Source organism: Desulfuromonas versatilis, assembly GCF_019704135.1.
GTDB classification, from domain to species: Bacteria; Desulfobacterota; Desulfuromonadia; order Desulfuromonadales; family NIT-T3; genus Desulfuromonas_A; species Desulfuromonas_A versatilis.
Genome location: NZ_AP024355.1, coordinates 1,534,079 through 1,995,451 on the forward strand (window position 1 = coordinate 1,534,079; position 461,373 = coordinate 1,995,451).

Sequence of the window (461,373 nt, forward strand, 5' to 3'; positions counted from 1 at the left end):
GTGTCCGACGAAGAGGTGATCAAGGCCTACCTGGGAGAGGAATATGTCGCTACTCAGCATTGACAACATCAACGTCGGCTACGGCGAGATCCAGGTGCTGTTCGACCTTTCGCTGCACGTCAACGAAGGGGAGGTGGTCAGCATCATCGGCGCCAACGGCGCCGGCAAGTCGACCCTGCTCAAGACCATCTCCGGCATGCTCAAGCCCAGCTCCGGGGCGGTGAGCTTCGACGGCGAGCCGATCCATCCCCTGCCGGCCGACGAGATCGTCGACCGGGCGCTGATCCACGTCCCCGAGGGTCGGCGGCTGTTTTCGCTGATGACCGTGCAGGAGAACCTGGAGATGGGGGCCTACAGCAAGCACGCCGCCCCCCACGCCAAGGAGAGCCTGGCCGAGGTGCATAAGCTCTTTCCCCGGCTCGACGAGCGGCGCAGGCAGCTGGCCGGCACCCTCTCCGGGGGCGAACAGCAGATGGTGGCCATCGGCCGCGGCATCATGGCCCGGCCGAAGATCCTGATGCTCGACGAGCCCTCGCTGGGGCTGGCGCCGGTGCTGAAGAAGGACATCTTCGCCGCCATCAAGCAGATCGCCGAGGACTTCGGCACCACCATCGTGCTGGTCGAGCAGGACGTGATGCACTCGCTGGCCATCAGCGACCGCGCCTACGTCATGGAGCAAGGGCAGGTGGTGATGGAGGGCGAGGCCGATAAGCTGCTGCACGATCCGCATATCAAGAAGGCTTATTTGGGGATGTAAAGGGGGCGCTGTCATGGGACCTATGGGAGGCATGGGACTTATGGGAATTATGCGTCCCATGGGTCCTTTGGGTCCTTTGGTCCTTTGGGTCCCATGAGCCCCCAAGCCCCCCCCCGGAAACCGCCATGACGCCAGCCTATTCACCTGCCGCCTACGCCGAGATCAGCCGGCTGCTCAGCCTGATTCACGAGGGGCTGTTCATCACCGACGGCGCCGGCACCATCCTCAGCGTCAGCAAGCTGCCGCGCGACGTGCACGGGCTCAGCGACGAGGAGCTGATCGGCCGCAACGTCTTCGAGCTGGAAGAGAAGAGGATCTTCAACCCCTCGGTGACCGCCGCGGTGCTGCGCCAGGATCGCAAGGTGACCCTGACCCAGAAGGGGCTCGACGGCCGCTCCTACGTGGTCACCGGGGTGCCGATCCGCGACGGCGTCGGCAGGATCGATCGGGTGGTCAGCTTCTTTCGCGACGTCACCGACTACGCCGCCCTCAAGGCCAACTACGAGCACCTCGAGGAGCAGATCTTCCACTACTCGGCCGAGCTGCGCGAGCTGCGCGCCAAGGAGCTTGGGGAAGGGGAGATCGTCGCCAACAGCCCGCAGATGGAGGCGGTGCTGCGCACTGCCGGAAAAGTGGCGGCGGTCGACGCCAATGTCACCATCAGCGGCGAGTCGGGGGTCGGCAAAAACCTTCTCGCCCGGCATATCCACAAGACCAGCGGGCGCCGCGAAGGCCCGTTCATCGACATCAACTGCGGGGCCATTCCCGAGAACCTGCTCGAGTCCGAACTGTTCGGCTACGAACCGGGGGCTTTCACCGGGGCCAGCAAGAAGGGGAAGATCGGCACCATCGAGCTGGCCAACCGCGGCACCCTGTTCCTCGACGAGATCGGCGAGCTGCCCCTGGCCCTGCAGGTCAAGCTGCTCAGGGTGATCCAGGAAAAGACCCTGACCCGCATCGGCGGCACCCGGGAGATCCGCGTCGATTTCCGGCTGGTGGCCGCGACCAACCGCGACCTCGACGCCCTGGTGAAGTCTGGCCGGTTCCGCGAGGACCTGTTCTACCGGCTCAACGTCATCCCCCTGCACATCCCCGCCCTGCGCGAGCGGCCCGACGACATCCTGCCGCTGCTGATGCATTTTCTCAAGCTCGCCAACCAAAAGTACGCCATGGCCAAGACCCTCTCCAGCTCCTGCCTGGAGCATCTGCTCGCCTACCGCTGGCCGGGCAACGTGCGGGAGATGCAGAACCTGCTCGAGCGCCTGGTGGTGACCGCCGACGAGCAGACCATCCACAGCGAGCAGCTCCCCGCCGACTTCCGGCTGGTTCGCGGGCCCGGGCTCGAAGGAGGGACGCTGGCCGAGGCCAAGGAGCGGCTCGAAGCCGAGCTGGTGCGCCGCGCCTACGCCCGCACCCGCAGCTGCATCGGCGTGGCCGCAGCGCTGGGGATCAGCCACGCCTCGGCGACCCGCAAGCTGAGAAAGCACGTCCCGGGCTACTGACCGGGAAGGCCCTCCACCGGAAGACATAAAAGCGCCCGAAGCCGCAGGCTCCGGGCGCTTTTATGTGCAGGGCCGGTATCGCCCTCAGGGGGGAGGTGGGGTTCAGTCGCTGCCGGGGCCCTCCAACTCCGCGCGGTGGCGCAGGTAGAGTTCGTGATGCCCCTTGAGGATTTCCGGCACCGGCAGCTGGTAGGGACAGCGCTCGATGCAGGCGCCGCATTCGTTGCACTGCGGCACGCTCTCCATCGGCACCTTGCAGAACTCCGTCGCCACCTGGGGCGACATGCGGTTGACCACGATGCGGTAGCCCATGGCCGGGGTAATCATCACCCCCCGGGGGCAGGGCTGGCAGTACTCGCAGCGCCGGCAGAAGCGCTTGCCGAGCTCCTGGCGGTAGCGCTCCATCAGCGCCCGGTCGGCGTCGCTGACCCGGTTGGGGGCCTGGTAGAAGCCGAGCACCTCGTCGATCTGCGCCGTCGACTCGAACCCCGGGATGGGGACGATGTCGGGGTGCTGGCGCAGGAACTTGAAGGCCACCTCGGCGTTGTCGATGGCGCCACCGCCGAAGGGTTTCATGACGATGAAGCCCATCCCCAACTTCCGCGCGGCCGGTAGCAGCTCCTCGGCGGCCCCCTCCTCGATGAAGTTGAAGGGGAACTGGATGGTGTCGAAGAGCCCGGTGCGCAGCATCTTCAGGGCCATCGGCAGGCTGTGGGAGGTCACCCCCAGGTAGCGGATCTTGCCGGCGGCGCGGGCGCGGATCGCCTCCTCGAGGGCCCCGCCGGGGCCGCTGACCGCCTCCCAGTCCTGCTCCTGGGCGATCTGGTGCAGCTGGTACAGGTCAAGGTAGTCGGTGCGCAGCATGCGCAGGCTGCGCTCCAGGTGCTCCCTGACCTCCGCGCCCTGGCGGCGCAGGGTCTTGGTGGCCAGCACCACCTGGTCGCGCAGCCCGGCGAAGGCGGCGCCGATCTTCTCCTCGCTGTCGCGATAGGCGTTGGCGGTGTCGTAGAAGTTGATCCCCCGCTCGAAGGCGTGCCGCAACACCGCCACCGCCTGTGGGGTCTCGAGGCGGATGATGGGGATGGCGCCGAAGCCCACTTCGGAGACGACCAGATCAGTCTTGCCGAGTTTCATCCTGTTCATCGCAACTGCTCCTTTGCTTCCGTTCCTGCCCGAATCCCCTGCGTGTCGGGGAGTGGCCCGCTCGGCCTTCAGCCGGCGATCTTCTTGAGCAGCCAGGCCATGTTGCGGCCCAGGTTGGCCATGGTGTTCATCCCTTCGTCGTCCTGTTGCACCTCGCCGATCTCGCGGCCGAAGGCGAAGTTCCAGTAGCTGGAGCCGGGTACCACCATCTGGCCGATGAAGAAAAAATGGTTGAGGCTGTTGAAGACGTGGCCGGCGCCGCCGCGGCGCACCGCCACCACCGCGGCGCCGACCTTGCGCTGCAGCATGTCGCCGTTGGCCTTCGATACCATGCCGGCGCGGTCGATCAGCGCCTTCATCTCGGTGGTCACGTCGGCGAAATAGGTCGGCGAGGCGAGAATGATGCCGTCGGCCTGCAGCATCTTGTCGATCCAGCCGTTGATCGGGTCGTTGTCGATGGCGCAGCGCCGGTCCTTGCGCGCGAAGCAGCTCATGCAGGCGGTGCAGCCGCGCAGCGGCTGGCCGGTCAGGTTGACCTGCTCGGTTTCGATCCCCTCCTGCTGCAGTTCGGCGAAGACCCGGTCGACCAGGATCGAGGTGTTGCCTTTTTTGCGCGGGCTGCCGTTGAATGCCACAACCTTCATCGGGTGAACTCCTTGTCGCTTGAGTAAGATTTTCCACGGGGCCCCGCAGCATAGAATCTGCGGGGCCCCGGCGCAATACCCATTTCTGCCGAATGCTTGCCTGGTACTGGGAGCCTCAGAAGAGATCGCAGCATAGCGCAGCGATTTGCTGCGGTCAAATTCACTGCGCCCTGGCAGTGCGAAAGCTCCCCCGTTCTTCCGAATGGCGCCTGGAGTATAATTGAGTTAGCAACAGGCGAAAGAGGAGGTGAGAGCACATGGCACTGTTCATGGACGTGCATAGAAAGGTGACCGGCCTTACCCCCGGCGAACTCGAAGAGATCGCCCGCAGCGGTTTGGAAACCGCCCGGGCAAAAGGGGTGGAGGTTCGTAATTTCTGGTACAACGCGAAGGAAGGCTGCATCTTCTGTCTGTGCGAAGCTTCCAGCAAGGAGGCGGCCATCGAGGCGCACCGCGCCTCCGGCGAGCCGATTCCCGATGAGATTTTCGAAGTGAAGGAAGGGAGCCTGCACTGATCGTTCAGGCTTTTGTTTTTGGCCCCGGGATTGGGGCCTTTTTTGTACCTGAATTCGGCTACACGGGGGCCAGGGCGGGCTATGGCCACCTCAAAGCGGCTTGTACCAGACGTTCATGCTCTCCAAGTCGCCGGAAATCTGGGTGTTGTTGACCAGGGAGCCGGCGAAGCTGTAGTCGCGCCGGGCGAAGGTGATGTTCATGCCGAAGCTGTAGGCCCGGGCGATGGTGTAGGCGGTGCGGATGCCGATCTGGCGGATGCCTTCCTCCATCTTGGCCAGCAGGTAGCTGGCCAGTCCCTTGCCGCGGGCTTCGGGAAGGGTGGCGAAATCGGTCATTTCGGCATTCTTGCCGGCGAAGTCGATCTCGGCCGAGGAGAGGGCGATGAGCCTCTCGCCTTCGAGGATGCCGTAGTACTCGAGGTTCTCGTCCATGGTCCGGGCCAGGTAGCCGGGGTCGTGGATGGGAAAGGGGTAGGAGGCGAACACCTGGCGGTAGAGCTCGGCCATCGGCTCGGCGTCCCCTTTCTGCATGGTGCGGCAGACCAGCCCCGCAGGCAGCGCGACCTGCTCGGGCTCGGCGGACTTCTGCTGGGCCTTCTCCAGCACCTGCGAGACCAACTCCGGCCGGTCCTCTTCGGCCCGGTCAGGGCAAAAGAAGCGGCTCAGGAAATAGCCGTCCCGCTCGCCGCGGAAAAACCCGGGAATTTTCGCCTCCTCGACGAAGCCGTTGTCCAGGAAGCGGCGCCGGGCATAGCCCGGCGCCTTGGCGAAAACCTTGCCGTAGCCGCGGCTCAGGGCCAGGGACACGGCGTAGTCGACGATCTGGGCGCAGTCCTTCTCGGCGACCTTCATCACGTAGGCGCGGTCGTTGGCCTTGCCGTGCTGGATCAGCGAATCGCCCAGGCGTACCACGGCATCAGGCGTCATCTCTGCGCTCCATGCGTTCGTTGTTCTCGGGGGTCAGCGAGATGGTCTCGTCGAAGTCCGACAGCAGTCGCTCGATCCCCGTGGCGCGATACTCCTCGGCGTCCTCCGTGGGCAGGTGCAGGCCGCAGCTGTCGCACTTGCGATCGCAGAACATCGGCTCGTAGCTGTCGGGCTCCTTGTAGGTGGTGATGACCCCTTCGTAGTTGCGCAGCACCACCTTGTTGGTCGACAGGGAGATCAGGTAGTTGGGATTGAGGGGGATCTTGCCGCCGCCGCCCGGGGCGTCGATGACGTAGGTGGGCACGGCGAAGCCGCTGGTGTGGCCGATCAGGCTCTCCATGATCTCCACCCCCTTGCCCACCGGGGTGCGGAAGTGGGAGAGCCCCTCGGAGAGGTCGCACTGGTACAGGTAGTAGGGGCGCACCCGGTTGTCCACCAGCTTGTGCACCAGCGCCTTCATGATCCGCGGGCAGTCGTTGACCCCGGCCAGCAGCACCGTCTGGTTGCCCAGGGGGATCCCCGCGTCGGCCAGCAGCCGCAGCGCCTGCTTGGAGGAGGTGGTGATCTCCCGGGGATGGTTGAAGTGGGTGTTGATCCAGACCGGGTGGTGCTTTTTGAGCATCGCCACCAGCTCGGGGGTGATGCGGTAGGGGAGCACCACCGGCATGCGGGTGCCGATGCGGATGACCTGGACGTGCTCGATCTGCCTGAGCTCGGTCAGGATCCAGTCCAGGTACTTGTCAGAGAGCATCAGCGGGTCGCCGCCGGAGAGCAGCACGTCGCGGATCTCCGGGGTGCGGCGGATGTAGTCCAGCCCCTGGCGGATGTCCTCGCTGCCGGGGATCGAGTCTTTATCGCCGACCTTGCGCTTGCGGGTGCAGTGGCGGCAGTACATGGAGCAGACGTTGCTGATCTGCAGCAGCACCCGGTCGGGGTAGCGGTGGGTGATCCCCGGCACCGGGCTGTCCTTGTCCTCGGCAAGCGGGTCGGCCATGTCGCAGCTTTCGATCTCCAGCTCCCGCGGGGAGGGGAAGGCCTGCTTGAACACCGGGTCGTTCTGGTAGTTTTCGGCGGCGATCAGCGAGAGGTAGTAGGGGGTGATGGAGAGGGGAAACTTGCGCAGGGTCAGTTCGAGCTTTTTTCGCTCCTTCTCGCCGAAGCGGATCCCCAGCAGGGTCTCCACCGTGGAGATCTTCTGGATCGAGTGCTTCAGCTGCCAGCGCCAGTCCCTCCAGTTGGCGGAATCGACGGTGTCGGTAGCGATTTGTTCGGCTATGTTTTTCTGGTTAGCCGAGTAGATAGGCATAGGAAATTCCTTTACGAGTCAGATAGTTGAAAGTGAAAAACATTGGCTGAGCCTTGCGGCCAATCGATGGCCTGGGCCGATTGGGATTAATTCGTCCCCTTTCGTGGCTGCGGGCCATTTTCGGATAGCTTCTGGCCCAGGTTCTGCCCCGTCGGCTCTTTCCGAGCGGGCTCGGTGGGCCACAGCAACATCCCCCGCGGGTCGGCTCTTCTAGCCCTGGCGGTCTTTTTCTGCGGGGCCTTGCCGGTGAGATCCTGCTGCTGCGGACATCCGCAAAGCGCCAGGCAGAGGACGCAGACAATCAGCAGCCGCAATGTGACGCAGGCGGCCGCCGGGTGGTTCTCCCTGGTGTGCAACGCTGTAAACATGGCGATATCTTTGCGCCTCGGGCCTCGTGGAGGCCCTGGGCAACAAACTCTCTCATGCGGTTTGGGGTGGTAAGGCGATCGTCAGGCGGGGTGCTGGGGTCAGAAACCTTCGGGGGGGCCGGGTTCACCCGAGGATAGAGGCGCAATGGGGCCGGTTTCGAGAACCGGCGAGGCCTCGATCCTGCGGGCCTCCATCATGTCCACCAGCTTCTCGAGGGCCAGGGTGATGGAGACCTGTTCGAGCTCCGGCAGTCCCTTCAGGGATTCGGCCAGCGTCTCCTGCAGCGGCGAGGGGGCGCTGGCCACCAGGGCCTCGCCGGCCTCGGTGACGCCGATCCGCACCTGGCGCCGGTCCTGGCTTCCCCGCTGGCGGGTCACCAGCGCTTTGGACTCCAACCGGTCGACGATGCCGACGATGGTGCTGGGGCTCAGGTAGACCTTGCGGGCCAGCTGGGTGGTGGTCAACGGCCCCTCCTCGGCCAGGGCCAGCAGGCAGCCGAGCTGGGGACCGGTGATGTCGTGGTCCTGGGTCAGCTTGCGGCTGTGGATCTCGACGGCCCGGATGATCCGCCGGATGGATTGGAGGATGCGCAGTTCATAGCTCCCCTTCGGCACCGGCGGGGTGGCTGCGGGCCCGGGCAGAACCGCGCCGGTCCTGGTCGCGTCGGGTGCTTCCTGCTGCTCTTTCGGGAGGCGGTTCATCGTTTTTCCGTTCCTTGTTTTTCGATTGAAATGTTTCGTGTTCGAAGCTTTCTAACACAAATAATCTATCTTGTCAAAAGGCGCGGGAGAATTCACCCCCGCGCCTTTTGACCGGGGTTGCTCCGGGCTCAGTCCCGCTCAGTCCCGCTCGGTCCAGCCGGGATCGGGCCGGAAGCGTTCCCCGTGGGTCCGGGCCAGCGCCTCCAGCGCCTCCCGGATCTTTGCGAAGCCGCGCGTGCGGGCGTAGCGCAGGGGGCCGCCGCGGAACGGGGCGAAGCCGGTGCCGAAGATCATCGCCCCGTCGAGCAGTTCCTCGTCCGCGACGATCCCCTCGCGCAGGCAGGCCATGCAGGCGTTGAGCATCGGCAGCAGCAGCCGCTCGAGCAGCTGGGGGCCGGCCAGGGCCGTCTCCTCCTCTTTCTGCGGCTCGCCCTCCTTCCACCGGTAGAAGCCCTGCCCCGACTTGCGCCCCAGCTCGCCCCGTTCGACCTTGTCGCGAAACCACCCCGGCACCTGGCCCGCCGCAGGGCCCAGCTGCCCCTGCAGCAGCTCGGCGACGCTCAGGCAGATATCGAGCCCCACCCGGTCAGCCAGCTCCACCGGTCCCACCGGCATGCCGAACTCCAGGGCGGCGCGGTCGATGGTCTCGGCGGCCACCCCCTCGCCGAGCAGCAGCATCGCCTCGACCAGGTAGGGGGTCAGGGCCCGGTTGACCAGAAAGCCCGGCGCGCTGGCCACCGGCACCGGCAGCCGGTCGATCCGCCCGACGAGGGCGCGGGCAAGCTCCAGGGCCTCCGGGCGGACGGCGTCGTGATGAACCACCTCGACCAGCTGCATCCTGGCCACCGGGTTGAAAAAGTGCAGCCCGACCAGGCGGCCGGGGTCCTCCAGGGCTTCGCGCAGCTGCTCCAGGGGGATGCTCGAGGTGTTGGTGGCCAGCAGCGCCCCCGGCTTGAGCTGGGGCTCGATCTCCCTATAGACCTGGCGCTTGATCTCGAGCTTCTCCGGCACCGCTTCGATGACCAGGTCCGCCCGGGCTGCGCCACGGTTGCGCAGGTCGGGAATCAGCCTGTCAAGCACCTCGCGGGTGCGGGCCGCGGAAAAATGCTTTTTGCGGCACAGCTCGGCGGTTTTGCCAACGGCCCGGGCGACCGTCTCCGGCTGGGGATCGTAGAGGCTGACCCGCAACCCCTGCAGGGCGCACCAGCCGGCGATCTCGCCGCCCATGGCGCCGGCCCCGATCACGTGCAGGTGCGCGATTTCGCTGCGCCCGGCCCCCGCCAGTTTTTTCAGCTTCTCGCGCAGGAAGAACACCCTGACCAGGTTCTGCGCCGTCTTGCCGGTCAGCAGCCCGGCGAAGGAGGGGATCTCCGCGCGGCGCATCGTCTCGGGGTCGCCGCCGTGCTCCTCCCACAGGGAAATCAGGGCCTCGGGGGCCGGGTAGTGCTGGGGGGGAGCCTTGGCGGCGGCTTTGGCGCGCATCTGCCGGGCTTCGAGCTGGCGGGCCGGGCGGGTGGTCAGCAGCCGGTCCTTGAGGTCGCTGCGCTGGGCCTCGATGCCCCCGGAGAGCGCGGCCCGCACCGCCTCGCGGATATGGCGCTCCTCGACCAGCGCGTCGACCAGGCCGAGCCCATGGGCGCGGCGGGCGTCGAGGGTCTTGCCGGTCAGCATCAGGGTCATGGCCTCGAGCGGGTCGATCAGGTGGGTCAGCCGTGCGGTGCCGCCGAGCCCCGGGTGCAGGCCGAGCAGGATCTCCGGCAGGCCGAGCCGGGCGCCCGGCACCGCCAGGCGGTAGCGGCAGCACAGCGCCAGCTCCAGCCCGCCGCCGAGGCAGGGGCCGTGGATGACCGCCACGCTCGGGAAGGGCAGGGCCGCCAGGCGATCGGCGACGGCGTGGGCGCCCGTCAGCTTTTCGCCGATCGCGTCCTGGCCGCCGAGATGGCGGAACTCCGCGATATCCGCCCCGGCGCAGAAGCCGGCTGGTTTCACCGAACGCAGCACCACTCCCCGGGGGGGATCCGCCGAGAGGCCCTCGAGGATCTCGCCCAGCTCCCGCAGCACTTCTTCGCCGAGCAGGTTGACCGAGGAGCCGGCTTTGTCGAAAAACAGCCAGGCCACCCCGTCCTCATCCCTGGCCAGGTGCCAGTTGGCCCATGCCTGGACGGATGTCTCCGCGCCGGCGCGCAGGGGGCCTTGTTCCATCTCCCGGGGGAGCAGGCTCTGCAGAATTTTTCCGCTCATGGCGAACCCTCCTGGAGCGCTTCGATGAGCATCGCCCCGGCCTGGCCGCCGCCGATGCACTCGGTCGCCAGGCCGAGCCTGGCGCCGGTGCGCCGCAGGGCGTTTACCAGGTGCAGCACGATGCGGTTGCCGCTGGCGCCCACCGGGTGGCCCAGGGCCACGGCGCCGCCGTCGATGTTGAGCCGCTCGGGGTCGATCCGCCCCAGGGGCCCGTCGCGACCGAGCACCTCGCGGCAGAACTCCCCATCCTCCCAGGCGGCCAGGCAGGCCAGCACCTGGGCGGCGAAGGCCTCGTTGAGCTCCCACAGCTCCATCTGCTCCAGTCCGAGTCCGTGACGCCCGAGCAGGGCGCTGGCGGCGAGCACCGGGGCAAGTCCCATGATCTTCGGGTCGAGGGCGGCCCATTCGCTGTCGATGATCCGCGCCTTGGGGGACAGCCGGTATTTTTCAACGGCATCTTCCGAGGCGAGGATCAGCCAGGAGGCGCCGTCGGTCACCTGGGAGCTGTTGCCGGCGGTCACCTGGCCGTAGGGGGGCTCGAAGACCGGCTTGAGTTTCGTCAGCGCCTCCAGGGAGGTGTCGGGGCGCACCCCGTCGTCCCGCTCGAAGATCTCGCCGTCGGCGGAGATGGCCGCCTCGATCTCCCCGTCCAGCCACCCCTCGGCCTGGGCCCGGGCCAGCCTCTGGTGGCTGCGCAGGGCGTAGCGGTCGGCCTGCTCGCGGCCGATCCCGAACAGGTGGGCGAGGACCTCGGCCGTCTGCCCCATGCTGAGCCCGACGACGGGGTCGGTGAGCCCCTGCTCCAGGCCCATGACCGGCTTGAACATCCGCGGCCGCCAGTCGCCGATCCTGGCGGCGCGCTCGGGCAGGGAGTCGGCCTGGCGCAGGTCGGCGAGCCACTCCACGGTCTCCGGCCGGACCATCAGCGGTGCGTGGCTGAGCGCTTCGGCCCCCCCGGCCAGAACCAGCTCGCAGGCCCCGTCGCGGATGTACTTGTAGGCCGTGTCGACCGACTGCATCCCCGAGCCGCAGTTGATCTGCACGGTGAAGGCCCGGGTCCGCTCGCCCATCCCCAGGCGCAGGGCCGCGATGCGGGCCGGGTTCATCTCGCCGGAGAGCACGTTGACGCAGCCCAGGATGACCTGGTCATAGGCGTCAAGGGGAGCGCCCTGGCGCAGCAGCAGCGGGCGGCCGCACTGCACCGCCAGGTCGACGGGGGTAAACGGTCCGGGCCGGCCGCGCACCTTGAGAAACGGGGTGCGCGCGCCGTCGACGATATACACCGGGCGCCGCTGGTTGCGGCCCTCCCGGGCCGCCGGGTTCGATGCACCGTTGCTCATGGCGTGCCTCCCTTGAGGGTTTCGCGCCGGTCGAGCAGCTCGGCCAGGCGCTGGAGAAAGATGCCGACCTCGCCGGGATTCTCCAGGGCGTAGGCCGCCGCCGTGGGCCGGCTCTCGTCGCGCACCAGGATGCCGATCCCCCGGCCGCGCAGCTCGCGCAGGGCGTCCTCGTCGGTGAGGTCGTCGCCGATATACAGGGGTACCACCCCCTCGCCGGCGAGGCCGAGCTGCGGCAGCAGCCAGCAAAGCGCCTTGCCCTTGTCCCAGTCGATGTCCGGGCGCAGCTCGAAGATCATCTTGCCGCCGGTGCGGCGCAGGCCGGCGTTCCCTGCCAGCACCTGCTCGACCGCCCGCTCCACGTCGGCCACCCGGTCCTCGGCGACCCGCCGGAAATGTACGGCGATGGCGAACTTCTTGCGCTCGACCTGGCAGCCGGGGACCCCGGCGAGGAGCCCGTGCAGCTCTTGCTCGGCCCGCTCCAGGGCCGGCAGGTAGTCGGTCCCCTGCTGCAGCTCCATTCGACGCCCCGCCGGTCCGGCGATGTCGAAGCCGTGGCTGCCGGCGTAGAAGATCTCCCCGATGCCGGCCAACTGCCGGACGTCCTGCAGGTCGCGGCCGCTGACGATGGCCACCGGGCAGCGGCCGGCCAACTCGCGGACCGCGCCGCGCATCTCCTCGGAGATCAGCGCGTCCTCCGGGCGCGGCACGATGGGGGTCAGGGTGCCGTCGTAGTCGAGGAACACGGCGGGGGTTTTTCCACGCAGGCGCTGCTCGATTTCGGCCAGCCGCTCAAGGGCCGAGGGGAGCTCCGCGGTGCTGGGCGATCCGACGCCGTCCCCGGCCGAGGGAGAGTCGGACCGTCCGTCGCCGGGGCCGGCTGTCCGTTGCCAAGGGGTGTGGACCGCAGAGTTATCGCCATCGAAAACGGTCGGGGAGGAAGGGGCTTTTTTATCCTTGGGCATGGAGTCTTTCCTTGAACGGCAAGCGGGGGAGCCCGCGCGAAAAAGCCGGGGGCGGGCAGGGGCATCTGCACAAAGTCTAGCAGAACTCAGGAGGATGGCGCCCAGATTATGCAATTGATCCGCAGACGGCAACCCGGAGACGCGGGCCCGGGGCTGTTATAATGGGCAAATCAGGCCGAGAACCTTGGCGGGAAACGGGTGCGCTGCGCCCCATGGGCGGTTCAGGGACGATGAAAAACTCGGGAATTCTTCAGCAGGGCAAGAACTGCTGGCGCCTGGCATCCTGCGGGCGGGCAGCCTTTCTGGTCGACGGCGAGGCCTATTTCTGGGCCCTGGCCCGGACCCTGCTGCGCGCCCGGCAGTGCGTCTATATCCTCGGTTGGGACATCGACAGCCGCATCCGCCTGGTGCGCGACGGGGAGCAGAGCGAGCTGGAAGGCCTGCCGACGGAGCTGGGGGCGTTTCTCAACGGGCTGGTCGCCCGCCGTCGGGGACTGCACATCTACGTCCTCGACTGGGACTTCGCCATGCTCTACGCCCTGGAGCGCGAACCCCTGCCGATCTTCAAATTCGGTTGGGGGAGCCACAAGCGGCTGCATTTCAAGATGGACGACAAGCATCCGGTGGGAGCTTCTCATCATCAAAAGCTGGTGGTGGTAGACGATCAGGTGGCGTTCTGCGGCGGGCTCGACCTGGCCAGTGCCCGCTGGGACACTTCGGAGCATACGCCGCAGGAGCCGCGCCGCCGCGACAACGGCAAAACTTACGGGCCTTTCCACGACGTGCAGTTGATGGTCGACGGGGAGGCCGCCCGGGCGCTGGGCGAGCTGGCCCGGGAACGTTGGCGCCGGGCCACGGGCCGCCGGCTCAAGAGTCCCAGGCAGCGGGGGAACTCCCCCTGGCCCGAGTCGGTGGAGGCCGACCTGGAGCGGGCCACGGTGGGGATCCTGCGGACCGACCCCGGCTGCGAGGGGAGCACCCAGGTCTGCGAGGTGAAGGACTTTTACCTGGACGCCGTTGCCGCGGCCCAGTCCTTCATCTACATCGAAAACCAGTATTTCACCGCCCAGGAGATCGGTCGGGCTCTGGAGCGGCGACTGGCGGAGGAGAGCGGACCGGAGGTGCTCCTGGTGCTGCCCCGCGAGTGCTCGGGCTGGCTGGAGCAGGGGACCATGGGGGTGCTGCAGGCCCGCCTGCTGCAACGGCTGCAGCAGGTCGACCGGCACGGCCGGCTGAAGGTCTATTACCCCACCCGCGAAGGCCTCGACCCGCAGGTGATCAACGTCCACGCCAAGGTCCTGGTGGTGGACGACAAGCTGGTGCGCATCGGCTCCTCCAACCTCAACAACCGCAGCATGGGCCTCGATTCGGAATGCGACCTGGCCATCGAGGCGGGCGAGGAACCGCGTTTGCGGCGGGGGATCGCCGCTTTTCGCAACCGTCTGCTTGCCGAGCACCTCGGCATGGCGGCAGCCCGGGTGGAAGAGACCCTGGGGGCGCGGGGCTCGCTGATCGAGACCGTGGAGCAGCTGCGCGGCGGGCAGCGCAGCCTGGCGCCCCTGGAACCGCAGGTGGATGAATGGCTGAATGGACTGATCCCCGACGCCGGGGTCATCGATCCCGAAAGGCCCGTTTCCTTCAGCGAACTGGTCGAGCAGCTCGCCCCCGTCGACCTGGAGGCCGGCGCGCCGCGAGGGGGCCGCAGTAAAAAAGGCCTGGGCTTCGGCCTGCTGCTGGCGGCCGCCCTCGGGTTGGCGGCGCTCTGGCGCTGGTCCCCCCTTGGGGAGTGGCTCGATGTGGAGACCCTTTCGGCATGGGGGCTCGCCATTCGCGACAGCCCCCTCGCCCCCCTGGTGACCCTGGCCGCCTACGTGGCCGGGGGCTTCGTCCTGGTCCCGGTGACCCTGCTGATTCTCGCCTCGGCCCTGGTGTTCGGGCCGGTCGCCGGTTTCTGCTACTCCCTGGCCGGCGCCCTGGCGAGTGGTCTGGCGAGCTATGCCCTCGGGCGCCTGCTGGGCCGCGACCGGGTCCGGAATCTGGCCGGCGGCCGGCTCAACCGCATCAGCCGCGCCCTGGCGAAAAAGGGGCTGCTGGCGGTGGCGGCGATCCGCCTGGTTCCGGTGGCCCCCTTCACCGTAGTCAACCTGGTGGCGGGGGCCAGTCACATCCGCCCCCGTGATTTCACCCTCGGTACCCTGCTGGGCTTGGCGCCGGGGGTCCTGGCCATCACCCTGTTCGAGGAGGGGCTGGTCAGTGCCCTGAAAAACCCCGGCTCGGGAGATCTCCTGATCCTGGGCGGAATCGGGGCGGGCGCGGCCCTGGGCGGTTGGCTGCTGTGGCGCCGGCTGCGGCGCAAAAAGCGGCTCCCCGGGGATGAGCCCCATGAGTGAGCCCGGCCTGCTGCAGCTGGTCTCCTGGAATGTCCACGCCTGGCGCGGGAGCGACGGGCGCGAGGACCTGGAGCGCAGCGCCCGGGTCATCCAGGGGTTGCAAGCAGACATCCTGGGCCTGCAGGAGGTGGTCAATCACCAGGACGACCTGGCCGGGGCGGGTGAGCTGGGGCGGCTGGCGCAGCGGGTCGGGATGGAGCTGATCACCGGTCCGACCCTGGTCCGCTCCCACGGCGAATACGGCAACGCCCTGTTGAGCCGCTTCCCGGTGCAGGCGGTGCGTCACATCGACCTGAGCTTTCCCCACCGCGAGCCGCGCGGGGCCCTCGACATCGACCTCGATATCCGCGGACACAGGCTGCGGGTGGTGGTGACCCATCTCGGACTGCGCCCGGTGGAGCGGCGTTTCCAGGTCCGGCGGCTGATCCGGGCCCTGGATGTGCACCCGGCGGAGACCCTGGCGGTGATGGGCGATCTCAACGAATGGTTCATTTTCGGCCGGCCCCTACGCTGGCTGCACCGCCACTTCGGCCGCTTCCAACCTTCCCCGGCCACCTTTCCGGCCGTCTTTCCGGTATTCTCCCTCGACCGGATATTCATCGACCCTCCCCATGCTCTGCAGCAGCTGCGCGCCATCCGCACCCCCGCGACCCGCAAGGCCTCGGACCACCTTCCCCTGCAGGCCCTGGTGCGCCTGGGGGGCCCAGGGGGAGGATGAGGATTCACCTTCGACCATCGCCCCATAGATCCCTGTGGCGCTATGTCGCAAAAAACTTATGTGTTATTGCAGCTGCTTGGTTTGGACTGACCCGCCAGCGCGGAGATGCTAAGCCCGGTTTTTTTCTTCTGGCGATCCACAGAAGATGCTAATCTGGCCGCTGTTTCTACCTGCAAATTTCTAGGAAACGGAGGGCCGCCTGACCGATGGGTTACGATCCCGAGATTCATCGTCGCCGCTCGATCCGCCTCAAGGGTTACGATTATTCGCGCACTGGAGCCTATTTCGTGACCATCTGTGCGCATAGCCGCGAATGTCTGTTCGGAGAGATTGTGGACGGGGGGATGCGGTTGAACGACGCGGGATTAATAGCCCGGCAATGTTGGATTGAGATCCCGGTTCATTTTCCCCAGGTGAAATTGGATGAATTTGTGGTCATGCCCAACCATATCCATGGAATCCTGGTGATTACCGACCCCGGCGAGGCAAACGCAACGGTAGGGGCGAAAAATTTTTCGCCCTTACGGCAACCGCCCCAACGGGTTTCGCCCTTACGGCAACCGCCCCAACGGGTTTTGCCCTTACGGCAACCGCCCCAACGGGTTTTGCCCTTACGGCAACCGCCCCGAATGGCGTCCACACCGCAACACCCCAGCGGGACGTCCAGAACAGTTGGTTCGATTGTCCGTGGATTCAAAATCGGGGTCACAAAATGGATGAGGAACAACACCCCGATTTGCAACGTATGGCAACGCAATTATTACGAACGGATTATCCGCGACGACCGGGAATTGGCCGCAATCAGGGAATACATCGCCAACAACCCGGCACAATGGGGCCTGGACAAAAACAACCCGGAGAATCATAAGGACGGGTGATGGTACATAGAAAGGCGAAAAATGTAGGGACGAAAAATTTTTCGCCCCTACGGTGGACGGTGGCCATGGCAAAAACAACCAAACAAGACATAGATCACGACATCCCGGAAGAAGTCGAGCTTCCCATCGACGGAGTTCTCGACCTCCACGCCTTCCGCCCGTCGGAGGTGAAATATCTTATCCCCGACTATCTGGCCGAATGCCGCAAACGTGGGATTCTTGACGTGCGGATCATTCACGGCAAAGGGACGGGAACACTGCAGCGGACCGTACATGCCATCCTCGGCCGAATCCCAGAGGTCGCATCCTTGCGTTTGGCCGGAGAAGATGCCGGAGGCTGGGGGGCTACGCTGGTTCGTTTGCGGAAACTTCCCTGATACAAATTCTGGATAGGTTAGCCCCTTCTTGGAACAGGTTTGACTTCCTCAACATAATTGTTCGAATTCTAGCCAAAAGACGAGATCACCTGCCTAAGGCGAGGTGTTTTGACGAGGTGAAGGGTCGTCTATTTATACAAATAGCTGGCCGCCGACGGATTAAAAATTCTATCTCTTCAATTAGTCCGTAGAAATAAGGCAATCCAAATGACATTGGCCTTCTGGCAGGTAAATTGCTTAGCTTGCCCGATCATGGCAGTCAATTAACCCTCATGTTTTTTGAGGGGTAAATTCATTCTCCGATAAGAGCAAAACCGGGGTAACCCGGTGACGCAAAGCCACGGGTCCCATTGGGGGATAGCCGGGTTGCCGAAGAGAGGGGATGTGGGTTTCTACGCCCGTCTTCGGTTAGGAGATGGGCGTTTTTCATTTTATGGAGGTACTATGAGGAATTGGTTGTTGACAAAGACATCCTGGCGAAAGAGATCGACGTCTTAAAACCAAAGCACCTGCTCTGCATCACCGGTGGTTGGGGCAAAAAAGTCCTCGAGCATAATGGGATTGTCATCGGGGAGAGCAAGGGGGGCATCCGCTATGCCGGATTGCACCAAAAATCTTTCGGTGAACTGAAGGTTGTTGTGGCGGACCGGCCGGAGGGGAAGAAAAGGGCCGAGTGGGTTGGGCGGGTTCTTGACGCCTTTTCACGCTTGTGAGTCCACGGAAGGAATGCTCTTAAGCAGGTTCAATTACCTGGAGCCGACTGCATCTAATGGTCACTTTAGGGGTTTGGAATCACGGTGGATTTTTATTTTTGTGACTTGACGGTTCTGATGGGAAATGCCATTATCACAAAAATCAAATTACAAATATTTCACCCTGTCGAAAAGGCAAACCCGGGGAAATCCGGGGACGCAAAACCTAGGATCCTCTTTGGGGACAGCCGGGTTACCGAAGGAGGGTGGGCCTGATAATAGGTGTCTGCAGCGCCCATCTTCGATTCAGAAGTGGGCGTTTTTATTTTGCCTAGGATTTTTGAAACGATGCGTGGTGCAATCGGCTAAAGAAAAAATTTAAAACAATAATTACAGATGTTTTTTTCGCGATATTTTAATGAATTTTGGAGGTCTTGTGAAGAATATTAAATTGCTGTTTTGTTGTGTTGCAATGATTGGTCTGTTCGGTTGTGCAGTTGTGTCAGATAAAGGAAGATATTATGATGTAGGAAATAGATATAGTAATAGTTATTGTTCTGAGAAAAAAGATGTTGTCTTGTATGTTTCTAAACATGAAACAAATTATTGGCATCATTCCGTAAATAGCACAAGCGAATTGGAGGGTTATGAAAAGCTTTTAAATCAAATATTTTTAGAAAGTAAGTGCTTTGCAAGCGTGACTAGTACACCATTTCCTGTTATTAATAAGAAACAAAATATATTATACATTGATATCAATAGAAAGGCTTTTTTGGGTAAGGGTTTTATTCCAATAGTCACGCCAGTTTTAAGCTTAGTTTTCCCAATGCAAACTGGAAATGATATATATCTAAATGCAGATATTTCCTATGGCGGTAAAAAATATGTCTACGAGATTGAAGATGGTATCAAAATTATTCAATGGAGTTTGTGTATTTTTGCTGTTCCATTTGTAAGCAATCCTTATCTGAATATTTCTGTCAAAGACAAAGACCTTGTTGACGCTCTTGTTATTCGAATGAAAACAGATGGCCTTGTTAATTGAATAGTAAGAAAAAATCAACCAACAAGTAAAGAGATGCTGAAAAACTAAATAGACAAATGGTGTCCAGAGAGAAGGTTGCCGGGTCAGGCTTCCAAGTTGATAAGATGGCCGACATATTCAAGGTAAATAAGTAAATGACCTCACTCACCGTCTCCCTCAAACTCTTCTCCTCCCTCTCCCGCGTCCCCGGCGCGGTCTGGATCGAGGCCACCAAGCGCAAGGCGCCGCACAAGCCGCTGCTGCACCTGGCGGTGCTGGATCTGGTGCATCGCGGCGTCATCACCACGCCGTTTATCGACGTCACCGCCGATCAGGTGGAGCTGAACGAGCTATTCAACCTCTACTGGAGGCGGATTTACAATCATAAAGGATGCGGGTAGTGCAATGAAAAATCATAGATACAATCCAGACAACCTGAAGCCACTTGCCTTTGTAAATGATCCCGATCCTAGATCCAATTTTTTCGAGAGATTCGATCCAGATATCAGGAACTTTAGGCCCTTGACCTTGAATGACCACTACGCGTCAATATCCTTCTATACTCTTGTTCCGCCTGTCCCAGAGAAAATCATTACCCATTATGAGACGGGTAAAAACCTCTTTTTTTACGCCTGGTTTGCTTATCGTTTCTACCCCGTAGCCCAGCTCCATGTTTACACAACCTTGGAAATGGCTCTGAAAGAACGGATTGGCGTGGGCAATCTGCGTTCAGCAAGCAAGTCTGTCAATCAAAGGCCGGGGCTGAAGGCATATATCCTCTTTGCCAAACAACAGGGGTGGGTACGCAATGAAGGGTTTCAGCGTTGGTGGCAGAGCGCACGCGTTCGTGCCGAACATCGCGCAAGCATGGAATTGATTGCCGAAATGGAGCGTACTGGTGCAACAGAAGCGGTATGGGATCCATCCAAAGTCGAAATCACAGAACAGGATAAAAGTTGGGACTTCATGACTGCTTTAGCAGAGTCGGCCCCAAAGATTCGCAATGAATATGCTCATGGATCCAGCATGCTCCATCGTTCGGTCTTGGGAAGTTTTGAAGTGGTTGCAGAGTTTATTAAACAGCTGTGGCCAGCGGGAAACTCTTTTGTCCAGATGCCATAGTTTGATTTTGGAAGCATAAAAACCCATGATCGACCTCACAAACAACATCCAGCGCTTCTCCTCCCTCTCCCGCGCCCCCGGCGCGGTCTGGACCGAGGCCACCAAGCGCAAGGCCCCTCATAAGCCGTTGCTGCTCCTGGCGGTGCTGGACCTGGTGCACCGCGGTGTCATCACCACGCCGTTCATCGACGTCACCGCCGATCTGGTGGAGCTGAACGACCTGTTCAATCTCTACTGGCGGCGGATCGTGCCGCTGGGACAGACCAGCAGTATTGCCTTTCCCTTCTCCCGCCTCGCCCGCGAGCCGTTCTGGGAGCTGGTCCCCCAGCCGGGCAAAGCCATCACCGATGCGGTCATCAACAACACCTCCTCCGTCACCTACCTGCGCAAGTACGCCCTCGGGGCCAAGCTGGACGACGGCCTGTTCAGGGTCATGCAGAGCGGGGAAGGGCGGGAGGCGTTGAGGGAAGCACTGCTTCTTTCCTGTTTCTCCGATGAAGCGGCGAAACAGCTGCTGGAGCAGTCGATAATCAACCGGGAGGCGTTCGACTACAGCCGGGTGCTGGAGGAGCAGGTCCACCTGCCGATGGTGAAAGAGATTGCGGCGGCGAAAAGCTATCGGCCTGCGGTGCGTGATCAGGCGTTCCGCAAGGTGGTGACCACGGCCTACGACCACCGCTGCGCCCTGTGCGGGATCCGCATCATCACCCCCGACGGCCACACGGTGGTGGAGGCAGCGCACATCGTGCCATGGAGCAAATCGAAAAATGACGATATCCGTAACGGCATGGCCCTCTGCCGCACCTGCCACTGGGGATTTGACGAGGGGATGATCGGCGTGTCCAGCAATTACACGGTCATCACTGCCCGCTCCATCGGTATTGATCCAAATTTCCCCGGTCTGCTCCCGATGCTTTCAGGGCGGGGAATCATTCCTCCTGCTGACAGCGACCTGTGGCCAGCCCGTGAGTTTCTGGCCGAACATCGGCGAGAATGGCGGCTGTAAAGGGCGCTGGTACCAAGCTTGCAAATTCACTCCGTCATGCTTTGAAACTTTGACACCTTCGGCAGGGAGGGGCTCTTTGCAACGTCTTCCCTGAATAAATGTCTGAAGCAAAGTTTTTAAAACAGTTTTGATGATTTTTGAATGATAGTTCTTAGGTCAAAGGAGGGCCCGTTGTTAACTGTCGATCGCTATAATAGAGCACTGGTGGATATGGGGTTGACCGACAAGCAGAAGGAAATGCTGACCGCCCACTATAGTGCCCCCGACCGCCGGATTACCATGACCAGGCTGGCTGAAACTGTAGGGTACCAGAACTATGCGGCTGCCAATCTGCAGTATGGCAAGCTGGCCAAAAAACTCTGCCAAGTTATGGATGCTGAACCGGATGACCGGTATAAGGACGGTAGCCCGTTCTGGCTCTCGATCATCGCCGAAGCCTGGAAGAATAAGGATGGCGAATATGAGTTCCAGATGTGGCCTGAACTGGCCGAGGCCCTTGAGGCAATGGGTATGGTCGATGGAGGGGCCAATGATTGAAAAGTTGAAGGCGATTTTCAGGGAGCAGCTTCCTGATTTTGTTGATTTCCAACAACCGGGTAAGACTTATCTTGATAACGAATACAGCTACAAGGTTGCCCTTTCGACCATGGCCCATGAAATGCTTGACGAATGGGTTAACGGCGCGGTCGACGGGCTGTCCACGGAAAGTTTCCGCGAGCTATTAGGTCGGCTCCTGCGAGGAAAGCTCCCGGGGGTGGACATCATTCAGAACCTTGCCGGCTGGCGTGACAATGCAACTTTTTTCGATGAAATTCTTAGCGATGAGGCCCAGACACGGCAGTTCATGGTTCATCTCCATTCCCTCCTGCGGGACGCGGCTGCTGGTTCCGAGGTCAGTGATAGTCTGGGTCGGATGCATGACTGGCTCAATGCACGCGACTGCCCGCCCAACTTGACCAAAGTCTTTCCATCCTTTTTTCTCTTTGTCTGGAACCCCAAGGAACATTTTTTTATCAAGCCGAGAGTTTTCGACCAATTCTTACGAAATATTGGCGAAAAACCCCTGGGTACCGGTTACCGCCTGACTTCGGCGGAGTACCAACGGGTTTTGCAGATAATGAACCGTCTCCGGGATCAACTGACTGATTGGCATCCCCGGGACATGATTGATATCCACAGTTTCTTCTGGGTAGTGCAGCACTGGGCGGATATGAAACTGAAGGATGAAAAAGTTGAGGCAGGGCCTGTGGAGGATGCTGCCATCGAGGTCGATCAGCCGACGAAAATGGATCGCGTCAGCATGCAGCTAAACCTGATTCTGTACGGCCCGCCGGGGACAGGGAAGACCTACGAACTGGAAAAGGAATTTTTTCCAAAATTTTTCGTCGAGGTTAGCTCCCAAGGGGTTCGTCGCTGCGAGTTCGTCACCTTTCACCAAAGTTATGCCTATGAGGAGTTTGTCGAAGGGATCAAACCGGTTGTCGATTCCCAAGGCGAGGGTGGCCTGACCTACCAGGTGCAAGACGGTATTTTCAAGCAGATGGTGGCCAAAGCGGTCAGTGATCCTCATCACAGCTACGCGCTGTTTATCGACGAAATCAACCGTGCCAACATCTCGAAGGTGTTCGGTGAGCTAATCACCCTCCTTGAGTCCGACAAGCGGATGCGCTGGAACGAAGAGACGCAGGCATGGGAGGGCGGCATTCGCATCCGTTTGCCCTATACCCATACCCAATCGCCTGGGGCACCTTTGTTCGGCGTCCCGGACAACTTGCACCTTGTCGGCACCATGAACACAGCCGACAGGAGTATTGCCCTGCTCGATACGGCTCTGCGGCGTCGTTTCGAATTTCGGGAATTGATGCCCCGACCAGACCTCCTAAGTAAGCAGAGCGTGACGGCGCCCGGTGGTTCTAGCAGCATCGACTTGGATAAACTTTTGGAAGCGATGAACGACCGTATCGAGTTCCTTTACGACCGGGATCACCAAATCGGCCATGCGTATTTCATGGGGGTCGAAAATTATCAGCAGCTCGAACAGGTTTTTTTGAATCGCATCATCCCGCTGTTACAGGAGTATTTCTACAACGACTGGGAAAAGGTGCAGATGATCCTGGCCGACCTGGACGATTCCCTCGATGTCGACGGTCGACCCAAGGCCAAAGACAACGCCATCATCAGCTACCGGATGCCCAAGGTTCACACCCTCCTTGGCCATACGGACGCCATGGCACAGCGTCGGCTTTACGAGATCCCGGTACAGATAGAGCCCGAGTCCATAATCAAGATCTATGATGGCTTCTGATGCCGGCCTTTGAGCATACCCTCCAGCTTAAAGAGTTCGAGCGCGTTTCCGTTGGCCCGCAATGGGACAGCCGTACCCGCACCGTCGGGGCAGGGGAGGTGGCGGCCATCGAGCGCTTTCAGGCCAAATCGGGGAGGGAGCTGATCAAGCTCGGCTACCGGAGCATCCAAGGCACGAACTGGGTTGGAACCCTGGGTGTTGGCCAGCGCTGCCTGGAGGTGATCCCGAAAATTGACGACCCTGCCGGCCCCCTCGATGCCCGCCGCACCAGGGAAAACCTGCTTTGGATGGTGTCCCGGGCTGGGATGGTGCCGATCGAGCCCGCGGATATCGCCCGGCTTGCCGACCCCCAGCGGCCTTTGCTGGCGGCCTTTCTGGACCTGTATGTCGACCACCTGGCCCGCGAGTGGCAGCGAGGCCCTATCAAGGCATATATCTCCGAGGAGGAAAACCGAACCTACCTGCGTGGAAAACTCCTTTTCCCCCAGCAGCAGCGGCACAACCTGATCCAGAAGCAACGCTTTTTCACCACCGCGGATGAGTTCACCATGGACAACCCGCTCTCCCGCCTGCTCAAGGCCGGTCTGCGCTGCTGCGCCGGGCAGCGGCTGAGCGATACCGTGGCACGGAAGGCCAGAGGTCTGCTGATGGAGTTCGCCGAGGTGGCAGACTGGGAGTTTTCGAGCCAGGAAGCCGACCAGCTCCAGGTCAGTCGCCAGCATTCGCGCTATGAGTTGCTGGTCAATCTGGCGCGGTTGATTTTGCGGAGCACTTCACCCGAAACTGGTGGTGACGGCCGGCAGGTCTACTCGCTGATGTTCGACATGAACGAGGTATTCGAGAAATTCGTTGCCGCCGAAATGAAAACCGCTCTGGCAGGGACCAAGTTTGCGGTGGTTTCGCAAGTCGCTGGGCAAAGTCTGTTAACCCAGAATGGAAAGCCTCGCTTCAACCTGCGACCGGATATCGGTGTTTATCGGGGGGGCGAGCTCGTTTGCCTGGTCGACACCAAATGGAAGCGCCTGGACATGAACAAGTCTCACGCAGGCGTCAGCCAAGCGGATATCTATCAGATGTATGCCTACGGCAAGGAATACGGATCTGCTTTGACGGTCCTTCTCTATCCGCGGTGGGGGAGCTTGCCCGAGAGCATTGCAGGGTACGTGCACAATTATAGCGCGTTGGCCGATCACCAGAAGGGGATCGAAATCAGGACGCTTGATGTTGGAAGCCTTCTTTCGCTCCCTGCACATCGCATGGAATTTGCGGCGTCGCTTTTCAGGTTGATTCCTGATGTTGCTCCAAGGTCCCGGTGAAAACCCGGTGGTTGGGATGGGGGAAAACGGAAAGCTTTTCATTCCCTGATGCTTGCATTGTGTCTTGATGTTTACTGGCAAAAAAACTTGGTTTTCCTATCCACATGAACCACTCGACAAAAGTAACGAAAAGTGTTACTTTCTGCGAGTGATTCATCTGTGAGGGGCCAAATGTTAGCATCTAATTTCATTTCGGGCTTAGTGGCAAAAGGGCAGTACACCTTCACCGGCGAAGACGCTGACAAAGTCCTTGGTCCCAATCCCGTCGCAACTCGGGCAGCTCTTAGGAGGCTGAGCAAAAAGGGGGAAATCGCCATGCCCTATAGGGGATTCTGGGTGATCGTGCCCCCGGAATACCAGGGTTTTGGCTGCCTGCCTCCTGAGCAGTTCATTCCCCAACTCATGAACCACTTGCAAGAGCCGTATTACGCGGGTCTTTTGAGTGCGGCCGTGTATCACGGCGCCGCGCATCACCGGCCCCAGGTTTTTCAGGTGGTGGTGGGAAAAAACCGTCCCAGCATCGAATGCGGGAAGGTCAGGGTGAATTTCATCGCACGGAAGAATGTAGCAGAGATCCCCACCGCCAATTTCAAAACTCCCCGCGGACTTCTTAGACTATCCTCTCCTGAAGCGACCGCTTTTGATCTGGTTGGCTATCCAGAACACTCGGTTGGGCTGGATAATGTGGCCACCATCCTGGGAGAACTTGCCGAAAAACTGGACGGGAAAAAGCTTGTGGAGGCAGCAAAGTACTCACCGGTCGCCTGGGCGCAGCGCCTGGGTTATCTGCTCGACCTTGTCGGTGAAGGGGAAAAGGCGGACGACCTGGCCCTTCATGTAGCTAGGGAAAGACCCGTGTCGACCCCTCTTGAACGGTCCAGGCCCTTCAAGGGCGCGCCCAAAGATGCGCGATGGTCCGTGATGATCAACACCCAGGTAGAGGCCGAGTTTTGATCTCTCAGGACTTTATTACCGAATGGCGTGACAAGGCGCCATGGCTGCAGTTGTCCCAAGTCGAACAGGATCTGGTCATCTGCCGCGCCCTGGTGGCGATCTTCAACCATCCGGTGCTGAAGGAAACACTCGCGTTTCGCGGCGGTACGGCGATGTTCAAGCTGCACATGCCGGCGGCCCGCTATTCGGAGGACATCGACCTGGTTCAGGTTGAGGCCGGGGGTATCGGTCCGTTGATGGATGGCATCCGGGAAGCCTTGACCCCCTGGCTTGGTGCGCCGAAATGGAAGCAGTCCCAGGGACGGGTCACGTTTCGCTACCGCTTCGAGTCCGAAGAGGGCTTGCCGATGAGTCTCAAGGTGGAGATCAACTCTCGAGAACATTTTTCCGTCTTCGGGTTTCGAAAATATCCTTTCGCGGTCGACTCGCGCTGGTTCTCGGGGGCGGCGGAGATCTTGACCTATGACCTTGAGGAACTGTTGGGGACCAAACTGCGGGCTCTGTACCAGCGCAAGAAGGGGCGCGATCTGTTCGACCTGTGGCACGCTTTTAACGGCGGCGGAAGCTCGCCGGATGCTGCCCGAATCATCGTAGCTTTTCTGAAATACATGGATGATGGTGGCTACCAGATAACCCGGGCGCAATTCGAACAAAACCTGCTGGAGAAGCGGGACGACCCCCAATTCGCTGGGGATATCCGGCCGCTCCTGACTGCTGATGCGGAGTGGGATTTCAATACGGCCTTTGATTTTGTCATGGACACCCTGATTTCCAAGCTGCCGGGCTAACCCTGGCAGGGGCGTTCGTTTGAGTCATAGAGTCTGTTTGGGTGAGTATGACCCGACATGACGAAAATTCAGACTTTTCAATTGCTCAATTGCGGGGTCGGACCACGCCAACTTACCTGGCCGAATGCCGCAAGCGCGAGATTCTTGACGTGCGGATTATTCACGGTAAGGGGACCGGGACTCTGCAACGGACCGTACATGCCATTCTCGGCCGGTTTCCGGAGGTTGTGTCCTTTCGTTTGGCAGGAGAAGATGCTGGCGGATGGGGGGCTACGTTGGTCCGTTTGCGAAAATGATTCAAGGGAAGTTGGAAATGAAAAAAGCGCCTCACCCATCCGGGTTGAGGCGCTTTTCTTTGTTGGTGTGGTGCCGAAGGCCGGAATCGGACCGGCTTCTATTTGGCGCCCAAAAAGCTCAAATTCTCAGCTAGTTATTGGGCCGTGCTTTTGTTAGGTTCTCCTCTTCTGAGTATTTGCTTTGTAGCAGCTCTTGTAGCTGGACGCAACAAGATTATTTTTTTCTTGCTAGGGGATACCGAACAGAGACGCATTAAAAAAACCAGACTAAAACAGTCGGTTATTTTTTAGGGGGGGCTCGGCCACATCTACCCACAGCCCGACTTGATATATAATTCTTCTATTTAAAATCAGTAACTTGCAAAGAAAATAAAAAATTTAGAAAAAATTCTGATAAATGGTGGGGTCTTACAGGACATAAGGAGGTAGAAGCACAAATCCTACCTGGAGGTGACTGAATGAACTTTGTCCGAACTAACCAGACCACAGACGAAAGAGCTTTAAAAATTAACCGTTTGATGAATGACACGCTGAGGATGGCAGAGGCTGGGGCGCTGTTTGCAGAGGTCCTGGCTGATTTTGACGGAGATACCACAGCCTTGAATCGCTGGATCAAGCAGCACTGTGATTGCGCAGTTCAAACTGCCCACCGCTACCGCATCTTGGCGGCGCATAGAGAGGTCCTTGAGCATACTGGTATTTTCAGGCTAATTGACGCTTACAGGTTGCTTCGAATCGACGGTAATGTACCGACAACGGAGTAACGTTGAGCTCGCAAAAAGAAAAGCAAACCGCCATGAGTCAGTTGAACCGGGTCTAAAGACTGATTCAGCGGGCCACAAGACCCGATTAGTTGAATCCTGTAATTCATTCAGCCGAGGCGGATTAACCCGTTGCGAAGTCAAGTCCCCATTATACCTTACAACCATGATATTGTGACAACAGAGAGTAAGCCAATGGATTTACAGACGATGAAAAGCCTTTCAGGCATTCCATGGGAAATATTTCTCACCGTACACCTCCCACGTGATACTGCCAATGAACAACAGGCCTACAAGATTCTGCAGGCCCAACTCATACGCCCCTTAAGCAAATATCTCAGGACCCAACTTGCCGCTATCGGGGTTCACAACCGCCTTCGGGGTAATCACGCCCACCTGGTCATCATCAGTTCGACGGGTAAGAAGTTTCAGGGGGTTACTACAGGGCTACTCTACCGCATTTTGGAGGCTGCTGGTTCACCGCTGGTTAAAGACCCAAAAAGCATCCACATGGAGACCGTCAGAGACGAAGGATCTGTGGCTTATATCCGTCGAAACCTCCCTGATAGGTCCGGAAAAGGTGGGTTGCTTTGGTTTAACAGATACAGGCTGAAAAACCTGTTTGATGATCCTCTGAGGTGGGCTGCATGAACGGCGAGGCTACCTTACCCCAAGTCGATACAAATCAGACCATAGCACAAGTGCTAGGTGCCCCCAAACGGTCAAGCGTGGAAGATCTTAAGCATGCGGAATGAGAGATTCATGTCTTTCAACGGCCCGAGCCTTATGGCATATTTCCAGGAAAATGATGCCGGAACAGGAGGGGAGATTACCGTTAAATGCAGGGGAAAAACGCTTGAACTTGGCCAGGTCATTACCAGTCAACAGGCCGGGGCCACCTATGTGGTCCTCGATTAAGACCTCTCAGGTCTCGGCTATTGGTCACGACCTCATTACAGGGACTCTGTTGCTCGAATTAACGCCACAGTTGCGATCTCACGCATTCTGGGCGACGCAATAACACTGATCCATGAAGATGCTCTAGCTGTAGTTGTGGGTGGCACTGTGTACTTTAAAATTTTACTTCCTGGATCCGTAGATGTTCAGCGGTTGGACCGAATCCATGTCTGGAAAATATCTGGTGAACAATTTCGACTAATGGTCCAGACCCTACACCTCGCTAATTTGGTGAGAGTCTGATCATTGACCACGTTGTTCTAGATCAGCGACAAATAGGGTGATAATTGCAAAAACTCTAGTCATCATTGACAGCTTTTGGATATTCAGCCCACTCAACACCATCGAGGATGCGGCCCGTTTTCTTCTTGTTGACCCCTCCCCATTGTTTAAAGAAAAACGGAACACTTTGCTCCATGCAGATATTTCGCAGTGCTCTAACCCAATCAGGGTTTAGGGGCCGTGCACCAGGCCCCGATTCTCCACCGGCGATTACCCAGTCGATCGCATTTAGGTTTAGCCCCTTGAGAGGTCCTAGTAGGGGTTCGCAGGAAATAAAGCGGACTTTCGCTGGAACAGTAGCCAAGTCATTAACTCTATCAAGATACTTGCCGTTCTCCACAGTAACGCCCATCCAGAGGTTGTCTGGCCATTGAAGAATCGGGGCCAACTGCGCCAGTCTGCTAGCACGTTTTGTCAGAATTTGGTAGGTATGTTGCGGGGATTTTTTGATGGTATTGAATACTCCTTGGATGAGGTCCAGAGGGACCTCGTGATGAAAAAGATCCCCCATAGAATTGACAAACACCATGCGGGGCTGACGCCAGGCCAAAGGGGTCTCAAGGGAGCCGGGATGTAAAGTGACCTTGAAACCGTCGGAGTATTTGGCGTTACCCATGGCCCTTAGCCGCTTGGCGAGTCGCTCAGCATAACAATTCGCGCAACCGTCGCTAATTTTAGTGCATCCGGTCACCGGGTTCCATGTAGCCTCGGTCCATTCGATTTTTGAGTGATCTGCCACGTTTAGAAACCCAATCCTAATTGACTGTTTGGGGCGTACTTGAGGGATTCCCGCCAGAATTTCATGCCCAGTTGGTGCTTGGAGGCGAACAGCAAATTATAGTAGTGCCGGACCGGTTGGTAGTCAAAGAATTTGTACCCTAGGGCTCCGAGGTTAAGCTGCAACTCTGCCTGAAGTGCGGACTTGAGTTCGTTTTCCATCCGGGATGAGAGCAATATCTTATGAACATCCGGGCGCTCAAAGAAGCCCGAGCTCCCAATAAAACGCTCGTATTTTTCCCGAGAGGGGTCACCTTCTAGTGCTCGTCTGGCGTTACGAACAAAGTCGGTTCCAAAAGCCACGTTGATAAGCAGGTCGACACTACCAAGCCGCCTAACGATGTGTTCGACCGTGGAGAAGGGTAAGCTCATGTCGGTTGGGTCGATAAATAAAAGGTGGAGGCCCCTGCCATTTAGATGGCTGGTCGCCGCATCGATTGATTCGGTGGACGTGTAATCTCCTGGGCGAACATAGACTTTTGGACCCATTAGACCCAGAAATTCTACCCGGGATTGAAGGACCTCAAGGGCGTTGCTGTCGATGTCAATGAAGGTGGCGTCAGTTAGGTGTTTTGCGTGGGGGTGGTTTAAGAAGGCGATGGATGTGCCGTCGAACTCTCGAGCTGCCTCAAAATCAATCAACCGTCCAGGGCCAGAGCAAATCTCGGTGTAGTGTAGGTTTCCCTTAAATTTTTTTTTCATCCCGTTTGCGAATATCGTTAGGTACTGGAGCAGAAAACGAGTCTTGTCCTGCCCCCAGTTCCCAACGCACCGCAGGGGGGCCCCGTCCAGAGTCGAGCTTATCCTGTTGCATAAACCGTTGGTGCAACGAGCCTTCCTAGTCCCCTGATTGCAACGCATGCAGTCGGGGTTGGGCGTCTCCCTGAAGTCTATCTCAACTCGTGACATATAGCCTCCTGATGACGTTGTTTACGGTTGTTATTGTTTAATTATCATGAGGCAACCTTTCTGGCCACAACTTTTTAACGGGAAATGGCGGGCCTAGGGCCTTAAGCTCTTTGCACGCCACTAGGCCATGCCTTTGTGGCAGAGGGAGCAGTCAATGCCCAAAGGGTGCCAATAGGGTTGTTCTGCGATTTTGGCAGAGTCTTGCCAAAATCACTGTGAGTCTATTGGCACATTCTGGTAGGGGTTCCTGTCTCGATCAGATAGGAGGGTGGCATGGGGAAACAATCGGGTACGCCAGGGTTTCGACAGTGGGCCAGAGGCTTGAAACCCAGCTGGAGCAACTTGCTTTGGTTGGCGCTGAACGGATCTTTCAGGAGAAGGCCAGTGGGTTTAAAACTGACCGGCCGCAACTTGCAGCTTTCCTGGATTACGTAAGAGAGGGTGACACCGATGTGGGCACGAACCTCGACCGTATCGCCCGCAGCACAAAAGACCTTCTGGAAATCGTGGATGCACTGCATTGCAAGGGGGTAGCCTTTCAGGTCCTGAGCATCGACCTGGACACCTCCACTCCCACCGGCGGGCTCATGCTGACCATGTTAGGCACAATAGTTACCTTTGAGCGGGAGATGATGCTGGAGCGACAGGCTGAAGGGATTGCACCGGCAAAGCGAGCAGGTAAATACGGCGGCCGAAAACCTACCGCCAGGGCAAAGGCCCTTCAGGTACGGGAACTCGCTAGCTAGGGCCTAACTAAACAAGTAATCGCCGACAAACTTGGCATCGGGGTACGCAGCGTTCATAGAGTCCTGCAGGGGGGGGGGGGCTGTGACAGTAAGATTGACGGGCTCAGTATCACCGCAGTCGGTGGTGCCATGACCTTACCCAGGGGTTGGGACACTCCCGGTAATCCAACTGCAGTTGAAAGCTATGGCTAGGGATGGCTGCGGCTGTTGGGAGGTTGCGCAATGGTTGAGCCAAATAAGGTGGGGGCGGCCTTTTTCTCGGCGGCGACTGCGTGTGGTGCGAACCCCTGTCGTTTCCCGCGAAAAGAAATTGATTCAGTTATATAGCCGAGTTTTAATAAGACAGTCGATTGTCAGGTTGCTGCATCGATACTTGATCAGGCCACGATTCTTCAAAGATTCCATACCCAGCGTCTGTGATTATGCCGATGCCGTAATAGTATAGGAGAGATCTTATGTCATCGTTGACATCTGTATCCAACAGGACTGCTAGCTTGGGGTCGTCGATGAAGCGGGCGTAGTCGAGAAGTTGTGCTAAGGCTGTCTTGATATTTTGGCGTACTCGGTAGGATTCGGCCAGGTCGCCGAGGTTTTTAGCCTCTATGATCAACCTGCGATCTGGGAGGTAGATGTCGCTCAACAGGACCCTGCCTTCCGACCTCCTTATGCTAAGTCGCCCGATAGGCACCCTTGATGCCCTACAGAAGCGATCATAACGAGTTATGAGGTCGACCTCAGTCCTCGAGTGTGGCTTGTCAAACACACCTATGATTTCGGCATTTGCTCCTAAAGGAAGATGCATAGCTGTGTCTCCTCTTGGGAGGTTGAAATGATATCTAGCCACGACCTTTCTTATTTGCATGAATTGCGTCAGGGACCCAGTGTCGCTTCCCTGATTGGCAACGGAGGGCCCTATGATCAAGAAGATCTTTCGCGAATTTCTGAGCTACCTGCAGATGACCCACCCGCTGCCTCCGGGCGTCGCGCTTGAGGTCAAGACGACCCGCAAGCCCACCGTCAAGTACGGCAAGTACGGCGATGCCGCCGGAACCTTCCACAAGGTCGGGCCGTTTGCCGTCATCACCATCTCGCTCGACCAGAAGCCGACCTTCTTCATGGGCGAGAAGATCCTCGACGGGCGCACCGACCTTAAGATCCTCACGACGATCGCTCACGAGTACAAGCACGCCCTGCAGGCGTTCAACCGCGACACCCCGCTGAACGGCGACTACAACGGCCCTGACGAGGTCGAAGCCCGGGAATGGGCTACTCCTACGGTGGAGGCTTTTCTTGCACGCTCTAGGTAGGAAGCCTATGGATTTGTCACCCCATTTCAGTTGCTTGCCAAGCTGCACCAGAATGTCTACCCTCGTTGCCAACTCGTCCAGGTCGTTGTTAATAGTGAGAGGGAAGGACTTCAAGGCGGGGCGAGCGGCATGCCTTGTCTAATGCGGTATGATGCAGTTTCTCCTCCGGAGGCAGAGGTTGATCGATACTTCGAGGGTACTCTGCCTTCTGGGGGGTGTCAATATGGATTTGTGAGTTATTTCAGTATGTTGTGAATGTACTAGTGCATTGGTCGATTGTCCGGGCCCACTTTGCGTGAGCTCGCCCGAAGGGCGGCCATTCGGCCGCCCAGTCAAGGCCAGTCGTTCCAGCACCCCAGGCGGGGCACAAATTCCACCCCGTACTGGGCGAGTTCTACCACTGCCTTCTTGATCGCAACTCGGTAAGGATCTGCGTATCTATCGAAGGTAAGACCCTCGAGCTTGTGTCCCAAGACCTCGCCGGCAACCAACATGTCGGCTCCAGCCTGTTTGAGTGCATTAGCGAAAGAGTGGCGGGTGGAGTGAAATGACTTTTTGGGGTCGTCGTCGATATAGAGGTTTTCGAACCCCGGCCGGTTATCTGCGCCATTGTACCAGTCCTTGATGTTCCTCTGGTATTTTCCTCTGGCGGTCTTGGTCAACTTCATCCAGAGGCGTGGGTGTCCCGCACGCTTTATGTGGTCAAGGTACTCCAGGAGGCCGAGTCCGATAAGCGTCGAATGGACAGGGACCAGTCGTTTCGCGTTTCCGGTCTTCAGGCGTTTGGCCACCTTGCCGGACTCGTCAAGCCAATCGACGTCGAAGCACCACACCCCTTCGACCTCGCGAACATCCGCTGTGTGCAACTGACAGATCTCCTCGAGCCTCATCCCCGAGAAGATCCCGATCAGCGGGACCCAGTACCGTTCGGGGTGTTGTTCGAAGGTGCCTTTTTCCCTCTCGGCGACCAGGCCATCGACCAGCCCCTGGATGTCCTTTTGAGTGTAGGGTTTTTTCTGCTCACGGACTGGCCCCTTGGTGGTTTTTGGCAGGTTTACGCCGTCGCCGACATTATGCGGGATCAGCCGCACACCGTCACCGCTGGCCCACTTGACGAGGCCCTTCACCTGTCCTAGCTTTTTTTTCACGGCAGCATCGGAGATGGGCTTGAGGCGTTTCTTTTGGGCGACTTCAAGGACCGCCTCGATGCTTTTCCCTTTGGTTTCTGGCCTCTTGTTCATATGCGCGGGGAGTTTGCGTATTGTGTCCCGATAGGTACGTATGTCGTCCCGGGTGAGTTCGGCCGCCGGCTTTTCACCAATGATTCGCACCAGAAGCCTGCAGGCATCTTCGTACTCCCCGTACGTCACTTCCTCGAGGCCCTTTTCGCGGATCTCGGCCATGTACATGTCGATGACCTCGGTAAGGGTTGGGCCCGGGGTGGCCTCTGCCGGTGCAGGAGGGACGCTGGGAGATGTGTCCGCGGGTGGCGCAGGAGGGACGCTCGGAGTCGTGTCCGTGGGGGGCGCCAGCAAACGCTCTGTCGCTCTGTCATAGGCATTATCGTAGTTGCCCATCAGCCGCTCGATCTCGATCCGGTAGGTTGAGATCTTGGCCTTGAGCAGCTCGAAACAGAGCACCCGGAACTCCTGGGGCATGGGGCTGTGGTTGGCGAATCCTTCGTGATCGTTGCTGCTGTAGGTGGGGATATCTGCCTTGGTGATCGCGATGAGGGCATTTGCCTGCTCTTCCAGGAACAGGTCGATGTGCCTTCCTGCCAGTTGGGCCTCGAGTGCCTCTACCTTCTGCTTGTAGTGGCTCACGAGCTGCTCGCGCCCTGCCCGTGGGACACTTCCCCCATGGGCATCCGGAAACCCTCCAGCCAAGGGGATCAGGTCCTCGTTCCAGGTCCAGACGTCGAGAGGTGAGCCCTGGGCCAGATCGTGAAGGGTGGATCCGCTCTCCCTGTGATGCTCTAGGCCGTCCAGGGTTCGCTCTAGGTAGGTTTTTACAACGCGGTGGATTTCTGCTCTGTTCAATGCTCGGCTCCGGATCAGGGTGATTACGCGCTCTGTTTCCGAATTGAGCCGCTCGACGCGGGGAATGGCGGCTTTGCGGTCCCGGGTCCTGAGGGACCGCCAGATCTCCTTGGCGGGGAAATAAGGACGTACGTCAGATGGCAGAACGCGCCTGAAGTAGTAGACTCCGGCGCGCTCCATGAGGTGTATCGCGGGCATCGACTGTCTCCTCGGTCCGTTGTAGCAGTTCGTGTAGCAGCGAACCCAGCTGAGGAGAAAAGTCAATTATTTCAAGTACTTGGTGCCGAAGGCCGGAATCGAACCGGCACGGCCAGAAGCCATCGGTTTTTGAGACCGACGTGTCTACCAATTCCACCACTTCGGCACGAGCGGGGTGAATTATAAAAGGAGAGGGCGGGGCGGTCAAGCAATTTAACCGCTTAGGGGGCCTTGTTTTCCTCTTGTTCGCGGATTTTGCCCAAGAGCTGCTTCCACAGTTCACCGCGGGCGATGCGGCAGCCTTCGACCTGGGCGATGGGCAGGACCTCGACCAGGGAATTGGTGATGAAGGCCTCGTCGCAGTCGTCCAGCTCGGAGACCTGGATGTTGCGCTCTTCGGTCTGCAGGCCGAGTTGGGCGGCAACCTGCAGGATCTGGCGGCGCATGATGCCGCCGAGGACCACTTCGCCTGCCGGGGGGGTGGCCAGGGTGTCGCCGCGCACCAGGAACAGGTTGGAGGTCGCCCCTTCGAGCAGCAGCCGGGAATCGGTGATGAACAGCGCCTCGCGGGCCCCCTTGCTTTTGGCGAAGTTGGCGGCGTAGAGGCAGTCGGCGTAGTTGCCGCGCTTCATCTGCGGCAGGTGACTCAGCGGGTTGACCCGGCGGTTGGGGGCGAAAACGCAGGTGATGCCGGCCTCGCGCTCCTCCTCGTCAGGCTCCTGCCAGGGGCTGGCGGTGAGGATGAAGCGCGCGGCTTTTTCCTGGGGGAACTCGAGCCCCTCGAAGCTGCCGCGGGTCAGAGTCAGGCGCACCCGGGAGACGGGGGCGCTCAGGTGCTGGGTGGCGCGGGTCAGGGTGCGTTCGAGGCGCTTGCGGTCGCAGGGGAAGTCGAGCAGCCGGGCGGAGAGCTCCAGGCGGTCGAGGTGCTCCTGAAGCAGCAGAAACCGCTTGCCGACCGCCTTGATGGTCTCGAACAGGGTGTCGCCGTAGAGGAAGCCGCCGTCGTCCACGGGGAGTCTGGCATCTCCGGGATCGAGAAACGCGCCGTCGATACTGATGATCATGACTGCTCCTCCAGGGTTTTACGCAAGGCCATTCCCTTGGCCAGGCATTCGTGCCATTCGCGCTCCGGCTCCGAGTCGGCGACGATGCCGGCACCGACCTGGTAGGTGAGCTCGTCGCCAAAGCGCTGAAAGGTGCGGATCAAAATGTTGAGGTCCATGTCGCCGGTGGCGCTGATGTAGCCGGCGCTGCCGGTGTAGCTGCCGCGCCCCACGGGCTCGAGCTCTTCGATGATCTCCATGCAGCGCTTCTTGGGGACCCCGGTGATGGTGCCGCCGGGGAACATGGCGCGGATCAGTTCGAAGGGCCCGACCTCTTCGCGCAGCAGGCCCCGCACGTTGGAGACGATGTGGGTGACGTGGGAGTAGCGCTCGAGCACCATCAACTCGTCGACCTGGACGCTGCCGGCCCGGCAGACCTTGCCGAGGTCGTTGCGCTCCAGGTCGAGCAGCATGACGTGTTCCGCCCGCTCCTTGGGGTGCCCCAGCAGTTCATGCCCCAGCTCCACATCCTCCGGCGGGGTGAAGCCCCGGGGGCGGGTCCCGGCGATGGGGCGGGCCTCGGCCACTTCCCCATGCAGGCAGACCAGCCGCTCCGGCGAGGAGGAGATGATCTCCAGCCCCGGCGAGCGCAGCAGGCAGGCAAAGGGCGAGGGGTTGACCCTGCGCAGCTTGCGGTACAGGCAGGCCGTGCTTCCGGTAATTCTACCATCAAATCGGCAGGAGAGGTTGGCCTGGTAGATATCGCCGGAGGCGATGTACTGTTTCGCCCTGGCGACCATGGCCTCGAACCGCTGCTGGCTGATCAGCGGGGAAGGGAGCATTTCGCAGGCGAAGGAGGCCTCGGTCGTGGGGGCTGCCAGCGCCTTGCGGATTGGTCCTTCAAGCGGCTCCAAATCGTCGGCGGGGTCGAGGGAGGCGAGGGTCAGGCAGCCGGAGCGGTGGTCGTAGACCGCCGCGAGGTCGACCCAGTCGAGCCAGAGATGGGGCAGGTTGCGGTCGCGCCGGGCATGCCGGGGAAGCTCCTCGATCCAGCCGGCGAGGTCGTAGGCCAGGTAGCCGAAAAATCCCCCGGGGAACAGCGGCCCGTCGGGCCGGCGGGGGATGCGGCGCCGGCGCAGGATCTCTTCGAGGACCTGGAAGGGGTCGCCTGGGAGCGGCTGCTCGCCGTCGCTGCTGCCGATGCGCACCAGCCCCGAATCGTCAAGCCGGTAGGATTCGCTGCGGCGCAGCGGCACGATGCTGTAGCGGCCCGAACCGTCGGGGCTTTCGAGAAATCCGGGCCCCTCGGGGTACAACGCGAGGCTCAGCTGCAGGGGGTCGAAACGATCGAGGCGGAAGGTGTGAACGGGTATCTGCATGGATTTGGGGCCGGCCTTTAAGGGGATGACATTCAGAACCCTCGGGCGGGCAGGCACAATGTATTGATTTGCCCGCGGCTTGGCAAGGGAAATTCTCCATCCCCGGCGGGTGCCTTGACATTGATGGGGAAGGGGCGTATCGTCCCAACTGTTCAGTATGCTGATAATAAGCACAGTGAGAATATCGGAGGGCTCAAATGACCGCGTTTGATATCGAAAACAGCGTCGGATTTCTGCTGGCCAAGGCTCACCAGCGGCTTTACGCCCATTTTCGCAAGGAACTGGAACCCTTCGGCATCACCCCGCCCCAGTTCGCCCTGCTGGCCTTTTTGTGGAAACGCGACCGCATCTCCCAGACTGAGCTGTCGGCCCGCACTGAAGTCGACCGGACCACTCTCGGGGGGCTGGTGGACCGCCTGGCCAAGATGGGGCTGGTGCGGCGCGAGGCCAACCCTGAGGACCGCCGTTCCTACCTGGTCTGCCTCACCTCAGCGGGCAAGGCGCTGGAGGCGGACCTGACCGGGATCGCCCTGGGGGTGCGCAAGCGCATCGTGGCCAACTTGGGGGCCGGTGAATATGAAACTCTCTGCACGCTGCTGGAAAAGCTGCGCGCCTGAAGGAGGCCTGCCGTGCGCAGTCTGATCGTTGTATTCCTGCTGCTCGCCGCCCCGGCGCTGCTGCGGGCGGAGCCGCTGAGCCTGGACGCCTGCCTGGAGCTTGCCGCCGCCAACAACCCGAGCCTGCGAACCGCCGGCCACGCCCCGGGCATCGCCCGCGACCAGGTGGCCCGGGCGCGCAGCGGCTATTTGCCCAGGGTCAATGCCGCGGCGGGCTACACCGTGCTCAAAGACCCCCAGGCGTTTCTCATCGGCGAGGGCGAAGTGGAGTCGACCGACCGCAACTTTGCCTCCCTGGGGCTTGAGGTCGACCAGATGCTCTATGATTTCGGGCGCACCCGGACCCGGGTGGAACAGGCGAGGGCCCTGGAGCAAGCCGCCGAGTTTGAGCTGCGCGAATCGGCCCAGGAGGTGTTCCTGCGGACCGTCACCGCCTATTACCGCATCCTCGAAGCCGAGAAGCTCGAAGGGGCGGCCGCGGAAGAGGTGGTGCAGAACCGCGAGCACCTGCGGGTCGCCCAGGCGCTTTACGAGCAGGGGATGGTGACCCGCAACGACGTGCTGCAGGCCGAGGTCTCCCTGGCCGGCAGCCGCCAGCGCCAGCTTTCCCGGCACAACCAGGGCGAGAACGCCTGGCGGCTGCTCAACTACCTGATCGGCCGCGGCACCGAGGAGCGCGGCGAGTTGCAGGAAGACGTCGCCCCGGAGGCCCTGCCCGCGGCCGGGGACGCCTTGCGGGCGGTGGCCGAGCGACCGGGGCTGCAGGCCCAGCAGGCGGTGGTGGAACAGGCCGGCCTGGCGGTGGAATCCAGCCGTAGCGAATACTGGCCCGAGCTGTTCGCCCACGGCGCCGTCGATTATCAGGAGAACAGCCACCTGCGCGAACAGACCCTCTATTCGGCCACGCTGGGGGTGCGGATCAACCTGTTTGACGGGCTGGCGACCACCTCGGCGCTGCGCCAGGCGCTGCTGACCCGGGAGCGGGAGCGGGCGCGGCTCCGGGACCTGACCGAGCAGGCCCGGTTGGAATACGAAAGTGCGCTGAGTGACGCCCAGGTGGCCGCCGAGCGCATCGAGGTGGCCAGGGAGTCGATCCGCCAGGGCGAGGAGAATCTGCGCCTCAACCAGGGGCGCTACCGTGAGCAGGTCGGCACCGCCACCGAGGTGCTCGATGCGCAGACCCTGCTGACCACCACGCGAACCGACTATCACCGGGCCGTTTTCGACTACCGGGTGGCCATCGCCCGGGTACAGAGAGCGGCTGGGGAGCTTTGAGGAGAGAGACAACCGATGAGTGACGAGCTAGAAGAAAAAAGCAGCGAGAAACCGCAGCAGGCGGCGCCGAAAGCGGGGCGCGGCCGCCCGCGCCGGGTCCGGCTGGTGCTGTTGCCCCTGCTGATAGCCGGGGCGCTCGGCGCAGGGTGGATGTGGTACGACGCCCAGGTGCGGGTGAGCACCGACAACGCCTTTGTCGAGGGGCATGTGCACCGGATCTCGCCCCGGGTGCCGGGGCATGTTCTGGAGGTGCTGGTCGAGGACAATCAGCGGGTAGCCGCCGGTCAGCCGCTGGTGCGGCTCGACCCGGCGGATTTCAAGGCCCGGGTCGACTACGCCGAGGCCCGCCTGGCGCTGGCCCGCAATGAAACCTCCGGCGACTATGCCCTGGTCCACGAGGCTCAGGCGGGCTTGAACCGGGCCCGGGCACAGCTGGAGCAGGCCCATCTCGACCTGGCCCGGGGCGAGGCCCTGCTGGCCAAGGAGGTGGTCCCCCGCGAGCAGGTCGATCGGCTGCGGACCCAGCACGAGGTCGCCGAGGCGCAACTCAGCCAGGCCCAGGCCGCCCTGGCCAGGGCGCGGGCGATGGTCGGCGCCGCCCCGGAAAACGGCAGCGAGGCGCGCATCGCCCAGCGGGCGGCGGAGTTGGAGGAGGCGCGGCTCAACCTCTCCTACACCACCATCGCCGCGCCGGTGGCCGGCTATGTGACCCACCGCACGGTGGAGCCGGGGAACAACGTGCAGGCCGGCCAGCCGCTGCTGGCGCTGGTCGAGCTCGAGGCCCCCTGGGTCGTCGCCAATTACAAGGAGAGTCAGCTGACTCACATCAAGGCCGGCCAGCAAGTGGCCTTCTCGGTGGATGCCTACCCGGGCCGGGAGTTCGCCGGGCGGGTCGACAGCATCATGGCCGGCACCGGCGCCGCCTTCTCGCTGCTGCCGCCGGAGAACGCCACCGGCAACTACGTCAAGGTGGTGCAGCGGGTCCCGGTAAAGATCGCCATCGAGCCCGGCAGCGACCCGGAGCACCTGCTGCGGGTCGGCATGAGCGTGGTTCCCGAGGTGCATACCGGCCGTAGCCTGGGTGAAATCCTCGCCCCTTTCAATCCCTTCGACTGAGCCGCCGCCAATGGAGCGCAATCCGCCTTCGGTCAACAAGTGGCTGATCACCGTCACGGTGATGCTGCCGACCATCATGGAGATCATCGACACCTCGGTGGCCAACGTCGCCCTGCCGCACATGCAGGGGAGCCTCAACGCCGGCACCGATGAGATCACCTGGGTACTGACCAGCTACCTGGTGGCCAACGCCATCGTGCTGCCGATGACCGGCTGGCTGTCGCGGATGTTCGGCCGCAAGCGCTTCCTGATCACCTGCATGGTGCTGTTCACCCTCGCCTCGCTGCTCTGCGGGGCCGCCCCCAACCTGGAACTGCTGATCTGCTTCCGCATCCTGCAGGGGGCGGCGGGCGGCGCGCTGATCCCCAACAGCCAGGCCATCATGATGGAGACTTTTCCGCCCAAGGAGCAGGGGATGGCAATGGCCATCTTCGGCATCGGCGCCATGTTCGGGCCGATCATCGGCCCGGCCCTGGGCGGTTGGGTCACCGACCACTTCAGCTGGCCCTGGATCTTCTACATCAACATCCCGGTGGGGATCGTCGCGGTGATCATGGCCGGGGTCTTCATCCACGACCCGCCCTACCTCAAGCGGGCCGAACGCTTCTCTATCGATTACTGGGGGCTGGGGCTGCTGGTGCTCGGTCTGGGTTCGCTGCAACTGGTGCTCGACAAGGGGCAGCAGGAGGACTGGTTCGAATCGTCCTACATTCTGGCCTTCTCGCTGATCGCTCTGGTCAGTCTGGCGACCCTGGTGTGGGTCGAACTGCGTCAGCCCCACCCGATCGTCAACCTGCGGCTGTTTCGCACCGTATCGTTTACCGCCGGCAACCTGCTGATGTTCGTGTTCGGTTTCTGCCTCTACAGCGCCATCATGCTGATCCCGCTGTTTCTGCAGACGTTGATGGGCTATGACGCCACCTTGGCCGGCATGGTGCTGGCCCCCGGCGGGGTGGCGACCCTGCTGACCATGCCGCTGGTGGGGATGGCGCTCTCTCGCGGCGTCGACGGGCGCTGGATCATCGCTGCCGGCCTGAGCGTCGGCGGCACCGCCATGTTCATCATGCAGGGCTTCACGCTGGAGGCCTCCTACTGGGATTTCGTCTGGCCGCGCATCGTGCTCGGTTTCGGTCTGGGGATGGTCTTCGTGCCGCTGAGCACCCTGACTCTGGCCGAGATTCCCAAGCCGGAGATGGGCAATGCCACCGGGCTCTACAACCTGCTGCGCAACATCGGCGGCAGCGTCGGCATCGCGCTATCGGCCACCCTGCTGACCCGCTATGGCCAGTTTTACCAGAACAACCTGGTGGCCCACGTCAACCCCTACAACCCCGACTTCCAGGAGCGTTTCGCGGCGCTCTCCCAGGCCGCCGTGGCCCGGGGCATGAGCCCGGCGGCCGCCGAGCAGGGGGCGCTGGCGATGATCTACGGCCTGCTGCAGCGCCAGGCGGGGATGCTCTCCTTCAACCACGTCTTCTGGGGGGTGGGGCTGGCCTTTTTCGCCATTCTGCCGATGCTGGCGCTGCTGAAAAAACGCAAGGGCGCAGCGGCGCCGGGAGCGCACTGAGAAAAACCGGAATTGTAAAGGGATGGGAAAACTGCGGAGGCAAAAGAAAAAGGGCCGACTCTTGCGAGTCGGCCCTTGGTTTTTCTTGGTGGAGCTAGGCGGGATCGAACCGCCGACCTCTTGAATGCCATTCAAGCGCTCTCCCAGCTGAGCTATAGCCCCGTCGTGGTGACGAGGCATGTTTATACAAAAACGCGCCCTGACTGTCAACAGGTTTTTTTCGGAAATAATGAACCTCCTGAAAAAGTCGAAATCTATTGCGATCGGCTGCAAACGCCCTGCGCGGCGTCTTCGTCGAAAAATCGTCCTCAACGTAGCTACTGCTACGCTTCCGGCGATTTTGCTCCTCATCCTTGCGGAGAACGTTTTCGCTCGATCTCATGACAATCCGACTTTTGCAAGTGGCTAAAATGACAAAAAAGTTCCAATGTTTGCCGGGCCGTGCAAACTCAGACCATGAGGCTGATCAGCGAGAAAATCGCCGCGCCGATCAGGAAGGGTTCGCACTCGCGGATCTTGCCCAGGCACAGCTTGAGCAGCACGTAGCTGAGCATGCCGAAGGCCAGTCCGGTGGCGATGGAATAGGTTAGCGGCATGAGAACGAAGGTCAGAAAAGCCGGCGCCCCTTCCTCGAAATCGTAGAAGTCAATCTGGCCGATGCCGCGCATCATGAAGATGCCGACGATCATCAAGGCCGGCGCGGTGGCGTAGGCGGGCACCGCGCCGATCAGCGGCGTGAACAGGGCCGAAACCAGAAACAGGGTCGCGGTGACCACCGCGGTCAAGCCGGTGCGACCGCCGTCGGAAACCCCGCTGGCCGACTCGATGTAGGCGGTAGTGGTGCTGGTGCCGAGCAGCGAGCCGCCCACCGTGGCCAGGGCGTCGGCGGTGAGCATCCGCGGCAGGGCGGGGATGTTGCCGTCCTTGTCGACCATCCCCGCCTCGCGGCAGACCGCCAGCATGGTGCCGAGGCTGTCGAACAGGTCGACGAACATGAAGGAGAAGATGCTCGCCCACAGCGAGATCTTCATGGCGCCGAGAATGTCGAGCTGAAAGGTGATGGCGGCGGGGGAGGGGGGCACCGCGACCAGCGCGGCGGGCCAGGGGGAGATGCCGATGAGCATGCCGGCCAGGGCCGTGCCGAGAATCGCCAGCAGGATGGCACCACGCACCCGTTTGACCTCGAGCAATATCGCCAGTGCCAGGCCGAACAGGCCGAGCAGCACCTGGGGGCTGAAACCGCCCAGGGCGACCAGCACCGCGTCGCTTTTGACGATCAGCCCCAGGTTCTGCATGCCGATGAAGGCGATGAACAGGCCGATCCCCACTGAGGTTGCCAGGCGCAGCGATTGGGGGATGGCCTTGACGATTTTCTCCCGCACCCCCAGCCAGGTCAGCACCAGGAAAAAGACCCCGGAGAGAAACACCACCCCCAAGGCCGTCTGCCAGGGGACCCCGGCACCCAGCACCAGGGTGTAGGTGAAAAAGGCGTTCAGGCCCATACCGGGCGCCATCATCAGCGGCGCGTTGGCCCACAGCGCCACCAGCAGGGTGGCCAGGCCGGCCACCAGGCAGGTGACGGTGGTCAGCGCCCCCTTGTCCATCCCCGCCTGGGAGAGGATGTTGGGATGCACGAAGATGATGTAGGCGGCGGTGAGAAAGGTGGTGACACCGGCGGTGATTTCGGTGCGAACGTTGCTGCCGCGGGCGTGCAGGTGAAAGAGCTTTTCCAGCATGATGGCCTCCGGGTGGTATTTTGGTCTTACCAAGCCTGGTGTTTATAGCACAGGAAAAACTCCCCCTGCAATTGCGGGGGGAGTGGTCGCGGTTACTGAAAACCCATTTCCGCAAGCGAATTTTCACCACGAAGGCCACGAAGTGCACGAAGAAAAACAAAATTCTCAATAGCCTTCAGCTTTTCTTCGTGCGCTTCAGCGAGCCTGGCGAGCGGGTGGTTGGAATGGGTTCCGGGATGGTCTCCAGCCTCCAACCGCTGTGAATCCTCTTCCTGTGAATGGCTGAAATAAAAAAAGGCAGCCCCGGGGGACCGCCTTTTTCTGGTTTGGAATTTGGCCCTCAGCCGCCGAGCAGCTGCTCCATGATGGCGAGGGCGGCGGTGCGCCCGTCTGCGGCGGCGGTTACGGCCAACTGGGCGCCGCGGTAGCAGTCGCCGCCGGCGAAGACCTTGGGGTGGGAGGTGCGGCAGGTGGCCGGGTCGACGGTGATCTCTCGCCAGCGCCCGGTTTCCACCCCGGCCTGTTTGAGGAAGAGGTTCTCCTCCACGTCGAAACCCAGCGCCAGGATCACCACGTCGGCCTTGACGCAGTGCTCGTTGCCCGGGATCACCTCGATGCTGCGGCGCCCGTCGGGGCCCGGTTCGCCGAGGCGGGTTTTCAGGGCGTCGACCCCGGCCACCTCGCCCTCGGCATTCAGCACGATGCGGGTGGGGGCCTCGTGGAACATGAACACCGCCCCCTCCTCCACGGCGTTGTGATATTCCTTGGCGCTGCCCGGCATGTTCATCTCGTCGCGCCGGTAGAGGCAGGTGACACTCTCGGCCCCCTCGCGCAGGGCGGTGCGCAGGCAGTCCATGGCGGTGTCGCCGCCCCCGATCACCACCACGTGCTTGCCGAGCACGCTGAAATATTCGGTCCAGGACTCGCCGAAGAGGCGGCGCTGCACGTTGGTGAGAAAATCCATGGCGGAGAAGACCTGGCGGTGATCCTCATTGGGGATGCCGGCCTTCTTGCCGGCGGTGGCGCCGACCCCGAGGAACACCGCGTCGTAGTCCTCGATGAGCTTGGTCAGCGGGATGTCGGCGCCCACGCTCATCCCCAGGTGCAGTTGCAGCCCCGCTCTCTGCAGGATCTTGAAGCGGTGGCGGATGATCTCCTTGTCGAGCTTGAAACCGGGGATGCCGTAGGTGAGCAGCCCTCCCGGGCGCTCGGCCCGCTCGTACATGTCGACGCCGATGCCGGCGCGCAGCAGGAAGTGGGCGCAGGACATCCCCGCCGGTCCCGAGCCGACCACCGCGACCCGCTTGTCGCTGGTCACCCCCGGGAAGGGGAGCTCGTAGCCGGCGCGAAAGGCCAGGTCGGTGATCGAGGCCTCGATGGGGCCGATGGTGATGGCCCCGTAGCCGTCATCGAGGGTGCAGGCCCCTTCGCAGACCCGGTTGTGGGGGCAGATCCGCCCGAGCACCTCGGGGAAGGGCGAGGTCTCGTTGGAGAGCAGAAAGGCCTTTTCCAGGTCGTGTTCGGCGACGGCCTCCAGCCACTGGGGGATGTAGTTGTTCAGCGGGCAGCCGTTGGTGGTGCAGAACGGGTCGCCGCACTGCACGCAGCGCTCGGCCTGCCGCGCCACCTTGCGGTCGTTGTAAAAGCGGTAGATCTCCTCGAAGGTGCGTACCCGCGAGGTGGCTTCGACCTTGTCGGGGTCTTGGCGATTTGTCTCAACAAAATTCTGCATAGTCTTTTCCGCCGGCCGCCATCTTCACCCCGGCTGCTGCGTTACGGCGCCGAATCGAATCCTCGATGCAGCGCTGCTGCACCTGCGGTTCCCTTCGACGCCAAGCCTTGCATCCGGGGCAAACCTGGCGGCCTCACATTGGGTGGTTGAAATTATTTAAAAACAAAATCTGCATCTGGTTCAGGAAAGCCCCCTCTCCCTGTCCCTCTCCCATGGGGAGAGGGGACGGTCGCGATGGGGATACCATTTACAAACCGGTGGCAATCTCCGATGGACGGTGGAAAATAACCAATCCGCCAACTCCAGACTTATCACTTATTACTCATTACGTATTACGCCTCACGAGCCCTCAATCCCCTTCCTTCGGGTTCAGCGGCGCCTTCATGTGCTTGGGCGTCACCATCCAGAAGTAGGCCAGCTCCTCGCGGTAGTTGTCGAGGATGTGTCGCGCCTTGGGGCTGCGGGTGCGGGTGTGGTAGCTGGTGAGGATCTGCTTCAGGTAGAGCTTGCCTTCGTTGTCGTCGTCGACGTCGATGCGCCGCGCCTCGACCAGTTCGCCGTTGAGCTTGTCGATGAAGTTCTTGTTGCGGTCGTAGACGAAGGCCGCGCCGCCGGTCATGCCGGCGCCGAAGTTGATGCCGGTTTCGCCGAGGATGACCACGGTGCCGCCGGTCATGTATTCGCAGGCGTGGTCGCCGGTCCCCTCGACTACCGCCAGGGCCCCGGAGTTGCGCACCGCGAAGCGCTCGCCGGCGGTGCCGGCGACGAACAGCTTGCCGCCGGTGGCGCCGTAGAGGCAGGTGTTGCCTACCGCGGCGACGCCGTCGTAGTAGTTGCGCGGGCTGACGATGATGCGCCCGTCGTGCATCCCCTTGCCGACGTAGTCGTTGGCCACCCCGTCAAGCTGGATGCTGACTCCGCCGACCAGAAAGGCCCCGAGGGACTGGCCGGCAACCCCCTTGAGCTTGATGGTGATGGCGTCCTTGGGCAGGCCCTCGTCGCCGTAGTACTTGGCGACCTCGCCGCTGACCAGCGCGCCCACCGAGCGGTTGATGTTCTGGATCTCCCGCTCGACGACGATCTCCTCCTTGGGGGATTTGATGACCGGGTAGACCTCCTGGAGAATCCCCTTTTCGAACTCGTTGCTGTCGAAGGGGTCGTTGCGCCTGCCGTAGAGGTCGGGGCCGTCCACCTGGCGCAGCACCGAAGAGAAATCGAAGGACGCCGCCTTGGGCGAGTCGAGGACCCCCAGCAGATCGACCCGGCCGATCACCTCCTCGAGGGAGCGGAAGCCGAGCTCGGCGAGGATCTCGCGCACGTCCTCGGCGACGTTGCGCAGGTAGGCGACAACCTTCTCCACCGTCCCCACATAGTGGGCGCGCAGGTTCTGGTCCTGGGTGGCGACGCCGACGGTGCAGCGGTTGAGGTGGCAGACCCGCAGCAGCTTGCAGCCGAGCATGACCAGCAGCGGGGTGCCGAAGCCGTAGAACTCGGCGCCGAGGATGGCCGCCTTGACCACGTCGCGGCCGATCTTGAGCCCGCCGTCGGTCTGCAGCTGCACCAGGTCGCGCAGCGCGTTCCCCTTGAGGCTCTGGTGGGCTTCGGCGAGCCCCAGCTCCCAGGGGTTGCCGGCGAACTTGATGGAGGTCTGCGGCGCCGCCCCGGTGCCGCCGTCGGAGCCGGAGATGATGATGCGGTCGGCGTAGCACTTGGCGACCCCGGCGGCGATGGTGCCGACCCCTTCGGTGGAGACCAGCTTGACGCTGACCCGGGCGTCGGGGTTGACCTGCTTGAGGTCGAAGATCAGCTGGGCCAGGTCCTCGATGGAGTAGATGTCGTGGTGCGGCGGCGGCGAGATCAGGGTGACGCCGGGCACGGTGAAACGCAGCGAGGCGATCAGCGGCGAGACCTTCTCGCCGGGCAGTTGCCCGCCTTCGCCGGGCTTGGCCCCCTGGGCGACCTTGATCTGGATCTCCTCGGCGCTGCGCAGGTAGCCGGGGGTGACGCCGAAGCGCCCCGAGGCGATCTGCTTGATCTTGCTGTTGTGGATGGTCTTGAGCCGAGCCGGCGCCTCGCCCCCCTCGCCGCTGTTGGAGCAGCCGCCGAGGATGTGCATCGCTTCGGCCAGGGCGTGGTGCGCTTCAGGGGAGATGGAGCCCAGGGACATGGCCGCCGAGTCGAAGCGCCGGGTGATCGAGGCCACCGGCTCGACCTCATCGAGGGGGATGGCGCAGCTGGGGCTGGCGAAATCGAGGAAATCGCGTACGAAGCGCTGGCCGCGCCCTTCGATCAGGCCGCGGAACTTCAGGTAGTCCTCGCGGGTGCGGGTCTCGGCGAACTTGTGCATGGCCAATATCACGTTGGCGTGGAAGTCGTGGTACTCGCCGCCGGGGTTGTTGCGGTTGAGGCTGCCGACCTCCAGGGGGTAGACCGGCATCATGTAGCTTTTTTTGTAGACCTTGCGGTGCACCGCCGCGATGCGCTCCTCGATCTCGGCGAAGCCCAGCCCGGGCAGCAGCGCCGGCGAGGCGGGGAAGCAGGTCTGCACCAGCTCGCGGGAGAGGCCGATGATGTCGAACAGGGCGGCGTTGCGGTAGCTGGAGACGGTGCTGATCCCCATCTTCGACATGACCTTGAGGATCCCCTTGGTCAGCGCCTCGAAGATGTTCTTCAGGCCGGTGCGGATGTCGCGGTGGGTGCCCCCCTTGCGCTCCAGGGCCTGCAGGCCGCTGGCGTAGAGCAGCCAGGGGTAGATGGCCACCGCCCCGTAGCCGAGCAGCACGCAGGCGCCGTGGGCGTCGACGACCTCGCCGGTGACCGCCACCATGGAGATCAGGTGGCGCAGCTTCTCCTTGAGCAGGCGCTGGTTGAGGTAGCCCACCGCCATGGCCATGGGGATCAGCCTGGTGTTGGCGCCAAGCGCCCGGTCGTCGAGGATGAGCATCCGCACCCCATCCTCGCGCACCGCGGCGACCACCTGGTCGCCGAGCCGCTCGAGGCTGGCCTTGAGGTCGCTGGCGAAGCCGGTGGAAAAGCTGCGGTGCTTGTAGCAGGCCTCGTAGCGCGGGCGGTTGGGGTCGCCGAAGGAGAGCAGCGCCTCGAAGATCTCATGGGAGAGGATCGGCGAGATGTTCTTCAGACGGCAGGCCCGCTCCGGGGTTTCGATCAGCGGGTTGCCCAGCTCGCCGAAACCGATGGTGGTCGACATGACCACCTTTTCCCGGTAGGGGTCGATGGGCGGGTTGGTGACCTGGGCGAACTTCTGGCGGAAAAAGTCGCTGAAGCAGCGCTGCACCTCGGAGAAGGCGGCCTGGGGGGTGTCATCGCCCATGGAACTGGTCGGTTCCTTGCCGTCGCGCAGCATCGGCTTGATCACCTGCTCCACGGTTTCGTTGGTGATGTTGTGGTAGCGCTGGCGCCGCGGCAGGTCGTCGTAGCGGTAGTCGGGGTATTCCTCGAACTGGCGCTCGATGAACTCGGGCAGGTAGAAGGTGCGCCCGGTCAGCCACTCGTTGTAGGGCTGGGCGTTCATCAGGTAGCGGTCGATGTCCTGGGTGTAGAAGATCTTGCCGTGCTCCAGGTCGGCGGCGATCATCTGCCCGCTCTGTAGCCGGCCGCGCTCGCGGATCTTCTCCGGCGGAGTGCCGAGCACGCCGTATTCGCTGGTGATCAGCAGCACGTCGTCGGTGGTGATGACGTACTTGGCCGGGCGCAGGCCGTTGCGGTCGAGCACGCAGCCGATGTAGCGTCCGTCGGTGAGGCTGACCGCGGCCGGGCCGTCCCAGGGTTCGAAGGCGGCCGAGGTGTACTCGTAGAAGGAGCGCAGCTTGGCCGGCATGTGGGCCACGTTGTGGCGCGGCGGCGGGATCAGCCCGCGGATCGCCTTGAAGAAGTCGACGCCGTTGGCCAGCATGAACTCGAGCATGTTGTCAAGGCTGCCGCTGTCGCTGGTCCCCTCCTCGAGCAGGGGGAGGATCCGCTGCATCTCCTCCCGCGAGAAGACCGGGCTGTCGGCTTCGGCGAACTTGGCCAGGGCGCTGAAGCGGTTGCCGCGGATGGAGTTGATCTCGCCGTTGTGGGCCAGGGTGCGAAACGGCTGGGCCAGCCGCCAGCGCGGCAGGGTGTTGGTGGAGAAGCGCTGGTGGAACAGGGCGAAGCTGACCTCGAAGTCATCCCGCTGCAGGTCGGGGAAGAGCTGGCGGATGTAGGTGGGCATCACCAGCCCCTTGTAGCTGATCACCTTGCGCGAGAAGGTGGGGATGTAGAAATCCCGGTCCTCGCCCAGCCGGTGCTCGGCCTCCTTGCGGGTCAGGTAGAGCAGGGCGTCGAAGCGCCGGGTGGCGATCAACTCGGCCGGTACCACGAAGGCTTGGACGATTTTCGGCAGCATCCCCAGCGCGTACTCGCCCAGCGCCTCGGTGTTCAGCGGCACCTCGCGCACCAGCAGCACCTGCAGATCGTTGCGCTCGCAGCATTCGCGGAACACCTCGGTCTGGCGCGGCTCGTCGGAGAGAAACAGGGTGGCCACGGCAAACTGCTCGGGCAGCGACACCCCCTGCTCGGCGGCCACGTTGCGCATGAAGCGCACCGGCATCGAGCAGAGCAGGCCGCTGCCGTCGCCGGTCTTGCCGTCGGCGGCGATGGCGCCGCGGTGGATCATCCGGCTCAGGGCGCGGATGGAATCTTCGAGCAGTTGGTGAGAGGGTCGGTTCTTCAGGTTGGCGAGCAGGCCGAAACCGCAATTGTCCTTGAATTGATCAGAAAAATCCATTAGTGCATTCCTTGACGGGGATGGAGGCAAATCGCTAAATACTAACATTGCCGAAAGGCCCTGACAATCGGATATGCCGGTTTTCCCTCGCCGTCGATTCTGCTTGTCAAACCATGGATGATTGGTTAGGAAGTTGCATGCATATAGAGGCAGGCCTTGCGGGTGTCAACCCGCTGACCGGGGCACCTGCAGGGGGACCGGGACCGTCTGCTCTGGATAGCCGATACAGGAGACGCTGGCAGGAAAGCCTTGACCCTTTCATGGAAAGCGGGGATTGGATGGACAGTTCAACAGCTGCGAATGGCCCCGCACTTTACAACAGTCGTATTATCGACACCTACCTGAAACTCCTGGCCCGGAAGTATCCCCGGGTCGAAGTCCCCGCACTATTGAACTATGCGGGGATGGAGCCCTACGAAGTGGCCGACCAGGGCCATTGGTTCACCCAGGAGCAGGTCGATCGGTTCCACGAAAAAATCGTCCAACTGACTGGCAACGAGCAGATTTCCCGCGAAGCCGGGCGGTACGCCGCCTCTGCCGAGTCCCTTGGGGCCATGCGGCAGTTCATCCTGGCGATGGCCACCCCCGGACAGGCCTTGATCCTGCTGGCGACCGGTGCCGGGCATATGACCCGGTCGACTAGTTACAAAGCCCGCCTGATCTCACCCAACAAAGCCGAAGTGCTGGCCATCCCGCACCCAGGAACGCTGAGAAGCCCTTTCAATGTGCCAATCGCATGGGGTTCATCGAGGCCATATTCCTGATGTTCCATACCCGGCTACCCAGAATCGAGCACGAGGAATGCCTGTTCAAGGGGGCCAGGTCATGCCGTTACGTTGTATCCTGGGAAAACTCGCCGCTTTACCTCTGCCGTATTTTCCGAAACCTGCTGGCCTTGCTGCTGCCAGTGGCCTGCCTGGTCGGATTGCTGTTCGATCCGGCGCTGGTGCTGGCAAGGCTGCTGCCGACATCGGTTATTGCCTGGCTGGGCCTGTCGCTTATTTGCCTGGTGCGGGAGCGCAAGGAATTGCTGGAAGGCCGCGAGGCCCTCTTCCAATCCAGTGAGAGGGTCCTGGAGCAGATCAACAGCAACTACAATACGGCCCTGATGGCCAACGAAATTGGCCAGGCCATCAGCAGGCGAAAGGATTTGGACAACATTCTCGAGGGTGTGGTGCAGGTCCTGGAAAACCGCCTGGCATTCGACCGGGGGATGGTGCTGCTGGCCAACCAGGACAAGTCCCGGTTGATACTGCGAAGCGGCTTCGGCTATCTGAAGCAGTACGTCCAGGCGCTGGACGGGGAAGTCTTTCGCCTCGACCCTCCGCAGGGCCAGGGCGTGTTTGCCTCCTCGTTCTGGGAGCAGAAACCGTACCTGGTCAACGATGTCGAGGAAATCAGGGATCAGCTTTCGTCGCGCAGCCTCAACCTGGTGAAGAAACTCGGGGTCAGATCCTTCATCTGCTGCCCCATCGTCTGCGAGGGGGAGTCCGTGGGGATCCTGGCGGTGGACAATCATCGCTCGAACCGCCCCCTCATCCTGAGTGATCTGAGCCTGCTGATGGGGATCGCGCCGATCATCGGCATCAGCCTGCGCAACGCCTTTTATCAGGAGGAGAAGTCACGTCAGATGAGGTCGACCCTCACGGTGCTGGCGGCCAGCATCGACGCCCGGGACAACCTGACGGCGGGACACTCGATGCTGGTTACCGAATATGCCGTGGGGATCGCCAGGCAAATGGGGTTGGAAAGCGATTATTGCGAAATGATCCGGATTGCCGCCCTGCTGCATGACTACGGTAAATTGGCCGTGCCCGACTCGATTCTGAAAAAGCCCGGAAAACTTACCGCCGAGGAGTTTGAAATCGTCAAGACCCATGCGGAAAAAACCCGGGAAATTCTCGACAAGATTGACTTCGAAGGGGTCAATCAACGGGTCCCGGAGATCGCCGGGGCCCACCACGAAAAACTGGACGGCAGCGGCTACCCCCAGGGCCTCAAGGGGGAGGACATCCCCCTTGGCGCTCGGATCATCGCGGTGGCCGATTTCTTCGAGGCGATAACCGCCAGACGCCATTACCGGGATCCCATGCCCTTGGATGAAGCCCTGGCCCTGTTGCGGGCCGAAACCGGGAGCCATTTCGACCCCAAGGTGGTCGAGGCCTTTTTACGGCATCTGGAGACCGCCTATCAAATCGATGTCCGCCCCCGCGGCGCGACTCGGGCCGAAGCGGTGGAGTTTCAGGAGGGAAGTGCCGCGCCTCTCTGACGTCGCAGCGGTGGTGGTCCAGTCAAAACGGCCAATGGGTTAACCGCCGAGCCAGTCCGCTGTACGCTGCAGGATCTCGGCGAAAACCTCGCGCGGCGAGCGTCCCTGGGCCTTGGGGACCTTGAAGGAGTGGTCGCCCCCATCGATGATCTCCAGCCGCGGCCGTTTGGGCATTTTCTTCACCACCCCCTCGAGCTTCTCCAGCTTGCACATCGAATCCCGCGTCCCCTGGATGAACAGTGTTGGCGTTTTGATCCGGTAGAGGTGGGCGTCGCGCAGTTGGTCGGGCTTGCCGGCGGGGTGCAGCGGGTAACCGAAGAGGATCAGCCGGTCGGCGGGCAGCAGGCCGTCGGCGACCAGTTGCGAGCCGATCCGCCCGCCCATCGATTTGCCCGAGACCACGATCTCCCCGGCGCCGAGTTTGTCGTGGTCGCGGATGAATTCAAAGGCCGCACGCCAGGCGGCGGCCAGCCGACCCGGGTTGTCCGGGGTCTTTTTCCCCTGTTCGCAATAGAGAAAGTTGAAGCGCAGCGCGGCGAAGCCCGCCGCGGCGAGCCCCTCGGCCATGGCGACGATGAACTCGTGGTTCATGTCGCCGCCGGCACCGTGGGCGATGATGACGGTCGGGCGCAGCCTGGCGCCGCGCCCGGCTGCCGCCGGGCGGTGCAGTACGCCCGAAATGGACTCCCTGCCGGTAACGGGGATGCTGACCTGTTCCGCGGTTGCCATGAAAATCTCCCTGGGATTTGATGGTTTCTGGATTTTTGCCCCCTCTCCCTCAGGGAGAGGGCCGGGGTGAGGGTGGGGCTATCCCGCCGCCAACGGCAGCCGAATCTCGATCCGCAGCCCACCGCCGGGGACATTGGCGGCGCGAACGCTGCCGCCGTGCAGGCGCACCGCCCGCTCGGTGATGGCCAGACCGATGCCGGTACCGCCGCTTTGCCGGTCGCGGGCGTCCTCGGCGCGATAGAAGGGGTGAAAGAGCTTCTCCAGGGCCGCCTCGGCGACCCCGGGCCCCTGGTCGCGGACCTCGACCAGGGCCGAGCCGTCGCGGCCGGCCACGGTGATTTCCACCGTGGTGCCCTCGGCGGTGTAGCGCACCGCGTTGCGCACCACGTTTTCGATGGCCCGGCGCAGCAGCTCCCGCGAGCCCTCGACCACCAGCGGCGCCGGGGCGCTCAGGCGGACGGCGCGGTTGCGGCTGCGGGCCTCGAAGTCGGCATCGGCGGCCACCTCGCCCGCCAGCTCGGCGAGATCCACCGGGTCGTGCGCCGGGCGCTCGGCGCCGCTTTCGAGCAGGGTCAGGGTCAGCAGTTGGCCGATCAGTTCGTTGAGCCTCTCGGCCTCGCGCTCGATGCGGTCGAGAGAGAGCGTGGCCGCCTCGCCCGCCTTCTGCCGGGCCAGGCCCAGAGCGACGTTGAGCCGCGCCAGCGGCGAGCGCAGTTCGTGGGAAATGTCGCGCAGCAGCCGCTGCTGCGAGCCGACCAGGTCGCCGATGCGCTCCGCCATCCGGTCGAAATCCCGGGCCAGCTCCGCGATTTCGTCGTTGCGGTGGATCTCCGGTCCCACCCGGGTGGCCAGGTCGCCGGCGGCGAATTGCTGGGTGGCGCGGCGCAGCTTGCCGATGGGGGAGATCAGCGAGCGGGCCAGCAGGTAGGCGATCAGGCCGGTGACCACGAATGCCGTCACCAGGCGCGGCGTCAGCCGGTAGGGGTTGAGAAGCCGTTCGATGGGACCGGGCGGGGTCGCCTGGGTGAGGTAGACATAGCCGCCCGTGGCCGGCATGGCTACCCAGATGCCTCCCTTGCCGTACTTGACCTGGATCTCTTCGGTCTGTGCCGCCAGCAGCACCAGGTCCATCACCCGCGGGGGGACCCGCCCGCCGGCCAACGGTCCATCAACCCCCTTGAAGAGAAAGCTGCGCGAGCGCCCTCTGCGGTCCAACTCGAAGGTCTTTTCCTGCAGGGCGGAAACGCCGCCGGTTTCGTAGCTCTCGATGATCTCCTGACTCTGCCTGGCGAGCCGCTCCCGGTGGCGGGCGATGTCCGCCTTGCGCGGGTCGGTGGTCAGGGCGAGAACCACCCCGATGGCGCCGATCAGGGTCATCGCCAACCAGAACCAGAGGAAAATTTTGACGAACAGGCTGCTGGCCTTCATGGGGATATCGCACCCTCGGCGGACTGGGCGTACTGGTAACCGACCCCGCGCACGGTCTTGATTCGTTCGGTACCGGCCAGTTCGTGGCCGAGCTTTTTGCGCAGGCTGCTCACGTGCACATCGATGCTGCGGTCATAGGGGGTCAGGCGACGGCCGAGAACCTTTTTTGAGAGGTCCTCGCGGGTCACTATGCGCCCGGCGTGTTCGAGCAGCTCGGCGAGCAGGGTGAACTCCACTGCGGTCAGCTCCACCGGGCGGCCGTTCTTTTTTACCGTGCGCGTCCCCTTGTCCACCACCAGGTCGCCTAGCTCGAGGGTTTCGTGGGTCGCCTCCGCCGCGGTGGCCGGGGTGGATTCCGCCCGGCGCTGGATGGCGCGGATGCGGGCCACCAACTCCCGGGGGTTGAAGGGCTTGGGCAGGTAGTCGTCGGCCCCCATCTCGAGGCCGACGATGCGGTCGACGTCGTCGCCGCGGGCGGTCAGCATGATCACCGCGACATTGGAGCGGCCGCGGATCTTGCGCAGCACCTCGAAGCCGTTCATCCCCGGCAGCATCACATCGAGCACCACCAGGTTGGGTTCATCCTCCAGCGCCCTGGCGGCCCCCGCCTCGCCGTCGTGGACCGCGCTCACCTCGAAACCCTCGGGGGTGAGGTAGTCGCTGAGCAGTTCGCACAGTTCGATGTCGTCGTCGATGACCAGAATGCGGTTCATGAGCCGTCCGGATGATGAATTAAACGCTGAATGGGCTGCAGATGCTTCATTCTAGCCCAAAAAGAACGGTCGGGCTGTAAAGAATTGTTAAGACTTTGTTTTTCGAAAGAATACCGTTGCCGAGGCCGCGGTTCCTGGGCGGGTTTTTTCTTGGTCTGAAGTCCGGATTTGGAAGGGGCGGGGCGGTCAGGTAGAATATTTTGTGTAACTTAGCTTCCACTCTCCCCGGAAAGGTTGTCGCGATGGCGAAAATGCCCGCTCTCTTCGTAGGCCATGGCTCCCCGATGAACCTGGTCCTCGAAAACGACTACACCCGCGGTCTGCGGCAGCTGGGTCCGCGCCTGCCCCGCCCCGAGGCCATCTGCGTGGTCTCGGCCCACTGGCTGACGCGCGGAACCTTCGTCTCCTGCCAGCCCGAGCCCAGGCAGATCTACGACTTCTACGGCTTCCCGCAGGAGTTGTACGAAATCCGCTACCGGCCGCAGGGGCATCCGGGGCTGGCCGCGCGGGCGGTCGAGCTGCTGCGGGGTGTCGTGCCGACAGCGGCCTGCGACGCCGGCTGGGGGGATGACCACGCCGGCTGGAGCGTGCTGCACCACCTGTTTCCCAAGGCCGATGTGCCGGTGTTCCTGGTCAGCATCGACATGGCGGCCCCGGCCGCTACCCACCTCGCGCTGGGGCGGGCCCTGGCGCCACTGCGCGACGAGGGGGTGCTGATCCTGGGCAGCGGCAATATCGTGCACAACCTGCGGCTGGCCGACCTGGGCGATGTGGACGCGCCTCCGGAGCCCCTTGGCCTAGCCTTCGACGCCGCCATGAAACAGGCGCTGCTCGCCGGCGACCTGGAGACGCTGGTCAATTACCAGCAACTGGGGGAGACGGCCCGCTATGCGGTGCCGACTCCGGACCATTATTACCCCATGCTCTATCCCGCCGCGGTCAGGGGGCAGGGTGAGCCGCTCAGCTTTACCTGCGAGATTTTCCAGAACCGCGCGGTGTCGATGCGGGCGTTTCTGGTCGGTGAACATTGAACTTTCCAAAACTCAAAAAGGAGGCGGCGATGAAGAAAACCTCGAGCTTCATTTCACTTTTTGTCGCAGTGGCGGTTTTCGCCTGTATGAACCTTGCCGTGGCGGCGGGGGATCTGACCGGTCAGGACCCGGTGGAGGTCAAGGTGCGGTTGGGAGACGAGAAGGGCGCCCTGCGGTTTTTCCCGGATCAGCTGGAGTTCGAGACCGGACGGCTGTACAAGTTGGTGCTGCACAACCCCAGCACCATGAAGCATTATTTCAGCTCCGAGGGGCTCTCCAGGGCGGTGTTCACCCGCAAGGCGCAGGTTCTGGGTGCCGACGGCAGCACCATCGCCGAAATCAAGGGGCAGATCCGCGAGATCGAAGTCTACCCCGGCGGCACCGCCGAGTGGTGGTTCGTGCCGGTCAAGACCGGGACCCTGAAGGATCTCAACTGCTCCATCGCCGGGCACGCCGAGGGGGGGATGACCGGGACGATCACCATCAAGTGATGGCTCTGCGGGCATTGCTCACCCCCACCCTGTCCCTCCCCCATCGCGGGGGAGGGGATGTTGCCTGGTGGAGGGGGGGGGCTTGATTCCCGGTTTTGCTCGATCAGATTTTATCCGGCAGTTTCAGATTTGATCCGCGTTCCATTGCCCTTGGGTTTTTTATTAAACGCCCGCCCTTAATGCCCCAGGTATTGCGCCATGGGGATCAGCCGCTGGTAATCCTGGTAGGTCAGCGAGCTCTCCCAATGGCCCCCGAGCATCCCCGCGGCGACGCCGCCGGCGTAGATGCCGAGCACCAGCACGGGGAAGACCCAGCGGGGCAAGGGGCGCTTCCAGAAGGGGGGCGCCATGGCCAGGGACCGCTCCGGGCAGGCCTCGACGCAGGTCAGGCAGCCGGTGCATTCGGGGCTGGACAGGCTGGCCTTGCGGTGTACCGGCAGCCGCGACGGGCAGGCGCGGCTGCAGCGCAGGCAGCCGGTGCAGGTGGCGCTGTCGCGGCGGATCTTCATCGGACTGAGCATGCTCACCAGCCCTAAAAGGGCGCCGTAGGGGCAGAGATAGCGGCACCAGAAGTTCTTGTAGAGCAGGGAGAGGACCGCCAGCACCGCCAGCACGATGATGGTGGTCAGCGACATGCCGGTGAAGAAGTGCAGCATCTTCACATCGCTGATCGCCCAGTAGGGGGCGCGCAGAAATCCGGCCAAAGCCCGGGCCGGCATGTCGAGCAGGATGATCTTGGCGAAAAACAGCAGCAGCAGGTACTTGAGGCCCCGCAGCGGGATGTCGAGCCAGTTCCAGATAGCGAAGTTGCGGCCGAACAGGCTCTGCCCCAGCTTCCACAACGCCTCGGAGAGAGTCCCCACCGGGCAGAGCCAGGAGCAGAAGGATTTTTTCGCCAGCAGGCTCATGGCGACAAAGGTCAGGAACAGCACCAGGGCGGCCGGATGAACCGGGTCGAAGACGCCGGTGGCCACCCAGTACTTGAGGCTGGTCAGCGCGCCGATGGGCAGAAAACCCTCCACCCCGGGCGGGCGGAGGTAGAGCGGCGTGGCGCCGCCGGTTTCGAAGTGGCGGACAAACAGGCCGAACTGCACGCCGATAAACAGGATCCAGAGGAAAAAGCCCCACTGGACCAGTTGCCGCCAGGTACCTGTACTCTTGAACTTTTCTTTCAATGCCATGATCAATCCTTCGGGGAAATATTTCAGGGGTTGCTGCTTTGCCTCGGCAAACTAGCACAGAATAGATAGGACGGGCATTGACTCAGGTCATTTTTTTCGCTGGGCGTGATCATGGGTTGAGGGGGGCGGACATTGGTGGCATACTCCCGATATCGGGAAGGGTGTTTTTTAGCGCATTTCATGGGATGAATCGATGATCACACTTTCGCAACTGGCCCTGTTCTCCGCCGCATCGCTGCTTCTCATCTTCACCCCGGGGCCGGACATCATCTACGTCATGACCCGCGGCATGGCCCAGGGGCGGGGGGCGGCGCTGGCCGCGGCGGCCGGCTTCAGCCTCGGCAACCTGGTGCACACCTTTTTCGCCGTGGTCGGGCTCTCGGCCCTGCTCACCTCCTCGGCGACGGCCTTCCAGCTGGTCAAGTACGCCGGCGCCGTCTACCTGGTCTACCTGGGGATCAAAATGCTGCGCAGCGGCTCGCCGGTCTCCGTTCCGGGCGCGGCGCCGACCCTGCAGAACGGGGTCATTTTCCGCCAGAGCATCATCGCCAACATCCTCAACCCCAAGGTTGCGGTCTTCTTTCTTGCCTTCTTCCCCCAGTTCGTCGACCATTCCCGGGGCCACGCCGCCTGGCAGATGCTGACCCTCGGCTGCACGTTCGTGGTGCTGACCGCCATCGGCTTCGGCCTGGTGGGGATCTGCTCGGGGTGGATCGGCGGCTTCCTGCAGCGCGCCCCGCGCATCGGCAGCCGCATCGGGCATTTTGCCGGCGGCATCCTGATCGCCCTGGGACTGCGTCTGGCCTGGCCGGAACGGGGTTAGCCCGGGGCCGATCGCTAGGGATGAACAAAAGGGGCAGGGCCTTCGGGCGCCTGCCCCTTTATGTTGAACCCTTTTGATTCTGGAAAGGCAATTGGCCACGGATCAAATCTGATCAAATCTGATTTTCAAAGAAAAAAAAAGCAGGGTCGAATGCCAAATTGGGAAACTCGGAAGATAGATCATGTTTTGCTTTATCCGATCTTATCCGTGGCTAATTGCCTTTTTCAGGGGTTTTCAGAGCCGACTATTTCCCAAACCTCCCCCGGGCAAAATTCACCAGGGTTTCCGTCAATTCCTTGATCGCGCCGGTCTTGAGATCCCAGTGGTGCCAGTAGAGGTGTACCGGGCTTTTCGCTTCGGGGCGCAGGTCGAGGGCGGCGGCGCCGGCCAGCAGGGGGGCGACCTGCGGCTGGGGGACCAGGCCGTAGCCGAGCCCGGCGGCGATGGCCCCGAGAAAGGCGTGGGTCGAGGGGATGTAGTGATGGGGAAAGTCGTGGTGGGTGATCCCGAGCTGCTCCTCGAGGAAGCGGTAATGGAGCCGGTCCTTCTCGTTGTAGATAACTGCCGGGGCCTTGGCGATCGCCTCGGACCGCAGGCCGTCGGGAAACCACTCGGCGGCGAAGGCCGGACTGGCGACGCAGCGGTAGTCCATGCTGCCCAGGTAGACCGCTGAACACCCCTGCAGCGGTTCGGAGCGGGTGCTGACGCAGCCCAGGACCAGGCCGTCGCGCAGCAGGCGGTGGGTTTCGTCCTGATCGTCCACCGAGAGCCGCAGGGTGAAGTTCCGGGAGAGGGCCAGCGGCGCTACCGCATCGATGAACCAGGTGGCCAGGCTGTCTTCGTTGATGCCGATGGGCAGGGGAAGAAATTCGCCCTGGCGGGGAAGGCTGATTTCGCCTCGCAGGTCGCTTTCCAGCTGCGCCACTTGCTGGTAATGGGCAAGCAGCCGCTGCCCCATAGCGGTGGGCTGGGGCGGGTTGCCGCGGATGATCAGCGGCGAGCCGAGCTGGTCCTCGAGCTGGCGGATGCGCTGGGAGATGGCGGACTGGGTCAGGTGCAGCCGTTTGGCCGCCTTGTCGAAGCCACCCTCCTGGCAGACCATGGCCAGGGCCCTGAGCAGTTTATAATCGAGCATGGCTTTATATTATTTTTTCTTATGGCCAAAGACAATAATTAATTTCTCTTTTGGGGTTTCCTTCGCTAGACTCCCGCCATCTATTGCAAGGGAGATCGCCATGAGCGCCGTAAGTCTTGCCCTGGTCGCCTGTCTGGGGTGGGGAATCGCCGATTTTCTGGGAGGGTTCAAAAGTCGCGCCCTTCCGGTCATCACCGTTCTGCTGGTATCGACCAGCTGCGGCCTGGCCGCCATGGCCGCAATTGCCCTGAACCGTGGGGTTGTGCTGCAGTTCGGCGCACACCTGGGTTATGCGGCCGCCGGGGGGATCGCCGGGCTGGTGGGGCTGATCTGTCTTTACCGCGGCATGGCCATCGGCGCCATGTCCATCGTCGCGCCGATCAGCGCCCTGGGGGTGCTGCTGCCGGTAACCTTCGGGCTGGTCGCCGGCGATCTGCCGAGCCCCTGGCAAACCCTGGGGATGGTCGCCGCCCTTGCCGGGGCGGTGCTGGTCTCCCGCGAGAAACGGACCCTCGAACCTTCCCCGAAAAAAATTGCCGACGGCGTTCTGCTGGCCGCCGGGGCCGCCCTGGCCATCGGCATATTCTACGTGGTCATGGACCGGGCCAGCGACATCGACCCCTTGGGCGCCTCGCTGGTGATGCGCCTGACCCAGTTCGCCCTGCTGATCCCGCTGGTGCTGGTCAGCCGGCCCTGCCTGCGGGTCGGGCCCGGGCACTGGCCGTTTCTGATCGGCATGGGGGTGCTCGACGCGCTGGCGGGGCTGGCTTACGCCATCGCCACCGCGCAGGGGATGCTCAGCCTGGTGGCGGTACTGGGTTCGCTCTACCCGGCGGTCACCGTGCTGCTCGCCATCCTGGTGCTGCGCGAGCGCCCGCAGCGGATCCAGTTCGCCGGCGTGGCCCTGGCCCTGGCCGGGGTGGCGCTGATCACACTCTGATCCAGAGAGAAATGGGATAGACCATGCACCCGACCCTGTCCCTGGCGCCACTCCTGCAAGGTTTCACCCTGAGCGCCAGCCTGATCATCGCCATCGGCAGCCAGAACGCCTTCGTCCTGCGCCAGGGGCTGCGCCGCGAGCATGTCTTCGTCGTCTGCACCATCTGCTTTTTCTGCGACGCCGCTCTCATCGCCCTCGGCGTCGCCGGCTTCGGCTCGCTGGTGGCCTCCTCGCCCCTGCTGCTGCGTTTCACCTACTGGGCGGGCGCGGCCTTTCTGTTTGCCTACGGCCTGCGCGCCTTTCGCGCGGCGCTCAAACCCGGGAGCCTGGCGGTCGATGTTTCGGGCACCCTGGCTGCCGGCCTGGGCCGGGTGGCCCTCACCACCCTGGTGCTGACCCTGCTCAATCCTCACGTCTATATCGACACGGTGCTGCTGCTCGGCAGTGTCGCCGGCCAGCAGGCAGCCGGGGCCCGCCCCTGGTTCGCCATCGGCGCCGTTTGCGCCTCGCTGCTGTGGTTCTACAGCCTTGGCTACGGCGCCCGGGTGCTGGCGCCCCTGTTCCGGAAACCCTCCGCCTGGCGGGCCCTGGATGGTCTGATCGGCTGTGTGATGTGGGCGATCGCCGCCAGCCTGGTCTGGCCGCTGCTGGTCGGGGCGGGGTAGGGGGACCATGGACTTGCTGCTTGTCACCAGGGATTTGGCATGCTATATCCTTGAAGAATAAGTGGTGATCGAAATAGCTTGCAGGGGTTGGTCATGTATCGGGCAATCGAGGAGAAAAAAACTGAACTATCCCACTTGTGCCGGGTCCACCGAGTCCAAAGACTGTCTATTTTCGGTTCAGCTACCTCAAATCATTTTGACCCTTCTCGCAGTGATCTCGATTTTCTGGTTGAATTCCAGCCACTTTCCCCAGCTGAGCATGCTGAACACTATTTCGGCTTGGCTGAAGATCTGAAAAATCTATTCGATCTGGAAGTCGACCTGGTGGAATCAGCCCCAATCAACAACCCTTATTTTCGCAAAGCCATCGAAGATACCAGGATTCATCTCTACGATGCGGCTTGAGATCCTGAAATATCTTTACGACATCGATCATGCCTGTGAGTTGCTTGCGCAATTCACCTCGGGCAAGGGCCTCGAAGATTATCAGGCTGATCCTATGCTGCGTTCCGCGGTGGAGCGTCAGTTTGAAATTGTCGGCGAGGCTTTAAATCAGGCCCTGCGCCGCGAGCCAACGCTGGCCGATCAAATCAGTCATTCCGGCCGCATCGTTGCTTTTCGAAACCGCCTTATTCACGGATATGCCACCGTTGCGGATGAGATGGTCTGGGGCATCGTCGAAAGTTACCTTCCTGTGTTGAAACAGGAGGTCGCCGTCCTGCTCCAAGCCGCCCGATAAAAGTCCTTTCCCTTGGTCGACCGACTGTTTATTTCTTAAGATCAGCAATTCACCGATAAATTTCGCCTGAACCAATGGGTTTGGGGCCAGCCAAGAGTGTAAGTGCTTGGCCTGATTGAGTGATTCAAAAAATCTGAGGCGCACCCATAGGTTCGCCGGTGGTTTTTTTAATACTTAGGCAGGTCAATGACTTGCGCAATTGCCCGGTCAGAACTAGCTGAATCAGGCATTGGTCAGCACCCACAACGCCGCCATGCCCGCGCCGATGGTCAGCAGCACGTTGCGGGTGCGCCAGGCGACGATGGCGGCGATCAGCCCGGCCCACATGCGTTCGTTGCCGAGGGAAAAGGCCGCGTGCTGGGGGAGCACGAAGCTGGGCAGGATCAGGGCCGAAAGCACCGAGGCGGGCACGAAGCGCAGCACCCGTTGCACGGCAGGGCGTACCTGCCCCCGGCCGAGCAGCCAGATGAAGGAAAAGCGGATCAGGAAGGTGCCGGCGCCGATACCCGCCATGGTCAGCCACAGGGTCGAGGAGTCAAGGCGCATGGTGTTTCCCTCCATCGGCCAGGGCGCCGGCGCCGATGCCGCCGAGCGCGGCGAGGAACAGCCCCAGGTTGTAGGGCAGACCGTGACCGGCCAGCGCCAGCGCTCCGGCGCTGGCCGCCGCGACCAGCGAGGGGCGATCCTTGATTGCCGGGAACAGCAGGGCGAGAAAGGTCAGGGGGATGGCGAAATCGAGTGACCAGGATTTGGGGATGGCCGCCCCGAGAAACACCCCGGCTGCGGTGCCGGTCTGCCAGGTCACCCACATGGTCATCGCCGCGCCGAGGTAGTACCAGTGCTTGTGGCGCATGCGCCCGTTGCCGAAGGCGGTGATGGAGATGGCGTAGGCCTGGTCGGTGAGCAGGTAGGCCAGCGGGGCGCGCCAGTGCAGGGGCAGGCCGTGAAAGTGCGGGGCCAGCGAGGCGCTGTACATGCAGAAGCGCAGGTTGATGACCAGAGCAGTAAGGACAATGACCGCCACCGGCGCGTGCCTGCCGACAAGATCCACGGCCGCGAGCTGGGAGGCCCCGGCGAAGACGATGTAGGACATCCCCAGCGCTTCCAGCTCGGAGAGACCTACGCCGACCGCCGAGATCCCGGCGATCAAGGCGAAGGGGATCACCCCGAGGATGATGGGCGATATGTCCCGGGCGCCTGCGGCAAAAGCCCTTTTGGGTGAGGACATGATATTCCTTGCTGACAGCCCTTTTTCTTGCCCGAAGTGACTATCCCGAAAGGGTAATTCAGCTTTGAACCTGAATCCGTGGGATCGGGGCGGGAAAAGAGTGTAAGTGCTTGGCCTGAATAAGTGCTTCAAAAAATCTGAGGCGCACCCATAGGTTCGTCGGTGATTTTTTGAACGCTTAGGCAGGTCAATGACTTGCGCTATTGCCCGGTCAGAACTCACGAATTCAGGTTGAAGGCCAAGGGGGGATGCCGACCGTGCACCGTGGAAAGGCAGGCCGGTTCCCAGCGCTTGGAACCTCTCGGTTCGCTGGTCCCAAACGCGGCATCATCGCATAAAATCGGCAACGAAAAAAGATCCAGGCTGCAAAAAGAATCAGGTTCGGGCCCTGGTGAGGTCGCTTCCGCTATACTTCCATCGAAAGCCCGTTTTCAATTGGCGGCCGACCTGTTAGAGTAGCCCCGGGCCGCCTGGTCGAAAAGAGGAGTTTGCCGATGAGCCCACACCTATATCATTTGCGACGCCTTATGACCCTCGGCTGCCTGGCCGCCGCTCTTGTGCTGAGCGCAGCTGCCGCCGCCCCCCAGGTGATCAAGACCCAGCACCACGACCTGCGCATCGTCGAGATCGCTACCGGCCTCGAGCATCCCTGGAGCCTGGCCTTTCTGCCTGACGGCAGCATGCTGGTGACCGAGCGACCCGGCCGGCTGCGCATCGTCAGGGACGGCCGGCTCGAACCGCAGGCGGTGGCAGGGTTGCCGCCGATCGTGGCGCGCGGGCAGGGGGGGCTGCTCGATGTCGCCCTGCATCCGCGCTTTGCGGAAAACGGCCTGGTCTACCTCTCCTACGTCGGGCCCGGCCCGGGGGGGATGGGGACCGAGGTGGCCCGCGGCCGGCTGGTCGCAAACCGTCTGGAGGACGTGCAAGTCATCTTCCGGCTCGAACCCAAAACCGACGCCACCCGGCATTTCGGCTCACGCCTGGTTTTCGACCGGGCAGGGTACCTGTTCATCACCCTCGGCGACCGCGGCGAGATGGAGCGCGCCCAGCGCTCCGGCGACCATGCCGGCTCGGTGATCCGCCTGCACGACGACGGCCGGGTGCCGGCCGACAACCCCTTCGTCGGCCGGCAGGGGTGGAAGCCGGAAAAGTACACCCTGGGCAACCGCAACATGCAGGGCGCGGCGCTGCACCCGCAGACCGGCGAGCTCTGGACCCACGAGCACGGGCCCCAGGGCGGCGACGAGGTCAACGTCATCCGCGCCGGGGTCAACTACGGCTGGCCGGTCATCACCTACGGGGTCAACTACGTCACCGGCACCAAGATCGGCGAGGGGACCCACAAGGAGGGGATGGCCCAGCCGCTGCACACCTGGGTCCCCTCCATCGCCCCCTCGGGGATGGCCTTCTATACGGGGGACAAGTTCCCGCGCTGGCGCGGCGACCTGTTCGTCGGCGCGCTCAAGGACCAGATGCTGGTGCGGCTGAGTCTGGACGGTGAAAAGGTGGTCAGTGAGGAGCGCCTGCTCAAAAACACCCTCGGCCGCATCCGCGACGTGCGCCAGGGGCCCGATGGTTACCTCTACCTGCTTACCGACGAGGACGACGGGGTGCTGGTGCGGCTGGAGCCGGCCGACGGCGGGCAGGACAAGAAATGATATTCAAGCGGAGGGAAGGCAAGAGATGAAGGAGATCAGCTGGGAGGAGTTCGCCCAGGTGGAGTTGCGTGCCGGGACGGTCATCGCGGTCGAGGACTTTCCCGAGGCGCGCAAGCCGGCCTACAAGATCACCGCCGATTTCGGCGGGGAGATCGGCATCCGAAGATCGAGCGCGCAGGTTACCGACCTCTATACCCGGGATGAACTCGTCGGTCGCCAGATTCTCGGCGTGGTCAACTTTCCGGTCAAGCGCATCGGCCCGATGCAATCCGAATTTCTCGTCTGCGGCTTCTATCGCGAGGACGGGGCGGTGGTGCTGGCCGTGCCGGAGCGGCAGGTGCCCAACGGGGCCAAATTGGGATAATGGATTTGATGGAAACTGTTCAGCCAAGGAGGAAACCATGATTCGCTTGAACGCCGGAGCCGAAACGCCGGCCCTGATCCAGGCGGCGGAGCAGCTCTGCGTCGCCGCGCGCACCGCGCCCAAGGGGAAGGGGAAGGATCTGCTGGTGACCGCCATCGTCACCGGCGAGGAGAAGGACCAGCTGTGCCGGAAAATGCGCGAGATCGCCGAACGGGACAAAATGGCCTTTTTCAACCGGGACGCCGGCAACGTCGAGGGGGTGGAGGTGGTAGTGCTGCTCGGCACCCGCAAGGAGCCCCAGGGGTTGCCCCACTGCGGTTACTGCGGGTTTGCCAACTGCGGTGAGATGGCCAAGGCCGGCGCCTTCTGCTCCTTCAACGTCGGCGACCTGGGGATCGCCGTCGGCTCGGCGGCCAGCCGCGCCGCCGACCTGCGGCTTGACAACCGGGTCATGTTCTCCCTCGGCAAGGCGGCCCTCGAGCTGGGGCTGCTCGGCGACCAGGTCGCCATCGCCTACGGCATTCCCCTCTCGGCCACCGGCAAGAGTCCCTTCTTCGACCGAGGCTGAGCGCCTCCCGCAAACCGAGATGGCACTGGCACCCTGATGGCCCCCCGGATCATCCCGATCCGGGGGGCCATTGCGTTTCGGGCCGGCAGCTGGGAGGGGGAACGCGGCGGGGTGTGCCAAAGTAGGGGTTTCCCCTGGCCGAATGGGTGAATCTCCCCATATTGAAAGCCTGACCAAAGGAGTAATCTTTAGTCAGGAAAATATGTCTGTATTTTCTCCAACCCCTTACGGGGAAAGGAGGGTTGCCTTGATATCGCAAATTGGAAGATGGGTACTATGCTGCTTGTTTATTTTCTCGCTGTTCGGCCTGGTCTCCTGTGGCGGTGGCGGCGGCGGTGGAGGTGGTGAGGCCCCGCTTGCCAACCTGCCTTCCGGCGATGATTCCGGGGGCGGAGCGCAGCAGCCGGGCGGCGGTGACCAGACGGCCGGCGGCGGTGCCGGCTCCGGATCCGGGTCCGGAGCCGATGACAATCAGTCTCCCGGCGACGGTGGGCCGCTTGCCGACTTCTTCGGTCCGCCCCCCGCGGACGACCCGTCGGCCTTCACCGGCCCGCTGATCGGCGAGGAGTTTGCCGAGGACGCCCTGGAAGAGCTGCCTGTGGCCAATGCCGGGGCCTTTGAAGGGGGGGCGACCGGAACCTTCGAGGATGCCGGCGAGGACAATGCCGTCGCCGAGGACGAGCAGGTCTCGGCCAACGTCCCCACCAACGGCAAACCGAGCCCCCTGTTCGGCGCCCAGCCCTTTACCCAGCAGATGCTGCGTTTCCAGGAGTTCGGCACCCAGCCCCTGGATGCCGAAGCCCCTTCGCCAACCCTGTCGTTTCCGCTTCCCAGCGTCGGGCCGGCTCCCGAGCAGGATCCGGTGGCGGTTGCCCGCAGCGGCCCGGCGGGCGTGGCCCTCGAGGCCTTTCTGGCCCAGGCCGGCATCGCCCCATTCCCCACCGAGTTTTCCAACACCCTGGATGCCAATCCCTGGCAGTCGCCGATCGAGGATTTTCTCGGCCGGCTTCTGGATACGCCGCCCGCCGAAGGCCGTCCACCGGGGCGCGGCTGGGCCCACCAGCGTTGGAACGAGTTTAATCCCCAGGTCTTCTTCAAGACGGCCCAGGCCGGCTCGCGGGTGAATAAGGGATTACGCGACCCCCTGCAGTTGCACCGTTTCCAGACCGGCGAGTTCGGCCCCGGCGGGCTCTACCACCGGGTCTTCAGCTCCACCATGCCCGGTTCGCCGGTCCTCGACGGGACCACCAGGGGCGTGGAGATCCGCTTTCACCCCAACATGCCGGTGCAGAACCACAAGGCCCTGTGGACCTTCGACGGCACCCTGCCGCCCAAGCTGCTCATGGTGCGCTACGGCCAACCGGTCCTGATGCGGCACTACAACGCCCTGCCCATCGACCCCTCGGCCAACCATGGCTTCGGGCTGCACACCATCACCACCCACGAGCATAACGGCCACTCCCCGGCGGAAAGCGACGGTTACACCAACGCCTTCTTCTTTCCGGGGCAGTTCTACGACTACCGCTGGCCGATCCAGCTCGCCGGGCACGACAGCATCAACACCGCGGCCGACGACCCGCGGGCGGCCTTCCCCTGCGCCCCCGGGGAGACGCTGATCGTCAACGACGGTCGGCCCAACCCGAAGACCTGCGAGAACGGCACGATCCGCATCCGCGGCGACTGGCGCGAGACCATGAGCACCCACTGGTTTCACGACCACATGCTCGACTTCACCGCGCAGAACGTCTACAAGGGCAACGGCGCGATGATGAACTACTACAGCGCCCTGGACCGCGGCAAGGAAGACCTCGAGGACGGCGTCAACCTGCGCCTGCCCAGCGGCACGACGCTGCCCTGGGGAAACCGCGACTACGACGTCAACCTGATCATCGGCGACAAGGCCTGGGACCGCGAGGGCCAGCTCTGGTTCAACATCTTCAATCTCGACGGCTTCATCGGCGACCAGGTGCTGGTCAACTGGCTCTACAAGCCCTACTTCGAGGTGCGCGCCCGGCGCTACCGCTTCCGCGTCCTCAACGGCGCGGTGGCGCGTTACTTCGCCTTCGCCCTGGTGCGCGAGGTTCCCGGGGCGGGCGGCGAGATCCCCGGCCCGCCGGGCTCGCGGGTTTCCTACACCCGGGTTCCCCTGCACCTGATCGCCAACGACGGCAACATCATGCAGCACGCGGTGGCCTTCGACGGCAGCGCCGACCTCGACCGCGACGGCGATCGCCTCGAGCATCGGGGGCAACTGCCGGTGCTGGCGGTGGGCGAGCGCTATGACATCGTCGTCGACTTCGCCAAGCACGGCATCCAGCCTGGGGACCGGCTCTATCTGGTCAACACCCTGGAACACACCGACGGGCGCCGGCCCAATGAGAAGATCTCCCTGGAGGAGATCCTTTCCCGGGAGTACCTGGCGCTGCAGCGTGACGACGACAACGACGGGTTCGCCGACCGCTGGGTCGATGGCGACCCGGGGGTGGGGGCGATCCTTGAGCTGCGGGTGCAGCCCTACTCCGGGCAGGATCTGAGCATGGACCCGGCCGACTTCGAGGCAGGCAAGAGGCAGATGATCCCGCTCCCCCTTGACCCGAGCAACCCGGCGGTTCAGGCCCGGCTGGCCCGGGCGCGCCACCGCACCTTCGAGTTCGGGCGCTCGAGCGGCACCGACGAGGCGCCCTGGACCATCAAGGTGGACGGTGGCGCCGGGCTGCCCATGGACCCGCGGCGCATCGCCGCGGCGCCGCAGCTGGCCAACGGCCCCACCGCGGCCGGCTTCGAAGGGGAGGGGACCCTGGAGATCTGGCGTTTCGAGGGGAACGGCGGTTGGAGCCACCCGGTCCACGTCCACTTCGAGGAGGGGGTCATCCTCAGCCGCGACGGCGAGCCGCCCCCCGAGTGGGAACGCTGGGCCCGCAAGGACATCTACCGCATCGGGCCCGAGGAGGACGGTTCGCGGGACGTGGAGGTGGCCATCCAGTTCCGGGAGTTCGCCGGCACCTACATGGAGCACTGCCACAACACCCAGCACGAGGACCACTCGATGTTGCTGCGCTTTGACATCGAACACCCCGGACAACTGCAGCTGATGCCCGCGCCCATTCCGACCTGGGACGGGGTCGAGTACGTCGACTCGGCGGCCCTGCCGACCTTCCGCAGCGGCGACGGCGTCGGTCCGGATCCCTGATTTATCCAGCATGCCGAAAAAGTACAGCCCGCCTGGTATGCCAGGCGGGCTGTGCTTTTTCACTCTGGGTATCCACTCTCAGGTGGTTTTACGCACCCTCGCCCTCAGGGAGAGGGTGGGATTGCTTGCGTCACCCGCAGAAGCAGATATTTCTTTTTTTTTTTCGGTTCACTCCAGGGAAGCCAGGGCCCCCTCCCGCGGCGGGTTACTTGCCGTGGGGCTGAAAATCCAGGTCCTCCATCTCCTCGGCGGCGCAGCTGGTTTGCCACTCGCCCTGCGGTGAGGTCGCTTTTCTGCCGGGGCCAAACCCCAACCGGGCGAGCCCCCGCGCCAGGGTGTCGAATACCGCGCGGGAGTGGAGCCTTCTTCCCCGCTCCAACAGCTGCTCCAGGCTCTCGCTGCCATCGGGCATTTCCCATCCGTAACCGGATCTGCCTTCCATACGCCGCCTCCCCTCAGTGGTCCCGCTTTTTCGTTAGTGGTCTTTCATGCTCTTGCCACCAAATTAGACCATACAATATTCATCAGTAAATGTTGAAAATGGTTAACCTGCTGTGCAAAAATAAACAGCCAAGGAGGAGGAACGCGATGAATCAGAACTGGGACGACATGCGCTATTTCCTGGCGCTCAGCCGCGCCGGCTCCTTCGTGGCCGCGGCCGGCCACCTGCGGGTGACCCACAGCACCGTTGCCCGGCGCATATCAGCCCTGGAAACGACGCTGCAGACCCAGCTGTTCCTGCGCACGGAAAAAGGCTGCCGGCTCACCCCGGCCGGCGAGAAGCTGCTGCCCTACGCTGAGCAGTTGGAGAGCACCGTCTTCAACCTCGAGGCGCAGATCTCGGGGAAGGACCATCAGCTCACCGGCGCCGTTCGCATCGGGGCCCCCGATGGCCTGGGGAACAGGTTTCTGGCTTCCCGGCTCGGCCGGTTCCAGAGCCGCCATCCGGCGCTGGATATCGAACTGATCGCCGTGCCCATGTATTACAGCCTGAGCAAGCGCGAAATCGACATTCTGATCACGGTCACCAAGCCGACGGTGGGGAATGTCGTCGCCAGGAAGCTGATCGATTACCGGCTGGGGCTGTTTTCGACCCGGGAATACCTGCAGCGCGGGGCGCAGATCCGCCAGCGGGAGGATCTGCGCGGCCACCGGCTCATCGGCTACATCGACGATCTGCTCTACGACCAGGGGCTGAGGTTCATGGATGAGTTTCTTCCCGGGGCAATGACCCGCTTCCGCAGCTCCACGGTGGTCGCCCAGATGCACGCCGTAGCCGGCGGGGCCGGGATCGGGGCGATCCCCTATTTCATGGCCGCGGCGGACCCCGCGCTGGTGCCGGTGCTGCCCGATCAGTATGTCGAGAGGGGCTTCTGGCTGCAGGTCAATCCCGACTCCCGGCAACTCGCCCGGGTACGGACTACCATCGATTTTATCGTGCAGGAAATCGAATCAAGCAGGGCGCTTTTCCAGTCCCTGCCGGGGGAGAACCTGGGCTGAAAAAAGGCTGGCGCGGCGGCGGGGGAGCGGATTCGGCTATCCGGGCAGGGCGCTTTTTCGCAGCAGGCAGGCGTGGGCCGAGAGTCCGGCGCCGTAGGCGATCATCAGGCACCAGTCGCCGGGGGCGATGCCGGCGTTTTCCAGCTCCTTGAGGACGAACCAGACCGTGGGCGAGGACATGTTGCCGTATTCGGCCAGCACCCTGCGGGTCGCCCGCAGCCTCTCCTCGGGGATGCCGATCTCGTCGCGCACGGCGTTGATGATCTTTTCGCCGCCGGTGTGCAGCGCCCAGTGGCGGATGTCCTCAGGCTTCAACCCCCGGGAGGAGAGCACCTCGGCCACCGCTTCCGCCGCGGCCTTGCGGACCAGCTCGGGCAGCTTCAGCGACAGCTGGTTGTGCAGGGCCCCGTCCTTGTGCACGAAGCGGATGGCCTCGCGCTGCTCGGGGACGTAGCGGCCCGCCGAGGCGACCAGCTCCAGCCCCTGGGGCTTGCTCCACAGCACCGCGGCGGCGGCCCCGTCGCCGAACAGGGCGTTGGAGAGGATCAGGCTCAGGTCGTTGTCCATCTGCAGGGTCGAGCTGCAGATCTCCACCGCCACGCTTACCACCACGCCCCCCCTGGCCCTGAGCAGCGCCTCCGCCACCTCCAGGTTGGGCAGCGCCCCCCCGCAGCCGCTGCCGACCAGGTCGTGGACCCGGATGTTGCGGGCAAGGCCCAGCCTTTCCACCAGGTAGGTGGAGATGCCTGGGCAGATGTACCCGGTGCAGGTGTTCACCACCAGGCCGGTCACCTCGCTGGCCGCGACGCCGGCCTGCTCCAGGGCTTGGGTGACGGCCTGGGCGGCCAGCTCGATCGACTTCTCGGTGAAGCGGGCGATGCGCTGGTCGGCGGATTCCTTCGCCAGGCACTCGGGATCCTCCACGGCGAAGTGGCGTTTGCGGATGCTCGGGTGGGAGAAGGTGGTCCGCACCAGGCCCAGACTGCGGGCGCTCAACTTCTGCCCGAAATGCCTGCGCATGAAATCCGCGGCGAACTGCTGGTCGGCGCTGTAGGGGGGCACCACGGCGGCGACGGAGGCGATGTGAACGCCGTCGCCTGAATTTTTTTGCGCTGCCTGTCTGCCGTCTGGTTTTTCCATAGCTTCTCGCTTCCTGTCCGGGGGGTTGAATTCCATTTAGCCACGGATCAAATCTGATAGGGTCTGATTTCTAAGAACTTAATGCATTTTGGCCGAAAACCCAAACGGTCAACCCTGAAGAAAATCCAGGACTTTGAATTATCAGATTTTATCCGACCTTATCCGTGGCTGATTGCCTTAGACATCCATTCCCGCAAGCCGCAGCCCCCGGCGAATGAACCGGGTGTACCTCCAGAGGGGCGGCCGCAGGCCGATTCCGGCGCCGATCCGGTGCAGGGAGGGCAGAAACGGCAGGCTCAGCGAGCCCATGTCGATGAAATTCATGTGGTCGGCCAGGGCCTGCTTGAGCTGCTGCCTGATCCAGCGGGCATCCACCTGCGGTGAAAGGTAGAAGGTCGGTTCCAGCATCTCGGCGGCAGGGCGGCTGAGAACGCCCTGCCGCCGGGCGATCGTCTCCAGTTCCGTCCCCGGGTAGACGCGGATGCCCGTGTTGAAGAAGGCGATGTCGCCGGGGCGGATTTGGGTTTTGGCGAAGCGCAGGGTCTCCAGGACGGTCTGCTCGGTTTCCCCGGGGCCGCCGAACAGGAAGATCCAGGCGCAGGGGATGCGGTGGCGCCGCACCGCCTCCGCCGCCCGATGAACCTCGCGGCTGGTGAAGCCCTTGTTCAGCCCCGCCAGCACCGGATCGGCGGCGCTCTCCAGGGTGATCCCCATCCCCCTGAAACCGGCCTGTTCCATGGCACCGAGCAGCTCGTCGTTGAAATGCCGGGGGTTGAGTTCCAGGCACTGCAAGCGCGCCGCCGCGCTGCCGCGGGCCAGGGCGGCGCAAATCTCCATGGCGTGGTCGAGGGGGGCGTTGAAGACGCTGTCGACGATTTCGATGTCCCGCAGGCCGGAGGCAGCGAGCCGCGCCACCGCGTCGGCGACGCTTTCGGGATCCTTCAGGTTGCAGCTGCTCCCCTCGATGCCGGGGTAGGTGCAGTACACGCAGCGGAACTGGCAGCCGGTCTTGGTCTGGATCGGGACCGTCGCCAGTTGCCGGCGGTAGGCCCCCAGGTCCAGCCAGCGCCGGTAGTCGGGCGAAGGGCAGCGGGGGGAGAACCGGGTAAGGTCCGGGGGGGTGCGGCGAAAGCCGCCGTCCTCGACCAGCGCCACCCCCGGCAGGTCGGCGATGGCCTCCCCGCGGGCGAGCCGCCCGAGCAGTTCGGGAAAGACCGTCTCCCCGTCCCCGACCACCGCGCAGGTGGCGGGCACCAGGCGCAGCATGGCCTCGGGCATGACGCCGAGGGCGGCGCCGCCGAGGATGATCGGGGCCTCGCAGCAGCCGCGGATGGTGCTCACGATGCGCCGCAGCTCATCCAGGTAAAACACCGGGTCGCCCATGTCGTTGTTGTCGATGTTGCGTACCGACAGGCCGACGGCCTCGGGCCGGAAGTCCCTGATGGCGGACTCGACGGCGCCCAGCGGATCGGCGAGGAACATCAGGTCGAGAAGCCGCACCTGGTGCCCCGCCCGTTGGGCCGCCTCGGCCACCAGGCAGGCACCGATGGGCATCACCGGCATGGGCAGGGTGTTGCGGTTGGTGCTGAGCAGCAGAACGTTCATGGGCGAATTCCAGGTCCGGGGTTCGAGGGGCGCCAGCGGCCGCCCGGATTCATGGGCGATGGGGACACGGGCGGTCGTCGGTCCCGCGGCAGACCATGACCACCCGCGCCGGAGGCGTCTCGAAAACCCGGATCGGGGTTTCGGGGAAATGCTTGCGGGCGAATTCCCGCAGCTCTTCGGCGCGAAAACCCTTGCGGATCGACAGCCGGCCGTCAAAGAAGGCGAAGCTGCGCGGTGCCAGCAGGCCGATGCTGAGGGTTCCGCCCAGGTAGGCCCAGGGGGAGCGCTTGAGGTCGTTCATGACCAGGGCGAGCCGGGTCCCGGCGATGGCGCCGCGCAGGAATATCTCGATCTGCGCCCAGCCCAGGTGGTGCAGGAAATGGTTGGAAAAAATAAAATCGAACCGGCCCAGGGGGGCCAAAGCGAGGGCGTTGCCCTCGACCAGGCGGATTTCCGGATAATCACTGATCGCCTGCCGCGCCACGGGAAAGATGCGCGGGTCGTTGTCCAGAGCGGTGATCTGCAGCTTCAGCCGCCGCCGGCGGGCCTCGCGGGCGGCCCAGCAGGCGATGTCGCAGCCGCCGGCGCCCACGTCCAGCAGGCTGTAGACCCGCTCCGGATCCCGCTCCATGAGGGAAAACACCTGCTGGCGCAGCAGCCTGCGGCTGGCACTGAACAGCAGGTTGATCCTTTGGAACTGGCGAATGGTGCGCAGCAGCATGGCCAGGTCGGCATCGGCCCGGTCCATTTTCTCCGGGGAATTGTCCCGGTCCCGCAGGTCGGGAAGCAGAAAATCGAACATCAGGCACTCTCTCCCGGCAGAAGGCCCGTGGCCAGGATCCGATCGAGGTGCGGGCGAGCGCGGTCGAGGTTGAGAAAGGGGATGGTGTGCATGCTCAGGTAGCGGGCCAGAAACCGCCGCAGGGGGCTGTGCAGGGCCAGGAGGATGGCGCCGTTGCGCAGCGCGGACCAGAGCCGGCCCCCGGAGGTTCCCGCCCGCATCATGAGCTGGGCGCGGCCGGCGGCAGCGGCGGCGGCGCGCCGCCGCGCCCGATGATAGGCGCTCGCCGCCGTGGCCCGGGAGATCCGCCCCTGGATCAGCTGCCCGATGAGCCAGGTGGCCAGCTCCGCGTCGGCAAACCCTGTATTCATGTTCTGGCCGCCGACCGGGGACATCAGGTGCGCCGCATCCCCGCAGAGGAAAACCCGCCCCAGGCAGAAGGAGCGCGCCAGATAGCGCTGGACGTAAAACGGGCTTTCCCAGAACTGGCGGACCCCTTCGATGTCGATGCCGGCTCGCAGCCGCAGTTCGCGCTTGAGGAAGGCGGCGCCATCCTCGCCGATGAAGGTGGGGGTGCGCAGCACGTAGCGCCTTTTCCCGCCGGGCAGGGGAAAGGATTCCACCGAGCCGCGGGGCGTGAAAAAGAACCGCGCCTGCGAGCCCCAGCCGGTGTGGTCGGCGAAGTCCCCCATGATGAAGGTGCGCCGGTCGCGTGCGCCGTCGAAGGGAATTCCCAGCGCTTCGCGCACCGCGCTGCGCCCGCCGTCGCAGGCCAAGGCGAAACGGCCGCTGAAACGAAAGCCGGCGCCGAGGCCATCCTCCCCGCTGACCACGACCCCCTCGTCATCCTGGCTGCAGGCGGTGACCCGGTGTCCGCGCAGCAGGCGGATGGCCGGACGGGAGAGGACGGCCGCCTCCAGGAGGTCTTCGGTCCGGTCCTGGGGAAGCGACAGCACGAAGGGGAATCCGTCCTTGAGATCGGAGAAGTCGATCCCCCCCAGGCGTCCCAGCCTGCCGTGGGCTTCGGCCTCACGGACCAGGGCGCCCTGGGCCAGAAACGCTTCGGCCAGGCCGAGACCGCGGAGGATCTCCAGCGAGGGCGGCATGATGCCGACGGCGCGGGACTGGAGATGGCGCTGCGCGGCCTGTTCGAGGAGCATCACGCGCAAGCCCTGCCGTTCGGCGAGCAGGGCCGCCAGCATCCCCACCGGGCCGGCCCCGATGACGAGGACATCTGCATCTGTCATGAATTCATCTTTTTGTCGGCTTTTTCCATCGGACAGGGCGGAGGGCCGGGTAAGGTTAGGCATGCCGCAAATTTGCCGAATCATCGAAATAATAAGCCTAAAAACGGCAATCAGCCACGGATAAAAGCGGATAAAATCAGATAAGTCGAAGAAATAGGCTTGTTCAGCGAGTTATCTTCCGGGTTGTCGATCCTAATTCTCCAAGGCATTGAAAATCCGACTTGATCAGATTTGATCCGTGGCAAAATGCTTTATCCGGGATAATGAATCTATTGTATCCAACAGGCCCGGGTCGCAAAAGTCGAAAAATGTGTTTTCCCAGGATTCCTCCCCTTGGCAAAGGGATTCCTCTCGATGGATGGAAATCACCGCCAGGGACACTACAGCGCGGTGTAGTAATCCACCATCCGCCGGCGCATGGCGGCATCGGGCAGGCGCCCGAAACCCGCGGCCATGTTGTCGCGCATGTGGTGCAGCTTGGCGGTGGCGGGGATGGCGCAGGTGACCGCCGGGTGCGAGACGATGAATTTGAGAAAGAACTGCCCCCAGCTGCTGCAGTCGATCTCCGCGGCCCAGTCGGGCAGCGGTTTCCCCTTGACCTTGCGGAACAGCTCGCCGCGCTGGTAGGGGCGATTGACCAGCACCGCCATGCCGCGCTCGGCGGCCAGCGGCAACAGCCGCCGCTCGGCATCACGGTCCTCAATGTTGTAGCTGAACTGGACGAAATCCAGCTTTTCCTGGCTCAGGATCTGCTCCAGTTCGCGGTGGTCGCGGCCGTGGGAGGTGGTGATGCCGGTGTAGCGGATTTTCCCCTGCGCTTTCCAGGCATGGAGGGTTTTCAGGTGCACCCGCCAGTCGCGCAGGTTGTGGATCTGCATCAGGTCGAAACGCTCTATTCCCCATTTCTGCCGGGAGTCTTCCATCTGCCGGATGCCGGCCTGTTCGCCGTCGGTCCAGACCTTGGTGGCGGCGAACAGCCGCTGGGGCCTGCCGATGCGCTCGAGCAGCGCGCCGATGACCCGCTCGGACTCGCCGTACATGGGCGAGGAGTCGATCAACTCGCCGCCGCTTGCGAAGAAGGCCCGCAGCACCTCGGCCAGATCACGCAGGGCGGTCTCGTCGCCGGTGTCGAAGGTGCGCGAAGTGCCCAGGCCGATCACCGGCAGGCTCTCCCCGCTGCCCGGGATGGTTTTGCGGAGCGCCGCCTGCTCCGCCGCCTGCAGCCGGGTGGGGGGGAACCAGAGACTGGCCAGCGCGGCGGCCAGCGAGCCGACGAAGGTTCTGCGCGAGATGGGATAATCGATAAGGTTCATGGCGAAATCTCCTGGGATTGGGCCCGGGCCTCCTGCATCCTGCCGAGCCGGTAACCGATCCAGGCCCAGCTGCCGGCGATGGGCACGGCGAGCAGGGCGATCCCCGATAGCCCCAGGCCGAGGGCCTGCAGCCCGGTGTAGGCCCAGGCGCTGAGCACGTCGCCGCTGCGGTAGATGACCGTGTCGATGACGTTCTTGGCCTTGTACTTCTCCTGCCGGTCGAGCACCACGAAGAGCATCTCCCGGGCCGGTTTCATGATGGCGTAATTGCCGGCGCGGCGCCCCACCTGCACGGCGATCAGCACCGCCAGCAGCGGCGCCAGTCCGAGCAGCAGAAAGCCGGCCCCCAGCAGCAGGGGGATCACCGCCAGGGCCCAGCCAAGGCCGAAGCGCTTGACGATGCGGCCGGTGAAAAAGACCTGCCCGGCCAGGGTCAGGGCGTTGGCGGCAAAATCCATGGCCGCGAAGACCGTGGTGCGCTGGGCCGGGTCGCTGAAACTGTCGCGGACGATCTGCGCCTGCTGAAAATAGAGGAAGGTCGAGAGGGTGGTGTAGAGCAGGATCAGCAGGCAGATCCCCAGCAGGTAGGGGGAGCGGGCCACCAGCCGCAGCCCCGCCAGGGCCCCGCCGCCCAGGCCCCGCCGTGGCCCGGCCGGCGCGGCTTGTCCCTGTCCCGTCGGGGATGGGGCGGGTTGCGGAGCGGTGTGCTCGCGCCAGGCGCCCAGCCGCCCGATGCAGAGCATCGCCCAGGCCAGGCAGGCCGCGGAGATCAGCAGCAGGTTGGTCGGCCCGAGGGGAACGGCCAGGGTCGCGGTCAGGGCGGGGCCGGCCAGGGCCCCGGCGGTGCCGCCGGCGGCGATAAAGCCGAACAGCCGCTTGGCCTGGTCGTTGTTGAACAGGTCGGCCATGAAGCTCCAGAACACCGAGACGATGAACAGGTTGAAGACGCTGGTCCAGATGAAGAAGGCGCGCGCCACCCAGGCGTGGGTCAGCCCGGAGCGGAACAGGGCGAAGAAGAGCAGCAGGTTGGCGATGAAGAACAGGTAGACCAGGGGGAGAAAGGTTTGCCGGGGGTAGCGCGAGCTCACCCAGCCGAACAGGGGGACCGCCGCCAGCATGGCCAGAAAGGTGCCGGTGAACAGCCACTGCAGGTGCTCCACGCCCCCGGCGATCCCCATCTCGTCGCGCATTGGGCGCAGGATGTAGTACGAGCAGAGCAGGGCGAAAAAGTAGCTGAACGACCAGAGCAGGGCCCGGATCTCCGCCGGTTCCACCTGCACCAGCCGCTGCAGCCAGCGGTGGACCCGGGAGGCTCCGGGGGCGGTGGTGTTATCCATGGACACCCTCCTTCAGGGTTGCGCCGGGGTCGCTTCCAGTATAACCCCAGACGGCCGGTTGTGAACCCGCTTCGGCAGAGGGCGCCTCTGGCCTTCGGCCTTTCAACAGTGGTATGCTTCGCTTCAGGCAAATTTACCGGGATGGAATCGTGATTCAGGCCAGGTTCGCAATGCTTCGCGAAAGAGGAAGACAACTGTTGCGCCGGATCTTCACCCCAGCGTTGGGCGCCCGCTGCCTGGCCCTGGGGCTGGCTTTGCTGCTTGCCCTGCCGGTGTTTTCTCTGCCCGGTTCGGCGCTCGGGGAGGAGCTTGTCGAGCTGGGCGGCTGGAACCGGGAAAAAATCGAAGGGCTGCTGGCCGAGGCCGGGCGCATTCCGGAGCCGGGAGAAAAAATCGAGTTCATCTCCGCGGCCTTTCTCGATACCCCCTACCTCGCCGACACCCTGATCGGCAGCGCCCAAACCGCCGAGGTGTTGGTGCTGCGCCTGGATGCCGTCGACTGCTTCACCTTTCTCGACTATGTGGAAGCGCTGCGCAGGGCCGCCGATTTTTCCGGGTTCAAGGAGGCCCTGCGGCGCATCCGCTACCGCGATGGGCGGGTCGACTTTTTCAGCCGGCACCATTTCTTCAGCGAATGGGCAGCGGCCAATTCCGACCATCTGCAACGGGTCACCGAGTTGGTGGGAGGGGCGGGCGCGCGCCGGGCGAAGAAGCGGCTGAACGCCAAAGGGGACGGCACGGCCTACCTGCCGGGATACCCGGTCAGGGAGCGGGAGATCACCTTCATCCCTCCCGAGGCCATCGACTCATCCGTGCTTGAGCGCCTGCGCAGCGGCGACTATGTCGGCATCTACAGCCCGCTGCCGGGGCTGGACGTCTCCCATACCGGCATCGTGGTCAAGAGGGGGGGGCAGGTCTTGCTGCGCCACGCCTCCTCCAGCTCCCGGCTGAAAAAGGTGGTGGACCAGGAACTGAGCTCCTACCTGGCAGGATCCAAGGGGCTGGTCGTTTACCGGCCTGGCGGCCCCTAGCCGTGGTTCCCAATTGTATTTCCAGCGGATCGGCGCTAGATTGATGCGGAATCTTCTGCGGGTTCCCGCTGTTTGGCGCTGTTTTTCCCGGCCCTCTGCGGCCCTTATTCGATGCCAGGGAGATCTTTCCATTGAATAATGTCTTTATTGCGACGCCCAGTTACCTGATCAAGAAGAAACGGGACTTTACCGGGGGGATCGCGCAGCTCGCGAAGCTGGGCTTCAACGTCATCAATCCGGAATTCCCGAGGGTGCTCCCCTCGCCGCAGGAAAAGGCCGCGCAGATCCACGGGGCCTTTGCAGATCCGGCAGTCGATTTGATCCTGGCCCTGCGCGGGGGGTACAGCGCGATGAAATCCCTCCCGCACATCGACTTCGAGCTGATCCGAAAACACCCCAAAATCATCGCCGGTTTCAGCGACCTGAGCGCCTTGCTCAATCCGATCTTCGAGCGCACCGGCCTGGTGACCCTGCATGCCCCTATGGTGATCAACCTTGGCACGCCGACGGCCTTCACGCTCAATTCCCTGGTGAACGCCGTCCGCGGCTATCCGGAGAAAAACCTGTTCAAAGGGGCCCGTTTGAAGGTCTACCATCCCGGTTCCGCCGCCGGTGTCCTGAAAGGGGGCAATCTCATCACCCTGACCGCCCTGATCGACACGGACTGGGAGATCGATACCGCCGGTGCGATTCTTTTTCTCGAGGATGTCGACGAAAAGCTGCACGAGGTGGACCGTTACCTGACCCAGTGGATTCTCGCCGGCAAATTCAAGGGGATAAAAGGGCTGATTCTCGGCGATTTCCGGGGGATTCGCAGCCAGAAGGTCTACGACATCCTGGCCTCGCAGATGGACCTGGACTTCCCGGTGGTGCATTGCCCTTACATCGGCCATGTCCCGAACAAGATCACCTTGCCCGTCGGCGCAAAGGTCGAGCTGAATACCGAGCGCAGGCAGCTCGTCATTGAAGGCATGTCCTTTCCCGGGGGGAATCCATGAACGTCCTCTGGCTGATCATGATTTGCGTCAGCATCGTCTTCGCCATTTTCACCGGCAACCTCGAGGCGTTTACCAAGTCGATCTTCGAGGGTGCCAAGTCGGCGGTGGAGATCTCGCTCTATCTGCTCGGCATCGTCTCGGTCTGGCTGGGGATCACCCGAATCCTGGAGGATTCGGGCCTGATCTACCGGATCGCGCACCTGTTCAGGCCGATCATCTCCCGGCTGTTCAAGAACATCCCCGGCGACCACCCCTCGATCACCGCCATCACCCTGAACGTTCTGGCCAACCTCTTCGGGCTGGGCAACGCGGCCACCCCGCTGGGGATCAAGGCCATGCAGGAACTCGATGCGCTCAACCAGGACAAGGGGACCATCACCCCCGAGATGATGACGTTCATCGTCATCAACACCGCCAGCATCCAGCTGATCCCCTTTTCCGTGATCGGCATCCTGGCCAGCTACGAGCACCATAATCCGGCTGTGGTGGTGCTGCCGGTGCTGATCGCCACCGCCATTTCCGCCATGACGGCGCTGCTGATCCTGGCCTTGTTTCGGAGGATTTTCCGATGATCGGGTACGTCGAATACATCTCGCTGCTCATCATCCCGCTGTTCATCCTCTTCACGGTCCTCTACGGGACGTTCAAGAAGGTTCGGGTGTATGACTCCTTCGTCGCCGGGGCCAAGCAAGGGCCGGCCATCATCCTGAACATTTTCCCTTATCTGCTGACCATCTTCGTCGCCATCAAGGGGTTCCAGGCCTCGGGGGCCTTCGACTATGTCCGCAACGTCTTTTCCGGCGTGCTGGCGTTTCTGGACGTCCCGATCGAAGCTCTCTCCATGGCGGTCATGAAGCCCCTCTCGGGAAGCGCCTCCACCGCCCTGTTCACGGACATCGTCAAGACCACCGGAGCGGAATCGGTGGCCACCCAGATGTCGGCGGTGATCATGGGGAGCGCCGAGACCACTTTCTACGTGCTGGCCGTTTATCTGGGCGCGGTCAGCATCAGGAAAACCCGTTACCTGGTGCCGGTCTGCCTGGTGGCGGATTTTGTCGGGATCGTCGTGGCCGTTTTCGTTACGAGGTGGTTTTTCTAACATGTGCAGAGTGCTGGGCATTACCCATTTCGACTATTCAAGACACCGCAACATCGTGGAGCGGTTCTGCGAACTCGCCCGTAGCGGCATGGTCATGGCCGGCGACCCGCCCGGGCACGAGGACGGCTGGGGTTTGGCCTTCTACCAGGAGGGCCGGCTGGTCGTGCACAAAAGCGGCATCAACCTGCTCGAAGAAACCGAAAAAGTTCACGGGATCCTGAGCCAGGCCCAAACCTCGCCGGTACTGATCCTGCATCTGCGCAAGTCGGCCTGGGGGGACAGGCTGAGCACCCGCCACGCCCATCCTTTCCACCACGACAACACCGTGTTCTTCCATAACGGGGTGGTCTACGACTACCAGGGGCTGATCCCCGCGATCACCCTGCCTGGCCTCGGCGCCGATGCCCTCGACACCGAGGTTCTCTTCTATCACGTCATGAGCGGCGCGGCGGGCGATCTGGGCCGGGCGTTTCTCGATTCGGCATCGGTTATCAAGCAAAAACACAAGTTCTCGGCGCTCAACTGCCTGTTCAGCGATGGCATGAAACTGTTCGCCTATCGCGATTTCGCCAAGGAGCCGGACTACTACTCTCTCTACAAGGCCTTCTCGGCCAACTCCTGCCTTGTGTCATCCGAACCCCTCGACGAAAACCTCCACTGGGAGTTGATGGCGAAGGAGGAGTTCCTGGCGATCGATCTGGGGGGCGTCGGTTGAGCCGCGTCCGCTGCGGATCAGCAGTCGCCTATTTCAGCGTTTCCACAAGAAACTCCCCGAAACGTTTCCAGGATTTCTCGTCGGCGTCCTGGCGGTAGCGGTCCGAGCCGAAGACGGTGAAGGCGTGGGGGGCGCCACTGTAGGTGATCATCTCGTGGTTGATCCCCTGGCTTTCCAGCTGCACCGCCAGGGCGGCGAAATCCTCCATGCTGACGCTGGCGTCGGCGGTGCCGTGCAGCACCAGCAGCTTGCCCCTGGCTTTCGAATAGTCCTGCCCCTCTGGGGTGGCCAGGCCGCCGTGGAAGCTGACGAAGCCCTTCAGGTCGGTACCCGTGCGGGCCAGCTCCAATACCGCCGCGCCGCCGAAGCAGTAGCCGATGGCCACCGCGTTTTCGATATTTCCTCCCTGGGCCTTGGCCGCATCGAGCCCTCCCTTAAGCAGGGCGCGCATCCGCTGGCGATCTTTGTACAAGGCGCCGGTCAGTTGTTTTTTCTCCTCGGTCGTGGTCGGGCGAACGCCTTTGCCGAACAGGTCGACGGCGAACACCGCATAGCCCATCCCTGCCAGCATTTCGGCGCGTTTCACTTCGTAATCGTTCAGGCCGTCCCAGTCGTGGACGATCACCACCAGCGGGGCACTCTCGGCTGGGCTCAGGTAGTAGCCCTCGAAGGGAGCGCCGTCGACCTGGTAGGTAACGGTGCTGCCCGCGGCGTGGGCCGTGGCGGATAGAATCGACAGGCAGATCAGGGTGATTAGGGATTTCATCGCGTTGCTCCTTGTCGGCGGTTGGTTTGTTCCCTGTGTTGCCTACTTACTCAATTTACCACCCACCGCGCAGACGGCAACGCACCGCGCCGGGGGACGGCTTGAGTCTCAGGGAAAAATCCAATTCTCCGGTCTATAGAGATCAGGAATTGTCGATTGATTGCCAGGGGTTTGAAGTATGCATTCAAGTCGGTTTTGGTGGAGGCATTTGGGCGGAGAAGGGTCCTTGGAAAAAATGGGCTTGGTATGTCTGGCTGCTTGTGAGAATATTGGGCCGCAGAATTTCATTAACCGGGGGGGCGGCTGATCCGAAGCAGGGCAGAGGCGCCTGAACGCCAAGCTGCCCCCACCCACCAGGTTCGACGAAATCCATTCCACCAGGTGAGGTGTCAATGAATTCCGGACGAAGCGACAGGGGTGGAAGCGGCCATCCCTTTTCTTTGACCAGCCCGCTAGGCATATTGGCGCTTGGCGCGGTCCTGGTTCCCCTTTATTTTCTCAGCAGGGCAAATTACCTTCTCTTCCACGCCGTCGTGGAAACCTTTTCCATCGTCATCGCCTGTGGCGTTTTCATGATCGCCTGGAATTCCCGCCGGTTCCAGGAAAACGGTTTCTTTTTCTGCCTCGGGGTCGCCTCTCTGTTCATGGCGGCAGTCGACTTTCTTCATGTCCTGGCCTACAAGAACATGGGAGTCTTCCCGGGCGCCGGGGCGAATCTGCCGACCCAGCTCTGGATAGGCGCCCGTTACCTGGAGGCGCTCTCTCTGCTGCTCGCGCTTTTCTTTCTGCGGCGCAAGCCGCGTCCGGTCCCTCTTTTCGCCGCCTACCTGGGCGCAACCGCCCTGCTGCTTGCCGCCGTCTTCGCGGGGCTCTTTCCCGACTGTTTCCGGGAGGGGAGCGGACTTACCCCTTTCAAGATCGGCAGCGAGTACCTGATCTGCCTGTTGCTGGCGGGCTCGGCAGGTTTGCTGCACCGGCAGCGCCAGCTCTTCGACCCGGGCGTTTTGCGCCTGCTGCTGGGGGCCACCGGCGCGTTCATTCTGGCCGAGCTCTCCTTCACCCTGTACACCGATGTCTTCGGCCTGTCCAATATGGCCGGCCACCTGTTCAAGGTCGCCGGTTTCTACTTTATCTACCGGGGGGTCATCGAGACCGGGCTGACCCGACCCTACGATCTGCTGTTCCGGCAACTGAAGACGAGCGAGCAGCGCTTCCGGGGGCTCTACCAGAACACCCCGGTCATGCTGCATTCCATCGACGGCCAGGGGCGGCTGGTGAGCGTCAGCGATTACTGGCTGCAGCACCTGGGCTATCAGCGGCAGGAGGTTATCGGGCGCCCATCGACTGACTTTCTCACCGAGGAGTCGCGCCGTTACGCCACCGAAAAGGCCCTGCCCGAGTTTTTCCGCAAAAATGCCTGCCGGGATGTTCCCTACCAGGTGGTCAAGAAGAGCGGCGAGGTCATTGACGTTTCGCTCTCGGCCGTGGCGGAACGGGATCTCCAGGGGGGGATGGTCCAATCCCTGGCCGTCATGGTTGATGTGACCGAGCAGCTGCAATACCAGCAGCAGATCGAGGATCTCAACGTCGAACTGCAACGCCGGGCCCTGGACCTGGAGGAGGCCAATGCTGAGCTGGAGGCCGCCAATGAGGAACTGGAGGGGGCCAACCTCGAGCTGGAGCTGATCAACGGGCAGCTGGCCAGCGCAAACGGCGACCTTGAGGCCTTCAACTACTCGGTTTCCCACGACCTGCGCGGCCCGCTGACGATCATCAGCATCCAGTGCCAGGTGATCCTGGAGGTCTTTGCCCAAAAGTTCGATCCGGAGATGCGCAAGTTCGTCGAACAGATCTACACCCAGACCCAGAGGATGAACGATCTGATCAGCACCCTTCTCGATTTCTCGCGGCTGAGCAAGGTCGAGCTGAAGCGTGAGCAGGTCGATCTGAGCAGCCTGGCCCGGACCATTACCGGCTCGCTTGCCCTGGCGCAGCCGGAGCGCCAGGCAACCTTCGACATTTCCGATGGCCTCGACGCCAGCGGGGATCTGAAGCTGTTGAAGATTCTGCTGGAGAACCTGCTCGGCAACGCCTGGAAATACACTTCCCGGGCAGAGCATGCCCGTATCGAGATGGGGCAGGTCGAGATGCAGGGAGAAGCGGTCTTTTTCGTCCGCGACAACGGGGTCGGGTTCGATGCGGCAAATAGAAACGAGCTTTTCACACCCTTCAAGCGGCTGCACCCGGAGGAGGATTTCGAAGGCTTCGGGGTCGGCCTGGCGACCGTGGAGCGGATCGCCTCCCGCCACGGCGGCCGGGTCTGGGCAGAAAGCGCCCCCGGGGCAGGGGCGACCTTCTACTTTTCCCTGTGAATGAGGCAACAGCCAATACCAGGGTTTTCCCGGGTGCCGATCGAGGCTGACGACAACGCCCGATGCCGGGTGGCATCGGGCGTCGTCGGGGCCCGGTGCCCGCGCTGGCCAAAGGGCAATCGCGCGGGCGGGTAAGTGCTGCCTGGGGATTAACCTCACCCCTTCTGTTCGATCAATTCCACCTCGATGGAGATCTCCACGTCATCCCCCACCACCAGGCCGCCGGTGTCGAGGGTCTTGTTCCAGGTCATGCCGAAGTCCTTGCGGTTGACCTTGGCAGTGGCCTGGGCCCCCTTGCGGGTGTTGCCCCAGGGGTCGGTTATGCTCTGGGTGGGGCCGGAAACCTGCAGTTCGACTTCCCTGGTAATGCCGCGGATGGTCAAATCGCCGAGCACCTTGAGTTCGCCGTTGCCGTTGCTCTCGACGCTTTTGGATTTGAAGGTCAGAGCCGGATATTTCTCGACATCGAAGAAGTCAGGGCTCTTCAGGTGGTTGTCGCGTTTCTCGACGTTGGTGTCGAGGCTGGCGGCGGTGATGCTGACATCGACCTTCGACTTGGTGATGTCCTGGTCGTCGAGGACCACCGTCCCCTGCACGTCGGGGAAATTGCCCCGGACATAGGTGATGACCATGTGCTGCACCTTGAACTGGGCGTTGGAGTGGTCGGGGTCGATGTTCCAGGTGGCCGCGCCGGCGAAGGTGGGGACGGCCAGGATGGCGAAGAGCAGGGTGGTCATGAGTTTCATTTCGGTCTCCTGGATGCTGAAAATATGGGGTTGAGGTTACCCGGTCTGCCAACAGAGGAACCACCGGGGCGACAGCACGTTGTCTCTTTGCTGCCAAGTTTAGATTCTGACTGTTTTCTGCACAAGTAGACAAAAATGGGAAATATCGTTCGAATAGTGGAACAATTCTCCCGGGCTATCGGGGGGCCATGGGCAGCCCGGCCTTGATCCAGGCGTCCAGGCCACCCCTGAGGGGGTAAACCTGTCGGTAGCCTGCTTTGATCATCGCGCGCGCCAAACTGGCGCTCGAGGCTTCATTGGGTCAGGTGCAGTAGGGGACGATGAAACTGTCCCGGGGCAGCTCCCGGACCAGGGCGAGCAGCTGCTCGTTGCTGCCGATGCGGATTGCCCCAGGAATCATGTTGTCCGCAGAACCCCAGGCATCCGGGTTGCGGGTATCGATGAAGATGATCTCCTCGCCCCGTTCCAGGCGCTGCCGAACCTGGTCGATGGTGATGGTCGGCGTTTGCTCGCTCGCCGAAACCAGGTGGTCGTGGTCATGCTCGGCGTGGCCGGGAGCGGGGCCCGCGGCCGGGGCACAGCCGCCGATCCAGAGGGTGAATGTGGCGAAGATCGCCAGCCAAGTCAGGATTTTCATTATGTGCTCCTTCCACTGCGCGGAATTGGTCCCGCGGTTCAATCAGTATACCTGCATTCCATATGCCCGCCATGTTCAAGCCTTGCAGGGGCAGGCCGCTTGGCGGGGCGGCCCATCCCTTTTACTCCTGTCGTGAGTGGTAACCTGAGTCGATGGAACCGGAATCAATACGGCCCACGGAACTCTTGCCGTTTATTCTTCAAGGCTAAGTTATTCCACTCTGGATGAGTAGGCCGATTTTTCGGGAATGATTGTTCCCTGCTTGGAACGAAAAGCCAGAAATCGAGGGGTTTTGCAGGAGGGGCGATCGGGAGTGGAAGCGAGGTAGAAATGCGGGCGTTGCCGGAGGGGGGGGGGACCGTAATCGGTTTGATCTGAATCGACGTTCAAAGAGGCAGGCAAAAGCTCACGCGGGTTCCGCAACCCGGCTCACTGGCAATCCAGATTTTGCCCTCATGTGCTTCGATGATTTTCTGAACGATGTTCAGACCTAGTCCCAGACCGGAAGTTTTTGAATTGTCCGCCCTGAAAAATCGTTCAAAAGCGCGTGCGATTTGTTGCGGGGTCATCCCTATTCCCTGGTCCTGTACCCAAACTTCGAGGTTGTCGCCATGACCCTGTACCCCCACCTGGACAGTCCCCCCCTCCGGTGAATATTTCACCGCGTTGCCGATGAGATTTTCCAGGGCCTGAACGATTTTCCCCTCATCCGCCAGGAGCTCGTGGGGGCCTTGGGAAGGACTGACTTCAAATCGATGCAGGCCGGTACCCGGGTAACGACATTGGCCAACCACGCGTTGAATGGTTTGGGCAAGATTGATCCGGGTTTTATGCAACGGGATCATCAGTCCGGATTCAATTCGGCTTAAATCAAGAAGCTCCCTTACCAGTCTTTCGAGGCCAAAGGCCTTTTCGACAATTATCCGCAGATACTCATCCTGTTTCGATCCTGGCTCGGCAACCTCCTGCAATAGTTCGGCAAAGCCGATAATGGTGGTAAGCGGGGTGCCGAGTTCATGGGCGGCCGTCGAGATGAACTCGCTTTTCATGCGATCGATTTCCCTCTCCCGGGTCACGTCCTGCAAAAGGGTGACCACCCCATGGTTGGTCCGGGTTTGGGTCTGCACCTCGGAGCAGCGGGCACGGATCATTCGACTCCGCCCGGTTTCAGGGTCCGTCAGCTCGATTTCGAAAATGGGTTTCCAACCGTCTTTCCCCTGACTTTCGCCGAATGTTCCGGAAGACGCCTCGCCGCCAACAATTTCATCCAGGCTCCTGCCGAGTACCGTCTCGGCTCGAACGCCCAGGAGGGATTCCGCCACCGGGTTTATCAACACAATGCCATTCTGTGCATCCGTGACGAGCAGGCCATCGGCAATTGATCTGATAATTGCGGCGATGTGGTTGTTCTTTTCTTCGGCTTTCTCCAGGGCACGCCGACGGCCTTCCTCGGCTTTTTTTAAAGTAGTAAAGTCCCTGATGATCACCGTGGCCCCTTCGACACGGCCATTTTCGTCGACCACGGGGGTATAGCGGGTGTGCAGGTGCAAAACGCCCAGCCGGGGGTGGGGAACCGTCACCTCAAACTGAATGTTTTCTCCTCTCAGGCACCTTTCCAGGCGTGGTCTGGCCTCGGCTTCGTACAATTCATTGCCGATAATTTCCCGGACCGGGCGGCCGATGATTTCTGAACTCCTGCGCTTGTGAATTTTGAGCCAGGCGCTGTTGACAAGGGAATAGCAGTGGTCGCGATTGACGATGGCGATCGGGTCATGGGAGCTTTCCACCGCTTTTTGGTAATCGCGAAGTCTGATCGTCTGAATGGCCGTCTGCCTGGCAAATGCGTCCCTGGCGTCAGCGTAGGCAATCTCGGCTGCCCTGACCTTCAGCACCGAACGGATACGGGAGGAAAATTCGAATCCTTCAAGCGGCCGGCGGATCACCTCGTCAGCCCCAGATAGTAGAGCTTCCCTTAAGGCCGGGGATGAGGTCCCGCTGGGCAGGATGCCAACCAGGGGGATGTTGCGGGTGCGGGCGAATTCCTTGATTCTCCTGCAGAGTTCAAAACTTTCAGCCGAGGTCCCCGGAAGTTCGACTAGAATGCAATCCACGGTAGCCGCTGTCGCCCGAGCCAAGGCCGTCGCCCAATCCGGGGCCCCGATGATTTGGCATCGGACCAGCGTTTGGTCAATCAGCCTTTGGGTGGCGAGCAGGTTTTGTTCATCTCGGTCCAGCAGGAGCAGCACCGGGTCGCGACGGTTGCCCGCTGGCGTAGGGTCGGAATACAATTCTTCAAACATGGGCAGGGCGTATCCGTCGTTATTAAGGGATGGTTTTCATAACTCTCGTGGCTCTGCCAAGAGGAATGCCCACCAACCGGGGAAGGATTCATTAAATAGGGGCATCTTATCGTTGCTTTTAAGGGAATACAAATAATAAGCGCGCGGATCCCTGCAGGGTATCTTTCAATCCTACTGCTATGGCGCACAAACCGACGGGTCGGTGACTGGGGTAGGTTGATTTTGAGAATATTCTGGAAGTCAGGCGCTTTTCCAGGGGGGTGGCGTGAGGGATTGCTGGAGAAAATCGATGAAGGTCTTTACCTTGATGGACAGGTGGCGGGGGGAGGGGTAGACGGCATAGATGCCGGTGCCGGGGAGCTTCCAGCCTTCCAGGGCCACGCTCAGCCGGCCGCTGCGCAGGTCTTCCCAGCAGATCATCTCAGGCAGGGCGACCAGTCCCAGGCCCGCCACGGCGGCGTCGCGGGCCATGGCCAGGCTGTTGACCTGCAGGCTGCCGCGGATGCCGGCGGCGGCGGATTCGCCCTGGTCCGAAATCAACTTGACCTTGCCGTGAGGCGTTGCCGGAGAGAGGATCACCTGGTGGCTGGCAAGATCCTCGGGAGAAAGCGGCCGGCCGTGTTTTTCCAGGTAGGCCGGGCTGGCGCAGATAAAGACCCCCTCGCCGGCCAGCTTGCGGGCGATCAGCGAGGAGTCGGGGAGGGCGCCGGCGCGGATGGCCAGGTCGAAGCCCTCGTCGATCAGGTCGACGACGCGGTTGGTCAGTTCGACCTCGATCTGGACCTGAGGGTACTGCTGCAGGTAGCCGGCGACGGCTTCGCCGAGATAGAGCGAGCCGAACTCGGTCGGCGCGGTGATGCGCAGTTTGCCCTTGGGTGTGGCCTGCATCTGGGAAACGGCCAGGTTGGCCTCTTCGGCCGCGCCGACGATGCGCGCACATTGCTCAAAATAGCCCGTGCCGATTTCGGTCAGCTTCAAGGCCCGGGTGGTGCGCTCGAGCAGGCGCACCCCGAGGGTCTCCTCCAGCAGGGCGATTTTCCGACTGACGGTGGATTTGGGCAGGCCGAGCAGTTTGCCGGCAGCGGTAAAACTGCCGGCCTCGACCACTCGGGTAAAGATGGCCATGTCGTTGAGATTGAACAAGGGGATCCAACTCCTGTCGGTTCGTTCCGAGAGAGGAACAAATCCGGGGTTTTGTGCTTTTCCCCGATGGTTTGTAGAACAATGACCATTCACCGGAAGATTGTCAAGGCATTGCCCGTTGGAGGCCAATTCTAGGTTTCACCCAAATTCCGAAATATGAGATAGTTGCAGGCCGAAGCATCGATGGACCACCTTATTTCTGGAGTCGCCTGGTGGATTCTCTTCTGGTACAGATAGACCGGCTGCTGCCTCGCAATCTGCAGGTCAAGCTCAGTTTGCTGGTTACCGTGCTGCTGGTGGTGCTGGTCGCCCTGATCGGGGCCCTGTTCTCCGATTTTTCGGCAAACCTGCTGCGCGAACAGGTTGGGCGCAAGGCCCTGGAGGTGGCGCATTCGGTTGCGCTCAACCCCGACATCCGCCAGGGGCTGCAGGCCGGCGACGCCGCCGGCGTGCAGGCCGTTGCCGAGCGGCTGCGGCTGGCCACCGGGGCCGAGTACGTGGTGGTGGGGGATCGCCGGGGGATCCGTTTTTCGCACCCGGATCCGGAGAAGATCGGGCTGCCCTTCGTCGGCGGCGATCTGAGGCCCGCCCTGGAGGAGGGGCGCTCCTACGCGTCCCAAGCCGTGGGTACCCTGGGGCCCTCGCTGCGTGGTATCGTACCGATACGGGATCAGCGCGGCGAGGTGGCGGGGTTTGTCGCCGTGGGATACCTGCTGAGCGATATCCATGCGGCACTGCGCATCAAGCAGAAAGAGATTCTCGGCTACGTCGGGGTGGTGCTGCTGTTCGGGGTGCTTGGCGCCGCGGTCATCGCCCGCGGCTTGAAATCGGCCATCTTCGGTTTGGAACCGCGGGAAATCGCTGCTCTTTACAGCGAGCGCGGGGCCATTATCGAGACCATCCGCGAAGGGATCGTGGCCGTGGACGCCGGCGGGCGGCTGACCCTGGTCAATCAGGCGGCCTGCGGCTATCTGGGCCAGTCTTCGGCCGGTGCTCTGCGGGGACGATCCATGGCGGAGATCTGCAACGGCCCCGGGCTGGAGGTGGCCCTGGCCAGCGGCGAGCGGGTACTCGACCGCGAGCTCGACCTGCGGGGGCGGACCATGATCGTCAATGCCCTGCCGCTGCAGGGCGGGGGGGCTGTGGCCAGCTTCCGCCCCCGGGACGAACTCGACCTGCTGGCCCGCGAGCTGTCGCAGATGCAGGAGTATTCGGAGATCATGCGCGCCCAGACCCACGAGTACTCCAACAAGCTCTACACCATCGCCGGGCTGATCCAGATTGGCGCCCTGCCCGAGGCCCTGGAGCTGGTGATGACCGAGGCCAGCGGCTATCAGGAACTGATCCACACCCTGGCATGGGCGGTTCCCGACCCGATCGTCTCGGGGCTCATTCTCGGCAAGTTCAACCGGGCGCGGGAGCTGAAGATCGCTCTGCACTTCGACCCGGAAAGCTCCCTGAGCGATCTGCCGGCGCACATCGACCGGGAGCACCTGGTGACCATCCTCGGCAACCTCCTGGACAACGCCTTCGAGGCGGTGCGCGAGAACTCCGACACCAAGGAGGTGCGCCTGGCCCTCACCGATCTCGGCGAAGACATCATCCTCGAGGTCGAGGACTCGGGGCCCGGTATCGCCCCCCAGGTGGCGGACAGCCTGTTCGAGAAGGGGGTGTCCACCCGGGCCGGGGCCGGCCGCGGGATGGGGCTGCACTTGGTGGGCCGCGCCCTGGAGGCGATCGGCGGGCAGATCAGCTACGGCGAGGGCGAACTGGGCGGGGCGCTGTTCGTCGTCAACATTCCCAAGCGCAGGAAGGACCCACGACCATGAGCATTTTTCCCATCCGCCTGCTGATCGTCGAGGATGACCAGCGCATCTCCGAACTCCACCGCCGCTTTGTCGAGAAGCTCGAGGGCTTCGAGGTGGTAGGCGTGGCCAATACCATCGCCGAAGGGGACGAGATGGTCGAACTGCTCGGCCCCGACCTGATCCTGCTCGACCTGTTCTTCCCCGAGGGGAGCGGCATGGACCTGCTGCGCCGCATGCGGGCCGGGGCGGCGCCCAGCGACGTGATCCTGATCACCGCCGCGCGGGAGATCGGCGCCCTGCAGGAGGCGCTGCGCGGCGGGGTCTTCGACTACTTGGTCAAGCCGGTCTATTTCAACCGCTTCCAGGAGGCGCTGCTCAAGTACCGGGATTACTTCGAGCGCATGCAGCAGGGCGGCAGGCTCGAGCAAAAGGACATCGATCAGCTGTTTCACGCCCACCCCGCCCTCGAGGAGACCCCGCGCAGCCTGCCCAAGGGGATCGATCCGCTGACCCTGAAAAAGATCCGCCAGATCTTCGAGGATCCGGCCGTTGCCGACCTGAGCGCCGAGGAGGCCGGGAAGCGGGTCGGCGTCAGCCGCATCACCGCGCGGCGCTACCTCGAGTTTCTCATCGGCGAGGGGGTTCTGGCCGCCGACCTGATCTACGGCGTGGTCGGCCGCCCGGAGCGCCGCTATTTCCGCAAATCCTGAAGCCCTTTCTGCCTGGTTGCCCGCCTCGCGAACTTAATGAACGAAAAGTCCGCAAAAAACTCATTTTTTTAAACTTTTCGAATATTTACATGTCAAGTCACTGTCTCTAGGCTGGATTCAAAGGATCGGCCGTTCTGCCACCGGACACCCCGCGGCCGATGCACGAACCCTTTATCGCCCAAGGAGGCAGTCATGCTCTACATCCAGTTTTTGTTCCTGCTGCTGATGCTCTATCTCGGCAGCCGCTACGGCGGCATCGGTCTCGGCGTCATCTCCGGTATCGGCCTGGCCGTGGAAGTCTTCGTCTTCAAGATGCCGCCGACCAGCCCGCCGATCCAGGTAATGCTGATCATCATGGCGGTGGTCACCTGCGCCGCGGTGCTCGAGGCGGCCGGCGGGCTCAAGTACATGCTCCAGGTGGCCGAGCGCCTGCTGCGCTCCCACCCGCGCCTGGTCACCCTGTACGGCCCCTTGTGCACCTACACCATGACCTTTCTGCTCGGCACCGGGCACGCGGTCTACTCGATCATGCCGATCATCGGCGACGTCGCCCTGAAAAACGGCATCCGCCCCGAGCGGCCGATGGCCGCCGCCTCGGTCGCCTCGCAGCTGGGCATCACCGCCAGCCCGATCTCGGCCGCGGTGGTCTACTACCTCTCCCAGTTGGCCGGAGTGGCCGAGGGGCTGTCGCTGCTGTCGATCCTGGCGGTCACCGTCCCCGCGACCTTCCTCGGCACCCTGGGGATGGTCCTCTACAGCCTGCGCCGCGGCGCCGAGCTGCAGGACGACGCCGAATACCAGCGCCGCCTGCAGGACCCGGACTGGAGCCGCAAGATCAAGGAGACCACCGCCACCACCCTGGGCGAGAAGCTCCCTCCCGCCGCCCGCAACTCGGTGCTGCTGTTTCTGCTGGCGCTGGTGGTGATCGTGGTGATCGCCATGGTCCCCTCGCTGCGCACCCTGCAGGTCGGCGACAAGCCCCTGAAGATGGACGTCATCATCCAGATGATGATGCTCGCCTTCGGCGGGGTGATCCTGATCGCCACCAAGACCAAGTCCTCCAAGGTCGCCGAGGGGGTGGTGTTCAAGTCGGGGATGGTGGCGGCCATCGCCATCTTCGGCATCGCCTGGATGAGCGATACCTACTTCCAGTACGCCATGCCCAACTTCAAGGCGGGCATCACCGAGATGGTCACCCAGTACCCCTGGACCTTCGCCTTCGCCATGTTCGCCGTCTCGGTGGTGATCAACAGCCAGGCAGCCACCTGCCGCATGATGCTCCCCGTGGGCCTCGGCCTGGGGCTGCCGCCGGCCCTGCTGATCGGCCTGATGCCGGCCAGCTACGGCTATTTCTTCATCCCCAACTACCCCTCGGACATCGCCACCGTCAACTTCGACATCAGCGGCACCACCAAGATCGGCAAGTGGTATTTCAACCACAGCTTCATGGCCCCGGGGCTGGTCGGGGTGGTGACCGCCTGTTTGATCGGCTACGGGCTGGCTTCGGTGTTCATCTGAAAACCCGGCCCCAACCGGGGGCCCAGGAACAGCCTTGATTTTCCCTCTGCAGGCCGCCCCGTCAAACCGGGCGGCCTGTTATTTTTCTAATAGGGAGGCTCGGTTCGAAGGTACCGGTTCGAACCACGATGTGGTACATTCAGTTGCGGGAAATGACGGCGGGGCCACTCCCCGCAGCGATTTGTTTAGCCTGGATGAGCCCCAAAGCCATGTCCGCCAAGATGCAACTGACCGAAAACAACCTGCTGCGTATCCTCGAGTCCCCTGAATACCGGGAGTTCCTCAGCGGTTTCCAGCAGCGCAGCGTCGCCGCCAAGGCCCTGGTCTGCGCACCCTACGACCAAGGGGACCGGGTGTTCGTCGTCAAGTCGGGGCGGCTTCGGGTCTACCTGGCCTACGAGGACAAGGAATTCACCCTGGCCCTGCTCGAACCCGGCGACGTGTTCAGCAGCCACACCCGGGCACTGGTGATGGCGCTGGAAGACTCGCTGCTGCTGGTGACCGACACCGCCAGCATCCAGCATTGGATCGCCCGTTTCCCGGCCTTCTCCCAGGTCATGGGCCAGGTTCTCGGCGAACTGCTGAAGAATTCCATCTCGATTATCGAGGGGCTGGTTTTCAAGGGGGTTCGCGAGCGGCTGAGCGAGTTTCTCTATCGGCTGGCCAGCAAGAAGGGGGAGCCGAAGGGCCAGGGGCTGCTGATCGAGCTCGATCTGACCACCGAGGATGTGGCCCTGCTGCTGGGCACCACCCGGCAGACCGTGTCGCAGATGCTCAACGAGCTGATCCGGGAGGGGATTCTGGAGCGAAAGAGCCGCCGCTCGCTTCTGGTCAGGGACCTCTCCGCCCTCCACTCCTGGAAAGACCCCACGCCGACCTGAATTTCTTTCCGTTACCGCGGACTTGGCCCCGAATGTCTTCGGAAACTTTCTATCTGTCGGCTGGCCGACAGACCCGGGCGGACGTTTTTATTAAGATGGGTTCTGCGTGACCCTGGCCAAGCGCTGGGGGCGCCAGGCCGGGAGAGGTCCCGGTTTGTTTCTTCGGTTCGTTGCTGACCAGGATTCCTATGCAAAAAGCCCGTCTTTTCCGTCACCTGGTGCAGGGCGGTTTTTTCGCCACCTGCGTTTTTCTCGGCGTCCAGTTCTACCTGTTCGTCCGTTATTTCGAAATGGGAGCCCAAGGCGACGCCTACCTGCGACCGCCGGGGGTCGAGGGGTTCCTTCCGGTCGGTGCCCTGGCGGGGCTCAAGTACTGGGTGCTGTCCGGCCGCCTCGACCCGGTCCACCCGGCGGCGGTGGTGCTGCTGGTGACCTTCCTGGGGATTTCGCTGCTCGCCCGGCGCTCCTTCTGCTCGTGGATCTGCCCGGTGGGGACGCTGTCCGAACTGGTCTGGCGGCTTGGCAAATGGGGCTTCGGGCGCACCTGGCGCCTCTGGCGTTGGCTGGATGTGGCGCTGCGCTTCGCCAAGTACGCCCTGCTTTTGTTTTTCGTCAAGTTGATCCTCATCGACATGCCGCTGTTCGCCCTGCAGGGCTTTCTGGCCAGCCCCTATTGGGCGATCAGCGACGTGAAAATGCTTCATTTCTTCCTCGACATGTCCCCCACCGCCCTGGCGGTGATCGGGGGGCTGGCGGCCCTTTCGGCGCTCTATCCCAATTTCTGGTGCCGCTATCTCTGCCCCTACGGCGCCCTGGTCGGGTTGGCGGCGTTGCCCGGCCCCCTGAAGATCCGCCGCCAGGCCGAGCGCTGCAGCGGCTGCGGCAGCTGCGGCCGCAACTGCCCTTCGCGCCTGCCTGTGCATGTCGGCAAGGCGATGCACTCCCCCGAGTGCACCGGCTGCCTGACCTGCGTCGATTCCTGTCCAGAACCGGGGGCGCTGGTCATGGGGCTGCCCGGAATGAAGAATGGGGTGGGCAGGACCGCCTTCGCCCTGCTGGTGCTCGGCCTGTTCGCTCTCGGGGTAGGCACGGCCATGCTCAGCGGCCACTGGCAGAGCAGCCTGAGCCACCAGGACTACCAGCGGCTCATCCCCCTGGCGGGCCGCCTGCGATAACGAAACAAAGGAGAGAGAGTATGCAACCTGCTGAAAAGAAAACCGATCGCTACAAAACCTTTATCGGCATCGACTGCGAGGGCAATTCGAAGCGGCTGATGGCCATGCTGCGCCGGCATATCGACGATCCCGGCAAAAGCAACCCCTTCTGGGAGAAGTTCAAGGAAAAGCTCGACCAGATCGCCCAGGGGACCCCGGTCAACGGGCGCCAGCTGGACGAGCTGTTTCTCATTCATTCGTACATCAACAACATTCATGACTTCTTCGAGGAGCAGGACGATCAGGAAGCTTTGCTGCTGCTGCGTCAGGTCGAGGAGGAGTGCTGCTGAAAAATCATCCCCGAAAGGCGAAAAGCCATTGAAAGGTGGCGCCGGATGATCGTATGCTTTCAGCCCTGTCCCGTTTCCGGGACAGGGCTGGTTGTCGTTTGGGGCGGGGGATGTCTCGCCATGGAGGCCGTTGCTGTCCGGCCGGAGCCTGGACCCGGGTATAGCCTGGATTGACGGAGAATCGTTGCCCATGGGAATTGCTGCGGATATCGCCATCATCGTCGTTGCGGCCTTGTTCGGCGGGCTGGTCGCCCAGAAGCTCAAACAGCCGCTGATGCTCGGTTATATCCTCGCCGGGGTGCTGATCGGCCCCTATACCGGCGGAGTGACGGTTTCGGACGCCCACGAGATCGAGAAACTGGCGGAAATCGGCGTGGCGCTGCTGCTGTTCGCCCTGGGGCTGGAGTTCTCCCTGCGTGAACTGCGGCCGGTGCGGTTTATCGCCCTGGTCGGCACGCCGCTGCAGATTCTGCTGACTTTCGGCTACGGTTACCTGGTGGGGCGCTGGCTTGGCTGGCAAACCGTGCCTTCGCTGTGGCTCGGCGGGCTGATCTCGCTCTCCAGCACCATGGTCATCCTCAAGACCCTGATGAACCAGGGCCGGCTGGGGACGCTCTCGAGCCGGGTGATGATCGGCATTCTCATCGTCCAGGATCTGGCGGTCGTGCCGCTGATGATCCTGCTGCCGCAGCTCAGCGACCCGGCCGCCGGCCTGCCGGTGCTGGGGGTGGCGGCGGTCAAGTCGGCGGTGTTTCTGACGGTGATGATCCTGCTCGGCACCAAGTGGCTGCCGCGGTTGCTGGCGATGATCGCCGGCTGGAATTCCCGCGAGCTGTTTCTGCTCTCCATCACCGCCATCGGCCTGGGGATCGGCTACGCCACCTACCTGGTCGGGCTCTCCTTCGCCTTCGGCGCCTTCGTCGCCGGCATGGTGCTCAGCGAGTCGGACTACGGTCACCAGGCGCTGAGCGATATCATTCCCCTGCGCGACCTGTTCGGCCTGCTGTTCTTCACCTCGGTGGGGATGCTGCTCGACCCCAGGTTTCTGCTGGCCAACTGGAGCCAGGTGTTGATGCTGGTGCTGCTGGTCGGTCTCGGCAAGGGGGCGATCATGGCGCTGCTGGCCCGGGCCTTCGGTTACGGAAACGTGGTTCCCCTGGCGGTGGGCCTGGGGATGTTCCAGATCGGCGAGTTCTCTTTCGTGCTGGCGCAGGTCGGTTTCGCCAGCGGCGCTTTGGATGCCAGGGCCCACTCCTTCATCCTCTCGGCGACCATCATCAGCATGCTGCTGACCCCCCTGGTCTCGGGATTGACCGCGCCGCTCTACGCCCTGCGCCAGCGCCTGTTCAACCGGGAGATGCTGCAGACCATCAACCTGCCCCGCGCCGGGCTCCACGGCCACGTGGTGATCGCCGGCGGCGGCCGGGTGGGGCAGCACATCGCCCGGGTGCTCGAGCAACTCGAGATTTCCTTCGTCATTATCGAACTGGACTACCGGCGCATCGAGGAGTGCAAGGCCGCCGGGTTTCCCGCCATCTACGGTGATGCCAGCCAGGCCGTGGTGCTGGAAGCAGCGCACATCGCCCATGCCAAGCAGCTGCTGATCACCCTGCCGGCGATCACCGTGGCCCAGTCCATCGTGCGCCAGGTGCGCCTGCTCAATTCGGAGCTCAACATCGTCGTGCGCGCCGAGGGCGAGGAGCAGATGGCCAGCCTCTATGGCCAGGGGGTTTACATGGTGATCCTGCCGGAGCTGGAGGCCGGCCTGGAGATCGCCCGCCAGGCGCTGCTGCACCTGAAGATCCCGGTGCAGGTGATTCAGCGCTTTAGCGACTCGATCCGCCGCGAACTCTACCACCCCATCTCCGAGTCGACGGACGATCAGCAGGAGATCCGCCAGCTGAAAAACGCCCGGGACCTGCTGGAATTGACCTGGGAGAGGCTGGAGACAGCCAGCCCCCTGGCGGGGTGCAGCATCCGGGAGCTGGAAATCCGCAAGCGCACCGGGGCCTCCATCGTCGGCGTGTTGCGCAACGGCGGCTTCGTCCCCAACCCCGACGCCGATTTCCGCTTCGCGATTCACGACCTGGTGGCGGTCATCGGCAATTCGGCGCAGCGCGAGGCCTTTCAGGGGTTGTCGGACAACTTGGTGTGCTTCCACGATCCGGTCGGCTGATTCGGCCGCAGACCGGGAAAAAACAAGGGGCCGTGCTGGCAAGCAGCACGGCCCCTCGGCGTTTGCAGGACAAAAGGCGGGCTCAGGAGCGCATTTTCTGGATCAATGCCAAATCGGCCAGCACCAGCGCCGCCATGGTTTCGACGATGGGCACGGCGCGTGGAACCACGCAGGGGTCATGCCGTCCCTTGGCGGCGAGTTTTACCTGCCGACCGGAGAAGTCGGCGGTTTGCTGGACCTGGCCGATAGTGGCGGTGGGCTTGAAGGCCACCCGGAAATAGACCGGCTCGCCGTTGGAGATGCCCCCCTGCACGCCGCCGCTGTGGTTGCTCAGCGTGCCGAGTCGATCCCCCTTGATGATGAAGGGGTCGTTGTGCTTCGAGCCGCGCAGCCGGGTGCCGGCGAAGCCCGAGCCGATCTCGAACCCCTTGGTGGCCGGCAGCGAGAGCATCGCCTGGGCCAGGCGCGCCTCGAGCTTGTCAAAGACCGGCTCGCCCAGGCCCACCGGCAGGTTGCGGCAGACGCAGGTGATGATGCCGCCGAGCGAATCCTTGGCGTCGCGGGCCGCGAGGATCGCCTCTTCCATCTGCCGGGCGGCCAGGCGGTGGGGGCAGCGCACCGCCGAGCGGTCCACTTCCTCGCGGGTGATCGCCTCCAGATCGCATTCGGGGCCGTCGATGGTGCCGATGGAGCTGACCCAGGCGACGATCTCCACGCCGAATCGCTCGCGCAGGAACTTCTCGGCGATCGCTCCGGCCGCCACCCGGCCGATGGTCTCGCGGGCGCTGGAGCGCCCGCCGCCGCTCGAGGCGCGGATGCCGTATTTCATCTGGTAGGTGAAATCGGCGTGGGAGGGGCGGGGGACCTGGCTCATCTCGCCGTAATCACCGGGGCGTTGGTCCTTGTTGGCCACCAGCATGCCGATGGGGGTGCCGAGGGTCTTGCCGAACTCGGTCCCCGAGAGGATGCTGACCAGGTCCTGCTCGTCACGGGGGGTGGTCAGCTCGCTCTGCCCCGGGCGGCGGCGATCGAGTTGGGTCTGGATATCCGCTTCGGTCAGGTTCATCCCAGCAGGGCAGCCGTCGACGACGACGCCGACTCCCTTGCAGTGGGATTCACCGAAAGTGGTTATTTTGAAAAGGGTTCCCAAGGTGCTCGACATGGTCACGGCTCCGCTTGCGGCGCTTGCGCCGGTATGGTTGTTCAGGGTTTTCAATGAGATACAATGTGACAACGGAATTTCTACCACATTTCCGGCGAAAAGGGGACGCTAAATTCCTGGTGGGAGGAGCCCCGGCGGGGTGGGGGGGGGGAGGCAGATTGTGGCAGGGAGGGGCTGTTTACAAAACTTTACCTTTGCCTGGCTACTCTTAACACCCACTTAAGGCTGACGCGGTTATGCTTTGATCATCCAGCGAACACCGCACAAGGTGCGAACCCACCCCAAGCAAAGGAGCGAAGTCATGAACAAGAGATTTTTCGTCGCCATCCTCTTCATCATGGTTGCCGTCAGCGGTGCCCTGTATTCCAAGGCCATGGCGCAGCAGCCCGATCTCGACGGACCCCCGGAGGTCGCCGTCGAGGGACCTGGCGATTGTGGATTCGGCAAAGGCCCCATGGGGCGGATGGCCAGGGTGCTCGACTTGAGCGAAACCCAGCAGAACCAGATCAAGGAAATTCAAGCTGCGGAGCGCGAAACCATCCGTCCGCTGCGTGAACAGCTTCAACAGACCCGGGCAAAGGTCAAGAGCCTGGTCCAGTCCGAGAGCTTCGACGAGGCGGCGGTGCGCTCGCTGATCGCGGCCCAGGAGAGCAACCGGACCGAGATGATGGTCGCCCGGGCCCGGGCCCACAACCAGATCTACGCCCTGCTGACCCCGGAACAGCGGGCTCTGGCGAAAAAACTCGAACCGCTGCACCAGGGCGGCCGTGGGCATCACCGGGGTTTTTGAGAATCCGCGAAAGAGCACGATTGAACCGAAGGCAAAACACGAAAGGGGCCCTGGCATGGGGCCCCTTCCGTGTTTGGATCGATTGTGCCCAGGGGGGTCAGATTGCCACCCGGTTGCGCCCCTGCCTCTTCCCCCGGTACAGGGCCTGGTCGGCATGCATAATCAGCGAAGAGGCATCCCCGCCATCTTCGGGAAATGACGCGAGACCGATGCTTAGCGTGACCCTGCCCCCTGGTTGGTGTTCACGGCCGGGGAAGGGGTAACTCTCGACCATGTCCCGCAGGTCCTCGGCGATCTTAAACGCCTCCTCCTTGGAGAGTTCCGGAAGGATGGCGGTGAACTCCTCCCCCCCGTAGCGGGCCAAAATATCGGATTTGCGCAATCTTTCCCCAATCATGCGAGCCAGGGTAGCCAGCAGCTTGTCCCCCTGCAAATGACCGCAACTGTCGTTGAAGTTTTTGAAGTGATCCAGGTCCATGAACATCACCGTGCATTGCCGATGGTAGCGCCTGGAGCGGATGACCTCAATCTCGAGGGCCTCTTTGAAGTAGCTGTGGTTGTATAGATTGGTCAGCCCATCACGGATGGCGAGGTTTTGCAGGGTCTGGTTGGCAAAGGCCATCCCCTTGTTTTTTCTCTCCAGTTCTTCGATGAGCCGCCGGTTTTCGCGGATGCGGGAAAAGTTGGCAAAGGCGCGACCGACGACGAGCGGGATGATTTCGATGTCCTCGAAGGGTTTACCCAGGTAGTCAAAGGCTCCCTGGCGCAGCGCCTTGATGGAAGGGGTGAGATCCGACTGGCTGGTCATGATGACGATCTCGGTCTCCTGGCGCAGTGACTTGATCCGCTGCAGCAGGTCCATTCCGGACATGCCGGGCATGATCACGTCGGAAATGACCACCGGGAATGGGTCTGTTTCAAACAGGGCGAGGGCCTGTTCTCCGGAACCGGCAGTGACCACCTCGTAACCCTCATCCTCCAGGATTTCGCGGAAGACTTCCAGAATTCCCTCATTATCATCAACCACCAGCACCCTCGGCCGTGAATCTGCCGGCGGTTCATTGTCCTCCCTGGCCGGAGGCGGTCCCTTTGGGTTGGTTTCCAGGTCAGGTTGGTCGTTCCGGCTGGCCTCCAGGAGCAGGTTCTTCTCTACTTTCTGCAACAGGCTGGGGCTGTGGGCGCCATCGTCGGGAAACGAGGCCATGCCGAAATTGCACAGGACTTGAATTTTACCCCTTTCTTCGGGGGTGCCGAAGGGGAACTGCTCGGTTAGAGACTGCAGGTTCCTGATAACAAAGTTTGCCGCATCGGGGGTGGTTTCGGGCAGCAGGATTCCGAACGTCCGCTCCTGGTAGGAGGTGACCAGGTCCGAACGGCGCAACCTGCCTTTAATGGCCTGGGCAAGTTGGGCCAGCTTTTCTTCGGTCAATAGACGGTTGGCGTCCTCTCCGAGGAAGCGGGCCTTGATTTCCATCAACAATAAGGAGAAGGGGCGGTTGTGCTGCAGCGAACGGATAAGCTCCCTGCCCAGAATTTCGTGGAAATGCAGCTTGCTATACAATCCGCTCAGCGAATGACGCACCTCGATTTTCTGGAGTGTTTTTTGAACCCCTTCGAGTTCGCTTTGTTTTTTCTTTAAGACTTCCAGCTTGGATCGGAGTTCGATGACCACCCGGATGTTATCGATTGCCCGGGTCAGGGTGGCCGAAACCAATCCCACATCCTCGAAGGCCTTGAGGATATAACTGTAATCGCCCTGGCGAAGCGTAGTTATGGCCTCGGTCAGGGATGAGGCACGGTTGCCGGTGATGATAACCTGGGTGCCGGGATGCTGCTGCAGGAGGGCGGAAAAGGGAACCTCTGCCTCGGTTTCGAGTTCGATATCGGTGACCACCACGGGAAAGGGTGTGGTGTCGGTCAGCTCCAAGGCGTCTTCCCGGTTCTCCAGGACAAGGGTGTCATGTCCGCAATGGCTTAGAATCTCGTTGATGAGATTGCGGCTGACCGGGTTCTTTATTACGACAAGAATTTGCAGAGACATTGATGTCTGGTTCCTGTCCGGAGATTACGGGGGGATTTTTCCAGGGCGGTCAGAAATTGACCTTTTGGACTGCGTGATTCATGCCATATCTAGCGGCAGGTGCGAGAAAATGTTTCTGCCCATGAGAGAAACAGAATTTTTAAGCATTTTTCTGTTTTTCCCCCTGCCGGTCGGCCGGGGCCTCGGGGAGGTCGAAGGCTCCCCGAGGTTGGCTATTTGGCTGCCTGCCGGGTATTCAAGGAAGTCAGGCCACCTTGGTCTTGAACATGGTCAGCAGCATCTTGAAACGTTTGACCGCCCGTACCTTGTGGGAGATACCGCCGGGCATGAGGACGATTTCCCCGGCATTGACCAGGCTGGGTTTGCCGCCGATGGTGATCTCGGCCTGGCCGTCGAGTACCTGGATAAAGGCGTTGTACGGGACCGTATGCTCGGAGAGGGCCTGTCCCTCGTCGAAGCTGAACACGGTAAGGGTGCCGCTTTCGTCCTGCAGCAAGGTCCGGCTGACGACAGAACCCTGCTGGTACTGGGTCATTTCAACGAGCTGCTGGGGGTCGGCGCCGGCGACGGTCAACTTGGTTTCGGCCATGGTTTCCTCCTTGGGGTTGTCTGGCGTTTGTGTCCAGTATACCCATGCCGGGAAGGGCCACCTTGACCCGGGTCAAACATCGGTAATTTGCCCCCGTCAGTCGGCCGATCCCCGACCGGCGAGTTGGGCGTAGAACCGTTCGATGTCCTTGACCTCGGCGAGATTGTCTGTCTGGTTGATCGCGTGAAAGAGACTGGCGCGGGCGTTTTCCGGGTCGCCGAGCCCATGGTAGGCGAGCGAGGCGTGGTAGAGGACCAGGCCCATGCGCTGGACCCCGGCGAACTGCTGTGCTCTGCTGAGATATTGCAACGCTTCGCGAAACTTTCGCTGTTGCAGGGCAACGACTCCCTGCAGGTCGAGCTTTTCCGCTGAGTCCTCCGCCAGCCCGGGAATCAGGGATAACGCCTCGCGGAGGGTGTCGAACTTGAGCGCCTGCAGCAGGGCCAGGTGGTAAGCGGCTTCGGATTTTTCCGGGGAGTCGGGGAGGTTTTTCAGGGCGGCGCGGTAGGTGCTGCGGGCCTGGCGGTCCTTGCCAAGCACGCGGAGGACTTCACCGTGGCGCAGATAGGCCGCGGCATTGTGCGGCTCCTTGTGAATCGCCGCGTCCAGGTAGCCAGCCGCCTCATCGTAGTTTCTCTGCGCAATCGCTTCCTCGGCCCGGGCCAGGCATTCGCCAGCATTGAGCCTGGCTGCTTGAGGCAGCGATCCGGCGCAGCTCGACAGGAGGCAGAGGAAAAGCAAGGCGAGGAAAAATGGCAATTTTGGCATCTGCATGGGCGGCTCACCCGGTGGGGATTTCACAAGTTCCAAACAGTACAGGCCGGAGAGCTTCTCCGGCCTGTCTGGTTGGGAATTTATGGCTGGCCGGTGATTATTTCCCTGCCAGGCGTGTCAACGCTTCCATGTATTTTTCCGCGGTCTTGGCAACGATCTCCGGGGGCAGCGGAGGCGCGGGGGCTTTTTTGCCCCAGTCGAGGGTCTCGAGGTAGTCGCGCAGGAACTGCTTGTCGAAACTCGGCTGCGGGCCGCCGGGGCGGTACTGGTCCTTGGGCCAGAAGCGCGAGGAGTCGGGGGTGAGCGCCTCGTCGATCCAGATCAGTTTCCCTTCGTAGAGACCGAACTCGAACTTGGTGTCGGCAATGATGATCCCCTTGGCGGCAGCCAGGTCGCGGGCCCGCTTGTAAATGGCTATGGTCGCGTCACGGGCCTGTTCGGCCAGGTCCTTGCCGCAGATTTCAACCGCCTGCTCGTAGGTGATATTTTCGTCGTGCTCGCCCAGTTCGGCTTTGGTGGAAGGGGTAAAAATCGGCTCGGGCAGTTTGTCGCTCTCCACCAGCCCGGCGGGGAGTTGGATTCCGCAGATACACCCGGTCTTCTTGTAGTCCTTCCAGCCCGACCCCGAAACGTATCCCCTGACGATGCACTCCACGGCAAGGGGCTTGGCCTTTTTCACCAGCATGCTGCGGCCCTCGAGTTGGGCGCGGTACTTGTGGGTAACGGCGGGGAACTCATCCACTTCGGTAGCGACGATGTGGTTGGGGATGATGTCGCCCATCTGCTCGAACCAGAATTTGGAGATCTGGGTGAGCACATACCCCTTGTTGGGGATCCCCTCGTTCATGATGACGTCGAAGGCCGAGATGCGGTCGGTGGTAACCAGCAACAGGTGCTCACCCAGGTCGTAGATGTCGCGCACCTTGCCCTGGTTGACCTTTTTGAGGTCGGTGAAATTGGTCTGGGTAACGATCGGAGTCATGGTCGATTAATTTCCTTCGAAAGAGGCCAGCAGGTTCGGAGCGATGATGATTTTCGCTTTTTCCCGCAGTTCCTGAACTTTTTTCTCAAGGGATTCGGCCTGCTTGCGGGCCTGCAGGCTCTGCTGCAGTTCCCCCTTTTTGCCATCGGTCAGCTCCTCCAGATCGGCTTCCTGTCGGGCCTTGAGCGTTGCGATGACGAAGCGGCCGTTTAGCTCGTAGATTTTGGGGGCGGCAGGCTCGGCCTTGGTGAGGCCGAAGGCCGCATCTGCCAGTTCCTGGGAGCTGCCGAGCCGGGGCACGAAGGCACCGTAGGAGCGGGTAAAGAAATCGGTTTCCTCTACCTTCTCCTTGTACTCCCCGGCCAGGTCCTCAACGCTCTTGCCTTCCTTGAGGCCGGCCAGGATCTTCTCGGCGGTCTGTTGCGCCAGGTCCCGTGCCCGCGAGGCACGGAAGGCATTTTCCACCTCGGCGCGCACTTCCTCGAGCCCGGGAAGGCGGCTCTCGCGACGCTCCTTGACGGTGAACAGGAGGACCTGATCGGCCAGGGCCACCGGGCGGGCCAGTTCATTGTCGGGCAGTGCGAAAGCCGTCGCGCGGATCTCAGCGTTGTCGCCGATCCCCTCGATGGGCTCCTCGCGGCTGAAAAAGGCGGTTTCCTTGATGCCGAGGTCATTGGCCTTGGCGGCCGCATCGAGGCTGCCGTCCTTGCGGTTCATGTTGAAGGCGTCCATGGCCTTTTCCATGGCCAACTGGCGGCCCTTTTCGGTGCGGACCCCCTGCTTGACCTGGTCCAGAACGTCGGCCAGCGGCTTCACGCCGGCATCGATGCGCCCCTCGACCTTGATGATGTGGAAGCCGAAGCTGGTTTCAACGATGTCGCTGAGATCGCCCGGCTTGAGAGCAAACGCGGCCTGCTCGAAGGGGCCGACCATGGTGCCGCGGGTGAAGTAACCGAGCTTGCCCCCGTTGGCGGCACTGCCTGCGTCGTCGGAATAAGTCCTGGCCAAGGTCGCGAAATCCTTGCCCGCGCGCGCCTCGTCGAGCACCTTCTGGGCCAGCTCGCGCTTTTTGGCCTTGCCATCGGCATCGGTGTCGGCGGTGACCTTGATCAGCACATGGGAGGCATCGACCTGTTCCTGAATCTCAAACTGGTCGAGGTGACGCCGGTAGTACTTTTCCAGGTCCTCCTCGGCGATGGTCACTTCATTTTCGTAGCTCGCGGGGTCGAAGGCTATGTAGCGCAGGGCGAGGGTTTCGGGGATGCGGTACTCCTCCTGGTGTTCCTCGAAATACTGCTTCAGGGCCTGTTCTTCCACCTTGACGCGGGTCTCGTAAATTTCCGGAGCCAGACGCACGAAGGCAAGGTTGACCTTTTCGTTCTGATCGCGGAACTCTTTTTCGACTTCCGCGTCGCTCACCGTGATATTCTCTTGGAGCTGTTTGCGGACCTTTTCGGCCAGGATCTGGCTGCGCTGCTGGTTTTCAAACTCCTCGGGGGTCATCCGCTGGTAGTTGAGCACCTGCAGGTAGCGCTCCTTGTTGAAGGCGCCGTTGACCTGGAAGGCGGGGAAGGCGGCGATGGAGTCGACCAGTTCCTGCTTGGGAACCTGAAGCTTGAGCCGCTCGGCCTCCTGCAGCAGCAGGGTCTGTTCGATAATCCCGTCGAGTGCCTGCTGGCGCAGGTTCAATTGGCGCTCGAGGGCGGGATTGAACTGGTCCCGGTAGATGCTCTGGTAAAGCTGGTAAAGATTGGCATAGGCCATCTGGTAGGTATCGTAACCGATCTTGGTGTCGTTGATCGTCACCGCTACCGTGGGATCCTGCCCGCCAGGTCCGGAGTCGCCGGGGGAGGTGAGCAGGGCGTAGCCGATCACGAAACTGAGGATGATGATGGCGAACGCCACTTTGACAAGGATCGATTTCTGTTTTTTTCGGACAAAATCCAGCATGTTGGGTGAGTCTCCTTTTCAGTCACTGCCGGGTCGGGGAAACAGCGTGAAATCTTAGTCAATCGGTCCCCAAAATGCAACTGCTTTTTCCTTTTCGGGCTTGAAAAAGCTCGGCGATTTTGGTAGTGTGGACAGCATTTTTCTGGGGGTTGTGCAGAGCTCCCCTCGCGGCCGAAAGGAGTGCCAAATATCATGTTCAACCTGTTTGACGCAATCTGGGGGATGTTCTCCAACGACCTGGCCATCGACCTGGGCACGGCGAACACCCTGGTTTATCTTAAAGGCAAGGGAATCGTGGTCAGCGAACCATCGGTGGTCGCGGTGCAGAAGGACAGCATGGGCCAGCGCAAGGTCCTCGCGGTAGGGATGGAGGCCAAGAAGATGCTGGGCCGCACCCCGGGCAGCATCGTCGCCATCCGGCCGATGAAGGACGGGGTCATTGCCGACTTCGACATCACCGAGGAGATGCTGCGCTACTTCATCCAGAAAGTCCACAACCGCAAGACCCTGGTGCGTCCGCGCATCGTCATCTGCGTTCCCTCGGGCATCACCCAGGTGGAAAAGCGCGCCGTCAAGGAATCGGCCGAGTCGGCCGGGGCCCGCGAGGTCTACCTGATCGAGGAACCGATGGCCGCGGCTATCGGCGCCGGGCTGCCCATTACCGAAGCCTCGGGCAACATGATCGTCGACATCGGCGGCGGCACCACCGAAGTGGCGGTGATTTCCCTCGCCGGGATCGTCTATGCCAAGAGCGTGCGGGTCGGCGGCGACAAACTCGACGAAGCGCTGGTGCAATACATGAAGCGCAAGTACAACCTGCTGATCGGCGAGCGCACCGCCGAGCAGATCAAGATCGAGATCGGCAGCGCCTACCCCGACGACCAGGTGCGCACCATCGAGGTCAAGGGGCGCGACCTGGTCAGCGGCATCCCCAAAACCCTGGAGATCAACTCCGAGGAGATCCGCGAGGCGCTTTCGGAAACCGTCAACGCCATCGTCGAGGCGGTGCGCATCGCCCTGGAGAGAACCCCGCCGGAGCTGGCCGCGGATATCGTCGACAAGGGGATCATCCTGGCCGGCGGCGGCGCCAACCTGCGCAACCTCGACATTCTGCTGCGCGAAGAGACCGGGCTGCCGGTGGTAATCGCCGAAGACCCGCTCTCCTGCGTGGTGCTCGGATCCGGCAAGGTGCTCGACGAACTCGATCTGCTCAAGCGGGTAACCGTTACCTCCTGACCCACGGACTTTCATCGTCAGAGCCCTGGGGCTTGATGCTCTGCTGCAGGGGAGGGTGCTCGACCCTCCCCGATGCCGGCGTCGGGAGATCTTTCCATGCTGCTGGAGTTGCTTAGAAAATATCGGACTCCGCTCCTTGCCGGATGCCTTATCCTGTTCGCCCTGCTGCTTTATTCGGCGAACCTGAGGCACCGGGACCACACCACCCTGTTCGAAAAGACCATCCTCCAACTCACCTCCCCCTTTCAGAAGGGGCTCGACCTGGTCTGGAAAGCCGTTTCCGGTGCCTGGGACCGCTATCTCTGGCTGGTGGACACCGAGGGGCAAAATACCCGGCTGCAGGAAGAGAACCGCCAGCTGAAGGCTGAGCTGGTCGCTTTGGAGGAGGTGCGACTGGCCAACGAACGGCTGCGCAAGCTTCTCGAGTTCCGCGATCGGGAACAGCTGAGCGCCCTGCCCGCGCAGGTGATCGCCGAGGATGCCGCCAGCTGGTTTCGTACGGTGATCATCGACAAGGGGACCGACGACGGCATCCGCGAGGGGTTGCCGGTGGTGGTTGCGGAAGGGGCGGTCGGCCGCATCATCCGGGCCAGCGCCCATGACGCCAGGGTGCTGCTGATTACCGATGCCTCCTCGGCGGTTGCCTCGCTGGTGCAGCGAAACCGCACCCGGGGGATATCCCGGGGGCGTGGCGATTCCCTGACCCTCGAGTTCGCCCTCAGGCAGGCCGATCTCGAGGTCGGCGACCTGGTCATCTCCTCCGGCACCGGAGGGGTCTTCCCCAAGGGGGTCCCGATCGGCACGGTGACCCGGGTGGCGCGCGAAGAGTACGGCCTGTTCCAGTCGGTATCCATTGCCCCCGCCGTGGATTTCGCGCGCCTCGAAGAAGTCCTGGTGCTGATCGGGGAAGAGCTGTGAAGCGGGTCACCACCTATCTGCTGCTCGCCCTCGGGCTGCTGGTCTTGCAGACCTCCCTGTTCCCCCGGGTCCTGCCCTTTTCCCTGAAGCCCGATCTGCTGCTGATCCTGGTCATCTATCTCGGCCTCAAGGAGGAAATTCCCCGGGGCGGCTGCGTGGCACTGGTGCTGGGCTGCATGCAGGATGTCTTTGCCGGAACCGCCGTGGGCCTGTTCGGGTTTGTCCTGCTGATGACCTTTCTGGGGGTGCGGGCCCTGGCCGATCGACTCAATACGGAGAGTTCGCTGCTGCTGCTGTTCCTGACCTGCTGCGGGACCTTGTTCGAATCGGGCCTGCTGCTGTTTACGATGGTGCTGTTTGCCGAGCCCGGGCCGGTCTGGCAGGTGCTGCTGGAGCGCCTGCTGCCCCAGGTCGCGATCAATCTGGCCGCGGCCCTGGTGATGCTGCGGATTGCCCTGTGGATCCAGCGGCGCCGGGATGCGCAGGTGGGCGACAGGGTGCTTCAGTATTTGGACAACCGGTATGAGCATTAATTCAGGCTGGTCGGTTAGCCCTGGCTCCCGAAGAAGGTTCCTGGCCCTGTCCCTGGCGGCGATGGGGATCTTCGGGTTGCTGCTGCTGCGGCTGTGGTATCTGCAGCTTATCCGGGTCGATCACTACCAGGCACTTTCCGAACGCAACCGGATTCGCTACGTCCCCATTTCTGCGCCCCGGGGGCCCATCTACGATCGCGATGGCGAGCTTCTGGTGGAAAACCGTCCCGCCTTCGGAGTGTCGGTCCTGCGCCAGGAGGTGGAGGACCGCGACCGGCTCATCAGTCACCTGGCCGCATTCCTTGGGGAAGACCCCGAAGTGCTGCTCAAGCGCTGGGAGGGAAACCGGCGCTTCCCCAAACACCGCCCCCTGCCCATCGCCGAAGACATCAGCCGCGAGGCTCTTGAGGTCATCCAGGAAAACTCCATAGATCTTCCAGGGGTGCTGGTCGATGTGCGGCCGATGCGCTCCTATCCCTACGGGGAGATGGCGGCCCATCTGTTCGGCTATCTGGGCGAGATCACCGAGGCAGAGCTTCAGCAGGCCGAGGACGATGGCTATCGCCCCGGCGACTTCGTCGGCAAGAGCGGCCTGGAGAAGCGGCTGGAGCCCAGTCTGCGCGGGGTGGCCGGTGACCGCCTGGTTGAGGTCAACGTCAAGGGCAAGGAGCTTCGGCAGCTCAAGACCCGCGACCCGGTCCCCGGCTACAAGGTCTACCTGACCATCGACCGCGACCTGCAGCTGGCGGCCGAGAAGGCCTTTGGCGAGCAGGCCGGAGCGGCCGTGGTTCTCGACGTGAAAACCGGCGAGGTGCTGGCCATGGTCAGCCGTCCCTCCTTCGATCCGGCTCTTTTCGCCAGGGGGATCAGCGGGCAGGAGTGGGTTCAGCTGCTGCGCAACCCGCGGCACCCCCTGCAGAATAAGGCCATCAAAGGTCAATATCCGCCGGGATCGACCTTCAAGATTGTCACCGCATTGGCGGCGCTGAATGCCGGGGTCGCCTCCGCCTCGACCACGGTAGACTGCACGGGAGGGATGCAGCTTGGCAATCGCCAGTTTCGCTGCTGGAAAAAGCACGGCCACGGTCGCACCGACCTGAAGAAGGCCCTCAAGGAGAGTTGTGACGTCTGGTTCTACCAGGTCGCCCTGGACCTGGGCATCGACCGGCTCTCCGCCATGGCCAAGGCTCTGGGTTTGGGCGAACCCCTGGGTTTCCCCCTGGAATGGGAAAAGGGCGGACTGATTCCGACCCGCCAGTGGAAGAAGAAACGCTATAATGCCGGCTGGTACGACGGTGAAACGGTCATCGCCTCCATCGGCCAGGGGTATGTACTGGCCACCCCGCTGCAGATGGCGGTGATGACGGCAGCGGTGGCCAGTAGCGGTACGGTGCTCAAGCCCCAGGTGGTCAAGCGCATCGAGGACCTGTCCGGAAATGTTCTGGAATCCGCGACCCCCCAGGTGCTGAACCGGGTTGCCTTGAGCGAGGCCGACCTCAAGGCGGTGCGCCGCGGGCTCGAAGCGGTGCTCAATGAGCCCGGCGGGACTGCCTGGGCAAGCCGCCTCGAGGGTCTCTCGGCAGCGGGCAAGACCGGCACCTCCCAGGTGGTAAAGCTCAAGGAGGACCGCTACAAGGAGAAGACCGAGGATATCGAGTATCGGTTTCGCGACCATGCCTTGTTCGTTGCCTATGCGCCGACGGAGGATCCGCAAATCGCTCTCTGCGTCGTGGTCGAACACGGCGGCAGCGGCAGCAAGGCGGCCGCTCCCATTGCCCGTTCCATTCTCGCCAGCTATTTCGGGATTCCTACCGAACCGCCGGAGGAAACCCCGGCGATCCCCGGAGAATGACGCCCCATGTTCGATCGGCGATTGTTGACTCATTTTGACTGGGTGCTGCTGTTGGTGGTCTGCCTGGTGACCGCGATCGGCGTGCTGAATCTCTACAGCGCCACGTCGGTGTGGCCGCCCGCAGGTACACCCATCTATCTCAAACAGGTTTACTGGCTGGGGATCGGGCTATTGATCGCCGCCTGTGTCTGCGCCTTCGATTATCGGCACCTGGAGTACCTGGGATTCATCTTCTACGGGGTCACCGTGCTGCTGCTGCTGTTCGTGCTGCTGTTCGGCAAGACCTCCATGGGGGCCACCCGCTGGATCCACCTGGGGTTTTTCAATCTGCAGCCCAGCGAGGTCATGAAGATCGTCATCATTATCACCCTGGCGCGCTATTTCAGCGAAAAGGGGGTGGCGGCCTATTCGCTGCGCGAGCTGCTCGGGCCGGCCCTGTTGCTGGGGTTGCCGGTGTTGATGATCATGAAGCAGCCCGACCTTGGAACCGCATTGCTGGTGATTTTCATCGGTGGGACCATGGCCCTGTTTGCCGGGATCCGGCGTTCGGCGCTGGTCGTCCTGGGTTTGCTCGGCATCGGGGCGATGGTCGGCGGCTGGTTTCTGCTCCATGGCTACCAGAAGGAGCGCATTCTGACCTTTCTCGACCCGGAGCGCGATCCCCTGGGCGCCGGTTACCACATTATCCAGTCGAAGATCGCCGTCGGCAGCGGCGGTTTGCTTGGCAAGGGGTTCATGAAGGGCACCCAGTCCCAGCTCTCCTTTCTGCCCGAACGGCATACCGATTTCGCTTTCTCGGTATTCGCCGAGGAGTGGGGGTTCAGCGGCTCGCTGCTGCTGTTGCTGCTGTACCTGTTTCTCATTATCTGGGGGATCTACATTGCCCGCCGCGCCGGGGATCGCTTCGGCATGTACCTGGCCATCGGGGTGGTCGCCATGATGTTCTGGCACATCGTCGTCAACCTGGGGATGGTCATCGGCCTGCTGCCCGTGGTTGGTGTGCCCCTGCCGCTGTTCTCCTACGGCGGTACCAGCATGGTCACCACCATGATCGGCACCGGCCTGCTGCTCAACGTCAGCATGCGGCGGTTTATGTTTTAGGGGGAGATTGGTGACTCGTGATTCGTGATTCGTGATTCGTGATTCGTGCCCCCAGCTCCCTGACTCCATCCCCCGATTTTTTGCTATACTTCCCCCATGATCCCGGCTCCGCGGGATCGGGGAGGGCGCCATGCGCGAAGCCATGTTCTGGGAGAAGGCCGAGGACGGAAAGGTCAAGTGCGGCCTTTGCCTGTTTCGATGCCTGATCAGTGAAGGGCATCGGGGGGTGTGCGGTGTCCGGGAAAACCGTGGCGGCGTTCTGCAGACCCTGGTGTATGGCAAGGTGGTGGCCGAGAATATCGACCCCATCGAAAAAAAACCGCTTTTTCACTACCACCCCGGCTCGCTCAGCTATTCCATCGCCACCGTCGGCTGCAATTTCCGCTGCCTGCACTGCCAGAACGCCGAAATTTCCCAGTGGCCCCGAACCCCGCATCCCATCCCGGGCAAAAACCTGCCTCCCGCGGAGGTGGTAAGGCGGGCCAAGGCCGCAGACTGTCGCAGCATCGCCTATACTTATACCGAACCCACCATTTTCTACGAGTACGCCTACGACACGGCGCTGCTGGCGCATCGGGAAGGGATCGGCAACGTATTCGTCACCAACGGCTACACCACCCCCGAGGCCCTGGAGCATATCGCCACCTATCTTGACGCCGCCAACGTCGACCTGAAGGGATTCTCCGAAAAGTTTTACCACGAGGTGGCCGGTGCCACTCTGCAGGGCGTCCTCGACACCTTGAGGACCTACAAGAAGCTGGGGATCTGGATCGAGGTCACCACGCTGATCATCCCCGGCCACAACGACTCGGAGGCCGACCTGAAGGGTATCGCCCGCTTCATCGCCCGCGAACTCGATCCCGAGACCCCCTGGCACGTGACGGCCTTCTATCCGACCTACAAAATGCGCGACCTGCCGCCGACCCCCGTGGCCTCCCTGCGCAAGGCCCGGCAGATCGGCCTGGCCGAGGGGCTCAAGTACGTCTACCAGGGGAACATCCCCGGAGAGGGGGGCGAGAACACCTTCTGCCCCGCCTGTGGTCAGGCGGTGATCGAACGCAAGGGGTTTCGCCTCGGCAATGTCAACATCAAGGGTTCGCGGTGCGTTTTCTGCGACGGACAGCTGGATGGCATCGGCCTCGGTTGATGCACCGTCCAGGGAAAGGACCAGGTATGACAGGACGGTTGCTGGCCAGGCTGGTGGGAGTTTTGGGTCTGTGCGGATTGATCGGTTGTGCCGAAATGAGCGGCGGCCCCATGGCCGACCAGCTGTTGGCCTCGCTCCAGGGGGCCCCAGGCGGGGCTCTGGATGAGCCGACGGTGGCCGCCGGCCTCAAGGAGGCGCTGCGGGTCGGTTCAGCGCGGGCGGTGGGCAGCACCTCCAGGCTCGACGGCTTTCTCGCCAACGAGCTGATCCGCATCGCCATGCCCGAACAGCTGGCCCCCATGGCCAAGACCCTGCGCACCATCGGGCTCGGATCCCAGGTTGACCAGTTCGAGGTGGCCATGAACCGCTCGGCGGAGATGGCCGCGGGCGAGGCCAAGGCGGTTTTCTGGGACGCCATTGGCCAAATGACCCTCGCCGATGCCCACGGCATCCTCAACGGCGGCGACACGGCGGCGACCGAGTATTTCCGTTCGCGAACGGCGGACACCCTGCGCAGCCGTTTCAAGCCGATCGTCGCCCAGAAAATGGGTGAAGTCGGCCTCTACCAGCAGTACAACCAGCTCTCCGCCTCGTACAACGCCCTGCCGTTCGTCACCACGCCGGCGGTCAGCATCGACGACTACGTCACGGGAAAAGGGCTCGACGGCCTGTTTACCGTGCTGGGCCAGGAGGAGCAGGCCATCCGCCGGGACCCTGCGGCCCGCACCAGCGAACTGCTGCAGAAGGTCTTCAGCCGCTGAGCCCTTAACCGACCGCAATCAGAAGAACCGGAGCCTGCCATGACCCGCCCCACCCACAACGGTCGCACCCCCGAGGTCGAGGTCGACAGCATGTTTCTTGACCGCTGGTCCCCGCGCTCCTTCTGCGGCGACCCGATCCCCGAGCCGCACCTGGCCGCGTTGTTCGAGGCCGCGCGCTGGGCGCCTTCCTGCTACAACGAGCAGCCCTGGCTGTTCGTCTATGCGCGCAGCGCCGAAGACCGCGAGCGGTTTGCTACCGCGTTGGTGGAGAAAAACCGGCAATGGGCAGCCCGCGCCCCGCTGCTGCTGTTCGTGCTGGCCCGCAAGAGCTTCGCCCGCAACGGCAAGCCCAACCGGCATGCGGTTTTCGACGCCGGCGCCGCCTGGATGTCGCTGGCCCTGCAGGCCCGGCGGCTGGGGCTTTACGCCCATGGCATGGCCGGCTTCAGTCGCGAGCGGGCCGCCGAGGTGACCGGCGCCGACCCGGAAGAGTACGAGATCATGGCCGCGGTGGCCGTCGGTTACCGGGATGAGGTCGAAAAGCTTCCCGAAGACCTGGCGGCGATGGAGTCACCCAACGGTCGCAAACCGCCCGGCGAGGTCGCCGCCGAGGGGCGGGTGCCCGGCTGAAAATTCCAACCGGAAACAGCAGCTAACCAGGAGAAGACCATGGCCAGCCTCGAAGGGAAAAAAGCTCCCGCCTTCACCCTGGAGGGGAGCGACGGCAAGACCCACTCGCTCAAGGATTACGCAGGCAAAAAGCTGGTGATCTATTTCTATCCCAAGGACAACACGCCGGGGTGTACCAAGGAGGCCTGCTCGTTCCGGGACCTGCACGGCGATCTGCAGGACCTGGATGTGGCCCTGCTCGGCGTCAGCAAGGACAGCTTGAAGTCCCACGACAAATTTATCGAGAAGTTCGGCCTGCCCTTTGTGCTGCTCTCCGACCCGGAGACGAAGATGATGCAGGACTATGGTGCCTTCGGCGAAAAGAAGATGTACGGCAAGCTCGTGCAGGGGACCATCCGCTCCACGGTGGTGATCGGTTCCGACGGCAAGGTGCTCAAACACTGGCCCACGGTGAAAAAGGCCGAAGCCCACCCCGGGGAGGTGGTGGATTTTCTGAAAACCTCTCTGGCATGAAAAAGGGTGGGCAAGTCCCACCCTTTTTCATGCGACGGTTTTTTTCGCGGAGTCAGTAGCGGCAGGTCAGGCTTAGGGCCAGCAGGTGAATCTCGTTTTCGTAGCTGCCATTGGCCGAGCCGCCGAGGGCGGCTCCGAGGTTGTTGTTTTTGTCACGGTCCTCCTGCCTCTGGTAGCCGTAGCTGAACGCGATCTGGAGCCGTTCCAGCTCGATTTCGCTGCCGAGGGTGAACAGGTGGGTGTCCGAGTCGGGGATGGCCGGTTCAAAGGTGCTGCTGGGGATGGGGTTGTCGCCGTACAGGTAGCCGGCCAGCAGCGAGAAGGTGTCGTTCAGCCGGTATCTGCCGCCGAGGGTGAAGGCGTAGGTGTCGTCCCAGTCCCGGGGGGTAACGGTTTCGCTCTGCCCCAGCACCGGCTGGTCCAGTTTGATGACCACATCGTCGAAAGACGACCACTGCTCCCAGCGCGAACCGGCCTCGAGGGTAAGATTGTCGGTGGCCTGCACGGCCAGGCCGACCACCGCCTGGGCGGGTAGCGTTACCGAGGTATCCGCCTTGGTGTTGGTGAAGATGCCGAGCCCGGCCAAGGCGGCCGGGACATCCTTGAACTTGGCCTTGCCGTTCTCGAGATCCAGTTCGATTTCGCTGCGGTAGCCGGCGCCCAGGGAGAGGTTGTCGGTGATTTTGATCAGCAGGCCCAGGTTGTAGCCATAGCCGAAATCATCCCCGGTGAACTCCTGTTCCGCGTCCGGGAGGCTCCCCAACGCGCCGAGCCCCACTGCGGCGGCGACCCCGGTAGAATTGATCTTGTTGCTCAACTCGGCATCCAGGTAGAGGACATTGACGCCGGCAGCGAGGGCGATCGCGGGGGTTAGGCGGTAGGAGACCACCGGGTTGAAATTGAGGGTGGTGATGGTCGAACGGGTCGCTAAATAGCGGCCTTCCCAGTCTTTTGGCCATTCGGTGCCAAGCCCGAAGGTGTTATTGAAGCCGGCGCCGAGGCTGAGGTCGTCGGTTATCCTGTGGGTGAGGTAGAGGGTGCTGGGGAAATAGACGTCGTCCACGGTCTCGTCGCGGCGACCGGTGGTATCGCTTTGGAATTCGCGATTGGGAAATACCGCGGTGGTGCCTATTTCGACCTGCGTGCCCGGAAGCTCATTGATCAGGGCCGGGTTGAAAAACACCGAAGACGGTCCGGTGGTATGGGCTACCACGGCATTGGCCTGGCCGAGGCCGGAGGCGCCCTGGGTGAAGATGCCGAAACCTGAAGCCAGGGCCTGTCCTGCAAGCAGGACAACCATGACAAATGCGGCCGCGGCTAGGGTTGAAATTTGAGTTGGGGCTGACTTCATGCCGGTATCTCCTGGGTCAAGCGAATTAGGGGGATCTGCTGGATGCCACAAACTTTACCAGAACGGAGCAGACTGGTCTGGATGAACAGGACCTGGTTGATACATAGCCTCATGGCACCGGGGGGCAGAAACGACCGGTGCAAATCCCGGAATCTGCAAAAACGGTGTCAACTTGACAAATGGACCCCCGGTTTGATGCGCCGCGCCAAAAGGCGCATTCGGAATTTTGCCCCTTTCCGTATTCCGTGTGTTCCTGTTTGATTTTTGTAAAAATAAATTAATTACAAGCCTGCGCAAGACGTTTTATCCTTTCCGTCTTTATTAGACGTCGCTACATTAGATTTGCCTCCCCTGTTGTTCTGAACCACAGTAAAAGACAAATTTAAATCTATTCTGCCCAGAATTACGGTTGACAACCGCCGGCTAGAAGGGCTATTTTCCAACTACTTTTGTTTTTTTGCAAGGCGGCAGTCGAATGGTAGCCGAGATTCGATACCATCAACTGAACAAAAACCCATCGATTGTTGTGCCGCAAAACCCAACCTGTGATTTTGGGATTTTCCAACCTTCCATTTTTAGTATTTTTTTCTCCTGACTGCCCTCCCAATGGGGGCGTGCTGATTGATTCCCTATTTGCGACTACCTAAAAAGCGTCGGCGGGAATTCAATTCATTATCAGGGAATGGTGGAGCATGCCGCGCGACATTCACATCCTGCTTGTGAATAACGCCCCCGAAGTCCGCCAGATGTTGCGGACAGCCCTGGCTGAGGCTGGTTATGGAAACATAACCGAAGCGAGCTGTGGCCTCTCCGCCTCCAAAATTCTCCGTTCCACCCCCCTCGACCTGATCATCACCGACATTGAAATTACCGCCCTGGACGGCTGGCGGCTGGCCCGCTTGATTCGTTCCGGGGTTTTTCACTGCAGCAGCGCGACCCCGATCATCGTCGTGGCCAAAACCTGGTGCGAGCGTATCGCGGAAACTACCGCGCGGGAATTCGGCGTCAACGAAATGATCGCTCTGGAACATTTCCAGACGTTGCCGGAGGTGGTTCAGAGCTGCCTTCAGGCCCCCGCCGAAATTTTTCGCAATCCCAGCGTGCTGGTGGTTGAAGATACTCAGGACACCGCCGACCTGGTCCTGAGGGTGCTGCGCCACCGCTTTGACGTCGAGGTTGCGGGGGACGGGCGGAGTGGACTGGAAGCCTGGAAGAAGGGGCGCCACGACCTGGTGCTTCTCGACACCATGCTTCCCGGAATGTCCGGACCTGAGGTTCTGCAGGCGATTATGGAGATCGACCCCGAACAGCCGGTGGTGATCATGACGGCGTTCAGTTCCGTCGATCTGGCCGAAGACCTCATGCTCAAGGGCGCTGCCGATTTTATCGCCAAGCCGTTTCGGGCCGAACAACTGCGGAAGGTCTGTGAACTGGCCGTCAAGCGCGACGACTACCTGGTGAGCAATGCCCAGTTCGCCGCCCGGGTGGAGTCTGTCCGGGAGAGCACCGAGGCCTATCGAAGGGTCTCCGAGGCCCATCAGCGCCTGCTCGACAATTTGAGCACCATTGTCCTGGAACTCGACGCGGGGGGCCGCATCAGATTTGTGAACCAGGCCTGGAACCGCCTGACCGGTTTCTCGGTCGCCGAATCCCTGGAAAAGCCTCTCATCTCCTTCATGGCCCATGACAAGGGCAGCGGGCGCAATGGCCTGAAATCGCTGCTGACCCGGGAATCCGTCAGTTTTCAGGGAGAGCTTCGCCTGAACGACAAGCAGGGCCAGACCCACTGGGTCGAGTGCCGGATGGATGCGATCAACTCCGATGAGGGACCGGCTATTTTCGGTTGTCTGGATGACATTTCCGAACGCAAGAAGGCCCAGAGTCAGCTCGAATTCCTCACCATGCACGACCACTTGACCGGCCTGTACAACCGCCACTATTTCGATGGGGCCCTGCGCCGGATGGTAGCCACCAGCTCCCGCGGCCAGGGGTCTCATGCCCTGTTGTACATCGACATCGACCATTTCAAGGTGATCAACGACACCTTCGGGCACCAGCGGGGCGATGCCCTGCTGCGGGAAATCTCCGAACTGATCCTCTCGCGCCTGCGGCGCTCGGATGTCCTGTGCCGGCTGGGGGGCGATGAATACGCCATCCTGGCTCCCAACTCCGATCCGTCCCAGGCCAAAGTCATCGCCGAAGAGATATGCCAGCTGCTGCAGAATTTCCGCAGCCAGATCGATGGCAAGCAGGTGGGGCTCAGCTGCAGCATCGGCATCAGTGAAATTCACGGCCTGGCCGTCAGCCCGGAAGAATACCTCAAACAGGCCGATATAGCCCTGTACGTCGCCAAGCGCAGAGGCCGCAACCGTGTCCAGGTCTATGACCCCAAGGACACTGAAAGCGAAGAGCTGCGCAACAGCCTCGACTGGGCCAGGCGCCTGCGTCAGGCCATCGAGGAGGATTGGCTGCAGATTCATTTCCAGCCGATCATGCATATCGGCAGCGGGAAGATCGCCCATTACGAGGCCCTGGTCCGCCTGGACCTGCCCGGGCGCGAACTGGTGTTTCCCGGTGAGTTCATTCCTGCGCTCGAGTTGGCCGGCGAAATGCCGCTTCTCGACCACGCCGTCATTCGCCAGACCATTGCGCTGGTTGCGGCCAACCCGGGGCTTGGGAGGGTCGCCATTAACCTCTCGGCCCAGGCCTTTCGCGATGAACAACTGGCGCCCCTTATCGAAGGGCAGCTGCGGCTCAAGGACGTGGCTCCCAGCCGGATCATGTTCGAACTGACCGAGAGTGCCAGCATATCCAACATAACCGCCGCGCAGCGGATGATCAAAAGGCTTAATGGTATCGGCTGCGAGTTCGCTGTCGACGATTTCGGTACGGGGTTCAGCACCTTCGGATTTTTGAAGCTGTTCCCCGCGGAATTTGTCAAGGTGGACGGCAGCTTTATTTCCAACCTGGATCGCAATCCGGTGGATCAGGTGCTGGTGCGCTCCATCAGCGAGGTCGCCAAGGCACTGAAGAAAAAGACCATCGCGGAATTCGTTCACAGCGAGACGGTGCTGAACCTGGTGAAGGGCCTGGGCATCGATTATGCCCAGGGATACCACATCGGCCCTCCGCTGCCGATTGGGGAGTTGAAGCTGACCGCCTCTGCGGAAGCGTATGCTGCCGGCAACCCCAATCCAGCAACCTGAATTTTTTCGTTCAGGCGGTTTGCCAAGTGGGGGGCGGCAATCCGTTTCTGGCAAGCGATTGATTGTGAAACTGAATAAGAGGAGGTGGGGACTGTGGAAACCAGGGCTTTCAGCAATTCCGAGCCACAAGCTTTTCCAGCGGACGAAAAAAAACCGGAGCTTGGGGATCTTGTCGTCGAATACCTTGAAGAAATTGGCGTAGAGTATGTCTTTGGTGTCCCGGGTGGTGCCATCGAACCCCTTTACAATGCCATGGCGCGCAGCGCGCGGCGGGGTGGACTTCGCCCCGTGATCGCCCGCCATGAGGCCGGGGCGGCCTTCATGGCGGACGGCTATGCCAGGGAAACCGGGAAGTTGGGAGTCTGCTGCTCGACCACGGGTCCGGGGGCCACAAACCTGATCACCGGGGTTGCCTCTGCCTATGTGGATAGCATCCCATTGCTGGTGCTCACCGCACAGACGGCCCTTCCTCAATTCGGGAAGAGAACCCTCCAGGAATCCTCCTGCACCGCCGTGAATACGGTAGCCATGTTCCAGTCCTGCACGCGCTTCAGCAGCCTCGTCTCACACCGGGGACAGCTCGAAGGCAAGCTTCTGTCGGCCATACTGGCCACCCAGGGGCCCCCTGCCGGACCAGCTCACCTCAGCATCCCCATGGACGTCCTTTCATCTCCCCGGCGTCAGCGTGCCGATGAATACAAGCCCCTTTTCAAGGGGATCTTAAAACGCCATGAGATGACCAACATGGATGCCATCGAATCTCTGCGGGGGGAGATTACGAAGTGTTCCCATCCGGTCATAGTGGTTGGGGAAGACTGTGGTGAAGCCATGCCCTATATCATGGAGATCGCCGAGTTGATCAAAGCCCCGATCGTAAGCGGGCCGGCGGGAAAACGTTGGGTTAACCATACTCATCCTCAATACAGGGGGGTGATCGGGTACGCCGGGCATCCTTCCGCCGACGCCGTGATCAAGAATGAACGTGTCGATCTGATACTGGCGATCGGAACTCGGCTGGATGATCTGATTTTTGGTCCATGGGAGCGGGACAAGGCCTTTCAGGAAAAACTGGTCCAGGTCGACCTCACCGCCGAACAGTTTACTCGGGCACCTCTTGCTCGGCTGCATGTCTGTGGAACATTGAGCGCAATCTTTCGCATGCTGATGGAAAATATTCGAGGGGAGCAGGCAAAGGAACCTCTCAGGGTTGTGAAAAAGACCGGACCATCAGTACCGCCACAGGCATTTCCTCCCTCGCAAATCACTTTGAATGAACCCGAAAAATTCTGTTCCGAGGCCAGTCCGATCAAACCGCAGCGCCTGATGCGTGAAATTGTAACGCGTTTCCCCGCGTCGACCCGATTTATAATCGATGCAGGGAACAGCTGGGCCTGGTCGATTCACTACCTGCTGCCCAAGAGCAGTGGCTTGTTCAGAATCGGAATGGGCTACGGCGCGATGGGATGGGCCATAGGTGCCTCGGTTGGCACGGCGTTTGGCTGCCCTGATTCCCCTGCGGTATGTGTCACGGGAGATGGAAGTTGGCTGATGAGCGGTCAAGAGTTGACCGTGGCGACAGCCGAGAAGCTCTCGGTAGTGTTTGTGATCCTCAACGATCAGGCCCTGGGCATGGTTAAGCACGGTCAACGCCTGGGCGGCGCAGAATCGGTCGGTTTCGAACTTCCGCCAATCGATTATGCTGGAATGGCTAAGGCTATGGGGGCCCGGGCTTTCGACATCCGCACCATTCAGGAGTGGGAGAGCCTGGATGTTAATGCGATTTGCCGCCACCCCGGTCCGACGGTCCTGAATGTCAGGATCGATGGAGAGGAGGTCCCTCCCATGGGGTTGAGGATGAGGAATCTGGGCGGAAAAAATTGAAAAAAAAAGAAAACGGCCGATTAAATCGGCCGTTTTCTTTTTTGGTATTATTCTTCACGCGGCGGTACCGGTCGGGGGGGTGGGCCTTGGTAATCGATGTCCTCGCAACGCATGGGGAGAAATGTTTCGGGGGGGCGGTCATATGTGTCTAGGTAGCATGCGGTGACACCGCTAGCCACCAAAATTGCGCAAAATTGATAAGCTTCTTGAGGTGAATACCCTTGGTCAGAAAAGAAGGCTGAACTGTAACCGTTGATGTTCATGCTTTCATCAAATTCCTGGAGCAGTACCTCCTCAATTTCGTAGGCCAAAGTGAGGTGTTCACCTATTGAGAAGCCCAACTGTTCCGTAACTTTTTCCATCGCTCGTACCCTTTCATCACCCTTGGCGATGGGGCGAGCGTACCCCATTAGCTGGGGTTTCCCACCGTGTTTGGCGCACTCGTTTAGGACAAGGTCACGGACAGAGTGACCACTTTTCTTCTTCGCTAGGGTGCGTTGGATAAATTCCATTCCCTCCAACAAAGTTTTTTGAGCATATATTCTAGAATCACCGGCAAGAATTCCAGCTGTGGTTGCGCTTACAACGGAGGCCCCCGCGGTTCCCGCCAGAGCTCCGATTTGGTTACACCAAATACGGGAATCCGGCCAACTCATGCAAATGAAAGAAGCTTCAACCCAGTCTGCAAATCGCCGATCGGGCAAATACCCAGTTGCATGTAGTATCATCAATTGAAAGTAGGAAACTTTTCCTACTAAATCTTCCATCATGTTATATCCATGACTAAATACCCCTTTCCCTATTTGCCACCCCCCTTTTCGACTGGCAAACTTTCCGCGGCAACCTTCCCAAAAACCTAAACTATCATAGTGTTTTTTCAATTTTGTACTCCTCATCTGAAAGAAATGGCATTGCTGTAATGGGTTTCTTTGCCATCTCAAGGCCATGTGCAAGAAGACCGGGCGAGGACAGTAATTGAAATAAACCAGCACAGTCGCGGGGGTGAAATCCAAGGTCGGAAAAAACTGCAGCGGCAACACCAGTGGTCAGCCATCCAATTTTTAGTGGCTTTACCGTATCAGCAAGTTTGGAGCCCCATGATAATGATTTTCCTGCCCCCGGTAGCGATTTGAGATAATTTGCGAATTGGCGGGGCATTTCATCAATATCGCCAAATCGAGAACCAAAACCCGGAACAGGCCGCCAGTCGCCCTCATTCGGTGGAACCCTTTCTTTAAGAATTTTGTTATACACATCCTCTGCCTTGGATTTATTCATCTTTCTGAAAAAACGCATAGCATCCTCGATTTCGCCAGCACCAAGGTGTTTTCCCCCTAGGATGCTTAACGAAATCGGCAAGATATGTACAGTATCAGTTTTTCCAACACCTGCATTCATTGCGGCTCTAGTTGCAGGGTGTCTAGGTCCAGGATTCATAAGAGCAATCATCAAGGCCTCTAGTAGTTCCGATTGAGCAGGGTTGGGCAACTCTCCTCTAAGCATTAGGTATAATACCTCGATAAAAGATCTGTTTTTCATAAGATCCATTAAATCATAACCATAACAACTGCATGATTGGGAGGTGAAAGGGTTCTCCGCTGTTGCCTCTTCTTTCCAGATGCGGGTAGGGATGGCTTTTGAAAAGCGCTCATTTCTTCTTTTTACGGTCATTGTCAAAGTCCCAATTAAAAATTGCAGGTGAGTTCTCCCCAGAAATTTCTGCCTTCCATTGGGTAATCTCCAGGTATGTTTGTAGTGCTTGGCTCACGTGCATTTTCGTCAAAAAGGTTTTTGGCGGAAAAACCAAATTCCCAATGGTCAAAAAATTTAGGGCTACGGAGGGTGGCTCCTACCAACGTGTAGTCATTTATGTCAGACCTGGGGTCATCCTTAGCTCTATGCCGGTCACCCACCCAGAGCAACTGGGGAGAGAACGTCCACCCACGATTAAATTTCAAATCAGCACGAAGGTATAGTTTTTGTCCAGGCACGTCTGGAATATGGCTCCCGTCGTCTGGGTCTTCTGAATGTTGCAAAGAATAATTGCCGACCAATTTAAGGTTGCCATTAATATTCCAATTTGTTTCGAGTTCGAAGCCATATCCTAGTTGATCACCAGCATTTTGGGCAGTATTACTGTCGCCGTCTGTATCTGGAATGAACTCTATTAAATCTTTAGCTCTATAGGCAAATAAACTTAAAACAGTTTGTAAGTCAAACGTGGGTCTGTAGTCAAACGATAACTCATAGGTATTAATCTTTTCTGGCTCAAGGTCATTGTTGCCAAGTATAATAGGATTATTAATAGCAAATTGCTCTGAAAATGAAGGTGCTCTAAATGCATGTCCATATAAGAATTTTGTTGTTAGGTTGTGTCTTGTTGCCCAAAACAAAGCCAGCCTTGGATTGATGGTCCTTCCGAAATCTGAATAGTAATCATATCTCACCCCTACGGTTAGTTCCCAATCGCGGACAAATTGCCACTCGTCCTGTATGGAACCATACCAAATCCTTCTTGATGAATCAGGAAGAAAAACAAATGGAGTGTTAGTGACATCTTTCAATTCGCCAGTTACTACCCCTTCAGAACCGTCAATAACCCCAGGACCAAAGTTTTTGGATTCCTCACCCTGGGCAGTCTGATATTTAAATCCTGCCCCAAGCCTAATTCGATGAGTGGAGATTCCTGAATAGGTTCCGTTTAGGTCTACCCCATATTGGGTTTCCTTGCCTCCTGGATTACCTAAAAGACCATTGGGGAATAGCACTAGTCCTACTGGGGATGAAAAATTAAGATTTCCGTCTGACCCTATTGGCACTAATGCCCCTGGCGGGAGGAGCACAAAATGACTATCAGATTCCCGGTGAAGAAAATTGCCGTTCAAATTAATTTCCCATTGGTTCTCAAGTGGGATTGCGTATGAAAGGTCTGTGAGAAAAAGATTCTCGTCATGGTCTCCTTCTTTGTCTAACGCCTGTGCCCCGCCAGCACCTTGGCCAGCATTTTTTTGTCTCCAATACCAGTTTCGCCATTTCAAATGATCTTTACTGAATTCAAGGTGGGTGTTTAGGACGTCGTATTTGGTGCTTAAAGAATTTGGGGCTAAAGAAGCGTTTGTTCCAAAAGTGTTGTCTAGAATTGTTTGAAAGTCAGAGTCGATTTTTCTGGATTTATCTCCTTCACTTTCTTGCCATTCTAAAGAAAAACCTACCGAAACTTTTCCAAAATAACGTCCGTCTTGAATGAAAAAATCATGGGTGTCAAATGACCCTACTCTTCCACCAACAGTTGTACCATTAAATTCATCAACATCTTTTGTGATTATATTTATTACACCTGCAAAAGCATCTGCCCCATAAATTGCAGACCCAGGGCCGCGAATAACTTCAACTCTGGAGATAGCAGAAACCGGGAGGCGAAAAAGAATGGGATGCCCGCCGTTGAAGACGTTAGCAAATGGAGTCCCGTTCATAAGGACGAGTACGTGTGGGTTGAAACCCGATTGAATCCCCCGAATGGAGTAGATCGAATCAAGCCTGCTTAGAGAAGACGGCATCACATGTATCCCCGCCACCGTCTCCAGGACGTCATCGAGGCTGCGGGCCCCCATGGCTTTGATTTCTTCGGCGGTAATCACCGTGGCCACTGCCGGAGCCTTGTAGATGGGCTTGCGGCTACCGGTGGCGATGGTGACGAATTCCTCGTCGCCATAATAGTCCTTCAGGTCCTCCATGATCAAGGTCTGGGACTGCTGGTTCTCAATGTCCTGTGCCATGGACCCGACCGGGCACCAAAACGCGGCCAGTAGGGCGATGCAGATCACTCGGTTGCGCATTTTACTTCCCCCTGGGCGAGGAACCGACCGGTTCCTCTCTGGTCATTTAATACCGGATCTTTCTTGCTGCTATTTGAAGGTGCATCCTTTATCCCGTCGCCGGCCAGGGTGTCGGGGGCTGGCGATTTTTCATGCTCTGAAACAACCGAGATCGGCAGAGGGATGCGAATTGTGAAAGCTGAGCCTCGCCCGTATTCGCTGTCGACCTCGATGCGGCCGCCCATCAATTCGCAAAACCTCCGGGTTATGGCGAGGCCAAGACCCGTCCCTTCGAACTGACGCGTAAAGCTGCCGTCCACCTGCCTGAATTCCTCGAAAATAACATGCTGCTGTTCGGGGGTGAGGCCGATGCCAGTATCGGTTACCTTGACGGTCAGGAGCTTATCTCCCTGGGCAATGTCGAGGAAGATGGTTCCGTTGTTGGTGAATTTGCCGGCATTGCTCAGCAGGTTGAGCACCGCCTGCAACAGCTTTTCCCGGTCAAGCTCCAACTCCTGGGTGACGTGCAGCCGGGTTTCGAGCTGGTTTTTGTTGCGCTGCAAAATCGGCTGGACAGTTTCGGCTGCCTCCTGGGCCAGCTGCCGAAGATCGACCATTTGGAGCTTGAGTTCCATGCGGCCTGCTTCGATCTTGGACAGGCGCAGAATATCGTTGATCATAGAGAGCAGGCGTTTGGCGTTGTTGGTGATGCGCTCCATGTCGCGGATATTTTCGTCCATCCCCTCCACTTCCAGCTCTTCGCGCACCACGTCCGCGTAGCCGATGATCGACTGCAGCGGGGTGCGCAGCTCGTGGCTCATGTTGGCCAGAAACTCGGACTTGTGGCGGCTGGCGCTAAGTGCTGCGTCCCGGGCCTGAACCAGTTCCTGGGTGCGGAGGGCCACCTCGGTCTGCAAAATTTCCCCATGCTGGCGAAGCTGCTGGTCCTGTTCTTCCAGGGAGCTCATCATGCGGTTGAAAACCCCGGCCATGTGGGTGACTTCGTAGGCCCCCTTCAGGTCCGCGTGGACATACCTTTTCTGCTGCTCCGCCTCTCCCATCAGTGATGCCAACTCGGAGAGCGGCCGCGTCAATCTTTTGATGGTGAGGTTGAGAATAAGGAGCAGAAGCACGGCGAAGCTCAGGCCGATGGCCAGGTTGTTGGCCAGGATTTTGACATTCAGGGCGTGCAGGGCGCCCTTGTTCATGGTGACGTAAGCGTACCCGAGAAATTCCCGCGGCGGAGGGTCCAGCTGGAAGGGGGAGTCTTCCGAGTCGCCGACAGCGGGGGAAGTGCCGGCATAGACCGGGGCGAAAAAATGCCAGGCGAAATGCGTTTCGTTGGCAAGGATCGGCTCCTGGAGGCCCGCCGCGGGATAGGGCGGATGGCTGGCGTCCTGGTTGCCCGAGACGATCAGCGCTCGGCCCTGGACATCGAATATCCCGGCCTTTTCCACGTTGGGAAATCCCATGATGGCCTGGAGGGGCCTTTCCGCGTTCTCCCGACTGGCATAGAGCAGCGCCAGGGTGCTTTGCCCGGCCAGGGCGTCGGTGATTTGGAGCCCCTGGGCGACCATCTGGGCCTGGGCCTGGCGGCTGGTGACCCACGCGGTGGTGAGCGCCGCCGTCAGGGCCAGGCAGAGGATGCCAAAGGTCACCACTCCGAGAAGCCGCGTGCGGAAGCTTGCCCAAATTTTCATTTCAGTCAGGCGCTTGATCATGTTTGATCATTTCATCGTGACGGAAAAACCAGATCGAAATTTTCCTGCTGCCTCGGGGTAAAGCGCAAACCGAGATGAAAAGCCGTGCGCAGGTTCACGGCGATATCCAGATTCTCCAGCGGGGCCACCCCGGCCGGATGGGGGCCGTTCAGGGCCACTTTTGCCAGCTGCTGCCCCATGCCGAAATGGTTGGGGAGCACCGAGAACAAGGCTCCGCGCTGGGCATGCGGAGGCTTGCTGGAGAAAACCACGAATTCCTTTTCCCAGGCGGCCTGAAGCACGATGGGCAGAATCACGTCATCGTCGGCCGTAACGTTGTCCAGCGGGAGCCAGATGGCCTCGGCGGGACCGCGGATGGACTGAAGGATTTTTCGGTACTTGTGCACCGCGTCCCGCAGGTCGTTGACCTGGTAGGTCGAGAGGGTAAGACCATGGGCGCGGGCTGCCGTTTCGGCCTTTTTGATCAGCCATTGGTTTCTTTCCGTGTGGACCACATGTACCCGGCTGACGTTGGGGGCGAGCTCGTTGAGGTGGCGAAACAGGACCGCGGGTTCGGGGGAGAGGCTGATGCCGGAGACGCTGCCGGGGGCGATGGGGAGCGCGCCGATAATCACCGGGCGCTTGTCGCCGAGGGATTGGGCGGCCATCAGCCCCTGCCTCCCCAGGGCGATGACCGAATCCACCCCTTCATTCTGGAGCCAGAATTCCAGGGCTCTGGCGTCGGGCGTTTCGGGCAGGGCGTAGGTTTTGACCACCGTGCCGGGCTGGGCTTCAATGCCCCTGATGATGCTTTGGAAAACTGAATAGTAGGGTTCTTTGATTAACGGATAGAGAACGGCAACCCTTGCTTCCGCCCAGCCGCAGGACGGCCCGGGGAACAGGAGAAGAATCCAGGCTAGAAGGCAGAAGCCCAGAAGTTGCCGGAGAAAAACCATGCAGTCAGCCCAATTGAGGTGGTGAGGGGAGCGGCCAGAAGGGATTAAGAGGCCTCGTCCGAATCTCTCATGGCAGGCCTGTTTCGTCAACATTCTGCCAATCAAGGCAATGTCAAAACTTCAGCTGCAACATGCTCCGTATGGGAGTAAGAGCATGATTCGCGCCAAATATTAAAAGGTCAATGAATATTGTTGGTTGGCGCCGAAAGATCACCCGCCCCCGTGGGGGGGAGGGGCGGTCGGATCGGGCGTCTGGGGCCGGGGAGGGCGGTCAGCGCCCTGCCGAAACTGCAGCGGGGGGACTCTCGCCGGGGCCGGCAAACCAGAAGTCATTGTTGCTCAGGGGGTCGCGAAAGCGCGTCTTGGCCCCGGTCTGGACGGGATGCCGATGCTCGCGGGGGTCGCCCTCGCGCAGCAGGCGGTCGACGGTCAGCAGGGTGCCGACCAGGGGACCGTGTTTATCGAGGGCCTGCAGGGCATAGGCGGAGCAGGTGGGATACATGGGACAGCGCGGGCCGTCGACCGGAGAGATGAATTTCTGGAAAAAGCGCACCCCGCCGCGCAGCAATCCCGGGCTATCCGCTGCCCCCGGGTATTGACCGGCGCTCTTGGGAGCGCTTTGCTCCTGCCAGGGGCCCCAGTCGGTGGCCCCTGCAGGATGCCGGGACAGCGCCAGGAGGATCAGCAGCAGCACCAGCCGGTTCACGATTCCTCCTCGGGGTCTTCCCGGTCCTTACCCGCTGACTCGTTGCGCAGCTGCTCCCAGTAGCGCATCCGCTCGCCGATCATTTTTTCGTAGCCATGGTCGGTGGGCCGATAAAAGGTGGTTCCCCGCAGCTGCTCCGGGAGATGCTGCTGGGGGGCGAACGCCCCCTGGTAGTCGTGGGCGTAGCGATACCCCTTGCCGTAGCCCAGGTCCTTCATGAGCCCGGTGGGAGCATTGCGGATGTGCAGCGGCACCGGCAGGGCCCCGCTCTTGCGCACCTCGGCCTGGGCCTGGTTGATGCCCATGTACGAAGCGTTGCTCTTGGGGGCCGTGGCCAGGTAGGTGACCGCCTGGGCGAGGTTGATTCTCCCTTCGGGAAGGCCGACGAAATGGACCGCCTGCTGCACGGCCACGGCGACCTGCAGGGCCCGCGGGTCGGCGTTGCCCACGTCTTCGGAGGCGAAAATGACCATGCGCCTGGCGATGAACAGGGGATCTTCGCCCGCCTCGAGCATCCGCGCCAGCCAGTAGAGCGCCGCGTCGGGGTCCGATCCGCGCAGGCTCTTGATGAAGGCCGAAATCACATTGTAGTGTTCCTCGGCCCCCTTGTCGTAAAGCAGGGCTTTTTTCTGCAGGGCCTCCTGCACCGCCTCCAGGGTGATGGCGCCCCGGCCGACGGTGGCTGCCGCCACCTCGAGGGTGTTGAGGGCGATGCGGGCGTCGCCGCCCGCCTGCTCGGTGAGAAAATCGAGCGCCTGCGCCTCCAGGGTGTTGCCCCGACCGCCCAGCCCGCGGGGGTCGTCCAGTGCACGTTCGAGCAGGACGGCAATCTCTTCTGCAGCCAGGGCGTTGAGGACGAAAACCCTGGAGCGGGAAAGCAGGGCGGAATTGACCTCGAAGGAGGGATTTTCCGTGGTCGCGCCGATCAGGGTGATTTCGCCCCGCTCCACATAGGGGAGAAAGGCGTCCTGCTGTGCCTTGTTGAAGCGGTGGATTTCATCGACGAAGACCAGCGTCTTGCGACCGTGGTAGGCCTTTTCCTCCCGCGCCTGCTGCACGATCTCCCGCAGTTCCTTCACCCCCTGGAGCACGGCGGAGAAGAACACGAACCGGCTTTTCGTGGAGTTGGCGATGACCTGGGCCAGGGTGGTTTTGCCGGTGCCCGGCGGCCCCCAGAAGATGACCGAGCTGAGCTGGTCGGTCTCGATCAGCCGGCGCAGCACCTTTCCCTCTCCCAGCAGGTGGCTCTGGCCCACCATCTCGTCCAGGGTCCGCGGGCGCAGCCGCTCGGCCAGCGGGGCGCTGCCGTTGTTTTTATCCGCCTGTTCAAAAAGATTCATGCAGAACCGACTCGTCTTCGTTTGCTGGGGGAGTGGCGCGGGGTTTTCGTAATGTAATGGACCTTAGCACATCCCCGGCCGGGCAACAAGCTCATCGCTCCCTAAGTGGCTGATAGATGATAGACTTTACAGCAAGGCCTGTGGTATGTTGGGCTCTTCGTTTAGGGGGTGTGCAGATGAAGCGGATCGGCATCTATGCCAAGCGTCACAATCCCGATGCGGTCAGGGTGGCCAGAGAGGTGGCCGGCTGGCTGCAGGAGCGCAAAATAGAGGTGTTCATCGACGAGGCGCTGGCCGAGGAGATGGGGGACGTGCGGGGCTACCCCGGCGGCTCGATCCCCACCATGGTCAATCTGATCATCGTGCTCGGCGGCGACGGCACGCTGATATCGGTGGCCCGCCAGGTGGGCGACCTGCGCACGCCGATCCTCGGGGTCAACCTGGGCAGTCTCGGCTTTCTGACGGAAACCACCCTCAAGGAGTTCTACCCGATCCTCGAGCGGGTGCTCAAGGGGAATTTCAAGGCCTCCGAGCGCCTGATGCTCGAGGCCGTGGTGCGCCGCGAAGGGAAGGAAGTCGGCCGCTTCCGGGTGCTCAACGACGTGGTGATCAACAAGGGGGCCCTGGCGAGGATCATCGACATGGAGGCCTGGGTCGACGATGACTACCTCACCACCTACAAGGCCGACGGGCTGATCATCTCCACCCCCACCGGCTCCACCGCCTATAACCTGGCGGCCGGCGGGCCGATCATCTATCCGGGGGTCCAGTGCCTGGTGATTTCGCCGATCTGTCCCCACATGCTCACCAACCGGCCGATCATCGTCTCCGACGAGGCGCTGATCCGCATCGAGGTCAAATTCCAGGACGAGGACGTGGTGTTCACCGCCGACGGCCAGGTCGGTATGCCGCTGATCGGCGGCGACGTGGTGGAAATCCGCAAATCCAAGAGCAGCACCCTGCTGATCAAGAGCCCCAACAAGGACTATTTCGAAATCCTGCGCACCAAGCTGCGCTGGGGGGAAAGGTAGAACACCCGTGACGGGTGAAGGGCCGTGACTCGTGACTCGTAAAGGGCTCAAAGGCCGTGACTGGTGAAGGGCCGTGACTCGTGACTCGTAAAGGGCTTAAAGGCCGTGACTGGTCACGAATCACGAGTCACGAGTCACGAGTCACGAGTCACGAATCACGAGTCACGAGTCACGAATCACGAATCACGAATCACGAATCACGAATCACGAATCACGAATCACCGCCTTTATGCTTTCAGAGCTGATCATCAAGAACATCGCCATCATCGACCGGCTGCAGGTCGCTTTCGGGGCCGGGTTCAACGTGCTGACCGGGGAGACCGGCGCCGGCAAGTCGATCATTATCGACGCCGTAGGCCTGTTGCTGGGCGACCGGGCCAGGCCTGAACTGATCCGCAGCGGCGAGGAGGAGGCGGTGGTCGAGGCGCTGTTCGATCTTCGCGGCATGCCGGGGGTGCGCGACGCTTTGGCCGAGGCCGGCCTCGAGGAGGGCGACGAACTGGTGGTCAAGCGCTCCATTTCCCGTTCCGGCCGCAATCGGGTCTACCTGAACGGGTCGCTGGCCACCCTGGGGCAGCTGCAGCCGCTGGCTGGGCAATTGATGACGATCTACGGCCAGCATGCCTCCCAGGGCCTGCAAAGAGCCGACCTGCATTTGGATATGCTCGACAGCTTCGCCGGGCTTGACGGCGAGCTGGGGAATTACCGGGAACTCTTCCGCGAACTGCGGCAGCTCAATGAGCGCCTGCAGCGCCTCGATGAGGCCGAGCGGGAGCGGCAGCACCGCCTGGACCTGCTGGGCTTCCAAAGTTCCGAAATCGCCGCCGTCTCGCTCAAGCCGGGCGAAGACGCCGACCTGGCCGCCGAGCGACTGCTGCTGCAGAATGCCGGCAAGCTCGCCGCGGCCACCGAGGGGGGCTACGAGCTGCTCTATGCCGGAGAGGGGGCGGCCTGCGAACGGCTCGGCAGGGTTGCCGACGATCTGGCGGCACTGTCCAATATCGATCCCCAGCTCGGTCAACTGGCCGAAGCGGTGCGCGGCGCACTCTTTACCGTGGAGGATGTCGCCGAGCAGTTGCGCGGCTATGCCGGGCGGGTCGACTTCGAGCCGGGCCGGCAGGATGAGGTCGAGTCGCGCCTGGCTCTGATCTCGGGGCTCAAGCGCAAATACGCACCGACTCTCGAGGAGATCCTGGCCTACAAGGAGAAGATCGATCAGGAGATCGAGGAGCTCTCCGACGTCGATGCCGCCCGCGAAGGGCTCAGGAAAAAGATCGCCGTCGCCCGCCAGGGGTTGGAGCGGGCCGGGGCCGGGATCTCCGCGCGCCGCGCCGAGGCGGCCCGGCAGTTGGCCGGAAAGGTCGAACTGGAGCTGCGCGATCTGGCCATGGCCAAGGCCCGGTTCGAGGTGCGACTCTCGCCCCTGTCCGAGCCGGGCCCCACGGGTCTGGAGCGAGGCGAATTCTTCCTGGCGCCCAATCCCGGCGAGGAGCCCAAGCCGTTGGCCCGCATTGCTTCCGGGGGCGAGCTCTCGCGCATCATGCTGGCGCTCAAGAGGGCCGCGCCGGGCGGGGAGGACATCCCCTGCCTGATTTTCGATGAGGTCGACGCGGGCATCGGCGGTGAGGCGGCGACCGCCGTTGGCGAAAAGCTGCGGGGCGTGGCCGTCGGCCGCCAGGTCCTGTGCATTACCCATCTGCCCCAGGTGGCGGCCTACGGGGATCGGCACTACCGGGTGGAGAAGCGCGAAGAGCACAATCGTACCGTCACCCGGCTGGTGTTTCTCGAAAATGAAGAGCGGGTGCGTGAAATGGCACGCATGCTGGGCGGTGCCCGGGTGACCGAGCGGACCCTGGAGCATGCCCGGGAGCTGATCGCCCACAGTCTGTCCGCCGCCTCCTGAGGCCGTATCTACAACCGCACGGAACTTTACGGAGTTGCCATATGATCCGCCGCGCCCGCATCCCCGACGCCAAAGCGATTCAGAACCTGCTCATCACCTATGCGAAGGACGGGCTGATGCTGCCGCGCTCCCTTTCGGATATCTATGAGGGGATCCGCGATTTCTACGTTTGGGAGGAAGGCGGCGCGGTGATCGGCACCGTCTGCCTGCAGATCTGCTGGGAAGATCTGGCCGAGGTGCGTTCGCTGGCCGTGGCCGAGGGGCACGAGGGGCGCGGCGTCGGCCGCCGGTTGGTCGAAGCCTGCCTGCAGGAGGCGCGGGCGCTTGGCCTCAAGCGGGTCTTCGCCCTGACCTACAAGCCGGTGTTTTTCGGCAAACTCGGCTTCCACGAGATCGAAAAATCGGAACTGCCCCACAAAATCTGGCGCGACTGCATGAAGTGCGTCAAGTTTCCCGAGTGCGACGAGATCGCACTGAGTATCGATCTGTAGTTTGGTTCAATATTTGCAAAAGCTCGTCAATCGAAACCAAGTCCCACGCCATGACGATGGCAACCTGAGTGTCGGATCCCCTCGCTGCCGGGAGGTTCGGTGCGCCTAAAACCTTGACCCTGGAGCCGTGAGTTCCTGCCGGGCATTAGCGCAAGTCATTGACCTGCCTAAGCGTTAAAAAAATCACCGACGAACCTACGGGGGCGCCTCAGATTTTTTGAAACCCTTATTCAGGCCAAGCACTTACACTCTTTTCCCGCCCCGAACCCACGGATTCAGGTTGACAGCAAGACGGACGGTGAACTATTAGTTATAAGTTGCCGATCCTGAATGTGAAATTTGCTGTTAATCCGGGAGGGCCACTTGTCCGCCAAGAAGTTTACCATTCTGATCATACCCGAGGGCTCCCACCGGGTGCGTCGTTTCAACCTGCGGCGCGGATTGCTGGGAACTGTTCTCTGTTTCGGCCTGCTGTTTATGGTCGGCGTGTCTTTGCTGGCCTTCGATTATTTCCGGGTCAATTTCGACCGCAAGGAACTGGTGCGACTGCAGACCCAGGCCTCGGCCCAGCAAAAGGAGTTGCGCCGACTGGCCGTCAGGCTGGCCGATCTGCGCCAGGAGATGGTGGTGCTGGCCCAAAATGACGCCAAGGTCCGCGTCATGGCCAAACTGGCCAAACCCAAGGCCGACGCCATGAACGGCGTGGGCGGCCCCCCCGAAGAGGATGTTTCCGCGGGGTTCTCCGAGCTGCAGCAGCAGATCGACCAGATGGTTCGCGCCATCGACCTGCGTCGTGAAAGCCAGGAGGAGATCCAGGGCTTCCTCAATGACCAGCGCTCCCTGCTGGCGGCCAAGCCCCAGGGAATGCCGGTCAAGGGGTGGGTGACCTCGGCCTTCGGCGTGCGCCGCGACCCCTTCAACGGCGCCCGGAAAATGCACGAAGGCGTGGACATCGCCTCGCGTACCGGGACCCCGGTCTTCGCTACCGCCGACGGCATCGTCACCCAGGCCGAAACCGTCTCGGGGTACGGCAAGCTGGTCGTCGTCGACCACGGCTACGGCTTCAAGACCTACTACGGGCATAATTCGAAACTGTTCGTCAAGGTTGGTCAGCGGGTCAAGCGCGGCGAGAAGGTCGCCGCCGTCGGCAACACCGGCCGCTCAACCGGCCCCCATGTCCACTACGAAGTGCGCCGCAACGGTGTCCCCCTCAATCCCCGCAAATATCTCTGATTTCAGCCGCAACTCGCAACCCCGGCCAGGCGCCGGGGTTTTTTGTGCCCGCAGGCAGCGCACCCGGGTCTTCGTCCTGTCTTTGTCCTTGAGGGGGGTGGGGCTTTATGTTAATATTTTCCCCTTTTTCGGGAGATGTCTCCCTGTCCGGCCGCCGGTTCGCGACGGTCGCGTTCAGCCGCATACGGAGTGTTAAATGATCGGTCCGCTTATCCGAAAAATCGTCGGCAGCAAAAACGAGCGTGAGCTCAAACGGCTGCAGCTCATAGTCCAGAAGATCAACACCCTCGAACCCTCCATCTCCGCATTGAGCGATGCTGAGTTGGCGGGCAAAACCGCCGAATTCCGCCAGCGCCTCGCCCAGGGGGAGACCCTCGACGACCTGCTCCCGGAAGCCTTTGCCACGGTCCGCGAGGCGGGCAAGCGGGTGCTCGGCATGCGCCACTTCGACGTGCAGCTGGTCGGTGGGATGGTTCTGCATGCCGGCAAGATCGCCGAGATGAAGACCGGCGAGGGCAAGACCCTGGTCGCCACCCTGCCGTCTTATCTCAACGCCCTGGCCGGAAAAGGCGTGCACGTCATTACCGTCAACGACTACCTGGCCCGCCGCGACTCCGAGTGGATGGGGCGGATTCACCGCTTTCTCGGCCTGAGCGTCGGGGTCATCGTCCACGGGCTCAACGATGCCCAGCGCAAGGAAGCCTACGGCTGCGATATCACCTACGGCACCAACAACGAGTTCGGCTTCGACTACCTGCGCGACAACATGAAGTTCGCCCTGCAGGACTACGTCCAACGCGACCTCAATTTCTGCATCGTCGACGAGGTCGACTCGATCCTCATCGACGAGGCGCGCACCCCGCTGATCATCTCGGGCCCCAGCGAAGCCTCGAGCGAACTCTACTACACGGTTAACCGGATCATTCCCATGCTCAAGAAGGGGGAGGTGATCGAGCACCGCGACGGCAAGATCGGACCGGCCAGCAAGGAATACACTGGCGATTACACCGTCGACGAAAAGGCCAAATCCTCGACCCTCACCGAAGAGGGGGTGGCCAAGGTCGAGAAACTGCTCGGCGTCGACAACCTCTACGAGCCGCGCAACATCGAGCTGCTGCACCACGTCAACCAGGCCCTCAAGGCCCACGCCATCTTTAAGCGCGACGTAGACTACGTGGTCAAGGACGGCGAGGTGATGATCGTCGACGAGTTCACCGGTCGGTTGATGCCGGGGCGGCGCTGGAGCGACGGCCTGCACCAGGCGGTGGAAGCCAAGGAAGGGGTCAAGATCGAGAGCGAGAACCAGACCCTGGCCACCATCACCTTCCAGAACTACTTCCGCATGTACGACAAGCTCTCGGGCATGACCGGAACCGCCGACACCGAAGCGGCCGAATTTCACGAGATCTACAAGCTCGACGTGGTGGTCATCCCCACCAACCGGCCGATGGTCCGCAACGACCAGGCCGACGTCATCTACAAGACCGAAAAGGAGAAATTCAAAGCGGTCATCGAAGATATCGTCAGCTGTCACGGGAAGGGCCAGCCGGCCCTGGTCGGCACCATCTCCATCGAGAAATCCGAAGAGCTCGCCGAGATGCTGCGCAAGCGCGGCATCCCCCATAACGTGCTCAACGCCAAGCACCACGAAAAAGAGGCGGAGATCGTCGCCCAGGCCGGGCGCCGCGGAGCGGTGACCATCGCTACCAACATGGCCGGCCGCGGTACCGACATCATCCTCGGCGGCAACCCCGAGATGCTCGCCCGGCGCGAGTCCGCCGCGGCCGAAGACGCCGAGGCCGCCTATGCCGAGGCGCTGAAGAAATACCAGCAGCAGTGCGCCAGGGAGAAGGCCGAGGTGCTCGAGGCCGGCGGCCTCTATATCTGCGGCACCGAGCGCCACGAATCGCGGCGCATCGACAACCAGTTGCGCGGCCGCTCCGGACGCCAGGGGGACCCCGGCGCCAGCCGTTTCTTCCTCAGTCTCGAGGATGACCTGCTGCGCATCTTCGGTTCGCAGCGGGTGGCCTTCGTCATGGACAAGCTCAAGATCCCCGAAGGCGAACCGATCGAGCACGGCATGATTTCCAAGGCGATCGAGAACGCGCAGAAAAAGGTCGAGGGGCACAACTTCGAGATCCGCAAACATCTCATCGAGTACGACGACGTCATGAACCGCCAGCGCGAGGTGATCTACAACCAGCGCAAGGAGGTGCTGGCCGGGGAGAACATCCGCGAGACCGTCGAGGGGATCATCGATGAGACGGTGGAGGACATCATCGCCACCTTCTGCCCGGAAAAGACCCAGCCCGCCGACTGGAACTGGAGCAGCCTCACCGAGGACGTCTTCAACCAGTTCAGTATCCAGCCCGAGTTGCCGGAACCCGATGCCCCCGGGCTGACCCGCGAGAGCCTCGAGCAGAGCCTCAAGCAGCAGGTGATGGGGCGTTTCGCCGAAAAGGAAGAGGAGTTCACCACCCCGGTCATGGAGCACCTGATGAAGGTGCTGCTGCTGCAGAGTATCGACTCGCAGTGGAAGGACCATCTGCTCTCCATCGATCACCTCAAGGAGGGGATCGGCCTGCGCGGCTATGGCCAGAAGAACCCCAAGGAGGAGTACAAGCGCGAGGCCTACTCGCTGTTCATGGCGATGATGGGGCGTATCCGCCAGGAGGTCCTGCAGAAGCTCTACCGGGTTCAGCTGCGCCGCGAAGAGGACGTCGAGCGCATGGAGGCCGAGCAGCGCAAGCGCCGCCTGGTGCTCAACCGGGTCGGTGGCGAAGAGCAGCCAAAGGCTCCGGTCACCCGCGAGGAAGAGAAGGTCGGGCGCAACGACCCCTGCCCCTGCGGCAGCGGCAAGAAATACAAGAAATGCTGTGGCCAATGAGTGGCAGGCAGTCTGGGCCCAAGGAGGGCTGAATGATGACCCCGGCGGTCGAAAAAGGCCGGCTGCCGGCGGTCCTGGTGGTCGACGACGCGCCGTTTTTCCGGCGCCTGGTCGTCGAGCTGCTGGAGGGACGCGGCTATCCGGTGGTGGAGGCGGGCGACGGGGAGCAGGCCCTGGGGGTGCTGGCGCGCCGGGATATCGCCGTGGTTCTGACCGACATCGAGATGCCGGGTCTCAGCGGTCCGGCCCTGCTGCGGCGGATCAAACGTCTGCACCCGCTGGTGCAGGTCATGATCGTCTCTTCGCACCATGATTTCGAAGCCGCCCGCCAGGTGCTGCGCGACGGCGCCCTGGACTATCTCACCAAACCGATCCAGGAGCCAGACCTGTTCGAGGCCCTGGAACGGGGTGTCAAGGCCTACCGGGAGGCCCGCAACGCCGCGGTGCTGAGACATGAAGCCCAGCGGCGCTTTTCCGACCTGATTCTGCTGCGTGAGATCGGGGAGACGGCCAGTTCCCGGGACAACCTGCAGTTCGTCTTCGAGAAGGTGCTCGACTCGATTACTGCCGTGCTCGAGGTGGAGATTGCCTCGGTCATGCTGGTCGACGAGGACGGTCTGCTGAGAATCGGCGGCGCCAGAGGGCTCCCCGCCAAGGTGATCGAAACCGCCCGGGTGGCACCGGGCGAGGGGATCTCCGGGCATGTGCTGGCCAGCGGCACGGCGGTGCTGATCGACAATCTCGAGAACGACCGGCGCTTCGCACCCTGTGCCGGTTCCGAGCGTTACCGCAGCGGTTCGCTGCTTTCGGTGCCGCTGCGCTGCCGGGACAAGATCCTCGGGGTGATCAATGTCAACAACAAGCACTCCGGAAGGGCGTTTTCCGCCGCCGACCGGGATCTGCTCGGTACCGTCGCCCACCAGACGGCGTTGGCCATCGAGAACTTCAAGCTGGTCTCCAGCCTGCGTCTCCAGACGCGCCAGCTCGAGGAGGCCAACCAGCGGCTGGTCAGTTTCAACCAGACCCGTTCCCGCCTGGTCTGCAATCTCTCCCATGAACTCAATACGCCGTTGACCACGATCCTGGGGTTTTCGGATTTGATCCTGAATTTCGCCGAGCAGATCGAAGCCGGCGACCTGCGTGACTACCTGGGCAAGATCCACCGGGAAAGCCGCCACATGGAGCGGCTGATTGCCGGGATGCTGCGGCTGTTTACCTTCGATTCGGGGCAAGAGGAGTGGCGTCCAGCGCCGGTGTCCCTGGGCGAAGTAATTCAGGGTGTGCTTAGCGAAGAACAGACGAGGATTGCCGCCCTGCAGCTGCAACTGCAGTTGCAGCTGGCACCCGAAATGGAGCCGCTGTATGCCGACCCCGGCAAGGTCCGGCTGCTGGTCGGCTCCCTGGTCGATAACGCCATCAAGTTCAACCGTGCCGGGGGCGTGCTGTCGATCCAGGCGCAACCCCGCCTAGTCGAAGGGCAGAACCGCGTCTACCTGCGGGTGCACAACGACGGGCGGAGCATTCCCCCGGAAGCGGAGCAGGATATTTTCGAGCAGTACACCCAACTCGGCGATATCGACACCGACAAGCCCCAGGGTGTGGGAATCGGTTTGGCGATCTGCAAGGCGATCGTTTCCCGAATGAATGGGCAGATTTATCTCGAACCTCCCGCCGGGGAAGGCACGACTATGGCCGTCATGCTTCCCGCCGGGGATAATTACGGAGTCTCACGTCATGGTGACTAAGGGGAGCAAGACCATCAAGGGATTCAAGTTCAGCGCTCGGGCCGCGGGCATCAAAAAGTCCGGCAAGCCCGATCTGGCCCTGATCTATTCAGAAGTGCCGGCCCGCTGCGCCGGGGTGTTCACCACCAACAAGGTGGTCGCCGCCCCGGTGGTGGTGAGCGCGCCGAGAATTCGTCGGGGAAGCTGCCAGGCGGTGCTGGTAAACAGCGGCAACGCCAACGCCTGCACCGGCGAGCAGGGGCTGCGCGACGCTCTGCGCTGCGGCGAGTTGGCCGCCGGGGCGCTCGGGCTGCCCGAGGACCTGGTCGCCGTCTCCTCCACCGGAGTGATCGGCCTGCCCCTGCCCATGGACAAGTTCGAGCGCCACATCGGGCAACTCGCCGGGGACCTGCAGGCCGGAGCCGTCGAGGAGGCCGCCGAGGCGATCCGCACCACCGATGCGTTCGCCAAGCTCTCCGCCGCCGAGGGTGAGGCCGACGGCAAGCCCTACGGGGTTCTCGCCATGGCCAAGGGGGCCGGAATGATCCACCCCAACATGGCAACCATGCTGGCCTTCGTGATGACTGACGCCTGTGTGGAGGCTGGGTTCCTCGACCAGGCCCTGCGTACAGCGGTCGACGGCTCGTTCAACAGCATTACGGTGGACGGGGATACCTCGACCAACGACATGGTGCTGGTGCTGGCCAACGGCCTGGCCGAAAACCCCGAAATCGTTGCCGGCACCCCCGCGGCCGAAGCCTTCCAGGGGCATCTCTCGAGGGTGCTGCTCGAGCTGGCCAAGATGATCGTTCGCGATGGCGAAGGGGCCACCAAGGTTGTTGAAATCGCGGTCAAGGGGGCGGCCGGCGCTGCCCAGGCCAAACAGGCGGCACGCAGCGTGGCCACCTCGAGCCTGGTCAAGACCGCCTTTTTCGGCGAGGACGCCAACTGGGGGCGGATCATCGCCGCCGTCGGCTATTCGGGGGCCGACGTCGACCCCAACCGGGTGGATATCTTCTTCAACGAGGTGCAGGTGGTCAAGGACGGTCTCGGCACCGGAAAGGAACTGGAGGCCAAGGCTACCGAGGTCCTGAAAACTCCCGAGTTCACCGTCACCGTCGACCTCAAGCTCGGTGAAGGACAGGGGCGCTATTACACCTCGGATCTCACCTACGACTACGTCAAGATCAACGCTGATTATCGGTCCTGAACCCCGAACCTCGATTTTATGCTTATTCCCGCGCGCTACATCGACCACACCCTGCTGAAGCCCGATGCGACCCGCGAACAGATCCTGCGGCTGTGCGAGGAGGCCGTCGAACACGGCTTCGCCTCGGTCTGTATCCCCCCGGTGTACGTCCCCCTGGCTGCCGAGGTGCTTTACGGCTCCGAGGTGGCGGTGGGGACCGTGGTCGGGTTTCCCCTTGGCTATGTCACCACGGCGGTCAAGCTCCGCGAGACGGCCGTGGCGGTCGCCTCCGGTGCGAGGGAGATCGACATGGTCATTCACCTGGGTGCCGCCCGCGAGGGACGCCTGGGCGATGTCGAGGGGGAGATCCGGCGGATCGTCGAGGAGGCCGGCGAGGCGCAGGTCAAGGTGATCATCGAATGCTGCTACCTGGACGATCCGCTGAAGCAGGCCCTGACCGGGTGCGTGGCTGCTGCGGGGGCCGCCTATGTCAAAACCTCCACCGGTTTCGGTTCCGGAGGCGCCACCCTTGACGATGTCCGTCTGCTCGCCGGCGCCGCGGCGGGGAGGATCGGGGTGAAAGCCGCCGGCGGCATTCGGGACTGGGCCGGGTGCCGGGATTTTCTGCAGGCCGGGGCGACGCGCATCGGCACCAGCGCCGGCATCACCATCATGCAGCAGTGGCAGTTGGAGCAGGGGCTGTGACCGCAAGCCAGATCAATCGGGTGGTGCTGATCACCCTGGACGGAGTAGGGGTCGGCGCGCTGCCCGATGCCGCAGCCTACGGCGACGGCGAGGCCAACACCCTGCTGCACGTGGCCCGCGCCTGTGGGGGGCTCAAGCTCCCCAATCTGCAGCGGCTCGGACTCGGAAATATCCTCGAGGTCCCCGGCGTCGGCCCGGTCGCCCTGCCCGAGGCGGCCTGGGGCAGGATGCGGGAGCGTTCGGTGGGCAAGGACACCACGACCGGGCATTGGGAAATCGCCGGCCTGGTTCAGACCGAGGCCCTGCCGACCTACCCCGAGGGCTTCCCGGAGGAGATCATCGCGGCCTTTGAGCGCGAGACGGGCCTGCGCCCGCTGGGCAACATCGCCGCCAGCGGCACCGACATCCTGGTTACGCTCGGCGAAGAGCATTTGGCCAGCGGTCGACCCATCGTCTATACCAGCGCGGATTCGGTGTTTCAGATCGCCGCCCATGAGGAGGTGATCCCCGTGCAGCGGCTCTATGAGCTGTGTCGCATCGCCCGGGAGATTCTCAACCCCTACCGGGTGGGCAGGGTGATTGCCCGGCCGTTTCTGGGCAGCTGCGCCGCGGATTTCCAACGCACCGCCCGGCGCCATGATTTTTCGCTGCCGCCGACAGGGACGACGATTCTCGACCGGATGGCAGGGGCGGGGCTCGAGGTGTTCGGGGTGGGCAAGATTCGCGACATCTTTGCCGGCCGGGGGGTGACCGGGTACCAGTACAGCGAGAGCAACGCCGACGGCATGGCCAAGACGCTCGCCAGCCTGGAGGACTTGGAACGGGGACTGGTTTTTACCAACCTGGTGGACTTCGACATGTTGTACGGGCATCGGCGGGATGCCAGGGGATTCGGTGGCTGCCTGGAGGAATTCGATCTGTGGCTGCCCCGGCTGCTCGAGCAACTGGGACAGCGGGACCTGGTGATTCTGACCGCAGACCACGGCTGCGACCCCACCACCGCCGGAACCGATCACACCCGCGAATACGTGCCGCTCATGATCTGGAGCAAGACCCCGGGCTGGCGAGGCGATCTGGGCGAGCGCGAAAGTTTCGCCGAAGTGGCCGCGACCATTGCGCAGGTTTTCGGCCTGGAGCGCGGGCCTGGCAAGGGGGTGCGGGGAGACTGCCGGCCCCGGGCGTGATCACCTCCGGGGAGGGTGGGCGTCCCGCAGCTGTTCGCGGTTGAGGTGGCCGCCATCGCGGCTCTCGGAAAGTTCGCCGAGAAACCGCTTCTCGATGAACCCCTCCAAAGTGTCCTGGGTCTGCTCGTCGAGGTCGGTGAATTCGATGCCTACCCCCTGCAGGTAGTTGTTTTCCGGCCCGGGAAGGACGCAATAAAGGACTCTGCCGCAGACTTCCAGCTCCCTCTGCATGCCGAGCAGGGGAATCACCACGCGCACCGGGTCGCGGTTGCCCATGCGTACCGCCGTCTTGACGAACATCCCCCGGGTGCTGATGCTCATGACCTCGGCCAGGCAGGAGGTTTCTCCGCTGCTGAACAGGCTGGGGAGCTTGACGGTCAGGCGCAGGTTTTTCCTCGGGTGTTTTTCCAGGTGCCGCTGGATGACTTCAAACAGGGCGAACAGATCAATCGGCACCCCGAGGGTTTCGCAGTCGATCCCGATTTTAACCTCGGAATCTTCCTCGCCCAGCACCACCAGTGGCATCGGCGCGGAGTCTATCCTGGAATTGATCCCTTCCATGAGGGAGGAGGTGCTCGCCAGCATGCCGGCACCGATGATGAGCAGGTCGGGCGAGGTCTGTTCGAGAAACGCCTTTACCTGATCGGCCCTGGACGATACGATAACCCGGTACCCCCAATGTTTGAGCATGACTTCAAGGGTTGAAAGCAGAGCTTCCCTTTTGTCGCCGATCAGTACCCTTTTCATATCTGTCGATTATCCTTGTGTGGGGCGGGTGAATTCATAGTGGGATCTCGGTAACATGGTATATTTTATCCCGGCCGATATGCTTTGTCATCATTTACAGAAGGAGGATGGAGTTATGAAAAAACTTGGCCTGATGCTGGTGTTGCTGGTCGGCCTGTTGGCTGCACCGGCCTTTGCCGCCGCACTGGAGGTGGCCGAAGGGGTGATCACCACCCAGGTGGTGGATCGCGAGCCGGTCGATGCGGTGGAATCCTACCCGGCGACGGTGGAGAGGTTGTATTGCTTCACCAGGGTCACCGGGGCCGAAGGCGAGACCAGGGTCTTTCACGTCTGGTTCCACAAGGGCGAGGAGCTTGCCCGGGTGGAACTCCCGGTCCGGTCTCCTGACTGGCGAACCTGGTCGGCGAAAACCATTCTGCCTTCCTTGAGCGGCGAGTGGACCGTGGAGGTGCAGGACGCCGAGGGCAAGGCTCTGAAAATTCTCAGTTTCAGCCTGCTGTGATGCGCCGATGACCCAGAGAGTTCTGGCCAATTCCGACATCCTCGAGCTCGAAATGGCGGTCCCGCAGGGGCACAGGCACCTGCGGGCTACCCTGCGCCTGCGCACCGGAGAGGAAATCGTCCTGCAGGAGGCGACCCTGGCCAACCTCGTGCGCGGCTACGTTGCGGTCAAGACCCATCCGCTTCGTGAGGGCATCAGGATGCAAGGGCGTGACCTGGGTTCGACAGAGAAAAAAGACGGCTTCGCCGACTGGCAATTGCTCGAAGATCTGTGAGCCGCCAGCCTCTTTCCCCCACAAAAAAAGCGCCCCTTGCGGAGCGCTTTTTTTGTGGATGGCGAATTGCCGATTATTTCTTTTTTCTGCCCCGGGCCGCACGGGCTTTTGCCAGGTTCTCACCGAGGCCGCGATCCATGGCCATCTGCCGCCGGCTCTCGGAGTAGGCGCGGGCAGCCAGAGGCTGGGTGCGGGGGATGTCGAACTGCTTGCGGTATTCTCCGGGCTTCAAGCCGTGAGCGGTCTTAAGGTGGCGGGCCAGGGTCTTCATCTCCTTGCCGCAGATCATGCAGGTGACTTTGTCCTTGCCGAACGCCTTCTTGCGGGAAACGGCGGGGGCGGCGGCAGCGGCCTCTGCGCTCTCCAGGGTTACTTCCTCGCCTTTCTCAAGAGCGGCCAGAACCTTATGGAGTTCACCCAGTTCGGCGACAAGCTCTTCTTTACTCATTGCGGTGGTCGAAGCGTGAGCCGCAACAATCTCAGCGGCCATTTCCAGAATAGTTGCCATGTTTTTTCCTCCTGTTTACGGTTATGGTTGCATAGCTGGTTTTCAAGGTTGCACTACTAATACAATAAATTTTGTCAAAATCAAGGAAAAAATATTGTATTACATGATAAAAAAGACGTTTTTTGCAATGCCTGAGCGGCAACTTGGATTCATACAGCAGGAGGCAGCAGACTTGTAATTTTGATCAATGCATGTGGTTTTTGGTATGCATCCCTTACATTCACTTAGCGTGTTCAAATTGAGGTGGCGTTTAAAACTCAGACACGTTTGCGGGTTTTTTATGGCATCCCATGCTGTTTGCCTCGACCGTCACCAAAGGGGTTCGTCAAGATTGCGTTTGCATGGGAATTGCAGGTAGGGTATAGGTTTTTGAGGGAGAATTTTTTTATTCGAGGGAGTCTGTCGGCATGGAAATCCGTCAACTGATCGAGCAGCGTGAGTCACAGCTTCTTTCTGCTTCTGCATGTTTGAGCACCGCCAGTGTCGGCCGTAAAATTCCCGAACCTCCCTGTTCGATCAGGACTGCTTTTCAACATGATCGAGATCGTATTCTTCACAGCAAGGCTTTTCGACGGCTGAAACATAAAACCCAGGTTTTTCTGGCCCCGGAGGGGGATCATTACCGCACCCGCCTCACCCATACCCTGGAGGTGGCCCAGATCGCCCGAACCGTGGCGAGGGCTCTGGGGCTGAACGAGGATCTAACCGAAGCCATTTCCCTGGGCCATGACCTTGGACACACCCCCTTCGGCCATGCCGGCGAACGGGTACTCGACCAGTTGGTGCCGGGCGGTTTCCGGCATGTCCTGCAAAGTGCCCGGGTTGTGGAGGTTTTGGAGAAGGAAGGGCGCGGGCTCAATCTGACCGGCGAGGTCATCGACGGCATCCTCAAACATTCCAAGGGGCAGGGGCCCCTGTTGAGCAGCGACCCGGAAGTCATGGCCAGCACTCTCGAGGGGCGCATCGTGCGCCTGGCCGATATTATCGCCTACGTCAATCACGATCTGGATGATGCTCTGCGGGCCGGCCTTGTCGCCGCCGGGGAAGTCCCGGCCGGGATCCTCGATCTGCTGGGCCACAACCACTCGGGCCGGATCAATACCATGGTCCGGGATATGATCGAATGTTCCATGGCCGCGGGAGGCGACCGGATACTTCTCTCCCCGGCGATCGAGCAGGCGGTAGGGGAGTTGCGGGACTGGTTGTTCTCCCATGTCTACAGGCATCCCTCGGTGCACGAGGACTTTTTCAAGGCATCACGGATCATCCGCGAACTGTTCGAGTTCTTCATGGCCAGCCCGCAGCTCCTCGATGCCCATGGGGGCCGGCGCCGGCCCGGCGATCAGGCGGAGGTTTCAGTGGCTGATTTCATCGCCGGGATGACCGATCGCTATGCCCTGAACCTTTACCACAAATTGTTTCTTCCCCAGCCCTGGAAAATCCTTTAAGTGGCCATAAGATCTCGGTTTTTGCTGGTGCAAATGCTTGACACTCCGCGCGGGCGTGTGTTAGCGTTTAGCCGCTTTGCGCCGCCTTCGAAGTGGTCCCAACGTCCCCATCCCCGGTGAGGTAATGGCCGATACGGTCGGGTTGAAACTGGTATTTCGAATTTCCGGAATAGGCTTTGCCCTGCCGATCGGGAGCCTGGTGGAAATCCGCGAAGAGGTCCAGGGGTGGCTCGACCGCTCGGAGGCCGCTCCTGAGCGGGGTCTGCTGGGCAGGCTGCCCCACCGGGGGGAGATGATTCCGGTGCGCGACCTGCGCATGGGATTCCGTCTGCCTCAGAGCGAACCCCAGCCTGGGGAGCTGTTGCTGGTCCTGGCCAAAGGGGTCCATCGATGGGGCATACTGGCTGATGCCATCGAGGGCATTTTCCCCGATGCCGAATTCAGGGTCCATCCCTTGCCCTGGCTGCTCGCCTCGCAGGACTCCATGCCATATGGCCGGGTTGTCGTGCGTAAGGGCGAGCCTCTGGTGCTTTGCGAGCCCGATATGCTCGAAGCCTGCTGGGGTGCGCCATGAGGGGCAAGCTGGCTCTTCTGGCCCTGGACGAGGGATATTTTGCCCTGCCTGTCGAAGGGATAGTGCACATTGTCTCCTCACCCGAGGTGTTTCAACTGCCGTTGCTCCCCCCTGGGGTGGGCGGCGTGTTTCTTTACCAGGATCAGCTAACCCCACTGCTCGATCTTCGCTGTTTGTGGGGGCAGGATGCCGCGAGGCGCTCCGGCGCAGTCGCCTACACCGTGGTCTGCAGCTGCGAGGTCGGTCTGGTCGGGGTCCCGGTGGACCGGGTTTTGCATATTGTCGATCTTGATCCGGCGTTGGTCAAAACTGTGGCCGGGGAGCCTGCCGAGGTTCCTGCCGGGACCAGCAACCTGTTCGTCCACGGCGACCGGGAATTCCCGATTCTCAATGTGGATTCACTGCTAATTTCATTGCCACCGAAAACCATCACCCGGCGCTCCCAGTGAAGGGAGCCAAGGAGGCTTGGATGAGCAAGAAACTGTTGTTAGCCGACGACAGTATCACAATTCAGAAAGTCATCGGGATCACCTTCGTCAACGAGGATTATGAGCTGACCGTTGTCGACAATGGTACGGCGGCGTTGGAAAAGGCCAGCGAGGTGCACCCCGACCTGATCCTTGCGGATGTGTTCATGCCGGGGAAAAACGGCTACGAGCTCTGCTCCGCCATCAAGCAGGACCCTGCGCTAGGCCGCACACCGGTGCTGCTGCTGGCTGGAACCTTCGAGCCCTTCGACGAGGAAAAGGCCGCGGCTGCGGGGGCCGACGGCTGGATTGCCAAGCCTTTTGAATCCCAGGCGCTTATCGACCGGGTTGAGCAGTTGCTTGCCAAGGCGGCTGAGCAGCCCGCCGTCCCTACGGCTCCAACTCCCGCCGCGGTCCCGGATGCCGAAGTCCCGGCCTCGGCGGCCCGGGCGGTCAAGTCTGATCTCTGGGAGGAAATCGAGGAGCAGGCCCCCTCTGCGGCCGCCGCCGATGCCGGGCAGGATGCCATCGCCTGGGACGAGGCCTTTGCCTCCGAGGGAGGTGCCGGGGAAGAGGCCGACGACATCTGGAGCGAGGTGACCTTCGAGGAGGAAGACCTGCTCGAAGAACCCGCTGCGCCCGCGATGGCCGGTGCGATTCAAGCCCGGGGGGCGGCGCCGGCCGGGGTCGAGGCGACGCTGGAAGAGGCCTTTGCACCCGAAACCGAGGACCTGGACGATTTGATCTTCGAGGAGGAGCCTGAGGCTGGTGAGCCCGGGGAGATCGAGAGCGAGGAGGCGTTCATTTTCGAGGAAGTCGAGGGCCAGGTAGAGGCTGCCGAGGAGGAAAGCTTTATTTTCGACGAAGAGCCCCTGACGGCCGAGGCCGAGGAAGAGATCTTCATCCTCGAAGAGGAGCCGGAGGCCGTTGGCGAAGAGGAGCTTCTGGTCCTGGAGGACGAGGATATCCTGCCTCTGGATGAGGAAGACATCCTGGAAGAGGTGGATCTCGAGCCCGCCGGGGCGGCGGTGGCTTCGGAGGTCACAGCATCCGCTGACGCTTCCCTGGCCGATTTTGGCGAGGAGGACCTGCTGGTCGAAGAAGAAGAGTTGACCATCGGCGAAGACCTCTCCTCCGCCGGACTGGAAGAGGTGGTGGGTTTCGAGGAGCCGGCCGGTCTGGAAGAACCCTCCTTCGAAGCCGAAGAGCCGGTCGCCTTCGACGAACCGGTGGTCGATGCCGAAGCGCCGGTTGCCTTCGACGAACCGATGGTCGATGCCGAAGCGCCGGTTGCCTTCGATGAGCCGATGGTCGAGGTCGAAGCGCCGGTCGCCTTCGACGAACCGGTGGTCGAAGCCGAAGAACCGGTCGCTTTCGATGAGCCTGTGGTTGAAGCCGAGGAGGTGGCGGCCGTTGTTTCACCGGCTGTTTTCCCCGCCGCCGGCCAGGCCGGGGCCGCGCCTTCCGCTCCGGTCACTGCCGCAGCAGCCCAGGAGAAGGTGCAGGGCTTGAGCGAGGAGGAGTTGACCGAGATCGTCGAGCGGGTGGCCGGCAGCGTGATCGAGCGGCTGGCCGGGAGCATTTTGGAAAAGATCGCCTGGGAGGTTGTCCCCGATCTGGCCGAAAGCATGATCAAGGAGGAGATCCGCAAGATCAAGGAGATGGCCGGCCAAGCCTGAGGGCAGCCCGTACCTGGCTCACAGTATTGACGGATGAAATGGGGATTGTTACAATCCCCATTTCTTTTTGTGCAGATTTTTCAGCCGCATCCGCCGATGCGGTTTATCCAATTTTCCGGAAGGAAGCTGATTCCATGGAAGCGAAACTCCCTAAGGGATACGAGCCCCAAGAGGTGGAAAAAAAGTGGTACGGGCAATGGGAAGGGCAGGGTTTTTTCCATGCCGACGAAAGTTCCTCCAAACCCCATTATTCCATCGTCATTCCGCCTCCCAACGTCACCGGGGTGCTGCACATGGGCCACGCGCTCAACAACACCCTGCAGGACATCCTGGTGCGCTGGAAGCGCATGACCGGTCACGAAGTGCTGTGGATGCCCGGCACCGACCACGCCGGGATCGCCACCCAGAACGTTGTGGAAAAACAGCTGGCCGCCGCGGGGAGCGACCGGCACGAGATCGGCCGCGAACAGTTCATCGAGCGGGTCTGGAAATGGCGTGAGGAATCGGGCGGACAGATCATCAACCAGCTCAAGCGCCTCGGGGCATCCTGCGACTGGCAGCGCGAGCGCTTCACCATGGACGAGGGGCTCTCCAAGGCGGTGCGCGAGGTTTTCGTCCGCCTCTACGAAGAAGGCCTCATCTATCGCGACAACCGGCTGATCAACTGGTGCCCCCGTTGTCACACGGCGCTTTCCGACCTCGAGGTGGAACACGAGGACAAGAAGGGCAACCTCTGGCATCTGCGCTACCCGGTGGTCGGCAGCGACCGCTGCCTGGTGGTCGCCACCACCCGCCCCGAGACCATGCTCGGCGACACCGCCGTGGCGGTCAATCCCGAGGACGAGCGCTACGCCGACCTGATCGGCAAAAAGGTGCGGCTCCCCCTGGTTAACCGCGAAATCCCCATCGTCGCCGACGAGTACGTGGACAAGGAATTCGGCAGCGGCGCGGTCAAGATCACCCCGGCCCACGACTTCAACGACTTCGAAATCGGCAAACGCCATGATCTCGAGTTCATCAACATCTTCGACCCCTCGGGCATCGTCAACGAAAACGGCGGCCCCTACAACGGGCTCGAGCGCTACGCGGCCCGCAAGCAGGTGGTGGCCGACCTCGAAGCCCAGGGCCTGCTCGAAAAGATCGACGACTACGCCAACGCCGTGGGCGAGTGCTACCGCTGCAAGACCATCATCGAACCGTACATGAGCAAGCAGTGGTACGTGGCCGTCAAGCCCCTGGCCGAAGAGGCGATCAAGGCGGTGCAGGACGGCCGCACCAGGATCGTGCCCGCCCAGTGGGAGAAGACCTACTACGAGTGGATGTTCAACATCCAGGACTGGTGCATCAGCCGCCAGATCTGGTGGGGACACCGTATCCCCGCCTGGTTCTGCGACGCCTGCGACCAGATCAGCGTCTCCCGTGAGGACCTGACCGTCTGCGCTCACTGCGGCAGCGCCGAGATCCGCCAGGAGACCGATGTTCTCGATACCTGGTTCTCCTCGGCCCTGTGGCCCTTCTCGACCATGGGCTGGCCCGAGCAGACCGAGACCCTGGGCAAGTTCTACCCCACCAGCTGCCTGGTGACCGGTTTTGACATCCTGTTCTTCTGGGTCGCCCGGATGATGATGATGGGGCTCAAGTTCATGGGTGAGGCCCCCTTCAAGGAGGTCTACATCCATGCCCTGGTGCGCGATGCCCAGGGGCAGAAGATGAGCAAGAGCAAGGGGAACGTCATCGACCCGCTGACGGTCATCGAGGAGTACGGCACGGACGCTTTCCGCTACACCCTCACGGCCTTCGCCGCCATGGGGCGCGATATCAAGCTCTCCACCGAGCGCATCGCCGGCTACCGCAACTTCACCAACAAGCTGTGGAACGCCAGCCGCTTCGCGCTGATGAACCTCGAGGGCTTCGATCCCGCGGGGGTCGATCCGGGCAAGCTCGATCTGTCCCTGGCCGACCAGTGGATTCTCACCCGCCTTGCCGAGGCCGCAGAAAAGACCAACCAGGCCCTGGCCGAGTACAAGTTCAACGACGCTGCCGGGATTCTCTATGCCTTCACCTGGCACGAGTTCTGCGACTGGTACATCGAGCTGAGCAAGGATGACCTGTACGGCGACGACCCGGCGGTCAAGGTGCGGGCCCAGGCGGTGGTGTTCACCGTGCTCGAGCAGCTGCTGCGCCTGCTGCACCCGATCATGCCTTTCATCACCGAGGAGATCTGGCAGGCCCTGCCAGGCGAGCGCCCGGTCCCCTCGATCATGGTCGCCGACTACCCCACCGGTGCCGGTCTGCCGGTCGACACCGAGGGCGCTGCCCGCATGGAGCTGATCATGGAAGTCATCAAGGGGATCCGCAACATCCGCGGCGAGATGGACGTGCCTCCGAGCAAGCAGATCGCGGCCGTTCTCGACTGCAGATCGGAAGCCTCGCTGGCGGTTCTCAAGCAGGGCGAAGGCTATATCCGCGCCCTGGCCCGAGTGGCCGAACTGCAGGCCGGGGTCGGCATCGAGCGGCCAGGCCAGGCCGCTACCCAGGTGGCCGGCGACGTGGAGATCCTGCTGCCGCTGGCCGGCCTGATCAACGTCGACGAGGAAGAGAAGCGCCTGCAGAAAGAGATCGCCAAGGTGGAAAAGGACGTGGCGATGTTCACCAAGAAGCTCTCCAACGAGAAGTTCGTCGCCAACGCACCGCCGGAGGTGCTGGAGAAGGACCGCGGCAAGCTGCGCGACGCCGAGGAGAAACTCGGCATCCTGCAGCAAAGCCTGGCCAAGATCCAGGCGCTCAAGTAGCAACGAAAAAAGCCGGGGCGATCGTAATCGCCCCGGCTTTTTAATTCTTTATCCTTCTCCCCGCCCTTTACCCCGACTTCTTCAACTCCCGCTGCAGATAGGCGCGGATCTGCTGGCTGTCGGCCATGGCCAGGATCTCCTTGCTGGCCCGGCGGGCCTCGCGGGCCGAAATGGTTTTCAGCAGCGCCTTGGTACGGGGGATGAAGGGCGAGGGCATGGAGAATTCGCGGATCCCCATGCCGACCAGGGCCAGAAAGGTGATCGGGTCCGAGCCCATCTCGCCGCACAGGCACAGCCCCTTCTCCAGTTTCTTCGCCACCCGGGTGACCTGCCGCAGGGCGCCCAGCACCGCCGGGTGCAGCGGGTCGTAATACTTGTTGACCAGGGGGTTGTTGCGATCCGCGGCGAGCATGTACTGGATCAGGTCGTTGGTCCCCAGAGCGAAAAAATCTACCTCCAGGGCCAGTTGCGGGGCGAGCATCACCGCCGCGGGCACCTCGATCATCACCCCCAGCGGGATCTCTTCGGCAAAGCCGACCCCTTCGCGCCGCAGGTTGGCCCGCGCTTCGGCGATCACCGCCTTGCAGGCGCGGATCTCCTCCAGGCTGGAGATCATCGGGAACAGCATCTTCACCGGGCCGTGCTGGCCGGCCATGAGTATCGCCTCGATCTGAGTGCGGAAAATATCCCGGTTGTCGAGGGAAACCCGCACCGAGCGCCACCCCATGAAGGGGTTCTCCTCCCGGGGCGGGCTGAAGTAGGGCAGGGCCTTGTCGCCGCCGATATCCAGGGTGCGGATGGTGACCGGCTGGCCGCCGAATCCCTCCACCACCCGGCGGTAGAGATGGTACTGTTCGTCCCGGTCGGGGAAGCTGGCCCGGGTCATGTAGGGGAACTCGGTCCGATAGAGCCCGACCCCGTTGGCGCCGTTGCGCAGCGCCACGTCGATGTCGCTTATCAGGCCGATGTTGGCCCGCAGCACCACCCGGATCCCGTCGCTGGTCCGGCCCTGCTGCTCCCGGAATTCCTCGAGCTTGTGCTGCTCGCGGCTACAATCCTCCTCGAGTCGGTGATACTCCTCGATGACCCGCTGGGTCGGCGCCACGTAGAGATACCCCGAGTTGGCGTCGAGGATCAGGTTCTCGTCGGGAACGACCTCCTTGAGCGCGCCGCGCACCGCGACCAGCGCCGGTATGCCCAGGGACTTGGCCATGATCACCGCGTGTGAGTTCTGCTCGCCCGCCTCGGTGACGATGCCGCGAATCTGTTCATGGTCCAGCGCCGCCATATCCGAGGGGAGAATCTCCCTGGCGACCAGGATGCCCGGCCCCTTCAGGTGCAGCACATGACTTTCCTGCCCGGCGAGATTGGCCAGCAGGCGCCGGCCGATATCCTCCATGTCCGCGGCCCGCTCGCGCAGGTAAGGATCTTCCATGCGTTTGAAGGCGTCGATGTAGTCGCCGAAGATCTTCTTCAGCGCATAGGGGGCGCTGTGCCCGCTGTCGATCTCGCGATGGATCTTTTCCAGAACCCCCCGATCCTCGAGAATCATCAGGTGGGTGTGGAAGATGGCGGCATCGTCTTGGGAAAGGCGCTCGGCCACGCGTTTTTCCAGGAAGATGGTCTGGATGCGGGTTTTCTCGAGGGCCGCCTCGAGGCGCTCGCGCTCTTTGCCGACGTCGACCCCGGCTTCGTCGAGGATGTCGGTGAAGCCGAGTTTTTCGTCCATCACATGGGCCAGTCCGGAAACCACCCCGGGGTAGGCAACCCGGCCGCGCAGGGCTTTTTCCCGCACCTCGCCCGCGGGGCGGCTGTCGTTCAGGAACGATTTGCGGGTCTGCTCCAGTTCCCGGGCAAAGCGGCTGGTTTCCTCCTCTTTGAGGCGGATGGAGTCGAGCAGGCGGGCGTTGACCACGATGGAGGAGACTTGAAAGGCGATGGTCGAGAGGGCGCTGATCTCCTCGCTGCTGAACTGGCGGGTGGCCTTGGTCTGGATGGCGATGACCCCGATGGGAGTCTTGCGGTCGAACAGGGGGATGCCGAGAAAGGAGTGGAAGCGTTCCTCACCGGTTTCCTTGAAATAGCGGTAGCGGGGGTGGCTCTGCGGTTCCTGGATGGCGACCACCCGGCGTTGCTCGGCGGCCAGGCCGGTGAGGCCCTCGCCGATCTTCAGGGCGACCTTGCCCACCGCTCTGCGCGAAAGGCCCTTGCTCGCCCGCAGGCGCAGGGTCTCGCCGTCTTCCTCGATCAGGTAGATCGAGCATACCTCGGTACCCATCCGCTTGGCGACCAGGGTGACGATGTTGCGCAGGGTCTCGGTCAGGTCGTGTGACTGGAGGATGAGGGCGCTGATGTCCTCCAGGGTGGTTACACCGAGTTGATTGCTCGAACGCTGGGGCATGGAATCGGCCGATGAGTGAGGTTTTTCAGATAATTAACGGCCCTTATGTTAGCCGAAGCCGAGCCGATTTGCGACATAAAAAAACGCCGCCCGGGGGAGAGAGGTCCCGGTGCGGCGCAAAAGGGGTGGGGCAGGGTTCCGCTTGGAAAATTCTGCTTTAATCCCCGACAGATGTCTTTTTATATAGCAAGGTGTGTGCCAGGGTTGAGGTTGCGGGCGAAAAGCCCTTGTTTCGCCCTTGAGGGGGCTTTGCAGGCCGCCGGCGCTCCGGCGGAAGGGGAGGTGGTGGGTCGTGGTTGACACAGTTCTGGGAGGGTTTTCCTCCAAAGGCGGGGTAGCCCATTGAATACGGCCTCTGGCGGGTGTGGCCCGCGTGGCACAGTCGGCGCGTGGCGGTGTGTCAGTGGTGGCTCGGTCGGGCGGCGAGATGCGCACCCGACACAGGTTGCTGCTGGCAATGGCGGAGAGGTTACCGCTTTTCGGCTTTGAAATCCCCGCCCTTGAGGCCGTGCCGGTCGAGCAGGCGATAGAAGGTTCGCCTGGGGATCTGCGCCTTGCGCGCCGCCTCTGAGACATTGCCGCCGGTCTGCTCAAGGTAGCGCTTGAGGAGCCCTTTTTCGATATGCCCGAGATGTTTTTCCCGTTGGCCGCGGAAATCGGACTGGTTCAGGGCGGCCCCCTTGTCATTCAGGGCCAGTTCGGCAAACACCACGGGCAGATTTTCCAGGCGGATGATGTTGTCCTGGGTCAACACCGACGCCCTCTCGATAATATTCTGCAATTCCCGGATGTTGCCCGGCCAGGGGTAGCGCAGCATGGCGTTTATGGCGCGGTCCTCGATGCCGACGATGGTCTTGTTGATCCGTTTGCTGGAGCGGTCCAGGAACATGTGAACCAGCTCCTGCAGGGATTCCAGACGGCTGCGCAGCGGCGGCATGGTGATGGTAAAGACGTTGAGCCGGTAGAACAGGTCCTCGCGAAACCATCCTTCGGCAACGCCCCGCTCGAGGTTCTTGTTGGTTGCGGCGATCAGGCGGACATCGACCTTGATCGGCGTGTTTCCGCCAACGGGCTTGATTTCGCCGTGGTCGAGCACCCGCAGCAGTTCGGCCTGCAGCTTGGGGGTGATGTCGCCGATCTCGTCGAGGAAAATGGTCCCCCCGCAGGCCGCCTCGAACAGGCCCTTCTTGTCGGCGATCGCCCCGGTAAAGGCGCCCTTTTTGTGGCCGAAGAGCTCACTCTCCAGCAGGCTGTCGGTGAGAGTGGTGCAGTTGACCGCCACCAGGGGTTTCTCGGCCCGGTGACTGGTCTGGTGGATGGCGCGGGCGGTCAGTTCTTTGCCGGTGCCGCTTTCGCCGCGGATCAGCACGGTAGTCGGGGTGGGGCCGACCTGCTTGATCAGGCTGAGGATCTCCAGGGTCCGCTGGTCCTTGCCGACGATCTCCGATTCGCCGTACTCCTGGGCCAGGGCGCGTTGGGCCAGTTCATACTTCTGGGCCAGGTTGAAGCGGTCCTCTTCGAGCCGTTTCAGCGAGTAGGGCAGGCACATCGCCCCTTCGGCCAGCCCCTGGTAGACGGCCACGGCGTGCTCGCGGCAGGTTGCGTAGCCGCAGGCGCCGCAGTCGAGCTCGTCCTGCTCGACGAACTTGTTGGTCGACTGGAGGATCTGGCGGATGCTCTGACCGCCGGGCAGCTCCAGGCGGGTGTGCTTGTTGCTGAAGCTGCGCCGCAGCTCCGGGGAGCGACTGACCTGCTGGTAGTGCGCGGCGGTGGCGTAGGGGATCTCCTGATTCTGAAAGTATTGATGAATCAGGTTGCGTTTGGAGAAGGTGGTCAGGCGGTTGTTCTTGCCGGGCCCCCCGATGCAGCCGCCGTTGCAGAAGCGGATGTCTACCAGCTTGGGGTTGATGCGGCGGGCCGAGAGGTCCTTGATGATTTCCAGGGCGTTTTGTTCCCCTTCGGTCGCCAGGTATTCGGGATTGAAGAAGTCGTCCTTGACCCCGAAAGCCTGGTAAGGGCCGCCGGAGATCGGAAACAGCCTGCCCCTCTGCGGCATGAGGCCGTCGAAGGTCGAATCGGGCAGCCGGGCCAGGTCAAAAGAGCGCTCGCGCAGCATCTGGCCCAGTTCCCGGTAGGTCAGCACCGTGTCGATGGCGCCTGCCACCTGTTCCCCTTCGATCTCGAATTTCCCCGCGATGCACGAGCTGATGTAGACCACCCGGGTCTGCTTGCCGCGGCGCGCCTTGATGAACCGGCCGATGGCCACCATGGGCGAGACCAGCGGCATCAGGTTGCGCAGCAGCTGCGGGTAGTGCCGCTCGATCAGGTCGACGATGGTCGGACAGTGGGTGGTGATTCGGGGCGCATCCCCAGGCTGGTTCAGCAGACCGGCGTACTCGTCCACCAGCAGTTCGACCCCGCTGGCTCCTTCGTGGACCTCCTTGAAGCCGAGGCGCTTGAGTCCGGTGACCAGTTGGCCGGGGCGCACGTCATTGAAAAAGGCCGGAAAGGAGCAGCCGAGGACCGCCACCACGTCGTTCTGGCCGCCAAGCAGGCGTTGGGTCTCCTCGATGCAGTCGGCGATCACCTTGGCCTGCTGCGAGCAGACCCGGATGCACTTGCCGCAGCCGATGCAGCGCTCGTGGATCACCTCGGCCCAGTTCTGGTTAACCTTGATCGCCTTGACCGGGCAGTTGCGCACGCAGGAGTAGCATTTGCGGCAGCGCTCCTTGACTGTCTTGATCGGACCCATGGGTGCTCCGGATGAAATGGTAGGAATTCGCTTCTATGGGATTCGCAGGTCGGGCTGATTGTGTCAGTTGTGGCACTAGGTGTCAACGTATACTTTTGGGGAGTTCGGAGCTGGTCGTTAGGAGTTGGCAGGAATGTAGAAACGGGTAATTTCTGCTTGAGGGAGGGTAGAAAACTACCTGCGAACTCCCAGCTCCTAACTCCTGTCTTTCCGAAACTTTCCTACCTCACCGCTGAAGTGACAGGCGGCGAGATGCCCGCCGCCTTTGTCCTCGAGGGGCGGATAGGCTTCCCTGCAGATCTCCCGGGCATAGGGGCAGCGGGGGTGAAAGTGGCAGCCGGTCGGCGGGTTGATGGGGGAGGGGACCTCCCCGCCGAGCAGTTTCCGGGGGCGGCGAAGGCTCGGATCGGGCACCGGCACGGCGTTGAGCAGCGCTTCGGTGTAGGGGTGGCGGGGGGCGCGGTAGAGTTCTTCCGCTTCGGAGAGTTCGACGATCCTCCCCAGGTACATGACCGCGACCCGGTCGCTGATGTGTTCGATGACCGAGAGGTCGTGGGCTATGAACAGGTAGGTCAGGCCGAACTGCTCCTGGATGTCCTGCAGCAGGTTGACCACCTGGGCCTGGATGGAAAGGTCGAGGGCGGAGACCGGTTCGTCGGCGATGATCAGGCTGGGGCGCACGGCCAGGGCGCGGGCGATGCCGATGCGCTGGCGCTGGCCGCCGGAAAATTCATGGGGGTAGCGGCCCAGGTGCGCCTCGCCGAGGCCGACGGTTTCCAGAAGGCGCAGCACCTCGGCGCGCAGCTCCTCCCCCCGGGCAAGGCCGTGAATCTTCAGCGGCTCGCCGACGATGTCGCCGACCCGCATCCGCGGGTTCAGCGAGGAGTAGGGGTCCTGGAAGATCATCTGCATTTCGCGACGAATCGGCCGCATCTGGCCCGGTGGCAGCGACAGGATCTGCTTGCCGCGAAACAGCACCTGGCCGGAGTCGGCGTCGAGCAGGCGCATGATCAGTTTGCCGGTGGTCGACTTGCCGCACCCCGATTCCCCAACCAGGCCCAGGGTTTCTCCGGGGAGCAGGGAGAAGGAGACCCCGTCCACGGCCCGAAGTCGGCGCCGGGCGCCTCCCAGGGGGCCGGGGGACACGGTGAAGGATTTGTGCAGGTCGTGGACCTCGAGCAGCGGTTCCATGTCAGTCCTTCCAGCAGCGGACCAGGTGTCCGGGGGCGACTTCACGCAGCGGCGGGAGCTTTTGCCGGCAGGGGGCGAAGGCTTCGGGGCAGCGCTCCAGGAAGGAGCAGCCCGGGGGGAGATTTTCCGGGCTGGGCACCTGCCCGGAAATCGGCTGCAGACGTCTGCGTTTTTCGCCGAGGCGCGGGATGCAGGCCAGCAGCCCCTGGGTGTACGGGTGGCGAGGCGAGGCGAAAATGGCCTCCACCGGCGCGTATTCCATCATCAGCCCGCCGTACATGATGGCTACCCGGTCGGCCGACTCGGCCACCACGCCGAGATCGTGGGTGATGAGCAGTGTGGCCATGTTGCGTTCCTGCTTGAGGTGCAGCAGCAGCTCCATGATCTGGGCCTGGATGGTGACGTCCAGGGCCGTGGTCGGCTCGTCGGCGATGAGCAGCCTGGGGTCGCAGGCGAGTGCCATGGCGATCATCACGCGCTGGCGCATGCCCCCGGAGAGCTGATGGGGGTATTCGCGCACCCGCTGCTCCGGAGAGGGGATGCCGACCTGGTGCAGCAGGTCGATGGCGGCATCACGGGCCGCCGCGGCGTCGAGTCCCTTGTGCAGGCGCAGCACCTCGCCGATCTGGCGCTCGATCCGGAACACCGGATTAAGGCTGGTCATCGGTTCCTGGAAGATCATGGCGATCTGGTTGCCGCGGATACGCCGCATCTCCGCTTCGGGGATGTGCAGCAGGTCTTCGCCCCGGAAAAAGATCTCGCCTTCGACGATCTTGCCCGGGGGGGGGACCAAGCGCAGCAGGGAGAGGGCCGTCATCGACTTGCCGCAACCCGATTCGCCCACCAGGGCGAGGGTCTCTCCCTCGCCGATGCTGAAATCGATGCCGCCGATGGCCTTGACCAGGCCGCTTGAGGTGAAGAAGTAGGTTTTCAGGTCGCGGACATCGAGCAGCGGTTGCATGAGGCAGGTCCTTTGGGGGCTGGCAAGGTTTTTAAATTTACACACAATCAGGCAGCGGGTCAAGCCGTCGCAGGGGGCCAGAAATCCCCGGCGGCAACCTTGGGCAGCCGCCTCCAGCCCTGGGGGGATGCAAGTTCATGGCGGTTGACATCGCGCTGCAGAGGGGCGACAATCCAGCACACTATGAATTTCAGATATTTCACCAATATTCGCCCCGTTAGGCGGGGCCGCCATCGCCGGTAACCCGACCATGCCGCAGCCCATTCCCAGCCCCTTTGCCGCCATAGCCCGGCAGTTGCCTGCCCTGCTGCTGACCCTGGCCCTGCTGCTGCCGGGCCCGGCCTGGGGGGAAGACGATTTCGCCCTGGACGACGCGCCCATCATCGTCGGCGGCGACCATAACTATCCTCCCTACGAATACCTGGACAAGAGCGGGTTGCCCACCGGGTACAACATTGAGTTGACCCGGGCCATCGCCGACGTCATGGGGATGAACGTCGAGATTCGCCTGGGCGACTGGGGAGACATGCGCAACGCGCTGGCCGCTGGCCGCGTCGATATCCTGCAGGGGATGGCGTTTTCCGAGGAGCGGGTCGCCGAGGTCGATTTCTCCACCCCCCACACGGTGGTCTACCAGGCGATCTGGACCCGCAAGGGCGAGGAAGCGCCCCGCTCCCTCGATTTTCTCAAGGGCAGGGAAGTGATCGTGATGCGCGGCAGCATCATGCACGACTTCATGCTCAAGCACGACTTCGGCGCCACCCTGATTTTCACCCCCTCGCTGCTCGACGGGTTGCGGCTGCTCGCCGCGGGCCGGCACGACTGCGCCCTGGTGGCCAAGCTTCCCGGGGAGTACCTGGTTCGGGAATACCAGCTGAACAACCTCGTTGCCACCGCCCGGCCCATCGCCGAACAGCCCTACGGCTACGCGGTGCGCAAGGGCAACACCGCCATGCTGGCCCGTTTCAGCGAAGGGTTGGCCATTCTCAAGAAGTCCGGCCGCTATCAGCAGATTCACAACAAATGGCTCGGCGTGCTCGAACCCGGCGGGGTGCAGTGGACCCGCATCGTCAAATACGTCGCCCTGGTGGCCATCCCCCTGCTGCTGATCCTGGGCGGCACCATGATCTGGACCCGCATGCTGAAAAAGGAGGTCGCCCACCGCACCCGCGAACTGGAACAGGAGATCGTCGAACGAAAAAGGGCGATGGAAGAGCTGGCGGTAAGGCAGCGGCAGCTGATCCAGGCCGACAAGATGACCTCCCTGGGGATTCTCGTCTCCGGGGTGGCCCATGAGATCAACAACCCCAACGGCTTGATCCTGCTCAATCTGCCGCTGCTGCACAAGGCCTTCGGCGATGCCGAGCCGATTCTTGAGCGGCACTTCCAGGAGCACGGTGAATTCCGCCTCGGTTGGCTGAACTACTCGCGGATGCGGAGCGAAATTCCCCAGCTTTTCGAGGAGACCATCGAAGGGGCCAAGCGGATCAAGCGCATCGTCGAGGACCTGAAGGATTTTGCCCGCCGGGACGATTCGGATTTTTCCAGCGCGGTGGACTTCAACAAGGTCGTCGAGGCCGCGGTGCGGCTGGTGGATGCCTCGATCCGCGGCGCCACCGACCACTTTTCGGCCACCTATGCGGCCCAGTTGCCGTCCATCAAGGGCAATCCCCAGCGCATCGAGCAGGTGGTGGTCAACCTGATCCTCAACGCCTGCCAGGCCCTGCGGGACAAGCATGAAGGGGTTTTTCTCAAGACCGCGCTCGATGCCGCCGCCGACAGGGTCATCCTCGAGGTCCGGGACGAGGGCCGGGGCATCGACCCGGAGCACCTGCCGCACCTGACCGACCCTTTTTTCACCACCAAGCGCGAATCCGGGGGGACCGGGCTCGGGCTGTCCGTTTCGGCCGGAATCGTCAAGGAGCATGGCGGCACGCTGCAATTCTACAGCGCTCCGGGCCAGGGGATGACTGCTGTTCTGGCGCTGCCGGTGGCCAAGGAGAACGCATGACCCAGGGACTCTACCCAACCTTTCGTGTGCTGCTGGTGGACGACGAGCCGGCCTGGCTGCGCAGCCTGAGCATGACCCTCGAGGGACCCGGTGCCATCACCAATCTGCTGCCCTGCAGCGACAGCCGGGAGGTCATGGGGATTCTTGCCCGCGAGGAGGTCGGGCTGGTTCTGCTCGACCTGACCATGCCGCACCTCTCCGGCGAAGAGCTGCTGGGAAGGATCGTCGAGGAGCATCCCGAGGTGGCGGTGATCATCGTCAGCGGCCTGAACCAGATCGAAACGGCGGTGCGCTGCATGCGCGCCGGCGCCTTCGATTACTTCGTCAAAACCGTCGAGGAGGATCGGCTGCTCGACGGGGTGCGCAGGGCCATCCGCATGCTGGAGCTGCAGCGGGAAAACCGGGAGATGCGCCGGCGCTTTCTCTATGACAGGCTCGAGCACCCCGAGGCCTTTGCCGGCATCGTCACCCACAACAAGGCGATGCGCACCATCTTCCAGTACGTGGAATCGGTGGCCCGCAGCTCCCAGCCGCTGCTGATCACCGGCGAGAGCGGGGTCGGCAAGGAGCTGGTCGCCCGGGCGGTGCACGCCCTGAGCCGGCGCCGCGGCGCCATGGTATCGGTCAACGTGGCGGGCCTGGATGACAGCGTGTTCGCCGACACCCTGTTCGGCCACACCCGGGGGGCCTTTACCGGGGCCGACACGGCCCGCGGCGGGATGATTGAGCAAGCCGGCGAAGGCACCCTGTTTCTGGACGAGATCGGGGATCTTAGCCTCTCTTCCCAGGTCAAGCTGCTGCGGCTGCTCCAGGAGGGGGAGTATTTTCCCCTCGGTAGCGACAAGCCCAAGCAGATGCGGGCCCGGGTGGTGGTGGCGACCCACCAGGACCTGGCCGCCAAGCAGGCCGGACGCCAGTTCCGCAAGGACCTCTACTATCGGCTGCGGACCCATCATGTGCACCTTCCCCCCCTGCGTGAGCGCAAGGACGATCTGGCGCTGCTGCTGGAGCACTTTCTTCAGGAGGCCGCGGATGAGTTGGACAAGAAAAAGCCGACCATCCCCAAGGAGCTGCCCGTGCTGCTCGCGACCTACCATTTCCCCGGCAACGTCCGCGAGCTCAAGGCCATGGTCTACGACGCCATGAGTGTGCATACCTCCAAAATCCTGTCCATGCAGCCGTTTCTCAGCGCCATGGAACGCCATGGCGAGCTCCCCTCAGGCGCCTCCTCTGCAGCGGCGGCGCAGGGGAATGTTTTTGCCGAGGCCGAGCAGCTCCCCACCCTTGCCGAAGCCAACGAACAACTGGTTGCCGAGGCGATGGAGCGGGCCGCCGGCAACCAGACCATCGCGGCGCGCCTGCTCGGTATCTCCCAGCCAGCCCTGAGCAAGCGCCTGAAGCATGCACGCAATTCGGAGTAGCAGGCAGTCACCCGTCACCTCGCCGTTCTTGCAATGGGTATAACAACTGTTATAACCATAACCATCGTTATGGCTCATCGAAACTACTGAATTAAAAGGGAAATACCTTGCTTTTCGGGGTAGGTAGATAACCTTGGTTATGCCCTTTCGGTGGGGTGGCAGGCAGGCTGTCAAACGTTGTTTTTCCATGTGGTTTCAGGTGTTTATGTTGTCCGTCTGGGTGTTGGTATAGCTGTTGCTGATATATTTTTCGATTCCGATGCGGTTGGGGGCGCTTGTTCCGGCAGTTTCCGGATGGTCCGGGTGGCCGGTGAAGGTCTCTGTTTTTTTCCCCGTCGGTTTGGCGGGGGGTGCTGTTAACCAGTTGAAAGGAGAAGCGGTATGAAAAAGTTCGGAATGTGGGTTCTGGCTGCTGCCCTGGTGGCTTTCGGTGCGGGTGAGGCTCTGGCCGCCCCGACCTACGTGACCATCGGTACTGGCGGCGTCACCGGGGTTTACTACCCCACCGGCGGCGCCATCAGCAAGCTGGTCAACCAGAAGCGCAAGGAGCTCAACCTGCGCATGACCGTCGAGTCCACCGGCGGCTCGGTGTTCAACGTCAATGCCCTGATGAACGGCGACATTGAAATGGGCGTCGTCCAGTCCGACATCCAGTGGCAGGCCTTCAACGGCAAGGGCGAGTGGGACGGCAAGCCGCAGAAGAACCTGCGCGCCATGTTCTCCATCCATCCCGAGGCCGTGACCATCCTGGCCGCCGCCGACAAGAACATCAACTCCGTCGCCGACATGAAGGGCAAGGTTGTCAACATCGGCGCCCCCGGCACCGGCCAGCGGGTCAACTCGGTCGACCTCTTCCAGACCGCCGGCATCGACGTCGACAAGGACATCCGCGCCGAAGGGATCAAGCCCTCCGAAGCCGCCGGCATGCTGCAGGACGGCCGTATCGATGCCTACTTCTACACCGTCGGTCATCCCAACGGCTCGATCAAGGAAGCCGTCGCCGGCGCCCGCAAGGTGAACTTCGTGCCGGTCTCCGACGACCTGGTCAAGAAGCTGGTCGCCGCCCAGCCCTACTACGCCCCGGCGATGATCCCCGTCGCCCAGTACCCCGGCGTGGTCGGCGACAAGGACGTGCCGACCTTCGGCGTCAAGGCGACCATCTGCACCTCCGCCGACGTCCCCGAAGAGGTCATCTACAACATCACCAAGACCGTTTTCGAGAACATCGAAGAGCTGCGCAAGCTGCACCCGGCTCTCGAAGTGCTGACCAAAGAGAACATGCTCGAAGGTCTTTCGGCCTCCTTCCACCCGGGCGCCGAGAAGTACTTCAAAGAAGTCGGTTTAATCAAGTAGGCAATGCAGGCGAGGGGGGCGCGGACATACCGCGCCCCCCACTGCCGTAAGGGAAAGGGGAAACCTTTTCCGGTAACAGGTATTTAGAAAATTGGGGATGGGATAAGGTTATGGCCGAAGAAATCAAGGACGTCAGGGACGAAGGGCTGGAAGCTGCACGGCGGATGAAGGAGGAGGAGGAACTCGGCCTTCGCCGCGTCACCGGATGGAGCGCCTACGTGGTGCCGACCATTGCCCTGTGCTGGTCGCTGTTTCAGCTGTCGCTGTCGAGCTGGCTGCTGCTCGACTCCACCATCATTCGTTCGATCCACCTGGCATTCGCCCTGGCGATCGTGTTTCTTTCCTACCCGACCCTCAAACGCGACGTCAAAATTCCCGGGCTGCGCTGGCTGGGGGAGAAGCACAAGATCCCCCTCGCCGACTATCTCATCGCCATCCTCGGCGTCGGCGCCGCCCTGTACATCTTCCTCGACTACGAGGGGATCGCCAACCGGGTGGGCCGGCCCAACCTGCGCGACATGGTGATCGGCGTCTTCCTGGTGATCATTCTGCTCGACGCCGCCCGCCGGGTCATCGGCCCGGCGCTGCCGGTGATTGCCGGGCTGTTTACCGCCTACGCCTTCTTCGGCCCCTACATGCCCGATTTTCTGGCCTTCAAGGGGGTCAGCCTGTCGCGCTACGTGGGGCAGATCTCGCTGACCACCGAGGGGATCTTCGGTATCCCGCTCGATGTCTCGGCCCGTATCGTGTTTCTCTTCGTCCTGTTCGGCTCCATGCTCGAGCGCGCCGGAGCGGGACGCTTCTTCATCGACATGGCCATGAGCCTGCTCGGCCGCTACAAGGGCGGTCCGGCCAAGGCCGCGGTGCTCTCCAGCGGCATGACCGGCCTGGTCTCCGGCTCGTCCATCGCCAACGTGGTGACCACCGGCACCTTCACCATCCCGATGATGAAAAAGGTCGGCTACCCCGACTACAAGGCCGGCGCCATCGAGGTGGCGGTCTCCACCAACGGCCAGCTGATGCCCCCGGTCATGGGCGCTGCGGCCTTCATTATCGCCGAGTACGTCAACATCCCCTATCTCGAGGTCTGCAAGTCGGCGGCGATCCCGGCGTTCGCCTCCTACATGGCGCTGTTCTGGCTGACCCACCTCGAGGCCGGCAAGCTTGGCATGAAGGGCCTGCCCAAGGCTGACCTGCCCGCCTTCTGGCACACCCTGAAAAACGGCTGGCACTACCTGTTCCCGATCTTCGTGCTGCTCTACGAGCTGATCATCCCCCGTCACTCGCCCGACCTGGCGGCCTTCCGCTCGATCGGGGTGCTCTCGGTCATCATGCTGCTGCAGCATGTTGTCAGGCGCAAAACCAAAGGCCTCACCGTCGGCGAAGGGTTGAAGCTCGGTTTCTTCGACATCATCAACGGCATGATCGGCGGCGCGCGCAACATGGTCAGCGTGGCGGTGGCCACCGCCTCGGCCGGCATCGTCGTCGGGGTGGTGACCATGGGCCTGGGCGGGCTGATCACCAGCATCATCGACACCCTGAGCATGGGCAACCTGTTCCTGATGCTGTTGATCACCGCGGCGGCCAGCATGATCCTCGGCATGGGCCTGCCGACCACCGCCAACTACATCGTCATGGCTTCGCTCACGGCCCCGGCGCTGGTCACCATCGCCGAGTGGCAGGGCTTCGAGGTGCCGCTGATCGCCGCGCACCTGTTCGTCTTCTACTTCGGCATTCTCGCCGACGACACGCCGCCGGTGGGGCTGGCGGCCTACGCCGCGGCGGCCATCGCCAAGAGCGACCCGATCAAGACCGGCCTGCAGGGCTTCGCCTACGACATCCGCACCGCGGTGCTGCCGTTCATGTTCATCTTCAACACCGACATGCTGCTGGTCGGCATCGACAGCTTCCCTCTGGCCATCTACATCTTCGCCATGACCTGTGTCGGCATGTTCGCCTTCGGTTCGGCAACCCAGGGGTACTTCATCACCCGCACCCGCTGGTACGAGATCATTCTGCTGCTGGGAGTAGCGCTGATCATGTTCCGCCCCGGCTTCTTCGCCCACTATGTCGGCATCGACAACCATTACCTGAGCTACTTGGTGGGCCTCGGACTGTGGGCGGCGATTTTCGGCCTGCAGAAGCTGCGGGCCCCCAAGCCCGAAAACCTGGCTACCGCCTGAGGAGGACGTCCGTGATTCCCAAGTACAAGACCATTCTTTACGCCACCGACCTGAGCGCCAATGCGGCCCATGCCTTCCGCCACGCCATCGGTCTGGCGCGCAGCTACAATGCCAGGATTCACATTCTGCATGTGCTGCCCGAAGTGGAACCGGCGATGCTCAATTACATTTCCACGGTCATGGGGGAGAATCGACTGGCCGACCTCGAGCTCGAGCACAAGGAAGAGGTCAAGGACCAGATCCGGAAGCAGCTTCACCAGTTCGCCAAGGAGGAGCTGGCCGACCACCCCGAGGACGTGGAGCGCATCGCCGATATCGAAATCCATCACGGCAGCGCCGTTGGCCAGATCCTCGAGGCGGCCGACCGCATCGAGGCCGACCTGATCGTGCTCGGCAGCCATGGCAAGGGCAAGCTCAAATACGCCTTTCTGGGGAGCGTCGCCGAGAAGCTGCTGCGCAAGTCGCATCGCCCGGCGCTGGTGGTGCCGCTCAACGACTGAGCGTAGTTGGGTATTTGAAAGGCAGTTGACGGTTCTGTAAGGCAGCCCCCAGGCTGCAGGGGAGGTAAGGTCCCGGGAAATCGCACCATCATCCGCATTCCAGGTTTACTGATGGTGAAAGATGATTTTTTCAATGAAGCGGCAAACAGCTGATTGATCCCGTAGCGCCGGCCTGCGCCCCGTGGCCCGGGCCGGCGAAAACCCTTGCTCCCCGGAGACATCCCCATATGTCCGACAAGTTGAACCCGGCCCAGGACGAAGGCCTTGAAATCGCCCAGCGCATGAAAGAGGAAGAGGAACTTGGGCTGCGCAGGGTCCAGGGGCCCCCGGCCCTGATCGTCCCGGCGATCGCCCTGTGCTGGTCGCTTTTCCAGCTGTCCCTGTCGAGCTGGCTGATGCTCGATTCGACCATTATCCGCTCCATTCACCTGGCCTTTGCCTTTCTGATTGTTTTCCTCTCCTACCCGATGTTCAAGCGGGACATCCGGCTGCCCGGCCTGCGCTGGCTGGGAGAGAAGCAGCGGATTCCCGCCGGCGATTTCCTGCTCGCCGCCCTGGCCGCCCTGGCCGCGCTGTACATCGCCATCGATTACGACGGGCTGGCCTCGCGCATCGGCCGGCCCATCGGTCGCGACATGCTCATCGGGCTGTTCCTGGTGGTCATCCTGCTCGACGCCGCGCGGCGGGTGATCGGGCCGACGCTGCCGATTATCGCCCTGCTGGCCAGCGCCTATGCCTTTCTCGGTCCCTACATGCCCGAGTTTCTCGCCTCCAAAGGGGTGAGTCTGCAGCGCTACGTGAGCCAGATCGCTCTGACCACCGAGGGGATCTTCGGCATCCCCCTCGATGTCTCGGCCCGCATCGTTTTTCTCTTCGTGCTCTTCGGTGCTCTGCTGGAAAGGGCCGGGGCCGGCAAGTTCTTTATCGACCTGGCCATGAGTCTGCTCGGGCGCTACAAGGGCGGGCCGGCCAAGGCGGCGGTGCTCTCCAGCGGCTTTACCGGCCTGGTTTCAGGCTCCTCCATCGCCAACGTGGTGACCACCGGGACCTTCACCATCCCGCTGATGAAAAAGGTCGGCTACCCGGCGCACAAGGCCGCCGCCGTCGAAGTCGCGGCGAGCAGCAACGGCCAGTTGATGCCCCCGGTCATGGGCGCGGCGGCATTCATCATCGCCGAGTATGTCAACGTCCCCTACCTCGAGGTCTGCAAGGCCGCCGCGGTCCCCGCCTTCGCAGCCTACATGGCGCTGTTCTACCTGACGCACCTGGAGGCCTGCAAGCTCGGCATGAAGGGGTTGCCCAAGGCCGACCTGCCGCGGTTTTTCGCTACCCTGGGCGCCGGGTTCCATTACCTGATCCCCATCGCCGTGCTGCTTTACGAGCTGATCGTGCCGCGGCATTCGCCTGATCTGGCGGCCTTCCGCGCGGTGGCCGTACTGATGGGGATCATGCTGGTGCAGGGGGTGGTGCGCGGCCGCAGAAGCGGCGGCCCCTGGGCGGCCGGCCTGCGGCAGGGGGGCGGCGACATCGTCGCCGGGCTGGTGGCCGGGGCCCGCAACATGGTGAGCGTGGCCGTGGCCACAGCGGCAGCGGGAATCATCGTCGGCGTCGTCACCCTCGGCCTCGGCGGCATGATCACCAGCATCATCGACACCCTGAGCATGGGGAGCTTCGCCCTGATGCTGATCATCACCGCCATCGCCAGCCTGATCCTCGGCATGGGGCTGCCGACCACCGCCAACTACATCGTCATGGCCTCGCTGACCGCGCCGGCCATCGTGACCATCGCCGAGAGCCAGGGAATCGAGGTGCCGCTGATCGCCGCGCACCTGTTCGTGTTCTATTTCGGCATCCTCGCCGACATTACCCCGCCGGTGGGGCTGGCCGCCTTCGCTGCGGCCGCCATCGCCAAGTCGAACCCGATCAAGACCGGGTTGCAGGGCTTCATGTACGACATCCGCACGGCGGTGCTCCCCTTCATGTTCATCTTCAACACCCACATGCTGCTCATCGGTGTCGACAGTTTCGCCCAGGGGCTCTACATCTTCGGCATGACCTGCGTCGGCATGTTTGCCTTCGCGGCGGCGACCCAGGGGTGGTTCGTGAAAAGGAACCGCTGGTACGAGGTGCCGCTGCTGCTGCTGGTGACCGCGGTCATGTTTCGGCCCGGTTTTGTGGCGGGCCTGGCGGGGATGGAAAACTCACTGGGCAACAAGAACCTGGTCTACCTGGGTGGACTCGTGCTCTTCGGCGGGGTCATCCTGATGCAGAAAATGCGCGGCCCCGGCAAGGGCACCCTGGTGCCCGGGGTGGGCGGCGAGAGTGCCTAGGCAAGGGGGCGGTTCCCCCGCCCCAGCAGTTGAATTGGCAATCGGCGCAGCAACCAGGCAGAGTCCATTTTCACCGGAACCAAGGACAAAGGGAAAAAAGGATGATTGAATCGGCGAAGAAGAAGCTTCGGGGGGACGTTTTGCGCGAGATCGGCGCCAGCTGCGGCAGCGCCGGGGAGAACCTGCAGTGGCTGATGGACAAGATGCATCCGTATTTCTCCATCACCATGCAGGACGAGCCCGAGGCGGTGGCGGCGCTGGCCACCCGCATGCACCTGCTCGGTCACGAGCAGCGCCTGGTGCTGGCCGACCGGGAGACGCGGCTGATCGTCGCGCGGCCCAACCGCCCGGGCTCGCTCTACGACACCCTGAAGAATCTGCGCGAGCGGGAGATCTCCTATGCCCAGTTCACCCAGTCCTACGGGGCGCTGTCCGGAATCGGGGAGGGGTTGGAGGTGCAGCGCTTCGAGTTCGAGCGCAAGAGCAACCAGGAGATCGCCGAAGCCGGCAACGTCAAGATCCCGGCCGGAATCCGCAAGGGGATTGCCGATGCCGTCGCCGAATTCTACCCGGATTTCGACAGCAAGCAGTTTGACCGGCTGCTGCGCCTGCTCTGGCTGAACAACGAACACTACGTGCGGGTCTCCCCAGCCAAGCGCGTGGCGCAGATCCTCTGGCTGTACCTGCAGAGCATCCTGCACGGCGGGATCTATTTCGACGCCGAGGAGACCGAGGACACCGAGCATCAGCGCGAGTACCGGGTCATGTTCGCCGCCGCCAACCCGCCGCAGATCGACTTTCTGCAGCAGATCATGGAGGTCTTCAACCGCCTGGGGATCGGCGTCAAACGGGCTTACTGCCTGACCATCAGCAACGGGCTGCATCCCTATTTTCTGGGCAATTTCTACGTGCGCAGCCGCGATGCCGGCCTGGTGGACAAGGGCTCGGAACTGTTCAACCTGCTGCGCAAGGAACTCTACAACACCCAGATCCTCTCCACCGCCTCCCATGCTTACCGCGAGTTTGTCGCCAAGGGGGTGATGACCGGCGAAGAGGCCTCGCTGGTCAACGCCCTGATCAGCTTCTGCCACACCAACCTGGCGCACAACCAGCCCGACCGCTTCGGTTTCGAAGACGTCATGCGCGCCTTCCACAGCCATCCCGACATGGCCCTGCAGTTGATCTGGCTGTTCAAGACCCGCTTCGACCCGAACCTCGAGGAGCGCGAAGGCCTCTACGGTAAAACCCTCGCCGAGGTCACCCAGGCCATCGACGCCTACAACACCGGCCATCGGCATCTGGATGACGTGCGGCGGGCGATCTTTCGCTGCGCGTTGATCTTCATCCGCAACACCCTGAAGACCAACTTCTTCATCCCCGAGAAGCAGGCCCTGGCGTTCCGCCTCGACCCGGTCTATCTCGCGGAGCTGGGTCCCGAGTTCACCGCCGACCTGCCGCCCGAGCGCCCCTTCCGGGTGACCTTCTTCTTCGCCCGGCACGGCGCCGGCTACCATATCGGTTTTTCCGATATCGCCCGCGGCGGCTGGCGCACCATCCTCACCCGCGGCTGGGACGACTACGTCACCGCAGCCAACACGGTATTCCGCGAGAACTACGTGTTGGCCCATACCCAGCACCTGAAGAACAAGGACATCTACGAAGGCGGCTCGAAGATGGTGGTGATCCTCGATTCGGCCGACCTGACGGACAAGGACCTGGTGACGCGCCGGCTCTACAAGCTGCAGTTCGGCTTCATCAACGCCTTCTTCGACATCTACGTCACCGAGGACGGCCGCGCCAAGGACCCCCGGGTCATCGACTATTACGGCGAGGACGAGCCGATCGAGCTGGGTCCCGACGAGAACATGCACGACGAGATGGTGGAGATGATCGCCCGCCAGAGCGTGCGCCGCGGCTACCTGCTCGGCATCGGCGTCATCTCCAGCAAGAAGGTCGGCATCAATCACAAAGAGTACGGGGTCACCAGCACCGGGGTGGTCAAATTCGCCGAGATCACCATGGCCGAGCTCGGCATCGACATCCGCAAGGACCCCTTCACGGTGAAGTTCACCGGCGGCCCCAACGGCGACGTGGCCGGCAACGCCATGCGGCTCCTGCTCGAGCGCTGCCCCCAGGTGAAGATCAACATGATCATCGATGGCACCGGCGCCCTGTTCGACCCGGCCGGGGCCGACCTCGGGGCGCTGAAGAAAATCGTCCTGAAAAGCGACGTCGAGGCCTTCGATCCTCTGGCGCTGCACGAGGGAGCTTTCCTGCTCTACCGCAACGTCCGCCGCACCGAAGGGCTGCGCGAGCTCTACAAAAAGGTGGTGCGCAGCAATGGCGAGCTGCAGGAGCAGTGGATCACCATCGACGAGTTCTACCGGGAGTTCAACGGCCTGACCTTCCGCGTGCAGGCCGATCTGTTCATCCCCGCCGGCGGGCGCCCCGAAACCATCGACAAGGACAATTGGCAGAGGTTTTTCCTCACCGACGGCTCCCCCAGCGCCCGGGCCATCGTCGAGGGGGCCAACTCCTTCATCACCCCCGAGGCCCGCGAGGAGTTGCAGAAAAAAGGGGTGGTCATCCTGCGCGACGCCTCGGCCAACAAGTGCGGGGTCATCTCCAGCTCTTACGAGATCATCGCCAACCTGCTGATGAACGACAAGGAGTTTCTCGCCAACAAGGAGCGCTACGTCACCGACGTGCTCGAGATCCTCGAACGGCGCGCCGAGGAGGAGGCGCGGCTGGTCTTCCGCCGCTACCGCGAGGCCGGCGGCAGCCATCTCTACACCGAAGTCTCCGCCGCGATCAGCCAGGAGATTAACGCCCATTACGCCCGGCTGTTCGCCTTCTTCCAGGCCCATCCCGAGCTGTGCGACGAGCCCCTGTTCAAAAAGGCCATCGAGGCACACATGCCGGCCATGGTGCGCAGCAACGCCAAGTACCGCGGGCGCATCAAGAACCTGCCGCCCAAGTACCGCTACGCCATTCTCGCCTCGGAGCTGGCCTCCTCGCTGGTCTATCGCGGCGATTCGGAAGCCAACTTCATCGAAATGCTGCGCGGGCACCTGGTGCGCAGTTTCGCCGCGTAGGCCGACTTTAAACACCTCTGGTTTTCAGGGCCTGTTCTTCGGAGCAGGCCTTTTTTTTCGTTTCGAGATGATGATTAAAGCTGTTTTTGACCACGAAGAGCACGAAGGACACGAAGAGAAACCTTAAAGCCTTTGACTATCTTCGTGTTCTTCGTGGCCTTCGTGGTAAGAAGAAAAGTAATGAGGGGCTGGGGGAGGGGGAGAGGCAGAGATGCTTCAGCGCAGCCGCAGCCGGCGCAGCAGCAGGCCGCAGCAACGGTTCAGGGCATGTTCGCGGGCCAGAAAGGGGAAGAGCGGGGCGCGGCGCCGGCCCAGTCGGTTGATCTCCTTGAGCAGGCCGGGATGTTCGGCGAACCTCAGCCCCCTGCGGAAGGCGCCGAGGGCCGGCCCCTTCTGCCGGGCGAGCAGGTAGACCCGCCCCAGGTTGAGGTAGTGCACGGGATTGGCCGGTTCATCCCTGAGCGCTTTTCTGCACAGGTCGAGCCCCCGGTCGATCTCGTTGCGTTCGCGGGCCAGGCAATAGCCGAGGCAGGAGAGAACCAGGGCGGTAGGCCAGGCCGGGGCGGCGGTTTCGAAGTGGTCGAGGGCAACCTGGGTTTTCCCCTGGTCCAGGGCGGCAAGCCCCTGGTGGACCAGTCTGGTCAGGTCGGCGTGGGTCATCTAAGTCGTCCTTGTTCATTTGCTTCTCAGGCAGGGCCCGGAGAAGCCGTGGAGGCCCCGGTCACCTTTGTGCAAACGGCAAGCCAAAGCAATCTTGCTGTGGTTTCAAAAACTTGGGCAAAGGCCCGGCCCCGGTTCTCGGGGGAAGCCTGCAAAAAACGCTGACGAACTGCCGCTTTTGGTCATTGCGGGAGCGCATTCCTTACTGCACATCCCCCTCTGAGTCAAGAATTTTAATCCGCAGGCCGTCTTGCCGGCTGCAGCTTCTGTATCCTTTCGCGCCGCCTTCTCGGGCAGCCAAACCTGCTTCCCCCGACCGCCTCCCCGTGCTAGAATCCCAGCCCCTATCCAAACAGAACGAGGTTGAATCCATATGGCACTGACCGCTGAACAGATCTCCCGCGTCCTCTCCTGCATCATCGACGAAACCGGCCTCAAACCCCTGCAGGTGGAAAACACCGTCGAGCTGCTGCGCGAGGGGGCGACCGTCCCCTTTATCGCGCGCTACCGCAAGGAGCGCACCGGCGAGCTCGACGAAGTCCAGGTAAGGCTGGTCGAGGAGCGCCTCGGCTATTTCGGCGAACTCGAGGAGCGTAAGGCGACCATCCTCAAGTCCATCGATGAGCAGGGCAAGCTCACCCCCGAGCTCAAGGGGAAGATCGAAGCCTGCCGGCAGAAGACCGAGCTCGAGGACCTGTACCTGCCCTACAAGCCCAAGCGCCGCACCAAGGCGACCATCGCCCGGGAGCGGGGCCTGGAGCCGCTGGCCGAGCTGATCGCCGCCCAGCTGCTTACCACCGGAACTGCCGAAGAGGCCGCGGCGCCCTTCGTGAACCCCGAGCTGGATGTCCCCGACGCGGCCGCCGCCCTCGAAGGGGCGGGCCACATCCTCGCCGAGCGGCTCAGCGAGGATGCCGGGGCCCGCGCCGAGGTGCGCCGCCTGACCTGGGAGCAGGGGCTGTTCGTCTCGAAGGTGGCGCCCGACAAGGCCGGCAGCGTCAGCAAGTTCGAGATGTATTACGAGTACAGCGAACCGCTCAAGGACGTCCCCTCGCACCGCATGCTGGCCATGCGCCGCGGCGAGAAGGAGGAGGTGCTGCGCCTGGCGGTGGATGCCCCCGAAGAGCAGATCCTGCTGCGGCTCAAGGGGCGGCTGATCCGCGGCGCGAGCATCTTCAAGGAGCTGCTCGCCGCCGTCGCCGAGGACGCCTACAAGCGCCTGATCTCCCCGTCCATCGAGGTGGAACTGCGCCTCGACGCCAAAAAGGCCGCCGACGACACGGCGATCAAGGTGTTTGCCGACAACCTCAGGAACCTGCTGCTGCAGCCCCCGGCCGGCAGCAAGCGGGTGCTGGGCGTCGACCCGGGCCTGCGCACCGGCTCGAAGCTGGCGGCGGTGGACGAAACCGGGCGCTTTCTCGAACACGTCAACATCTACCCCCACACCGGCGAGGCCCGCATCCCCCAGGCGAAAAAAGACCTGCTGCGGCTGGTCAAGAACCATCGCGTGGAGATGATCGCCATCGGCAACGGCACCGCCAGCCGCGAGATCGACCAGTTCGTGCGCGAAACCCTCAAGGAGGCCGGCCTGCAGGTGACCACGGTGATGGTCAACGAGGCCGGCGCCAGCGTCTACTCCGCCTCGGACATCGCCCGCGAGGAGTTCCCCGAGCTCGACCTGACCGTGCGCGGGGCCATCAGCATCGCCCGGCGCCTGCAGGACCCGCTGGCCGAACTGGTGAAGATCGACCCCAAGAGCATCGGCGTCGGCCAGTACCAGCACGACGTCAACCAGAGCGCCCTGAAAAAGGCCCTCGACGCCACCGTCGAATCCTGCGTCAACTACGTCGGGGTCGATCTCAACACCGCCTCCTGGGCGCTGCTTGCCTACGTCTCGGGTATCGGCGAGTCGCTGGCCAAGGCCATCGTCAAGTACCGCGACGCCAACGGCGCCTTCGCCACCCGCAAGGGGTTGATGGAAGTCCCGCGCTTCGGCGCCAAGGCTTTCGAACAGTCGGCCGGTTTTCTGCGCATCCGCGGCGGCGCCAACCCCCTCGACAACACCGCCGTGCACCCCGAGAACTACGCCCTGGTCAAGACCATGGCCGGCGATCTCGGCGTCTCGGTGGCTGAGCTGGCCGCCGACCCGGCCCTGGTCGCCAGGATCGACCTTAAGCGCTACGTCAGCGAGGCTGTCGGCCTGCCGACCCTGCGTGATATCATGGAGGAGTTGAAGAAGCCCGGCCGCGACCCCCGCGAGCAGTTCCAGGCGGTGGCCTTCCGGGACGACGTGCGCGAGATCAGCGACCTGAAGGAGGGGATGGTCCTGCAGGGGACGGTGACCAACGTGGCGGCCTTCGGCGCCTTCGTCGACATCGGCGTCCACCAGGACGGCCTGGTCCACATCAGCCACCTGGCCAACCGTTTCGTCAAGGACCCCAACGAAGCGGTCAAGGTCGGAGAGATCGTCAAGGTCAAGGTCCTCGGCGTCGATGCCGCCCGCAAGCGCATCAGCCTCTCCATCAAGGAGGTCGCCCCCGATGGAGGCAAACCCGCCACCAAACCGGCCGCGCAGAAAAAGGCCGGCCTCGATGACCCCGGCGCCTGGGAGAAGGCGGGATTTCGGGTGAAGAAGCGTTGAAGGCAAAGGCGGCTGCAAATGATCCGACGGATCGGTCGGATCGGACTGATCGCCCGGATCCGACGCGGCCGCCACAACGGAACGGCAAACACATGACCCGAAAATACATCGATTTGCACCTGCACAGCACCTGCTCCGACGGGGTCCACCCGCCCGAAGAGGTGGTGCGCATGGCGGCGCAGGCGGGGCTCTCCGCCATCGCCCTGGCCGACCACGACAACATCGACGGCATCGACGCGGCCCTGGCCGCGGGGCGCGAGCTGGGGGTGGAGGTGATCTCCGGGGTGGAGCTTTCGGTGGTCTGGGAAAGCTTCAAGGACATTCACCTGCTCGGCTACGGCTTCGACCATCACCATCCGCAGCTGTGGGAATCCCTCAGGGAATTTCGCGAGTTCCGCGAGAAGCGCAACGAACTGATCGTCGGGCGGATCAACGAAAAATTGCAGGGCGAAGGGCGCGAGCCGATCTCCTTCGAGCGGGTCATGGCCCTGGCCGGCGGCACCGTGGGACGTCCCCACATTGCCAGGGCGCTGATCGAGCAAGGGCATGCGGAAGACGTGGAGGCGGCCTTCCAGCGCTACCTGATCTGCTGCAACGTGGAAAAACGGTTTTTCCCCATCGATGACGCCATTTCCCTGGTGCATCAGGCCGGCGGTGTGGCGGTGCTCGCCCATCCCCCCTTCATCACCCCGGACCGCAAGGTGTTCACCGACCTGCTCGATGCCTTCATCCCCCTGGGGCTCGACGGGGTTGAGGCCTACAACTCGGGCTCGACCAATGCCGATATCGACTGGTACATCACTCAGGCCCGCCGCCGAGGCCTGATCGTTACCGGCGGCTCCGACTTCCACGGCATCGAGGGGGGCGAAATCGTCATCGGTGGTGGGCGCGGCAACCTGAAGATCCCCTACGCCTGTCTCGAGGACGTCCGGCGCCTGCTCGCCAAAAGGGCGGGGTAGGCCGCGGGGGAGGTCAACAGCCTGACAGCCCGCGACGGACTCTTGACCCGCCTTCTTCTGACCGATCTCTGACGGCCTCACCGGATACCCGGTGGGGCCGCGTTTTTTACCGGACCCGATTCGGCCGCGGCTTCCCTGAATGAGGCCCTGATTTTGCATGAGCAAAGCCTGGTCAGACCATTTCAGGCCTGGAAGGGCTTCTCCCAAGGCCCTTTTGTTGCCCCGGAACCAGGTGAACATGCGCCACAGCAGTTTGAAAACCAAAATATCCCTGGCCGTCTCCCTGTTGATCATCGGGATTCTGTCGCTCTCCGCCCTGTTCACCTTGTGGTACTTCGAGGGAGAAATCAAGCGGCTTATCTCCGAGCAGCAATATGTCCTGATTACCGAGATCGCCGGGGATATCGATGAACGAATCGAAACCGCCCGCGACATCATCAGCGCCTGCGCCGGGCAATTTCCCGCGGAGCTGGTGTCCGATCCGGAGCAGGCCCAGCATGAGCTGGACTATCATCTCGGGGTCGGCACCCGCCACATTTTCGACAACGGCATTTTCCTGTTCTCTCCCGACGGCATGTTGGTGGCCGAAAGCCCCTACAAGGAGGGGCGTCGCGGCCGCGACTATTCCTTTCGCGAGTATTTCCAGGAAACCCTGGCCACCGGCCGCCCCCTGGTTTCCGACCCCTATTTCTCGAGCCAGAGCCACGGGCACCCGGCCATCAACTTCACCGCGCCGATTTTCGATGCCCGGGGCAGGATTGCCGGGGTGCTGGCCGGCAGCCTCGATCTGACCAAGGACAATTTTTTCGGTGAGCTGCAGCGCATGGCCATCGGCCAAACCGGCTACCTGTACCTGTTCGATACGCGCCGCACCATCATCATGCACAAGGATGCCAGCCGTATCCTGAAGGCGGATGTCTCCGAGGGCGCCAACCTCGCCTTCGACCGGGCTCTGCAGGGTTTCCAGGGGACAACCGAGACGATCAATTCCCGAAACCAGCCCATGCTGGTCTCCTTCAAGCGACTCAAATCCAAGGACTGGATCCTTGCCTCCAACTACCCCCTGACCGAGGCTTATCTGCCCGTGCAGCGGGCCAAGATGTACGCCGGCGGGGGGTTGGCCATCGCCAGCCTGCTGACGCTGGCCCTGGTGTGGCTGATGGTGCGGCGTCTGACCTCCCCCCTGCTGCACCTGACCGACCACATCCGCAAGGTGGCCGAACGCAACCCGAGGCGCGGTCCGCTCGAGGTGGGGGCTCTGGATGAGGTCGGCCTGCTCGGCGAGGCCTACGGGCGGATGCTGGGCCAGCTTGAGGCCCAGGAGCTCAACCTCGAAAACCAGCTCAATTTTTTCCAGATCCTCATCGACAACATCCCCACTCCCGTCTATTACAAGGACATCGACGGCTCCTACCTGGGCTGCAACAGCGCCTTCGAGGCCTTCTGGGGGATCTCCCGCAATCAGATCATCGGAAAAACGTTTTTCTCTGACCAGGGGCAGGACCTGGATGCCGTCCTTCGGGATGAGGAGCGGATGCAGGATTTCGAAGGAAACGGCCCGTCGGTGCAGGTGAGCGAGGCCAGGGCCACTCACAGCGACGGCCGGCCCCGGGAGATCCTGCTCTACAAAACCGCCTTTCCCAACATCGACGGGTCGCCGGGAGGGATGATTGGCTCTATCATCGACATCAGCCACCGCAAGGCGGCCGAACTGGCCCTGGCCGAACAGAAGGAGTTTTCGGAGAACCTGCTGCAGAATTCGGCGATCCCCTGCTTCGTGCTCGATGCAGAGCATCGGGTTATCATCTGGAACCGGGCCTGCGAAAGGCTCACCGGAATCTGCGCCGGCGAGGCGGTGGGCCAGAAAAGTCCCTGGCATGCATTCTACGACCGTGAGCGTCAGCTGCTCGGGGACCTGATCCTGGACCAGGCGGAGGACCAGCTGGGCGGCCTTTATGCCGTTTCTTCCAAGTCGGAACTGCTGTCAGGCGGTTTGCGCGCCGAGGGGTGGTATCCCGGGCTGGGCGGCAAGGATCGCTACCTCGCCATCGAGGCGGCCCCCCTGCGCAACAGTCGCGGCGAAATCGTCGCCGCCATCGAAAATCTGCAGGACATCACCGAACGCAAGCTGGCCGAGGAAACCCTCCGCTACCTGGCCCACGGCACCGAGGCTTCTCCCGGGGAAGAGTTCTTCGGCTCCCTGGTCCGCTACCTGAGCCGCATGCTCAACGTCGACCTGGCGCTGGTCGGGGAGTTCGATACCGAGGACCCCAACCGGGTGCGAACCGTGGCCGTCTGCGACCGGGGCGACATGGTGGAGAATTTCGTCTATTCCCTTCGGGAAACCCCTTGCGAAGTGGTGGTCGAAGAGATCCTGTGCATCTACCCCGAGGGGGTCGCGGAACGGTTCCCGAAGGACCTGATGCTGGCGGAGATGGGGATACAGGGGTATGCGGGGGTGCGGCTGCGGGGGGCGGAAGGCAAGGTCCTGGGCATTCTGGTCGTATTGGACCGCCGGCCTCTGCAGACTGTCGAGAGCATCCGCTCGCTCATGGAGGTTATGGCCGTGCGCGCCGCCGTGGAGCTGGAACGCCGGCGTTCCAGGGAGGCCCAGGAAAACTCCCTGTCGCTGCTGCGGGCAACCCTGGAGTCCACCGCCGATGGCATCCTGGTCACGGACAATGACGGCGGGGTGGTCACCTGCAACCGGAAATTCGCCGAAATGTGGCGCATCCCCCAGACCCTGCTGGCGAACCGAAGCAGCAGGGAACTGCTCGATTTCGTACTGCCCCAGGTCAAGGACCCCGATGGATTTCTGGAGCGGACCCGGATGCTGTCCCAGGGCAGCGAGGTCGAAGACTGGGACACGGTCCCCTTCGAGGACGGCAGGATCTACGAACGTTTCACCAAAGCCCAGCGGGTGGCGGGGGGGATCGTCGGCCGGGTGTGGAGCTTCCGGGATGTTACCCAGCGCCGACGTTTCGAGCAGGAACTGTTGAAGACCAGGGACTTCTACCTGACCATCTTCGAAGAATTCCCGGCCATGATCTGGCGCAGCAACCAGACCGGCAAATGCGATTATTTCAACCGGACCTGGCTGGACTTCACCGGCAAGAGCATGAACGAGGAGATTGGCGAACGCTGGCTGGAAAATGTCCACCCCGATGACCTCGGAACCTTCCTGGGGCAGTTTCGACAGGCCCTGCAGGCCAGGTCGATGTTCAGCGTCGAGCTTCGCCTCCGCCGCCATGACGGCTGCTATCGCTGGATGACCACGGTGGGGCGTCCGTTCAACGATTTCGCCGGGCGCTTTGCCGGTTTTATCGGCGCCAGTTTCGACATCACCGAGCGGCGCGAGGCCCTGGAGCAGGTGCGCAATCTTTCGCTGGCGGTGGAGCAGAGCCCCAACTCGGTGGTCGTCACCGACCTGCGCGGGCGCATCGTCTACGTCAACCCGAAGTTCACCGAGGTGTCGGGCTTCTCGCTCGAGGAGGTCCGGGGGATGACCCCGGCCGTCCTGCGCTCGGGCCGGACCACTGCCGAGGAATACCGGAAGCTCTGGAACACCATCGGCTCGGGCCAGGTATGGAAGGGGGAATTTCTCAACAAGCGAAAAACCGGCGAGCTTTTCTGGGAATCGGCCCTGATCTCCCCGGTTACCGGCCCCGATCAGAAGATCACCCATTTCGTGGCGGTCAAGGAAGATATAACCGAGCGCAAGAGAACCCAGGAAAGCGAGAGGCGCAGCAGAGGGCTCTCCGAGGCCATGACCGAGGCGACACTCTGCTTCCTGCAGCAGGGAAGCATCAACGAGGTGGCCAGAATCCTCGTCGAGCGCTGCGTTTCGCTGACCTCTTCGGCCTTCGGCTTTCTTTACGACCTCGACGGCAAGGGCGATGCGCGCATCCTGGCCACCGCAGGCCTGCCCCTGGCGGGTCAGTCCCTGCAGGTCGTTCACCAGGAGGTCAGGGCCGCTTCCCCGGAACAGGTCTATCACCTTCTCGAGCGCTCGCAGGGCCTGCTGTTCGCACCGATCGACCAGCGGCGGACCATCCTCGCGAATTCGGAGTTCCCCCGGGAACTTATGACCCAGGCCGAACAGGACCTGGGTTTCCCCGTCCGATCGTTTCTGGGGGCGCCCTTGTGCATCGGTTCGGAGGCGGTCGGCTGTATCGGCCTGATCAACAGCGAGGAGGGGTTCACCGAACGCGAACGGGTCGAGCTGGAGGCCTTCGCCCAAACGGCCGCCCTGGTCATTCAGAGCGTTCGGACCGAACTGGCCCGACAATTAGCGGAGGATTACCTTGGCCAGGCCCAGAAAATGGAGGCGGTGGGGCAGCTCGCCGGTGGGGTTGCCCACGACTTCAATAACCTGGTTACGGTAATCAACGGCTACAGCACCATGCTGGCCCGCAGCCTCAAGGACGACCCCAAGCGCAGGCGCGAGGCGGAGACCATTCTGCAGGCGGGCGAGCGGGCCGCGGCGCTGACCCGCCAGCTGCTGGCCTTCAGCCGCCGGCAGGTGCTGGAGCCCAGGGTGCTGGACATCAATCCCCTGGTCAAGGGGCTGGACAAAATCCTGCGCGGCCTGCTGCGCGAGCAGATCGGAGTGGAAATGCTGCTCGAGCAGAATCTCGGGCGGGTCAAGGCCGATCCGGGGCAGGTGGAGCAGGTGTTGATCAATCTCGTAGTCAACTCCCGAGATGCCATCTCCGGGGATGGGAAAATAACCATCCGAACCGCTAACGTGGAGATCGACACGGCATTCGCCCGTCAGCACAATGGCTCGGTGCCCGGCGACTATGTCATGCTCGAGGTCACCGACACCGGCGACGGGATGACCCCGGAAGTGCGCCAGCGCATTTTCGAGCCGTTCTTCACCACCAAGGAGCAGGGGCGGGGGACCGGGCTCGGGCTGGCGACCGTCTATGGAATCGTCAAGCAGAGCGGCGGCTATATCCTGGTGGAGAGCAACCCGGGCGAGGGGACGCAGTTTCGGGTGTACCTGCCGCGCACCGCCGACAATCCCGCCGCGAATCGGCGCAGGTTGCCGACTCCGCCTCGCGAAGGACATCAGATGGTCCTGGTCGTGGAAGACGAAGCGGCGGTGCTTGCCCTGGTGGCCGACGCCTTGCGGGGCAGCGGCTACCGGGTGCTGGCCGCACACGATCCCGCGCAGGCGCTGAAGCTTTTCGAGGGGGCGCCCGAGCAGGTGGACCTGTTGTTGACCGACATGGTGATGCCCGAGATGAGCGGGCCGTCGCTGGCCGAGGCCCTGCGTCGCCAGCGGGCGGATCTCCGGGTCCTGTTCATGTCGGGATACAGCGATCTCAATGAAGACGAAGGCCTGGAGGTCTTCGAAAGAAAATACTTGTTGCAGAAACCCTTTACCATGGATACCCTGCTCGCCAAAGTACATGATGTACTGGGGGCTGCATGATATGGATCAAGGAGGATGACCGGTGGAATATCAGGTCCTGATCGTCGAGGATGAGGAAATCGTCAGGGATATGGAGTTCGCCACTCTCCAGGGCGAGGGCTATCTCTGCCACACCGCGGCCAACGCCGATGCCGCCAGCGAACTGGTGCAGCAGCGCAACATCGACCTGGCCCTGATCGACATCAATATGCCCGGCCGCTCGGGAGTGCAGTTTCTCAAGGAACTGAAAGAGGCCTCTCCCGACTCGGCGGCGATCATGGTCACCGCCGTCGACGACCTGGAGACGGCCATGTATTGCCTGCAACTGGGGGCGGACGACTACATCCTCAAGCCTTTCAACCTCGACCGCATTCTCCTGAGCGTGCGCAACGCCCTGGAAAAGAGGCGCCTGGTGCTGGAAAACCGGGTCTACCAGCGCCAGCTTGAGGCCAAGGTTCGGGAGCAGACCCAGCGGATCCGCACCACCCTGGACGAACTTCAGGATGCCTACGACAGCACCCTGGCGGCCCTGGTGCGATCCCTGGATGCCCGGGAGAAGGAGACGGGGTCGCATTCGGAGCGGGTACGCTCCTACACCCTGGCCCTGGCCGAGGTGCTGGGGGTGGAGCAGGGCCGCCGCGACGATCTCGCCATGGGCGCCCTGCTCCACGATATCGGCAAAGTCGGGGTGTCGGACAACATTCTGCTCAAGCCCGGAAAACTCGACGAGCAGGAATGGGAGGTGATGCGGCGTCACTCCCGGATCGGCTACGACATCATCTGTGGGGTCCGGTTTCTCGATAAGGCCGCCGAGGTGGTCCTCTCCCACCACGAGCGCTACGACGGGGGAGGATATCCCGATGGGCTAAAGGGGGAGGAAATCCCCCTCGGCGCGCGCATCTTCGCCATCGCCGACACCCTGGACGCCATGACCTCCGACCGACCTTACCGCAAGGCGCTCCCTTTCCAGGCGGTGGTGGATGAACTCAAGCGTTGCAGCGGCACCCAGTTCGATCCGCGGATGGTCGAGGCGTTTCTCTCCATCCCCAAAAGGCAATGGGAAGAGATCGCCGGCAAAGCGCTTGATTAATTCAGTTCGCGAGGGTATTTTGAACGGGCCGGTTGCAGGTTGACCGGCCTTTTTCTTTTCTCGAAGTTTATTGGAACGTGTTTCAGGGGTCTCGCCCCCTGCCGGCGACCAAACTTTTGTTCGCCCAAAAGTTTGGATCAAAAGGGCGCCCCCGTTGTCCCCACCCGCCTGCGGCGGGTTCCCTCCGCTCCGCAGACGTTTCGGGGCCGTTCACATTCGCTTCGCTCAACCTCACGGCTTGTTCCCGAAACGTCCACTGCGCTACGGTGGGTACAAAGGGGGATTTAAATTGTCAGACCTTCTCAATTTCTTCGCCACCGCCCCCAAGGGGATGGAACAGCTGCTCGCCGAGGAGCTCAACAGCCTCGGCGCCGTCGAGGCGGCCGAGGCGCGGGCCGGGGCGAGCTTTTCCGGCACCCTGGAGACCGCCTACCGGGCCTGCCTCTGGTCGCGCCTGGCGAGCCGGGTGCTGCTGCCGCTGGCGAGCTTCGCCGCCGCAGACCCCGAGGCGCTCTACCAGGGGGTGCGCTCGCTGGCCTGGCAGGAGCACCTCGCGCCCCAGGGGACGTTGGCGGTTGACTGCAGCCTCTCGGGCTCCAATATCACCCACTCCCAATTCGCCGCCCTCAAGGTCAAGGACGCCATCGTCGACCAGTTCCGCGACGCCTGCGGGGTGCGCCCCTCGGTGGACACCGAGCGGCCGGATATCCGGGTGAACCTGCACCTGCACCGCAACCAGGCGACCCTGAGTCTCGATCTCTCGGGCGAGAGCCTGCACCGCCGCGGCTACCGCGAAGAAGCGGTGCTGGCCTCGCTCAAGGAAAACCTCGCCGCCGCCATCCTCTACCGGGCCGGCTGGCCAGCGATCGCTGCTGCCGGCGGCACCCTGATCGACCCCACCTGCGGTTCGGGGACCCTGGTGCTGGAGGGGGCGCTGATCGCCGCCGACATCGCTCCGGGGCTGCAGCGCGGCTATTTCGGCTTTCTCGGTTGGAGGAAGCACGACCAGGCCGCCTGGGAGCGCCTGCTCGCCGAGGCCCGCCAGCGGCGCGAGGCCGGCCTGGAGAAGCTGCCGGTGCTGGTCGGCTACGATGCCGACCACAAGGCGATCCGCGCCGCCTGGGCCAACGCCGAGCGGGCCGGGCTGGCCAGCCGGGTGCATTTCGAAAAACGCGATCTCAAGGACCTCGATCAGCCGGGGGGCAAGGGCGTGAGAGCTGGCCTGGTGGTGGCCAATCCCCCTTACGGCGAGCGGCTCGGCGAGATCCGCGAGCTGATGCCTCTCTACGCTACCCTGGGATCGCGGCTGCGCGAATGTTTCCAAGGTTGGCGGGCCTCGATCATCACCGGCAACCCCGATCTCGGCAAGCAGATGGGGATCCGCGCCAGGCGCATGCACACCCTGTACAACGGCGCCCTGGAGTGCAAACTGCTGCACTTCGAAATCGACCCCCAATGGTTCGTCTCCGCGCCCCCCAAGGGCGCAGTTCCCGCCTCGGTGGAGGAGCTGAGCGAGGGGGCCAGGATGTTCGCCAACCGCCTGCGCAAGAACCTCAAGAACCTCGGCCGCTGGGCGAAAAAGCAAGAGATCGGCTGCTACCGGCTTTACGACGCCGATATGCCCGAATACGCCGTGGCCGTCGATCTCTACGAGACGTGGGTGCACGTCCAGGAATACGCTCCGCCCAAGTCCATCGACCCCAAACAGGCCGAAGCGCGCCTGCAGGAGGTGGCGGCGGCGCTGCCGCTGGCGCTGGAGGTCCCCGAGGAGCGCATCTTCTACAAGGTGCGCCAGCGGCAGAAGGGGAGTGCCCAGTACGAAAAGCTCGATCAGAAGGGGGAGTTTCACGAAGTGGCAGAGGGGAATTGCCGTTTTCTGGTCAATTTTACCGACTATCTCGACACCGGTTTGTTTCTCGACCATCGCCCCACGCGGCAGATGATCCAGGAGCTGGCCGCCGGCAAGCGTTTTCTCAACCTGTTCGGCTACACCGGTACTGCCAGCGTCCACGCCGCCAAGGGCGGCGCCACCTCCACCACCACCGTGGACATGTCGCGCACCTATCTCGAGTGGGCGAAGAAGAACCTGGCCCTCAACGGCTTTGCCGGAAGAAACCACCAACTGATCCAGGGAGACTGCCTGGCCTGGCTGGCCGAGCAGAAGGAGGCCTTCGAGCTGATCTTCCTCGACCCGCCGACCTTTTCCACATCCAAGCGCATGGAGAAGACTTTCGACGTCCAGCGCGACCACGTCCCCCTGCTGCAGGCGGCCGCCCGCCTGCTCGCCCCGGGCGGGCTGCTGATCTTTTCCAACAACTACCGCCGCTTCAAGATGGATCGCGAAGCACTCGCCGGGTTGGATTTCGAGGAGATCACCGCGCAGACCATCCCCAGGGATTTCGAACGCAATCCGCGGATTCACAACTGCTGGAAGATTACCCGGAAAGGTTAAACGGGCAAATTACCTGAACCTGGATGGGCGGAGCGCAGCGATGCCCATCGGCCATGGGCATTTAAGGAGATTTTTCGCATGCCGTCCATCGAAGAGGTGAAACACTACCTGGCTGGCGAGGGAATCGAGGTCTGGCAGTTCGACCAGCCGACCCCCAACTCGGAGGAGGCGGCGCGGGCCGTGGGTTGTTCGCCGGCCGAGATCGCCAAGAGCATCCTGTTTATCGTCGGCGGGAAGCCCCTGATGGTGGTGACCTCGGGGGATATGAAGGTGAAAAGCTCCAAGCTCAAACAGGCTGCCGGACTGAGCGGGAAGGTCAAGCTCCCGCTTGCCGACGAGGTGCTCCGCCACACCGGGTACCGCCCCGGCGGGGTCTGCCCGTTTCTGCTGCCGGGGGATCTGCCGGTGTTTCTCGATGCCTCTCTGCGACGCTTCGCCCGTATATATCCGGCGGCCGGGGACGACCACTCCGCGGTCCCCATCTCCGTGGACTGCCTGATGGATCTGACCCTGGCCCAGGAGGTCGATGTATGCGAGCCGCTGGCAGTCTGACCTGGTCCCCCCGCAGGGGGATCTAGGCGCCCTGCGGGTTGCGCACGGCACTTCGGACTCCAGGCCGCATCCCCCGCTTACCGCAGCCCGCTTCCCCTCATGCGGGCAACATCACCCGGATGGCAGTCCCCCGGCCCGGCTCGGAGCGGATATCCAGCGTTCCCCCCAGGGCCCCCACCCGCTCCCGGATTCCCAGCAGGCCGATTCCCTTGAAGCCGTTTTCCGCGTCCCGCGTCTGTTGCGGGTCGAACCCCAGCCCGTCGTCCCTCAGGGTAAGCGCCACCTGGTCCTGCCCGTACTCCAATTCGATCCAGGCGTGCTCGGCCCGGGAATGCTTGGCGGTGTTGTTCAGAGCCTCCTGGCTGATCCGGTAAAGGGCGAGCTCCATGTCCCGCCCCAGGCGTCTGGCCTCCCCGGCAACCGTCAGTTCGACACGCAGGTCGGGGACCTGGACCGAGAATTTTTCGATGTGCCATTGCAGGGTGGATACCAGGCCCAGGTTGTCGAGAATGTTCGGGCGCAGCTGGGCCGAAACGTCCCTGACGTGATCCCCCAGCAGGGCGATCAGGCCGATGAGGCGCTGATACTGGCCTTCGGCTTCCTTCCCCATGTTCCGGGTCATATTTCTCAAGGTTTCCATGCCGAGTTGGAGCGTGGTGAGGATCTGGCCGAATTCATCGTGCAGGTCGCGGGCCAGCCGAGCCCGCTCTTCCTCGGCCAGGTTGATCAGTTGGTGATTGAGGAAACGGATCTCCTCCTCGGCCCGCTTGCGGTCGGTGATGTCGGTGTGCGTTCCGATCATGCGCAGGGCCTTTCCCTGCTGGTCCCGGCGGACGACCTGGCCGCGGGTCAGAATCCAGATCCAGCCGCCCGCCTCCGTCTTCATCCTCACCTCGGCTTCGTAGGTCGCCGCGCGCCCCTCCACGTGTTCGGTCAGGGCTTCCAGGACCCGGTCGCGGTCATCCGGGTGCAGGAGTTTCTCCCAGGTGTAGTATTCCGGCGCAACCTCCTCGGGCCGGTAGCCGAGCATTTCGACCCAGCGGGGGCTGAAATAGACCTCTCCGGTGGTCAGGTTGAAATCCCACAGGCCGTCCCGGGTCGCCTCCAGGGCAAAATTCAGCCGCTCTTCGTTTTCCACCAGCTTGCGCTCGATCCGTTTGCGCTCGGTGACATCTTCGGTGACCTCGATGAAACCGGTCGGCCGCCCATCGGGCCCGAAGACCGGAAAGGCGTGGATATGCGCGTACCAGCGGGTGCCGTCGGCCCGGACCCGCTCCCCCTCGACCTCGACGGGTCGGTTCTCGGCCATGGCCGTCACGCCCGGGCAGCGGGCACAGATGTGGTCCTTGCCGGCGAACTCCCGGAAACACTGGCGACCGATGAACGCTTCCGCCGGTTTCTGATAATAGCGGGACTGGGCCCGGTTGGTCATGAGTATTTTATGGTCGGCGCCGATGAGGCTGATGCCGAAATCGATGTCCTCGACCAGGCTGCGATAGCGCTCTTCGCTCTGGCGCAGCGCGAAGTGCATCCGTTTGCCCTCTTCCCAGGCCCTCACCAGGGGGCGGTACATGAGAAAGTAGACGGGGGACAGAACCACCAGCAGGAAGGTTGCGTCGATAACCGACCTGGTCAGGGGGGGGAGCGGAGGCAGGTGGTGCAGAATGACCATGTCGCAGAGTTCGGCCAGGAAAATCCAGACTACCAGCAGAATCAGCAGACTTTTGGGAGAAATCCTGGATTGGTTCTGCAACTTCAAGTCGGTTTCCTGCTGAGAAATATTGAATTGGGCGGAAGATTCCCGCGGCTTGGTCTGCATGCATCCCCTCCGCTGCCTTGGCAAATTCACCTTGATACTATAATTGTGTAATAGGTTTAATGATTTGCAAGCTTCACCCGGGCGGTTTGTCATTCGTTTACCTCAACCTGCCGAATTGTTATCGGTTTCTCCAGGGGAACTTTCCCCAGGTATTGAGGGGAGGGAAAATAGGGGACAAAGAAATGGCCTATGACTTGGACCGGCTAGATAATTAGAACTTTAATTGCAATTCGGAAATCCCCTTTCCTGGTCGGGGTCAGAGTCCTTTGGCTTGAAAAAATTCTAACCAGTTCGGACGAGGGAACAACGACATCGGCAACCCGTTTTGGGGGCGCCGGCAATCCCCATCCGCTTGGCGTGATGGCTTACTTCCCTGGTAAATTTAATCTTTTATACAATACGGGAGTATAAAGGGGATTCAGACTGGGTAACGAGGTAAATGCTGAAAGATAAGAGCGGCGCTGTTCCTAAAAAGGTCCGGGTGGACGCAAGGCGGACCCCGCAACCCTACTCATCCGGAACCGGCAATGCCTTTACCTCCGCCTGGAGACGATTTCGTGGGGGAAGGGCTGGGTGGAAGATGGGGCGGTTTACTTTTGGCTGGTGTTGATCTTACTGAGCATTTCCCGGGCTTTTTCATGCCCTTGGGACGCGGCGAGCTTGAACCAGATCGAGGCCTGCAATTCATTGTTTTCAACCCCCTCACCATTGAGGTACATGCCGCCAAGGTTGAACTGGGCATTGGCATCGCCCTGTTCGGCGGCCAGTCGATACCATTTAATTGCTTCGCTAAAGTCTTTCTTCACCCCTTCGCCGTTGGCGAACATGACCCCGAGGTTGAATTGGGCCGCAATGTGCCCCTGGACGGCAGCCTGGTGCCACCAACTGAATGCCTCGGCATAATCAGTGGAGAATCCCTCTCCGTCGGCATACATCGCGCCGAGCAAAAACTGGGCATCCGAATCGCCCCTTTGGGCCACCTCTCGCTGGGCCTCCAAAACTTTTTTCGGCTCTACCCTGGCGATAAGTTCCTTCATCCGTTGCCTGGCCCCCTTGTGTCCTTTGTGGGCGGCCATATTCATCCAGACATACGCCAGAGCCGGGTCCAGCGATACGCCTTCCCCGGAGGCATACATGCCTCCGAGATTGAACTGGGCATTGGAGTCGCCCTGTTCAGCCGCGCGCTGGTACCAGCGCGCAGCCTCTTTAAGGTCCTTCACGACTCCGGAGCCGGTGGCGTACATGACGCCAAGGTTGTACTGAGCCGGGGCAAAGTCCTGGTCTGCGGCCATTTTCGCCCATTTGGCGGCTTCGGCCGGGTTTTTCTCGACCCCGTACCCCGTGGCATAGATGCTGGCCAAGAACATCTGGGACTGAACATGCCCCTGGTCGGCTGCGCGCTGCCACCATTGGCGGGCCTCTCCCAGGTCGCGGGTGACACCAGCGCCTTTTTCATAAATGAATCCCATTCCGTACTGAGCCTGGGGGTGTCCTTGTCCGGCTGCCTTGAGCCACCACTGCCGAGCCCTGGCCAGGTCTTGCGGTACGCCGTCACCGTTGGCGTAACGAAGCCCAAGCTGGTACTGGGATTCGGCGTCGCCCTGGTCTGCCTGCTGCTCGATCTGCCGGAGATGGGCTTCGCTCGCAAGGGCGCTGGCGGAGGCCTGAAGGCAGACGGCCGCCATGGTGAGTATGACCAGCCAGATGCGTTTCATGGTGCCAAGACCTTTCTTGAAAATCACTTTCGAGGCCGCGACGGATTCGACCGATCTGTCCGATCAGGGGCGGCCTCTTTTTGTTGGGGTTGCCACCGTCACTTCAAATCAACCCAGACCGCCTCGACCGGTGCCTCTGGCTGTTTTCCCGCCTCGGACTCCTGCCCCACAATCCACGCTCCCCGGGCGCCTGTGCGGCGGTTGGGCGAGAAGGTAAGCGCCGGGGTCAGACCGGTTTCGAACTGGTAGAACTTCTCCAGCACCGCGACCAGCTTTCGCCGGTCGAGATCGCGACCGGCCAGCCGCAGCGCCTCGACCAGGGTCTTGGCCGCCGCGTAGGCCGAGATGGTCGCCTGCAGGTGGTTAGGCTCCAGTTGGTTCTCCCGCATCAGCCGGGAAAGTTCGCTAATTCCCCACTCCTGCCGATCCTTGGCGAGGGTCGGATAGGCCAGAAACAGCCGCCCGGCGAATCCCTCGGGAGCATCTGCGACCGCCCGACCGGCGAATATCCCCGAGGCAAGGACGGTAGGGTGCCACTTTTCAGCGTCGGCAGCCTGGAGAAACGTCAATGCTTGTTCTTCCATTCCCAGAAAAACCACCAGGTTGATTCCGGCTTTTTTCAATCCGGCAATCGCTGTCCGCATGTCGAAGGGGCCGGCGGGAAGGGGGAGGGTGGTCACGACCTCCCAGCTATGGGCCTGGCAGGCTTCTTCGGCCGCTTCTAGGGCCCCGGGCAGGGCGGTGGTATCCGCCGGGTGCAGAACGGCGACTTTCCGTTTCTCCAACTTCAGGTCGTTGGCGGCGTAAACGGTCAGGGCCCGGAGCTGGTCGCCCAAGCCAGGGTACAGGGCGAAGCAGTATCGGTTCTGGGTGTAGGTGTTACGGAGAAACAGGGTGAAGGGCCCGATCAGCGGAAGGGTTTTTTCGGCGGCGATCGACTGCAGAACGTGATCGGCGCCGGGGGTGAAGGTGGCGACCAGGGCGAAGGGCTCCTTTCGCTCGAACCCGGCGCGGATTTGTGCGGCCTGTTCCTCGGCGTCGGTCAGCGACTGAGCTGCGAGCGCCAGGCGGCGTCCGTAGATGCCCCCCCGCTCGTTGACCTGTTTGAAGTAGGCTTCGAGAATTCCGCGCATCGCCTCGCCCAGGGGAGCCAGTCGCCCCTGGCCGGGCAGCAGGGTGCCGATCTCGATGGCCTCGTCGCTCAGCCCGGGTTCGTACAGCTCACCCACCAACTTCATGTAGGCGATCAGATCGTCCAGGTCCTGTTCCGTTATGTCGTAGACCGGCATTGAGGGATCACCGTGCGCCCCACCGGGAAAAGTGCCGTTGACCATGTAATCTTTTAAGCTCGCCACGTCGAAGGCCGGATGCTCCACCCCGTCAGGGTGCACGTGGCCGTAGCTCTTGACCAGATATTTCCAGGTGATGTTGCTCGGCAGCACGCCGCTTTCCGGGCGACCGAGCCCGTCGTAGCCGTGGCAGCTGCCGCAGGTGGCAAACTCGCCTGCAATCTCCACCAACTCTTCGCCGAAATAGGCCAGGATCGGTTGGCCCGAGGGGCTCTTACCCGAGAAATAGATCTCTTTGCCCCGCGCTTCGGCCGCCGTAAGCTCGCGGGCCTGGAGGGGGGAGGCGCAGCACAGGATCAGAGTCGCCAGCAATAGGGCGAGGACGGCTCCGGCGGATTTCGGGTGGTGGAGAGGATAGCTCATCGGGAGTCTCCCCTGTCATTGAGCAGTTCGCGCAGGCGGTTGTATAGTTCATCGACCTGGGCCTGAGGAGAGACTTTCATCCACAGTCCCGTTTTTAGGTTGCCGAGCAGGTAGATCCCCAGGTGCTGCTCGGGATTTCGGTGGTACTGCCCCAGCCGCATGTTTACTTCATCGACGTTTTCCGGGGAGCCGGTGAGAAACAGCCATCCCGGGCGGGGCAGAAACACCCGGGCGTAGTCGTGAACCTTGGCGGGGGTGTCGTTTTGCGGATCGACGCTCACCGAGACGATCAGCACTTCTTGGCCCAACAGCGCGCCGAGTTTTTTCTGCAGGCGCGATAGCACCAGGTTTTGCCGCGGAGATACGGTGTCGCAGTTGATGTAGTAGCCGCTGATCAGCACTACCCGATCCTTGAGCAGGTCGCTGTAGAAATGGACCTTTTCGCCGTCTTGGGTGACCAGCTCCAGGTCGGTGAAGTACCCCAGCGCCTGTTCTCCTGGTTCGCTCCCGGGCAGGGCAGCAAAGACGTTCCCGGAAAAGGCAGCGGAGACGGTCAACAGGGTGGTGATGAACAGCTTTTGCAGGGCTGTGTGTGCGGCGAACCTCATGATTCACCACGGTCCTTGAGATATTCATCCAGGGCGCGCTTGATGACCTTGGGCGAGGGGAACCCGTTCAGCCGGCTCCACAGTCCCCGGCGGCCATCGACGATGAACACCGCCGGCGGGTGGTTGAAGATGTCGGGCGAAAACATCTCCATGCCTCTGAGGACGCTGATGACCTTGTCCTTGTCTCCGGTTAGAAATGTCCAGCCGGGTTTGGCTCCCAGCTTTTCGGAATGCTCCTTAAGCCTCTCGGGAATATCAGTGGTCGGATCAATGCTGATGGTGATCAGCTGGATGGTCTGGCCCAACTGTTCGCCGATCTTGCCCTGGATGTCCTTGAAGATGGCGTCCAGGACCGGGCAGATGGTGGTGCAGGTGGTGTAGGTGAAGGTTACCGCGGTAAGTTTGTCTCCTATGATCTCGCTGATGAAACGGCCGCTGACGCCGTCCTGGTTGATCAGTTCGAGGTCCGGGACATCTATCTGTATGGTATTGGCCCCCGCATGAGCTGGGGGCGGAATCTGCAGGCTGCAAAGAGCGACCATCAACAGCATGGCCAGAAGCATGGTCAGCCGGATGCTGAATTTACCGAAACGTGGCATGGGCAAGGCCTTTATTTTTCCGGGGTTTGGTTATTCGTGGCAGTCAGGAAAATATACGGCAACTGCCGGTAGTCGAAATTCAGGGACGGCACGGCGAAATAAACGCTGTAGACTCCGGGGCGGTCCGCACGAATGTTCGCCTCATAGGTGCCGTCCTCCAGCGGCTTGGCCTGCAGACGGCTCTGCCAGTTGCCGGGCGGGCGTGTCACCAGCAGCGACACATCAGGGATCCCCGTCAGAGGGAGATCTCCGCTGCGCCGTTTCAAGGCAAAGCGAAGGTTGAAATCCCTGCCCACGGGGAAGTTCAGCTGATTGGACAGGACCTCGAGCCGGGGAGGCTCGTCGACTTTGGGGCGGCTCAGGTTGGGGTTGGGTTCGGCGGTAAATGCGAAGCAATTGTAAACCCAGGGGGAGTCGATGAGAAATGCCACATCGTACTTGCCCTCCTTGGGGATTCTGAGCTTGGCCGAATAGACGCCCCTTTGCTTTTCCTGCATGCTGCGGTCCACGACCCGAACCGCGCGCGGCACCCTGCCGTAGGTTGGAAAGGAGCCCATGGCCGCGTTCATACCTTCCATGTAGTAATATACCAGGCGATCCGCGGGGTTGACGGCAAGAACCGTGTAATATTCCCCGGTGGGAACGATGGCGTCAGCCACCGAAGTCAAAGGGTACTGGCCAGGGGGCAGGGTACCGATGGGGATCGTCTGCAGCCCCGGCAAAGTTTCTCGGGTGAGTTGCTTGAGGGGAATCAAGGTCAGTTCCGCGGTGCCCAGAGAGCGAACGTAGGCAAAGCTCTCGGTGAAGACCACCTGGTGAGGCTTATTGCCGATTTCCAGAGAATGGGCGACGCTCTGGCTGGAGGCATCGAGGATGTAGACCTTGTTGGTCAGTGAGTTGGCGATAAAGCCCCAGCGGTCTCCCGGTGCGAACCGAAGGGCGATCAGGCCGGGGTCGAGGGGCAGGGTTTCCCTGATCTCTTGAGTGCTGCCGTCGACGATGGTGAGGCTTCCGTCTGCCTCGGCGGCGACGTAGGCCGATCGGCTCAATTCGGAAAAGTACAGCGCCACCGGGCGCTCGCCCACCTTGAGGTCTTTGGTTTTTTTCAAAGCCTGGGTGTCGATCACCGACAGGGTGCTCTCTTCGCTGTTGGTCACGTAGGCAAACAGGCTGTCGTTGGAAAAAGCGATTTCGTGATGGCCGGCGCCGGTGGGAATAAAACCCGCCACCGAAAAATCGTTGGCATTGATGACGGTCACCCCGGATTTTTCCCTGTCCGCCCCGTTGTTTCCTACCCAGATGTATCTTCCGTCAGGCTGCAGGGCGATGCGCACCGTATTGCTGCCGGCCTGCAGCGTTGCCACGACCTTGAAGGTCTCCAAGTCGATCTTGGCCACCTGGCCGATCTCGGGCATGGTCACGAAAAGATATTTCTGATTCTCGCTGGTGGTCCAGTCCTCGCCCCGGCCCTTGAGCGTTATCAGTGCGTAAAGTTGGGTTATTCCGTTAACTCCCAGGATCGGGTCGACCACCGAGATGCTTTTGTCGTCGTTCAGCACCAGCATGTAGAACTTGTTGAGATCGATATCGGCCTGAAAACCCAGCATTCCCTGCAGGTAGAGACCGATCTGGTCTTTGCAACTCAGCTTTTCCTCGTCTTTTTGCCGTTCCTTAACCAGGTTGACCCATACGGCCGGTTCGAGAGGGCTGATCGGGGCGCCGGATTTGGCGTCGGTAATACGGAATTTGATTTCGGCGATTTCGGCTTCGCGGACCGTTCGCGATTCTCTCCGGGCCTCTTCGTCGGGCTCGATGGAGAACTCTACCCGAACGCCTTTGTGGATGAATTCATCGCTGCTGGTTTCTCCCTGGGGGTTTGTTTCACGGTTTTCCGGAGAAGCTGGCGGTTCAGCCTGCATCGTTGACGGAGCCAAGGCGCTGAATGCGGTCGCAAGGATCACGCTGATAAGAATCCTGAACATGCCGTACCTCGTGAATTGCCTGATTTCCGGGTGGAAGAGGCGTGTGCGGCCCCGGAGAGGCCGCACACGCGAGGGCCCGGGTCTCAATACTTGACCCGGAAAATGCCCCAGTGGCCGTTGTTGAAATGGATCGACGTGTTGTCCCGATAGAGATAGTCTCCGGGAACCCCGTTGATGCCGCCGGCGCCGTTGCGAGGAATCACGTCGAAGTGGTTCGCCGGCCCATGGCCTTCCTGGGTGCCGATCCAGCGGCTGAGAAGGTTATTGCCGATGGCTGTCGAGCCAATGTCGTCGCCGTAAGCGTCCGGATCGACATAAGGCTCTCTTTGCCAGATGTGGCCGTGCAGGTTGAAGACGCTGCTGCGGTTGTGCCCCGCGGGCTGCAGGACGCGGAAGCGCACCTCTTCCCGGGGCCGGGCGAGGAAGATCGGGGTTTGCGGATCGTTGCCGGCGGTGATGCTGTTGGACAGCGAGTTGGTGTAGTCAACATCCCCGGTCAGGCCCTCGTCGATGGTCGGCTCGAAGCCGAGGCGGAACCACATCGGCTCGGTGCGGTAGTTGATGGCCCGCTGGCCGGTGTCCTCGTTGTCCTCCTGCTCGGCCACCGAGGGTTGCGGTTCGCCGTTGCCCAGGCGCATGTTGATGTCGTCCTGCATGACCACCACAAAATCCCGGAAGTGACCAGCGCTTTCCCTGGTGCAGGGGAAATCGCCGTTGGGACAGACCGTGGCTGTGGCGCGGGTGAGCCGGCCGGTTACGTGGTCGCGGTCCGTTTCGGTCCAGGTGGCCCCCTGGGGTTCGATGATCAGGGCCCCGACCGCCCCCTTGGCGCTGTGCTTGATCGGGTCGGAGGAGATCAGGTTGGTGGCCCCGAACTCGACGGGGGTGTATTTAAGTTGGGTTCCCTCGAGCCTGACGTCGCCGGCATACCAGCGGTACGCCTGGGGACGGCGGTCGCCTTTCTTGGTGGTCTGGACGCGGTTGTTCATCCCCACGTTGGCGCCGTCCGAACTGGTGACGTCGAAGGCCACCATCTGGGCATGCAGCCCGAAGCTCGGCGAGGTGTCCAGGTTGTTGGCGTTGAAGTGCCTGGCGCCGGGGCCGGCTCCCTGGGTGATGATCATCGGCATGGTGCTGAAGCCGTCGAGCTCGGGGATGTTTTCCACTTGGCTGCGCAGGACGACCTGGATGCACTCGCCGGCCGCGGCCCGCAGGATCAGGGGCTCGATGGGGGCGTCTGCCTTCAGGGTGCCGTCAAGGTTGAGATCCTCCGTGAGTACGTAGAGGATGGCCGTGGGGTCGTTCAACGGCCCCGGGAATCCCGCCGCCGCCCCGACCCTGGAATTGAAGATCAGTTTCCCGCCGGGCAGGGCATCGCGGGCCAGCACGGCGGTCACGTCGTAGGCGCGGACCGGGGCGGATTTTGGGCACATTTCGTTGAAGTCGAAGCGGTTGGAGATGGTCTTGCCGCCCGTTCCGATGGGATTGTTGGGCAGCGGCAGCAGGTCGCTGCGCGCGGTCGCGTAGTTGCGCATCAACCCCCAGGCTCCATTCCAGAAACCGTCGACCGAGGAGTTCATCGAATAGAGATGGTCGGCCCGGGCTCCGGCCCTCACGCCGCTGGTGGCGACCGGAATCACGAACTGGAACTGCTCCGAGATCCCCATCGCCTGGGCGTTGCGCCAGCCGCTGTTGGGACTGGCATATTCCTGGGTCCACTTGATGCCGTGTACGCTGGCGTTATGCATTTCCTCGGTGGCTCCGACCTGGGTGCGGATTCGCACCTGGTCGCCGTTGTACACCCGCATGATCGGGGTGAAGGGGTCGCGGGGCTGCACGTCGGCCGTCAGAGGCGGATAGACGCCGGGTTGTCTGTTGAAGGCCGGGTCGTCCCGGGGCACCAGCGAGGATAAGGCGTAGGAGAGGTCCCCGGCCAGCCCGGCGGATTGTGCCCTGAACCCGCCGGCCGGTTTGCTGACCCTCAGGCCGATCGGTTCGTTGCGGTAGTTGACTACGAAGGTACCCGGGTCGGCGGCGGAAATGGCCTCCGGACAAGGCGGTGCGGAGCCGTTGGGACATTGATCCGCCGGCACGATGATATCTGGCAGGGCGACTTCTTCTTTTACCGGCGGATTGATGGGGTTGCCCTTGGCGTCGTAGGCCAGCTGGAAGTCGGCGAACTCGAGAAAGAATTCGCGGTAGCTGGCATCTCCCGCCAGGATGTCGGCCCGCCAGCTGGTCGGCCCGCCGTCGGCCCTGGAGCCGAAGGTTACGCCCGTTTCGGGATGTCGCCAGGTCGATCCCTTCGGCTCGACCAGCATGGTTCCGTAGAGACCGGCCTGCTGGTGGGTCGAGGGTCCGAAATGGTCGTGGGTGAAGATGTTGCCGAGGCCCCGGTCGACACCGGCGTTGTTGACCGTCGGGTCGGCCCAGACGCGCTGGATGGTGGTGCGGGCACCTAGGACATTGCGGAATCCGGCCTTGGGTTCGGGGCAAAGTTCAGAATGGTCACCTGCGGCGCAGCCCCGGTAGGCCCGGATTGCCTCGATGCGCTCGATCACTTCGCCGGGACTGAAGGTGCCGTCTTCGTAGTTCCAGCCGTTGGCCGCGCCGTCGGAAGAGGTTACGTCGAACTTCACCAGGTGGATATGCTGGCCGATGACGTCGGTGGGCGTTCTGACCTGGAAATCGTCTTGCTGATAGACGTTGGGCACCAGGTTGGTGTGGTAGAAGTCCATGCAGTCATCGGTGTTGAGGCGGATGACGAAGGGCTCCGGCGGCCGGGTCTTGTCCAGGGTGGCCTGCACGTCGTCTTCCAGGGTGATAATGCGCTGCTGGTTGAAGTGCCAGCCCACCTTGTTCAGGATCACGTCGGTCTCGATGACCGCCGCCCGGTAGGTTCGCGGCGTGCCGATGGGATAAATGGTGTTCTTGTGGTCGGTATCGCCGAACACATCGGGCCGGCAGGGTTCGGCATAAGGAGCGCCGGCGACCCGCTTCATGCCGTTGGTTTCAAACTTTGCATAGCTGCCCTCCGGAGCCTTGGTATCGTGGAAATGTTTTTCGTGGAACCGCATGGCGGCCTGTTCTACCGCGGTCCCCTCTTCGGGGAGGAACTCGGCGTTTGCGGCAAGCAGCTTCTTATCGAAATCCTTAGGGTCAACCGTGCTTTCGAAGGCCGGACCCGGAGCCGCGCCGGCATCCTCGGGAGCCGAAATGATCACGTGGCGGGGAAGTCCGCCGTCGAGAAGCCCGCCCGAGCCGTCCGGCGCGATATCCAACGGCGGTGTCGGCGGACGGTGTCCGGCGACACCGGCGATGAAGAAGGGGTAGCCGGGGTTGCCGATATCGTCGTAATCACCGTCTTTGAATCCCTTTTTCCCGTCGCCGTCGTAATCGAATTCATCGTCGAGGGGCGTGATGTTCGCCTGACCGTTGATGATCTCGACCCTGGCCTCGGGCATGGGGGCCATCGGCAGACCGGGAAGGGGAATAACTGCGGGTATCGGTGTGCCGGCGGCGATTTCGCCGTCGGGCAGAGCCCTGGCTCCTGCCGCGGGCATACCGTGGCCTAAGGGCAGGGAAGGGCCCTGGGCCAGCTTGGTCCCTATTTCAAATACGTCGTGCACCCGCCAAAGACCCCACATCCCCTGGGCGAAGTGGGGGTAGAAATGACAATGGAAAATGGCGTCGCCGACGGTTTTGTTACGGTTGCCGCTGCCGTTGTAGGCAATCTCGTAGGTATAGGCGCTGCCAGGGCCGATCGCCTGGAAATCCAAGTAGTTCGAGTTGTCGTCATCGGGGGTGAACAGCCACTGGTGGGTATGCAGGTGGAAGATGTGGTGTTCCGACCCGACGTGAATATTGCGGACTTTTACGTGGTCGTTCAGGTAGCTGTGCCAGACGTTGGCCGGGTCCGCAGGATAGAAGGCGAAGGTGGCCTTGGGGCCCGGGATCGGCGCTCCGCCGTCGGCCGGATTGGTGCCGACGTTGGCCGGTACGTCGACGATCATGGCCGGATCCCCGACCGCCCAGGAGGTCAGGAAAAACTCCTCGTACTTGCAATCCACGCAGTCGTGCATGGGGCCGACACCGATGCGGTTGGCGATGATCTCGGCACCGACGCCGCCGGTGCCGTAGTTGATGGCGAACCCATCGACCACGCTCTTCAAGGTGAAGGCGAAGTCATTGTCTCGGAAAAGGTCGAAGGCCTGAATCGCCTTGATCTCGTCGTGGAAGACGACGCTCATTTCGCGGAAAGGTTGTTCCCGGTCGGGCAGAGTCGGATTTTTCGGGTAGACCTTGTTGAAGTTGGAGATGATCGCGTTCAGCTCATTGTGGACGATGGTGTTGCCGTCCCGGATATTGAGAATGGGCAGGTTTTTGAAACGGTGGGTCGCCGGGTACCTGGCCTCGTAGTTGATCTTCGGTTGCCCGTTGCAGAAGTACCCGGCTTCGGCGTAATGCCCCCCGCCATTGCCGTCATCGCAATAGTCGGGCGCCGAGCTCTTGTCCAGAGCCAATTCCAGGTCTTCGCGGGTTACCTGGCTGCGGTACCATTTGGCCCCCGCCGGCTCCACGTTGACAATCCCGAACAGGCCGAAGGCATGGGTGCCGCTGCCCCCCTGGCCACCCACATTGGCAGCCGTGCTGTACAAGACGAAGGCATCCTCCTTCTCGGCGTAAACCGTGTAGGTGGTACTCCCCCCGGGGGGCACCAGACTGCTGGGATTGGCCCCTACGTTGGACCCGTCATCGGTGATGTCACCGCCAAGCTGCATCCCCGTGATGTGGATGCCGGCGGAGCGGGTGGCCGGCTGGTCGTTCAGCTCGATGCCGGTGGCCGGGTCCACTGCCGCGGCGGCCGCGGCAGTGGGCGCGAGAAGGTTTTTAAACGAAATTTGAAGGCATTCCCCCTCGTTGACCCGCAAGGCGATAGGGCGGGGGCGTTTGTCGTCACGCAGCTTGACGTCCCCTGGGGAACATGCCGTGTTGAGACAGCTGTGGGCCAGGTCCTGGTCTTCCGGCAGGGTGTCCTTGGGGACGACGTCCTTCGCCAGGGCGAAGATCATTCCCTGGGGGTTGACGGCCCCCAACCGGTTGAAGGTGAGAAACTGGTCGAGCGCCACCACGTCGGCGTGAACGGTGGTGCTGCATAGTCCTGCTAGTGCGGGCGAGCTGTACCCCATTATCACCAGGGGGAGCAAGAGTAGAATGCCGGCCAGCACCCGGATTCCATTGTGGATAATGTGCGATCTGGGATTATCGGGCGTTGCGGAGGGGCTTCGTTGGGCCATGATGGTCCTCCTTTTCTGTTGCTGATAGGCCTTGGACTCCAGGCTCTTCCGTTTTCCGCGTCAGCAGTTCGCTTGGATGGAAAATGGGATAATTTTATGGTGCTAATAAGTTATTGCAAATTCAAATAGTGTTCCAAGGATGTAAGGTCATGTTTTTATTTGTGTAAATCAAGCATGGCGGTTGAAAAATTTCAGCTGTAAAGAAAACCGAAAAAATGTCTACATAAGAACTATTGTTGACCAAACTACCGATGGGTTGAGAAAAGTTTAATAAAAATAGTAAGTTATGTCTGAACTGGGTGGGGATGGTTTCCCGCTGGGCGTATCGTAAAGCCTAGTTTGTGGACCTTGGGAGGCGGAATTCTCTATGCTCTTTTATTTCCCTATGAAATTAGAAAAGTTTTTTATCTGACATATAGAGGCATATCTCAAACCTGCTGGTTGCCTATGGGGAGAAACCCGAATTTCCTGGTAGGAATTTCCTACTTTTTTATTTTTTGAGGGGACCTCGAAACTGAAAACGGCTGAGCCTGTAAAGGGTCCAAAACTCAAGCCTCGAGTTAAGTAATTGAATATAATATTGAATAATCTTCATTGGAGCTGGCTTGTCGATCAGGTTTACAGTTTGCTTGATAAACCGTCCACGTCACCCCGAAAAAAACAGGGTGATGGATCCCTGCCCCTGGATGGAATTCGCAAAGGGAACGTGTGTTCCCGGTACAAAAACCGCGGCTTCGCCTGCTACCCGACCTCCCAATGGTTCACCGCCTTCAGACCGCCAGACCTGAGAAATTTCTTTTGTCGAAAAATTTGACGTCCTTGGATTCAAAATTGAGGCGTGTTCGAAATGGCAATAATTTCATTTAGATATGCAGCTGGCATGATTGGTGCTGTTGGATTTCTCCAATAATTCTTATTTTTTCTTTTGGCTCAGGTTTCCTGCAGTCGAGTGACGTTTCGGGGTGGCTCGGTTCAGGAAATGGGGGCGGGCTGGCCAGGTGAAGAGGAAAAATGTTCTGAACTCAATCGAGGGAGGATATGAAGATGCGAAATTTTTTGGTTTCTGTTTTTGCTGCGGTGGTGATGTTGGTAGGCGGAGTGGTAACCGCGGAGGCGGTGTTCATTCAACAGAATTTCGGAGGCTTGGTTGGGGGGGTTAATGCAGGCAGTGTTCTTGATGGAATTTTGAGCACTACTTCTTTTATTAACGGTAGTGCCATTTACGATCGTGACCTTATATCCGATTTTGGGCCTTCCGAGCAAGTGTACACGGGTGGTGATCTTACCAATTTCAGTTTCTCCTTCCAGGGGCTTGGTTCTTTCGCTGCAGCAGATGACATCTTTTTTGACGGATTTTCTTTTTTACCTCCGTCATTAAGTTTCGACATCTTTCCGCAAGATGATGATGGTACCCTAGGTCCAGACGAGGACCCTCTTGTTCCCCCCATCGGTCGTCTGAAAGGGTTTAGCTTTTTGACCGAATTCACTTTTAACTCTTCCCTTCTCGAGTTGACAGTTTTTGATAAATTATGGACCATTTCTGAAATCGACAGCTTTGGCTTCCTTACTGACATTGCGTTTGGTGAATTTTTTCTTCCCGACTTCGGCTTTGACCTGAAAAATGCACCGCCTGTACCCGAACCATCGACCATCCTGTTGCTTGGAGCGGGGCTTGGGGGGTTGGTCTACCTCCGTCGTCGGCAGGGCAAATCGTAGTTTCTGGCCCTTATGGGCGACCGGCGATATTGCAGTTTACCGGTTTCTCTGGTTTGGGTGACTACCTTCGATTACTGATTTCGGGACTGTTTCAGGACCGTTTTGATTTAGAAATTTTGGGGCTGCAGGTCGTAATTCCTAGAGGGGAGAGGAATTCGGCCCAGCCCCATTTTTGTTTAATTAATTGTGGTCAGGGGGGCGATTGCTTGGGAGCCCATCTGTCCTGCACTCGCGCATGATGCTCTTGACACGGGAAGGAGTTGGTGTGCCATGGGATATGTTTTGAAAAAGGTAGGTGGACTACTGATTGGCACGTATTTTCTCCTGATTGCTTCGGCGCTGGCCCAGGAAGGGCTACCTGATATAGGCGTTCGAACTATTTCAGGTGGAATTTCTTCTGGGGTGACGGGGAACATAAAAAAGCTTGATCCCGGAAAATTACTCCCTCATGAAGAGTCACCAGCAGTGGGCCCCGCTATGGCAATACCCAGTCGGATTGTGGTTAAACTGAAGGAACAATTACCCGATACCCCCGCTTTGGCACTTGTAAACTCCCTGAAAACGAAAAAGCCCACCTTGCAGGAGAAGTTTAAACGTCATGGTGTTTTAAAAATTCGCCCTCTTATCACCGGACCAGCCCCTTCGATCGATGTATCTTTTGGCCGTTCATTCAAGCCGGTGAATCAAGGGGATTTGGGTTTAGACCGGATATATTTTTTGGATCTTCCCCAAGGAAGGGACGTGCGAGCGATTCTGGAGGATTTTTCTTCGGACCCGAATGTAGTTTCCGCCGAAGCCGATTATCCCGTGAGAGCTTTTTTGACCCCCAACGATCCAAGTTTGGCTTCCCAATGGGGGATGACGAGTATTGCCGCAGGCCAGGCGTGGAATTTTGTGACGGGCAATCCAGAATTGGTTGTTGGGGTGGTGGATTCCGGTATCGACTATAGGCATGAGGACTTAAGCGGCAAAGTTGTTTCGGGATATGATTTTGTAAACGGAGATGGCGATGCACTGGACGACGTCGGTCATGGTACCCACATCGCTGGTGTTATTGGGGCCCAAACAAATAACGGCAAAGGGGTCGCCGGCCTCAACTGGCAGGTGAGTTTTCTGCCGGTTAAGGTGCTAGGTGCCAATCAAATGGGCTCAACCAGTGCCTTGACCCAAGGGATTTATTATGCCGTTAACAATGGCGCCAAGGTGATTAACCTGAGTGTTGGCAGTCTCGCCAACCCTAGTTATCTGCTTGCTGCCGTTAATTTCGCCCACTCCAAGGGATGTCTGCTGGTAGCTGCGATAGGCAACGGGGGCGGGAACATTCTGGAATATCCCGCTGCATATCCAAAGGTGCTCGCAGTTGGGGCGACAGACAGAAATGACGTCCGTGTCGCCAATTCCACCTGGGGTTCCAACTTTGGTTCCCATATCGATCTGGTCGCCCCCGGTCAGGGGATCCTCAGCACCATTCCCGGCAACCGGTACCAAGCCTGGGACGGTACTTCCATGGCCGCGCCCCATGTCGCGGGGGTAGCTGCGCTGGTCTGGTCGGCGAACCCCTCTTTGACCAATGACCAGGTGGCTGACATTTTAATCAAAACCGCCGATGACCAGGTGGGCAATCCAACTGAGGACGTGCCGGGTTGGGACCCCTATTATGGCTGGGGCAGGCTCAATGCGCTGCGGGCGGTGGAAATGGCGCTGCAGGCCGGCGGGGGGCCTGCTGAACCCGCAAACAGTCCTCCCCGGTTTACCAGCGCTCCGGTTACCGCCGCCACCCAGGGGCAAGGTTACAGTTATTCGGTTGCCGTCACCGATCCCGACGCCGGACAAACACTGACCATTGCCGGTACCTATCCCTCCTGGTTGACCCTGGCTGACCGCGGCAACGGCACCGCCACCCTGGCCGGCACCCCGGGCAATGCCCAGGTCGGCAGTCACCCCATCAGCCTCAAGGTTACCGACGCCGGCGGGCTGTCGGCGACCCAGAATTTTTCCATAGCGGTGGCCAACGTCAATGACCCACCCAGCTTTGTCAGTACCCCGGTGATCTCGGCCCGGCAGGGCACCGCTTACCGGTATGCCCTCCGGGCTGCCGATGTTGACGCCGGAGACAAACTGACCATCAGTGGCACCTATCCCGCTTGGCTGGCCTTGACCGACAACGGCGACGGAACGGCCACACTCGGCGGTACGCCCGGCAACGCCCAGGTGGGCAACCATTCCATCAACCTCAAGGTCACCGACGCGGGCGGGCTGTCGGCGACCCAGGCATTCATCATCACCGTAGCGAACCTCAACGATCCTCCGACGTTCTCCAGTTCGCCGGTCCTTTCGGCCCAGCAGGGCACCGCTTACAGCTACGCCGTCAAGGGAGCGGATGTCGATACCGGGGACAGTCTGACCATCACCGGAACCTATCCGGCCTGGCTGACGTTGACCGACCATGGCAACGGCTCCGCCACGCTCTCCGGGACTCCGGACAACGGTCAGGTCGGCAACCACCCTGTCGGTCTCAAGGTGACGGACGGCGGCGGGTTGTCGGCGACCCAGAATTTCTCCATATTGGTGTCTAACCTCAACGATGCCCCCGTCTTCACCAGCACCCCGGTAACCTCGGCGGAACAGGGAAAGGCCTACACCTATACCGTCAAAGCGTCCGACCCGGATGCCGGGGACAAGCTGACCTTCTCCGGCAGTTACCCCTCCTGGTTGACCCTGACCGACAACGGGGATGGCACGGCGATCCTGGCGGGCGCTGCCGGCGTCGAGGCTGTTGGGGAACACTCGGTATCGCTGACGGTTGACGACCCGGGTGGACTCGCCGCTAGCCAGTCCTTCACCCTGAGCGTCACCGCCGCACCCGTTCAATTGGCGATTTTGGCTTGCCCGCCCGCCGGGGAGGGGGCGGCTTGCGTGGTGCGCGAAGACGGGGGAGATGCCTCGAGCAATCTCGATGTGAGTAATGGCAAGCCGCGGATCGACATTCGATTCCGCTTCCAGGTGCTGCTCAGCGACCCCTCGGGGGCGCCGCCCCCGCAGATCGTGCTGGTGCTAAACGGCTACGTCTATCCCATGAATCTGCTGTCGGGCGATGCCGGCCACGGGGCGACCTACGCCTACACCACCTGGCTTGGCCCGGCCCCGGTGTGCAATTACCACTTCGAGGCGCGCGACGATGCCGGCACCCTGATTTTCCGTTATCCAACCGCCGGAGAGCTTGCCGGGCCGGCGGTGCGGCTGGTACGGGGCGCCAATCTGGTCGGCTTACCCGGGGCACTGGAGGGTGCCAACCTGGCAGCCGCCCAGGCCCTGGGAACCGCGAATGCCTATCGATGGGATTCCGAGGGGCTGAGTTCGACGGGCAACCGTGGCGCCTTTGTGTTGGTCGATTCATCGGGGCCGGTTCGATCGGGGGAAGGGTACCTTGTCCAGCAGGCCGAGGTCGGAACGACACTGCCGCCGGTGGATGGGGTGCCGGAGATCACCGCGAGCGAGTTTGCCCTTGCCCTCAAGCCGGGTTGGAACATTATCAGCATCCCCTATGGCGGGCCGGTCCGTCTGGCCGATATCAAGGTGCAGCGGGGAGGTGCCCCGCCGGTAAGTTGGGCGGAGGCAATTTCAGAGAGATGGCTGCCCAATGTCTTCTATTATCTCAAGGGGAGCGACTACGGCAACAACTACGGATACCTGGCAACCTACCAGGGGCCGGATGTCGCCCTGGTTCCCTGGCTGGGCTATTGGTTGTACCTTTCCCGCTCGGATGCCGATTATCGGTTGATCATTTCGCGCCCCGGTCTGTAACCGAGGTTCTCCTCCTCCCTCGCAATGAGGGAGGAGATGAAGAAGTTTGCAGAAGTGAGACAGTTCTGGCATGAGTAGCAGGGTCGTTTTGATCGGAAATGTGCTCGCCGCAATGGTCATTGCCGGCTGCGGCGGAGGTGGGGGCGGAGGCGACGGGGCCCAGGATCCGAAGCCGCCCCAAGTGCTCGCCGTCTTCCCGGAGTCGAATACCACCGACGTGGCCGAGGATACGCTGGTGAGGGCTGTCTTTAGCGAGGAGATAGACTTCCCGAACCCGGCAGAGGCCTTTCGGTTGGAGGATGACCACGGCCGAAGCGAACCGGGTACCCTTGTCTTTGACTCTGCATCCGTGACGGCGGTATTCACCTCCGCGGGCCTGCTGGCGCCCGACACCCGTTACACGGCAATCCTCAGCCAGGGGGTGCGGGATCTTGCCGGCCATCCCCTGGCCGGGGAATACCGTTGGAGCTTTACTACCGGGCCGGCGCCCACCGTGACGGCAAACCTGCCCGCCGCGGGGGAAACCGCAGTCGCGGTGGACACCGAGATCCTTGTCACCTTCAGCGAAGAGATCGCCCCCGCCACCTTGACCCTGCGGGTCTTGCGGCAGTTCGATCTGGCACCTCAATCCGGTACCCTGCTCTACGACCCTGCCACCCGCACCGGTACTTTTACCCCCGATGCCCCTCTGTTCGTGTTCACGGCCTACCTCGTCACCGTGGACGCCGCGGTCACCGACCTCGCGGGCAACCCTCTGAAGGCCGACCACACCTGGCAATTCGAGACCGAACCCGCCAGCCCGCCGCCGCCGTTTTAGAGGCGGTGGCCAGTGGACCGTGGACAGTGGTCAGAAAAGCCGTTATCCGCACCACCGGGGTTTCGGCTTTATCCGTGTTAATCAGATTTGATCCGTGACCAATTCAGGTTTTTTTGCTGTGGTTGATCCGTCAGATCCGTCAGATCGGTCGGATCGGACCTATCCGTCGGATCTTGCGCTGCAGGTTGCAGTTAGTCGATCAGAATCAATTTCGAAGTCGCCAGCTCCCACCCGACCAGCGCCGCGAAAATCACGAACAGCACCAGGCTGGTGACGGCAAGGCGCCTCTGCACTCGGGGCAGGCTCCGGGCAAGGCTTGGCTTGCGGGAGAAGGGAGAAAGGACCCCGACTCCCGCCGCACTTATGGCGCCCCCGAGCAGGGCCAGGTAGACCGGATAGCCGACGTAGCCGTAGCCGGCCTGGAGGATGTCGAAGGGGCAGTGGTGGGTGGGGAGTTCGTAGTAGTAGAGGGAAATGAACGAGATGATCGCCGCCAGTGCGACCGGGAAGCTGGCTGTGCCGGCCATGGCGAACAGCCACCCCTGGCGGCCGCGCAGCAGAAACCAGAGCCCTGTGGCGAGGGTAAGGACCATGGCGATAACCAGGGCCAGGCGCACCGGCCCAACGGGAAGCGCGGCCAACTCGGAGGCGAGTCCCTGGCCCTCGGCGCCGAACAGGCTGCCGCAGCAGGAGATGATCAGGTCGGGTTTGAGGCCGAGAATATAGAGGGCCAGGAAGCTTGTCTCGGCGAGCACCACAGGGGTGAGAAGCAGCAGCAGGGAGTACTTGGTCCGGGTCAGGGGATAATCGTAGGCGCGGGTATCGGCATGGTTGAGCACCAGCCACAGCCCGGCCAGGAAGAAGGTGGCGATCTTCAGCAGCAGGGTCGGGTAACCGAAGGGGTTGGCGTTGAGGGTGCCCGCGGCGCACATGGCGCCGATGAACAGGGGGTGGAGGCGGTCGGCGGTGAACACGAACAGAAACAGCGACGCCAGCTGAAAGATCATCACGTTGAACAGGATGGTGGTCACCAGGTAGGTCTTGCGCTCCAGGCGCAGCTGCAGCTCGCTGCCGCTGTTCAGGCTCCAGCGCAGCAGGATCTGCAGTCCGATGCCGCTGCAGTAGAGCAACAGCAGGGAGATCAGGGCCGAGGTGACCAGAAGGGCGATTATTGTGGGGTGCAAGAGCATGGGGTCAGTGGTCAGTGGTCAGTGGTCAGTGGTCAGTGGTCAGTGGTCAGTGGTTGGGGCCGCGTCTGATCCGACTGATCGGTCGGATCAAATGCGGCCAGGTTTTGCATTATCCGTGTTTATCAGATTTTATCCGTGTCCAATTGCCTTTAAAGATTTTAGACGGTTTTGCGTTTATCTCCCCCGTATCCGCGTCGCGCGAATCGTGCCATTTTGCTCCACGATGCCCTGCACCTGGACGTGCGCCCCAACGCCGGGGTCCTTGTCCAGGCGGGTGCCGCTGCCAACCGCCAGGGGCTGGCCGTCGACCTTCCACCTTTCGGTGAGCGTCCCCTCGAAACGCACCCGGGCGCCGACGGGGATGGGTGCGGGTTGTCCCTGGTCATCGGGGGCGTCGGCGGCGATCCATTTTTCGATCAGATCGATCTGATCATCATCCAGCCAGGGCGGGCCGTCAAAGGGCATCCGCGGTCGGGACAGCCCCTTGATGCGCCGCACCACCTCGCTGGCGCCGGGCTGTCCCGGCACGATGCGGGCCCGTTCGCCGCTGGCGAGGATTTCGGCGTAGCCGGTGGTCAGAAAGCCCTCGGGGGCCGGTCCCATCATGCCGGTAGGGCTGTGGCATTTGGCGCAGCGCGAGAGGAAGATGGGCGCCACGTTCGACCAGCGTGGCGAGTTGCTGGTTACGGTTGACGGTTCCGGCGTGGTCTCGATAGCTGCGGACCCGGGCGTCGCTGCAGCGGCGGCGGCAGCGGCAGGCATGCCGGCGGCGACCCAGCGCTCGATCAGGTCGATCTCCTCGTCGTTCAGCCAGGGCGGCCCGGTCAGCGGCATGCGCGGCAGGCTCTTGCCGCGCACCCGTTTCAGCAGCTCGCTCTCCGCCGGCTTTTCCGGCAAGGCGACCGGACCGTCCTCGCTACCGGCGCGCAGCCCATCCAGGCTGTCGAGGCGCAAGCCCTTGGGAGCGGCCGGCCCCTGGTGGCACACCACACAGCGCTGCTGGAGGATCATGGAAACGTCGTCCCAAGTGGGATCGGCGGCAATGGCAGGGGCTGTCAGGAGAGCGAGAAATGACGCAATCAGGAGCAATCGATGGCCTGCCGGGACTTTTTTCATGGGGCTTCTCCTGAGAAAAGGGCAAGAACCTTTTGGGGGACGCTGATCAGATCTGATGAACGCTGATAAGGCAAAAGCAATAAGCATTAAGGCAATTGGACAAGGATCAAAGCTGATTTTCACGGATAAGGCAACGGGCCGCGTTTGATCCGACTGATTGGTCCGAGCCGACCGATCCGTCGGAGCCGCTGCGGCCTCGAACATTGATCACTTATTACTCATCACCGGTCACTGCCTTTCAACCCGTCCATCGCGAATCCGCACCACCCGGTCGATAACCGGGGCCTGGTAGACCAGGGGGTCGTGGCTGGCGATGACGATGGTTTTGCCGCGGTGCTTCAGCCCGGCGAGGATTTCCACGAACTCCTCGGCCAGTTGGGTGTCGAGGTGTGCGGTCGGCTCGTCGGCGATGATTACCGCCGGGTCGTTGATCAGGGCGCGGGCGATGGCGACCCGCTGGATTTCGCCGCCGGAGAGCCAGTCAACCTTCTCCTGAGCCTTGCCGGCGATACCGAACAACTGCAGCAGTTCCCCGGCACGACCCTTGAGTTCCCCATAGGGTTCGCCGTTGGGGTAGGCGGGGAGCATGACGTTCTCGAGGGCGCTTACCCCCTTGACCAGGTGGAAGTGTTGGAAGATGAAACCGAAAGTGTGGCGGCGGATCGCGGTGAGAAATCGCTCGGGCAGGCTGGTCACCTCCCCGCCGGGAAACCCCGATCCGCCCGGCATCTGGTCCTGTTCCGCGTAGCTCAGGCGGATACGCCCGGCGGTGGGTCGCGCCATGCAGCCGATGAGGCTGAGCAGGGTGGTTTTCCCCGACCCGCTCGGCCCCTGCAGTACGCTGACCTTGCCCCCCTCGATGCTCAGCGAGACATCGCGCACCGCGGTGAACTCGTTGGGGCGGCCCTGGTTGAAGGTTTTTGTGACGCTCGTCAGTTCGATCATGGGCTAGTGATGAGTAATGAGTGATAAGTGATTGGTAAAACGCCTGGTTTTTGCCTGATCAGATTTTTATCAGATTTTATCTGCGTCCCATTGGTTTTTTGGGTTACTCGCTTGTTCAACTCCGCAGCACCGCGTCCGGGTCGATGGTCGCCGCCCGCCAGGCTGGAATGATGGTGGCGACGGTATAGGGGAGTACGGTGAGAAAGAACAGGGTCGCCACCTGAAAGGGGTCTATGAACGGTACCAGGCGAAATTGGGGGTAGAGGATCGCCCAGCCCTTGAGCACGGGGGCGAACAGGGCCGAGTCGGTAAGGAACACGTGCCAGTAGGCCAGCAGCATCCCGACCAGAAACGAACTTAGCGAGATCACCGTCCCCTCCCAGAATTTCATCTGCAGAACTTCCGAGGTTTCCCAGCCGATGGCCTTGAGCACGCCGATCTCTTTTTTCTCCTCGGCCGAGAGACCCGAGGCCTTGTCCCAGGCGAAGATGACGAAGGCCAGCAGCGCCCCGCCCAGGATCGCCACCAATAGTCCGCTGCGCCAGCTGAAGACCGCGTCGTAGGTGCGCAGGATTTCTTCACGGACGATCGGCCGGGTGTCAGGCAGCAGCTTGCGGATCTTGCCGGCTACCACTGGGATTTCGTTGGGATTGAGCACCCTGACCTCCAGGTCGGTGGCAGCCCCCTGGGGAAAGCCGAAGAGCATGCGGAAATCCTCCTCTGTAAGCAGGATCAGGTCGCTGCTGACCAGCTCGGATTCGGCGCTGAGGATCTCGCTGATGTTGAAGCTGACCAGCTCCCCCTTGTCGGTCCAGAAGGGCAGGATGTTGTCAATTTCCGACTCGCTGATTTTGGCGATGCCGGGGCCGATGGCGATGTTGCCCGGACCGTGGGGAAATTCGTCGTCCACCAGCAGGGTGTAGTTGGCCTGGAATACCGTGTCGAAATAGTAGCCCCAGAGTTTGGGGCGGACGGCGGTTACCCCTGGGATGGCGGCGATTTGCTCGGCATAGTCGATGGGGATCGGATCGTGGCGGCCGGCGGCGAGTCGTTGAACGACGATCTCGGGGGCATCGCGAAGAACCACCTGTGCCTCGCGCAGCAGGGCCTGGGTAAAGAGCATGACCGAGGCGAGGGCGAACACTACCGCCGTGTAGACCAGAACCAGAGCCGCGTTCTTCCCCTTGCGGCGCAACAGGGACGAAAGAGTGAAATCGAGCAGATAACGCTGCCGGGCCAGCCACATCATGGCCCGACCCTCTGGCTGGTCAAGTGGGGAGGGGGCCCGACCAGGGAACCGGTTGGGTAATGCTCCTGAGACATGGGATAGTCCTGAAACGGGGTGCCCAGATCGGCCATGGCCGGGTGGCGGGTGTAGCGGGCCTCGGTGAACAGGGCCAGGTCGGTTAGTCCCAAGCGTTTTACCAGGGATGATTTATGTGACAGGCTCGCTTCGGCCCGGGTTCTGCCCTCCTGCGAATGCCCGATCGCCAAGCCGGCCAGCATCAGGTTAAGGAAAAGAAAATAGATAAAGATGGTGGACTTGCGCATCAGGCTCGAATCCCGCGAGGAGCGCCATGTGTTTCGGGCGAATGATCGACGAAGTTTGGCAATTGATTTTAATGATAGCTTCCTTCGGGCCGCTATCAAGTTATTTTTTTATGACAAACCTCTTGCAAAAGTCTAGATCCGATGCGATCGGTTGTAACCGCCCTGCATGGCGTTTCGCTGAATAAATGGTCTTTGCGCTGAAGGTGGTCGCCCAATCTCATGACGAACTCGACTTCTGCAAGAGGCTCCGGTGAAAGCTGGTATGCTTTTCAACAGAGGCGGGGCCGATTTCTCACCGCCTGAGCTTCGAGCCTTGACTATGACCAGCAATCCTTGCAGAGCCTGCTTGATGCGCCCCCCCGAATTGCTGTTGCGGGCAATCGAGGAGTTCAATGCCGGAGATTACTTCCTCGCACATGAAACCCTCGAAATTCTCTGGTGTCAGGAGAGGGGCGAGATCCGCAAGCTTTACCAGGGAATCCTGCAGGTCGGCATTGGCTTGCTGCATAACCGGCGGGGCAATTACCGGGGAGCGGTCAGTCTGCTGCGCCGTGGCACGGGGTACCTCGAGCCCTTCGGCCAACTCTGTTTGGGGATCGACGTGGCGGACCTGGTGAACCAAACCCGCCGGGCCTTGGCCGAGCTTGAGTTGCTGGGCCCCGAGCGTTTCGCCGATTTCGATCCGAAGTTGGAACCGCGCATTCATTTGGCTAAAAAATAACCGGGCCGTTTTTTTCTGTCTGGTGGAAATGAAAGGAACCGAATCATGAACCTCCGGAGATTCCAGGCGCCGGCCAGGATTCTTGCGTGGCTGCTGAGCTTGACGTTTCTCACCGGTTGTCAGACGGCCTATTACCATACCATGGAGAAGTTCGGGGTCCACAAGCGCGACATCTTGGTCGATCGCGTCGAAGAGGCCAGGGATTCGCAGCAGGAAGCCAAGGAACAGTTCAGATCGGCCTTGCAGCGCTTTAACGAAGTGCTAGGGGTTCAGAGCGGCGCTCTCGAGGAGCAGTACAACAAGTTGAAAGCAGAACTCGATCGCAGCGAGGCCAAGGCCGACGCGGTGCGCAGCCGCATCGACGACGTCGAGGACGTGGCCGGGGCGCTGTTCGATGAGTGGAAGGATGAACTCGAGCAGTACTCCAACGCCAGCCTACGCCGCGACAGCCAAGCCAAGCTCGAGCGTACGCGGCGCCAGTACGGCCAGCTGATCGGCGCCATGAAGCGGGCCGAGGAGCGTATCGACCCTGTTCTCTCGGCTTTTCGCGACCAGGTTCTGTATCTCAAGCATAACCTCAATGCCCAGGCTATCGCGTCGTTGAAGGGAGAGCTGAAATCCATCGAGGGGGATATCGGGTCGCTGATCCGGGAGATGGAGCGTTCCATCAGCGAGGCTGATTCGTTCATTTCGGCGATGGCCAGGGACTAATAATCCGGGCGCCACGCAGCGAAAAAGGGGCCGAGGCGGCCCCTTTTTTTATTCAGCCTGGTTTGGAAAGGGTCTGGTCCGCCGGTTTGGCGCTAAGCGCGCCGCGCCCCTTGCGCATCAATTCCTTGAAAAAACTCTCGTCCTGGCAGTAATGCAGGGCCGCCTCGACGGTGATGAGGCCATCGTAGCAGAGTTCGGCCAGGCTCACGTCGAGGGAGCGGAAATCTTCCATCGACTGCTGCAACAGGGCGCGGATCTGATGCTCTTTGCCCTCGCGAATGATGTTTTTCACCCGGTAGCTGTTGGTGAGCTTCTCGTAGGCCAGCACCCGACCGCTGCCATCCTTGCGGGCCACCAGGCGCTGGTTGAAGATCAGTTGCATGTTGTCGGCCATCTGGACCCGGATCTGCCGCTGCTGCTCGGGGGGGAAGACGTCGATGATGCGGTTGACAGCCAGCACCGCGTTGTTGGCGTGCACGCAGCTGATCACCAGGTGCCCGGTATCGGCCGCCTGCAGGGCGATGGCGAAGCTTTCGGGGTCGCGCATCTCGCCGATGACGATCACGTCGGGGGCCTCGCGCAGCACATGGCGCAGCCCGACATGGAAGGATTCGGTGTCGAGGCCGACTTCGCGCTGGTTGACGTTGCTCGACTTGTGCCGGTGCAGGTACTCGATGGGATCTTCGATGGTGATGACGTTTTTGCGGCTTTTGGAATTGATGATGTCGACCATGGCCGCCATGGTGGTGGTCTTGCCGTGGCCGTTGGGGCCGGTGATGAGGATCAGCCCCTGGGTCTTCAGGGCATATTCCTCCAGCCACCCCGGCAGCCTGAGCTTTTTCAGGCTGGGGATCTCTTCGACAATGGGGCGCACGGCGATGGAAACCGAGCTGCGCTGGCGGTAGATGTTGACCCGGAACCGCCCAAGTTCGGGCAAGGTCAGGGCAAAATCGAGTTCCCTGTCCTGGGAGAAGCGTTTGAGCTGGTCTTCGGTGGTCAGTTTGCGGGCGTAGTCAATGACCTGCTGTGGTGTGAGGAAGGGCCCTGGCAGGCGGACCAGCTCGTTGTTTTTCTTGATGCTCGGCGGGGCGCCGGCCACCAGCAACAGGTCCGAGGCTTCCTCCTGCAGCATGCGGCTGAGCAATTCTTCCAACCGGGCCGTGCGCACCTCGCTGACTCTGGTCCTTCTGGCACAGGCCTTTAGCAGATCGGTGCCCAGGAGGGGCGCCTGGAGCTTGCCCTCCATCTTTTCCAGCAAAGTGAGTGCCGCGGAGATCTGAAACGACGGGGCCAGCAGGGGTTCCACGGAAATCCCCAGTATGAACTGCAGTTCGCGGGTCGCGGCGATGTCGTTGGGGTCGACCATGGCCACACGGAACCGGTGGGAGCTGACTCCCAGGGGCAGGGCCCCGTATTTCTTCATTTTCTCCAGGGGGATCAGGCGCAGGGTCTCGACCGGGATGTCGGTCGAGAACAGATTGACGGTGGGCCGGGAATACTGCCTGCCGAGCGATTCGAGCAGGAGGTCGACGGTAAGATAATCCATACCGACCAGGACCGAGCCGAGTTTCTCCCCCGACTGATCCTGGAGGCGCCGGGCCTCGTTCAATTGATGCTGGGTGATCAGCTGGCAGGAGACCAGCAGTTCCCCGAGCTTGGGGCCCCGCCGGGCAGGTGGTGAAGACGTCATGAGCTCCCCCAGAAGGTAGGACCCTGACAGCTTGCTTCCACTGGAGGCAAGAGCAGGCGGATGAGAAAACATCTCCTTAGTCTTTACCATGCCAGCTCGATGATTTCAATCCTCACGTCCCAGGCCGGGGCGGTATGGCACAAGAACGGTGGGACGATTTTTCCAGGGCGGGAAACCGCAAAACCAGGGCCCCCCAGAACAGCAAAAAGGTGGCATAGTTTTCACACAGCTCTTCCAGAAACCGGTTGAGGGTCCGGTCAGGGAATAAAAGCCTTTGGTCGAAGGGAACTGCCAGGACGTAAAAAACGGCGCCGGTGGCCAGCAGCAAAAAGGCTCTGCTCAAGAGGCGCGAACGCAGCGCCGGCCAAAGGCTCATGCGGCGGCGCAGGAACACCCCGAACCCCGCGGCCCAGCCTGCCGAAAGCAGCAGGTTGCGGCCCGAGCCGCTGCCGAGGGCGGCGATCAAGGGAGGGAGGTCCAATCGTTCGAAATCGACCTCCCGCAGGAACAGAGTGAAGAAAAACAGGGTCAGCATCCAGGGCAACCAGCTGGGAGAAACCCGGTTTTTATCCATAAGGGTGGCGCAGGCGCAGACCAGCCCGGCCAGCAGGCTGAGGGCCTGCAGGTTTTCCATGAGCCGGTTTTCTTCGGCTATGCCAGGATTGGGCAGCCAGAGCCAGGTCAGAGCCGCCCCGTAAAGCACCAGGGCGGGGATAAGAATGCGATTGAAGCGGCTTGACATATGCGGGGCGAGTCCTGGATCGGGATATGGGTTTTTAAGGGGCAGAATGGAGGGGAGGGAATGGAATCTGCCTGGGAAAATCCGCCGCACTTTAGCACGAAACCAGATCCCGATGAAAAGGGGAAATTTGGTGTCGGCAGGGATTCATTCCGCGCGGTAAATAAAAAACCGGGGCTGCCATTCGGCAGCCCCGGCGGGTGTAAAAAACAGGACTGGTCGGTCGGAATCAGCCGGCGAGCATGATGAAGCCGACCACGCCGACGATGGCCCCGTAGACCAGCATGGGGATCATGGTCCGCTTGAGGATGAAGCCTTCCTGGTTGCTGAGCCCCAGCACCGAGCAGACGGCAACGATGTTGTGGATGCAGACCATGTTGCCCATGCCGCCCCCGACGGACTGCATGCTGAGAATGGTCAGGGGGTTAAGCCCCAGGTTCTTGGCGATGGAGTACTGGATGCCGCCGAAAGTCAGGTTGGAGACAGTGTTGGACCCGGAGAAGAAGGCGCCCAGCGCTCCCAGGTAGGAGGCGAAGAACTTCCACTGGGTACCCATGGCCTCGGCCAGGGCCTTGCCGATGATGATGGTGTTGGCCTCGACCTGAGCGGTCCCGAGCATCAGCAGCTTGACGAACACCAGGGCGCCGAGCAGGGCCATGACCGGCTTTTTCATCTGGGTCAGCGATTCGCTGACGGTGCGGTTGACCGCGGCCTTCTGGGCGGAGAACAGGATAAAGGCCATGCTGGAGATGAGGATGAAGGGGAGCAGGGCCGGGATGTAGAGGGTCTGGTAGGCCCAGCCGGCGTCGGTGCCGAAAATGTGCTGCAGCGACAGCACCAGCGACCGGCTCAGGCTCAGGTCGCCGAAAGAGCCGAGGGAAACTTCCATAATCGGGGTCTTGCTGACCAGCAGGGGCTTGACGCCGAGCTGCTTGATGCGGGTCACCAGCAGGATCGCCACGGTGCCCCACAGCGGGAAGGAAGCCTTGACCAGGGCCGGAAGAGACACCTGGTTGGCCACGCGGACTTCACCTTCTTCGCGGGCCAGGCCGATCTTCTTCTGGGCGAAGAATGCGGAAAGCACCAGGCCGGTGGCGCCGGCGACCACCGAGGGGAACTCGTAGTCGAAGCGGGCGGCGATAACGTAGGGGACGGTGCAGCTGAGGATGCTCAGGTAGACGAAAACCAGGTTCTTCTTCACTTCCTTGAAGGAAAGGGCGAAGGTCAGGGCGATCACCGGGACCACCAGGGCGGCGCAGAAGTGCAGGATCGAGGCCTTCTGCCCGATCTCCAGCAGCTGCATCGGGCCGATGCCCTCCAGCTGGCCGAGGCCGAACCAGCCCGGGGTGCCGACAGCGCCGAAGTGCACCGGCACGCTGTTCATGATCAGGCAGAGAATCGCCACGCGCACGGCGGGAAAGCCGAGGCCCACCAGGATCGGAGCGGCGATGGCCGCCGGGGTGCCGAAGCCGCTGGCCCCCTCGATGAGGAAGGCGAAGGCCCAGCCGACGATCATGGCCTGGGCCACCTTGTTGGTGGTCACGCCGTTGAGCCAGGTGCGGATGGTGTCCATGGCCCCGGTGTATTCCATGGTCTTGAACAGGAAGATCGCGCCCCAGACGATGGAAATGGGGACCAGGGCGGTGAGCAGGCCTTCGACCACCGTGGCGTTGACCAGGTTGGCCTCGACGTCGAAGTAGGCCATCTTCAGCACGTAAAGGATCAGGGCGACCAGGGGCAGCGCCTTGAAGGACGGGACGCTGTTTTTCTTGGTCATCAGGTAGATGAGCAGAACGATCGGGAACAGGGAGAGAGCCGTTGCCATGGTGGCGTTTCCTTTCTTCAGCCGGATAGTTGGTTAAAGTTAAAAGGCATTTGCACCACGAAGGGCACGAAGAGCACGAAGAAAACCTTTTGTTTTTTTAAACTTCGTGTCCTTCGTGAACTTCGTGGTGAAAGGCAGTTTGAAATTATGGATTTTTTTTGATCCGCCGCCGGTACATTTCTACTACCGGGTGGCTGGCCTGCACCGCCGTCTCGGCGGTCAGGGTGGCGTCGGTGAGGTTCATGGCGCACCCCGGGCAGGCGGTGAACAGGTTCTTATAGCCCCGCTCCTCGACTTCCTTGGCCTTCAGCGCCGAAATTTCCTTGGTGTGCGCGTAGTTCTTCAGGCTGAAGGTGCCGCCGAAGCCGCAGCAGCCGTCGTTTTTCAGATCGGCGTACTCGGTGTCGAAGTGCTCCTTGATGAACTCCTTGAGCACGGAATCCTTGGCGTGGTTGTAGTGACAGGGGATGTGCAGGGTGGTGCGCCCCTCCAGGGGGATGTCCTTCGGGTAGTCGCCCTTGAGCACCTCGGCCATAAAGACGATGATGTCCATCATCTGCTTGCCCCGCTGGCGGCCGCTCTCGCGTTCGGCGGTGGCTCCCAGGCCGTACTCGCAGGTCGGGCAGCAGGTCAGGATGTACTCAGCGTCCTTGATCGAATCGAAGTAGTCGAAGTTGACGCCGATCTGCTTCTTGTAAAGCCCCATCTCCCCCATGGTCGCCGAGGGAATGCCGCAGCACTGGTTGACCTCGGGCACATAGACCGACACCCCGTAGTGCAGCAGGGTCTCGACGATCGCCTCGCCCCAGCCGGTGTAGATCAGGGTGACGGCGCAGCCGGGGTAGAAGATGACCCGCATCTTTTCATTTTGGGCCTGGTTGAAGCCGCCGTACTTCTTGGTGAAAGGCTCGGCCGGCATGTCGATGACATGGCGGTCGGCCATCGCGCCGATCAGCGGCCTGAACAGGCCCATCGGCTTGAAGACCCCATCGTCGACCTTGCTGGCGCCGGCGCGCAGGCCGATGTGGAACAGCGGCGACATGGCCGCCAGCAGCTTGGGCTGGCCCATGGCCACTTTCAGGGCCAGTTTCTGCCAGGCCGGCAGCTTCTTGACCTGGCGCAGGATGCCCCGGGCGCGCAGGAAGATCTCGTCGGTCTTCACCCCCGAGGGGCAGTTGTTCTTGCAGCGGCCGCACAGCACGCAGTAATCAAGGTATTTGTAGATCTCGTCGGCCTTTTTGATCTGCCCTTCGACCAGCGCGTCGAGCAGGTACATCTTGCCCCGGGCCACGGACGATTCCTGGCGGTCCTTCTTGTACAGGGGGCAAACCGACTGGCAGGTCCCGCAGCGGCTGCACTGGACCAGCAGTTCCTCGAGCTGTTTCAGCTCTCCTACGACTTTCTCCACCGCACTCATCGCTTACAGTCCCATCTTGGTCGGATTGAGCAGATTCTTGGCGTCGATCCCCTTCTTGATCTGCTTCATGTAGTTGATCGTCCCTTCGCCGACCTCGTCGACCATGTACTTGGCCTTGGCGATGCCGATGCCGTGCTCGCCGCTGCAGGTGCCGTCCAGGCGCAGGGCCGCGGCGAACAACTCGTCGACCGCCTTGTGCACGCGGGCCATCTCCTCGACGTCGCGCTTGTCACAGAGGAAGGTGGGGTGCAGGTTGCCGTCGCCGGCATGGCCGAAGGTGCCGATGGTGACGTTGTATTTCTGGCGGATCTCTTCGAGGGCCACCAGGATGTCGGGGATCTTGGTACGGGGCACGGTGGCGTCCTCGAGCACCAGGGTCGGGCGCAGCCGGGCCAGGGAGGAGAGGGACTTGCGGCGGCCCTCCCAGAGCTTTTCCTTTTCTTCTGAGGTGTTGGCCACCTTGACCGCGCCGTTGTTCTCGCGGCAGACCTTGAGCACGGTCTGGTAGTCATCCTCGACCTGGGCCGGGTGGCCGTCGACCTCGATCAGCAGCAGGGCGGCCGCATCGACGGGGAGGCCGGCGCCGGTGGCTTCCTCGACGGTCTTGATGGTGAAGTTGTCCATCAGCTCCAAGGTGCAGGGGAGAACGTGGTTGGTGATGATCCCCGAAACGGTGTTGCCGGCGTCCATGATGCTGTCGAAAGAAACCAGCATCGCTTTGGAGGCCTTGGGGGGCGGGACCAGCTTGAGGACGAACTCGGTCATTACCCCGAGGGTCCCTTCGGACTGGCACATCAGGCCGGTCAGGTTGTAGCCGGTGCAGAGCTTGACGGTCTTGCCGCCGCCCTTGACGATGTTGCCCTCCATGTCGCAGAAGGTGACGCCCATGACGTAGTCCTTGGTCACCCCGTATTTCAGGCCGCGCAGACCGCCGGCGTTCTCGGCCACGTTGCCGCCGAGGGTCGACATCTTCTGGCTGCCCGGATCGGGCGGATAGAACAGGCCCTTCTCCAGCACCGCCGCGGCGAAATCCGCGGTGATGACGCCGGCCTGAACCACGGCATACATGTCCTTGACGTTGATTTCGAGGATCTTGTTGAGTTTGGTCATCAGCAGCACGCAGCCACCGGTCACCGGGATGGTGCCGCCGGCCAGGTTGGTGCCCGAACCGCGGGTCACCAGGGGGATGCTGTTGTCGTTGCAGAGCTTGCAGATCTGCGCCACCTGCTCGGTGCTCTCGGGGCGCACCACCACCTCGGGCTGGGCCGGCTTCTCCACCGAAGAGTCGAAGCTGTACAGGGCAAGATCGGCCGGGGAGTCCCAGTAGTTCTGTTCTCCTACGATCCCTTTGAACTTTTCGAGTACGGACTTGGCTATCATCTGCTGTAAATCCTCCCTTTTTGGCTGGCCCGGTGCTGGCCCGGGCGGGCGTCGCTCATGGGCTGCGTGTTGTTTACGGCAGGAGCATAAAACAAGGGATTAGTCTTTAAAACAGGAGCCAGGGTAACCGGCACTATAATCTCGTGACAGGTTGCCAGGTGGAAGGAACCGGTTGGGGGCGTCGAAGGAGTGAAGGGCGAGGAAACAGGTATCGGGGGCAGGGGGAGGGGGGAAGGAAATGGGATCCGGATCTAGTTACTCCGGATCCCCGGAAATCCTATTGAAAATCCGCATAGGCAATAGAGGTCGGCGATTAGTCGGAGCCGAACTTCCAGGCATCTTCGCTGACGCCGGTGCTCAGGGCGGCAATGTCTTCGAATTCAACAGCCGGAACGATCTCGACCTGCTCTTCTTCTTTCACCCAGAACGCTTTTGCTGCTTCTCCCATGGCTTTTCTCCTTTACGGGAACGGTTTTCATACGACGGGAATCGGCCCGCCGCTTTCGTCAGGTAAAGAATACGGCATGGGTAAAAGGGAAATGAACCACGCTATGGGCGAGCGGCAGTATATGCTGCTAAGCGGTCGGTTTACGGGGAGAACGGGTCAGGGCATGCCGCCGCCGAGGCAGCGGCGGTAATCCTCGAGGATCTGACCGTGGTCGAAGCACAGGGGGGAGGGGAGCGCATCGAGGTCGAACGCTACCGCCCTGGCGGCATCGTCTCCGCCACGGAGTTCACCCCGGCCATCGGCGATGAACACCATCGAGATGTTGTGTTGCCGGGGGTCCCTGTCCGGGGCCGAGTAGGCCCGGAACTGGCGAAGGTTCACCATGACCAGGCCGGTCTCCTCCAGCGCCTCGCGGGCGGCGGCAGCCTCCAGGCTCTCGCCGTAGTCGACGAACCCGCCGGGCAAAGCCCATCCCCTGGGTTCGTTTTTCCGCTCGATCAGGACGATCTTGCCGCCCTGGCGGATGATGATGTCCACCGTGGGGAAGGGGTTGCGATATTTGAGGACCGTGGCTTGGCAGTTGGGGCAGATCAGCTTGTCGGCGGGCATGATGTCTCCTTTTCAAAACCCCTGCAGATCATAGCGTTTGATCTTGCGGTGCAGGGTGTTGCGGGCGATTCCTAGGGCTCTGGCGGTGCGGGTGATGTTCCAGCGGTTTTGCTCCAGGGCCTTGCGAATGGTCTCCTTTTCGGTTTCCTTGAGCTCCTGCCTGGGGGAAGGCGCCAGTCCCTTGCCGGCCATGACCGCGAGCAGCTTTTTTTCCAGCCCGCCCAGGGAGTGCAGCATCTGGGTCAATTCGCCCGCGGTCATTTTCTGCAGGGTTTCCTCCTTGCCGAAGTGCTCCCAAAACCGTTCGAGGGAGAATTCCCCCGCCGACACCGCTGCGGATTCACCCGGGCGAGGCTGGCCTTCGCCGGGGTCGGCATTGCGGGTTCCGAGTTTGCCGCCGAGATGCGCCGGGAGAATGGCCTCTCCGGGGCACAGGGCTACGGCGCGGCGCATGGTGTTGGCCAGCTCACGGATGTTGCCCGGCCAGTGGTGGGCCTCGAGCAGGCGCAGGGTGGCAGGCGCGATGCCGAGCTGGGGATTTTGCTGCTGGACGAAGAACTCGGCGAGCTGGGAGATGTCCTCACCGCGCTCGCTCAGGGAAGGGATTTCCAGCCGCACCACGTTGAGCCGGTAATAGAGGTCCTCGCGGAAATTTTTCTCGCGGATGGCCGTTTCCAGGTCGACGTTGGTCGCCGCGACCACCCGGACATCGGTGCGGATCGACTTTTCTCCGCCAACGCGCATGAATTCCCCGGTTTCCAGCACCCGCAGCAGCTTGACCTGGATCTGCGGGCTGGCGTCGCCGATCTCATCCAGGAAAAGGGTGCCGCGATTGGCCAGTTCGAAGATCCCCTTGCGGGTCTGGTTGGCCCCGGTGAAGGCCCCTTTTTCGTGGCCGAACAGCTCGCTTTCGAGCAGGTTTTCGGGAAGGGCGCCGCAGTTGACCGGGATAAAGGGCTGGCCCGCCCGGTGGGAAGCAGCGTGGACGAAGCGCGCCAGCACCTCTTTGCCGGTGCCGGTCTTGCCCTGGATCAGGATGTTGATGTTCTTGGTGGCGATCTTGAACGCCAGGGAAACCACCCGCCGCATGGCCGGGGACTGGCCAACCTGGAAACCGGTGGCCCGGGCGATGTCCTGCCATTCTTCCCGGGGCAGGGGCCCCTGGCCGGCCTGGGTCCCGTAACTGGCCGCCTTGGCCACCAACTGCTCGATCTCGTCGATGTTCTCGAAGGGCTTTTCCAGGTATTCGTAGGCTCCGAGCTGGATAGCCTGAACCGCCGTTTTTATGGTGCTGAAGCCGGTCATGATGATGACCTCGCAGGCGGCCTGGCGGGCCTTGATCTTCTGCAGCAGGGTCAGCCCGTCGGTATCGGGAAGCTTCAGGTCGACCAGGGCCACCTGGAAACTTTCCTGCTCCAGCGCCTGCAGCGCCTGGGGTTCGTTCACCGCGGTGGTCACCTGGTATCCCTTGCGGGTCAGCAGTCTGCGGAAAAATGTGCAGACATCCGCTTCGTCGTCGATGATCAGAATTCTCGTCTGTGACAATGTCTTACCGCCTTTTAAATAAAGTGATGAGTAATCAGTAATAAGTGATGTGTTTAAAGCCCTGTCTCCAATCCTCACCCCTAATCACGGATTACTACTCACTTATTACTCATTACGGGTTTTCAAGCGGCAGTACCAGCGAAAAGGTGCTCCCCTGCCCCAGCTTGCTCTCCACTTCGATCCTGCCGTTGTGCGATTCGGCGATGCCCAGGCAGACCGAAAGTCCGAGGCCGGTCCCCTTGGTTGCCTCCTTGCTGGTGTAGAAGGGCGTGAAGATTTTCGAGAGATTCTCCTGAGCGATGCCGCAGCCGTTGTCCCGGACGCTGAGTACCACCCATCGTTTGTTCTCCTGCACGCGTTGGGTGGTCGAAACCTCGATGACCTTGTCGTCGCGCTCCTGGCTGTTGAGAGCATCCCGGGCGTTGACCAAGAAGTTGGTCAGAACCTGTTGGATCTGTGGCCCGTTGGCGGCGAGTTTCGGCAGGTCGGGGTCGAGATGCTCGAGGATGCGGATCTGGCTGCGGTTGATCTGGTATTTGATCAGGCTCAGCACCCGCCGGGCTTCGGCGTTGAGGTCGGTATCGGTGACCGGGGCCTGGTCCTGGCGCGAGAAGGTCAGCAGGTTCTGGATGATCCTCTTGCAGCGCACCCCGCAGTTGAAGATATCCTCCAACTCCTCGATGTTACCGAGTCCCTTGCCGCCCTGGATCTCCCTGACCAACATCTGTGCGGTGCCGATGATGACCGTCATGGGGCTGTTCAGCTCATGGGCCACCCCTGCGGCCATCTCGCCGAGCGCCGCCAGCTTGGCAGAATGTACCAGTTGGGCCTCCAGCTTGGTTTTCTGGGTCACGTCTTTCATGAAAACAGTGATGGCCACCAGCTGGCTCTCTTCGTTGAGCACCGGGTAATAGGTCAGGTCGAACAGCAGGCCAGAATCGGTTTGCGTGCGCAGGCTGGCCGGCTGGAGGGTGCGCTTGACCTCCTCGACCGGGCAGTCGCGGCAGGGCCGTTTCAGGCCGTGCAACCGGTCATGGCACTTGTCCGTCAGCCCCCTTGACCAGATCTCCATCAGTTCCGGCGGGAGCCGGTCGTTATGGAGCAGCACATTGTAATCGGTATCGATCAGAATGATGGGATCGGTGACCGCCTTGAAGGTCTCTTCCCACTCCTTCTTGGCCCTGGAGACCTGTTTGTAGAGACGGGCGTTCTGGATGCTGATGGCCAGCTGGTCGGCCAGGTGCTGGACGAAGCTTAGTTCCGCCTCGCTGTAGGCCGGCTTCATCACGCTGCCCACCAGCAGGGCGCCGATCACGTCGCTGCGCTCGAACATGGGCGCGATGGCGATTTCCCGCAACTGCTCCGGGTAGGCGGGGTTATGGCGCAGGTGGCTGCGGTAGCTCGGCTGCGGGTCGAAAACCCCGGCTTTCTGCGCGCGGATGACCTGCCACGAGGGCGCATGGTGGGGGAATCTATCCACCTGGCAGAAGTCGCGGGGCATCATCGCCTTGAGCACCAGCTGCTCCCCGCGAATCGTCGCCAGGCCGAGAAAGTCGCAGGGCAGGGCCTGCGGCAGCTTGGTAAAGGCGCGTTCGAGGATGTCCTGGATGGACATGTCGATGTTGATGTCATGGGTGAGCTGGTGGAGTATCTCCAGCCGGCTGTTCTGCTTGAGGACCTCCTCGGTGCGTTTTTTCAGCTCCACGTAATAGTTGAGCTTGGAGGAGTCGACCCCGGTCAGCTGTTCAAGCAGTTTTTCCTTGTCGTTCACCACGGAAGGCTCCATGCCCGGGGCTCGGGCTAAAGGGCTTTGCGGAAAATCCCCTCGATATCCTCGATGCTGGCATTGCGCGGGTTGGTGATCAGGCAGGCGTCGTTTAGCGCGTTGCGGCTCAGCGTCGGGATGAACTGGTTCTCGAGCCCAAGCTCCGCCAGCCCCTTGTCCAGCCCGATGTCCGCGATGATCTCCCTGACCGCCTCGATGGCCAGCGCCGCCCCTTCCATCAGCGGCATCTGTTTGCCCACTTTGCCCATGGCTTCGGCAATCTCGCGGAACCGCTCCGGGCAGGCCGGCAGATTGAACTCCATGACGTGGGGCAGGATCGAAGCGTTGGCTTCGCCGTGGTGTTCGTCGAGCAGGCCGTCGACCTGGTGGGTCATGGCGTGGGTCGCCCCGAGGATGGCGTTGGAGAAGGCGATCCCCGCCGAGAGGCTGGCCATAGCCATGTTGGTGTTGGCCACCATGTCCCGACGGTTCTGCACCGCCTCGCGCAGGTTCCGGGAGATCAGCCGGATGGCATTCAGCGCATGGATGTCGGTCAGGGGGGTGGCTGCCAGCGAGACGTAGGATTCGATGCCGTGGGTCAGGGCGTCCATGCCCGTGGCCGCTGCCAGCTTGGCATCCTTGGTGATGAGCAGTTCCGGGTCGACGATGGCGATGTCGGGCACCAGGGACTTGGAGATGATCGACATCTTCAGCTTGCGCTGGGTATCGACGATGATGGCAAACTGGCTAACCTCCGAGCCGGCGCCAGCGGTGCTCGGCACCATGACCATGGGCGGCAGGGGGTGGGAAATCTTGTTGATCCCTTCGTAACCCTGCAGCCGGGAACCGTTGGTGGCCAGGATGGCGATGGCCTTGGCCACGTCGGTGGGGCTGCCGCCGCCGACCGCGACGATGGCGTCGCAGCCGGACTCCAGGTACTTCTGCACCCCCTGTTCCACCTCGAAATCCTTGGGGTTGGTGGTCAGGGAATAAAACACCTCGGTGCCCAGCCCGGCACCCTTCAGATAGTGGAGGGCTTTTTCCACCCAGCCGGCGTTGATCACCCCCTCGTCGCTGACCACGAAGACCTTGGATGCCCCCAGGCGCAGGGTGCTGTCCCCGATCTGGCTGAGTGAACCGAGTCCGAAGATGATTTCCGGCATGACGAATTTGCTGATGTTCAAGGCTCAATCTCTCCTTTGGCCGAGGCGGTACTGAACGAGATGTCCGAGGCTGCCGGGAATCCCTCCGGCGCTGGTAGACCTGGCGTTCTGCAAATCCCGTGCGACAGCTTCTTCGGGGGAAGACGGGTGTCGAGCGGCAAGAATGCAGGCGTTTACGAAAAAAGGCGTTTTATGGGGACAATGGCTAATGCGACAAAATTCATTCTTTGCCGATTTTTTCTCCCCGGTTTCCGGCTCGGGTGGGTACTGTTCCGTTTTTGAGCAGATCAGATCGTACCATGAGGGCACGAAATGACACAAGATGGGACAGTTTTCGGGTGGGGCCGGGGAGGGTCCGGCAGGCCGGGGAGGGGAGAGTCTGCTGCCGGATGGTGCAATCATGTTGCAGAGTGACTCAGTTTGGGGCGGCTTGTCTCTGGTTGGAGCAGGGGTGGACGGGGTGAATCGGGCGAGTTCTCGGGTTGCAACGTAAAAGTCCCGTTAAAACAAACTCTTCCCAGAGTTTTTATGGGCTGGCATCCTTGTTGCTGTATACCTCAACCGTCGTTTGATTCAATTTGGCAAATTAACCCTGGCAGTGAGAGTGGATGGGTAAGAGGTTTCGGTTTGTACACGGTTTACGCGTTGTAACCCTGGAGACTTTTCCTCGAATTCTCATCTAATCCGGCAACAACACATCAACGTAAAAAGGAGAGAGAACCATGGCATTGGCAGATCAGACTTTCGGCTTCTTCATCCCCACTGTTTCCCTCATGGGCGTCGGCTGCTCCAAGGAGACCGGCGACCAGGTCAAGGCGCTGGGCGGCACCAAGGCCCTGCTGGTCACCGACAAGGGGATCTCGGCCATGGGCATGGCCGACAAGATCAAGAAGCAGGTCGAGGCTTCGGGCGTCCAGGTTGTTATCTTCGACGGCGCCGAGCCCAACCCCACCGACAAGAACGTGCACGACGGCCTGAAAGTCTACCAGGACAACAAGTGCAACACCATCATCTCCCTGGGCGGCGGCAGCTCCCACGACTGCGCCAAGGGGATCGGCATGGTTGCCAGCAACGGCGGCAACATCCGTGACCTCGAGGGCGTGAACAAGACCACCAAGGCCATGCCTCCCTTCGTCGCCATCAACACCACCGCCGGCACCGCCAGCGAAATGACCCGCTTCTGCATCATCACCAACACCGACACCAAGGTCAAGATGGCCATCGTCGACTGGCGCTGCACCCCCAATATCGCCATCAACGACCCGGTGCTGATGGTCGGCAAGCCCGCTCCGCTGACCGCCGCCACCGGCATGGACGCTTTGACCCACGCCGTCGAGGCCTATGTCTCCACCATCGCCACCCCGATCACCGACGCCTGCGCCATCAAGGCCATCGAGCTGATCGCCGGGTACCTGCGTCCCGCGGTGGCCAACGGTGAGAACCTCGAAGCCCGCGACAAGATGGCTTACGCCGAGTACCTCGCCGGCATGGCCTTCAACAACGCCAGCCTCGGCTACGTCCACGCCATGGCTCACCAGCTGGGCGGCTTCTACAACCTGCCCCACGGCGTCTGCAACGCCATCCTGCTGCCGGCCGTTTGCGAGTTCAACATGATCTCCAACCCCAAGCGCTTCGCTGACATCGCCGTGGCCATGGGCGAGACCATTGACGGCCTCTCCGAAGTCGACGCCGCCGCCAAGGGGATTGCGGCCATCCGCAAGCTCTCCAGCGACATCGGCATCCCGGCCGGCCTGAAGCAGCTCAACGTTCAGGAAACCGACCTGCGCATCATGGCCGAAAACGCCATGAAGGACGCCTGCATGCTGACCAACCCCCGCAAGGCGACCCTCGACTGCGTAGTTGGCATCTACAAGGCTGCCATGTAAGCTTTAGTAATACCCCCCCCAGGGTCGTTGCGGCCGGGCGAATCACCATATCGCCCGGCCGCAGCGGCCCGGTTGCTTTCTCCGAGCCTTGGCGCCTAACGGGAACGGTCCTCATGGCGGCAGGCCAACGGGTTTCGCTGGAAACGGCGGGGCCTCCCTTTCGGAAAGGAGACCGACAGCATTGAGGATAATTTCGTAGAAAGGGAGAAAGAACAATGGACAAGATTTTCCGCGTCGACATGTCGAAGCTGACCACCAGCATTGAGGACGTCCCCGCCAAGTGGGCCGGCCTCGGCGGCCGCGCCCTGACCTCGACCATCGTCGCCGAAGAGGTGGTTCCCACCTGTCATCCCCTCGGTCCCAATAACAAGCTGGTTTTCGCCCCCGGCCTGCTCAGCGGTACCGCCGCGGCCAACTCCGGCCGCATGTCCTGCGGCGCCAAGAGCCCGCTGACCGGCACCATCAAGGAAAGCAACGCCGGCGGTACCAGCGCCCAGCAGTTCGCCCGCATGGGGATCAAGGCCCTGATCATCGAAGGGCTGCCCAAGGACGACAAGTGGTACGGCCTGCACCTGACCAAGGACGGCGCGACCATCGTCGCCGCCGACGACCTGGCGGGCAAGGGGAATTTCGCGGTCATCGAAGCTCTTGAAGCCAAGCTCGGCAAGAAGACTGGTGTCGTCACCATCGGCCCGGCCGGCGAGATGAAAATGGCCATGGCCAACATCTCGGTCAAGGACCCCGACAGCAAGATCCGCAGCCACGGCCGCGGCGGCCTCGGCGCGGTCATGGGCTCGAAGAAGATCAAGTACATCTCCATCGACTCCGAAGGCGCCCCGGGCGTAACGGTCGCCGATCCCGAGAAATTCAAGCAGGCGGCCCGCACCTTCGCCAAGGCCCTGCTCGACCACCCGGTTTCCGGCGAGGGTCTGCCCACCTACGGCACCAACGTGCTGGTCAACATCCTGCACGAGGCCGGCGGCCTGCCGACCCGCAACTTCACCCTGGGCCAGTTCGACGGCCACGACAAGATCTGCGGCGAGACGATGCACGACACCATCGTCAAGCGCGGCGGCAAGCCCAAGCACGGCTGCCACGCCGGCTGCATCATCCAGTGCTCCCAGGTCTACCTCAACGAGCAGGGCAAGTACGTCACCTCCGGTTTCGAATACGAGACCATCTGGGGTATGGGCGCCAACTGCTGCATCGACAATCTTGACGACATTGCCGAGGCCGACAACATCATGGACGACATCGGTGTCGACTCCATCGAGTCCGCGGTCATGTTCGGCGTCGCCATGGAAGCTGGGATTCTCCCCTTCGGCGACGGCAAGGGGGTCATTCGTCTGTTGGGCGAGATCGGCAAAGGCACTGCCCTGGGCCGGATCCTCGGCGGCGGCACCGGCCACGTCGGCAAGGCTTACGGCGTAACCCGCGTCCCGGTGGTCAAAAACCAGGGGATCCCCGCCTACGACCCGCGCAGCGTCAAGGGGATCGGCATCACCTACGCCACCAGCACCATGGGCGCCGACCACACCGCCGGCTACACCATCGCCACCAACATCCTCAACGTCGGCGGCTACGTCGATCCGCTGAAGAAGGACGGCCAGGTCGAGCTCTCGCGCAACCTGCAGATCGCCACCGCGGCGGTCGACTCCACCGGCATGTGCATCTTCGTTGCCTTCCCGGCGCTGGACATCCCCGAGTGTCTGCCGGCACTGATCGACATGATCAATGCCCGCTTCGGCATCAACCTGACCGGCGACGACGTCACCAACCTCGGCAAGAGCATCCTGAAGATCGAGCGCCAGTTCAACATCGAGGCCGGCTTCACCAACAAGGACGACCGTCTGCCCGAATTCTTCAACTTCGAGCCGGTGCCTCCGCACAACGTCGTCTGGGATTTCAGCGACGAAGAGATCGACGCCTTCTGGAACTTCTGATATCTTCTCGGGAGAGTTTCTTTTCCACTCTCTCTCCATGCCGGGTGGAGGTCCGTCCGGGGCCTCCACCCGGGTTTTTTCGGACATGGTCGAATTTGTCAACCCCTCTTTCACGCCTGGGGAGGGGACCGGGAAGGTGAAACAACCATGCAGATAACGGTTAAGCTGTTCGCCACCTTTCGCGTCGGGCGCTTCAAGATCGAGCAGCGTTCCTATCCCGCCCAGTCCACCGCACGGGCGGTGCTCGAAGATGTCGGAGTGACCGAGGAGGAGTTGGGTATCCTGATGGTCAACGGCCGGCACGGCAATCTCGACCAACCGCTGTGCGAAGGGGACACGGTGTCGCTGTTTCCCCTGGTCGGGGGAGGGTGAGATGAAGGAACTTCTCTCCTTTCTGCAAACGCGCTGTCAGGGGGACCTGCTCCCCTGGCAGGCCCAGGCCGAGGCCGCCCGGGTCTTCGGGGTCAGCCCCGCCCGCATCGAGGCCATCGCTCTTGAAAACTCCCTTCTCCCCGCCCGCTACCAACGCAATCGCACCATCATTTCCTGCCAGGATCAGCTGCGTCTGTTCAGCAGCCGCGTCGCGGTGATCGGCTGCGGCGGCCTGGGCGGTTATGTCCTCGAGGAACTGGCCCGCCTCGGGGTCGGTGAGCTCGTCGCCGTCGACCCCGATGTTTTCGAGGAGCACAACCTCAACCGCCAGCTGCTTTCCTCACCGGCCTCGCTGGGGATGAAGAAGACCGCCGCCGCCCTGGAGCGGGTGTCTCTGATCAACCCGGCGGTGACCCTGGTCAGCGCCGGAGTCGCCTTCGGCCGGGAAAACGGTTCCGAGTTGCTGCGCGACTGCACCCTGGCGGTGGATTGTCTCGACAGTATCGAGGCGCGCATGGAACTGGGGATGGTCTGCAACGATCTGGGCATCCCCCTGGTCCATGGGGCCATTGCCGGTTGGTTCGGTCACGTGGCCACCCAGTTTCCAGGCGAAAAAACCCTCGAGTGCATCTATTGCCGCCATTCTGGCGGCAAAGGGGTGGAAAAGCAACTCGGCAACCCCTCGTTCACCCCGGCGGTGGTGGCCAGCCTTGAGGTGGCCGAGGTCTGCAAAGTGCTCCTGGGCAAGGGGAGCGCCTTGCGCGGGCGGATCCTCTCCGTCGACCTGCTGGAGATGGATTTCGTCGAAACCACCCTGTGAGCCTCCCGGTTCCCCCCCCCCCCCTCTTCGGGCAGCAAAAGACCAGGGGCCCCGTAGCGACGGAGCCCCTGATTGCTCATCCCTCGCCGGTGGTAGGTACCCACACCGTACCCCGGGCGGCCTCTCGACAAGCTCTCTCCATGATAGCAGCCAGCTCAATTCCGCAGATCAAAAGTGAAATAGTTTGACTCGGCAAAATCGTAAAGGGTCACCATCCCTTCATCGACGATCCCGGTAAAATGCGAGGCCGTGGCGTGGTCGAAGCCTTCGAACAGCCTGCCGTAGAGGGACAGGCAGATATGCCTGTCTCCGCGTTGGTCGGTAATGCACAGGTTGGCTGCCTCGGGGTCGCGCTGCACCTCGCACCCCTTGCGGGCGGGGTGATTTTTCGTGAGTCGCCCGGCCAATTCGTCGGGCCCCAACGTGCGGTACTGATCCCGGTCGTAAAGGGATTCGATATCCTGTTCCGAAATGAATTTCCCTGCCGTGAACGCCAAATAAGCTCGTGTCTCTCCAGTCATGATACACCTCGCTCTGGTTAGAATGGAACTGCTCCAGGTTCGCCGCGGCGCGTCCCCAGGGGATCCCCGATCCCTGTGCACAGAAACGAGAAGCTGAAATTAATGGGTTGTATGTAATACTTTATAGGGTAATAATTGAGAAGTAGCAAAAATTTTCTTGGAATAAAACCAGTGAATCGGACCTCGACGAGGAGCAGGGGAGGGGGAGGGATTCATGGACCAGAGGCCATCTGCGGACCCGCCCTGTTGCCCGCACTGTCACTTCACAAACCTGTACAGGCTAGGTGACGGTCGGAGAAAGTGCGGCAACTGCGGAAGAAAATTTACCCTCACCAGGCTGCGCAGCCGCCTGCCCGATCGAACCTTGCGCCTGGTGGCGATCTGCTTCTGGCATATGATCCCGGCGTCGCGGGTTGCCGACGACCTGGCCCTGAATCCGAAGACCGTCCAGCGCCATTACCGCCTGTTGCGCCAGGCTATTTGTACCGAAGATAAAAACGAGCAGGGGATAAACCGCAAAACCGGACCCTGGGAGCGGCCTGGCCAGGAGGTGTTGAGGGAGGTCCTCCCCTGCGGAAAAGCCGGGGGGGGGAGTGCCGCCGGGCCCGTGTTCGCGCTGAAATTCCAGGGCAGCCGGGCCCGCATTCATTTTTCGCCGGCCCACCTGCGCCGGCCGCTGCCGAAGCCCTGGAAGGCCCTTGAGGGGGAAGCCGATGCCCTGTTCTACGCCGGGAGCATAAGGGCTCTGGAGAGGGTGGAACTGGAGGATTTCTTTTTTGCCACGCCCAAGCCAAGCACCGGCCGGTCCGTGTCACCGGGACCTGCCAGGGAAGTCCTGGTTTTCTGGGATTTTGCCCGGCGGCTGCAGAAGCATCACCGGGGCAGGGCCGCGCTGCAGTTGGAGAGCTTTTTCGGCGAGGTGGTGTTTCGATTCAACAACCGGGACAACCCCGAGATCCTGCAACTGCTTTGCATGCTACTGAAAAACGGGGGGTTGGCGGGCTGAGAAGGCCGGGTTGCTGCCGCCGCCCATTGAGGAGGACGGGGCCAGGGGCCCCGTTCCTTCCTTGGGCTGAGCGAGCGGATTTACTCGAAGCTGAAGGTTCCGAACTGGCGGGTCTGGGTGGGGGGCAGTTGCAGGCACTTGCGCAGCAGTGCGGTGATGCTGATCCCTTCTTCCTCGGCACGCTCGACAAGGTCCTGCATCTCCCGGTGATTGACCCGGCAGGAGATGACGAATTTTTTCGGGTTGGTGCTGGTTCTGCCCATGGCTGACTCCTTTCCTGAAGTTGGGAGGTTGGTGGTTAAAACGTAGACATGTCTACACATTGCAAGGTTGTTGCCATTCCGTGCCACAGGGAAAATTTATTTCCCGGTCCAGGAAAACAGCCACTTTGTGATGCCAAGATAGCAGATTTAATGGATTTTACCGTTTTGTGCGGTGATCCATGGCGGGGCGGATTGTGCCGTTATGGCACGGGGCGTGGAGCAGGTTTGTTGCGAATCTGGCACAGTCGGGTGGGCGGGAAAAGGCAGCGAAAAAACGCCCCCTGCCGCTCAGGGCGGTAGGGGGCGTTTTGCTCAGGAGGGTTCGGCCGGATGCGGATCAGTTGCCGCCGGAAATATAGCTGTGGATGGCGGCTGCAGCCCGTTTGCCATCGCCCATGGCGAGGATGACGGTGGCGCCGCCGCGGATGATGTCGCCGCCGGCGAAGACCCCGGGCAGGCTGGTGAGGCCGTTCTCGTCGGCCTCAATGTTCCCCCAGCGGTTGAGCTTGAGGTCCGGGGCGGTGGCGGTCAGCAGAGGGTTGGCGCGGGTGCCCAGGGCGTTGATCACCACATCGACCTCGAGATCGAAGTCTTCACCTTCCACGGGAACCGGCCGGCGGCGCCCCGAAGCATCGGGTTCGCCGAGGGCCATTTTCTGGCAGCGCAGGGCGGTCGCCCAACCCTTGTCGTCACCAAGGATCTCCAGCGGGGAGGTGAGCATGACGAACTCGACCCCTTCCTCTTTGGCGTGGTGGATCTCCTCGACCCGCGCCGGCATCTCCGATTCGCCGCGGCGGTAGACGATCATCGAGCGTTCGGCGCCGAGGCGGCGGGCGGTGCGCACGCAGTCCATGGCGGTGTTGCCCGCGCCGATGACCGCCACCTTGCGGCCGCGCAGGATCGGGGTGGCACAACTGTCGGTCTGCCCGGCGCCCATCAGGTTGATGCGGGTCAGGTACTCGTTGGCGGCGTAGACGCCCTTGAGGTTCTCGCCGGGGATGCCGAGCATGGTCGGCAGGCCCGCGCCGTTGCCGATGAACACCGCGTCGAACTGCTCCTGGAGCTGGGCGATGGTCAGGGTCTTGCCGATGATGACGTTGCACTCGATGGTCACGCCCATCTCCACCAGCCGCGCCACCTCGACGTCGATGATGGTCTTGGGCAGGCGGAACTCGGGGATGCCGTAGCGCAGCACCCCGCCGGTATCGTGCAGCGCCTCGAAGATGGTCACCGCGTGCCCCTTGCGGGCCAGCTCCCCGGCGGCGGTCAGGCCGGCAGGGCCGCAGCCGACCACCGCCACCGACTTGCCGGTGGCAGCGGGCAGGGCAGGGGCGGCGAGGCGCTCGGGATGGGCCATCGCCCAGTCGGCGACGAAACGCTCCAGGTAGCCGATGGCCACCGGCTGCCCCTTGGCGCCGCGCACGCACTGGGCCTCGCACTGGGTTTCCTGGGGGCAGACCCTGCCGCAGACCGCCGGCAGGGCGTTGTCCCCCTGCAGGATGCGGGCAGCCTCGGGCAGATCGCCCCCGGCCAGGGCCCCGACGAACTCGGGGATGGAGACCCCCACCGGGCAGCCCGCCACGCAGGGGCGGGGTTTGCACAGCAGGCAGCGCTGCGCTTCGCGAACGGCCATCGCCTCGCCGAGGCCGAGGTTGACTTCGAGAAAATTGCGGCTGCGCTCGACGGCATCCTGTTCGGGCATCTTCACCCGGTCGATGGCCAGCCGTTCCTTGGCACTGAGATTGTTACTCATGGTTTTTTCCTTTTATTATTGAATGCTTTTCAAAATCTGGAAATAACCACGAAGGACACGAAGGTCACGAAGGAAAAAGCCAATTTTGGGTATTTCTTCGTGATATTTGTGCTCTTCGTGGTGAAAGTTAACGCTTTTGCCGATTTCAAACCGCCAGCCGGCACTGCTCCTCGTGGTCGCGGTACATGGTCAGCCGGTCGGTGAGGCTGGCGAAGTCGACGGCGTGGCCGTCGAACTCGGGGCCGTCGACGCAGGCGAAGCGCGCTTCGCCGTCCACCACCACCCGACAGCCGCCGCACATGCCGGTGCCGTCGATCATGATGGGGTTGAGGCTGACGATGGTCTTCACCCCGTAGGGGCGGGTCATCTCGGCCACCGCCCGCATCATCGGCACCGGGCCGACGGCGAAGACCGCCTGGGGGGCGCGCTCCGGGTCGTCGAGCATCTCCTTCAACTCGGCGGTGACAAAGCCCTTGCGCCCCAGCGAGCCGTCCTCGGTGGTGACCCGCACTTCTTTGGAGAAAGCCGCCAACTCGTCAGCGAGGATGATGTAGGGCTCGGCGCGGCCGCCGATGATGGTGGTCACCTCGTTTCCCTCCTCGGCCAGGGCCCGCGCCATGGGGAAGAGCACCGCGGTGCCGACGCCGCCGCCGATGCAGGCGACCCGCCCCCAGCGCTCGATCTCCGTGGCCATCCCCAGCGGGCCGGCCACGTCACGCAGAAAGCCCCCGGGCGGGACGGCGACGATCTTCTTGGTCGAGGCGCCGATGGCCTGGATGAACAGGGTGATGGTCCCCGCGGCCGGGTCGGCGTCGCCGATGGTCAGCGGGATGCGCTCGTCGCCCGCCTCGCAGCGCACGATGACGAACTGGCCGGCCTTGCGGGCCGGGGCGATGCGCGGGGCACGTACCACCATGCGGTGGAGGTTGGGGGCCAGGGTGTCGTTGCTCAGGACTTCGTACATGTTTTTCACCGTTGGGTTGAATGGTTGAAAAAAAGGCCAATCTCAGGGGCGGCCGCCCCTTTTGGTGCCCTGATTTGATGCCGGGTGCAGGCAGAAAAACGATATTTACCACGAAGAACACGAAGCGCACGAAGAAAGGCAAAAAAGATGGGTTTTATCTTCGTGTCCTTCGTGCTCTTCGTGGTGGATTCAGCTTTTGCTCCTGAAAGACGTCTGCAAATCACAGGCCAAGGGTTTCCTTGAGGCTCTTCAGGTAGCGGCGGCTGACGGGGAGGCGGTTGCCGAGGCGGGTCTTGATTTCGGCGGCGCCGTTTTCGAGCAGGGTGATTTCGTCGATCTGCTCGACGTTGACCAGGTACTGCTTGTGACAGCGCAGCAGGCCGGTGCGAGCCTCGAGGATCTTCAGGGTGAGTTCGGTGAAGAAGCTCCCCTGGGCGCAGGTCACGTGCACCCCGCTCAAGTCCGAGTGGACATGCTCGACCTCTTTCGGGTCGACCAGTTTGATGCGGTTGGCGCAGATGCAGGGGATGCGGTTGATGGCAGGCGTTTCGTAACTGGGCCGGGCCCCCTGGCGGATCAAGCGGCGGATCTTGTCGACGGTCTTGCCCAGGCGCTCCTGCTCGACGGGCTTGAGCAAATAGTCGAGGGCGTTCTCCTCGAAGGCCTTGAGGGCGTACTCGTCGTAGGCGGTGACGAAGACCACGTGGGGCATGATGTCCTCGTCGATCATGCTGAGCAGCTCGAAGCCGCTGAGCAGAGGCATCTGGATATCGAGAAACACCAGTTCGGGCTTTTCGAGGTGGACCACCTTGATTGCCTCGATGGGGTTGGCGCAACTGGCCACGATGTCGAAGCCGCCGATCTCCTCCAGCAGCAGTTCCAGCTCTTCACGGGCGTGCAGTTCATCGTCGACGATGACGGTCCGGATCATAACTGGCAACCTTCCGCCGGCAGGCTGATGGACACCAGGGTGAATTCCTCGGGCGTGCAGCTGATGCGGATGCCGTACTGGCTGCCGCAAAGATTTTTTATCCGCTTGTCGACGATGTTCATTCCCAGTCCTCCCCCCTGGATCTCCTTGCAGTAGGTCCCTGCGTTATCCTCCACCTCGATGGTGACCTGTTGTCCGCTGCGGCGCACCGCGACCCGGACCACGCCCTGCTCGATCATGTTGGATATGCCGTGCTTGACGGCGTTCTCGATGATCGGCTGCAGGGTGAAGGTGGGGATCCTCAGCTCGCCCAGCCCCGGTTCGACCTCGATTTCTACCTGCAGTTTATCCTCGAAGCGGGCCTTCTCAATTTTCAGGTAGGAATTGACATGGTCGACCTCCTCGTCGACGGTGGCCAGATCACCGGAACGTTTGAGGTTCTTGCGGAAGAAATTGGACAGGTGCTGCAGCAGCTCCCGCGCCCGCAGCGGATCTTTGCGGATGATGGCCATGATCGTGTTCAGGGCGTTGAACAGGAAGTGCGGGTTGATCTGGGCCTGGATCAGCTTGAGCTCCGAGGTTACCAGCAGGTTTTTCTGCTCTTCGTAACGGTAACGCAGCAGCTGGTCGGAGAGCAACCCGGCGATCCCCTCGCCGAGGGTCTTGTTCATGTTGAGAAACCGCCGGTTCTTCGGTTCGTAGAGCTTGATGGTGCCGATCACCTGCTCATCGATGTGCAGCGGGACGATCAGGACCGAAGTCAGCGGGCAGTTGCCCGACAGCGAGCACTGGTAGGGTTCGGACTGGCCGTTGACCCAGATGACCTCGTTGTTGCGGATGGCCTGCTGGGTTAGAACCGAGGCGATGGGCGAATTGGGGAGGTGATGGTCGGAGCCGATCCCCTCGAAGGCGAGGATCTTATTGGTGTCGGTGATGGCGACGGCGCCGACCCCCGACTCCTCGTGGATGATCCGGGCCAGGTTGCGGGCGGTCTCCGCGCCGAATCCCTTGCCGAGAATCCCCAGGGAGCGTTCGGCGATCTTGAAGGCCCTGGCCGAAAACATCACGCTGAGCTTGTCGAAGGTATCCTTCTGGTCGCGCAGGATACTCATGAACAGAAAGGTCCCCAGGGCGTTGGCGGTGATCATCGGTATGGCGATGATCTGCACCAGCGCCAGGCTGTTCTCCAGCGGCCGACCCAGCCCGGCGATGATCGCCATGTGCACCAGCTCGCCGACGAAGGTCGTGATGAAGGCCACCCGGGGGTTGTAGATCTGCTCCGAGCGGTTGCGGCGGCAGAGATAGAGATGGACCATCCCCCCGAGGAACCCCTCGAAGGTGGTGGCGAGCATGGCCGGCGCGGCGACGAAGCCGCCGACGAAATAGCGGTGCAGGCCGCCGGTGAAGCCGACCGCTGTTCCCAGCAGTGGCCCGCCGATGATGCCGGCCAAAACCGCGCCGATGGCCCGGGTATTGGCTACCGCGTCGCGGACCGGCAGACCGAAATAGGTGCCCAGGATCGAGAAAACCGAAAAGATGAGGTAGAGGATGAGCTTTTGCCGCGAGTTCAGCGTCTCGCCCGCCAGGGCTTTGAAGGCGGGCGATTTGCTGAACAGGTAGCCGATGACCAGGAAGACGCTCATTTCCTGGATCAGGGCGAAAAACAGTTTCATGGCGGCGATCTCCGCTGGCGAGCCGCGAATGCCCCGCCCGATGGTTGGTTCGGGGGTGGGGAACGGCTGCACAATCTACTTTGAGTCTATCATGGTAAACTGGTCAGACCAGAATCCTAGCCGGTATACGAAGGAGATGTCAATCCCTTTGCCCCTGGCCGGTTTTCGCCATGGAAGTGGTGAATTTTCCCCACGTTTCCACGTATACGACAAAACCCTGTTTTGCTCGACCAGGTTGGAGCGCCGGGGAAGGGCGATTTTCCGTTGTCAGGGGGATTTTGTGGTCTATTTCGTGGTGTTGCGTGCAAGTTGTTGAAATATATAGGAACCAAAAATTTGTGCTTGACACGTAAACATGCTCTTCATTAGGTTGTCTAGCTGGTAAGACCAATTTCTCTCTCTCCCTGACCCCGACTCTCCGGTCCAATGTAACTGAAGGAGGTATTGTACCCCATGGATATTCTGGCTCTGAATTGCGGCAGCTCGTCAGTCAAATACCAGCTCTTCAGCTGGGAACGAAAGGAAATCATCGCCAAGGGGATGGTGGAGCGCGTGACCATCGAAGGTGGGTTCATCATTCACGAGGTCCCCGGGCGCAAAACCTACCGTGAAGAGCACGAATGCCCCGATCACCGCGTGGCGATTCAGCTGATTATGAAAACCCTGGCCGACCCCGAGCAGGGGGTGGTCAAGGACATGTCCGAAGTCTCGGCCGTAGGGCACCGGGTGGTGCACGGCGGGGAAAAGTTCACCCGCTCGGTGCTCATCGACGACGCGGTGCTCGAGGCGATCAAGGAGGTCCAGGATCTCGCCCCGCTGCACAATCCGCCCAACATCGCCGGCATCGAGGCGGCCCAGACGGTACTGCCCAACGTGCCCCACGTAGCGATCTTCGATACCGCCTTTCACCAGACCATGCCCCGCCCCGCTTTCATGTACCCGCTGCCCATGGAGTGGTACGAAAAGCACGGGGTGCGCCGCTACGGGTTCCACGGCACCAGCCATCTGTACGTCTCCAAACGCGCCGCCGCCCTGCTCGGGAAAAATCCCGCGGACTGCAAGCTGGTGACCATGCACATTGGAAACGGTGTTTCCCACTGCGCCATCGATCGGGGGGTCTCGGTGGACACCTCCATGGGGCTTACCCCCCTGGAAGGGGCGGTGATGGGGACCCGCTGTGGCGACATCGACCCGGCCATTCCCGGTTTCGTCATGGAGAAGGAGGGGCTTACCGCCAAGCAGATCGACGCCATCCTCAACAAGAAATCGGGCATCCTCGGCGTCACCGGTGAGTACACCGACCGGCGCGACGTCATCGAAGGGGCCGAGAAGGGCGACGAGCGCTGCCTGCTGGCCATCGAGATGGAGGCCTACCGCCTCAGGAAGTACATCGGCTCCTACGCCGCGGCCCTGGGCGGCCTCGACGCGGTGGTGTTCACCGCCGGGGTCGGCGAGATGGGCTGGCAGATCCGCGAAAAGACCCTCGAAGGGCTCGAGTTTCTCGGCATCCGCCTCGACCGCGAGGTCAACCGCAACACCATGACCCGCAAGCGCGAGACCCTGATCACCACCCCCGACTCGCCGGTCAAGGTGTTCGTCATCCCCACCGACGAGGAACTGGTCTTCACCGAGGACGTGGTGGCCATCCTCGAGGGGACCTACACCGACCACATGAACTTCACCTACAGCTTCGCCAAACCCGAGTTCGCGAGGTCGGCAGCGTAGTTCGGGTTATTGCCATACCCGCAAATAAAAAACTATCACCACGAAGGACACGAAGGCCACGAAGTTAAAATCCAGGTTTTTCCCTTCTTCGTGTTCTTCGTGCCCTTCGTGGTAAAGAAAAAAGTTCTTTCAAGTAAAAAAAAGCGTCACAAGGAGTAATTACCGCCATGGGAAGACCCGCTAAAAACCCCAAGAAATACATCGTCTCCTGTCGCATCGACGACGACGAAATGGAAACCCTGAAGCGGCTGGCCGCCCGGGGCAATACCAACATCTCGGACCTGCTGCGCCTGAGCCTCGACCTGCTGGCCCAGGACGGCGCCCCCTCTCCGGGAAACAACGCGTGAACCCCTGGCCGCCTGGCCACCAACCCACCATGTAAAAGGAGAACTGCATGTCCCGAAAGATGGTAACCATCGACGGCAATACCGCCGCCGCCCACGTGGCCCACGCCACCAACGAGGTCATCGCCATCTATCCCATCACCCCCTCCTCGGTGATGGGCGAGATCTCGGACGCCAAGAGCGCCCGTGGCGAGAAGAACATCTGGGGCACCATCCCCAAGGTGGTTGAGCTGCAGTCCGAAGGCGGCGCCGCCGGCGCCGTGCACGGGGCCCTTCAGGCCGGTGCCCTGACCACCACCTTCACCGCCTCCCAGGGCCTGCTGCTGATGATCCCCAACATGTACAAGATCGCCGGGGAGCTGACCCCCACGGTCTTCCATGTGTCGGCCCGCGCCATCTCGGCCGCCGCCCTGAACATCTTCGGCGATCACTCGGACGTCATGGCCTGCCGCCAGACCGGCTGGGCCATGCTCTGCTCGAACAACGTGCAGGAGGTCATGGACTTCGCCCTGATCTCCCAGGCCGCCACCCTCGAGTCCCGCGTGCCGTTCCTGCACTACTTCGACGGCTTCCGCACCTCCCACGAGGTCCAGAAGGTCGAGGCCCTCTCCCAGGAGGACATGAAGCACCTGGTCGACGATGAGCTGGTGCGCGCCCACCGCGCCCGCTCCCTCTCGCCCGACCACCCCTCGCTGCGCGGCACCGCCCAGAACCCCGACGTCTACTTCCAGGGCCGCGAGACCGTCAACAAGTTCTACCAGGCCGTCCCCGGCATCGTGCAGAAGGCGATGGACAAGTTCGCCGAGCGCATGGGCCGCCGCTACAACCTGGTCGACTACGTCGGCGCCCCCGACGCAGAGCGCGTCATCGTCATCATGGGCTCCGGCGCCGACTGCGTCGAGGAGACCGTCGAGCATCTGGTCGCCCAGGGCGAGAAGGTCGGCTTGCTCAAGGTCCGCCTGTTCCTGCCGTTCCCCCTCGAGCAGTTCGCCAATGCCCTGCCCAAGACCGTGAAGAAAATCGCCGTGCTCGACCGCACCAAGGAGCCCGGCTCCCTCGGCGAGCCCCTCTACCACGACGTGCGCACCGCCATCGGCGAGGCCATGGAGCAGGACCTGGTCAAACTGGCCGGCTACCCGGTCATCGTCGGCGGCCGCTACGGCCTCGGCTCCAAGGAATTCTCCCCGGCCATGGTCAAAGCCGTGTTCGACAACCTGTCCCAGGACAAGCCGAAGAACCACTTCGTGGTCGGCATCGTCGAAGACGTCACCGGCACCAGCCTCGACTTCGATCCGTCCTTCAAGATTCCCGCCGAAGGGGTTTACTCGGCCATGTTCTTCGGCCTGGGCTCCGACGGCACCGTCGGCGCCAACAAGAACTCCATCAAGATCATCGGCGAGACCACCGACAATAACGTCCAGGCCTACTTCGTCTATGACTCGAAGAAGGCCGGCAGCATGACCACCAGCCACCTGCGCTTCGGCAAGACCAAAATCCGCTCCCCCTACCTGGTCGACAGCGCCGACTTCGTGGCCTGCCACATGTTCGCCTTCCTCGAGAAGTACGACATGCTGAAGAACGCCAAGCAGGGCGCCACCTTCCTGCTCAACAGCCCCTACGGCAAGGACGAGGTCTGGCAGCACCTTCCCCTGGAAGTGCAGAAGCAGATCGTCGACAAGCAGCTCAAGTTCTTCGTTATCGACGGCGTCAAGCTGGGCAACCAGATCGGCCTGGGCCCCCGCATCAACGTCATCATGCAGACTGCCTTCTTCAAGATCTCCAACATCATCCCTTTCGAGCAGGCGGTCAAGGAGATCAAGGACGCCATCGTCAAGAGCTACGGCAAAGCCGGCGAGAAGGTCGTCAACATGAACTACCAGGCGGTCGACGCCGGCACCGACAACATCGAGCAGGTCGCCGTGCCCGCCGTTGCCGACAGCAAGCTGCGCATGAAGACCGGCCTGGGCGCCGAGGCCCCCGAGTTCGTGCGCAACACCCTGGGCCCGATCATCGATGGGCTGGGTGACTCGGTCCCGGTTTCGGCCATGCCCGCCGACGGCACCTTCCCGACGGACACCGCCCGCTACGAGAAGCGCAACATCGCCGTCGACATCCCGGTGTGGGACAAGGAGCTGTGCATCCAGTGCGGCATCTGTTCCTTCGTCTGCCCCCATGCCACCATCCGCATGAAGATCTACGACGCCGACAAGCTCCAGGGCGCTCCCGAGAGCTTCCTCTCCTGCGACGCCAGGGGCAAGGGGCTCGAAGGCAAGAAGTTCACCCTGCAGGTGGCTCCCGAAGACTGCACCGGCTGCGGCGCCTGCGTCTACAACTGCCCGGCCAAGAGCAAGACCGAGGAAGGCCACAAGGCCATCAACATGACCTTCCAGGCGCCGATCCGCGAGCGCGAGGCGGCTAACTGGGACTTCTTCCTCTCCCTGCCCGACACCGACCCGGCGCTGCTCAACCGCGCCACTCTCAAGGGGAGCCAGCTCCTGCCGCCGACCTTCGAGTTCTCCGGCGCCTGCGCCGGCTGCGGCGAGACCCCCTTCGTCAAGCTCTGCTCGCAGCTCTTCGGCGACCGCATGCTGGTGGCCAACGCCACCGGCTGCTCGTCGATCTACGGTGGCAACCTGCCCACCACCCCCTGGACCACCCGCAAGGACGGTCTGGGCCCGGCATGGTGCAACTCGCTGTTCGAAGACAATGCCGAGTTCGGCTACGGCATGCGTCTGACCGTCGACAAGTTCAACGAGTACGCTCTTGAACTGCTCGAGCGCGTCGTCACCGACGCCGCCCTGGTCGAAGCCATCAAGGGCGCCGACCAGAGCACCCAGGAAGGGATCGAGGAGCAGCGCGGCCGCGTCGCCAAGCTCAAGTCCCTGCTGGAAGGGAAGGAAGACGCCGAGGCCAAGCAGCTGCTGTCGCTGGCCGACTACCTGGTGAAGAAGTCGGTGTGGATCCACGGCGGCGACGGCTGGGCCTACGACATCGGCTACGGCGGCCTCGACCACGTGCTCGCCTCGGGCGAGAACGTCAACGTGCTGGTGCTCGACACCGAGGTCTACTCCAACACCGGCGGCCAGGCCTCCAAGTCGACCCCGCTTGGCGCTGTGGCCCAGTTCGCCGCCGGCGGCAAGCAGATGCCCAAGAAGGACCTGGGTCTGATCTCCATGACCTACGGCAACATCTACGTCGCCAAGGTCTCGCTGGCCAACCCGGCCCAGGCGGTCAAGGCGTTCCTCGAGGCCGATGCCTTCGACGGGCCGTCGCTGATCATCGCCTACACCCACTGCATCGCTCACGGCATCAACATGACCAGCGCCGTGGAGACCTGCAAGGACGCCGTGGCCTCGGGCCACTGGCCGCTGTTCCGCTACAACCCCGAGCTGGCGGCGCAGGGCAAGAACCCCCTGCAGTTCGACAGCAAGGAGCCGACCATGACCTTCGAGGAGTACGCCCTCAAGCAGAACCGCTACCGCGTGCTCAAGAAGATCGACGCCGGCATGTCCGACCAACTGCTCAAGGCGGGCAACAAGATCACCGCCAGCCGCTTCCAGCTCTACAAGCAGCTGGCCGAGATCCAGGCCAGCTTCAGCGCGGTGGAAGAGCAGAAGTAAGTTTGTTTCGCTGTACCAGAAAAAATCCCCCGGCGGGCGACCGCCGGGGGATTTTTTTGTTTTGTTTTACAGGTCGGGGCCGGCCGCGTCGGATCCGACTGATCAGTCGGATCGGTCCGATCCGTCGAATTTTCGGCGGCCGGCCCCGGTTTTAGTAACCGCCTGAGGAGGTTGGCAAAACTTCATCACGCAGGGGCTTGACAGCCCCTGCCGACTCGACTAAAAGTGGTCTTTTAATATTTCATTCCGCCAAAAGAAAGGTCGCTTCGATGAAAAATTTAGCACTCAAAATGCTGACCCTGTTGCTGGCCCTGCCCCTGGTGGCCAACGTGGCAGACGCGGCCGAGAAAAAGGTCAAGGCCGGTTTCATCTATGTCGGCCCGGTGGGCGACGCGGGCTGGACCTGGTCCCATGATCAGGCCCGCCAGGAAATGGAGAAGCTCCCCTTCGTCGAGCCTTCGACCTTCATCGAGTCGGTCCCCGAAGGGGCCGAGTCGGCCCGCGTCATCAACGGCCTGGTGCGCAAGGGGCACAACCTGATTTTCACCACCAGCTTCGGCTACATGGACGCCACCCTCGACGTCGCACGGCGCAACAAGGACGTGGTCTTCATGCACTGCTCGGGCTTCAAGACCGCCGAGAACGTCGGGAACTACTTCGGGCGCATGTACGAGCCCCGCTACCTCTCGGGGATCGTCGCCGGCAAGATGACCAAAAAGAACGTCATCGGCTACGTGGCCGCTTTCCCCATCCCCGAAGTCATCCGCGGCATCAACGCCTTCGCCCTCGGGGTACGCAGCGTCAACCCCGAGGCCACCGTCAAGGTCGTCTGGACCCAGACCTGGTTCGACCCGGGGATCGAGCGTGACGCCGCCGACAGCCTGCTCGACGTCGGCGCCGACGTGCTCGCCATGCACCAGGACGCTCCGGCCACCCTGCAGGCCGCCGAGGCCCGCGGCGCCTACGTCATCGGCTACAATTCGGACATGCGCACCTTCGCCCCCAAAGCCTTTCTGACCGCCCCGGTCTGGAACTGGGCCCCGCTCTACAAGAAGATCGCCGAGCAGGTCAAGGACGGTACCTGGAAGTCCGAGGCGATCTGGTGGGGGATGGACACCGGCATGGTGGGTCTTGCACCCATGAGCGACCAGGTGCCCGCCGAGGTGCAGAAGCTGGTCGCCGAAAAGACCGAGGCGATCAAGGCCGGCAAGTTCCACCCCTTCGCCGGCCCGATCAAGGACCAGGAGGGCAAGGAGAAAATCGCCGCCGGCGCCACGGCCAGCGACCCCGAACTGCTCGGCATGAACTGGTTCGTCGAGGGTGTCCAGGGGACGATCCCCAAGTAATTTCGGTTTAACTGAAAAGTCAGGCACGCACTCCGGTTGATGCGGAGTGCGTGCCTCTTTTGTATCTTCAGAGCCGGCCGCCGACTGATCCGTCGGATCGGACCGATCGGTCAGATCAGTCGGCGGCCGGCACTGCAAAGCTGAAACCCGGCAGAATTCTCAAACCCATGCCCAACCTGCTCGAAATCGACCAGATCCGCAAGACCTTCCCCGGCGTGGTCGCCCTGGAGAGCGTCTCGCTCGCCATCGCCCCCGGCGAGATCCACACCCTGCTCGGTGAAAACGGCGCCGGCAAGAGCACCCTGATGAACGTGCTCACCGGGCTCTACCGCCCCGAGCGGGGCGAGATCCGCATTGCCGGCGAAGCGGTCCACCTCGCCAGCCCCCGCGATTCGCTGGCGCTGGGCATCGGCATGGTGCACCAGCACTTCATGCTGGTGCCGGCCCACAGCGTCTTCGAGAACATCCTGCTGGCCCTCGAGGGCGTCCCCAACTTCTTTTCCCGCCGCCGGTACAAGCAGAAGATCCGCCGGATCATCGACGAGTTCGGGCTCGAGCTCGAGCTCGACGCGCCGGTCTGGAAGCTCTCCATCGGCGCCCAGCAGTGGATCGAGCTGATCAAGCTGCTGATGCGCGATTGCCGCCTGCTGATCCTCGACGAGCCGACCGCGGTGCTCACCCCGCAGGAGAGCGACCGGCTGTTCGCGGTGCTGAAAAAGCTGCGCGAGCAGGGCAAGAGCATTATATTTATCTCCCACAAGATGCGCGAGGTGATGGAGATCTCCGACCGGGTGACGATCCTGAAAAAAGGGCACAGCCTGGTCACCCTGGCCCGGGGCGAGTTCGACGAGGCCCGCCTGGCCTCGCTGATGATCGGCGAGGACCAGATCCCCGAGTGGGAGAAACATCCCTGCGTCCACCAAGAGGTGGTGCTCGAGATCGACCGGCTCGCGGTGCGCAACGAGCGCGGCCTGGCCGACCTCGACGATTTCAGCCTGCAGCTGCGCAAGGGAGAGATCCTCGGCATCGCCGGGGTGGCGGGCAACGGGCAGAAGGCCCTGGCCGAGGTGCTGACCGGTCTCAAGGAGGCCGCCCGGGGGCGGATCCTCGCCGGGGGCGAGGACCTCACCCACAGCGACGCCCGCAGCTCCTACATCGCCGGCATCGCCCACATCCCCGAGGACCGCAAGAGCATCGGCATCGCCCCCGACATGACGGTGGACGAGAACCTGATCATGAAAAGCTTCAAGAGCCGGGATTTCCGCCGCTGGATTTTCCAGGACCGCGGTGCCATCCGCCGCAACGCCGCGGCCAAGATCGACCAGTTTGCCATCAAGGCCGGCCCCGCCGGCAACCCGGTGCGCTATCTCTCCGGGGGCAATATCCAGAAGGTGATCATCGCCCGCGAGCTCTCCGAGCGGCCCGCGGTGCTGGTCGCCCTCTATCCGACCCGCGGCCTCGATATCGGCAGCGCCGAGTACGTGCACAAGGTGATGGTCGACGGCGCCGGGCAGGGGATGAGCACCATCCTGATCTCCGAGGACCTTGACGAACTGCTCAAGCTCTCCGACCGCATCGCGGTCATGTTCCGCGGTCGCCTGGTCGGCTGCGTCGACCCGCGCAGCACCACCCGCGAGCAGATCGGCCTGATGATGAGCGGGGAGGCTGCGGCATGAGACTGATCGCCGAAAAACGCGAGATCTCCTCGCCGCTGTTTCGCTTTGCGGCGCCCATCGTTTCGATCCTGGTGGCGCTGTTCGTGGCCGGTTTCCTGCTGCTGGCCGCCGGGGTCAACCCCCTGCAGGCCTACCTGGAGATCATCCAGGAGTCGCTCGGCTCGGGCTACGGGCTCTCCGAGACGCTGGTCAAGGCCACGCCGCTGATCCTGGCGGGCCTGGGGGTCTCGCTGGCCTTTCGCATGCAGATCTGGAACATCGGCGCCGAGGGGCAGATCTACATGGGCGCCGCCGGCGCCACCTGGGTGGCGCTTTTCTCCGGCATCGAGAACCACGCCCTGATGATCAGCGCCATGCTCCTGGCCGCCTTTGCCGCGGGCGGCCTCTGGGCCGGGGTGGCCGGGGTGCTGCGCGCCCGCTGGCGGGTCAACGAGGTCATCGTGACCCTGCTGATGAACTATATCGCCATCCTCTGGGTCGATTACCTGATCTACGGCCCCTGGAAAGACCCCCAGGGGTTCAACTTCCCGCTCACCGCCCAGTTCAGCGACACCGCGCGCCTCGCCGAGTATTTCAACACCCGCCTGCACAGCGGCTTTTTCATCGCCCTGTTCTGCGCCCTGGCTCTGTGGCTGCTGATGGAGCGCACCGTCTGGGGCTACGAGATCAAGGTCATCGGCAGCAACCCCAAGGCCGCCCAGTACGCCGGGATGCGCACCGGCATGGCGATCTTCGCCGTGCTGTTCCTGAGCGGCGCCATCGCCGGCATCGCCGGCTTCAGCGAGGTGGCCGGCCTGCAGTACCGTCTGCAGCACGGCATCTCGCCCGGCTACGGCTACACGGCAATTATCGTCGCCTGGCTGGCCAAGCGCAGCGCCCTCGGCGTGGTGATCGTCGCTTTTCTGATGGGGGTGCTGCTGGTCGGCGGCGACAGCCTGCAGCTCTCCTGGCAGCTGCCAGTGGCCTTCGTCTACGCCTTCCAGGGGCTGATCCTGTTCTTCCTGCTCGCCTCGGATTTCTTCATCCTCAATCGCGTGCGGCTGGTCCGGGAGGAACGCCATGCTTGAGATCCTGCTCGACGCCACGGTCCGCGCCGGCACCCCGATCCTCTTCGCCACCCTGGGGGCGATCCTCAACGAGCGCGCCGGGATCATCAACCTCGGCATCGAGGGGCTGATGCTCATCGGCGCCCTGGCCGGCTTCGCCGGCACCCAGGCCACCGGTTCGCTGCTGGTCGGCGTACTGGCCGCTTTTGCCGCAGCGCTTGCTGCCGGCTGCATCCACGGCTTCGTCACCGTGCAGCTGCGCGGCAACCAGATCGTCAGCGGCCTGGCCCTGACCATGTTCGGCATCGGCGTCACCGCCCTGTTCGGCCGCGGCATGGTCGGGCTGACCATCGAAGGGTTCGAGCGCGCCGCCATTCCGGGGCTGAGCCAGATCCCGGTGATCGGCAAGCCCTTCTTCAACCAGGATTTGCTGATCTACTTCAGCTTTTTGCTGGTTGCCGGCCTGCACTTTTTCTTCTACCGCACCCGCTGGGGGCTCTCCCTGCGCACCGTCGGCGAAAACCCGGCGGCCGCCGACACCTGCGGGGTGGCGGTCAACCGCTACCGGTTTCTGGCGGTGGCGGTCGGTTCGGGGATCGTCGGCATCGGCGGCGCCTACCTGAGCCTGGCCTCGACCCCCATGTGGATCGAGAACATGTCCGCCGGCCGCGGCTGGATCGCCGTGGCTCTGGTGATCTTCGCCTCCTGGTCGAGCGGCCGCGCCCTGGCCGGCGCCTACCTGTTCGGCGGCATCACCGCCATGCAGCTGCGCTTTCAGGCCATGGGCACCACCGTCAGCGCCCACATCCTGCAGATGCTCCCCTATTTCTTCACCATCCTGGTGCTGGTCGTCTCCACGCTGCGCCTGCAGAAGGGCGCCTCCCAGCAGCCGGAAAGCCTCGGACAACCCTACGACCGGGAGGACCGCAAATGAACCAGGCCGCCGCCGCTCTGCTCGAGCGCATCCGCCGCGAAGGCGCCGTGAAAGGGCAGGTGATCAAGGTCGACCGCTTTCTCAACCACATGGTCGATCCCCTGCTGATGGAAGGACTCGGCGAAGAGCTCGCCGGCCGCTTCGCCGGGCAGCAGATCGACAAGGTGCTCACCGCCGAGACCAGCGGCATCATGATCGCCCAGGTCATCGCCCACCGCCTCGGCGTCCCCTTCATCTACGCCAAGAAGAAGCGCCCCCTGACCATGGGCGAGTTTTACGCCGCCGCCAGCTACTCCTTCACCAAGCAGGAATCGACCACGCTGCATGTCTCCCGCGAGGTGCTCGGCGCCGGCGAGCGGGTGTTGTTCGCCGACGATTTCTTCGCCCAGGGTTCGACGCTCAAGGCCATCGAGCAGATTGTCGAGCAGGCTGGTGCCACCCTCGTCGGCTCGGCGGTGATCATCAACAAGTCCGAGCGGCGGGACATTGCGGCGGTCCTGACCATGGATGAGCTGCGGCCTTTGGGCGAATCGGCCTGAGCGCGACCTCAGTTCGGCATCCGACCCTGTTCGATATTGTGATTAAAACCGGCGGGTCGCGTCCCGCCAGACGCCTTACTTTTTGTCCAGGCGGCAACAAAAAGTAAGCAAAAAATGCCTTCGCCTGGCGGCGGGCACTCTTGATGTCATCATTTCGACCATTGCTGTCGGTTGTGCATGGGACCAGGGCGTCGCTTCGTAGCGGGGAAGCTTTTTGGCCGGCTGGACGCGGCCTCTGTTGCGTGGCGAGGTAGCACTGATCTACTGAGGTGTGACGCCGAGGCCGTTTTGGTTTTGATTTTTTTCCAGCAGCGCCGGTGTTTGCAACAGCCCCGTAGACCGACTGCGCCCCACCCAGGCTGAAAAGCGGGGCCTACGAAGACGAAAAGGGACTCTTCAGCAACGCCGGCGCCAAAAGCTCCACCCGCACGCAACAGAAGTGCCCGCCGCCAGGCGAGGTCCTTTCTTGGTTACTTCTTTGGACCGGCAAAGAAGTGACCCGGCAGCCGGCCGGGACCGGCGGTTTTGGTTTCAAGGTTTTTGCGGTAACCAGAACGGGCGTAACCCGCCAATTGATCTAATCCCCCGAACCGAGCGAATTCTTCCAACAGTTCAATAAAACAGCCAAGGAATTCCTTCCCATGTCACCCACCGTCTTCTTCATCCTCTTGGCCCTGCTCGCCGGCTTCTCCGTCCCCACCCAGGCCGGCATCAACGCCCAGCTCAATCTCTGGACCCGCTCGCCGGTGCTCGCCTCGGCCATCTCCTTCGCCGTCGGCACCCTGGCCCTGGTGGTCTACACCCTGGTCGCGCGCATCCCGCTGCCGAGCCTCGGCACCCTGTCCGGCCACCCCTGGTGGATCTGGATCGGCGGCTGCCTCGGCGCGTTTTTCGTCGCTTCCACCGTTATCCTCGCGCCCAAGCTCGGCGCCACCACCATGGTCGCGCTGATCCTGGCCGGGCAGATGGTCGCCTCGCTGCTGCTCGATCACTTCGGCTGGCTCGGCTATCCGCTGCATCCCATCAGCCTGGGGCGCATCGCCGGGGTGCTGCTGCTCTGCGCCGGGATCTGGTTGATCAGGTATTTCTGATTCCACGGCGGTTTTTTGGGGGGGCGAACCTGCCGGGCCGGCAGGTCCGGGATGGGGGAATGATTGGCGGATTCGCCCGGAGTCGGTTAAACTTGCCAGGACAAGGGGCGCAGACGGCAATCGGGGAACCATGGACCCGCGCCATTAAAAATCCGTTCAGATCGCCAACACCCTGACCCCGGCGATTGGCTGGCTGCTGAGCCTGCCGGGACTGGTGGTCCTGATCGTCCACGCCGCCAAGCGATTGTTGTGTCACCATGCCATTTGGCATCTGTTCGTGCTGGGCGGGGAGCACCTGCCACTATTTCGCGGTCTATTTTCACGTGATACCCCAGGTGGGGATCGCCTTGCCCCTCTGATTTTCAACGCGGCGGAGCGCACCAGGCGCTCCGCCCCCTGTCATAAAAGGAGTGGAATTCGATGAAACGCGCGTCCCTGTTGCTGCTTGCCCTTGCATCCCTCGGCATCGCCCAGCCGGCCTCGGCCGATGAGCAGAAGATCCTCCCCGGGCTCTGGGAGCACAGCTTCACCATGAAATCCCAGAGCGGCCAGATCGAGAACGCCATGAGCCAGTTCCAGGAGCAGATGGCCGCCCTGCCCGAGGACCGGCGCAAGCTGATGGAGCAGATGATGGCGGCTCAGGGGGTGACCCTCAGCCCCTCGGGGAGCACTTTCCGGGTCTGCATCACCGAGGAGGACGCCGCTCGCGACACGGTGCCGCAGATGGACGGCAACTGCACCCAGAAGATCGAGGAGCGCAGCGGCAACACCCTCAGGGTCAGTTTCGACTGTGCCGGCGACCCGCCGACCCGGGGCGAGGGCGAAGTCACCTTCATCAGCCCCAAGGCCTACAAGGGCAAGGCGGTTATCGACACCGAGGTCGACGGCAAACCCGAGCGGATGAACATCGAGCAGAGCGGCAAGTGGCTGGCCGCCGACTGCGGCGACATCCAACCGAGAACCCGCTGACGGCCCGCGCCGCAGGCTGCCTCCATCCGTGTTTCTGCTCATCGTCTATATTCTCATCGCTCTGGGCTTCTCTTTCCTCTGCTCCATCGCCGAGGCGGTGATCCTCAGCGTCACCCCCGTGCACATATCGTTGCTCGAGCAGCAGGGCAGGCCCTCGGGCCCCCTGCTGCGACGGCTCAAGGAGGACATCAACAGCCCCCTGGCGGCGATTCTCACCCTCAACACCATCGCCCACACCGTCGGCGCCGCCGGCGCCGGAGCCCAGGCGGCGGCGGTTTTCGGCAGCGGCTACCTGGGGGTCGCCTCGGCGATTCTGACCCTGCTGATCCTGGTGTTTTCCGAGATCATCCCCAAAACCCTGGGGGCCCATTACTGGCGGCGGCTCGCCCCAATGACCGCCTACAGCCTGCGCTGGCTGGTGCTGGTGATGTACCCCTTCGTCAAACTCTCCGAGATGCTCACCCGGGGGCTTGCCGAAGGGCCGACCCTGCGGGGTTTCAACCGCCACGAGCTGCTGGCCATGGCCGAGCTCAGCACCCAGGAGGGGCAGCTGGCCCTGAAGGAATCGACGATCCTGCAGAACCTGCTGCGCCTGCACGAGATCACCGTGGAGGCGGCCATGACGCCGCGCACGGTGGTTTTCTCCCTCCCCGAGGAGTTGACCGTGGGCGAATACCTGGCCCGCTTCGGGGACAGCCCCTTCTCCCGCATCCCTGTCTACCAAGGCGATCCCGAGCAGATCACCGGCTTCGTGCTGCGCAGCGACCTGCTGCTGGCCCAGGCCAGGGGGCAGGCGGGACTTGCGGTTGCCGAGTCCCGCCGGGAGATCTTCAAGATCCTGGAGACCATGGACATTTCCAGGGCCTTCGACCGGTTCATGAAGCAGCGCTCGCACATCATGCTGGTGGTGGACGAGTACGGCGGAGTGGCGGGGATTCTGACCCTCGAGGACGTGCTGGAAACGCTGCTGGGCCTGGAGATCGTCGACGAGATCGACCACGCCGAGGACATGCAGATCCTCGCTCGGCAGCTGTGGAAGCGTCGGGCGAAGGAGTTGGGGCTGAAGGTCGAGGATTGAGGGGCGTGGGGCAGAAAATGCCCAGGCCAATCCGGCCGATCAGTCGGATCAGCGCCCTTTTGCCTGTCATTTTCCCAACCACGGAGGGGACTTGAACCAGCGACTGCTCGGCGTCACCTACGTGGCGCTCTCGGCGACCGGGTTCGGCGCCATGGCTATTTTCGCCCGGGTGGCCTATGCCGCGGGCGTGGACGTGGCGACCATGCTGTTTCTGCGTTTCGCCATCGCCGCCGCCCTGCTGGCGGCGATCATGCTGCGCCGGGGCCGGCGCTGGCCGCGGGGGCGCAACCTGCTGGTGCTGCTGCTGATGGGCGGGGTCTGCTACGTCGGGCAGTCGTTCTGCTTTTTCTCGGCCCTGAACCACGCTTCGGCCGGGCTCACCGCGCTGCTGCTCTACCTCTACCCGGCGATCGTTACCCTGATCGTCGCCGTCATTAGCCGCCGCCGGCTCGGCCCGGCGCGCATCGCCGCGGTTCTGGCGGCCCTCGCCGGGACGGCGCTCACCGTCGGCGGCACCCCGCAAGGCAATGCCCTGGGGGTGATGCTGGGCATCGCGGCGGCGCTGATCTATTCGATCTACGTGGTGGCCGGCGAGCGGGTGATGGGGGAGGAGGGGGCGCTCCCTTCTGCCACCGTGGTCATGCTGGCGGCGGCGCTGGTCTACGGTTTGAGTGTCTTCGCCCGGGGGCCCGCCTGGCCCACGGCCCCCGAGGGGTGGGCGGCGATCGGCGCGCTGGCCCTGTTCTGCACGGTGGTCGGCATCCTCGGCTTTTTCGCCGGCATCCGCCGCCTGGGGGCCGCCGACGCCTCCACCGTCTCGACCTTGGAGCCGGTCACCACCATCCTGCTGGCGGCGCTGTTCCTCGACGAATTCATCCGCCCCCAACAGTTCCTGGGCGGCGCCATCATCCTCGGCGCCGTGATCGTCCTGGTGCGCTGCGGGGTGCCGGCCGCGCCCCGGGGGCTCGCGGCCTCGGGAGGGGAATGAACCCTGGTCCGTGGACCAATCCCTTCGATCCTCACGTCTCCCCGGTGGTCAACGGCAGTCGGGGACAGGGTACCCCTCTGAACCTCCAGTCCCAGGCTGTTCCCCGAGTTGTTGCAGGCAAAGGCCCTCAAATCAAATCCTGAGCACAATCTTGCCGACATGCTGCTTGTCCATGAACATCTTCTGCGCAGCGCAGATTTCCTCAAGAGGAAACGCCCGGGCAACCAGGGGAAATATCGCAGCTTGCTCAATGAGGTGAACCAGGTTCCTGAATACTCCAGGGTCGAGAACGGTGCAACCGAACAGGCTGAGATCCTTCAGGTACAGGGTCCGGACATCCAACTCCACCAAGGGGCCGGCTATGGCCCCGGCCACCGCATAACGACCCCCGGGCCGCAACACCTCCAGGTATTGCGGCCACTTGTCACCGGCCACCAGATCCACGACCACATCGATAGTATTGGCGCCAAGCGCCTCCACCAGGTCTGCCTCCCGGGACAGCACCTCGTCCGCACCCAGTTGGCGCAATGCAGGGGATTTTTCCTCGCTGGTCACCGCCAAAGCATGCGCGCCCCGTGCTTTGGCAAGTTGCACGGCAGCAGACCCGACGCCTCCGGAGGCCCCCGTGATCAGAACCCGCTCCCCTTCGGTAAGGCCGGCGCGGGTCAGAAGGTTCTCCGCGGTTGAATAGGAGCACGGAAAAGAGGCGAGCTCGATGCTGGAGAGTTCACTGTCGACCCGATAGGCGTGCCGGGAGGCTACGGAGGTGTATTCAGCAAAGCCGCCATCGCACTCCGAGCCTAAATACCAGGGGATTTCAAGTTCACGGCCCTGCACCTCCCTGATGCAAGGTTCGATCAGGACCCGTTCGCCGATCCTCCTTTTGTCGACGCCTGGGCCGACCGCAACGATGTGGCCACACACATCCGCCCCCTGGATACGTGGGAACCGGAGGGGCTCGCCGGTCCAGCTGGCATCTTCGCTGGATCCGTCACGCTTGGAGTACCACGCGGTTCGCGTATTGATATCCGTGTTATTGATGCCTGCCGCTGCCACGCGCACCAGCACCTCGCCGGTCCCCGGAACGGGCACCGGTATATCCTTCCGGATGTCCAGCTTGTCCATGCCGCCATGGCCGGTCAGCCATACTCCCCGCATAGTCTTGGGCCGGTCAGTCATTAATGCCTCCATCGATAAGTTTGAGCACAGCCGTTTCCCCAGCCTCGCTCGCCCGCATGCCGACCAGCGGCCAGGCTGCGGAGACGCCTTCGTGGATCAGAAAAAGCTCCCAGCCCAAGGCCTCCCGGCCACTGCGGCGAGCCAACAACCGGACGAGCTCGTCCTTGTGAAGTTTGACCGCATCGCGGATCGCAAGGCTGCTCGGGTAGGCGGCAAAGGCATTCACCGACAGGCAGCCGTGGGGGGCTTTCTGCCGCATCCAGTCGGCCAGGCGGTGAAACAGATGCACAATGGATTCTCTTCCCGGAGGTGGTTCGTCCTCGGCCAGAAACTTCAGGTAGCGTCCATGTCGATAGTCCAGGGCACCGATAACCATGGACTCTTTTGAGGGGAAATATCGGTACAGGGTCCTCAGGCTGACCCCGGCGAGGATTTTCAGTTCGGCCACCCCAGGCTCGGCAAAACCCCGCTGCGAAAAGGCCTGTTCCAGGCGTGAGGCTATTTGTTCTTTGGTCGTCATCATGCAAGCAGGGTAGAGCGTTCGCTCTACCTGTGTCAAGTATCGTCCTGGAAGTTTCCCTGAATTAACGAATTGGGGGGGATTTAGGTGGATTGAACCCGGGTTCGAGAAACAAGGAAGGCGGGGGGACTCCTGTTATCGTTTCAGCTTTCGGCGCCTCTTTCGCTCGTCAGGGGCCTGGTGCGTTTGTCAGTGCAAGCGCCCCGTACACCTGGCTGGATTTCTGGGTCAGCACACAGGACTGGATCTCCTCCGAGAAACCAGTCCATGCTGGCCCCGGACCTCATCCCTCCATGCCCCACCAAATGATCTCGCCGAAGTAATAATGGTCAGTTGCGGCCAGCCATCACTCCGCCATCCACATCCCATACGGCGCCGGTCACCCAGTCGGCCGCGTCGGACAGCAGAAAGTCAATGACGCCGGCGATATCGCCGACCCGGCCGACGCGCCCGATGGGGTGAAAGGCGTCGAAGGACTCGGTGAGGGTTTTCTCGATCTGGTCTTTGGCGATGAAGGCCCCATAGATCGGGGTCACGACCACGGCGGGGGAGACCGCGTTGACGCGGATTTTGTATTCCGCCAGTTCCATCGCCAGGTGCTGGGTCAGGGAGTGCAGGCCGGCTTTGGCCATGGAGTAGGCCGATGAAGGCGTGGCCTTGATCGCCTGCCTGGCCCACATGGAGCCGATATTGACAATGGCCCCCCCGCCGTGGGCCTTCATGTTCTCGGCGACCGCCTGGGTGATGAAAAAGAAGCTCCTGTTGAGATCGAGGTACTTGTCGTAATCCTCCCGGGTATGTTCAAGAAAGGAGGTCGGCTTGAAGGTGCCCGCGGCATTCACCAGGTACTTCAGGTGGCGGGCCTCCTGCTTGATGGTCTTGATCGCCGCCTCCACTTCGGCCTGCTGGTAGAGGTCGACGACCAGCAAATCTATCGCCCCATAACCCTGCCGGAGCAGATCCGCTTTGGCGGCGGCGAGACGCTCCTCGTTGCGGGCGAGAAGAATCAGATCCAGTCCGCGGCCCCGCAGACGGCGTGCCGTTTCCTTGCCCATGCCGCTCGAACCCCCGACGATCAATGCTGCGACGTTTGTAGAGTTGGTCATCATGGACATCTCCCTTTTCAATGCTTCATGGTCCGGTTCCTGGCAGGTGGGGGCCCTGGTCCTGTCCAAAATATAGCACGGCACGGGAAAAGCTCTCGATCAACGGCTTTTTGGGGGATCTGTTTGTTGGATGAGGAAAGGGGAGGAAGGATTCAGCGTTCGGCGATGCATCCGGCCTTCGGAGGATCGGCGAGCCCCGCTGCGCAGGCCTCCCGCACGCAACCGCGCAGCCAGCGGTGCGCCGGGTCGGCGTCCATCCGCGGGTGCCAGAGCAGTGAAACCGTGACTTCCGGAACGGCGAAAGGCAGGGGAAAACTATGCATTGCGGCGCGCAGGCAGCCGGTGTGCCGCTCGGGAACGCTGGCGATCAGGTCGGTGCCCCGGGCCAGGGCCAACGCGGTGGAAAAGCCGCCGACGGTCGCGGCGATCTCCCGTTTAAGCCCGAGCGGCGCCAGCGCCTCATCGATCTGCCCCCTGTCGTGCCCCAGGCGCGAGACGTGGACGTGACGGCCGGCCGCGTAACGGGCGGCGGTGATCTTTTCCTCGCAGAGCGGGTGCCCCCTGCGAACGACGCCGATGAAGCGGTCGCGAAGCAGGGCCTGGGCGCGCAGCTCCGGGCCGGTCGTCCGGTCCACCACGCCGGTCTCCAGGTCGACGCTTCCGTCGCGAAGCGGCGCGCTGTCCTTGTCCGGCTTGGGCAGAAAGTGCAGCCGCACCCCGGGGGCCTCGGCGGCAACGCGAGCCAGGAGCGCGGGCCCGAAGTTCTCCGCAAAGCCTTCGCTGGTGCGTAGTGTGAAGGTGCGGGCCAACTGGCGGAGGTCGAGCTTGGCGGCGGGGCGCAGCACCGCCTTCCCGTCCTCCACCAGCTGCCTGACCTGCTCGCGCAATTCAAGGGCCCGCGGGGTGGGGACCAGGCCGCGCCCGGCCCGGACCAGCAGCGGGTCGCCCGTCGTCTCGCGCAAGCGGGCCAGGGCCCGGCTCATCGCCGACGGACTGAGCCGCAGGCGCTGTGCGGCGCGGGCTACGCTTCCTTCGGCGAGCAGCACGTCGAGGGTGACCAACAGGTTGAGATCGGGCGTCGGCATGCATCGATCATAGCACAGCCTGTTTGTGATGTGGCGTTTTGTGCACTGATAAAGTGCAAACGCTGCGTCTTCCGCCATCTCTGGCCAGGGTCTATGCTTCTGATAACGGGATATCGGGAGTCGCCGGAAAGGGGGAAGATATGTCCAAAGCAGTCGTTGCGGAACAAGGTCGAGAAGTTGCCGGGAACCTGGAGGTTGGCCGGTCGGCTCGCTGGGGGCTGGTCAGCCTTTCGCTGTCCATGCTGCTCTCTTCGCTCGACACCAGCATCGCCAACGTGGCCCTGCCGACCTTGACCCAGGTGTTCGCCGCCTCCTTCCAGCAGGTGCAGTGGGTGGTCATCGCCTATCTGTTGGCCATCACCACCCTGGTTGTCGGCGTCGGACGGCTCGGCGACCTTATCGGCCGCCGCCGGCTTCTGCTGGGCGGAATTTTCCTGTTCACTGCGGCCTCGGTGCTGTGCGGCGTCGCGCCCACGCTCTGGCTGCTGGTGGCCGCCCGGGCGCTGCAGGGCCTCGGTGGGGCCATCATGATGGCCCTCACCCTGGCCATCGTCGGCGAGACGGTTCCCAAGGAACGGACCGGCAGCGCCATGGGGGTGCTGGGGACGATGTCCGCGGTCGGCACCGCTCTCGGCCCGTCGCTTGGCGGGGCCCTGATCGCGGGTTTGGGCTGGCGGGCGATCTTTCTGGTCAACCTGCCGCTGGGTATCCTGACCCTGGTGCTTGCCCGCCGTTTTTTGCCCGTGGATCGCCGGGGATTGAAAACGGAGCGGGCCGGGTTCGATCCGCTGGGGACGCTGCTGCTTGCCCTGACTCTCGGCGCCTATGCGCTGGCCGTGACCCTGGGGCAGGGGCGCTTCGGGCCGCTCAACCTGGCGCTGCTGCTGGCCGCGGCCTGCGGAGCGGGCCTCTTCGTGCTCGTCGAGGCGAGAGTGGCATCCCCCCTGATCCGCCTGGCGATGTTCCGCGACCCGGCGCTTAGCGGGAGCCTCGCCATGGGCGCGCTGGTCACGACGGTGGTGGTGTCGACCCTGGTGGTCGGGCCCTTCTACCTATCCCTCGCCCTCGGGCTCGATGCGGCCAAGGTGGGCCTGGTCCTGTCGGTCGGCCCGCTGGTCGCCGCCTTGAGCGCCGCGCCGGCCGGCCGCCTTGCGGACCGTTTCGGTGCAAGGAGCATGACCATCGCCGGGCTCCTCGGCATGGCGGCCGGCTCCTTCGCGCTGTCCCTGCTGCCGGAGGCCTTCGGCATTTTGGGTTACATCGCCCCGATCATCGTCATCACCGGCGGCTACGGCCTGTTCCAGACGGCCAACAACACCGCCGTCATGACCGATGTCCGCCCGCAGCAACGAGGAGTCGTTTCCGGGATGCTCAACCTCTCGCGCAACCTCGGGCGCATCACCGGTGCATCCGTCATGGGCGCGGTGTTCGCCCTTGCCTCGGGGGCGAGCGACATCACGGCAGCGCCTGCCGAGGCCGTGGCCGCCGGGATGCGAATTACCTTCGCGGTTTCGGGGGTATTGGTTCTGGTCGCGCTGTTCATCGCCGGCGCCCGGGTTCGGAGAGAGGATGCCTGATCGACCCCCCCCCCGGGACCGGGTCATAGGCCCGGTCCCGAGAATCTCCGCTGGTGACGCACCAGGGCTGCGGGGCGGCGGGAGGAAGGCTTCTGCCCTTCGCGGCTGTATTTCCTGCCTCCTCACTCTCACCAGGACTATCCAGCCGACTTCCGCCCGAGTGAGTGGTGGTCCCCTCTATGGTTCCTCTGCTACACTTTTCTCAACGGCAACACGAACCCGGGAGGAGCCTGGCATGGGCGGGGACGGCTCGGTTGGGCCTAACCTCGCCGACCCCCCGGATTAAAACTTCGGCCGGGCCACTGACGGTTTTTTGTAGTAATATTTTCTCCAGTCATTCCAAATCTTTTTCCCCGCCCGCGGGGTGTGGTGGGAGAAGCCTGGGGAATTCGGAGAGCTTTTCATGAATTTAACGCTGAAGAAAACCCTCCTGCTGCTGGCGCTGGCCGGGGCGGCGGGCGGCGTCTGGCTGCTGCTTGGCCCCGGGGCGAAGCGGACGGTGGCACCTCAATCCCGGGGCGCGCTCCAGGCGGCGCCGGTCGAGGTCGCGCCCATCGAGCATGGTCCGCTGGAGCTGCGCCGCACCTTCAGCGGCGCCCTGGAGGCGCCGGGGCAGTTCGTCATCGCCCCCAAGGTGAGCGGGCGGGTGGAGCGTCTGGTGGTGGACCTGGCCGACCCGGTTTCCCGCGGGCAGGTGGTGGCGGAGCTGGACAACGACGAATACGTCCAGGCCGTCGCCCAGGCCCGGGCCGAGCTGGCCGTGGCCGAAGCCAACCTGGTGGAGGCCCGCAGCTCCCTGGAGATCGCCGGCCGGGAGCTGGAGCGGGTCACCCGGCTGCGCGAACGGGGGGTGGCCTCGGAGGCCAACCTGGACACCGCCCGCGCCAACCGCCTGGCCCGCCAGGCCCAGCTCGAGGTCGCCAAGGCCCAGGTGACGCGGGCCGAGGCGGCCCTGGAGACGGCGCGGATCCGCCTTGGCTACACGCGCATCAGCGCCGACTGGAGCGGCGGAGACGACCAGCGGGTGGTGGCCGAGCGCTTCGTCGACGAGGGCCAGACCGTCTCGGCCAACGCCCCCCTGCTGCGGATCGTGGAACTCGACCCCATCACCGCGGTGATCTTCGTCACCGAGACGGACTACGGCCGCCTGCAGCCGGGCCAGGAGATCGCCCTGACCACCGACGCCTACCCAGCCAACCGCTTCTCCGGGCGCATCGACCGGATCGCCCCGGTGTTCCGCGAGGCGACCCGCCAGGCCCGGGTCGAGCTCTCCGTGGAAAACCCCGAGCACCGGCTCAAGCCGGGGATGTTCGTCCGCGCCACGGTGGTTCTCGAGCAGGTGGCCGATGCCGTCATCGTCCCCGAACAGGCCCTGACCCAGCGCAACGACCGCACCGGGGTGTTCGTGGTCAGTGAAGACGGCGGCAGCGTCGCCTGGCGCGTGGTGCAGGTCGGCATCCGCGAAGGGGGGCGGGTGCAGGTCTCGGGCGAAGGGCTCGCGGGGCGGGTGGTGACCCTCGGCCAGCAGCTGGTGGACGACGGCTCGGCCATTGTCATCCCCTCCGGTCAGGAGCAGAAGCCCGCTGCGGCGAAGAAGGACGATCGTTCATGAAACTTCCCGGGCTCAGCGTGCGGCGTCCGATCTTCACCACCATGGTCACCCTCATCGTGATCGTGGTGGGGAGCGTCTCGCTCTCGCGGCTGAAGATCGACCTGCTGCCCAACATCGAGCTGCCCACCCTGAGCATCCGCACCGAGTACGAGGGGGCGAGCCCGGTGGTCATGGAGCGGCTGATCACCCAGATCATCGAGGAGATCGTCGGCACCGTCCCCGGGGTCGAGGAGCTGAGCAGCCAGTCCTCCGAAGGGAGCAGCACGGTGCGGGTCAGCTTCGTCTGGGGGACCGACATCGACACCGCCGCGCTCGACGTGCAGGCGCAGCTCGAGGACGAGATCAACGAGCTGCCCGACGACATCGTGCGGCCGCGGGTCAGCAAGTTCGACGTGGCCAGCTTCCCGGTGGTGATCCTGGGCATCTCCAGCAGCCTCGACCCGGTGGAGCTCACTCAGATCATCGACGACCAGATCCGCAACCGCTTCGCCCGCCTGCCGGGGGTGGCCCAGGCCGATTTGTTCGGGGAGTTCCGGCGGGAAGTCCGGGTGGAGCTCGACCCCGACCGCCTGAGAGCCCTGGGGCTCCCCCTGGACCGGGTGCTGCAGGCGATCCGCGACGCCAACCTCGACCTGCCGGCGGGGCGGATCGAACAGGGGCGCTACGAGGTCACGCTGCGCGCCCCGGCCGAGTATACCCATCTCGACCAGATCCGCGACACCGTCGTTTTCCGGCGCGAGGGGGCGGCGGTGACCCTGGGTCAGGTGGCTGAGGTTCGCGACACCTACGAAAAGCTGCGCCGCCTGGTGCGGGTCAACGGCGAGCGGGGCCTGCGGGTGGGCATCCGCAAGGAGGCCGACGCCAACACCGTGGAGGTTTCCCGGCGCATCCTCGCCGAGGTCGAGGCGGTCAACCGGGCCTTCCCCCAGGTCCGCGTGGTCCCGGTCATCAACCAGGGGAACTTCATCGAGCGCTCCATCGCCAACGTGGCCCAGTCGGTGCTCTACGGCGGGGGGCTGGCGATCCTGGTCCTGCTCTTTTTCCTGCGCAACATCCGCAGCACCCTGGTCATCTCCCTGGCCATCCCCATCTCGCTCATCGCCACCTTCGCCCTGATCTACTTCGGCGGCTTCACCCTCAACCTGATGACCCTCGGCGGGCTGGCGCTGGGGGTGGGGATGATGGTCGACAGCTCGGTGGTGGTGCTGGAGAACATCTTCCGCCGCCGCGACGAGACCGGCGAAGCGCCGGCGGCGGCCGCGGTGGAAGGGGCGGGGGAGGTCGGCCCGGCGATCGTCGCCAGCACCCTGACCACCCTGGTCATCTTCCTGCCCATGGTCTTCGTCCGCGGGGTGGCCGGGATCCTCTTCCAGGAGCTGGCCTACGTGATCATCTTCTCCCTGGCCTGTTCGCTGCTGGTGGCGCTGAGCCTGGTGCCGATGCTCGCCTCGCGGCTGCTCAAGCCCCAGGAGGAGCTCGCCTTCGCCCACGTCGGCTGGCTGCGCTCCCTCTCCGCGCGGGCCGACGCCGCCTTTCGCCGGCTCGACAACGGCTACCGCGACCTGCTGCGCCGGGTGCTGCGCCACCGCTGGCGGACCCTGCTGGTCGCCTCGGCGCTGCTCGGCGGCAGCCTGCTGCTGCTGCCGCTGATCGGGACCGAGTTCCTCCCCCCCAGCGACGAGGGGGAGGTGCGGGTGAGCGGCGAGATGGAGATCGGCACCCGCCTGGACCTGGTCGATCAGCAGACCCGGCTGATGGAGCAGCTGGTCTACCCCGCAGTGCCCGAGGCGGTCTCCTCGGTGGTCAGCGTCGGCGCCACGGGGTTCAACCCCCGCGATGCGGCGCGCGGCGAGATCCGCATCTCCCTGACCCCGGCGGCGCAGCGGGAACGCTCCAACACCGAGATCGCCGCCGCGCTGCGCCGTAGCCTGGAGGGGCGGATCCCCGGCATGACGGTGCGCACCCGGGCGCCCCAGGGGCAGTTCCTGCTCGAGCGACTGCTGGGCGGGGACCAGGGGGTCACCGTCGAGGTGCGCGGTTTCGACCTGGCCACCCTGGACACCCTGGCGGCGCAGGTGGAAAAGGCCATCGCCGAGGTTGCCGGGGTGACCGACCTGGAGACCAGCAAGAAGGCCGGCATCCCCCAGCAGGAGATCCGCGTCAACCGGGACAAGGTGGCCGACCTGGGGCTGAGCGTGCGCGACGTGACCCAGGTGCTGGAGACCGCCGTGGCGGGGACCAAGGCCGGGGAGTTTCGCGCCGAGGGCAACTCCTACCGCATCTTCGTCCAGCTGCAGGACGCCGAAAAACGCTCCCTGGACGAGATCCTCGATCTCACTCTGGCCACGGCGGACGGCGAGCAGGTCGCGCTGCGCAACCTGGTCGCCACCGAGCCGAGCCGCGGCCCGATGCTCATCGACCGCAAGGACCAGCAGCGCCTGGTGACGGTGCAGGCCAACGTCGCCGGCCGCGACCTGGGCAGCGTCGCCGCGGACATCCAGGCCCGGCTGGCGCAGATCCCCCGCCCGGTGGGCTACGAGCTGGCGGTCGCCGGCAATTTCGAGGAGCAGCAGAAGGCCTTTCGCGAACTGATCGTCTCGCTGCTGCTGGCCCTGCTGCTGGTCTACATGGTGCTGGCCTGCCAGTACGAGTCGCTGCGCGACCCGCTGGTGGTCATGGTCTCGGTCCCGGTGGCGGCGGTCGGCGTGCTGCTGATCCTGTTTCTCACCGGCACCACCCTCAACCTGCAATCCTATATCGGCTGCATCATGCTGGGGGGGATCGTGGTCAACAACGCCATCCTGCTGGTCGACCAGGCCGGCCAGCTGTGCCGCGGCGGAATGGCCGTGAACGAGGCGGTCGCCGAGGCGGGACGGCGGCGGCTGCGGCCGATCCTGATGACCTCGCTGACCACCATCCTGGCCCTGCTCCCCCTCGCCCTGGGCATTGGCGAGGGGGCCGACGCCCAGGCGCCGCTGGCGCGGGCGGTGGTCGGCGGGTTGACCGGCTCGACCCTGATCACCCTGGTGCTGATCCCGGCGGTCTACTCCCTGTTTCACCCGGAAGCCAAAGGAGATCGTCCATGAACACCCTTCGCGCAACCGCCCTGCTGATCGCCGTTTTCCTCCTCCTGCCGGCGGCCGCGCTCGCCGGGCAGGAGGGGCCCGAAGCGGCAGGGGAGGTCCTCGAGCTTTCGGTGGAAGAGGTGGCCCTGCTGGCGCTGCAGAACAACCGCGACCTGCGGGTGCAGCGGCTCAACCCGGTGATCGCCGGGACCTTCGAGCAGATCGAACGGGGGGCGTTCGACACCGAACTGTTCGCCGAGGCGCAGTACGCCGAGGAGCGCGCCAGCGAGATCGCCCGCTCCACCGGCACCCAGTTCGCCGTCGAGGGGAGCGATACCGCCGCCGTCGCCGGTGTCCGGCGCTTTCTGCCGACCGGGACCACCCTCGAGGGGAGCGTGGAACAGTCCCGCAGCATCTCCAACCGCGCTCCCGAGCAGCAGCTGGCCCGGGTGGGGCTCAGCGTGACCCAGGCCCTGCTGCGGGGCTTCGGCCCCGCGGTGAACCTGGTCGCCGTGCGCCAGGCCGAGCTGGGCACCGTCGCCAGCCGCTACCAGCTGCGCGGTTTCACCGAGGCGCTGTTGGCCGAGGCGGAGATTGCCTACTGGAATTTCGTGCTGGCCAGGGAGCAGATCGCCATTTTCGAAAGCTCCCTCGCCGTCTCCCGCCAGCAGCGGGACGAGATCGAACTGCGCATCGAGGTCGGCCTGCTTCCCGAAGTCGAGGCGGCCGCCGCCCGCGCCGAGGTCGCCCGCCGCGAACAGGCCCTGATCACCGCCCGCAGCCTGCTGGAGGAGCGTCGGCTGCGGCTGTTGCGGTTGCTCAATCCCGCGCCCGAGGATGGCTATGAACAGCGGATCACGGCCACCACGGAGCCGCGCATGAAGGCGGAGCCGGTGCGGGATCTCGCCGAACGCCTGCAGCTGGCCGAGAAGATGCGCCCCGATCTCAACGAGGCCCGTTTGCTGCTGCAGCAGCAGCGCCTGGAAACGGTGGCTACCCGCAACGGCCTGCTGCCCCGGCTCGATTTTTTCATCACCCTGGGCAAAACCGGTTACGCCGATTCCTTCTCCGGCTCCTTCCGCGAGCTCGACGGCAACACCTACGACCTGCAAACCGGCCTGCGCCTGAGCCATTTCATCGGCAACCGCGAGGCCGAGGCGCGACACCTGGCCGCCAAGACCTCCCGGCAGCAGGCGCAGGAGTCGCTCGACAACCTGCGGCAGCTGGTGCGCCTCGACGTGCGCCTGGCCCTCAACGAGCTGGAGCGGGCCCGCCAGCAGATCGCGGCGTCGGCGGTGACCCGGGCCCTGCAGGAAGAAACCCTGGCCGCCGAGAAGGAGCGCTTCGAAGTCGGCGCCAGCACCGCGCTGCTGGTCTCCCAGGCCCAGCGCGACCTGCTGGCCAGCCAGATCGTCGAAGTGGAGGCGATCGTCAACTATCGCACCGCCCTGGTGAACCTCTATCTCGCCGAGGGAAGCCTGCTCGAACGCCGCGGCATCCTGTTGGGCAGTTGATCCGCCCGACACCCCAGCCCGATGCAATCTCCCGCTATTGATCCATTCCTTCCTAATGAGTGAATTTTCCTTCTTGACACCTCCTGTCTCCCTGCTAAGAAGAAAGTATCGCAAGTTGCCGTAGAATGTTGACGGTCGATTGCTGCGGCCAGGCATCCGGTTTTTGTTGCGGAAAATCTCGTCAAGTCCCGCAGAAAGGAGGTTTCCGGAGAATCCCGGCCAGTTCGGGAAGGACCTTCGGCAAATGCAGAGCAGTCAGCAGTTCACGCAGTTGGTTTCAAGGAGGAGTCTGTATGTACCTGAAAAAAAATGCTATCTGGCTGGTTGCGCTCCTGTTGTGCATGGCCGTACCGGCTCTGGGCGCCACCCTGGACCAGAAGGAATTGTTGGGCAAAAAATTGTTCGATGACCTGAACCTCTCGCTTAATGCCAACCAGTCTTGCGCCGCCTGCCACACCGGGGAGGTGGGCTGGACCGGTCCCCACAGCGAGATCAACGCCCACGGGGCGGTCTACGAGGGGTCGATTCCCGGCGCCTTCGGCGACCGCAAGCCGCCGAGCTCGGGCTACGCCACCCAGGCGCCCCTGTTCCATTATTCCAAGCAGGGGGGCGGCCTGTTCGTGGGGGGCAACTTCTGGGATGGCCGGGCCACCGGCTGGAAACTGGGCAACCCGGCCGCCGACCAGGCCCAGGGTCCGTTTCTGAATCCCAAGGAGCAGGCCCTGCCTGACGCGGCGGCGGTTATGGCCAAGGTCTGCGTCGCCGATTATGCGGACCTGTTCCAGCAGGTCTGGGGACTTGATCCCTGCGATACCGGAAAAACCGACCTGGCCTATGACTATGTGGGGCTGGCCATCGCCGCCTACGAGGCTTCGCCGGAGGTAAACGCCTTTTCCTCCAAGTTCGACCTGGCCCGGCGGGGGAAGGCCAAGCTGAACAAACAGGAGCAGCGGGGCTGGGCATTGTTCATGGGCAAGGGCAAGTGTCACCTCTGCCATGTGCCCAGCGGCAAGCTGCCGCTGTTTACCGATTACACTTTTGACAACCTGGGGATTCCCAAGAATCCCGAAAATCCTGCCACGCTGGCCGATCCTGATTTCGCCGACCCGGGTCTCGCCGGGTTCCTGCGGGCGCTGGCCGCTGCCGACAACCAGGGCTGGCGCGATATGACCTATACGACCAACGTGGCCAAGTTCAGCAACCAGGAATTGCTCGACCTGGCCGCAGCCCACGAGGGGATGCACAAGGTGCCGACCCTGCGCAACGTGGATAAGCGTCCCGCGGAGGGGTTCGTGAAGGCCTTCGGGCACAACGGCTACTTCAAGTCGCTCAAGGGGATCGTGCACTTCTACAACACCCGCGACGTTCTGCCCAGATGCCAGAACCCGCTGACCACCGAGGCCGAGGCACTGGCGCAAAACTGCTGGCCGGCTCCGGAGATAGCCAACAACGTCAATACGGCGGAGTTGGGGAACCTGGGGCTGAGTGATGAGGAAGAAAAAGCCCTGGTGGCATTCATGAAGACGCTTTCGGACGGTTTCGGGGACTAGATCAAAAAAATCCGCTTCCCTGGGAAAGGCGGATCGGAACCCGAAACCCTGGCTGGAGCTAAGGAGGGGAAACGGCATGACCAAAATAAACCGGGTGCCTGCCCACTGGGACAAGGCCGCTCAGTCCGGGCGGCCTTGTCGTGTTTGGGGAGCCGGGGCATAAAAGAGAGAAGATCTCCTGTGCGACCTATTCTGTCACGGGCCTGTCCTAACCTTAAAACAAAGGCAGATTGGCTCATCACAGGAGGTGTCCCCATGGCCGTTGATTTTCGCGAGAGTCTGGTGGTCGGCATTTCGTCGCGGGCCCTGTTCGACCTGGAAACCGAAAATGCCCTTTTCGAAAGGGAGGGCGTCGACAGCTACCGGGCGTACCAGCAGCAGAATGAAAGGGTCGTCCTCAAGCCCGGCACCGCCTTCCACCTGGTCAAGGCGCTGTTGGCCCTCAACGGACAGGACAGCCAAACCCGCCTGGTGGAGGTGGTGGTCATGTCGCGCAACAGCCCGGAAACCGGGGTGCGGGTGCTCAACTCCATCGAGCATCACGGCCTGGACATTTCGCGGGCGGTGTTCGCCAGCGGCGAGCCGCTGCACCCCTACCTGGAGGCCTTCGACGTGAATTTGTTTCTCTCCAAGTCCGCCGAGGACGTGCAGGCGGCCATCGACGGTGGGGTGGCGGCGGCGGTGATCTGCGCCCCGCCACAGGGCTACAACCCCGCCCGGGGGAAGATCCGCATCGCCTTCGACGGCGATTCGGTGCTGTTCTCCGACGAGTCGGAGCAGATCTTCAAGGAGCGCGGGCTGGCCGCCTTCCAGGAGCACGAACGGGCAAACCGGGATACGCCCCTGCCCGCAGGGCCTTTCGCCAGGCTGCTGCAGACCCTGGTGTTTCTGCAGAAAAAATTCCCCCGCGACCGCTGCCCGGTGCGCTTGGCCGTGGTCACCGCCCGCTGCAACCCGGCGCACCTGCGGGTCATCCAGACCTTCCGGGCCTGGGGCGTGGAGGTGGACGAGGCGTTTTTCCTCGGCGGGATCTCCAAGGACAAGGTGCTCAAGGCCTTCAACGCGCACATCTTCTTCGACGACCAGGAACTCCACCTGGAAAGCGCCTCGAAGGTGGTCCCCTCGGGCAAGGTCCCCTATCGCAGCGGCTCGCCCCTCAACAACCTGTCGAACCAGCCCCATCCGCCGGCCAAACCTCAGGCGGGGGGAGAGTCTGGAGCGGATCGCAAGGGGTTGGTCAAAACCGGAAAAGGATGAAGGGATGAGGGGGGCGTTGCCGCGGCAGGAGGCAAAGAGACTTGAGAAGGATGTGAAAAAGCCCCGGCGGGTTGCCGGGGCTTTTGGTATGCGTAGAGCTGAGCGGTTGCCGTTAAGGGAGCAGTCGGCTTAACCCAGATGCATGTTGTTGTTGCGCGCGCGGTTGGCAGCAATGGTCGGATCGAGGATTTCGCCGCAGGAGATGCATTTCCAGGCGTCGTATGAACGGACGAAGTCATAGTATTTTTCGGTGTACATTCTGCCTTTGCACTTGGGGCATTTCATTCGTTTAGTCCTCCCTGGAGTTTGATAGATATATCTGCAGCGGATGTCTTGTAATCGCTTATTGCCAGGGACTTATTTCACCATGCGTGCCCAAACGTGACGGGAGTGGAAAAAATAAAACTAAATTTGTTTTTTATGTTGAAAAACGGGCAGTTGCACACTGCTAATTTGCGTTCTGTTTTCAGCTGATCTGGGGAGGTATTCCTATTGATCGTCAATTGGTTGACGGTCGGTGGAGACACAACGCCGGTTCCGGAAAGGGGGGAGCCGATTTAATACTGGAACAATGCTTCGCAGGAGATAAGGAAAAGACTTGTTTTCTGGTGGGTTGCAACTGTCAGCGGGCAAGTTTTCCGCAAGAATCGCCAAAAAAATGGCGCCAAAGGGCGGAGTCGTCAAATAATTGATGGTGCGGTGGGGGGAACCAGCTAGGGCCGATCCCCGTTACCCGCGGGCCTGGAGGGGAGGCACCATCGCCAAGAGGTTGAACTGCGCCTCTCAAGTGTCCCCATCGAGGACGCTTCTCACCTTCTGCAGCAGTTCGAGCGGCGCCACCGGCTTGAAGATGAAGTGGCTGCCTGGCGCGATGGCGGCCTGCTGCTGGACCTGCTCCGGCGCGTAGCCGCTGGCGAAGATGACTTTCAGCTCGGGGCGGCCGCGGCGGATCTGTTCGCTGGCCTCGGCGCCGTTCATGTTCGGCATGACCAGGTCGAACAGGAGCAACTGTATCGCATCGGCGTACTCCTCGAATTTTTGCAGCGCATCTCTGCCGTCCACTGCCGGGATGACCTGGTAACCGGCGTCCTCGAGGACCCTGGTCACCAGCTCGCGGACCAGTTCGTCATCCTCGGCGAGCAGGAGGGTTTCCGTCCCGCCCGGGATCTCCTCCTCCGCCGGTTCGGGAGTTTCGGTCGAGGCTGCGGCAGGGGTGGTCAGGGGCAGGTAGATGTGGAAGCTGCTGCCTTGGCCGGGCTTGCTGTCCGCAGTGATAAATCCCTCGTGCTGCTTGATGATGCCGTAGGCTACGGCGAGCCCCAGCCCGGTCCCTTTCCCCACGCCCTTGCTGGTAAAAAACGGCTCGAAAATCTGCTTCAGGGTCGCTTGGTCCATGCCGGTGCCGGTGTCGGAGACCCTGAGCAGTGCATAAGCGCCTGGCTTGGCCTGGCCATGGGCGAGGGCCGACTGCTCATCGAGCTCCACCGTTTTCGCCTGCATGGTCAGGGTGCCCCCTTGGGGCATGGCGTCGCGGGCGTTGACCGCCAGGTTCATCAGCACTTGCTGCAACTGGTGGCTGTCGGCCAGCACCGGCAGGGGGGAGGCGTGTGGCAAGGTGCGCAGGTCGATGTCGGTGCCCAGGGTCCGCTGCAGGAACGCCTCTACCTTGCCGAGGATCTCGTTCAGGTCCAGGGTGCGGCGCTCGCTGGGCTGCTTGCGGCTGAAGAGCAGCAGCTCCCGGGTCAATGAGGCCGCCCGGTCCGTGGCCAGGAGAATCTGCTCGAGGTTGCTGCGCAGCGGCAACTCCGCCGGCATCTTTCGCAGGGTGACATGGGCAAAGCCGGAGATGGCGGTCAAGATGTTGTTGAAATCATGGGCCACGCCGCCGGCCAGCCTGCCGACCGATTCCATTTTCTGGGCGTGCAGATACTGGGTTTCCAGCTTCTTGCGTTCGGTGATGTCCTGGGCGAACCCGTAAACCCTGAACACCTTGCCATCGGCATCGCATTCGAACCGCCCGCGGGCGTGGACCGTGCGGACAGCCCCGTCGCTCCGGCGCAGGATCCGGTGCTCAAGGTCGTACGGGGCGACGCCGTTACGCACCCCCTCGAAGGCGCGGGCGATCGCGGCCTGGTCCTCGGGGTGGGCGATATTCATCAATTCATCCATCGTCAAACCCTGCTTCGGGCAGCCGTGGATCTTCAGCCACTCCTCCGAGAACGTCCACCGGCCTGTCGAAAGGTCATATTCCCAAGCCCCGGTGTGCGAGAGGGATTCGGCTTCGGACAACAGCTCCCGGCCATGGCGCAGGGCCGCTTCGGCCCGGTTGCGCTCGGTGACGTCGTGGCCGTAGAGATTGACGTAGCCGCGCTCGGCGATCGGTACCAGGGCGAAGGAGAGATCTCTCTCCCCGCAGCGGATCTCCAGCTTCCGGTGCTCACCCTTTTCCAGGGCTGCCGCCAGCTCCCGGCGCATGAATTCGGGAATCGCCCCGCCGATGCTGCATTGCAGCTGGTTCAGCAAGGCCCCGGAGGCCCGGTTGGCGTAGAGCAGGATTCCATCCACGGTGACGCGGAGGACCGGCCAGGGGTTCTCCTCGGGGAACAGGGCGGTGCTCCTGATCCGCTCCTCGGCCAGTTTGCGCGCGGTGATATCGGCGACGGTCCCGACAAAGCTCGTCGCCCGCCGCTCTTGCCCCGTCCCCTCGAAGGAGGCGATGCCGTGGGCCTTGACCCAGCGCAGGGAGCCGTCGGGGAGCCTGATGCGGTACTCCGCCTGGTAGGGCTGCGGGTTTGCCGGATCCAGGGCCGCCTCGACCTTGGCCCAGACCCCGGGCAGGTCCGCAGGGTGAATGCGGGCGAGGATCTCCTCGTTGGGGCGCTGGTAGCCGCTGACTTCGAAAATGTCCTTGTAGCGCTCGTCCCACGAGGCGATCTGGGTGCTCGGGTCATAATGCCACCAGCCCATGCGGGCGGCATCCAGGGCAAGTTGTCGCTGTTTGTCCATCTTCTGCAGGTTTAGTTCGGACAGCTTGCGCTCGGTAATGTCGACGAGGGTGACGGCGACACCGTCGACTCTGCCTTCGGAGGTGCGGTAAGGCAGGACCCGCATCAGGAAATGCCGGAGTTCCTCCCGGTCGGCCACCTCCCGCTCCACCGGGGCGAGGGTTTCCAGAACTTCGCCGGCGTCTTCCCTAAGCTCGGACCAGTCGATGCTGCCCGCCAGGTGGCGGAAGGGCCTGCCGATGTCGCTGGGGATCAGGTCAAAGAGTTCTGCCATGGCCGGGGAAAAGCGGCGGATGGTGAACTGGCGGTCGAGAAAAATGGTGGCGATCTCGGCGCTCTTGAACAGGTTCTCCATGTCGCTGTTGGCCCGGTCGAGCTCCTCCACCTTGTCCTGCAGCTCGGTATTGACCGTGACCAGTTGTTCGTTCAGGGCCTGGAGCTCTTCCTTGGAGGTCTCCAGTTCCTCGTTGGTCGACTGCAGCTCCTCGTTGGCCGACTGGTACTCCTCGTTGATCGACATCAGCTCTTCGTTGGCGGCCATGAACCCCTCGTGCGAGGTTTCAAGCTGTTCGGCCACCGCCTGAAGCTGCTCCTGGGTGATGCGCAGCTGCTCTTCCAGCTGGGCGATCAGCAGGTCCTTGGTCGCCTCGTCGCCGGCGGGCGCATCCGTTATGGAAAGCGGCCCCGGATGCGACGCCGCGGCGGGCGCCGGCTCGAGGACCACCATGGCCAGATCCCCCTCGGCGGGCGGCACGACAAGCGGTTCAACCTGCAGGTTGACCGCTGCCTCGTGCCCGTGCAGGGACACCCTTACCCCGCGAAAAGCAACGGGCTTGCGCTCGGAGAAGGCCTTGTAGATCGCCGCCCGCAGGGGGGCGCGCAGCTCCGGCGGGGCCATCTTGAGGATGTCCCGGGTCGGTTCTCCCTCGGGCACCTCGAGATAACGGTTTCCCTGGGCGGATATGTGGACCACCTCGTAGTTTGCACTCACCACGATGCACGGTGGAAAGTAGCGTTCCCTGAGGATCTTGTCCGCCAGCTGGGCGGGGGTCTTGCCGCCGGCCACGGTCACCCGCGGCGGCAGCCACGGCTTGGGGAAGGTGAGAACCGGTGCCAGGAAGGGGAAGGATGCAATTTCACCTCGATTGCCCTCCAGGCGTTTGAAGATCTTCCACTTCTTGTCGATGGGGGAGAAGGTCTCCGAAAGCCGCCCCACGGTCTCCGCGGCGCCCAGGAACAGGCAGCCTCCGGGCTTCAGTGCCAGGTGGAAGAGGGAGATCAGCCGCTGCTGCATGTCGGGGTTGAGGTAGATGAGGAAATTGCGGCAGACCAGCAGGTCGAGCCGCGAGAAGGGGGGATCCTTGATCAGGCTGTGGTGGGCGAAGACCACCATCTCCCGAAGAGTTTTCTCCACCTGCCAGCGGCTGCCGACCCGGGTGAAGAACCTATCGAGCCGCTCCTTGCCCACCGCCGCCTCGATGTCCTCGGAATAAAGCCCGGCCCTTGCGTGGGCGATGGCGCTCTGGTCGATGTCGGTGGCGAAGAGCTGCACCTTGGCATCGCTTCGCTGTTCGCTGAGGTATTCGCGGATCAGGATGGCCGTCGAGTAAACCTCTTCGCCGGTGGCGCAGCAGGCGTGCCAGATGCGCACCGGGTCATCGGCGGACCGGTTCGCGAAAAGCGCCGGAATGATCTCCCGGCGCAGGGTCTCGAACGCCTCCGGATCGCGGAAAAAGCTGGTGACCCCGATGAGGATCTCCTGGCCCAGGGCCTGCGGCTCCTGCTCGCTGCTCTGCAGCAGGGCCAGGTATTTCTTCATCCCCGCTACATCCTTCACCGCCATCCGCCGTTCGATCCGGCGCATGACGGTGCTGCGCTTGTAGGAGCTGAAATCGTGTCCCGTTCTGGTTTTGACCAGGGAAAAGACGGCCGCGAGGTCCTCCTCGTGGGTGGTCATGCGGCAGGCCTGGGGAGAAAGGCTGCAGGCTTCGCGGGCCATGGCGGCGATTTTCTCTGCCATCTGCCCGGCAGGCAGTACCAGGTCGGCCGCCCCGGTAGCGACGACGGCTTGGGGCAGGGCTGGATGAATGGCCGAGCTCGGCTCCTGGACAAGAACCGATCCGCCTGCCGCTTTGACGGCCCTGGCGCCCTCGGCCCCGTCGGCTTCCTGGCCGGAGAGGAGCACCGCTATGCAGTGCTCTCCCAGATCTGCCGCCAGAGAGTTGAAAAACCGGTTGATGGGTTGGGCGGTCGCTCCGCTCCCCTCGTCAGGCGTCGCTTGCCGGAAGCTGCCCCCGCTAAGCACCAGCTCGCTGGCGGCCAGGTTCACATGGACGGTGTTGGGCCGAAGGGCCATTCCCTCTTCGGCAACCACCACCTCCATGCAGGAGAAGCGGCCGAGCGTTTCGGGCAGGAGCGAGGGCAGGGCGGAGGACAAGGGCATGATCACCACGAAGGCCAGGTTGCAGTCGGCGGGCATGGCGGTGAAAAGCTGCTCCAGCGCCTCCTGGCTTCCTGCCGAAGCTCCGATGGCCACAACCCTGCAGGGCACTGGGGGGGCTGGGGAGTTCTCCCCTTGGGTCCTCGATTCCGGGTGCGTATGCGGCGGTCCTTCAAGCATATCTTTGTTTTTCCCCATCGACCGATTCTCCCCCACACTGAAAGCCGACGACCGCTGCAGGGTTCAGGTTGAATCTAAAAGGCTCACGGATTCAGGGCAGACAAAAAAAACCGCTGGCGCCCCAGGGTTCCAGCAAGGGGTGACAGCGGTGCGCCAGTTCTTCAGCCTTTGATTAGAGGCATCGCGGCTTTGCCCCCCTCCCCAGTAAAACAGGCAAATGATATCGGCAATGTAGCGGATTAGAGGCGGCTCGTCAAGAAAGCTAAAGGGCAGGATGCAAGGTTTCTTTGAACCGGATGCTAGTCTTTTGATTTCAGTTGGTTAGTTCTGCTTGATCGGGAGAGCCGTGCGGACCTGAAATCAGATGGGCAGGCCGGTCCGGAGCAGGATTTCCTCGGTCCCAGGCGCCGGCCAATTGTTCAGCTGGAACGGGCCGGCCGAAGTAATACCCCTGGCCCAAACGGCAACCCTGCGAACGGAGAAAGTCATTTTGCTCAGGGCTTTCAATCCCCTCCGCAACGGTGTCCAGGTTCAGGCTGTTGGCCATTGCAATTGCCGCCGATACGATAGCAGCATCGTTGGTGTCGTTGGGGATATCCTTCACGAAGGCGCGGTCGATTTTCAGTCTGGAGATGGGGAACCTTTTCAGGTAGGCGAGCGATGAATACCCGGAGCCGAAGTCGTCAATGGCCAGAGCTATGCCCATCGCGGAAATCTCATGCATGGTGGAAACGGCAGTTTCCACCTCTTCCATGATCATGCTTTCGGTTATCTCCAGCTCCAATTGGGCCGGATCCATTCCCGTATCCTCAAGGATGCTGGAAACTTTGGCCACCAGGTCGCCTTTGTAAAACTGGCGGGGAGAAATGTTAACCGCCATGCGCACCGGGGGCAATCCCTGATCTTGCCAGGCCAAGTTTTGGCGGCATGCCGTGCGCAGCACCCATTCGCCGATCGAGGTAATCAAGCCGGTTTGCTCGGCCAGGGGGATAAAATCTCCCGGCGGGACCAAGCCTCTGGCCGGGTGCTGCCAGCGCAGCAATGCCTCCATGCCGACAAGCCTGCCGGTGGCCAGATCCACCTGCGGTTGGTAATGCAGAATGAACTGGTCGTGTTCCAGGCTTGAGCGCAGGTCTCGTTCCAACTCGAGAAGTTCCTGAGCGCGGGTGTTCATGGCGGGAGTATAGACGGTGCAGGCGTTTCCCCCCTGGCCCTTGGCCCGGTACATGGCGATGTCTGCGCATTTCATCAACGACTCGGCATCTCCCCCGTCATCGGGATAAAAGGCGATGCCGATACTGGCAGACAGGTAATAGGAGTGAGCCTCCAATTCGAGGGGGCGGGACATGTTCTCGATGATTTTTTGTGCCAGGCAGGTTGCCCCGTCGGGCGTAGGTACTTTTTCCAACAAAACAACAAACTCGTCCCCGCCGATGCGGGCCAGGGTGTCCGCCTCCCTGACCTGGCCCTGCAGCCGCCTGCCGACTGCTTTCAGGACTTTGTCCCCGAATCCGTGGCCCATGCTGTCGTTTATCATCTTGAAGCGATCGAGATCGAAGAAGAGCAACGCGCAACGATGACCATCGCGTTGGGCGCGAGCCAGGGCGTGCTCCAGTCGGTCGCGAAGGAGGATGCGGTTGGGCAGACCGGTCAGCGGATCGTGGTGGGCAAGGTGTTTAAGTTTTTCCTCGTTTTTCAACAAATTGCGTTGGGCATTTTTTCGCTCCTCGATTTCCAGGCTCAGGCGGACATTCTGCTCGGTTATGCGGGCTGTCCGTTCCTTGACCAGGGTTTCGAGGCGGTGATGGTGCAGCAACAGTTCCTGTTCGATTCTTTTTCGTTCCGACACTTCCAGGGCAAGGCGCCGATTTACCCTCGACGAGGCCCATAACCCTCCGCTGGCCAAAATTATCAGTGCCGCCGCCAACTTGATCGACCAGTGGTGCCAGTTGAAGCGGGTGGGCGTTGGGTCGTATAAAAAACCATCCAAGGTGTAGTCTTCAGGGATGATGCCCAGGCTCCGATAGGTTTGGGCAATCTGTTGCCACCGACCCGGGTTGCTGTGGCCGATCTCGACCAGGTCGGGGATAATCAGGTTGGTGATCTGCTCAGCCTCCTGGCGCAAAAATTCCCGGTCATATCCCTCTTTAGCGGTATGGTATCGGCTCAAGAGTAGATCGATGATCTCTTCGGGATGGTTCAGGGCATAATTCCACCCTGCCAGGCTGGCCCGCCGAAAGGCAGCTACCAGTTCAGGATGCGTTTCCAATAGATTTTCTGAAGTGAAAAGGATATCCCCGTAAAAGTCGACGCCATAACTTTGTGGCCGAATGATGCTGGGGGTCACCCCTAGCTTCGCCAGTCTATAAGGCTGGTCTGTGAGGTAGGCGACCATCGCATCCACTTTGCCGTCCACCAGGTCCTGCAGGTTCCAACTGTGCGTGACCCTGCGAAGGCTGTTCGGTCCCAATCCTTCATTTGCAAGCATGGCCAGGATTTCGCTGGAAACAATTCCCTCTGCCAACATTACCCGGCGTTGGATCAGATCATGTGGAGTGCCAATCCCCGAATCCTGACGGGCGATCAGGATATTGGGCGATTTCTGGAAAAGGGGAGCCAGCGCCACGACCGGCTGCATTTCGAGCAGGCGATGCACCAGCAGGGCCGAGTTGCTAACCCCGAATTCGGTCCTGCCCGAAACCACGTCCTCGACCAACTGGTTGTTGGGAGTGCCGCTGACGATTTCAACGTCGAGCCCCTCCCGGGCATAGATCCCCTTTTCAACCGCAGCGACAAACCCTGCGTAATTGAACTGGTACCCCCAGGGAATCTGTAGGCGAACCTTATCCAGTCCATCGACTTGGCGGTCGCCGGCATGTATTCGGGAAAGTTGCAGGAAAAAAGCGAGGGAAATTGCCAAAAGGGCCAGCAGCAATCGTTTGCTGGCCAGGTACCGCGAAATCATTGGTATCATTGATCTTTTGGAAAACGGACCCAGAATGGTCCGGGAGGTCTCAGGTGAACTGTTTGGTTATTCGTGTCAGTTAATTCCGAGTCATTTTGATCGCTGTCAAGGCGCTGCCGACGCAGGTCAGGCCGTGCACCAAATCAAGGAGGCACAACGAAGACAGCGGCCAAAAGGGCAGGAATTATAAAACAGAATTGGCCGCACAGTGCACGTAGTGCATGCGCTCCCCGCGAGCTGAAAAGCCCGTGGTCTGGAGCAGGATGCCCCATCCTGATGGGAATCGAGGGAGATGTCAAGTCTCTCTCTGGAGCTGGCCCCGGAGCTCTGGTGTGGGGGGGATTTTTGAAAAATAGAAAAGAACGTCCCCCGGCCCGTCCCTTGAGTCTCCGACGGGCTGACTTCGTGAGTGCATTTTGTCTGGGCATTTTTCCGGTCGACTGGTGGTTGGAGTCCTGGAAAATCGGTTTTCCCTCCGCTTGCTGTTCTCGTTGAGCCCCCCCCCGTTTTCATTACTGGAAGCCACACCCTGGGTCTTAGTGCCGAGTAGGCCCCCTCTTGTTGTTTTCTTGCACCGCCATCCTTGCCGCATCGCTCAGGTAGGGCTCCAGAATGAGTTGCAGATGGTCGGTTCCACGGATCAATGAAGCGTCAGTGACCTGCTCGCCCCCCACCTCCAGGTAGTTCAGCCAGAACAGGGTGACGAGCCAGACCTGTTCGGCGAGAAGCCTGCGCACCTCCTCCTCCATCGGTTTGAGGAAGCCCTGGTGGATAGAGCGTTCCAGGGCCGCATCGACCATGGCCAGGTTGGTACGGTGCGAGGCCAGGAACAGCTCTCCGAGCTGGGGGTCGCTCATGACCAGGGCGGTCAGTTCACGCTTGAAGAAGCGGTAACGCCAGTTGAAGCGCTGGATCATGACAAAGGTTTCGAACATGCTTTCCGCCGTACCCGGGCCCCGCTCGGCGTTAATGGCGAGATATTCGCGGGTTCCCACCTCGTGCATCTGCTCGAAGATCGCCCGGATGATCGATTCCTTGTTGCGGAAATGGTAATAGAGGTTGCCGGGGCTGATGCCCATGGCGGCCGCGATATGGTTGGTGGTGACGGCTTTGGTCCCCTGGTCGTTGAAAAGTTCGATGGCGGTTTCGAGGATACGTTCCCGGGTGGTCATCGACATCCCTCAATAATCGAGATGGGCGGCCCGCAGCCGTTTCAGAAACGAGCCGAAGAGGCGAAAGCGCAGCAGCAAACCGTGCAGGCCGTATCGAAGCAGGGTCGGCAGGGAGCGCCGCATCGGCACAGCCCCGGCGTAAAGTTTGGCCATTTGGTCGTAGAATTCCGGCAGCGGCAGCCTGGTGGGCAGCAGGGCGTGGAGCATATCGTAGAGTTCAGGCTTGTTGCTGAGCAGTTCCTGCCGACGGGCGGCATGCAGCTCGGTGCCGGGCAGAGGGGTCATGACCGTGAAGGTCGCGTGACTCAGCTTCAGGTCACGGATGTAGCGGGTAAGCGCCTGGAAATCCTCGCGGCTGTAATCGGGATCGACCATGAACGAGGCGTACATCATCACGCCGAGCTCCCTGAGAATCCGCGCCGCCTCGGTCTGCTGATCCGTGGACACTCCCTTTTTCATCTTCGCCAGCCGCTCGTTGGAGAAATCCTCCATCCCCACGAAGACCTGCGACAATCCGATCTCGGCCCAGCGGGCAAAGAGTTCGGGATGCTTGACGATAGTGTCGGCTCGGGCATAAAGGAAATATTTTTTGCGAATGCCGGCGGTTCGAATCAGTTCAGCCAGTTTCCCCATCCGCAGGGTGTCGCACATCGATTCGTCGTCGCAGAAAAAGATGTTCTCCTCGGCAATCCCCTTGAGCTCCTCGACCACCGCGAGCGGGTCGCGGCGCAGGTATTTGCCCTCGGTGATCCCCCAAAGCGCGCAGAAGGTGCAGCGGGCGGTGCAGCCGAGGGAGGTGCGGATCGAGGCCAGCGGCTTGAACCACTCGCTGAAATAATGGGCGCGATACGGCGCCGTCAGGGCCCGGTCGGGAAAGGGCAGCTCATCCAGCGGGGTATAGGGTCGCGGCCGTGTGAACCGCATGCCCTGCGGGTCGGGAATGCCCAGCCCGTCAATGCCCGAAAACGGTCCGTTCTGGGCGAGTTGGCGCAGGATCTCTTTCATGGCCATTACGCCCTCGCCAATGACCACCAGGTCGAAGGCGCTGTCGTTGAAATCCTCCGGGCACACCGTGGCGTGATGGCCGCCGATGACCAGAAAGGCCTGGGGCAGCCGGCCGCGGATCTGCTCGGCGAGCCGTTTGACGATATTCAGGTGGCTGGTGAATGCCGTCAGCCCGACCACGTCGGGCTTGAATTCACGCAGACAGCCATCGACGTCGGGGTCGAGGCGGGCGTCGAGCAGGCGCACGCTATGGCCGTCCTGCTTCAGGCCGGCACCCAGGTATTCGAGGGCCAGCGGTTCAAAAAGGTAGACCTGGTCCATCAGCGGAGTCTGGCTCGGCGGTTGAATCAGCAATACGTTCATGGGCGGCTCCCTCAGTGAGTGATGATAGAAAATAGAGCAATTGCTCTAATTCGTCAAGAGGGAGCCAGGGCAGGGGACCGGGGGGAAAAATATTTCAAAGATATCGCGATCTCAATCCCGGGGGATCAGGGCAGCCCCGCCAGGGTCGTCTGGTGCATCTTCGGTCCATCTAGCCGCCGGCGAGCAGGGTATGCTCGAGCAGGATCTTGAGACCGATGCCGATCAGCACCACCCCGCCGATCACCTCCACCCGTTTGCCCCAGATGCCGCCGATACGCCGGCCGAGCAGCATGCCGGCGACGGTCAGGACGCCGGCGACCAGGCCGATGACCAGCGCCGGCATCCAGATGTCGACCCCGAGCATCCCCAGCGACAGGCCCACGGCCAGGGCGTCGATGCTGGTGGCGATCGAGAGCATCACCATAGTCATGCCCCGGGTGGGGTCCCTGGGCTCGGCGTCTTCATCCTCGTCCTGGAACGCCTCGTGGATCATCTTGCCGCCCACCCAGCCGAGCAGGGCGAAGGCGATCCAGTGGTCGTAGGCGGCGATCCAGCGCTGCACGCTCATCCCGGCCAGCCAGCCGATCACCGGCATCATTGCCTGGAACAGGCCGAAATGCCAGCCGAGCCGGAACAGGTGCCGCCCGGTCAGGGTGGAGAGGGTCATGCCGGCGCCCAGGGCCACGGCGAAGGCGTCCATGGCGAGGGCGATGGCGATTCCCAGCAGGGTCAGGTTATCCAAGAGTGTTTCCTCGTTTGCGGCGTGATCGACTCCCCTGTCCGGGGGAGCGTTCTGCCGGCAGGGAGATGCCCCCCCTTGCATTCGGCAGGGGACAAAGGGTAACATTAACGCCGTTGTCTGAACAGGCTGTTTGATACAGCAACGATAATGAAAGGATAGCTGAAGATGCGGTTTTTGTTTTGCGCGATACTCCTGCTGCTGGCTGCGGGGCCGGCCCTGGCCATGAACGGGGATGGCTGCGGCGCCGGGAAATGCAACGATTGCCACAGCATGTCCCTGACCGAGGCCAAGGACCTGCTGCAGGCCGGGGTCGACCAGGTCAACAGCGTCGATTTCTCCGAGCTGCCCGGGCTGTTTGTGGTGGAGGTTGAAAAACAGGGACAGAAGTTCCCGATTTACGTGGATTTTTCCAAGCAGTACGTCATCTCCGGCAACATCATCCGGCTCAAGGACAAGCAGAACATCACCCAACAGCGCAAGGCCGAGCTGAACCGGGTGGACCTGAGCCGGATCCCCCTGGACGACGCCCTGCTGCTGGGCAGTGCCAAGGCGAGCAAAAAGGTGGTGGTGTTCACCGACCCCGAGTGCCCCTACTGCAAGAAGCTGCACCCCGAGCTGCAGGAGGTGGTCAAGCGCGACCCGGATATCGCCTTTTTGATCAAGCTCTTCCCGCTCAAGATGCATCCCAACGCCTACCAGGTCTCGCAGAGCATCGTCTGCGCCAAATCGATGGCGATGCTCGAGTCGAGCTTCGCCGGCAAGACGATCCCCCCGCCCGCCTGCAAGACCGGCGTGGTGGACCAGACCCTGGCGCTGGTCGAGGATCTCGGCATCCGCTCCACCCCGACCCTGGTGCTCCCCGACGGCCTGGTGCTGCCCGGCTACAAGCAGGCCGACCAGCTGCTGCAGATCCTCGGCTCCAAGGTCGCCGCGGAGGCTCCGGCCAAGTAAGCGCCCCCCCCTTGCTCCAACTCCCCAAGGGCAGCCAATACGGCTGCCCTTGCTTTTTGCCCTGTTGCATCCCCCCCTTACGTCCCTTATGTCCCTTAGGTCCCTCGCGTCCCTTGCCCCCCCAGGACCCAAGCCAATCAACCGCCCCGGCTACGCAGCAAAATTAATTTTCCCATCCACCGTTGCTTTTCGAGGGACCGTGGGTAGACTGCAAAGGTGCCTAAATGATGTGGGTTTGTTAATTAGAAATTTGCCGAGGCGGGCAGCCGCCGCGGCATGATTTCTTTGCATGCAACTGCCGGTCGGTCTTGTAACGACCCCCTGTTATGCCTGGGGAGGGGATGCGCAGGCCGTTGCCGTTTCGCCGGTAACTTCGCCAGCCGGCTTGAATAGGTAGAGGCAGGAAGCCAAAGGAGAAAAAGATGAGAAGGAGACAAAAGCAGCAGGGAGAGAAGGGAATACACACAAGATGGTGGATCTGTATCGCCGCCCTGGCGGTGCTGGCCCTGGGGTCCCAGTACGCCGCGGCCTTCCCCAACCCGGGGGGGACCAGCCAGTGCGTGGCCTGTCACCCGATCTGGGCCGGCGGCGGTGGAGTCGGCCACAGCGGCCACCTGGGGCTTGGCCTGTCCGGCTCCTGCAATGCCTGTCACGTGGTGATCGGTGATACCCCCGATACCACCCCCTGCGGGCAATGCCATGTGGTTCCCGGAGTCGCCCTCCATCACGACAACGCCCAGGCGGCCTCATGCGTCAGCTGCCATCCCGGAACAGCCCCACCGGAGAACACCGCGGTCCCCGGCTACGCCACGATAACCGCGGCCCTTAACCCTTGCGACGGGTCCGAGGAGCGGTTCGCCTCGAACACGGTGAGCCTGGACAACGACGGTGACCTGCTCACCGACGGGGCCGACCCCGATTGCCAGGCTCCCCCCGAGATGGAGGTCGACTGCAACGACGGGCTGGACAATGACGGCGACCAGATGATCGACTGCGCCGACCAGGACTGCGCCGCCGATCCCGCCTGCCAGCCGCCCGAGCAGGAGCTGCTCTGCGCCGACGGCCTGGACAATGACGGCGATAACCTGGTTGACTGTGCCGATCCCGACTGCGCCGCCGATCCGGCCTGCGAACAGCCCGGCGAAATCTGCACCGACCAGATGGACAATGACGGCGACGGCCTGACCGACTGCGAGGACCCGGACTGCGCCAACGACGCCGCCTGCCAGCCGCCGGTCATGGAAATCTGTACCGACGGGGTGGACAACGACGGCGACGGCTTCATCGATTGCGAAGACCAGGATTGCGCCGCGGATCCCAGCTGCGAGCAGCCGGTCATGGAAATCTGTACTGACGGGGTGGACAACGACAACGACGGCTTCATCGACTGCAAGGACCCGGACTGCTGCCAGGACCCGGCCTGCAAAAAGCAGGAAACCTGCCCGCAGTTCAATCCGCCGGCGGACCACACCCGGCTCGAGGATGAGGACGATTGCCAGGCCTTCCACGCGCCCGGGTTGGAGAAGCCTTTCACCAACGGCTGCAGCGCCTGCCACGGCAGCGAGCTGACCGGGTCCGCCTCGGGCGGGTTTGCCCCGTCCTGCTTCACCTGCCACGGCATGGAGTGGGACGAAACCGCCCCCGGCGGCGGCACCAATGTCCCCGCCGACCACACCGACGACGAAGACGGCGCCCTGCACAAACCCGGGAAGGACCGGCCTTTCAGCAACGGCTGCACCGCCTGCCACGGCCAAAACCTGCGCGGGGGGATCGGTCCCTCCTGCTTCCAGTGCCACGGCCGGGAATGGGATGAGCGCGTCGGCAAGGGCAAGGGGCATGACGACGACAGCAGCGATGACCACAGCAGCGACGATGACAGTGCAGACGACCACGGCAAGCGGGGCAAGTCAAAGAATGCGCCCCGCCATGATCTTTGGTCCTGGATGAAGGCCTGGAGCAAAAAATGACCGCGACCTGCGCTGTGAAGATTGACGGGGCGGGATGACTTCCCGTACCTGGTGCCCGTTCGGGGGGAGGCTTCGGCCTTCCCCCGTTGTTTTCCGCGATCCCTGCCGGACCGGCCGGCGGCCAAATAGCTTGCCTTATTTTCGCCTATCTGCTAAAAGTTCCTATTCAGTCAAGGTTTTAAGGAGGAACGATAATGGGTTTGATGGACGGCAAGCGTGGGATCATTTTCGGTGTTGCCAACGATATGAGCATCGCCTGGGGGATCGCCAAGCAACTCAAGGCACACGGGGCGACCCTGGCCTTTACTTATCTCAACGAAGCGCTCGAGAAGCGGGTCCGGCCCCTGGCCGAGAGCCTCGACGCCGAGCTGATCCTGCCCTGCGACGTGGCCCGGGACGAGGATATCGAAAACGTGTTCAAGGTCGTGGAAGAGAAGTGGGGCGGGCTCGACTTCGTGGTCCACTCGCTGGCCTTCGCCAACCGCGACGACCTCAAGCACCCCTTCAGCCAGACCAGCCGCGAAGGGTTTATGCTGGCCATGGACATCAGCGCCTACTCGCTGGTGGGGATCACCCGCTGCGCTGCGCCGCTGATGAAGAACGGCGGCAGCATCCTGTCGATGACCTACCTCGGCGCCACCCGCATGGTGCCCAACTACAACGTCATGGGGGTCGCCAAGGCCGCCCTCGAGGCTTCCACCCGCTACCTGGCCGCCGAACTGGGCGAGAAGGGGATCCGGGTCAACGCCATCTCCGCCGGCCCGATCAAGACCCTGGCCGCCTCGGGCGTGGCCGGGCTCAAGGAGAAGATCAAGCTGATGGACCAGTACGCCCCGCTGCGCCGCGCCGTCACCCAGGACGACGTCGGCCGCTCGGCGGTCTACTTCCTCTCCGATCTGGCCAGCGGCGTCACCGGCGAAGTTCACTTCGTCGACGGTGGCTTCAGCACCGTGGTGCCGGCCTGATCCGCCTGATGAAATCGTTAACGAAGGGCCCGTACGGGCCCTTTTTTCGTCCAGGGGGCCGCCCTTGATCCACGGCAACCTGACAGGCCTCAAGTCGAGCCAGCTCAAGGCGCTCGAGCGCATCTACCGCCGGCGCATCCCCCCCGAGCAGGTCATCAGCGGCGAGCTGGCCCGCTATCTCACCGAACGCTCCTACGAAATTCGTCGCCAGATCGGGGTCATCATCGACCGCCAGGGGACGGTGCTCTACGTCATCGTCGGCGACGACCGCGAGATCGTCATCCCCGACCTGAGCGGCTTCGGCCTGGGGCGCAGCGGCCTGCGCGGGCTGCGCTGCATCCACACCCACCTGCGCGGCGAGGAGCTCTCCCAGGACGACCTCGCCGACCTGGCGCTGCTGCGCCTGGACATGATGGTGGCCCTGTCGGTGGGCGAGAACGGCCTGCCCGGCCGGGTGCACTACGCCCACCTGCTGCCCCCCGGGCGCCAGGGCAAGAGCGTCGAGGTGCTGCGCGCTTCGAGCATCTATGATCTCGACCTCGACCTGGCGGCGTTTCTCGACTCGCTCGAGGACGAGCTCGAGCGCAAGATGGCCGAGACCGTCGATCTCTCCGACACCCGGGAGAAGGCGATCCTGGTTTCGGTCAGCCAGGCCTCGCGCCTGGAGACGGAGAACTCCCTCGACGAGCTGGCCGAGCTGGCCCGCACCGCCGACGTGGTGGTCATCGACCGGCTTACCCAGCGCCCCCGCCAGCTCAACCCCAAGTACCTGATGGGGGAGGGGAAGGTCAAGGAGGTGGTGATCCGCGCCCTGCAGCAGGGGGCGAGCATGCTGATCTTCGACCAGGAGCTGACCCCGGTGCAGGTCGGCTCGATCTCGGCCATCACCGACCTCAAGGTCATCGACCGCACCCAGCTGATCCTCGATATTTTCGCCCGGCGGGCCCACACCCTCGACGGCAAGGTCCAGGTCGAGCTGGCCCAGCTCAAGTACCTGGCGCCGCGCCTGGTCGGCCGCGGCACGGCCATGAGCCGGCTGATGGGCGGGATCGGCGGCCGCGGCCCGGGGGAAACCAAGCTCGAGATCGACCGCCGGCGCATCCGCGACCGCATCGGCCGGCTCGAGAAGCAGCTCGAGAACCTCTCGCGGGGGCGCCTGCAGCGGCGCCAGCGGCGCATCCGCGCCGAGGTGCCCATCGTCTCCATCGTCGGCTACACCAACGCCGGCAAGTCCACCCTGCTCAACGCCATGACCCAGAGCCAGGTATTTACCGAAAACCTGCTCTTCGCCACCCTCGACACCTCGACGCGCCGTCTGCGCTTCCCCATGGAGCGCGAGGTGATCATCACCGACACCGTCGGCTTCATCCGCCAGCTCCCCAAGAGCCTGATGGGCGCCTTCAAGGCGACCCTCGAAGAGCTGGAGGACGCCGATCTGCTGCTGCACGTGGTCGATCTCTCCAACCCCCGCTTCGAGGAGCAGATCGCCTCGGTGGAGCGGATCTTGCACGACCTGGAGCTCGACCGGATCCCCCGGCTGCTGGTGTTCAACAAGGTCGACCAGGTCGATCCGGAGGAGGTCGCGCCGCTGTGCCGGCGCTTCGATGCGGTTCCCCTCAGCGCCCTGGAGCGCGGCACCTTCAGCGCCTTGCTCGACGAGCTGCAGCGCCGCTTCTGGCCCGAAGAGGACGGAACTGATTGACAAACAAGGACTTTTTCTATAGCCTTGCGGCCTGATTCAGGAGGTATGCAATGAAAAAGATCGGGGCCCTGGCCCTTATATCCTTTCTGGGAGGGTGTGCCCTGCCACCGCCCCAGCTGCGTCTGCCCAATGCGGCAGCGGTGGTACAGGAAGCTCCCCTGCAGGCCGGGACCCTTTCCGGGGCGCCCGCTGCGGCCGGCGAACCGCAGGGGGAGCCCGCCGATTGGAGCGTGGCCGGGTTCGACGGGCAATTCCCCGACCCCACTCTGCAGGGGGAGGTGGACCCCGCCGGCGAGGCCTTTGACGAGGCCGGGAGCGAGGACCAGGAAGCCTCGATGGTCGACCCGGAGACCCTGGAAGACAACCTGCTGCTCTCGGGACAGGACGAAGCCCCTCCCGAGGACGAGGGGACCACGGTCATCCCCCACGAGCTGTCCTTCGACTTCCCGGTGGTGGAAAACCAGAAGGTCCGCTACTTCGTCGACTTCTATACCGGGAAGGCGCGCAAGACCTTCACCCGCTGGCTGGAGCGTTCCGGGCGCTATATCCCCCTGATGCGGCAGATCTTCGCCGAGGAAGGGCTGCCCGAGGACCTGGCCTACCTGGCCATGGTCGAGTCCGGCTTCAACAACAAGGCCTACAGCTGGGCCCACGCCGTTGGCCCCTGGCAGTTCATCGAGAGCACCGGCCGGGGGTATGGCCTGAACGGCAACTGGTGGCTCGACGAGCGCCGGGATTTCGAAAAATCGACCCGCGCCGCCGCCCGCTTTCTCAATGATCTCTACCAGCGCTTCGACGGCGAATGGTATCTGGCGGTGGCGGCCTACAATGCCGGAGGCGGCAAGATCAGCCAGGCGGTCAACAGGTACGGGAGCACCGATTTCTGGGAAATTTCCCGCGGCGATTTTCTCCAGCAGGAGACCAAGCATTACGTCCCCAAGCTGCTCGCGGTGCTGCTGATCGCCCAGGACCCCGAAAAATACGGGTTCGACAACCTCCAGTACCATGAGCCCCTCGATTTCGAGGTGGTCGAAGTGCCGACCACCACCGACCTGGAAATCATCGCCAGCAGCAGCGGGGCCTCCTACGAGGAGATCAAGCAGCTCAACCCCGAGCTCAAGCGCTGGAGCACCCCGCCGGGGGTGAAGAACTACCCGGTGCGGATTCCCGCCGGCACCGGCGAGGATTTCGCCGCCAACTTCGCCAACGTCCCCGCCAACCGGCGGGCCAACTACAAGCAGCACACCATCGGCAAGGGAGACACGCTGCTGGCCCTGGCCAAGCGCTACAATATCCGGGTCGAAGACATCATCTCCATGAACCGGATCGACAACCCGCGCTCCCTGCGCATCGGCACCAACCTGGTGCTGCCGCTGCACGCCAGTTTCAGCCGCCTGCCGGTGGACGAGATGAAGGACGACTACGTCCGTTCGCGCCGCCGCACCTACACCGTGCGCAAGGGCGACAGCCTCTGGTCCATCGCCAGGCGTTTCGATGTGGGCGAAAAGGAGTTGCGGGTCTGGAACCGGCTCGGCTGGAGCAACGTGATCCGTCCCGGCCAGACCATCGTGGTTTCGGCCAAGGCCGTCAAGGGGTCGTCGGCGACCGCCGGGAAAGGCTCCCCGGCCCGGGGTCAGAAGGTCGTGCACAAGGTCAGCCCCGGCGACAATCTCTGGGATATCAGCCGCAAGTACAATGTGACGACCCGCGAGATCCTGGCCTGGAACAATCTCAAGTCCAGCAAGGTGCTGCGCCCCGGCGACAAGCTGACCATCTTTGTCGCGGCCGCGGAACACCACGCCTCGGCCGGGAAGAAAAGCCGCTCCTCGGGACGGAAGATCGTCTACAAGGTGCGCCCCGGGGACAATCTCTGGAGCATCAGCCGCAAGTACAGCCTGGCGACCCGGGAGATCATGAGCTGGAACAATCTCGGCGAGGACCACGTGCTGCGCCCGGGGGACGAGCTGACCCTGCATGTCACGGATGAAGGGTAGGGCGAGGTGGAACAGGCCCTGTTCCTGAACCGGCTGGAGGCGGAGCTGCCCACCGGGATCTCCCGCCTCTACTTCGGCTCCGAGTTCTGCCCCTGGACCTTCCCCAGGCTCGAAGAGCTTCACCAGGCCCTGGACGCCGCCCGGCGCCAGGGCTTGCATTTCACCCTCGCCACCCCGGTGGCCGCCGAATCCTTCCTCCCGGTGTGCCGTGCCGCTCTCGAGAGCCTGCTGCCGCGCTTCGCGGCGGGAGACGAGCTGCTGGTCTCCGACCTGGGGACCCTTCACCTTGCCGGGCGGATCGCCCCGGAGGCCACCCTGGTGCTGGGCCGGGCGCTCTCCGGGCAAAAGCGCGGCCAGCAGATTCTCGAGCTGGAGCTCAACGCGGCCCAGCTCGACTATTTCCAGCGCGGCAGCTGGTATGGCGCGGAGGCCCGCGCCCTGCTCGCCGAACAGGGGGTCGCCCGGCTGGAGCTCGACAACTGCCTGCAGGGGATCGCGCCGCTGCCCGAGGGCCTGACCGGCTCCCTGCACTACCCCTACGCCATGGTGACTTCGAGCCGCAACTGCCCCTTCCGCCAGGGCGCGGGGGACCGCGGCTGCCCGGGGGGCTGCGGCGAGGTCTTCACCCTGAACTCGCCGCAAAGCCGCATCCCTCTCTACCAGGGGGGCAACACCCAGTTCCTGCGCAACGACCAGCTCCCCGCGGACCTCGCCGCGCAGGGCATCGATCGCCTGGTTTTTCACCCGCACCTGCCGCGCTGATCTACCGATATTGCTTTGACTTTTACGGGGGAGGTTGTTAAACTCGCTCCGCTTAACCCGCTATATTCATGAAGGTTCGCTGCTAAACCTCATGACCGATGCGGGTTAACTCCATCCCTCGAAAGGATTCATCTGCGCATGCTCAACCTGGTCATTTCACTGGCGATCAGCATCGTCTTCACCCTTGCCCTCAATTATTTCGCCGGGATCGACATCCTGTACGCCTCGGTCGGTTCCATGCTGGTGTTCGCCATCGTCTACCTGGTGATGACCCGCTTAACCATGAAGAAGGTCGGCGCCCTGATGGAGATCGCCCAGCGCGACCTGCAGGCCGGTCGCACCGAGAAAGCGGTCAAGACTCTCGAGGGCGGCTACAAGTACGGCAACTGGCAGTTCTATGTCAAATCCCAGATCGATTCGCAGATCGGCACCATCCTCTACCTGAAGCGGGATTTCAACCAGGCCTTCGATTACCTGCAGAAAGGTTTCGTCCGCCACTGGGTGGCCATGGGGATGCTGGCTATCTGCTACATGAAGAAGCAGAAAACCTCCAAGATGATCGAGACCTTCGACAAGGCCTGCGCCGGAGCCCGCAAGGAGCCGCTTATCTGGAATCTGTACGCCTTCTGCCTGGAGAAAGTCGGCGAGAAGGACAAGGGCATTGAGGTGCTGGAGAAGGGCCTCAAGAAGACCGGCGGCGACGAGCGGCTGAAGGAGAACCTCGAGGCTCTCAAGGAGGGCCGGAGGATGAAGATGAAGGGCTACGGTGATCTCTGGTACCAGTTCCACCTGGAGAAGCCCGGCAACCTGATCAAGCAGCAGACCAAGGCCATGCAGGGGCGGCGCAAGATCGTGAGACGCTGAGCCATGTCGGACCGCAATAAAAAAGACAAGGATCTCAACAACAACCCCTTCAAGGCCTTGAAGGGGTTGTCTGTTTCCCAGCCCGGGAAAAAGAGCACCTCTCCCGCCACGGCGGAGAAATCTCCCTCCCCCCGGCCGGCGGCGGCTCCGCCCGAGCAACTCTCCGAGGAGGACCTCTTCGCCCGGGAGATGGGACTGCTGGGGGTAACCCCCAAGCCCGAGGGGGAGCACTCCGAGCCCCCGCCGAAGGCACCGCCGGCGCCGCCCGCGGCGGGCAAGCCCGCCCAGCGGGAACCGGCCACCGAGGAGGAGTTGTTTCTGGACTCCCTGGGGAAGATGGACCGGGTGTTTCGCGATGAGTTTACGCAGGAGGATTCCTCCGCGACACCGGCTGCCCAGGGGAGGCGCCAGCGTCAGTTGCGCCGCGGGAAACTGGTCCCCGAAGACCAACTCGATCTCCACGGGATGACCCGCGACGAGGCCGGGGAGCGGGTCCGCTACTTCCTGGAAAATTCCATCTACCACGGGCGCAGGACCGTGCTGGTGGTCACCGGCCGCGGCCTGGGCTCGGCGGGCGAGCCGGTGCTCAGGGCCGAGGTGGAGCGGCTGCTGGGGCAGGAGCTTCGCGAACTGGTCCTGGAGTGGGGCAGGGCCCCCCGGCAGTATGGCGGGGAAGGGGCTCTGGTGGTGTTTCTGCGCGGAGGCCGCGAGAACCATTGAGCGCCGCCGCGAACCAGCGCGGCAGATTGATGGACCACAAATGCAAAGGCCGGGAATCGTTCCCGGCCTTTGCATTTTGCGTTATTCGGTTTTCTGTGGTTCTTCCTTGGCGGCCGCCGCCGGTTTCTTGCGGGGGGCGCGCTTTTTGGGGGCCGGCTTGGCCGCCTCGGCTTCGGTGCCGGCAGCTTCGGCGGCGGCAGCCTTGGTGCTGGATGCCGCCGTCTTGCGGGTCCGCGGCTTGGGCTTGGCGGCTGCAGGTGCCTTCGCCGCAGGCTTGGCTGGCGCTTCGGCGGAAGGGGCCGGCTGCATGGTCGGCAACGCCTCTTTCTTGGCGGCTTCGACCTTTTCGGCCTGGACAGGCTCAGCCTTTTTCCTGGGGGCCCGCTTGCGCGGCTTGGGGCTCGCCTTGGCAGGCGCGGCCGGGGCCTCCGGGGTATTCTCCGCCGCGGCTGCAGGCTGCGGGGACGGCGCAACGGTGGATTTTACCCCCGGCTCCTCGCTGGCGGCGGGCGCCGTCGCGGCGGGTGCGGCAGGCGCCTCTTCGGCATCGCTTTTGGGCTTGCGCGCCCGGCTGCGGGGGCGGGCCGGTTTGGCCTTTTTTTCCTCCTTGACCACCGGTGCCTCGGCCGGGGCGGCCACAGCTGCGGCCGGTTCCTGGGGCGCCGGGGCCGCCGCTTCCGGTTGGGCGTCGGCGGGAGGCGCGGACGGTTGCGCTGTCGCGGGCGCCGCCTCTGCCGGTTTCTCCGCCGGCGGTTCGGCTGCTGCCGCGGCGGGCGCTTCCACCTTGGCTTCGACCTGTGCGGGTTCCGTCTTGGCCGCCGCTGCAGGTGCGGGCGCGCCGGTCCCGGCGGGTTCTACGGGTTCCGCGGGCTGCGGCCCTGCGGCTGCGGCAGCTTCCGCCGGAGCGGCCGGTTTTTTCTTTCTGCGGCGGCGCCGTTTCTTTTTGACCTCCTCGGTCTCGCCGGCCGGATGCTCCACATCGGCGGCTGCGGTTGCGGTTGCGGCCGGCTGAGGCTCGCCGGGAACCTGCGCTTCCGCGGCTGGCACGGAGGGCCCTGCTGCTGCAGCCTCTTCCGCCTCGGCGTCTTCCGCGACAACCGGCGGTGCCTCGCCCTTCTTCTTGCGGCGGCGCCGCCGGCGCTTCTTCTTGCCGCCTTCGCCCGATTCTTCCTCGGTTTCGCCGGCCTCCTCGGCCTCCTCGGCCTGCTCCGCCAATTCCGCCGCGGTTTCAGGTGCCGGTGCCTCGAAGTGGGCGCCGGGGGTGGCGACGATCGCCTCGTGGAGCTCTTCGGCTTCCTCCTCAAGGTCTTCGCGACGGATGAAGGTCAGTTCGACCTGGCCGGCCAGCAGGTCCGTGCGGCCCGTGATGTGGATCGCCAGGCGATGCTGCCGCTCCATTTCGACGAGTTCGCCACGCTTGTTGTTGAGCAGGTAGGTGGCGACTTCCAGGGGTATGTCCCCCTCGACCCTACCGATCTGGCCCTTGGCGATGCCGGCCTGGACCTTGCGCAGGAAGGCGACGGATTGGGCCTCGGGGCTCTTGACCTTGCCGGTCCCCTCGCAGTGGGGGCAACTCAGATAGGATCCGGCGGCGAGGGTGGATTTGATTCGCTGCCGGCTCATCTCGAGCAGGCTGAACTGGCTGCTGATGCGGCCCACGGTAACCCGGGCCTTGTCATTCTTGAGGGCGTCCTTGAGGCATTTTTCCACCTCGCGGATGTGTTTGCGGTCGCGCATGTCGATGAAGTCGATGACGATCAAACCGCCCAGGTCACGCAGGCGAAGTTGCCGGGCAACCTCCGCCGCAGCTTCCATGTTGGTCTTGAAGGCGGTCGCCTCCACCCCCTGCTCGCCGGCCATCTTGCCGCTGTTGACGTCCACGGCAACCAGGGCTTCGGTGGAGTCGAGCACGATCGAGCCGCCGGAGGGGAGGGGGACCTTGTTCTTGCTGATGGTTTCGATCTGCTCTTCGATCTGGTAGCGGGAGAAGATCGGCCGCCGCTCCTGGTGCAGCTTGACCAGGCGCGCGAACTCGGGCATGACTTCCTGAAAGAACTCCTTGGCCTCCTGGAAGACCTTGGGGTCGTCCACCAGGACCTCGTCCATGTCGGAGGAAAAGTAGTCGCGGATGGAGCGGATGACCAGGTTGGATTCCTTGTAGACCAGGGCGGGGGCCTTGACCTGCTTGCTCAGGGCGCGGATCTTCCCGTAGACGCGGGTCAGGTAGTCGAAGTCGCGCTTGAGCTCCTCCGGGGTCTGGCCGATGCCGGCGGTGCGCACGATGTATCCCATGTTCTGGGGCAGGTCGAGGGAGCGCATCGCCTCCTTGAGCTTCTTGCGCTGCGGCTCCTCCTCGATCTTGCGCGAAATCCCCTTGGTGTCGGTTTCGGGCATCAGCACCATGTAGCGCCCGGGCAGAGACAGGTAGGTGGTCAGTGCCGCACCCTTGGTGCCGCGCTCCTCCTTGACGATCTGCACCAGCAGCTCCTGGCCGCGGCGCAGCAGGTCGTTGATGCGCGGCCGTCCCTTGGACTCTTCCTTCTCGACTTTGAAGAAGGCCGGGTGCAGTTCGCCCATCTGCAGAAAGCCGAGCCGTTCGGCCCCGTAATCGACAAAAGCGGCCTGCAGCCCCGGCTCGACCCGGACTACCACCGCCTTGTAGATGTTCCCCTTGGTCTGTTCCTTGCCGCCGACCTCGATGTCGAGTTCGGAGAGGATGCCGTCCTCGACGATGGCCACCCGGTTCTCCTCGGGATGGGTGGCATTGATCAACATTTTTTTCGACATTTAAAAGTTTTCCTCCCGGCGATCCCTCGGGAGCGCCTCGAACTGGTCTCCGGCTGCCTGCGGCCCTGACTTTGCGGTCTCCCGCGACCTGGCCGGGTCCTTGGGTGGGCGGCGCGGCGCCGCGCTCACCTTCAGCGGGACCCGGGTGCGGGGTTGGGCCGAGTTGCAGGCAGGAAACGAAATTGGTCCACGTGCAGGGCGCGCGCCCTGCGGCTGTTATGGGGGGGGGCCGCCAGACTCTGTCCTCCGGCGGGTTGCGGCTGCCTCCGCGTCAGCGGAAGGCAGGCCCTGCCAGGGTCCCTGTCGGCCTCCCCTTGAAACTTGTCCCGCACGGAGCGCCAGGCTCCAAGTGGGGGAAATCACGGGGCGGATGCCCGCCCCGAAAGTTGCGCAAACTATAACAGAGAAATCCCCGTTTGAACAGCACAAAGCCGTGGGGGAACCCGCTACCATTTCGAGGTTTTAAGCCCGCGGTGCTTGTGATATAAGAAGGGCCATGCTGCAACTCAAGGACATCGTCAAGGATTTCGGCGGCCGCACCCTGTTCGGCGGCGTCAACTGGCACATCCGCCCGGGGGACCGCATCGGTCTGTGCGGCGAGAACGGCGCCGGCAAGACCACCCTGCTGCGGATGCTGGCCGGGCAGGTCTCCCCCGATGGCGGCGAGGTGCAGGTCGCCCGGGGAACCACCTTCGGCTACCTGCCCCAGGACGGCCTCGAGCACCGCGGCCGCTCGCTGTTCGAGGAGGTGCGCTCGGCCTTCGCCGAACTGCTGCAGACCGAGGCGGCGCTGGCCCGGCTCGAAGCCGCCATCGCCGAAAAACACCGCGCCGAGGACATGGACCGCTACGCGACCCTGCAGGAAGCCTTCCGGCAGGGCGGCGGCTACACCATGGAGACCGAGATCGGCAAGGTATTGCGCGGGCTGGGGTTCGCCGAGTCGGACTGGGAGCGGCCCTGCGAGCATTTCTCCGGCGGCTGGCAGATGCGCATCGCCCTGGCCCGGCTGCTGCTGCAGCGCCCCAACCTGCTGCTGCTCGACGAACCGACCAACCACCTGGACCTGCCGGCCCGCGACTGGCTCGAGGAGTACCTTTCGGCCTACCCCTTCGCCGTGGTGCTGGTCTCCCATGACCGCTTCTTCCTCGACCAGGTGGTCAACCGCATCGTCGAGGTCTGGAACGGCTCCCTGACCGAATACCCGGGTAACTACAGCCGCTACCTCGATGAGCGCGACCGGCGCGTCTCCGCCCTGTTCGAGGCCAAGCAGCGCCAGGACGAGGAGATCGCCAAGACCGAGGCCTTCATCAACCGTTTCCGCTACCAGGCCAACAAAGCCTCCCTGGTGCAGAGCCGGATCAAGCAGCTGGAGAAGATCGAACGCATCCAGGTGCCCCCGCAGCGCAGGAAAATCGCCTTTCGCTTCCCCGAGCCGCCCAAGGGGGGCAGGCTGGCCCTCGAACTCAAGGGGGTCGAGCAGGGCTACGGTGAGCTGACCGTGCTCAGCGGTGTCGATTTGGCCGTCGAGAAGGGCGAGCGCATCGCCCTGGTGGGGGCCAACGGCGCCGGCAAGTCGACCCTGATGCGCATGCTCGCCGGGGTGGAGGCGCCGCGCGGCGGGGTGCGCGAGGAAGGGCACAACCTCAGGCTCGCCTACTTCGCCCAGGACCAGGCGCGGGTTCTCAACCCGGAGCGGACCGTGCTCGAGGAGATCACCGCCGCCGCCCCCTTCGACATGGTGCCCCGGGTGCGGGACATCCTCGGCTCCTTCCTTTTCTCGGGCGACGATGTACAGAAAAAGGTCGCGGTCCTCTCCGGGGGCGAGCGCAACCGGCTGGCGCTGGCGATCCTGCTGCTGCGCCCGGCCAACCTGCTGCTGCTCGACGAGCCGACCAACCATCTCGACCTGGCCTCCAAGGATGTGCTGCTCAGCGCCCTGAAAACCTACCAGGGGACCCTGGTGTTCGTCTCCCACGATCGCTACTTCGTCGACGCCCTGTCCACCCGGGTGCTCGAGGTCGCCGGGGGCGCCGTCGAATCCTATTTCGGCAACTACGAGGACTTCCTGCGCAGCAAAGCGGCCCGGGGCGATACCAGCCACAGCGAACAGCGGGTGGAGCAGGCGGCGGTCGCGGTCCCGGCCGCGCTCAGCGACGAGCGGCAGGAGCGGCAGCTCTCCTACGAGGAGCGCAAGGAAGCCAAAAAGCTCGAAAAACGCCGGCAGAAAGAGCTTTCTGAGGTGGAGCAGGCCATCGAGGACTTCGAATCCGAGCTCGCCGAACTGGAGCAGACCATGGCCGACCCGGAGCTGTACCAGGACCAGGAGCGCTGGCGGGAGATCTCGGCCCGCCACGGCAAGCTGCAGGAGCGGATCGCCGGGCTCTACGAGCGCTGGGAGGAGCTGCAGCTGCCCGAGTCGGCCTAGGGGGCTGCCCTGAGGCCTTCAGGGCCGCGGTGGACAGTGGTCAGTGATCCGTGGTCAGAAAAAGCGTTTAAATAGCCTGGATTTGACTGGCCGCTGAAAGCTGATGGCTGCCAGTGTATTCGCAGGGAGGGGGAAATGACCGGGGACTGTCCTTTCGTCATCACCGTGGCCAGCGAGAAGGGGGGCGTGGGCAAGACCACCATCGCCACTAACCTCGCCGTCTATCTCAAGGCCCTGCGTGAGGACCTGCCGGTCACCATCGCCTCTTTCGACAATCACTTCAGCGTCGACAACATGTTCGCCATCGGCGGCCACCGGGGCAGCTCGGTGGCCGGATTGTTCGCCGGCAGCCCGGCGGGCCGGCTCGCCTGCCTGGGCGAATACGGGGTGCAGTTTCTCGCCTCCGACCGCCAGCTCACCCCGCCGGACGAGGACTCGGGCCACCTGGCTGCGGCCCTGGCACGCTCTGATCTCCCCGGGGTCCTCATCCTCGACACCCGACCCATCATCGACTACTTCACCCGCAATGCCCTGGCCGCCGCCGACCTGGTGCTGGTCCCGGTCAAGGACCGCGCCTCGCTGGTCAACGCCGCCTCGCTGCAGCAGGCCCTGCTCGGGCTCGGCCGCGACCCGGCCCGGCTGTGGCTGATCCCGAGCCTGATCGATGGCCGGCTGAAGCTGCGCGAAGACCTCGGCATGGCCGAGTTTCTGAGCTTTTCGGCCACCGAGCGTGGCTACCAGGTGCTGGAGACCTGCATCTCGAAGAGCCCCAAGGTCGAGGGCCTGGCGACCAGTTTCAGCAGCCGCATCTACCCGGTGCTGACCCACGCCCGCTCCACCCAGGTGCACCGGCAGTTCCGGCAACTGGCCGATTTCGTCCTGGCGCGTTTTGATGCCGTCGATCGCCCGCTGGCTCGAACCTGCCGCGGCGGCGGGGACGATACCTCCCTTCCCGCCGGCCGGCTGCGGCGCCTGGTGCGCGAATGCCCGGTCTGCGGCCGCCCCTCCGGGGGGCAGGAAGGGTATTTCTTCCAGGACCTGCGCAGCCGCCGCAAGGGGTTCTTCCACCGGGAATGCCTGGACGATCTGCTCGCCGAAACCGAGGCCGCCCCCCTGCTCCCCGAGCGGGGCATGCTGGTGTTCGCCACCGATGAAGAAGGCCAGGACGGCACCTGCATCGCCTTCCGCCTGCACCTGCTCGACGAGGCGGGGGAGGAGATCGCCTGCGAGCTGCTGCGGGTCCGCGCCGAGGGCGACTGGGCCAGGCTTTGGCAGGGGGCTACCGGGCGCCTGCCCGAGGAACTGTACCGCGATCACCTTACCCTGATGGTCGGCGAAAGCGAGCCGGCCGGGCTGCTGGCCGACCCGGGCTTCGGCCGCTTCGCCGCTGCCCGCAGACAGGCGCTGCGCACGGTGCTGGGGAAGGGCGGGGAGCGGTGACCTGAGCCATCAGGTTTTCCCAGGGGCTCGAAGTTTGCAGGGTAAGTGAGGAGGCCGGGGTGTTCCGGGGGGGCGGCCGGGTTGGACACAGCGGATTCCAGGAGTCTGCCGATCCTCGTAGGCGGTTGACAATCCTGGGAAAATTAACTAATAATTCCAGATTGTTTAGGCGGTTTTCGGATAACTGCCGGGAATTCCTGGCGGCCCCTGGGCCCGTTGTCGCTCCGGGGCAGCGCTGAACCGCCGCGTGCAATGGCGGAATCCCCCTGTCAATCCGGTCTTCCCGCGTGCGCGACGCGGGGGCGGCTCTAACCTGAATATCGAGGCATCACCATGATCCTTCTGCCGCGAGGCAATCCCGTCAAGGAACAGATCGATCCCGGCAAGGTCAACCTCCCCTCGGCTCTGCAGAAGCTGCAGGCCGGGAAATTCACCGGTTACCTGCGTTTTGACGCCTCCTCGGGGACGGGGATCATCATCTTCCAGCAGGGCAAACTGGTCAGCGCCCTGGTCGAGGAGGGAAAAGACCGCCTGATCGCCTACGATGCGCTGGCGCGGATCTTCGACCTGGCTTTTTCCGGGGGAACCACTCTGGACATCTACCGGCTCTCCCCGGAACTGGCGGTCAGCATTCACGCCCTGCTCCACGGCGAGGTGCTCTACCGGGGCCAGGAGCTGAAGCTGATCGACATCCGCATGTTGCTGGGCAAGTTCAAGGAAGAGCGGCTGACCGGCTGCCTGCGGATCTACACCCAGGAGCATATCGCGCTGATCTTCTACCGCGACGGCTCGCCCCTGGGATTTTTTCACGACGGGTCCACCGAAATCGAAACCACCGCGGACACCTCCATGTCTGTGGCCCGTCAGCCCGGGGCCAAGGTCGATGTGCTGACCACGCGGGTGTCGGCCGACCGGCCCCTGGCCGACCTGATGCAGTCGGCCGACATTGCCGGGCTGTGGCAGAAGGCCAGGGAAAAGGTTCTGCAGGCGCGCCAATCACGGGAGGAGGAGGCCAGCCGGGTTCTCGAGCAGAAGGAAAAGGAACGCCGGCAGCGCATCCTCGCCCTGTTTCACAAGCTCGGCCAGCAGCACCTGGGGAAGATTGGCGGTTCGCTGGTGGAAAAGGAGTTCGAGAAAAAGGTCGCCGGGCAGGGGCCGGTGTCGGAGAAGGCCCTGGATGAGTTTTTTGCCGGCCTGGGCAAATCCGCCAAGCTGGTTGCCGGCCCCTCGGCGATCAACAACATGCTCGAGGAGATGAAAAAAGGCCTCAAGGGGCTGCTGGGCGGGTAATGGAGGCCTCCCGCCGAGGGCGGGGTGGTGATTAATTTTCTGTGGTTTGGGAGGGATGCAGATGGATTGGCACGTTATACAAATTCTTTTCTGGCTGGTGGCCGGCCTGGTTTCTTTCTATTTCAGCGTTGGCAATGCCCGGGTCTGGACCAGCATCGCCGTAGGCTTTTTCCTGATCCTGATCGCCGAGATCATCCCCACCGCCATCCCCCTGCTCCCCGGGGCCGAAATCCCCCAGGTCGAGGCGATGAGCTACATCGTCGGCACCATCTCGATCCTGGTCATGAGCCACGGCTTCCAGGAGTATTACGTGTTCTCCCGCACCCTGGAGCTGGAGGGGAACAAGCTCTACGTCTACCTGGCCACCGTCGGGGTCATCGCCGCCTCCCTGGTCTTCATCCTGATCAACCCCGAACCGACCGAGCGCACCCTGAACATCATCCGCGTGGTGGAGAACACCAACTGGGTGTTTCTCGCCCTGATTAACATCGACCTGATCCGCAAAATCTACCTCAACGTCAAGGACAGCCCCATCAGCAAGGGGTTCCTCGCCTTCATCGGGGTCTTCGTCTTCATCTTCCTCTGGAAGGGCTCGGAGCTCTACATCCAGGTCTACGACCTGAACCTCCCCGAGGTTGCCGCCCAGTTCCCGATCCGCTACCAGATCTCCCAGGTGGTCAGCGAAGTGGGCAACCTGCTGGCGGGGCTCTCCGTCGGCGGCACCTTCCTGTTCCTGGCCCGCCTGCTGCGCTGAGCGCAGCAGCGGACGATAGACAAAAAAAGAGAGCTGGCCCCGGTGGTCAGCTCTCTTTTTTTCTCCATGGTTTAAAATCGGATTCAGGGGGGGAACACGCTAGTGTTCACCGGACTGGATTAACCACGAAGATACCGTGTTCACGAAGAACACGAAGGGAAAACCATTTTTCTTTTAATGGATAAAAAGGTTTTCTTCGTGCCCTTCGTGCTCTTCAGCGAGCCTGGCGAGCGGGTGGTGAAATCCAGGGCCAGATTTATTTCGCCACCTGCCCCAGGCGCTGTTTTTCCAGGTCGGTGAAGCGGCGCAGCAGCTCGGCCGCCCAGAGGTAGAAGGGGTGGGCCTGCTCGTCGTCGGCCAGCCTCCGGCAAAAGGGGACCACCCAGGGGTGGAAGAAATTGCCGAAGAAATCGGCCTGGCTGGCGACCCAGCGGCGGGCGGTGGAGATATTGTCCTGCTCGCGGGCCTGCTCCTCGCCCTCGGTGAGATAGTAGAGGAACTCGAGCTCCGTCGGCAGGTAGTCGGCCGGCTCGCTGGTGTGCTCCAGGCTCAGGCCGGCGCTGTGATAGAGACCCGCGACCGCCAGGGTCGACTGCCCCAGCACCCTGGCTTCTTTTTCCAGGTAGACCGAGCCGTAGGGCGGGGCGGGAACCCCGCCGAGGCGGTTGATGAACTGCCCGGTGTAGGCGCTCTGCAACTCCTCCAGCGGTGGGACCTCGGGGTTGGAGAGCCCGGGGAAGATCTCCTGCAGGGTTTTTTCCTCCAGGGTTTCCACGGCCTCGACGGTCTGCTGGTCCGGATAGTGGAACAGGGACGCCAGAAAGGCGTAGATCATTTTGCGTTCGAAGGGCGTGAGCATGGCGGTCCTTTCCTGGAGGGAGGCGAAGGTGATGGTTTCCCCTTCGGGGAAAAACGCCCCATTCTAATCAAGAAATGAAAAAAAATATACCCCCGGAAGATGAAAGAAATGAAGGGAGGCCCCACTCAGGGCCTCCCTTCATTTCTTTCATCTTCTGTAGTCGCTTCCCTTTATTCGGAGCCGGGCTCCGCCGGGTCGTTGAAGCTGGCAAGTTTTCTCGATGGGGGGATCTGCTTTTCCCGCTCCTCCAGCCAGTTGCAGATTTCATCGATATCGAAGGGTTTGCTGAAGATCCTGCACCCCAACCGTTCGGCCTTTTCGCGCTCTTCCTGGCTCCAGTTGGCCGAAATGATCGCCTTGTTCTGAATGATGCCCTTGCAGCCGCGGAGGGTCTGCGCCTCGACGAACTCGATTCCCGACAGCCGCGGCATGTGATTGTCGGAAACCAGGATATCACCGCAGGCGTCCTCGTGGGGACAGGCGTTCATCGGTTCGGAAAAAATCGGGCAGACCGTCGGGTCGGCAAAGCTCAGGACTTCGTAGCCCCGTTGGCGAAGAATGACCGTGAGCAGCTCCCGGCAACCCTCGTCATCTTCCAGAACGATTGCTCTGAATTTCATCCTCGATATTCCCTATGCGGATCGGGTTGACGTTGCCTTTATTCTACCCTCAGCGCCGGACAAAAATATAGAGCGAGCCGCGAAAACGTATGATGGATGCCTCGGTCGGCCGTTCCTGCGCGCTCTACTGGGCCTCCGGTTTGCTCTCCAGGGGCACCAGCACGATCTGGATGCGCCGGTTCTGCGCCCGCCCTTCGGGGGTGGTGTTGTCGGCGACCGGCCGGAACTCGCCGTAACCGCAGGAGGAGAGGCGCTCGCCGGGGATGGCGACCTGCTCCCTGAGAAAGCGCACCACGTTGGTGGCGCGCGCCGTGGAGAGCTCCCAGTTGCTGGGGAAGGTTTCCTTCAGCCGCGAGCTGATGGGGACGTTGTCCGTGTGCCCCTCGACGCGGATCTCCTTGTCCTGCACGTTTTTGAGAATGTCGCCGACCCGGCGCAGAACCTTGAGCCCGTCGCTCTTGATGTCGGCCTTGCCCGAATCGAACAGGATCCGCTCCACCATGTTGACGGTGAGCTTGCCCTGCAGCTCGGAAATGGTGATCTCGCCGCGCTGGATTTCCGACTCCATCTGGTTGACCAGCTCGTCGTAGGTGCTTTTCATCTGGGCGATGCGCGCCTCGCGGGCGATCCGTTCCCGCTCGACCTCGTTGGCCAGTTCGCGGTTCTGCTCCTCGAGCCGGTCGATGGCCTGGCGCATGTCGGCCATGGCCGCCCCGGCCTCGGCGCTGCGGGCCGAAAGCACCTTCTCCAGCCGTTCGATGTCCGCGCGGGCCCGGGCCAGATCCTGCTGCAGGCCGGTATTGCGTTCGGTCAGCTCGTCGACCTGCAGGCCGAGGTTCCGGTTGCGGGTTTCCAGATCGGCCGCCTGCTCCTGGAGCTTCGCGAAGTCGCTCTGCAGGTTCTGCAGCTTGCCGGCCAGAACGGTGGCCTCGTCCACCTTTTGCTGGTAGGTTGATTTGGCGACGCAGCCGCTGACCAGGGCTGCGGCGGCCAGCAGGGAAATAAGCAGGGACAGTGGGCGCACGGTGGATTCTCCTTTGCGGATGGGCGGTAGGAAACAGGTGGCGGCTCAACGGGCGGCGGGCCCGGCACCGCCCCACATTTTCCAGCACAACCCCTGAAAAGTAAAGGGGCTTTGTTGGACGAAAAGCCGCGGGCTTTTCGGTTGCGGGACCCGCGGATGCTGTGGTATAAAAAAGCATTTTCAATACCTTAGCAGGAGTTCGCGATGTTCGAAATCGAGCGGATCATCCGCACCGCGCTTCAGGAGGACATCGGGCACGGCGACGTCACCACCATGGCAACGGTGGAAAAAGGGACCTCCGCCCGGGCCCAACTGGTGGCCAAAGAGGACTTTGTCCTGTCGGGAATCGATGTTGCCCGGCAGGTTTTTCTTTTTCTGGACGAGACGATCGCCTTCGAGAAGCTCATCGAGGACGGTCAGCGGGTCGGCCGGGGCGAGGTGCTGGCCTGGATCAAGGGAGAGGCCGCCACGTTGCTGCAGGGCGAGCGCGTCGCCCTGAACCTGCTGCAGCGCATGAGCGGCATCGCCACCCTGACCGCCCAGTTCGTCGAGGCGGTGAAGGGGACGGGCGCCACCATCGTCGACACCCGCAAAACCACCCCCGGCCTGCGGGTGCTGGAGAAGTTCTCGGTGCGGGTCGGCGGCGGCACCAACCACCGCACTTCGCTCTATGATGGAGTGCTGATCAAGGAGAACCACATCGCCGCCGCCGGCGGCATCGCCACCGCCGTCTCCCGCGCCCGCGCCCGGGTTCCCCACACCCTCAAGATCGAGGTGGAGACCCAGAACCTGGATGAAGTGGGCGAGGCGCTCGAAGCCGGCGCCGACATCATCCTGCTCGACAACATGAGCCTCGAACAGATGCGCGAGGCGGTCAAGCTCATCGACGGCCGCGCCCTCGCCGAAGCCTCGGGCGGCGTCAACCTGAAGACGGTCAGGGGGATTGCCGAGACCGGGGTCAACCTGATCTCCGTCGGCGCGCTGACCCATTCCTTCAGGGCCGTCGACATCTCCATGTTGTTCCAGTAGGTCCGCCGATGAGCGGCAAAGGCTCTCAGGAAGAGATCCTGCGGCTGTTCCGCCGCAAGGGGGGCGACTACCTCTCGGGCGAGGAGATCAGCCAGGGGTTGGGGGTTTCGCGCACCGCGGTCTGGAAGCACATCCGCCAGCTGCGCGACCAGGGCTACACCATCGAGGCGGTCCCCTCCAAGGGCTACCGGCTTGCCGAGGCGCCCGACCGGCTGCTCCCCGCGGAGATCCAGGCCGGCCTGGAGACGCAGCGGATCGGCCGCGAGGTGGTCTATTTCGAAGAGACCGACTCGACCAACCTGCGCGCCCATGAGCTGGGTGCCGGCGGATACCCCGACGGGACGGTGATCATCGCCGACCGGCAGAGCGCCGGCAAGGGCCGCCTGGGGCGCCGATGGGCCTCGCCCGAAGGGGTCAACCTCTACACCTCGGTGCTGCTGCGCCCTGACATCCTGCCCTTCATGGCGCCGCAGCTTACCTTTCTTTCCGCGGTGGCGGTGGCCAGGGCCATCGGGGAGGCCAGCGGGCTACAGCCCCGGGTCAAGTGGCCCAACGACGTGCTGCTGAGCGGAAAAAAGGTGGCCGGGCTGCTCAACGAAATGCACGCCGAGACCGAGGGGATTCACTACGTGATCCTCGGCATCGGCGTCAATCTCAATATGCGCCCCGAGCAGTTTCCCGGGGACCTGCGCTATCCCGCCACCTCGGTGGCCATCGAAAAAGGCTCGACGGTCTCGCGCACCGGCTTCGCCCGCTGTCTTTACCGCGAGATCGACCGCCTCTACGAGCGCTACCTGGCCGAGGGGGTCGCCCCCATCATTCGCGAGTGGGAAGGGCTCTGCGACCTGGTCGGCCGCCAGGTCGAGGTCGACTGCCAGCAGCGCATCATCCGCGGCCTGGTCACCGGCCTCGATGAAGACGGCGCCCTGCTGGTGCGCACCGCCGAGGGGACCGAAGAAAGAATCCTCGCCGGGGATGTAAGACCAATGAAAGGCGAGTGATAAGTGATGAGTAATGAGTGATGAGTTAAAGGCAAAGGGCTTGAACGCCTTTCACCAATCACGCATCACGCCTTACGCATCACGGTTTTCAGGATTTTACAACTCACTCATCACTAATTACTCATTACTGGGTCTAACAAACATATGCTGCTGGTCATCGACGTAGGCAACACCAACACCGTTCTCGGCATGTACGACGATACCCGGCTGGTCCGCCACTGGCGGCTGACCACCGACAAATCGCGGACCGTGGACGAGTACGCCATTCTCATCGGGCAGCTTTTCCATCTGGCGGATATCCGCTTTGCCGATATCCGCGACGTGGTCATCTCCTGCGTGGTGCCGCCGGTGCTGAACACCTTCGAAAACCTCTGTCGCAGCTATTTTCAGAAAAAGCCCTATATCGTCGGCCCGGGCATCAAGACCGGGATGCCGATCCTTTACGACAACCCCCGCGAGGTGGGCGCCGACCGCATCGTCAACGCCGTGGCCGCCTACGAAAAATACCGCCGGGCGCTGATTATCGTTGACTTCGGCACCGCCACCACCTTCGACTTCATCTCCGCCAAGGGGGAGTACCTCGGCGGGGCCATCGCGCCGGGGGTGGCGATCTCCGCCGAGGCCCTGTTCGAGCGGGCCAGCAAGCTGCCCAGGGTGGAACTGGCGCGGCCGCCCCAGATCATCGCCAAGAACACGGTCAACAGCATGCAGGCGGGGATCTTCTTCGGCTACGTCGGGCTGGTCGAGGGGATCGTCGCGCGCATGAAGCAGGAGTCGGGCGAGAACCCCCTGGTGGTCGCTACCGGGGGCCTTGCCCCGCTGATTTCCAGCGCCACCCAGGTCATCGAAGAGGTCGAGCCGCTGCTGACCCTGGACGGGCTGCTGATCATTTACGGGCGCAACAAAACGGCGGTGGATTCCTCATCGCCCAGGTGATAGACTGACTGATCATTTGCCGTGCGGCAGGGGGGCCGCAATCAAACTGGTCCTGTTCCGAGAATACCGGCCATATGGCGTGCTGTTCGTTGTTTCCTGCCAGTGATCCTTTAACCGAGGCCCCTGCCGGGCTGGAATGAGAGGAGAGACCATGGGAAAGTACGACACTTCTAAGTTGCGGAATTTCGGAATCGTTGCCCACGGAGGGGCGGGCAAGACCTCCCTGACCGAGGCGATCCTCTTCAATACCGGGATGATCGACCGGTTGGGGCGGGTCGATGACGGAACCTCGAGCATGGACTTCGAGCCCGAGGAGATCAAGCGCAACATCACCATCAGTTCGAGCCTCAACCACTGCATCTGGCAGGACCACACCCTGCACCTGGTCGACACCCCCGGCTACGGCAACTTTCTCCACGAAACCCGCAGCTGCCTGCGCATCCTCGGTGGCGCGGTGCTGATTGTCTCGGCCATCTCCGGGGTCAAGGCGCAGACCCAGAAGATCTGGGAATGGGCCGACGAATTCGAGGTGCCGCGCATCGCCTTCGTCAACAAGATGGACCGGGAGCGCGCCGATTTCCTCAAGGCCGTCGACGACATGGAGAAGAACCTCTCCACCCGCGCGGTGGTGGTCAACTTCCCCATCGGCGCCGAAGAGAACTTCCGCGGCATCATCGACCTGGTGCACATGAAGGCTCGCCTGTTCAAGTTCGACGAGAAGGGCACCTACGATGAAGCGGAGATCCCCGAGGAGTACCAGGCCGAGGCCCAGCGGCTGCGCACCATGCTGCTCGAGGCGGTGGCCGACGCCGACGACGAGCTGATGGAAAAATACCTCGAGAGCGAAGACCTCTCCGAGGCCGACATCCTGCTCGGGCTGCGCGAGGGGACCCTGACCGGCGTGTTCACCCCGGTGCTCTGCGGCAGCGCCACGGCCAACATCGGCGTGCGCCAGCTGCTCGACTTCATCGTCCACTGCCTCCCCTCACCCCTCGACAAGGGGATCCAGATCGGCAAGAACCCCAAGACCGAAGAGTTCGAGGAACGCCAGCCGAGCGAGGAAGAGCCCTTCTCGGCCATGGTGTTCAAGACCATCAGCGATCCCTACACCGGCAAGCTGACCCTGTTCCGGGTCTACTCCGGAACGCTCAAATCCGACTCCTCGGTCTACAACCCCAACAAGCAGGCCAGCGAGCGCATCGGGCAGATCTACGAGATGGAGGGGAAAAAGCAGGTCCCCATCGCCATGGCGGTGGCCGGCGACATCGTCGCGGTGGCCAAGCTCAAGGTGACCACCACCGGGGACACCCTCTGCGACGCCGCCAAGCCCATCGTCTACGAGAGCCCGCTACCGCTCAAGCCGGTCATCTCCTTCGCCCTGCGGGCCAAGAGCAAGAACGACGAGGAGAAGGTCAGCACCGGCCTGCACCGGCTGATGGAGGAAGACCCCACCCTGCTGGTGGCGCGCGACGAGGAGACCCACGAGCTGATCCTTTCGGGGATGGGCCAGGTTCACGTCGAGGTCGCGGTGGAGAAGCTCAAGCGCAAGTACGGCGTCGAGGTCGAGCTCAAGGAGCCCAAGGTCCCCTATCGCGAAACCATCCGCGGCCGGGCCAAGGTGCAGGGCAAGTACAAGAAGCAGTCCGGCGGCCGCGGCCAGTACGGCGACACCTGGATCGAAATGGAGCCGCTGCCGCGCGGCGGCGGGTTCGAGTTCGTCGACAAGATCGTCGGCGGGGTCATCCCCCGCCAGTACATCCCCGCGGTGGAAAAGGGGATCGTCGAGGCCATGCACCACGGCCACCTGGGCGGGTTCCCGGTGGTGGACGTCAGGGTGACCCTGTTCGACGGCTCGCACCACTCGGTGGACTCGTCGGAAATGGCCTTCAAGATCGCCGGTTCCATGGGCTTCAAGAAGGCCCTCGAGCAGGCCAACCCGATTCTGCTCGAGCCGATCATGAACATGGAGGTCACCGTCCCCGACGACTGCATCGGCGACGTCATCGGCGATCTCAACTCCCGTCGCGGCAAGGTCATGGGGGTCGAGCCCAAGGCCGGCAGCCAGGTCATCAAGGCCCAGGTGGCCATGTCCGAGGTGCTCAAGTACGCCCCCGAGCTGCGCTCCATGACCTCGGACCGCGGGCTGTTCACCATGGAATTCTCCCACTACGAGGAGGTCCCGCCGCACATGACGGCGAAGATTCTCGCCGAGCGGCAGAAGGAAAAGGAGTCCTGACCTGCGGAAACCACCACCAGGTCCGGCACGGATCCGCGCCCTCCCCCCCCGGCGGGGGAGGGCTGCCGGGTTCTTTCAATCAGGTGCAGATTCGAATAAAGGAATAAAGGAAGGGCGGAGACGCGATGGCGGATAACCAGGACTGGCAATGGGAAGAAGAGGAGAGTAAGGCCAAGGGAGGCGAAGGGCAGGGGGATGTTCCCGCCGAGGAAATTGCCCCCGCCGAATCCCCGGACGAGCCGGCCAGGACTGCGGCAAGGGGTTCCGCGACCCGAATCCTGCTCCTGGTGCTGCTGCTGACCCTGGTGGGTGGGGCCGGGTACTATTATTTCGCCGGCGTCCCCCTGCCCGAGGAGCCGGCTGCCGATGCCGGACGCCAGAAACAGCCGATCGTCATGCCGATGCCCATCCCGCCCAAAGAGGAGCCGGCATCCGTGGAGCAAGCGCCGGCGGCGGCTGAGGCACCCTTGCCCAAGGGGGTGCTCAAGGAGGTCATCGTCCCGCAGCAGGTGGCTGCGGCCGGCCCGGCGAGCCCCGAAGCGCAGCCCCCTGGTGAGGCCCAGGCCCCGGCGCAACCGGCGCCGGAGCAGGCGGATGCCGGCACCGAAGCGGCTGCGCCGCCCGCCCAGCCCGCAGCCGGCCCTGCGGAAGCGAAGCCTGCCAAGACGGAGCCTGCCAAGGCGGTCAAACCGGCGGCCGGCGTGCGCTACCTCGTGCAGTCCGCGGTGTACACCGACCGGAAGAAACTGGATGCGGCCCGGGCCGCCCTGAAAAAGTTCGGCTTCGAACCCAAAGTGTCGCCGGTGAAAAGCACCCTGGAAATGACCCGCCTGCGCATCGGGGTGTTCTCCCCGCAGCAGGCCAAAAACAAGCTGCGGGAACTGCATGCCGGTGCGGCCCCCGACGCCTTCTCCATCGCGGAAAACGACCAGGTGAAGGTCTACGCCGCCTCTTACTACGACCTCGACAAGGCGCGGGGTTTTGCCGATCAGCTTTTCCAGCGGGGGGTCAAGGTGGCTGAAGAGGCGGCCACGGTGGAGGTCACCCTGTCCAAGCTGAGTTTCGGGGATTTCACCGAGCGCTCCCGCGCCGAGCAGGCCGCCGAGCAGGCCCGGTCCGCCGGAATCGAAGCCCTGGTCGTGCAGAAACCCTGACCTGAGCCGGGCAAGCGGTTTTTATGGAGAAGCAGAGTACAACCCTGCGCCTGCTGGTGTCACCCGAGGTGGCACGGGTGGTCGGCAAAAGCGCTCCCCGCGAGGTCAGGATGACCGCGGCGCGCGGAGCGGTTCCCCTCTCGGGCCGGGACCTGGTCACGGCCCTGTTTTTCCTCTGTCACGGCGGGGACCCGGAAATCCGCGACCAGGCCCTGGCCACCTTGCGGGATATGCCGGCCACCCTGCTGGCATCGGTGGTCCGGGAACCCGACCTGCACCCCAAGCTGCTCGATCTGATCGCCCGGGTGCGGATTCGGGACCGGGTGGTAATGGAAACCCTGCTGGTCAATCACAGCGTGGAGACCCATACCCTGAGCCACGTCGCCGGCAGGTGCGACGGCGTGCTGCTGTCCCTGCTCGCGGCCAATGACCAGCGGCTGCTGGAATCGCCCGAGCTGGTTGCCGCCATTGTCGGGAACCCCCACGCGGACCGGGCTCTCAAGTTCCGGCTGGGTTGGCGTGAAGAGCCCGCGGAGCCGCCCCCCGGCGAGGAGCCCACGACGGACGGTGACCCGGCCGGAGAGTCGGCCCCGGATGGGATGGATGAGCCCGGCCCGGAGGGCGAGGATGACCAGGAGGCGGAGTTCACCGAGGAAGAGGTGAACCTGTCGAAATACCAACTGGCGCTGGAGATGGGGGTTTCCGAAAAGATCAAGATGGCCCTCACCGGGGACAAGGAATGGCGTAATATATTCATCAAGGACGCCAACAAGCTGGTATCCTCGGCGGTGCTCAAGAACCCGCGCATCACCGATGGCGAAGTAATGACCATTGCCAAGAACAAGAGTTCCAGCGAGGAACTGATCCGCCTGATCACCCTCAACCGTGAATGGGTAAAAAACTACGAAATCAAAAAGGCCCTGGTGCTGCATCCGCGCACGCCGCTGCCCAAGGCGCTGCGCTTTATGAACATCCTGGGTGAAAAAGACCTCAAAACCCTGGCCAAAAGCCGCAATGTTTCGCAGGTGATCGCCAATAACGCGCGGCGCATGCTGATGGCCAAGGTCAAGAAGAACTGAATTTACTGGAGTTGCCTGAATGGAAAAAGGAACGATCATCGCTGTTTGCACCAGCCCCGGCAAAGGGGAGCGGAAAAAAGACGTCGGCCAGGGGACCCTGGTGGAGAATTTCGGTCTCGAAGGAGACGGCCACGGCGGCGACTGGCACCGCCAGGTCAGCCTGCTGGCCACCGAGAGCATCGACAAGATGCGTGCCGCCGGTCTCGATGTCGGCCCCGGCGACTTCGCCGAGAACCTGACCACCCGGGGCATCAACCTCTGCGGGCTCAAGGTGGGCACCCGCGTCAGGGTGGGCAGCTCGGCCCTGCTGGAGATCAGCCAGATCGGCAAGATCTGCCACGAGCGCTGTGCCATCTACTACCAGGCGGGCGACTGCGTCATGCCCAAGGAGGGGATTTTCGCCAAGGTCCTCAAGGGCGGGCCGGTCGCCCACGGCGACAGCCTCGAGGTGGTCGAGGTTCCGGCCTGCGCGGAGCCGGGTAAATGAGCGGGGCAGGGCGGTACACCATCGGCGTTCTGACCCTCTCGGACAAGGGCTCCCGCGGCGAGCGCGAGGACGAGAGCGGGCGCATCGTGCGGGAAATGGTCGCCGGCCTGGGCGAGGTGACCCGCTACCAGGTCATCCCCGACGAAGAGGAACTGATCGTCCGGACCCTGGTGGAATGGGCCGACCGCGACGGGCTCGACCTGATCCTGACCACCGGCGGCACCGGCCTCACCCCCCGCGACGTCACCCCCGAGGCGACGGCGCGGGTCATCGAGCGCGAGGTCCCCGGCATGGCCGAGGCGATGCGCATGGCCAGCCTGCAGAAAACCCCCCACGCCATGCTCTCTCGAGCCATGGCCGGGGTGCGCCGGCATTCGCTGATCATCAACCTGCCTGGCAGCCCCAAGGGGGTCCGGGAAAACCTCGAGGTGGTCCTGCCGGCCCTGGAGCATGGCCTGGCCAAGCTCAAGGGCGATCCTTCCGAGTGTGCCAGGTAAGGTTTTTTCCAGCCAGGGCCACCCTCACCCCGGCCCTCTCCCTGAAGGAGAGGGGGCGGTAATGCAATCCCCCGTGCGGTTTCCGTCCGGGGGATTGTTTTTGGCATCTTTCTGGCAACCCTTTTCGCGGATACCAACAAATTGACGGGAGATTGACGGTGGCAAAGGAAAAGATACTGCTGGCCGATGACGTGGAGCTCTTTCTGGAGCTGGAGAAGACCTTTTTTCGCCGCGAAGGGTTCGACCTGCTGGTGGCCCGCACCGGCAAGGCCGCCTACGATCTGACCGTGGCCGAGCGCCCCGACCTGGTGATGATGGACCTCTACATGCCCGAGATGGATGGCGACGAGGCCTGCCGCCGGCTCAAGGAGAATCCCCAGACCGCCGCCATCCCGGTGATCATGGTGACTCAAGGGGGCCGGGAGAGCGATTTCGAAAAATGCCGGCGGGCCGGATGCGACGACATTCTGCTCAAGCCGATCAACCGTCACCACCTGGTCGCCACCGCCCGCAAGCACCTGAAAATCGTCGATCGCGGAGCACCGCGCGTTTCGGCCCGCCTCAAGGTGTACTTCGGGCAGGACCCGCCGCAGCTGCTCAGCAACTATTCGGTCAACCTGAGCACCGGCGGGCTGTTCCTCGAAACCGCAGAACCCCTGGATTCGGAGACGCTGATCAGCCTCGAGTTCCTGCTGCCCGACCGGGAGGCGCCGGTTCGCTGCCAGGCCCGGGTGGCCTGGGCCAACCACCTGGTTCGGCCGAAAAAACCCCTGCTCCCCCAGGGCGTCGGCCTGCAGTTCATCGATCTGAAGCTGCAGGACCTGGACGCGATCCGAGAGTTCATCAAGGGCGAGTGCCTGGCCCCCCACTGGTAATTCCCCCCCCGTGTCATCTCCATTTCGGCCCGCCTGGATTAAGGCGGGCTTTTTTATTGGGCAATTCCGGTTTTTTTGGCCTGTATCAATTGCAGGTTGGAAGTCTCTTGTTAAATTTTTTCCGTGGCAATGGGGCGGTCCGTCCCCGGGATCCGAATGCAAGCAGGCAAATCCCCTGTGGCATGGGGCTTCGGTGGGATGAAATTAAAATATAATCATGGAGGCAGTTGATGAGAAAAAAATGGTTAATCAAGGGAGCGGTTCTGCTTGCTGGGTTCGCAATGTGTGCGGGCATGGCCTGGGGGACCGAAGGGGTACGGATATCCAAGGAAACCAAGGAGTGTCTCGGCTGCCACGAGTCGATGCCGGGGATCGTCAGCCAGTGGGAAGACAGCGCCCACTGGAACGCCGGCGTCGGCTGCTTCGAGTGTCACAAGGCCAATAAGGGCGAAAGCGACGCCATGGACCACTACGGGTACACGGTATCGATCATCGTCTCGCCCAAGGACTGCGGCCAGTGCCATCCCCGCGAGTCCCAGGAGATGGGCGCCAGCCACCATGCCGAGGCCGGCAACATCCTCAACTCCAAGGACGGCCTGCTCGGCCAGACCGTCGGCGGCGAGCCGGCCGTCGCGGTGGGCTGCCGCCAGTGCCACGGTTCCATCGTCAAGACCAAGGCCGACGGCACCCTGGATGCCAACACCTGGCCCAACACCGGCATCGGCCGGGTCAACCCCGACGGTTCCAAGGGCGCCTGCTCGGCCTGCCACACCCGCCACCGCTTCAGCAAGGAGCAGGCGCGCAAGCCCGAGTCCTGCGGCAAGTGTCACCTCGGCCCCGACCATCCGCAGAAAGAGGTCTATGAAGAGTCCAAGCACGGCATCCTCTACCGGGCCTTCGAAGACAAGCTGAACATGGACAAGCCCAAGTGGGTGGCCGGCCAGGATTACTACGACGCCCCCACCTGTTCCACCTGCCACATGAGCGCCACCCCCGATCAGCCCGTCACCCATGACGTCGGCACCCGGCTGAGCTGGGACCTGCGCGCCCCGATCTCCAAGCGCACCGACAACTCGGCCAAGAAGTTGGCCGACATGAAGGACGTCTGCTCCTCCTGCCACGGCGCGCCCTTCGTCGACGGGTTCTACATGCAGCTGGACGGCTTCGTCGAGTTCTACAACAACAAGTTCGCCATCCCCGCCCAGGAGATCCGCGCCAAGCTAATGGACGAGGGCGTCATCTCCAAGCAGGACTTCGACGACCGCATCGACTGGATCTACTGGGAGCTCTGGCACCACGAAGGGCGCCGGGCGCGCCACGGCGCAGCCATGTCCGGCCCCGACTACGCCTGGTGGCACGGCATCTATGACGTCGCCAAGCACTTCTACACCGAACTGCTCCCCGAGGCCCGCGAGGCCTGCGAGCGGGCCGGCAAGCCCCAGGTCTACGAGGAGATCATCGCCAAGTACATCGACGGGCGCCCCGAACACCAATGGTTCACCAAGGGCTTCGATCCGAAGCAGATCGAGAACATCAAGGAGTATTACCAGGATCGTTACAAGCAGGAAGTGAAATAAGTCGCTCTCCCCAGCAGGGAGACAGGAAAAAGCCCGGCGGGACTCCCGCCGGGCTTTTTCATTGGGCCAGGATGCCCTTGCGGGGGGGGGGCGGCCCGCGGTTCCCCCGGGAAAGGTTACTCCCGGGTAACGTGTTCCCCGGAAACGCTACCGGCCGGTAGCGTTGAACCAGATTTATTCATTGACTGAAGCACAGAAGGTGGCGCGAGTTCCAGGGAACAATATGTGATAACAGGGTCTTGCAGGTGTTTTTCGTGCGGACCCCAATATGGCACAGTCCTGGAAAGGTTAAAATGCCTGGCCGCTCAGGCCGCAGTGATCTTGTCATCCCGGGGGAGCGCCCGAATTACAGGCCCTCCCCTTTTTCCGTCCTGTCCGAAAGCGTTATGAAACCAAGCTCTTCGCCTGCCGCGGAACCGCACCGGGAGATCCGCCCGGTGGGCCCCTCCCACTCCCTGCGCTGGGGTGCCCTGGCCCTGGCCGCCGCCTGGACCCTGGCGGTCGGGGTCGGGCTGGCCTGGAACCTCAGCCGGGAAAAAAAGGACATTCTGGCGCTGGCGCGGATCCAGGCCCGTACCTTCAGCGACAAGATGCTGGTTTACCGGCATTGGAACGCCCGCCACGGAGGGGTTTACGTGGAGGTCTCCCCGGAGACCGCGCCCAATCCCTACCTGGCCGGGGTTCTCGAGCGGGACCTGGTCACTCCCTCCGGGCGGATGCTGACCATGGTCAATCCCGCCTATATGCTGCGGGAGGTGTTCGCCCTGGAAAGCCGCTTCTACGGGCTCGGCGGCCGCATCACCAGTCTGCAGCCGATCAACCCGAGCAATGCCCCGGATCTTTGGGAGGAACAGGCGCTGCGCGCCCTCGCCCGGGGGGCCGCCGAGGTCAGCGAGGCGGTGGACAGCGATGGCGACGGCCTGCTGCGCATGATGCGGCCGCTGCTGGTGGAGCCCGCCTGCCTCAAGTGCCATGGCCGCCAGGGGTACCGGGTCGGCGACCTGCGCGGCGGCCTGAGCATGAGCGTCTCCCTGGAGCCGTTGCGGGCGGTGCGCCGCAGCCACGTTCTGGGGGCTTCCGCCGGCGCCGCGGTGCTGTGGCTGTGCGGCCTGGTGGTTATTCGCTTTGGCGCCCGGCGGCTCGGCTCCTCGCTGCTGGAGGGGCGCCAGGCCGCCGATCTCGCCCACTACCTGGCCCACTACGACAGCCTGACCGGGCTCGCCAACCAGGCGCAGTTCCACAACAAGGTGCGCCTCGCCCTGGCCCAGGTGCAGAAGAGCCACGACCTGGCCGCCGTGCTGCTGGTCGACCTCGATCATTTCAAAAAAATCAATCACGCCCTCGGCCATGCCCAGGGTGATCGACTGCTGCAGCAGATCGGGCGCCGGCTGGCCGCCGAGGTCGGCGAGCGCGGCACCGTGGCGCGCCTGGGCGGCGCGGTCTTTCCCGTGCTGCTGCCCTGTATCGCTCATTCCTCCGAGGCGGCGCACCTGGCTCGCAGCCTGTCGAGTGTCCTGAGCGCCCCGTTCTACCTGCGGGAAAAGGAGGTTGCCGTTACGGCCAGCATCGGCATCGCCATCTATCCCAGTGACGGCGAAGATGGGCCGACCCTGCTGCAGAACGCCGAGAGCGCCCTGCATTCCGCCAAGACCTCGGGCAAGAACGGGCTGTGCTTTTACACCCGCGGGATGAACGCCGACGCCATGGACCGTATCCTGCTCGAGAACGACCTGCGCCGGGCCATCGAACGGCGCGAGCTGCACCTGCACTACCAGCCCCAGGTCGATGCCCGCAGCGGGCGGCTGGTCGGTGCCGAGGCGTTGGCGCGCTGGAACAACCGGCGCCTGGGGGCGGTCAGCCCCGAGGTCTTCATCCCCCTGGCCGAGGAGACCGGGCTGATCCGCCCGCTGGGCGAGTGGGTGCTATTCGACGCCTGCCGCCAGGGCCGCCGCTGGCAGCAACAGGGGCTGGCTCTGCCGGTGGCCGTCAACCTCTCACCCGCCCAGTTCCACCAGGTCGATCTGGTGCAGGTGGTCCAATCCGCCCTGGCCGAAACCGGCCTCGACCCGGCCCTGCTGGTGCTCGAAGTGACCGAAAGCACCGTCATGCGCGACGTCGGTGAGGCCCTCGAAACCCTGAAGGTGCTGAGGGAGATGGGCATCGGGCTGGCCATCGACGATTTCGGCACCGGCTACTCTTCGCTCGCTTCGCTGAAAACCTTCCCCATCGACACCCTGAAAATCGATCGTTCCTTCGTCCGGGACACCCCGCAGGATGCCAACAGCGCGGCCATCGTCAGCGCCATCATCGCCATGGCCCATAACCTCAGCATGAAAGTGCTCGCCGAGGGGGTGGAAAGCCCGGGGCAACTCGAGTTTCTCCGGGACCATGGCTGTTCGGTCGTGCAGGGGCTGCTGTTCGGCTCGCCGCTTTGCTCTTCGGCCTTTTTCGACTACCTCCTCCAGGGCCGGCCCTGCCCCCAAGACCCTGAATCCCGCTAGACGTTCTCAGGGTGTGTTCCCCCCAATTCCCCACTGAAAAAAATCACCCAAATCGGCTCCTTACCCTGCTCATCCACCTGCAACGAGCCCGGGCAGCCAGGCCCGTCGGCATCTTCTCCCTCTGGGGCTCCGGTGGTTTGGCCCTGCGGTCTCAGGAGGGGTTGGTTCTGTTGAAAAAAAACAATAAAAACAATCAAAGATTGATTTTTTGATGCAGGTCAAAAACAGTCCTAAAAAAATGTTTTATTCTTTTTTCAGTCGAGCGGGAATTTCACCGGCAGAACCTGGTGAAAAGCATCGGGTGCTTGTGAATTTAAAGACTTGGCAAGTCGGGGTTTTTTTTATCGGGATTGATGGACGATCACTGGATGAGGTGGAACATGACCGGACGAGGAAGGTGGCGGATTGCCATGTTGGCCATGGTTTTCTGGGTGTCGGCAGGGGCGAGTGTTGGTGCTGCGGACGCTTTGCGGGGCGAAGCGCTGTTTGTCGGGACCGCGTCCTTCGCCAACGGCGGCGCGCCGTGCCTGGGGTGCCACGGCATCGCCGGAGCGGGCCTCGGCAAGGCCGCCGGGGCCAACTACGGGCCGGATCTCACCGCGCTGTTCGAGGACTTCGGCGAGGAAGGGGTGATGGCCGTCCTTGAGGACCTGTCCTTCCCGAGCATGGAGGCGATCTACGCGGCGCGCCCGCTTACCGAACAGGAGCGGGACGACCTGAGCGCCTTTTTCGCGGAAGTCTCCGGGCAGCAGGCCGCCGGCATCGGCGGACGGCTGACCCTCGACGTGGCGATCGCCTCGCTGGCGTTCTTCGCTCTGGTGGCGATGCTGGGTTGGCGCAGGTTGAAGGGTGTCCGGCAGCCCCTGGTGGAGCGGACCCGCAAAGGAAAGGTGAAATAACATGAGCTGGATCAAGGACATCGTCGATCCCAAATCGCGCAAGTGGGAGGAGTTCTACCGCAACCGCAACCAGTGCGACAAGGTGGTGCGCAGCACCCACGGCGTCAACTGCACCGGGGGCTGCTCCTGGAACGTCCACGTCAAGGACGGCATCGTCGGCTGGGAGCTGCAGGCCACCGACTACCCGCCCCTGGAGGAGGGCCTCCCGCCCTACGAGCCGCGCGGCTGCCAGCGGGGGATCTCTTTCTCCTGGTACCTGTACAGCCCGCTGCGGGTCAAGTACCCCTACCTGCGCGGGGTGCTCACCGACCTGTGGCGCGCCGCCAAGGCCAGGCACAACGACCCGGTGGCCGCCTGGGCCGCCATCGTCGAGGACGAGGCCAGCCGCAAGAGCTACCAGCGGGCCCGCGGCAAGGGGGGCTTTCGCCGCTCCAGCTGGGAGGAGGTCGAGGAGATCATCGCCGCCTCCACCGTCTACACCATCAAGAAGTACGGCGCCGACCGCCTGGTCGGCTTCTCGCCGATCCCGGCCATGTCGATGCTCAGCTTCGCCGGCGGCTCGCGCTTCATGCAGCTGCTCGGCGGCGCCAACCTGAGTTTCTACGACTGGTACTGCGACCTGCCCAACGCCTCGCCGGAGATCTGGGGGGAGCAGACCGACGTGGCCGAGAGCGCCGACTGGTACAACAGCAAGTACATCGCGGTGATGGGCTCCAACGTCAACGTGACCCGCACCCCCGACGCCCACTTCCTGGCCGAGGCGCGGCACAACGGCGCCAAGGTCACGGTGCTCTCGCCCGACTTCAGCGTCACCTCCAAGCACGCCGACTGGTGGATCCCGGCCCATGCCGGGCAGGACGGCGCCTTCTGGATGGCGGTCAACCACGTGATCCTCAGCGAATTCCATCACGGGGCCAAGACCCCCTATTTCATGGATTACCTCAAGCGCTACAGCGACACCCCCTTTCTGATCCAGCTGGAGCAGCGGGACGGCGCCTACACCCCGGGCCGGCTGGCCCAGGCCGGCAGCCTCGAGCGTTACGCCGGCGAGGACAACGCCGACTTCAAGTACCTGGTCTTCGACGCGCCCAGCGGCCAGCCGCGCATGCCGCTGGGGACCCTGGGGTTCCGCTGGCAGAAAAAGAAAGGGGAGTGGAACCTGCAAATGCAGGACGGCCAGGACGGCAGCCCCATCGACCCGGCCCTGTCGCTGCTCGAGAGCCATGACGAGGTGCTGCAGGTGGCCTTCGACGATTTCGCCGACGGCAAGACCGTGCGCCGCGGGGTGCCGGTGCGCTACCTGGAGACCGCCCAGGGCCGGGTGCCGGTGGCCACGGTGTTCGACCTGCTGATGGCCCAGTTCGGCGTCGGCCGCGGTCTGCAGGGAGACTACCCGAAGAGCTACGACGCCGAAACCAGCGCCTACACCCCGGCCTGGCAGGAGAAGTACACCGGCATCGACCGGGCCAACGTCGTCCAGTTCGCCCGCGAATGGGCCGCCACCGCAGAAAAGACCCAAGGCAAGTGCTCGATCATCATCGGCGCCGGCATCAACCACTGGTACCACGCCAACCTGACCTACCGGGCGGGGATCGTCTCGCTGATGTTGTGCGGCTGCGTCGGCAAAAACGGCGGCGGCCTCAACCACTACGTCGGCCAGGAAAAGCTCGCCCCGGTCGCCCCTTGGGCCACCATCATGGGCGCCATGGACTGGGTCAAGCCGCCGCGCTTCCAGAACGCCCCCAGCTACCACTACGTGCACAGCGACCAGTGGCGCTACGAGCGCACCGCCGACGAGGTCAAGATCAACCCCGCGGCCCGGCGCAGCCCGATCACCGAGGGGCACACCATCGACCACCAGATCCGCGCCGTGCGCAACGGCTGGCTGCCGTTCTATCCCCAGTTCGACCGCAGCCCCAGCGAGGCAGTCAAACAGGCGGTAGCCGCCGGGGCCAAGGACAACCAGGCGATCGTCGACTGGACCGTCAAACAGTTGGCCGAGAAGAAGATGAAGTTCGCCGTCGAGGACCCCGATGCGCCCGAGAACTGGCCGCGTATGTGGATCATCTGGCGCGGCAACGCCCTGATGTCGAGCGCCAAGGGGCACGAGTACTTCCTCAAGCACTACCTGGGCACCCACACCAACACCATCGCCCCGGAAACCGCCGCCGACTCGGTCAAGGACGTGGTCTGGCGCGACCAGGGGCCGGAGGGCAAGCTTGACCTGGTGGTGGACATCAACTTCCGCATGGACACCTCGGCGCTCTACTCGGACATCGTGCTGCCGACGGCCACCTGGTACGAGAAGGACGACCTCAACTCCACCGACATGCACTCCTTCATCCACCCCCTGCAGGCGGCGGTGCCCCCCTGCTGGGAGGCGCGCAGCGACTGGGACATCTTCAAGGGGCTGGCGAAAAAGGTCAGCGAGCTGGCCGAGACCCATCTGCCCGAGCCGGTGCGCGACATCGTCGCGGTGCCGCTGGCCCACGACACCCCGGCCGAGATGGCCCAGCCGACCATCAAGGACTGGAGCAAGGGCGAGTGCGAGCCGATCCCCGGCAAGACCATGCCCAACTTCGTGGTCGTCGAGCGCGACTACAAGAACCTCTACAACCGCTTCATCTCCTTCGGACCGGCAGCCCGGCAGAACGGCATCGGTGCCCACGGCCTGTCCTGGTCCATCGAGGACTTCTACGACGAGCTGCTGCAGACCCGGCCGACGGTCCAGTGGGGCGGGCAGGAGTACCCCGCGCTCAGCGAAGCCAAGGACGCCGCCAACGTCATCCTGCACCTGGCCCCCGAGACCAACGGCGAGGCGGCCTACCGGGCCTACCAGGCCGAAGAGGTCAAGGTCGGCCTGCCGCTGGCCGACCTGGCGGAGAAGAGCCGCAACGTGCGCACCCGCTTCTCCGACCTCGACCGCCAGCCGCGGAGGCTGCTCAACAGCCCCTGCTGGAGCGGGCTGACCGAGAACGGCCGGGCCTATTCGGCCTACTGCCTCAACGTCGAGCGGCTGGTCCCCTGGCGGACCCTGACCGGGCGCCAGCACTTCTACCTCGACCACGAGAGCTACATCGCCTTCGGCGAGCACCTGCCGACCTACAAGCCCAAGCCTGACCCGAGCGTGCTGCAGGACTTCGTCGCCACCAGGGAGCAGGGCAAGAGCATCATGCTCAACTACCTGACACCTCACGGCAAGTGGAGCATCCACAGCACCTACGGCGACAACCACCGGATGCTGACCCTCTCGCGCGGCTGCCACCCCTTCTGGCTCAACGACCGGGACGCCGCCGAAATCGGGGTCGCCGACAACGACTGGGTCGAGGTCTACAACGATCACGGGGTGGTGGTCACCCGGGCCATCGTCAGCTCCCGGCTGCCGCGGGGCATCGCCTTTCTCTACCATTCGCCCGAGCGCACCGTCGGCGTGCCCAAGTCGCCCTTGCGCGGCAACCGCAGGGGGGGCGGGCACAACAGCCTCAACCGCATCCGCCTCAAGCCCAACCTGATGGTGGGCGGCTACGGTCAGTTCACTTACGGCTGGAACTACTGGGGCCCCACCGGCGCCAACCGCGACACCTTCATTCTGGTGCGCCGGCTCGACGGCGAACCCCAGTGGTGACGCGGCGAAAGGGTAGGGGCAGACCTGCGGGTCTGCCCCGGGGCTGGGCGAACACACAGGTTCGCCCCTACGGAAGGTGATCCAATTCGGGAGATACGACCATGAACATACGCGCACAGATAGCCACGGTTTTCCACCTCGACAAGTGCATCGGCTGCCACACCTGCAGCATCGCCTGCAAGAACCTCTGGACCGACCGCAAGGGCGCCGAGTACATGTGGTGGAACAATGTCGAAACCAAGCCGGGCACCGGCTACCCGACCCGCTGGGAGGACCAGGAGCAGTACAGGGGGGGCTGGGAGCGGGTCGGCTCGCAGCTGCGGCTGAAGATGGGCGGCCGGGGAGGGACCCTGGGCAAGATCTTCCACAACCCCTCGCTGCCGACCATGGACGACTACTACGAGCCCTTCACCTTCAAGTACGACGACCTGACCAACGCCCCGGCCGGCGACGACCAGCCCACCGCGCGCCCGGTGTCGATGGTCAGCGGCAAGCCGATGAAGATCGAGGCCGGCCCCAACTGGGACGACGACCTCTCGGGCTCCACGGTCTACGCCGCCAACGACCCCGGCGTGGTGCAGCTCAGCGAGGAGGAGCAGCAGCAGCTCTTCGCCATCGAGAAGATGGTCTTTTTCCACCTGCCGCGCATCTGCAACCACTGCCTGAACGCCGGCTGCGTCGCCGCCTGCCCCTCGGGGGCTATCTACAAGCGCGGCGAGGACGGCATCGTGCTGGTCGATCAGGACAAGTGCCGCGGCTGGCGCATGTGCGTCTCGGGCTGCCCCTACAAGAAGACCTACTACGGCTGGAGCACCGGCAAGTCGGAAAAGTGCATCCTCTGCTACCCCCGCCAGGAGGCCGGCGAGGCGCCCGCCTGTTTCCACTCCTGCGTCGGGCGCATCCGCTACCTGGGGGTGCTGCTCTACGACGCCGACCGCATCGAGGCCACGGCCATGCAGGAGGACGGCGAGCTGGCTGCCGCCCAGCGCGAGATGATCCTCGACCCCTTCGACCCGCAGGTGCAGCGTGAGGCCGCCAGATGCGGCATCGCCGAGGAGGTGCTGGCCGCGGCCCAGGCCTCGCCGGTCTACAAGTTCGTCAAGCAGTGGGGGATCGCCCTGCCGCTGCATCCTGAGTTCCGCACCCTGCCCATGCTCTTTTACGTGCCGCCGCTGCTGCCGGTGCTCTCCGTCGAGAGCCAGGGGACGCAGAAGCTGGCCGACGACTTCTTCACCACCCTGGAGCGGGCGCGGCTGCCGATCCGCTATCTCGCCGGGCTGTTCGCCGGGGGCAACGAGGAGGAGGTCAAGGCGGTCTACCGGCGGCTGATCGCGGTGCGCATCCAGCGCCGCCAGCAGGGCGTCGGCGACCAGTCCGAGGCCGAGGCGGCCAGGGCCAGGGAGATCGCCGGGCTGAGCGCCGAGCAGGTCGAGGCGATCTATCGCATGACCGCCTTGACCAGCATCAAGGAGCGCATCGTCATCCCGCCCATGCTGCGCGACCGGGCGGTGGAGGCGGGGACGGACCCCGAAGCCTACCGCCAGGAGATGGGCTTCGGCCGCCGCCAGGCGCCGAAGAGGCGGTGGTAGCCATGGGCGAGCTGCAAAGACACCAGGAGCTCTGCCGCCGCTTCGCCACCCTGCTCGGCTACCCCCGCGAGGGGCTCGAAGAGACTGCCGCCGCCACCGCCGGGTTGCTTAGCGAGGCCTGTCCCGCGGCGCTCGCCCCGCTCGAGGGTTTCAGCGGCTTTCTGGCCGGGACCGACGCCGCCCGGGTGGAGGAGGTGTTCACCGCCACCTTCGATCTGCAGGCGCTCTGTCACCCCTACGTCGGCTACCAGCTGTTCGGCGAAAGCCAGCAGCGCACCCTGTTTCTGATCCAGCTGCAGCAGCTCTACCGGCAGCATGGCTTCAGCCCCGGGAGCGAGCTGCCCGACCACCTCGGCGAGGTGCTGCGCTTCGTCGGCTCCACCGACGCGGGGCAGGTGCGCGGGGAGATCATCGAGGACGGGCTGCTGCCGGCCCTGGACAAGATCCTCCAGGGGATGGCCGAGCGGGACAACCCCTATGGGCAGCTGATCACGGCCCTGCAGTGCTTTTTAAGCGAAACAGCCGCAACCGGGACTGAACCTCTGGTGGTCAGCCGGAAAAAGGAGAGTTGCTCATGATCGATCTGATTCTCTTCGGGATATTCCCCTACGTCGCCATCGCCCTGGCCGTCGCCGTCGGCCTCTACCGGTACCTGGTCGACCGCTACTCCTGGTCCAGCCAGTCGTCCCAGTTCCTGGAGAGCCGGGCGCTGTTCTGGGGCTCGGTCCCCTGGCACTACGCCATCCTGGTGATCCTGCTCGCCCACTTCCTGGCCTTTCTCTTTCCCGCCGGCTGGGGGGCGCTGCTCGGGCGGCCGCTGCGCCTCTACCTGCTGGAGGTGACCGGCATGGCGCTGGGGCTTTCCACCCTGATCGCGGTGCTGCTGCTGATCGTGCGCCGGGCCGCCAACCCCCGGGTGGCGCGCGTCACCTCGGTGGTCGACTGGCTGGTGCTGGCCTCGCTGGCGCTGCAGGTGGCCACCGGGGTCTACATCGCCTTCACCCTGCGCTGGGGCTCGGTCTGGTACCTGCACACCGCCGCCCCCTGGCTCTGGTCGCTGGTCAAGCTCGATCCTCAGGTGCAGTACCTGGCGGCGCTGCCGCTGGTGGTCAAGCTGCACGCGGTCAACGCCTTCGCGCTCATCGCCCTGTTCCCCTTCTCCCGCCTGGTCCACGTGGTCAGCGTCCCGCTGGGCTACCTCGCGCGCCCCTACCAGGTGGTGGTCTGGAACCTGCGGCGCCCCGGGACGGAACCCAAGTAGGCCGGCCGGGCCCTGCCACCGCCGGCCCGCTCCGTCGCGACACATCGAAAAGCAAAAGCAGCATTAAAGGAGGCTCCCATGCCGGCTAAAGTATTGACCACCTGGAACCCGGAAGACCATACCTTCTGGCAGAACGAAGGCAAAGGCATCGCCACCATCAATCTGTGGATCTCCATCCCCGCGCTGTTTCTGGCCTTCGCCGTGTGGATGGTGTGGAGCATGGTGGTGGTCAACCTGCCCAACATCGGCTTCAGGTTCTCCACCAACCAGCTGTTCTGGCTGGCGGCGGTGCCCGGGCTCTCCGGCGCCACCCTGCGCATCTTCTACTCCTTCATGGTGCCGATCTTCGGCGGGCGGCTCTGGACCACCCTGTCCACCGCCTCGCTGTTGCTGCCGGCGGTGGGCATCGGCCTGGCGGTGCAGAATGCCGAGACCCCCTACTGGATCATGCTGGCCCTGGCGCTGCTGTGCGGCTTCGGCGGCGGCAATTTCGCCTCGAGCATGGCCAACATCAGCTTCTTCTTCCCCAAGGCGCAGAAGGGGACGGCCCTGGGGATGAACGCCGGGCTGGGCAACCTGGGGGTGAGCGGGATGCAGTTTTTGGTGCCGCTGGTCATCACCGCCGGCGTCTTCGGCGGCCTCGGCGGCGAGCCCCAGAGCTGGGTCAAGGGGGAGCTGACTCGGCAGATGTGGATGCAGAACGCCGGCTTCATCTGGGTCCCCTTCATCATTGTCTCCACCCTGGCCGCCTGGTTCGGCATGCACGATATCGCCAGCGCCAAGGCCTCCTTCCGCGAGCAGGCGGTGATCTTCCGGCGCAAGCACAACTGGATCATGTGCTGGCTCTACCTGGGCACCTTCGGCTCGTTCATCGGCTATTCGGCGGGCTTCCCGCTGCTGATCAAGGGGCAGTTCCCCGAGATCGACCCCACCAAGTACGCCTTTCTCGGGCCCCTGGTGGGCGCGGCGATCCGCCCCGTGGGCGGCTGGCTGGCCGACAAGCTCGGCGGCGCCCGGGTCACCTTCTGGAACTTCATCCTCATGGCCCTGGCGGTGCTCGGGGTGCTCTATTTCCTGCCCCAGCAGGGGGCCGGGGGGAGCTTCTGGGGCTTTTTCGCCATGTTCATGCTGCTGTTTTTCACCACCGGGGTGGGCAACGGCTCGACCTTTCGGATGATCCCGGTGATCTTCATGACCCATCACCGCTGCGAGGACACCGAGTGCTCGGTGGAGGAGCGCGCCCGGGCCTTCAAGGAGGCCGGCAAGGAGTCGGCCGCGGTGCTCGGCTTCAGCTCCGCCTTCGCCGCCTACGGGGCGTTCTTCATCCCCAAGAGCTTCGGCACCTCGATCACCCTGACCGGCGGGCCGGACGCCGCCCTGTACGGGTTTCTGGTCTTTTACCTGAGCTGCATCCTCACCACCTGGTGGTTCTATTCGCGCCGGAACGCCGAGATGCCTTGTTAAAGAAACTTCGGCCCCGGTGAGGGCAGCGGGGGGGGCAGCCGCGAGGCCACCCCCCCGACATCCAGTGAGAGGTGCCGTCATGGAAAAGGTCGCGACCGCCAAGTCCCACAAGATCCTGTTCCTGAACACCCTGGCCTTCACCATCTGCTTCGCCGCCTGGATGTTCAACGGCGTGCTGGTGACCTTTCTGGTCGACCACCAGGTCTTCAAGTGGGGCCCGGTGGAGATCGGCTGGCTGCTGGGGATTCCGGTGCTCACCGGCTCGATCTTCCGGCTGCCGGCCGGGCTGCTGACCGACAAATTCGGCGGCAAGCCGGTCTACGGCACCCTGCTGCTGCTCTGCGCGATCCCCATGTACCTGCTGTCCAAGGCCGACAGCTTCACCTGGTTCGCCCTGTGCAGCTTCGGTTTCGGCCTGGCCGGGGTGAGCTTCGCCATCGGCATCGCCTTCACCTCGGTCTGGTATCCCAAGCACCAGCAGGGGACGGCGCTGGGGATCTTCGGCGCCGGCAACGCCGGGGCGGCCCTGACCACCCTGCTGGCGCCGACCCTGCTGAAAAAGCTGACCGCCGGCGGCACCAACATCGACGGCTGGCGGGAGCTGCCGGTCTACTACGCGCTGGTGCTGGCGGGCATGGGGATCCTCTTCTTCCTCCTGGCCGAGAACAAGAAGCCGGCCAGCTCGGGCAAGTCCATCAGGCAGATGTGCGCGCCGCTCAAGGACATCCGTGTCTGGCGCTTCGGCCTCTACTACTTCCTGGTGTTCGGCTGCTTCGTGGCCTTTGCCCAGTGGCTGGTCCCCTATTTCGTCAACGTCTACTACCTGCCGCTGGTGACCGCCGGCCTGTTCGCCTCGATCTTCAGCTTTCCCTCCGGGGTGATCCGCGCCTTCGGCGGCTGGCTCTCCGACCGCTTCGGCGGCCGCGAGGTCATGTACTGGGTGCTGGGCATCTCCACCGTGGTCAGCCTGCTGGTCATGGTCCCGAAAATGGAGGTCTACTCGCCGGGGCGCGGGGTGATGGCGCTACGCGGCGGCGTGGTCACCGAGGTGAGCGCCACCCGCATCCAGGTCGGGGAGGTCCCCTACCAGCTCAAGGAGAAGCCCGCCGGACTGGAGTCCTACGACGAGGGGATGCTCATCTTCCCCACCAAGCAGACCTGGCAGGAGCCGGTGGTGGAGGTGGGGCAGACGGTAAGCAAGCGCGAGCTGCTCGCCAAGGGGGTCACCCGCATCTTCTTCCAGGCCAACGTGTGGATCTTCGCCTTCCTGGTGTTTCTGCTCGGCAGCATCTGGGGCATCGGCAAGGCCGCGGTCTACAAGCTGATCCCCGACCATTTCCCCGGCGAGGTGGGGGTGGTCGGCGGCATGGTCGGGGTGCTCGGCGGCCTCGGCGGCTTCGTCTGTCCGATCGCCTTCGGCTACCTGCTGGAGGGGACCGGCCTGTGGACCAGTTGCTGGATGTTCATGTTCATCCTCTCTCTGGTCTGCCTGCTTTCGCTGCACCGGGCCATCGAGAAGGCCATGAAGGAGAAGCATCCCAGGGATATGGACCTGATCGAGTCGCAGTCCGGGCTGCCAAACGCCGAGAACGAACGGCAAGCCGGAAAGCCGCCGCTCAGCGGCAAGTCGCCGGTGCTTTAAACCCGATACCCGGGGGCGCTGCCGAATCCCCCCCCGGCAAAACAGAAAAAGAGGTGTCACCCATGGAAAAGCTCTACCGCGAGATCATCGAACTGGCTCCGGACGCCATTCTTTTCGCCGACCGCGAGGGGATCATCCGGCTCTGGAACGCCGGGGCCGAGGCCCTGTTCGGCTTCACTGCAGCCGAGGCGCTCGGCCAATCCCTTGACCTGATCATCCCCGAAAAGCTCAGGGCCCGGCATTGGGAAGGCTATCGCCGGGTGATGGAGACCGGTGTGACCCATTACGGCAAAGATCTGCTTTCCGTCCCGGCGCTGCACCGGCAGGGGACGCAGCTCTCCAGCGAGTTCTCCATCGTCATGCTCAGGGACGAGATGGGCGAGGTTAGCGGGGTGGCGGCGATCCTGCGCGACGTCACCGCCCGCTGGCAGAAGGAGAAACAATTGAAGGAACGGATTGCCGCTTTGGAGAAAATAGCTTCGCAAGCAGCCGGTTAACCCAGCGGCTTAAAGTCAGGGGAATACGAAGGGACACGCCCGCGGGCGTGTCCCTTCTTGTTTCTTGCGGTGATTTGGTTAAAATGGGCAGGTTTCCGACCCATGGAATCCATTTTTTCTTCAGGAAAGGCAGCAACCCTTGGACATTCCCCAAACCAAAAAGAGACGCTTCAACCCCGGCTGGTTTCTGCTCAATCACCTGCGGCGCAAGCTCGGCGCCGGGCTGCTGGTGGTGGTGCCGATCGGCCTGACCCTGTTCATCCTGCGCTTTCTGTTCAACCTCGCCGACGGCGTTCTCGCCCCCTACATCCAAAAGACCGCCAGTTTCTTTCTCGGCGGCGAATACCGCTACATCCCCGGGTTGGGGATGATCGCCGGCGTGCTGGTGGTCTACATCACCGGCATCGTCGCCAGCAACGTCTTCGGCAGCCGCATGGTGAGTTTCGGCGAATCGATCATGTCCCGCATCCCCCTGGTCAAGTCGATCTACACCTCCTCCAAGCAGTTCATGCAGGTCTTTTCCAAGTCGGGGAAAAACTCCTTTCGCAAGGCGGTCTATGTCGAGTTCCCCATGGAGGGGAGCTTCTCCATCGCCTTCATCACCAACAGCGTGGCCACCGCCTCGGGCAAGACCTACTACACCGTGTTCATCCCCACCTCGCCCAACCCGACCTCGGGCTACGTGCTGATCCTCGAGGAGCACCGCGTCTATCCCACCAGCTTCAGCGTCGAGGAGGCGATGAAGGTCATCATGTCCGGCGGCATGGTCGCCCCCGAAATGATCCGGGCGGAGAAACTGCAGTGAGGCGTGATGCGTAATGCGTAATGCGTAATGCGTAATGCGTAATGCGTAATGCGGGCTACCCTTTACGCTTCACGCCTTACGCCTTACGGCCCTCCCCCCAACCCACAGCCTTTGTGGATAGCGCTGTGGAAAATTGTTGGGGAAGGGGGCAAGTGGCTGATGCCGTCATGGTATTTAGCCTTTTGCCTAGAAAAAAAGCACGACCGCCACGCTCCTCAATGCCAGGCCAAAGGCCGCCCGGCGGGTTTTTGATTTGACTATATGCCGTCCGTGTGGTATCAAAAATCGTTTTAAAAACAGCTAGTTATATTTGTCAAATTTTTGTTTCGTGCGAATTAACACGGACCGGAACCCTGCAACGGAGGAGAGTTTCATGGCCAACGCGCTGAATTTCACCATGGGCGGACTGCTCGAGGACATCGCCCGCCGCTTTCCGGACAACGACGCACTGGTCTATCCCGACCGGGGATTGCGCTACAGTTACCGGCAGTTCGACGCGCTGACCGACCGGGTTGCCAAGGGCCTGCTCAAGCTGGGGGTCGGCAAGGGCGACCACGTGGCCATCTGGGCCACCAACGTCCCCGAGTGGGTGGTGCTGATGTTCGCCACCGGCAAGATCGGCGCGGTGCTGGTCACGGTCAACACCAGCTACAAGTCGGCCGAGCTCGAGTACATCCTCGAGCAGTCCGACGCCACCACGCTGTTTCTGGTGCAGGGTTTCAAGGACACCGACTACGTCGCCACCGTCGGCGAGGTGATCCCCGAGCTGCAGACCAGCCAGCCCGGCAAGTTGGACAGCAAGAAGCTCCCCTTCCTGAAGAACCTGGTCTTTCTCGGCGGCGGCGCCCCGGCGGGGATGCTCGCCTACGACGAGATCGAGCGGCTCGGCGCGCAGGTCGCCGATGCCGAGCTGGCCGCCGCCAAGGCCGCCCTCGAGCCCCACGAGGTGATCAACATGCAGTACACCTCGGGGACCACCGGCTTTCCCAAGGGGGTCATGCTGACCCACCACAACATCATCAACAACGGCTTCAATATCGGCGAATGCATGAAGTTCACCGAGAAGGACCGGCTGTGCATCCCGGTGCCGTTCTTCCACTGCTTCGGCTGCGTGCTCGGGGTGCTCGCCTGCGTCACCCACGGCTCGGCCATGGTCCCGGTGGAGACCTTCAACCCCGAAGCGGTGCTCAAGACCGTCGAGGCCGAAAAGTGCACCGCCGTCCACGGCGTGCCGACCATGTTCATCGCCGAGCTCGAGCACCCGGCCTTCCGCAAATACGACCTCTCCACCCTGCGCAGCGGCATCATGGCCGGCTCGCCGTGCCCCATCGAGGTGATGAAGCGGGTGATTCGCGACATGAACTGCAGCGAGATCACCATCGCCTACGGCCAGACCGAGTCCTCGCCGGTCATCACCCAGACCCGCACCGACGACCCCATCGAGCTGCGCGTGGCCACCGTCGGCCGCGCCCTGCCCGACGTCGAGGTCAAGATCGTCGACATCGAGACCGGCGCCAGCCTGCCCCCCGGCAAGCAGGGCGAGCTGTGCACCCGCGGCTACCTGGTGATGAAGGGTTACTACAAGCTCCCCGAGGAGACCGCCCGCGCCATCGACGCCGAGGGGTGGCTGCACACCGGCGACCTCGCGGTGATGGACGAGAACGGCTACTGCAAGATCACCGGGCGCATCAAGAACATGATCATCCGCGGCGGCGAGAACATCTACCCCCGCGAGATCGAGGAGTTTCTCTACTCCCACCCCAAGGTCTCCGACGTGCAGGTCTACGGCGTGCCCGACCGCAAGTACGGCGAGCAGGTCATGGCCGCGGTCAAGCTCAAGGAGGGCGACAGCTGCACCGAGCAGGAGATCAAGGACTTCTGCAGGGGGCGCATCGCCAACTACAAGATCCCCTACTACGTCAAGTTCGTCGACGAGTACCCGATGACCGCCAGCGGCAAGATCCAGAAGTTCAAGCTGCGCGAGATGGCCATCCAGGAGCTGCATCTCGAAGAAGCCGCGGCGCTCGAGACGGCGTGAAACCAGGAGTGATGTAGGGGCAGGTCCCCGTGCCTGCCCGATTTTGCCCATCAGCGGAGGTGAATCCCGTGTTCGCCTACACAGCATAAATCATTCGGGACAGGGCACCCACAGGGGGGTGCCCCTACCACGCCGAAAGGAAACCCCCATGCGCATTACTCCCGCTACCGAACTGCAGACCCGCTTCAAAAATCTCCAGGCAGAAATGCAGGGCGCCGGCCTCGAGGCGGTGCTGATGCTGCAGAACGCCGACCTGTTCTACTTCACCGGCTCCGTCCAGCAGGGGGTGCTCTACGTTCCCGCCGAGGGCGAGCCGGTCTACATGGTGCGCAAGGAGTTCGGCCGCGCGCGCATGGAGAGCGGGCTCAAGGAGATCGTCCCCTTCAAGAGCCCCAAGGACATCGCCGGCATCCTCGCCGACTTCGGCCACAAGCTGCCGAAAAAGGCCGGCATGGAGCTCGACGTGGTCCCGGTCGCGCTGTTCCAGCGCTTCAGCAAGGTGCTCGACGGCGCCGAGATCGTCGATGCCTCGCCGCTGATCCGTACCGTGCGCGCGGTCAAGTCCAAGTACGAGATCGAGATCATGAAGGACGCCGCGCTGATGATGGACCGCACCTACCAGCGCGCCAAGGAGGTGATCCGCGAGGGGATGAGCGACCTCGAGCTGGCCGCCGAGCTGGAGTTTTTTGCCCGCAAGCTCGGCCACCAGGGGGTCACCCGGATGCGCGGCTTCAACTCCGAGCTGTTCTACGGGCACATCTTCTCCGGCGCCGACGCCGCCGCGCCGGCCTTCGTCGACGCGCCGCTGGGCGGCATCGGCGTCAACCCCAGCATCGGCCAGGGCGCCAGCTACAAGACCATCAAAAAGGGCGAGCCCATCGTCGTCGACATGATCGCCGCCTTCGACGGCTACATGGTCGACCAGACCCGCACCCTGTGCATCGGCGGGCTGCCCGACCAGCTCAAGAAGGCCTACGACGACATGCTCAAGATCGAGCTGAAGCTCAAGGAGATCGCCCGCCCCGGCGCCAAGTGGGGCGAGATCTACGACGAGTGCTACAATCTCGCCTGCGAGCTCGGCTACCAGGACCATTTCATGGGAGGCAAGGGCGCCCAGGTCTCCTTCATCGGCCACGGCATCGGCGTCGAGGTCGACGAGTTCCCCTTCATCGCCCGTGGCTTCAAGGACCAGGAGCTCAAGGAGTACATGACCTTCGCTTTCGAGCCCAAGGCGGTCTACCCCGGCCTCGGCTCCGTCGGTGTCGAGAACACCTTCTGGGTCGCCAAAGACGGGCTCAAGCACCTGACCTTCTCCAGCGAGGACCTGGTGGTCCTGTAACCGTAAACGTAGGGGCAGGCCTGCGTGCCTGCCCTTGGTGGGACAAACAGAAGACAGACGTTGTGCAAAAGCCCTCTCCGCGTGGAGAGGGCTTTTTTGCGGGCAGGGGAGGGGCGGCAAGGGGTCTCAGGCAGTTGAAACCCCGGGTTGGTTGGATCACCATCTAGTACCGGAAGGGGGCAGGTCGCAACCCGGGAAAATGCCATAAGTAACCAAAAACAGATTGACACCGCACCGCTTAGGCCGTATTAATTACTGGTTGTTTTATTGGAATTAGTTGTTGGAGGGTACGCGCCTGTGAAGACATCCCGGTCGCCCCGGAAAACAAAAAAGCCGCCCACCGGGATCTCCGGTTAGGGCGGCTTTTTGCTAAAACATCGAGGATTGAAAGGGCAGTTCTGAATAGGGGGGGGTGGTTGAAATTGCCTTCGGTGTGGGGAAAAGGCAAAGCGACGGGGGCCTATTGGGGCTCCGACCAAAAGGCCTGGCGGATGCCATTTCACATAGCGATGGAGTTGGGTTTAAAAAGAAAAATACTACCGAAGAACCGGGCTTTATAGTTTCCAGATATAGATATCTAATTGCCAGATCTGGAAATTACATATCTACATCTATAAATTGTTTCCAGATCTATAAATTCCATATAATACCTGTTAGAAGCCCAAAAAGAATAATGAAAGAAGCGATTTTAAAGGACTTTTTCCTTGGCAGGGTGTCCCCAGAGGCTCTTAAAAAAGACCTAATTGGGGCAGTAGAGTCAGAAGGGAAAATCAGTCGTCAATACATTGAGGACATGGACTCAGAATTTGAGGTCAAGTCAGCGCATCTGGTTCGTGTCTGCGATGCGGTTCTCGATGGTATTTTAGATCCGATGGACTTAAGCACAATCGGTTTCTGCCTAATGGCTTCTGATTATTTCGAATTCGATACAGACACCGAAGATGGAGCGCGAGTTGCAGATGCCGCCATTGATTGGGCCGACTACTTGATAAATTATGACCTAAATAAAGAAACGACAAAAAAATCCAAAGAAAGACTTATTACAGGCAAAAACCTTTTTACAGAAAACGACCATTACCTAGACCGGCATGGTCGCTCTAAAGATAAAAAGGGCTTCTAACACTGCGCTGAACTCGGACTGTTGAAAAGGCGGTGGTTCTCGAAAAATGTGTACGGAATTGTTCTGCGTTTCGCAGCCGGTTAGCTTTAACCGTTAAAAATTAAAAAGAAGAAAAGACAATAAAATGGAAGAAAAAGATTTTTTTTACGCCTTAGGAATCGTCATCACAGGATTTATTAGCATATGGAACGTAATAAATCATTACAGATTAAATAAAAGAACTTCTTTCATCAATACAGTTACAAGCGAAAGAGTAAAATGGCTTGATAAACTTCGTCAAAACATATCAAGTTTTTGTGGCCTTACACATACCTGGGCTATGACAGACGTAAAGGGAAAGCCTGAGGAGTTTGAATTATTATCTCAATTAGACAAATTAAGGTATCTAATACGCCTCCAACTTAACCCGCAAGTTATTGATGGCGAACCAAATTCTGATAAAAAAATTGAACAACTAATAGCAAAAATTCCTGACCTCACCCATGAATCACAGCAAAATGAGTTAAAAACTGCATTAAATGAATTAATTACCACAAGCCAAATATTGTTAAAACACGAATGGGAAAAGGTTAAAGCTGAATCAAAAAGAGGCGATTTAAAAGAAAATGAGCATTGCTTGGATCCCATGATCGATAAATTGAATGAGTGGTGCTTGAATAAAACACAGAAGAAATAAAAAAATTTTTAACAATAGAGTGAACCGGACTGTTTAGACATGGGTGCTTCACGAAAAGGCCTCTACCAAATTAAAAAGTCAGGGGGTCAGGTCAGGGGGTCAGGCTTCCAAGTTGACAAGTTTTTCGACCGAGATATATTTCCACAATGGCCCGTAAACCACGCATACACCTCCCTGGTGGACTTTATCACGTCATTCTTCGCGGCAACGGCGGCCAACCCATTTTTCTCCATAATGATGACCGCTACCGTTTCTATCTTCTGCTGCAGGAGGGCACCAACCGGTTTGGTTATCGGGTTCACGCCTTCTGCCTGATGACCAATCATGTCCATCTTGCCCTACAAACTGGCGACATTCCCTTGTCGCGCGGGATGCAAAACCTCTCTTTTCGTTTTACCCGCTGGATCAACAAACGCGAAAAAAGATCCGGGCATTTGTTCCAGGGGCGCTACAAGGCTGTATTGGTAGATGGTGACAGCTATCTGCTGGAGTTGGTTCGATATATCCATCTCAACCCAGTGCGTGCCGGTATGGTTGGAGATCCCAGGGAATATTCCTGGAGTGGCCACAATTGCAACCTCGGCAACGAATCCCTTCCGTGGTTGACTACTGACTGGATGCTCAGGCAGTTTGGAAGAACATCTGCAGCGGCACGTGCCGGATACCTGAACTTCGTTCTCGATGGATTGGGTGTTAATCTCCCACGTGAGTTTCACCGCGGGGAAGATGATCCTCGGAGCATCGGCGACGATGATTTTGCGGAGAAGTGTCTTTCGGGCAACTTGGAAGACTGACCCCCGCTTGACCCCATTCTCTCAAGAAGGGATTTAAGTAACTTGACAACTTGGAAGCCTGACCCTCAGATTCAGATTCTGACCCTCAGATTCTGACCCTCAGATTCTCAGATTTTCCTGTTCTCTAACAAAAAGAGGTTTTAGTGGATAAAAAGTATAGTGGTTCATGTTTGTGTGGGAGCGTTAGATTTGAAATCGAGGGCAACTTTGACTCTTTCTATCTCTGCCACTGCAAACATTGCCAAAAAGATACAGGTTCGGCTCATGCAGCCAACTTATTTTCTGAATCAGCGATCCTAACGTGGTGCAAAGGGGAAAATTACGTTAAAACCTACAATTTACCCAACACACTACATTCAAAAAGCTTTTGTCTAAATTGTGGTTCAGCGCTACCGAACAAATCAGAAAAGTCGGGGTTTATTGTAGTTCCAGCAGGAAGCTTAGACTCAACACTAAATGTTCGTCCTAACGCACACTTATTTGTTAGCAGTAAAGCGAGTTGGGAACATCATTTGGACAGTATTCCTAGTTTTGAAAAGTTGCCAAGCAAAAGCAATAAAAACATCTAACACACATTTCAAGCGGACAGGTCAACAGTAGTGCGTCCCTAAGAAAACTGTAGTTCGCTAAGGTCTCTACGCTGCCGCTTAAATCAATCCGTTATTCGTGATATGGCACTGCTGTCTCACAAATTCACAGCAGGGCTAACTGATTGTTTCGTATAGTGTTTTTGCGTGGAGACGGCTTGAATAGCTCTTCTAAATCGCGCTTCTCGAATAAATTTAGCTGTAATATCCGCAACATGCGCTGTAACGAAGCTCCGACTTTCGACTGGAACTTCAGGAACGAGAGTACCAAGTAGGCACATAGGGCGATCCAAAGCTGGGTCTTCACCGCGTTCATGGATGTGCCCAAGAAGCTCTTCACCTTCAGGTTCTGTTTGATCCACTTGAAGAAGAGCTCGATCTGCCAGCGTTCTTTGTAAAGATCGGCCACCGTTTGGGCCGGGATCTCCAAGGCATTGGTCACGAACTGGTAAATGATGCCCGTTTCCTCGTCCCGATACGTGACCAAGCGGAAGGTTTCGGGCAGCTTGCCCAAATGGATTTCTCGGTCCTCGATCACCCCCGGGCTCTTGCGGCCACGGCGTTTTTTGCCGGGCGTGACGATGGCGTTGCTCTTGAGGCGGGTGACAAAGAATACCCCGTCCTCACACAGTTCCTGATACCAGGTGTAATCGGTGTAGCCTCGGTCGAAGACCACATAGGAGCCCTTGGGGAGTTCGAGCTCTCTGGCATGGTTGATTTCATGCTCCTTGCCTTCGGTCAGATCGACAAAGGCGGGTAAATAGCCGTCGGCATCGAGCCCGACATGAAGCTTGGCCGCCCCCTTGTTCTTCTGGTACTTGGCCCAAGGAAACAGGGAGAGTGTCAGGTCGAGCAGGGAAGCATCCAGCAGGTAGATTTTTCCGTCGAGTTTGAAGCTTTTGTTCCGTGGCGCCATTGACTGGCAGCGGGCCAACAGGCGCTGAAACAGCTCTTCGTAAAGAGTGTGCGGCTGACTTTCGTTACAGCGCGCCAAGGTGGCTCTGCTGAACACCTTGACGCCCAAGTGGTAGAGCTTGCTGCCCTGAACGCTGAGATTGTCAACGACATCCCGCAGGCTGCTCCGACCTGTCAGCTGTGCTGTCAGCATGGCGACAAACTGGGTCCAGCGGGAGAACGAACGAAACTTCTGCCCGACGTGATGCTTGTTCGCCAGGGATTGAAATTCATGTCTCGGAAAAATTCGTACAATTTGAGAAAGAACGGTGCTACAATGGGCCACGGCTCGGAACTCCTTATTGTTATTATGGTTTTGGCGAACTCATTATAACATTTTGGAGTCTCCGGGCCTTCTATTTTTTGATCAAACTATGAGACAGCAGTGGTGATATGGGAAATACAAGAGGAATGGGAACGTTATTACTCTTCTGCGGAAAAATGGGGGCAGGAAAATCGACTCAAGCGAAGGTTATCGCATCAGAACAAAATGCGGTATTACTTTCCGAAGATGAGTGGCTATCAACTTTATACCCACAGCAAATTTCATCGTTCGATAACTACCTAAAATATTCAGCACTACTAAGGCCGCTGATTAAATCCCATGTTCAGAATATACTTTCTACAGGTACAAACGTGGTCATGGATTTCCCGGCGAACACAAAAAAACAAAGAAAATGGTTTTTAAATCTGGCGTCAGAAATCGGTGCGAATCATCAATTAATCTACCTTAAAGTTAGTGATGAGCTGTGTTTAAAGCAAATAGGGAAAAGACGCACAGAGCAACCGGACAGAGCAGCATTTGATACAGAAGCTGTCTTTACACATGTGACCAAGTTTTTTGAAGAACCAAGCCAAAGTGAAGGCTTAAATATCAAAGTAATTACAAGCGTATAAGACTAACCAACCAGTCAGTGCCAGGGGGGCAGGCTCCAAGTTGACAAGTTTTTCGACCGAGATATATTTCGACAATGGCCCGTAAACCACGCATTCACCTCCCTGGTGGACTTTATCACGTCATTCTTCGCGGCAACGGCGGCCAACCCATTTTTCTCCAAAATGATGACCGCTACCGTTTCTATCTTTTGCTGCAGGAGGGCACCAACCGGTTTGGTTATCGGGCTCACGCCTTCTGCCTGATGACCAATCATGTCCATCTTGCCGTGCAAGTTGGCGACATTCCCTTGTCCCGCGGAATGCAAAACCTCGCTTTTCGTTTTACCCGCTGGATCAACAGGCGCGAAAAAAGATCCGGGCATTTGTTCCAGGGGCGCTACAAGGCCGTATTGGTAGATGGTGACAGCTATCTGCTGGAGTTGGTCCGATATATCCATCTCAACCCAGTGCGTGCCGGTATGGTTGGAGATCCCAAGGAATATCCCTGGAGTGGCCACAATTGCTACCTCGGCAACGAATCTCTTCCGTGGTTGACTACTGACTGGATGCTCAGGCAGTTTGGAAAAACATCCGCAGCGGCCCGTGCCGGGTACCTGACCTTCGTCCTCGATGGATTAGGTGTTGGTCTCTCGCATGAGTTTCACCGCGGGGAGGATGATCCTCGGATCCTTGGCGACGATGGCTTTGCGGAGAAGTGTCTTTCGGGTTCCGAGGCCAGAAGGCCGATTCGGGTGACGGTTGAGGAAATCGTCAATAAAGTGTGCCATGCGTACAACATCGAGGAGAGCACCTTAAAGTCGAAATCGCAGCAGAGAGTTGCCTCGGAGGCGCGAGCGGTAGCTGGATGGCTGGCACGTGAGTTAGGTTGCGTGAGCTTTTCCGACGTCGCCCGACATGTCGCCCGGGACATCGGGAGCATCAGTTCTGCCGTCCGCCGACTGTCGGACCGTATAAAGGATAAACCGGAACTGGCAGAACTGGTTTACTCGCTCAAGAGGGGATTCTATTGACTTGGCAACTTGGAAGCCTGACCCCCAACTCTGACCCCCAACTTGACCCCCAACTTCTGACCCAACTTGACCCTTGACTTGGCAACTTGGAAGCCTGACCCCCAACTTTCGACATGTCGACCGGGACATCGGGAGCATCAGTTCAGCCGTCCGCCGACTGTCGGACCGTATAAAGGATAAACCGGAACTGGCAGAACTGGTTTACTCGCTCAAGAGGGGATTCTATTGACTTGACAACTTGGAAGCCTGACCCCCAACTTTGACCCCCAACTTCGAAGGGGTGACATGAGCAAACCAGACAAACCAACCGGAGCGGACGGCAGAGGCTTCACCCTCTCCCCGATCTATTTCATCTACGGCCTGGTCGCCTTGCTGGCCATCTTCTGGACCTGGAAGGTGCTCATCGCCTTCGCCATCCTCTGGGGAGCCGCCATGCTGTTCGCCTGGTTTGATGACCGTCGCCACCAGCGGCGCATTGTCCCCCCTCCCAGGCCTTCCGGCGAGCTGTCGTCGCCAGGCGAACCGCTCACCGCATGCCCAGAATGCGGCGGTGAGCTGTTCAGCGTCGAGCCGGGGCTGACCAGCGCCGAGGAAATCGCCAAGTCAGGGGGTCAGGCTTCCAAGTTGACAAGTTTTTCGACCGAGATATATTTCCACAATGGCCCGTAAACCACGCATACACCTCCCTGGTGGACTTTATCACGTCATTCTTCGCGGCAACGGCGGCCAACCCATTTTTCTCCATAATGATGACCGCTACCGTTTCTATCTTCTGCTGCAGGAGGGCACCAACCGGTTTGGTTATCGGGTTCACGCCTTCTGCCTGATGACCAATCATGTCCATCTTGCCGTGCAAGTTGGCGACATTCCCTTGTCCCGCGGAATGCAAAATCTCGCTTTTCGTTTTACCCGCTGGATCAACAGGCGCGAAAAAAGATCCGGGCATTTGTTCCAGGGGCGCTACAAGGCCGTATTGGTAGATGGTGACAGCTATCTGCTGGAGTTGGTCCGATATATCCATCTCAACCCAGTGCGTGCCGGTATGGTTGGAGATCCCAAGGAATATCCCTGGAGTGGCCACAATTGCTATCTCGGCAACGAATCCCTTCCGTGGTTGACAACTGACTGGATGCTCAGGCAGTTTGGAAAAACATCCGCAGCGGCACGTGCCGGATACCTGACCTTCATTCTCGGTGGATTGGGTGTTGACCTCCCGCGTGAGTTTCACCGCGGGGAAGATGACCCTCGGATCATCGGCGACGATGGCTTTGCGGAGAAGTGTCTTTCGGGCAACTTGGAAGCCTGACCCCCAACTCCAACTGCTTGAAATGGGCCTTCTAAGCCCCGATAACCGCTATCTTTTGGACGTTTAACGTTATATTTCAAGTTGTTGGCGTGGTCCGACCCCGGCTGCACCCGACCCGTCTGCACTAAAAGTATCGCTAGGGAGAGAAAAGCTTCACCCTACACGAATAGAATCGAACAGGTCTACTGTGCCCCATTCACCGACAATCCGTGATCGGTTCACTGTCGATCTCATGCACGATGCCTGCGCGGATATCGACCTTGGCACAACCGCCGACGTGCAAGGGGCCTTCCTCCTGGTCGAATTCAGTTTGCGGGCTCGTCGTGACCTCGATGCCGCCGATAATCCAGGTGCCGTGCAGTCCTTCAGGCATGGACTCCACCAGGCCGGTGAAACGGGTCCGGTCACCATCGTCTTTGGCTGAAGCAGGGTCCACGCTCATCAGTAGGACACCCATCACAAAGCTTGAAATCAGCGCCGCCGATAAAACTCTCTTTCTCTTCATACAATTTCCCCTTTCCACTATCTCTTATTCGTAACCTGGAAAGCTGCCCCCCGTTTTCTCGATAGGCCCGGAGCTACCGCCCCATGGCGGGATGGCCGGAAAAGTGCTGCTGGGGGGAGGTGAGAGTCGCATGCATGCTTGCATTCTACCACCTTTGGTCCGCAAGCGAAGGCTACCCTGAGGAAGGGGGACGCCAGAGACTTGGCCAGGAACCCGGGCCTTGCGCCGCCGAGCATGGGTGGGGTAGGGAATGGCCTGCTCCTGATTTCTCCCGGGTTTTTGTTTGTTGATCTTGGTGAATCTGGAGCTGTGGCAGGCCCCCTGCCACAGCTCCCACAGAAATCAAAAACTAGATTTTCTGCTTCAGGTCAAAGCGGTCGAGTTGCATCACTTTGGCCCAGGCCTTGACGAAGTCTTTCACAAAACGTTCTTTTGCATTGTCGAACGCATAAACTTCGGCAACGGCCCGCAACTCTGCATTGGAGCCGAAGATTAGATCGACAGGTGTTGCGGTGTACTTCACCTGGCCGGTCTTGCGATCCACGCCTTCATACACGCCATCGGTTGGCCCTTTGCGCCAGAGGGTGGACATATCCAGCAGATTCACAAAGAAATCGTTGGTCAGCGTGCCCGGCTTATCGGTGAAAACCCCGTGCTGCGTGCCGCCCGTGTTGGCATCCAGGGCACGCATGCCGCCAATGAGCACGGTCATTTCCGGCACGGTCAGGTTCAGCTGATCCGCCTTGTCGACCAGCATTTCGGTCGGCGAGCGATAGCTTTCCTGCTTGTTGAAGTAGTTGCGGAAGGCATCGGCCTTCGGCTCGAGGACCGCCACAGACTCGACATCCGTTTGCGCTTGAGTTGCATCGGCGCGACCCGGGTTGAAGGGGACGGCCACTTCAACACCGGCATCTCCAGCCGCCTTCTCGATGGCAGCGGCGCCAGCCAGAACGATCAAATCGGCCATGGAAACCTTCTTGCCCGCAGAGGCCGAATCATTGAAATCCTTCTGGATGGCCTCCAGTTTCTTCAACACTTCAGCCAGTTCAGCCGGGTTGTTGACCTCCCAGTCTTTCTGCGGTGCAAGCTGGATGCGCGCGCCGTTCGCGCCACCGCGCATGTCGGAGGCGCGGAAGCTGGCGGCAGATGCCCAGGCGGCACGCACCAGTTCCGGCACCTCGAGGCCGGAGGCGAGGATTTTTTCCTTGAGCCCGTCGGCATCTTCCTGGCTGATGAGCTGGTAATCAATCTCCGGAATCGGGTCTTGCCAGAGCAGCACCTCGGTGGGCACGTTCGCACCCAGGTAGCGGGCGCGCGGCCCCATGTCGCGATGGGTCAGCTTGTACCAGGCTTTGGCAAAGGCCTTTTTGAATTCTTCCGGATTGGCCAGGAAACGCTCGGCGATCTTTTTGTATTCCGGGTCAACCTTCACCGCCAGATCCGCCGTGGTCATGACCGGCGGGTGACGCTTTCCTTCCACATGGGCATCGGGCACCGCAGTGTGCAGGCCCTTGTCCTTGGGCACCCACTGGATGGCTCCGGCGGGGCTGCGGGTCTGCTCCCATTCGTTGTTCAGCAGGTTGGACAGATAAAGGGTGGTGAACTGCGTCGGCGCTTGGGTCCAGGCGCCCTCCAGGCCGCTGGTGATCGTGTCTTCCGAATGGCCCTGGCCGCATTTGTTCTTCCAGCCCAGCCCCTGGTCTTCAAGCCCAGCCGCCGCCGGCTCGGACCCCAGGCAATCGCCTGGTTTGTGCGCGCCGTGCATCTTGCCGAAGGTGTGCCCGCCGGCGATCAGGGCCACGGTTTCTTCGTCATTCATGGCCATGCGGCCAAAGGTGATGCGCACGTTTTTCGCCGAACCGACGGGATCGGGTTGCCCCATCGGCCCTTCGGGGTTGACGTAGATCAGGCCCATGTGGGTCGCCCCCAGGGGCCGCAGCAAGCCGCCATCCTTTTCTTGGCGCTCGCTGGCCAGCATGGTCACCTCGGGCCCCCAGTAAACCAGGTCCGGCTCCCAGTCATCGGCGCGGCCCCCGGCAAAGCCGTAGGTTGCAAAGCCCATGTTTTCCAGGGCGACATTGCCGGTCAAGATCATCAGGTCGGCCCAGGAAAGAGACTCGCCGTATTTCTGCTTCACCGGCCACAGCAGGCGGCGCGCCTTGTCCAGGTTGCCGTTGTCCGGCCAGCTGTTGAGGGGATCAAAGCGCATCTGTCCGCCACCGCCACCCCCGCGGCCATCCAGCGTGCGGTAGGTGCCCGCACTGTGCCAGGCCATGCGGATGAAAAACGGGCCATAGTTGCCGAAATCCGCCGGCCACCAGTCCTGCGAGGTTGTCAGCAGCGCATCGATATCTTTCTTCACCGCTTCCAGATCGAGTTTCTTGAAGGCCTCGGCATAATTGAAATCTGCACCGAGCGGATTGGAGCGGGCGTCATGGTCGCGCAGGGGCGAAAGATCGAGCTGATCGGGCCACCAGAATAGATTGGATCGCGGCTGGTCCGCCGCCGCCATTTCGGATCCGACGGCACCTGCGGGTTTGCTGATTGTTTTTGACTCCTCGCTCATGGCGCTCTGGGGTGCCAGGAGCAAAGCTAAAACTCCGGCCAATGCTGTGGTCATGGATAAATTGATTTTTTTCATCATGTTTGCCCCGTTTGTTCTGTGGCTGCAGCTGCAGCGAGGTTGGAGGAGTTTGAAGTCGGATACCTGCCCATCCCTGGGAGTCAGCCCGGAATGGAAAAATACTGGGAACGAGGTGTTGCCTGCGCTTTGCCTGCAGACGCGCATTTCAGGTGTGGTAAAATTTAAGCGAATTTAATTGTACCATTTTTTTAAATTGCCATGGGGATACCCCGGCCTGCCGGTGATTTGGCCGTGGCTGTCGTTGGCTGAATGATCCAGATAAATACCTGGAGTAAGGGAGCGAGAGAGTAAGAGCAAGGTTTTGGGCTGTTTGCGAATGGGGCTCAGTTTCAATGGCACGACCCGCCGCTTAACTCACATCCCCTGTCCGGCAAATCCCCTGTTGCAGCAGACCGGCCCTTCTGCTAAGGTTTTTCCTGTTGCAAGGTTGAGTTCTTTCGTTCGCCGACTCTATCCCGCAAGGTTGCCATGCCTAATTACTCCACCCCCCCTCCGGTCCCTTCCGACAACTGAGTCGAGGAAGGGCGCCAACGTTTTCCCACCCTAACCGTTGCCATCCCAGACGGACGCTATTGGTCCGCCCGGTCCCTTCCTCGAGAAGATTCCCGGATCCGCCAGTTCTGCCCGAGCCATAGAAAATCACCGACGAACCCATGGGTTCGCCCTGGATTTTCCAGAGGATCATTCAGGCCAGGTATTTTCACTTCGGACTCGCCCCCAGGACATGGCTCCACATTTTCTTGAAAGGGGCTTACCATGCCTGACACTATTCATGCCGCCGGAACCCGGCGCGGCATTCTGCTCGTATCCGTATCGGCCTTCTTTTGGGGAACGGTCGGCATCAGCACCCAGGCCATATTCCACCAGGCGGAGATTTCCGCGATTACCGTCGGCTTTTATCGTCTCGCCATCGCCTTTCCGGCGCTGGCCCTGGTGGCCTGGTTCGCCATCGGCAGGGCCGGGTTCAACATCCGCGCGCCGCACCTGCTGCGGATGACCCTCATCGGCGGCATGCTCGCCGGCTACCAGGTCTTTTATTTTTCCGCCATCGGGTATGTGGGGGTGAGCATCGCCACCCTGGTGACGCTCTGCACTTCCCCGGTGCTGGTGGCGCTGGCCTCGGCGGTCTTTCTCAAGGAGCGGCTGAACCGCTGGGCCTGGGCCTCCCTGGCCAGCGCCCTGGCGGGGACCGCCTGTCTCGTCGGGTTTCCCCAGGGGCAGAGCGAGCAGACCCAGCTGCTGGTGGGCTGCGCCCTGGCCCTGGGATCGGCGGCCGGCTATGCCGCGGTGACCCTGCTGGGCAAATCGCTGGGCGGCCGCTACCATCCGGCACTGTCCGCGGCGGTGTCTTTCGGGGCGGGGGGGCTTGCCCTGCTGCCCCTTGCCGACCTCGGCAGCATGGGCGCAAGCTACCCGCAGGAAGTCTGGGCGGGGCTGCTGTATATTGGGCTGGTCCCGAGCGCCCTGGCCTACCTGCTGTTTTTCTGCGGCATCCGCTACATCCCCGCCACCTCGGCCTCGATCCTCACCCTGATCGAGCCACTGACGGCGACGGTCCTGGCCTGGCTGATCTTCGACGAGCGGCTCGGCTCCCTGGGGCTGCTCGGTGCGGTCTTGCTGTTCGCCGCGATCTGGCTTCTATATCGCAGCGGCCGGGGAGGCGGGCAGCCCGGAGGGCGGGATGCTTTCCCCATGCGAGACGAGGACGACCCCGGAGGAGCCGGCCGAGGCTCTCGGTCTGTGGGGGAACGGACGCGTAAGGGGAAGCGTCTTTCAAAAATAAATGGATGAATACTTTAGCAATCGCCTGTAAAATCCTCAACAGGAGGTACCCGCCATGCAAAAGGTTCCCTGGTCGGCCGTCGCCGTTGTGGCGACGCTATGCTCTCTGTCCGCTTCCGCCTGGGCCATGCGCTGCAACGGCAGCCTGGTCGATATCGGGGAGAGCAAACCCGAGGTGCTTGCCAAATGCGGCGAGCCGCTTTTCCAGAACCTGGTCGCCGTCGAGACCGCCAGCGAGCCGGGCGCCCAGGGCGCCCGCTCGGAGCAGGTCCCCGTGGAGCAGATGGTCTACGACCAGGGCGAAGGCACCCTGCTGAAGGTCCTCACCTTCAAGGGGGGCAGGCTGGTCGCCATCAGCGATGGCGCGCGGGTTTCCGGAAGTTCGGCGAAACCCGGGCGGTTTCTGGGTTCGCTGGGGGATTCGCAGGCCGAGATCTATGAAAAATACGGCACGCCCGCCTACAAGGAACTGGTCCGCATCGAAACCACCACTGTCTTTCCCGCCGGACAGGAGACCGGCGACGGGGCGCTGCAAACCACCGAGGAGAACGTGGAGCAGTGGACCTACGATTTCGGGCCGGAGACCTTTCTGAAGATCCTCACCTTCAAGGCCGGCCGGCTGGTCCAGGTCGGGGACGGCCCCAGGCAGTGAACCTGTGCCCGCGAGGAATTCCATGAGCACTTCCATCACCATCCGCGACATCCGTGCCGAGGAGTTCGCTGCCTTCGGCGGCCTGCTGGTCCGGGTCTACTCGCAGCTGGAGGGCTTCCCCAGCGTCGAGGAGCAGCCCGAGTACTACGAGCTGCTGGCCAACGTCGGGCGCTTTGCCGAGCGCCCTTCCACCCGGGTGCTGGTCGCCCTCTCCGCCGAGGGGCTGCTGCTGGGCGGGGTGGTCTATTTTGCCGATATGGGGCAGTACGGTTCGGGCGGCACCGCGACGGCCATGCAAAACGCCTCGGGCATCCGCCTGCTGGGGGTCGACCCCGAGGCGCGGGGGCTGGGGGTGGGCAAGGCCCTGACCAACGCCTGCATCGAGCTCGCCCGGCAGCACCGACATCGCCAGGTGATCCTGCACACCACCAAAGCGATGCAGGTTGCCTGGAAAATGTATGAAAAGATGGGCTTTCGCCGTTCCGAGGATCTCGATTTCACCCAGCAGGATCTCCCCGTTTTCGGTTTTCGCCTCGAGCTGTAATCGCGCTGGCCGGGCAAAAATATCCCCCCTCGCCCCCGGCGGCCCCGGCAGCTGCCGGCAGCGCGGGGGTAGAAATCAGGCTTGGGCCGGGGCCGGCTGTCGTGCTATCCTGTCGCGCCCTGGTGGCGGGGCGAGGAAGAGAATCCAGGGCGAATGCCGGTTCTCAGCCCCAAACCGCCGCCGTTCTCCCCTTAATTCTTCCACCACCGGGATTGCGCCGTGTTTCGACTCATTGCCCTCGGGATTTTGTCCGCGGCCTTTTTCAGCAGCACCTTCATCCTCAACCGGGCCATGAGCCTCGAAGGCGGGCACTGGGTGTGGTCGGCGAGCCTGCGTTACCTCTATATGCTGGCGTTTCTGGGGGTAGGCTGCTGCGCCTGCGGCAAGGCCAGGGCCCTTGGCGAGGTGCTGGCGCTGTTCCGCCGGCACTGGGTCTTCTGGACCCTGGCGGGGACCACCGGCTTCGGCGTGTTTTATTCCCTGATCTGTTTCAGCGCCTCCTACGCCCCGGGCTGGGTGGTGGCCACCACCTGGCAGACCACCATCCTGGCCTCGCCCCTGGTGCTGCTGGCCTTCGGCCGGAGGGTGCCGTCCCGGGCGCTGTTGTTCATCCTGGTGATTTTCGCCGGCATCATCCTGGTCAATCTCGACCTGGCCGAAACCGCGACCCTGAAGGATGTGGTGCTCGGTGGACTGCCGGTGCTGATCGCCGCCCTGGCTTATCCCCTGGGCAACCAGATGGTCTGGGAGGCGCAGCGCGGCGGGCAGGGCCTGATCCCCGACATCGGTGATCCGGTCCTTGCTAACCCCTTTGCCCGCATCGCGCTGCTCACCCTCGGTTCGGCGCCCTTCTGGCTGCTGCTGATCCTTGTCACCCGGCCTCCCGCGCCCTCAGCGGACCAGTGGCTCAACACCGCCCTGGTGGCGCTGCTCTCCGGTGTGGTGGCCACCGGCCTCTTCCTGCACGCCCGCCACCTGGCATCGGACGCCTACCAGATCTCCGCCATCGATTCGACCCAGTCGAGCGAAGTGGTCTTTTCGCTGCTCGGCGAAGTGCTCTTTTTGCAGGGGGCTCTGCCCGGGCCCTGGGGAACGGCGGGGATCGCGCTGACCCTGGTGGGGTTGACCTTTTACCTGCGGGCCCAGTACGCCGGATCCTGAGAGGGTTCGGAGCGATTTGGATAGATCCGGGTGGACCACACCCCGACCCTCCCCTTGAAGGAGAGGTGCCTCAAAATGATGATTTTATAGGTCCCTTCCCCCTGCAGAGGGGGAGGGGACGCGAATTGATGGCTGTTTTGCGGAAGGTTGGGATTTGGAATGAAACACGCGAAGATTTACCAGGCGACCCTGAAGAAGTGGGGAGCGGAGGCCCAGTACGACCAGGCGGTGGAGGAGTGCGCCGAGCTGATCGCCGTGCTCAAGCATTTTCGGCGCGGCAAGGTCGGCGAGCAGGAGGTGGTCAACGAACTGGCCGACGTGACCCTGATGGTCGGCCAGCTGACCTACATGTTCGGGCCCGGCAAGGTCGAGGCCGCCATCGATGAAAAACTCGCCAAGCTGCAGCAGCTGCTCGAAAAATAGCCCAATCGCAGGTCAATCCCTGAAAAAGGCCTGGTTGAACTTCGCCTCCTGGTCGGGGCTGCCGATGAGGATCAGCCCCATCCCCTTCTCGAGGAGGGTTTCGGGCGGCGGCACGATCAGCGGCTCTTCCCCCTCGCCGAGTTCCAGGGCGACGATGGAGCAGCCGGTCTGGGGGCGGATGCGCGAATCGGAAATAGTCCTGCCGGCCAGGGCGGTGGGCAGCGGGCGCCGAAAGACGTTGATCCCCTCGGTGAGAAAGACCGACTCCTTGGACTCGAGAATGTTGGTCAGGATGTTGGCCCCCACCGAGGCGTTGGAGACCACGAAATCGGCCCCCGCCGCGTAGAGCTGGTCGACGTTCTCCTCGCGGTTGGCCCGGGCGACGATGCGGATGTTGGGGTTGCTGTGGCGGCTGGCCAGGGTGAGAAAGATGTTGGTGCTGTCGTCGTTGGTGGTGACGATCAGGCCCTTGGCTTTTTCGATGCCGGCCTGCTTCAGCAGGCCGCGGCCGGTGGCGTCGCCGATAACCGGGATGTGCTCGGCGCAGTCGGGGTTGGCCTGCTGATCCACGAGGATGAAGGGGACCGGCTTGCGGTCCAGAAAGCTGGCCGCGGCGCAGCCGATGCGCCCGTGGCCGAGGATGAAGACCAGGTCCTCCGCGCTCTGCTCGCCGGTGAGTGCTTCCAGGGCTTCGAGCTGCTCGCGGGTGCCGGCCATCACCATCAGGGCTCCCGGGTTGAGCAGGGTCTCGCGCGAGGGGGTGGTGAAGGCGCCGCGCTCCCAGACCCCGATCACCGAGAGCCCGGTGCGCTGGCGGATCGCGGCCTGTTCGAGGGTCTGGCCGACGAAGGGGGTGCCGTGCACTGGGATTTCGGCGATCTGCAGGCTGCCGAAGGAGTCGATGACGTGGGCCAGCGCTCCCCGGGTGGTGGCCCGGGTCGCCAGGTAGCGGCCGAGGATCTTGTGCAGGGGGATGACCTGGTTGGCGCCGGAGAGGCGCAGCAGCTCGGCGTGCTCGGGCTCGTTGACCACGCAGGCGATGGGCGTCTTGCAGAAGGAGCGGATGGTCAGGCAGAGGTTGGCGTTTTCGGGGTCGCTGAGGTTGGCGATGAGATAGCGGGCCGAGCCGACCCGTACCCCCTGCAGCACCTTCTGGTCGGTGGGCGCCCCGCACACCACCCGGAAGCCTTCCTCCTCCTCCAGGCGCAGCGCCGTCTCGTAGGCTCCGGTGACCACCACGAAGGGGATGTTGCGGGTCTGCAGCTTGCGGATGAGGGTGCGGGTGATCGGGTCGAGGCCGAAGATGACCACGTGGCCCGAGGTCTCCTCCGGCAGTTCTAGGGTAGGGTGGTAGCGCAGCCGGTGCTCGATCCAGGGAGCCAGGAACAGGCTGATCAGCCCGAAGGGGAGGATGATCAGCAGGAAGACCACCCCCGAGACCGTGACCACCGCGGCGAAAATGTAGCCGGGATCGCTGTGGAAGGTGATGTCCCCGAACCCCAGGGTGGTCATCACCGTGATGGTCCAGTAGACCCCGGCGATGAAAGTAAACTCGCGCCCCTCCAGGTTCCACATCAGAAACCGGAACAGGGTGGCGTAGATCAGGATCATCCCCGCCAGAAACGCGCAGTAGAGCAGCAGGACCTTCAGGTTCTGCCTGGCCCGCCCGCGAAAGAAATAGGCCAGTTCCGCCGCCAGGGATTTCATTCCATAGTCATCCAGATATCAGGGAGTTGGGTTTGACTATGCCATCATGCCCGGCGGCCGTCAACCTTTCCTCTGCCCTCTGCGTCGCCCGCCAGGCGCCTGCCGCACCGTTAATTTCCTCCTTCTGCGGGGTCGAACCCGACATCCGCCCGGATTTGGTGTAAAATTTCAATAAACTCTATTGCTTGCGACAACACCGGCGCGGGACGGGACGCTCATGGGCGGCAAGGTCATCCAATTTCCCGGCTCCAGGGCCTGGAACCTGAGGAAGATCGAGGAGATCATCGAATCCAAGCTGATCCATGATGACCCCGCGGTTCTGCTGGCGATGAAGGAGGAGTTGAAGCACCTGGTCGCCAAGTATTACGACGACCGGGAATTCGAAGTGGTGCTGCCCCTTCCCCCGGGGCTGAGCCCGGAGCAGTTCCACGAAATCGAGGAGAGTTTCCAGCGGGTGTTTCTCGAGCAGAACGAGCGCCTGGTGAAGCGGGCGCAGGATATCTTTCTGGATCTGTGCCTGGCCCGGCTGCAGGTCTGCGAACTCAGGGTCAGGCTGAGGGCGGGAGAGGGACAGGATCCCGAGCCGTCCGCCAAGTGATTGCCCGGGGCCGCCTCAATTGTCACGGCCGGTTTTTCCCACCTCAGGAGGTCTGGAATCATGGAACTGTTTTTCGTCGTCCTGCTGCTCGGCCTGCTGCCCGCCTACATTGCCACGGGCAAGGGTCGCAATTTCCTGGTCTGGTGGGTTTACGGGATGCTTCTGCTGCCCTTTGCCATCTTTCACGCCATCGCCATGCGACCCGCGGAAAAAAACCTGATTTTCTACGGCATGCGCTACTGCCCCCACTGCCGAAAGACGATCACCCTCGAGTCGACCGAATGCGAATTTTGCCACGAGAAGCTCGAGCCCCTGCCGGTGGAGAAGGATTAGAGCCACCCGCGGGCAATCGATTCAACCGGGATCGGGATTTTCCCGACGCAGCCGGGCCGCCGTGATGCCAGGGCCCCCGATAAGGAGCGTTTGTCAACGTGGATTACCAGGAGATTCTCGAGGAAATCCAGTCCGAAATCACCCCGTTTCTGCGCCAGGGGGAGGTGGCGACCTATATCCCCCAGCTCGCCTGCGTACCCATCACCAGGTTCGGCATGGCGGTGCGCACCGTCGACGGCCGGCTTTTCCAGGTGGGCGCCGCCGCCGAACCTTTCTCCATCCAGAGCATCTCCAAGGTCATGAGCCTGACCCTGGCCATGACCCTGGTGGGCGACGGGCTCTGGCAGCGGGTGGGGCGCGAACCCTCCGGGACGGCCTTCAACTCCCTGGTGCAGCTCGAGTACGAAAACGGCATTCCGCGCAACCCCTTCATCAACGCCGGTGCGTTGGTGGTCACCGACGTCATCCTCTCGCGCCTGCGCGATGCCAAGGGGACCGTGCGTGATTTCGTCCGCGAGCTTTCCGGCAACCCCGCCATCGATTTCGACCCCGAGGTGGTCCGCTCCGAGAAGGGACACGGCCACCGCAACGCCGCCCTGGCCCATTTCATCAAGAGCTTCGGCAATCTCGAGAACCCGGCCGAGGAGGTCCTGGACGCCTATTTCCACCATTGCTCACTGGCCATGAGCTGCGCCGATCTCGCGGAAGCCTTTCTCTACCTGGCCAACGGCGGCTTCTCCCCGGCGACGGAGCGCCAGGTGACAACCCCCAGCCAGGCAAAATACATCAACTCGCTGATGCTGACCTGCGGGGTCTACGACGCGGCCGGGGATTTCGCCTACCGGGTCGGGCTGCCGGGCAAGAGCGGCGTCGGCGGCGGGATCGCCGCGGTGATGCCGCAGCGTTTCGCGGTCTGCGTCTGGTCGCCCGGGCTCAACCCCTACGGGAATTCCCTGGCGGGGACCAAGGCCCTGGAGCTGTTTACCACCAAGACCGGAATTTCCATCTTTTAGGGTGTTGTCAGGGCGCAATGAGCCGGAGGGAACTTTGACCGAGGGTATGAACAACGAAATCCGCGTCGAAAGCTGGAACCAGCTGCAGGAGGAGTTGTTTGCCGACTCCTGGAGCGAGCGGCTCGGGCGCTTTCGCTCGCGCAATGCCTTTCGCGGGCTCTCCGACGCGGGGTATCCGCTGCTGACCACCCTGATCCGCATGGGCGGGGATTTCGTGACGGTGGAGCGGCACATCCTGCGCAACTTCAAGAAATACGCCCACCGCAACGTGGTCGAGCGCGACTCGTTGTGGCACTGGCTGTCGGTGGCCCAGCACTTCGGCCTGCCGACCCGGCTGCTCGACTGGACCTACTCGCCGCTGGTGGCGATGCATTTCGCCACCGCCAACATCGAGAAGTTTTCCACCGACGGCGTCATCTGGGCGGTCAACTACGTGCAGGCCCACCAGCTGCTTCCCACCGCCCTGGGCAACCGCCTGGCCCAGGAGGGGGCCAACGTGTTCACCGTGGAGATGCTCGACCAGGCGGTGACCTCGCTGGATGTCCTGGACGCCCTGGCGCAGGACGATTCTCTGCTGTTCTTCGAGCCTCCCTCCATGGAGGATCGCATCGTCAACCAGTTCGCCTTTTTCTCCATCATGTCCGACCCGCGGCGGGGGGTGGACGCCTGGCTGGCCAGGCATCCGGAGATCTGGCGCAAGATCATCATCCCCGCCGAGCTCAAGTGGGAGGTGCGCGACAAGCTCGACCAGTCGAACATCACCGAGCGGGTGCTGTTCCCCGGCCTGGACGGGCTCAGCAAGTGGCTGACCCGGCACTACAGCCCCAAGCGCTAGCGCGGGGGCAGGCCCGCCGCCTGACGGCTGGCGGCGATCTCCGCGCGGTCCTGGGGGTGGGCGGCCTGCCAGGCCGCTTTGCCCTCGCGGATGGCGGCGAGGTGGGCCTCGAGGTTGGCGGGGGTGAGGACGACCCCGAAATCGGCGGGGACGCTGCGCTCCGGGGAGTTGTAGGCGAACAGCCTGTCGAGCACCAAATCGCCGGCCTGGCGCTTGTAATGGGAGCTCTCCCAGTAGTAGCGCATCCGGGTGGCGGTGTCCCCCGCGGCGGGCACCTCTTCGCTGGTCACCGAGTTATAGCCGGAAAAATCCCACAAAACGAAGGGCTGGCGGTCGGGGTGGCCGCCGGCCTCTTTGGCCAGCACCTCCACCAGGCGCCGCTTCCACTGCTCGAACTGTGGCCAGAGCCCCGCCTGGTCGATCACCTCGAGCAGCCGGGCGTGAGCGGGGGAGATGAACAGCTTAAGGTCGATGCCCTGGGCGCGGGCGAGGGTGATGATTTTCCGGAACTGCTCCAAGGTGTCCAGGCCGGTTTCGGGGTTGACGAAGGCATATTTGCCGGCCGGGCGGGGGAACAGGTTGTCCCGGAAAAAGTGGGATTCGATGCGCTGGAAGCCGCTGCGGTGGCCGTTTCTGGCGACCCGGCGTTCATTGAAGCTCTCCTCGATCATCCCGTCGGGGCGCACGCCGGGGTACCTGACCGGGTTCTGCTTGCGCAGGGTGTCGAAGCTGGCCGCGACGGCGTCCACGGTCAACAGGGTCGACAGCAGGTAGTCCAGGCTGTCCAGATTGGAACCGTCGCCGGGCTCGCTCATCGGGTTGTGGTTAAAGGCATTGAACATGAAAAAATCGAGGCCGATCACCGCCTGATTGAGGGGTGCGGAGTCCTGCGCCTGCTCGAAGCGCCCGGCGATCTCCTCGATGGCGGCCCCGCCGAGGGCGAAGTTGAAGGCCGGCCCCGCTTGGGGATTCCAGCCGGGGTGGCCGGGATCGATGCCGACCTCGGTGCGCGAGGAGCCGAAGGCCAGGGCCCGGGGGCGCAGGTGCTCGACCAGCCAGGGCTTGCTCAGCCGGGAGTGCTTGGTGGCGATGTTTTTGTTGGCGTTGAAGCCGGGGGTGCGCAGCGCCCGGTAGATGTCATAGGGGTCTACCAGGTAGTTGCCCAGCCCCACCAGGGGCAGCAGCAGGGCGACGCTCAACAGAAGGTTGCGGGTCCAGGTTTTATACGAATGCATGGATGGCTGCCTCGAGTCGGATCAGAACTGGAAATAGAGAAACTCGCTCACCCGCGAGAGGCTGAGGATGCTCCAGACCGCCAGAACGGCGGTGACCGCCGCGTAGCGCCAGGTCGGGGCGAAGTTTTTCGCCAGTTCCAGGGAGTTGCGCCCCAGCACAGCCACGGCGAGAAAGACCAGCGCCAGGCTCAGCGAGTAGTCGTCGAAGGCCTCGGGCAGGGCGAAGCCGTTCAGGCCGAACATCCCTTCGAGCACCTTGAGGGCGTCGTCGAAGCTCTTGGCGCGGAAAAAGACCCAGGCGAAGTTGACGAAGTTGAAGGTCAGCAGCCAGGCCAGCCAGCGGGGCAGGCGCAGGCCGCGATCCTGCCACCACTTGTGGGCCGCGGTACCGGCACCGTGCAGCGCGCCCCAGGCGACGAAGGTCCAGCCGGCGCCGTGCCAGAGGCCGCCGAGCAGGAAGGTGAGAAACAGGTTGACGTAGGTGCGGCGCGGCCCGCGCCGGTTTCCCCCCAGGGGGATGTAGAGGTAATCGCGCAGCCAGCGGCTCAGGGTCATGTGCCAGCGGCGCCAGAAATCCTGGATGTTCAGTGCCTTGTAGGGGGAGTTGAAGTTGAGCGGCAGCACGATGTTGAACATCAGGGCCGAGCCGATGGCCATGTCGGTGTAGCCGCTGAAGTCGAAGTAGAGCTGCAGGGCGTAGCTCAGCGAGGCGGTCCAGGCCCCGAGAAAGCTCAGCTCGGAGAGCTGGTCGAAGCCGAGGCTCGCCCAGACCGCGAAGGTGTCGGCGACCACCACCTTTTTGAACAGCCCCAGGGCGAAGATGAACAGGCCGGTGGCCAGGTTGCGGTAATTGAGCACCTTGCCGCGCACCCGCTCGAACTGGGGCATCATCTCCTTGTGATGGACGATGGGGCCGGCGATCAGCTGGGGGAAGAAGGTGACGAACAGGCAGTAGTTGAGAAAGTCGTATTCCTGGGTCTGCCCCTGGTAGCTGTCGACCAGGTAGGCGATCTGCTGGAAAGTGAAAAAGCTTATGGCCAGGGGCAGCGCCAGGTGCAGCAGGGAAAATTCGCTGCCGGCCATGGCGTTGAGGTTGACCAGGAAGAAGTCGGCGTACTTGTAGTAGCCGAGCAGCGCCAGGTTGAGGCCGACCGCGCCGAGCAGCACGGCCTTTTTGGACAGGGTCCGCCGGCCGGTGGGCTCGGGGCGGCCGAGCACCGTGCCGATGCCGTAGTTGACCAGCATCGAGCCGACGATCAGCGGCAGGTAGACGGGGTTCCAGTAGGCGTAGAAAAACAGCGAGGCGAAGACCAGCCAGGTTTTGGCGGCCAGCACCAGCCGATAGCGCAGCAGCAGGAAATACCCAGCCAGCACCAGGGGGAGGAACAGGAAAATGTAGACCGGGGAATTGAACAGCATGGCTGGCCCTCCAGGTTGACGTCGATCCGGCGGATTGTAGCCCCGGCGGGGCCGCAGATCAACCCGAAGCTTGGAAAATGGATGAATTTCAGGTAAATAGTTGCAATGAGGACAAAACGGGCTTCGGTCGGGGGGAAAGGAAAATGCTTTTTCCGGCTGGAAAGCCCCGCGGCAGATGGTAAAACATAGGGGGCGGCTGCTTCTCGGGGGAACGGCGGGGTAGCGGCCCGAGGGGGAACTGGTGGCGAACCGTGGTGGTGAATCTGGCGGCGGTTGCAGGGGAGGTCTGCTGGTGAAGAGAATTGTCCTGGTCTGGCTCGGCCTGGTGTTGGCGGCGCTGCCTCTCGGCGGTTGCCTCGGCTACGTCCGGGGTGTGGAGAGCGTCCCCTATTTCGGAGAGAACCAGCCCGAAGCGGACAAGTACCTGGATTTCAGCGGCGTTTCGATCTACGTGGACGTGAAGAACACCACCACTACCCACGAGGCTTTCTGGATCGGCCGCGAGGTGCCGCTTCTGCCGGTCTACCTGAGCGTGCGGGAAAAACCCACCTTCGGCTGGAAGCTGGGCGACCCGCTGCAGATCAAGACCATCGTCAACATCCAGCGCCCCGGCTTTCTGTTCGATCCGGCCCAGTTGGTGCTGACCGTGGGCGAGCAGGAATACGCGCTCAAGAGCGCCCTGGTTCATCATGGCCCCGGGCCGGCCGAGGCCGAGCTGAAGCCCGTGGCCAAGCCGATGGTGCTCGACGACACCAGCGGCCCCTACCAGTTCACGCTGATCTTCGCCCAACCGACGCTGCCCCCCCAGGAGATCATGATCCTGGATCTCTCCCGGGCCCTGCGCCACCCCGAGTTGCCGGGCCTGCCGAAAATTCATTTCTCCAAGGTCAGCTGGTCGCGGTGGTATTCGCGGGATTTTTCCGCCGGCAAGCCCTGAACCCCTCCGCAAACATGAAAGAAAGGAAGCGGTGATCATTCGCGCAAATCGATTCGGCAGGTGCTACTGGAGTGGAGCCGATAGCCAACATGTGAAAAGGGGCCCTGTCGAGGCCCCTTTTTATTTGCGGGTTTTCAGCGGCTGCCGTGCTGCCGCACGTACTCGTACATGACGATGGAGGCGGCGATGCTGACGTTGAGGCTCTGCACCTGGCCGTACTGCGGGATGGCCAGCCGCCGCAGTCCGGGGTAGTTGGCGGGATCGAAGCTGAACCCCCACTCCTCGTGGCCGAAGACGAAGGCGCTTTTGCCAGGCAGGGCGGTGGCGGGAAGGGGGTTTTCTCCGGCGGGGTCGAGTAGGAACAGGTCGTAGCCCTGGGCCCGCAGCGCATCCCAGCACCCCTGGAAGTTGTCGTGGAAGCGGGCGGGAACCTTGCGGAACGACCCCTTTGCGGGTGCCGGGTCGAAGGGGCCGATGTCGATCAGGTGAACCTCGCGGGCGCCCAGGGCCTCGGCGCTGCGGAAGACCTTGGGGATATTGAACCCCGGTTTGAGGCTGTCGAGGACGACAACGTAGTCGTGAACCCCCGGCCGGGCCAACAGGTTGCGTTGGCGCTCCTTGCCGTAGCGCAGCAGGATGTCCTTGGTTCTGGCCTTCATTCGCGCCCTCCCGGCAGGCTTGGATGCAGGTATTAAACCTGAAAAGGAGGGGCGAAGGCAAGTGCCAATGGGGGGCCCGCTCAGTCTTCCATCCGACACTCGGTGGTGATGTCGATCCCCTTGTAGAGCGACATATAGACCGGGCAGCTTTTTTGATGAACCTCGTGGACCCGCTCGACGGTCTCCCTGGCCGAGGCCGGGGCCTTGAGCCGGTAGACGACGTGAATGCGGCGGATCACCAGGACGTTTTTCTCTTTGCCGATTTCCCCCCGGACCTCGGCGCTCAGCTTGCCATTCGATGCATCTATTTGACGCGCCTCCAGCGCGCCTCCGAAGGTGCCGGTCAGTCAGCCGCCGGCGGCGGCGACCACGTAGTCGAGGGTGGTGGCATGGGGCTCGGCCACCTGCTCGGGGCGCATGCCGTAGTGCTCGGCGATCGGGCCGTGGACGCCGAACCTGACCGGTTCGGACTCCGCCGGCAGGTAGGCCAGCCGGGCCGGCCCCTTCTGCCTCTCGATGCGACATTGGGATATGTAGATGATGTCTTCCATCGCCACTCCTTTCCCTGCGAATCAACGGGGGGCTCTTCTTGAAAGCTAACGCTTCGGGGGCGATTGTCAATCCGCGGCGGGTGGTATAATGGAGCCACCTCGGGAAAAGGAGGATGTCGTCATGACCAACCCGCTGTGGCAGGGGCAACTGGATCGGGCCAAGGGAATGGCCAGGGAATTCTGGGGCGAACTGACCGGAGATCAGAAAGCCTTTTTGGAAGGGCGCAGGGAGCGGATGATCGGCCGCCTGGAGGCCAAATACGGTCTCAACCGCGAGGAAGCGGAGAAAGAGGCCGCGCAATGGCTCGAGCGCCAGTGAGTGATGTGTCTGCTCCCCAAAATAGCAACGGGGCGTCCCATATGGGGACGCCCCGTTGCCGTTTCAGGCAGTAAACCCGTGGCTCAGTTCTCGGCCACCTTCTTGGGCAGGGCTACCGGCAGGTTGGGGTTGTTGGCCCACTCGATCCACGACCCGTCGTAATTGCGGACGTTGTAGCCGAGCCCGAGCAGAACCAGCGTGGCGTAGGAGGAGCGGATGCCGGTCTGGCAATGGGCGATGATCTCGCGCTCGGGGGTGATGCCCGCCTGGTTCAGCATCTCGCGGATCTCGGCCTCGCTCTTGAGCACCAGCACGCCGTCGACCTCTTTCTGCAGGTTGACCCAGTCGAGGTGCAGGCAACCCGGGATGTGCCCGCCGCGATCGGCGCGGACCTCGCTCCCCTCGTATTCGGACTGCTTGCGGGTATCCCAAACGATGGTGTCGGGGTTGTTGAGCCGGGTCAGGATGTAGTCCGCCTCGGCGCGCACGTCCCTGGCGCCCAGGACTTTGTAGCCGCTGCCGGCGGTTACCGGGGTCGGCAGCATGGCGGTGGGGCGATTCTCCTTGCTCCACTTTTCATAGCCACCGTCCAAGACGTAGGCCTTTTCGTGACCGTGATAGCGCAGGGTCCAGATGAAACGGGCCGAATAGGGGTTTTTGTCCTCGGCGTAGGCCACCACGGTGGTGTCGGGGGTGATGCCGAAGCGGTCCATCAGCGCCTCGAACTCGGCGACGGTGGGAACCAGGCTTTTTACCCCGTTGCGGGTGAAGAGGAAATTCTCCTTGTCGATGTGCAGGGCGCCGTCGACGTGGCCCAGCAGGTAGAGCGGGGCGACGCGCACGTCGACCACGGTGACCTGGGAGCGTTGCTTGGCCAGCCAATCGCTGGAGACGAAATAATCCTGCAGGGCGGCATTGGCGGTGGTGATGGAACCCAGGGCCAGGGTGACCAGCAGGGCCAGGGCGGCGACGAATCCTTTGTTGTGCATGGGACAATCTCCTTTTTTAACAATTTTCCGGTTCATCGAAATGCTCTATTTCTCAAGCAGTGCGGCGACGATTTCCGCCGTTTCGGCGGTGAGGGCCCGGCAGTTGGCCAGGTGCTCGCTGCTACCCCAGCGAAAGGGACGGGTCAGGGCCGAGCAGCAGGTAACGCGGTTTTTCTCCTTGAAGCGTTTCACCAACTCGGCGGCCAGCTCGCCCCGCCCGTTGATTGCCAGGGCGACCACCCCCCCGTTGACCGCCCCACAGAGGCATTTGGCGCCGCCGATTCCGCTGCCGAAGGCCTTGGTGATGGCCATCAGTTCCTCGTCGGCGCGGCCGGTGGTCGCCCGGAGGACGGACTGGGCACAGTTGAGCCCGGAGTCGTAATATTGTCCGGCGATCTCTCGTGGATTGCCTTCTGCGGTAAACGGCAAGGGCTTTCTGAATCTGACAAGTTTTCCCAGCATTGGCGCCTCGTAAGTTGATCTAAGTAGTGTGGTAATGATGTCTGTAAAAAACTAAGCCACTGGGAATTAAAAAGCAAGAAAAAAACTACCAAATCCGTGGGAAAAGCTTTGGAGGGACGACTTAGGGACTCGGGGGAGTACTCTGCTGGTATCCCAAACTACTGAAAATTTTGTTAAAATACCGGAGGTCATGGCGCTCTGGAGAGCCGCCCGAAAAAACCCGCATCAGAGGTGGGGAATAAGCGGGTTGGTGTGTAAATTTCTACAAGCTGTAGGGTAAATTTCTCCAGTGACCCCGTGGAAAGCCGCCGGAGGGAAGGCCGAATGCCGGCAAAATGGCCTTTTGTTTTCTGGCATTGCTTTTGCCAGCGGGAAAGCAGGCCAAGGACGGATGCAGCGTTAGACCAGGGTTGTCACTCCTTGGTGAGAGCCCCCAGTTTCGGAGACTTGACTCGATGAAAAATTTTCTGACGCTTTTCTTGGCCACTCTGGCGGTCCTGGCTCTGCCTGCCCTGGTTCTTGCCGGGGATCGGCCCTCCGAGGCTTCGCCGGCGGTTTCGACCGGAGCCGGAAGCCTGCCCGAGCTTATGGCGGCGGCGCTGGCCTCCAACCCGGAAAACAAGGCTTCGGAAGCCCGCTGGCAGGCGTTCCGCCAACGCATAGCCCAGGTGGGATCGCTCGAAGACCCGATGCTGATGCTGCGCATCGACAACGGCCTGGTTCGCGACCCGCTCAATTTCAACCGCGACGTTATGACCCAGAAGGTGGTCGGCATCTCCCAGCAGTTTCCCTTCTGGGGCAAACTGGCGCTGCGCGAGGAAGTCGCCCGGCAGGATGCCGAGTTTTACCGCTGGAACATCGCCGAGCGGCGCCTGGAGCTGGCGGCCATGGTCAAGGAGAACTGGTACCGTTTGTTTTTCGTCGAGCGTTCGCTGGAGGTGCTCGAGCGCAACCTCAAGGTCATGGAGGATTTCGTGACCAGCGCCGAGACCCGCTACGCGGTGGGCGTCGGTGCCCAGCAGGACATCTACCGCGCCCAGCTGGAGCGCTCCATGCTGCTGGAGGTCAAGACCGGCCTTGTGCAGCAGCGCCGCAGTCTTCACGCTGCCCTCAACGCCCTGCTGTTCCGGCCCGCGGAGAGCCCTGTCGGCGAGGTCCCCGAATTCAGCCTGGTGCGCCCTGGGAAAGCCGCGGAAGAGCTGCTGGCAACGGCCGAGGAACTCAGGCCCGCCCTGCAGGGGCTGCGTGCCAGCGTGGAAAAGGGCGAAGCCCAGCGGCGGCTGGCCGAGAGGGAGTATTTCCCGGACCTGATCGCAAGTTTCGAATACATGCAGCGCGACCCGGCCATGGGGGAGGAGGGGTTCGACATGTACGGGGCGGGGATCACCATCAACCTGCCGGTGCGCCGGGAGCGGCGCCAGGCGATGGTTGCCGAGGCCTCTTCGGAAGTCCGCATGGCCCAGCACGAGTTGGACAATCTGCGCAACAGCATCCGCTCCGGGATCGCCGATTCGCTGGCCCAGCTCGAACGCACCGACTCTTTGGTCGAACTCTACGAGAACGGCATCATCCCCCAGGCGCGCCAGTCGCTCGAGTCGTCCCTGGCCGGCTACCAGGTCGGCAAGGTCGATTTCGAGGCGGTGCTCGACAGCTGGACCCGGCTCTACAATTACGAGCGCAGCTACTACGGCATGCTCGCCGAGCACCAGATGACGGTGGCGCGGCTCGAGGCGCTGGTGGGGGGGGAGTTGGGGGATTGACCAGATTTCTATGTTTCAAAGACGGGATTTAATGATTACTTGTGCAAATCGTTTTCACCACGAAGGACACGAAGGCCACGAAGAAGGGCAAAATCAAATCAAGGTTTTAACTTCGTGAACTTCGTGTCCTTCGTGGTTGATTGATTTTATTTTAAGCACACCAACAGTACCTTTTTAAAATTCTGCTTGATAAACATGGTCAACTTTAAATTAGATTTTTGAGGCAACACGATTATGACATCTAAAACCCGATGGGCCCTTCTCCTGGTGATCCTCCTGGCCGCCGGCGGCGCGGGGGGGTATTACTACTGGCACAGCATGCTGCACGGGGACCACGCTGAACAAGGGGGCGAGGCGGCCGCCCGCCAGTACACCTGCCCGATGCACCCCTTTATCCTCAAGGACAAGGCCGGCGCCTGCCCGATCTGCGGCATGTCGCTGGTGCCCGTCGGCGGGGCCGGCGCCGCACAGGGCGATCTGAGCCTGCCCGAGGCGGTGCACCTTTCGCCGGCCCAGCTGGTGATGGCCAACGTCGCCACGGCGCCGGTGGAGGAGATCCCCCTGACCCAGGAGGTGCGGGCGGTGGGGATCGTCACTTACGACCAGGCCAAGCAGGGCAAGGTCACCGCCTGGGTGCCCGGGCGCATCGAGCGTCTCTACGTCAACCGGGTCGGCGACACGGTGAGCCGGGGCCGGCCGGTGGCGCTGCTCTACGCCCCGGAGCTGGTTTCGGCCCAGCAGGAATACCTGCTCGCCCTGCGCAGCCGCGACGAACTGAAGCGCTCGCGCATCCCCTCCATCGCCGAAAGCGGCGAGGGGCTGGTCAAAGCCGCCCGCCAGCGCCTCAAGCTCTGGGGGGTGAGCGACAAGCAGCTCGCGGCCCTGGAGCAGGGGGGCGAACCGGCGGTGCAGCTGCCCATCAATACCCCGCTCTCGGGGGTGGTCATCGAGAAGCTGGTGGTGGAGGGGCAGTACGTCGCCGAGGGTGAGGCGCTCTTCAGCGTCGCCGACCTCACCACGGTCTGGGTCGAACTGGCCCTCTACGAGAACGAGTTTCCGGCCGTCGCTGTCGGCCAGGAGGTGGCCATCGCCTCCCAGTCCTACCCCGGCGAAACCTTTGCCGGCAAAGTCACCTACGTCTATCCCTTCCTCGATCCGCAGACCCGCACGGTCAAGGTGCGGGTGGAGATCCCCAACCCCGGCCTGCGCCTCAAGCCCGACATGTACGTCGAGGGGATCTTGCGCAAGGAGCTGGGGACAGGCTACGCGGTGCCGGTGACGGCGGTCATCGACACCGGCCGCCGCAAGGTGGTCTGGGTGCAGGAACAGGAAGGGGTGTTCTCGCCCCGCGACGTCAAGGTCGGCGCGCGGGTGGGCGAAAAGGTGCAGATCCTCGAGGGGGTGGATGATTTTGACATCGTCGCCGTCTCGGGCGGCTACCTGATCGACAGCGAGGCCCAGCTGCGCGGGCCCGGCGGCGGGGCGCATGCCGGGCATGGGGCGGCGGCTGAAGGGGAGCAGGCAAAGCCGGCTGCGGCGCCGACGCCGGCGGGGCATCAGCATTGATTCACCGGTACAGCCTGGAACCCGGAGGCTTTTGAACTCCCCACCCCATCTGACGAAGCCGGAGCGGAGTGGGCGTTTCGGGAAAAAGGCCGGCAAATGTTTGAGCGAAGCGAGTTTTTGCCGGGCCCCGAAACGTCTGCGCAGCGCAGGGAACCCGCCGCAGGCGGGCGAGGAAGTGGGCGCGCTTCTTTGCCTACTTTCTTGCCGCGCAGCAAGAAAGTAGGTCGCCGTCCGGGGGCGAGACCCCGGGAACGAACGTTGGTAAAAGGCACAGCGACGAAACCAGGCAGAACGACCAACAGGGCATCGGATCAACATCCATGATCGAAAAAATAATCGACTATTCGGCCCGCAACCGGGTCATCATCCTGCTCCTCTTCGCCATGGTCTCGGTATGGGGCATCTGGGCCGTGCTGCGCACGCCGGTGGACGCCATCCCCGACCTGTCGGACAACCAGGTCATCGTCTTCACCGAGTACCCGGGGCGCTCGCCCCAGGTGGTGGAGGACCAGGTCACCTACCCCCTGGCGGTCAACCTGCAGGGATTGCCGCAGGTCAAGGCGGTGCGCGCCTCGAGCGCCTTCGGCTTTTCGATGATCTATGTCATCTTCGAGGATGCGGCGGACATTTACTGGGCCCGCACCCGGGTGCTCGAGCGGCTCAACTACGCCGGCTCGTTCCTGCCGGCCGGCGTCACCCCGACCCTCGGCCCCGACGGCACCGGCGTGGGGCACGTCTTCTGGTACACCATCGAGGGGCCGGGCTACGACCTGGAGCAGCTGCGCACTCTGCAGGACTGGTTCGTGCGCTACCAGCTCAACACGGTGCCCGGCGTGGCCGAGGTCGCCTCCATCGGCGGCTATGTCCGCGAGTACCAGGTCGACCTCGACCCGGCGCGGCTCTACGCCTACAACGTCACTGCCGGGCAGGTCATGGAGGCGGTGCGCCGGGCCAACAACGACGTGGGCGGGCGGCTGGTGGAACAGACCGACGCCGAGTACCTGATCCGCGGGCGGGGCTACGTGCGTTCGGTGGCGGACCTGGAGAACATCGTCGTCACAAGCGGCATGAACGGCGTCCCCATCTACGTGCGCAACCTCGGCACGGTGCAGCTCGGGGGCGCGATCCGCCGGGGCCTGCTCGATCTCAACGGCGAAGGGGAGGTAGTCGGCGGCATCGTGGTCATGCGCTACGGCGAGCACGCCCAGGAGGTCATCGACCGGGTCAAGGAGAAGATCGCGGCCCTGGAAAAAGGTCTTCCGCCGGGGGTGAAGATCATCGCCCGCTACGACCGCTCGGATCTCATCGAACGGGCCATCCACACCCTGAAGCGGGCCCTCACCGAAGAGTCGATCGTCGTCTCACTGGTAATCCTGGCCTTCCTGCTGCACTTCCAGAGCGCCCTGGTGGTGGTGCTGACCCTGCCCATCGCGGTGCTGTTCGCCTTCATCACCATGAAGCTGATGGGGGTGACCTCCAACATCATGTCCCTGGGGGGCATCGCCATCGCCATCGGCGTGCTGGTCGACGCCGGCATCATCATGGTCGAGAACGGCTACCGCCACCTCTCGGAACTCGACCCCGAGCAGCGCCGGGCCAACCGCCTCGAGGTGATCATCGCCTCGGCCAAGCAGGTCGGCAGGCCGATCTTCTTCTCCATGGCGATCATCATCCTCTCCTTCGTACCGGTGTTTCTGCTTGAGGGGCAGGAGGGCAAGCTGTTTCACCCGCTGGCCTTCACCAAGACCTTCTCCATGATCGGTTCGGCGGTGCTCGCCATCACCCTGGTGCCGGTGCTGATGTACTACTTTCTGCGCGGCAAGATGCCGCCGGAGAGCGCCAACCCGGTCTCGTCCTTCTGCATCAAGCTCTACTCCCCGGTGATCCGCTGGGTGCTCAGGTGGAAGAAGACCACCATCGCCCTCAACCTGCTGGCGCTGGTGGTCGCGGTGCCGATGTTCGTCTCGCTCGGCAGCGAGTTCATGCCGCCGCTCGACGAGGGCTCGCTGCTCTACATGCCGGTGACCCTGCCGAACATCGCCATCACCGAGGCCAAGCGCATCATCCAGGTGCAGGACGCCATCATCAAGAGCGTCCCCGAGGTCGAGCACGTGCTCGGCAAGGTCGGGCGGGCCGAGACCTCCACCGACCCGGCGCCGGTCTCCATGTTCGAGAGCATCATCATCCTCAAACCCAAGGAGCAGTGGCGCCCGGGGCTCACCAAGGACGACCTGATCGCCGAGCTCGACGGCAAGCTGCAGCAGATCGGGGTGCGCAACGGCTGGACCCAGCCGATCATCAACCGCATCAACATGCTCTCCACCGGGGTGCGCACCGACCTGGGGGTGAAGATCTTCGGCAGCGACCTCGAGGTGCTCAAGGAGCTGGCGGTGCAGGCCGAGGGGATTCTCAAGGCCGTCGACGGGGCGGCCGACGTGGTGGCGGAGCGGGTCACCGGCGGCAACTACGTGGACATCGAGGTCGACCGCCAGGCCGCGGCCCGCTACGGGGCAAGCGTCGGCGAGATCCAGGACGTCATCGAGACCGCCCTGGGCGGCGAGATGCTCACCACCTCGGTGGAGGGGCGCAACCGTTTCCCCATCCGCATCCGCTACCTGCGCGAGCTGCGCGACAACCTGCCCGACCTGCAGCGTATCCTCGTCTCGGGGATGAACGGCGCCCAGGTGCCTCTGGCGCTGGTGACCAGGGTCAGCGTCACCACTGGCGCCCCGGAGATCAACAGCGAGGGGGGGCTGCTGCGCTCCATCGTCTTTCTCAACGTGCGCGGCCGCGACATGGGCGGCTTCGTCACCGAGGCCAAACAGGTGCTGGAGCGCGATCTGCAGCTGCCGGCGGGCTACTACGTCGCCTGGTCGGGGCAGTGGGAGAACCAGATCCGCGCCAAGGAGCGCCTGCAGCTGCTGGTGCCGGCGGGGATGCTGATCATCTTCGTGCTGCTCTACTTCACCTTCCGCTCGGCCCTCGAGGCCTCGATGGTCATGCTCTCGGTCCCCTTCGCCCTGGTCGGCGGCGTCTACCTGGTCTGGCTGCTCGGCTACAACATGTCGGTGGCGGTCTGGGTCGGCTTCATCGCCCTCTACGGGGTGGCGGTGGAGACCGGGGTGGTGATGGTCGTCTACCTGCACGAGGCCCTCGACAAGCGCCTGCTGGCTGGGCCGGTCAGCGAGCAGGACATCTACGCGGCGGCCTACGAGGGGGCGGTGTTGCGCCTTCGGCCAAAATTGATGACCGTGGCGGTGACCCTGATCGGCCTGGTCCCCATCATGTGGTCGACGGGGACCGGTGCCGACGTGATGAAGCCCATCGCCGCCCCGATGATCGGCGGCATGATCTCCTCGACGGTGCACGTACTGATCATGACCCCGGTGATCTTCGTGCTGATGAAGGTGCGCGACCTGAAGAAGGGGCGGCTGCACTATTCGGGGATGAAGCACTGAGAAGGGGCGGTTGACCCCACCCTCACCCTGACCCTCTCCCTGAGGGAGAGGGGACGTTCTCGGTGGTGAGGGCTGGGTATATAAAACGGCAAGAGCCTCCAGGTTTTTAACGCCTGGAGGCTCTTTTGTTCTGCGGGAGTGATGGGGGTTAGAAATCCATGCTCAACTGGGCGGCGAGGCGGGTCTCCTTGGGGATGTCGTCGCCGTCGAACTCCTCGGTTTCGTTGGCGAAGGCGCCGGCCACGTCCAGCCGCACGCCCCAGAGGTTGAAGCCGAGGCCGGCGGTGTAGACCCAGTCGATATCGTCCTCGGCCAGGTTTTTGTAAACCCCGGCCCGCAGGGCGACGGCGCGCAAGGCATCCCACTCGAGGCCGATGGCGACGTTCTGGGTCTTGTAATCCTCGAAGCTGGTCTCGTTCTCGGTAAGGTCGCAATCGACCTCGATGACCAGGGTTTCATGGGGGATCAGGGCGATGCCGGCGGTGACCTGGGGATCGACCTTGACGTCATCGAAGGTGACGCCGTTGACCGTCGGGCCGTCGAATTTCGGCGCATTGAGGTTGCGGGCCACCAGGCCCAGGTTCACCAGGCGGTAGCGGCCCATGATCCCCAGGTCGACGCCCACGTTGTAGGTCTCCTCGTATTCCTCGTCGGTGCTCTTGAGGATATCGCCCGAGTCCTCGTTGAACACCAGCACCTGGTTGCCGTAGACCCGGCCGACCATCAGCTTGAGGTTGCCGCCGATGGCCCAGTGGTCGTTGAGTGCGTAGCCGTAGGAGAGGGGCACCTCGCCAAGGGCGAAGCCGGTGAGCAGGACGGTGGTGGTGTTGTCCTCGATCGCTCCGCCGCCCCCGGCGCTCTGGGCGGAGAGGTCGGCCATCAGGTCGACGAACCCCTGGCTGTTGGCCGTCTTGACGCCCTGGCGCCGGGCCATGAAGTCGAGGCGCTGGATGGCGGTGGCGTCCAGGCCGGTGGCGGCGAGTTGGGCTTGTTGATCGGGGGTGAACAGCAGGGTCTGGAGATCGTTTCCGGTGATGGCGATGGCGTTGATTTCGGCGTTGAAATCGGTGGAGCCGGTCAGGCCAAGGTTGTTGCTGTCGACCTCCAGGACCACGCCGGTGGCCTGGGCAAATCCCCGCCCGCCGATGGCGAAATGGCCGAAGCGAACGCCGAGCCCGGCGTTGACGGTGGCGGTGATGGCGTTGCCCGGCTCGTCGATCCCCTCGAGGCCCTTGACCAGGTCGATCAGGTCGGCCAGGTCCGATTCGTTCTGGACGCTGGCGGAGCTGAGCTGATCGCGGTCGATGTCGGCCAGGTCGTCGAGGAACACGCCGAATTCGTTATGCAGCCGATAGCCGGCGGTGGCGTTGAGGTCGGCCCCCCACTGTTTGCGGCCGATGTTGTTGTTGTCGCAGGCGATCTTGTCCCCGTTGCGATCCCGGCAGTCGAAAAACCCGAAGGCCGCCGGGTTGTAATACTGGGCGGTGGTGTCGCTGGTGGAGGCGACGTTGGCCCCTGCCATTCCCATGGCCCTGGGGCCGACGAAAAAGGTGTCGAGTGCCTGAGCCGTGCTCACGCCGCCGGCCAGTAAACCCGAAGCGGCCAGCACCGCGGCGATTCCCCTCCTGAATGTGGATCTTGAACTTTTCATTCCTGTCTCCTTCTCCTTGGACCGGGGACCGGTCGCCCCCTTAGGCGAGTAATTAATGAGAGGCTCTCTCGCAACATCCATGCCTGGGGTGGTGGATTTTTCTGCCGAAATGGGAAAATTAAAAAATTCCGGCAGGTTGTCGGAATGTAGGCGGTTTGTGGAACTGGTCGCCTAAGGGTTGATCAGGGTTTTTCAGGGGGTTGGGATGACGCAGATTGTCAAATGAACGGCAGGCGAAATCCAGGAAGAGGTTGGAGCGACCTGGATCGCCTTGGAGATTCAAGAGCGTTGGATGAAAAGGTATGGTTCCAGTCGGGATCGCCGATAACCCCTAGTACGAAAAGGCCGGCAGACTGTGCCGGTCAGGGATAGACCCTGGCGAGAAACTCTGCGACGCAAGCGGGTTTCTCGCCGCCGTCTATTTCAACGGTGATGAGGTAGGTGAACTGCACCGCCTCGCCGATCTTTTCCGTCCCCTTGACCAGGGTGTGGGCGCGGATTTTCGAGCCGACCAGCACCGGTGCGGGAAAACGCAGGCGATCGAGGCCGTAATTGACTCTCAGGCGCATGCCGGGATAGCTTTTATCGAAAAAATCCGGGTGGTTGCTCTCCGTGAGATAAGGAAGCAGCGAAAGGGTCAGGTAACCGTGGGCGATGGTGGCCCGGTAGGGCGATTCGGCGGCGGCGCGTTCGGGGTCGGTGTGAATCCACTGCAGATCCCCGGTGACTTCGGCGAACCGGTCGATGCGCTCCTGGGTGATCTCCAGCCAGGGCCCGACGTGAATCTCGCTCCCGATCAGGGGGCGGTAGTGCTCGATGAGACGATCGGCGGCGGACATGGGGGCTCCTTTGTTAAAAGGTCAAAGGCAAGGATTTAAAGGCCAAAGGCAATGGAACGCGGATCAAATCTGAAGAGGCGGGATCAGATCTGATTTAAAGACCACGTCTTTTTCACCACGAAGATACACGAAGGTCACGAAGAAAACCTTGAAGGCAAGAAAATTGATGTTTAAACTTCTCACACCTCACGAGTTCTTGCCCCCATACCGGCCGTAGTGGATCTTCTCCATCTCCAGCGAGCTTTTGGGGTGGCCCTGTTTGAATTCGTCGGGATGGCCGATGCCGATGACCGAGAGGACCCGGTAGCGTTCGGGAAGTCCCAGCAGATTGCGGAGATACTGCTCCGAGTCGAGCTCCTCGTTGTGCTGCCGTTCACGGATCTGGACCCAGCAACTCGCCAGGCCGATGGACTGGGCCGTGAGCTGGATGAGGATCGAGGCGATGGCGCAGTCCTCAACCCAGACGTCGCTGCGCTCCGGGTCGGCGACCACCACTATTGCCAGAGGGGCGCCCTTCAGGAAGTCGGAACCGTGCTGTTTGGCGCGGGCGAGTTGCGCCAGGGTTTCGGGTTCGCTCACCACGACGAACTCCCAGGGGTTGCGACCTCGAGAGGAGGGGGAGCGCAGGGCCGCCTCGATCAACTGATCGATCTGTTGGCGGTCCACCTGTTGGTTGGTAAAACGGCGGGTGCTACGACGTTTCAGGAGCATAGGGAGCATGTTAACCTCTTGCTAGTCGGTTTGAGTGGTCAGGTGCGTTCGGCCCACTGGCTTTGCAGCTGGCAGAGCGCCCGGTCGATCTCGCGGTCGCCGAAAGACAGGGCGATGGCGCCGGGTTGAAAGGCAAGGTCCTGGTCGACCCTGGGTTTTTCCACGCCGATCCCCAGTGAGGCGCACAGCCCTTCGGCAAGGCTGACTGTCGCTGCGAGATTGTAAACCTGCGGGTCGAGGCAGGAAGTGAGGTTGAGATCCCCGACCTGGCTGAATCCGTGGTGATTGCGGGTCGCCTGGACTACCAGCGAAGAGAACCGCCAGTGTTCCAGCAGGGCGGCGCCGAGCTGGTCATGGGTGAAGGAGAACAGGCGCTGCTCTTCGTCGAGATCGTCGGTCTGGGAACGCCCCGGCACTTCTTCAAGCCTGTTGCAGGTTCCCGGATCGAGGCGATGCATGGCCATCTTGCCGACATGGCGCAGCAGGCCGGCGAGGTAGGCCTCCTCGGACTTGGCCGTGCGGCATATCCGGTTGACGATGCCGGCGGCCATGGCGCAGCCCAGGGCGTCATCCCGCAGCCTCCTGCCCGCGCTGGTTGCGTCGGGGCAGAGGCCGTCGAGGAATGAGTCGATCACCAGTTCCCGCACCCTTTCCTCGCCCAATCTGACCAGGGCTTTTTCCAGGCCAAGCTCTTTATCGCTGATCCGGTAGAGTGGAGACCGGGCAATTTGCAGCAGGCGTTCGGCGACCACGGGGTCGGCGGCGATGGTGGAGGCGAGCGCCCGCATCGACAGGGTGGGATTCCCCAGGTGTATGAGGATCCTCGCCGTCGTTCCGGGCTCCAGGGGAAGGGAGCTGAGTTCTCGGATGATCTGCTGAAAGGTTTCCGCCACCTGGTTTCCTCGGTCGATGGGAGAGGGATGTGTGGGTCGCATGGGAACCCGTTGGCTGAGGGGGACGGGCCGGTTGCTTCCGTTTGCGAAAAAGGATAGCATTTTTCTTCCGGTAGCTGTCAATGCTCAGTTGCCCGCAAGGGCAGGTGAAAGGCGTTTTTTTCTGGCGACTGCATTTCCTGCCAGCTCCGGGGGGAGTATGCTATCTTTTGAATCATAAGGTGAATTTTGCTCGAGGAGTCTTTGCTGATGGATCTGAAAGTACCCCTGCAGGATATAGACAAGGCGACCCTGACCCAGGAAAATCCCTGCTCCGACGGCATCTGCCGGGAGCGTCTCTGCGGCAGGATGAAGCGTGAACTTCGCTATTTCCGGTTTCTCGCCGAAGAGGATCTCGATGAGGCCGCCGCCTATTTCGAATGCCGCCAGGTGGAAAACGGCAAAAGCCTGTGGCGCGAAGGGGATGAGGGGGCCTTTGCAGCTTTCGTCATCTCCGGCCGGGTGGAAATCAACAAGTTGACCGAATTCGGCGCCAAGCCGATCGTGGTGGGGATCTACAGCCGGGGGGCGGTGATCGGCGAGCGCTCCCTGCTCGAGGACGGAGGCCGCTCGGAAACGGCGGTGGTGCTGGATCACGCCGACCTGGTCATCCTGACCCGCGCCAGCTTTCAGCGCATGGTGGAGGAGCACCCCGGTCTTGGGGTGAAACTGCTCGAAGGGATGCTGTTGACCGTGTCGCGGCGGCTCCAGCGCAGTTACGAGCGCCTGGCGGCCATCTTCTGACGCTGACCCGCGCGCATCTCTTTTCTTTCCGCTTGCGTAACTTACCCTGGTTCGGCCCGGTCGCCGGCCTCATGTGGCGGTTTCGCCCGGTCGTGGTAGACTTGCACTCCTGAATTCCCCCTACCCACATTCCAAAGGAGATGCCATGAGAAACCGTTTTTACCTGGCTGGCCTGCTTGCGGCCCTGCTGCTCAGCGCCGCCTGCAGCAAGCAGGAGGAGAGCAAGCCCGCCCCGGCCGTGGAAAAGGCCGCACCTGCTCCGGTTGAGGAAAAGGCGGCGGCCGCCGTGAGCGAGGCCAAGGAAGCCGCGGAGGCCGTTGCTGAAAAGGCGGCCCAGGGGGTGGAGCATGCCAAGGAGCAGGCCCACCAGGCATTCAAGGAGGTCCACGAGGCGGCCAAGGAGGCGCACGCCGACGTCAAGACAGCGGCTGGCCAGATGGTGGCAGAGGCCGCTTCCGGCGGGGGCGAGGCCATCTATTCCAAGTCCTGTGCGGCCTGTCACGAGGCGGGGATCGCCGGGGCCCCGAAAACCGGCGACCAGAGTGCCTGGGCCGCTCGCCTCGAAAAGGGGATGGAGGCCCTGGTGAAAAATGCCATCAACGGCTACCAGGGAGAGGCGGGGATGATGCCGGCCAGGGGGGGTAATCCGGCCCTCAGCGACCAGGAGGTCGAGGCGGCGGTTCACTACATGGTGGAGGCCAGCCGCTGAGAAGCCGTTTCTGCTGGGAAAACCGGGCCCGGACGGCCGTTTGGCCATCCGGGCCCTTTTTTGTGGTGCGGGTACTGCCCCTCGGCGTTACAGGGCTGCGGCCAGTTGGTCGAAGAATTCCCGGCGCAGTTCCATCTCCCAACCTGGGAGATCCACGGGGACCCGGGCGGTGGGGTCGTAGTTGGGGACTGCGCTGATTTTGGCGGTGGGAGTGACGCGGTTGCCTCCCGGGGGGGCCTGCTCGAGGTCTACGGAGATGGTGCAGAAGAGCGGCGGGCCGGGCAGGCCGCCGGTCCGGCTCAAACGGTGGATGTCCAGTTGCCTTTCGAAGGTCGTCACCCTCTCTGCGCTTTTCTCCACCGAAAAGCCCATGGACACCAGGGCCTTTCGGCAGGCAGGGACGAGTTTTTCTCTGGGCAGGGAATAGACCAGGGAAGTCGGAGTGGGTTGAAACCGATTTCGGGCTTCTACAGGTTCCGGCCGCAGGTGGGGGCGGAGGGTTTTTTCACAGCCTGTGGCCAGCAAACCGACGGAAACCGCCAGGAGCAGGGAAAGGCTAACCCTCTGATTCATGATTATGCCTCCTGCAGTTGTAGTATCGCCCGGGGAAGAGCGGTAAATAGAAAATGCTAATGTTTAACCAGATAGCATGGCAGCCTCGACAGTCAAGGAAGATCCTCTCGTGTGCCCCCACAAAATAAAAAAGGCAGGCGTGATGAGCGCCTGCCTCCCGGTTGATTCTGCGGGGCAACTTCAGCCGGTTTCCTCGTATTGACAGCCCAGATCCTCGCCGGTGATCAGTCCCGAGCAGTCCTCGCAGACCGGCTTCCCATCGTCTTCGCGAATGAGCAGCTCATCTTCGGGGAAAAGGCTGTTGCATTCGCTGCAGCGTGTCTCCGTCATGATGCCCTCCTTGCTGACTAACTTAGTTGAAATTATAACACAAGCCCCGACCGGTAAAAGGGGGGCGTCAGACAGCCCCGGGCTGGCGTTTTTCGTAGGCGGTGATCAGTGCCTCGCGCAGATCATGAAGTTGGGGGCTGATCGACACCTTGTATCGGTGGGGGTTGACCAGGCGCAGCGAGCCGTTGGGAAGTCTCTTGAGCTGCTCTGCGCAACGGTCGGCCATCTCCTCCAGAGACGGCGCGGGGTGCAGGATGCGCCCCTGCTCCATGACCGTCCGGCGAATCTCCTCCAGGCGTACTCCCGCCGGGACGGTCTTGTGCCTGGCCGGATTGGTGGGATCGTAGACCAGATCGCCTGGGTGCACGGTCTCTTCCGCGCGGCACATGATATCCATCAGAAAGGTGCCCTCGGGGTCGATGACCCGCAGCAACTTCTTGCGGTCGGGGACGGTGCTCTTGGCGATGTCGCTGGTCACTTTGAGCTTGGGCTGGTCGGCGAGGCGCACCAGCTTGTAAACCCCGCCGAGCGCTCCCCCTCCTTCGCCGCTGCAGGTGGCCAGCCGGGTGCCGACGCCGTAGATGTCGATCCGGCCGCCCTCGCTCCGAATCGAACTGATGACATGCTCGTCGAGCTCGTTGGAAGCGACGATTTTCACCCCGGGAAACCCCGCCTCGTCGAACAGGCGCCGGGCCTCCTTGCTGAGGTAGGCCAGGTCCCCCGAATCGAGACGGATGCCGAGCATGTCGTGCCCCTGGTCTTTCAGTTCACGGGCTACGGTGATCGCGTTGGGGATGCCGCTGTTGAGGGTGTCGTAGGTGTCGACCAGCAGCACGCAGCTGTCGGGGAAGCACTCGGCGTAGGCGCGGAAGGCGCTCAGCTCGTCGGGGAAGGCCATGACCCAGCTGTGGGCGTGGGTCCCCCTGACCGGGATGCCGTAGGTTTGGCCGGCCCACAGGTTGCTGGTGCTGCGCACTCCGCCGATGAAAGCGGCGCGCCCGACGCTCAGCCCGCCGTCGGGCCCCTGGGCCCGGCGCAGGCCGAATTCGATGACCGTGCCGTCGCCGGCGGCCACCGACAGGCGCGCGGCCTTGGTGGCCACAAGGGTCTGGAAGTTGACGATGTTGAGCAGGGCGGTCTCAACGTACTGGGCTTCGGCCAGGGTTCCCTCCACGGTAAGCAGCGGGTCCTGACCGAAGACCACGGTCCCCTCGGGAGGGGCGGTGAGCTTGCCGCGGAAGCGGAAACCCTTCAAATAGTCGAGGAAGGCGGGTTTGAACAAGCCCAGGCTTTTCAGGTAGGCCAGTTCATCGGCGGTGAAGCGAAGGTTTTCCAGGTACTCCAGTGCCGGCTGCAGCCCGGCAAAGACGGCGTAGCTCCCCCTGTAGGGGGCTTCGCGGAAAAACAGGTCGAAGACCGCCGGCTGCTCGTGCATCCCTTCGTCGAAATATCCCGCGAGCATGGTCAGCTCGTAGAGGTCGGTCATCAGCGCGGGGTAGTTCATGGCTGCCTCCGGTATTACTTCAGGTGTCTGGCGATCCCTTGCAGACCCTCCAGCGCTCCGCAGGGGATGGCCAGGTGGGGTGCCCCGATCATCGGTTCACGGGGGTTGATGCGGACGACTCGCGAGTTTTTGCGGCTGCCGAGCCGCTCGCTGAGATAGCGGATGGTCGGGATGGCCGTGCCGGCGCCCATTTCGATGACCAGCATGGGGCTGTCGCGGTGCTGGTCGACAAACAGGTCGAAGCGCATCTCCTGGCCGCGGGTGCGGTTGGGCAGCCAAGAGTAATCGCCGAACATGAGGATGTTGGGGCGGGCGATGCCGCCGCAGCGGCGGCATTTGGGCAGCTGGCCGGCGCGCATGGTTTCCAGGTCGACGGGGATCTGCTCGCGGTTGTCCCAGATGTCGTCGCTGCAGGGTTTGAGGCACTGCAGGTGGTGGATCGACCCGTGCACTTCGAGGATCTGGTCTTCGGCATAACCGGCCTTCTGGAACTGGCCGTCGACGTTGGAGGTGACCACGAAGGTTTCCAGCCCGAAGCGATCGGCCCACTCCAGCAGCATCCCGAAGCCTCGATGCGGCACGGTCTGGCGATAGAGGTTGGTGCGGTGCCCGTAGAAACCCCACCCCCAGGCCGGATCGCGCTCGAAATGGGCCGGGTTGGCCGCGTCGATGAAGCTGATGCCCAGCCTTTCGTACATGGGGTAGGCGTTCCAGAACCCCTGGTTGCCGCGAAAATCGGGCAGCCCCGAATCAACCCCCATCCCTGCGCCGCTGGTGATGACCAACGCCCTGGCGCTGCCAAGCGCCTCGGCAGCCCTGGCAAACCGCTCCTCAAGCTCCATCGATCCCATCCTTGGTCATAGGATTGATTATTTGAATTCTACCACGGGAACCCAGGACACTCACCAGTCACCAGTCACCGGCTCATATCCCGACTTTGACCAGCACCGCTTCGAGTATCCGCTGGGCGTCCCTGGGGTCGAGTTCGACCAGAAAGCCCCGCTTGCCGCCGTTGATGTAGATGCGCGGCAGCTCGCAGATGGTCTCCTCCATGTAGACCGGCATGGGTTTGCGGGTGCCGAAGGGGGAAGTGCCGCCCACCAGGTAGCCGGAGTGGCGGTTCGCCGTCTCGGGAGTGCAGGGTTGAACTTTTTTTACCCCAAGAATGCGGGCAAGTTCCTTGGTGGAGACTTCCCGGTCGCCATGCATCAGAACGATCAGCGGGGAATGGTTCTCGTCTTCCATGATCAGGGTCTTGATCACGGCGTGTTCATCGACCCCCAGCTCCCGGGCGGAGACCGCGGTCCCACCCTTCTCTTCATAGCTATAGGGTCGGGGCTCGAAGGTGACCCTTTGCTCGCGAAGCAACCGGATGGCTGGGGTGACGGGGGTTTTATCCTTGGCCATGCCGAGGTACTCCTAAATGCCGGTGAGAATGGAATAGCCGAGCAACGCCAAGCTGATTGCGATGCCGGCCGCCGAGAAGAGGGCCAGGACATTGAACAGCCCGGCCGAGGCACGCTGGCCGCGCACTCCCAGGGGCAGAACCAGCCCGAACGCCGCGCCACCCAGGGCGCCGCCCAGGTGACCGGCATTGTCGGCGCCGACCACCAGGCCGAAGATAAAGGCGAACACGGCCCAGCGGAACATGAAATTGCGGATTTCCAGCCCGGCGGGACCCATGCGGTGATAATAGGCCACCGCAAAGCCGATGAGGCCGAACAGCGATCCCGAGGCACCGACCACGGGGGTCATCGGGTGCCAGAGGTAGCCGAGTCCGGTAGCCGTCAGGGCGGTGAGGGTGTAGAGGACGATAAAGCGCCGCTTGCCGATCTCGGCTTCGATGAGTGGGCCGACCTGGTAGAGTACCACCATGTTGAAGGCGATGTGCATCAGTCCGCCGTGGGTAAAGGCGTAGGTGAGGCAGCGCCACCACTGCTGATGTTCGATGACCAGGGGCCAGAACTGGCCGCCCCAGAACAGCAGCAACTGGGTGGGAGGGTTGAGCATGGCCCGCATGCCCCCGCCGAGGGCCAGCCCGTGCAGGGTCATCAGCAGGAACAGGACGAGGTTGATGCCGATCAGGATCGGGGTGAGCGAGACTGCTCCCGAGCCGGGGACTTTCTCTCCCTTGAACATGGCCTTGAGGTTGCGCTCCCAGCGCATAATCCGCCACTGCCAGCGGGTCCCGTTCATGCCGAGTCCATCGAAAAGGCGTTTCCAGTCCAAAAGCAGATCTCCTTGGAATAGCAACAGGTTGCGGCCACTATCGCAGAAATGGACCGGTTAGGCAAGACTCAGAACGCCGAAAACGAAGGTTGTTGCGGCAGGGGGAGCGCAGGTTATACTGGAGGACAGCGAATTTTTTCATGAGTTTTTCGGCCACGGCCGGCTTAACCCTGTCCAGGAGAAACAATGAAACTTTCCGGCCTGCAGCTCATCGGTTCGCAGGATGATCACGCCGGGGAACAGACCTTCCGGGCCACGGATCCGCAGAACGATATTCCCCTGGAACCCGCATTTTTCGAGGGTACCGGCACCGACGTCGATCGGGCCGTGCGGCTCGCCGAAGGCGATTTCGATCGGCTGCGGGCCATGGGACCGCAGCAGCGGGGGGGCTTTATCGAGGATATTGCCAATCAGATCATGGCCTTGGGGGATGTCCTCGTGCGAAGGGCCTGTGCGGAGACCGCCCTTCCCGTGGGGCGCATCGAGGCGGAACGGGGACGCACCTGCAACCAGCTGCTGCTTTTTGCCCGAATGGTCAGGGAGGGGTCCTGGGTGGATGCGCGTATTGATCGTGCCCAGCCCGGGAGGAGTCCGGCGCCCAAGCCGGACCTGCGGATGATGCAGGTGCCCCTGGGGCCGGTGGCGGTGTTCGGGGCCGGCAACTTTCCCCTGGCGTTTTCGGTGGCGGGCGGCGATACGGCCTCGGCCCTGGCCGCCGGCTGTCCCGTGGTGGTCAAGGGGCACCCCGGGCATCCGGGCACCTCGGAACTGGTGGGGCGGGCCATCCGCCGGGCGGCCTCCCGCTGCGGGGTCCCCGCAGGGGTTTTCTCCCTGGTCCAGGGGCGCGGGTATGAGGTGGGGGAGGCTCTGGTGCGCCACCCGCTGGTCAAGGCGGTGGCCTTTACCGGGTCGTTGAAGGGGGGGCGGGCCCTGTTCGACCTGGCCGCATCCCGTCCGGAGCCGATCCCGGTCTTTGCTGAAATGGGCAGCACCAACCCGGTGTTCATCCTGCCCGGGGCGCTGCGGGAAAGAGGCGCCCAGATCGCCCGCGACCTGGTCGAATCGGTGACCCTGGGGGTCGGCCAATTCTGCACCAATCCCGGACTGGTTTTCGCCATGCAGGGCCCGGGATTGGATGGCTTTGTCCAGGAGGCCGCTGCCTGTATGGCCCCAAAAGGACCGGGGCCCATGCTCGGCCCGGCGCTCAAGGACAACTATCAGCAACGGCTTGCGGCGCTTCTGCGGATCCCCGGCGTCGAACCCGTCGTGCCGGTGCACCTGCAGAGCCATCCGGGCTGCCGGGTCTCGCCGCTGCTGCTAAAAACCGAGGCGCACCGGCTGCTCGCGGAACCGCTTCTGGGGGAAGAATTGTTCGGTCCGGCCTCGATCATCGTCGCCTGCGCCGACCGGGACGAACTGCTGGGTGCGGCCCGCGCCCTCGTCGGACAGCTGACCGCTACCGTGCATGGAACCGACGGGGAGTTGGCGGATTACCGGGAGCTGCTGTTTCTGCTCGAGCGCAAGGCCGGGCGGATCCTGCTTAACGGGTTTCCCACCGGAGTGGAAGTCTGTGATTCGATGGCCCACGGCGGGCCCTATCCGGCGACCACCGATGGCCGCTCAACCTCCGTCGGCTCGGCGGCCATTCGCAGGTTCCTGCGTCCGGTCTGTTACCAGAACTTTGCCCAGCCGCTGCTCCCCGAGGAGCTCCGGGACCGGAACTCCCGGGGAATCTGGCGGCTGCTCGACGGGGTCCGGACCCGGGAAGACGCATGAGGCGTCACGGCGGAGGCAGGATCCTCCGTCTGCAGGCAGGCCGGCGCGCTCCGCGGACCCGGCGCTTGCCGAAGGGAGTTGAGATGTTGAGAAGCTACCTGAGACATGCCCTCATTTTCCCCCTGGCGATAGGGCTTTTATGGGCAGGGGACGTTTGTGCCCAGGACCTAGACGCGCGGATTCGCCATAACCTCGAGAAGGAGCTGGGCGGCGCTTCGCAGATCCCGGTCATGGCATTGGGCGACGCGGCTCTAATGCTGCAGGCGGAACTGGGCGAGTTCTATGCGGAGCGCAGTTTTCAGCCGGTCTGGGTGGCCGAAGGGCGGGAAAAGCAAGCCGCGGTTGCCCTGGTCGATATCCTCCGCGGGGCGGCCGGGGAAGGTCTGTGCCCGGAGGATTATCACCTTGGCTACCTGGAGGATCTGCTGCGCCTGTTCGAGGATTACCGGCGCTACGGCCTGGAGCCTGACCCGGCCTGGCTGGCCCAGTTCGAAATTCTGCTCAGCGACGGGCTTTTCCGCTATGCCTCGCACCTGATTCAGGGCAGGGTCGACCCCGCCGAGGTTCATGACGCCTGGAGGGCCAGTCCCCGCAAGGCCGATCTGGCGAAGCTGTTGCGCTACGCCGTGGACAGCGAGCGGCTGGAAACGGTTCTCGCCGACCTGGTCCCGCCTCATCCTGGCTATCAGCGCCTGAAGAGCGCTTTGAAGGGGTTGCGGAGAATTTCGGCCCTGGGCGGGTGGGCAACCATACCGGCCGGGCCTCTGCTGCGCCCGGGGGGCAGCGATCCCCGCCTGCCCCTGCTGCGGCAGAGGTTGTGGGCCGAGGGCGACCTGGTGCCGCCCATCGACTGGAGTGGCGGGAAATATGGGGAGGAAGCGGGGGATTACCCCCGCCAGGTAGAAGGCCGAGCGGGCTTGATCAACCCTGGCTCTCGGCTGGTCGATGTGGCCAGCACCCGCTACGATTCCGCGACGATTGCGGCCATGCGGCGGTTTCAGCGGCGCCACGGGCTTTCACCCGACGGGGTGCTGGGGCCGAAGACTCTGACCGAACTCAACGTGTCCGTCGAGGAGCGGATCCGGCAGGTCGAGCTGAACCTGGAGCGTTGGCGCTGGTTGCCGAAAAGCCTCGGCAGCCGCTATCTCATGGTCAATGCCGCGGACTTCAGACTGCGGGTGGTTGAGCAGGGCAGCACGGTGCTGACCATGCCCGTGGTGGTGGGCACCGGCTATCGGAAAACGCCGGTCTTCTCGGCGCACATGACCTATCTCGAGTTCGCTCCCTATTGGATAGTGCCGCCGACCATCCTGCGCGAGGACAAGCTGCCGCTCATTCGCTCCAATCCCGACTGGCTGCGCAGGCACAATTACGAAATCGTTCCCTGGGGCGCCGCCGCCGAGCGGACCATCGATCCGGGGGAAATCAACTGGCGAACCGTGCGCGCGGATAGATTTCCCGGAGTCCTGCGCATGCGGCCGGGGCCCTGGAACCCACTGGGGCGGGTGAAGTTCATGTTTCCCAACCGCTATGCGGTCTATCTGCACGACACCCCGGATCGCCACCTGTTCAATCGTAACGTCCGCTCCTTCAGCTCGGGCTGCATCCGCATCGAACGCCCTCTGGATCTGGCCCAATACCTGCTGGAGAACGATGGCTGGGATTGTGAAGCGCTGATCGCCAAGATGCGCGGCAGCCGTCCTTCCAGGGTGGAACTGCAGCGGCCGCTGCCGGTGCATATTCTTTACTGGACCGCCTGGGTGGACGAGGCCGGCGTTTTGAACTTCCGCGAGGACCTCTATCACCGGGACCTGGACCTGGAGCTGGCTTTGTTTGAAGGCGGCACTGCAGCCGGCCCCGCGGGGGAGACCTTGGCGGAAAGGGCGGGCGGCTGATCCCTTCCGCCGGGGCGGAAGGGACTTGCAACGGGAGTCAGAGCAGGTCTTTGAGCCAGCGGAAAGCGACGATGGTGCCGATCGCCGAGCCCAGCGAAGAGAACATGAACACTAGCAGAACACGGGTCATGCGGTTTTTCCACCAGCCTCGCAGGTTGGCCATGTCCTCTCCCATGTTTTCCATGTCGCGCACCGTCGGCGCGGCGATAAAGGCCTGCACCAGGCCGGTGACGAAGCCGGCCCCGATGGTCGGGTTCAGAGAGGTAATGGGCGCGCCGACAAAGGCGGCGACCACGGTCAGTGGATGGCCAAATGCCACGATCGTCCCCAGCGCGGCCAGCAGTCCGTTGGCGAGGATCCAGGCCATGGCGGCCCCGGCGATCCGGTCGCGGTCGCCCATGAAAAAGCCGATGATGAACAGGGCGATGACCACCGCGGGAACGATCCAGGGCACGATCTTGGAGGCGACGGACTTGGGTGGCACCGTGGAGATCTCGGCGATGGTCCGCGGGTCGGTGGGCTCGGTGATCAGCCGGAGAATTCCGGGGAGGTGGGCCGCACCGACCACCGCGACGATCTTTTCGCCTGGAGCGTTGCGGATGTGGTGGGCCATGTACAGGTCGCGCTCGTCCACCAGGATGGTCTTCACCGAGGGGAGCATCTGGCCCATTTCTTCCAGCATGGCCGAGAGGGTGTCGCTCTGGCGGAGACGGGCCAGTTCGGCTTCGTCCAGCTCATGGGACTCGAACATGCTGGCCACCAAGGTGGAGACCAGCTGCATTTTCTTCCAGAACCCGGTCTTTCGCCAGGCCCGCAACAACGTGGTGCGAATATTGCGGTCCACCAGCTCCACCTGGATTCCCCGCTCCTGGGCCGCATCGGCCGCCGCGGCCAACTCGGCTCCCGGCTTTACCCCGGTGCTCAGCCCCATCCGCTTCTGAAAGGCGGCCAAGGCCAGGTTGGCCAGCAGAAACGGTGCCTGCCCCTGGCGGATGACCTGGATCAGGTTGAGGGATTCCCAGCGGTTTTTGTTCTTGAGGGCGTCGTAGCGCTGCTGGTCCAGTTCGACACAGACCGTATCGGGGGCTTCCTCTTCGATGGTGCTGAGAACCGTGTCGACCGAAGCCTGGGAAATGTGTGCCGTGCCCACCAGGATGATTTCCTTCTGGCCGACGGTAATGCGCTGAATATCGGAAGTAGCCTGTTCGCTCATTGAATGGATCACTTCTTTCTTGGGGTTGACTTGCAGGAAGGCATCTTAGCATAACCCGACTTCCGGAGAGTAGGTCTTTTGTCCTCCCGGGGGGCGCCGGACGGGTCGCTATGTTATAATTTCCCCAGGAACGGTTGGAAAAGGAGGAGCGGATATGGAACATCGAGAATATTGGGACGCCTGTCAGCGAACCGAACACAAGGACATGCCGGCGCGGTTGCGCAACATGAAAACCGGAGAAGTGGGAATGGTTATCCAGTGCACCGGGGTCGACCGGCCGGATGCGTTCCTGGTGAAAGTCGGCAGCGAGGTGACGAGCTGGTCGCCTGAAGATGTTGAAGAAGTCAAGGGCGAGGCTTGACGTCGCCTCCACGGAAAGGGGGCATTATGAAAAAGGAACGTTTCAGATTTATCTGCTCGGAAGCGGAAGAGGGGCGGGACGCGTTTGTTGCCCATTCGCCCAGTTCCGAAGAAGGGCGTGTTCTTAACTGCTCGATGGATCACGTCGTGGTGAAAACCAGCGAAGGGAAAAACCGCTGCTGGGATTTTCATGAGTGCAACGAACTGAGCAGAACCAAGGAAGAATTCCCCTGGCGTTGATCTTGCGCCTTTCCAGAAATGGCCCGGTAACGATCGCTATGATCGTACCGGGTTTTTTTGTGCCGGCAGACAAAAAAAGGCGCCTTTGACAAGACGCCTTTCAGGGTGAGTCTCTCCACGCCTGCCGTGGGTCATGGGGCCTCCAAGCGAGTCCCAATGAGGTGGGATCTCTTGTAGGCGTATCAGGCGTCCCACTCGGGGTGGGCTGGCTCACAACGCCTCTGAAGAAATCCCGATTATACAATTATTCCGCTAGGGCGTTCTGACCGCACCTGCAGGGCAGAGAGACAACATTTGCAGCCAGTATATGAAAATCCCAAAGGGGTTACAAGGGGAAATTTCGGATACCCGCTCAACCGCAGATACCGATGAGCTTGACCTTTTCCCAACGTACTTCGCAGGGCAGCGAACAGCAATAGGAGTCCCGGCCGTTGAGTCGGCGCCGGATCATTTTGTGCTTCTTTGATTTCTCTCCACAACAGGCACAACGCACTTGGTCCATCAGTGATCCTCCGGTTTGAAATTTGAAACGACTCATGTTCGTTTGGGAAATTTACCAGGATTCAAGGGCGATGCAAGCGGGCGACCATGGCTTGGTGCGAAAATAATAGGCAAGGCCTGTTAAAAGATGGGCAAAAATTATCCTGGTTTTGAACGAAAACCTTGAGTTGACAGACTTTTTCCGGCTGGCATGGCTTGTGCCTTAACAGACAGGGTTCAAGTCCGCAAGGGGATGGGAAATGAAGGATCGCGGCATCGGCCAATCGGATAGGATTATCAAGGCTCTGGTCGACATCGGGCAGCAGCTTGCTTCAACCATCGATCTCGAAGAGCTTCTCAACCGGATTCTGCAGATATCCCGGGAGGTGTTCTGTTTCGAGAATGCGATCATCCGCCTTGTCGACGAGAACTCTGCCAGGCTTCTGCCCGCTGCGTCCTATGGGTATACCGAGGAGGCGGTGGACAAGAGGATCGTGGTCGGCCAGGGGATCATGGGGAAGGTGGCTCAGACCGGGCAGCCCATCTTGGTTGTCGACCTCGCGCAGAGCCCCGATTATGTGCCGGGTATCCAGGGGGCGCGCAGCGAACTCGCCGTGCCTCTTGTCGCCAGGGACCGGGTGATAGGGGTCTTCAATGTCGAGAGTCCCAGGCCCCATGCCTTTGTTGCCGAGGACATCGCGCCGTTGATGACCATGGCCGGGCAGGCGGCGATCGCCATTGAGAATGCCCGCCTGTACCAGAATCTGCGGGCGGTATCCAGCCGATTCCAGGAGCTCAGCCAGTTCAACAGCCGCATCCTGAAAAGCGCCAACCTGGGTATCTATACCGTGGATGCCCAGCTCCAGGTGACCTCCTGGAACCGCAAGATGGAAGAGATGAGCGGCGTCGGCGAAGATCAGGTTCTGGGCAAGGATCTGCTGGAGCTGTTCCCGGTTCTGGTCGAGGAAGGATTCGACGAGCGTCTGCTCCGGGTCCTGGAACGCGGGGAACCTGAAAAACTCAGGCTTGCCCACCGCAACCTCAGGGGAGAGCTGCGTTTTCAGAAACGGCGCATCGCGCCGCTCAAGGATGGCGAAACGACCACCGGCGCAGTGGTCATCGTCGAGGACATCACCGAGTTCAAGACCCTCATGGACCAGACCATCCAGTCGGAAAAGCTGGCCGAGGTTGGGCGCCTTTCGGCCGGAATTGCCCACGAGGTCAACAACCCCCTCGCGGTCATCTCCTACGCTGCCCAACTGCTGCTGCGTGAAGAGCAAATGCCGCCGTTTCAAAAAGAGCTGGCCGAGCGTATCGAGAGCGAGGTGGAAAGGCTCAAGACCCTGACCGGCAGTCTGCTGTCCTTCTCCAGGGCAAAAGAGACCCGCAAGCGGGAAACGGAACTCAACGAAGTGCTCAAGGACGTGCTGCGGCTACTGCGTTACGAGCTAAATAAAAATTCGATTCAGCTGGTCGAATGCTATGGCGATTTGCCCGATATTCAGGCTGATCCCAACAAGTTGAAGCAGGTGTTCATCAACCTGGTTATGAACGCCACCCACGCCATGAAAGGGGGGGGCATCCTCAAGGTGTCGTCCCTTTGCATCAACGGACAGGAAGTGGAGGTGTCCATCAAGGACAACGGCACGGGTATCCCGGAGGATGTTCTCGAGCATATTTTCGACCCCTTCTTTTCCACCAAGAGCGAAGCGGAGGGGACGGGGCTGGGATTGTACATCTGCCGCAATATCATCCTGGAGCACGAGGGACGGATCGCCATCGATTCGGTGCCTGGGGAAGGCACCACTTTCAGGATCGTGCTCCCTACCGGGTGAGTGCCTGCAGAACGGTCATGGGGGGAGATGGGGTGCTTAAAAAAGCAGCATGTCCCTCGGATTAGTTTGATCAAGGTTAGGAAAACACTAGTAAGATCCATTTGGCACGCAATGTGCTAAGTTTCATTGCCAGTAACCGGGCAATCTCCCTGAACTGATTTTCCGGGGGGCTTTCGGGTACTTGGCAACAAACATACCGACCCGAGGGACAACGAGGTTCCTCTCTGATAGTCGTGAACCGGGCAAGGGCGCCCTTTCTTCCGCGAGACGGGAGAGGGGCGCCTTTTTTTTTATTATATCTCTGGAAAGGAGCAAGGGAATTATGAAGAAAATCGAATGCATCATCAAACCATTCAAGCTCGATGATGTGAAAAACGCCCTCTCGGAAATGGGCATCACCGGGATGACCGTCAGCGAGGTCCGCGGGTTCGGCCGTCAGAAAGGGCACACCGAACTGTACCGGGGAGCGGAATACCAGATCGATTTCATCCCCAAGGTAAAAATCGACCTGGTGGTATCCGCCGACCAGGTTGCGGAGATCGTCGCGGTGGTCCAGAAAGAAGCCTGCACCGGGCGCATCGGCGACGGCAAGATCTTTGTCACCTCGGTCGACCAGTCGGTGCGGATCCGCACCGGTGAAACCGGAGAAGACTCTCTCTAATAACGGTCCCAACGCGTAACTCATAAGGAGGTATTCCCATGAAAAAGAAAATTTCCCTCATCGCGGCCGGATTGCTGCTGGCTGTCCCCACGCTGGCCTTGGCGGAGGACGCCCCGGTCTCGGAGATGACCTACATCCTGAACACCTTTTCGTTCCTGGTGATGGGCATTCTGGTCATGTGGATGGCCGCCGGTTTCGGCATGCTCGAGTCGGGCCTGGTCCGCTCCAAGAACGTCGCCACCATCTGTCTGAAGAATATCGCCCTGTTCGGCGTCGCCGGTATCCTTTACTACCTGATCGGCTACAATCTCATGTATTCCGGGGTTGACGGCGGGTTTATCGGCTCCTTCGGTCTCTGGGGGGCCGACGATGCGGCCGCCGCCGCCGGCGACTACTCGGCCGGCTATGCCGCCGCCTCCGACTGGTTCTTTCAGATGGTGTTCTGTGGCGCCGCCTGTTCGGTGGTTTCCGGCTGCGTCGCCGAACGCATCAAGCTGTGGTCCTTCATGGCCTTCTGCGTGATCCTGACCGGCGTTATTTACCCGATCCAGGGTTCCTGGGGCTGGGGCGGCGGCTGGCTCTCCGAGATGGGTTTCGTCGACTTCGCCGGTTCCACCATCGTTCACTCGGTGGGCGGCTGGGCCGCACTGACCGGCGCCATCATCCTCGGCGCCCGCAAAGGCAAGTACGGCAAAGACGGGCGCGTCAACCCGATGCCCGGTTCCAACATCCCCCTGGCCACCCTGGGCACCTTCATCCTGTGGATGGGCTGGTACGGATTTAACGGCGGTTCGGTTCTCGCCCTCGGCAGCGCCGGGGACGCCATCGCCATGTCGAACGTCATGGTCAACACCAACATGGCCGCCGCCGGCGGGATGATCGCCGCCATGGCTCTGGTCCAGGTTCTGTACAAGAAAGTCGACGTCACCATGGCACTCAACGGCGCCCTGGCCGGCCTGGTCAGCATCACTGCCGGTCCCGACACCCCCTCCCTGGGGGCTGCTACCCTGATCGGCGCGGTGGGCGGTGTCCTGGTGGTCCTGGCCGTTCCCTTCTTCGACAAGCTCAAGATCGACGACGTGGTCGGCGCTCTCTCCGTCCACTTGGTCTGCGGCATCTGGGGTACCCTGGCCGTGCCTTTCACCAACGCGGACGCCAGCTTCCTGACCCAGTTCATCGGGGTGGCCGCTACTGGGGCCTTCGTCGTCATCGCCTCCAGCGTTGCCTGGCTGGTCCTCAAGTTCACCGTCGGCATCCGCTGCAGCGAAGAGGATGAGTTCCGCGGCCTCGACGTCTCCGAAATCGGCATGGAAGCCTACCCCGATTTCCAGCGGATCAACATCGGCGGCTCGGGTGTGCTCCCCGGCGTGCCCGGTGCCGCCGCGGCCGCCACCGCGGCCCGTCCCGTAAAGCAGTCCTGATCAGCCTGAGCAGCACCGTAGATGCAATTTCAATGACCCGCCTGGTGGAATCAGCGATTCCACCAGGCAACTTAAACCTCACGCAAGGAGATCTAGGGAGTATGAAGAAGCTGCTGATTGTATTGGCCACTGTATTGATGAGCACCGCCTGCCTTGTCACCACCTCGACGGCGGCCGTTGAGGTGGAGGGAGATGTTTACGCCGGCTATTACGACAAATACCTTTGGCGAGGGTTCGACCTAAGCAGCAGCAAGCACGTTCTTCAGCCCGGGATGGATGTCAGCTTCAAGGGGCTGACCCTGAGCTACTGGAGCAACATCCAACTGGATGACGGCGAGCTTTCCGAGACCGACATCACCGTGGACTATTCCTTCGACGTCACCGATCTGGTTTCGCTGAGCGTCGGCAACATCTACTACAACCTCAGTGGCGATAAGGATGTGGCCGCGATCACCGCCGACACCAACGAGCTTTACCTGGGAGTCGGGCTGAACACCCTGCTCTCGCCCACCGTTACCGCTTACTGGGACTACGACCAGGCTGAGGCGGACGGCCTGTACTTCACCTTTGCCGTTGGTCATTCGATCAAGACCTGTGAGGCGTTCACCCTGAACCTAGGCGCCCTGGTCAGCTACAACCAGTCCAGCGACTACGCTGTTGCCAACTTCGACGACTTTCACAACTATGAACTGAGCATCGGTGGCGACCTCGCGGTGACTGACCAGATCAGCATCAGCCCCTCCTTCCTGTACTCCTCGGGGATCAGCGACGAATCGAAGGCGCTGATCGACAGTGAAACCCTCGGCGGGATCACCGTGACCCTGACCTTCTAAGTACAATAGCCGCCAGGTTTTGCCTCCTGTCGACAAACGGGCCGCCATCCCCTACAATGGGACGGCGGCCCTATTTTTTTCAGGAGTTTGACGGTTTGGCGGAGCCTTTTCGGAATGACAAGTTTCCCGTGCGCCTCGCGGACGGTCATGAGGTCGAGTCGGTCTATTACGGCAGCGGCACCCTGTGCATCTCCAGCCAGGCCGGCTGCGCCGTGGGGTGTCCATTCTGCGCCTCCGGCAAATCGGGATTGCTGCGCAACCTGAGCGTCGAGGAGATGCAGTTGCAGGTGGACGAGGCCGGGCGAAGGGGGCACCGCCCCCGGCGCATCACTCTCTCTGGCATCGGCGAACCGCTGCACAATCCCGCAGCGGTCGCCCGCTTCATCACCCTTTCGGCTACCGAGGGGCTTCCCGTCTCCCTGACCACCACCGGCCATCCTCTGGCGCGGCTCGAGGAGTTTCTGCATCTTCCCCACAACGGACTGATGCTTTCCCTGCATGCCGGCAGTTCGGCCCTCCATCGCCGGCTGGTGCCGCATGGGGCGGATTTCGAGGAGCTCTGGGCGGTGCTGGAGCGGCATTGGCCCCTGCTCTCCAGACGCCGCCGGCGCAAGCTCGGGGTGAATTTCCTGCTGCTCGCCGGGGTCAACGATGGCTCCGCCGAACTGCAGACCCTGGCAGAGCGCCTGAGAACCTTTCCCGAGCTGACCCTGCATCTGCTGACCTGCAATCCTGTGCCGGCCAGCCCTTTCGCCAGTCCGCCGGACGAGGCGGTGGCCGAAATTCACGCCAGGCTGGCGGGGCAGGGGATCAACGTGAGGCGACCCAACCCCTGGCGGGTTCGCCTCGAAGGGGGTTGCGGGACGCTCCTGCTGCGCAGGGGGGCTCGGCCGTAGCAAAGCCGCCTTTGCTGTGCTATTCTTCAACCCTGTTCGCATCCCTTTCCCAAGCGAGTTCATCATGGCCAACCTGTTGCGCAACAATCCCCTGACCAATTTTGCCCGCGGGTTTTTCTACCCCTTCAACAGCACCCGCTTTCTGCTGCATCACCCCGCGCTGTTGAAATACGTGGCGATCCCTTTTCTGATCAACCTGGTGGTGTTCTCCAGCGCCGTGTTTCTCGGCTTTGATTTCTTTAACGACGTGGTGATCCATTACGTACCCCGCGGCGAGGCCTGGTACTGGGCGATCCTCTACTACTTCGCCTGGTTGGTGGCGGTGCTGGTCACCGCCGTGGTGGTCTTTTTCAGCTTTACCGTGGTTGGGAACCTGGTCGCCTCGCCTTTCAATGACCTGCTTTCGGAGCGAACCGAGGAAATGCTCACCGGGCAGAAGCATGACGAGCCATTTTCTTTTGCGGCCTTCTGGAAGGACACTTTGCGCGTGGTCGGGGTCGAAGTCAAAAAAATGGGGTTGTTCGTCTTAGTCATGGTGATGATTCTACCGCTGAACCTGCTGCCCGGTTTCGGATCCATCATTTATTCGGTGCTGGCCTTCGTGCTGACAGTGTTTTTCCTGGTCGTCGAGTACCTGGGGTACGTCATGGCCCGCAAACGGCTCGATTTTCGCCAGCAGCGGCGTTATGTATTAGGGCGCCTGGCCACCCTTGCCGGTTTCGGCACGGGCGTGCTGGCGTTGCTGGCGATACCCTTTCTGCAATTTTTCTGCATTCCCGTGGGTGTTGTGGGGGCGACCCGCCTTTGGTGCGACCTGGAGAGCCGCGATGCTCCAGGGGGGAGTTCCACCCCGTCCTGACCGGTTTGTCGTTTTCATCGGGAATCGTTTTCCCGTCGAGGGATTATGTTGAATATTGCCATTCACGCCGCCATCGCCGGGGGCAAGGTGCTGATGCAGAAATTCGGCAGGACTTTGTCCGTGGCCCATAAGGGAGAGGTGGACCTGGTCACCGAGGCGGACCGTGCGTCGGAGGATGCCGTTGTTGCCATCCTGAGGGGAACCTTTCCCCGCCACGACATCCTCGCCGAGGAGGCCGATCATGGTCGGCGCGATTCGCGCTACCGTTGGATCATCGACCCGCTGGACGGCACCACCAACTACGCCCACGGGTTCCCCTGGTTTGCGGTTTCCATCGCCCTGGAGGTCGACGATGAGATCACCCTCGGGGTGGTTTACAACCCGGCGCACCGGGAGATGTTTGTCGCCGAGCGGGGTGGGGGGGCCTTTTTGAACGACGTGCAGATCCGGGTTTCCAGGGTTTCTCGACTGGATCAAGCCTTGCTCGCCACTGGTTTTCCCTACGACCGGAAATCCTCATCCGTCAATAATTACGATCATTTCGTCAATTTTCAACAGTCGGCCCAGGCCTGCCGCCGGGCAGGGGCCGCCAGCCTGGATTTGGCCTACACCGCAGCCGGGCGCCTGGACGGGTATTGGGAAATGAAGCTCAAACCCTGGGACGTCGCCGCCGGCCAGCTGCTGGTGGCGGAGGCGGGCGGGATGGTCAGTGATTTTGATGGCCAAAGCTTCGACCCCTACGGTCGGGAGTGCCTGGCCAGCAACGGACTGATCCATGCAGAGATGGTCGCGGTTCTCCAGGGCGGCAAAAGGCCCCGCTGATCTCCAGTCAGATGCGTGATCGAATACTGTGTATCTGACCGTTGCAGCCCCTGCCGATCCATGTGCTATACTTCAATCAGGATTCCTGGTAAAAGGGGCCGCGCTGGCGGGGAGACACTGGTATCCCCGAAGGGCGGCTGCAGTCACCCAAAGGAGGTAACATGGCCGAGCTGTACAGAGAAGGGGATGCGATGAGTATGAACCCAAGCCTCGACAAGAACCTCGAGAGAATCGACGAAGATCTTACCATCATGGAAAAACACGCCGCCGAACTTGCCGATGCCGAGGATTCCATCCAGGAGTCAATGAAAAAGCGGGACCGGGAGTACAAGGACGCGCGCCTCCACAGCGTTCCCCGTCCCAGGAAACACCTGCGCTGAGCTTGGAGAAAAAACACCCTACAAAAAAGGGCCCCATCACGGGGCCCTTTTCATTTGCCGTCAGTGTTTCATTTTCGTTGGCGGTTCGCCTTCTTCGGCCATGTGCTCGGCCTTGATTTCATCTTTTTCCGCCTCGAGGGTGGCGGCTGCCTGCTTCAGGCTGTCAAGCCTGCGCAACATATCCCTGACTTCCTCCGTATTCATCACGTCGAGGTCACCAGCTTCCCGACGCTCGTCGATCAGCTGTCCCAACTCGGAGTAAGTAGCGGATATTTTTTTGTGCAGGGAGGCCAGGTCGATCTTTTTCTGGGCGAGACGCTTGTACTGGTTGGCCCGGAAGGTTGCCTGGTGAAAGGTCTTCAAGGTCGCGTCCCAGATCTTCTCAGTCGCCCCCTTGGCCTTGTCATGGACGTCGGAGTGTTCCAGGGGTTCACGAGGGTCGTTTGTTTGCGGCATGGTTACCTCCCTTCCGTTGAAAAAGGGACTCAGTATGCTTACAGGCTAACACTTCTGGGCTGAGCGTCAAGCGGTGGGGGGGGGCGGGCTATTGGCAAAGGAAGATTTAGAACTTGTTCACGGAACTAAACTGTTCTAAAATAGTGGGAAATTTTTGTCTTTCGGGCTGGTATTTTTTACCAAGGAGGTGGAATGACAGCAGCCAAAGAAGCCGGGACAACTCCCTTCCAGATCGACCTGCGGCGCTATCTCCGCGAACTTGACGAAAATCGCGACCTGACCCGATTGATCTGCGAAATCGCCGACGCCTCCAAGTATATCGTCAACTCCATCCGGACCGGCGATCTGGGGGTGGCCGGTACCTCCAATCTGTATGGCGAGGATCAACTGGCCCTGGACGTCCTGTCCGACCGGATTATCCGAAAGCGGCTCCTGCACAGCGGGGTGGTGGCCAGGGTCGCTTCGGAGGAAATCTCGGAGATCATAACCATTTCACCCGACAGCCGGGGGAAATATTCGGTAGCCTACGATCCACTTGACGGCTCTTCCCTGGTCGATGTCAACCTGGCCGTGGGGACCATCGTTTCGATCTATGAGGGGGATAATTTGCTGCAGCCAGGCCGCAACCAGGTGGCGGCCCTGTATATCCTCTATGGCCCGCGAACCACGATGATGCTTTCCACGGGCAATGGGGTCCATGAGTTCGCGATGAATCAACTGATGGAGTACAATCTGGTCCAGGAGAACCTGAAGCTGGACCCCAAGGGCTCCATTTACTCCCCCGGCGGCCAGCGCAACAAGTACACCCCGGGCACCGAAAAGTTCGTCAGCCACCTCGAGGCCAAGGGGTCCAAACTGCGCTACAGCGGGGGCCTGGTTCCGGATATCAACCAGATCCTGGTCAAGGGCAAGGGGGTTTTCCTCTATCCCCATCTGCAGGACAACCCCAACGGCAAGCTGCGCGTGCTTTACGAGCTCAACCCTATGGCCTACCTGGTGGAACAGGCGGGGGGAGCCGCCTCCACAGGGAAACAGAGGATTCTCGACCTTCAGCCCCAGGGTATCGAGGACCGCGCCCCAGTATTCATCGGCTGCAAGGAGGACGTGGCCCTGGCGGAGAAGTTTATTGCGGAGGAGGCCAAGTAATCCTCCGTTATTTTTCGCGCGCAACGAAAAAGCCCGGCAGGGGAACCTGCCGGGCTTTTTTGCATGCATGGTGTACAGATTACTTCATCAGTTCCTTGACCTTCTCGAACCCGAGGCTGTAGGCCTTCTGGTTGAGGTCCTTGAATGCCGCGGGAACCTTGGCGAGAACGGCTTTTTCGCCGGCTTCGCGGGAGACGACGTCGGTCAGGGCGATCATCGCGCCGAGGGCCACCACGTTGGCGACGATTTCACGGCCAAGATCTTCCTTGGCGGTGCGCATGATCGGCATTTTGATAACTTTGAAATCCCCCTTGGGTTCGCGGGGTACGAAGTCCGCGTCGAGCAGCAGCACGCCGCCCGGCTTGATGCCGACGGCATACTTGTCGGCGGCTTCCTGGGTCATGGCCAGGCAGGCGTCGACGATGGTCGCCTTGGGGTAGTCGATCGGGGTATCGGAGATGATAACCTCCGACTTGGATGCGCCGCCGCGGGCCTCGGGGCCGTAGCTCTGGGACTGCACGGCGTTTTTCCCCTCGACGATGGAGGCAGCCTCGGCAAGGATGATCCCGGCGGTGATCAGACCCTGACCACCCGCGCCGGAAAAACGAATCTCGAATCTTTCAGCCATCGATTGGTTCTCCTCTTTCGCTGGATTGTCAGAATCAGGCGCCCTGAGCCTTGGCGATAACCTTGGCGTACTGCTCGCAGTACTCGGGCTTGTCCTCTTTGTAGAGAACGCCGGTCAGTACCTTGCCTTCAAGCTGCTCAGCAGTCATCTTGGCGGCAGCGGCAACCGGTACGGCGATATCCTTGAGGCGCTTCATCATGTCGACAACCGAGCGGAACTTGTTGCGGCGCCCGTAGGTGGTCGGGCAGTCGTCGAGAACCTCGATGACGGCCATACCCTTGTGCTGGATGCCTTCGGCGATCAGCTTGTCGATCTGGGTGGCGTGAAAGGCGGTGGTACGGGCCACGAAGGTAGCCCCGGCGCCAATCGCCAATTTGCTGATGTCGAAGGTGGGATCCGGGTTGCCGTAAGGAGTGGTCGACGCCTTGGCCCCGGTGGGGGTGCAGGGGGAGAACTGACCGCCGGTCATCCCGTAGATGCTGTTGTTCATGATGACGTAGGTCATGTCGATGTTGCGGCGGCAGGCGTGAATGAAGTGGTTGCCGCCGATGGCGGTGCCGTCGCCGTCACCGCCGACGCAGATCACGGTCATTTCGGGCTTGGCCATCTTGACGCCGGTGGCGAAAGCGGCTGCACGGCCGTGGGCGGTGTGCAGGGTGCAGTAATCCATGTAGCCGGGCAGGCGGCTGGCGCAGCCGATGCCCGAAACCAGGGCGGTATTGTTCTTTTCGAGGCCGCAGGTGTCCATAGCCCGGATCAGGCCCTTCATGACGATGCCGTGGCCGCACCCCGGGCACCAGATGTGGGGCAGTTTGCCGGGGCGGATCGATTTTTCGTAATCGTAAGCCATTTACATAACCTCCTTGACCTTGTTCATGATCTGGCCGGGATTGATCGGCTCGCCGTCAACCCGGTTGACCCCGGCGAGGGTCGCATTGCCCTTGATAACGCGCTCGACTTCGAGAATCATCTGGCCCAGGTTCAGTTCGGGAACCACGATTGCCTTGGCCTGCTGGGCGAGGGCGGCAACGCGCTTCTCGGGGAAGGGCCAGAGGGTAATGGGGCGGAACAGGCCGGCCTTGACCCCTTCCTTGCGCAGCTCGTTGACCGCGTAGCGGGCGCTGCGGGCGGTGGAGCCGTAGGCGAGGATAACGACTTCGGCGTCCTCGGTCAGGTACTCTTCGTTGCTCTCGATGTCCGCGGCATTGGCCTCGACCTTGCGGATCTGGCGGCGCTCCTCGGCGTCGACCAGTTCGGCCTTGGTGGTCGGGAAGCCGTCGGCGGCCTTGTTCAGGCCGGTGACGTGGAAGCGGTATTCGGAGCCGAAAGCCGCCAGGGGCGGAACGTCGCCCTTGGAGGCGTCATAGGGCTTGTAGTCCTTGGGCTCGACGGTGGGAGCGATGCGCTCGACAACTTCGAGTTCACCCGGCTCGGGGAATACGATACGCTCGCGCATGTGGCCGACGATCTCGTCATAAACGACCTGGACCGGCATGCGGTACTTCTCTGCCAGGTTGAAGGCGCGAACCGTTTCGCTGAAGATCTCCTGGCAGGAAGCCGGAGCCAGCGCGATGGCGGCATGGTCACCGTGAGTGCCCCAGCGGGCCTGCATGACGTCGGATTGGCCGGGGCCGGTAGGCATACCGGTGGAGGGGCCGCCGCGCATGACGTTGATGATGACGCAGGGGATTTCGGCGATGCAGGCATAGCCGATCAGTTCCTGCTTAAGGGAGACGCCGGGACCGGATGTAGCGGTAATGGCCTTGGACCCGGCCAGTGCACCGCCGATCACGGCGGCCATGGCGCCGATTTCATCTTCCATCTGGATGAATTTTCCGCCGACCTTGGGCAGCTCGTTGGAGAGCACTTCCGCAACTTCGGTGGAGGGGGTGATGGGGTAGCCGCCGAAGAACTTGGCCCCGGCATAGATGGCACCGTGGGCGCACGCTTCGTTCCCCTGCAAAAGAGCAACTTTTTTAGCCACTTTTCACGACCTCCTATGAATGGTTATTTCTTATGAACTTTGATAGCAAAGTCAGGGCAACGAAGCTCGCACTGCATGCAGGCGATGCATGCCTCCGGTTTGGCAACCTTGACTACAAACGAGTCCATCTCCAGGACTTTGGTGGGGCAGAACTCAACGCAGATGCTGCACCCCTTGCAGTACCTTTCGATAACTTCCAGTTCCGCTTTCGCACTGCTCATTCCCGTAGTTCTCCTTTTTGGTAATTTACGTTATCCGGCGCACAACCAATGCGGCGGAATGCTACCATATGCGACCGGTATACGCCAGATTTTTTTGTATACACCAGAATGTCCCGGTCGGCCAGGCGGTTTTGTCGGCCAGGCAACCGAGAAATACTGATCTATTCAAAGACCCCGGCGGATAGAAAAGAAGGGCAATGTCGCCATTGCCCTTCCCTGGTCTGGAAAAAGCACTGGCACTTACAGGTTCAGGCTGTCCACAAGGCCTTTGACGGCGGCAACGGACTTGTCCATCATGGCCTGCTCTTCGGCGTCGAGCTTGAATTCAAGAATTTTTTCTACGCCATTGGCGCCGAGCACGCAGGGGACGCCGACATAATATCCCTTGACGCCGAACTCGCCGTTGAGCAGGGCGCAGGTGGGCAGGACGCGTTTCTGGTCCTTGAGGATCGACTCGGCCATGGCGATGGCCGAAGACGCCGGGCTGTAGAAGGCGCTGCCGGTCTTGAGCAGGGCGACAACCTCGCCACCCGCGCCGCGGGTACGCTTGACCATGGCTTCCATGACTTCCTTTGCCTTGGCTGCGCTGCCGTACTTCTGCTCGAGAAGTTCCATGACCGGAATGCCGTTGACGCTGGCGTAGCGGACCAGGGGCACCATGTCGTCGCCGTGGCCGCCGAGGGTCATGGCGTTAACGTCTTTGACCGACACGCCCAGTTCCCAGGCGATGAAGGCCTGGAAGCGGGCCGAGTCCAGGACACCCGCCTGGCCGATAACGCGCTCTGCGGGGAAGCCGGTGACCTTCTGGCACAGGGTGACCATGGCGTCGAGGGGGTTGGAGATGACGATAACGAAGGCGTCGGGGGCGTTGTCGCGGATTCCTTCGGCCACCGAGCGCATGATCTTGGAGTTGACCTCGATCAGGTCGTCGCGGCTCATGCCGGGCTTGCGGGGCAGGCCGGCGGTGACGATGACCACGTTGGCACCGGCGATGTCTTTGTAGTCGTTGGCACCCTTGAGGGAGACGTCGAACCCGTCGACGGGGGCAGCTTCGGCAATGTCGAGGCACTTGCCCTGGGGCATGCCTTCCACGATGTCGAACAGTACAACATCACCCAACTCCCGCAGGGCCGCCAGCTGAGCCAATACGCCACCGATCTGTCCACCACCGATAAGAGCGATTTTGGGTCTTGCCATTTTGATCTCTCCTTTTGTTGGAAAATGAAAAACCAGGATTGGGGCAGTCAGGCTGCCCCAATCCTGCCAGTAAAATTAAATGGAGTCAATGATTGCGTTAAAGGTCGCGCTGGGACGCATCTCCTTGGCGGCCTTGGCCGGATCCGGCCGGAAATATCCGCCGATATCCACGGGGCGCCCCTGGGCGGCGAGCAGTTCCTGGTTGATCTTGGCTTCGTTGCTTTCGATCTGCTGGGCAACCTGGGTGAAGCGGGCAGCCAGATCCTTGTCCTTGGTCTGCATGGCCAGGGCCTGGGCCCAGTAGAAGGCGATGTAGAAGTTGCTGCCGCGGTTGTCGATCTCGTTGACCTTGCGCGAAGGCTCTTTCTGGTTCTCCAGGTACTTGCCGATGGCTGCGTCCAGGGTCTCGGCCAGGATCGCGGCCTTCTGGTTGCCGGTGTTGGCGGCGATCATCTCCAGCGAGGGGACCAAGGCGCAGTATTCGCCCAGACTGTCCCAGCGCAGATGGCCTTCCTTGAGAAACTGCTGAACATGCTTGGGCGCGGACCCGCCAGCTCCGGTCTCGAACAGCCCGCCGCCGTCGATCAGCGGCACGATGGAGAGCATGCGCGCGCTGGTCCCGAGTTCGAGGATCGGGAACAGGTCGGTCAGGTAGTCCCTGAGCACGTTTCCGGTGGCGGCGATGGTGTTCTGGCCTTTACGGACCCGTTCGAGGGAGAACTTCATGGCTTCGACCGGGGGCAGCACGCGGATGTCGAGGCCCTTGGTGTCGAACTCGGGGAGATACTTGTTGATCTTTTTGATGATCTCCGCGTCATGGCCGCGCTTCTCGTCGAGCCAGAACACAACCGGCTCGCCCGAGGCCTTGCCACGATTGACCGCCAGTTTGACCCAGTCCTTGATGGGGATGTCCTTGGTCTGGCAGGCGCGGAAGATGTCGCCTTTTTCAACCTTCTGCTCGAGCAGAGCCTGGCCGGCGGAGTTGACGATGCGGATCACCCCGGCAGCGGGCGCTTCGAAGGTCTTGTCGTGGGAGCCGTACTCCTCGGCTTTCTGAGCCATCAGCCCGACGTTGGCGACGCTCCCCATGGTGGCGGGGTTGAACTGGCCGTGGCGCTTGCAGTCCTCGACGATTTCCCGGTACATGGTGGCGTAGCAGCGGTCGGGCACCATGGCGATGGTGTCCTGCAGCTGATCGTTCTTGTTCCACATCTTGCCGCCGTCGCGGACGACCACCGGCATGGAGGCATCGACGATCACGTCGTTGGGCACATGCAGGTTGGTGATCCCTTTGCTCGAATCGACCATGGCCAGATCGGGTTGCTTTCCATAGCAGGCCTGGATGTCGGCTTCGATCTGGGCCTTCTTGTCGGCAGGGAGCTTGTTGAGCTTGGCGAGAATGTCACCGAGGCCGAAATTGGGGTTGGCGCCGATCTCCTTCAGGGTGGCGGCGTGCTTCTCGAGGGCGTCTTTGTAGAACACGGAGACGCAGTGGCCGAACATGATGGGGTCGGACACCTTCATCATGGTGGCTTTGAGATGCAGGGAGAGCAGGACCCCTTTCTGCTTGGCCTCTTCGATGGTCTCGGCGTAGAACTTGCGCAGGGCGGCAACGTTCATGACCGAGCTGTCGAGCACTTCGCCAGCCTGCAGCTTGAGCCCGTCCCTGAGCAAGGTGACCTTACCGTCGTTACCGACAAATTCGAATTTGACGGTGTCGGCTTTGTCCATGGTTACCGACTGCTCCGTAGCGTAGAAGTCGCCGCTGTCCATGTGGGCAACGCGGGTCTGGGAAACTTCGGGCCAGGGCTTCATCATCCGGTGGGGGTTTTTCTGGGCAAATTTCTTGACCGAGGCAGCTGCGCGGCGGTCGGAGTTGCCCTCGCGCAGGACCGGGTTCACCGCGCTGCCGAGAACCTTGGCATAGCGGGCCTGGATTTTCTTTTCCTCTTCGGTCTTGGGCTCCTCGGGGTAATCGGGAACGTCGTAGCCCTTGGCCTGCAGTTCCTTGATGGCGGCCTGCAGCTGGGGGACGGAGGCGCTGATGTTGGGCAGCTTGATGATGTTGGCTTCAGGGGTCTTGGCGAGCTCGCCGAGCTGAGTCAGGTAATCGGGGATTTTCTGGTCTTCCCGGAGCTTGTCGGGGAAGTTGGCGATGATCCGGCCCGACAGGGAGATGTCCTGGGTTTCGACCTCGATCCCGGTCCCCTTGGTAAAGGCCTGGACGATTGGAAGCAACGAGTAGGTTGCCAACGCCGGTGCTTCATCAATTTCTGACCAGATGATCTTCGATGTCTTAGTGCTCATGTTCTCTCCTTGGTTTTTATGCCAGTGGTGCCTGTAGCTTAATGAAAGGCAAAATCCCCTTCGCCTTCACCATAAAATTGATTCAAAAACGTGTATACAGTATACAACAGATTAGGAGGTGTCAAGGGAAAATGTGTCCCAGCGCAAAGGGCTGCTGCGACTCGGGGGGAGAAGGGGAAACGCCGTTTGGGAGTCGTTATTGTGGCGCCTTTTTCATTAGGGTTCCAGCCGGAAAAATATCGGACTGGCGCGCGGTCTCCCGGGCCTCCTCCTTTTCCTTTTCGGATACCTGGCGGGGAATGGTGAGGACCTGCCCCGAATAGAGGTGGCGGGGGTCTTTGATCTGGTCACGGTTGGCGCGGTAGATCAGGGGCCACAACAGCGGGTCAAGGTAGATGTCCTCGCGGGCGGCAATCGTCCAGAGCGTCTCGCTGCCGGCAACCGTGTAGCTGGCCGGAGGCGGTGGCGGGGGCGCGGGGGCCGGCAGCGGCAGGGGGGAAGGTGCGGGTTTCGGCTTGGGGGGCGGGGCCGGCTTGGGGGGCTCCTTGGCAAGCTTTGCCTGGAGGGTGGCCTGGCGTTCTGCTTCCGCGCGGGCAGCTTCCTGCTCCTTGCGCTGTTTGTCACGGCGCGCCTGCTCCTCCCAGGCTTTGAATTTGGCGCGGTAGGCATGGGAGGCGGCCAGGGGAAGAATTTCCCGGGCCAGGCGGTATTCACCCTGGTTGAACAGGTATTCGCCATCCTTCAACGCGTTGGCCGCCGCCTGATACTCGGTCGGTGCCAAGTCCTTGGCATTGGCACCGTAAGCCTGGGCAACGGCGGTGCGGGCCAGCTGCAGCTCCTGCCGAGGGGCGGAGGCGCAGCCCCAGCCCAGCAGGGAGAAAGCGAAGATGGCGATGAGCAGTCTGGGCATTCGAATCAGGGTTCCTCGGGATCCGGAGGGGGCCGGAAGAGCAAGGGGCGACCCGTAAGAGTCGCCCCTTGACCGGGAGGGGCAAGCCCTCGCTTTGTCAGTCCGTATTCATTACTTGGGGCGGGCGGCCAGGCGGATGGAAAGTTCCCGCAGCTGTTTTTCGTCGACCCCCCCGGGGGCTTCGGACATGAGACAGGTCGCCTTCTGGGTTTTCGGGAAGGCGATGACATCGCGGATCGAATCGGACCCGGTCAGAATCATCACCAGGCGATCGAGGCCGAAGGCGATGCCGCCGTGGGGCGGCGCGCCGAATTCGAGAGCGTCGAGCAGAAAACCGAATTTTTCCCGGGCCTCTTCGGCGCCGATGCCGAGCAGGTCGAACATCTTGCTCTGCACCGCCTGATCATGGATACGAATGCTGCCGCCGCCGATCTCCGACCCGTTGAGCACCAGGTCGTAGGCCTTGGCGCGGACTTTGCCGGGATCGCCGTCGAGCAGGGGAACGTCTTCGTCAAGCGGAGCGGTGAAGGGGTGATGAACCGCCACGTGGCGGCGGGCCTCGCCGTCCCACTCGAGCAGGGGAAACTCGGTGATCCAGACAAACCGGAACTCGTCCTTTTTGGCCAGGCCGAGCTTGTGGCCGAGGTTGACCCGCAACCGGCCCAGGGACTCGTTGGCAACCCGGTAGGAGTCGGCAACGAACAGCAGCAGGTCGCCTACTTCCGCCTTGAGGGCCCGGTTCATTGCCTCGAGCTCCTTGTCATTGAAAAACTTGGCGATGGGCGACTGCCAGCCGGCCTCGGTGACCTTGACGTACGCCAGACCCTTGGCCCCATAGATTTTCACGAATTCGGTCAGGTCATCGATCTCCTTGCGGGAGAACGACCCGCAGCCCTTGGCATTGAGGGCCTTGACGATGCCGCCGTCCTTGACCACATCGGCGAAGACCTTGAAGCCCGATTCCTTGACCAGGTTGGAGAGCTCGACCAGTTCCAGGTCGAAGCGCAGATCGGGGTTGTCGACCCCGAAGCGGGCCATGGCCTCGGCATAGGTCATGCGGGGCATGGGCAGGGAAACGTCGATGCCGAGGGTCTCCTTGAAGACCGCGGCGATCATCCCCTGCATGATGCCGATCACGTCCTCGCGGTCGACAAAGCTCATTTCGCAGTCGATCTGGGTGAACTCGGGCTGGCGGTCGGCGCGCAGGTCCTCATCCCGGAAGCATTTGACGATCTGGCAGTAGCGGTCGAAACCCGAGACCATCAGCAACTGCTTGAAGAGCTGGGGAGACTGGGGCAGGGCGTAGAAGGTGCCGGGGTTGACGCGGCTGGGTACCAGGTAGTCCCGCGCCCCCTCGGGGGTGCTCTTGGTCAGCACCGGGGTTTCGATTTCGAGAAATCCCTGGCCGTCGAGGTAGCGGCGAACGGTCCGCGTGACCCGGTGGCGCAGCATCAGGTTGTTCTGGATGGCCGGGCGACGCAGGTCGAGGTAGCGATACTTCAGGCGCAGGTTTTCTGCGACTTCGGTGTATTCGTCGAGCATGAAGGGCGGGGTCTTTGCGGTGTTGAGGATACGCAGTTCGCTCACCTCGACTTCCACTTCACCGGTCTTCATCTTGGGGTTGACGGTTCCCGCGGGGCGCGGGGAAACCTTGCCCTTGACCGCCAGCACAAACTCGCTGCGGACGGTATCGGCCTTTTTGTGGGCCTCCGGGTCGCGGTCGGGGTCAAGCGCCAGCTGGACGATCCCCTCGCGGTCGCGAAGGTCGATGAAGATCAGCCCGCCGTGGTCGCGGCGGCGCTGTACCCAGCCCATGAGGCAGACTTCTTTGCCGATCTCCGCAGCGGTCAGTTGCCCGCAATATTGACTGCGTTTCCAGTCACCGAGAATGTCGTTCAAGGGATCCTCCCGTAATAGATTGTTATCTCATTGCCCGGCGCCACGCGGGGCAACCAAAGCGAAAATTATACAAACCCCGATCCGCCATCGTCAAGCGCAATGGCGTTGAAACAGATCAGGCCCGCTGCAGTTTGCTCAAAAGGATCTGTTCCAGGGCGCTGAGGGGGACCTCCTCCTGGGTGCCGGCCTCCATGTCCCGCAAGGTGGCCTGCTTGCGGGCCAGTTCGTCCTCGCCGAGGATCAGCACGTAGCGGGAGCGCAGTTTGTCGGCACGCCGCAGCTGCGCCTTGAGGCTGCGCCCCTCGTAGTCCATTTCGGCGTGCAGCCCGCGGCGCTGCAGGCCGGACATGATCCGGAAGGTTTCCCGCGCGGCCTCGGCGCCCAGGGCGGCCAGAAACAGGTCCGGGCGGGAAGGGGCGAGCTTGTTGTCGCCGAGCATCAGCACCAGGCGCTCGACCCCCATGGCGAAGCCGATTCCAGGCAGAGCGGGGCCGCCGAGATCCTTGATCAGGCCGTCGTAGCGCCCCCCAGCGGCCACGGCGTTTTGTGCTCCCAGGCTGCCGGTGACCATTTCAAAGGCGGTCTTGGTGTAGTAATCCAACCCGCGGACCATGCGCGGATTGACCGCGAAGGGAATCTCCAGGTCGCGGAGGGACTGCTGGACCTGGCCGAAGTGCGCCTCGCAGTTGCCGCAGAGGTTGTCCAGCACCGAAGGGGCATCGGCGGTGGCTTGCTTGCAGTCGGGCACCTTGCAGTCGAGAACCCGCATGGGATTGCTCTGGTAGCGGCGCTGACAGTCGGCGCAGAGTTTGCCGAGGCGCTCCTGCAGGTAGGTGATCAGGGCGCTGCGATACCCGGGGCGGCACTCGGGGCAGCCCAGGGAATTGATCTGCAGCGAGACATCCTCGATGCCGACGGCGGCGAAAAAGTGGCTCAACATGGCCAGGACCTGGGCGTCGATTTTCGGATCCTCGATGCCTATGGCTTCGACGCCGATTTGGTGAAACTGGCGATAACGCCCTTTCTGCGGGCGTTCGTAGCGGAACATGGGGCCCATGTAGTAGAGCTTGGCCACCGGGTCCTGGGCGTAGAGCTTGTTCTGGATGTAGGAGCGCATGACCGGCGCGGTCCCCTCGGGGCGCAGGGTCAGGGAGTTGCCGCTCTTGTCCTCGAAAGTGTACATCTCCTTTTCGACGATGTCGGTCGTCTCGCCGATGGAGCGGCAGAAGAGTTCGGTTTTCTCCACCACCGGTACGCGGATTTCGGCGAATCCATAGTTGCCGAAAATGCTCCGCGCCTGGTTTTCCAAAAACTGCCAGGTTTCCACTTCGCCCGGCAGGACGTCGTTCATTCCTTTGATTCCAGCAATACTCACGAATAAAGATCCTCGCTTCATTTATTTGATGAGGGGTGGGCAAGCCTTAACCCTCCCCAGGTAGTTGATTCGGGTTTCAGCTAGGCCTCAGGGCCTGCCGTGGTGAGTTCCTCGATCCGGTAAACCCCGACCGGGCGGCTTTTGCCCTTCAGGGTCATCGGCTCCAGCGGGGTTGCTCTCACCTGGTCTCTAACCCGCTGGTAGGTCGCCTCGGACACCAGGACCTCCCCCGGGCGTGCGATCCCCTGCAAACGGGCGGCCACGTTGACGTTGTCGCCGATCACCGTGTATTCCATGCGCATCGCCGAGCCGATGTTGCCGGCCACCACCGGCCCGGTGTTGATGCCGATGCCCATCTCCAAAGGCGGCAGGTCGCGGCTCTGCTGTTCGAGATTGAAGGCGGCCACTGCCTGCTGCATCACCAGCCCGCAGCGGACCGCCCGCAGGGGGTCGTCTCCCAGCGGGATGGGCGCACCGAACAAGGCCATGACCGAGTCGCCCATGAGCTTGTCGACCATCCCGTTGTTGGTGTTTACCACCTCGATCATGCGTGAGAAGTAGTCGTTGAGCATGGCTACCACCTGGGTAGGGGGCAGCTGCTCGGCCAGCGAGGTGAAGCGGCGGATGTCGGAGAAGAGGATGGTCACCTCCTTCTCCTCTCCCCCCAGCCTGAGACTGTCCCGCTGGCGCAGGATTTCGGTGGCGAGGGGTTTGCTCACGTAGCGTTCGAAGGTGTTCTTGATGAACTCCTTGTCCCGCAGACTTTCGGCCATTTCATTGAAGGCCGTGGTAAGGGTCCCCAACTCGTCCCTGCGCTTCAGATCGATGTGTTGCTCGAGCCGCCCTTCACCGATGGCCTTGACCCCGCGCACCAGCGCGTGAACCGGACGCACGAAAATCGAGGCAAGCAGATAGGCTATCACGCTACCCGCCACCAGGGCAACCGCGCTCAGCAGGGCCAGCCGCCGGCGCATGCTGGCGATGTCGGCGCTGATCAGTTGCTCGGACAGGCCGAGGTGAATGCTGCCGAGCCGCACCGGCTGTTCTGCCACCGAAAAAATCGGGATTTCCAGATCGAGAACCGCGCTGCCTTCCCGCACGGTGCGCAGGACCCGGAAACCATCTCCCTCGCGCAATGGCTGAGCCTCGGCGGGCAGAGCATAGCTCCTGCCCACCTGGGCCATATCCGCCGCCGCCCGGACGCTGCCCTGGCGATCGACGATGAAAGCGTAGCTGATCCCGGGGGAGCGCAGGGCGTTTTTCACCGCGGAGAAGAGGTAGAGGTCGTCCCCTGTAAGCAGCGGGTCCTCGGCGTTGAAAGCCACCCCCCGGGCGATCCCGATCCCTTTGTCGATATTTTCCCGAATGAGGCTCTGGCGGATGTTTTTCTCCAGGACCACCACCACCGCGAGCATCAGCAGGCCGCTGAACAGGGCCAGGACCAAGGCGAATTTCCAGCGCAGGCTGGCAAAAAACGGCGTCCGGTCAGCCATTGCGGTACTCCTGAATCTGCCGCAGTTTGCGCTTCGCCTTTTCGATGTTCATCCTGGCCCTTTCATGCCCGGGGGCGAGGGTGAGTACCTGCTCCCAGGCCGAAATGGCTTCCTCGTAGCGGCCGCTGGTGTAGAACTCGATCCCCTGCAGGTACAGCGTCTCCTCATCCCCGGGTTTGGCGCCGGAGAGGCGCAGCCTCTCGAGACGCTGAAGGGCCGTTTTGGAACCTGCGTGGAAGGGGTCGAGGGCCAGGGCTTCGTCCAGCGCCGTTTCGGCCTGAACAAGGTCCCCCCGGTCCAACGCTGCCGTGGCATTCTCCGCCAGCTCGGCCAGCCTGTGGGCGAGTTTCTCCCGGCCGGATTTCAGCCCCTGCTGGGCCGCGGCACTGGTCGGGGCCAGTTCCAGAACTTTTCGGAACTGCTCGAGGGCCTGCGGATAATTTCCCGCGGCCAATTCCCGTTGGGCAGCCTGCAGGTTCTGCTCGATCTTTTGGTTGAGCAGGGTTTCGAGGCTTTCGAGGCCGCGCCGGGCCGCGGCGGACCCGGGATCGACCTGCAGGGCCTTGGCGTAGAGGGCCCTGGCTTCCTTGGGGTTTCCGTCCCTGCCGACCCTTTCCGCCTGGTTCAGCAGGGCCGTGACCCGCTCCCGACTCGCCTGCTCCACCTGGTCCAGACCGGCTTGAACCGCAGGTGTGTCGCGCAGGTCCCGGGCGGCCTGGAAATGTTCTCGGGCCAGGGCAAGCCGTCCCTCCTCCAGGGCTTTGCGGCCGCTGCGCAGCGCATCGGCCTGCCTGGTATCGACCTGGGCCTCGAGCCGGGCCAGCCCAGCTCGAGCCTCGGCCAGGTCCGGCTGCAGCAGCAGCGCCTCCTGGAACCAACTGCGAGCCTTGGCGAAATCAGCGCCCGCCACCGCCCGGTCAGCCCTGCCGAGAAGCTCGGTGGCCAGGCTGGCGCTGCGTTGCTCCACTTCGGTAAGCCCCTGCAGGGCCGAAGGCTGCTCGGGATCAAGCTCCAGGATGCGGGCGTAAGCCTCCCTGGCCCTGGGCAAGTCGCCTTGGGCGAGATCGGCTGCCGCCTGGCCCAGGGTTGCGGAGATTTCAGCATTCAGGGCCGCCAGCGCCTGGGCCTCCAACCCCAAACCCGACTCTTCACCGGGGAGCAGTTCCAGGCCGGCCCTGACCTTGTCCAATGCGCTGCGCGGCTGCCCCTGGGCCAGGTCGCCGCGCGCCTGGGCAAACAGTTCCCGGCCCTGGTTTTCACGGGCGGAGGCGACGGCTGCCAGGGCCTCTGCCGGACGGGGATCGGCGGGATTGATGGCCCCGGCGCGCTCGAAGTATTCCTGCGCGGCATCGAAATCGCTGTCAGAAAGCTTTGCCCGGCCGCCGGCGAGCAGCTCCTCGACCGCGCCAGCTTCGGCTGCCAGGCGGTTGATCGTCGCTTCGCGATTGGTCGGCTCGGCAGCCAATGCCTTGTTGAAATAGTCGTAGGCCTGGCTGTATTGCTTGAGATCCAGATGGATGCCGCCGGCGAGGTTGAGATCTTTGACCTCGGGAGACTCACCTTCGAGAAGCGGCTTCAGGGCCTCAAGGGCCAGCAGCGTTTTGCGCTGGCGGAGCAGGGTCAGGGCGCAGTTGTGGAGCAGGGCGCGGATACTCTGCCGCACCTCCGGCTCGACCTTTGGATAGGCCTCGGCGAGGCGGGTTACGGAGGACTCGATTTCAGCACGCGTGTAGTCCAGGTAACCAAGGTAATAAAGGGGCAGCGGATTGCCCGGCTGGATCTCCAGGGCCCTGGCGAAAGCCTCCCCGGCCTGCCGGGGATCGGACTCAAGCAGGCCCAGGGCCCGGTTGTAGTGGATGGCGAAGAGGTACTCCCGGGCGGCCAGGTCGTCGGGGCGGACGGCCAGGTAGGCCTCGAACTCGTGCACGGCGGATTCGGTTTGGCCGCCGCGAGCCAGCAGGTCCCCAAGCTGCCGATGGACTTCGTGGCGTTCGGGCGCGAGCCCCAGGACCGTGCGGTAAAGGCGCTCCGCCTCGGCGTCGTTGCCCGCGGCGCGGTAGCGATTGGCCAGGTTGAGATAACTGTCCGCCAGCGGGAAAATCTCGGGCCTGTCCAGTGCGCCGAGCTCCTCGGCCCGCTCCAGGTAGAGCAGGGCACTGTCGGCATCCCCCGTTTGAGCCAGGGCCAGGCCCAGGTTGAAGTTCATTTCGATGGTGTCGGCAAAGGCGGGGTAGGCGAGCTTCAGTTCCGAGATCGCCTCGGAGGCCTGATCATCGAGCAGCAGGACAACGCCGAGGTTGTAGTGCAGGTGGAGGTTTTCCGGGTCGATGCGCAGGGCCTGCCGGTAACGGTCCGCAAGCAATTTAGCATCCGCCTGGGCGGCGGGCGCCGCCCAGGCGGATGCACTGGACAGGATTGAAATAACCAGCACCCCGGGGAGCAGGATCGCCAGCAGCAAACGCAGGGTCATTTCCCCTTGATCTCCCAGGCCCCCCGGGTCACGTTGCGCTGCTTTTTGCCTTCATACATGGCGCGATCGGCAAGATCGACGATGCCCCGCTTGTCGCTGGCGCTTTCGGGAAAGGTGGAATAGCCCACCGTGCAGGTCAGTTTGAGGTTCAGGCCGGCATCGGCCAGAAATTTGTGGTTTTCTATGGAGCGGCGGATCCGTTCGGCAACCACGGCCGCCCCCTTGGATTCGGTCTCCACCAGCATGGCGGTGAACTCGTCTCCCCCGTAACGGAAAACGATGTCCACTTCGCGAACGCTCTGCTGCATCAGGCCGGCCACCTCTTTGAGCACGTTGCTGCCCGCCAGATGGCCATGGGTGTCGTTGACCCGCTTGAACAGGTCCAGGTCGACGAAAATCAGCGAAAATTCGAGCCCGTAACGCTCGGATCGGCGGATCTCCTGGTCGAGCACGATCTGCAGGTAGCGGTAGTTGTAGAGACCGGTAAGGTCATCGGCGTACATCAGGTCCCGAGCGCCCTGGTAGCGATAGGCATTTTCAAAGCCCAGGGCGGTCTGTTCGGCCAGGAACAGCAGGTTGTCCCGTGGCGGTGGATCGGGAAAATCCGTGCCGGGTGAATTGAAAATGACCAGGGCCCCCTTCAGGCTTTTTTCACAGCGAAGGGGAAACAGGTAGATGGAGTTTATTTTTGGTGGGCATTCGGCAGTGGGGACAAACTCGCCGGCTTTCAGGAGCTTTGGCCCGGTCAGGCCCTTGAGGTGGGGGAGCAGGGCCTGAGCCAGGGCCAGGGAATGTGACTCATTCTGCCCGTCGGCGGCGACCAGGCGGGAAATTTTGTTTTTGGCGAGCAGGAAGCCGAAACCCCGACCGCCGCCCAGTTCGTGCAGCAGGGTGTCGACGGCCTGGGGGAGGAGCCTGTCGATTTCGATCAGCGAGGCGAGATTCTGCCCCTTCTGAAACAGGCGGATCTGGCTTTTCAGCAGCAGGTTCTCGTCGAGCAGGCGGCGCTGTTCGACACAGGTGCGCACCAGGTGACGCAGTTCTTCGGGGTCGAAGGGCTTGATCAGGTAGTCGCGGGCGCCGTTCTTCAGCGCCTGGATGGCCGTTTCCAGCGTCGCATGGCCGGTGGCCAGGATCACCTCGGGAGGGTTGTCGATGCTGCGGGCCAGGCGCAATACTTCGAGGCCGCACAGCCCCGGCATGACCATGTCGGTGAGAACCACGTCGACGCCGCCGCGGCGCAGGCGGGCCAAGGCCTCGTCGCCCGAGGCCACCGCCTCGACCTGGTACCCGTCTTCGCTCAGCAATTCGGCATACAGCCGGCGAAAGAAAAGCTCGTCGTCCACAACCAGTATGGTGGGTTTTTTCATTCGGCCGGCCTCCGCTTTAATTAGCACCGAAGCTAACAAAATCCGCTAGTTCTGTCAACGGAAAAGCCCACGTTCCCAGTGGGTTACCCGCCATCCTTCGCCTTGCGAGCGGAACCTGAGGGTCCCCTCCCGGTCGGTTCGACACAGGGGAACCCCACGCTCCGCCACCTGGGATAGCACCTCGGGGTGGGGGAGCTGGTACGGGTTTCCGGCCCCGGCGGAAACAAACGCCCGGTGGGGGCGGAACCGGTCGAGGAGCAGTTCCGGGGTCGATCTGCGGCTGCCGTGATGAGGGAGCTTGAGCAGGGTGACCGGACCCTGGGGAGGGCTGGCGAGCAGCTCGGCGACCCCGGGCGCCTCGAGGTCGCCGGTGAGCAGGAACCCGTCCCGGCCCAGGGTGCCGTGCAAAACGATGGAGCGGTCATTGACGCTTCCCCGGGCAGGTACAAAGGCGGCAAGGGATCGATCGGGCTCCTGCTCGATCAGGGTCCAGCCCGGTGCAAGCCGCGCGGCGGGAATCTGGCGGCGGGCCAGCACCTCCTGCAGGCTTCGATCCAGTTCCCCCGGCGCCACCGGGGCCAGGAAGCGGGCCACCGGAAAATGCTCCAGCACATGCAGCAACCCCTTGCGATGGTCGGGATGGTCGTGGGTGAGAATGACCGCATCGAGGCTGCGAACTCCAAGGCGGCCGAGGGCCGGGGCGACCAGGCGTTGCCCCACATCGAAAAACTCACTGTAGAGTCCGCCCCCGTCAACCAGGTAGTGGGATTCTCCGTTTCGGGAAACCAGGATGGAGTCCCCCTGCCCGACGCTGAGGGCGGTGACCTGCAGGTCTGCCGCAGGGGGCAGGGGAAAAGCTGCCAACAGGGCGGCCGCAGCCAGCAGGGCGATCCGGGTTCTTCGTAAAGCACCGGGCCCGGCCGGGAGCAGCAGCACCCCGGAAACCAGGCCGATGGCCAACAACTGCCCGGGCGGCAGATACCAGATCCAGCCCTGCAGAAGGGGCAATTCGATCAGGGCCTGTACCCCGGCAAGGACGTACTGCAGCACCTGGGAGCAGGCGCGGAACAGCATCCCGGCGCCCCAGGGGAACCAGGGGAGCAGCAGGGCACCGGCCAGGCCGAGGGGAACGGCGAGAAACCCCACGGCGGGGATCGCCCAGAGATTGGTGATCAGGCCGGCGGGGGCGAGCATATGGAAGTTAAACAGGACCAGGGGGGTGGTGGCCAAGGTTGCCGCGGTGGTGGAGGCAAACAGCATCGCCGGCCAGCGCAGGGGGCGCGGCAGCAGGGCCAGGCGGGTTGACCAGCGCGGCACCAGGAGCAAAATCCCCAGCAGCCCGGCGAAGGAGAGCTGAAAGGCAGGCTGGTACAGGGCCAGGGGTTCGGCCACCAGGATCAGTAACGCTACGGTGGCAAACAGCCTTACCGGCTGGGTGCGGCGGGCAAAAAGCAGCAACAGGGCCACGGCCCCGGCCATTAACAGTGCCCGCCGGGTCGGCAGAGCGTTGCCGGTCAGGGCCAGGTAAGCGACCAGGAGCGGAAGCAGCAGAACCGGGAGAAGGCGCCGGGGTGGTGCCAAAATCAGCAGGGTTTCCGAGCGGCGGTAAAAGAAGCTGGCCACGGCGTAGAGCAGCGCGGCGACCATGCCCAGATGCAGGCCGGAGATGGCGAACAGGTGGGAGACGCCCCCCCTGGCCAGCAGTTCTCTTTGTTCGCTGGAGATGCCGCTCTTCTCGCCGATCACCAGGGCCTGGACCAACGGGGCATATCCCGGGCCGACGGCCGCCTCGATGTACGAGGCGATCGTCCGGCGGGCATTTTCGAAGCTTGCCCGGCCGCCCTGGGGACGAGGGATCACCGCGAGGTCCAGGCCATGCCGGGCATGGGCGGTGGCGAAAACCCCCGAGTAAGCCAGGTGCCGGGGGAAATCGAACTCCCCGGGGGTGCCGAAAGCCCTGGGGGTGCGCAGCCGGGTGAGCAGGCGAACCCGGTCGCCGGACTCTGCCTGAAGGGGGCCCTCGTCAAGGTAGAGCCTGACCGTGCCGTGCACGGCCGCCTCCCGTCCGTCCTTGCCCACGCCGTGCGCCGCCAGGTCGAGAACCCGCCTTCCCGAAGGGCGGTCGGCGATGGAGAGGATGGTCGCATCCAGAAGTACCCGCTCCTCTCCGGCGAAATTCCGCACATGGGCCGGGTCGGCTGGCGGGGTCAGGTGCAGATGGTAGAGGGAAACGCCGAGCAGGCAGAAAAAGGCTGCCGCCGGAAGGGCCGCGACCGGACGCGAGCGAAGGGCGAAGAAGAAAAGCGCGCAGGCGAGGGCGCCCGGGGCAAACCAGGGGGAAGGGGGCAGCCAGGGGGCGGCTAGCAGGCCGCCAAGGTAGGCCAGCAGGTAACCGGAGAGCCCCATGCCGGCATCAGCGCGCCGGACCCAGGGCGGCGAGCAGGGCCAGCAGGCGGTTCATTTCCGCGATGGTCGGAGGGTCAGAGAGCTCCTGCAGCCCCGCCAGTCGCAGGTAGTTATCCGGCCTGGAGCCGTGCGGCTGCAGGGACAGACTGTCGAGCCCGGCCCGTGGCGGAAGGGTGATCTGCAGGGTATTGAGCCCTCTGGGCAGATAGAAATCGCCCACCTCGACCGCTCCCAGATAGGAGGGAAAATTCAGAGTAAATTCGAATCGCTCGTTCAGGCGGGCGGTCTGTTCGCTTAGCGCAGTCCCCCGCAGGGCAAGGGAGTAGACCCCGGCGGCAGGCACCTCGAAGGCGAAAAACACTTCGGCGGGCAGGTTGCCGGAGCGGATCCAGCGACCGCCGCTGGGTTCGCCCATGCGGCGGATGTCGGTGATCTCCACCCCGGAGAAGGGGCCCGCGGTTTCCGCTTCGATGATCAGCGGCAGGCCCGCCGGGGGGAGCGCGGGCTCCAGGTCGAGCAGGCGGGCCACGGTGACTGCCAGGTCTTCCCGGCCCAGGGCGGCGCCGGGGTTCCATCCTTGCAGAGGGGCGACGGGCCGCAGGTTGGGGGCCTGCAGTTCAAGGTAGTCGATGCCGCCGTTGGGTGGCAGCTCGACGATGATTTCCAGGGCGCCAGCGGGCAGGTCGACGGCGCCCAGCTCGACCGGTTCGAAGGCCTTGCCGCCATCGGCCTGGAAGCTGTGGCCGCCGATACTGATCTTGAACCCCGGTTGCAGCAGGGAAGTGCTCACCCGGTAGCGCCCGGCGATGGGAAGATGAAAATCAAGGTGAGCGGTGGTGGGGGTGGCAATGCCGCTCAGCCACCCCTCGCCGCTGAATTCGCCGAAGCTGGTGAAGTCCTTTGCGGATACCATGTCGGTGGGGCGGCGGGCCTGTTCGGCTTCGATTCGGTAGCGGCGGCGGCCCTCGAGTATCTCGAGGTAATCGGCATCCTGCGGCTCATCGGGAAGGCCGAAGGTCCAGCCCATCCCGTCCACCAGGTTGATCATCCAGTCCCTCTGCAGGGGCACGGACTCCTCGGCGTGCAGGTTGCGGCTGCAAGCGAGAAGCAGAGTCAGGGCAAAGGTGCAATACAGGACGGATTTCAAGGAATGCCTCCTCGACAGATTTCCGACTTCGCCGCAGAACATAACACAGCCTGCCGAGGATGCCAATGTTTTGCGGGGCTTGGGGCAACTCCCGGGGCAAGGGTCAGGCCCCCTTTCCCGGGTCGCCGGGGCTGCCGAGGCTGGCCCTCCTGTGCAAGACCTGTGGGCTGTCGTGCTTGAGGTGCCTGCCGGGCTGGCCGTGAGGCAGGCTGCGGCGGTGGGTTTTTCCGGCGTCGGTCTTTTTACCTTGCGCTTTGGGGGCTCTTTTTACCGGATTCGGCAAGTGGCAGAAGCCCGCGTAGGCAAAGCCGATGAGCATGAGCAGTTCGAACATGAAGCACCTCCCTGGTCAGTTGTTTAAACCCTACGGCAGGTGTGTGACAGAATGTGTCATGCAGGCGAGGGGCCTGAGCGTCTGGCTTTTTGACTGCCGTGGGTGTATAAAGAACCGCCCGCGACTCCCAGCGAGGAGGCGGGCCCGTGTAGGAATATTCCCGAGGTATGTCCATGAACGTCATTGATATAAGCGGTCTGCAGAAAGCCTATGGAGCCAGAACTATCCTCGCCGATGTCAATATCGCCGTAGGCGAGGGGGAGAAGGTCGGCTTGATCGGCCGCAACGGCAGCGGCAAATCGACCCTGCTGCGCATCCTCGCCGGCCTGGAAGATGCCGACCGCGGCCAGATCATGCGCCAGCGCGGCCTCAAGGCCGAGTACCTGCCGCAGGAGCCGGTCCTTGATCCGGCCCTGTCGGTGCGGCAGATCCTGGAGGAGTGCCTGGTCGAGGCGCGGTGCCGTCTCGACCGCTATCAGCAGATCGCCGAGGCCCTGCAGGGCGCGGATCCGGCGCAGACCGAGAGCCTGCTCGCCGAACAGCACGACATCCAGGGGTGGCTCGACCTGCACCGCGGCTGGAGTCTCGACCACCGGGTCACGGATATCTGCGGCAAGCTGGGCATCCATGATCTTTCCCAGCGGGCCGGTGAACTTTCCGGTGGGCAGGCCAAACGCGTGGCCCTGGCCGGCGTGCTGCTGCGCGAGCCGGATCTGCTGATGCTCGATGAGCCAACCAACCACCTCGACGCCGACACCGTCGCCTGGCTCGAGGAGGCCCTGCTGCAGTACCCCGGGGCGGTAGTGCTGGTCACCCACGACCGCTACTTTCTCGACCGGGTGGCGACCCGCATGTTCGAGCTCGAGCAGGGGACGATGGGCGTTTACCTCGGCGGCTACGGCGCCTATCTCGAGCAAAAGCAGATGGAGATGGAGCAGGAGGGGCGCACCCAGAGCCGGCTGGCCAACCTGCTGCGGCGCGAGGATGCCTGGCTGCATCGCGGCGCCAAGGCCCGCACCACCAAGCAGAAGGCCCGCATCGACCGGGTCGACGAGCTGCGTCAGCAGCGCAAAACCGTCGGCAGCCGCGAGGTCGAACTGCAGTTCGGCATGGACCAGCGCCTCGGCGGCACCATCCTCGAGCTGCAGAAGGTGTCCCTCGGCTATCCCGACAAGCAACTCATCGCCGGGCTCGACCTGATCCTGCGCAAAGGGGAGCGGATCGGCATCCTCGGCCCCAACGGCAGCGGCAAGTCGACCCTGCTCAAGACCATTCTCGGCCAGCTCGAGCCGCTTGCCGGAGAAGTTGTGCTCGGCAAGAACACCCGCATCGGCTACATCGACCAGGACCGCAGCGGCCTCGACCCCGAGCTCTACGTCCACGAGACCCTCGGCGAGGGCGAATGGGTCACCGTCGCCGGCGAAAAACGGCACAAGATCGGCTACCTGGAGAGCTTTCTGTTCTCGGCCCAGGAGCAGCGCAAGCGCGTCTCCACCCTCTCCGGCGGCGAGCGGGCCCGCCTGCTGCTGGCCAAATTGATGCTCCAGGGGGCCAATCTGCTGATCCTCGACGAGCCGACCAACGACCTCGACATCCCCACCCTGCAGGTCCTCGAAGAGGCGCTGAACGACTACCCCGGCTGCCTGCTGGTGGTGACCCACGACCGTTACTTTCTCGACCGGGTTTCCACCGGGATTCTGCATTTCGAGGGAGACGGGAAGGTTGTGTTTTATGAAGGGAATTACGAAACCTTCTGCGCCCTCAAGGCCCAGCAGCTGCAGGAGCAGAAGGAGCAGCGCAAGGCCGAGGTGAAAAAGGCCGAACCCAAGGAGGCGCCTCCCAGGAAACGCGCCGGCCTGAGCTACAAGGAAAAACTCGAGCTCGAGCAGGTGGAGAAGGACATCGAAGCTCTCGAAGGGAAAAAGGCCGAGCTGGAGGGGCTGCTGGCCGATCCCTCGGGCATCGAAGGCGGCCCCCAGGGCATGGAAGCCGTCTCCCGTTCTTTTTCCGAGGTGGAAGAGCGGCTTATGGCGCTCATGGAGCGCTGGGAGGAGTTGGAGCTGAAGAAGGAAGGGTAGGGCCGCAACCTGCTCAAACCATAGCGTGACTTTCCCTGTCGTTCTTAGTATCCGGCTGGGCGACAGTTGGGTTCCAGGGTCCGAGGGGGAAGAGGACGGGAAAGCCGGATAGACAATATCAAGGCCGCCTAAAAAGGGGACAGATTTATTTGTTGACACCCACCCTGCCTGCTGCCACTATCCAAACATGCCACGCTCAGCCCGCATAGCTCTTCCGAACTATCCCCATCACATCATCCAGAGGGGGCATAATCGTCAGGTGGTTTTTTCCGACCCCGACGATTTCCGCTATTACCTCGTCAACCTGGCCACATGGAAGGCCGCCCTTGACTGCAAGGTTTATGGTTACTGCCTGATGACCAACCATGTCCATCTCATTGTCGATCCGGGAGATAATCCCGCCCACCTCGGCATGCTGATGAAGCGCCTGGCCGGTCGGCAGACCCGGTATGTCAATCGTCTGGAAGGTCGCAGCGGCACCTTGTGGGAGGGCCGCTACAGGTCGAGCCCCATCGAAAACGATGCCTACCTGCTGGCCTGCTGCCGTTACGTTGATCTGAATCCGGTGCAGGCCGGGGTGTGCGCTCAGCCCGCGGATTATCCCTGGTCGAGCGGAGCCGCCCATCTCGGTGGATCGTGCCCGGAATGGCTCGATCTCGCTCCGGCCTGGCTGGGGCTTGGGGAGACGGATGAGGAACGGGTGAGGCACTATCGCGACCTGTTGGCGAAGCCGGTCAACGATGAAGAGCGCCAGGCCATTGTCGGCCCGGTAAAGAGGGGGCAATTGACCGGCGGAGACCGGTTTGTCGATGAGGTTGCTGAGCGACTTGGCAGGCGGGTGGAGTTGAGGGGGCAGGGGCGGCCGAGGAAAAGGGGAAAATAGATCTGTCCCCTTTTTAGGGTCAGGCACCCCCGGTTAATAAATGGATCCTCTTTTGTCCAGATATGACCGTTGACAACAATCTGGTAAATCGTATACAGTATGCAATGTTTTTCATCCGGAGCATTGGAATGACGGGCTTTTCCGCATGCAGGCTGCTAGCGGAAAGGCACGAGACGATTGGCAGGTTGGATCATTCGGGCGGCACGGCTGTCTTCCCGCTCAGGCCGCAATAATTTAATGGAGGAGAGAGATGATCGAAGCTTATCTGAGACACGAGGAAGAGCGCAACGCCCAGGGCATCCCGGCGCTGCCCCTCAACCCCGCGCAGACCAAGGAACTCTGCACGCTGCTCCAGGATCCCCCCAAGGGCAAGGAAGAGTTTCTGCTCAACCTGTTCAGGGAGCGGATCTCCCCCGGCGTCGACCCCGCCGCCGAAGTCAAGGCTGAATTCCTCGGGCAGATCCTGGCCGGCAAGGCCAAGTCTCCGCTGATTTCCAAAAAGGACGCCGTCAAGATCCTCGGCACCATGATCGGCGGCTACAACGTCAAGCACCTGGTGGCGGCCCTCAAGGATGCCGAGCTGGCCGACGAGGCCGTCAAGGCCCTGTGCGGCACCACCCTGGTCTATGACGCCTTCGACGAGGTGCTGGCTCTCTCCAAGAGCAACGCCGCCGCCAAGAAGGTCATGGAATCCTGGGCCAACGCCGAGTGGTTCACCGGCAAACCCGGCGTCCCCGAGACCATCAAGGTCAAGGTCTATAAAGTCGACGGCGAGATCAACACCGACGACTTCTCCCCGGCCGGCGACGCCTGGAGCCGCCCCGATATCCCGCTGCACGCGCTGGCCATGGGCAAGACCCGCTTCCCCACCGGCAATGCCGAGATCGCCAAGTTCCGCGCCGAAGGGTTCCAGGTCGCCTTCGTCGGCGACGTGGTCGGCACCGGATCTTCGCGCAAGTCGGCCTGCAACAGCGTGCTCTGGCACATCGGCAACGAGATCCCCGCGGTTCCCAACAAGAAGACCGGCGGCGTCATCATCGGCGGCGTCATCGCGCCGATCTTCTTCAACACCGCCCAGGACTCGGGTGCCCTGCCGCTGAAGATGGACGTGACCGGCTTCAATACCGGCGACGTCATCGTCATCAACACCAAGAAGGGTGAAGTGACCGACGAGTCGGGCAAGGTGATCACCACCTTCGAGATCGCCCCTAACACCGTCCCCGACGAGTTCCGCGCCGGCGGCCGCATTCCGCTGATCATCGGCCGCGCCTTGACCGAAAAGGCCCGCGCCGCCCTCGGCATGGGTGAGACCGACATCTTCACCCTGCCGGTCAACCCGGTCGCCAAGCCCGGCCAGGGCTACTCCCTGGCGCAGAAGATGGTCGGCAAGGCCTGCGGCGTCGAAGGGATTCTGCCCGGGACCGCCTGCGAGCCGAAGATGACCACCGTCGGCTCCCAGGACACCACCGGCCCGATGACCGCCGACGAGCTGAAAGAGCTGGCCTGCCTGCGCTTCCTCTCGCCGATGTTCATGCAGTCCTTCTGCCACACCGCCGCCTATCCCAAGCCGGCCGACGTGAAGATGCACAAGACCCTGCCCGGCTTTATCGCCGAGCGTGCCGGCGTCGCCCTGCGCCCCGGCGACGGCGTCATTCACAGCTGGCTGAACCGCCTGCTGCTCCCCGACACCGTCGGCACCGGCGGCGACAGCCACACCCGCTTCCCCATCGGCATCAGCTTCCCGGCCGGCTCCGGCCTGGTGGCCTTCGCCGGCGCCATGGGCTTCATGCCGCTGGATATGCCCGAATCGGTGCTGGTGCGCTTCAAGGGCCAGTTCAACCCCGGCATCACCCTGCGTGACGCGGTCAACGCCATCCCCTACTGGGCCATCAAGCAGGGGCTGCTGACCGTACCCAAGAAGAACAAGAAGAACATCTTCAACGGCCGCATCCTCGAGATGGAAGGGCTCCCCGAGCTCAGCGTCGAGCAGGCCTTCGAACTGACCGACGCCGCTGCCGAGCGCTCCGCCGCGGCCGGCTGCATCCAGCTCTCCGAAGATTCGGTCTGCACCTACCTGCGCTCCAACGTCGCCCTGATGCAGAAGATGATCGAAGAGGGCTACAGCGATCCGCAGACCCTGCAGAACCGCATCGACGCGGTCAACGAGTGGCTGAAGAACCCCAAGCTGCTCAAGGCCGACAAGAACGCCGAGTATGCCGCGGTCATCGAGATCGACCTGGCCGAGATCACCGAGCCGATCCTGGCCTGCCCCAACGACCCGGACGACGTCAAGCTGCTCTCCGAGGTGGCCGGCACCCCGATCCAGGACGTCTTCCTCGGGTCCTGCATGACCAACATCGGTCACTTCCGCGCCGCCGCCGAAATCTGGCGCGGCCAGAAGTTCAACCCTGCCGTGCGTACCTGGATCTGCCCGCCGACCCGGATGGACCAGGACAAGCTCAAGGAAGAGGCCCTGTTCTCGGTCTACAGTGCCATGGGCGCCCGCCTCGAGATCGCCGGCTGCTCGCTGTGCATGGGCAACCAGGCCCGCGTGCCCGACGGGGTCAACATGTTCTCCACCAGCACCCGTAACTTCGACGATCGCATCGGCAACGGCGCCAAGGTTTATCTCGGCTCTGCCGAACTCGGCGCGGTGACCACCAACCTCGGCAAGCTGCCGACCCCGGCCGAGTACCTGGCCGTGTACAAGGAGAAGGTCGCTCCCAAGGCCGACCAGATCTACAAGTACCTGCAGTTCGACGAGATGGAAGGGTACAAGAAGACCGCCTGAGATTAACAGGCTGCTCCACTAAAAAGCCCCCGCCGGGAAATCCCGGCGGGGGCTTTTTGCATCTGGGGGCTCACGGAAAGGCCGTCTTTTAAATCAACCTCAGCATGCGGAAGATCTGCGCGGCCGGCGCCCAGAACTTGAAGATCATGGCCAGCGAAACCATCACCGCCAGGGGGCGGATCAGGCGGGCGCCGTTGTGCATGGCCAGGCGGGCGCCGAGGGTGCTGCCGAGCACCTGGCCGGCGGCCATGGTCAGCCCCAGCGACCACACCACCACGTCGGCGTGGATGAACAGGACCAGGGCGGCCAGGTTGCTGGTCAGATTGAGGACCTTGGTGCTGGCGGTGGCCCGGCGCAGGTTGCAGCCGAGCAGCGAAATAAAGGCGATGGAAAAGAACGACCCGGTCCCCGGTCCGAAAAAGCCGTCGTAAAAGCCGATTCCCGTGCCGATCAGCAGAGCGAATAACCGGCGGCTGATGCGCTGGTGGCGGTCCAGGTCCCCGACCCTTGGCGAGAGCAGGAAATAGCCGGCCACGCCCAGAAAGGCGATGGGGAGCAGGCTTTCAAGGATCTGCGGGTCGGCATGTTGCAGGCACAGGGCGCCGGCCAGCGAACCGAGCAGGGTGCAGCCGATGATCGGTCGCAGTTCATCCAGGTCCACTTGCCCTTTGCGCAGGTAGCAGAATGCGGCGGTGCCCACCCCCACGGTGCTCTGCAGCTTGGCGGTGGCGATGGCCTGCAGGGGCGGCAGGCCGCAGGCGAGCAGGGCGGGCAGGGTGAGCAGGCCGCCGCCGCCGGCGATGGCGTCGATGGTGCCGGCGATCAGACCGACGCTGAAGAGCATGGCGAGCAGTTCCGGGGTAAATTGCCAGTCGAACAAGGGGGCCTCCTGATTCGATTTAGACTTTAATTGCCAACGAGAGGGAGTATAATCCTGAACTAAATGGCCGATAAGTCGGCTAATTGCAAATAAACTGTTTGCGAGGGCGAACAATTATGCAGATGCTTGGGGTGCTCGAATTCGTTCGCGTGGTGGAAACCCGGGGGTTCGCCTCGGCTGCCCGGGACCTGGGTATTTCCAAGGCCTGTGTCAGCCAGCGGGTGCGCCAGCTCGAGGACCGGCTCGGGACACGGCTGCTGCAGCGCACCACCCGCCGGGTGTCGCTCACGGAGGCAGGAGAGATCTACTATCACCACGCCCGGGAGGTTGTCCTGCAGCTGCAGCAGGGCGAAGAGCGGGTGCGGGATTTCCAGGAGAGCCCCAAGGGCCCGATCCGGGTGAGCATGATCGATGGCGGGCTCGGCGAGTGGTACCTGGCTCCGGCCCTGGCCCGCTTCGCCGCACGCAACCCGGGGGTCAGCCTCGACATCGACCTCTCCGCCCGCCTGGTCGACCTGGTCGCCGAGGGGTTTGATTTCGCCATCCGCGCCGGGGAGCTGGCCGATTCGAGTCTGATCGCCCGAAAGTTGTCCTCTTTCCGCTACGGCATCTACGCCTCCCCGGACTACCTGGCGGCGCGGGGTACTCCGCTGACCCCGGAGCAGCTTGGCGGGCACAACTGCCTGACCGGCTCGGTGCTGCGCTGGAAATTCAAAATGGGGGAACGGCTGGTTGAAATCCGACCGCAGGGGAGCTGGCACAGCAAGAGCGGGCAGGCGTTGATCGCTGCGGCTTGCGAGGGGGTGGGGATCGTTCGGACCGCCAGTATCTATGCGTTGCAAAGCCTGGCGGCGGGGGAGTTGGTCGAACTGTTCGGCGAATGGACTAAAGAGCACACGCCGATCTGGATCGTCTACCCCAGCGGCCGCCACCTGCCGCGCCGGGTCAGCTGCGCCGTGAGTTTTCTCCTCGAGGAGTTCCGCGGTCGGTCGATCGGGGAACCCAGCAGAAATGAGGAGCCCCTGAAGTGAAATCCCCCTCTCCTTCAGGGAGAGGGCCGGGGTGAGGGTGGGGCCCGCCCGCAAAACATCAGACCTGAAAAAAGGCCCGCAGTGACACCCAAGGGTGCCCTGCGGGCCTTTTTTCATCTGTCCTGCTGGACTACTCGCCCAGGGTGTTCCTCACCCGCTGCAGGTAGTCCGAACCGAGCTTTTTCGACCATTTTTCATACACGGGTGCCGCCTCGGCGATGAGCTGCTTTCTCTCTTCGTTGCTCAGGCTGTGAAACTTGACCCCTGCCGCCTCCGCCGCAGCGATCTGCTCCTGCTGCTGAACCCGGGTCGCCTCACGGGCCTTGGCGCTCTCCTCTTCGATCACCTCGGTGAGAATCTGCTGCAGGTCCTTGGGCAGCTTGTCGAACCAGCGCTTGTTGGCCAGGTGCACGAACAGTCCCTGGGCATAGTCGATGCGGGTGAAGTGCTTGGCCACTTCGAATTTCTTGGTGATGTTGCAGACGATGGGCGTGTGGTCCAGGCCGCTGATGACTCCGGTCTGCAGCGCCTGGGGGACGTCGGGCCAGGGCATGACGGTGAATTTCAGGTTCCAGGCCTTGTAGATGTCCGTGTTGACCGGCGCTTCGGCAATGCGGAAATTGATCCCCCTGGCCTCGGCAAGGCTGGCTACCGGTGCCGTGGTCGCCCAGCCGTAGGTGCCGTAGCCGGTGATGTCGAGCACCAGCATCCCCTGGCGCAGGGCGGCTTCGCGGTACTCGTTCCAGAGTTCCGGCGTGCTGCGGAAAGCGTCGAGCTTGTCGAAGGTGTCGACCACGAAGGGGAGGTTGACCAGGCCGAGCTTGTCGGCCACGTTGGCGGCGGCAACCGAGGAGCAGAGCATCCCCTGGACGGCTCCGAGTTTGACTTTGCTGATGACGTCCTTCTCGCCGCCGAGCTGGGCCAGGGGCCGGAAGTCGACGTAGAGCCGGCCGCCGCTTTTCTCCCAAACCCGGTCGCGGATCTTGTAGCCGACCCCGATCCCGGCGATGCCGGGGTGGGCGATGTTGGAAAGCATGTAGGTGTACTGGGCACCGGATGGATCAAAAGAGGGCTTCCACGCCGAAAGGGGGTCATTGGCGGCAGCGGGTCCGGCCAGGCTGCCCAGCAGCAGGGCAAGGGGCGGGATAAGGGCGGTGCCTTTGCGAAACAACGATTCAAGCATAGAGCCTCCTGGGTTGGCCAGCCTGCGGAGTCATTTGGCTGGTGATCACAAATTTCGATAATAAAAATGAGCCAAAGCGGCCTGGAATTGTTTAAAACAGTCCTTTTTTACTGTAAAATACCGTCCTGATCCAATTGAACTTTTTTCTGGGAGCGTTCGGAAAGATCGAACGATTGGGGCATGGGGCAGCAACGGTTAAAGAGCTTTGTCATGATCGCCCGGGAAGCCAATCTGACCCGGGCCGCCGAGCGACTGCATTTGAGCCAGTCGGCGCTCTCCAGCCAGCTCAAGCAGCTGGAGGAAGACTTGGGTGTCGCGCTGTTTCTGCGTACGCCTCGGGGGATGGTGTTGAGCGAGGCCGGACGGGAGCTGTTCCCTTTTGTCGAGGCGGTACTCGACGCAGAAGAGACGCTCGCCCGGAAAGCCCAGACCCTGCGCCAGGGAGGCGCTGAGACGCTGATTATCGGCCTGAACACCGATCCGGCTTTTCTGCGGATCGGCGCCATCAACCGGCGACTGGGCGTTCTGCATAGCGGCCTGAACGTCGTCTTTGTCGCCAGCCAGACCTTTCGCGCGGCACAGATGCTGCGCCAGGGCCAGCTCGACCTGGCCTTCTGTTACGGTGACCCTGCGGACCCGGGAATCCGCTATCACCACCTGGCCAAGATTCCATTCTGCATCGCCATCCCCAGTCGGCTGATCAAATCAGGTCGGCCTCGCAACTGGGCGGAAATCGCTGCGCTGCCTTGGGTTTGGGTGGAGCAGAACTCCCCCCCATACCAGGCGGTGTTCCACGAACTGGAGCGGCGCCGCCTGCTGCCCAACCAGGGGGTGAAGGCGGTGGATGAGTACATCGTCAAGGAACTGGTGTTGGACGGCCAGGGGGTGGCGGTCATGCGCGAGGACGAAGCGCGGCCCCTGGTGGAAGACGACAGGGTCGTCCTCTGGGAGAAGGGATGGTTCGCGCTCCCCCTGAGCCTGGCCTGGATGGCCAGGGATGAAAGCAGGAAACGGGTTCGTGCAGCCCGCGAGGCAATCGAACACACCTGGAGCGCCGGCGGCGAACCGGGCGAGGGGGCTTTGTCGCGGATCTGCTATTGATCAGCTGCCGCATGACTCGTCCTTGCCGGCCAAACATTTCGGCAAACAGGGTTCTTGACTTTTCTCTTTTCCTTTGCGGCCGGGTGTTCTAAATTGACACGGTTTTTCCAAAACCGTAGCTGATAATGCTGATCAGGAGAATCCCATGGCGGCAAAACTGAAAGTTGACTGGTTTCTGCTCGGAATGGTGCTGGCGGTATTTCTCGCCTGGCTGTTCCCCGACCCCGGCGCCAAGGGGGGCAGTCTTCATCCCGAAATCGTCACCAAGGTCGGAGTGGCGCTGATCTTCTTCCTTCACGGGCTGGCGCTTCCCTTCGAAAGCCTCAAAGCGGGGACTCTGCGCTGGCCGCTGCACCTGGTGGTGCAGGGAACCACCTACCTGTTTTTTCCGCTGCTTGGTCTTGGTCTGCTGTGGCTGGTGGGGGACCGACTGCCCGGCGACCTGCAGCTGGGTTTCTTCTACCTCTGCGCGCTTCCCTCCACTGTTTCGTCTTCGGTTGCGCTGACGGCGGCGGCCCGTGGCAATGTGCCGGTAGCGGTCTTCAACGCCACCCTTTCCAGCCTGCTGGGGGTTTTTCTGACCCCCCTGTGGATCGGCATGATGCTCAAGAGCGGCGGCCAGGCCCTGCCGCTGGGTAAGGTGATTCTCGATTTGATCATCTGGCTGATCCTGCCGCTGGTGGTGGGGCAACTCTGCCGTCCCTGGCTTGGCGGCTGGGCCAAGCAGCGCAAAAAGTTCATCCACAAGGTGGATCGCGGCACCATTCTGCTGCTGGTCTACACCTCGTTCTGCGATTCGATGAAATGGGGAGTGTGGTCGAAACACGGAACCGGGGCCCTGCTCGCCACCCTGGCCGGAACCCTGGTCATCTTCTGGGTGGTCTTCTTCTTCTCCAGCAAGGTCTGCGACGCTCTCGGCCTGCCGCGGGCCGACCGCACCGCAGCGGTATTCTGCGGCTCGAAAAAGACCCTCGCCTCGGGGGTGCCCATGGCCCAGCTCATCTTCGGCGCCCATCCGGGGCTGAGCCTAATCCTGCTGCCGATCATGATCTACCACCCGCTGCAGCTGGTGATCTGCGGCTGGCTCGCCGGCCGTTGGGCCGAGCGGGAGGTAAAAGAAAATCCCGAGGCCCTGCAGGCGGCCTGAGACTGTTCCCGGAGCCGCATCAGGGCTTTCTCTAAACATCGGGGAGGTGCTGAGAGGATGGACATCCAGATCAAGCGGATTTACGACCCGCCAGGTCCAGCCGATGGGATTCGGATCCTGGTTGACCGTCTCTGGCCGCGGGGCCTGTCCAAGGAGAGGGCCGCCGTCGACTACTGGGCAAAGGCCATATCCCCTTCCGACGAGCTGCGCCGCTGGTACGGGCATGAACCCGACAAGTGGGAGGAGTTCAAGGCCCGGTATTTCGAGGAACTGGGCGCAAATCCCGAAGGGGTTCGAGAGCTGAGGCAGCAGCTGGACAGTGGCCCGGTGACCTTTCTCTACAGCTCGAAGGAAGAGCGGCTGAACAACGCCGTCGCCTTGCGTCAATACCTGGCGGAGGAGTGCTAGCCAAGATTGGGGGACGAGCCCCCGAAGGTAAAATCCAACCAAGCAGAGGTGTCCCGACATGAGCGTCTCCAATCCGCTGGTCCAGATGGAAACATCGCTGGGCGAAATCATCCTCGAACTCGATGCGGCCAAGGCGCCGTTGAGCGTCGAGAATTTCATCGCTTACGCCCGTGCCGGGCACTATGACGGAACCATTTTTCACCGCGTGATCAAAGGCTTCATGATCCAGGGCGGTGGGCTGACTCCCGACCTCCAGGAGAGGCCGACCCGGGACCCGATCAAAAACGAGGCCACCAACGGCCTGAAGAACAAGGTCGGCACCATTGCCATGGCGCGCAGCGAAGAGGTGGACAGCGCCGCCGCCCAGTTCTTCATCAACACCGAGGACAACAGGTCCCTCGATCACGGCGGGCTGAACCCGGCGGTGTTCGGCTATGCGGTGTTTGGCAAGGTGGTGGACGGCATGAACGTGGTCTATACCATCGAACAGCAGGCGACCGGCAGCCAAGGCGGATTCGCGGATCTGCCGAAGGAGCCGGTGGTAATCCAGTCGGTGACGATCATCGACTGACCTGGAAAAATCAGCGATCCACGCAGACAGCGGGCGGCCTTGAGCCGCCCGTTTTTTTTTTTAAAAGCGTGTAAAGCAGAAAGGCTTTTGTCAGCCACGGATAAGGGCGGATCAAATCTGATAAACCATAAGGATGGTCTTTTGTAGAACCTGACCTTCCAGGGTATCGATCCGGAATTTACAAGGCTTTGAAAATCCGATTTGATCAGATTTGATCCGTGGCTAAAAGCTTTTTTCAGGTCAAAAAGGCAGCAGCAGCAGGATCTTGACGGCGAGGATCTTGGCGATCAGGGCCACGGGGTAGACCGTGGCATAGGCGGCCGGGGCGTAGGGGGTCGTCGAAAGGGTCCCGGCGGCGGCCAGGCCCGAGGCACTGGTCATCCCTCCCACCAGCACCCCGAGCAGCTGCAGAAAGCGAATGCGCAGCAGCCACAGGCCGAGGGTTGCCCCAACGGCCACCGGCAGCAGGGTAACCAGCACCCCGGAGAAGAGCAGGGAGAGTCCCCGCTCCTGCAGGGTGGCGACGAAGGAGACCCCGGCGGAGGTCCCCACCGCCGCCATGAACAGCGCCAGACCCAGATCGCGAATCAGGCGGTTGCCCGCCGCGGGTACGTCCCAGATCAGCGGGCCGGTCTTGTAGCTGGCGCCTAGCAGCAGCCCGGCCAGCAGGGTCCCTCCGGTCGTGCCGAGGGTGAAATGGCCCACCATCGGCAGGGGGATGGTGATTCTGCCGAGCAGAAAGCCGAGCAGCAGGCCGACCAGGATCGGCAGCAGGCTGATGTCATAGGTGGCCTTGAGGTCATTGCCGAGCATCCGCGAAATGTTGCGCAGCGAACGCTCGTCGCCCACCGCGTGCAGCACGTCCCCCAGGTGCAGGCGCGTGTTGGCATCGGCGGGCAGGTCGATGCCGCTTCGGGTGATGCGCGCCACCTGTACGTTGAAGGTCTCGCGAAAATTGAAATAACCGAGGGTCGTGCCGACGAACCGTCGTTTGGAAACGATGATGCTGTTTTTCGTCAGGACCCGGTCAAATGCGATCTCTCCTGAAACCGGCCTGCCGATGTAAAGCTGAACCTTTTCCAGGTCGGCCGGCCGGCCCACCACCCTGAGGTGGTCCCCTTCCTGCAATTGGGTTTCCGCTCCCACCAGAACCGGTTCGCTGGCCCCCTGCCGCAGCAGGCGGGTGATGGTCACCGGGGCAATGCTCTTGAGAAAAATATCCGCCACCCGCTTGCCGAAGAGGTTGGGGTTACTCACCTCTACGTGCTGATAGGTGATCGGCGGGTTGGTTTCGGACAGCTCCCTGGCCAAGCGGGCCTCCTCTTCGGGCACCTTCAACCGAAGCAGGCTCGGCAACAACTTGATGAACAAGGCCACCCCGATCACCCCGAAGCCGTAGGCCACCCCGTAGGCGGCCGGAGCCCGGTCATGGCCGACGATCTCCACCGCCGCCGCCAATGACGGGGTGCTGGTCATCGCCCCGGATAGCAGGCCCGCCCCGGTGGCTGCATCGAAGGAAAAAATGCGGCAGCAGAGGTAGGTCGCTCCGGTCCCCACCAGCGCCATAGACAACACGGTCAGGGCCATGGAGATGCCGTGGCGGCGGAAGGAGCTTGCGAAGCCCGGCCCGGCCTGAAGGCCCACGGCATAGATGAACATGGCCAGGCCGATGGTCTGAACCCCTACGGGGAGGGTCAGGCCGAAATGCCCGAAGGCCAGGGCTACGAAAATGATCGCCGAGGGTCCCAGGGAGAGGTTCCAGAGGCGCACCTTCCCCAGAAAATCTCCGAGGATGATGATCAGCAGCAGCAAGAAGATTTGGTTGTGCAGCAGGGACATCGGCTTTTGGTTTTGGCGAACATGTGCAGGGCGCTGCAGTTCGCCCCGCTTCCGGGCGCCATGGAGTTGAGAGATCGGCGGACATTCAACTCGTCGAAATGTTTCTGTCGGGGAATCTTTATCTCATGCCGACCACAATGTCCAGCGGAAATCAGCATGGCTGGGGCCGGATGGCGCTTGTCTTCCTTTACGGCTTCGGTCCTGGGACCCTTACGGTGGAAATCGGCGGGCGGGGCAGCAAGCTTTTCACCAGCGACCCGTTTGACAAAGCAGGACCTGCCTGCTAGAGGTTGGAGTGTTTTAAGTTTTCTTGGTGAAAAACGTCGGTAGGTAGTTTACTCCACCGGAAAAGGGAGGAACAAATGAATAATTGGAGGCGGAGGGATTGGTGTCGAGTTTTTTCAGTAATTTCGATCATGGGAATGTTGCTGTGGGGATGCGGGGGTGGAGGGGGCGACGCCGATCCGGTCGACTCGCCATCCGTTGTGGAACAAGGGAAGGTGGTTTCGCCGGGACCGGTGGCGGATGCCATGGTTTTTGCAGATCAAAACGGCAACCGGGTTTGGGATGAGGGGCAGGAAACCATGACCTATTCCGGAGATGACGGAACTTTCCGGCTGACCATTCCCTACCGGGACTACATATTGGTCAGTGAGGATGGCTTCGATACCCTGACCGGCAGCCCGGCCCTGCCCATGACCGCCTCCCCCGGATCGAGTGTCATCAGCCCTCTGACCACCATGGTGAGTCTGGGAGAAGATTCGGGCGCCGTTCGGCAGGCCCTCGAGGATCACGCCGGGGGTCCGGTGGAGGATGTCGACCTCGCGGGGGCGCAGGGTGTACCGGCGGACCTGCTCAAGATCAACTTCAATCTGGGCGAGATGCTGCGGATCCTGGAAAATCTCGGCATCTCCGACCGGGAGCTTCAGGAGCGGGTGATGAAGTCGGCCGCCGACCGTCTCGCCGAAATGTCCATGACCCAACCGGATTTCAACCTGCTGTGCAAGCAGAGTTTTTCCGCGGCGGTAATCTCGGCGGTGCGCGATCTGAGCGGCGATCCTGAGGTTGATTTCGAAGTTACAGAAGAAAACGAGGCATTGTTCGAAGCCAACGTAGCCGGCATGGTCGAGGGGATTGGCGCCTACCTGGATGCTGCCGCGGGCGCGGCTCCTGCCGTTCACGGGGAGATCCCGGGCCCGGTCACCCTGGCGGCCAAAACCTCCCCGTCCCTGGTGGTCAATGAGTCGCTGGTGAAGGCTGTCATCGCCCAGGCAGTGGCCAAGGTCGACTTATCCGCCCTGAAGAATGTGGCGAAAACGGTGACTCTCGGCTGCCTGATCGAAGAGGGGATGGGTGGCAATTTCACCCAGGTGTTCAGCGGGGTCGAGAACCGGGTAACCGTCCATGATGCCGCCCAGGCGGCGCGTTTCACCATTACCGCCGAGAATGAATTTTCCGGCCCCAAGGTTTACGACAAGGCGAGCCTGATGATCAAGGTGCGCGAGGTCAAGGGTAAGGGGAGTCTGGATCTGGACCTCGACGGGGTCACCCTGGTGGTAGGCCCCGGCAGCAACCAGGTGAGCCTCGATACCCAGGATGCCCGGCTGAAGGTCAAGCTGACCCTCAGCGACAAGACCAAGGTGGAGACCACCCCGACCTATGGCCCCTTCGAGATCCTCACCCTGACCGGGAACAGCGTCGTCATTGATGTGGCGAAAATCCGCTTGCTGCTCGACCAGCAGGTGTTTGGCAGAGACCTGAGAAACGCGGACCTGACCGGGCTCTACGACGTGATGGTCAAGGTCAAGCATGCCCCGGCGCCCAACGTCAGTTTCAGGCTGCAGGTGCTATAGGCTCAGCGGCCTAGGCGCGTTACCGACCCCGGGGCGAGGATGGGACTCGTCCCGGGGTTTTTCGTTGCCGCGGCCCCGGGAAAAGCCGAAGCGGCCGGGGAACCTGGTGGGATCTCCGCCCCTTGGGGCCCTGCCGGCGCCGCGTGCAGGGCGGCCAGGCGCATCGCCACCAGGGTCGCCGCGCCGGTCAACAGCAGGATCAGCCCCGCCACCCCGCTCCAGCCCCAGGCACTCCAGAAAAACCCCCCGCCGGTCCCCGAAATGCTCGATCCCAGGTAATAGAAAAACAGGTAGAGGGAGGAGGCCTGGGCCCGGGCCCCGGGCGCCAGGGTTCCCACCCAGGCCGAGGCCACCGAATGCGCGCCGAAGAAGCCTATGGTGAAGACCACGATTCCGGCAATGACGGCTGCCAGGGGGGGCAGCACGGTAAGCAGCAACCCGGCGTTCATGATCCCCAGGGAGGCGAGCAGGATCTTGTCCCGGCCGAAGCGGTTGACCAGGCTTCCCATGAAGCTCGAGCCGAAGGCCCCGAAGGCGTAGGAGATGAAGATCAGCGCCACCTGGGACTGGCTCAGGGAATAGGGCGGGGCCAGCAGGCGGAAGGTCGCATAGTTGTAGAGAGTCACGAACCCGCCCATGCAGGTAAAGGCCAGGGCGAACAGGTAGAGCAGGCCCCGGTGCCGCAGCAGCCCGAGCAGGGACCTGGTGAGCGGGCCCGGGCGAAACGGCCGGCGCTGAAAATTTCGCGAGGGGGGAAGCAGGGCCAGGAAGACCAGGCTCAGGACCAGGCTTAGAACGCCGATGACGCCGATGGCTCCCCGCCAGGGGAGGTAGTCGGCCAACCAGGCGGTGAGGATGCGGCCGGTCATGCCGCCCATGGCGTTGCCGGCGATGTACAGGCCCATGGCGGCGCCCAGGGCGCCAGGTTCCATTTCCTCGCTCAGGTAGGCCATGGCCACCGCGGGGACTCCTGCCAGCACCATGCCCTGCGCCAGGCGCAGGGCGATCAGCGGCACCACCGACTCGATTCCCAGGGTGCACAGGGCCATCAACGAGGTCAGGAGCACCGCCGCCCCCATCAGCACCCGGCGCCCCAGGGCATCGGAAATGGTCCCCGAGATCGGCAGGGTCCAGGCCAGGGCGAAGGTCGCCACCGACAGCGGCAGGCTGCCCATGGCGGGTGAGATGCCGAATTCCCCGGCCAGCAGCGGCAGCAGCGGCTGGAAGTCGTAAAGGGTCGAGAAGGTCACGTACCCGGCGATGAACAGGGCCAGGTTGGCCCTGCGGTATTCCCTCGAACCCCTGGTAATATAGTTCACGTTTCCCGGCATAAGTCCCGTCTCCGCTGGTTTCCCTCCGCTTGAATCAACCTTACTCCCCGCTTGAATATAAGTAAAATATATTGTATTGATTAGTATGATAAGTAAAATTTATCTGTGAGGGTTGTATGGATCTTCGTCAATTCAAGGCTTTCGTCGCGATCGCCCGGCAGCAGAGCTTCACCAGGGCCGCAGAACAGCTGCACATCGCCCAGCCGGCGGTCAGCATGGCTATCCGCAAATTGGAGGAGGAACTGGAGCTGACCCTTTTCAACCGAAAGGACAAGCGCATTTCCCTGACCGCCGAGGGGGAGGTGTTTCTGCGCCATGCCGAACGGATCCTCGATAACTTCGGAGCCGCCCAGACCGAGATGGCCGAACTGCGCGGCCTCTCCCGCGGCGAGGTGCGCATCGGCATCCCGCCGATGATGAGCTCCTACTATTTCCCGCGGGTCATCCGCGAATTCAGGGAGCGCTACCCCGAACTGCAGCTATCGGTCAACGGCGAGGGGGCGGGCCGAATCCAGCGGCTGATCGCCCGCGGTGAGATCGACATGGGGGTGATTGCCGGCGGCAATGTCCCCGAGGGGCTGAAGAGCCGGCGGTTTCTGCGCGAGGAGATCGTCGCCTGCGTGCCTGCCGGACATCCCCTTGCCGCCGGAGGGAGCATATCGCTGGAGGTTTTCCTGGGCCAGCCGCTGATCCTGTTCAAGGAGGGGTACTTCATGCGCGAACTGATTGACGCGACGGCCAGGGAGAGGCGGCTGACACCGCAGGTGGTCTTCGAAACGAACCTGTTCTCCCTGGTGCGTTCCCTGATCAAGGAGGGGCTTGGCGTTTCCACCTTCTTGCGCATGGTGGTCAGCGAAGATCCCGATTTGGTGGCGCTCTCCTTCGATCCGCCCCTGCACCTGGACCTGCTCATCGCCTGGAAGGCCGAGGGTTATCTCTCCCGGGCCAACCGGGCATTCGTTGATTTTCTCATGGAGAGGGTGGGGGAGGTGTGAACCGGCGGGCCGTGCCCGCCCTGCGGGGCAGGGGCGGCTCAGTTCCGGAACAGTTTGACGAAATGTTCGAACAGTTCCTGGTCGATGTCCGCCACGATCTGTTCCTTCATCAACTTGAGGGCTTCGTAGGTCGATTTGCGCTTGGCATAGGGGCGGTCCGAGGTGATGGCGTCGTAGACGTCGGCCAGCCGGCAGATGCGGGCGAGGGGGTGGATGTTGTCCCGGTCGAGGGCGTTGGGGTAGCCGGTTCCGTCGTCCTTCTCGTGGTGCTGCAGGGTGATGATCTGTGCTTCGTCGGTGAGAAAGCCGGCCTCCTCGAGCATCTGGAAACCTTCCGCGGGATGGCGCTGCATGACCGACCACTCGGAGGGGGTCAATTTCCCAGGTTTGTTGAGAATTTCGATAGGCACCCGGCATTTGCCCAGGTCGTGCAGGAAGAAGCCGGCGCCCATGCGCTCGATCTTGCGAAAATCGTTTGGCCTGTAGAGCAGCCGCGCCAGGGCGACGCCGAATATGCCGACGTTGGTGGAATGGGTATAGGTGTAATGGTCGTAGGCCGTCAACTGGATCAGGTGCCGGGTCGCCGTGTCATCGGACACGATGAGGTCGATGGTCGGGGTGATGATCTCGTGGGCCTGGTTGATGAACGAGGCGCGCGGGTCGGCGATGACCCGGCTCATGATATCCTGGCAGGCCGAATGGATGACCGCGGCCTTCTGTTCCGACTGGCAGGCGGGATTGCGGACGATCTCGGTGATCGTCTCCTTGAGGTAGTCGAAGTAAAGGGCAGAATCCTCGTCGCGGATGTACAGGTGGGTGACGCCCCTCTCCTGCAGCCGGGCGCGGTGGGAGTGGCCGAAGTCGAGGCCCTTTTTGGCAAAGAACAGGTAGCCGCGGCCCCCGGTTTTCAGGTACAGGTCGCAGGGCGCCCGATACTCCGGCTGCAGGCAGGCCATGGAGATGGGCAGGTAGCGCTCACCCGAAGCGGTGGTGTCCGGGACAGGCGGGTCAAGAATTTTGGCCGGCTTAAGCATCGGTGAGAAAGGACTCTTTTTCGGGGGTTAAACTGCTTCCGCCGGAATTTTGCAAGAACAATGCCTCGACCGGCTGGGCAGTTCAGCGTTTCAGTTCATCCGGGATCGCCGACAGCCAGCCGATCGCGATGACCCCCCATAACCCCGCCAGGATCGCCTCGGCGGCATCATGGCGCAGCGCGGTGGGGCGCGCCGCCCCCGACCATTCAATGACCCTGCGCGCCATCTCCCCGGCGCAGTGCTTGGCGTCGGCGCCCGTGCGCTGCTCCCGGGGCAGAAGCAACATCTCCCGCCATTTTTCGGCACTGACCAGTCTAACCGCCACCTGCCGCCGGTTTGCCTCCTTCTCCCAGAGCGTGGCCAGGGCGCCGCCCCCCTCCAGGATAAGCCACCGGAGTTGGGGCTGCTGCTGAAAGATTCCCGGCAGAGCTCGGCGCAGACGGGCAGCGGTGCCGAAGTTCTGCGAGCGGTACCAGCGCAGCCGGCCATCGCCCCCGAACAGCGCCAAACCGGTTCGAACCCCGAGGTCTATGGCCAACAATGAGGGCATGAGGCAACTCCTCGCCGATTCGCGAGCCGGCAGATGGTCGATTCGAGGGCCAGGGCTCCCGCCCTCCCGAATTCTTCCGGGGACGGGTCAGCGCTTGAACATCACCCCGATGCCGTAGCGGGTCAGTGAGCGGTTGTAGTCGATCAGGCTCTCGCCGTAGCCGGTCCAGAGGTGGGCGAAGAGAAACAGGTTGCGGCTCGGGGTCGGCAGGCTGTAGTCGAATTGCAGTCCCCCCTTGGCCGTGGCAAAGTTCCAGCGGGTCAGCAAGGTCGCCATGTGGCCGTCCTGAAACCGGTTGGCGAACTCGTAGCCCAGGCGCAATTCACCGTAGCCGTAAAATTTCTCGATGTCGGGGTTTTCGTCCCCTGCGGGGTCGTCCGGGGTCTCCTTGACGTCCTCGGAAAGGCGGTGCCACAGCTTGAGGTCGGTGCGCAGACGGCCGTATTCGATGAACGGCTTCAGGTAGAGACGGTCCCAGCTGCGCGAGGTCGGCTCGCGGGCGCCGTTGGATTCGTGTTCGTAGCCCGCGTCCGCCCCCCAGGAACCCCAGGGGTGCTCGCTGCTGAGGTAGCGGTAGAAAAGTTCCGGGTTGTAGTTGGTTTCGCGAAAGGGGCGCGAGTCATCCTGGTCAAGGATGCGCCAGAAGGATTTCTGGGTGTAGCCGATGAAAAAATTGCTGGAGGCGATCCGCTGCTTGAAGCTCAGCTGGAATTTCAGCTCCGAATCCTCGCTGCCGTGGGCCCGGTTGCCCCAGGTCAGGGGGAGCAGGTAATTCTGCTTGTGCATGCTGAAGCCGGTGCCGATCCACTGGATGAACCCTCCGGGGCGCGTGGCCGGCGCGGGGGACTCCGAAGCCAACTCCGGGGTCTCGACCCCGGCTTCGGGGCTGGTCGGCCCCTGGGCAAGGGCGGTCCCGGTGAGAGCGCAGCTGAGAAGGAGGAGCAAACAGAGGATTAGGATTCCGCGGCCCGGCATGGATGGTTTCCCCGAAAGAATAAATGGCAGGTTCGAGTTTTCGTTGACCGGCGCGATTTTATAACCCGGCATCCGAAAAAGGCAAACCTTTTAACCGATTCGGACCGCAAAGGGTTTAAAATGACTGAGAACCTGATAGCATGGGGAACCTGATCCCGGTTAAGAGCATCCCGCTATCAGGCCCGTCAACGCCGATCCCAGGTGGAGTGGTGCAAAATGTTCGTCGCCGAACCGATGACCCTGTTTACCGACTACCTGCTGGGGCTGGTGGTCGTCGTTCTCGCCGTCAAGCTCGGCCGCAAGGGCCGGCGCCTGCGCCAGCGCAGCGTACAGTTGTGGGCGCTGGCTTTCTGGGCTTCGGCGGTCGCGGCGATTGCAGGTGGAAGCTATCACGGATTCTCTCCCTGGTTGCCGGCGACCGGTGGTGCGGCGCTGTGGAAAACTACCGTCTATGCCGCCGGGGTGGCCGGGTTCTGTCTGCTGGCCGGGGCCCTCAAGGGCCTGACGGTCCCCCCGCTGAGGCACTGGGCGATGGGCGCCGCGCTGGTCAAGCTGCTGGTTTACCTGGCCTGGATGACCACCCACAACGAATTCCGCTATGTCATCTACGATTATGCCCCGTCGCTGGTGCTGGTTCTGCTGCTGCAGCTCCCCGGCTTGTTGCGGCAGGAGCGGCGGGCCAGGTGGATCGCCGCGGGGATCCTGGCCTGCTTCGTCGGCGCGGGGATTCAGATGAGCGGCTTTGCCCTGCACCGACACTTCAACCACAACGACCTTTACCACCTTGTGCAGATAGGCGCCTTTTACCTTTTGTACCGGGGGGGCAAGCTGTTGCGGGATCGCTGAAAACTCCAACCGTTCGGGAGGGAGGATGAATCTTGAGGCTGTTTTGCACAGGTTTGCGCCCCTGGAGGAGATGATCGTCTCCCTCGGCCTGGTGTTCGCTGCCGCAGCGGTGGGGTGGCTGATCTATCTGGCGGCATTCAAGGGGCTTCACCGTTTCGCCGGGCGCACCGACACGGCCCTGGACAATTCCCTGGTCCGGCGCTGGCGGGGGCCGGGGCGGGTCCTGGTGCCGCTGCTGCTGATCATCCTTGTCGCCCCTTCCCTGAAGTTTCCGCCCGAAGTGCTGGGGGTTCTGCGCAACCTCATCAGCGTCGCCTTCATCGGCGGTTTGGCCTGGCTGCTGGTGAACACCACCTTCGCCGTCCGCGACCTGTTCCTGAACCGCTACGACGTATCCGTCAGGGACAATCTCAAGGCCAGGGTCGTGCACACCCAGGTCAATGTGCTGGTCAAAATCCTCCTGGTGGTCATCTTCGTCATCGCCTTGGCGTCGATGCTGATGACCTTTGAAAAGATCCGCCAGGTCGGGGTCAGCCTGCTCGCCTCGGCGGGCCTTGTCGGCATTATCGCCGGCTTCGCCGCCCAGCGCAGTCTGGCGACCCTGATCGCCGGCATCCAGATCGCCATCACCCAGCCGATACGGATCGACGACGTGGTCATCGTCGAGGGGGAGTGGGGGCGTATCGAGGAGATCACCCTGACCTACGTGGTGGTGCGGATCTGGGATTTGCGGCGGCTGGTGGTGCCGATCACCTGGTTTCTGGAAAAGCCCTTCCAGAACTGGACCCGGATTTCCGCCGACATCCTCGGCACGGTTTTTCTCTACACCGACTACACCGTGCCGGTGGAGGCGCTGCGCCAGGAACTCGACCGGGTTCTGAAAGGTTCGCAAAACTGGGACGGGAAGGTGTCGGGGCTGGTGGTCACCAACGCCACGGAACGCAGCATGGAGCTTCGCGCGCTGATGAGCGCCGCCGATTCGGGCCGCGCCTGGGACCTGCGTTGCGAGGTGCGCGAGAAGCTCATCGATTTCATCCGCCGCAACTACCCCGAAAGTCTGCCGAGGGTTCGGGCCGAGCTCAAATCCGACGTCCCCCTGGAGCGGGGGCTCTTGGGTGCCGATCCAACCTGAAGGGAGGTTCTCCCGGGCAGGCTGCTCAATCCTGGAAAAGGGGGTCGCAGGAAAAAGGGCTGCTGATCCTCAGGCCGCGCAGCCGTTGAATCCGTTCGCGGGCGGTGGGGTGGGTGCGCAGCAGCGGTTGGGCGCTTTTGCCGCCGCCGGGGAACAGGCGCTGCCACCAGGGGACCTTGTGCGAGGTCCCCATTTTTTTCAGCGCGCTGGCCAGGGGTTCCGGGTCGCCGAGCAGTTCGGCGGCGCCCCGATCGGCGCTGAATTCGATGCAGCGCGAGAGAGCGAACAGCAACAGGCTGCCCAGGGATGGCGCCACCAGCAGAACCAGCAGCGGCAGGACCTCGAAGGCTTCCCTTCCCAGCAGGAACATGGGGAGGTTCATGGCGACGAACAGCCCGGCAAGCACGGCCATGACTCCGATCACCCGGCGCAGCAGGCCCGAGAGGACCATCACCAGCGGGTCGCCCTGACTGAGATGGGTGACCTCGTGGGCCAGAACGCCGGCGAGCTCCCGGGTGTCGAGGTTTTCCAGCAGGCCGTGGGAGAGGGCGATGGCCGGGCGGCTGCGGCTGCCGACGGAGAAGGCGCTGATGGCGTCGCCGGGGACCATGAACAGCAGGGGGCGATGCTCCAGGTGGGCGCGTTCGGAGAGGGTCCGCAAGATCCGCTTGAGCTTGGGGGCCTGTTTGGAGGTGAGTTCATGGCCCTGGAATTTGCGGGTGATCAGGACCGAGGAGGTTTTCAGCGACAGCAGGTGAAAAGGGATGATGGCCACGGCTACGGCAAGGGCGAACCCCGGCCCCCCCAGGCAAAGTGCCGCAACACCGAGCAGCGGATAGAGCAGGGCGAAGAGGATTCTCGATTTCAGGTGGTTGCGGGAACGATTCGTTGGGTCCATTGCGCTCAGCCGGGATCCATAGACCAGGGGTTATCGTTAGCCTTGAATTAATTATACCCTGCGATTTATGGTCCGCGAACGGCTCGGCAAGACGCCCGCGGCGAGGAACCGGCTGTAAAACCCGCTCTGCACCAGGCGTTTGGCCTTTTCGATATCCGGGGCGAAGTAGCGGTCGCGATCGTAAAAGGGAACCTCCTGCCGCAGCCGCGCCTTGGCCCGCTCCAGATCCGCGGAGGTTTTCAGCGGGGCGCGAAAATCGACCCCCTGGCAGGCGGCCAGCAGCTCGATGGCGACGATCCCCGCGGTGTTGTCGGCCATGTCGCCGAGGCGGCGGGCAGCGAAGGTGGCCATGGAGACGTGGTCCTCCTGGTTGGCCGAGGTCGGCAGGCTGTCGACCGAGGCCGGGTGGGCGAGGGTCTTGTTTTCGCTGGCCAGGGCCGCGGCGGTGACCTGGGCGATCATGAAGCCGGAGTTGACGCCCCCCTTTTCGACCAGGAAGGGGGGGAGCTTGCTCAGGTGGGTATCGATGAGCAGGGCGATGCGCCGCTCGGCCAGGGCGCCGATCTCGGCGATGGCCAGGGCCAGGTTGTCGGCGGCCATGGCCACGGCCTCGGCGTGGAAATTGCCGCCGGAGAGGATTTCGCCGGTTTCGGCAAACACCAGCGGATTGTCCGAGACGGCGTTGGCCTCGCCCAGCAGCACCCGGGCCGCCTGGCGGATCTGCTCGAGGCAGGCGCCCATGACCTGGGGCTGGCAGCGCAGCGAGTAGGGGTCCTGCACCTCTTCGCACTGGCGGTGCGAGTCCTCGATCTGGCTGTGATCGAGCAGCCTGCGGAAGGCGGCCGCCGCGTCGATCTGCCCGGGGTGGCCGCCGATCTCGTGGATGCGGGCATCGAAGGGGACGCGGCTGCCCAGGGCCGCCTCGACGCTGAGGCTTCCGGTGACCACCGCCGCGGCCAACAGGTCCTCTGCGGCGAACAGCCCCTCCAGGGCGAAGGCGGTGGAGGCCTGGGTGCCGTTGAGCAGGGCCAGCCCCTCCTTGGGAGCGAGGGTAACCGGCGCCAGGCCGGCGATCTCGAGGCCCTGGCGCCCGGGGAGCCGCTTGCCCTGGTAGAGCACTTCACCCTCGCCGAGCAGCACCGTGCTCATGTGGGCCAGCGGCGCCAGGTCGCCCGAGGCGCCCACCGAGCCCTTCTGCGGAATGCAGGGGTAGACCTCGCTGCCCAGCAGGCGGATCAGGGCCTCGATGACCGCGAGGCGGATGCCCGAGTAGCCCCGCGCCAGGCTGTTGATCTTCAGCACCAGCAGCAGCCGCGCCGTCGATTCGGCCATGACCGGCCCGGTCCCGGCGGCGTGGGAGAGGACGATGGCGCGCTGCAGCTGTTCCATCTCCGCCGGGGAGATGCGGGTCTTGGCCAGCAGGCCGAAACCGGTGTTGATGCCGTAGACCACCCGGCCCCGGGCGATCACCTCGCGCACCGCGGCGGCGGCCTTTTCGATGGGCTCCTCGCAGCCGGGGGCGAGGCTCAGCCGCAGCGGCTCGGCCTGCACCCGGCGCAGCTGCGCCAGGGTGAGCTTTCCGGGTTGCAGTTGCAGGTCGAACATGGCTCAGTCCTCCAGCATCGGCAGGTCCAGGCCGTTTTCCCGGGCGCAGTCGACAGCGATCGGGTAGCCCGCGTCGGCATGGCGCATCACGCCGCTGGCCGGGTCGTTCCACAGCACCCGCTGCAGGCGCCGGGCGGCCGCCTCGCTGCCGTCGGCGACGATGACCAGCCCGGCGTGCTGGCTGAAGCCCATGCCGACCCCGCCGCCGTGGTGCAGGCTGACCCAGGTTGCGCCGCCGGCGGTAGCCAGCAGGGCGTTGAGCAGCGGCCAGTCGGAAACGGCGTCGGAGCCGTCCTGCAGCCCCTCGGTCTCGCGGTTGGGGCTGGCCACCGAACCCGAGTCGAGGTGGTCGCGGCCGATGACCACCGGGGCCTGCAGTTCGCCGCTGGCGACCATCTCGTTGAAGGCCAGTCCCAACCGGGCGCGGTCCTTGAGCCCCACCCAGCAGATGCGCGCCGGCAGCCCCTGGAAGTGGATGCGCTCGCGGGCCAGGTCGAGCCAATTGTGCAAATGGGGATCATCGGGGATCAGCTGCTTGACCCGGGCGTCGGTTCTGAAGATGTCCTCGGGGGCTCCCGAGAGTGCCGCCCAGCGAAAAGGGCCGATCCCCTCGCAGAACAGGGGGCGGATGTAGGCGGGGACGAAGCCGGGGAAGTCGAAGGCGTTTTTAACGCCTTCCTCGAGGGCCATCTGGCGGATGTTGTTGCCGTAATCCAGGGTGGCGGCGCCGCGCTTCTGCAGCTCGAGCATGGCCTGCACGTGCAGGGCGATGGAGGCCTTGGCGGCCTTCACCGTCGCCTCGGGGTCTTTGCGGCGCATCCGCTTCGCCTGCTCGAGGCTCCAGCCCTTGGGCAGGTAGCCGTTCAGCGGGTCGTGGGCGCTGGTCTGGTCGGTGCAGACATCCGGGGTCACGCCCCGTTCGACGATCAGCGGCAGGATCTCCGCGCAGTTGCCGAGCAGTCCCACGGAGAGGGGCTGCTTTTCCCGGCAGGCCCTTACGATCAACTCCAGGGCCCGGCCGAGGTCCTTCTCCTTGCGGTCCAGGTAACCGGTGGCCAGCCGCTTGTCGATGCGCGATTCGTCGCACTCCACCGCCAGCAAGGAAAAACCGCTCATGGTCGCCGCCAGGGGCTGGGCCCCGCCCATGCCGCCGAGCCCCCCGGTGAGAATCCAGCGCCCCCCGGCCTCGCCGCCGAAGTGCTTTTTCGCCACCGCGCCGAAGGTCTCGTAGGTCCCCTGGACGATCCCCTGCGAGCCGATGTAGATCCACGAGCCGGCGGTCATCTGCCCGTACATCATCAGCCCCTTTTTATCCAGCTCGTTGAAATGCTCCCAGCTCGCCCAGCGCGGCACCAGGTTCGAGTTGGCGATCAGCACCCGCGGCGCGTCGGGATGGGTCCTGAAGACCCCCACTGGCTTGCCCGACTGCACCAGCAGGGTTTCGTCTTCCTCCAGCCGGCGCAGCACCTCGACGATCTTGTCGAAGCACTCCCAGTTGCGCGCCGCCCGGCCGATGCCGCCGTAGACCACCAGCTCCTCGGGGCGCTCGGCCACCTCGGGGTCGAGGTTGTTCATCAGCATCCGCAGGGGGGCCTCCGTCAGCCAGCTTTTGGCGCTCAGCGCCGGCCCCCGCGGGGCCTGGATGCGGCGCTTTGGGTCGAGTCTGGTAGTCATGTTTTACCCCCTTGGTTTCTTCGGGCAGCCTGGTCCCGGCCGCGTCGGATCCGACTGATCGGACCGATCCGACCGATCCGTCGGATATCGGACGCGGCCGGAACCGGGTTGGAATTTCACCGACCTGCTACTCGTACTCCACCCCCTTGTCCGGCACCGGCGCAGGCACCTCCCGGGCCAGCAAGTGGGCCAGCCGCGCGGCCACCCGGGCGGTTCGCCCGTCGGGATCATCCTCCGGGTTGCACTCGGCAAGATCCGCCAGCTTCAGCTTGGCACCCGCCTCGCTGCGCAGAAAGCGCAGCAGGTGCTCCAGCACCTCAAGAGACACTCCCCGGATCGCCGGTGCGGAAACCCCCGGGGCGACGGCGCCGGGCAGCACGTCGAGATCGATGCTCAAGTATAGGGCATCGCATTCGGTCAGAAACTCGCGCAGCCGTGCCTCGGCCAGGGCCAGGTTCCACGGGGTGAGTTCCTCGTCCTTCAGATACTGCACCCCGAGGGCTTCGGCGCGGTCGAAGAGGGCGGCGGTGTTGGCGGTTTCGCTGATGCCGAGGCAGAAATAGAGAAAGGGAAGGTCCTCCTTCCAGCAGTATTCGGCGACCTGGCGGAAGGGGGTCCCGGAGGTCGGGGCCTGCCCCTGGCGCAGGTCGAAGTGGGCGTCGAAATTGACGATGCCGATGCTCGGGGCAGGGTTGTTTTTGGCCAGATGGCGGCTCAGCCCCAGGTAGTTGCCGAGGGCGATCTCGTGGCCGCCGCCGAGGATGATGGGGAAATGGCCCTGATGCAGAAACCCTTCGATCCAGCGGGCCTGCTCCTGGGCGAGGTCTTCCAGGTGGTTTTCGGGGCAGAGCAGGTTGCCGCCGTCATAGAGAGGGCGCTCGAGGTGAAAGGCCTGGTTGGCCATGGCTCTGCGGATGGCCTCGGGGCCGCCCCGGGCGCCGGGTCGGCCCTGGTTGCGGCGCACCCCTTCGTCGCTGCAGACCCCGGCGACGACGATCCCCCGGGGCGAGCCCTCCCGCAGGGGGGCGATGCACTGGTGCCAGCGTTTGGCGCGCTCCCCCTCTTCGGGGTCGCGGCGGCCCTGCCAGAGGGCCATGTCAGGCCGTTGTCGCATGGGTGATCTCTCCTGCGAAGATGCGCTGCAGCGGTCGGGGGGTGCCGACCTGGCCCGCGAGTTGGGCGGGGTGGTCCAGGTCCCAGAGCAGCATGTCGGCGCTGCGGCCGACGGCGAGCATGCCCAGGGAATCGTAGAGGCCGAGGGCCCGGGCGGCGTGCCGGGAGACGCCGAGGAGCGCCTCTTCGGGGGTAAGGCCGAAGAGCACGCAGCCCAGGTTCATCATCAGCCGCAGCGAGGCCAGGGGCGAAGTCCCCGGGTTGAGATCCGTGGCCAGCGCCATGGGCACCCGGCAGCGGCGCAGCAGCTCCACCGGCGGCTTGCGGGTTTCGCGCAGAAAGTAATAGGCCCCGGGGAGCAGCGCGGCCACGGTGCCGGCCTGCCGCAACGCCTGCACGCCGGCTTCATCCAGGCATTCGAGATGATCGGCGGACCAGGCGCCGAAGCGAGCGGCAAGGGCCGCGCCTCCGGTAGGCGAAAGCTGTTCCGCGTGGATTTTGATCCCCAGGCCGCGGTCTCTTGCCGCGGTGAACATCCGCTCGGTCTGGGCGGGGTTGAAGGCGATCTGTTCGCAGAACACGTCCACCGCCTCGGCCAGTCCTTCCCCGGCGACGCGGGGGATGAGGTCGCTGCAGATCAATTCGACCCAGTCGTCGGGATTGCAGGCGAACTCGGGCGGGACCACGTGGGCCGCCAGCAGGGTGGTGCGGATGCGCACCGGGAACTCTCGGGCCAGCTGCCTGGCGGCGCGGAGCATTTTCAGCTCGTCAGCTAGGGTCAACCCGTAGCCCGATTTGATTTCGACGGTGGTCACCCCCTCCTCGAGCAGCGCCAGCAGGCGCGGCCGCGCCTGAGCGACCAGCTGCGCCTCGCTGAGGGCCCGGGTGGCCCGGACCGTGGCCAGGATGCCCCCGCCGGCCTTGGCGATCTCCTGGTAGCTGGCTCCCTGCAGGCGCCGCTCGAATTCGTCGGCCCGGTGACCGCCGTAGACCAGGTGGGTGTGGCTGTCGATCAGCCCGGGGGTCAGCAGGGCACCGCCGCCGTCGATGATCTGGGCGTCGGCCGCAGCGGATTCGACAGCGCCGGCCGGGGCGATGGCGGCGATGATCCCGTCCCTGATCCCCAGGGCATGGTTCTCCAGTAGGCCGTAGGGGGCCGCTACGGTCGGGTCGAGGGTGGCCAGCCGCACGTTGCTCCAGATGCGCCGGCAGCGGGAGAAGTCCGAGGTCATGGTTGGCTTTCGTTATAAGTATTCCAGCCGCTTATGATCAAGGTTAACGGCAAATTCGAGGTAATCAAGGTGAGGTTTCCCTCACCGGGAGGGGGAGGGGGAGGGAGGGGGTGCTGGAGCTGGAAGCCTGTCCCGGGAAAAGAAAAAGGCAGGGAACCGGTCCCTGCCTTCCTTGACACTGAGGTATTCGTGCCTGTTCAGTCGCGATAGCGCTTGACCAACTCGTCGTAGAAGTCGATGCGCCGGTCGCGCAGGAACGGCCAGATGCGGCGGACATTTTCGCTGCGCTTGCGGTCGACCTCTACCACCAGCACCTGCTCCTGGTCGTTGCCCCCCTCGGCGAGCAACTCGCCCTGGCAGCCGGCGACGAAGCTGTTTCCCCAGAACTGTGAGCCTGCGCCCTGACCGCTGGGATCGTCCTCGAAGCCGACCCGGTTGACGCTGACCACCGGGATGCCGTTGGCCACGGCGTGGGCGCGCTGGATGGTGACCCAGGCGCCGAGCTGGCGCTGCTGCTCTTCGGCGCTGTCGTTGGGGTCCCAGCCGATGGCGGTGGGGTAGATCAGCAGGTCGGCCCCGGCCATGGCCATCAGCCGCGCGGCCTCGGGATACCACTGGTCCCAGCAGACCAGCACGCCGAGCCTTCCGACGGAGGTATCGATGGGGTTGAAGCCGAGGTCGCCGGGGGTGAAGTAGAACTTCTCGTAGTAGCCCGGGTCGTCGGGGATGTGCATCTTGCGGTACTTGCCGGCGATGCGGCCGTCCTTTTCCAGCACCACCGAGGTGTTGTGATACAGCCCCGGCGCCCGTTTCTCGAAGAGCGAGGTGACGATCACCACGCCGAGTTCCCTGGCCAGGGCCCCGAAGGCCTCGGTGGAGGGGCCGGGGATCGGCTCAGCCAGCTCGAACTGGCCGGTGTCCTCGCTCTGGCAGAAATAGAGCCCGCAGTGCAGCTCCTGCAGGACTACCAGTTGGGCCCCGCGCGCGGCGGCTTCGCGGATGCCCGCGATGCTCTTGTCGATATTGGCCTGGCGGTCCGCCGTGCAGCTCTGCTGGACCAGGCCGATGGTCAGTTTGCTCATGCCAGCACTCCTTTAGGGATCTGCATGGTCACGCAGTGCAGCGAGCCGTGCTGCAGAATCAGCGGGAAACAATCGATTCCTATGATATCACGGGCGGGAAACGCCTGTCCGACCGCCTCGAGGGCCGCCTGGTCCTTGTCGTCACCGTAGGTGGGGACCAGCACCGCGTCGTTGATGACCAGGAAGTTGGCGTAGGTCGCCGGCAGCCGCTCGCCCTCGTCGTCGTAACAGGCTACGGGCCAGGGCAGGGGGATCAGCCGATAAGGTTCGCCGGCGGCTGTGCGCAGGGCCTTGAGCTCCTGCTCCATGCGCTGCAGGGCCTCGTAATGTTCGTCCTCCGGGTCGTCGCAGGCGACGTAGGCGATAGTGTCCTCAGGGCAGAGCCGCGCCAGGGTGTCGACGTGGGAGTCAGTGTCGTCGCCGGCCAGGTAGCCGTTTTCCAGCCACAGCACCCGCTCGGCGCCGAGCTGTTCGGCGAGAACCCGTTCGATCTGCCGGCGGTCGAGGTGGGGGTTGCGATTGGGGTTGAGCAGGCATTCTGCAGTGGTGAGAATGGTGCCCCGTCCGTCGCTTTCGATGCTGCCGCCTTCGAGAATCAGCCCGACCACCTCCCGGGGGGTAGAGCCGAAGGCTCCGGCCTGGTGCAGGCCGCGGGTGATCTGGTTGTCGAAATTGCTGGCGAACTTGAGGCCCCAGCCGTTGAAACCGTAGTCGAGCAGGCGCACCTGGCCGTTGTCTTCGACGGTGATGGGACCGAAATCGCGGGCCCAGGTGTCATTGCTGGGGATCTCGAAAATCTGCACGCGGTCCAGGCAGACGCCGGCCATCTGCAGGGTGGTGCGCAGTTCCCGGGCGTCGGGGGCCACCAGCAGCACCCTCTCGAAGCGGCTGATCTGCCGGACAATTTCCACAAAGACCGGCTCGACCTGCTCCAGGTCCGCATGCCAGTCCGTTTCTTCGTGGGGCCAGGCCAGCAGTACCCCGTCCTGTGCTTCCCATTCCGCCGGTAATCTTCGGGTCATATTTTCATCCTTCTCAAGCTTGAGTCAAGTGCGCGCCAATCCTAAAAAATTTATTCCAGGAGTGCAACAAATTCCTTGTTCGAACGGGGCGACTCACAAGATCGCGAGGATTTTCCAGGCCAGGTAGGCGATAACGGAGCCCAGGACCAGCAGGGCGGCTGCGGTGAGAATCATGGCGCGGTGCGTCGGCGAGAAACTCAAGGGACTCCAGCCATGCCGCCAGGGAAATTCTCCGGCGTAGCGGCGGCGCAGTTCCGAGGCGGTGATCAGGAAGGTCAGCCAGACGGCGGCCAGGGCGAAGCCGCCCAGCACGTCGGTCAGCCAGTGGACGCCGAGATAAATGCGGCTGAACCCGATCAGCAGGGTAAGGAAACTGCCGGCCAGGACCAGTGCGAAGCGATTTTGCCAGTTGTGTACGGTGTCGATCAGCATATAGACCACCAGGCCGTAAAAAACCAGCGCGACAAAGGCGTGGGCGCTTGGAAAGCTCGAGGAGATGACTTCCAGGGCCGGTAGGATCGGGGTAGGGCGGGGGCGCTGAAACAGGTTCTTGAGAAGGAATACCAGCAGTTCCCCACCGGCGGTGCCGGCGACCAGGATAACTGCGGAGAAATCCCGGTTATTGAGCAACAGCCAGAGCATGACCAGACCCCCGAGCATCAGTACCACCGGGGCGCTGCCGAGAAAGGTCAGGGTGAGAAAAACAACATCCGTGGCCGGATGGCGCAGACTCTGTACCGCAAGGTAGGTCCATTGGTCCAGGCTCTGGAGGGTCTGCTGCAGGTGCAGGCCGAACACCAGCCCAACGAACAGCAGGGCGAACAATGCGCTGGTTAGAAAGCCGGCAGTCAGATAAAGGCCAGATCCCCTGTGCAGGCTGAAGCGATCGGCCAAAAAACTCCATAGCACGGGGTGTCGCGAAATGAAACGGGCCACCAGGGGTTTGCGCAGCAGCCGGTGCCAGCCGGTCCTGACCCGGTTCCAGATTCGGGCCAGGGTATGACCGATACGGGGGGCGAGTTTGGCCCAGAACAGGCTGTTGAGGACCAGCAGGACCACCAGCGCGGCGATCAGCAGGCTGACCCGCCCGGTGAGCTGCTGCACCTTCTGCCAGCTGGTGCCGCCGGCAAAACCGAGGCCCGGGTAGGCGAATCCCCAGAGGACGCCGCTGATCAGGGCGTAGCAGAAAAACGCCAGCGGGGACATCATGGCGCTGCCGGCTACAAAGGGGATCACCCCCCGCAGCGGGCCGAAAAAACGCCCGAGAAAGACACTTTTTCCGCCGTGGGCGGCGAAAAAGAGCTCGGCCCTGCGGATCAGGCTCTGGCGTTTGGCCAGGGGCGCCAGTTTGCTCAGCCGGGGGCCGAAGCGTGCGCCGGCCCAGTAGCAGCCCAGGTCGCCGACGATCGCTCCAGCCCCCGCGGCGGCCATGACCATCTGGATATCCCCTTTGCCGTGAGCGGCGAGAAAACCGCAGAAAACGGTCAGCACCCCGCCGGGCACGAGGAGCCCGACGCCGACCAGCGATTCGAGAAAGGCGACCACCCCGATCAGCAGGTAGTAAGACCCGCCGCTGGGCAACCAGTCGAAAAATTGCTGAAGCCAGGATTCCATGTCGGCGCCTCTGTCGGGGGCCGGTGGACAGGCTCCCGGAATCCCTGACATTTTATCATTTTTTAGGGTGTTTTCGGGAATCAGCCGGCAAATCGCCGGTGCCACCCGTCGAAGACTGCCACCTTTTCGGCGCCAAACCTGGCGAGGCTCTCCCGTACCCGCTCCGCCTGGCGCTCCCGGTGGCCGGCGGCAGGGTCTTTGGAGAAAAACAGGTCGGCGTAGGTGACGATCTGCTCTTCGACACTGAGCGGAAGCATATCCCGTGGCGGAACCGGAAGTTCCTGGCTGGTGATTTCCTCGGCGGTCAACCCAACCCCGATGTGCCGCTCGCAGACCAGGGCGTGGCGCGGCAGGCCCTCGGCCTCGAGCAGCTCCCGACCCTTGTAGCCGTGGGCCAGATAGGGAAGGGCGCCGTTGCAGCCAAGCTCCGGGGCCGAGGTGTAACAGATGCCGATATCGTGCAGCAGCGCCGCCTCGCGGACGAAGTCCGCATCGACCAGCTGCGGCCCGAGACGCCTGGCAATCGCTTCGGCCTTGGCGGCCACCGCCAGGCTGTGCTCAAGAAGGATGGCATGGCCCTGGCTGCCGGGCGGATAGTATTTTTCAAGCAGGGCAAGAGGATTCATGAATGTTGGTAACCTGCGCTTCGGGGAATTGTTAGTCCAGGGGCAGGAACGACTGGGCCAGGGCTTCGAAAACCGGCCGGTACTTGTCGAAAGCAGCCGTGGGGGCGGATAGTTCGATAATGTAGGCGCGGCGGTTCGAAGTGATCAGGTAGACCAGGGCGGTGCGCTCGGCGTTTTGCCCCGTCACCTGCCAGGCAGGGGTATAGGTCAGAGGCACCGCGGCTTCGGACTCCAGGACGAACCCCGGGGACGCCTGCAGGTAGTTCGCCTGCAAAGCGGCGTATCCGCCACGCGCCAGGGTGGGGGGGATCGAGGTGATGGTCACCCGGATTTGGCCCGCTTCGTCCTTCCTGGCCGGCGGGCCGAGCCGGATGGCGTAGGGGACCTGTGGATAACCCTCTGCGGCGACCCGGGTTCTCGTCCATTTCCTCGGGTGTTCAAGGGCGAACTCCAGGTTGGCATCGTAGTAATAGGTTTCCTGGATGCGCTTATCCCCTCCGGTGATTTGCCCCGGTCCGGAGCAGCAGCTCAGGGCAAGGACTATCCCCGCCGCCGCAATCAGCCGCATGGCGATCCGGGGCAGGCGGTACCCGCAGAAGGCAGGGATGGAAAATTCGGGTTTGGCGAAGCGGGCCACAAAAACCTCGTCCGACGATGGGGGCAATAGGTAAACATTATTTGATGGATAGAGCGATTTGATAATTCGATTTGCTATAGATTCCCGACTACTTTACTATCCACTACTCAACAATACCACCCGTCACTCAGGAGGAAAAATGAAAAAAATTGCAGCCCTGGTCGCCTTGCTGCTGGCCCCGGTTCTGGCCACCGCGGCCCAACCGGCCGAGCGCAGCGGTGTGATCACCATGGAGTTCGACCTGAGCGCCCACGCCCAGGGCGAGGAGGCCCGCCTGTGGATTCCCTATCCGGTTTCCGATGCCAACCAGCAGATTTCCGGGGTAAAGGTTTCGGGCGACTACGCCGATGCCGCGGTCTATACCGACCGGGTATTCCAGACCGCGATGCTTTCGGCCAGTTGGCCGGCCGAGGCCAAAAGCCGCAAACTGACCTTTACCTTTGCCGTTGATCGCCAGGAGGTGCAGCGGCGCGAGTTTCCCACCCGCGAGGCGGCCTGGGATCCGGCCGATTACGCCCTGTACCTGGCCCCCACCAGCCTGGGGCCCGTCGACGGGCAGGTCAAGAGGCTTGCCGACCACATCACCGCAGAGCAGAAAACCGTGCTCGGCAAGGCCCGGGCGATCTACGACTGGATCTGCGAAAACATGTACCGCGATCCCGATACCAAGGGGTGCGGGGCTGGGGATGTCTGCACCCTGCTGGAGAAGCCCGGCGGCAAGTGCGCCGATATCCATTCGGTCTTCGTTTCCCTGGCCCGGGCCGCCGGGGTTCCCTCGCGGGAGATCTTCGGCATCCGCCAGGCCAAGGAAAGCGAAAAGGATATCAGCACCTGGCAGCACTGCTGGGCCGAGTTCTACCTGCCCGGTTACGGCTGGGTCCCGGTGGATCCTGGGGATGTGCGCAAGGCGATGCTTACCGAGAAACTTGAACTTTCCGATCCCAAGACTGCAGAACACCGTAAGTATTTCTGGGGCGGAATCGACGCCTACCGGGTCAGCCTCGGCCAGGGGCGCGACCTGGTTCTCAGCCCCCCCCAGAGCGGCGAGGCGGTCAATTACCTGATGTACCCCTACGCCCAGATCGGCGGCAAGACCCTCGACTGGCTCGACCCGGCCAGTTTCAAGTACACGATCACCTACCAGGCAAAGTAAGTGGAGTGCGGGGCGGCTGTAACAGCCGCCCCGCGTTTCTTCAGGGCCCTCGACTTGCTGGCTGCAGTTCCAAACCACCCGGGCAAAGAACAGCCCTGAGCGCCATCCTCCCAATTCCCCGCCACAGCCCCATTTTCCAGACTCCCGCGCGAAATTTCCTTTAGCCAGGGATCTGCCCCCGCTCGGGGCGGATGCCGACTGCTGCGCTATGCCCACAGCCGGCATCTTTGCCATCTTGCCGGGCAGGTTAGTTCTCGGCAGCCTTGGGGGCGGTCTTCAGAAAAAGAACGGCCAAGGGCCAGATAGTTGCCGCGAAGGCCAGGGCCAGGACGAGGAAGGTCGGCTGCAAGCCCCGGGTGTCGGCGAAGTGCCCCACCAGGGGGCCGGTGGCGACGAACAGCAGGCGGAAGCTCAGTGATTTCAGCGACAGGATGCTGGCCCGGTTGGCGCGACGGCTGGCGGTCTGGAGGTGCTGGCGCAGGATCGGACCCTGCATGCCGCGCATGGCGGTCAGCAGGTAGTAGAACAGAAAACTCCAGATTCCCGCCGACAACCCCAGCCCCAGGTACCCGGCCAGGATCAGCACCAGAAACAGCGCGGTCATCCCCCGGTCGCCCAGGGCAAACCGGAAGCGGTGGCTGAGCACCGAGAACAGGGCGACGGTCAGGTTGGCGCCGGCCCAGACCGGACCAAACCAGGAGAGCGGTACGCCGGCCTGCTGCATGTAGGGCTGGATGAGCCAGACCGGGAAAAACGAAGAGATGCCGAGCACCGTCCCGAGCAGCACCGTCCAGCGCAGATGGCGGTTTTCGATGAAAACCAGGCGGCAGGTGCCGAGGGCCTCGCGAAGGTGCGAAGCGGGGGCCGCTTCGGTGTCCGCCGGGGCTTCGGCGAGGCTGCGGCAGATCAGCAGCGCCAGCACCCAGACGGCGATCTGGATGAAAAACGGCAGCAGCGGAGCGCTCGCGTAAAGCAGGCCGGCAAACAGGGCACCCGCCGCTTCCCCGGTCTGGGCAAAGCCGGTCATGCGTCCGTCGAAACGGGCATATTCCTCCTCGCGATTTTCCGTTCGCAGACTTTCGAACAGCAGGGCGCTGTCCGATCCGCTGATGAAGGCGTAGCTCACGCCCAGTAGGCACTCGGCAATCAGGACCCCGGAAAAGGAATCGGCCACCGTGTAAAACGTCCATCCGGCGATCCCGAACAGCGAAGCCAGGTTCAGGGAGAAACGGTAGCCAAGGCGGTCGCTGAGGTATCCCGAGGGATACTCCATGAGCAATGTCGCGACCGAGAACAGACCCTGGAGTACCAGGATCTGGGTAAGCGAAAGGCCGATGTGATCCTTCCAGAACAGGGTGATGATGGCCATGGGGAATAGGGCCATCTTCAGGAAGGAGAAGGCGTAGAGCTTGGGAATGTTGGAGGTGATGCTCAAGGTCTCAGGAGTCAGGGGGCAGGTCTCAGGAATAAGGACTCAGGGAAAAAATCTGAAACCTGATTCCTGAAACCTGCATCCTGTGCTTATTCCTGCCAATGAATGCAGGCCACCGGGCAGTTGTCCATGGCCTCTTCGATCTTGGCTTCGGGAGCGCCGGTGGGGTTGTAGACTACCGACTTGTGGCCATGGTCGTGGCCGTGGCCTTCTTCGCCTTCCATTTTGAAGACTTCCGGGCAGATCTGCGTGCAGACTTCGCAGCCGATGCAGGCGTCCTGGTCGACGACGGGGATGCGGGGCATGGTGGTCCTCCTTGTGCTGGGGTGATTCCCAGCCCGACATGCTAGCAGGTTGGTCGGAGCTTTTCCAGCATGGAATGCCGCTTGCATCCGGAAACGGTTGACAGGATTGGCATTCCCGGTATTTACGAGTTTTCGTGAGGCCCGCGGATATGCTATGGTTGCCTGTTTTCGGGCCGCTTAACAGCCCGTCATCCGCCGCAGGAGGGGCCGGTGCCCAAAACCATCGGACTTCGCACGGAAATCCTGGTGAATATTGCGCTGCTGCTCGGCGCAGCCCTGTTGTTCGCCGGATTTCTGCTGCTCAAATTGGCCGAGCGCGAACTGGTTTCGCAGCAGATCCTTCATTCCGGGAACCTGCTCCAGGTACTCGCCGGAGCCCTCGACGATGGCTCCGGGGACCGGGGATTGACTTCCAGGGTGCTGCCGGAGCGGCTCAAGGGGCTGCTGGGCCATCTGCCTGCCGGTTCGGCGCCCGAGGGGTGGGAGCTGGTCGGTTCCGACCTGGGCGCCCTGGCGGCGGTCGCCCCCGAAGCGATATCGCTGGCCAAAAGCTCGGACCTCGACCGGGTACGCCTCTCCGGGGAGCCTTCGATCCGCGTCCAATACCCCTCCGCCTGGTTTCAGGCAGGCCCTGCCGAGCCCGGTTTCGTTCTGATTACCGTGCCGCTGCTGCGGGGGGGCGAATTCCAGGGGGCGCTGCGGGCCAAATTTTCCCTTGAACCGGTGCGTGATCGGCTGGCAGCGGCCCGCGGACTGGTGCTGGTCTACGTCGCCTTGTACGGGGCGGTGCTGGTGCTGTTCGGCATCTACCTGCTGGGGCGCAACGTGGTGCGCCCGGTGCGGCGCCTGATGGAGATGACCCGGGTGGTGGCCGCGGGCGATCTGGAACAGTCCCTGCCGGTAGAAGGGCCCCGCGAAATCGCCGAGTTGGCCGGCAGCTTCAACGCCATGGTGGCCGCCCTCAAGGCCAGTCGCAGCGAGACCGAAGCCCATATCGAGTCGCTGCGCCAGGCCAACGAGGATCTGCGGCGCACCCGCGCCGAGCTGGTCCGTTCGGAAAAGCTTGCCTCCGTCGGACATCTGGCCGCCGGCATGGCCCACGAAATCGGCAACCCCCTGGGGGCGGTGGTCGGCTACCTGGAATTTCTCAAAACCGAGCTGCCGCCGGGCGAACAGCGTGAAATCGTCGAACGTTCCCTGGCCGAATCCGGGCGTATCGACCGCCTGGTCAAGGACCTGCTGGATTACGCCGCCCCCGGGCCGGGCGAGGCGACCCTGGTCGACCCCGCGGAGATCCTGGCCGAAGCGTTGGACATGTTGACCCACCAGGGGGCCTTCAAGCACCAGCGGATTGGGAACCATCTGCCCGCCACCCTGGTCCCCGTGCGGGCGGCGCGGCACAAGCTGCTGCAGGTTTTTGTCAACCTGCTGCTCAACGCCAAGGACGCCTGCGGAGACGGCGGGACCATCCGCGTTTCCGCGCAGCAGGAGGGCTCCTGGGCCAAACTCGAGGTGGCCGACGACGGCTGCGGAATGGGGCCCGAAGTCCTTCGCAACGTCTTCGATCCCTTTTTTACTACCAAGGCGCCCGGAAAGGGGCGCGGCCTCGGGCTGTCGGTGTGCCACCGGGTTATCGAAGAGGCCGGGGGCCGAATCGAGGTGAACTCCAAGCCCGGGGAGGGGAGTGTGTTCACGGTATTTTTGAAGACCGAGGAGGCCGATGGCCATGAACGGTGACTCGCGCAGAATCCTGGTGGTGGACGATGAAGCTTCGATGCGCCACATGCTCACCCTGGTGCTCGGCAAGCAGGGCTACCTCGTGGTCGAAGCCGGGTCGGGTGCCGCCGCCCTCAGGCAACTGGGGAGCGAGTCCTTTGACCTGGTGCTCTGCGACATCCGCATGCCGGAGATGGACGGGTTGGCCTTCCTGGCCGAGATCGAAACCCGAAAGATCCCCGCCACGGTGATCATGATGAGCGCCTACGGCAGCATGGACACGGCCATCGAGTGCATGAAGAAAGGGGCCTACGATTACATCTCCAAGCCCTTCAAGCCCGACGAGATCGTCCTGACCCTGAAAAAAGCCGAAGAGCGGCTCAAGCTGCGCCGGGAAAACCAGCAGCTTAAAGAGAAGCTGGCCGACTCGGCCGGCGGCGCCAAAATGGTATTCAAAAGCCAGGCGATGCAGGGGGTGCTCGAGACGGTGCGGCAGGTGGCCGATTCCTCCTCGCCGGTCCTCATCACCGGGGAGACCGGCACCGGCAAGGAGCTGGTAGCCCGCGCCCTGCACGCCGAGGGGGCCAGGCGCGAGCAACCGTTCATCGCCGTCAACTGCAGCGCTATATCGGCGGGCTTGATGGAGAGCGAATTGTTCGGTCACCTGCGGGGGGCATTCACGGGCGCCGACCGGCCCCGGGAAGGGCTGTTCGGGGCTGCCGACGGGGGGACGCTGTTTCTCGACGAGATCGGCGAGATGCCCCTCGGTCTGCAGCCGAAGCTGCTGCGGGTACTGCAGGAGGGGGAGGTGCGGCGCATCGGCGAGACCAAATCGCGCAAGGTCGACGTGCGGGTCCTGGCAGCCACCGCCCGCGATCTCAAGGAGGAGGTCGCCGGCAACCGTTTCCGCGACGATTTCTACTATCGGCTCGCCGTGGTCGAGATCCACATCCCGCCCCTGCGCGAACGCAAGGAGGATATCCCCCTGCTGGCCCGGCACTTTGTCCAGAGGATCGCCCGCCGGGAAGGGCGCAGCGTGCCCGAGCTGGGAAAAGACGCCCTCGAGGCCCTGCAGGGTTACGACTGGCCGGGAAACGTGCGGGAACTGGAGAACCTGATCGAGAAGACCATGATCTTCTGCCGCGGCGAGGTGATCGATCTGGGCAGGCTCCCCTGGGAGGTGCGCCGCAAAAACCGCAGCGGCTCCGAGGAGTATTCGCTCAAGAAGGCCATCGAGCGCATCGAGCGCGAGTATATCCGCAAGGCTCTCGCCGCCACCTCCGGAAACCGGACCCAGGCTGCGCAGATGCTGGAGATCAGCCTGCGCTCGCTGCAGTATAAATTGAAGGATTTCGGGCTGGATTGAGGTCGGTCGGCAACTACTGGGCGGAAGCTTCCCACCAGGAGGGGAGCTCTCCACCGTGGAGTTGCTTGGCCTGCTCGGCGAGATTGGCTTTTTCCCGTTTGATCTCCAGGATCGCCTTGACCGCCTCCTCCCGCTTGGCAGGGTCCTCCTCCTGGGCGGCCGACTGGAACTCGCTCATGGCGGACCTGTAGCGGGTCTCCAGCCGTTGCGCCTGCTCCTGAAACTCCTTGTCCCGCTCCCCATCCCCCCCCCTCAGGTCGGATTTGAACTCCTCAGTGGCATATTCCGAGTCCCGTCCGAAGCCGATGGTTTTCACCACGGCCGTCACTTCGCCTGCCTCGCCCCTGATTTTGCTGATATAGAGGACCTTGTCGCGCGGGACGTTCACCTTGCCGCCGTCCATCCAGAAACTCACGCTTTGCTTGTCAATCTCGTAATCCGGGACGACAAACCTGGTTCCGCGCTTCAGAAGGATCTGGTAATCGGCGTGCGCAGCAGGGGGAGGGGCCGGCAGGGACAGGGCGAGCAAAACTGCCGCAGTAAGGAAAGCGTTTGGTCTACGGTTCATCTGGGGAAGCCCCGCTACGGATGATCTGGAAACAAATCGACGGAATGCATTTAATCATCAGTCTTCAATTTCTGTCAAGGAAACCGCGAATATGCAGGATTGGCTGAGCCGTATAGTCCCATTGTCATGATCTGTTTCCCCCGCCGTGGCGGCGGCTGGAGGGGAAATGCTTATCCGGAGAAGAGCGCAAAGTTTGCGCGGGAAAGTGTGCAGACTTTGCAGAGTGGGTTTTGTCCCGAATCCTTAATGATCCTGATTCGGTGCACTTCAGGGGGTATTTTCTCCATCCTTTGGGGTGGTATGAAATTTGCTCTTGTGCTGGGTGGGCCTCCTGCAGTTGGCGCAGGAGCAGGTCCTAAGTTTTAAACAGGGGGAGAAATGAGATACCCAGGCAAGGGGCAAAAGGGATTTACCCTGGTGGAGTTGTTGATCGCTCTGACAATATTTGCGATCGGCCTGCTGAGTCTCGCCGGCATGCAGGTCACGGCCATACAGACGAATTCCTCTGCAAGCAGCCTTTCGGCTGCAACGGCTTTGGCCCAGGGAGTGATGGAAGAGATTCTCGCCCTGGATGTGAACCATCCGCTGATCCGGACCAACGCGGCGGATGCCACCTGGTGGTCGGATCGGGTGGTGGACGGCGGTGGAGGCTCCTACGATGCCACCTACGACGTCGTCAGGGATGCCCCGGTAGTTGGGGTGTCGACGATTACCGTCACGGTTTCCAACAACCTGGGGCGCACCATCAACCTGACAGGATACCGACGCTATGTTGATTGATTCGAAGATCCACACCGCCAGGGGATTCTCCCTGATCGAACTGCTGGTCGTCATGGCTATCCTGGGTCTGGTCACCATGGCGACCGTGACCCTGTACACCAATACCCAACGCACCGCCAACACCTCCGAAGAGGTGGTTGACGTGCAGCAGAACCTGCGTATCGGCCTGGAAGTGTTCACCCGGGATGTGCGTCTTGCCGGCCTGCTGGTCCCTTCCGGACAGGAGGGGGTTTCCAGCGCTCCCGAGTTTTCAACGGACCTGAATGGCGATGGCGACTGTTCAGACGCAGGGGAGAGTCCTGGTGCGGGTGGGGACTGCTTCTCCATCCAGGCGGCGTCAGCCACAGGTCGCATGGCACGTATCGACATCGACCCCCCGACCTCGCCCTCTGACACCGGGACCCAATACACCCTGACCGTAGCCACCGCGGACATGGTCGACCTGTTCAATGCCGGATCCTCGGACGGCGATTGGGTGCGCATCATTCGGCCCCAGGACAGCCTGGCACCCCTGGACCGGATATTCCGGGTTTTCGCCAAGGATCGGGCCAATGAGCGGCTCACCCTGACCGGGTTCAACGCCGCCACCGAGTATGCTGCCGGTGATGTCATTGTCCGGGTAATCGACCCCAATGGCGATGCCGACGGAAACCCGAACACCAACCCGCCTGCGGCACTCGAGGTGATTTCCTACCGTCTGCAGGATGATCCGACCTCCGCGGATCCAGCCATGCGGCGGTTGGTGCGCCGTACCAGCAATTCGGGGGATTCGGTCGTTGCGGAAAAAATTACCGATCTGCAACTTTCCTACATCATGGACGATGGCCCCGATGAGGTCACCGTGCCGGCGGCCCGTCTGGGCAATATCGTGGCGATCCGGGTCGCCATCGAGGGGGCCACGGACGCTACCAAGACGGGGATGGCCAACTACTCGGGAGTGAAAACCAGGCGTCTGGAAAGTGTAATCAAGCTCAGGAACCGATAGGGGAAACGTATGAACCATTCAGGCCGATTATTGAAGGGGCGGATGTTGAACCCGGGGGAGGGCGCCTGCGGGAAACAGGTTTCCACCGGTCCGGGGGAGATTCTGCGAAATCAGAGGGGGATGGCCCTGATCCTGGCGCTTTCGATGCTCACCCTGCTCAGTATTCTCGGAGCGATCGTCCTCACATCCTCCAACACCGAGGTCAACATTTCCGGCAATTTCCGCACTACCCAGGAGTCCTTCTATGCGGCGGAGAGGGCCGTTGAATATGCCATGGGCAGTGAAACCATCCTGAAGACCGCCAGCGGTGAGGTTGACCTGAATACCGACCTCGACAGCGACGGCGATACGCATCTTTCCAAATTGGCCCAGGGCGGCACCAACCTGCTGACCTCCGCGGAGAACAAGGTCAGTGTGATCGGCGCGGGGGAATTGCCCGATTCCCTGCGAGCCATATGGGGGGAGCGTTGGGCAGGCTTCTACTATGCCCTGTCGGTCACCGGGGCGGGACCCGGTTCCAGGGCCACCTCCAGGGTCGATGCCCAGCAGGTGCGCCTGTGGCAGAAGTCTGACGATTCCTTCAGAACCAGCTCAGGAGGGTGATATGCGAAAAATTGCTTTGGTGGTGGCGATGGTTTTCGGGGCTTTGCCCGTATTCCACTCAACGGCGATGGGAGGGCCCGACAAGTACCTGGGGGACACCGCCATCTACAGTGGCAGCTCCCAGTATCTCAAGCCCAATGTTCTGCTGGTTATCGACAACAACCGGGCAATGGATGCCACGACATCCACAGCGAGGGCCTACACCTCCGCGGACTACCCGGTGACCGGATCGAAAACCTCGGGCCAGGTCTACAAGTCCACATCCCTTGGTCACTATACCTCCTTTCAGCCCCTCTCGGTCATCCAGACCAACTGCCCTGCGGAATACCAGCAACTCTGGGAGACTGGCTTCGCCTTCGGCTACCTGGACAACTACAGGAACGGCTGCGTGAAAAAGAACAAAAACGACAGCCCCGGCAACTTCTACCTGGGTGACAAGCTGAACTATGAAGACAGCTCGCCAACCTCCGACCAGACTGCCATCGCCCAGGTCCAGGAGGCGGTGATCTTTGCGGCCAATGCTACCAAGGAATATGTGAAGTTCGGGGCCATGGTCTTCGGCGGCAACAACAAGGGGGGCAGCGTCTGGTACAAGGTGGCGGACATCAGCGCCCAGACCTTCAACGGCTCCTCGGCCTTCGAACAGTCGATCAATGCCATCGACGACAATCTCGTGACCGGCAACCACCAGCCCCTTGGCGAGCTTGTCTGGGATGCCGGGACCTATCTCGGGGGGCGCTACGGGACCGACAGCATTACCGACAATTCACACCTGCCAGGGCCGTACCCGAGCCCCATGGAGGAGAGTTGCCAGAAAAACATCATTATTGCCATCGCCATGGGGGGGGCGGTAGGCGAAAAGTTTCTGGATGACAAGATTGGGGATATCGGCCTTCCTCCTGACTCCAACGTGCTGGTGGACGATGCGGCTAAATATCTGGCCGAAAACGATCTCCACCCTACCCTGGACGGAGACCAGTACGCCAAGACCACCATCATCCAGGTGTTCAACACCGAGACCCCGATTCTTCAGAAAGCGGCCAACAAGTACAATGGCCAGGGCAAATACTACAACGTCCGTGACAAGGATGAGCTGGTTCAGGCCATCCTCGATTCCATAGGCAATGCGGTCCGGGAGGCAAATACCGGCTTTGTCGCCCCGGTCGTCCCGGCCAGCCCGGAAAACCGGACCTTCAGCGGCAAGCGAATTTATCTGGGGTTCTTCTACCCCCAATCCGAGAAGCCCTGGTGGGGGAATCTGAAAAAGTTCGGTCTCGATGGTGACTCCGGCATTACCAGTGTTGACGGCAGCTCGGCCACCAACCCTGATGGTGGATTCAAATCCTCCGCCCGCTCCTACTGGAGCACCGAGGACGACAGCGGAGAGGTCGACAAGGGGGGGCTCGGCGGCGTGCTGAAAGCCCGCAACATCGTACCAACCAATGTTGCCGCCAGTGATCCCCTGACAACGGCCACCGAACCGAGGAATATTTATACCTACCTTGGCAGCAGTGCCGACCTGACGGCCACCAGCAATCGGTTCACCATCGGCAACGCCGGGGTAACGACCGCATTGCTGGACGTGGCCGACGCCACGGAAAGGAAGAACCTGATCAGCTTCCTGCACGGTATCGACGCCTACGACGACGATGCCGACACCCTCACCAATGAAAAGCGCCAATGGCCGATGGGGGACATCCTTCACTCCAAGCCGCTGATCGTGAACTATGAAAAATATGCGTTCTCCGCCAGTAGTGAGGCCGACTGCAGCCAGAACAAGACCTACATTTTCGTCGGCGCCAACGACGGAATGCTGCATGCCTTCCGCGATTGCGACGGAAAAGAGGCGTGGGGTTTCATTCCCCCGGGGCTGCTCCCCAATCTCAGGCATCTGCGAGAGAATTCCCACACCTACTTCGTCGATGGCACCCCGGTGGCGTATATCCATGATGCCGACAACGACGGCAACATCGAGGCCGCCAACGGGGACAAGGTGATAATGATCTTCGGCACCCGCAGGGGGGGAGGCCTCGATACTCTCCCGGCCAGCGGCCCCCGCGGAGCCTATTACGCGCTGGACGTCACCAACCCGGCCAGCCCTCAATTCATGTGGCGTCTCGACAGTGACAATCTCATCAAACCCGGGGCTACGGCGGCCAGCTCGGGATTGGGGGAACTCGGCGAAACCTGGAGTCAGCCGCGGCTGGGAAAGGTCAAGATCGGCAGTGCCCAGAAAGTGGTAGCCTTCATCGGAGCCGGGTATGACAACAATGAGGACCTGCGGTTCGGCAGCACCCAGACATTCCCAACCGGTACCACCGCTACGACCAACGTCTCCTTGCCGACCGGCGATTTTCTCAACGGCAAAAGCAGCGATGGCGGATCAGCGGTGAATTCCCGCGGACGAGGGATTTATGTCATCGAGGTGGCCGAATTGTCCGGCACCCCGGGAAGCTTTGTCCCCAGCTTCTCCAACTCCGGAACCAAGGTCTGGGGGTACACCCATGCCGAGAACTCGGCCATGGCATTTTCCATCCCGTCGGATCTCCTGACGCTCGACCGGAACTATGACGGATTTATCGACCGGATCTATGTCGGGGATACGGGCGGCAACATGTGGAAATTCAATGTGGGCAACAGCTCCACAGGCCTCTGGACGGCGGCGAAAATCTTCAGTTCCAACCCAGGGATCGAAGACACCCCCACCAACGGCCGGAAGATATTCTACAAGCCCGAGGCCTTGGTGACGGACCATGACACCACTCTTCTCTATTTCGGTACCGGCGATCGCGCCCACCCGCAGAACTATCTCGACCCCGGCGCCTCCGGGGCAGTGGTTGATCGCCTCTATGCCCTCAGGGACACCGATAACGATACCAACCTGCTCAAACCGACGGTTTTGACGGAAACCAACCTGGTAGACGTGACCACCAACCAACTTCAGCAGGACTTCGCCGATCCCGACGATACAACCTTTGCGACCATTTACAATCAGCTTTACAACGACCCGACCAAATACGGCTGGTTCATCCGCCTCGATACCTACGGCGGGGAAAAGTCCCTGGCCACCGCCTCGGTGTTCAATAACGTGGCGCTTTACACCACCTATACGCCAAATGTCGTCGCCAACGTGGATCCCTGCTCGCCAGGCAACCCGGGGACGGCCAGAATTTATGCGGTGAACCCCAAAACCGGCGAGGCGGTTTTCAACTTCTTTACTGAGACCGGGACCGACCAGTACGGAGAGGATCAGGCTGCCTCCACCAATGAGCGCTCCCTGAGAGAAGATGATGCCGGCAATCCCTTCGTATTGAGGAGAGCCGATCGCCACAAGACCATCGGCGGCGGCATCCCCACCGATCCCGTATATACCGACGGATCGGTTCTGATCGGATCGGACGCCTCTTTCCCCAAAATCGATGTGGACAAGAGCGGTGCTATCTTCCCCATTTACTGGATGCAGTGGTAAAAGGCCGATGTGCTTGATAGACCCACCGGGGGGGGGGCAGGATAGGACCGCGATGCTATTGACAAGGAAGAGATTGAGATGATCGGAATGAAAAACTGCGCGGTTTGCCTGGGACTGATCTCTTTGCTTAGCATTGCCCCGGGTTGCGGGAAAAGTGGGGAGAGCCAGACCGAATCAGCGAAGGCCAGTTCATCCGAGGTGCCGGTAGTCAGTTCCCCCCCTGGCTCCCTCTCGGTTTCTATCCAGCCCGACAGGCCAACCGCGAGTCGGGGATTGCGGGCGGTGGTGTCTGGCGTAGCCGGGCAGCGTACCTACCGCTGGAAAAAGAACGGGGTATTGATTGCCGGCGCTTCCGAGGCTGCACTACCAGGGGATAATTTCAAAAAGGGGGATTTGCTGGAAGTCTCTGTCGATGCAGGCGAACTGACAGGAGCGGCCCAGGTGGTGATCGACAACAGTCCGCCAAAGATCCGGTCGTTGCCATTCAGCCCGGCCTATGTCTGCCGGGGACAAGACCTGGTGGTTGCGCCCGAAGTTGAAGACATGGACGGCGATCCGATCTCTCTGACCTTCACCTGGAGTATTAATGGTGAGGAACACCCCTGGGAAAAGTCATCCACCCTCCCCGGAGAAGTGTTCAAGCGGGGAGACCGGATTTCCCTCGCTGTCGTGGCCAGTGACCCAGAGGGGGAAGGCCCGGTTTTCAAAAGCGGCGAAATCGAGGTCGGAAATGCCCCTCCGAAGTTTGTCTCGAATCCGCCCAGGGAGCTTTCTTCGTCGCTCTATTCCTATCGGGCGGTGGTTGAAGACCCGGACGGAGATGCCGTATCCTACTCGCTGGAGGCGGCTCCTCAAGGAATGGAAATAGACCAGGCGACGGGTCAGCTGCTTTGGGCGATCGGCCCGGAACACACCGGGGAGCACAGCGTAAAAATCAAGGCCACCGATAGCTTGGGCATGTGGGCCGCGCAAGAGTTTTCCCTCAGCATCACGTTCGGGGATCAGCTATGAAATTTTTTCGATCGGAACAGGGTTTTTCATTCATTGAGCTTGCGGTATCCTTGGCGATTCTAGCCATTTTGCTGGCCGTGGCCTATCCATCCTATTCGGCATGGCGACAGAATGCCGGTTACAAACAGGCGGCCCGGGAGCTGGCTCTGATTATGCGGGATGCACGGTCGCGGGCTATATCCACCAACCTGGAGCATAGAGTCTCGATCGAGGTCAACAATGCCAGGTACCGAATGGAACGCGGCAATCTCGCTTACAACAGTTCGGCCTGGCCGGTCAATTTCGGCTGGATCAGTCTGCCTGGGGAAACCCTGCTCCAATCCGGAGCTGCCTGCGACCAGAATTCCAATGTCGTGGCGACCTTTTTCCCCAATGGGTCGTCTGATTCGCAGCCCGTGGTCTGTGTCATGGCCGAAGGAGGAAATGTGAAATTCAAGGTAATGGTGGGTTCCCAGTCCAGTGGCCGGGTAGTCATTGAATAATGCCACGGGGACCGGGCAGGGGGCATGGTAAGGGCGAATGGACTCTGTTTTTCGGCTTGGGAATAAAGCGGGTGGTTCCTGGTGCCCGGGTATGGACCTGGAATTAAATCCTTGTAAGCGACAGCGGATCTGTATCAAGATAGCCGTGTATTCATGAATTCCAAGAACCCCAGGTCTGGCCCATGAACAAGCGGATGTTCCTCCCCAAAGGTTTCACCCTCGTCGAACTGATGGTCGCTCTGCTGGTCTTCATGGTGGCGGTGCTCGGTCTGGCGCCGCTGCTGGTGACCAACATGCACACCGGCGCGAAAACCGATTTGCGCAACCAGGCCCGGGTGCGGGCGGCCGAGTGGATGGACCAGTTGCAGGCGATGAGCTACGCGGCACTCCCCGGTCAGGCAGGAACGGACAACGATCCGCCATTTGCCCTCACTACAGTTGTGGAGGTTGATCCTGTGGGCTTTGCCGATCAGACCCGGCTGACCGTTACGGTCGGTTGGAACTACCGTGGGGAACCCTACAGTTACCAGTTGCAGACCTTTCGGACCGAGTAGCCGACCCGGATGATGGGATACCGAGGATATACGTTGGTGGAGCTGCTGGTGGTCATGGCGATCATGGCCATGATCGGGATGATCACCTACCCCTTTTTCACCAACTACCAGTTCCAGGCGATCAAGGAGCTCAACAAGAGCGATCTCGATGACCGCGGCAACCGGGTACTGAATTTCATCGCCGAGGAGATCCGGGAAACCGGCTTCGGGGTGGGGGCCTTGCCCAAGTTTGCCGACGACAGCCAGATATCCATCGGCGGCACGACCTTCGCCGCCAGCATTGTCGCCACCGACGGGGGCGCCAGCGGGGAAGACAGCCTTTCGATTCTCAAGGCACGGAGCTTTTTTCAACGACTCTCGGTCAGCGTCTCGGCCGGCGTCGGCGACACGACCATCAGCCTCTCGCGAGCTCTTACTGCCGGCGAGATCGACCCCACCGCCAGCGCCCTGAGCGGGGTGGTCTTCGAGAACCACAAGAGCATGTACCGGGTGACGGCAATTCTGACCGGGCCGTCGCGAATTACCCTGGCGCAGCCTCTGGCCGAACCGGTGAGTGCCGGGACCGAGGTGCTGGGGGTGAGGGCGGTCAGCTTCAGCCTGGGCGGAGGGAATCTGACCTACAACAACTTTATTGACCCTGCCGAAACGCTGCTGAGCGGGGTGGACGGGCTGCAGTTCAGCTACCTGGATGTCGGGGGAGGGGCAGAGAGTAATACCCCTGGCGCCTCGGAGGATGTCAGAGGCATCAGGACCAGTGTCCTGGCCCGGGCGCCGCGCACCGACAAGGGATTCAACAATACCGATCCTTATGACAATATTGCCAATCGTGACGACTATGGCCCTTTTAATGACGGCTTTCGCCGCGAGGAGTTTTCAAGGCTGGTGGAGGTGAAAAACAATGCCTATTAGCAATCAGCGGGGGGTGGCCATGCTGACCGTGGTCATCTTCTCAGCGGTGCTGCTGGTGGTCGGTTCGCTGCTGGCCTACAAGGTGATGACCTCGACCCGCACCTCGGGCGAGCAGGGGGTGAAGACCGCCACCTATTATTCGGCCAACGCGGGAATCGAGCGGGCACGGCGGGTGCTGTCGGACAGCTATGAAGGGGCAACCAAATGGGGCAACGTCCTGACCCTGAACAGCGCCGGCGTCTACCCCACAGCCCCCCTGCTCAACGAGGCGGTGGGCGGCCAGACGGTGCGGGTCTACGTGCGGGACAACAACGACGACCCCGGCGGAAACTATCTGTTGGACAACGACTTGAAAGTCTTTGTCCTGGCCGAAGGGGAGGGACCCGACGGCACCAAGACCATGGTCGAGGCCCTGGTATTTCTCGATCCAACCGCTGGCGGCGGGGGGGGATATTCATCTCAGTTGGGAGATGGAGCGGCTCGCACCGGGCAGGCCGCATCCGGCCTTGCCGATCCGGCCGGGGCCGCGGTTTCCAACAGCGCCCTCCAGTGAGGTCGGGAAAATATCGACGTGCAGATTGACAAGGTCTGGCTTTGGCTCTGAAATCCGGAGGTGGGGATATGAAACGGCTTGGATTGCTTTTTGGGGGGACTCTGCTGGTTCTGCTGGGGTTGACACTGCCCGCGGAGGCGGCGCTGCGCACCTTTGCGACCGGATCCGTGATCGTGCCCATGGATCCCTGCTGGCAGCCGAACAGCGACAACGATGTCGATAATACCTACCTCCATGCCAGCTGCGACAGCGTCAAGAACGACCAGGGCATTTTCCAGGCTTACGGCATGGTCTACACCCTGTTGCGCAAGGGGATACCCGTCTACTGGACCATCGCCCAGAAAACCAGCGTTCACGGCGTCGATTTCACCATCAACGGCGGCGCCGGCGCCCCGGTTCTCAAGTATGGCTCGAACACGCCGGTCGATCCCGCGGCCCGCACCGTGGCCGGCGAATCCTTTTCGGCGCATGTCATCGAGTATCGCGGCGGGCCTTTCGTCATTGACAAGAAGGATCTCAATACCGATGCCCTGGCGGTGCTGAACAACTACGCCAACGTAAAGAAACATGTTTCCCAGGTGGATTTCACCGCCCCGGTGGAAAAGACCCTGGCCAGTCTGCCGCCGAAGATCGCGGTACTGGGTCAGGGGGCCACCGACGTGCTGCAGGATTATCTGATCATGTCGGGCCTGGGGTTCCAGACCAACGTGGTTTACGACGTCATCCCGCCGAGCAAGATCATCGACGGCACCCTGGCCAACGAGTACCAGCTTTTCTGGGCACCGCACTGGATCATCGAGGACGAGATCAACAACCAGGCCGAGCGCGAACTGGTGATGCTCAAGCTGCGCGAATTTCTCGAATCGGGGAACTCGGCGTTTCTCGAATGCGCCTCGCTGGAGAGCGTGGAAGGCTCGCCCAAGGGGGGAGTCGACAGCTCCACCCAGAAATACGGCGGTTGGCTGACCAAGAAAGACTATACGATCCCGCGCATCGAGATCAATGCCGGCAGTCAGGATCAGAAGTACATGACCTTTGACGACAGCGTCTCTTTCCTGACTCAGTGCGGCGGCTGGAAATACGACCCCAAGGGGGGGCACGTCCACAATTTTCGCCCGGCGCAACAGGTCCCCTACCTGTACAACAATTCGGTGACCCGACTGGCCCATGACCAGGACGGGGCCCATCCGCCAGGCAACCCCAATATCCCCGGGTTCGACTACTATGTCGGCGGCCGCATCAACGGCAGCGCCACCCAGGGCTACGTCTCCTTCCTGGCCGGCCACAGCTACGGCAAGTGCCAGGGCAACAGCGGCGGCAGCGGCAACGGCACCGTCGATTTCGTGCTGGACGTTCAGTTGAAAAAAGGCATCAACAGCAATGAATATATCGACATCACCCTGAACTACGGCGGCAACCAGGCGCTGACCGCCCGCTATTACCGCAGCGGCACCATCCAGGCCCGCAACGGCGCCACCCTGACCAGCAAACAGGTGCATGACGCCACCCTGGGGATCGAGCTCAAGGACGCGACCTGGAAAAGCAACGACAAGGAAGTTTCCGGGATCCTTATCGTCAACAAGACCACGGGGTCCGTGGCCATCAACAGCGTTACCATTACTTTCCCCAGCAGCGCCGACGAGTTGAAGGGCCTCGATGATGCCAACTCGGCCTCGGGGAAGAAAACCCTCTGCAGCGACGTCAAGAATTCGCCCGCGACCTGCTCGGTGAACTACAACATGCCGGGCACCGCAGGGCTTTCGGAGGAGATCAGTTCCTGCAATCCGGTCTGGGGCAATACCAACACCTGCGGCATGCGCTACGTGCTCAACACGGTGCTGGGGCTGCAGTTCACCCTGGTTTCCAACGAGTTCGTCGAGTCCTCGCCGATCCTCGACGGGCGCATGATGTATGCCGCCTCCTTCGAATTCCCCGGGCACAAGGGGCACCTGCGGGCCATCGATCTTCTGGAAACAGATCCGGCGCTGCGCAACAAATGGGATGCCGCCCAACAGGTGCCGCCCGCGGGGACGGGCGCCATGCCGGCCACCCCGTCGAAGAATAACGCGACCCGCCATCTCTTCACCAACAACGCCAGTTTCGTCAAGGTAGGCTTCGACGCCACCGACACCCAGGCCAATCTCCTGAAGGCGGATCTGGGGAAAACCGACCTCAACGAGGCCAAGGCGCTCATCAACTCGGTGCGCGGACGCTTCGGCGCCTCTGCCGGAAACGTGGGCGGAACCGGGGAAATGTCCCACCGGCTGTGGGGCATCACCACCAGCACCCCCGCGGTGATCGGCGGGTCGGGCATCATCGGGGCCCAGCAAGGCCGAGATCGAATCGTCTATGTGGGCGCCGAGGACGGCATGCTGCACGCCTTTTACGGCGGCTCCTGGGACGGCAGCGCCTACGGAACCGGCACCGGCAGCGAGGTGTGGGCCTACATCCCCTCCAAGATCCTGCCCCACCTGAAGAACCAGCCATTCAACGACCCCAACCAGGCCGCGGTGGTCAACGTGGATGGTTCGCCCGCGGTCGGGGACTTTTTCATCGATCCCGACGGCAACGGTTTAAACGAGTGGCACACCGTGCTGGTGGGGACCGCATCGGTGCAGTCCACCAACCTGGGGATCTTCTTCGCCCTGGACATCACCGATCCCTATGCTCCCAAGGTGCTCTGGGAGAAGACCTTCCCCAACGATAACGTCGGCAACTCCAAGGGGGTGGCCATCGGTTCGGTGCAGATCGGCGACACCACCAGGAGCTATGTTTTCCTGACCTCTACCTACAGCGCGAAGAAGCCCAACAGCAGCGGCAGCTACGGCATCAACGCCCTGGCCCTCGACCTGGTGTCCGGCAACAAGGTGTGGCAGTTCAGCGCTCCCTACAGCGGAACGGTGAGCAACGTCAACGAGGTTCCGGCCCTGCCCGCACTGATGGGCCTCGACCAGCAGGGGACGGTGACCAAGCTGGTCTTCGGCGACATGGCGGGCCAGGTCTGGGCGCTCGACCCGAAAACCGGCCAGTCGATCCACCGCTCGAACAACCAGGACCTGCCGGTCTATACCGTCCCCGGGGGCGCCCCCATCGGCGGCGGCGTGGCGGTCTTCCAGGACAAGGTGGTGTTCGGCACCGGCGGCGCCAACTTCGCCTCGGACAACGCCACCTACGGGGTGTACGCCATCAACGTCGGAGATTCCGGCAGCGCCTCGCTGCTGTGGAAGCTCGACCTGAACCAGGGCGAAAAGGTCTGGTCGCCGCCGACCATCGACAGCCAGGGGAATATCTTCCTGAGCACCGCCAAGGGGTTCAACAAATCCCTCAACCCCGATTCCCAGGGGACCACCAGCGGCCGCCTGCTGATCCTCGACATGAATAACAGCGGCTCGGTAAAGCGCTCTGTCGACATCGAGGGGGCGGGACTCGGCAACGTCGAGGTCGGCGATGGGGTGGCCGTGGCCATCTCCTTCGACGGCAAGGTGACCCAGATCGGTTCACCCCAGTCTGGCGGCGGTGGCGGCGGTGAAAAAGCGCCTGTCAGAGTCTTCTCCTGGAGGCTGCGTTGATCAGACCCCTGGGGCCGGCTCGGGGGTTCACCCTGATCGAAATGATCGTGACCATCGCGGTGGCGGGGATTCTCCTCGCCACCGCGGGGTTGACCCTGCTGCCGCTGGTCCGCTCCTGGCAGGTGCGCACCGCCGCCAACCAGGTTTACGACGACCTGGGCAGGGCCCAGAGCCTGGCCATGCGCACCGGCGAATACACCCTGGCCGGCGGCCAGTTCCAGCAGAACCGGGTGTTCGTGGCCTTTAACGGCGCAGCCAACTCCTACGCCGCCTTCACCTGCACCGACGCCAACAACAACGGCAATTTCAATGACGCCGGCGAATGCACCCAGGCCTTTTCCGGAACGCTCCCCTCCAACGTGGCCTTCGGAGTGGGAAGCGGGGTTAACAAGACGGCTTGTAATAACGCCGGCGCTGCCCCTGCCCAGAACATCACCTACGCCCCCATCGCCGGAGCACCCTGCAACGGCAGCCCGTGCCTCCGCATGAACAAGCTCGGTTTCAGCGAAGCCGGCGGCGGCCAGATCTACCTCACCAGAAGCGGCAAAAGCTATGCGGTCAGCGGCACCCGGCCGGGTAATTTTTCGGTGTGCAGCTGGAACGGCAGCTCCTGGCAGTAACGGCCCGTCAAAACTCACCTCCAGCCGACCCCTCCCTCCCAAGTACCCTTCTCCTTTCCCCCCCACATCAAACACAGCAACCCCGACCTGGTTCGGTGCTGTGTATTGTTCCCCGGTGCGCCATGGGTGTGCAAAGAATGCGTAAAAATCGAAACCAGGAAAATTTTTAATAATCTTATTGGCCTGTTAGGCGTTTATTCTCCGGCACCGTTTTTGCTGTATACCTAAACAGGGAATGCATGCGGCCGCCCTTGCGGCCGGGAGGAGGGGGAATGCCAAGCCCAGCATGGCCAGTTGAATCAACCCGCACCCGACCGCGGGGCCTTTCAGGGTTTACTCTAATCGAGCTGATTGTCGCCATGAGTGTCGCCGGCATTCTACTCGCGGTGGCTGTCCCGAGTTTCAAGGAAGTGATCAGCAGCAACCGCGAGACCGCCGAGGTCAACACTCTGGTTTCAGCGCTGAACCTGGCCCGGAGCGAGGCGGTCAAACGCGGGACCCCCGTCACCCTCTGCCAGAGCTCAGACGGAGCCGGCTGCACCGCGGATGGCGGCTATGAAAATGGCTGGCTGGTTTTTGCCGACCCGGACGGTGACGGCAGTGTCGATGGCGGCGAGGTCATCCTGAGAGTTTCTCCCCCTCTGCAGGGGAACCTGACGCTGCGCGCGGAGGCCAATTTTGCCGAATTTGTCTCCTTTTTGGCCCTGGGCACCAGTCGCGGCAACGGCGGGGCCGGCAACGGTAACTTCAGGCTCTGTGACTCCCGCGGGGCCGCCAAGGCCTTTACCGTCAATATCAGCAACACCGGACGGATCAGTTCGTCCAGAGGAGCTGCATTATGTCCGTGAATTGTCACCCGGATTCGGGCAAATGGCCGGGGCTCGGCGGCGAGGGGGGATTTTCCCTGGTCGAGGCCATGGTCGCCATGGTGGTGCTCTCCATCGGCCTGCTCGGGGTGGCCGGGCTGCAGGCGCGCGCCCTTTCCGACGGAACCGGAGCCGCCATGCGGTCGCAGGCCGCCCTGTATGCCTACGACATCGCCGAGCGGATGCGGGCCAACCGCGGCGATGCGCTGAATGCCTCGGCGCCCTACCAGGTCGCCCCGGGGGAGGTCCCGGCCATCTCGCTGCCAGCCCTGGTCTATAACGACCTCACGGACTGGCTGGCCGAGGTGGGGGATCTGCCATCGGGTCAGGGCGGGGTCGAACTGGCCACTCTGGGCACCGGACGGGTGAAGGCGACCATCACCGTGCGGTGGCTGGAGAAGGGGGCTCTTGAGCAGATCCAGGTGGAGACGCTGCTATGAAACGGCGATTTTCCGCAATGGCAAAACGACATCTGCGCAGCCAGGCCGGGCTGGGACTGGTCGAGTTGTTGGTAGCGGCGGCTATTGGTTTGATCCTGCTCGGCGGGCTCTACCAGGTCTTTATCAGCTCTTCCAATGCCTACCGGCACGACGAGCAA

The 461,373-nt window shown here is 62.5% G+C and carries 382 protein-coding genes, 2 tRNA genes, 1 other RNA gene and 3 riboswitches (2 of these 388 only partly in view); of the genes, 224 read left to right on the forward strand and 161 right to left on the reverse strand.

The window, feature by feature from the left end; translation table 11 throughout:
* The 3 genes from DESUT3_RS06855 to DESUT3_RS06865 all read left to right on the forward strand — a co-directional run.
* Positions 1-63, forward strand: partial view of an ABC transporter ATP-binding protein gene (locus DESUT3_RS06855; RefSeq protein WP_221251696.1) — the 3' portion only. It extends 669 nt beyond the left edge of the window; the window shows 63 of its 732 coding nt (coding positions 670-732); its start codon lies beyond the left edge, outside the window; its stop codon occupies positions 61-63.
* Complete coding sequence (locus tag DESUT3_RS06860) at positions 44-757, forward strand: ABC transporter ATP-binding protein (RefSeq protein ID WP_221251697.1); 714 nt, start codon at positions 44-46, stop codon at positions 755-757. The genes DESUT3_RS06855 and DESUT3_RS06860 overlap by 20 nt, the downstream gene beginning before the upstream one ends.
* A gap of 125 nt (positions 758-882) precedes the next feature.
* A complete protein-coding gene (locus DESUT3_RS06865) occupies positions 883-2,259 on the forward strand; it encodes a sigma-54 interaction domain-containing protein (protein WP_221251699.1) in 1,377 nt (458 codons plus the stop codon).
* A 102-nt stretch (positions 2,260-2,361) separates the two neighbouring features.
* On the opposite strand, the gene DESUT3_RS06870 is transcribed toward DESUT3_RS06865, so the two are convergent.
* Together DESUT3_RS06870 and DESUT3_RS06875 are read right to left on the reverse strand one after the other, a co-directional pair.
* A complete protein-coding gene (locus DESUT3_RS06870; protein WP_221251701.1) occupies positions 2,362-3,402 on the reverse strand; it encodes an aldo/keto reductase in 1,041 nt (346 codons plus the stop codon).
* A gap of 68 nt (positions 3,403-3,470) precedes the next feature.
* Positions 3,471-4,046 carry a flavodoxin family protein gene (locus DESUT3_RS06875; protein ID WP_221251702.1) on the reverse strand — a complete coding sequence of 192 codons (576 nt, stop codon included), beginning with the start codon at positions 4,044-4,046 and terminating at the stop codon, positions 3,471-3,473.
* 257 nt (positions 4,047-4,303) lie between these two features.
* Between DESUT3_RS06875 and DESUT3_RS06880 the strand changes: the two genes are divergently transcribed.
* The gene (locus DESUT3_RS06880) at positions 4,304-4,561 is read left to right on the forward strand and encodes a nickel-binding protein (RefSeq protein WP_221251703.1); all 258 of its coding nucleotides are present in this window, start codon (positions 4,304-4,306) and stop codon (positions 4,559-4,561) included.
* A gap of 90 nt (positions 4,562-4,651) precedes the next feature.
* Here DESUT3_RS06880 and ablB read toward each other — a convergent pair whose 3' ends face one another.
* From ablB to otsB, 7 genes are all read right to left on the reverse strand, one after another.
* Positions 4,652-5,488 carry a putative beta-lysine N-acetyltransferase gene (gene ablB, locus DESUT3_RS06885; RefSeq protein WP_225911643.1) on the reverse strand — a complete coding sequence of 279 codons (837 nt, stop codon included), beginning with the start codon at positions 5,486-5,488 and terminating at the stop codon, positions 4,652-4,654.
* The gene (gene kamA / locus DESUT3_RS06890) at positions 5,478-6,794 is read right to left on the reverse strand and encodes a lysine 2,3-aminomutase (protein WP_221251704.1); all 1,317 of its coding nucleotides are present in this window, start codon (positions 6,792-6,794) and stop codon (positions 5,478-5,480) included. The genes ablB and kamA overlap by 11 nt, the downstream gene beginning before the upstream one ends.
* 86 nt (positions 6,795-6,880) lie before the next feature.
* A complete protein-coding gene (locus tag DESUT3_RS06895) occupies positions 6,881-7,162 on the reverse strand; it encodes a hypothetical protein (RefSeq protein ID WP_221251705.1) in 282 nt (93 codons plus the stop codon).
* Between the two features lie 99 nt (positions 7,163-7,261).
* Positions 7,262-7,864, reverse strand: coding sequence for a MarR family winged helix-turn-helix transcriptional regulator (locus DESUT3_RS06900; protein WP_221251706.1), 603 nt, complete (start codon positions 7,862-7,864; stop codon positions 7,262-7,264).
* A gap of 138 nt (positions 7,865-8,002) precedes the next feature.
* Positions 8,003-10,105, reverse strand: a complete 2,103-nt coding sequence (locus DESUT3_RS06905; RefSeq protein ID WP_221251707.1) for a 3-hydroxyacyl-CoA dehydrogenase NAD-binding domain-containing protein — start codon at positions 10,103-10,105, stop codon at positions 8,003-8,005.
* Entirely contained in the window at positions 10,102-11,445 is a 1,344-nt protein-coding gene (locus tag DESUT3_RS06910) for an acetyl-CoA C-acetyltransferase (RefSeq protein ID WP_221251708.1), read from the reverse strand. The genes DESUT3_RS06905 and DESUT3_RS06910 overlap by 4 nt, the downstream gene beginning before the upstream one ends.
* The gene (gene otsB / locus DESUT3_RS06915) at positions 11,442-12,407 is read right to left on the reverse strand and encodes a trehalose-phosphatase (RefSeq protein ID WP_221251709.1); all 966 of its coding nucleotides are present in this window, start codon (positions 12,405-12,407) and stop codon (positions 11,442-11,444) included. Before otsB ends, DESUT3_RS06910 begins: the two co-directional genes overlap by 4 nt.
* Positions 12,408-12,637: 230 nt before the next feature.
* Here otsB and DESUT3_RS06920 point away from each other — a divergent pair, with 230 nt between their 5' ends.
* The 17 genes from DESUT3_RS06920 to DESUT3_RS07000 all read left to right on the forward strand — a co-directional run bounded on the left by DESUT3_RS06920 (position 12,638) and on the right by DESUT3_RS07000 (position 27,685).
* Complete coding sequence (locus tag DESUT3_RS06920) at positions 12,638-14,797, forward strand: VTT domain-containing protein (protein WP_221251711.1); 2,160 nt, start codon at positions 12,638-12,640, stop codon at positions 14,795-14,797.
* Positions 14,790-15,515 carry an endonuclease/exonuclease/phosphatase family protein gene (locus DESUT3_RS06925; RefSeq protein ID WP_221251712.1) on the forward strand — a complete coding sequence of 242 codons (726 nt, stop codon included), beginning with the start codon at positions 14,790-14,792 and terminating at the stop codon, positions 15,513-15,515. The genes DESUT3_RS06920 and DESUT3_RS06925 overlap by 8 nt, the downstream gene beginning before the upstream one ends.
* A gap of 206 nt (positions 15,516-15,721) precedes the next feature.
* Positions 15,722-16,393, forward strand: a complete 672-nt coding sequence (locus DESUT3_RS06930) for a transposase (RefSeq protein WP_221251714.1) — start codon at positions 15,722-15,724, stop codon at positions 16,391-16,393.
* 65 nt (positions 16,394-16,458) lie between these two features.
* A complete protein-coding gene (locus DESUT3_RS06935; RefSeq protein WP_221251716.1) occupies positions 16,459-16,770 on the forward strand; it encodes a Smr/MutS family protein in 312 nt (103 codons plus the stop codon).
* A 297-nt stretch (positions 16,771-17,067) separates the two neighbouring features.
* Positions 17,068-17,144, forward strand: a riboswitch (cyclic di-GMP riboswitch).
* A 78-nt stretch (positions 17,145-17,222) separates the two neighbouring features.
* Complete coding sequence (locus DESUT3_RS06940; protein WP_221251718.1) at positions 17,223-17,483, forward strand: hypothetical protein; 261 nt, start codon at positions 17,223-17,225, stop codon at positions 17,481-17,483.
* A 163-nt stretch (positions 17,484-17,646) separates the two neighbouring features.
* Positions 17,647-17,723: riboswitch (cyclic di-GMP riboswitch) on the forward strand.
* A 175-nt stretch (positions 17,724-17,898) separates the two neighbouring features.
* A complete protein-coding gene (locus DESUT3_RS06945; RefSeq protein WP_221251720.1) occupies positions 17,899-18,507 on the forward strand; it encodes a hypothetical protein in 609 nt (202 codons plus the stop codon).
* Between the two features lie 134 nt (positions 18,508-18,641).
* Entirely contained in the window at positions 18,642-18,887 is a 246-nt protein-coding gene (locus DESUT3_RS06950; protein WP_225911644.1) for a hypothetical protein, read from the forward strand.
* A 4-nt stretch (positions 18,888-18,891) separates the two neighbouring features.
* Positions 18,892-19,608, forward strand: a complete 717-nt coding sequence (locus tag DESUT3_RS06955; RefSeq protein WP_221251722.1) for a hypothetical protein — start codon at positions 18,892-18,894, stop codon at positions 19,606-19,608.
* 25 nt (positions 19,609-19,633) lie between these two features.
* Positions 19,634-20,614: an HNH endonuclease gene (locus DESUT3_RS06960; protein ID WP_221251723.1), complete on the forward strand. Its 981-nt coding sequence runs from the start codon at positions 19,634-19,636 to the stop codon at positions 20,612-20,614.
* Positions 20,615-20,785: 171 nt separating this feature from the next.
* Entirely contained in the window at positions 20,786-21,151 is a 366-nt protein-coding gene (locus DESUT3_RS06965; protein ID WP_221251725.1) for a hypothetical protein, read from the forward strand.
* Positions 21,144-22,919 carry an McrB family protein gene (locus tag DESUT3_RS06970; RefSeq protein ID WP_221251726.1) on the forward strand — a complete coding sequence of 592 codons (1,776 nt, stop codon included), beginning with the start codon at positions 21,144-21,146 and terminating at the stop codon, positions 22,917-22,919. The genes DESUT3_RS06965 and DESUT3_RS06970 overlap by 8 nt, the downstream gene beginning before the upstream one ends.
* Positions 22,919-24,235 carry an McrC family protein gene (locus tag DESUT3_RS06975; protein ID WP_221251728.1) on the forward strand — a complete coding sequence of 439 codons (1,317 nt, stop codon included), beginning with the start codon at positions 22,919-22,921 and terminating at the stop codon, positions 24,233-24,235. The genes DESUT3_RS06970 and DESUT3_RS06975 overlap by 1 nt, the downstream gene beginning before the upstream one ends.
* A 171-nt stretch (positions 24,236-24,406) precedes the next feature.
* Complete coding sequence (locus DESUT3_RS06980; RefSeq protein WP_221251730.1) at positions 24,407-25,189, forward strand: type IV toxin-antitoxin system AbiEi family antitoxin; 783 nt, start codon at positions 24,407-24,409, stop codon at positions 25,187-25,189.
* Entirely contained in the window at positions 25,186-25,977 is a 792-nt protein-coding gene (locus DESUT3_RS06985; RefSeq protein WP_221251731.1) for a nucleotidyl transferase AbiEii/AbiGii toxin family protein, read from the forward strand. The genes DESUT3_RS06980 and DESUT3_RS06985 overlap by 4 nt, the downstream gene beginning before the upstream one ends.
* Positions 25,978-26,024: 47 nt before the next feature.
* The gene (locus tag DESUT3_RS21295; RefSeq protein WP_221251733.1) at positions 26,025-26,273 is read left to right on the forward strand and encodes a Smr/MutS family protein; all 249 of its coding nucleotides are present in this window, start codon (positions 26,025-26,027) and stop codon (positions 26,271-26,273) included.
* A 458-nt stretch (positions 26,274-26,731) separates the two neighbouring features.
* Positions 26,732-27,037 (forward strand): hypothetical protein, encoded by a 306-nt coding sequence (locus tag DESUT3_RS06995; protein ID WP_221251734.1) that lies wholly within the window; start codon positions 26,732-26,734, stop codon positions 27,035-27,037.
* A gap of 192 nt (positions 27,038-27,229) precedes the next feature.
* Positions 27,230-27,685, forward strand: coding sequence for a hypothetical protein (locus tag DESUT3_RS07000; protein WP_221251736.1), 456 nt, complete (start codon positions 27,230-27,232; stop codon positions 27,683-27,685).
* A gap of 604 nt (positions 27,686-28,289) precedes the next feature.
* Here the strand turns inward: DESUT3_RS07000 and DESUT3_RS07005 are convergent.
* Positions 28,290-29,012: a DUF5131 family protein gene (locus DESUT3_RS07005; protein WP_221251738.1), complete on the reverse strand. Its 723-nt coding sequence runs from the start codon at positions 29,010-29,012 to the stop codon at positions 28,290-28,292.
* Between the two features lie 2 nt (positions 29,013-29,014).
* Positions 29,015-29,959: a three-Cys-motif partner protein TcmP gene (gene tcmP, locus DESUT3_RS07010; protein WP_221251739.1), complete on the reverse strand. Its 945-nt coding sequence runs from the start codon at positions 29,957-29,959 to the stop codon at positions 29,015-29,017.
* Between the two features lie 215 nt (positions 29,960-30,174).
* Here tcmP and DESUT3_RS07015 point away from each other — a divergent pair, with 215 nt between their 5' ends.
* Positions 30,175-30,705, forward strand: coding sequence for a recombinase family protein (locus DESUT3_RS07015; RefSeq protein ID WP_318836004.1), 531 nt, complete (start codon positions 30,175-30,177; stop codon positions 30,703-30,705).
* 334 nt (positions 30,706-31,039) lie between these two features.
* On the opposite strand, the gene DESUT3_RS07020 is transcribed toward DESUT3_RS07015, so the two are convergent.
* Entirely contained in the window at positions 31,040-31,345 is a 306-nt protein-coding gene (locus tag DESUT3_RS07020) for a hypothetical protein (RefSeq protein ID WP_221251741.1), read from the reverse strand.
* 274 nt (positions 31,346-31,619) lie between these two features.
* Here DESUT3_RS07020 and DESUT3_RS07025 point away from each other — a divergent pair, with 274 nt between their 5' ends.
* Entirely contained in the window at positions 31,620-32,012 is a 393-nt protein-coding gene (locus tag DESUT3_RS07025; RefSeq protein ID WP_221251743.1) for a hypothetical protein, read from the forward strand.
* A gap of 332 nt (positions 32,013-32,344) precedes the next feature.
* Here DESUT3_RS07025 and DESUT3_RS07030 read toward each other — a convergent pair whose 3' ends face one another.
* The 4 genes from DESUT3_RS07030 to DESUT3_RS07045 form a co-directional block, all read right to left on the reverse strand.
* On the reverse strand, positions 32,345-34,249 hold the full coding sequence (locus tag DESUT3_RS07030) for a site-specific integrase (RefSeq protein WP_221251745.1): 1,905 nt from the start codon (positions 34,247-34,249) through the stop codon (positions 32,345-32,347).
* Positions 34,250-34,329: 80 nt separating this feature from the next.
* Positions 34,330-34,415, reverse strand: a tRNA-Leu gene (locus DESUT3_RS07035).
* A gap of 55 nt (positions 34,416-34,470) precedes the next feature.
* Positions 34,471-35,313: an aminotransferase class IV gene (locus DESUT3_RS07040; protein ID WP_221251747.1), complete on the reverse strand. Its 843-nt coding sequence runs from the start codon at positions 35,311-35,313 to the stop codon at positions 34,471-34,473.
* Positions 35,310-36,671: an anthranilate synthase component I family protein gene (locus DESUT3_RS07045; RefSeq protein ID WP_221251748.1), complete on the reverse strand. Its 1,362-nt coding sequence runs from the start codon at positions 36,669-36,671 to the stop codon at positions 35,310-35,312. The genes DESUT3_RS07040 and DESUT3_RS07045 overlap by 4 nt, the downstream gene beginning before the upstream one ends.
* Before the next feature lie 197 nt (positions 36,672-36,868).
* On the opposite strand from DESUT3_RS07045, the gene DESUT3_RS07050 reads away from it, so the two are divergent.
* The 4 genes from DESUT3_RS07050 to DESUT3_RS07065 are packed head-to-tail and all read left to right on the forward strand — an operon-like array spanning position 36,869 to position 41,246.
* A complete protein-coding gene (locus tag DESUT3_RS07050; RefSeq protein ID WP_221251750.1) occupies positions 36,869-37,288 on the forward strand; it encodes a MarR family winged helix-turn-helix transcriptional regulator in 420 nt (139 codons plus the stop codon).
* A gap of 12 nt (positions 37,289-37,300) precedes the next feature.
* Positions 37,301-38,563: a TolC family protein gene (locus DESUT3_RS07055; RefSeq protein ID WP_221251752.1), complete on the forward strand. Its 1,263-nt coding sequence runs from the start codon at positions 37,301-37,303 to the stop codon at positions 38,561-38,563.
* A gap of 15 nt (positions 38,564-38,578) precedes the next feature.
* Positions 38,579-39,679 carry an HlyD family secretion protein gene (locus DESUT3_RS07060; RefSeq protein ID WP_221251753.1) on the forward strand — a complete coding sequence of 367 codons (1,101 nt, stop codon included), beginning with the start codon at positions 38,579-38,581 and terminating at the stop codon, positions 39,677-39,679.
* A gap of 10 nt (positions 39,680-39,689) precedes the next feature.
* On the forward strand, positions 39,690-41,246 hold the full coding sequence (locus tag DESUT3_RS07065; RefSeq protein ID WP_221251754.1) for a DHA2 family efflux MFS transporter permease subunit: 1,557 nt from the start codon (positions 39,690-39,692) through the stop codon (positions 41,244-41,246).
* Positions 41,247-41,332: 86 nt separating this feature from the next.
* Here DESUT3_RS07065 and DESUT3_RS07070 read toward each other — a convergent pair.
* From DESUT3_RS07070 to gltB, 4 genes are all read right to left on the reverse strand, one after another.
* Positions 41,333-41,408: transfer RNA gene (locus DESUT3_RS07070), tRNA-Ala, on the reverse strand.
* A 287-nt stretch (positions 41,409-41,695) separates the two neighbouring features.
* Entirely contained in the window at positions 41,696-42,982 is a 1,287-nt protein-coding gene (locus DESUT3_RS07075; RefSeq protein ID WP_221251756.1) for an NCS2 family permease, read from the reverse strand.
* Positions 42,983-43,322: 340 nt separating this feature from the next.
* Positions 43,323-44,714: a glutamate synthase subunit beta gene (locus DESUT3_RS07080; RefSeq protein ID WP_221251758.1), complete on the reverse strand. Its 1,392-nt coding sequence runs from the start codon at positions 44,712-44,714 to the stop codon at positions 43,323-43,325.
* 349 nt (positions 44,715-45,063) lie between these two features.
* Entirely contained in the window at positions 45,064-49,485 is a 4,422-nt protein-coding gene (gene gltB, locus DESUT3_RS07085; RefSeq protein WP_221251761.1) for a glutamate synthase large subunit, read from the reverse strand.
* A gap of 278 nt (positions 49,486-49,763) precedes the next feature.
* Between gltB and DESUT3_RS07090 the strand changes: the two genes are divergently transcribed.
* Entirely contained in the window at positions 49,764-50,249 is a 486-nt protein-coding gene (locus DESUT3_RS07090; RefSeq protein WP_221251763.1) for a hypothetical protein, read from the forward strand.
* A complete protein-coding gene (locus DESUT3_RS07095; protein ID WP_221251765.1) occupies positions 50,222-51,754 on the forward strand; it encodes an HD domain-containing phosphohydrolase in 1,533 nt (510 codons plus the stop codon). Before DESUT3_RS07090 ends, DESUT3_RS07095 begins: the two co-directional genes overlap by 28 nt.
* 39 nt (positions 51,755-51,793) lie before the next feature.
* Here the strand turns inward: DESUT3_RS07095 and DESUT3_RS07100 are convergent, their stop codons facing one another.
* The 3 genes from DESUT3_RS07100 to DESUT3_RS07110 form a co-directional block, all read right to left on the reverse strand.
* Positions 51,794-52,483: an alpha/beta hydrolase family protein gene (locus DESUT3_RS07100; RefSeq protein ID WP_221251766.1), complete on the reverse strand. Its 690-nt coding sequence runs from the start codon at positions 52,481-52,483 to the stop codon at positions 51,794-51,796.
* 78 nt (positions 52,484-52,561) lie between these two features.
* Complete coding sequence (locus DESUT3_RS07105; RefSeq protein WP_221251768.1) at positions 52,562-53,911, reverse strand: ATP-binding protein; 1,350 nt, start codon at positions 53,909-53,911, stop codon at positions 52,562-52,564.
* Positions 53,908-54,624, reverse strand: coding sequence for a response regulator transcription factor (locus DESUT3_RS07110; RefSeq protein WP_221251769.1), 717 nt, complete (start codon positions 54,622-54,624; stop codon positions 53,908-53,910). Before DESUT3_RS07110 ends, DESUT3_RS07105 begins: the two co-directional genes overlap by 4 nt.
* Before the next feature lie 242 nt (positions 54,625-54,866).
* Between DESUT3_RS07110 and ygiD the strand changes: the two genes are divergently transcribed.
* Positions 54,867-55,655 (forward strand): 4,5-DOPA-extradiol-dioxygenase, encoded by a 789-nt coding sequence (gene ygiD, locus DESUT3_RS07115; RefSeq protein ID WP_221251770.1) that lies wholly within the window; start codon positions 54,867-54,869, stop codon positions 55,653-55,655.
* A gap of 29 nt (positions 55,656-55,684) precedes the next feature.
* Complete coding sequence (locus DESUT3_RS07120; protein WP_221251772.1) at positions 55,685-56,146, forward strand: cupredoxin domain-containing protein; 462 nt, start codon at positions 55,685-55,687, stop codon at positions 56,144-56,146.
* A 176-nt stretch (positions 56,147-56,322) separates the two neighbouring features.
* Here DESUT3_RS07120 and DESUT3_RS07125 read toward each other — a convergent pair whose 3' ends face one another.
* Positions 56,323-57,327 (reverse strand): 4Fe-4S binding protein, encoded by a 1,005-nt coding sequence (locus DESUT3_RS07125; protein ID WP_221251773.1) that lies wholly within the window; start codon positions 57,325-57,327, stop codon positions 56,323-56,325.
* 193 nt (positions 57,328-57,520) lie between these two features.
* On the opposite strand from DESUT3_RS07125, the gene DESUT3_RS07130 reads away from it, so the two are divergent.
* Positions 57,521-58,150 carry a LysE family translocator gene (locus DESUT3_RS07130; RefSeq protein WP_221251774.1) on the forward strand — a complete coding sequence of 210 codons (630 nt, stop codon included), beginning with the start codon at positions 57,521-57,523 and terminating at the stop codon, positions 58,148-58,150.
* Positions 58,151-58,394: 244 nt separating this feature from the next.
* On the opposite strand, the gene DESUT3_RS07135 is transcribed toward DESUT3_RS07130, so the two are convergent.
* On the reverse strand, positions 58,395-59,285 hold the full coding sequence (locus DESUT3_RS07135) for a LysR family transcriptional regulator ArgP (RefSeq protein WP_221251775.1): 891 nt from the start codon (positions 59,283-59,285) through the stop codon (positions 58,395-58,397).
* A 100-nt stretch (positions 59,286-59,385) separates the two neighbouring features.
* Between DESUT3_RS07135 and DESUT3_RS07140 the strand changes: the two genes are divergently transcribed.
* The 4 genes from DESUT3_RS07140 to DESUT3_RS07155 all read left to right on the forward strand — a co-directional run bounded on the left by DESUT3_RS07140 (position 59,386) and on the right by DESUT3_RS07155 (position 61,629).
* Positions 59,386-60,225, forward strand: coding sequence for a DMT family transporter (locus tag DESUT3_RS07140; protein WP_221251776.1), 840 nt, complete (start codon positions 59,386-59,388; stop codon positions 60,223-60,225).
* A gap of 23 nt (positions 60,226-60,248) precedes the next feature.
* Positions 60,249-60,890, forward strand: coding sequence for a LysE/ArgO family amino acid transporter (locus tag DESUT3_RS07145; RefSeq protein WP_221251777.1), 642 nt, complete (start codon positions 60,249-60,251; stop codon positions 60,888-60,890).
* A 93-nt stretch (positions 60,891-60,983) separates the two neighbouring features.
* Positions 60,984-61,295 carry a nucleotidyltransferase family protein gene (locus tag DESUT3_RS07150; protein ID WP_221251778.1) on the forward strand — a complete coding sequence of 104 codons (312 nt, stop codon included), beginning with the start codon at positions 60,984-60,986 and terminating at the stop codon, positions 61,293-61,295.
* Positions 61,285-61,629, forward strand: a complete 345-nt coding sequence (locus tag DESUT3_RS07155; protein WP_221251779.1) for a HepT-like ribonuclease domain-containing protein — start codon at positions 61,285-61,287, stop codon at positions 61,627-61,629. Before DESUT3_RS07150 ends, DESUT3_RS07155 begins: the two co-directional genes overlap by 11 nt.
* A gap of 222 nt (positions 61,630-61,851) precedes the next feature.
* Here DESUT3_RS07155 and DESUT3_RS07160 read toward each other — a convergent pair whose 3' ends face one another.
* Both DESUT3_RS07160 and DESUT3_RS07165 read right to left on the reverse strand, forming a co-directional pair.
* Positions 61,852-62,175: an AzlD domain-containing protein gene (locus tag DESUT3_RS07160; RefSeq protein ID WP_221251781.1), complete on the reverse strand. Its 324-nt coding sequence runs from the start codon at positions 62,173-62,175 to the stop codon at positions 61,852-61,854.
* The gene (locus DESUT3_RS07165) at positions 62,165-62,857 is read right to left on the reverse strand and encodes an AzlC family ABC transporter permease (RefSeq protein WP_221251782.1); all 693 of its coding nucleotides are present in this window, start codon (positions 62,855-62,857) and stop codon (positions 62,165-62,167) included. Before DESUT3_RS07165 ends, DESUT3_RS07160 begins: the two co-directional genes overlap by 11 nt.
* Before the next feature lie 494 nt (positions 62,858-63,351).
* Here DESUT3_RS07165 and DESUT3_RS07170 point away from each other — a divergent pair, with 494 nt between their 5' ends.
* The 4 genes from DESUT3_RS07170 (at position 63,352) to DESUT3_RS07185 (ending at position 68,637) form a co-directional block, all read left to right on the forward strand.
* On the forward strand, positions 63,352-64,515 hold the full coding sequence (locus DESUT3_RS07170) for a PQQ-dependent sugar dehydrogenase (protein WP_221251783.1): 1,164 nt from the start codon (positions 63,352-63,354) through the stop codon (positions 64,513-64,515).
* A 25-nt stretch (positions 64,516-64,540) separates the two neighbouring features.
* Entirely contained in the window at positions 64,541-64,879 is a 339-nt protein-coding gene (locus tag DESUT3_RS07175; protein WP_221251784.1) for a tRNA-binding protein, read from the forward strand.
* Between the two features lie 37 nt (positions 64,880-64,916).
* A complete protein-coding gene (locus tag DESUT3_RS07180; RefSeq protein ID WP_221251785.1) occupies positions 64,917-65,447 on the forward strand; it encodes a ferredoxin domain-containing protein in 531 nt (176 codons plus the stop codon).
* 283 nt (positions 65,448-65,730) lie between these two features.
* Entirely contained in the window at positions 65,731-68,637 is a 2,907-nt protein-coding gene (locus DESUT3_RS07185; RefSeq protein WP_221251786.1) for a multicopper oxidase family protein, read from the forward strand.
* A 205-nt stretch (positions 68,638-68,842) separates the two neighbouring features.
* Here the strand turns inward: DESUT3_RS07185 and DESUT3_RS07190 are convergent, their stop codons facing one another.
* Positions 68,843-69,079 (reverse strand): hypothetical protein, encoded by a 237-nt coding sequence (locus tag DESUT3_RS07190; protein WP_221251787.1) that lies wholly within the window; start codon positions 69,077-69,079, stop codon positions 68,843-68,845.
* Positions 69,080-69,225: 146 nt separating this feature from the next.
* Between DESUT3_RS07190 and DESUT3_RS07195 the strand changes: the two genes are divergently transcribed.
* Entirely contained in the window at positions 69,226-70,137 is a 912-nt protein-coding gene (locus DESUT3_RS07195) for a LysR family transcriptional regulator (protein WP_221251788.1), read from the forward strand.
* A 36-nt stretch (positions 70,138-70,173) separates the two neighbouring features.
* On the opposite strand, the gene DESUT3_RS07200 is transcribed toward DESUT3_RS07195, so the two are convergent.
* The 6 genes from DESUT3_RS07200 to DESUT3_RS07225 form a co-directional block, all read right to left on the reverse strand.
* The gene (locus DESUT3_RS07200; protein WP_221251789.1) at positions 70,174-71,277 is read right to left on the reverse strand and encodes a type III polyketide synthase; all 1,104 of its coding nucleotides are present in this window, start codon (positions 71,275-71,277) and stop codon (positions 70,174-70,176) included.
* Between the two features lie 177 nt (positions 71,278-71,454).
* Positions 71,455-72,882 carry a B12-binding domain-containing radical SAM protein gene (locus tag DESUT3_RS07205; protein ID WP_221251790.1) on the reverse strand — a complete coding sequence of 476 codons (1,428 nt, stop codon included), beginning with the start codon at positions 72,880-72,882 and terminating at the stop codon, positions 71,455-71,457.
* 49 nt (positions 72,883-72,931) lie between these two features.
* Positions 72,932-73,684, reverse strand: a complete 753-nt coding sequence (locus DESUT3_RS07210) for a methyltransferase domain-containing protein (RefSeq protein ID WP_221251791.1) — start codon at positions 73,682-73,684, stop codon at positions 72,932-72,934.
* Positions 73,684-74,910: an FAD-dependent oxidoreductase gene (locus DESUT3_RS07215; protein WP_221251792.1), complete on the reverse strand. Its 1,227-nt coding sequence runs from the start codon at positions 74,908-74,910 to the stop codon at positions 73,684-73,686. Before DESUT3_RS07215 ends, DESUT3_RS07210 begins: the two co-directional genes overlap by 1 nt.
* A 380-nt stretch (positions 74,911-75,290) precedes the next feature.
* Positions 75,291-76,223, reverse strand: a complete 933-nt coding sequence (locus tag DESUT3_RS07220; protein WP_221251793.1) for an aldo/keto reductase — start codon at positions 76,221-76,223, stop codon at positions 75,291-75,293.
* Positions 76,220-77,560 carry an NTP/NDP exchange transporter gene (locus tag DESUT3_RS07225; protein ID WP_221251794.1) on the reverse strand — a complete coding sequence of 447 codons (1,341 nt, stop codon included), beginning with the start codon at positions 77,558-77,560 and terminating at the stop codon, positions 76,220-76,222. Before DESUT3_RS07225 ends, DESUT3_RS07220 begins: the two co-directional genes overlap by 4 nt.
* Positions 77,561-77,730: 170 nt before the next feature.
* Between DESUT3_RS07225 and DESUT3_RS07230 the strand changes: the two genes are divergently transcribed.
* The 5 genes from DESUT3_RS07230 (at position 77,731) to DESUT3_RS07250 (ending at position 81,403) form a co-directional block, all read left to right on the forward strand.
* Positions 77,731-78,591 carry an N-acetylmuramoyl-L-alanine amidase-like domain-containing protein gene (locus tag DESUT3_RS07230; protein WP_221251795.1) on the forward strand — a complete coding sequence of 287 codons (861 nt, stop codon included), beginning with the start codon at positions 77,731-77,733 and terminating at the stop codon, positions 78,589-78,591.
* A 131-nt stretch (positions 78,592-78,722) separates the two neighbouring features.
* Positions 78,723-79,589, forward strand: coding sequence for a S66 peptidase family protein (locus DESUT3_RS07235; protein ID WP_221251796.1), 867 nt, complete (start codon positions 78,723-78,725; stop codon positions 79,587-79,589).
* Positions 79,586-80,161 (forward strand): nucleoside recognition domain-containing protein, encoded by a 576-nt coding sequence (locus tag DESUT3_RS07240; protein ID WP_221251797.1) that lies wholly within the window; start codon positions 79,586-79,588, stop codon positions 80,159-80,161. Before DESUT3_RS07235 ends, DESUT3_RS07240 begins: the two co-directional genes overlap by 4 nt.
* Positions 80,158-80,688, forward strand: coding sequence for a spore maturation protein (locus DESUT3_RS07245; protein ID WP_221251798.1), 531 nt, complete (start codon positions 80,158-80,160; stop codon positions 80,686-80,688). Before DESUT3_RS07240 ends, DESUT3_RS07245 begins: the two co-directional genes overlap by 4 nt.
* A gap of 1 nt (position 80,689) precedes the next feature.
* The gene (locus tag DESUT3_RS07250) at positions 80,690-81,403 is read left to right on the forward strand and encodes a class II glutamine amidotransferase (protein WP_221251799.1); all 714 of its coding nucleotides are present in this window, start codon (positions 80,690-80,692) and stop codon (positions 81,401-81,403) included.
* 28 nt (positions 81,404-81,431) lie between these two features.
* Here DESUT3_RS07250 and DESUT3_RS07255 read toward each other — a convergent pair whose 3' ends face one another.
* Positions 81,432-82,169 carry a dienelactone hydrolase family protein gene (locus DESUT3_RS07255; protein WP_221251800.1) on the reverse strand — a complete coding sequence of 246 codons (738 nt, stop codon included), beginning with the start codon at positions 82,167-82,169 and terminating at the stop codon, positions 81,432-81,434.
* Positions 82,170-82,630: 461 nt separating this feature from the next.
* On the opposite strand from DESUT3_RS07255, the gene DESUT3_RS07260 reads away from it, so the two are divergent.
* Positions 82,631-84,541: an MASE3 domain-containing protein gene (locus DESUT3_RS07260; protein WP_404827036.1), complete on the forward strand. Its 1,911-nt coding sequence runs from the start codon at positions 82,631-82,633 to the stop codon at positions 84,539-84,541.
* 155 nt (positions 84,542-84,696) lie between these two features.
* Here the strand turns inward: DESUT3_RS07260 and DESUT3_RS07265 are convergent, their stop codons facing one another.
* The 4 genes from DESUT3_RS07265 to DESUT3_RS07280 form a co-directional block, all read right to left on the reverse strand.
* Complete coding sequence (locus tag DESUT3_RS07265) at positions 84,697-85,287, reverse strand: YceI family protein (protein WP_221251802.1); 591 nt, start codon at positions 85,285-85,287, stop codon at positions 84,697-84,699.
* Between the two features lie 301 nt (positions 85,288-85,588).
* Complete coding sequence (locus DESUT3_RS07270) at positions 85,589-85,924, reverse strand: rhodanese-like domain-containing protein (protein ID WP_221251803.1); 336 nt, start codon at positions 85,922-85,924, stop codon at positions 85,589-85,591.
* A 386-nt stretch (positions 85,925-86,310) separates the two neighbouring features.
* Positions 86,311-88,224 carry an ATP-binding protein gene (locus DESUT3_RS07275; protein ID WP_221251804.1) on the reverse strand — a complete coding sequence of 638 codons (1,914 nt, stop codon included), beginning with the start codon at positions 88,222-88,224 and terminating at the stop codon, positions 86,311-86,313.
* A gap of 240 nt (positions 88,225-88,464) precedes the next feature.
* Positions 88,465-89,367: a LysR family transcriptional regulator gene (locus DESUT3_RS07280; RefSeq protein ID WP_221251805.1), complete on the reverse strand. Its 903-nt coding sequence runs from the start codon at positions 89,365-89,367 to the stop codon at positions 88,465-88,467.
* Positions 89,368-89,579: 212 nt separating this feature from the next.
* Here DESUT3_RS07280 and DESUT3_RS07285 point away from each other — a divergent pair, with 212 nt between their 5' ends.
* From DESUT3_RS07285 to DESUT3_RS07315, 7 genes are all read left to right on the forward strand, one after another.
* Positions 89,580-91,196 (forward strand): ATP-binding protein, encoded by a 1,617-nt coding sequence (locus DESUT3_RS07285; RefSeq protein ID WP_221251806.1) that lies wholly within the window; start codon positions 89,580-89,582, stop codon positions 91,194-91,196.
* Entirely contained in the window at positions 91,193-91,885 is a 693-nt protein-coding gene (locus tag DESUT3_RS07290) for a response regulator (protein WP_225911645.1), read from the forward strand. Before DESUT3_RS07285 ends, DESUT3_RS07290 begins: the two co-directional genes overlap by 4 nt.
* 192 nt (positions 91,886-92,077) lie before the next feature.
* On the forward strand, positions 92,078-93,403 hold the full coding sequence (locus tag DESUT3_RS07295) for an anaerobic C4-dicarboxylate transporter (RefSeq protein ID WP_221251807.1): 1,326 nt from the start codon (positions 92,078-92,080) through the stop codon (positions 93,401-93,403).
* 209 nt (positions 93,404-93,612) lie between these two features.
* Positions 93,613-94,284, forward strand: coding sequence for a Crp/Fnr family transcriptional regulator (locus DESUT3_RS07300; RefSeq protein ID WP_221251808.1), 672 nt, complete (start codon positions 93,613-93,615; stop codon positions 94,282-94,284).
* Between the two features lie 188 nt (positions 94,285-94,472).
* Positions 94,473-95,459: a 4Fe-4S binding protein gene (locus DESUT3_RS07305; protein ID WP_221251809.1), complete on the forward strand. Its 987-nt coding sequence runs from the start codon at positions 94,473-94,475 to the stop codon at positions 95,457-95,459.
* Positions 95,460-95,479: 20 nt separating this feature from the next.
* Positions 95,480-95,788: a N(2)-fixation sustaining protein CowN gene (gene cowN, locus DESUT3_RS07310; protein WP_221251810.1), complete on the forward strand. Its 309-nt coding sequence runs from the start codon at positions 95,480-95,482 to the stop codon at positions 95,786-95,788.
* Positions 95,789-95,978: 190 nt separating this feature from the next.
* Positions 95,979-97,964, forward strand: coding sequence for a cation:proton antiporter domain-containing protein (locus DESUT3_RS07315; protein WP_221251811.1), 1,986 nt, complete (start codon positions 95,979-95,981; stop codon positions 97,962-97,964).
* A gap of 82 nt (positions 97,965-98,046) precedes the next feature.
* On the opposite strand, the gene aroC is transcribed toward DESUT3_RS07315, so the two are convergent.
* Positions 98,047-99,126, reverse strand: a complete 1,080-nt coding sequence (aroC, locus tag DESUT3_RS07320; RefSeq protein ID WP_221251812.1) for a chorismate synthase — start codon at positions 99,124-99,126, stop codon at positions 98,047-98,049.
* A gap of 301 nt (positions 99,127-99,427) precedes the next feature.
* Here aroC and DESUT3_RS07325 point away from each other — a divergent pair, with 301 nt between their 5' ends.
* Complete coding sequence (locus DESUT3_RS07325; protein WP_221251813.1) at positions 99,428-99,916, forward strand: Spy/CpxP family protein refolding chaperone; 489 nt, start codon at positions 99,428-99,430, stop codon at positions 99,914-99,916.
* A 97-nt stretch (positions 99,917-100,013) separates the two neighbouring features.
* On the opposite strand, the gene DESUT3_RS20905 is transcribed toward DESUT3_RS07325, so the two are convergent.
* The 5 genes from DESUT3_RS20905 to DESUT3_RS07350 all read right to left on the reverse strand — a co-directional run bounded on the left by DESUT3_RS20905 (position 100,014) and on the right by DESUT3_RS07350 (position 106,252).
* Entirely contained in the window at positions 100,014-101,957 is a 1,944-nt protein-coding gene (locus DESUT3_RS20905; RefSeq protein ID WP_225911646.1) for a diguanylate cyclase, read from the reverse strand.
* Positions 101,958-102,201: 244 nt separating this feature from the next.
* Positions 102,202-102,546: a cupin domain-containing protein gene (locus DESUT3_RS07335; RefSeq protein WP_221251814.1), complete on the reverse strand. Its 345-nt coding sequence runs from the start codon at positions 102,544-102,546 to the stop codon at positions 102,202-102,204.
* Between the two features lie 96 nt (positions 102,547-102,642).
* On the reverse strand, positions 102,643-103,320 hold the full coding sequence (locus DESUT3_RS07340; RefSeq protein WP_221251815.1) for a tetratricopeptide repeat protein: 678 nt from the start codon (positions 103,318-103,320) through the stop codon (positions 102,643-102,645).
* A 97-nt stretch (positions 103,321-103,417) separates the two neighbouring features.
* Entirely contained in the window at positions 103,418-104,302 is an 885-nt protein-coding gene (locus DESUT3_RS07345) for a phosphoribosylaminoimidazolesuccinocarboxamide synthase (RefSeq protein WP_221251817.1), read from the reverse strand.
* A 6-nt stretch (positions 104,303-104,308) separates the two neighbouring features.
* Entirely contained in the window at positions 104,309-106,252 is a 1,944-nt protein-coding gene (locus tag DESUT3_RS07350; protein WP_221251819.1) for a SurA N-terminal domain-containing protein, read from the reverse strand.
* 192 nt (positions 106,253-106,444) lie between these two features.
* Between DESUT3_RS07350 and DESUT3_RS07355 the strand changes: the two genes are divergently transcribed.
* From DESUT3_RS07355 to DESUT3_RS07395, 9 genes are all read left to right on the forward strand, one after another.
* Positions 106,445-107,488, forward strand: a complete 1,044-nt coding sequence (locus DESUT3_RS07355; protein WP_221251820.1) for a rod shape-determining protein — start codon at positions 106,445-106,447, stop codon at positions 107,486-107,488.
* Positions 107,489-107,584: 96 nt separating this feature from the next.
* Positions 107,585-108,406, forward strand: a complete 822-nt coding sequence (gene mreC, locus DESUT3_RS07360) for a rod shape-determining protein MreC (protein ID WP_225911647.1) — start codon at positions 107,585-107,587, stop codon at positions 108,404-108,406.
* Positions 108,403-108,939: a rod shape-determining protein MreD gene (gene mreD, locus DESUT3_RS07365; RefSeq protein ID WP_221251821.1), complete on the forward strand. Its 537-nt coding sequence runs from the start codon at positions 108,403-108,405 to the stop codon at positions 108,937-108,939. The genes mreC and mreD overlap by 4 nt, the downstream gene beginning before the upstream one ends.
* Positions 108,929-110,791, forward strand: coding sequence for a penicillin-binding protein 2 (mrdA, locus tag DESUT3_RS07370; protein WP_221251822.1), 1,863 nt, complete (start codon positions 108,929-108,931; stop codon positions 110,789-110,791). Before mreD ends, mrdA begins: the two co-directional genes overlap by 11 nt.
* Before the next feature lie 6 nt (positions 110,792-110,797).
* Positions 110,798-111,892 carry a rod shape-determining protein RodA gene (rodA, locus tag DESUT3_RS07375; RefSeq protein WP_221251823.1) on the forward strand — a complete coding sequence of 365 codons (1,095 nt, stop codon included), beginning with the start codon at positions 110,798-110,800 and terminating at the stop codon, positions 111,890-111,892.
* A 130-nt stretch (positions 111,893-112,022) separates the two neighbouring features.
* Positions 112,023-113,039 (forward strand): AmmeMemoRadiSam system radical SAM enzyme, encoded by a 1,017-nt coding sequence (gene amrS / locus DESUT3_RS07380; protein WP_221251825.1) that lies wholly within the window; start codon positions 112,023-112,025, stop codon positions 113,037-113,039.
* A 26-nt stretch (positions 113,040-113,065) separates the two neighbouring features.
* Complete coding sequence (locus DESUT3_RS07385; protein WP_225911648.1) at positions 113,066-113,800, forward strand: DUF4197 domain-containing protein; 735 nt, start codon at positions 113,066-113,068, stop codon at positions 113,798-113,800.
* 39 nt (positions 113,801-113,839) lie between these two features.
* Complete coding sequence (locus tag DESUT3_RS07390; RefSeq protein WP_221251826.1) at positions 113,840-114,430, forward strand: nitroreductase family protein; 591 nt, start codon at positions 113,840-113,842, stop codon at positions 114,428-114,430.
* 39 nt (positions 114,431-114,469) lie between these two features.
* On the forward strand, positions 114,470-114,943 hold the full coding sequence (locus tag DESUT3_RS07395; RefSeq protein WP_221251827.1) for a peroxiredoxin: 474 nt from the start codon (positions 114,470-114,472) through the stop codon (positions 114,941-114,943).
* 52 nt (positions 114,944-114,995) lie between these two features.
* On the opposite strand, the gene DESUT3_RS07400 is transcribed toward DESUT3_RS07395, so the two are convergent.
* A complete protein-coding gene (locus DESUT3_RS07400) occupies positions 114,996-116,294 on the reverse strand; it encodes an OmpP1/FadL family transporter (RefSeq protein WP_225911649.1) in 1,299 nt (432 codons plus the stop codon).
* Positions 116,295-116,986: 692 nt separating this feature from the next.
* Here DESUT3_RS07400 and DESUT3_RS07405 point away from each other — a divergent pair.
* Together DESUT3_RS07405 and DESUT3_RS07410 are read left to right on the forward strand one after the other, a co-directional pair.
* Positions 116,987-119,500, forward strand: a complete 2,514-nt coding sequence (locus DESUT3_RS07405) for a two-component system response regulator (RefSeq protein WP_221251828.1) — start codon at positions 116,987-116,989, stop codon at positions 119,498-119,500.
* Positions 119,501-119,593: 93 nt separating this feature from the next.
* On the forward strand, positions 119,594-121,381 hold the full coding sequence (locus tag DESUT3_RS07410) for a thiamine pyrophosphate-binding protein (RefSeq protein ID WP_221251829.1): 1,788 nt from the start codon (positions 119,594-119,596) through the stop codon (positions 121,379-121,381).
* A 47-nt stretch (positions 121,382-121,428) separates the two neighbouring features.
* Here DESUT3_RS07410 and DESUT3_RS07415 read toward each other — a convergent pair whose 3' ends face one another.
* The 7 genes from DESUT3_RS07415 to DESUT3_RS07445 all read right to left on the reverse strand — a co-directional run bounded on the left by DESUT3_RS07415 (position 121,429) and on the right by DESUT3_RS07445 (position 129,898).
* On the reverse strand, positions 121,429-122,262 hold the full coding sequence (locus tag DESUT3_RS07415; protein ID WP_221251830.1) for a citrate synthase family protein: 834 nt from the start codon (positions 122,260-122,262) through the stop codon (positions 121,429-121,431).
* Positions 122,246-123,052 carry a citrate synthase family protein gene (locus DESUT3_RS07420; RefSeq protein ID WP_221251831.1) on the reverse strand — a complete coding sequence of 269 codons (807 nt, stop codon included), beginning with the start codon at positions 123,050-123,052 and terminating at the stop codon, positions 122,246-122,248. The genes DESUT3_RS07415 and DESUT3_RS07420 overlap by 17 nt, the downstream gene beginning before the upstream one ends.
* 14 nt (positions 123,053-123,066) lie before the next feature.
* A complete protein-coding gene (locus DESUT3_RS07425; protein ID WP_221251832.1) occupies positions 123,067-125,157 on the reverse strand; it encodes a TonB-dependent receptor plug domain-containing protein in 2,091 nt (696 codons plus the stop codon).
* 44 nt (positions 125,158-125,201) lie between these two features.
* The gene (locus tag DESUT3_RS07430; protein WP_221251833.1) at positions 125,202-126,917 is read right to left on the reverse strand and encodes a sensor histidine kinase; all 1,716 of its coding nucleotides are present in this window, start codon (positions 126,915-126,917) and stop codon (positions 125,202-125,204) included.
* An 11-nt stretch (positions 126,918-126,928) separates the two neighbouring features.
* Entirely contained in the window at positions 126,929-127,672 is a 744-nt protein-coding gene (locus tag DESUT3_RS07435) for an ABC transporter substrate binding protein (protein WP_221251834.1), read from the reverse strand.
* Between the two features lie 451 nt (positions 127,673-128,123).
* Complete coding sequence (gene yidD / locus DESUT3_RS07440) at positions 128,124-128,558, reverse strand: membrane protein insertion efficiency factor YidD (protein ID WP_225911650.1); 435 nt, start codon at positions 128,556-128,558, stop codon at positions 128,124-128,126.
* Positions 128,555-129,898 carry a replication-associated recombination protein A gene (locus DESUT3_RS07445; protein ID WP_221251835.1) on the reverse strand — a complete coding sequence of 448 codons (1,344 nt, stop codon included), beginning with the start codon at positions 129,896-129,898 and terminating at the stop codon, positions 128,555-128,557. The genes yidD and DESUT3_RS07445 overlap by 4 nt, the downstream gene beginning before the upstream one ends.
* 176 nt (positions 129,899-130,074) lie before the next feature.
* Between DESUT3_RS07445 and DESUT3_RS07450 the strand changes: the two genes are divergently transcribed.
* The 9 genes from DESUT3_RS07450 to DESUT3_RS07490 all read left to right on the forward strand — a co-directional run bounded on the left by DESUT3_RS07450 (position 130,075) and on the right by DESUT3_RS07490 (position 142,245).
* The gene (locus tag DESUT3_RS07450; protein WP_221251836.1) at positions 130,075-130,929 is read left to right on the forward strand and encodes an NAD(+)/NADH kinase; all 855 of its coding nucleotides are present in this window, start codon (positions 130,075-130,077) and stop codon (positions 130,927-130,929) included.
* A 229-nt stretch (positions 130,930-131,158) separates the two neighbouring features.
* Positions 131,159-132,832 carry a DNA repair protein RecN gene (recN, locus tag DESUT3_RS07455; protein ID WP_221251837.1) on the forward strand — a complete coding sequence of 558 codons (1,674 nt, stop codon included), beginning with the start codon at positions 131,159-131,161 and terminating at the stop codon, positions 132,830-132,832.
* A 41-nt stretch (positions 132,833-132,873) separates the two neighbouring features.
* On the forward strand, positions 132,874-133,323 hold the full coding sequence (locus DESUT3_RS07460) for an N-acetyltransferase (protein WP_221251838.1): 450 nt from the start codon (positions 132,874-132,876) through the stop codon (positions 133,321-133,323).
* A 363-nt stretch (positions 133,324-133,686) separates the two neighbouring features.
* Positions 133,687-134,556, forward strand: coding sequence for a M23 family metallopeptidase (locus tag DESUT3_RS07465; RefSeq protein ID WP_221251839.1), 870 nt, complete (start codon positions 133,687-133,689; stop codon positions 134,554-134,556).
* A 196-nt stretch (positions 134,557-134,752) separates the two neighbouring features.
* Entirely contained in the window at positions 134,753-137,443 is a 2,691-nt protein-coding gene (secA, locus tag DESUT3_RS07470; protein WP_221251840.1) for a preprotein translocase subunit SecA, read from the forward strand.
* A gap of 32 nt (positions 137,444-137,475) precedes the next feature.
* Positions 137,476-139,188 (forward strand): hybrid sensor histidine kinase/response regulator, encoded by a 1,713-nt coding sequence (locus tag DESUT3_RS07475; protein ID WP_221251841.1) that lies wholly within the window; start codon positions 137,476-137,478, stop codon positions 139,186-139,188.
* Positions 139,178-140,377 carry a bifunctional glutamate N-acetyltransferase/amino-acid acetyltransferase ArgJ gene (argJ, locus tag DESUT3_RS07480; protein ID WP_221251842.1) on the forward strand — a complete coding sequence of 400 codons (1,200 nt, stop codon included), beginning with the start codon at positions 139,178-139,180 and terminating at the stop codon, positions 140,375-140,377. Before DESUT3_RS07475 ends, argJ begins: the two co-directional genes overlap by 11 nt.
* Before the next feature lie 18 nt (positions 140,378-140,395).
* The gene (gene deoC / locus DESUT3_RS07485; RefSeq protein ID WP_221251843.1) at positions 140,396-141,061 is read left to right on the forward strand and encodes a deoxyribose-phosphate aldolase; all 666 of its coding nucleotides are present in this window, start codon (positions 140,396-140,398) and stop codon (positions 141,059-141,061) included.
* Positions 141,058-142,245 (forward strand): phosphopentomutase, encoded by a 1,188-nt coding sequence (locus DESUT3_RS07490; RefSeq protein ID WP_221251844.1) that lies wholly within the window; start codon positions 141,058-141,060, stop codon positions 142,243-142,245. Before deoC ends, DESUT3_RS07490 begins: the two co-directional genes overlap by 4 nt.
* Here DESUT3_RS07490 and DESUT3_RS07495 read toward each other — a convergent pair whose 3' ends face one another.
* The gene (locus DESUT3_RS07495; RefSeq protein ID WP_221251845.1) at positions 142,246-142,992 is read right to left on the reverse strand and encodes a PilZ domain-containing protein; all 747 of its coding nucleotides are present in this window, start codon (positions 142,990-142,992) and stop codon (positions 142,246-142,248) included.
* Positions 142,993-143,107: 115 nt separating this feature from the next.
* Between DESUT3_RS07495 and DESUT3_RS07500 the strand changes: the two genes are divergently transcribed.
* Both DESUT3_RS07500 and DESUT3_RS07505 read left to right on the forward strand, forming a co-directional pair.
* The gene (locus DESUT3_RS07500; protein ID WP_225911651.1) at positions 143,108-143,494 is read left to right on the forward strand and encodes a DUF2914 domain-containing protein; all 387 of its coding nucleotides are present in this window, start codon (positions 143,108-143,110) and stop codon (positions 143,492-143,494) included.
* A gap of 7 nt (positions 143,495-143,501) precedes the next feature.
* Positions 143,502-143,768 carry a hypothetical protein gene (locus DESUT3_RS07505; protein WP_221251847.1) on the forward strand — a complete coding sequence of 89 codons (267 nt, stop codon included), beginning with the start codon at positions 143,502-143,504 and terminating at the stop codon, positions 143,766-143,768.
* Positions 143,769-143,841: 73 nt separating this feature from the next.
* On the opposite strand, the gene DESUT3_RS07510 is transcribed toward DESUT3_RS07505, so the two are convergent.
* Positions 143,842-144,276, reverse strand: a complete 435-nt coding sequence (locus DESUT3_RS07510) for a MucR family transcriptional regulator (protein WP_221251848.1) — start codon at positions 144,274-144,276, stop codon at positions 143,842-143,844.
* A gap of 407 nt (positions 144,277-144,683) precedes the next feature.
* On the opposite strand from DESUT3_RS07510, the gene DESUT3_RS07515 reads away from it, so the two are divergent.
* The 5 genes from DESUT3_RS07515 (at position 144,684) to DESUT3_RS07535 (ending at position 151,236) form a co-directional block, all read left to right on the forward strand.
* A complete protein-coding gene (locus DESUT3_RS07515) occupies positions 144,684-145,724 on the forward strand; it encodes a deoxyguanosinetriphosphate triphosphohydrolase (protein WP_221251849.1) in 1,041 nt (346 codons plus the stop codon).
* A 124-nt stretch (positions 145,725-145,848) separates the two neighbouring features.
* Positions 145,849-146,298, forward strand: a complete 450-nt coding sequence (locus DESUT3_RS07520; protein WP_221251850.1) for a chemotaxis protein CheW — start codon at positions 145,849-145,851, stop codon at positions 146,296-146,298.
* On the forward strand, positions 146,295-146,747 hold the full coding sequence (locus DESUT3_RS07525) for a chemotaxis protein CheW (RefSeq protein WP_221251851.1): 453 nt from the start codon (positions 146,295-146,297) through the stop codon (positions 146,745-146,747). Before DESUT3_RS07520 ends, DESUT3_RS07525 begins: the two co-directional genes overlap by 4 nt.
* A 20-nt stretch (positions 146,748-146,767) precedes the next feature.
* On the forward strand, positions 146,768-148,444 hold the full coding sequence (locus tag DESUT3_RS07530) for a response regulator (RefSeq protein WP_221251852.1): 1,677 nt from the start codon (positions 146,768-146,770) through the stop codon (positions 148,442-148,444).
* A 134-nt stretch (positions 148,445-148,578) separates the two neighbouring features.
* Positions 148,579-151,236: a valine--tRNA ligase gene (locus DESUT3_RS07535; protein WP_221251853.1), complete on the forward strand. Its 2,658-nt coding sequence runs from the start codon at positions 148,579-148,581 to the stop codon at positions 151,234-151,236.
* A gap of 67 nt (positions 151,237-151,303) precedes the next feature.
* Here DESUT3_RS07535 and ptsP read toward each other — a convergent pair whose 3' ends face one another.
* From ptsP to DESUT3_RS07555, 4 genes are all read right to left on the reverse strand, one after another.
* Positions 151,304-153,637: a phosphoenolpyruvate--protein phosphotransferase gene (gene ptsP / locus DESUT3_RS07540; RefSeq protein WP_221251854.1), complete on the reverse strand. Its 2,334-nt coding sequence runs from the start codon at positions 153,635-153,637 to the stop codon at positions 151,304-151,306.
* Between the two features lie 469 nt (positions 153,638-154,106).
* Positions 154,107-156,389 (reverse strand): sigma 54-interacting transcriptional regulator, encoded by a 2,283-nt coding sequence (locus tag DESUT3_RS07545; protein WP_221251855.1) that lies wholly within the window; start codon positions 156,387-156,389, stop codon positions 154,107-154,109.
* Positions 156,390-156,584: 195 nt separating this feature from the next.
* Entirely contained in the window at positions 156,585-157,580 is a 996-nt protein-coding gene (locus tag DESUT3_RS07550) for an ABC transporter ATP-binding protein (protein WP_221251857.1), read from the reverse strand.
* 1 nt (position 157,581) lies between these two features.
* Positions 157,582-158,541 (reverse strand): ABC transporter ATP-binding protein, encoded by a 960-nt coding sequence (locus DESUT3_RS07555; RefSeq protein WP_221251858.1) that lies wholly within the window; start codon positions 158,539-158,541, stop codon positions 157,582-157,584.
* Between the two features lie 250 nt (positions 158,542-158,791).
* Here DESUT3_RS07555 and DESUT3_RS07560 point away from each other — a divergent pair, with 250 nt between their 5' ends.
* The 7 genes from DESUT3_RS07560 to DESUT3_RS07590 all read left to right on the forward strand — a co-directional run bounded on the left by DESUT3_RS07560 (position 158,792) and on the right by DESUT3_RS07590 (position 171,434).
* Positions 158,792-160,552, forward strand: coding sequence for a transporter substrate-binding domain-containing protein (locus DESUT3_RS07560; RefSeq protein WP_221251860.1), 1,761 nt, complete (start codon positions 158,792-158,794; stop codon positions 160,550-160,552).
* Complete coding sequence (locus DESUT3_RS07565) at positions 160,549-161,973, forward strand: sigma-54-dependent transcriptional regulator (RefSeq protein WP_221251861.1); 1,425 nt, start codon at positions 160,549-160,551, stop codon at positions 161,971-161,973. Before DESUT3_RS07560 ends, DESUT3_RS07565 begins: the two co-directional genes overlap by 4 nt.
* A gap of 381 nt (positions 161,974-162,354) precedes the next feature.
* Positions 162,355-163,326 (forward strand): TAXI family TRAP transporter solute-binding subunit, encoded by a 972-nt coding sequence (locus DESUT3_RS07570; RefSeq protein WP_221251863.1) that lies wholly within the window; start codon positions 162,355-162,357, stop codon positions 163,324-163,326.
* 110 nt (positions 163,327-163,436) lie between these two features.
* On the forward strand, positions 163,437-165,509 hold the full coding sequence (locus DESUT3_RS07575; RefSeq protein ID WP_221251864.1) for a TRAP transporter permease: 2,073 nt from the start codon (positions 163,437-163,439) through the stop codon (positions 165,507-165,509).
* Positions 165,510-165,520: 11 nt separating this feature from the next.
* Entirely contained in the window at positions 165,521-166,009 is a 489-nt protein-coding gene (locus tag DESUT3_RS07580) for a universal stress protein (RefSeq protein WP_221251865.1), read from the forward strand.
* Between the two features lie 227 nt (positions 166,010-166,236).
* Positions 166,237-168,339, forward strand: a complete 2,103-nt coding sequence (locus DESUT3_RS07585; protein WP_221251866.1) for a TRAP transporter permease — start codon at positions 166,237-166,239, stop codon at positions 168,337-168,339.
* A 101-nt stretch (positions 168,340-168,440) separates the two neighbouring features.
* Entirely contained in the window at positions 168,441-171,434 is a 2,994-nt protein-coding gene (locus tag DESUT3_RS07590) for an NAD-glutamate dehydrogenase domain-containing protein (protein ID WP_221251867.1), read from the forward strand.
* 216 nt (positions 171,435-171,650) lie between these two features.
* On the opposite strand, the gene DESUT3_RS07595 is transcribed toward DESUT3_RS07590, so the two are convergent.
* Complete coding sequence (locus tag DESUT3_RS07595; RefSeq protein WP_221251869.1) at positions 171,651-172,094, reverse strand: hypothetical protein; 444 nt, start codon at positions 172,092-172,094, stop codon at positions 171,651-171,653.
* A gap of 373 nt (positions 172,095-172,467) precedes the next feature.
* On the opposite strand from DESUT3_RS07595, the gene DESUT3_RS07600 reads away from it, so the two are divergent.
* The 6 genes from DESUT3_RS07600 to DESUT3_RS07625 all read left to right on the forward strand — a co-directional run bounded on the left by DESUT3_RS07600 (position 172,468) and on the right by DESUT3_RS07625 (position 185,207).
* Positions 172,468-174,735: a Tex family protein gene (locus DESUT3_RS07600; RefSeq protein WP_221251870.1), complete on the forward strand. Its 2,268-nt coding sequence runs from the start codon at positions 172,468-172,470 to the stop codon at positions 174,733-174,735.
* A gap of 92 nt (positions 174,736-174,827) precedes the next feature.
* On the forward strand, positions 174,828-175,694 hold the full coding sequence (locus DESUT3_RS07605; RefSeq protein ID WP_221251871.1) for a PHP domain-containing protein: 867 nt from the start codon (positions 174,828-174,830) through the stop codon (positions 175,692-175,694).
* A gap of 238 nt (positions 175,695-175,932) precedes the next feature.
* On the forward strand, positions 175,933-181,134 hold the full coding sequence (locus DESUT3_RS07610; RefSeq protein WP_221251872.1) for a PAS domain S-box protein: 5,202 nt from the start codon (positions 175,933-175,935) through the stop codon (positions 181,132-181,134).
* A 22-nt stretch (positions 181,135-181,156) separates the two neighbouring features.
* Positions 181,157-182,203 (forward strand): HD domain-containing phosphohydrolase, encoded by a 1,047-nt coding sequence (locus DESUT3_RS07615; RefSeq protein WP_221251873.1) that lies wholly within the window; start codon positions 181,157-181,159, stop codon positions 182,201-182,203.
* Positions 182,204-182,492: 289 nt separating this feature from the next.
* Positions 182,493-184,655: a bifunctional 23S rRNA (guanine(2069)-N(7))-methyltransferase RlmK/23S rRNA (guanine(2445)-N(2))-methyltransferase RlmL gene (rlmKL, locus tag DESUT3_RS07620; RefSeq protein WP_221251874.1), complete on the forward strand. Its 2,163-nt coding sequence runs from the start codon at positions 182,493-182,495 to the stop codon at positions 184,653-184,655.
* Between the two features lie 78 nt (positions 184,656-184,733).
* A complete protein-coding gene (locus DESUT3_RS07625) occupies positions 184,734-185,207 on the forward strand; it encodes a YbaK/EbsC family protein (RefSeq protein ID WP_221251875.1) in 474 nt (157 codons plus the stop codon).
* Positions 185,208-185,304: 97 nt separating this feature from the next.
* Here the strand turns inward: DESUT3_RS07625 and DESUT3_RS07630 are convergent, their stop codons facing one another.
* The 7 genes from DESUT3_RS07630 to DESUT3_RS07660 all read right to left on the reverse strand — a co-directional run bounded on the left by DESUT3_RS07630 (position 185,305) and on the right by DESUT3_RS07660 (position 198,939).
* Complete coding sequence (locus tag DESUT3_RS07630) at positions 185,305-186,966, reverse strand: PAS domain-containing sensor histidine kinase (protein ID WP_221251876.1); 1,662 nt, start codon at positions 186,964-186,966, stop codon at positions 185,305-185,307.
* 650 nt (positions 186,967-187,616) lie between these two features.
* The gene (locus DESUT3_RS07635) at positions 187,617-188,741 is read right to left on the reverse strand and encodes an SEL1-like repeat protein (RefSeq protein ID WP_221251878.1); all 1,125 of its coding nucleotides are present in this window, start codon (positions 188,739-188,741) and stop codon (positions 187,617-187,619) included.
* Between the two features lie 98 nt (positions 188,742-188,839).
* Positions 188,840-190,453, reverse strand: a complete 1,614-nt coding sequence (locus tag DESUT3_RS07640) for a cytochrome c/ABC transporter substrate-binding protein (RefSeq protein WP_221251879.1) — start codon at positions 190,451-190,453, stop codon at positions 188,840-188,842.
* Entirely contained in the window at positions 190,450-191,061 is a 612-nt protein-coding gene (locus tag DESUT3_RS07645) for an SCO family protein (RefSeq protein WP_221251881.1), read from the reverse strand. Before DESUT3_RS07645 ends, DESUT3_RS07640 begins: the two co-directional genes overlap by 4 nt.
* On the reverse strand, positions 191,058-191,660 hold the full coding sequence (locus DESUT3_RS07650; protein WP_221251882.1) for an SCO family protein: 603 nt from the start codon (positions 191,658-191,660) through the stop codon (positions 191,058-191,060). Before DESUT3_RS07650 ends, DESUT3_RS07645 begins: the two co-directional genes overlap by 4 nt.
* An 11-nt stretch (positions 191,661-191,671) precedes the next feature.
* Positions 191,672-193,642, reverse strand: coding sequence for a cytochrome D1 domain-containing protein (locus DESUT3_RS07655; protein WP_221251883.1), 1,971 nt, complete (start codon positions 193,640-193,642; stop codon positions 191,672-191,674).
* A gap of 83 nt (positions 193,643-193,725) precedes the next feature.
* Complete coding sequence (locus DESUT3_RS07660; RefSeq protein ID WP_225911652.1) at positions 193,726-198,939, reverse strand: cupredoxin domain-containing protein; 5,214 nt, start codon at positions 198,937-198,939, stop codon at positions 193,726-193,728.
* Between the two features lie 1,038 nt (positions 198,940-199,977).
* On the opposite strand from DESUT3_RS07660, the gene DESUT3_RS07665 reads away from it, so the two are divergent.
* From DESUT3_RS07665 to DESUT3_RS07675, 3 genes are all read left to right on the forward strand, one after another.
* Positions 199,978-200,655 (forward strand): PEP-CTERM sorting domain-containing protein, encoded by a 678-nt coding sequence (locus DESUT3_RS07665; RefSeq protein ID WP_221251885.1) that lies wholly within the window; start codon positions 199,978-199,980, stop codon positions 200,653-200,655.
* Positions 200,656-200,925: 270 nt separating this feature from the next.
* Positions 200,926-204,459, forward strand: a complete 3,534-nt coding sequence (locus tag DESUT3_RS07670) for a S8 family peptidase (RefSeq protein WP_221251886.1) — start codon at positions 200,926-200,928, stop codon at positions 204,457-204,459.
* 112 nt (positions 204,460-204,571) lie between these two features.
* Entirely contained in the window at positions 204,572-205,276 is a 705-nt protein-coding gene (locus DESUT3_RS07675) for an Ig-like domain-containing protein (RefSeq protein ID WP_225911689.1), read from the forward strand.
* 191 nt (positions 205,277-205,467) lie between these two features.
* Here the strand turns inward: DESUT3_RS07675 and DESUT3_RS07680 are convergent, their stop codons facing one another.
* The 5 genes from DESUT3_RS07680 to DESUT3_RS07700 all read right to left on the reverse strand — a co-directional run bounded on the left by DESUT3_RS07680 (position 205,468) and on the right by DESUT3_RS07700 (position 210,078).
* Complete coding sequence (locus DESUT3_RS07680; RefSeq protein WP_221251888.1) at positions 205,468-206,466, reverse strand: hypothetical protein; 999 nt, start codon at positions 206,464-206,466, stop codon at positions 205,468-205,470.
* A gap of 174 nt (positions 206,467-206,640) precedes the next feature.
* Entirely contained in the window at positions 206,641-207,582 is a 942-nt protein-coding gene (locus DESUT3_RS07685; RefSeq protein ID WP_221251889.1) for a c-type cytochrome domain-containing protein, read from the reverse strand.
* A gap of 228 nt (positions 207,583-207,810) precedes the next feature.
* The gene (locus tag DESUT3_RS07690; RefSeq protein ID WP_221251890.1) at positions 207,811-208,527 is read right to left on the reverse strand and encodes an ABC transporter ATP-binding protein; all 717 of its coding nucleotides are present in this window, start codon (positions 208,525-208,527) and stop codon (positions 207,811-207,813) included.
* A gap of 115 nt (positions 208,528-208,642) precedes the next feature.
* Positions 208,643-209,776, reverse strand: a complete 1,134-nt coding sequence (locus DESUT3_RS07695; protein WP_221251891.1) for an ABC transporter permease — start codon at positions 209,774-209,776, stop codon at positions 208,643-208,645.
* Positions 209,773-210,078 carry a hypothetical protein gene (locus DESUT3_RS07700; protein WP_221251892.1) on the reverse strand — a complete coding sequence of 102 codons (306 nt, stop codon included), beginning with the start codon at positions 210,076-210,078 and terminating at the stop codon, positions 209,773-209,775. The genes DESUT3_RS07695 and DESUT3_RS07700 overlap by 4 nt, the downstream gene beginning before the upstream one ends.
* 349 nt (positions 210,079-210,427) lie before the next feature.
* Between DESUT3_RS07700 and DESUT3_RS07705 the strand changes: the two genes are divergently transcribed.
* Positions 210,428-210,799, forward strand: a complete 372-nt coding sequence (locus tag DESUT3_RS07705; protein WP_221251893.1) for a DUF309 domain-containing protein — start codon at positions 210,428-210,430, stop codon at positions 210,797-210,799.
* A gap of 45 nt (positions 210,800-210,844) precedes the next feature.
* Positions 210,845-211,510 (forward strand): DUF2959 domain-containing protein, encoded by a 666-nt coding sequence (locus tag DESUT3_RS07710; protein ID WP_221251894.1) that lies wholly within the window; start codon positions 210,845-210,847, stop codon positions 211,508-211,510.
* 52 nt (positions 211,511-211,562) lie between these two features.
* Here the strand turns inward: DESUT3_RS07710 and DESUT3_RS07715 are convergent, their stop codons facing one another.
* Entirely contained in the window at positions 211,563-213,200 is a 1,638-nt protein-coding gene (locus DESUT3_RS07715) for a PilT/PilU family type 4a pilus ATPase (RefSeq protein ID WP_221251895.1), read from the reverse strand.
* Positions 213,201-213,312: 112 nt separating this feature from the next.
* The gene (locus DESUT3_RS07720; RefSeq protein WP_221251896.1) at positions 213,313-213,942 is read right to left on the reverse strand and encodes a hypothetical protein; all 630 of its coding nucleotides are present in this window, start codon (positions 213,940-213,942) and stop codon (positions 213,313-213,315) included.
* Between the two features lie 60 nt (positions 213,943-214,002).
* Here DESUT3_RS07720 and DESUT3_RS07725 point away from each other — a divergent pair, with 60 nt between their 5' ends.
* Positions 214,003-214,185 (forward strand): hypothetical protein, encoded by a 183-nt coding sequence (locus DESUT3_RS07725; RefSeq protein ID WP_221251898.1) that lies wholly within the window; start codon positions 214,003-214,005, stop codon positions 214,183-214,185.
* On the opposite strand, the gene DESUT3_RS07730 is transcribed toward DESUT3_RS07725, so the two are convergent.
* The 8 genes from DESUT3_RS07730 to DESUT3_RS07760 all read right to left on the reverse strand — a co-directional run bounded on the left by DESUT3_RS07730 (position 214,169) and on the right by DESUT3_RS07760 (position 224,112).
* Positions 214,169-215,764, reverse strand: a complete 1,596-nt coding sequence (locus DESUT3_RS07730; RefSeq protein ID WP_221251899.1) for an L-lactate permease — start codon at positions 215,762-215,764, stop codon at positions 214,169-214,171. The genes DESUT3_RS07725 and DESUT3_RS07730 overlap by 17 nt on opposite strands.
* Before the next feature lie 145 nt (positions 215,765-215,909).
* The gene (locus DESUT3_RS07735; protein ID WP_221251900.1) at positions 215,910-217,172 is read right to left on the reverse strand and encodes a (Fe-S)-binding protein; all 1,263 of its coding nucleotides are present in this window, start codon (positions 217,170-217,172) and stop codon (positions 215,910-215,912) included.
* A 12-nt stretch (positions 217,173-217,184) separates the two neighbouring features.
* Positions 217,185-218,561, reverse strand: coding sequence for an FAD-binding oxidoreductase (locus tag DESUT3_RS07740; protein ID WP_221251902.1), 1,377 nt, complete (start codon positions 218,559-218,561; stop codon positions 217,185-217,187).
* Positions 218,562-218,874: 313 nt separating this feature from the next.
* Complete coding sequence (locus tag DESUT3_RS21120; RefSeq protein ID WP_264082192.1) at positions 218,875-219,009, reverse strand: hypothetical protein; 135 nt, start codon at positions 219,007-219,009, stop codon at positions 218,875-218,877.
* 156 nt (positions 219,010-219,165) lie between these two features.
* The gene (locus DESUT3_RS07745) at positions 219,166-219,618 is read right to left on the reverse strand and encodes an NUDIX domain-containing protein (protein WP_221251903.1); all 453 of its coding nucleotides are present in this window, start codon (positions 219,616-219,618) and stop codon (positions 219,166-219,168) included.
* A gap of 12 nt (positions 219,619-219,630) precedes the next feature.
* Entirely contained in the window at positions 219,631-221,163 is a 1,533-nt protein-coding gene (locus DESUT3_RS07750; RefSeq protein ID WP_221251904.1) for a sigma-54-dependent transcriptional regulator, read from the reverse strand.
* Between the two features lie 112 nt (positions 221,164-221,275).
* Positions 221,276-222,934, reverse strand: a complete 1,659-nt coding sequence (locus DESUT3_RS07755) for a GAF domain-containing sensor histidine kinase (RefSeq protein ID WP_221252502.1) — start codon at positions 222,932-222,934, stop codon at positions 221,276-221,278.
* A 29-nt stretch (positions 222,935-222,963) separates the two neighbouring features.
* Positions 222,964-224,112 (reverse strand): iron-containing alcohol dehydrogenase, encoded by a 1,149-nt coding sequence (locus DESUT3_RS07760; protein WP_221251905.1) that lies wholly within the window; start codon positions 224,110-224,112, stop codon positions 222,964-222,966.
* Positions 224,113-224,813: 701 nt separating this feature from the next.
* Between DESUT3_RS07760 and DESUT3_RS07765 the strand changes: the two genes are divergently transcribed.
* The 4 genes from DESUT3_RS07765 to DESUT3_RS07780 all read left to right on the forward strand — a co-directional run bounded on the left by DESUT3_RS07765 (position 224,814) and on the right by DESUT3_RS07780 (position 229,112).
* Positions 224,814-225,977, forward strand: a complete 1,164-nt coding sequence (locus tag DESUT3_RS07765) for an iron-containing alcohol dehydrogenase (protein WP_221251906.1) — start codon at positions 224,814-224,816, stop codon at positions 225,975-225,977.
* 67 nt (positions 225,978-226,044) lie between these two features.
* A riboswitch (molybdenum cofactor riboswitch) is annotated at positions 226,045-226,164 on the forward strand.
* Between the two features lie 28 nt (positions 226,165-226,192).
* Positions 226,193-227,920 carry an aldehyde ferredoxin oxidoreductase family protein gene (locus DESUT3_RS07770; RefSeq protein WP_221251907.1) on the forward strand — a complete coding sequence of 576 codons (1,728 nt, stop codon included), beginning with the start codon at positions 226,193-226,195 and terminating at the stop codon, positions 227,918-227,920.
* A 147-nt stretch (positions 227,921-228,067) separates the two neighbouring features.
* Positions 228,068-228,292 (forward strand): MoaD/ThiS family protein, encoded by a 225-nt coding sequence (locus DESUT3_RS07775; protein WP_221251908.1) that lies wholly within the window; start codon positions 228,068-228,070, stop codon positions 228,290-228,292.
* Between the two features lies 1 nt (position 228,293).
* The gene (locus DESUT3_RS07780) at positions 228,294-229,112 is read left to right on the forward strand and encodes a HesA/MoeB/ThiF family protein (protein WP_221251909.1); all 819 of its coding nucleotides are present in this window, start codon (positions 228,294-228,296) and stop codon (positions 229,110-229,112) included.
* Positions 229,113-229,267: 155 nt separating this feature from the next.
* Here DESUT3_RS07780 and DESUT3_RS07785 read toward each other — a convergent pair whose 3' ends face one another.
* The gene (locus DESUT3_RS07785; RefSeq protein WP_221251911.1) at positions 229,268-229,609 is read right to left on the reverse strand and encodes a hypothetical protein; all 342 of its coding nucleotides are present in this window, start codon (positions 229,607-229,609) and stop codon (positions 229,268-229,270) included.
* 238 nt (positions 229,610-229,847) lie between these two features.
* Here DESUT3_RS07785 and DESUT3_RS07790 point away from each other — a divergent pair, with 238 nt between their 5' ends.
* Positions 229,848-230,639, forward strand: coding sequence for a hypothetical protein (locus tag DESUT3_RS07790; protein WP_221251912.1), 792 nt, complete (start codon positions 229,848-229,850; stop codon positions 230,637-230,639).
* Between the two features lie 80 nt (positions 230,640-230,719).
* Here DESUT3_RS07790 and DESUT3_RS07795 read toward each other — a convergent pair whose 3' ends face one another.
* The 5 genes from DESUT3_RS07795 to DESUT3_RS07815 all read right to left on the reverse strand — a co-directional run bounded on the left by DESUT3_RS07795 (position 230,720) and on the right by DESUT3_RS07815 (position 236,223).
* Positions 230,720-230,902, reverse strand: a complete 183-nt coding sequence (locus DESUT3_RS07795; protein ID WP_221251913.1) for a plasmid mobilization protein — start codon at positions 230,900-230,902, stop codon at positions 230,720-230,722.
* Positions 230,903-231,239: 337 nt separating this feature from the next.
* The gene (gltA, locus tag DESUT3_RS07800; RefSeq protein ID WP_221251914.1) at positions 231,240-232,655 is read right to left on the reverse strand and encodes an NADPH-dependent glutamate synthase; all 1,416 of its coding nucleotides are present in this window, start codon (positions 232,653-232,655) and stop codon (positions 231,240-231,242) included.
* A 145-nt stretch (positions 232,656-232,800) separates the two neighbouring features.
* A complete protein-coding gene (locus DESUT3_RS07805) occupies positions 232,801-233,619 on the reverse strand; it encodes a sulfide/dihydroorotate dehydrogenase-like FAD/NAD-binding protein (protein ID WP_221251915.1) in 819 nt (272 codons plus the stop codon).
* 220 nt (positions 233,620-233,839) lie between these two features.
* Entirely contained in the window at positions 233,840-234,550 is a 711-nt protein-coding gene (gene btsR, locus DESUT3_RS07810) for a two-component system response regulator BtsR (protein ID WP_221251917.1), read from the reverse strand.
* Positions 234,547-236,223 carry a sensor histidine kinase gene (locus tag DESUT3_RS07815; protein WP_221251918.1) on the reverse strand — a complete coding sequence of 559 codons (1,677 nt, stop codon included), beginning with the start codon at positions 236,221-236,223 and terminating at the stop codon, positions 234,547-234,549. The genes btsR and DESUT3_RS07815 overlap by 4 nt, the downstream gene beginning before the upstream one ends.
* Before the next feature lie 453 nt (positions 236,224-236,676).
* On the opposite strand from DESUT3_RS07815, the gene DESUT3_RS07820 reads away from it, so the two are divergent.
* The 12 genes from DESUT3_RS07820 (at position 236,677) to DESUT3_RS07875 (ending at position 251,579) form a co-directional block, all read left to right on the forward strand.
* Positions 236,677-237,948, forward strand: a complete 1,272-nt coding sequence (locus DESUT3_RS07820) for an acetate kinase (protein WP_221251919.1) — start codon at positions 236,677-236,679, stop codon at positions 237,946-237,948.
* A gap of 167 nt (positions 237,949-238,115) precedes the next feature.
* Positions 238,116-238,295: a ribbon-helix-helix protein, CopG family gene (locus DESUT3_RS07825; RefSeq protein WP_221251920.1), complete on the forward strand. Its 180-nt coding sequence runs from the start codon at positions 238,116-238,118 to the stop codon at positions 238,293-238,295.
* Between the two features lie 47 nt (positions 238,296-238,342).
* Positions 238,343-241,912 (forward strand): pyruvate:ferredoxin (flavodoxin) oxidoreductase, encoded by a 3,570-nt coding sequence (gene nifJ / locus DESUT3_RS07830; RefSeq protein ID WP_221251922.1) that lies wholly within the window; start codon positions 238,343-238,345, stop codon positions 241,910-241,912.
* Between the two features lie 269 nt (positions 241,913-242,181).
* Complete coding sequence (locus DESUT3_RS07835) at positions 242,182-243,258, forward strand: BMP family ABC transporter substrate-binding protein (protein WP_221251923.1); 1,077 nt, start codon at positions 242,182-242,184, stop codon at positions 243,256-243,258.
* 167 nt (positions 243,259-243,425) lie between these two features.
* Positions 243,426-244,934, forward strand: coding sequence for an ABC transporter ATP-binding protein (locus DESUT3_RS07840; RefSeq protein WP_221251924.1), 1,509 nt, complete (start codon positions 243,426-243,428; stop codon positions 244,932-244,934).
* Entirely contained in the window at positions 244,931-246,001 is a 1,071-nt protein-coding gene (locus tag DESUT3_RS07845) for an ABC transporter permease (RefSeq protein WP_221251925.1), read from the forward strand. Before DESUT3_RS07840 ends, DESUT3_RS07845 begins: the two co-directional genes overlap by 4 nt.
* Positions 245,994-246,914 (forward strand): ABC transporter permease, encoded by a 921-nt coding sequence (locus DESUT3_RS07850; RefSeq protein WP_221251927.1) that lies wholly within the window; start codon positions 245,994-245,996, stop codon positions 246,912-246,914. Before DESUT3_RS07845 ends, DESUT3_RS07850 begins: the two co-directional genes overlap by 8 nt.
* Positions 246,911-247,453, forward strand: coding sequence for a phosphoribosyltransferase family protein (locus DESUT3_RS07855; RefSeq protein ID WP_221251928.1), 543 nt, complete (start codon positions 246,911-246,913; stop codon positions 247,451-247,453). The genes DESUT3_RS07850 and DESUT3_RS07855 overlap by 4 nt, the downstream gene beginning before the upstream one ends.
* Positions 247,454-248,094: 641 nt before the next feature.
* On the forward strand, positions 248,095-248,544 hold the full coding sequence (locus DESUT3_RS07860; RefSeq protein ID WP_221251929.1) for a DMT family transporter: 450 nt from the start codon (positions 248,095-248,097) through the stop codon (positions 248,542-248,544).
* A gap of 420 nt (positions 248,545-248,964) precedes the next feature.
* Complete coding sequence (locus DESUT3_RS07865) at positions 248,965-249,513, forward strand: DUF3617 domain-containing protein (RefSeq protein WP_221251931.1); 549 nt, start codon at positions 248,965-248,967, stop codon at positions 249,511-249,513.
* 28 nt (positions 249,514-249,541) lie between these two features.
* Complete coding sequence (locus DESUT3_RS07870; RefSeq protein WP_221251932.1) at positions 249,542-250,591, forward strand: hemolysin family protein; 1,050 nt, start codon at positions 249,542-249,544, stop codon at positions 250,589-250,591.
* A 91-nt stretch (positions 250,592-250,682) separates the two neighbouring features.
* The gene (locus DESUT3_RS07875) at positions 250,683-251,579 is read left to right on the forward strand and encodes a DMT family transporter (RefSeq protein ID WP_221251933.1); all 897 of its coding nucleotides are present in this window, start codon (positions 250,683-250,685) and stop codon (positions 251,577-251,579) included.
* A 132-nt stretch (positions 251,580-251,711) separates the two neighbouring features.
* Here the strand turns inward: DESUT3_RS07875 and DESUT3_RS07880 are convergent, their stop codons facing one another.
* From DESUT3_RS07880 to DESUT3_RS07895, 4 genes are all read right to left on the reverse strand, one after another.
* Positions 251,712-252,758, reverse strand: coding sequence for an alcohol dehydrogenase family protein (locus DESUT3_RS07880; RefSeq protein WP_221251934.1), 1,047 nt, complete (start codon positions 252,756-252,758; stop codon positions 251,712-251,714).
* Complete coding sequence (locus DESUT3_RS07885; protein WP_404827037.1) at positions 252,751-253,278, reverse strand: TetR/AcrR family transcriptional regulator; 528 nt, start codon at positions 253,276-253,278, stop codon at positions 252,751-252,753. Before DESUT3_RS07885 ends, DESUT3_RS07880 begins: the two co-directional genes overlap by 8 nt.
* A gap of 329 nt (positions 253,279-253,607) precedes the next feature.
* On the reverse strand, positions 253,608-254,384 hold the full coding sequence (locus DESUT3_RS07890) for an SDR family NAD(P)-dependent oxidoreductase (protein ID WP_404827038.1): 777 nt from the start codon (positions 254,382-254,384) through the stop codon (positions 253,608-253,610).
* Positions 254,385-254,536: 152 nt separating this feature from the next.
* On the reverse strand, positions 254,537-255,469 hold the full coding sequence (locus tag DESUT3_RS07895; protein WP_221251938.1) for a LysR family transcriptional regulator: 933 nt from the start codon (positions 255,467-255,469) through the stop codon (positions 254,537-254,539).
* Positions 255,470-255,609: 140 nt separating this feature from the next.
* Between DESUT3_RS07895 and DESUT3_RS07900 the strand changes: the two genes are divergently transcribed.
* The 6 genes from DESUT3_RS07900 to DESUT3_RS07925 all read left to right on the forward strand — a co-directional run bounded on the left by DESUT3_RS07900 (position 255,610) and on the right by DESUT3_RS07925 (position 266,044).
* Complete coding sequence (locus DESUT3_RS07900; RefSeq protein WP_221251940.1) at positions 255,610-257,046, forward strand: MFS transporter; 1,437 nt, start codon at positions 255,610-255,612, stop codon at positions 257,044-257,046.
* A gap of 403 nt (positions 257,047-257,449) precedes the next feature.
* Positions 257,450-258,658, forward strand: coding sequence for an efflux RND transporter periplasmic adaptor subunit (locus DESUT3_RS07905; RefSeq protein ID WP_221251941.1), 1,209 nt, complete (start codon positions 257,450-257,452; stop codon positions 258,656-258,658).
* Complete coding sequence (locus DESUT3_RS07910) at positions 258,655-261,744, forward strand: efflux RND transporter permease subunit (protein ID WP_221251943.1); 3,090 nt, start codon at positions 258,655-258,657, stop codon at positions 261,742-261,744. Before DESUT3_RS07905 ends, DESUT3_RS07910 begins: the two co-directional genes overlap by 4 nt.
* The gene (locus DESUT3_RS07915; protein WP_221251944.1) at positions 261,741-263,237 is read left to right on the forward strand and encodes a TolC family protein; all 1,497 of its coding nucleotides are present in this window, start codon (positions 261,741-261,743) and stop codon (positions 263,235-263,237) included. Before DESUT3_RS07910 ends, DESUT3_RS07915 begins: the two co-directional genes overlap by 4 nt.
* A 293-nt stretch (positions 263,238-263,530) precedes the next feature.
* Positions 263,531-264,787, forward strand: coding sequence for a cytochrome-c peroxidase (locus DESUT3_RS07920; RefSeq protein ID WP_221251945.1), 1,257 nt, complete (start codon positions 263,531-263,533; stop codon positions 264,785-264,787).
* Between the two features lie 255 nt (positions 264,788-265,042).
* On the forward strand, positions 265,043-266,044 hold the full coding sequence (locus DESUT3_RS07925) for a 5'-nucleotidase (RefSeq protein ID WP_221251946.1): 1,002 nt from the start codon (positions 265,043-265,045) through the stop codon (positions 266,042-266,044).
* A 129-nt stretch (positions 266,045-266,173) separates the two neighbouring features.
* Here DESUT3_RS07925 and DESUT3_RS07930 read toward each other — a convergent pair whose 3' ends face one another.
* The 6 genes from DESUT3_RS07930 to DESUT3_RS07955 form a co-directional block, all read right to left on the reverse strand.
* A complete protein-coding gene (locus DESUT3_RS07930) occupies positions 266,174-266,329 on the reverse strand; it encodes a hypothetical protein (RefSeq protein ID WP_221251947.1) in 156 nt (51 codons plus the stop codon).
* Positions 266,330-266,827: 498 nt separating this feature from the next.
* Positions 266,828-271,585 (reverse strand): CheR family methyltransferase, encoded by a 4,758-nt coding sequence (locus DESUT3_RS07935; protein ID WP_221251948.1) that lies wholly within the window; start codon positions 271,583-271,585, stop codon positions 266,828-266,830.
* A gap of 397 nt (positions 271,586-271,982) precedes the next feature.
* Positions 271,983-274,634: an EAL domain-containing protein gene (locus tag DESUT3_RS07940; protein WP_221251949.1), complete on the reverse strand. Its 2,652-nt coding sequence runs from the start codon at positions 274,632-274,634 to the stop codon at positions 271,983-271,985.
* 536 nt (positions 274,635-275,170) lie between these two features.
* Positions 275,171-275,806: a TetR/AcrR family transcriptional regulator gene (locus tag DESUT3_RS07945; RefSeq protein WP_221251950.1), complete on the reverse strand. Its 636-nt coding sequence runs from the start codon at positions 275,804-275,806 to the stop codon at positions 275,171-275,173.
* Positions 275,807-275,815: 9 nt separating this feature from the next.
* The gene (locus DESUT3_RS07950; protein WP_221251951.1) at positions 275,816-277,174 is read right to left on the reverse strand and encodes a B12-binding domain-containing radical SAM protein; all 1,359 of its coding nucleotides are present in this window, start codon (positions 277,172-277,174) and stop codon (positions 275,816-275,818) included.
* Between the two features lie 169 nt (positions 277,175-277,343).
* Positions 277,344-277,916, reverse strand: a complete 573-nt coding sequence (locus DESUT3_RS07955) for a manganese efflux pump MntP (RefSeq protein WP_221251952.1) — start codon at positions 277,914-277,916, stop codon at positions 277,344-277,346.
* Between the two features lie 165 nt (positions 277,917-278,081).
* Here DESUT3_RS07955 and DESUT3_RS07960 point away from each other — a divergent pair, with 165 nt between their 5' ends.
* The 8 genes from DESUT3_RS07960 (at position 278,082) to DESUT3_RS07995 (ending at position 287,841) form a co-directional block, all read left to right on the forward strand.
* Positions 278,082-278,867 carry a DsbC family protein gene (locus DESUT3_RS07960; protein WP_221251953.1) on the forward strand — a complete coding sequence of 262 codons (786 nt, stop codon included), beginning with the start codon at positions 278,082-278,084 and terminating at the stop codon, positions 278,865-278,867.
* 422 nt (positions 278,868-279,289) lie between these two features.
* Complete coding sequence (locus DESUT3_RS07965; RefSeq protein ID WP_221251955.1) at positions 279,290-280,834, forward strand: hypothetical protein; 1,545 nt, start codon at positions 279,290-279,292, stop codon at positions 280,832-280,834.
* A gap of 194 nt (positions 280,835-281,028) precedes the next feature.
* Positions 281,029-281,799 (forward strand): enoyl-ACP reductase FabI, encoded by a 771-nt coding sequence (locus DESUT3_RS07970; RefSeq protein WP_221251956.1) that lies wholly within the window; start codon positions 281,029-281,031, stop codon positions 281,797-281,799.
* 64 nt (positions 281,800-281,863) lie between these two features.
* Positions 281,864-283,501 (forward strand): GTPase HflX, encoded by a 1,638-nt coding sequence (gene hflX, locus DESUT3_RS07975; protein ID WP_221251957.1) that lies wholly within the window; start codon positions 281,864-281,866, stop codon positions 283,499-283,501.
* 50 nt (positions 283,502-283,551) lie between these two features.
* A complete protein-coding gene (locus tag DESUT3_RS07980; RefSeq protein WP_221251958.1) occupies positions 283,552-285,495 on the forward strand; it encodes a LysM peptidoglycan-binding domain-containing protein in 1,944 nt (647 codons plus the stop codon).
* Between the two features lie 6 nt (positions 285,496-285,501).
* Entirely contained in the window at positions 285,502-286,257 is a 756-nt protein-coding gene (locus DESUT3_RS07985) for a hypothetical protein (protein WP_221251959.1), read from the forward strand.
* Between the two features lie 138 nt (positions 286,258-286,395).
* Positions 286,396-287,121, forward strand: coding sequence for a tetratricopeptide repeat protein (locus DESUT3_RS07990; RefSeq protein WP_221251960.1), 726 nt, complete (start codon positions 286,396-286,398; stop codon positions 287,119-287,121).
* A gap of 3 nt (positions 287,122-287,124) precedes the next feature.
* Entirely contained in the window at positions 287,125-287,841 is a 717-nt protein-coding gene (locus tag DESUT3_RS07995) for a Smr/MutS family protein (protein ID WP_221251961.1), read from the forward strand.
* A gap of 81 nt (positions 287,842-287,922) precedes the next feature.
* Here DESUT3_RS07995 and DESUT3_RS08000 read toward each other — a convergent pair whose 3' ends face one another.
* A complete protein-coding gene (locus DESUT3_RS08000; RefSeq protein WP_221251962.1) occupies positions 287,923-290,628 on the reverse strand; it encodes an Rne/Rng family ribonuclease in 2,706 nt (901 codons plus the stop codon).
* Positions 290,629-291,124: 496 nt separating this feature from the next.
* On the opposite strand from DESUT3_RS08000, the gene DESUT3_RS08005 reads away from it, so the two are divergent.
* From DESUT3_RS08005 to DESUT3_RS08020, 4 genes are all read left to right on the forward strand, one after another.
* The gene (locus DESUT3_RS08005) at positions 291,125-293,053 is read left to right on the forward strand and encodes an ABC-F family ATP-binding cassette domain-containing protein (RefSeq protein ID WP_221251963.1); all 1,929 of its coding nucleotides are present in this window, start codon (positions 291,125-291,127) and stop codon (positions 293,051-293,053) included.
* A 135-nt stretch (positions 293,054-293,188) separates the two neighbouring features.
* Entirely contained in the window at positions 293,189-294,493 is a 1,305-nt protein-coding gene (locus DESUT3_RS08010) for a ParA family protein (protein ID WP_221251964.1), read from the forward strand.
* Positions 294,494-294,826: 333 nt separating this feature from the next.
* A complete protein-coding gene (locus tag DESUT3_RS08015; RefSeq protein WP_221251965.1) occupies positions 294,827-295,783 on the forward strand; it encodes a DUF4388 domain-containing protein in 957 nt (318 codons plus the stop codon).
* Between the two features lie 61 nt (positions 295,784-295,844).
* The gene (locus tag DESUT3_RS08020; protein WP_225911653.1) at positions 295,845-296,537 is read left to right on the forward strand and encodes a hypothetical protein; all 693 of its coding nucleotides are present in this window, start codon (positions 295,845-295,847) and stop codon (positions 296,535-296,537) included.
* A gap of 256 nt (positions 296,538-296,793) precedes the next feature.
* Here DESUT3_RS08020 and DESUT3_RS08025 read toward each other — a convergent pair whose 3' ends face one another.
* The 3 genes from DESUT3_RS08025 to DESUT3_RS21205 all read right to left on the reverse strand — a co-directional run bounded on the left by DESUT3_RS08025 (position 296,794) and on the right by DESUT3_RS21205 (position 299,040).
* Positions 296,794-297,396 carry a TorD/DmsD family molecular chaperone gene (locus tag DESUT3_RS08025; protein ID WP_221251967.1) on the reverse strand — a complete coding sequence of 201 codons (603 nt, stop codon included), beginning with the start codon at positions 297,394-297,396 and terminating at the stop codon, positions 296,794-296,796.
* Positions 297,397-297,566: 170 nt separating this feature from the next.
* The gene (locus DESUT3_RS08030; protein ID WP_221251968.1) at positions 297,567-298,016 is read right to left on the reverse strand and encodes a response regulator; all 450 of its coding nucleotides are present in this window, start codon (positions 298,014-298,016) and stop codon (positions 297,567-297,569) included.
* 124 nt (positions 298,017-298,140) lie between these two features.
* Positions 298,141-299,040: an OmpA/MotB family protein gene (locus DESUT3_RS21205; protein ID WP_318836009.1), complete on the reverse strand. Its 900-nt coding sequence runs from the start codon at positions 299,038-299,040 to the stop codon at positions 298,141-298,143.
* Positions 299,041-299,244: 204 nt separating this feature from the next.
* Between DESUT3_RS21205 and nadC the strand changes: the two genes are divergently transcribed.
* The 26 genes from nadC (at position 299,245) to DESUT3_RS08165 (ending at position 330,730) form a co-directional block, all read left to right on the forward strand.
* Positions 299,245-300,069 (forward strand): carboxylating nicotinate-nucleotide diphosphorylase, encoded by an 825-nt coding sequence (gene nadC, locus DESUT3_RS08040; RefSeq protein ID WP_221251969.1) that lies wholly within the window; start codon positions 299,245-299,247, stop codon positions 300,067-300,069.
* 8 nt (positions 300,070-300,077) lie between these two features.
* The gene (locus tag DESUT3_RS08045) at positions 300,078-301,070 is read left to right on the forward strand and encodes a biotin--[acetyl-CoA-carboxylase] ligase (RefSeq protein ID WP_221251970.1); all 993 of its coding nucleotides are present in this window, start codon (positions 300,078-300,080) and stop codon (positions 301,068-301,070) included.
* A 144-nt stretch (positions 301,071-301,214) separates the two neighbouring features.
* On the forward strand, positions 301,215-302,006 hold the full coding sequence (locus DESUT3_RS08050; RefSeq protein WP_221251971.1) for a type III pantothenate kinase: 792 nt from the start codon (positions 301,215-301,217) through the stop codon (positions 302,004-302,006).
* 151 nt (positions 302,007-302,157) lie between these two features.
* Positions 302,158-304,242 carry an elongation factor G gene (fusA, locus tag DESUT3_RS08055; protein ID WP_221251972.1) on the forward strand — a complete coding sequence of 695 codons (2,085 nt, stop codon included), beginning with the start codon at positions 302,158-302,160 and terminating at the stop codon, positions 304,240-304,242.
* 125 nt (positions 304,243-304,367) lie between these two features.
* Positions 304,368-305,396: an SPOR domain-containing protein gene (locus tag DESUT3_RS08060; RefSeq protein WP_221251973.1), complete on the forward strand. Its 1,029-nt coding sequence runs from the start codon at positions 304,368-304,370 to the stop codon at positions 305,394-305,396.
* 23 nt (positions 305,397-305,419) lie between these two features.
* On the forward strand, positions 305,420-306,475 hold the full coding sequence (locus DESUT3_RS08065; protein ID WP_221251974.1) for a hypothetical protein: 1,056 nt from the start codon (positions 305,420-305,422) through the stop codon (positions 306,473-306,475).
* Positions 306,476-306,494: 19 nt separating this feature from the next.
* Positions 306,495-306,962 (forward strand): MOSC domain-containing protein, encoded by a 468-nt coding sequence (locus tag DESUT3_RS08070; protein ID WP_221251975.1) that lies wholly within the window; start codon positions 306,495-306,497, stop codon positions 306,960-306,962.
* Positions 306,959-307,459 (forward strand): MogA/MoaB family molybdenum cofactor biosynthesis protein, encoded by a 501-nt coding sequence (locus DESUT3_RS08075; RefSeq protein ID WP_221251976.1) that lies wholly within the window; start codon positions 306,959-306,961, stop codon positions 307,457-307,459. The genes DESUT3_RS08070 and DESUT3_RS08075 overlap by 4 nt, the downstream gene beginning before the upstream one ends.
* 158 nt (positions 307,460-307,617) lie before the next feature.
* Positions 307,618-308,334: a TIGR02266 family protein gene (locus DESUT3_RS08080; RefSeq protein WP_221251977.1), complete on the forward strand. Its 717-nt coding sequence runs from the start codon at positions 307,618-307,620 to the stop codon at positions 308,332-308,334.
* A 293-nt stretch (positions 308,335-308,627) separates the two neighbouring features.
* Entirely contained in the window at positions 308,628-309,911 is a 1,284-nt protein-coding gene (locus DESUT3_RS08085; protein ID WP_221251978.1) for a multiheme c-type cytochrome, read from the forward strand.
* 386 nt (positions 309,912-310,297) lie between these two features.
* Entirely contained in the window at positions 310,298-312,412 is a 2,115-nt protein-coding gene (locus tag DESUT3_RS08090; RefSeq protein ID WP_221251979.1) for an EAL domain-containing protein, read from the forward strand.
* A gap of 410 nt (positions 312,413-312,822) precedes the next feature.
* Positions 312,823-313,311 carry a c-type cytochrome gene (locus DESUT3_RS08095; RefSeq protein WP_221251980.1) on the forward strand — a complete coding sequence of 163 codons (489 nt, stop codon included), beginning with the start codon at positions 312,823-312,825 and terminating at the stop codon, positions 313,309-313,311.
* A 1-nt stretch (position 313,312) separates the two neighbouring features.
* Positions 313,313-316,936, forward strand: a complete 3,624-nt coding sequence (locus DESUT3_RS08100; protein WP_221251981.1) for a nitrate reductase subunit alpha — start codon at positions 313,313-313,315, stop codon at positions 316,934-316,936.
* Positions 316,937-317,037: 101 nt separating this feature from the next.
* Positions 317,038-318,525: a nitrate reductase subunit beta gene (narH, locus tag DESUT3_RS08105; protein ID WP_221251982.1), complete on the forward strand. Its 1,488-nt coding sequence runs from the start codon at positions 317,038-317,040 to the stop codon at positions 318,523-318,525.
* 2 nt (positions 318,526-318,527) lie between these two features.
* Positions 318,528-319,103, forward strand: a complete 576-nt coding sequence (locus DESUT3_RS08110) for a nitrate reductase molybdenum cofactor assembly chaperone (RefSeq protein ID WP_221251983.1) — start codon at positions 318,528-318,530, stop codon at positions 319,101-319,103.
* A complete protein-coding gene (narI, locus tag DESUT3_RS08115; protein WP_221251984.1) occupies positions 319,100-319,786 on the forward strand; it encodes a respiratory nitrate reductase subunit gamma in 687 nt (228 codons plus the stop codon). Before DESUT3_RS08110 ends, narI begins: the two co-directional genes overlap by 4 nt.
* A 78-nt stretch (positions 319,787-319,864) precedes the next feature.
* Entirely contained in the window at positions 319,865-321,250 is a 1,386-nt protein-coding gene (locus DESUT3_RS08120) for a NarK family nitrate/nitrite MFS transporter (RefSeq protein WP_221251985.1), read from the forward strand.
* Between the two features lie 79 nt (positions 321,251-321,329).
* Positions 321,330-322,892, forward strand: coding sequence for an MFS transporter (locus DESUT3_RS08125; RefSeq protein ID WP_221251986.1), 1,563 nt, complete (start codon positions 321,330-321,332; stop codon positions 322,890-322,892).
* A 62-nt stretch (positions 322,893-322,954) separates the two neighbouring features.
* Positions 322,955-323,389, forward strand: coding sequence for a PAS domain-containing protein (locus tag DESUT3_RS08130; protein WP_221251987.1), 435 nt, complete (start codon positions 322,955-322,957; stop codon positions 323,387-323,389).
* Between the two features lie 139 nt (positions 323,390-323,528).
* A complete protein-coding gene (locus DESUT3_RS08135; protein WP_225911654.1) occupies positions 323,529-324,194 on the forward strand; it encodes a DUF502 domain-containing protein in 666 nt (221 codons plus the stop codon).
* Positions 324,195-324,567: 373 nt separating this feature from the next.
* On the forward strand, positions 324,568-326,232 hold the full coding sequence (locus DESUT3_RS08140) for an AMP-binding protein (protein WP_221251988.1): 1,665 nt from the start codon (positions 324,568-324,570) through the stop codon (positions 326,230-326,232).
* A 148-nt stretch (positions 326,233-326,380) separates the two neighbouring features.
* Entirely contained in the window at positions 326,381-327,571 is a 1,191-nt protein-coding gene (locus DESUT3_RS08145; RefSeq protein ID WP_221251989.1) for a M24 family metallopeptidase, read from the forward strand.
* A gap of 412 nt (positions 327,572-327,983) precedes the next feature.
* Entirely contained in the window at positions 327,984-328,691 is a 708-nt protein-coding gene (locus DESUT3_RS08150) for a hypothetical protein (RefSeq protein ID WP_221251990.1), read from the forward strand.
* Between the two features lie 124 nt (positions 328,692-328,815).
* Positions 328,816-329,367 carry a hypothetical protein gene (locus tag DESUT3_RS08155; RefSeq protein WP_221251991.1) on the forward strand — a complete coding sequence of 184 codons (552 nt, stop codon included), beginning with the start codon at positions 328,816-328,818 and terminating at the stop codon, positions 329,365-329,367.
* Between the two features lie 146 nt (positions 329,368-329,513).
* Entirely contained in the window at positions 329,514-330,161 is a 648-nt protein-coding gene (locus DESUT3_RS08160; RefSeq protein ID WP_225911655.1) for a transposase, read from the forward strand.
* 143 nt (positions 330,162-330,304) lie between these two features.
* A complete protein-coding gene (locus DESUT3_RS08165; RefSeq protein WP_221251992.1) occupies positions 330,305-330,730 on the forward strand; it encodes a GFA family protein in 426 nt (141 codons plus the stop codon).
* 124 nt (positions 330,731-330,854) lie between these two features.
* Here DESUT3_RS08165 and DESUT3_RS08170 read toward each other — a convergent pair whose 3' ends face one another.
* Positions 330,855-331,988 (reverse strand): IS4 family transposase, encoded by a 1,134-nt coding sequence (locus DESUT3_RS08170; RefSeq protein ID WP_221248716.1) that lies wholly within the window; start codon positions 331,986-331,988, stop codon positions 330,855-330,857.
* A gap of 107 nt (positions 331,989-332,095) precedes the next feature.
* Between DESUT3_RS08170 and DESUT3_RS08175 the strand changes: the two genes are divergently transcribed.
* The 4 genes from DESUT3_RS08175 (at position 332,096) to DESUT3_RS08190 (ending at position 334,915) form a co-directional block, all read left to right on the forward strand.
* Positions 332,096-332,599 (forward strand): AAA family ATPase, encoded by a 504-nt coding sequence (locus DESUT3_RS08175; protein ID WP_221251993.1) that lies wholly within the window; start codon positions 332,096-332,098, stop codon positions 332,597-332,599.
* 74 nt (positions 332,600-332,673) lie between these two features.
* The gene (locus DESUT3_RS08180; RefSeq protein ID WP_221251994.1) at positions 332,674-333,609 is read left to right on the forward strand and encodes a transposase; all 936 of its coding nucleotides are present in this window, start codon (positions 332,674-332,676) and stop codon (positions 333,607-333,609) included.
* 285 nt (positions 333,610-333,894) lie between these two features.
* Entirely contained in the window at positions 333,895-334,278 is a 384-nt protein-coding gene (locus DESUT3_RS08185; RefSeq protein WP_221251995.1) for a hypothetical protein, read from the forward strand.
* Positions 334,268-334,915, forward strand: coding sequence for a transposase (locus DESUT3_RS08190; protein ID WP_225911656.1), 648 nt, complete (start codon positions 334,268-334,270; stop codon positions 334,913-334,915). Before DESUT3_RS08185 ends, DESUT3_RS08190 begins: the two co-directional genes overlap by 11 nt.
* Positions 334,916-335,111: 196 nt before the next feature.
* Here the strand turns inward: DESUT3_RS08190 and DESUT3_RS08195 are convergent, their stop codons facing one another.
* Positions 335,112-335,420, reverse strand: coding sequence for a hypothetical protein (locus tag DESUT3_RS08195; protein WP_221251996.1), 309 nt, complete (start codon positions 335,418-335,420; stop codon positions 335,112-335,114).
* Between the two features lie 349 nt (positions 335,421-335,769).
* A complete protein-coding gene (katG, locus tag DESUT3_RS08200) occupies positions 335,770-338,061 on the reverse strand; it encodes a catalase/peroxidase HPI (RefSeq protein WP_404827039.1) in 2,292 nt (763 codons plus the stop codon).
* 759 nt (positions 338,062-338,820) lie between these two features.
* Here katG and DESUT3_RS08205 point away from each other — a divergent pair.
* The 5 genes from DESUT3_RS08205 to DESUT3_RS08225 all read left to right on the forward strand — a co-directional run bounded on the left by DESUT3_RS08205 (position 338,821) and on the right by DESUT3_RS08225 (position 342,626).
* The gene (locus DESUT3_RS08205) at positions 338,821-339,855 is read left to right on the forward strand and encodes a DMT family transporter (protein WP_221251997.1); all 1,035 of its coding nucleotides are present in this window, start codon (positions 338,821-338,823) and stop codon (positions 339,853-339,855) included.
* Between the two features lie 46 nt (positions 339,856-339,901).
* Entirely contained in the window at positions 339,902-340,498 is a 597-nt protein-coding gene (locus DESUT3_RS08210; RefSeq protein ID WP_221251998.1) for a DUF2845 domain-containing protein, read from the forward strand.
* A 22-nt stretch (positions 340,499-340,520) separates the two neighbouring features.
* On the forward strand, positions 340,521-341,042 hold the full coding sequence (locus DESUT3_RS08215) for a GNAT family N-acetyltransferase (protein ID WP_221251999.1): 522 nt from the start codon (positions 340,521-340,523) through the stop codon (positions 341,040-341,042).
* A 219-nt stretch (positions 341,043-341,261) separates the two neighbouring features.
* Complete coding sequence (locus tag DESUT3_RS08220) at positions 341,262-342,203, forward strand: DMT family transporter (RefSeq protein WP_221252000.1); 942 nt, start codon at positions 341,262-341,264, stop codon at positions 342,201-342,203.
* A gap of 159 nt (positions 342,204-342,362) precedes the next feature.
* Positions 342,363-342,626, forward strand: coding sequence for a nucleoside triphosphate pyrophosphohydrolase family protein (locus DESUT3_RS08225; protein WP_221252001.1), 264 nt, complete (start codon positions 342,363-342,365; stop codon positions 342,624-342,626).
* Between the two features lie 12 nt (positions 342,627-342,638).
* Here DESUT3_RS08225 and DESUT3_RS08230 read toward each other — a convergent pair whose 3' ends face one another.
* On the reverse strand, positions 342,639-344,333 hold the full coding sequence (locus DESUT3_RS08230; protein WP_221252002.1) for a potassium channel family protein: 1,695 nt from the start codon (positions 344,331-344,333) through the stop codon (positions 342,639-342,641).
* A gap of 217 nt (positions 344,334-344,550) precedes the next feature.
* Between DESUT3_RS08230 and DESUT3_RS08235 the strand changes: the two genes are divergently transcribed.
* The 4 genes from DESUT3_RS08235 (at position 344,551) to DESUT3_RS08250 (ending at position 347,112) form a co-directional block, all read left to right on the forward strand.
* Entirely contained in the window at positions 344,551-344,931 is a 381-nt protein-coding gene (locus DESUT3_RS08235) for a hypothetical protein (RefSeq protein ID WP_221252003.1), read from the forward strand.
* A gap of 60 nt (positions 344,932-344,991) precedes the next feature.
* Positions 344,992-345,264, forward strand: coding sequence for a hypothetical protein (locus tag DESUT3_RS08240; protein ID WP_221252004.1), 273 nt, complete (start codon positions 344,992-344,994; stop codon positions 345,262-345,264).
* Between the two features lie 98 nt (positions 345,265-345,362).
* Positions 345,363-346,277: a glutaminase gene (locus tag DESUT3_RS08245; protein ID WP_221252005.1), complete on the forward strand. Its 915-nt coding sequence runs from the start codon at positions 345,363-345,365 to the stop codon at positions 346,275-346,277.
* Between the two features lie 46 nt (positions 346,278-346,323).
* Positions 346,324-347,112 carry an FRG domain-containing protein gene (locus DESUT3_RS08250; protein WP_221252006.1) on the forward strand — a complete coding sequence of 263 codons (789 nt, stop codon included), beginning with the start codon at positions 346,324-346,326 and terminating at the stop codon, positions 347,110-347,112.
* Here the strand turns inward: DESUT3_RS08250 and DESUT3_RS08255 are convergent.
* Complete coding sequence (locus DESUT3_RS08255) at positions 347,109-348,347, reverse strand: hypothetical protein (protein ID WP_221252007.1); 1,239 nt, start codon at positions 348,345-348,347, stop codon at positions 347,109-347,111. The genes DESUT3_RS08250 and DESUT3_RS08255 overlap by 4 nt on opposite strands.
* A 21-nt stretch (positions 348,348-348,368) precedes the next feature.
* Positions 348,369-349,766, reverse strand: a complete 1,398-nt coding sequence (locus DESUT3_RS08260; protein WP_221252008.1) for an MBOAT family O-acyltransferase — start codon at positions 349,764-349,766, stop codon at positions 348,369-348,371.
* A gap of 292 nt (positions 349,767-350,058) precedes the next feature.
* Here DESUT3_RS08260 and DESUT3_RS08265 point away from each other — a divergent pair, with 292 nt between their 5' ends.
* The gene (locus tag DESUT3_RS08265) at positions 350,059-350,703 is read left to right on the forward strand and encodes a hypothetical protein (RefSeq protein ID WP_221252009.1); all 645 of its coding nucleotides are present in this window, start codon (positions 350,059-350,061) and stop codon (positions 350,701-350,703) included.
* A gap of 134 nt (positions 350,704-350,837) precedes the next feature.
* Here the strand turns inward: DESUT3_RS08265 and DESUT3_RS08270 are convergent, their stop codons facing one another.
* The 3 genes from DESUT3_RS08270 to DESUT3_RS08280 form a co-directional block, all read right to left on the reverse strand.
* Complete coding sequence (locus DESUT3_RS08270; protein WP_221252010.1) at positions 350,838-351,362, reverse strand: TrmH family RNA methyltransferase; 525 nt, start codon at positions 351,360-351,362, stop codon at positions 350,838-350,840.
* Positions 351,363-351,442: 80 nt separating this feature from the next.
* The gene (locus DESUT3_RS08275; protein WP_221252506.1) at positions 351,443-351,709 is read right to left on the reverse strand and encodes an OsmC family protein; all 267 of its coding nucleotides are present in this window, start codon (positions 351,707-351,709) and stop codon (positions 351,443-351,445) included.
* Positions 351,710-351,913 carry a hypothetical protein gene (locus DESUT3_RS08280; protein ID WP_221252011.1) on the reverse strand — a complete coding sequence of 68 codons (204 nt, stop codon included), beginning with the start codon at positions 351,911-351,913 and terminating at the stop codon, positions 351,710-351,712.
* A 121-nt stretch (positions 351,914-352,034) separates the two neighbouring features.
* Between DESUT3_RS08280 and DESUT3_RS08285 the strand changes: the two genes are divergently transcribed.
* Positions 352,035-352,232, forward strand: a complete 198-nt coding sequence (locus DESUT3_RS08285) for a CsbD family protein (RefSeq protein ID WP_221252012.1) — start codon at positions 352,035-352,037, stop codon at positions 352,230-352,232.
* 83 nt (positions 352,233-352,315) lie between these two features.
* Here DESUT3_RS08285 and DESUT3_RS08290 read toward each other — a convergent pair whose 3' ends face one another.
* Together DESUT3_RS08290 and DESUT3_RS08295 are read right to left on the reverse strand one after the other, a co-directional pair.
* On the reverse strand, positions 352,316-353,221 hold the full coding sequence (locus DESUT3_RS08290; RefSeq protein ID WP_221252013.1) for a sulfurtransferase: 906 nt from the start codon (positions 353,219-353,221) through the stop codon (positions 352,316-352,318).
* A gap of 45 nt (positions 353,222-353,266) precedes the next feature.
* Entirely contained in the window at positions 353,267-353,650 is a 384-nt protein-coding gene (locus DESUT3_RS08295) for a C-GCAxxG-C-C family protein (protein WP_221252014.1), read from the reverse strand.
* A 488-nt stretch (positions 353,651-354,138) separates the two neighbouring features.
* Here DESUT3_RS08295 and DESUT3_RS08300 point away from each other — a divergent pair, with 488 nt between their 5' ends.
* The 3 genes from DESUT3_RS08300 to DESUT3_RS08310 all read left to right on the forward strand — a co-directional run bounded on the left by DESUT3_RS08300 (position 354,139) and on the right by DESUT3_RS08310 (position 360,467).
* Positions 354,139-355,443 carry a TolC family protein gene (locus DESUT3_RS08300; protein WP_221252015.1) on the forward strand — a complete coding sequence of 435 codons (1,305 nt, stop codon included), beginning with the start codon at positions 354,139-354,141 and terminating at the stop codon, positions 355,441-355,443.
* A 234-nt stretch (positions 355,444-355,677) separates the two neighbouring features.
* Positions 355,678-357,009 (forward strand): efflux RND transporter periplasmic adaptor subunit, encoded by a 1,332-nt coding sequence (locus DESUT3_RS08305; RefSeq protein WP_221252016.1) that lies wholly within the window; start codon positions 355,678-355,680, stop codon positions 357,007-357,009.
* Between the two features lie 320 nt (positions 357,010-357,329).
* Positions 357,330-360,467 (forward strand): efflux RND transporter permease subunit, encoded by a 3,138-nt coding sequence (locus DESUT3_RS08310; RefSeq protein ID WP_221252017.1) that lies wholly within the window; start codon positions 357,330-357,332, stop codon positions 360,465-360,467.
* Positions 360,468-360,615: 148 nt separating this feature from the next.
* Here DESUT3_RS08310 and traF read toward each other — a convergent pair whose 3' ends face one another.
* The 4 genes from traF to DESUT3_RS08330 all read right to left on the reverse strand — a co-directional run bounded on the left by traF (position 360,616) and on the right by DESUT3_RS08330 (position 364,561).
* The gene (gene traF, locus DESUT3_RS08315) at positions 360,616-362,118 is read right to left on the reverse strand and encodes a conjugal transfer protein TraF (RefSeq protein ID WP_221252018.1); all 1,503 of its coding nucleotides are present in this window, start codon (positions 362,116-362,118) and stop codon (positions 360,616-360,618) included.
* 362 nt (positions 362,119-362,480) lie between these two features.
* The gene (locus DESUT3_RS08320) at positions 362,481-362,957 is read right to left on the reverse strand and encodes a MaoC family dehydratase (protein WP_221252019.1); all 477 of its coding nucleotides are present in this window, start codon (positions 362,955-362,957) and stop codon (positions 362,481-362,483) included.
* A 186-nt stretch (positions 362,958-363,143) separates the two neighbouring features.
* Complete coding sequence (locus DESUT3_RS08325; RefSeq protein ID WP_221252020.1) at positions 363,144-363,677, reverse strand: nitroreductase family protein; 534 nt, start codon at positions 363,675-363,677, stop codon at positions 363,144-363,146.
* Between the two features lie 29 nt (positions 363,678-363,706).
* On the reverse strand, positions 363,707-364,561 hold the full coding sequence (locus DESUT3_RS08330) for an HDOD domain-containing protein (protein WP_221252021.1): 855 nt from the start codon (positions 364,559-364,561) through the stop codon (positions 363,707-363,709).
* 249 nt (positions 364,562-364,810) lie between these two features.
* Between DESUT3_RS08330 and DESUT3_RS08335 the strand changes: the two genes are divergently transcribed.
* Positions 364,811-365,344: a Crp/Fnr family transcriptional regulator gene (locus DESUT3_RS08335; RefSeq protein WP_221252022.1), complete on the forward strand. Its 534-nt coding sequence runs from the start codon at positions 364,811-364,813 to the stop codon at positions 365,342-365,344.
* A gap of 145 nt (positions 365,345-365,489) precedes the next feature.
* Positions 365,490-366,053 (forward strand): c-type cytochrome, encoded by a 564-nt coding sequence (locus DESUT3_RS08340; protein ID WP_221252023.1) that lies wholly within the window; start codon positions 365,490-365,492, stop codon positions 366,051-366,053.
* Positions 366,054-366,140: 87 nt separating this feature from the next.
* On the opposite strand, the gene DESUT3_RS08345 is transcribed toward DESUT3_RS08340, so the two are convergent.
* The 6 genes from DESUT3_RS08345 to DESUT3_RS08370 all read right to left on the reverse strand — a co-directional run bounded on the left by DESUT3_RS08345 (position 366,141) and on the right by DESUT3_RS08370 (position 370,689).
* On the reverse strand, positions 366,141-366,626 hold the full coding sequence (locus DESUT3_RS08345) for a hypothetical protein (RefSeq protein ID WP_221252024.1): 486 nt from the start codon (positions 366,624-366,626) through the stop codon (positions 366,141-366,143).
* Positions 366,627-366,806: 180 nt separating this feature from the next.
* Entirely contained in the window at positions 366,807-366,956 is a 150-nt protein-coding gene (locus tag DESUT3_RS08350; RefSeq protein WP_221252025.1) for a hypothetical protein, read from the reverse strand.
* A 67-nt stretch (positions 366,957-367,023) separates the two neighbouring features.
* A complete protein-coding gene (locus DESUT3_RS08355) occupies positions 367,024-368,460 on the reverse strand; it encodes a nicotinate phosphoribosyltransferase (RefSeq protein WP_221252026.1) in 1,437 nt (478 codons plus the stop codon).
* A gap of 14 nt (positions 368,461-368,474) precedes the next feature.
* Complete coding sequence (locus DESUT3_RS08360; RefSeq protein WP_221252027.1) at positions 368,475-369,302, reverse strand: SIR2 family NAD-dependent protein deacylase; 828 nt, start codon at positions 369,300-369,302, stop codon at positions 368,475-368,477.
* A gap of 82 nt (positions 369,303-369,384) precedes the next feature.
* Positions 369,385-369,867 (reverse strand): Cys-tRNA(Pro) deacylase, encoded by a 483-nt coding sequence (gene ybaK, locus DESUT3_RS08365; protein WP_221252028.1) that lies wholly within the window; start codon positions 369,865-369,867, stop codon positions 369,385-369,387.
* Positions 369,868-369,879: 12 nt separating this feature from the next.
* Positions 369,880-370,689, reverse strand: coding sequence for a rhomboid family intramembrane serine protease (locus DESUT3_RS08370; RefSeq protein WP_225911657.1), 810 nt, complete (start codon positions 370,687-370,689; stop codon positions 369,880-369,882).
* 186 nt (positions 370,690-370,875) lie between these two features.
* On the opposite strand from DESUT3_RS08370, the gene DESUT3_RS08375 reads away from it, so the two are divergent.
* Both DESUT3_RS08375 and DESUT3_RS08380 read left to right on the forward strand, forming a co-directional pair.
* A complete protein-coding gene (locus DESUT3_RS08375; RefSeq protein ID WP_221252029.1) occupies positions 370,876-372,465 on the forward strand; it encodes an aldehyde dehydrogenase (NADP(+)) in 1,590 nt (529 codons plus the stop codon).
* A gap of 83 nt (positions 372,466-372,548) precedes the next feature.
* Positions 372,549-374,360, forward strand: coding sequence for a L,D-transpeptidase family protein (locus DESUT3_RS08380; RefSeq protein WP_221252030.1), 1,812 nt, complete (start codon positions 372,549-372,551; stop codon positions 374,358-374,360).
* A 37-nt stretch (positions 374,361-374,397) separates the two neighbouring features.
* Here DESUT3_RS08380 and DESUT3_RS08385 read toward each other — a convergent pair whose 3' ends face one another.
* Positions 374,398-375,573 carry a TraB/GumN family protein gene (locus DESUT3_RS08385; protein WP_221252031.1) on the reverse strand — a complete coding sequence of 392 codons (1,176 nt, stop codon included), beginning with the start codon at positions 375,571-375,573 and terminating at the stop codon, positions 374,398-374,400.
* Positions 375,574-375,727: 154 nt separating this feature from the next.
* On the opposite strand from DESUT3_RS08385, the gene DESUT3_RS08390 reads away from it, so the two are divergent.
* On the forward strand, positions 375,728-375,934 hold the full coding sequence (locus DESUT3_RS08390; protein ID WP_221252032.1) for a hypothetical protein: 207 nt from the start codon (positions 375,728-375,730) through the stop codon (positions 375,932-375,934).
* A 26-nt stretch (positions 375,935-375,960) separates the two neighbouring features.
* Entirely contained in the window at positions 375,961-376,173 is a 213-nt protein-coding gene (locus DESUT3_RS08395) for a hypothetical protein (protein ID WP_221252033.1), read from the forward strand.
* 108 nt (positions 376,174-376,281) lie between these two features.
* On the opposite strand, the gene ssrS is transcribed toward DESUT3_RS08395, so the two are convergent.
* A non-coding RNA gene (gene ssrS, locus DESUT3_RS08400) (6S RNA) lies at positions 376,282-376,462 on the reverse strand.
* A 451-nt stretch (positions 376,463-376,913) separates the two neighbouring features.
* Here ssrS and DESUT3_RS08405 point away from each other — a divergent pair.
* The 8 genes from DESUT3_RS08405 to DESUT3_RS08440 all read left to right on the forward strand — a co-directional run bounded on the left by DESUT3_RS08405 (position 376,914) and on the right by DESUT3_RS08440 (position 384,360).
* Positions 376,914-378,488: an ATP-binding protein gene (locus tag DESUT3_RS08405; protein WP_221252034.1), complete on the forward strand. Its 1,575-nt coding sequence runs from the start codon at positions 376,914-376,916 to the stop codon at positions 378,486-378,488.
* A gap of 322 nt (positions 378,489-378,810) precedes the next feature.
* Positions 378,811-379,149, forward strand: coding sequence for a P-II family nitrogen regulator (locus tag DESUT3_RS08410; RefSeq protein ID WP_221252035.1), 339 nt, complete (start codon positions 378,811-378,813; stop codon positions 379,147-379,149).
* 38 nt (positions 379,150-379,187) lie between these two features.
* A complete protein-coding gene (gene amt, locus DESUT3_RS08415) occupies positions 379,188-380,570 on the forward strand; it encodes an ammonium transporter (RefSeq protein WP_221252036.1) in 1,383 nt (460 codons plus the stop codon).
* Positions 380,571-380,671: 101 nt separating this feature from the next.
* Entirely contained in the window at positions 380,672-381,403 is a 732-nt protein-coding gene (locus DESUT3_RS08420) for a TorF family putative porin (protein ID WP_221252037.1), read from the forward strand.
* A 95-nt stretch (positions 381,404-381,498) separates the two neighbouring features.
* A complete protein-coding gene (locus tag DESUT3_RS08425) occupies positions 381,499-382,299 on the forward strand; it encodes a radical SAM protein (protein WP_221252038.1) in 801 nt (266 codons plus the stop codon).
* A gap of 64 nt (positions 382,300-382,363) precedes the next feature.
* Entirely contained in the window at positions 382,364-383,158 is a 795-nt protein-coding gene (gene cysZ / locus DESUT3_RS08430) for a sulfate transporter CysZ (protein WP_221252039.1), read from the forward strand.
* A 45-nt stretch (positions 383,159-383,203) separates the two neighbouring features.
* Positions 383,204-383,980, forward strand: coding sequence for an inositol monophosphatase family protein (locus DESUT3_RS08435; protein ID WP_221252040.1), 777 nt, complete (start codon positions 383,204-383,206; stop codon positions 383,978-383,980).
* 161 nt (positions 383,981-384,141) lie between these two features.
* The gene (locus DESUT3_RS08440) at positions 384,142-384,360 is read left to right on the forward strand and encodes a hypothetical protein (protein WP_221252041.1); all 219 of its coding nucleotides are present in this window, start codon (positions 384,142-384,144) and stop codon (positions 384,358-384,360) included.
* A gap of 60 nt (positions 384,361-384,420) precedes the next feature.
* On the opposite strand, the gene DESUT3_RS08445 is transcribed toward DESUT3_RS08440, so the two are convergent.
* A complete protein-coding gene (locus tag DESUT3_RS08445; protein ID WP_221252042.1) occupies positions 384,421-384,816 on the reverse strand; it encodes a hypothetical protein in 396 nt (131 codons plus the stop codon).
* A 192-nt stretch (positions 384,817-385,008) separates the two neighbouring features.
* Between DESUT3_RS08445 and DESUT3_RS08450 the strand changes: the two genes are divergently transcribed.
* Complete coding sequence (locus tag DESUT3_RS08450) at positions 385,009-385,962, forward strand: class 1 fructose-bisphosphatase (RefSeq protein WP_221252043.1); 954 nt, start codon at positions 385,009-385,011, stop codon at positions 385,960-385,962.
* Between the two features lie 79 nt (positions 385,963-386,041).
* Here DESUT3_RS08450 and DESUT3_RS08455 read toward each other — a convergent pair whose 3' ends face one another.
* From DESUT3_RS08455 to DESUT3_RS08525, 15 genes are all read right to left on the reverse strand, one after another.
* Positions 386,042-386,590 (reverse strand): 2-oxoacid:acceptor oxidoreductase family protein, encoded by a 549-nt coding sequence (locus tag DESUT3_RS08455; protein ID WP_221252044.1) that lies wholly within the window; start codon positions 386,588-386,590, stop codon positions 386,042-386,044.
* Positions 386,591-386,624: 34 nt separating this feature from the next.
* Positions 386,625-387,440, reverse strand: a complete 816-nt coding sequence (locus DESUT3_RS08460) for a 2-oxoacid:ferredoxin oxidoreductase subunit beta (protein ID WP_221252045.1) — start codon at positions 387,438-387,440, stop codon at positions 386,625-386,627.
* Entirely contained in the window at positions 387,441-388,574 is a 1,134-nt protein-coding gene (locus DESUT3_RS08465; protein ID WP_221252046.1) for a 2-oxoacid:acceptor oxidoreductase subunit alpha, read from the reverse strand.
* A gap of 23 nt (positions 388,575-388,597) precedes the next feature.
* On the reverse strand, positions 388,598-388,795 hold the full coding sequence (locus DESUT3_RS08470) for a 4Fe-4S binding protein (RefSeq protein ID WP_221252047.1): 198 nt from the start codon (positions 388,793-388,795) through the stop codon (positions 388,598-388,600).
* A 240-nt stretch (positions 388,796-389,035) separates the two neighbouring features.
* Positions 389,036-389,992, reverse strand: a complete 957-nt coding sequence (gene mdh, locus DESUT3_RS08475) for a malate dehydrogenase (protein ID WP_221252048.1) — start codon at positions 389,990-389,992, stop codon at positions 389,036-389,038.
* A 75-nt stretch (positions 389,993-390,067) separates the two neighbouring features.
* Positions 390,068-392,299 carry an NADP-dependent isocitrate dehydrogenase gene (locus DESUT3_RS08480; protein WP_221252049.1) on the reverse strand — a complete coding sequence of 744 codons (2,232 nt, stop codon included), beginning with the start codon at positions 392,297-392,299 and terminating at the stop codon, positions 390,068-390,070.
* Between the two features lie 196 nt (positions 392,300-392,495).
* On the reverse strand, positions 392,496-393,209 hold the full coding sequence (locus DESUT3_RS08485; protein ID WP_221252050.1) for a LysM peptidoglycan-binding domain-containing protein: 714 nt from the start codon (positions 393,207-393,209) through the stop codon (positions 392,496-392,498).
* 111 nt (positions 393,210-393,320) lie between these two features.
* The gene (aspS, locus tag DESUT3_RS08490) at positions 393,321-395,108 is read right to left on the reverse strand and encodes an aspartate--tRNA ligase (RefSeq protein ID WP_221252051.1); all 1,788 of its coding nucleotides are present in this window, start codon (positions 395,106-395,108) and stop codon (positions 393,321-393,323) included.
* Between the two features lie 115 nt (positions 395,109-395,223).
* A complete protein-coding gene (gene hisS / locus DESUT3_RS08495; protein ID WP_221252052.1) occupies positions 395,224-396,504 on the reverse strand; it encodes a histidine--tRNA ligase in 1,281 nt (426 codons plus the stop codon).
* 59 nt (positions 396,505-396,563) lie between these two features.
* A complete protein-coding gene (locus tag DESUT3_RS08500) occupies positions 396,564-397,976 on the reverse strand; it encodes an adenylate/guanylate cyclase domain-containing protein (RefSeq protein WP_221252053.1) in 1,413 nt (470 codons plus the stop codon).
* Complete coding sequence (locus DESUT3_RS08505) at positions 397,969-400,446, reverse strand: tetratricopeptide repeat protein (RefSeq protein WP_221252054.1); 2,478 nt, start codon at positions 400,444-400,446, stop codon at positions 397,969-397,971. The genes DESUT3_RS08500 and DESUT3_RS08505 overlap by 8 nt, the downstream gene beginning before the upstream one ends.
* Entirely contained in the window at positions 400,443-401,816 is a 1,374-nt protein-coding gene (locus tag DESUT3_RS08510; protein WP_221252055.1) for a GGDEF domain-containing response regulator, read from the reverse strand. Before DESUT3_RS08510 ends, DESUT3_RS08505 begins: the two co-directional genes overlap by 4 nt.
* A 54-nt stretch (positions 401,817-401,870) precedes the next feature.
* Entirely contained in the window at positions 401,871-404,222 is a 2,352-nt protein-coding gene (locus DESUT3_RS08515) for a DNA internalization-related competence protein ComEC/Rec2 (RefSeq protein ID WP_221252056.1), read from the reverse strand.
* 7 nt (positions 404,223-404,229) lie between these two features.
* Positions 404,230-405,369 (reverse strand): hypothetical protein, encoded by a 1,140-nt coding sequence (locus DESUT3_RS08520; RefSeq protein ID WP_221252057.1) that lies wholly within the window; start codon positions 405,367-405,369, stop codon positions 404,230-404,232.
* Between the two features lie 103 nt (positions 405,370-405,472).
* Positions 405,473-405,703 carry a hypothetical protein gene (locus tag DESUT3_RS08525; RefSeq protein ID WP_221252058.1) on the reverse strand — a complete coding sequence of 77 codons (231 nt, stop codon included), beginning with the start codon at positions 405,701-405,703 and terminating at the stop codon, positions 405,473-405,475.
* A gap of 173 nt (positions 405,704-405,876) precedes the next feature.
* Here DESUT3_RS08525 and DESUT3_RS08530 point away from each other — a divergent pair, with 173 nt between their 5' ends.
* From DESUT3_RS08530 to DESUT3_RS08540, 3 genes are all read left to right on the forward strand, one after another.
* Positions 405,877-407,781, forward strand: a complete 1,905-nt coding sequence (locus DESUT3_RS08530) for an ABC transporter ATP-binding protein (protein ID WP_221252059.1) — start codon at positions 405,877-405,879, stop codon at positions 407,779-407,781.
* A 187-nt stretch (positions 407,782-407,968) separates the two neighbouring features.
* The gene (locus tag DESUT3_RS08535) at positions 407,969-408,664 is read left to right on the forward strand and encodes a transposase (protein ID WP_225911658.1); all 696 of its coding nucleotides are present in this window, start codon (positions 407,969-407,971) and stop codon (positions 408,662-408,664) included.
* A 250-nt stretch (positions 408,665-408,914) separates the two neighbouring features.
* On the forward strand, positions 408,915-411,455 hold the full coding sequence (locus tag DESUT3_RS08540) for a bifunctional aconitate hydratase 2/2-methylisocitrate dehydratase (protein ID WP_221252061.1): 2,541 nt from the start codon (positions 408,915-408,917) through the stop codon (positions 411,453-411,455).
* Positions 411,456-411,543: 88 nt separating this feature from the next.
* Here the strand turns inward: DESUT3_RS08540 and DESUT3_RS08545 are convergent, their stop codons facing one another.
* Entirely contained in the window at positions 411,544-412,335 is a 792-nt protein-coding gene (locus DESUT3_RS08545; protein WP_221252062.1) for a TSUP family transporter, read from the reverse strand.
* A gap of 116 nt (positions 412,336-412,451) precedes the next feature.
* On the opposite strand from DESUT3_RS08545, the gene DESUT3_RS08550 reads away from it, so the two are divergent.
* Entirely contained in the window at positions 412,452-413,366 is a 915-nt protein-coding gene (locus DESUT3_RS08550) for a LysR family transcriptional regulator (RefSeq protein ID WP_221252063.1), read from the forward strand.
* Positions 413,367-413,496: 130 nt separating this feature from the next.
* On the opposite strand, the gene DESUT3_RS08555 is transcribed toward DESUT3_RS08550, so the two are convergent.
* On the reverse strand, positions 413,497-414,549 hold the full coding sequence (locus tag DESUT3_RS08555) for a TRAP transporter substrate-binding protein (protein WP_221252064.1): 1,053 nt from the start codon (positions 414,547-414,549) through the stop codon (positions 413,497-413,499).
* Positions 414,550-414,729: 180 nt separating this feature from the next.
* On the opposite strand from DESUT3_RS08555, the gene DESUT3_RS08560 reads away from it, so the two are divergent.
* The 4 genes from DESUT3_RS08560 to DESUT3_RS08575 all read left to right on the forward strand — a co-directional run bounded on the left by DESUT3_RS08560 (position 414,730) and on the right by DESUT3_RS08575 (position 417,776).
* Positions 414,730-415,650 carry a LysR family transcriptional regulator gene (locus DESUT3_RS08560; protein ID WP_225911659.1) on the forward strand — a complete coding sequence of 307 codons (921 nt, stop codon included), beginning with the start codon at positions 414,730-414,732 and terminating at the stop codon, positions 415,648-415,650.
* Between the two features lie 145 nt (positions 415,651-415,795).
* Positions 415,796-416,797, forward strand: a complete 1,002-nt coding sequence (locus tag DESUT3_RS08565) for a bile acid:sodium symporter family protein (protein ID WP_221252066.1) — start codon at positions 415,796-415,798, stop codon at positions 416,795-416,797.
* A gap of 57 nt (positions 416,798-416,854) precedes the next feature.
* Complete coding sequence (locus tag DESUT3_RS08570; RefSeq protein WP_221252067.1) at positions 416,855-417,205, forward strand: DUF488 domain-containing protein; 351 nt, start codon at positions 416,855-416,857, stop codon at positions 417,203-417,205.
* A 58-nt stretch (positions 417,206-417,263) separates the two neighbouring features.
* On the forward strand, positions 417,264-417,776 hold the full coding sequence (locus DESUT3_RS08575) for a peptidylprolyl isomerase (RefSeq protein WP_221252068.1): 513 nt from the start codon (positions 417,264-417,266) through the stop codon (positions 417,774-417,776).
* Positions 417,777-418,016: 240 nt separating this feature from the next.
* Here DESUT3_RS08575 and DESUT3_RS08580 read toward each other — a convergent pair whose 3' ends face one another.
* Positions 418,017-419,615 (reverse strand): aspartate:alanine exchanger family transporter, encoded by a 1,599-nt coding sequence (locus tag DESUT3_RS08580; protein ID WP_221252069.1) that lies wholly within the window; start codon positions 419,613-419,615, stop codon positions 418,017-418,019.
* Between the two features lie 584 nt (positions 419,616-420,199).
* Here DESUT3_RS08580 and DESUT3_RS08585 point away from each other — a divergent pair.
* Positions 420,200-421,468, forward strand: a complete 1,269-nt coding sequence (locus DESUT3_RS08585; protein WP_221252070.1) for a hypothetical protein — start codon at positions 420,200-420,202, stop codon at positions 421,466-421,468.
* A 2-nt stretch (positions 421,469-421,470) separates the two neighbouring features.
* Here the strand turns inward: DESUT3_RS08585 and DESUT3_RS08590 are convergent, their stop codons facing one another.
* On the reverse strand, positions 421,471-422,799 hold the full coding sequence (locus DESUT3_RS08590) for an MFS transporter (RefSeq protein WP_221252071.1): 1,329 nt from the start codon (positions 422,797-422,799) through the stop codon (positions 421,471-421,473).
* Between the two features lie 116 nt (positions 422,800-422,915).
* Here DESUT3_RS08590 and DESUT3_RS08595 point away from each other — a divergent pair, with 116 nt between their 5' ends.
* Positions 422,916-423,794 (forward strand): LysR family transcriptional regulator, encoded by an 879-nt coding sequence (locus DESUT3_RS08595; RefSeq protein WP_221252072.1) that lies wholly within the window; start codon positions 422,916-422,918, stop codon positions 423,792-423,794.
* 38 nt (positions 423,795-423,832) lie between these two features.
* Here DESUT3_RS08595 and DESUT3_RS08600 read toward each other — a convergent pair whose 3' ends face one another.
* From DESUT3_RS08600 to DESUT3_RS08610, 3 genes are all read right to left on the reverse strand, one after another.
* Positions 423,833-424,828, reverse strand: coding sequence for an HD-GYP domain-containing protein (locus DESUT3_RS08600; RefSeq protein WP_221252073.1), 996 nt, complete (start codon positions 424,826-424,828; stop codon positions 423,833-423,835).
* 82 nt (positions 424,829-424,910) lie between these two features.
* Positions 424,911-425,378 carry a hypothetical protein gene (locus tag DESUT3_RS08605; RefSeq protein ID WP_221252074.1) on the reverse strand — a complete coding sequence of 156 codons (468 nt, stop codon included), beginning with the start codon at positions 425,376-425,378 and terminating at the stop codon, positions 424,911-424,913.
* An 87-nt stretch (positions 425,379-425,465) separates the two neighbouring features.
* Positions 425,466-426,323 (reverse strand): phospholipase A, encoded by an 858-nt coding sequence (locus DESUT3_RS08610; protein ID WP_221252075.1) that lies wholly within the window; start codon positions 426,321-426,323, stop codon positions 425,466-425,468.
* Between the two features lie 246 nt (positions 426,324-426,569).
* Between DESUT3_RS08610 and DESUT3_RS08615 the strand changes: the two genes are divergently transcribed.
* Together DESUT3_RS08615 and DESUT3_RS08620 are read left to right on the forward strand one after the other, a co-directional pair.
* On the forward strand, positions 426,570-427,199 hold the full coding sequence (locus tag DESUT3_RS08615) for a DUF6962 family protein (RefSeq protein WP_221252076.1): 630 nt from the start codon (positions 426,570-426,572) through the stop codon (positions 427,197-427,199).
* A gap of 25 nt (positions 427,200-427,224) precedes the next feature.
* Positions 427,225-428,331, forward strand: a complete 1,107-nt coding sequence (locus tag DESUT3_RS08620) for a mechanosensitive ion channel family protein (protein WP_225911660.1) — start codon at positions 427,225-427,227, stop codon at positions 428,329-428,331.
* Positions 428,332-428,356: 25 nt separating this feature from the next.
* Here DESUT3_RS08620 and DESUT3_RS08625 read toward each other — a convergent pair whose 3' ends face one another.
* From DESUT3_RS08625 to DESUT3_RS08670, 10 genes are all read right to left on the reverse strand, one after another.
* Complete coding sequence (locus DESUT3_RS08625; RefSeq protein WP_221252077.1) at positions 428,357-429,229, reverse strand: zinc metalloprotease HtpX; 873 nt, start codon at positions 429,227-429,229, stop codon at positions 428,357-428,359.
* Positions 429,230-429,280: 51 nt separating this feature from the next.
* Entirely contained in the window at positions 429,281-430,834 is a 1,554-nt protein-coding gene (hutH, locus tag DESUT3_RS08630) for a histidine ammonia-lyase (RefSeq protein WP_221252078.1), read from the reverse strand.
* A gap of 3 nt (positions 430,835-430,837) precedes the next feature.
* Positions 430,838-432,508, reverse strand: coding sequence for a urocanate hydratase (gene hutU / locus DESUT3_RS08635; protein WP_221252079.1), 1,671 nt, complete (start codon positions 432,506-432,508; stop codon positions 430,838-430,840).
* A gap of 127 nt (positions 432,509-432,635) precedes the next feature.
* Positions 432,636-433,622, reverse strand: coding sequence for a formimidoylglutamase (hutG, locus tag DESUT3_RS08640; RefSeq protein ID WP_221252080.1), 987 nt, complete (start codon positions 433,620-433,622; stop codon positions 432,636-432,638).
* Positions 433,606-434,853 carry an imidazolonepropionase gene (gene hutI, locus DESUT3_RS08645; RefSeq protein ID WP_221252081.1) on the reverse strand — a complete coding sequence of 416 codons (1,248 nt, stop codon included), beginning with the start codon at positions 434,851-434,853 and terminating at the stop codon, positions 433,606-433,608. The genes hutG and hutI overlap by 17 nt, the downstream gene beginning before the upstream one ends.
* Before the next feature lie 197 nt (positions 434,854-435,050).
* On the reverse strand, positions 435,051-435,935 hold the full coding sequence (locus DESUT3_RS08650) for a carbon-nitrogen hydrolase (protein ID WP_318836013.1): 885 nt from the start codon (positions 435,933-435,935) through the stop codon (positions 435,051-435,053).
* Entirely contained in the window at positions 435,932-436,957 is a 1,026-nt protein-coding gene (locus DESUT3_RS08655; RefSeq protein WP_221252082.1) for an agmatine deiminase family protein, read from the reverse strand. Before DESUT3_RS08655 ends, DESUT3_RS08650 begins: the two co-directional genes overlap by 4 nt.
* A 93-nt stretch (positions 436,958-437,050) precedes the next feature.
* On the reverse strand, positions 437,051-438,571 hold the full coding sequence (locus DESUT3_RS08660; RefSeq protein ID WP_221252083.1) for a bifunctional DedA family/phosphatase PAP2 family protein: 1,521 nt from the start codon (positions 438,569-438,571) through the stop codon (positions 437,051-437,053).
* An 80-nt stretch (positions 438,572-438,651) separates the two neighbouring features.
* Positions 438,652-439,197 carry an HD domain-containing protein gene (locus tag DESUT3_RS08665; protein ID WP_221252084.1) on the reverse strand — a complete coding sequence of 182 codons (546 nt, stop codon included), beginning with the start codon at positions 439,195-439,197 and terminating at the stop codon, positions 438,652-438,654.
* A 31-nt stretch (positions 439,198-439,228) separates the two neighbouring features.
* Positions 439,229-439,834, reverse strand: coding sequence for a DcrB/PsbP domain-containing protein (locus tag DESUT3_RS08670; RefSeq protein WP_221252085.1), 606 nt, complete (start codon positions 439,832-439,834; stop codon positions 439,229-439,231).
* 139 nt (positions 439,835-439,973) lie between these two features.
* Between DESUT3_RS08670 and DESUT3_RS08675 the strand changes: the two genes are divergently transcribed.
* The gene (locus DESUT3_RS08675) at positions 439,974-440,987 is read left to right on the forward strand and encodes a transglutaminase-like domain-containing protein (protein ID WP_221252086.1); all 1,014 of its coding nucleotides are present in this window, start codon (positions 439,974-439,976) and stop codon (positions 440,985-440,987) included.
* A gap of 247 nt (positions 440,988-441,234) precedes the next feature.
* Here the strand turns inward: DESUT3_RS08675 and DESUT3_RS08680 are convergent, their stop codons facing one another.
* Both DESUT3_RS08680 and DESUT3_RS08685 read right to left on the reverse strand, forming a co-directional pair.
* On the reverse strand, positions 441,235-442,422 hold the full coding sequence (locus DESUT3_RS08680; RefSeq protein ID WP_225911661.1) for an MFS transporter: 1,188 nt from the start codon (positions 442,420-442,422) through the stop codon (positions 441,235-441,237).
* Between the two features lie 86 nt (positions 442,423-442,508).
* A complete protein-coding gene (locus DESUT3_RS08685; RefSeq protein ID WP_221252087.1) occupies positions 442,509-442,724 on the reverse strand; it encodes a ferredoxin in 216 nt (71 codons plus the stop codon).
* Positions 442,725-442,934: 210 nt separating this feature from the next.
* Here DESUT3_RS08685 and DESUT3_RS08690 point away from each other — a divergent pair, with 210 nt between their 5' ends.
* On the forward strand, positions 442,935-444,461 hold the full coding sequence (locus DESUT3_RS08690; protein WP_221252088.1) for a sensor histidine kinase: 1,527 nt from the start codon (positions 442,935-442,937) through the stop codon (positions 444,459-444,461).
* Complete coding sequence (locus tag DESUT3_RS08695; protein WP_221252089.1) at positions 444,445-445,806, forward strand: sigma-54-dependent transcriptional regulator; 1,362 nt, start codon at positions 444,445-444,447, stop codon at positions 445,804-445,806. Before DESUT3_RS08690 ends, DESUT3_RS08695 begins: the two co-directional genes overlap by 17 nt.
* A 13-nt stretch (positions 445,807-445,819) precedes the next feature.
* Here the strand turns inward: DESUT3_RS08695 and DESUT3_RS08700 are convergent, their stop codons facing one another.
* Positions 445,820-446,374, reverse strand: a complete 555-nt coding sequence (locus DESUT3_RS08700) for a hypothetical protein (RefSeq protein ID WP_221252090.1) — start codon at positions 446,372-446,374, stop codon at positions 445,820-445,822.
* Between the two features lie 378 nt (positions 446,375-446,752).
* Between DESUT3_RS08700 and DESUT3_RS08705 the strand changes: the two genes are divergently transcribed.
* From DESUT3_RS08705 to DESUT3_RS08770, 14 genes are all read left to right on the forward strand, one after another.
* A complete protein-coding gene (locus DESUT3_RS08705; RefSeq protein WP_221252091.1) occupies positions 446,753-447,154 on the forward strand; it encodes a type IV pilus modification PilV family protein in 402 nt (133 codons plus the stop codon).
* A complete protein-coding gene (locus DESUT3_RS08710) occupies positions 447,144-448,139 on the forward strand; it encodes a PilW family protein (RefSeq protein WP_221252092.1) in 996 nt (331 codons plus the stop codon). Before DESUT3_RS08705 ends, DESUT3_RS08710 begins: the two co-directional genes overlap by 11 nt.
* Positions 448,140-448,259: 120 nt before the next feature.
* Positions 448,260-448,742: a pilus assembly PilX family protein gene (locus DESUT3_RS08715; RefSeq protein ID WP_221252093.1), complete on the forward strand. Its 483-nt coding sequence runs from the start codon at positions 448,260-448,262 to the stop codon at positions 448,740-448,742.
* A 1-nt stretch (position 448,743) separates the two neighbouring features.
* Complete coding sequence (locus DESUT3_RS08720; protein ID WP_221252094.1) at positions 448,744-452,211, forward strand: pilus assembly protein; 3,468 nt, start codon at positions 448,744-448,746, stop codon at positions 452,209-452,211.
* A gap of 78 nt (positions 452,212-452,289) precedes the next feature.
* The gene (locus DESUT3_RS08725) at positions 452,290-453,222 is read left to right on the forward strand and encodes a putative Ig domain-containing protein (RefSeq protein WP_221252095.1); all 933 of its coding nucleotides are present in this window, start codon (positions 452,290-452,292) and stop codon (positions 453,220-453,222) included.
* On the forward strand, positions 453,219-453,704 hold the full coding sequence (locus DESUT3_RS08730) for a pilus assembly FimT family protein (protein ID WP_221252096.1): 486 nt from the start codon (positions 453,219-453,221) through the stop codon (positions 453,702-453,704). The genes DESUT3_RS08725 and DESUT3_RS08730 overlap by 4 nt, the downstream gene beginning before the upstream one ends.
* A 182-nt stretch (positions 453,705-453,886) precedes the next feature.
* Positions 453,887-454,258, forward strand: coding sequence for a type IV pilus modification PilV family protein (locus DESUT3_RS08735; RefSeq protein ID WP_221252097.1), 372 nt, complete (start codon positions 453,887-453,889; stop codon positions 454,256-454,258).
* A gap of 12 nt (positions 454,259-454,270) precedes the next feature.
* Positions 454,271-455,167 carry a prepilin-type N-terminal cleavage/methylation domain-containing protein gene (locus tag DESUT3_RS08740; protein WP_225911692.1) on the forward strand — a complete coding sequence of 299 codons (897 nt, stop codon included), beginning with the start codon at positions 454,271-454,273 and terminating at the stop codon, positions 455,165-455,167.
* A complete protein-coding gene (locus tag DESUT3_RS08745) occupies positions 455,157-455,720 on the forward strand; it encodes a hypothetical protein (RefSeq protein ID WP_221252099.1) in 564 nt (187 codons plus the stop codon). The genes DESUT3_RS08740 and DESUT3_RS08745 overlap by 11 nt, the downstream gene beginning before the upstream one ends.
* 68 nt (positions 455,721-455,788) lie before the next feature.
* Complete coding sequence (locus DESUT3_RS08750; RefSeq protein WP_221252100.1) at positions 455,789-459,289, forward strand: PilC/PilY family type IV pilus protein; 3,501 nt, start codon at positions 455,789-455,791, stop codon at positions 459,287-459,289.
* On the forward strand, positions 459,286-459,909 hold the full coding sequence (locus DESUT3_RS08755; RefSeq protein ID WP_221252101.1) for a pilus assembly FimT family protein: 624 nt from the start codon (positions 459,286-459,288) through the stop codon (positions 459,907-459,909). Before DESUT3_RS08750 ends, DESUT3_RS08755 begins: the two co-directional genes overlap by 4 nt.
* A gap of 272 nt (positions 459,910-460,181) precedes the next feature.
* Positions 460,182-460,757 (forward strand): GspH/FimT family pseudopilin, encoded by a 576-nt coding sequence (locus DESUT3_RS08760; protein ID WP_221252102.1) that lies wholly within the window; start codon positions 460,182-460,184, stop codon positions 460,755-460,757.
* Positions 460,748-461,215 (forward strand): type IV pilus modification protein PilV, encoded by a 468-nt coding sequence (gene pilV / locus DESUT3_RS08765; RefSeq protein WP_221252103.1) that lies wholly within the window; start codon positions 460,748-460,750, stop codon positions 461,213-461,215. Before DESUT3_RS08760 ends, pilV begins: the two co-directional genes overlap by 10 nt.
* A gap of 17 nt (positions 461,216-461,232) precedes the next feature.
* Positions 461,233-461,373 carry the 5' end (the start) of a PilW family protein gene (locus tag DESUT3_RS08770; protein ID WP_221252104.1) on the forward strand. Its footprint extends 876 nt past the window's final position, so 141 of the gene's 1,017 nt are visible here — the first part of the coding sequence; the start codon lies at positions 461,233-461,235; its stop codon lies beyond the right edge, outside the window.

Bases quoted from the DNA above. Each gene is read 5' to 3' on its own strand.
- DESUT3_RS07445 (WP_221251835.1), bottom strand. From the start codon at position 129,898: ATGAATCTTTTTGAACAGGCGGATAAAAACAACGGCAGCGCCCCGCTG.
- DESUT3_RS08605 (WP_221252074.1), bottom strand. From the start codon at position 425,378: ATGCCCTCATTGTTGGCCATAGACCTCGGGGTTCGAACCGGTTTGGCG.
- DESUT3_RS08440 (WP_221252041.1), top strand. From the start codon at position 384,142: ATGGCCGAGCTGTACAGAGAAGGGGATGCGATGAGTATGAACCCAAGC.
- DESUT3_RS07530 (WP_221251852.1), top strand. From the start codon at position 146,768: ATGAGCAAGAAACTGTTGTTAGCCGACGACAGTATCACAATTCAGAAA.
- DESUT3_RS07475 (WP_221251841.1), top strand. From the start codon at position 137,476: ATGATGACCCCGGCGGTCGAAAAAGGCCGGCTGCCGGCGGTCCTGGTG.
- DESUT3_RS07880 (WP_221251934.1), bottom strand. From the start codon at position 252,758: ATGACTGACCGGCCCAAGACTATGCGGGGAGTATGGCTGACCGGCCAT.
- DESUT3_RS07195 (WP_221251788.1), top strand. From the start codon at position 69,226: ATGAATCAGAACTGGGACGACATGCGCTATTTCCTGGCGCTCAGCCGC.
- DESUT3_RS07825 (WP_221251920.1), top strand. From the start codon at position 238,116: ATGGGAAGACCCGCTAAAAACCCCAAGAAATACATCGTCTCCTGTCGC.
- DESUT3_RS08745 (WP_221252099.1), top strand. From the start codon at position 455,157: ATGCCTATTAGCAATCAGCGGGGGGTGGCCATGCTGACCGTGGTCATC.
- DESUT3_RS08540 (WP_221252061.1), top strand. From the start codon at position 408,915: ATGATCGAAGCTTATCTGAGACACGAGGAAGAGCGCAACGCCCAGGGC.
- ablB (WP_225911643.1), bottom strand. From the start codon at position 5,488: ATGACGCCTGATGCCGTGGTACGCCTGGGCGATTCGCTGATCCAGCAC.
- mreC (WP_225911647.1), top strand. From the start codon at position 107,585: ATGCTGCTGGAGTTGCTTAGAAAATATCGGACTCCGCTCCTTGCCGGA.
- DESUT3_RS06900 (WP_221251706.1), bottom strand. From the start codon at position 7,864: ATGAACCGCCTCCCGAAAGAGCAGCAGGAAGCACCCGACGCGACCAGG.
- DESUT3_RS07050 (WP_221251750.1), top strand. From the start codon at position 36,869: ATGACCGCGTTTGATATCGAAAACAGCGTCGGATTTCTGCTGGCCAAG.
- DESUT3_RS07695 (WP_221251891.1), bottom strand. From the start codon at position 209,776: ATGATGTGGCTGGCCCGGCAGCGTTATCTGCTCGATTTCACTCTTTCG.
- DESUT3_RS08550 (WP_221252063.1), top strand. From the start codon at position 412,452: ATGCAGATGCTTGGGGTGCTCGAATTCGTTCGCGTGGTGGAAACCCGG.
- DESUT3_RS07780 (WP_221251909.1), top strand. From the start codon at position 228,294: ATGAAGGAACTTCTCTCCTTTCTGCAAACGCGCTGTCAGGGGGACCTG.
- amt (WP_221252036.1), top strand. From the start codon at position 379,188: ATGAAAAAGAAAATTTCCCTCATCGCGGCCGGATTGCTGCTGGCTGTC.
- DESUT3_RS07135 (WP_221251775.1), bottom strand. From the start codon at position 59,285: ATGCTCGATTATAAACTGCTCAGGGCCCTGGCCATGGTCTGCCAGGAG.
- DESUT3_RS08255 (WP_221252007.1), bottom strand. From the start codon at position 348,347: ATGCATTCGTATAAAACCTGGACCCGCAACCTTCTGTTGAGCGTCGCC.
- DESUT3_RS07740 (WP_221251902.1), bottom strand. From the start codon at position 218,561: ATGATAGCCAAGTCCGTACTCGAAAAGTTCAAAGGGATCGTAGGAGAA.
- DESUT3_RS07765 (WP_221251906.1), top strand. From the start codon at position 224,814: ATGGCATTGGCAGATCAGACTTTCGGCTTCTTCATCCCCACTGTTTCC.
- DESUT3_RS08435 (WP_221252040.1), top strand. From the start codon at position 383,204: ATGTTGAATATTGCCATTCACGCCGCCATCGCCGGGGGCAAGGTGCTG.
- DESUT3_RS07850 (WP_221251927.1), top strand. From the start codon at position 245,994: ATGCTTGAGATCCTGCTCGACGCCACGGTCCGCGCCGGCACCCCGATC.
- DESUT3_RS08480 (WP_221252049.1), bottom strand. From the start codon at position 392,299: ATGAGCACTAAGACATCGAAGATCATCTGGTCAGAAATTGATGAAGCA.
- cysZ (WP_221252039.1), top strand. From the start codon at position 382,364: ATGGCCAACCTGTTGCGCAACAATCCCCTGACCAATTTTGCCCGCGGG.
- DESUT3_RS07025 (WP_221251743.1), top strand. From the start codon at position 31,620: ATGATCAAGAAGATCTTTCGCGAATTTCTGAGCTACCTGCAGATGACC.
- DESUT3_RS08485 (WP_221252050.1), bottom strand. From the start codon at position 393,209: ATGCCCAGACTGCTCATCGCCATCTTCGCTTTCTCCCTGCTGGGCTGG.
- DESUT3_RS07190 (WP_221251787.1), bottom strand. From the start codon at position 69,079: ATGGAAGGCAGATCCGGTTACGGATGGGAAATGCCCGATGGCAGCGAG.
- DESUT3_RS08515 (WP_221252056.1), bottom strand. From the start codon at position 404,222: ATGGGGCTCTCCGGTTACCTGCTGGCCTACCTTGGCGGCCTGCTAGCC.
- DESUT3_RS07805 (WP_221251915.1), bottom strand. From the start codon at position 233,619: ATGTACGAAGTCCTGAGCAACGACACCCTGGCCCCCAACCTCCACCGC.
- kamA (WP_221251704.1), bottom strand. From the start codon at position 6,794: ATGCCTATCTACTCGGCTAACCAGAAAAACATAGCCGAACAAATCGCT.
- DESUT3_RS08140 (WP_221251988.1), top strand. From the start codon at position 324,568: ATGGCCAACGCGCTGAATTTCACCATGGGCGGACTGCTCGAGGACATC.
- DESUT3_RS08005 (WP_221251963.1), top strand. From the start codon at position 291,125: ATGCTGCAACTCAAGGACATCGTCAAGGATTTCGGCGGCCGCACCCTG.
- DESUT3_RS07520 (WP_221251850.1), top strand. From the start codon at position 145,849: ATGGCCGATACGGTCGGGTTGAAACTGGTATTTCGAATTTCCGGAATA.
- DESUT3_RS07605 (WP_221251871.1), top strand. From the start codon at position 174,828: ATGACCCGAAAATACATCGATTTGCACCTGCACAGCACCTGCTCCGAC.
- DESUT3_RS08560 (WP_225911659.1), top strand. From the start codon at position 414,730: ATGGGGCAGCAACGGTTAAAGAGCTTTGTCATGATCGCCCGGGAAGCC.
- DESUT3_RS07505 (WP_221251847.1), top strand. From the start codon at position 143,502: ATGACCCAGAGAGTTCTGGCCAATTCCGACATCCTCGAGCTCGAAATG.
- DESUT3_RS07950 (WP_221251951.1), bottom strand. From the start codon at position 277,174: ATGAACGTATTGCTGATTCAACCGCCGAGCCAGACTCCGCTGATGGAC.
- DESUT3_RS07460 (WP_221251838.1), top strand. From the start codon at position 132,874: ATGATCCGCCGCGCCCGCATCCCCGACGCCAAAGCGATTCAGAACCTG.
- DESUT3_RS06980 (WP_221251730.1), top strand. From the start codon at position 24,407: ATGTTAGCATCTAATTTCATTTCGGGCTTAGTGGCAAAAGGGCAGTAC.
- DESUT3_RS07775 (WP_221251908.1), top strand. From the start codon at position 228,068: ATGCAGATAACGGTTAAGCTGTTCGCCACCTTTCGCGTCGGGCGCTTC.
- DESUT3_RS08730 (WP_221252096.1), top strand. From the start codon at position 453,219: ATGAAATTTTTTCGATCGGAACAGGGTTTTTCATTCATTGAGCTTGCG.
- DESUT3_RS08575 (WP_221252068.1), top strand. From the start codon at position 417,264: ATGAGCGTCTCCAATCCGCTGGTCCAGATGGAAACATCGCTGGGCGAA.
- DESUT3_RS07980 (WP_221251958.1), top strand. From the start codon at position 283,552: ATGAAAAAGATCGGGGCCCTGGCCCTTATATCCTTTCTGGGAGGGTGT.
- DESUT3_RS08380 (WP_221252030.1), top strand. From the start codon at position 372,549: ATGTTGAGAAGCTACCTGAGACATGCCCTCATTTTCCCCCTGGCGATA.
- DESUT3_RS07125 (WP_221251773.1), bottom strand. From the start codon at position 57,327: ATGGCATTGAAAGAAAAGTTCAAGAGTACAGGTACCTGGCGGCAACTG.
- DESUT3_RS07350 (WP_221251819.1), bottom strand. From the start codon at position 106,252: ATGCTGGATTTTGTCCGAAAAAAACAGAAATCGATCCTTGTCAAAGTG.
- DESUT3_RS08290 (WP_221252013.1), bottom strand. From the start codon at position 353,221: ATGCACAACAAAGGATTCGTCGCCGCCCTGGCCCTGCTGGTCACCCTG.
- DESUT3_RS07315 (WP_221251811.1), top strand. From the start codon at position 95,979: ATGGGAATTGCTGCGGATATCGCCATCATCGTCGTTGCGGCCTTGTTC.
- DESUT3_RS07390 (WP_221251826.1), top strand. From the start codon at position 113,840: ATGACCCGCCCCACCCACAACGGTCGCACCCCCGAGGTCGAGGTCGAC.
- cowN (WP_221251810.1), top strand. From the start codon at position 95,480: ATGCAACCTGCTGAAAAGAAAACCGATCGCTACAAAACCTTTATCGGC.
- DESUT3_RS08660 (WP_221252083.1), bottom strand. From the start codon at position 438,571: ATGGAATCCTGGCTTCAGCAATTTTTCGACTGGTTGCCCAGCGGCGGG.
- DESUT3_RS06960 (WP_221251723.1), top strand. From the start codon at position 19,634: ATGATCGACCTCACAAACAACATCCAGCGCTTCTCCTCCCTCTCCCGC.
- DESUT3_RS08385 (WP_221252031.1), bottom strand. From the start codon at position 375,573: ATGAGCGAACAGGCTACTTCCGATATTCAGCGCATTACCGTCGGCCAG.
- DESUT3_RS08270 (WP_221252010.1), bottom strand. From the start codon at position 351,362: ATGAAGGCCAGAACCAAGGACATCCTGCTGCGCTACGGCAAGGAGCGC.
- DESUT3_RS06865 (WP_221251699.1), top strand. From the start codon at position 883: ATGACGCCAGCCTATTCACCTGCCGCCTACGCCGAGATCAGCCGGCTG.
- DESUT3_RS08445 (WP_221252042.1), bottom strand. From the start codon at position 384,816: ATGCCGCAAACAAACGACCCTCGTGAACCCCTGGAACACTCCGACGTC.
- DESUT3_RS08760 (WP_221252102.1), top strand. From the start codon at position 460,182: ATGCCAAGCCCAGCATGGCCAGTTGAATCAACCCGCACCCGACCGCGG.
- DESUT3_RS07265 (WP_221251802.1), bottom strand. From the start codon at position 85,287: ATGAAACTCATGACCACCCTGCTCTTCGCCATCCTGGCCGTCCCCACC.
- DESUT3_RS08650 (WP_318836013.1), bottom strand. From the start codon at position 435,935: ATGAGCAAACTGACCATCGGCCTGGTCCAGCAGAGCTGCACGGCGGAC.
- DESUT3_RS07945 (WP_221251950.1), bottom strand. From the start codon at position 275,806: ATGACCACCCGGGAACGTATCCTCGAAACCGCCATCGAACTTTTCAAC.
- hutH (WP_221252078.1), bottom strand. From the start codon at position 430,834: ATGTTCGACCTGCAACTGCAACCCGGAAAGCTCACCCTGGCGCAGCTG.
- DESUT3_RS07400 (WP_225911649.1), bottom strand. From the start codon at position 116,294: ATGAAGTCAGCCCCAACTCAAATTTCAACCCTAGCCGCGGCCGCATTT.
- DESUT3_RS07790 (WP_221251912.1), top strand. From the start codon at position 229,848: ATGGACCAGAGGCCATCTGCGGACCCGCCCTGTTGCCCGCACTGTCAC.
- DESUT3_RS08300 (WP_221252015.1), top strand. From the start codon at position 354,139: ATGAAAAATTTTCTGACGCTTTTCTTGGCCACTCTGGCGGTCCTGGCT.
- DESUT3_RS07495 (WP_221251845.1), bottom strand. From the start codon at position 142,992: ATGAAAAGGGTACTGATCGGCGACAAAAGGGAAGCTCTGCTTTCAACC.
- DESUT3_RS07655 (WP_221251883.1), bottom strand. From the start codon at position 193,642: ATGTTCAGGATTCTTATCAGCGTGATCCTTGCGACCGCATTCAGCGCC.
- DESUT3_RS07225 (WP_221251794.1), bottom strand. From the start codon at position 77,560: ATGGATAACACCACCGCCCCCGGAGCCTCCCGGGTCCACCGCTGGCTG.
- DESUT3_RS06930 (WP_221251714.1), top strand. From the start codon at position 15,722: ATGGGTTACGATCCCGAGATTCATCGTCGCCGCTCGATCCGCCTCAAG.
- DESUT3_RS08705 (WP_221252091.1), top strand. From the start codon at position 446,753: ATGAGATACCCAGGCAAGGGGCAAAAGGGATTTACCCTGGTGGAGTTG.
- DESUT3_RS20905 (WP_225911646.1), bottom strand. From the start codon at position 101,957: ATGTCTCTGCAAATTCTTGTCGTAATAAAGAACCCGGTCAGCCGCAAT.
- DESUT3_RS08455 (WP_221252044.1), bottom strand. From the start codon at position 386,590: ATGGCTGAAAGATTCGAGATTCGTTTTTCCGGCGCGGGTGGTCAGGGT.
- gltB (WP_221251761.1), bottom strand. From the start codon at position 49,485: ATGGATTTTTCTGATCAATTCAAGGACAATTGCGGTTTCGGCCTGCTC.
- DESUT3_RS08570 (WP_221252067.1), top strand. From the start codon at position 416,855: ATGGACATCCAGATCAAGCGGATTTACGACCCGCCAGGTCCAGCCGAT.
- DESUT3_RS06970 (WP_221251726.1), top strand. From the start codon at position 21,144: ATGATTGAAAAGTTGAAGGCGATTTTCAGGGAGCAGCTTCCTGATTTT.
- katG (WP_404827039.1), bottom strand. From the start codon at position 338,061: ATGAAAAAAATCAATTTATCCATGACCACAGCATTGGCCGGAGTTTTA.
- DESUT3_RS06950 (WP_225911644.1), top strand. From the start codon at position 18,642: ATGACCTCACTCACCGTCTCCCTCAAACTCTTCTCCTCCCTCTCCCGC.
- DESUT3_RS06925 (WP_221251712.1), top strand. From the start codon at position 14,790: ATGAGTGAGCCCGGCCTGCTGCAGCTGGTCTCCTGGAATGTCCACGCC.
- DESUT3_RS07240 (WP_221251797.1), top strand. From the start codon at position 79,586: ATGAACGTCCTCTGGCTGATCATGATTTGCGTCAGCATCGTCTTCGCC.
- mrdA (WP_221251822.1), top strand. From the start codon at position 108,929: ATGAGCATTAATTCAGGCTGGTCGGTTAGCCCTGGCTCCCGAAGAAGG.
- DESUT3_RS07220 (WP_221251793.1), bottom strand. From the start codon at position 76,223: ATGAACCTTATCGATTATCCCATCTCGCGCAGAACCTTCGTCGGCTCG.
- DESUT3_RS07680 (WP_221251888.1), bottom strand. From the start codon at position 206,466: ATGCTCTTGCACCCCACAATAATCGCCCTTCTGGTCACCTCGGCCCTG.
- DESUT3_RS07930 (WP_221251947.1), bottom strand. From the start codon at position 266,329: ATGAAATGCCCCAAGTGCAAAGGCAGAATGTACACCGAAAAATACTAT.
- DESUT3_RS07040 (WP_221251747.1), bottom strand. From the start codon at position 35,313: ATGATCATCAGTATCGACGGCGCGTTTCTCGATCCCGGAGATGCCAGA.
- DESUT3_RS08095 (WP_221251980.1), top strand. From the start codon at position 312,823: ATGTTGGCCATGGTTTTCTGGGTGTCGGCAGGGGCGAGTGTTGGTGCT.
- DESUT3_RS08510 (WP_221252055.1), bottom strand. From the start codon at position 401,816: ATGAAAAAACCCACCATACTGGTTGTGGACGACGAGCTTTTCTTTCGC.
- DESUT3_RS07100 (WP_221251766.1), bottom strand. From the start codon at position 52,483: ATGGCAACCGCGGAACAGGTCAGCATCCCCGTTACCGGCAGGGAGTCC.
- pilV (WP_221252103.1), top strand. From the start codon at position 460,748: ATGTCCGTGAATTGTCACCCGGATTCGGGCAAATGGCCGGGGCTCGGC.
- deoC (WP_221251843.1), top strand. From the start codon at position 140,396: ATGCTTATTCCCGCGCGCTACATCGACCACACCCTGCTGAAGCCCGAT.
- DESUT3_RS08305 (WP_221252016.1), top strand. From the start codon at position 355,678: ATGACATCTAAAACCCGATGGGCCCTTCTCCTGGTGATCCTCCTGGCC.
- DESUT3_RS08015 (WP_221251965.1), top strand. From the start codon at position 294,827: ATGATCCTTCTGCCGCGAGGCAATCCCGTCAAGGAACAGATCGATCCC.
- DESUT3_RS07670 (WP_221251886.1), top strand. From the start codon at position 200,926: ATGGGATATGTTTTGAAAAAGGTAGGTGGACTACTGATTGGCACGTAT.
- gltA (WP_221251914.1), bottom strand. From the start codon at position 232,655: ATGAGTAACAATCTCAGTGCCAAGGAACGGCTGGCCATCGACCGGGTG.
- fusA (WP_221251972.1), top strand. From the start codon at position 302,158: ATGGGAAAGTACGACACTTCTAAGTTGCGGAATTTCGGAATCGTTGCC.
- DESUT3_RS07065 (WP_221251754.1), top strand. From the start codon at position 39,690: ATGGAGCGCAATCCGCCTTCGGTCAACAAGTGGCTGATCACCGTCACG.
- DESUT3_RS07230 (WP_221251795.1), top strand. From the start codon at position 77,731: ATGCTTCGCGAAAGAGGAAGACAACTGTTGCGCCGGATCTTCACCCCA.
- DESUT3_RS07215 (WP_221251792.1), bottom strand. From the start codon at position 74,910: ATGACAGATGCAGATGTCCTCGTCATCGGGGCCGGCCCGGTGGGGATG.
- DESUT3_RS07090 (WP_221251763.1), top strand. From the start codon at position 49,764: ATGGACAGTTCAACAGCTGCGAATGGCCCCGCACTTTACAACAGTCGT.
- DESUT3_RS07920 (WP_221251945.1), top strand. From the start codon at position 263,531: ATGTACCTGAAAAAAAATGCTATCTGGCTGGTTGCGCTCCTGTTGTGC.
- DESUT3_RS07200 (WP_221251789.1), bottom strand. From the start codon at position 71,277: ATGGAAAAACCAGACGGCAGACAGGCAGCGCAAAAAAATTCAGGCGAC.
- DESUT3_RS07610 (WP_221251872.1), top strand. From the start codon at position 175,933: ATGCGCCACAGCAGTTTGAAAACCAAAATATCCCTGGCCGTCTCCCTG.
- DESUT3_RS08060 (WP_221251973.1), top strand. From the start codon at position 304,368: ATGGCGGATAACCAGGACTGGCAATGGGAAGAAGAGGAGAGTAAGGCC.
- DESUT3_RS08735 (WP_221252097.1), top strand. From the start codon at position 453,887: ATGAACAAGCGGATGTTCCTCCCCAAAGGTTTCACCCTCGTCGAACTG.
- DESUT3_RS07685 (WP_221251889.1), bottom strand. From the start codon at position 207,582: ATGAAAAAAGTCCCGGCAGGCCATCGATTGCTCCTGATTGCGTCATTT.
- hutI (WP_221252081.1), bottom strand. From the start codon at position 434,853: ATGACCTCGGACTTCTCCCGCTGCCGGCGCATCTGGAGCAACGTGCGG.
- DESUT3_RS07295 (WP_221251807.1), top strand. From the start codon at position 92,078: ATGCTCTACATCCAGTTTTTGTTCCTGCTGCTGATGCTCTATCTCGGC.
- DESUT3_RS06905 (WP_221251707.1), bottom strand. From the start codon at position 10,105: ATGAGCGGAAAAATTCTGCAGAGCCTGCTCCCCCGGGAGATGGAACAA.
- DESUT3_RS08190 (WP_225911656.1), top strand. From the start codon at position 334,268: ATGGCCCGTAAACCACGCATACACCTCCCTGGTGGACTTTATCACGTC.
- narI (WP_221251984.1), top strand. From the start codon at position 319,100: ATGATCGATCTGATTCTCTTCGGGATATTCCCCTACGTCGCCATCGCC.
- DESUT3_RS07675 (WP_225911689.1), top strand. From the start codon at position 204,572: ATGGTCATTGCCGGCTGCGGCGGAGGTGGGGGCGGAGGCGACGGGGCC.
- DESUT3_RS07970 (WP_221251956.1), top strand. From the start codon at position 281,029: ATGGGTTTGATGGACGGCAAGCGTGGGATCATTTTCGGTGTTGCCAAC.
- DESUT3_RS08235 (WP_221252003.1), top strand. From the start codon at position 344,551: ATGGGCGGCAAGGTCATCCAATTTCCCGGCTCCAGGGCCTGGAACCTG.
- DESUT3_RS07570 (WP_221251863.1), top strand. From the start codon at position 162,355: ATGAAAAAGTTCGGAATGTGGGTTCTGGCTGCTGCCCTGGTGGCTTTC.
- DESUT3_RS07535 (WP_221251853.1), top strand. From the start codon at position 148,579: ATGGAAGCGAAACTCCCTAAGGGATACGAGCCCCAAGAGGTGGAAAAA.
- DESUT3_RS07180 (WP_221251785.1), top strand. From the start codon at position 64,917: ATGATTCGCTTGAACGCCGGAGCCGAAACGCCGGCCCTGATCCAGGCG.
- otsB (WP_221251709.1), bottom strand. From the start codon at position 12,407: ATGCCCAAGGATAAAAAAGCCCCTTCCTCCCCGACCGTTTTCGATGGC.
- DESUT3_RS08335 (WP_221252022.1), top strand. From the start codon at position 364,811: ATGGATCTGAAAGTACCCCTGCAGGATATAGACAAGGCGACCCTGACC.
- DESUT3_RS08700 (WP_221252090.1), bottom strand. From the start codon at position 446,374: ATGAACCGTAGACCAAACGCTTTCCTTACTGCGGCAGTTTTGCTCGCC.
- DESUT3_RS08285 (WP_221252012.1), top strand. From the start codon at position 352,035: ATGACCAACCCGCTGTGGCAGGGGCAACTGGATCGGGCCAAGGGAATG.
- DESUT3_RS06895 (WP_221251705.1), bottom strand. From the start codon at position 7,162: ATGTTTACAGCGTTGCACACCAGGGAGAACCACCCGGCGGCCGCCTGC.
- DESUT3_RS06910 (WP_221251708.1), bottom strand. From the start codon at position 11,445: ATGAGCAACGGTGCATCGAACCCGGCGGCCCGGGAGGGCCGCAACCAG.
- DESUT3_RS07510 (WP_221251848.1), bottom strand. From the start codon at position 144,276: ATGGCAACTATTCTGGAAATGGCCGCTGAGATTGTTGCGGCTCACGCT.
- DESUT3_RS08240 (WP_221252004.1), top strand. From the start codon at position 344,992: ATGGAACTGTTTTTCGTCGTCCTGCTGCTCGGCCTGCTGCCCGCCTAC.
- DESUT3_RS07345 (WP_221251817.1), bottom strand. From the start codon at position 104,302: ATGACTCCGATCGTTACCCAGACCAATTTCACCGACCTCAAAAAGGTC.
- DESUT3_RS07270 (WP_221251803.1), bottom strand. From the start codon at position 85,924: ATGAAAATCCTGACTTGGCTGGCGATCTTCGCCACATTCACCCTCTGG.
- DESUT3_RS07075 (WP_221251756.1), bottom strand. From the start codon at position 42,982: ATGCTGGAAAAGCTCTTTCACCTGCACGCCCGCGGCAGCAACGTTCGC.
- DESUT3_RS07555 (WP_221251858.1), bottom strand. From the start codon at position 158,541: ATGCAACCGCTGCTCGATGTCCGCGACCTGAAAACCTACTTCTTCACC.
- DESUT3_RS08460 (WP_221252045.1), bottom strand. From the start codon at position 387,440: ATGGCTTACGATTACGAAAAATCGATCCGCCCCGGCAAACTGCCCCAC.
- DESUT3_RS08740 (WP_225911692.1), top strand. From the start codon at position 454,271: ATGGGATACCGAGGATATACGTTGGTGGAGCTGCTGGTGGTCATGGCG.
- DESUT3_RS08535 (WP_225911658.1), top strand. From the start codon at position 407,969: ATGCCACGCTCAGCCCGCATAGCTCTTCCGAACTATCCCCATCACATC.
- DESUT3_RS07625 (WP_221251875.1), top strand. From the start codon at position 184,734: ATGCCGTCCATCGAAGAGGTGAAACACTACCTGGCTGGCGAGGGAATC.
- DESUT3_RS08715 (WP_221252093.1), top strand. From the start codon at position 448,260: ATGGCCCTGATCCTGGCGCTTTCGATGCTCACCCTGCTCAGTATTCTC.
- mdh (WP_221252048.1), bottom strand. From the start codon at position 389,992: ATGGCAAGACCCAAAATCGCTCTTATCGGTGGTGGACAGATCGGTGGC.
- DESUT3_RS08180 (WP_221251994.1), top strand. From the start codon at position 332,674: ATGGCCCGTAAACCACGCATTCACCTCCCTGGTGGACTTTATCACGTC.
- DESUT3_RS07210 (WP_221251791.1), bottom strand. From the start codon at position 73,684: ATGTTCGATTTTCTGCTTCCCGACCTGCGGGACCGGGACAATTCCCCG.
- DESUT3_RS08260 (WP_221252008.1), bottom strand. From the start codon at position 349,766: ATGCTGTTCAATTCCCCGGTCTACATTTTCCTGTTCCTCCCCCTGGTG.
- DESUT3_RS07700 (WP_221251892.1), bottom strand. From the start codon at position 210,078: ATGCGCAAGTCCACCATCTTTATCTATTTTCTTTTCCTTAACCTGATG.
- DESUT3_RS07250 (WP_221251799.1), top strand. From the start codon at position 80,690: ATGTGCAGAGTGCTGGGCATTACCCATTTCGACTATTCAAGACACCGC.
- DESUT3_RS07860 (WP_221251929.1), top strand. From the start codon at position 248,095: ATGTCACCCACCGTCTTCTTCATCCTCTTGGCCCTGCTCGCCGGCTTC.
- DESUT3_RS07275 (WP_221251804.1), bottom strand. From the start codon at position 88,224: ATGTTTGAAGAATTGTATTCCGACCCTACGCCAGCGGGCAACCGTCGC.
- ygiD (WP_221251770.1), top strand. From the start codon at position 54,867: ATGGCGAAAATGCCCGCTCTCTTCGTAGGCCATGGCTCCCCGATGAAC.
- DESUT3_RS07885 (WP_404827037.1), bottom strand. From the start codon at position 253,278: ATGACGACCAAAGAACAAATAGCCTCACGCCTGGAACAGGCCTTTTCG.
- DESUT3_RS08395 (WP_221252033.1), top strand. From the start codon at position 375,961: ATGAAAAAGGAACGTTTCAGATTTATCTGCTCGGAAGCGGAAGAGGGG.
- DESUT3_RS07130 (WP_221251774.1), top strand. From the start codon at position 57,521: ATGATCACACTTTCGCAACTGGCCCTGTTCTCCGCCGCATCGCTGCTT.
- DESUT3_RS07730 (WP_221251899.1), bottom strand. From the start codon at position 215,764: ATGGCAACGGCTCTCTCCCTGTTCCCGATCGTTCTGCTCATCTACCTG.
- DESUT3_RS07925 (WP_221251946.1), top strand. From the start codon at position 265,043: ATGGCCGTTGATTTTCGCGAGAGTCTGGTGGTCGGCATTTCGTCGCGG.
- DESUT3_RS07900 (WP_221251940.1), top strand. From the start codon at position 255,610: ATGTCCAAAGCAGTCGTTGCGGAACAAGGTCGAGAAGTTGCCGGGAAC.
- DESUT3_RS08160 (WP_225911655.1), top strand. From the start codon at position 329,514: ATGGCCCGTAAACCACGCATACACCTCCCTGGTGGACTTTATCACGTC.
- DESUT3_RS08280 (WP_221252011.1), bottom strand. From the start codon at position 351,913: ATGGAAGACATCATCTACATATCCCAATGTCGCATCGAGAGGCAGAAG.
- DESUT3_RS08100 (WP_221251981.1), top strand. From the start codon at position 313,313: ATGAGCTGGATCAAGGACATCGTCGATCCCAAATCGCGCAAGTGGGAG.
- DESUT3_RS07990 (WP_221251960.1), top strand. From the start codon at position 286,396: ATGCTCAACCTGGTCATTTCACTGGCGATCAGCATCGTCTTCACCCTT.
- DESUT3_RS08090 (WP_221251979.1), top strand. From the start codon at position 310,298: ATGAAACCAAGCTCTTCGCCTGCCGCGGAACCGCACCGGGAGATCCGC.
- DESUT3_RS08010 (WP_221251964.1), top strand. From the start codon at position 293,189: ATGACCGGGGACTGTCCTTTCGTCATCACCGTGGCCAGCGAGAAGGGG.
- DESUT3_RS08130 (WP_221251987.1), top strand. From the start codon at position 322,955: ATGGAAAAGCTCTACCGCGAGATCATCGAACTGGCTCCGGACGCCATT.
- DESUT3_RS07175 (WP_221251784.1), top strand. From the start codon at position 64,541: ATGAAGGAGATCAGCTGGGAGGAGTTCGCCCAGGTGGAGTTGCGTGCC.
- hutG (WP_221252080.1), bottom strand. From the start codon at position 433,622: ATGCGACAACGGCCTGACATGGCCCTCTGGCAGGGCCGCCGCGACCCC.
- DESUT3_RS07145 (WP_221251777.1), top strand. From the start codon at position 60,249: ATGCACCCGACCCTGTCCCTGGCGCCACTCCTGCAAGGTTTCACCCTG.
- DESUT3_RS08710 (WP_221252092.1), top strand. From the start codon at position 447,144: ATGTTGATTGATTCGAAGATCCACACCGCCAGGGGATTCTCCCTGATC.
- DESUT3_RS07450 (WP_221251836.1), top strand. From the start codon at position 130,075: ATGAAGCGGATCGGCATCTATGCCAAGCGTCACAATCCCGATGCGGTC.
- DESUT3_RS08340 (WP_221252023.1), top strand. From the start codon at position 365,490: ATGAGAAACCGTTTTTACCTGGCTGGCCTGCTTGCGGCCCTGCTGCTC.
- DESUT3_RS07650 (WP_221251882.1), bottom strand. From the start codon at position 191,660: ATGCCACGTTTCGGTAAATTCAGCATCCGGCTGACCATGCTTCTGGCC.
- recN (WP_221251837.1), top strand. From the start codon at position 131,159: ATGCTTTCAGAGCTGATCATCAAGAACATCGCCATCATCGACCGGCTG.
- DESUT3_RS07095 (WP_221251765.1), top strand. From the start codon at position 50,222: ATGGGGTTCATCGAGGCCATATTCCTGATGTTCCATACCCGGCTACCC.
- DESUT3_RS07595 (WP_221251869.1), bottom strand. From the start codon at position 172,094: ATGACCCACGCCGACCTGACCAGACTGGTCCACCAGGGGCTTGCCGCC.
- DESUT3_RS08665 (WP_221252084.1), bottom strand. From the start codon at position 439,197: ATGAATCCTCTTGCCCTGCTTGAAAAATACTATCCGCCCGGCAGCCAG.
- DESUT3_RS08020 (WP_225911653.1), top strand. From the start codon at position 295,845: ATGGATTGGCACGTTATACAAATTCTTTTCTGGCTGGTGGCCGGCCTG.
- DESUT3_RS08695 (WP_221252089.1), top strand. From the start codon at position 444,445: ATGGCCATGAACGGTGACTCGCGCAGAATCCTGGTGGTGGACGATGAA.
- DESUT3_RS06995 (WP_221251734.1), top strand. From the start codon at position 26,732: ATGAACTTTGTCCGAACTAACCAGACCACAGACGAAAGAGCTTTAAAA.
- DESUT3_RS07255 (WP_221251800.1), bottom strand. From the start codon at position 82,169: ATGAAATCCCTAATCACCCTGATCTGCCTGTCGATTCTATCCGCCACG.
- DESUT3_RS08310 (WP_221252017.1), top strand. From the start codon at position 357,330: ATGATCGAAAAAATAATCGACTATTCGGCCCGCAACCGGGTCATCATC.
- DESUT3_RS07325 (WP_221251813.1), top strand. From the start codon at position 99,428: ATGAACAAGAGATTTTTCGTCGCCATCCTCTTCATCATGGTTGCCGTC.
- DESUT3_RS07575 (WP_221251864.1), top strand. From the start codon at position 163,437: ATGGCCGAAGAAATCAAGGACGTCAGGGACGAAGGGCTGGAAGCTGCA.
- DESUT3_RS07690 (WP_221251890.1), bottom strand. From the start codon at position 208,527: ATGATCGAACTGACGAGCGTCACAAAAACCTTCAACCAGGGCCGCCCC.
- DESUT3_RS07430 (WP_221251833.1), bottom strand. From the start codon at position 126,917: ATGATCAAGCGCCTGACTGAAATGAAAATTTGGGCAAGCTTCCGCACG.
- DESUT3_RS07665 (WP_221251885.1), top strand. From the start codon at position 199,978: ATGAAGATGCGAAATTTTTTGGTTTCTGTTTTTGCTGCGGTGGTGATG.
- DESUT3_RS08045 (WP_221251970.1), top strand. From the start codon at position 300,078: ATGAGCGGCAAAGGCTCTCAGGAAGAGATCCTGCGGCTGTTCCGCCGC.
- rodA (WP_221251823.1), top strand. From the start codon at position 110,798: ATGTTCGATCGGCGATTGTTGACTCATTTTGACTGGGTGCTGCTGTTG.
- DESUT3_RS07795 (WP_221251913.1), bottom strand. From the start codon at position 230,902: ATGGGCAGAACCAGCACCAACCCGAAAAAATTCGTCATCTCCTGCCGG.
- nifJ (WP_221251922.1), top strand. From the start codon at position 238,343: ATGTCCCGAAAGATGGTAACCATCGACGGCAATACCGCCGCCGCCCAC.
- DESUT3_RS08085 (WP_221251978.1), top strand. From the start codon at position 308,628: ATGGCCTGGGGGACCGAAGGGGTACGGATATCCAAGGAAACCAAGGAG.
- DESUT3_RS07960 (WP_221251953.1), top strand. From the start codon at position 278,082: ATGCGGTTTTTGTTTTGCGCGATACTCCTGCTGCTGGCTGCGGGGCCG.
- DESUT3_RS07150 (WP_221251778.1), top strand. From the start codon at position 60,984: ATGTATCGGGCAATCGAGGAGAAAAAAACTGAACTATCCCACTTGTGC.
- DESUT3_RS07500 (WP_225911651.1), top strand. From the start codon at position 143,108: ATGAAAAAACTTGGCCTGATGCTGGTGTTGCTGGTCGGCCTGTTGGCT.
- DESUT3_RS07515 (WP_221251849.1), top strand. From the start codon at position 144,684: ATGGAAATCCGTCAACTGATCGAGCAGCGTGAGTCACAGCTTCTTTCT.
- ptsP (WP_221251854.1), bottom strand. From the start codon at position 153,637: ATGCCCCAGCGTTCGAGCAATCAACTCGGTGTAACCACCCTGGAGGAC.
- DESUT3_RS08390 (WP_221252032.1), top strand. From the start codon at position 375,728: ATGGAACATCGAGAATATTGGGACGCCTGTCAGCGAACCGAACACAAG.
- DESUT3_RS07995 (WP_221251961.1), top strand. From the start codon at position 287,125: ATGTCGGACCGCAATAAAAAAGACAAGGATCTCAACAACAACCCCTTC.
- DESUT3_RS21120 (WP_264082192.1), bottom strand. From the start codon at position 219,009: ATGGGAGAAGCAGCAAAAGCGTTCTGGGTGAAAGAAGAAGAGCAGGTC.
- DESUT3_RS07405 (WP_221251828.1), top strand. From the start codon at position 116,987: ATGCCGCGCGACATTCACATCCTGCTTGTGAATAACGCCCCCGAAGTC.
- DESUT3_RS08580 (WP_221252069.1), bottom strand. From the start codon at position 419,615: ATGTCCCTGCTGCACAACCAAATCTTCTTGCTGCTGCTGATCATCATC.
- DESUT3_RS07290 (WP_225911645.1), top strand. From the start codon at position 91,193: ATGAGCATTTTTCCCATCCGCCTGCTGATCGTCGAGGATGACCAGCGC.
- DESUT3_RS07110 (WP_221251769.1), bottom strand. From the start codon at position 54,624: ATGAACCGCATTCTGGTCATCGACGACGACATCGAACTGTGCGAACTG.
- DESUT3_RS07525 (WP_221251851.1), top strand. From the start codon at position 146,295: ATGAGGGGCAAGCTGGCTCTTCTGGCCCTGGACGAGGGATATTTTGCC.
- DESUT3_RS07140 (WP_221251776.1), top strand. From the start codon at position 59,386: ATGAGCGCCGTAAGTCTTGCCCTGGTCGCCTGTCTGGGGTGGGGAATC.
- DESUT3_RS08585 (WP_221252070.1), top strand. From the start codon at position 420,200: ATGACCTATTCCGGAGATGACGGAACTTTCCGGCTGACCATTCCCTAC.
- DESUT3_RS08620 (WP_225911660.1), top strand. From the start codon at position 427,225: ATGAATCTTGAGGCTGTTTTGCACAGGTTTGCGCCCCTGGAGGAGATG.
- DESUT3_RS08750 (WP_221252100.1), top strand. From the start codon at position 455,789: ATGAAACGGCTTGGATTGCTTTTTGGGGGGACTCTGCTGGTTCTGCTG.
- DESUT3_RS07705 (WP_221251893.1), top strand. From the start codon at position 210,428: ATGCGCCCCCCCGAATTGCTGTTGCGGGCAATCGAGGAGTTCAATGCC.
- DESUT3_RS07080 (WP_221251758.1), bottom strand. From the start codon at position 44,714: ATGCAGAATTTTGTTGAGACAAATCGCCAAGACCCCGACAAGGTCGAA.
- DESUT3_RS06875 (WP_221251702.1), bottom strand. From the start codon at position 4,046: ATGAAGGTTGTGGCATTCAACGGCAGCCCGCGCAAAAAAGGCAACACC.
- DESUT3_RS08210 (WP_221251998.1), top strand. From the start codon at position 339,902: ATGCAAAAGGTTCCCTGGTCGGCCGTCGCCGTTGTGGCGACGCTATGC.
- DESUT3_RS08145 (WP_221251989.1), top strand. From the start codon at position 326,381: ATGCGCATTACTCCCGCTACCGAACTGCAGACCCGCTTCAAAAATCTC.
- DESUT3_RS07720 (WP_221251896.1), bottom strand. From the start codon at position 213,942: ATGTCAAGCCGCTTCAATCGCATTCTTATCCCCGCCCTGGTGCTTTAC.
- DESUT3_RS08030 (WP_221251968.1), bottom strand. From the start codon at position 298,016: ATGAAATTCAGAGCAATCGTTCTGGAAGATGACGAGGGTTGCCGGGAG.
- DESUT3_RS07060 (WP_221251753.1), top strand. From the start codon at position 38,579: ATGAGTGACGAGCTAGAAGAAAAAAGCAGCGAGAAACCGCAGCAGGCG.
- DESUT3_RS07745 (WP_221251903.1), bottom strand. From the start codon at position 219,618: ATGCCCGCCGACAAGCTGATCTGCCCCAACTGCCAAGCCACGGTCCTC.
- aroC (WP_221251812.1), bottom strand. From the start codon at position 99,126: ATGTCGAGCACCTTGGGAACCCTTTTCAAAATAACCACTTTCGGTGAA.
- DESUT3_RS08345 (WP_221252024.1), bottom strand. From the start codon at position 366,626: ATGAATCAGAGGGTTAGCCTTTCCCTGCTCCTGGCGGTTTCCGTCGGT.
- DESUT3_RS07160 (WP_221251781.1), bottom strand. From the start codon at position 62,175: ATGCGCCTTGACTCCTCGACCCTGTGGCTGACCATGGCGGGTATCGGC.
- DESUT3_RS07030 (WP_221251745.1), bottom strand. From the start codon at position 34,249: ATGCCCGCGATACACCTCATGGAGCGCGCCGGAGTCTACTACTTCAGG.
- amrS (WP_221251825.1), top strand. From the start codon at position 112,023: ATGCGCGAAGCCATGTTCTGGGAGAAGGCCGAGGACGGAAAGGTCAAG.
- DESUT3_RS08195 (WP_221251996.1), bottom strand. From the start codon at position 335,420: ATGAAGAGAAAGAGAGTTTTATCGGCGGCGCTGATTTCAAGCTTTGTG.
- DESUT3_RS08470 (WP_221252047.1), bottom strand. From the start codon at position 388,795: ATGAGCAGTGCGAAAGCGGAACTGGAAGTTATCGAAAGGTACTGCAAG.
- DESUT3_RS08450 (WP_221252043.1), top strand. From the start codon at position 385,009: ATGACAGCAGCCAAAGAAGCCGGGACAACTCCCTTCCAGATCGACCTG.
- DESUT3_RS08155 (WP_221251991.1), top strand. From the start codon at position 328,816: ATGGAAGAAAAAGATTTTTTTTACGCCTTAGGAATCGTCATCACAGGA.
- DESUT3_RS08000 (WP_221251962.1), bottom strand. From the start codon at position 290,628: ATGTCGAAAAAAATGTTGATCAATGCCACCCATCCCGAGGAGAACCGG.
- DESUT3_RS08725 (WP_221252095.1), top strand. From the start codon at position 452,290: ATGATCGGAATGAAAAACTGCGCGGTTTGCCTGGGACTGATCTCTTTG.
- DESUT3_RS08360 (WP_221252027.1), bottom strand. From the start codon at position 369,302: ATGGAGCTTGAGGAGCGGTTTGCCAGGGCTGCCGAGGCGCTTGGCAGC.
- DESUT3_RS08355 (WP_221252026.1), bottom strand. From the start codon at position 368,460: ATGAACTACCCCGCGCTGATGACCGACCTCTACGAGCTGACCATGCTC.
- DESUT3_RS07000 (WP_221251736.1), top strand. From the start codon at position 27,230: ATGGATTTACAGACGATGAAAAGCCTTTCAGGCATTCCATGGGAAATA.
- DESUT3_RS08410 (WP_221252035.1), top strand. From the start codon at position 378,811: ATGAAGAAAATCGAATGCATCATCAAACCATTCAAGCTCGATGATGTG.
- DESUT3_RS08125 (WP_221251986.1), top strand. From the start codon at position 321,330: ATGGAAAAGGTCGCGACCGCCAAGTCCCACAAGATCCTGTTCCTGAAC.
- DESUT3_RS08555 (WP_221252064.1), bottom strand. From the start codon at position 414,549: ATGCTTGAATCGTTGTTTCGCAAAGGCACCGCCCTTATCCCGCCCCTT.
- DESUT3_RS08350 (WP_221252025.1), bottom strand. From the start codon at position 366,956: ATGACGGAGACACGCTGCAGCGAATGCAACAGCCTTTTCCCCGAAGAT.
- DESUT3_RS08070 (WP_221251975.1), top strand. From the start codon at position 306,495: ATGGAAAAAGGAACGATCATCGCTGTTTGCACCAGCCCCGGCAAAGGG.
- DESUT3_RS08675 (WP_221252086.1), top strand. From the start codon at position 439,974: ATGAAAAAAATTGCAGCCCTGGTCGCCTTGCTGCTGGCCCCGGTTCTG.
- DESUT3_RS07045 (WP_221251748.1), bottom strand. From the start codon at position 36,671: ATGCAGATACCCGTTCACACCTTCCGCCTCGATCGTTTCGACCCCCTG.
- DESUT3_RS06880 (WP_221251703.1), top strand. From the start codon at position 4,304: ATGGCACTGTTCATGGACGTGCATAGAAAGGTGACCGGCCTTACCCCC.
- DESUT3_RS08420 (WP_221252037.1), top strand. From the start codon at position 380,672: ATGAAGAAGCTGCTGATTGTATTGGCCACTGTATTGATGAGCACCGCC.
- DESUT3_RS07560 (WP_221251860.1), top strand. From the start codon at position 158,792: ATGCCGCAGCCCATTCCCAGCCCCTTTGCCGCCATAGCCCGGCAGTTG.
- traF (WP_221252018.1), bottom strand. From the start codon at position 362,118: ATGAAAAGTTCAAGATCCACATTCAGGAGGGGAATCGCCGCGGTGCTG.
- DESUT3_RS08175 (WP_221251993.1), top strand. From the start codon at position 332,096: ATGGGAAATACAAGAGGAATGGGAACGTTATTACTCTTCTGCGGAAAA.
- DESUT3_RS08595 (WP_221252072.1), top strand. From the start codon at position 422,916: ATGGATCTTCGTCAATTCAAGGCTTTCGTCGCGATCGCCCGGCAGCAG.
- DESUT3_RS07635 (WP_221251878.1), bottom strand. From the start codon at position 188,741: ATGAAACGCATCTGGCTGGTCATACTCACCATGGCGGCCGTCTGCCTT.
- DESUT3_RS08525 (WP_221252058.1), bottom strand. From the start codon at position 405,703: ATGTTCGAACTGCTCATGCTCATCGGCTTTGCCTACGCGGGCTTCTGC.
- DESUT3_RS21295 (WP_221251733.1), top strand. From the start codon at position 26,025: ATGACCCGACATGACGAAAATTCAGACTTTTCAATTGCTCAATTGCGG.
- DESUT3_RS07725 (WP_221251898.1), top strand. From the start codon at position 214,003: ATGGAATCTGCCTGGGAAAATCCGCCGCACTTTAGCACGAAACCAGAT.
- DESUT3_RS07550 (WP_221251857.1), bottom strand. From the start codon at position 157,580: ATGGAACCGCTGCTCGAGGTCCACGACCTGCACAAATCCTTCACCGTG.
- DESUT3_RS07155 (WP_221251779.1), top strand. From the start codon at position 61,285: ATGCGGCTTGAGATCCTGAAATATCTTTACGACATCGATCATGCCTGT.
- DESUT3_RS06975 (WP_221251728.1), top strand. From the start codon at position 22,919: ATGCCGGCCTTTGAGCATACCCTCCAGCTTAAAGAGTTCGAGCGCGTT.
- DESUT3_RS07660 (WP_225911652.1), bottom strand. From the start codon at position 198,939: ATGGCCCAACGAAGCCCCTCCGCAACGCCCGATAATCCCAGATCGCAC.
- DESUT3_RS07940 (WP_221251949.1), bottom strand. From the start codon at position 274,634: ATGATTTCGCGGTACCTGGCCAGCAAACGATTGCTGCTGGCCCTTTTG.
- DESUT3_RS07820 (WP_221251919.1), top strand. From the start codon at position 236,677: ATGGATATTCTGGCTCTGAATTGCGGCAGCTCGTCAGTCAAATACCAG.
- DESUT3_RS07895 (WP_221251938.1), bottom strand. From the start codon at position 255,469: ATGCCGACGCCCGATCTCAACCTGTTGGTCACCCTCGACGTGCTGCTC.
- DESUT3_RS06920 (WP_221251711.1), top strand. From the start codon at position 12,638: ATGAAAAACTCGGGAATTCTTCAGCAGGGCAAGAACTGCTGGCGCCTG.
- DESUT3_RS06860 (WP_221251697.1), top strand. From the start codon at position 44: ATGTCGCTACTCAGCATTGACAACATCAACGTCGGCTACGGCGAGATC.
- DESUT3_RS07205 (WP_221251790.1), bottom strand. From the start codon at position 72,882: ATGAACGTTCTGCTGCTCAGCACCAACCGCAACACCCTGCCCATGCCG.
- DESUT3_RS08215 (WP_221251999.1), top strand. From the start codon at position 340,521: ATGAGCACTTCCATCACCATCCGCGACATCCGTGCCGAGGAGTTCGCT.
- DESUT3_RS06870 (WP_221251701.1), bottom strand. From the start codon at position 3,402: ATGAACAGGATGAAACTCGGCAAGACTGATCTGGTCGTCTCCGAAGTG.
- DESUT3_RS07855 (WP_221251928.1), top strand. From the start codon at position 246,911: ATGAACCAGGCCGCCGCCGCTCTGCTCGAGCGCATCCGCCGCGAAGGC.
- DESUT3_RS08565 (WP_221252066.1), top strand. From the start codon at position 415,796: ATGGCGGCAAAACTGAAAGTTGACTGGTTTCTGCTCGGAATGGTGCTG.
- DESUT3_RS07965 (WP_221251955.1), top strand. From the start codon at position 279,290: ATGAGAAGGAGACAAAAGCAGCAGGGAGAGAAGGGAATACACACAAGA.
- DESUT3_RS07715 (WP_221251895.1), bottom strand. From the start codon at position 213,200: ATGACGTCTTCACCACCTGCCCGGCGGGGCCCCAAGCTCGGGGAACTG.
- DESUT3_RS07300 (WP_221251808.1), top strand. From the start codon at position 93,613: ATGTCCGCCAAGATGCAACTGACCGAAAACAACCTGCTGCGTATCCTC.
- DESUT3_RS08375 (WP_221252029.1), top strand. From the start codon at position 370,876: ATGAAACTTTCCGGCCTGCAGCTCATCGGTTCGCAGGATGATCACGCC.
- DESUT3_RS07600 (WP_221251870.1), top strand. From the start codon at position 172,468: ATGGCACTGACCGCTGAACAGATCTCCCGCGTCCTCTCCTGCATCATC.
- DESUT3_RS07105 (WP_221251768.1), bottom strand. From the start codon at position 53,911: ATGAAGGCCAGCAGCCTGTTCGTCAAAATTTTCCTCTGGTTCTGGTTG.
- DESUT3_RS07355 (WP_221251820.1), top strand. From the start codon at position 106,445: ATGTTCAACCTGTTTGACGCAATCTGGGGGATGTTCTCCAACGACCTG.
- btsR (WP_221251917.1), bottom strand. From the start codon at position 234,550: ATGATCCGGACCGTCATCGTCGACGATGAACTGCACGCCCGTGAAGAG.
- DESUT3_RS08185 (WP_221251995.1), top strand. From the start codon at position 333,895: ATGAGCAAACCAGACAAACCAACCGGAGCGGACGGCAGAGGCTTCACC.
- DESUT3_RS08110 (WP_221251983.1), top strand. From the start codon at position 318,528: ATGGGCGAGCTGCAAAGACACCAGGAGCTCTGCCGCCGCTTCGCCACC.
- DESUT3_RS08600 (WP_221252073.1), bottom strand. From the start codon at position 424,828: ATGCTTAAGCCGGCCAAAATTCTTGACCCGCCTGTCCCGGACACCACC.
- DESUT3_RS07645 (WP_221251881.1), bottom strand. From the start codon at position 191,061: ATGAGGTTCGCCGCACACACAGCCCTGCAAAAGCTGTTCATCACCACC.
- DESUT3_RS07840 (WP_221251924.1), top strand. From the start codon at position 243,426: ATGCCCAACCTGCTCGAAATCGACCAGATCCGCAAGACCTTCCCCGGC.
- DESUT3_RS07165 (WP_221251782.1), bottom strand. From the start codon at position 62,857: ATGTCCTCACCCAAAAGGGCTTTTGCCGCAGGCGCCCGGGACATATCG.
- DESUT3_RS08250 (WP_221252006.1), top strand. From the start codon at position 346,324: ATGAACAACGAAATCCGCGTCGAAAGCTGGAACCAGCTGCAGGAGGAG.
- DESUT3_RS08685 (WP_221252087.1), bottom strand. From the start codon at position 442,724: ATGCCCCGCATCCCCGTCGTCGACCAGGACGCCTGCATCGGCTGCGAA.
- DESUT3_RS07335 (WP_221251814.1), bottom strand. From the start codon at position 102,546: ATGGCCGAAACCAAGTTGACCGTCGCCGGCGCCGACCCCCAGCAGCTC.
- DESUT3_RS07545 (WP_221251855.1), bottom strand. From the start codon at position 156,389: ATGGGTCCGATCAAGACAGTCAAGGAGCGCTGCCGCAAATGCTACTCC.
- tcmP (WP_221251739.1), bottom strand. From the start codon at position 29,959: ATGTCACGAGTTGAGATAGACTTCAGGGAGACGCCCAACCCCGACTGC.
- DESUT3_RS08615 (WP_221252076.1), top strand. From the start codon at position 426,570: ATGTTCGTCGCCGAACCGATGACCCTGTTTACCGACTACCTGCTGGGG.
- DESUT3_RS07590 (WP_221251867.1), top strand. From the start codon at position 168,441: ATGATTGAATCGGCGAAGAAGAAGCTTCGGGGGGACGTTTTGCGCGAG.
- ybaK (WP_221252028.1), bottom strand. From the start codon at position 369,867: ATGGCCAAGGATAAAACCCCCGTCACCCCAGCCATCCGGTTGCTTCGC.
- DESUT3_RS07890 (WP_404827038.1), bottom strand. From the start codon at position 254,384: ATGACCAACTCTACAAACGTCGCAGCATTGATCGTCGGGGGTTCGAGC.
- DESUT3_RS07710 (WP_221251894.1), top strand. From the start codon at position 210,845: ATGAACCTCCGGAGATTCCAGGCGCCGGCCAGGATTCTTGCGTGGCTG.
- DESUT3_RS08230 (WP_221252002.1), bottom strand. From the start codon at position 344,333: ATGAAATCCCTGGCGGCGGAACTGGCCTATTTCTTTCGCGGGCGGGCC.
- DESUT3_RS07565 (WP_221251861.1), top strand. From the start codon at position 160,549: ATGACCCAGGGACTCTACCCAACCTTTCGTGTGCTGCTGGTGGACGAC.
- DESUT3_RS08225 (WP_221252001.1), top strand. From the start codon at position 342,363: ATGAAACACGCGAAGATTTACCAGGCGACCCTGAAGAAGTGGGGAGCG.
- DESUT3_RS07395 (WP_221251827.1), top strand. From the start codon at position 114,470: ATGGCCAGCCTCGAAGGGAAAAAAGCTCCCGCCTTCACCCTGGAGGGG.
- DESUT3_RS07770 (WP_221251907.1), top strand. From the start codon at position 226,193: ATGGACAAGATTTTCCGCGTCGACATGTCGAAGCTGACCACCAGCATT.
- hisS (WP_221252052.1), bottom strand. From the start codon at position 396,504: ATGAAGCGAGGATCTTTATTCGTGAGTATTGCTGGAATCAAAGGAATG.
- DESUT3_RS08500 (WP_221252053.1), bottom strand. From the start codon at position 397,976: ATGGCTGACCGGACGCCGTTTTTTGCCAGCCTGCGCTGGAAATTCGCC.
- DESUT3_RS08075 (WP_221251976.1), top strand. From the start codon at position 306,959: ATGAGCGGGGCAGGGCGGTACACCATCGGCGTTCTGACCCTCTCGGAC.
- DESUT3_RS06955 (WP_221251722.1), top strand. From the start codon at position 18,892: ATGAAAAATCATAGATACAATCCAGACAACCTGAAGCCACTTGCCTTT.
- DESUT3_RS08405 (WP_221252034.1), top strand. From the start codon at position 376,914: ATGAAGGATCGCGGCATCGGCCAATCGGATAGGATTATCAAGGCTCTG.
- DESUT3_RS08320 (WP_221252019.1), bottom strand. From the start codon at position 362,957: ATGTCCGCCGCCGATCGTCTCATCGAGCACTACCGCCCCCTGATCGGG.
- DESUT3_RS08505 (WP_221252054.1), bottom strand. From the start codon at position 400,446: ATGACCCTGCGTTTGCTGCTGGCGATCCTGCTCCCCGGGGTGCTGGTT.
- hutU (WP_221252079.1), bottom strand. From the start codon at position 432,508: ATGACTACCAGACTCGACCCAAAGCGCCGCATCCAGGCCCCGCGGGGG.
- DESUT3_RS08205 (WP_221251997.1), top strand. From the start codon at position 338,821: ATGCCTGACACTATTCATGCCGCCGGAACCCGGCGCGGCATTCTGCTC.
- DESUT3_RS08590 (WP_221252071.1), bottom strand. From the start codon at position 422,799: ATGCCGGGAAACGTGAACTATATTACCAGGGGTTCGAGGGAATACCGC.
- argJ (WP_221251842.1), top strand. From the start codon at position 139,178: ATGGTGACTAAGGGGAGCAAGACCATCAAGGGATTCAAGTTCAGCGCT.
- DESUT3_RS07910 (WP_221251943.1), top strand. From the start codon at position 258,655: ATGAAACTTCCCGGGCTCAGCGTGCGGCGTCCGATCTTCACCACCATG.
- DESUT3_RS07340 (WP_221251815.1), bottom strand. From the start codon at position 103,320: ATGCAGATGCCAAAATTGCCATTTTTCCTCGCCTTGCTTTTCCTCTGC.
- DESUT3_RS07420 (WP_221251831.1), bottom strand. From the start codon at position 123,052: ATGACCGTAAAAAGAAGAAATGAGCGCTTTTCAAAAGCCATCCCTACC.
- DESUT3_RS07915 (WP_221251944.1), top strand. From the start codon at position 261,741: ATGAACACCCTTCGCGCAACCGCCCTGCTGATCGCCGTTTTCCTCCTC.
- DESUT3_RS07640 (WP_221251879.1), bottom strand. From the start codon at position 190,453: ATGAGCTATCCTCTCCACCACCCGAAATCCGCCGGAGCCGTCCTCGCC.
- narH (WP_221251982.1), top strand. From the start codon at position 317,038: ATGAACATACGCGCACAGATAGCCACGGTTTTCCACCTCGACAAGTGC.
- DESUT3_RS07425 (WP_221251832.1), bottom strand. From the start codon at position 125,157: ATGGCACAGGACATTGAGAACCAGCAGTCCCAGACCTTGATCATGGAG.
- DESUT3_RS07835 (WP_221251923.1), top strand. From the start codon at position 242,182: ATGAAAAATTTAGCACTCAAAATGCTGACCCTGTTGCTGGCCCTGCCC.
- DESUT3_RS07845 (WP_221251925.1), top strand. From the start codon at position 244,931: ATGAGACTGATCGCCGAAAAACGCGAGATCTCCTCGCCGCTGTTTCGC.
- DESUT3_RS08325 (WP_221252020.1), bottom strand. From the start codon at position 363,677: ATGCTCCCTATGCTCCTGAAACGTCGTAGCACCCGCCGTTTTACCAAC.
- DESUT3_RS08065 (WP_221251974.1), top strand. From the start codon at position 305,420: ATGGAGAAGCAGAGTACAACCCTGCGCCTGCTGGTGTCACCCGAGGTG.
- DESUT3_RS07120 (WP_221251772.1), top strand. From the start codon at position 55,685: ATGAAGAAAACCTCGAGCTTCATTTCACTTTTTGTCGCAGTGGCGGTT.
- secA (WP_221251840.1), top strand. From the start codon at position 134,753: ATGATCGGTCCGCTTATCCGAAAAATCGTCGGCAGCAAAAACGAGCGT.
- DESUT3_RS07815 (WP_221251918.1), bottom strand. From the start codon at position 236,223: ATGAAACTGTTTTTCGCCCTGATCCAGGAAATGAGCGTCTTCCTGGTC.
- DESUT3_RS08720 (WP_221252094.1), top strand. From the start codon at position 448,744: ATGCGAAAAATTGCTTTGGTGGTGGCGATGGTTTTCGGGGCTTTGCCC.
- DESUT3_RS08655 (WP_221252082.1), bottom strand. From the start codon at position 436,957: ATGACCCGAAGATTACCGGCGGAATGGGAAGCACAGGACGGGGTACTG.
- DESUT3_RS07905 (WP_221251941.1), top strand. From the start codon at position 257,450: ATGAATTTAACGCTGAAGAAAACCCTCCTGCTGCTGGCGCTGGCCGGG.
- DESUT3_RS08530 (WP_221252059.1), top strand. From the start codon at position 405,877: ATGAACGTCATTGATATAAGCGGTCTGCAGAAAGCCTATGGAGCCAGA.
- DESUT3_RS07585 (WP_221251866.1), top strand. From the start codon at position 166,237: ATGTCCGACAAGTTGAACCCGGCCCAGGACGAAGGCCTTGAAATCGCC.
- DESUT3_RS07385 (WP_225911648.1), top strand. From the start codon at position 113,066: ATGACAGGACGGTTGCTGGCCAGGCTGGTGGGAGTTTTGGGTCTGTGC.
- DESUT3_RS07305 (WP_221251809.1), top strand. From the start codon at position 94,473: ATGCAAAAAGCCCGTCTTTTCCGTCACCTGGTGCAGGGCGGTTTTTTC.
- DESUT3_RS08625 (WP_221252077.1), bottom strand. From the start codon at position 429,229: ATGGACCCAACGAATCGTTCCCGCAACCACCTGAAATCGAGAATCCTC.
- DESUT3_RS08025 (WP_221251967.1), bottom strand. From the start codon at position 297,396: ATGCTCACGCCCTTCGAACGCAAAATGATCTACGCCTTTCTGGCGTCC.
- DESUT3_RS07245 (WP_221251798.1), top strand. From the start codon at position 80,158: ATGATCGGGTACGTCGAATACATCTCGCTGCTCATCATCCCGCTGTTC.
- DESUT3_RS06935 (WP_221251716.1), top strand. From the start codon at position 16,459: ATGGCAAAAACAACCAAACAAGACATAGATCACGACATCCCGGAAGAA.
- nadC (WP_221251969.1), top strand. From the start codon at position 299,245: ATGTTCGAAATCGAGCGGATCATCCGCACCGCGCTTCAGGAGGACATC.
- DESUT3_RS08050 (WP_221251971.1), top strand. From the start codon at position 301,215: ATGCTGCTGGTCATCGACGTAGGCAACACCAACACCGTTCTCGGCATG.
- DESUT3_RS08120 (WP_221251985.1), top strand. From the start codon at position 319,865: ATGCCGGCTAAAGTATTGACCACCTGGAACCCGGAAGACCATACCTTC.
- DESUT3_RS07170 (WP_221251783.1), top strand. From the start codon at position 63,352: ATGAGCCCACACCTATATCATTTGCGACGCCTTATGACCCTCGGCTGC.
- DESUT3_RS07865 (WP_221251931.1), top strand. From the start codon at position 248,965: ATGAAACGCGCGTCCCTGTTGCTGCTTGCCCTTGCATCCCTCGGCATC.